The organism is Streptomyces sp. NBC_01006 (assembly GCF_045162725.1).
Classification (GTDB): domain Bacteria; phylum Actinomycetota; class Actinomycetes; order Streptomycetales; family Streptomycetaceae; genus Streptomyces.
Genome location: NZ_CP108700.1, coordinates 3,056,719 through 3,518,091 on the forward strand (window position 1 = coordinate 3,056,719; position 461,373 = coordinate 3,518,091).

Here is a 461,373-nt window from a genome sequence, read left to right on the forward strand (position 1 = left end):
CAGCACCGCATTCCTGGCGCATCCAGGTCAGAACCCCCGCGGCGGCGCAGACCGGCGGGCGCGGGCGGCGGGGCAGGCGGACGGGCGCCCGCGCCGGCTTCCGGAGGGCGGGGCGGGGCAGGACGGGCTGGGCAGGACGGGTTGGGCAGGACGGGGAGACGGCACCGCACGGCGGCAGCCCGCACCCGCCGCGGGGACCGCCCCGGGACCCGGGGTCCGGGGGCGGCTCCGTCCTCTACTACGACGCCGCTGCTACGACGCGGCCGCGCCGATGCGGTCCAGGGCCGCTTCCGCCCCGTACGGTTCCAGGTACGGCATCCAGCGGGGATCCCGGTGGCCCGTGCCGATGATGCGCCAGGCCAGACCCGACGGCGGCTCCGGCTGGTGGCGCAGGCGCCAGCCCAGCTCCAGCAGGTGCCGGTCCGCCTTGACGTGGTTGCACCGCCGGCATGCGGCGACCACGTTGTCCCACACGTGCTGCCCGCCCCGGCTGCGCGGGATCACGTGGTCGACGCTGGTCGCGACCCCGCCGCAGTACATGCAGCGCCCGCCGTCGCGGGCGAACAGCGCGCGGCGGGTGAGTGGAACGGGCCCCCGGTAGGGGACCCGCACGAAGCGCTTGAGCCGGACCACGCTGGGCGCGGGGACGACTCTCGTCGCGCTGTGCAGAAAGGCGCCGGATTCCTCCAGAGAGACAGCTTTGTTCTCCAGGACGAGGACGAGCGCGCGGCGGAGCGGTACGACGCCGAGCGGCTCGTACGACGCATTGAGGACCAGGACGTGCGGCACGGACTGCCTCCTTGTACGCCGGCGGCGCGTGGCTCGCGCCGGGACGATCTGCTCTCCAGTCTCCCCTTACGGCTGGTCGAAGCGCCACCACGCGCCCGTAACGGGTCCGAGGTGTTTTCAACCACACCCGCTTCATCCCCAGGTGAACCCGGTCTCTCCCTCGAACACGGCAACGGGGTCACCCGAATGCCCCGTTAGTGTGGATGGCCTGCCCCGCACACCCCTTTCCGCGGGCAGACCGCTATACCTGGAGGTTCCCGTCGTGCCCTGGCCTGCCGCCCTGCTGCCCCTGGCAGCCGACGCCCCGGACCCGGCCGCTTCCGTCAAGGAGGCCCACGAGAGCGTCACGAACGCCGCCAGTTTCATCGAGGAGAACTGGGCCGGATGGCTGTACCTCGGCCTGAAGATCCTGCTGATCCTGGTGATCGCGGCCGCGTTCCGCTCGCTGGTCCGCAAGTCGCTGACCAAGCTCATAACGCGCATGAACCGGGGTGCCGAGGCCGTCGAGGGCATGGCGCTCGGCGGGCTCCTCGTCAACGCGGAGCGCCGGCGGCAGCGCTCGGAGGCGATCGGCTCGGTCTTGCGTTCGGTGGCTTCGTTCCTGATCCTCGGCACGGCCGGGCTGATGGTGCTCGGCGCGCTCGGCATCAACCTGGGCCCGCTGCTCGCGAGTGCCGGCGTGGCCGGTGTGGCGATCGGTTTCGGCGCGCGGAACCTGGTGACGGACTTCCTGTCCGGCGTGTTCATGATCCTTGAGGACCAGTACGGCGTCGGCGACAAGATCGACGCGGGGGTGGCCTCCGGCGAGGTCGTCGAGGTCGGCCTGCGCGTCACCAAGCTGCGCGGTGACAACGGCGAGATCTGGTACGTCCGCAACGGCGAGATCAAGCGGATCGGCAACCTCAGCCAGGGCTGGGCGACGGCGGGCGTGGACGTCCAGGTCAAGCCGTCGGAGAGCCTCACCCGCATCCGCGAGGTGGTCAAGCACGTCGCGGATGGCCTGGCCAAGGAGTCCCCGTGGGACGAGCGCCTGTGGGGCCCGGTGGAGGTGCTGGGCCTGGACGAGGTGCTGCTGGCCTCCATGACGGTGAAGGTGTCGGCGAAGACGATGCCGGGCCAGCAGTTCGCCGTGGAGCGCGAGCTGCGCTGGCGGATCAAGGAGGCCTTCGACGAGGCCGGCATCCGGATCATCGGCGGTCTGCCGGCCGCGGAGGACGAGGAGGACGCGGCCGACCCGTCGGCCGCCGTGGCCGCGCCGTCGGCGCTCGCCAACCCGGCCTCCCCGCAGTCCCTGGCCACCGCCCCGATCCCGCCGCCGGCCGCCGGCGCCCCGCGGATCACCAAGTAGCCCCTCCCCTCTTTCCTTTCTCCTCCCTCTCTCTCGCACCACTCCGCTGCCCCCGCAGGTTCATTTCTGCGGGGGCAGCGGCATTGACACAGCTCAAACACCGATAGGAAACTTACCTAACAGTTCCTGAAGGCCACGGCCACGCCAGGGCCACGGCCAGGTGAGCGGAGAGCGCCCATGACCGGCACCACCCCCGGTACCCCCAGCCTGCTGCGCGTCATGAACGACCGCGCCGCGCTGGACCTGCTGCTGGAGCACGGACCCCTGTCCCGCACCCGGATCGGCCGGCTCACCGGGCTCTCCAAACCCACCGCCTCCCAGCTGCTGGCCCGCCTCGAAGCCGCCGGGCTGGTCGTGGCCTCCGGCACCGCCGGCGGCCGCCCCGGCCCCAGCGCCCAGCTGTACGGGGTCAACCCGCGCGCCGCCCACGTCGCCGGACTGGACGTCACCCCGGGCGGCATCGTCGCGGCCGTCGCCGACCTCACCGGCGAGGTGATCGGCAGCCACGAGCTCCCGTACGCCGAGGGCACCGGGGCCGTCGACCGGGTCACCCTGGCCCTCGGCGGGGCCGTCAAGGACGCCGGGCTCCAGCGCTCCGACATCCACCGGGTCGTCATCGCCACCCCGGGGTCCTTCGACCCGAGGACCGGGGCGCTGCGCTACGCCGACCACCTGCCCGGCTGGCACTCCCCCACCCTGCTGGAGGAGCTCGCGGCGGCCCTGCCGATGCCGGTCGAGTACGAGAACGACGTGAACCTGGCCGCGGTCGCCGAGCAGCGGCTCGGCGCGGCCCGCGGCCACGGGGACTTCGTCCTGCTGTGGAACGAGGAGGGCCTCGGCGCCGCCCTGGTGCTCGGCGGCCGGCTGCACCGCGGGTGGACCGGCGGCGCCGGGGAGGTCGGTTTCCTGCCCGTGCCGGGCCATCCCCTGGTCCGGCAGGTCACCCAGGTCAACTCCGGTGGCTACCAGGAACTGGCCGGCGTACAGGCGGTGCCCGGGATGGCGGCCGCGCTGGGCATCGGAGTACCGCCCGGGGCCGCCGCCGCGCAGCCCGCAGGACCCGGCGCCGGAGCGGCGGTCACGCCGCTCGCCACGCCGGTCGCCACCGCGGTCGCCCTGCTGGCGCAGGCCGCCGGGCACCCGGAGGGGGCGAACCTGCTGCTGCTGCGCCAGTACGCCACCGCCCTGGCCACCGGCATCGCCTCGCTGGTCGCCGTACTGGACCCGGAGATCGTGGTCCTGTCCGGCGCGGTGACCACCGCCGGCGGGGACCCGCTGCGCGAGCTCGTCGAGGCGGAGCTCGCCGATCTCGCCCCCTCCCGGCCACGCCTGGTGTCCGGCACCGTACGCGACCGGCCCGTACTGCGCGGCGCGCTGGAGAGCGCCCTCGCCGCCACCCGCGACGAGGTCTTCGACACCTCGCGCCGCTGACCGCCCCACCCCGCAGGACCAGTACCCCCGGCACCACCCCCTGCACCACCCCCGGCACCCCACTCCTCGTCGCATCCCCTGGCCCCGTACCGGAAGTTCCTCCCGCAGAGAGCGAGCCCCGCCATGCCCAGAACCCGCCGTCTGACCGCCGCGGCCACCGCCGTCGCCGCGCTGTCCGTCCTCGCCACCGCGTGTACGGGCCAGAGCGGCACCGCGGCCTCCGACGATCCGGACAAGGAGGTCACGCTCAACTTCTGGCACGGCTGGTCCGCGCCGAGCGAGGCCAAGGCGATCGAGGAGAACATCGCCCGGTTCGAAAAGGCGCACCCGAACATCAAGGTCAAGGTCACGGGCAACATGACCGACGACAAGATCAACCAGGCGCTGCGCGCGGGCGGGGACAAGGCCCCCGACGTGGTCTCCTCCTTCACCACCGACAGCGTCGGCAAGTTCTGCAACTCCGGTGCCTTCGCCGATCTGAACCCCTTCCTCCAGAAGTCCGGCATGGACAAGGCGAAGGTCTTCCCCAAGACCCTGCTGGAGTACACCCAGTTCAACGGCAACCAGTGCACGCTGCCGCTGCTGAACGACGCGTACGGCCTCGTCTACAACAAGGACGCCTTCAAGGCCGCGGGCATCACCGAGCCGCCGAAGACGTGGAGCCAGTTCGCCGAGGTCGCGCAGAAGCTGACCAAGCCCGACGGGGACTCGTACGACCAGCTCGGCGTCATGCCGACCTACCACGGCTACGAGACCACCCCCGTGCGCCTGGCCGCGCAGTGGAGCCCGAAGTACTTCGACGCCGACGGCAAGTCCAACCTGGCCAAGGACCCGGCGTTCGCGAGCATGCTGACGGCGCAGAAGGACCTGGTGGCCAAGCTCGGCGGCTACGAGAAGCTGGAGAAGTTCCGCAGCACCTTCGGCGACGAGTGGAGCGCCGAGCACCCCTTCCACAAGGGCCAGGTCGCGATGCAGATCGACGGCGAGTGGCGGGCGGCGATGGCCAAGGAGGCCGGAGTCACCTTCGAGATCGGCACCGCGCCGCTGCCGGTGCCGGACGACCAGGTCGCCGACTACGGCAAGGGCTACCTCTCCGGCACGATCATGGGCATCGCCTCGGGCAGCAAGAAGCGGAACGCCTCCTGGGAGCTGGTGAAGTACATGACCACCGACACCGAGGCGGTCGTGGCGTTCGCCAACGCCATCCACAACGTGCCCTCCACCCTGGCGGCCCTGGAGTCCCCGAACCTCCAGGTCACCCCGGAGTTCAAGACCTTCATCGACATCGCCCGGCACCCGAAGTCGAACACCACCCCGGCCCAGGCCGACGGCGGCACCTACCAGCTGACCTTCCAGGACCTCGCGTACGCGGTCGAGAAGGGCGATGTCGCCGACATCCCGGCCGGTCTCGCCAAGACCGGGCAGCAGATCGACACGGACATCGCGAAGGCGAAGTAGCCTCCGATGACCAGCACCGGCACCAGCGCCGTCGCACCCCCGCTGCGGGCGAAGCGCCGGCGGTCCGCCCTGCGGACCGCGGCCTTCATGTCGCCCTGGCTGATCGGGTTCGCCGTCTTCTTCGCGTACCCGCTCCTCTCCACCGTGTACTTCTCCTTCACGAAGTACGACGGCTTCCGCCCGCCCGTCTTCAACGGCCTCGACAACTGGACGTACGTCTTCACGGACTATCCGCTGTTCTGGCCGGCCATGCGCAACACCCTGTGGCTGGTCGTGGTGATGGTCGCCTGCCGGGTCGTCTTCGGCCTCGGCGTCGGCCTGCTCATCACCAAGATCAAAACGGGGGCGGGGGTCTTCCGGACCCTGTTCTACCTGCCCTACCTGGCCCCGCCGGTGGCCGCGACCCTGGCCTTCGTCTTCCTGCTCAACCCCGGCACCGGCCCGGTCAACACCCTGCTGGAGGCGGTCGGCCTGCCCGCCCCCGGCTGGTTCACCGACGCCGACTGGTCCAAGCCCGCGCTCACCGCCCTGGCGGTGTGGGGGGTCGGCGACCTGATGGTCATCTTCATGGCCGCGCTGCTCGACGTACCGAAGGAGCAGTACGAGGCCGCGGAGCTGGACGGGGCCGGCGCCTGGGCACGGTTCCGGCACATCACCTTGCCGAACATCTCGCCGATCATCCTGTTCGCGGTGGTCACCGGGGTCATCCAGGCCATGCAGTACTACACGCAGCCCCTGGTGGCGGGGAAGGTCGCCGCGGGGGTCATCGGCGGCTCGGGCCAGCAGTTCGAACCGGGCTACCCCGACAAGTCCACGCTGACCCTCCCCCAGGTCGTCTACAACGTCGGCTTCCAGCGCTTCGACTACGGCACCGCGTGTGTCGTCGCGCTGGTCCTCTTCGCCCTCTCCATGGCCTTCACCGCACTCCTGATGCGCCGCCGTGGCGGGCTGATCGGAGCAGGTGACTGAGATGGCCCAGCTGACCGACACGAAGGTGCCCGCAGCCGCGAGGACGTCCGGGGCCGCCTCACGGACGACCGGACCGCGCCGCAGCGGCGGCAGCGCCGGCCGCAAGGCCCTCCTGCACTGGATCGGCGTGCACGCACTCGGCGTCGCCGCCGCCCTGTTCTTCGTCCTCCCGTTCGTCTTCCTCTTCCTGACCTCCCTGATGAGCGACCAGCAGGCGCTGACCCGCGACCTGGTGCCCGACACCTGGGAATGGGGCAACTACGCGAAGGTGTGGAACACCCCGGGCTTCCTGACCTGGTGGCGCAACACCCTGCTGTACGCGGGGCTGGGCACACTGCTGACCGTGGTCTCCTCGGTGCCCGTGGCGTACGCGCTCGCCAAGTTCCGCTTCCGCGGGCGGCGGCTGTCGCTGCTGCTGGTGATCGCCATGATGATGCTGCCGCCGCAGGTAGTGGTCATCCCGATGTACCTGTTCTGGGCCAAGCAGCTGGACCTGTCCGGCACGCTGTGGCCGCTGATCATCCCGATGGCGTTCGGCGACGCGTTCTCGATCTTCCTGCTCCGCCAGTTCCTGCTGACCATCCCCGACGAGTACCTGGACGCGGCCAAGGTCGACGGCTGCGGCGAGGTCCGCACCCTGCTGCGCGTCGTCCTGCCGATGGCGAAGCCGGGGATCGCCGCCGTCGCGCTGTTCCAGTTCTTCTCCGCCTGGAACGACTACTTCGGCCCGCAGATCTACGCCTCGGACAACCCCGCCGCCTGGACCCTCAGTTACGGACTGGAGTCCTTCAAGGGGGCGCACCACACCAACTGGAACCTCACCATGGCCGCGACCGTGCTGGTCATGGCGCCGGTGATCGTCCTCTTCTTCTTCGCCCAGAAGGCGTTCGTCGAGGGCGTCACCCTGACGGGAGTGAAAGGCTAGTGACCATGAAACTCGCAGTGGTGGGCGGCGGTTCCACCTACACGCCCGAGTTGATCGACGGCTTCGCGCGGCTGCGCGACACCCTGCCGATCAGCGAGCTGGTGCTGATCGACCCCGCCACCGAGCGGCTGGAGCTGATCGGCGCGCTGGCCCGGCGGATCTTCGCCAAGCAGGGGCACCCGGGGCGGGTCACCACCACCGCCGATCTCGACGCGGGCGTCGAGGGCGCCGACGCGGTCCTGCTCCAGCTGCGCATCGGCGGGCAGGCGGCCCGGCTCCAGGACGAGACCTGGCCGCTGGAGTGCGGCTGCGTGGGGCAGGAGACCACCGGCGCCGGCGGGCTCGCCAAGGCGCTGCGGACGGTGCCGGTGGTGCTGGACATCGCCGAACGGGTCCGGCGGGCCAACCCGGACGCCTGGATCATCGACTTCACCAACCCGGTCGGGATCGTCACCCGCGCCCTGCTGCGGGCCGGGCACAAGGCCGTCGGACTGTGCAACGTGGCCATCGGCTTCCAGCGGAAGTTCGCGGCGCTGCTGGACCTGGCCCCGGCCGACATCCACCTGGACCACGTGGGCCTCAACCACCTCACCTGGGAGCTGGGGGTGCGCAAGGGCGGCCCCGACGGTGAGGACCTGCTGCCCGGGCTGCTCGCCGAGCACGGCGCGGCCGTCGCCGAGGACCTGCGGCTCCCGCGCGCGGTGCTGGACCGCCTGGGCGTCGTGCCCTCGTACTACCTGCGGTACTTCTACGCGCACGACGCCGTGGTGCGCGAGCTGGGCGGCAAGCCCGCGCGGGCCGCCGAGGTCGCCGCGATGGAGCAGGAGCTGCTCGCCCTGTACGCCGATCCGGCGCTGGACGAGAAGCCCGAGCTGCTGGCCAAGCGGGGCGGGGCCTTCTACTCGGAGGCGGCCGTGGACCTGGCGGCGGCGCTGCTGGGCGACGGCGGGCCGGGCCCGGCCGCCGTGCAGGTGGTCAACACGCTCAACAACGGCACCCTGCCGTTCCTCCCGGACGACGCGGTGATCGAGGTGCAGGCCCGGGTGGACCGGTCCGGCCCGGTGCCGCTGGCCGTGCCCCGGCTGGACCCGCTGTACGCCGGTCTGGTCGCGCACGTCACGGCGTACGAGGACCTGGCGCTGGACGCGGCCGTACGGGGTGGTCGCGAGCGGGTCTTCAAGGCGCTGCTGGCGCACCCGCTGGTCGGCCAGTTCGACCTCGCGCAGGGGCTGACCGACCGTCTCCTCGCGCACAACAAGGAGCACCTGGCATGGGCGTAACCCCTACCGCCCCCACCCCCAGGTCGGCCCCCACCCCCAGGTCCGCCCCTCCCGCCCGGCCCGCCGTCCTGGCCATCGACGCGGGCAACAGCAAGACGGACGCGGCCCTGATCGCCGCGGACGGCACGGTCCTCGGCACCGGGCGCTCCGGCGGCTTCCAGCCGCCGCGCACCGGTGTCGAGGAGGCGGTGGACGTACTGGCGCAGGCGGTCGCGGAGGCAGCCGAGGCGGCCGCGCTGCCCCTGCCCGCGCCCGGTGAGCCGTACGCCGAGCAGGTCGCGGCGTGTCTGGCCAATGCCGACCTACCGGTGGAGGAGCGCCGGCTCGCGGACGCGATCGGCGCGCGCGGCTGGGGCTCGGCCACCCGGGTGTTCAACGACACCTTCGCGATCCTGCGGGCCGGGCTCTCCGGGGGCGAGCCGCCGCGGGGTGTGGCGGTGGTGTGCGGGGCCGGCATCAACTGCGTGGGGATGCGGCCCGACGGGCGCACGGCCCGCTTCCCGGCCCTCGGACAGATCTCCGGGGACTGGGGCGGCGGGGGCGGCCTGGCCGCGGAGGCCCTGTGGTGGGCGGCGCGGGCGCAGGACGGGCGGGGCGGCCCGACGGAGCTGGCGGCGGCGCTGCCGGGGCACTTCGGGCTCGGTTCGATGGCCGAGCTGATCGAGGCGCTGCACCTGGGGACGCTGGCGCACGGGCGGACCCACGAGCTGGTGCCGGTGCTGTTCTCGGTGGCCGCGGCGGGCGACGCGGTGGCCTCGGCGATCGTGGAGCGGCAGGCGGACGAGGTGGTGGTGCTGGCTGCGGTGGCGCTGGCCCGGCTGGACCTGCTGGAGGAGGAGGCTCCGGTGCTGCTCGGCGGCGGTGTCCTCACGGCCGGCCACGAGCAGCTGGACCGGCGGATCGCGGCCGGGCTGGCCCGGCGGGCACCGCGTGCCCGGGTGTCGGTGGTCTCGGCCCCGCCCGTACTGGGTGCGGGACTGCTGGGGCTGGACGCGCTCGGCGCCCTGCCCGAGGCCCATGGAAAACTCCGTGCCCATTTCGGGTGAACCCGCCCCGGAAGGCCCCGCGTCTGGAACCGTGGCGGCCGTGGAGACGTATTCACGGTGAAGGGGTGGGGTCGGCGCGCACCGGGGGGATCGCCAAGATCCAGCACCGGGTGCTGTGGTTGACCGCCACTACGGCCATACTGCTGCGGAGCAGTCAGGACCGAGGGGGAGGTCAGGTGGCCATCACATCACGCGCGCCCGCGCCCGGGGGCGCTGTCGCCGTGCCGCCCCCGGGTCCCCCCGGAGGCCCGCCGGAGGCGCCTCCCCGGCCGGGTACGGCCTGGGCCGAGGGCGTGGAGCGGCTGCGCGCGGCCGCCACGACCGAGCCCGGCCGGCTGCGGATCATCGGGGCGGTCCTGGCCGCCCTGGTGCTGCTGTTCGGCATGGTGACCGTCTGGCAGATCTCCTCCCGGGTCGGCGCCGCGGACGACGTGGTGGGCCGCAGCCAGCCGCTGAGCGCGGACGCGGCGAGCCTCTACCGCTCCCTCGCGGATGCCGACACGGCCTCCTCCAGCGGTTTCCTGGCCGGCGGCGACGAGCCGCGCGAGGTCCGCGAGCGGTACGAGAAGGACATCGCCAACGCCTCGAAGCTGCTGGTGAACGCGGCCGCCAACACCGGGGCGGACGAGGACTCGCGCAAGCAGATCTCGCTGCTGAGCGAGCAGCTGCCCCGTTACACGGGCCTGATAGAGCAGGCCCGCGCCACGAACAAACAGGGCCTGCCGCTGGGCGGCGCCTATTTGCGGTACGCCAACGAGCAGATGAGCACCCAGCTGCTGCCCGCCGCGCAGCGGCTGTACGAGGCGGAGACGGGCCGCCTCTACACGGACTACGACGATGCCCGCTCGCTGCCGCTGGCCTCGCTCGGCGCGGGCCTGCTCGCGCTCGCCGCGCTGGCGTGGGCGCAGCGCCGCAACTACCGCCGCACGAACCGGGTCTTCAACCACGGCCTCGTGGCGGCCACGGCCGCCTCGCTGGTGGTGCTGCTGTGGCTGGCCGTGGGGCACACGGTCGCCCGGTCGGGGCTGGCCGAGGCTCGAGTGGACGGGCAGGAGTCGCTGAAGGTGCTCAACGACGCGCGGATCGCCTCCCTCCAGGCGCGCGCCAGTGAGAACCTGACCCTGATCGCGCGGGGCGCCGTACTGGCCGCGGACAACAAGTCCGACAAGTACGACGTGGACTTCACGGCCGAGATGAAGGAGCTGGACGCGGGTCTGGCGACGGCGCGGAAGCTGGCCGACGACAGCAGCGGGCGGGATCCGGTGGCCCGCGCCGAGGACGGCGTCAAGCAGTGGAAGCAGCGGCACGCGGCGGCCCGGGAGACCGACCTGCGCGGTGACTACCAGGCCGCTCTGCCCCAGGTCATCGGGGACAAGGACCACAAGGACAGCAGCGGGGCATCGTTCGACACGGTGGACGCGTCCCTGGAGCAGGCAGTGGCCCATGAGCAGAAGGAGTTCACCCGGGCGGCCCGGGGCGGGCTCGGCGCGCTGGGCGGTTTGGTGACGGGTTCGGCCGCCCTGGCGGTCATCGGCGCGGCGGCGGCACTGCTCGGCATCGGGCGCCGGCTTTCGGAGTACAGGTGACAGCGATGCGGATACGCGTGAAGTCCCACGACGAGGGCCACGGCGAGGGCCACGACGGCGGAGCACCCGGTGCGGCCGGGATGCCCGGCCCGGTGCCCCGTGCCTCCGGGCCGCGGCGCGTGGCGGCGCGGCTGCGCGGCTGGGGCGGGGTGAGCGCGATGGCCGCCGCCTGCGCGGTCACGGCCGCGGCCGTCCTGCTGCCGCTGGCCCAGGCGGCCCCGGAGAGCGGCCACCCCGCCGTGGTCCGCGAACCCGCCTCGATGGCGGCCGCCCCGGCCCCCTGGGCGCTCACCGACACCTGCCAGGACCCGGAGGCCAGCCTGCGCCCGAACGGCGTGGACGGGCCGACCATCGAGCGGATCCGCAAGGCGGGCAAACTCGTCGCGGGCGTGGACCAGAACAGCTTCAAGTGGGGCTACCGCAACCCGGTCGACGGCCGGCTCGACGGGTTCGACATCGCCTTGGTCAAGGCCATCGCGAAGGACATCCTGGGCGACGAGAGCGCGGTCATCTACCGGGCCATCCCCACCAGCCAGCGCGTCCCCGCGCTCCAGGACGGCCGCGTCGACGTCGTCGTACGGACCATGACGATCAACTGCAAGCGGCTGGAGGACGTCGCCTTCTCGACGGCGTACTTCGAGGCCGGGCAGCAGGTCCTGGCCCCCAAGGGCTCGCCGATCACCGGGTACGACGCCTCGCTGAAGGACCGCAGGATCTGCACCGCGGCCGGCTCCACGGCCGAGGCGGCGCTCAAGGCCCAGCCGTACGGCTCGGTGCCGGTCAGCGTGCCCAACCAGCTCGACTGCCTGGTCCGGCTCCAGCTGGGCGAGGTGGACGGCATCATCACGGACAACGCGCTCGCGGCCGGCCAGGCCGCGCAGGACCCGTCGGTGCGCCTCGTCGGCTCCCCGTTCACCAGGGAGTTCTACGGGGTGGCCATGAACAAGGACGCCTCCGACCTGGTGCGCCGGGTCAACAAGGTGCTGGAGAACTACCGCGCCGGCGGTGACGGCAGCCCCTGGATGCAGGCGTACGTGACGCACCTCAAGCCCGTTCTGCCCGGCGTGGCCGGACCGCCCGCGCCGAAGTACCGGGATGGCTGAGACAGGTGGCAGAGTCGGAGCCCGATGTCGGGGAAGCGGAGGCGGGGCTGGTGGAGGCGCAGTCGGCAGTGATGGACCGGGACGACGTCGACCGCGCCCTGGCCCGGCTCGGCGCGGAGCACGAGGCCGTCGAAACCTCGCTGCTCGCCCTCCAGGACCACGCCGGGCGCCGGCTGCTGGAAGGGGCCGGACTGACCGGCGTCACCAAGGAGCGGTGGGCGGCGGCCGACGCCTCCATCACCCGGCTGTGGACGTACTTCGACGCCTACAGCGGGGCGCTGGGCGCCGCCCGGGCGATCCGCGAGCGGCGCCGCTGGCCCGGCCGCGAGGAACTGATCGAGCTGACCGAGCGGCTGCGCGGGCCCGGGGTGCTGATCGCCGGGGCCGGGGCGGAGGGCGTGGCGCTGGCGGAGCGGCTCTCGCTCGCCGAGCTGGTGTCGCGGATGAACGAGCTGTACGCGAGCTCGCTGGACGTGGTGGTGGCCGCCGACTCGGTGTGGTCGGCGCTGCCCGCCCGCATCGACCTGCTCGCGGCGGAGCTGCACCGTACGCGCTCGCTGGCCCACTCGGTGGGGGTCCGCCCGGGCGAGCACCCCTCGGGCGACGACCTGGAGGCGATCACCGCCGAGCTGACCGGGCTGCGGGAGCAGGTGATCGCGGACCCGCTGGCGTTCTGGCAGCCGGTGGCGGGGAGTTCCGCGCCCGGCGGCGGCCGTCCGGACACCACCCGGTACGACCGGGCCGCGGTCGCGCTGGAGGACGTACGGCGGGAGATCGAGGCGGTCCTGGCCGTACGGCAGGACGCCGAGCGGCGGCTGATCAGCCTGCGGGACGTGCTCTCGCGGGCCGACCGGACCCTGGCGGAGGCGCGGACGGCGCGCGGCGAGGTGCTGGCGAAGATCGCGGCGTCGGAGGTGCCCGTGGTGAGCGGGCCGCCGACGGCGCTCCAGGAGCAGCTGGCGGCGGCGGCCGAGTACCGCCGCCAGGCCCGGTGGCACCGGCTCTCGCCACTGCTGGAATCGCTGGAGGAGCGGGCCGAGGAGGAACTGCGCCGGGCCCGCGAATCGTTGACAGCGGTGACGGCACCCTTGGCGGTACGGGCGGAACTGCGCGGGCGGCTGGACGCGTACAAGGCGAAGGTGGCCCGGCACGGCATGGCGGAGGACCCGCTCCTGATCGAGCGGTACGACACGGCCCGGCGGATGTTGTGGAGCGCGCCCTGCGATCTGCGGGCCGCCGAGCAGGCCGTGCTGCGTTACCAGCAGGCGGCGGCCGAGTCACTGGCACCACCGCAGCCGCAGTACCGGCCCGAGGGGCCGGGGAAGGAGGAGGACGCATGAGTCTGGTCGGAACCGCGTGCGTTCGCCCCGGCTGCCCGGGGTCGTACGAGGACATGGGCGACGGCGAGCTGTACTGCGACACCTGCGGTCTGGCGCCGATCGGCGCCGTCGCGGCGGGCGCGGAGGAGCTGGTCTCGCCGCCGACGGGGATGACGAGCGCGGCCCGCTACCCCGACGCGAACGGGTCGCAGGGGTCGCAGGGTTCGCAGGGTTCGGCCCGGTCCGGCCGCTCGGGGTCGACGTCGGCCTCGGCGCGCTCCTCACGGTCCTCGCGCTCCTCGTCTTCGCGCCGCTCGGTGTCGGGCCGGCTCTCCCGCTCCCTGCCGGGCGCCGCGTCCAGCCGCTCGGTGTCGGTGCGCAGTTCGGGCTCGGCCTCCGGGTCCTCGGGGCGCGGCCGGCTGGGCGCCGGGCTGGTCAACATCCCGGAGGTGCCGCGTCCGGATCCCTCGGCGGCGGTGCTGGAGAACCCGGAGGTGCCCGAGCGAAAGCGGTTCTGCTCGCGCTCGGACTGCGGTGCTCCGGTGGGCCGCTCGCGCGGCGACCGGCCGGGCCGGACCGAGGGTTTCTGCACCAAGTGCGGGCACCCGTACTCCTTCGTGCCGAAGTTGCGTGCGGGGGAGGTCGTCCACGGTCAGTACGAGGTGGCGGGCTGTCTGGCGCACGGCGGCCTCGGCTGGGTGTACCTGGCGGTGGACCGGGCCGTCTCGGACCGGTGGGTGGTGCTCAAGGGCCTGCTGGACACCGGGGACCAGGACGCGATGGCCGCGGCGATCTCGGAGCGGCGCTTCCTCGCGGAGATCGAGCACTCCAACATCGTGCGGATCTACAACTTCGTGGAGCACCTGGACCAGCGGACGGGTTCGCTGGACGGGTACATCGTCATGGAGTACGTCGGCGGCAAATCGCTGAAGGAGATAGCGAACGAGCGGCGGCGGCCCGACGGCCGGCGCGATCCGCTGCCGGTGGAGCAGGCCTGTGCGTACGGGATCGAGGCACTGGAGGCGCTCGGGCACCTGCACAGCAGGAACCTTCTGTACTGCGACTTCAAGGTCGACAACGCGATCCAGCAGCAGGACCAGCTGAAGCTGATCGACATGGGCGCGGTGCGCCGGATGGACGACGAGGAGTCGGCCATCTACGGCACGGTGGGATACCAGGCTCCGGAGGTGGCCGAGCTCGGCCCCTCGGTCGCTTCCGACCTGTACACGGTGGCGCGGACGCTGGCCGTCCTGACCTTCGACTTCCAGGGCTACACGAACGTGTTCGTGGATTCGCTGCCGGACCCGGAGCACATCGAGGTGTTCGGGCGGTACGAGTCCTTCTACCGGCTGCTGGTCCGGGCGACGGATCCGGATCCGGGCCGGCGGTTCTCGTCCGCGCAGGAGATGGCGGACCAGCTGACGGGCGTGCTGCGGGAGGTCGTCGCGCTGCAGACGGGCCGGCCGCGCCCGCAGCTCTCCACGCTCTTCGGGCCGGAGCTGCGGGTTCCGGACACCCGGCTGTTCGCCGACGTGGCCGGGGCCGAGGTGTCCCGGCTGGGGGCGCGGGCGGTGCCGGGGCCCGCGGCGGGCGGCCGTCGGCCCGGGCGTCGGCCCGGGCTGTCGGCGATCCTGCCGGGTCCGGTTCCGGGTTCGGTTCCGGCCTCGGGCTCGGGTGCGGCGGTGGCCCCGGGGGCGGCGGCCCTCTCGGCTCCGCTCGGGACGACCTCGACGCACCGGGTCGGCGGACAGGCCGCAGCCGTCCCGGCGGCGCGCCGGGCTCCGGAGCAGCCCGGCCGGCATGCGGCCCCGGTGGCGGCGCCCGTGCCCGTGCCGGGCGTGCGCGCCACCGAACTGGCCGCGCTGGAGGCCCGGGGCATGGCGCTGGCCCTGCCGGTGCCGCTGGTGGACTCGGGAGACCCCAACGCAGGCTTCCTGGCCGGACTCCTGGCCTCCGCACCGGGCGACCTGCTGGGCGCCCTGCGTTCGGCGCCCGCCGACTCGGCCGAGCTGCGGCTGCGTGAGCTGCGGGCCCGACTGGAGCTCGGCGAGCTCGCCGCGGCCGGAGCCGCCCTGGCCGATCTGGAAGGCCGGCATCCGGACGACTGGCGGGTGGTGTGGGCGCGCGGGATCGCCTCGCTGGCCACCGGCGAGGACGAGATGGCGGCCCTGTCCTTCGACGCCATCTACGACGCCTTCCCGGGCGAGCCCGCGCCGAAGCTGGCGCTGGGCCTGTGCGCGGAGATCCTGGGGCAGTTGGACAACGCCGCCGAGTACTACCGGCTGGTGTGGAGCACCGACCCGGGGTTCGTGAGCGCCTCCTTCGGGCTGGCCCGCGTCCAACTCGCCGCGGGCGACCGGTCGGGGGCGGTGCACACGCTGGAGTCCGTGCCCGAGGCCTCGATCCACTACACCGCCGCACGGGTGGCGGCGGTACGGGCACGCCTGCGCGACCGGTCTCCCGAGGAGGCTCTGCTTCCGGATCTGACGGCGGCTGCCGCGCAGGTGGAGGCCCTGGAGCGGTTCGGCCTGGACGCGGTGCGGCACGAACGGCTGTCGACCGAGGTTCTGGGCTCGGCCCTGGACTGGGTACTGTCGGGTAGCCGGGGTTCCGACCCCGGTCGGACCTCGCTGCTCGGCAGTCAACTGGACGAGCGGGGCCTGCGCTTCGGCCTGGAGCGCTCGTACCGCGTGCTCGCGCGGCTGGCGCAGCGGGGCGAGGACAGGATCGAACTGGTGGAGCGGGCAAACCGTTTCCGTCCCCGGACGTGGGTGTGAGTGATGTCGATGCATCGGCCGTCTGGCTGCCCCAGCTGCGCGGAGCCCCTCGAGGAGGGTGACCGTTTCTGCGGCGTCTGCGGCTCTCCCGTGTCCGCCGCGCCCCCTCCCGTGTCCCGGGACGAGCCGACGCTCCCGATCCCGACGCTCCCGGCCCCGCCGACCGGCCCGACGGGGGGCTACGTCCTCGCGGAGCCCGCGCCCGGGTGGGGCAGTGTCGCCGCCGGCGCGGCGCCGACGCTGGTCGGGGACACCGCCGGGTGGTCCGCCCCGGCGGAGCCGGCCGCCGCCCCCGCCTCCGCCCCCGCCCCCGTCGCCGCGGCGGCTCCCGTACCGCCGCAGGGCTCCTCGTACGGCGCGCCCGACCCGGCGTACGGCAGCGCGCCCGATCCGGCGCCCGGCGGCGGCGAGATCCGCCACGACCGGCCCGGCAGCACCCCCACCCCGCCCGAGGGGACCCCCTGGGGCGCGCCCGAAGCCCCGTACGGCGGCGCCGGCCCCGGGCACGAGGACCCGTACGCCTCCGACACCCCGCAGGGGAGCGCTCCCGCGGGCGGCGAAGGCGGGAAGACCTGCGTGGCCTGCCGGGCCGGGCGCGTCGACACCGACGGGTACTGCGAGCACTGCGGGCACGCCCAGCCCCGCGAACGGGACCACCTGGAGGAGGAGCTCGGCAGCGTCGCCGCCGTCAGTGACCGGGGGCTGCGCCACCACCGCAACGAGGACTCGTTCGCGGTCGCGGCCACGGCCCTGCCCGACGGATCGGCCGCCACCGTGGCCATCGTCTGCGACGGCGTCTCCTCCGCCAGCCGCCCCGACGAGGCATCGGCCGCCGCGGCCGGCGCCGCCAACGAGGCCCTGCTCGACGCCCTCCCGCGCGGCGCCCACCCCCAGGAGGCCATGCACGACGCCATCCTGGCCGCGGCCGCCGCCGTGAACGCCCTGGCCCCGGAGGTCCCGGGCGCCCAGAACGCCCCCGCCTGTACCCTGGTCGGCGCCGTCGTCAGCGGCGAGCTGCTGACCGTCGGCTGGGTCGGCGACAGCCGCGCGTACTGGGTCCCGGACGACCGGGACGCGCTGCCGCGCCGTCTCACCGAGGACGACTCCTGGGCGGCCCAGATGGTCGCGGCCGGGCTGATGGGCGAGGCCGAGGCCTACGCCGATGTCCGCGCCCACGCCATCACGGGCTGGCTCGGGGCCGACGCGTACGACCTGGAGCCGCACACCGCCACGTTCAAGCCGGACCACGCGGGCGTGGTGGTCGTCTGCACCGACGGCCTGTGGAACTACGCCGAGTCCGCGCAGGACATGGCCCAGGTGCTGCCCGCGGACGCCGCCGCCCGCCCCCTGCACAGCGCGCAGGTCCTGGTGGGGCACGCCCTCGACGGGGGCGGCCACGACAACGTCACGGTGGCCATCGTCCCGTTCGCCGCACCGGCCGTCCCGGGAGCGGCAACGACCACCGCGGCGGCAGCAGTTGCGCGAGCGGGATCGGAAACGGAAACGGAAGGGCAAGTGGAACCGGAAGCACGCCCTCAGGCCTGATCCACCCGCCCACACCCCGTCCTCTCCTAGGAGTCCAGCCGATGGCGAACTTCGCCAAGCCGAGCGCCCCGCGCTTCAGCGTGGAGGTGTACCAGAACGAGTTCCTCCCCGAGGGCGGGCGGGACGTCCACGCCATCGTCACGGTCACGTCCACCGGAGGCGCCACCGCCACCCGCGCGGCGGCCGCCCACGGCTCGGCCGCCGTCGTGATCATGGTGGACTGCTCGGGGTCCATGGAGTACCCGCCGGACAAGATGCGCGGCGCCCGCGAGGCCACCGCCGCCGCGATCGACACCCTGCGCGACGGCACCGCGTTCGCCGTCATCGCCGGCACGCACGTGGCCAAGGAGGTCTACCCCGGCCAGGGCCGCCTCGCCTTCGCCGACCCGGCCACCCGCGCCCAGGCCAAGGAGGCCCTGCGCGGCCTGAGCGCCGGCGGCGGCACCGCCATCGGCACCTGGCTGCGCCTCGCCGACGGCCTGCTGCGCCAGTCCCCCGCCGCCATCCGGCACGGCATCCTGCTCACCGACGGCCGCAACGAGCACGAGGAACCGGCCGTGCTCCGCGCCACCCTGGAGGCCTGCGCGGGCCGCTTCACCTGCGACGCCCGCGGGGTGGGGACCGACTGGGAGGTCAAAGAGGTCACCGGCATCGCCAGCGCGCTGCTCGGCTCGGCCGACATCGTGGCCGATCCGGCGCACCTCACCGAGGACTTCACGCTCATGATGGCGAACGTCATGGGCAAGGAGGTCGCGGACGTCGCGCTGCGCCTGTGGACCCCGGTCGGCGTGGAGATCCAGTACGTCAAACAGGTCGCGCCCACCGTCCAGGACCTCAGCGACCGCCGCTCCGAGGCGGGCCCGCGGGCCGGCGACTACCCGACCGGGTCCTGGGGCGACGAGTCCCGCGAGTACCACGTGTGCGTCCGGGTCCCGGCCGCGTCCGTCGGGCAGGAGATGCTGGCCGCCAGGGCCACGCTCCTGCTCCCCGGTGCGCCGGGCGAGCCGCCCGCCACGCTCGCGCAGGGACTCGTACGGGCGGTGTGGACGGACGATCTGGCCGCTTCCACCGCCATCAATCCGCAGGTCGCGCACTACACGGGGCAGGCGGAGCTCGCGCAGGCTATCCAACAGGGCCTGGAAGCGCGCAAACTGGGCGATGTCGGCGGCGCCACGGCCAAGCTCGGCCGTGCCGTGCAACTGGCCAGTGCCTCCGGAAACGCGGACACGGCCAAACTGCTCGCGAAGGTGGTGGATGTCGTCGATGCGGCGGCGGGTACTGTGCGGCTGAAGGCGAAGGTCGCGGATGCCGACGAGATGACCCTCGAAACGCGTTCGATCCAGACCGTCCGTGTGAAGAAGTCCTGAGACCACCTGAGAGACCTGAGAAGACCTGACGCGATGACGCAGGCTGAAGGGGGAAGAGCCGCCATGCCGACCTGCCCGAACGGGCACCAGTCCGCCTCCGACGACTGGTGCGAGGTCTGCGGCCACCGCATGGCTGCCGCCGCGGGCGCGCCCGCGGCGCCCTCCTACGGCTACGGCTACCCTCCCAGCGCCGGTGAGCCGACCGCCCAGGCCGAGCTCTGCCCGCAGTGCCGGACCCCGCGCGAGGCCATGGCCCCGTTCTGCGAGGAGTGCCGGTACAACTTCCTGACGCGCTCGGCGACCTCGTACACGCCGCTCACCCCGCCGGGCACGGACGCGGGAGCCGCGGGCGGGAACGGCACCGGGGCCACCCCGCCGCCTCCGCCGCCGCCTCCCGCGCCGCAGATGCCCGCCTCGGCGCCATTCTCCCAGGACCACTTCGAGTACCAGGGCTCCCGGCCGTCCCGGGTCAACCGGCCGGCCGAGCCGCTGCAGCGCGAGGACGACTGGCTGCTGCCGCCGCCGTCGCAGGGCCATCAGCAGCCGCAGCAGCCGCAGTACCCGCAGCAGCCCCCGCCGCCGCTCCGGGAGTACCAGCAGCCGGAGTACCAGCAGCAGCCGCACGAGTACCAGCAGGCGCCGCAGGCCCAGCAGCAGCACCAGCCCCAGCAGCCGTTCCGGCCCCAGAGCACCGGCGCGTGGAGCGCGACGATCGGCCCCGACCGCTCGTACTTCATGGCGATGATGCAGCGCAGCGGCCCCGAGGCGGCCGGGCTCAACCTGCCCGCGTACTCCCCGGAGCAGCATCTTCCGCTTTCTGGCGGCCAGATCACCATCGGCCGCCGCCGCGCCTCCACGGGCGAGTCCCCGGACATCGACCTGTCGGTGCCCCCGGAGGACCCGGGCGTCTCCCACCAGCACGCGGTGCTCGTCCAGCAGCCCGACCTCAGCTGGGCGGTCGTGGACCAGAACTCCACCAACGGCACCACCATCAACGGCGGCGAGGAGCCGATCCAGCCCTACGTCCCGGTGCCCCTCACCGACGGCGACCGGGTCCACGTGGGCGCCTGGACCACGATCACCATCCGCCGGGGTTAGCCGGCGGAGGTCATACCTGCCTCACTCCCCCAGAGGCCATACGTACGGGCCCTGGGGGTCGTCGAGCCAGGCCCACTGCCCCTCCGCGCTGACCGTCACCCCGAACCGCTCGCGGCCCGGCCGGCCCTCGCCGCGCCACAGGTCCAGGGCCTCGCGCGCGTGCAGCGCGCCCGCCGTCAGTACGAGCATGAACTGGAACCGCTCGTTCTCCACCAGCTCGTACGGGAGCCCGTACGGCATCCCGGGCGCGGTCGGCGAGGCCGTGGCCCCGCGCAGCCGGACGAAGTACGCCGAGGTGTGCTGGAAGCGGCCCTCCGCGAATTCGGCGTCCCGGACCGTCAGCGCGATCAGCCCGGTCGACAGCGGGGCCAGGATCCGCGCCCCGGGCCGGCACTGGCCGAGCCAGGCGTGCGGGATCAGCGGGAGCGTGCAGGTCACCAGGATCCGGTCGAAGGGGGCCCTGGAGGGGCAGCCGCGCGCCCCGTCCCCGGTGACCACGGTCGGCCGGAGGCCGAGCAGGGCCAGGTGCGCCCGGGCGGACTCGGTGATCTCCTCGTCCAGGTCGATCGTGGTGACGTGCTCCTCGCCGAGCCGATGGCTGAGCAGTGCGGCGGTGTAGCCGGTGCCTGTACCGATCTCCAGCACGTCGTCCCCGTCGCGGACGTCCAGCGACTCCAGCATCTTCGCCATCAGGGACGGCTGGCTGCTGGAGGAGACAAGCTCGCCGTCGCGCAGCCGGGTGGCGAGCGGGGCGTCCGTGTAGACCCCGCGCAGCCAGCGGGCCCGGTGGGCCGGGTCCGGGTCCTCGCCCCAGAGCCGCTCGTGGCCGGCCCCGCGGCCGGTGAAGAAGTACGGGACGAAGAGGTGCCGGGGCACCGCCGCGAAGGCGGCCCGCCAGGCGGGATCCTCCAGTACCCCGGCGGCGGTCAGCTCCCGCACCTGCGCGGCGTGGGCAGTGTCCCGCAGGTCCCGCGCCTCGGCGTGCGGGGCGTGCGGGGAGCGTCCGGGACGTGCGGAGTGAGCGGCGTGTGCACCCATGGCTCCACTGTCCTGCGACCGGGCCCGGGAGGCGAACGGTGGTCCTAAGACCTCCGTCCTCCGTCCGGGCGTCTGAGACGATGGTCGGGTGAATGAGATTCCGCGGGGCACGGTTCAGGAGCAGACGTTCTACGAGCAGGTGGGCGGCGAGGAGACGTTCCGCCGTCTGGTGCGGCGCTTCTACCAGGGGGTCGCGCAGGACCCGCTGCTGCGCCCCATGTACCCGGAGGAGGACCTCGGCCCGGCCGAGGAGCGGTTCGCCCTGTTCCTGATGCAGTACTGGGGAGGCCCGAACACGTACAGCGAGAACCGCGGCCACCCGCGCCTGCGGATGCGGCACGCCCCGTTCCAGGTGGACGCGGCGGCGCACGACGCCTGGCTGGGCCACATGCGCGTGGCGGTGGACGAGCTGGGCCTGGCGCCGGAGCTGGAGGCGCAGCTGTGGCGGTACCTGACGTACGCCGCCGCCTCGATGATCAACACTGCGGGATAGCCCGTACGAGGTCCGGTACGAGGTCCCGTACGCGGAACCCCTACCGGAGGGGCGGGCCCGCGCCGGGCCGGACTAGACCGGCCGGACCTGGAGGGCGCCCAGGCCCCCGACGCCGCCGGGGCGGCGCATAGCGATCGAGCCGTACGGGGTGCGCAGCCGCAGCCAGCCGCCGGAGGCGAGCAGGGCCACCGGGTCGGGGGCGGCGCCGGGGGCGCCTACACCGCTCGCCACGGCCGACCGGACCGGCCGCAGGAAGCCCAGGGACTGCGCGGCGTGCACGGCGCGCAGCGGGAGCTCGGTGTCGCCCAGCGTCCTGGACCAGATCTCGCGGCCGATGCGGTCCCGCTCGGACCGGGTCCGGTGCTGCGGGGGCAGGGCCTCGTCACGGGCCCGGAACTCGGCGACGGAGGCGCTCACGGCGGCCCGTATCGCCTCGGGGCCGGGCAGCCCGGGCAGCTGCCGCCAGCCGCCGCGGGGCGGGAGCACCCCGGTCCACGGGGGGCCGGTGACCGGCGCGGGGACGGCTGTGCTCGCGGCGGCCTCGTCCACGGATTCCAGCAGCTCGCCGGCGGACACCGTCACGTCCAGCGGGCGGGAGACGGGTACGGCGAGGCGCACCGTGCGGACGGCCAGCACCTCGAAGGAGGCCGGCCGTCCGAAAACGGCGAGCGCGCCGCCGCCCGCCTGCGCCTGCAGGCGGACCGCGGCGGCGCGGTCGTAGTGCACCAGCCGGCCCAGGAAGGCGGCGAGGTCCGCCGCCTCCCCGGAGTCGGCGAAGCGCAACTGCTCGGTCATGCCGCCAGGCGCCCTTCGGCGGCCTTGGCCTTGCCGGCCGGCCGGGCCGGCTCGTCGAGGTACTCCTGGAGGAAGCCCCTCTCCTCGGCCGTGATGCGGCGGGGCCGCCCCTCGGCGAGGTTGTACGGCACGACCACCGTCTCGGCGCGCACGTACACCGTCTCGGGCGCGTCCTCGGTCGCCTCGTCCTTGACCTCGTAGCGGATGGTCAGGGACGCGGCGCCGATCCGGGTCACCCAGGACTCGATGAGGACGGGCTCGTGACGGTGGACGAGGGGCAGCTTGTAGTCGATCTCGTGGCGGGCCACGACGGAGCCGCCCGTGAAGGACTCGCTGCCCTCCCCCGGCGCGAGGCGGAACATGAAGTCGATCCGCGCCTCCTCCAGATAGCGGAGGAAGACGACGTTGTTGACGTGCCCGAAGGCATCCATGTCCGCCCAGCGCAGGGGGCACCGGTAGTGGTGTCTGGCCATGGTTCCGGCCTCAGCCTCGCGTGAGCTTCTTGTAGGTGGCACGGTGCGGACGGGCCGCGTCCGGGCCGAGACGCTCGATCTTGTTCTTCTCGTAGGACTCGAAGTTGCCTTCGAACCAGTACCACTTGGACTCGCCCTCGTACGCCAGGATGTGCGTGGCGACTCGGTCGAGGAACCAGCGGTCGTGGGAGATGACCACGGCCGCGCCCGGGAATTCGAGGAGCGCGTTCTCGAGCGAGGACAGGGTCTCGACGTCGAGGTCGTTGGTGGGCTCGTCGAGGAGCAGCAGGTTGCCGCCCTCCTTGAGCGTCAGCGCCAGGTTGAGGCGGTTGCGCTCACCACCGGACAGGACGCCGGCCGGCTTCTGCTGGTCGGGGCCCTTGAAGCCGAAGGCGCTGACGTAGGCGCGCGACGGCATCTCGACCTGGCCGACGTTGATGTAGTCCAGCTCGTCCGACACGACCGCCCAGAGGGTCTTCTTGGGGTCGATGTTGGCGCGGGACTGGTCGACGTAGCTGATCTTGACGGTCTCGCCGACCTTGACGGAGCCGGCGTCCGGCGCCTCCAGGCCCTGGAGCATCTTGAAGAGCGTGGTCTTGCCGGCGCCGTTGGGGCCGATGATGCCGACGATGCCGTTGCGCGGCAGCGTGAAGGACAGGTCGTCGATGAGGACCTTGTCGCCGAACGCCTTGGAGAGGTTGTTGACCTCGACCACGATCGAGCCCAGACGCGGGCCCGGCGGGATCTGGATCTCCTCGAAGTCCAGCTTGCGCATCTTGTCCGCCTCGGCCGCCATCTCCTCGTAGCGGGCGAGACGGGCCTTGGACTTGGTCTGGCGGCCCTTGGCGTTGGAGCGGACCCACTCCAGCTCTTCCTTGAGGCGCTTCTGGCGCTTCTCGTCCTTGCGGCCCTCGACCTTCAGGCGCGCCTGCTTCTTCTCCAGGTAGGTGGAGTAGTTGCCCTCGTAGGCGATCGCCCGGCCGCGGTCGAGTTCGAGGATCCACTCGGCGACGTTGTTCAGGAAGTAGCGGTCGTGGGTGACGGCGATGACGCAGCCCGCGTACTTGGAGAGGTGCTGCTCCAGCCAGTTCACCGACTCGGCGTCGAGGTGGTTGGTGGGCTCGTCGAGGAGGAGCAGGTCCGGGGCCTCGATCAGCAGCTTGCACAGCGCCACGCGGCGCTTCTCGCCACCGGAGAGGTTGGTGACCGGCCAGTCGCCGGGCGGGCAGCCCAGCGCGTCCATGGCCTGCTCCAGCTGGGCGTCCAGGTCCCAGGCGTTGGAGTGGTCGAGGTCCTCCTGGAGCTTGCCCATCTCGTCCATGAGGGCGTCGGTGTACTCGACGCCCATCAGCTCGGCGACCTCGTTGAAGCGCTTGAGCTTCTTCATGGTGTCGGCGGCGCCGTCCTGGACGTTCTCCAGGACGGTCTTGGACTCGTCGAGCTTGGGCTCCTGCATGAGGATGCCGACGGTGTAGCCGGGCGACAGGAAGGCGTCACCGTTGGACGGCTGCTCCAGGCCCGCCATGATCTTCAGAACGGTGGACTTACCGGCGCCGTTGGGGCCGACCACACCGATCTTCGCGCCGGGCAGGAAGTTCAAGGAGACGTCATCAAGAATCACCTTGTCGCCGTGCGCCTTGCGCGTCTTGCGCATGGTGTAGATGAACTCAGCCAAGAGAAACCGTCCGGCAGATCGATGGTGGGCAGATACACCCCATCTTGCCAGTCGTCTACACCTACGGGCGAATGGGTAGCTCGGCCCCCGCACGCCCGGACGGTTCCCGAGGGGCTCCCGGGGGGCTTCCGCCAGGACTCCGTGACGACCGGGTCACCGTCGGCCACGCGGCCGGCCGAGCGGCGGGATCCATCAGCGCAGGCGGAGGGTGCCCGGGCCCTGGTTCTCGATGATCTCCGTGAGGATGCCGAACAGGGTCGGACCCCGGCCGCTGCGCGCCTGCGCGAGCTCCTCGGCTACTCGGGCCCGGTTCGTGGGGTGGCAGCGCGCCAGCACGCCCTCCAGGTGGCGGGCCGTCTCCGGGTGGCCGAGAGCCCGGCAGGACAGCTCGTGGCCCCGCCACTCGATCACGAAGCCGCCGCCGTCAGGGGTCCCGAAGCCGCCCCGGAGGCAGTCGACGAAGCTGTCGAGATTCCGGCCGAAGTAGCCCCCGGGGCCGTTGACGGCTTCACCCATCAGCGTCCAGAAGTCGTCCAGCGTCCCGATCCGGCCGCCGTCCAGCACGTAGGTCGTCATGCTGCCCGAGCCTAGGTCGTACCGTCGGGGGCGGTGGGTCAACGGGGGCGGTAGACCGTCAGGGCGTCCGGGAGGGTGTCGAGGACGAGGGCGGGCGGGGCGGGGGTGTATTCGCCGTCGTACGCGAGCGGGGTACCCGGCGGGATGTCGCCGATGCGGAGACTGCGCAGGCGGGTGGCCGTGTGGACGGGGGAACGGCTCAGCGGACCCGTGAACGCGGCGGCGAGCAGGCGCGGGCCGGGGCGGCCGCCGCCGTGGACGAGACGGACGTCGAGCAGGCCCTCGCCGAGGCTGTCACGGCGACGGGGGGTCGCTCCGGTGCCGTGGTACGTGCCGTTGCCGGCGAAGAGGAGCCAGACGCTCCGGGGCCGCCCGGCCAGCCGGAGCCGTACGGGGCGCTCCGCGCGCAGGACCCTCCACGCGGCCAGCAGCGCGGCGGGGCCGCCGCCGATCCGCGGCGCCCAGTGCAGGCGGTGGCGCAGCAGCTCGGGGTAGGCGCCGATGCTGAAGGTGTTCAGGAAGTACCCGGAGCTGCCGTCCTCGGGGTCCGGGCCGGGGGTGAAGCGGCCCGCGCTGACCCGGACCGCGCTGCCGGCGGCGACGGCGCGGCAGGTGTCCTCGGCTCCGCCCAGGCCGAGGTCCAGCGCGAAGTGGTTGAGCGTGCCGCCGGGGAACACGGCGAGCGGCACCCCGGCCCGCAGCGCGGCGGTGGCGGCCGCGTTGACCGTGCCGTCGCCGCCGCACACCCCGAGCACGGTGGACCGGGCGGCCGCCGCCGCCAGCTGCGCGGGCAGCTCCGGGCCCTCGCACTCGACCACCTCGGCCTTGGGCAGCCGGGCGTGCAGTACGTCGAGCCCCGCGGCGGCGGCAGTGCCGGACCCGGTGTTGACCACGACGGTGAGCCCGGCCCCGTCCGGCAGCGCGGGCGCCTCAGTGGCCGTCCGCTCGTCGCCGGGAACGACCCGCGCTTCCTCCGCGCCGCGGGCGAGGCGGCGTACGACGAGACCGGCGGCCACGCCCAGCGCCGCCCCGGCGGCCACGTCGGACGGGTAGTGGACCCCCGTGTACACGCGGGAGAACGCCACCGACGCCGCCACCGGGGCCAGTGCCGCGCCCCAGCCCGGTGCTCCCAGCGCCAGGCCGGTGGTGAACGCGAACGCAGACGCCGAGTGACCGGACGGGAACGAGGTGGTCGACGGCTGCGTCACGAGCCGCCGCACCTCGGGCACCCCCTCCAGCAGCGGCCGGGGCCGGCGTACGGACCATTTGCCGACGGTGTTCACGGTCGCCGAGGCCAGCGCCAGCGACGCGGCTCCGCACATCGCCGCCCTACGGGCCCGGGTCGAGCCGAGGACCGCGATCGCCGCGGCGGCCCCGCCCCACAGCACCCCGTGGTTTGCGGCCCGCCCCAGCCTCGGCAGCACCCGGTCGCCCGCCGGCCAGTGCCGCCGGGCCACCCCGTCGAACAGTGCCCGGTCCCACCGTGCGGCGGCGCCCCGCCAGGTCAACTCCTGATCAGCCATCTCCGTCGTCTACCCACGCCTCCGCGTCGAAACCAGCACGAACCACCGAGCGAGCTCATGGCCGACATGCCGCCACCCATGGGCCCCGCCCCCCAGGGGATGCGGACGCCCCTACGCTTCGTCCTCCTCGTCGAGCGGGCGCTTGCGCAGGAGCAGGACCACCAGCCCGCCCAGGACCACCAGGCCCACCGCCAGCGAGGCGATGATCGGGGTCGCGGCCGAGCTGCCGCTGGTGGCCAGGCGCTCCTCGTCCGGGCTGGACTCCGACGAAGCCGCGGCTGCGGCCGCGGCCGCCGAGGCCGAGGCCTGCGTCACCGCCGGCCCGTCGCCCGTGGTGCCGGTCTGCGCGACGACCACCGGCTGCGGCCAGACCGCGCTCGCCGTGGCCGCCAGGGCGGACTCGCTGGAGCCGGCCACGATCTGGGTCTGGCTCGGCACCTCACTGGTGAAGACCCGCCCGACCGGCACCTTCGTGGAGCCCTGGACGGTGACCGACGCCGAGCCGTCCGGGGTGCCGGCGGGCACCTCGAAGTACAGCCGGCTCCCGTTCGCCGCGGTGGTGACCGGTCGCCCCTCGGCGTCCACCACCCGCACCCCCATCGCCGCGGCCGCCGCGTCCGGGGTGACCGTCACTCTGTGCGCCCCCGTCCGTACGGTGACCGGCCCGAGGCGGGTGCCCACCGGCCCCGACACGCTCCCGGGATCCAGTCCCAGCGAGGCCGGCGGCTCCGGCAGCTTGCCCGCCGAGCGCTGGAGGTAGTCGGCCAGCTTCTCCGCCGCCGGGTCGGCGGCCTCCACCTGCGCCCCGTCCGCCAGCCGCCAGATCGCGACCTGCGTCCCGGCCGCCGCGCTCTCCGCGGTCAGAGCCCCGGCCCCGGCCGCCTTCGCCAGTCCGGCGAGATCGTTCAGCTGCGGATACGAGTGCTCCAGGACCCAGCGGATCCGGCCCGCCTCCCCGTTCTCGGCGAGCGGGCTGCCGCTCCAGCCGCTCTCCGCGTACCGGGCCTGCGGCTGGGCGTTGCCCGCCACTCCGACCCCGTAGGTCTGGAGCATCCCGCCGCCGTCGACCCGCATCTCGTACAGCCCGGCCGGAATCTGCCGGACCGACCCGTCTTTGGCATGTAGGACCGCCTGCCCGTACGTCTTCAGCCCGTCCAGCACGGCGCTCGCGCCCTCCGGCGTCCGGGGCGCGGGCGTCCCGGAGTCGGCGGCCGCCCGCGCGCCCGGGGCTGCGGCCAATGCCGCGGCCAGCAGCGCCGCCGCCAGCGGCCGCCGCGCAGAGGCCCGTACGCCTGCCACCCCAGCCACTGGCGCGGCTGGCGTGGCAGGCGTGGCAGGCGTAACGGCACCGGCAGGTGGTTCGGAAGCGACGGAAGGCCTAACGCACGGCGTATCGGAAGGAGTAGCGGAAGGACCAAGCGAAGAAGGAGCGGAATCAGGAGCGGAGGATGCGGGAACGGCAATCGACACAGTCTTCCCCTTCGGGCCAATGACCCAGGTGCCCGTGAGTACCGGGGAATCCTAACCGCCTCGAACACTCAGACCACCGCCGCCTTCTGAGTGGCCATCAGTGGCGGGTCCGCCTTGACGACCCGGCGGAACGCCGCCGTCCCCCGGTTCAGGTCGTGCCCGATGGCCGTCGCGTCGATATCCGCGGAGAACCACCGGTTGCCCTCCCCGTCGGGCGGATCGTCCCGCACCCGCAGCCGCCCGTGCACCACCAGCGGCTCTCCCACCGCGACGGAACCGGCCAGGTTCACCGCGAGCGCGCGCCGCGCCCACACCGTGTAGAAGCTGGTGGGCCCGTCCGTCCACACGTCCTTGCGCCGGTCGAAATACCGTGGCGTCACGGCGAACCGGAACCGCGCCGACGGCCCGGTCACCGTCTCCTTGTAGTCGATCTGCGTGGCCACATAGCCGACCAGTGTCACCAGGGTGTCGTTCATCCCGGCGGCCCTCCCCCACATCCGTACCCGCACGGACCGTCCGCACGAGGTACGACCCATGCTGGCGCGAGCCCCCGAATCCCGCTCCGGCCTGTGGATTACTCGCGGGTTGTGGACAACTTCGTCCCCCCTGCGGCCACGGTCGCGTACTGCTCGCGCACCTCCCGGTAGCGCAGCAGCTCCGCCGCCACCGGCTCCAGCACCCGGGCCCGCCCGCAGCCGGCCGCCGCCTGCCGCAGCCGCCGCTCCGCGTCCTGCCCGTACCGTCTCGCCGGGCCCCGGGCCGCGATCGAGCAGGCCCACTCCACCAGCGGCCCGCCGACGATGCCCGCCACCATCAACAGCACCGGCGGCATCAGACGCGGCTCCAGGACCCCGACGATCTGCCCGACCAGCCACAGGCCGCCGTAGATCTGCAGCAGCGTCATCGCCGCCTGCGCCAGCACCGCCGCCGGCCACCACGTCGGCCGCGGCGGCCTGGCGCTGGGCACCGTGACCGCCGACCCCAGCGTCACCGCGATCTCGTCCAGCGCCTCCGGGAGCTGCTCGGCTCCGCGCACCGCGGTCTCCCGTACCGCCTGTTCCCAGGCGTCGGGCAGCCCGTCGGCCGCCGCGTCGGCCACCGCCCGTACGGCCTGCTCCACCCGCTGGCGCGCGGTCACCTCCTCCTCGGCCGGCGCCTCCGCGCCCACCTGGCCCCGGCTGCCGCCGATCACCGCGAGGGCGGCCAGCCCGGCCAGTGTGTGCGGGGCGCGCCGGCCCTCGTACCACCGCCACAGCCGAAGCCACGGCGTGCCGCAGGCCTTCCCTGCATTGCGCCGCCAGGCCCGTTCGGCGGCGAGCCCGGCCGCGTACGCCCCGACGGCCTCCGCGAGCCGGTCCTCGAACTCGGCGCGCGCCTCCTCCCCGATCTCCGGCGACGGATGGCCGTCGGCCACGTACAGCGGGCGCAGGCGCCCGGCGGCCCGGTCGACATCGGCGGAGATCCTGCGGGTCGCGGCGCCCTTCTCCTGGGTGAATTGTGCGAGGAGGTCGCGGAGTTCCCCGACGCCCTCGCCGGTCAGCGCGGACAGCCCGAGGACGGTGGCGCCGGGCTCGTCGTGCTCGCCGAGCGCGATGCCGTCGTCGTCGAGCAGCCGCCGCAGGTCGTCCAGTACGAGGTCGGCCGACTCTCCGGGCAGCCGGTCCACCTGGTTCAGCACCACGAACGTCACCTCGGCGTGCCCGGCCAGCGGCCGCAGGTACCGCTCGTGCAGCACGGCATCGGCGTACTTCTCCGGGTCGACCACCCACACCACCGCGTCGACCAGGGCGAGCACCCGGTCCACGTGGTCGCGGTGGGCGCCGACCGCGGAGTCCAGGTCCGGCAGGTCCACCAGGACCATCCCGCGCAGCGCCCCGGCCTCGGAGGTCTCGCGCGGCCGGCGGCGCAGCCGGCCCGGGATCTCCAGGCGGTCGAGCAGCCCGGCCGCGCCGTCGGACCAGCTGCACGCGATGGGCGCGGCGGTCGTCGGCCTGCGCAGCCCCGTCTCGGAAATCTGTACTCCGGCGAGGGAATTGAAGAGCGTGGACTTGCCGCTTCCGGTGGCTCCGGCGATCGCGACGACCGTGTGCTGCGGCGACAGCCCGCGCCGCGCCGCCGCTTCGTCGAGCACCCGGCCGGCCTCGGCGAGGGTCTTGCCGTCGAGCCGGGTCCGTGAGAGCCCGACCAGCTGGCGCAGCGCTTCGAGGCGGGTGCGCAGGGCCTGTCCTTCGGGGCTGAGCGGCGGCGAGGGCGCCTTGCCCCCGTCGTTTCCGGCGCCGGAGACGGCACGGATGAGCGCGTCGTCGCTCCCGTCGCCTCCGTCGTCCCCGTCGCCGCGGTCCTCGACGTCGACACCGACGCCGGCGCCCGCGCCCGGGCCCGGGCGGCGCGAACGTGCGATGAATCCGTCGTCCCAGCGGTCTTCGGTGCGGTCGCGGTCGGTCAGAGCGGTCACCGCGTCACCTCTCCTTCTGCAGTAGGGACAGCGCGGCGATCAGCTCGGCCTGCGGTTCCGGCGTCACTTCGAGCGCCTCCAGCGGGGCCAGCCGGCGGTCCCGTTCGGCGCGCAGCACCTGCTCCAGGTGCTCGGCGACCAGTTCGCCGCCCCGGTCGCGCAGTCGTACGGCGGCCTGTACGCCGATCCGCTCGGCGAGCTTCTCCCCGGCGGGCCGGGCCCGTTTGCCGCCGAGGAGGGCCGCGACGAGGAGGGCGGCGACCCCGTCCGGGTCGGGTGCGGGCTGCTTGTCGAGCCGGGCGACCTCTTCCTCTGCGAGTTCCTCCAGTACGCGCCGCCAGTGCCGTACGGCCATGCCGATACGTTCCGCCGCCTCCCGGTCGGGCGCGGGCAACTGCACCGCCCCGGCGGCCGGCTCGCGCCGCCAGGCCTGGGCGATCCGCTCGTCGGCGGCGGCCACGGCGCACTGGAGCAGCGCGGCGAGCGACTCGGCGAGCGAGTCGAGCAGTTCGTCGGCGCTCGTGTCGAGGGGGTAGCCGCGCCACCGCGTCAGCGCGTCCCCGGCCAGCACGGCGCCCTGGTCGAGGCGGCCCCGGACCCGCTTGCCCTCCCGCTTGTAGGCGTCCTCGACGGCCGATGTCAGCCGTACGGCGGCGGCGTGCTGGGCGGCGACGGCGGATGCCAGCTCCGGCATGCGGCGCCCGAGGGAGTCGAGCGCGCCGAGCGCGGTCCGCCCGACGGCGTACTGGCGGGCGGCGGGGTCCTGCGCGTGGTGGGCGAGCCACGCGAAGAGCGGGGCGACGGCGCTGGCGGGCAGCAGCCCGCCCCCGCCGGCCGACTCGGGCAGCTCGGGCACCGTGAAGCGCGGTACGTCGCCCAGCCCGGCCCGGGTGAGCAGGGCCCCGTACTGGCGCGAGACCTCGGCGAGCACCTGGTGCGGGACCCGGTCGAGGACGATGCTGAGGGTGGCCTTGTACTGCTTGGCGGTGCGCAGCAGGTGCCAGGGGACGGCGTCGGCGTACCGCGAGGCGGTGGTGACCATGACCCAGATGTCGGCGGCGCAGATGAGCTGCGCGGCGAGCGTCCGGTTCTCGACCACGAGGGAGTCGATGTCGGGGGCGTCGAGGATGGCGAGTCCGCGCGGGAGGCCGGCGACGGTCTCGATGCGCAGTTCACGGGTGGCGGCGGAGTTCCCGGATCCGCGGGGGGAGCCGCGGTGGGGTCCGGGGAGGGGGTCGTCCTCGCCTGGCGGGGCCCAGACCCGCATCAGGTCGGGGAGCACCCGCATGCCGGCGAACCAGTGATGGTCATCCGGATGGCAGACGAGTACGGGGATGCGGGTGGTGGGCCGCAGGACGCCGGCCTCACTCACTTGGCGTCCCACGAGGGAGTTGACGAGAGTGGACTTACCGGCCCCGGTGGACCCGCCGACGACGGCGAGCATCGGCGCCTCGGGCGCCTTCAGCCGGGGTACGAGGTAGTCGTCGAGCTGCGCGAGCAGCTCGGCTCTGGTCTGGCGGGCGCGCGGGGCGCCGGGCAGGGGCAGCGGCAGACGCACGGACGCGACCCGGTCGCGCAGGGCGGACAGGGCATCGAGCAGCTGAGGCCGAACATCCAAGGTCACCACATGCGAAGAATGCCCAATTTGGGACCATTTTTGAAGCTTATACGCCCTCTGCGCGCCGATCGCGAGTCCGGTGAGACCTTTCGGGCACACCGGACGAGTGGGACTCAGGCATAACGAGTGCACAACACCAGGGGCGCCGCGGCGCAAAAGCGGTGCGAGAATCGCACCCGCCTGCGATTATCGGGACCGCTTCACCGAACCTCCACATCGTGGCACGCGGGTGAAGCAACCAGGACAAGGCGGCCGGAGCCCTATCCTTGACCCGGTCCGGACGAGAGTCCCACCCCCACCCCGGGGCTCCAGGCCACCACGGCCACCTTCCGGCCCCCGTAGCTCAGTGGATAGAGCAGGTGCCTTCTAAGCACTTGGCCGCAGGTTCGAGTCCTGCCGGGGGCACTCTCCACGTCCCACCCGAGCCCTCCCCTCAGGAGAGGGCTTTCGTGCAGGTCAGGGGTCCTTGGGGCAGACCCCCTAGCCGAAGCGGCCCTGGACGTAGTCCGATGTGCGGGGGTCCGTCGGGGTGGAGAACATCGCCTCCGTCGGGCCGTGTTCGACGATGTGGCCCGGGGTGCCCTGTTCCGCGAGGAAGAAGGCGCACTGGTCCGAGACGCGGGCCGCCTGCTGCATGTTGTGCGTGACGATCACGATGGTGACCTCCTCGGCCAGCTCCCGGATCGTCTCCTCGATGCGGCGCGTGGAGGTGGGGTCGAGCGCCGAGCAGGGCTCGTCCATCAGCAGGATCTGCGGACGTACCGCCAGGGAGCGGGCGATGCACAGGCGCTGCTGCTGGCCGCCCGAGAGGGCTCCGCCCGGCTGGCGGAGGCGGTCGCGGACCTCCTTCCACAGCCCGGCCTTGGTCAGGCATTCCTCCACCAGGTCGTCCTTCGTCCGGCTGCTCGCACGGATTCCCGTCAGCTTCAGGCCCGCCGTGACGTTGTCGTACACCGACATCGCCGGGAACGGGTTCGGCTTCTGGAAGACCATGCCGATCCGGCGGCGGGCGTCGGTGAGGCGGCGGCCGCGGGCGTAGATGTCCTCGCCGTCCAGCAGCACCTCCCCGGCCAGTTCGGCGCCCGGGATCAGCTCGTGCATCCGGTTCAGGATGCGCAGGAACGTGGACTTGCCGCAGCCCGAGGGGCCGATCAGCGCCGTCACCCGGCCGCCGGGCATCGTCAGCGAGACCCGATTGAGGACCTTGCGGCCGCCGAACCAGGCCGAGATGTCCCGGGCGTCGAGGGAGGAGGATCCCGCGGTCGCGGACACGGCGGGGAGTTCGATGGTCTGGGACATCAGGGCCTCGTTCACAGGAGGTTGGGCAGGAGGAGAGCGGCCTGGTCGGCGGCGTCGAGACCGAGGGCGGCCAGTACGGGGACCCCGACCAGCCAGGTGTGCCCGCGGCCCCAGCGGACCCGGGCCCAGGCCAGTGCGGCGGCGGCGAGCAGCAGCGCCTGCCCCCACAGGACCAGCGGCAGCCAGGCGGAGGCCTGACCCGCCATCGGCGCCTCGGCGGCGGGGAGCCGCCCCGGCATGCGCCCGCCGGACTGCTGCGGGGGCGAGACGAGTTCGGCGTCGACCTGGAGGACACCGCCGGGCATGTACGGGGTCCCGCTCGCGGTCATCAAGGTCAGCCGGCCCGCACCCGCGGGCAGCTTGACGGGCTTCGGGTCGCCGGCGCGGCGGACGCCCAGCACCCGGTACTCGTGCTCCCCCTGGCCGGTCGTGACGGTGAGGGTCTCGCCCCGCTCCAGGTCGCCGATGTGCCCGAACGGGCCGCCGTACCCGGCCTGGCGGCCCATCAGGATGCTGGTGCCGGGCTGGCCGGGCAGCACCGTGTCGCGGCGGTGGCCGGGCCCCGAGGCCAGGGTTTCGGCGGAGGTCCCTTCCAGGACGACCTCCTTGACCCCGATCTGCGGGATCGTGATCAGCGCGACCGGGGTGCCCGGGTCGGTGGGCCCCACCGGGGCCGTGGCGTTGGCGAGCCGGTCGCGCAGCTGCGCGTACGCGACCCGGCGGTCCCGTTCGTGGCGGAGGTGGCCGAGGGGGCCCACCTCGGCGACGAAGCCGAGCAGCAGGGCCCCGAGGATGGCCAGGGCGGCGCCGGTGGCCCACAGGCCCGGCCCCGCCGGCGCGGTCTTGGCGGCTGCGGCGGCGGGGACGGGCGCGGGGTCGGGCTGCACGTCCACCGGCGGGGCGGAGGTGACGGTCATGTTCTGTGCTCCGCCGGTCAGTTGCCCGGGAAGGTCAGCAGGCCGCGACGGCGGGCCCACCACACCGCGAGGCCGCCGGCGGCGACCAGGCCGGCGCCGAGCATGCCGACGGTGGCGGCGTCGGCGCCGGTGTTGGCGAGGCCGCCCTTGCCGCCGGAGCCGGAGGAGGCGGCGCCGGCCGAGACGTTGGTGGAGACGCCGACGCTGTCACCGCCCGTGCCCGAAGTGCCGCCCGTCGGGCTGCCGCTGGGCGAGGGGGACGCGGAGGTGGAGCCCGACGGGCTCGGGGAGGTCGAGTCCGAGGCGGTCGGGCTGGGCGTCGTGCCCGGCGTGGCGGTGGGGGTCGGGGTGGGCGTGGGTGTGGGCGTCGGGGTGGGAGTCGGCGTGGGAGTCGGCGTCGGCGTGGGGTTCGGCTTCGTCGGGTCCGTCGCTTGGTACGCGGTGTTCGAGGTGAACCAGAGCGAGCCGGTGAAGTCCCCGTACGTCTCGGTGCCGAAGGCCTTGCGGCACACCACCGTCAGGTCGTAGCGCCCCTCCAGCGTGCTGAAGCCCGCCTCGTTCGCGTAGTCGCGCATGGTCATCGTCAGCGGGACCACGATCCCGCCCGACGGGGCCTGCCCGTACGTGGAGATGGGCGAGTTGCCGACCACGTTCTTGCCATCGGCCGGGAATCCCTTGCCGGTCACCTTCACCAGGATGTTGGTGGAGGGCGCCTGGCAGGCCGCCGAGGTGGTCAGGTCGATGCTGGTGGTGTCCGTGCCGGTGGCCGGGTTGACCTGCGCCGTCCCCGTCGGGGCGGCGTGGGCCGCCGTGGGCAGGGCCGCCACCGCGAGGGCGGCGACGGCCGCGGACGCGGCGGCGAGGCCTGCCGCGGTCCGCCGGGTGGGGCGTATGAACTGCACGATGGACTCCTTCTTGGCGTTCTTGGCGTTCTTGGCGTTCTTCGAGTTCTCGGAGGTGACGGACGTGGCGGAGGTCGTGGAGCCGGTACGCCGGCGCGCGGACACCGCGGCCGCGGCCCGGGCCAGGCGCCCCCGGCGCCAGGCCCACAGCCCGCCGCCCGCGACCAGGACGATCAGCGCGAGCAGCGTCCACGGGACCGTCCACAGCGACACCGAGCGGGTCAGGGACGGGAGTTTGGGGTCCACGCCCTCGCGGGCGGCGACGGGCTGGACGGAGACGACGGCCGAGGAGCGCACCACCGGCGCCACCCCCTTCGCCGTCGCCGTGACGGTCAACCGGCTGCCGGGCAGCAGGTCGCCGAGGTCCTTGAGGCCGCCTGCGGTGACGGAGGTGCCGAGCACGCTGTTGATCCGTACGGCCTGCTTGGCGCCGAGCCGGACGTTGCCGGTGTTGCGCAGGGTGTACGTGACGGTCGCCGAGCCGGTGCCGAAGGGGTTGGCGGTGCCCGCGTACGAGGCGGTGACGTCCTGCACGTCCAGGCGCGGGGTCAGGGTGCCGGCGGCGCGGATGTAGACGCGAGCGCCGACCCGCTGGTCGAGCTTGACCTTGTTCCCCTGGGCGTCCTCGCCGCCTGCGGCCAGCGAGGCGACGATGCCGCCGGTGTGGTCGCCGGGGGTGACGTCGCGGGGCACGCTCACGCTGAACGGCACGATGACGTTGCTCTTCGGAGCCACCGTGACCTTGTCCTTCTCCAGCTTGATCCAGCTGCCGGCGTCCTTCGGGGCCTGCCCGGCCGGCAGCAGGTCGAAGCCGCCGTCGACGGTGTTGACGGCGTCGCTCGCGTAGACGGCGACGGTCAGCGGCTGGTCGCCGTAGTTCCAGACGGCGATCTGGTCGCGCAGGCCGGCTCCGCCGGTGGCCCCGTACGAGAAGTGCGGCCGGGCGTCCGGCTCCTTGGGCCCGGCCGGCTGCACCCCGAACGTGGACTTCCGGTCCTCCGTGACCGAAGCGGGCGAGGCAACGGCGGCCTCGGCCGCCCGCGCCGCCCCGCCCGGTACGAGGAGCAGCGCGGACACCAGGGCGAGCAGCAGGGCAGCAGCAGCGGCGGCGGTCGGGGATCCCGGGCGGCGCCGGGCGGCAGGGGCGGTGGGAGTCATGGCGCAGGCGTCCGATCCGGGGTGAAGGAAGATCCAGGCGTCAGGGGCGGGGCGGAACGTTCCGCGGGGAAGGGCAGCGGCCCGTTCCGCCCCGGGGCTCACAGCTGGATCAGATGGCGGTGAGCGTGAGGGTCGCGGAGTACGTGCCGGCCACCGTGGAGGTCGGGACGTTCAGCGCGAGGTCGGCGCCGAAGTGCGCGGTGCCGAGGCCGGTGCCGTTCGCGAGGGTGCGGGCGGACTTGAGGCCCGCCGTGCCCGCGTCGCCGGCGGCCGCGCCGTGCGCCGCCGCGACGGCCGAGCCGGCCGTGACGGTCTGCGCGGGCGCCTTGTCGACGAGCTTCGGGGCCCAGCCGAGGTTCTGGCCGTTGATGGCGTGGGTGGCGCCGTCGGAGAAGTCGGAGACCTGGCCGCTGACGGTCCAGCCCGGGTTTCCGGCGCGGGTGTCGGTGAGGGTGACCGGGTTGATGGACCCGGCGGTGGTCAGCAGGTCGCCATCACCGTTGAGTACCGGCGAGGGCAGCGTGACCTGCGGGTTGGCGACGCTGATGACCAGCGCACCGGCGTTGACGGTGGTGGTGATGGTCTCGGAGGCCGAGACGCCGGCGAACGCGCCGACCACGTACGGGATCGCACCCGAGTCGGAGCCGGTGAAGGCGCCCGCGTCGGTCGGCACGAACACGGCCGCGAAGGAGTGGTTGCCCACCGCCAGGCTGCTGGTGGTGAGGGTGGCGGAGCCGTTCGCGACCGGGACGGTGCCCAGGGTGACGGTGTTGCCGCCGACCGTGTCGGTGAACTTCACGGCGCCGGCCGCGCCCGCGGGCGTGACGGTGCCGGTCAGCGTGACCGGGCTGAACTGCGGGGCCGTGGCGGCCGGGGAGACGGCCAGGGCCGTGGTGGTGGTCTGCGCCGGGACGGCCGCGACCGCGTACGAGACCTTCGCCGAGGTCGAGCCGTTGAAGGAGGCGCTCGCCGGGGTGAAGACGGCGGTCAGGTCGTGCGTGCCGGCACCGAGGTTGCTCGTGGTCAGCGCGGCGGTGCCGGCGTTGACGGTGACCGGGGTGCCGAGGTTGTTCGCGCCGTCCTTGAACTGGACCGTGCCGCCCGCGCCGCCCGGGGTGACGGTGGCGGTGAGGGTGACCGGGGTGCCCGCCTGGGCGGGGCCGGCCGGGGTGACCGCGAGCGCGGTGGCGGTGTCGGTCTTCACCGCCGGGTCGGTGTTCTGGTACGTGGTGTTCGAGGTGAACCAGACCGCGCCGGTGTAGTCGCCGAGGCTGGTGCCGTTGAACGCCGTACGGCAGATGACCGTGAAGTCGTACTTGCCCTGGAGGGTGGTGAACCCGGCCTGGCTGGCGTAGTCCCGCATCGTCGAGGTCAGCGGGATGACCATGCCGCCGTTCGGGGCGGTCGGGTAGGTGCTGATCGGCGAGTTGCCGACCACGTTCAGGCCGCTGGCCGGGAAGCCGGAGCCCTCCACCTTCACCAGCACGTTGGTGGCGTTCGCCGGGCAGGCCGCCGAGGTGGTGAACGCGATGCCGGAGGTGTCCGCACCCGTCGCCGGGTTGATGTCGATGGTGCCGATCGGGGCCGCGTACGCGGCGCCCGCGCCGGCCAGACCGGCCGCGAAGGCGGCGGTCACGGCGGCGACACCCAGGGCCATGGCCCGGGCCACTCTGTTGTTCAGCACAGCAGTCTCCGAAGTCAGAAGAACGAAGCGAAGATCGGGGCGAAGAGCGAGGCGAAGATCAATGCGTGGGAATCAGGTGCAGCGGCCGAAGCGGCAGGAGCGGCAGAGATGGCGCTCAGGGGGTCTGCTTGGTGGTGTCGCCGCAGTTCGGGTTGGTGGCGAACCCGTACGTGTTGATCACCGAGGCCTGCTTGCAGATCTCGGAGTTCCCGCCGACGAACACGGTGCTCCACGGCGCCACGGCGACCTTGCTGGTCGGGATCACGTTGTAGACGTCGCGCTTCACACCGAAACCGCTGTTGAGAACGGTGGGCGCCAGGCCGTCGACCGTGCCGAGGATGGCGCGGCCGCGCAGGTCGGCGATCGTCTGCGAGGACTGCGCCTGGTACTGGGCGATGGAGAACGGCACGATCGACTTGTCGTCGAGTACGCGGCCGTCGTGCTCCTGGACGGGCGAGGAGCCCTTCTTGTCCTTGATGCAGGGGTAGACACCCGCGACGACGTCGGCGTCGGTGATGCCCATCGTGGACTCCCAGAAGCTGCGGGTGCCCGAACCGGCCTGCGGCAGGTAGACGGTCATGTCGTAGTTCGGACCGGAGCCCACGTAGCCCGGGTCGCAGTGGTAGATCGCCTTCAGGTCGGCCAGCGCGAGCTTGCGCGGGATCGCCGACCCCGGGGTGATCGCGTAGCTGACGCCGTCGACCGCGAACGGGACGTACGTCAGACCCGGGGCCGCCGCCGCCAGGTTCAGGGAGGAGGAGCGGGCGAAGTCCAGACAGCCGTTGCCCGCCTGGAGGGAGGTCAGCAGCGCGGCACGGCCGGCGCCGCTGCCGTTGGGGCGGGCCATCGTGCAGTTGGCGTTGACCGCCGGGTCCTTGGTGGTGACGTTCGCGGAACCGGTGGCGTCGTACGAGCCGATCACCTTCTGGCCGTTGACGGTGATGGCGGCCGCCAGGCCGTTCATGACGTCCTGGGTGGTGTCGGAACCGACACCGGAGAGCGGCCGGTACTGCGGCGGGCCGGCCGGGTCGGCGAAAGCGATGCTGCCGCCGGCGGCGGTGACCGCGAGGGCGGCTGCGGCGAAGGCGAAGGCGATCTTCTTCTTGTTCACTCGGGATAACCCCTCAGCTAGGCTGCGCCCCGGGTGGTGCCCGGCACGCGTTGGGTGCAGTTCCGTTGGCGCGGACGAATCAGACGGTCGTGTTCGGGCATCACCTCCCTTCGCCGGGCGGGGATGCGGCGGCGCGTCGGCCGCGCAGCGCGAGCAGCCGCGGCAGCCAGCGGGGCAGCAGCGGGCCGGCGAAGGCCGCGAGCGCGCCCAGGATCAGGCAGATCAGCAGCACGTGCCGGATGGCGCCGACCACCCAGCGCGGAGTGACCCCGGCCGCCTCGGCGGCGGCTCCGGTGCCACCGCCCGCGGCGGCTGCCGCCGGGGGCGTGCCGGGTGGGGCCGAGGCGGCGGCGGGCGAAGCGGCGCCGGCCGCGGCGGGTGCCGGGGTGGCTTCGGAGCCGCCGGACGCGGACGTGCCCGCACCGGCCGGGGCGGACCCCGAGTCGCCCCGGGATCCCGCGGTCGTGGCCGACGTACCACCGGAAGTGGCGGATCCGGCGGAGGTTCCGGATGCCGGTTCGGTCGGAGCCGGCTTCTTTCCCGCCTCGTTCTGCACGCGGACCGCGATCCGCCGGGTCTGCGCGCGCAGTTCGTCGGGCAGCGGGGCGTAGCCGTTCGGCAGGGTTCCGGCGGACACGCCCGGGGTCTGGCCCTGGCCGGCCGCGTAGGAGAGGAGGCCCGCGTAGTCCTTGCCCTCCGCCACCGTCAGGTCGGCGGGCACGGTCGCCGCGTATGTGAGCACCGTCAGCGGGTAGGCCGCCGAATCCTTGGCACCCGGATCGGGGGCGCTGACCCCGTCCGCCGCGTCCGTGCCGTCCGCCCCGGGCTTGCGGGCCTTCGCGGCGGCGAGCAGGGCGGCGGGCTCCGGGGCGACGAACCGGCCGCCCGCGTTCAGGAGTTCGGCGCGCACCAGGCCGTACCGGTCGGCGGTCGCCGTGTCGGTGACGGCGAGCACGGCGCGCATGCCGGCCGGCTGCGGCGGGTCCTTCTTGTACGCGGGGGGCGTTGCGGTCGCGTCCCAGGAGGTACGGGCGAGGGTGTCGCCCCGGCTCGCGGCGCGCGCGGCGGCGTGCATGTCCGTGGCGTACGGGTGCTTGTCCTGGATGCAGAGCGGGAAGTTCGGCCGGTCATCGAAGGGCTGGCAGTACGGGTCGCTCTTGGGGAACGTGGACGTCGGCAGGGCGAGGTCCTTGTAGTTCGGGTTGACGGCCGTCCCGGCGTACGAGGGGTCCCCGTGCGCCCCCGTGTTGTCGGGCACGCCGCTCAGGAACTCCCGGGCCGCCGGATCCTGCGCGACCCAGTCCCACAGCTGGCGGGTGGTGTCGGCGAGCGGCTGCGGTACGAGGGCGTCGCCGAGCTTGCCGCCGAAGTCGAGGTCGGCGTAGTCGGGGTTGTAGTGGCGGAACTCCGGGTCGCGGCCCAGGTTCTCCGGGTTCTTCGCGGTGCTGTCGGCGAAGCGGGAGTTGCCGTCGCGGTAGGACTCGGTCAGCAGCTTCGCGACGAGCCTCGGGGTCAGCCGCAGCGAGCCGAGCCGGGCCCCGTTGCGGGCCTTGACCTCGTCGGGCGCGCGGAAGCCGGCCTGGCTCTCGATGAAGAAGCCGATGGTGATCCCGGAGAGCGACACCGGCGCGTACACGGGCTTGCGGGCGGGATCGGGTGCTGCGGCGCGGCCGAGGAAGACCAGGCCTGGTGCGCCGGAGAGCAGTTTGACGCGGGCCGTGTCGTCGGGGACCTGGGCGTAGCCGTAGATGGCCTTGGCGCCGGTCTGGCACAGGGCCGGCTGCCAGCGGGTCACGGCCTCGGCTGCCATCTCGCTGCCGAGGGTGCCGCGTTCCTCGGCGCCGATGGGACAGTAGCTGCCGAGCGGCTCGAAGCCGAGCGGCACCAGGAGGCGGTGCTTCCAGTTGGCCGGGCTGAGCGGGGAGGACTGGAGCTGGCCGCCGGACTGGCCGGTGTACGGGCTCCCGTCGATCTCGGCGGTGCCGCGGGGTACGACGACCAGCCAGCAGCCGCGGCCGGTGGTGCGGCCCTGCGCGTCGCGGACGGCGGATCCGCAGCCGAGCCCGGGGGCCTCGACGGCGGTCTGGGTCTCGAAGTAGACCTCGCCGGTGCCGCGGGCGTTGGTGCGGGCGTACGGGACCTCGTTGGTGCTGTTGACGTCGAAGAACTCGTTCCAGTTGCCCGGGCTGACCGGGTCCGCGTTGACCGTGCGGAACGGCGCGTACGAGATGCCGCTCGGGGTGGCGGGCGGCAGCGGCTGGTGCTCGGAGTCCTGGAGGCCCGCGCCGTAGTTGAGCTGGCGGCTGTTGGTGTAGGCGCCGGCGGCCTGGTTGCCGGCGCCCGCGCCGAGGGCGGAGGAGCCGCCGAACTGGCACTGGTCGGTGGTGGGTCCGGTGGCCGCGTCGCCCCAGCACTGCATGATCTGGAGGTAGTTGGCGGCGTACGCGGTGTCGGAGACGGTCGGGGCGCCGCCGGTCCAGGAGATGCGGACGACCTGGTCGACGAGGTTGCGGGTCTGGCTGACGGTGACCTTGAGGTCGGCGAAGTCGCCGGTGCCGGAGACGGTCGCCGGAGAGCCGCCGTCGGCCGCGTAGGCGGGCTGGGCGCCCGGGCCGATGCTGCCGAGGGTGGCGGCCACGGGGAGCAGGGCCAGGCAGAGGGAGCCGAGGAGGAGGCGGAGGGAGCGAGCGGAGCGGAGGGGGCGGAGGGGGCGTCGCATCACCTTCCGCCTCCCGTACGCCCGCGCCGCGTCAGGTGCTTGGTGAGCAGCGGCGGGCCGATCGTCACGGCCAGCAGGAGCAGCGCGCCGAGCACCATGAGCGCGGTCTGGAGGGTGCCGCCGATGCCGCTCGCGGTGGTGACGGGGACGCCGAACAGGTCGCCGGCTCCGGCCGCGATGGGCTGGCCGGTCTCCGGGTCGATGCCGCCGCCCCCGTCGCCGGCTCCGCCGTCGCCCGCGCCGCCCGCTCCGGAGGCCCCGGCCGCCGCGCCGCCGGCGGCCGCTCCCCCGGATCCGCCGCCGCCGGATCCGGATCCGCCCGCACCGCCCGCGCCCGCCGTGGCGCCCGTACCGCCGTTCGCACCGGAGGCCGAGGCGCCGCCGCTGCCGGATGCGGAACCGGAGCCGCCAGCGCCGTTGCCCGTCTGGGTGGGGGTCTTGTTGCCGCCGGTGCCGGTGTCGCACTGGGTCGCCCCCTTCTTGTCGCACTCGGGGGGCTGCGGGGCGGTCTTGGCGAGGGTGTTGGTGCCGTCGGCGGAGAAGGTGGGGTTCTTGCAGTTCTTGAGGTCGATGTTCTCGGCGCTCACGCCGGGGATGCGGCGGACCTGCTCCAGACCGGCCTGGACGAGGTTGACCGGCAGCGGCGAGTAGCCGAGGCGGTCGACCGAGCGCTGGCCCTCGCAGAGGAAGTAGTAGGCGAAGGCGCCCAGCGCCTTGCCTTTCTGGGGGTTGAAGTTCGCTTCCTGCGCGGTCGGGATGATCATGTAGCTGTAGCTGGAGAGCGGGTAGTTGCGGCGGTCGGTGCGGTCTCCGTAGACCCCTTCGAGCTGCTGGGTGAGGTCGGAGCCGATCTTGGCGTTGGTGAGGGAGACCGCCACGTTCTGGGCGGTGGGCTCGGTGTAGTAGCCCGACTCGTTGAGGATCTTGGCGACGGGGAAGCCGGTCGTGGCCACCGCGTAGGAGTACTCGACGTACGTGATGGTGCCGACGTTGCCCTCCTGGGCGACGTAGCCGGAGACGCCGTTCGAGCCGGACTGGCCGACGAACCCGCGGCCGCCCACGACGGGGTAGTTGGAGGTCTGCCCGCAGGGGGTGGAGCGGCCGGCCTTGGCGCAGTACGCGTCCCAGAGCCCGCCGTGCTGCTTGGCCAGCCAGTTGGTCAGCTGGGCGGTCGTGCCGGAGCCGTCGGAGCGGACCACCGGGACGATCTTGCGGGCGGGGAGGACGGAGGCGAGGGCCGGGTTGTCGGCCTTGATGGCCGGGTCGTTCCAGGCGGTGATGGTGCCTGTGAAGATCTTGGCGACGACGTCCCCGGAGAGCCGCAGGTTGGTGACCCGCCGGTTGCCGATCTTGAGGTTGTACATGAAGGCCGTGCCGCCCGCGACGATCGGCATGTAGCTGAACTTCCGCGAGGGCGCCGGGTCCACGACCCCGGAGTCCTTGATGCCGTACGGGATCTCGGAGACGGCGAAGTCCACGGTGCCGTTGCGGAACTGGTTGCGGCCGTCGGACGATCCCGTGCCGCTGTAGTTGACGGTCATGCCGTACTGCTTGACGTTGGCGCGCCACTGGTCGAGGGCGTTCTGGCTCCAGGTGGAGCCGGCGCCGGAGACCGGTACGTAGCTTTCGGCGACGGCGGGCGCGGCGCCCGGCAGCACGGCCGCGACGGCGGCGAGGAGCAGGGCGAGCGCGCGGACGAGCACGCGCGCCGGGGCGCGTACGGGGCGGGCCGGGGGGCGTCCGGGCATCGGAACTCTCCTGATCAGGGACATGTCGTACGAATGGACGGGCGGGCGGTACGCGCGGAGCGGGGCGGGCTACGCCCAGGGCGGAGGCGGCGGTCGTCGGTCCCCGGGCTGCGCGGGCTCCCCCGCACCCGCCCCGGCCGCCCGCACCACCCCCGGACCGTCCGGCCCCTCGGACCGGTCGCGCTCCCGCTCCTCGGCGTCGGCGCGCTCGTCGGCGCGCTCGTCGGCGCGCTCGTCGGCCCGCTCCTCGGCACGTTCCTCGGTCCGCTCCTCGGCGCACGCCGCCATGCGCTCCACGTCGCGCGCGGAGGCGATCACCCGGCGGTGCACCTGGCCCTTGCTGAGCCGGCCGGGGGCCCGGCCGCCGATCACCCGGGCGAGGACGAACAGCACCAGCACCAGGGCCATCAGCAGCGCGGCGCAGCCGAACCCGCGGGCGATCATGGCCTTCTCGGGGGAGACGACCAGGGTGAAGGTGGCGAGCGGCAGCGAGAGCTGCGGCCCGTCGACCGGATTGGCGTTCAGCCCGGCGGCGATGCCGGAGGTGAGCAGCACCGGGGAGGTCTCGCCGATGCCGCGGGCGGTGCCCAGGATCACGGCGGTGGTCAGACCGGAGCGCGCGGTGGGCAGCACCACCGTCCAGACGGTGCGCCACTGCCCGGCGCCGAGGGCGTACGAGGCCTCCTTGAGCGAGCCCGGGACCAGCCGGATCACCACGTCGGAGGCCCGGATGACGATCGGAAGCATCATCACGGAGAGGGCGAGGGCGGCGGCGAAGCCGGACTTGTCCTGACCGAGGAGCAGGATCCACGTGGCGTAGATGAACAGACCGGCCACGATCGAGGGCAGCGCGGTCATGGCCTCGACGATGGTGCGCACGAACCGGGCGTAGCGGCCGGGGACTTCGTTCAGGAACACCGCGCAGGCCAGCCCCAGCGGCACGGTGACCAGCAGGGCGATGGCGATCTGCTCCAGCGTGCCGACGATGGCGTGCAGGGCGCCGCCCTGGGTGAGCGGGTCCAGCGGGCCGGTGCCGGACATGTCCTCGGTGAAGAAGTTGAGGTGGGTCAGCGCCCCCCAGCCGCGCACGATCGTGTAGCCGACGACGAACAGCAGGGCGACCAGGAGCAGGCCGGCGACGCTGTGGACGAGGGCCTGGGCGAGGCGGGCGCGGACGGCGGAGCCGTTGTCGTCGAGGGAGACGAGGACCGCGTACAGGGCCATGAAGGCGAGGTAGAGGACCACGGCGAAGCCGAGCGGCGCGTCGAAGGGCAGCACCCGCCCGAAGAGCACGGCGGTCAGCCCGAGCGCGGCGGCGGCCGCGCCCACCATGGCGAGGACGTCGCGGGCGTGCAGGGTCGAGGTGTTGCGGCGGTACTCGTGGGGCGCGCCGGGGCCGTCGGCGACCACGGCGGGACGGACCGTGCGCGGGGCTTCGGCCGGGGCGACGCCTCCGGGGCTCCCGGCACCTCCGGGGCTCCCGGGGCCTGCGTTGCCGGTGTGCATCGTGGCGGTCATGCGTCGGCCCCCGCTCCGGAGCGGCTTCGGGCGACCACGGAGGACGCGATGAAGTTGACGATGAGGGTCATGGTGAAGAGGGCGAGGCCGGCGGCCATCAGGGCGGACATTCCGAACCCGCTGGCGGAGCCGTAGCGCAGGGCGATCAGGGCGGACACGGAGTTGGCGCCGTTCTGGAGGATGTGCGGCTGCACCGCGAAGACCGGGGAGATGATCAGGTAGACGGCGATGGTCTCGCCGAGGGCGCGGCCGAGGCCCAGCATCGTGCCGCCGATGATCCCGCCGCGCCCGAAGGGCAGGACGACGGAGCGGATGACTCCCCACGGGGTCGCGCCGAGCGCGAAGGCGCCCTCGCGTTCGCCGGGCGGGGCCTGGGCGAAGGCCTCCCGCATCACCGAGCAGGCGATCGGCGTGACCATCAGGGCGACGACCATGCCGGCGATGAACGTGGAGGAGGTGTAGTAGGTGTTCGGGCTGAGCGGGTCGTGCGGGTTGTCCCCGTCGACCGCGAAGAGCGGGAACCAGCCGAGGTAGGTGGTGAGCCAGCGGGACAGGCCCGTCACGCTCGGCTGGAACAGGAACAGGCCCCAGAGGCCGTAGACCACGCTGGGCACGGCGGCCATCAGGTCGACGAGGCTGATCAGGGTCTGCTTGAGGCGGCGCGGCGCGTACTCGGTGATGTAGAGCGCGGTGCCGAGGGCGAGCGGTACGGCGAAGACGATCGCGACGGCGCCGATGAGCACGGTGCCGGTGAGCACGGCCTTGATGCCGAAGTGGTGGGAGTCGGGCTCCCAGGCGGAGGTGGTGAGGAAGCCGGGGCCGGCGTCGCGCAGGGCCTCCAGGGCGCGGCCGCCGAGGAAGACGCCGACCAGGGTCATGATCAGCAGCACTCCGGCTCCGGCGGTGCGCGCGGAGCCGCGGAAGAGCCGGTCGGCCGGGTCGCCGGCCTGGGCGAGGACCCGGGGGACGCCGGCCGGGGCGGCGGGGTCCGGGGCGGCGGTCACGACGGTGGTGCTCTGGGTGCTCTGGGTGCTCCGGGTGCTCCGGGTGCTCCGGGTGCTCCGGGTGCTGTGGGTGTTCACAGGAGGCCGCCTCCGCGGACGGCGAGCCCCGGTGCGTCCCCGGCGCCGGGCAGGCGCAGGCCGCGCAGCCGCCGGGTGTAGGTGACGCGCGAGGCGACCTGTGCCTCGGCGGTGGCCGACAGGAAGAGCTGGAGGCTGTGCCGGCACTCGCGCTGGCGGCGGAAGGTGCGGACGGCGACGGCGACGCAGTGCTCGTCGAGAGCGAGCTGCCAGGTCCAGGCGCCGGTTCCGGAGGACATCACGACGAGCGGGGCAGCCTGCTCGATGTGCCCCCGGAGCTGTTCGACGGCGGCGCAGCAGGCCGTGAGGCTGCCGTGCACGTGCGGACTGCGGCCGAGTTCGTGGTTGTTGGCGCCGACGAGCCGCCAGGTCACGGCATCGGGAGAGCCATCGGAAGCGGCGCTGCCGCGGGAGCCGCCGCCGGTGCTGTCGCCGGAGCCTCTCCCCTGCACCGGTACAGGTGCCTGACGTCGCGCGACATCCACCCATGACACGAACAGAAAACGTGGTCGAGACACCGGACCGCCCCCCCTTCCCCACAGGCCGTACGTGGCCGGAAAACGGCCACCCACCCATGGCCGCGGCCATGACAATCCACGGGACGTAGAGCTCTGGGGCACACGGATCGGTGAAGCAGAAACGGAGAATGTGTGAACGCGAGAAGGGGGCGCGCGAGGGAGCGCGAAACCCGGCCGGTCCCGCCCGAGGGGGGTTCGGGCGGGACCGGAGATCAAGGGGCGCCTGGGTTGATCATGAGTGGGCTCAGGCGGCGGGCGCGTCCTGCGGGGAGACGCCGAAGGCCTTGACGGCCTGGTAGTAGGTCCACGCGGTGCTGTCGCAGGAGCCCTTCTTCACACCCGAGTACGCCGAGCAGACGCGCTTGAGGTCGGCGTAAAGGGCGTCGTCCAACCTCGCCTTGTTGGCCGGAAAGGCACCTGCGGCCTTGTAGTTGCGGTAGCCGAAGTCGTGGCGGGCGCAGGACGTCTGGAAGGGGAAACCGAAGGGGTTGTCGGGCGAGGAGGAGCAGTAGTCGGTCGACCAGTCGAACCCGTACGTGCCCCAGTTGCCCTGGTTGCCGCGCGCGGCGACCCAGGCGTTGTAGCTGGCGGCACTGGTCTGCGTCCAACTGCTCAGGACCTGCGGCTTGTCGGCCGGGACCGCCGACGCGGGGGTGGCGGCGACGAGCACACCGGCCGCGGCGGCCGATGCGAGGAGAGGAGCGAGACGACGGCGCATGGCAATCCTCCAGGACGGGGTGGGGGGCCGCCCGGAGGTACCCCCGGTACGGCGTCGGGTCCCACCCTCGGGGCACGTCCTATCGGCGCCGCTTAACGCCGCTATAACGGCGCTCGCCGGGTGCGGGTGTCGGGTTCGGAGGCGGGCAAGGAGGGCGCCTTAGCGGCCAGTTGCCGGAGTGTGCAGCTCTCAGGTAGCACGCGGTATCAGACTTCCGGCAGAGAACGGGTTCGTCCTACGGAGGGACGCGCGAGGGGGTGGGACGGCCGAGACTGGATCACATGAACCGCCGTCCCCTCGTCATCGCCGCCGCCACCCTGGGAGTCGTCGCCACCGCCGCCCTGGCGCTGCCCAACCTCCCGCCCAACCCGCTGACCGACTCCATCAACGACCGGGTCTTCGAGGAGAAGAGCAAGCACTTCGCGACCGTCGCCGACGCGCCCACCCGCGGCAACGCGGCCTTCACGCTGCCGTCCTGGGTGCCCAAGGACGCCACCGACATACGCATACGGGTGCGCACCACCGGCGAGGCGAGGCTGATCCGCTTCACGCTCGGAGCGACCCCGCTGGACGGCCCGCAGTGCACGGCGGGCACGCCGAAGGACCTGGGCGGGCGGCGGCTGAACGCCAAGTGGTGGCCGAACGGCACCCGGGCCGAGGAGCGGCCCGAATGCCGGGACGTCCACCAGTACCAGGTGGCGGTGCGCGGCAAGCGCGTCTACGCCTGGACCGACGGCACCCCCTCGCCGGGTTCTCAGCCGCAGGACAACCCCCCGGCCAAGGCCCACGCCCGCGGCTAGCAGGTGTGCGGCGGATCATGGCCGGACACCTGACGGCCCCGGATCGGCGCTCGTCTACGCTCGTCCGGTGAGTACGTACGTGAACCGACTCGGCGAGGACGTCCCGCGGATCGGCGTGTCCCCGGCGGGGACGGCCGTGGTGGTGTGGTCCCTGGACACCACGCTCGACGTGGTCGGCGGCCACCGGATCGAAGACGCGCTGCCGATCCTGGACGCGGGCGAGCGGGAGCGGGCCGGGCGGCTGCTGCGGGCCGGGGACCGGCACCGGTACCTCGCTTCCCACGTGGGGCTGCGGGTGCTGCTCGGCGGCTACCTCGGGCAGGCCCCGCAGGACGTCGTCCTGGTCCGGGAGGACTGCCCGTGCTGCGACGGCCCGCACGGACGGCCGGCGGTGGCGGGGGGCGCGGTGCAGTTCTCGCTCTCGCACAGCGACGACCTGGCGTACCTCGCGTTCGCGGCGGTGCCGGTCGGCGTGGACGTCGAGGCGGTCCCGAGCGCGGCGGCGGTGCAGGACGTACTGACCGCCCTGCATCCGGCGGAGACGGCGGAGCTCTCCGCGCTGCCCGCGGAGGAACGGCCGGGGGCGCTGGCCCGCCTGTGGTCGCGCAAGGAGGCCTACTTCAAGGGCACGGGCACCGGCCTGGCCCTGGGCCTGGCCGAGCCCTACGTCGGCTCGGGCCCCACCCCGTCGCAGGTCCCCGGCTGGCACCTCACGGATCTCCCGACCCCGCCGGCGTACGCGGCGGCCCTGGCTCTGCGCACCTGACGCACCGCCCCCGGCGGCGCCCGCCACGCCGGGGCGAAAACAAGGTCACCGCTCGCCGCGCGGCCCTATGGTGACCGCCATGGACATCCGCCCCGCCCGTACCGTCGCCGAACTCCAGGCCGCGGAGGGGCTCTTCGACGGCCCCGCCCGACTCGACTGGTCCGAGCGCTTCCTCTCCGCGCCGGGACACCTGATGCTCATCGCCTACGTGGACGACATCCCCGCCGGCATGGTCTCCGGGGTCGAGATGAGCCACCCCGACAAGGGAACGGAGATGTGCCTGTACGAGCTCTCCGTCGACGAGGGCTACCGGCGGCGCGGCATCGGCCGCGCCCTGACCGAGGCCCTCGCCGACGAGGCCAAGGCGCGCGACTGCTACGGCATGTGGGTGGGGGTCGACACCGACAACGAGGCCGCCCTGGCCACCTACGCCTCCGCCGGCTCCCGCGACGAGGGCGTCTTCGCCATGCGCGGCTGGCCCCTCTCCGGCTGACGCCTGTCTTCCGGATCACCCGGGGGACCCGTTCGGCGGCGTGTCGTGGGGCCAGTCGGCGCACCCTCCGCGCGGGCGGGGCACGGCTCGCCGAGCATCGGGCGCATGACCGCATTCACCGCGCTGCTCCCGGCCGCCGCCGCCCTGCTGGCGGCGGCCACCGCCCTGCCGCCGCACGCCGCACCCGCACCCGCCGCCGACACCGCGACCACGACCGCCCCGTACGTCGTCGTCCTCAAGGACACCACCTCCCGCGCCCCGACCCGGGCCCTGGCCGCCGAGGCCACGGGCTCCGGCGACCAGGTCGGGGAGGTCTACGAAACCGTCCTCAGCGGCTTCGCCGTCCGGACCACCGCCGCCCGCGCCAAGGCCCTGGCCGCCGACCCCCGGGTGGCCTCGGTGGAGCCGGACGCCGAGTTCCGTATCAGCGACGCGCAGAGCCCCGCGCCCTGGTCCCTGGACCGGATCGACCAGCCCGCGCTCCCGCTCGACGGCTCGTACACGTACGCCACCACCGCGCGGGGCGTCACCGCGTACGTCGTGGACACCGGGATCTACACGGGCCACCAGGAGTTCGGGGGCCGGGCCCGGACCGGCTACAACGGGGTGTTCATGGAGACCTCCAGCGACTGCAACGGCCACGGCACGCACGTCGCCGGGACCCTGGGCGGGGCGACGTACGGGGTGGCGAAGGGGGTCTCCCTCGTCGGCGTCAAGGTCGCCAACTGCAAGGGGTCCGCGTCCCTGACCTCGATCCTGGGCGGCCTGGAGTGGATGGTGAAGGACGCCGCCAAGGCCCCCGGCACCCCCGCCGTCGCCAACATGAGCATGGGCGGCACCCGCAGCTACGCCCTCGACGCGGCGGTGGCACGGGCGGTCGCCGCCGGGATCACCTTCACCGTCGCCGCCGGCAACTCCGCCGACGACGCCTGCACCGGCTCCCCCGCCGCCGCCCCCTCGGCGCTCACGATCGGCGCGGCCGACGCCGCCGACCAGTGGGCCCCGTTCTCCAGTTACGGCCGCTGCATGGACCTCGTCGCGCCGGGCGTGTCCGTCACCTCGGCCTGGAAGGGCTCGGCGACCACCCTCGCCCGCGCCTCCGGCACCTCCATGGCGGCCCCCCACGTGGCGGGCGTCGCCGCGCTGATCCTGGCGGAGGGCATCGCGGCCGGCGGTACGGCGAAGACCCCCGCCGAGGTCTCCGCCGTGCTGCTGCGGGACGCCGTACGGGACCGGCTCACCGGGGTCCCGGCCGGCACGGCCAACCTGTTCCTGAACCACCCGCCGGCCGCGGGCTAGACCGCCCCTTTCGGATCACGCCGGTCAAGCCCGCGGACCCGACCCGCGGACCTGACCGGCGGGCTTGACCGGCGTGATCCGAAACATCCCCCACGCCCGGGTCGGCACCCGGCTCAACGCCCGGGTCGGCCGCCCGTCCGCACCCCACCCATCCCACCCGCCCCGCACCCTGACGACCCGGCCTGATGGGACATCAATTTCTGTGTGCTTCGGGCGAAAGCAAGTCATTGACTTCTCATCACCGCGACGCGTCAATGTCGGCCACCGCACCGGCTCGGCCTCCCCCACACAGCGGGTGGGGGGAGGGTTCGTCTGACGAAGGAGTCGCGACCCAGTGAGTACAACGTTCCGACGAAGAATTCTGGCCGGGGCGGGCGCCCTGTCCCTCGCGCTGACGGGCGGCGTGGTGGGCCTGACCGGCACCGCCCAGGCGGCGACCGTGACCACCCCCGTCTTCGAGAACTGCGACGCCCCGGCACCGCAGCCGGACGGTTCGGGCAACCAGAACTACACGATCACCGTGCCCGACACGGCCAAGGCCGGAGACGTCGTACCGATCACGATCGACCCGGGTGCGAGCCCGCTGATCCCCGGCTTCTCCGTCACCACGGTGAACACCACCAAGATCACCCTCAAGGTGGGCACGACCACCCAGGTCGTCACCAGCCCGCCCGAGACCGTCAGCGTCGTCGCCGGCACTCCGCTCGACCCGAAGTCCTTCTCCGGAACCATCAAGATCCCGGACGGCACCGAGGGCACCGCGGTCGAGGTCAAGCTCGACCTGGCGGTCACCGACGCGGACCTCAGCGGTTCCGTCTTCACCACGACCTGCACCCCGGCGCCCCGCCCGAGCGCCACCCTCGGCTCGGTCGCCGTCGAGGCCCTGCCCAAGGACCCCGTCACCACCAAGCTGACGCCCAACAGCGGCAAGGCCGGCACGGCCGTCGTCGTGGGCGGCGCCAACTTCCCGGCCGGCCCGGTCACCTGCTCCGCCCTCCTCGCGGGCGCGGCGACCGGTGACACCGGCACCGGTACGGCGGACGCGAGCGGCGCCGCCACCTGCAACATCACGGTCACCAAGAAGGCCGACGCCATCAAGATCGACGGCTCGGTCACCCCGTACAAGTCGTTCGTGTACCTGGAGGACCAGGCGGGCGTGAAGAACCCGGTCGACATCGAGGTCCTCCCCGGCCCGCTGGCGCTCGGGCCGAAGGACGGCCAGCCGGCCGTCGCCTTCCCCTCGGTCACCATCAACGGCAAGGCCCAGTCGGTGGTCGGCGTGTTCAACGCCGCGACCGTCCAGGACTTCCGCGGCGGCACCCTCGGCTGGGACGTGACGGCGACCCGTACGCCCTTCCTGAACCAGGCGACCGGCCACTCGATGGCGAAGGCGCAGATCGGCATCCAGCCGTCCTGCACCGTGACCAACCCGGACAGCCCGAGCACCTGCACCGCGGGCACGCCCGGCGCGATCTCCGAGACTCCGATGAAGGTGGCCTCGCAGGCGGCCGGCGGGGACGAGCTGACCGGCGGTGAGTTCGCCGTCGGCGGCGCCGGGATGATCCAGCTCCCGCCGTTCATGTTCGCCGACACCTACCAGACGGTCGTCACCTTCTCGATCGCCTGACCCGGCAGGAACAGCGCACCCAGGGTGGTGCGGCGCCCCGGCGCCGCACCACCCCTTCGCCTTCCCGCCCCCACCCCCGCCTCCCCGCGCCGACTGGAGAACCGCCCATGCGCCCCCGCCCCCGCATCGCTCCGCACGGCCTGCTCCTCACCCTGTTGCTGCTGGTCGCGGGCCTGCTCCTGCCGCCGGCCACGGCGGCGGCCGCGGACAACGGCACCTGGGGGGTGTTCCCGACGCCCCCGGCCGGCGCCGCGATGACCGACCGCGCGTACTTCTTCCACCAGGGCGCCGCCGGGACCACGGTCAGCGACAGCGTGACCGTACTGAACTCCTCCGACCGGGAGCTGACCTTCCAGATCTTCGCCACCGACGCCGTGAACACCCCGGCCGGCGGCGCCTTCGCGCTCCTGCCGGTGGATCAGAAGCCCAAGGACGTGGGCGCGTGGACGGCGCTGGCGCCCGAGGCGGCGACCACGGTGACCGTCCCGCCCAAGGGCCGCAAGGACATCCCGTTCACGGTGAAGGTCCCGCAGGACGCGACGCCCGGCGACCACGTCGGCGGGATCGTCGCCCTCAACACCGCCGTGGAGGGCATCCGGCAGGAGGGCAAGGTCCAGGTCGGGGTGAAGCGGCAGGTCGGCTCGCGGCTGTACTTCCGGGTGCCGGGGCCGGTGACACCGGGACTGAGCGTGGAGGACGTGAAGGTCAGCCGGTCCGCGCCGCTGCTGCCCTGGGTCAAGAACGCCCGCGCCACGGTCTCGTACACGCTGGTCAACCGGGGCAACGTGGTCGCCGAGCCCAAGGTGGCGGTGTCCGCCGAGGGGCTGTTCGGCCGTACGGTGCTGGACCGGCCGGCCCGCGAGCTGAAGCTGGTGCTGCTGCCCGGCCAGCGGATCGAGCTGACCGAACCCTGGCCCGACGCACCGCAGTCGGACTGGGTGACCGTACGGATCTCGGCCGGGGCGACGGCCTATCCGGACCTGACCTCGGCATCCGAGGCGGAGTTCATCGCCGTGCCGTGGCCCGCCCTCGGCGCGCTGCTGGTGCTGGCGGGCGCCGCCCTCACCTTCCTGGTCCTGCGGCGCCGGCGCCGGTCCCCCGCGGAGCGGGCCGAACCCGCACCGGACTTGGCCGGGGCGCACTGACGGGCGAGAACGGAGCTCGCCCCCCGCGTGAGGGGTGCGGGGGGCGAGCCGGTCCTGCTGTCCTACCGTCCTACGCGGTCAGTGGTTGCGCGGGAAGCCCAGGTCCACGCCCGCCGGGGCCTCGGACGGGTCCGGCCAGCGGGTCGTGACGACCTTGCCGCGGGTGTAGAAGTGGATGCCGTCGTTCCCGTAGATGTGGTGGTCGCCGAAGAGCGAGTCCTTCCAGCCTCCGAAGGAGTGGTAGCCCACCGGCACCGGGATCGGCACGTTGACGCCGACCATGCCGGCCTCGATCTCCAGCTGGAAGCGGCGGGCCGCGCCACCGTCCCGGGTGAAGATCGCGGTGCCGTTGCCGAACGGCGAGGCGTTGATGAGCGCCACGCCCTCCTCGTAGGTCTCGGCGCGCAGCACGCACAGCACCGGCCCGAAGATCTCGTCGCGGTACGCGTCGGAGTCGGTCTTGACGTTGTCCAGCAGCGACAGGCCGATCCAGTGGCCCTTCTCGAACCCGCCGACCGTGTACCCCGTACCGTCCAGGACCACGTCCGCGCCTTGGTCGGCCGCGCCCTTCACGTACGAAGCGACCTTGTCGCGGTGGGCGGCCGTGATCAGCGGGCCCATCTCGGAGGCCGGGTCGTTGCCGGGGCCGATCTTGATCTTCTCGGCGCGCTCGCGGATCTTCTCCACCAGCTCGTCGCCGATCGATCCGACGGCCACGACCGCCGAGATCGCCATGCAGCGCTCGCCGGCCGAGCCGTACGCGGCCGAGACAGCCGCGTCGGCGGCCGCGTCCAGGTCGGCGTCCGGCAGCACCAGCATGTGGTTCTTGGCGCCGCCCAGCGCCTGGACGCGCTTGCCGTTCGCCGAAGCCGTGGTGTGGATGTGGCGGGCGATGGGCGTCGAGCCGACGAAGGAGACGGCCGCGATGCCCGGGTGGGCGAGCAGCGCGTCGACGGCGGCCTTGTCACCGTGGACGACGTTGAGCACACCGGCCGGCAGACCGGCCTCGGAGGCCAGCTCGGCCAGCTTGTTGGCGGCCGACGGGTCCTTCTCGCTCGGCTTGAGGATGAAGGTGTTTCCGCAGGCCACGGCCAGCGGGAACATCCACATCGGCACCATGGCCGGGAAGTTGAACGGGGTGATGCCCGCGACCACGCCCAGCGGCTGGCGGATGGCGGCCACGTCGACCCGGTTCGAGACGGAGGTCGACAGCTCGCCCTTGAGCTGCGTGGTGATCCCGCAGGCCAGCTCGACGATCTCCAGGCCGCGCGCCACCTCGCCCAGCGCGTCCGAGTGGACCTTGCCGTGCTCGGCGGTGATCAGCTCGGCGATGGCGTCGCGGTTGGCGTCCAGCAGGGCGCGGTAGGCGAAGAGCACCTTGGTGCGGGCGGCCAGCGAGGACTGGCCCCAGCTCTGGTAGGCCTCCTGGGCGACCCGTACGGCCGCGTCGACCTCGTCGGCGGACGCGAGCGCGACCTGCGTGGTGACCTCGCCGGTCGCCGGGTCGGTGACCGGGCCGTAGTTGCCCGACGCGCCCTCGACGGTCTTGCCACCGATCCAGTGGTTGACGGTCTTCATTGCCTTGCTCCTTCACAGATGGCGACGTCGCTGCGCGGCTTGCCGGTCGTACTCTTCGCGGGCCGCGGCCGCGGACTTGCGTGTCGCGGTCTCGGCCACAGGAACATCCCACCACGCCTGTGCCGGGGGCGGGCCCGACACAGTGTCGGGTGTTCGGGTCTGTGCGTAGACACATGTGGGACGGTCCGCCGCACGCGCCTCTGCGAGGGCTTTCCGCAGGTCACCGATGGTGCGGGTGCGGATCACTACCATCCCGAGGGAGGCCGCGTTGGCCGCGAGGTCCAGCGGCAACGGCGCGCCGGTGTACGAACCGTCGTCCGCCCGGAAGCGGTACGCGGTCCCGAAGCCCTCCGCGCCCACGGCCCCGGAGAGGCCGCCGATGGAGGCGTAGCCGTGGTTGTCGAGGATCACCACCTTGATCGGGACGCCCTCCTGTACGGCCGTGACCAGCTCGGTCGGATTCATCAGGTACGTCCCGTCGCCGACCAGCGCCCACACCGGGCGCCCGGGGGCGGCGAGCGCGACCCCGATCGCGGCCGGGATCTCGTAGCCCATGCAGGAGTACCCGTACTCCACGTGGTACTGGTCGGCCGAGCGGGCCCGCCACAGCTTGTGCAGGTCCCCGGGGAGGGAGCCGGCGGCGTTGATCAGGATGTCCTCGGCGCCGACGACAGCGTCGAGCAGCCCGATCACCTGTGCCTGCGTCGGGGCGGCGTCCTCGTCGGGGGCCGCGTAGGCCCGGTCGACCAGCCCCTCCCAGCCGCGTTTCTTTTCTTTGTACGCCGTCTCGTACCCGGGGTCCACGCGGTACCCGGAAACCGCGGCCCGGAGTTCTTCCAGGCCCGCTCGCGCATCGCAGACCACCGGCTGACCGGCGAGTTTGTGGGCGTCGTACGGGTCGAGGTTGAGCCCGAGGAAGCGGACGGCGGGGTTCTGGAACAGGGTCCCCGAGGCGGTGGTGAAGTCCGTCAGCCGGGTCCCGGCGGCGATGACCAGGTCGGCGCCGCGGGCCAGCCCGTCGGCGGTGGCCGTGCCGGTGTGCCCGATGCCGCCGACTTCGGCGGGGTGGTCGTACGGGAGCGCCCCCTTGCCCGCCTGCGTGCAGGCGACCGGGATCCCGGTCGCTCCGGCGAACTCCGCCAGCGCGGCCTGGGCCTCGCCGTGCCGGATCCCGCCGCCGGCGACGATCAGCGGGCGCGCGGAGCCCCGTACGGCTTCGGCGGCCCGTGCGAGCTCGTCCCGGTCGGGCCGGGGCCGGCGTACGGCCCACACGCGCTCGGCGAAGAACTCGGGCGGCCACTCGTACGCCTCGGCCTGGACGTCCTGGGGCAGTGCCAGGGTCACCGCGCCGGTCTGCACGGGGTCGGTGAGGACCCGCATCGCCTGGAGGGCAGCCGGGATCAGGGCCTCGGGCCGGGTGATCCGGTCGAAGTGGCGGGAGACGGGCCGGAGCGTGTCGTTGACGGAGACGTCGCCCGCGTAGGGCACCTCCAGCTGCTGGAGGACGGGGTCGGCGGGCCGGGTGGCGAAGGTGTCGCCGGGCAGGAGGAGTACGGGAATCCGGTTGATGGTGGCGAGGGCGGCCCCGGTGACGAGGTTGGTGGCGCCGGGCCCGATCGAGGTGGTGACGGCGTGGGCCGAGAGCCGCCCGCACTGGCGGGCGTACCCGACGGCGGCGTGCACCATGGCCTGCTCGTTGCGCCCCTGGAGGAACGGCATCACACCCGGCGTCCCACCCGGCCTCTCGCCCGGCCCGCTCTCCAGCAGGGCCTGCCCGATTCCGGCGACGTTCCCGTGCCCGAAGATCCCCCAGGTGGCGGCGATCAGCCGCTGCCTGCGCCCGTCGCGCTCGGTGTACTGGGCGGCCAGGAACCGCACGAGGGCCTGGGCCACGGTGAGCCTCATGGGGTCTCGTCCTCCGCTCGGTAGAAGGGCAGCCGGGGGTCGGCGTCCTGGACGGACCAGGTGTCCCGGATCCAGGCGTGGTCGGGGTGGTCCCGGATCAGCCATTCACGGGGCGGGCCCGGGGGCCCGGCCATGACGTTGAGGTAGTACATGTCGTGCCCGGGGGCGGCGATGGACGGCCCGTGCCAGCCGTCCGGGATGAGCACCGCGTCCCCGGTCCTCACCTCGGTGAGGATGTCGGTCTTCCCGGCGGGGGAGGGGGTGACACGCTGGTAGCCGATGCCGGGGGTGTCACCGCCGCCCGGGACGGTGTGCGGGGCGATCTCGAAGTAGTAGACCTCTTCGAGGCGGGACTCGTGGCCGGGGTGGAACTCGTCGTGCTTGTGGGGCGGGTACGAGGACCAGTTCCCGCCGGGGGTGAGCACCTCGACGGCGATGAGGCGGTCACAGTCGAAGACGCCGGCGGCGGCGAAGTTGTTGACCTGGCGCGTGCAGTGGCCGGCTCCGCGGATCTCCACGGGGACGCCCCGGGCGGGCCCGTACCGGGCGGGCAGGATCCGTTCGCACCGCGCCCCGACCAGCGCGAACCGCCCTCCGGCGGCGGACCCGATCACGGCCCGCCCGTCCCGGGGCAGGTACGCGAAGTCGCTCACCCCGCTGAACACGCTCTCGCGTCCACGCAGTTCGAACACCTCCGGCCCCGTCGGCGCTTGGGGGTGGGCAACCGGCTCCGCGCAGCGGACCACGCACGCCCCGGCCAGCGGGAGGACGATCCACTCCCGGTCCCCGCACGCGTGCGTGTACTCCTCCCCCGGCTCAAGCTCCAGCACCCGCAGCGCCGTGAACTCCATCTCGTGCGACCCGGTCACCGTCATGACTCCAGCACCTCCTCCACCTCCTTGGCGTACGGCATCGCCGCCGAGCACGCCAGCCTCGAAGCCACGATCGCCCCCGCCGCGTTGGCGAAGCGCAGCACCCGCTCCAGGTCCCATCCCGCCAGCAGCCCGTGACACAGGGCGCCCCCGAACGCGTCCCCGGCCCCCAGCCCGTTCACCACGTCCACCGGGACGGCCGCGGCCTCCACCACCGTTCCGTCCCGCCTCATCGCCAGTACCCCTTCGGGCCCCCGCTTGACCACCGCCAGCTCCACGCCGGCCGCCAGCAGCGCCCGTGCCGCGGCCCGCGGTTCGGACTCGCCGGTCGCGATCGCGCACTCCTGCACGTTGCCGACCGCCACCGTGGCGAGACCCAGCGCCTGTGCGTACGCCCCGCCCGGCTCCCCGTCCCACAGCATCGGCCTCCAGTCGAGGTCGAAGACCGTGATCCCGGACTTCGAGCGGGCCTCCAGCGCGGCGAGGGTCGCGGACCGGCTCGGCTGCGCGCTCAGGCCTGTCCCCGTCATCCAGAACACCCGCGCGGCCCGTACCGCCGCCAGGTCCAGCTCCTCCGGCTCGATCTCCAGGTCGGGGGCCTTCGGCAGCCGGTAGAAGTACAGCGGGAAATCGTCCGGCGGGAAGATCTCGCAGAACGTCAGCGGGGTCGGATACCCCGCCACCTCCCCCGCCCACCGGTCGTCCACCCCGAATCCCCGCAGCTCAGCCCGTAGATAGGCGCCGAACGGGTCGGCTCCGGTCCGGGTGATCACCGCCACCCGGCGGCCCAGCCTGGCCGCCGCGACGGCGACGTTGGTGGGCGAGCCGCCCAGGAACTTCCCGAAGGTGTCCGCTTCCGCCAGCGGTACACCCGTTTTCAGCGGGTAGAGATCCACCCCGATCCGCCCCATGGTGATCACATCGAACGCGACATCGTCCGCGGTCGTCACAGGCAGTCCTCCCACTCGTCTCGCACCCTAAGGTGGCCGTCATGACGTCCTCCCCGCCCGCGTTGACCCGTATCCGCATCGGTTCGGCTCCGGACTCCTGGGGTGTCTGGTTCCCCGACGATCCGCTCCAGACCCCGTGGGAGCGGTTCCTCGACGAGGTCGCCGACTCCGGATACGAGTGGATCGAGCTCGGCCCGTACGGTTACCTCCCCACCGACCCCGCCCGCCTCACGGAGGAGACCGCCGGACGGGGCCTGCGCGTCAGCGCGGGCACCGTCTTCACCGGACTCCATCACGGGCCCGCCGTCTGGGCGCAGACCTGGGAGCACGTGTCGCGGATCGCGGCGCTCACCCAGGCCATGGGCGCGGGCCACCTCGTCGTCATCCCGTCCTTCTGGCGCGACGACAAGACCGGCAAGGTGCTGGAGGACCGCACCCTCACCCCCGAGCAATGGCGTGAACTGACCACACAGACCGAGCGCCTGGGCCGCGAGGTGCGGGACCGGTACGGGCTGCGGATCGTCGTCCACCCGCACGCCGACACGCACATCGACACCCCCGAGAACGTGGCCCGCTTCCTGGACGCCACCGATCCGAACCTGGTCTCCCTGTGCCTGGACACCGGGCACTACGCCTACTGCGGCGGCGACAGCGTCCAGGCCATCGAGACGTTCGCCGAGCGGATCGGCTACCTCCACCTCAAGCAGGTCGACCCGCGGATCCTCGCCGAAGTCCTCGCGGAGGAGCTGCCCTTCGGGCCGGCCGTCGGCCGCGGGGTGATGTGCGAACCTCCGTCGGGGGTGCCCGCGCTGGAGCCCGTCCTCGCGGCCGCCCAGCGGCTCGGTGTGGACCTGTTCGCCATCGTGGAGCAGGACATGTACCCGTGCCCGCCCGACCGGCCGCTGCCGATCGCCCGCCGTACCCGCGCCTACCTGCGCTCCTGCGGCGCCCGCTGACTCCCCGGAGGGAACACGACATGAGCACGCTGGGCATCGCCGTCATCGGGACGGGGAAGATGGGCGCCGACCATGTCCGCCGGATCGGGCGGACGGTGGGCGGGGCCCGGGTGGTGGCCGTGGCCGATCCGGACGGGGACCGGGTGAAGGCGGTCGCGGCGGGTCTGGACGGCGCGAGCGCGCACACGGATCCGGCGGCGGCGATGGCAGCTCCCGGAGTCCAGGCCGTACTGATCGCCTCCCCGGGGCCCGCTCACGAGGAGGCGATCCTGCACGCCCTGGGGCGGGAGTTGCCGGTGCTGTGCGAGAAGCCGCTGACGCCGGATCCGGCCGGGGCGGTGCGGGTGATGGAGGCGGAGCAGCGGCTGGGCCGGCGCCTGGTGCAGGTGGGGTTCATGCGGCGGTTCGACGCCGAGTACGAACGGCTGAAGGAGCTGCTGGACGCGGGAGGGATCGGCCGGCCGCTGTTCCTGCACTGCCGGCACCGCAATGCCTCCTCGCCCTCCTTCTTCACCAGCGACATGCTGATCACCGACTCCGTCGTGCACGAGGTCGACGCGGCGCGCTGGCTGCTCGGGCAGGAGATCACGGCGGTGTCCGTGCTCTCCCCGACGCCGAGCTCGGCGGCCCCCGAGGGGCTGCGCGATCCCCGGCTGGTCCTGCTGGAGACCGCGGGCGGGGCCATCGTCGACGTGGAGATCTTCGTCAACTGCGGCTTCGGCTACGAGGTCAGGTGCGAGGCGGTCGGCGAGTCCGGCAGCGCCCAGATCGGTGAGGGCCAGGCGATGGTCGTCCGGTCCGCGGGCCGCAGCTCCGGCGAGATCGTGCAGGACTTCACCGTGCGCTTCGCCGACGCGTACGACCGCCAGCTGCGGCGCTGGGTGGCCGCGGCCGCGCAGGGCCGGGTGGCCGGACCCGACGCCTGGGACGGCTACGCGGCGGCCGCCGTCTCCGCGGCGGGGCTCGCCGCCGCGCACAGCGGCGTACGGACCCCGGTGGAGCTGGTGGAGCGCCCCGCCCTCTACCGCTGACCCTCTCCCCCTCCTCCCCGTTGTGCCGCATGTGTCACAGGCGTCGCCCTTGTGTCACGCATATCGCCATTACGCGGGTATTTCGTCACAGCCGGTCGACAAGGCCTCCCGCACCTTCACCCCCTGTCGTTTCTCCGGGCACAACCCGATTGATCGTCACTGTCCACGCGTCGGCTCCCCCGACGGCCTCCCGGCCGGCCCCGCCCCGTGGACAAGGAGGTGTCGTGGATGAGCGACCGACAGCTGTGGTCGTACAAGGAGATCGCCGCCCATATCCAGGTCCAGCCGGACACGGTGCGCTCGTACCGCAAGCACGGACTGCTCCCCGCTCCCGACCACGTGGAAGGCGGCAAGCCCTACTGGTACGCCGACACGATCCGCACCTGGGTGGCCCGCCGCCCCGGCAACCGGGGCCGCCGCGAGGACTGACCCCGGCCGGGCCCCGGCCGCCGCCGCCGGGGCCCGGTCCTGATCCCGCCCCGCCAACCCCCTAGCGGCTGCCCGCCGGTATGCGGTCCGGCTCCGGGGCCTCCCCCGGCGCCTCCCCTGCCGCCCGCGGCGCCGCCGCCGGCGCGGACTCCCCCTCGCTCAGCCCGAACCTCTCGTGCAGCCGCCGCAGCGGGCCCGGCGCCCACCAGGTGGCCCTGCCCGTCAGCTTCATGACCGCCGGTACCAGCAGGCTCCGTACGACCAGCGCGTCCATCAGCACGGCCAGCGCGATCCCTAGCCCCAGCATCTTGGTGTTGGTCACCCGGGAGCTGCCGATGGCCACCATCACCACCGCCAGGATCACGGCCGCCGCGGTGATCAGCCCGCCCGTGCGGACCAGTCCGGTGCGCACCGCCCCCTCGTGGTCCCCGGTCCGCTCGTACTCCTCCTTGATGCGGGATATGAGGAACACCCCGTAGTCCATGGAGAGTCCGAAGGCGATGCAGAACATCAGCACGGGCAGGGTGGTCTCGATGTCCCCGGTGGAGGTGAAGGAGAGCGGTCCGGAGAGGTGGCCGTCCTGGAAGACCCACACCACCGCCCCGAACATCGCCGTCAGGCTCAGTGCGTTGAGCAGGACCGCCTGGACGGGTATCAGCACGCTTCCGGTGAGCAGGAAGACCAGCAGGAGCGTGGCCAGGACCACCAGGGCCAGTGCGGCCGGCAGTTTCTCCGCTATCGCCTTCTGGGCGTCGACGAGGACGGCCGCCTGTCCGGTCACCGCGGTGTCGAACGGGGCCTCCACCTTCCGCACCTCGCCGACGAGGTCCTGGGCCCGGCGCCCCACCGGCTCGCCGTCGGTGACCACCGAGATGTACGCGTATCCCGGCCGGGATGCGGAGCTCACCGGCCCGTCCACCCGCACGCCGGGCAGGGCGGCCAGCCGGTCCCGGTAGGCGGCGAGGTCGGCGGGACCGGCCGCGCCCTCGGCCAGCACGGTCAGCCCGGCCCCGGGGCTGCCCGGGAAGCCGTCGCGGATCTGCTGCTGGACCAGGTGGGAGGCGGCCGTCTCCGGCAGCTGCCGGTCATCCACGGTGCCGAACTTCACCCCGAGGAAGGGCAGTCCGAGGAGCAGCAGCCCGGCCGTGGTGGCGATGGCGAACACCGGGGCCCGGCGCATCACCAGCGCGGTCGTCCGCGCCCAGCCCCGCCCCTCCTCGGCCCCGGCGTCCGCGGCCGGCGTCCCGGCGCCCGCCCCGGGCCGGTTGCGCCGCCACAGCCGCCGCAGGTCGAGGGAGTTGACCCGCTCCCCGAGGAGCACCAGCGCCGCCGGCAGCAGGACGAGGGCGGCGGCCGCCGCGAGCAGGACCACCGCGACCCCGGCATAGGCGAAGGAGCGCAGGAAGTACATCGGGAAGAACAGCATCGCCGAGAGCGAGACGGCCACGGTCAGCGCCGAGAACAGCACCGTGCGCCCGGCGGTGCGCAAAGTGGCACCCACGGCCGCCACCGGATCCCGCCCGGCGGCGAGCTCCTCACGGAACCTCCGCACTATGAACAGGGCGTAGTCGATGGCGAGTCCGAGGCCGAGCGCGGTGGTCAGGTTCTGGGCGAAGACGGAGACGTCGGTGAACTCGGTGAGGCCGCGCAGCACGGCATTGGTACCGAGGATGGCGACGATTCCCACGCCCAGGGGCAGCAGCGCGGCCACGGCGCTGCCGAAGACGATGACGAGCAGGACGAGGGTCACCGGCAGGGCGATCGCCTCGGCGCGCAGCAGGTCCTCCTGGATGGTGGTGGTCACCTCGCGCTGGACGGCGACCGGCCCCCCGAGGGAGACCTTCACCGGCCCGTGCCCGCCCCGGTAGCGCGGGGCGATCCGCTCCAGCACGGCGGCGCGCGTCTTCTCGTCGCCGAGCACCCGGGCCGCGATCAGGGCCTGCCGGCCGTCCTCGGAGCGCAGCGCGGGCAGATGCGTGCGCCAGTACGAGCCGACCCCGGCCACCCCCTGTTCGGAGGCGAGTTGCGCGGTCAGCCGCTCGGCCTCGGCGGCGACGGCGGGATCGTCCACCCCGGACGCCCCCGATCCGGCGGCGTCCACCAGCAGGAGCAGGTTGGGCTGGGAGCCCGGGAACTCGCGCTCCAGCACCTTGGCGGCGTAGGTGGACCGGGCATCCGGGTCCTCCCAGCCGCCGCTGCCCATCCGGTCGGCGACGCCACCGCCCGCGAGGACGGCCAGGGCCGTGACCACGAGGGCGAGCAGCAGTGAGAGCCGCGGCCGGGCCGTGACGAACCGGGTCCACCGTCCGCTCTCCCCTGACGACGGCGGTTTTTTGACTTCGGACATGACTCGGTGTCCCCTTCACCGTGATTGCCAGACAACTTAAGCTGGCAAACACGAGCAGTCGCTCGCGTTTTCCAAGAATGCGAGCGATCTCTCGTGTTTGTCAATCACCCACGGGAAGCAAGGGACGGGACATGCCCGAGAGGCCCCAGGCCGAAAATGCCGCGAAGGCCCCAAAGGCCGCCAAGAAGGCCGCCCAGAAGACGGCTGGGAAGACCGCGAAGAAGACCGCCGAAAAGACGGCCGCCCCGCGCCGCCAGGCCCGCGGCGAGCGCCGGATCGCCCAGCTCCTGGATGCCGCCGCCAGCGTGTTCTGCCGTACCGGCTACGCCGCGGCCAGCACCAACGCCATCGCCCGCGAGGCGGAGGTCTCACCGGGCACGCTCTACCAGTTCTTCCCGAACAAGGAGGCCATCGCCATCCACCTGGGCGACGAGCTGCTCCGGCGCGCCCGCGACATGCACGGCCAGGCCTTCCTCCCCGAGAACCTGGACAAGCCCCTGCCCGAACTGCTCGACGCCGTCCTCGACCCGGTCATCGCCTTCAACTGCGAGAACCCGGCCTTCTGGGCCCTCATGCACGGCTCCGGCATCCCCGGCATCACCCAGGAGCGCGAGGAGCTGCACTCCGGCCTGCTGGCCCGGGTCCAGGACATCCTGCGCACCTTCTGCCCGGACGGCTCACCCGAGGAGCTCACCCGCGTCTCCGGCATGATCCTGGGCATCTTCAAGGCGGCGCTCGACCTGATCCTGGCGAGCGAGGGTGCCGAGCGCGCCGCGTACATCGCCGAGCTGAAGATCGTGCTGCTGCGCTACGTCGAGCCGATGGTCACCACCCCCCACCTTCACTGACCCGGCCGCTCCGCATACCGGCACGTCACCCCGGCTGCCGCTTCGCACACTCGCATTGATACCCCCTAGGGGTATAGTCTTGGGGCGTTGGGAGGACGGTGGGGTGACACCACCTGGCACCGCCGCCCCCGGCGACCGGATACGCCCTTGAAGAGGAGAACGACATGACCGCCGAGACGGACACCCAGACCACCACCGTCTACCGGGTGACCGGCATGACCTGCGGCCACTGCGAGGGCGCGGTGACCAAGGAGATCTCCGCCCTGCCCGGCGTCAGCTCGGTCAAGGCCGTCGCCGCGACCGGCGAGGTCACCGTGGTCTCCGCCGCCCCGCTCGCCGAGGAGGACGTGCGCGCCGCCGTGGACGAGGCCGGGTACGAGTTCGCCGGCCAGGCCGGCTGAGCTCCCTCCTCTCCCTCCTCCGCAGTACCCCGCCGGGCCGTGCCGGCCAGCTCATACTGGTTCCGTACGACCCGGCCCTCCCCCTGGAGCCGGACATGAGCAGCAGCACAGTGCACGACGAACCCATAGCGGCGGCCGAGGCCGCCGAGGTAGAGCTGACCATCGGCGGGATGACCTGCGCCTCCTGCGCCGCCCGCATCGAGAAGAAGCTGAACCGGATGGACGGGGTCACCGCCACGGTGAACTACGCCACCGAGAAGGCCCGCGTCTCCTACGGGGGCGGCGTCCAGGTCGACGACCTGATCGCGACCGTCGTCAAGACCGGCTACACCGCCGAGGAGCCCCCGCCGCCGGAACCGGAACCGGAGGCCGCGCACCCCGAGACCGGGGCCGGCGCCTCAGCCGCAGCCGAGACCGCCCGCGACCCCGAACTGGCCGCGCTGCGCCAGCGGCTGCTGGTCTCCGCCACCCTGGCCCTCCCCGTCGTCCTGCTGTCGATGATCCCGGCCCTCCAGTTCGACAACTGGCAGTGGCTCTCGCTGACCCTGGCCGCCCCCGTGGTCGTCTGGGGCGCCCTCCCCTTCCACAGGGCCGCCTGGACCAACGCCCGGCACGGCGCCGCCACCATGGACACCCTGGTCTCGGTCGGCACGCTCGCCGCCTTCGCCTGGTCGCTGTGGGCCCTGTTCTTCGGCCACGCCGGGATGCCGGGCATGCGGCACGAGTTCGACTTCTCGATCTCCCGTACGGACGGCTCCTCCGCCATCTACCTGGAGGTCGCCGCCGGCGTCGTCAGCTTCATCCTGCTCGGCCGCTACCTGGAGGCCCGCTCCAAGCGGAAGGCCGGCGCCGCCCTCAAGGCCCTGCTGGAGCTCGGCGCGAAGGACGTCGCCGTCCTGCGCGGCGGCACCGAGGTACGGATCCCGGTGGCGCAGCTCGCGATCGGCGACCGGTTCGTCGTCCGCCCCGGCGAGAAGATCGCCACCGACGGCACGGTCGTCGAGGGCGCCTCCGCCGTGGACGCCTCGATGCTGACCGGCGAGTCCGTCCCGGTCGAGACCGGCGTGGGCGACTCCGTCACCGGCGCCACCGTCAACACCTCGGGCCGCCTCGTCGTCGAGGCCACCCGGATCGGAGCCGACACCCAGCTCGCCCGGATGGCCCGGCTCGTCGAGGATGCACAGAACGGCAAGGCCGAGGTGCAGCGCCTCGCCGACCGGATCTCCGGGGTCTTCGTACCGGTCGTACTGGTACTGGCGCTCGGCACCTGGGTCACCTGGCTGCTGATCACCGACAACCCCACGGCCGCCTTCACCGCCGCCGTGGCCGTCCTGATCATCGCCTGCCCCTGCGCCCTGGGCCTGGCCACGCCGACCGCGCTGATGGTCGGTACGGGGCGGGGCGCGCAGCTCGGCATCCTGATCAAGGGCCCCGAGGTGCTGGAGTCCACCCGCCGCGTGGACACGGTCGTGCTCGACAAGACCGGTACGGTCACCACCGGCCGGATGACCCTGACCGGCGTGCACACCGCCGAAGGCGTGGACGAGCACGAACTGCTCCGGCTCGCGGGCGCGCTGGAGCACGCTTCCGAGCACCCGATCGCCCGGGCCGTCGCGACCGGGGCGGCCGAGGCGGCGGGCGCCCTGCCGGTGCCGGAGTCCTTCGACAACCTCGCCGGACTCGGCGTCCAGGGCGTCGTCGACGGACGTGCCGTCCTGGTCGGCCGCGAGCAGCTGCTGGCCGACTGGTCGATCCCCCTGCCCGCCGGCCTCGCAGGCGCCAAGGCGGCCGCCGAGGCCGAGGGCGCCACCGCGGTCCTGGTGGCCTGGGACGGGGCGACCCGCGGGGTCCTGACCGTGGCCGACGCGGTCAAGGAGACCAGCGCCGAGGCGGTGTCGCAGCTGCGGGCGCTGGGCCTGACCCCGGTGCTGCTGACCGGTGACAACAAGGCGGTCGCCGAGACAGTGGCCCGTGCGGTCGGCATCGAAGAGGTGATCGCCGAGGTCCTCCCGCAGGACAAGGTGGACGTCGTACGCCGGCTGCAGGCGCAGGGCCGTACGGTCGCCATGGTGGGCGACGGGGTCAACGACGCGGCCGCGCTGGCCCAGGCGGACCTGGGCCTGGCCATGGGCACCGGCACCGACGCGGCGATCGAGGCGAGCGACCTGACCCTCGTACGGGGGGACCTGCGGGTGGCGGCGGACGCGATCCGGCTCTCCCGCCGGACCCTGGCCACCATCAAGGGCAACCTGTTCTGGGCCTTCGGCTACAACGTGGCGGCCTTGCCGCTGGCGGCCGCAGGCCTGCTCAACCCGATGATTGCAGGGGCCGCGATGGCGTTCTCCTCCGTTTTCGTGGTGAGCAACAGCCTCCGCTTGCGAAGCTTCCGCTAGTGGATCTTCTCCCCAGTCTGCGCACACTTCCTTCACGGGAGACGCAGATCACAGTGATTGCAACGTAACCATCCGGCACTGCAGTGGGTCTAATGGGGCGATGCCAGGAACGTCTTGGGGGACGTTCACGGGGGTCTTGGGGGACGTCCGAGGCATCAGCCGGCCGGGACACGTGCCCAACGGGGTGCTTTGAGCGGCCCTCCCGACCCGTACGGGTCCCGGCAGACACCCACTGGAGCGCACCGCGCGTGCGCTCCTCGCCGACGCCCCGGCTCGGATCCCGTGGGGGGAATCCGTTTCGGGGAAAGGAAAGCGCCCCGACCGTCGACCCGTGGGGGGATCGACGGCGGGGCGCTTTTCGCTTGCTTCGAGGTACCTCGGGTCAGCGGGCCTCGACCGGAACGAAGTCGCGCAGGACCTCGCCGGTGTAGATCTGGCGCGGGCGGCCGATGCGGGAACCCGGCTCCTTGATCATCTCGTGCCACTGGGCGATCCAGCCGGGGAGGCGGCCGAGCGCGAAGAGCACGGTGAACATCTCGGTCGGGAAGCCCATGGCCCGGTAGATCAGGCCGGTGTAGAAGTCCACGTTCGGGTAGAGGTTGCGCGAGACGAAGTACTCGTCGGCCAGCGCGTGCTCTTCCAGCTTGAGCGCGATGTCGAGCAGCTCGTCGCTCTTGCCGAGCGCCGAGAGGACGTCGTGCGCCGCCGCCTTGATGATCTTCGCCCGGGGGTCGAAGCTCTTGTAGACGCGGTGCCCGAAGCCCATGAGGCGGACGCCGTCTTCCTTGTTCTTCACCTTGCGGATGAAGGCGTCGACGTCGCCGCCGTCGTTCTTGATGCCCTCGAGCATCTCCAGGACGGACTGGTTGGCGCCACCGTGCAGCGGACCCCACAGGGCCGAGATGCCGGCGGAGATCGAGGCGAACATGTTCGCCTGCGAGGAGCCGACCAGGCGCACGGTGGAGGTCGAGCAGTTCTGCTCGTGGTCCGCGTGCAGGATCAGCAGCTTGTCGAGCGCCGAGACCACGACCGGGTCCAGGTCGTACTCCTGGGCCGGCACGGAGAAGGTCATGCGCAGGAAGTTCTCGACGTAGCCGAGGTCGTTGCGCGGGTAGACGACCGGGTGGCCGACCGACTTCTTGTACGCGTAGGCCGCGATCGTCGGGAGCTTGGCCAGCAGGCGGATCGTCGAGAGGTGGCGCTGCTTCTCGTCGAACGGGTTGTGGCTGTCCTGGTAGAACGTCGACAGCGCGCTGACCACGGAGGACAGCATCGCCATCGGGTGCGCGTCGCGCGGGAAGCCGTCGTAGAACCGCTTCACGTCCTCGTGCAGCAGCGTGTGCTGGGTGATCTCGTTGCGGAACGACGCGAGCTGGTCGACGGTCGGCAGCTCACCGTTGATCAGCAGGTACGCGACCTCGATGAAGGTCGAACGCTCGGCCAGCTGCTCGATCGGGTAACCGCGGTAGCGCAGGATGCCCTGCTCACCGTCGAGGTAGGTGATCGCGGACTTGTAGGCGGCGGTGTTGCCGTAGCCGCTGTCCAAAGTGACGAGCCCGGTCTGGGCCCTCAGCTTCGAGATGTCGAAGCCCTGGTCACCGACAGTGCTTTCGACCACCGGGTAGGTGTATTCACCGTCCGCGTACCGGAGTACTACAGAGTTGTCGCTCACGTCATCCCTCACCGACGTAGTGCCTCTTCTTCGAGGTGCCCTGACTGCCTCTACCTTCCCCCATTTGGCGCAGGAGAGTGCACTCGGGGTCGGCCTTTGGTCCTTTTGACGGCACTGAGTGCCTTCAACCTGCTCATCCTGCCCCCTCCGCACCGGCGCGGGAACCCAAAATGATCGATCATCTAGGTGATGTTTCCCACCGGTATCCGGCCGGACAGCCTGGCCGCGACCGCCGTGTACCTCCTGCCTGCGGAAACGGTACGCACAGCCTGGCCGAGTGCTTTGCGGGACCCGACCAGCACGACCAGTTTCTTCGCCCTGGTCACCGCCGTGTAGAGCAAGTTGCGCTGGAGCATCATCCAAGCCCCGGTGGTGACGGGGATCACCACGGCCGGATATTCACTCCCCTGGGAACGGTGGATGGTGACGGCGTACGCGTGCGCCAGCTCGTCCAGCTCGGCGAACTCGTAGCCGACCTCCTCGTCCTCCTCCGTCCGCACCGTCAGCCGCTGTTCGTCCACGTCGAGGTCGGTGACCACGCCGACCGTGCCGTTGAAGACGCCGTTGGCGCCCTTCTCGTAGTTGTTCCGGATCTGGGTGACCTTGTCGCCGACGCGGAAGACCCGGCCGCCGAACCGCTTCTCGGGCAGGTTCGGCCGGGCCGGCGTGATGGCCTGCTGGAGCAGCCCGTTGAGGTTTCCGGCGCCGGCCGGGCCGCGGTGCATGGGCGCGAGCACCTGGATGTCGCGACGCGGGTCCAGCCCGAACCTGGCCGGAATCCGCCGGGCGGCCACGTCCACGGCGAGCCGCCCGGCCTCCTCGGTGTCCTCCTCCGGGAACAGGAAGAAGTCCGGCAGCCCGTCGGTGAGCGGCGGCAGGCCGGTGTTGATCCGGTGGGCGTTGGTGACCACGCCCGACTGCTGGGCCTGCCGGAAGATCCGGGTCAGCCGGACCGCCGGTACGGGACCGCCCTCGGCCAGCAGGTCCCGCAGCACCTCGCCGGCGCCGACCGAGGGCAGCTGGTCCACATCCCCGACCAGCAGCAGGTGCGCACCCGGCGCCACCGCCTTGACCAGCTTGTTCGCCAGCAGCAGGTCCAGCATCGAGGCCTCGTCGACGACGACCAGGTCCGCGTCCAGCGGGCGCTCCCGGTCGTACGCCGCGTCCCCGCCCGGCTTGAGCTCCAGCAGCCGGTGCACGGTGGAGGCCTCGGCCCCGGTGAGCTCCGAGAGCCGTTTCGCGGCCCGGCCGGTGGGCGCGGCGAGCACGACCTTGGCCTTCTTGGCCCGGGCCAGCTCCACGATCGAGCGGACGGTGAAGGACTTCCCGCAGCCCGGCCCGCCGGTCAGGACGGCCACCCGGCGGGTCAGCGCCAGGGTGACGGCGTCCCGCTGCTCGGGGGCCAGCTTGGCCCCGGTGCGCCCGGCCAGCCAGCCGAAGGCCTTGTCCCACTCCACGTCCTGGAAGCCCGGCATCCGGTCGTCCTCGGCGTTCAGGAGCCGCCGTACCTGCCCGACCAGCGACAACTCGGCCCGGTGGAAGGGCACCAGGTACACAGCGGTCAGCGGGTCCGGCCCGCCCTGCGGATCGGGCACGGCCTCCCGCACGACCCCCTCCGGATCGGCGGCGAGCTCGGCCAGGCATTCGATGACCAGCCCGGTGTCCACCTGGAGCAGCTTGACCCCGTCGGCGATGAGCCGCTCCTCGGGCAGGAAGCAGTGCCCCTGGTCGGTGGACTGGGACAGGGCGTACTGGAGCCCGGCCTTGACCCGCTCGGGGCTGTCGTGCGGTATGCCGACGGCCTGGGCGATCCGGTCGGCGGTCAGGAAGCCGATGCCCCACACGTCGGCGGCGAGCCGGTACGGCTGGTTCTTGACCACCGAGATGGAGGCGTCGGCGTACTTCTTGTAGATCCGGACCGCGATGGAGGTGGAGACGCCGACGCCCTGGAGGAAGACCATGACCTCCTTGATCGCCTTCTGCTCCTCCCAGGCGGCACCGATCAGCTTCGTCCGCTTGGGCCCGAGTCCCGGCACCTCGATCAGCCGCTTCGGCTCCTCCTCGATCACGTCGAGGGTGTCGGTGCCGAAGTGCTCCACGATCCGGTCGGCGATCTTCGGGCCGATGCCCTTGATCAGGCCGGAGCCGAGGTAGCGGCGTATGCCCTGGATGGTCGCGGGGAGGACGGTGCGGTAGTTCTCCACCGTGAACTGCTTGCCGTACTGGGGGTGGGATCCCCAGCGGCCCTCCATGCGCAGCGATTCGCCGGGCTGGGCGCCGAGCAGGGAGCCGACGACCGTGAGCAGGTCCCCGCTGCCGCGGCCGGTGTCGACGCGGGCGACCGTGTACCCGCTCTCCTCGTTGGCGTAGGTGATGCGCTCGAGCACCCCCTCGACCACTGCCAGTTGCACCGCCCCGTTGGTTGCCATGGCACGAAGCTACCGCCCGGCGCCGACAGCCCGTCAGCCCTGTGGACAAACCCCGGCATCCGGCAACGACCCGCGACAACCCAGAAGGGGGTCCGGCCTCGCGGCCGGACCCCCTCACGGTTACCCCTCCCGTGTCGGACTTCCCGATCCCCCCAGATCCCTCCCCGGAAGTGCCGACGCACCATACGACCCGCTCCCCCGCTCCGGGGTTGCACGTGGAATCGGAACTTTACGTTTCCATTACCTCGGCGGGCCCGGGAGCCGATCCGAAGTGCCGGTGAATCACCACAGAAGTAGCGTTTCAGGCATGAGTGAATCTTCAATCCAGGACGACGTCCTCGGCGAGCTGGGCCCGGACCGGCTGAGCGAGATCGCCGGCCTGCTCGGTACCGACGCGGCGGGTGCCCGCGAGACCGTCGCGACCACGATCGGCGCCATGACCGGCGACCTCCAGGAGAAGGCCGACGCCGATGACGACGACGGCAACGAGGTCCGCCAGGCCTTCGCCGAGGTCTCCGAACCCCCGTTGCAGGGCGTGGCCACGCTCGGCGGCGGGCTGCTCGGCGGTGGCCTGATGGCCGGGGTACTCGCGAAGGTGAGCAAGCCGGTCGCCGCGGCGGTGTCGAAGAAGACCGGTATCCCCGCGGCCACCGTCGCCCGCGTCATCGAGATGCTGATCCCGGTGCTGCTGACGGTCTTCGCCAAGCGCGCGGCGGCCGGCAAGGGCAGCGTCAAGAAGTAGCCCGCCCCGCTACCCTGGGGCGCCATGGAGCCCCCTGCTGACAACTCCGCCGCATCGGTACGGCTGCGGGAACCCGAGCCCGGGGAGCTGGGCTGGATCGTCCAGCGGCACGGCGCGCTCTACGCCGCCGAGTACGGCTGGAACACCGACTTCGAGGGTCTGGTGGCCCGGATCGTCGCGGACTTCGCCGAGGACCACGACCCGTATCTGGAGCGGGTCTGGATCGCCGAGCTGGACGGCCGCCCGGTCGGCTCGGTGATGTGCGTGCGCGAGGACGGCTCGCCCGGCACGGCGCGGCTGAGACTGCTGCTCGTGGAGCCGGAGGGGCGGGGCCACGGCATCGGGTCGCTCCTCGTCGACGCGGTCGTCGCGTTCGCCCGCTCCGTCGGCTACCGCGAGCTGGTGCTGTGGACCAACGACGTACTGACCTCGGCGCGTTCCCTCTACGAGCGCGCCGGGTTCACCCTGGTCGCCGAGCGCCCGCACCGCTCGTACGGCGTCACCCTCACGGGGCAGGACTGGCGGCTGCCGCTGCAGGAGGACTCCCCGCACTGACCTCCGCCGGGCCGCTGCCCGCCGCCGTCGCGACGCCGCCCGCCTCCGCCGTCGTACGGCTGCCCGTGCGGGCGGGGGCCAGCGAGGTCATGCCCACCCCGCCGACCAGCAGCAGCGCCGCCACCCACCGCAGCCCCGAGATCCCCTCGCCCAGGACCAGCGCGGCCGAGGACATCCCGAACACCGGCACCAGCAGCGAGAACGGCGCGACCGACGAGGCCGGGTACCGCTTCAGCAGGTGGTTCCAGGCCCCGAACCCGAACACGGTGGACACCCAGGCGACGTACCCGATGACCGCGACCCCGGACCAGTCCAGGGCGCGCAGAGCGGCCAGGTCCCGCTCGGGCCCCTCCAGCAGCAGCGAGAGCGCGAACAGCGGCAGCACCGGGACGGTGCACACCCAGACCATGAAGTTCAGCGCGTCGGGCGGGGACGCCTTGCGGGTCAGCACGTTGGACACGCCCCAGCAGGCGGCGGCCGCGACGACCAGGGTGAAGCCGAGCACCGGCCCGGAGGTGCCCCCGTCCACGGCGGCGACGGCGATCCCGGCGAGCGCCACGGCCATGCCGGCCATCCGGACCCGCCCCGGCCGCTCGCGCAGGACGAGGGAGGCGAGGACGGCGGTGAAGACGGACTGCACCTGGAGCACGAGCGAGGACAGTCCGGCCGGCATGCCTGCGGCCATGCCGGTGAAGAGGAGGCCGAACTTGGCGATGCCGAGGGCCACTCCGACCGCGATGATCCACTTCCAGGCGGTCTTGGGCCGGCCGACGAAGAACACGGCGGGCAGCGCGGCGACGAGGAAGCGCAGGGCGGACAGGAGCAGCGGCGGGAAGTGGCCGAGTCCGATCTCGATGACGACGAAGTTGAAGCCCCAGACGGCGGCGACGAGTACGGCGAGTGCGGTGTGAACGGGACGCATGCTTCGAGCATCGACGCGGCGACCATGTAGCACCAGCGCGGATCTCTTCCGGGATGGATGAAGCATCACTTACGGGTGCCCTGCGCGCCGGGGGTGCCTACGATGGGCCGCATGCTCGACCTCTCCCGGCTGCGCGCCCTGCACGCCGTCTCCGTCCACGGCTCGGTCGCGGGCGCGGCGGCCGCCCTCGGATACACCCCCTCCGCCGTGTCCCAGCAGATCGCCAAGCTGGAGCGGGAGACCCGGACCACGCTGCTGGAGCGGCGCGGGCGCGGGGTCGCGCTCACCGAGGAGGCCCGGCACCTCGCCGAGACCGCCCAGGAGTTGCTGGCGATCGTGGAGCGCGCCGAGACCACCCTGGAGGAGCGGCGCGGGCAGCCGAGCGGGCTGCTGACCGTGGCCGCCTTCGCGTCGGCGGCGCGCGGGCTCATGCCGGGGGCGCTCGCCGATCTCGCGCGCCGGCACCCCGCGCTGGACGTACGCCTCGCCGAGGTAGACCCCCACCTGTCGGTGGACCTGGTGGCCCGGGGGGTCACCGATCTGGCGGTGGCCCACGACTGGGACATCGCCCCGCTGCCGGCCCCCGAGGGCGTCGAGCAGGCGGTCATCGGGGACGACCGCTGCGACCTGGTGGTACCGCGGGACCACCCGTTCACCGAGCGGGCGGTCATCCGCCGGACGGACCTCGGCGGCCAGCGCTGGGTCTGCCAGCCGCCCGGCCGGGTCTGCCACGACTGGCTGATGCGGACGCTGCGCACCGCCGGGTTCGAGCCCGACATCGCGCATGTGGCCGAGGAGAACCACACCATCGTCGCGCTGGTCGCGGCCGGGCTCGGCGTGGCCGTCGTACCCCGGCTGGGCACCGGGGCGCTGCCGCCGGGCGCGGTGGCCGTACCGCTGGAACCGGGCCCCGTACGCAGGTTGTACGCCGTGTGGCGGACGGGGGCGGCCCGCCGGCCGGCGATCACCGAGGCCGTACGGACCCTGCAGGAGCACTGGGCGTACGCGGCACCCCTTCCGGGGGACCTCCCGAGTGTCCGCGGCGGCCTTCGCCCGGCCCGGCAGTAGGGTCCGGCCCGTGTCGTACCACGCGTCCCGCAGGTCCCTGCTCACCGCAGCCGCCATCGCCGCCGTCACGGCCGCCGGGGTGGCCTCGTACGCCGCGGTCGGCGACCCGGACGGCGGGGGCGGCGGGCCGCGCCCCGACGACGGGCACTCCGGCGACGGGCGCCCCGGCGACCAGCCGCCGGGCCGGGCGCCCGACCGGGCCGCGCTGCGCCGCCTGGTGGCCGGGATGAGCCTGGCGGAGAAGGTCGGGCAGCTCTTCGTGTCCCGCGCGTACGGGCATTCGGCGACCGATCCGGATCCGGCGGACGCCGAGCAGAACGTGAAGCTGTTCGGGGTGCGCACGGCCGCCGAGCTGGTCTCCCGCTACCACCTCGGCGGGATCATCTACTTCTCCTGGGCCCACAACACGCGGGGTCCGCAGCAGATCGCCGAGCTGTCGGCCGCCCTCCAGCGGGCGGCGGCCGGGACCGGCTCCGGCATCCCGCTGCTGCTCTCCACGGACCAGGAGCACGGCGCCGTGGCGCGCATCGGCAAGCCCGCGACGCTGCTGCCGGGGGCCATGGCCCTGGGGGCGCGGCACGGCGCCGACGCTACGGGTAGTAGTACTGGTAGTACCGGTAACGGCTCCGATTCCGCGGCCACCGCCGATGCCCGCCGGGCGGCGCGCATCGCGGGCGCCGAGCTGGCCGCGATGGGCATCCGGCAGGACTACGCGCCGGTGGCCGACGTGAACGTCAACCCGGCCAATCCGGTGATCGGCGTACGGTCCTTCGGCTCCGACCCGCAGGCCGTGGCGGCCCTGGTCGCCGCCCAGGTCCGCGGCTACCAGGGTGCCGGAGTGGCCGCGACCGCCAAGCACTTCCCCGGCCACGGGGACACCGAGACCGACAGCCACGTCGGGCTGCCGGTGATGCGCCACAGCCGGGCCCAGTGGGAGGAGCTGGACGAGCCCCCGTTCCGGGCGGCGGTGGAGGCGGGCGTGGACGCCGTGATGACGGCGCACATCGTCTTCCCCGCGCTCGACCCTTCGGGGGACCCTGCGACCCTCTCCAGGCCGATCGTGACCGGCATCCTGCGCGAACGCCTGGGCTTTCGGGGGGTGGTGATCACCGACGCCCTCGACATGGCCGGGGTACGCCAGAAGTACGGGGACGACCGGGTCCCGGTACTGGCTCTGAAGGCGGGCTGCGACCAGCTGCTGAACCCGCCGGACCTGGGCCTGGCCCACCGCAGCGTGGTCGCGGCCGTCGAGGCGGGCGAGCTGACGCAGGCCCGGATCGAGGAGTCGGTGCTGCGGATCCTGGAACTGAAGGCCCGCCGCGGCCTGTTCGACGCGGCGCACACCGCCGCCGGGCGGACGGACGCGCTGGTGGGGATCCCGGTGCATCTGACGGCCGCGGACGAGATCGCGGCGGGTACGACGACCCTGCTGGCCAATCCCGTCAAGCTGCTGCCGCTGGACCCGACGGCCGCGCCCCGGGTTCTGGTCACCGGGACCGACCCCGCCTCCCCCAGCGGTACGACAGGGCCCCCTACCGCGGTACTGGCCCGGGAGCTGACCGCCCTGGGCTGCCGGGCGACGGCCGTACCGCCCGCCCGGGCGGTGGCCGCGGCTCCCGGCAACGCGGCGGTGCTGGTGTGCACGTACAACGTCCCCGAGGGGGAGGATCCGCAGCGCACGCTGGTCACGGAGCTGCTGGCCACCGGGGTACCGGTGGTCGTGGTGGCGATCCGCAATCCGTACGACCCCGCCCGGCTGCCCGCCTGCGCGGCGGAGCTGGCGACGTACACCTGGACGGACGTGGAGATGCGGGCGGCGGCCCGGGTGGTCACCGGGGCGGTACGGCCCTCGGGCCGCCTCCCGGTCCCGGTGCCGGGCCGCTACCCGCTGGGCCACGGGCTGTCGTACGACTGAGTACGACCCAGTACGGCCAGTACTCCTGGTACTGGCCGTACTACGTCTCCCGTGGCCCCTCGGGCCCTACCGGGGAGCTACGGCCGCAGCTGCGGCTCGCGCTCCACGTCCTTCTGGTCGAGCACCGCGTCGGGCTTCGCCAGCGGCGTCGCCCGGCCCGCGTCGGCGAGCGCGGCGGCCGGGGCGACCCCGGCCCACTGCAGGATCTTCTGCGTGGCCAGCGCCTTCTCGCCGTCCAGGAGCTTGGCGACGTTGGCCCCGTGGTTGGCGCCCGGCGCGATCATCACGTAGCTGTCGCGCACCCCGTAGCCGAGGTGGAACGGTTCAGCACCCCACGGGTCGTTCTGCCCGTACACGAACAGCATCTGGTTCGCGTTGTTCTTCACCCAGTTGTCGACGTCCGCCATGACCCCCGGCTGGAAGGTCATCGGGATGTCACGGGGCACGAAGTTGCGCGGCGGCTGGTAGCCGTAGCGGCTCAGCCCCTTGAGGTGAGGCTGCTTGATGTCGGGCGAACCGAGCTGCGTACCCGCCTGGTAGTAGTACGGCGTGTACGTCTCCAGGCCCTGGTCGGCGTAGGCCGAGAAGCCGGAGATCGTGTCGATCGAGTCCCAGATCTCCTGGTCGCTCGCGGTCGCGGCGGCCGGGACGGAGGCGCAGTCGGCCAGCAGGCTGTACTGCCAGAAGGCCCACACGTAGTCGAGCACGACGGCCTCGTAGGCCTTGTCGAGGTTGCCGACGGTGGTGAAGGTCCAGCCGTTCTCGGCGGCGGCGGCCGCGTACTTGGCCTCCAGCGGCTCACGGCGTACGAGCGCCTCGCGCTGCACCGCGTTCAGCTTGTCGCGGCACTCCTTGGTGCCGACCTTGTTGAAGAACCGGTCGTACGCCGAGTCCTCCTTGTTGACGACGTCGTTGGGCGCGACGTACGCGACGACACCGTCCATGTCGCGCGGGTAGTAGCGCTCGAAGTACGTCGCCGTCATACCGCCCTTGCTGCCGCCCGTGGCCAGCCAATTCTTCTTGTAGACCTTCTTCAGGGCGGTGTAGATGCGGTGCTGGTCGCTGGCGGCCTGCCAGATGTCCAGGTTCGCCCAGTTGGCCGGATCGGGCCGGGAGGGCGTGAAGAACCGGTACTCCAGCGACACCTGGTTGCCGTCGACGATGGTCGTCGGCTCGCTGCGGCGCGGGCTGGTGTTGACGTTGTAGCCGGAGGTGTAGAAGACCGTGGGCCGGGAGACGTCCTTGTGCAGCAGGGTGAGGCGCTGCTTGAAGGTGCCCTTCGACGGGTTCCGGTGGTCGACCGGCTGCTCGTAGTTCAGTACGAAGAAGCGGTACCCGGGGTACTCCTTCTCCTCGATCAGACTCATCCCCGCGATGGCGAGGATCTCGTCCTTGATGTCCGTCGCGGCGGACGGCCCCGCGGCGGTGGCCGCCTGGGCCGTGAAGCCGGCTGCGCCCATGGTGCCGATCAGCACCACGAGCGACAGCAGCCAGCCGAGCGTCTTGCGCATTCACCCTCCCCTGAGTTCACTTCGGTCGCCCGTGAACCTAGCGGGGTCAATGCGCCGCTGACCAGACCTAGTTGGGACGCTTGATCAGCACAGGATCCAGCCGGAATCGACGGATCCGGCTTCGATGCTCCCCTTTACATACACGCAGCGGCTGATCGCACCGACGGTGACGGGTCCGGCATATCGGGTGAATTGCCCGGCGTCGCGGACCGGGACCCCGCCGCGCGGCTGGATGCTGACCGCCATCGCCCGGCGCCGACCCGGGTCGTGGGCGACGGTCACCGCGCAGGCCTGCGTACGGCTCTTGTAGACGCGCACCTCGCCCGTCGGCAGCGGCAGCGTCCTGACCAGGTCACCCCCGCAGCCACCGGTCGCCGCGTGCGCCGGAGGCGCCGCGAGCAGCCCGCCGGCGCACAGCATGAGCCCCGCCGCGAACGCCCTCGCCGACGCGGCCCCCCGGCCGCGCCCCTTCCGCCCGTGCTCCACCCTGTCCCCCGATCGTTCGTACGTGACACGTACGCACGTACGACGCGCAGACCCCCCGGAAGGTTGCTTGCAGCAAGATCCGGGGGGTCTGCGGGCCGCGTCGGGCCGGCGGCGCGGCGTCAGGCGGCGGCGCGTTCGTCCTCGCCCACGAAGGTGCGCCACAGTTCGGCGTAGCGGCCGCCGCGGGCGACGAGTTCGGCGTGGGTGCCGTCCTCCACGACCTGGCCGCGGTCCATGACCACGACGCGGTCGGCGCGCGCGGCCGTGGTCAGCCGGTGCGCCACCACGAGGGTGGTGCGCTTGCCGGCGAGCCGGTCGGTGGCCTGGTTGACCTGGGCCTCGGTGGCCAGGTCGAGTGCGGCGGTGGCCTCGTCGAGCAGCAGCACGTCCGGGTCGACGAGTTCGGCGCGGGCCAGCGCGATCAGCTGGCGCTGGCCGGCCGAGAGGTTGCGGCCGCGCTCGGCGACGGTGTGCAGGTAGCCGCCGTCGAGGGTGGCGATCATGTCGTGGGCGCCGACCGCGCGGGCGGCGGCCTCCACCTCGGCGTCGCTCGCCCCGGGCCGCCCGTAGGCGATGGCGTCGCGGACCGTCCCCGGGAAGAGGTACGGCTCCTGGGGGACGACCCCGAGCCGGTGGCGGTACGCCGTCAGGTCGAGCTCCCGCAGGTCGGCGCCGTCGGCGGTGACCCGGCCCGAGGTCGGGTCGTAGAACCGGGCCACGAGCTTGACCAGCGTGGACTTGCCGGCGCCGGTCTCGCCCACGAAGGCGACGGTCTGGCCGGCGGGTATCCGCAGGCTGATTCCGGCCAGCGCTTCGCCCTTCTCGCCGCGCTCCTCGGCGGTGCCGTACGCGAACCGCACGTCCTCGAAGGCGATCTCGCCGCGCAGCTCCTCGACCGCGCGCGGGTCGGCCGGGCGGGGGGTGCTGGTGGGCTCGCGCAGCAGACCCTGGATCCGGCCGAGCGAGACGGTGGCCTGCTGGTAGCCGTCGAAGACCTGGGAGAGCTGCTGGACGGGGGCGAAGAACAGGTCGATGTAGAGCAGGTACGCCACCAGCGCGCCGGTGGTGAGGGTGCCGGCCTCGACCCGGCCCGCGCCGACGATCAGAACGGCGGCCGCGGCCCCGGAGGACAGCAGCTGCACGAAGGGGAAGTAGACGGATATCAGCCACTGGCCGCGCACCCGGGCCTGGCGGTACGAGTCGCTCCGCTCGGCGAACCGGGCGGCGCCGGCGCGCTGGCGGCGGAAGGCCTGGACGATGCGCAGCCCGGAGACGGACTCCTGGAGGTCGGCGTTGACCAGGCTGACCCGGTCGCGGGCGAGCTCGTACGCGGCGACCGACTTGCGGCGGAACACGATCGTGCCGATGACCAGCACGGGGAGGGTGGCGAAGACGATCAGCGCGAGCTCGACGTCGAGGACGAGCAGGGCGATCAGGATGCCGAAGAAGGTGAAGACGGAGACGACGGCGGTGACGAGCCCGGTCTGCAGGAAGGTGGACAGGGCGTCCACGTCGGTGGTCATCCGGGTCATGATCTTGCCGGTCAGCTCGCGCTCGTAGTAGTCGAGGCCGAGGCGCTGGAGCTGGGCGAAGATCTTGACGCGCAGGGCGTACAGGACGCGCTCGCCGGTGCGCCCGGTCATCCGGGTCTCGGCGAACTGGGCGGCCCACTGTGCGATGACGACGACGAGCGCGAGGGCGGCGGCCACCCAGACGGCGCCGAGGGCGGCCTGCTCGACGCCCTTGTCGATGCCGTGCCGGATCAGGATCGGGAGCAGCAGCCCGGAGCCGGCGTCGACGGCGACGAGGCCGAGGCTGATGGCGAGGGGCGCCCAGAAGCCTTGGAGCAGGCGGCGCAGGTTGTAGCTCTTCTCGGCGGCCGCCGCGCGGTCCTCGTCCACGGCGGGCTCGTCGTCGGCGGGCGGCAGGGCGGCCACCTGCGCGAGCAGTTCGGGGGTGGCTGGGGGTCCCCCCGGCGAAGCCAGGGGGAGCATGCCGGCGACGGCGCCGGCCACGGTGGCGCCGGGTACGCCCGTTCCGGGCGCGCCGGTCGCGGCCGCGGTCCCTGCGGCGGCCTCCGCGTCCTCTTCCTCTTGTTCCTCCTGGCGGCGCCAGAGCTCGGGGGTCACCCCGTCCGCGACCCGCCGCTTGGCGTTGACCGGCTCGGAGTCGATCTCGGCTTCGAGCTCGATGTCCCGCTCCAGCCTGCCCTCGATGTCCCGTTCGAACTCGGCCATCGCGGGCGCGTCGGGGGTGCGCGGCGATCCGGCGCCGAGCGCGTCCGGGTCGGTGAGCAGGCGCCGGTAGAGGGGCGAGCGGCGCTCCAGTTCCTCGTGCGTACCGATGTCGGAGAGCCGCCCGCGGTCGAGTACGGCGATCCGGTCGGCCAGCGCGAGCGTGGAGCGGCGGTGGGCGATGAGCAGGGTGGTGCGGCCGGCCATGACGGCGCGCAGCGCCTCGTGGATCTCGTGCTCGACGCGGGCGTCCACGGCCGAGGTGGCGTCGTCCAGGAGCAGCAGCCGGGGGTCGGTGAGGATGGCGCGGGCGAGCGCGATGCGCTGGCGCTGGCCGCCGGAGAGGGTGAGCCCCTGCTCGCCGACCTTGGTGTCGTACCCGGCGGGCATGGCCTGGATGAACGATTCGGCCTGGGCGGCGCGGGCGGCGGCCTCGACCTGCGCGTCGGTGGCGTCCGGCTGCCCGTACGCGATGTTGGCGCGGATGGTGTCGGAGAAGAGGAACGAGTCCTCCGGTACGAGTCCGATGGCGGCGCGCAGCGAGTCGTACGTCAGCTCGCGTACGTCGTGCCCCCCGACGCGGACGGTGCCCCGGTCGGCGTCGTAGAAGCGGGGCAGGAGGAGGGAGACGGTGGACTTGCCGGAGCCGGAGGCCCCGACGACGGCGACGGTCTCGCCTTCGGCTATGGAGAGCGAGAACCCGTCCAGAACGGGGCGCTGGGGGTCGTACCCGAAGCCGACCTCGTCGAACTCGACGGTGGCGGGGGCGTCGGCGGGCAGCTCCTGCGTGCCCTCTTCGATGACGGGCTCGGTGTCGATGAGCTCGAAGACACGCTCGACGCCGGCGCGGGCCTGCTGGCCGACGGTGAGGACCATGGCGAGCATGCGGACGGGGCCGACGAGCTGGGAGAGGTAGGTGGAGAAGGCGACGAAGGTGCCGAGGGTGATGTGCCCCTGGGTGGCCATCCAGCCGCCGAGGGCCAGCATGGCGACCTGTCCGAGGGCGGGCACGGCCTGCAGGGCGGGGGTGTAGCGCGAGTTGAGCCGGATGGTCCGCATCCGGCCGGCGAACAGCCGGCGCCCGGCGGTGCGCAGCTTGCCGGTCTCCTGCTCCTCCTGGCCGAAGCCCTTGACGACGCGGACGCCGGTGACGGCCCCGTCGACGACGGTGGCGACGGCGGCGGCCTGGCCCTGGGCCCACCAGGTGGCGGGGAAGAGCTTCCTGCGGCTGCGCTTGGCGATGAACCACAGGGCGGGGGCCATGAGCAGCGCGACGAGGGTCAGCAGCGGGGACAGCGCCAGCATGATCCCGAGGGATATCCCGAAGAGGAGGAAGTTCCCGATGGTCATGGGCAGCATGAAGAGCAGCCCTTGGATCAGCTGGAGGTCGCTGGTGGCGCGCCCGATGACCTGGCCGGTGGACAGCTCGTCCTGGCGGCGCCCGTCGAGGCGGGCGATGGTGTCGTACATGTCGGTGCGCAGGTCGTGCTGGACGTCGAGCGCGAGGCGGCCGCCGTAGTACCTGCGTATGTAGGTCAGTACGTACACGAGGACGGCGGCGGCTATGAGGAGCCCGGCCCAGACGCCCATGGGCTTGGAGTGGTCGCCGATGACGTCATCGATGATGACCTTGGTGACCAGGGGTACGAGTGCCATGACGGCCATGCCGGCCAGTGAGGACCCGAGGGCGAGCAGCACGTTGGTCCGGTACCGCCAGGTATAGGCGGTGAGCCGCCTGGCCCAGCCCTGTTTCTCGCCCGCTGCCGTCGTTGCCGCCACCACGTGGTCCTCCCCGTTCGCCAGTCCTGCCGCCTCCCCCAACGCCCCGACCGGCGGATTTCATCCCGCGGCAACAATCGCACTGCCGCCCGAACGCCGCACGCGGGCTTCCCCCGTCCGGGGTAGACCTCAGGTATTCCGGCTACTGGGCGTCGGCGGCAACGGGGCTAGAGGTGCGTCGGGGCGAACATTTTCAGGGTGGCCGGAAGTACCACCACAGAGGGGCCCGGGGTCTTCAGGGATTTGGCGAGGTCCTCGCGGAGGGTTTGGGGGGTCGTGGTCGATGCCGGGACGCCGAAGGATTCGGCCAGGGTCACGAAGTCCGGGCGGGTGAGGTCGGTGCCCGTCGTGCGGCCCTCGAAGGCGTCCGTCATGTACTCGCGCAGGATGCCGTAGCCGCCGTCGTCCACGATCAGCCAGGTCACGTCCAGACCGTGCTGCTTCGCCGTCGCCAGGTCCGCGATCGAGTACATCGCGCCGCCGTCGCCCGAGACCGCCAGGACCGGGGTGCCCGGTTCCGCGATGCAGGCGCCGAGGGCCGCCGGGAAGGCGTAGCCGAGGCCGCCGGCGCCCTGCGCCGAGTGCATCGTGTTGGGGTGCTTCGCGTCGAACGCCGACCAGGCCCAGTACGACAGGATCGTCATGTCCCAGAAGGACGGGGAGCGGGCCGGGAGCGCCGCGCGGATCGAGGCGAGGAGCCCGCGCTCCAGCGATACGTCCTGGGTCGACAGGCGGGTCTCGATCTCCGAGAGGAGCAGCCGGACGCGTTCCGGTGCCTGTACGTCCTCGCGTTCCGCGACCGTCTCCAGGAGGGCCTGGAGGGCCAGGCGGGCGTCCGCGTGGATGCCGAGGGCCGCGTGGTTGGACTCCAGCTTGCCGAGGTCCGCGTCGATCTGGACGACCCGGCCCGTCGGGAAGAACGTGTGATAGTTCGACGACAATTCGCCCAAGCCCGAGCCGACCACCAGCAGGACGTCCGCGTCCTCCAGGAAGTCCGTCATGTGGCGGTCCTCCAGCCAGGACTGGAGGGACAGCGGGTGGGTCCACGGGAAGGCGCCCTTGCCTCCGAACGTGGTGACCACCGGGGCGTTCAGCCGTTCCGCCAGCTGCCGCAGCTTGCCCGCCGCGTCCGAACGGATCACCCCGCCGCCCGCGATGATCACGGGACGGGCGGCCCGCTCCAGCCAGTGCGCCGCGAGCGCGGTGAGCTCGGGGCGCGGGACCAGCTCGTGCGGGGTCGCGTCCACGGCCGTGACCTGCGGGATCACCGTCTCGGCGCGCAGCACGTCCTCCGGGATCTCCACCCAGACGGGGCCGTGCGGAGCCGTCAGCGCCGATTCCCAGGCCTCCGCGATCACGGAGGGGATCTGTGACGGGGTGCGGGCCGTGTGGACCGACTTCACCACGTCCCGGAACGACGCCGACTGGTCCCGCAGTTCGTGCAGGTGCCCGCGCCGGCCGCCGCCCAGGCCCGCCACCGGGACCTGAGAGGCGATGGCGAGGACGGGCGCCGAGGCGGCGGCCGCCTCCGCCAGGGCCGGCAGGGCCATGAGCGCGCCCGGGCCGGTAGAGAGCAGGAGGGGCACCGCCTCGCCCGTGATCCGGCCGTACGCGTCCGCCGCGAAGCCGGCGTTGTTCTCCGTACGCAGCCCGATCAGCCGCAGGTCGGATCGGCCGACCGCGTCGAAGAGGGCGAGCGCGTGCTGCCCCGGCAGACCGAAGACGGTGGTCGCGCCGAGGCCGCGGAGCGTCTCCACGACCAGGTCCCCGCCCGTCCGCCCCGGCGGCGGCGCGAGGGCGGCCGCCCGCTGGGCGTCGGTGGGACGGAGTACCAGGTCGTGGTCGTGCGTCACGTGCGCTTACTCGCCCTTCTCGGGTCCTGCTACGCCTTCTTCGCGGCAGCGATCTGACGGCTCATGATCGTCGTCAGCTCGTACGCGGTGTGCGAGGCCGCGACCGAGGTGATCTCGGCGTGATCGTACGCCGGGGCGACCTCGACGACGTCCGCAGAGACCAGGTTGCAGGAGGACAGGCCGCGGATGATCTCCAGCAGCTCGCGGGAGGTCATGCCGCCCGCCTCCGGCGTACCGGTGCCGGGCGCGTGCGCCGGGTCCAGCACGTCGATGTCGATCGAGATGTACAGCGGGCGGTCGCCGATGCGCTGGCGCAGCTGGTCCGCGACCTCGTCGGCGCCGCGCCGGTAGACGTCGGCCGAGGTCACGATGCCGAAGCCCATCTTGGCGTCGTCGTCCAGGTCCTGCTTGCCGTACAGCGGGCCGCGCGTGCCGACGTGGGACAGCGCCTCGGTGTCGAGGATGCCCTCCTCCACGGCGCGGCGGAACGGCGTGCCGTGCGTGTACTCGGCGCCGAAGTACGTGTCCCAGGTGTCCAGGTGCGCGTCGAAGTGCAGCAGCGCGACCGGGCCGTGCTTCTTCGCGACGGAGCGGAGCAGCGGGAGGGCGATGGTGTGGTCGCCGCCGAGGGTCATCAGGCGGGAGCCGGCGCCGAGGAGCTCGTCCGCGGCCGCCTCGACCGTCTCAACGGCCTCGTTGATGTTGAAGGGGTTCACGGCGATGTCGCCGGCGTCCGCCACCTGGGCGAGCGCGAACGGGGAGGCGTCCTGCGCCGGGTTGTACGGGCGCAGCAGGCGGGAGGCCTCGCGGATGGCGTTGCCGCCGAAGCGGGCGCCGGGGCGGTACGAGACACCCGAGTCGAACGGGACACCGACGACGGCCACGTCCGCCGAGCCGACCTCGTCCAGGCGGGGCAGCCGGGCGAAGGTCGCGGGGCCCGCGTAGCGCGGGATGCGGGAGGAGTCGACCGGTCCGCGCGGCGTCTGCTCGGTGCGCTCGTTGCTCATCGGGGTGTGCCCTTCTGGATGTCCTACGGTGCGGTCCTTCGAGCGTAAGCGGCGGCTGCCGGGGCGCGAAGTGTACGTTTTATCCACCGGGCGAACTCGAACTGTACGGAGCATCCATGCCGAAGCCTGCCGGGGCCGACAGCCCGCCCACGCCCGCGGTCGGGCTCGGCGCGCTGCTCGCCGACCAGGCACTGGAACTGCGGCTGGTCGCCGGGCCGGATCGGGCGGAGGTGCACGGGGTGCACGCCTCGGAGATGACGGACCCGTCCCCCTACCTCCTGGGCGGCGAGCTGCTCCTCACGGCGGGGGCGGGCGACGCCGCCGATGCGGCCGATGCCGCCGACGCGTACGTGCGGCGGCTGGTCGGCTCGGGGGTGGCCGCGCTCGGGTTCGGGGTGGCGCCGCTGCACGCGCAGGTGCCGCCCGCCCTGGCCGAGGCCTGCGTCCGGCACGGGCTGCCGCTGCTGGAGGTCCCGCCGCAGACCCGGTTCACGGCCGTGGCCCGCGCCGTCTGGCGGCTCATGGCCGAGGCGCGGATCCGCGAGCTGCGCCGGGTCACCGAAGCCCAGCAGGCCCTGGCCGCCGCGGCCGCCCGCCCCGACCCGGTCCCGGCGGTGCTGGCCCGCCTGGCGGCCAGCCTGAGCGGGTGGGCGGCCCTGCTGACCCCGGCCGGCGCCGCAGCGGAGGGATCAGGCCCTGCGGGCGGCCCGCCCGGACCCGGAACCGCCGCAGTCGCGCCGGGCGGGCCGGCCGTGTCCGACGCCGCGGCGGCAACCGCCGGAGCCCCCGTCCGGGTGGTGCGGGCCGCCGGGGCGGGGCCCGCGCAGGAGGTGCTCGGCGCCGTCCGGGTGCTGGCGCGGCGGGTGGCGGACGGGGCGGCGGCCACCGCCACCGACGCCGTCGGCGGGACGCACCTCGCCGTCTACACCGTCGGCGGGGGCCGGGTGCTGGCCCTCGCCGCCCCGGTCCGGGCCCCGGGCGACCACGCCATCGCCTCCATCGCCGCCGTCCTGCTGGCCCTGCTCACCGCCGACCGGCCGGCCGGCGCCGAGGCCGCCGCGCTGGCCCGGCTGCTGCTCGGCGGCTCCCCCGCCGGGGCGCTGGGCGGGCCCGGGCCCTGGTACGCGGTCCACGCCCGCGGCGGCGCCGATCCGCAGGCCCTCGCCGCCGCGCTGGGCACCGTACTGCTGGACCCGGACGGTCCGGCCGTACGGCTCCTCACCGACCGGGAGCCGTCCCCGCAGCCCGGGTGGCGGCTCGGGGTCAGCGCCCCGGCCGGGCCCGACGCGCTGGCCGGCGCCGACGCGCAGGCCCGCCGGGCCCTGGACCGCGCCGAGGCGGCCCGGACCCCGCTGGCCCGGCACACCGACTCCGGCTTCGCGGGGCTCGTCGGCGAAGCCGAGGCCCGCGCCCACGCCGAGGCCCTGCTCGGCCCGCTCTCCCCCGCCCTGCGGGACACCCTGCGCGCCTGGCTGGCGCACCACGGCAGCTGGGACCGCAGCGCCGCGACCCTCGGCCTGCACCGCAACACCGTCCGCCAGCGCATCGCCCGTGCCGCGAGCCTCCTCGACCGCAACCTCGACGACCCGGACACCCGGATGGAGCTGTGGTTCGCCCTGCGCCGGGCGCCGGAGGCCTGACCGGCCCGGTCCAGGGCCAGCTCCGCCGTACGGATGGACTCGGGCCGTACGGCAGCGGGTGCGCCGCCCCGCGGCGCGTGGCGGCCTACGTTCGCACTGCATCCCCCCACCCCACCTGGAAAGGCAGTACTCGTGCGATCGATCCGCCCCGCCCTGACCGCTCTCGCCGTCGGCGGCATCATCCTGGCCGGCGCGTCCGCCGCCTCCGCCGACGACACCTTCACCGTGTACGCGCCGATCGACAACACGTACTCCATCGTCTTCGGCGACCTGACCCAGCTGGCCGGCGACGACGTGTTCAACGCCGGCCGCGACAACACCGTCGGCTCCCACAACGGCGCGGCGCCGGCCGGCGACATCGGCATGGCGGCGCTGCCCGGGACCCAGGTCATGAGCAACGAGTCCGGGATGCAGGGCGCCGCCGGCCAGTGGACCGGCAAGATCTTCGGCAGGTAGTCCCGCCGCCCCGCCACGATGTCCGGCGCCGGCCCGCCCTCTCGGGAGGCGCCGGACATCACACCCGGTCCCCCTCCCCGACTCTGGACAGCCCACCCGACCCACCGGTAACTTAGTAGTCTGAGCAAGCGCTTAGACACGGCGCGACAGCGCGACGGGCGACAGGATCGAGGAGGCGGCTGTGCGCCGTACCGTTTTCAACGAGGACCACGAAGCGTTCCGCGAGACCATCCGCGCCTTCATAGAGGCCGAGGTCGTCCCCGTCTACGACGAGTGGTTCGCGGCCGGCCAGGCGCCGCGCGACTTCTACTACAAGCTCGGCGAGCTGGGCATCTTCGGCATCAACGTCCCCGAGGAGTTCGGCGGCGCGGGCCTGGACACCCACAAGTTCGAGGCCGTCCTGTACGAGGAGACCGCCCGCGCGGGCGTGAACTTCGGCGGCTCCGGCGTGCACGTTCTCCTCGCCCTCCCCTACATCAAGATGCTGGCCGACGACGAGCAGAAGAAGCGCTACCTGCCGAAGTTCGTCTCCGGTGAGGAGATGTGGGCCCTCGCCATGACCGAGCCGGGCACCGGCTCCGACGTCGCGGGCATGAAGACCACCGCCAAGCTCTCCGAGGACGGCACGCACTACGTCCTCAACGGCTCCAAGACCTTCATCACCGGCGGCGTGCACGCCGACCGCGTGATCGTCTGCGCCCGCACCTCCGCCCCGCGCGAGGACGACCGCCGCTTCGGCATCTCGCTGTTCGCCGTGGACACCAAGTCCGAGGGCTACTCCATCGGCCGCAAGCTCGACAAGCTCGGCCTGCGCACCTCCGACACCGCCGAGCTGGCGTTCGTCGACGTCAAGGTCCCGGTCGAGGACCTGCTCGGCGAGGAGGGCAAGGGCTTCTACTACCTCGGGCACAACCTGGCCTCCGAGCGCTGGGGCATCGCGTTCGGCGCGTACGCCCAGGCCGCCGCGGCCGTCCGGTTCGCCCAGCAGTACGTCACCGACCGCACGGTCTTCGGCAAGCCGGTCGCGCACTTCCAGAACACCAAGTTCGAGCTGGCCGCCTGCCAGGCCGAGGTCGACGCCGCCCAGGCCGTCGCGGACCGCGCCCTGGAGGCCCTGGACGCCGGCGAGCTGACCCCCGCCGAGGCCGCCTCCGCGAAGCTGTTCTGCACCGAGGTCGCGCACCGCGTGATCGACCGCTGCCTCCAGCTGCACGGCGGCTACGGCTACATGAACGAGTACCCGATCGCACGCCTGTACGCCGACAACCGCGTCAACCGCATCTACGGCGGCACCAGCGAGATCATGAAGTCCATCATCGCCAAGTCGATGGGCCTGTAAGGGATTTACCCTTCCCCCCATGAACGAGGCACTGACGACGCTCCTCGAACTGCTCGACCTGGAGCAGATCGAGGAGAACATCTTCCGCGGTACCAGCCGTTCGGCGCTGGTACCGCGCGTCTTCGGCGGCCAGGTCGCGGCCCAGGCCATGGTCGCGGCCGGGCGCACCGTGCCCGAGGACCGCACCGCGCACTCGCTGCACTCGTACTTCCTGCGCGCCGGGGATCCCGGCGCGCCGATCGTCTACGCGGTCGACCGGATCCGCGACGGGCGCTCCTTCACCACCCGCCGGGTCGTCGCCGTCCAGCACGGCCAGCCGATCTTCCACCTCTCGGCGTCCTTCCAGACGTACGAGGAGGGCCTCGACCACCAGGCCGCGATGCCGGACGCGCCCGATCCGGAGACCCTGCCGACGGCCGCCGAGGCGCTTCCGGCGTACCGGGAGATCTTCCGCGACCCGGGCACGGTGGAGCGGCTGATCGAGGCGCGCGGCGCCGTGGACCTGCGGTACGCGACGGTCCCGCCCTGGGGCAGCGTCGGCAAGCCGGTCGAGCCGCGCTCGCAGGTGTGGTTCCGTACGGCCGGGAAGCTGGAGAGCGACGACGCGCTCCTGCACACCTGCCTGGCCACGTACGTCTCGGATATGACCCTGCTCGACTCGGTGCTGCTCGCGCACGGCCGGGGCGGCTGGGCGGTCGGCGACGTGGTGGGCGCCTCGCTGGACCACGCGATGTGGTTCCACCGGCCGTTCCGCGCCGACGAGTGGCTGCTGTACGACCAGGAGTCCCCGACCGCGGCCGCCGGTCGCGGCCTCGGCCAGGCCCGGATCTGGACCCAGGACGGGCGCCTCGCCGTGACCGTCATCCAGGAGGGCGTCGTACGCGTCCCGCGTGCGTAACACCCCCTGCGGTCAGTCCCACCAGAACCCCCAGTGCCCGGAGCCGGTCACGGCCTCGTCGGCGTACGCGCGGAGGCTGCCCGAGCCCTGCCAGACGTTGTCGGGGCAGAACGCGAAGTGCTCGGCGGCGACCGGCAGCGCCGCGGCCGTCGACGGAAGCGGGGCGGCCACGGACAGGTGGAGCTCGTCGAAGCCGAGGGCTATGACGCGGGCGCCGAAGCGGTCCTCCCACGAGCGCAGGACGGTGCTGATGAGGGCCATGTCGTTCTCGTGGTTCACCGGTCCCCGCCAGCCCATCGCGGTGGGTACGTCGGCCCCCCGGCCGGCGGGGACCAGCGCGAGGCGCGGACCGGGCAGGACCCCGTCCCGGATCAGCTCGTCGGCGAGAGTGAGGGCCACCGCCTCCGGGTCCTCCTGCGGGGTCCGGTGCTCCGCCAGGCCCGGCCAGTCGCGGCCGAAGGGGGCTATGAGCCCGGCGCCGTCGGGGCCGTCGCCCTCCTCGGGGTCGGGGACGACCCCGGCCCAGAACTCGCGCAGGACCGGCTCGACGTGGTGGTCGTCGGGGTCGGACATCGAGGCGGGGCTCAGCTCGTCGCGCAGCCACCAGCTCTCCAGGCCGCGCCGCTCCTGGAACAGCACCGCCTGAAGCCCCGCGGCGGCCAGGGCGGGACCGCGGCAGGCGGCGAGCGCACCGACGCCGACGGGCTCGTCGGAGACCCACAGCAGCGGCTCGGGCCGCGCCTTGGGCCGCAGCCGCGACCGCCCGCCGGGCCGGTCGATCAGCGCGCCCGGCGGCAACTCCAGCCCCAGGGCGCGGCCTTGCGGGTCGTCGGCCAGCACGGACAGCGGGTTCGGCGAACTCGGTGGATTCGTCACGCCTTCGACGGTAGCCGTCGGCACTGACAACGCCCTTTCACCGAAAGGGCGGTGGGGCCGACGGTCGGCTACGCCTCGGGCTGGGCCTTGAGTTTGGCCCAGATCGCTTCCAGTGCGGCTATGTCCGCGTCGTCGAGGCGGTCGTCGAAGACCTCGGCGAGAGCCTCGCGGCGGGTGGCGTCGGCCTCCGCGAAGGCGCGGCGGCCCGCCTCGGTGAGGGTGATGCCCACGGACCGGGCGTCCGTCGGGGACGGGACCCGTTCGATCAGGCCGCGGGCCCGGAGCGAATCGGCGACGCGGGAGACCTGGCTGCGGCTGAGCAGGGTCCTGGTGCCCAGCTCGGAGGGGGCGACCGGCTCCTGCTGCACGCTCAGCCACAGCATGACCTCGAACCACGACAACGGCAGGTCGTGCCGGCGCGTGAGCGCCTGGTCGACCTGGGCGGTGAGGGTGGTTCCGGCCCAGACCAGGCCGTAGAAGGCGTGGTCGCGGGCGGTGAGACCGTTCAAGTTGAGATTCGCGTGCGCCATGGGGGAAGGATACCGGGTTGCGTGCACGCACACACATCGTTAATGTGTGTGTGCACGCACAAATCTAGGGAGTCCTCCATGAGCACCAAGACCACCGCCAAGACCGTCCTCATCACCGGCACCTCCTCCGGCATCGGCCTGGCCGCCGCGGTCGCCTCCGCCCGGGCGGGCTGGCACACCGTCGCCACCATGCGGGACACCACCCGCGCCGACGCCCTGAACAAGGCCGCCGCCGAGGCCGGTGTCGACGACCTCGTCCAGGTCAAGCGGCTCGACGTGACCGACGCGGAGTCCGTGGCCGCGTGCGTGGCCGAGGTCGTCGCCGAGCACGGGCACCTCGACGCCGTCGTGAACAACGCGGGCGCCGGCTTCGTGGGCACGATCGAGCAGCACAGCATGGAGCAGCTGCGGAACGTCATGGAGGTCAACTTCTTCGGCGTGGCCGAGCTGACCCGGGCGGCGCTCCCGCACCTGCGCGCCTCGGGCGGCCGGGTCATCACCGTGACGAGCGTCGGCGGCATGATCGGCCAGCCGTTCAACGAGTCCTACTGCGCGGCCAAGTTCGCCGTCGAGGGCTTCATGGAGTCCCTGGCTCCGGTCGCCGCGTCCGCGGGCGTCCAGGTGGCCGTCGTCGAACCGGGCGCCGTAGCCAGCGAGTTCGTGAACAACGTCGGGCTCGACATCCCGGCGCTGACCGCCCAGGTGGGTCCGTACGCCCCGGCGCTGCAGGGCTACATCAACCACGTCCTGGAGGTCTTCGGCAGCGACACCGCCCAGACCTCGGAGCAGGCGGCGGCGCCGATCATCGAGGCGCTGACCGCCGAGAAGATGCCGTTCCGGATCCAGACCTCCGACTGGGCGCGCAACTTCGTCGGGATGAAGCTCGCGGACCTCGACGGCTCCGCCGTCCAGACCGAGATGACGAACTGGCTCGGCTAGTCCGCCAGTCCGCCAGTCCGGCAGTCCGGCAGTCCGGCAGTCCGCCAGTCCGCGCCGCACACGCCGGCGGGGCCCGGGAACGAGGCCCCGCCGCGCCCCGCTACAGCAGGCCGGCCGCCGACAGCAGGTAGGCCACCATCGGGTCGTAGAAGCGCGGGTCGCGGACGTGGTCGTCGAGGGGGACCGCCACCTGGAGGGTGCCCTCCGCCTCGCCGAGGAACAGCGCCGGGTCGTTGCAGTCGGCGTACCCCACCGCGTCCAGCCCGCGCTGCGCCGCGCACCCCGCCCAGCCGTGGTCGGCGACGACCAGGTCCGGCTGGGGGCGGTCCGCCGCCGCCAGGCCGTCCAGGATCGCGGCCATCGGCTCCGGGGAGTGGGTGTGCCACAGCGTGGCACCCCGCTCCAGCACCGCGACGTCCGCGAACTGCCACACCGAGCCCTCGTCCGCCACCAGCCCGGACGGGATCACCACGATCTCGCAGCCCGCCGCGCGCAGCGCCGCCGCCGTCGCCCGGTGGACGTCCAGCAGCCCGCCCGGGTGCCCCGTGGCGAGCAGCACGCTCTGCCGGTCCAGGGCCGCCTTCCGCAGCCGCGCCGCCATCCGGTCCAGGCCGGAGACGGTCAGCTCCGGGTCGATCGTGTCCTGGCCGAAGCGGTACGCGGCGTCGTCGACCACCCCGACCCGCTCCGCCATCACGGCGAGCACGTCCTGCTCGTCCGTCCAGCGGTCGCCCAGCTCCAGGCCCAGCCAGTAGTGCCGGTCGCCGTTGGCGAGCTTGCGGTAGTGCGACAGGTTGTTCTCACGGGGCGTCGCGACCTGACCCGAGATCCGGGTGCGGACCAGGTGGTCGACGAGTTCGGCGCGGCTCGGTACGTGCGTCTCTATCGGCTTCGGCATGCGGCCCATTCTGCCGCCGCCGGGCCCCGGGCGCCGGTGCCATTTCGACCAGCGGACGCGTCGCCTCACCCTCGCCTCACCTTCGCCCGACCCTTCGCCTCACCCCGACAGCGCCCCGAACGCCCCGTGCACCAGGCGCCGCAGCAGTGATTCCGTCGCCTCCCGGCCGAGCGCCGCCAGGTGCGGGGTGGAGTTGAGCAGGCCGAAGACGGCGTGCACGGACACCCGTACCTCCGCCTCGCCGACCTCCGGGTGCAGTTCCCCTACGACCTCCACCCACAGCTCGACGTACTGCCGCTGCAGCTGCCGTACGAGCTTGCGGTCGGCCTCCCGCAGCCGGTCCAGCTCCCGGTCGTGGAGCGTGATCAGCGCCCGGTCGTCGAGGGCGAAGTCGATGTGCCCGTCGATCAAGGAGGCCAGAACGCCCTCCGGATCGCCCGCGGCCTCGGCCACCCGGTGGCGGCCGCCCGTCAGCAGCCGCTCGCTGATCCCGACGAGCAGCTCGGCGAGCATGGCGTCCTTGCCGGCGAAATGGCGGTAGAGCCCGGGGCCGCTGATGCCCACGGCGGCCCCTATCTCGTCCACGCCGACGCCGTGGAATCCGCGCGCGGCGAAGAGGCGGGCGGCCTCGCTGAGGATCTGCTCGCGACGGGTCGGGGCGGCGGCTCTGGTGCTCATGGGAATCCATTCTAGACAGGGCCGTTAGCGCTCGTTAACCTAGGCGGTACATGCGTTAACGCTCATTAACAGCGTGCACCGAGCAAGGGAGCTCGACCGATGCAGCAGGCACCAGTGCTGACGAGCGCCGCGGACCCGGCGTCCGAGGCCTGGCGGACCAACGAGGCCGCCCACCGCGAGCTGACCGAGGGGCTGCGCGCCCGGCTCGACGCGGCCCGGCTCGGCGGCGGCGAGAAGGCCCGCGCCCGCCACACCGCCCGCGGGAAGCTGCTCCCCCGCGACCGCGTGGACACCCTCCTCGACCCCGGCTCGCCCTTCCTGGAGCTGGCCCCGCTGGCCGCCGAGGGCATGTACGGGGGCGCGGCCCCGGCCGCCGGGGTCATCGCCGGCATCGGCCGGGTCAGCGGCCGCGAGTGCGTGATCGTCGCGAACGACGCCACCGTCAAGGGCGGCACGTACTACCCGATGACCGTCAAGAAGCACCTCCGCGCGCAGGAAGTGGCCCTGGAGAATCGTCTCCCCTGCCTCTACCTGGTCGACTCGGGCGGCGCCTTCCTGCCCATGCAGGACGAGGTCTTCCCCGACCGGGAGCACTTCGGCCGCATCTTCTACAACCAGGCGCGCATGTCCGGCGCCGGCATCCCGCAGATCGCCGCCGTCCTCGGCTCCTGCACGGCGGGCGGCGCGTACGTCCCGGCGATGAGCGACGAGGCCGTCATCGTCCGCGGCCAGGGCACGATCTTCCTCGGCGGCCCGCCGCTGGTGAAGGCCGCCACCGGCGAGGTGGTCACGGCCGAGGAGCTCGGCGGCGGGGAGGTCCACTCCCGGATCTCCGGCGTCACCGACCACCTCGCGGAGGACGACGCGCACGCGCTGCGGATCGTACGGAACATCGTGGCGACCCTGCCCGAGCGCGGGGCCCTGCCCTGGTCGGTAGAGGCGCCGGAAGAGCCGAAGGTGGACCCGTACGGGCTGTACGGCGCGGTGCCGGTCGACTCGCGCACCCCGTACGACGCCCGCGAGATCATCGCCCGGATCGTGGACGGCTCCCGCTTCCAGGAGTTCAAGGCCGAGTTCGGCACGACGCTGGTCACCGGCTTCGCGCGGATCCACGGCCACCCGGTCGGGATCGTCGCCAACAACGGCATCCTGTTCTCCGAATCCGCCCAGAAGGGCGCGCACTTCATCGAGCTGTGCGACCAGCGCGGGATCCCGCTCCTCTTCCTCCAGAACATCTCGGGCTTCATGGTCGGCCGCGACTACGAGGCCGGCGGCATCGCCAAGCACGGCGCCAAGATGGTCACCGCCGTGGCGTGCACGCGGGTCCCGAAGCTGACGGTGGTCGTCGGCGGCTCGTACGGAGCCGGCAACTACTCGATGTGCGGGCGGGCGTACTCGCCCCGCTTCCTGTGGATGTGGCCCAACGCCAAGATCTCCGTGATGGGCGGGGAGCAGGCGGCCTCGGTGCTCGCGACGGTCAAGCGCGACCAGATCGAGGGCGCGGGCCAGGAATGGCCCGCCGAGGACGAGGAGGCCTTCAAGGCCCCGGTCCGTGCGCAGTACGAGGAGCAGGGCAACGCCTACTACGCCACCGCGCGGCTGTGGGACGACGGGGTCATCGACCCGATGGAGACCCGGCAGGTGCTGGGACTGGCCCTGACCGCGTGCGCGAACGCCCCGCTGGGCGACTCCGCTTTCGGCATCTTCCGCATGTGACGTGAGGACCTCTTCGATGTTCAGCACTGTTCTGGTCGCGAACCGGGGCGAGATCGCGGTACGCGTCATCCGCACGCTGCGGGAGCTCGGCATCCGCTCCGTGGCCGTCTTCAGCGACGCCGACGCGGACGCGCGGCACGTACGGGAGGCCGACACGGCCGTCCGGATCGGCCCGGCGGCGGCCGCCGAGAGCTACCTGTCGGTGGAGCGGCTGCTCGACGCCGCCCGGCGGACGGGCGCCGAGGCGGTCCACCCCGGCTACGGCTTCCTCGCGGAGAACGCCGCCTTCGCGCAGGCGTGCGCGGACGCCGGGCTGGCCTTCATCGGGCCGCCGGCCTCGGCGATCTCCCTGATGGGCGACAAGATCCGCGCCAAGGAGACGGTGAAGGCGGCGGGCGTGCCCGTGGTGCCGGGCTCGTCGGGCAGCGGGCTGTCGGACGCCGAACTCGTCGCGGCGGCCGAGGCGATCGGCATGCCGGTGCTTCTGAAGCCCTCGGCGGGCGGCGGCGGCAAGGGCATGCGGCTGGTCCGCGAAGCCGGTCTGCTGGGCGAGGAGATCGCGGCGGCGCGCCGCGAGGCGCGGTCCTCGTTCGGCGACGACACGCTGCTCGTGGAGCGGTGGGTGGACCGGCCGCGGCACATCGAGATCCAGGTGCTGGCGGACGCGCACGGGAACGTGGTGCACCTGGGGGAGCGCGAGTGCTCGCTCCAGCGGCGCCACCAGAAGGTGATCGAGGAGGCCCCGTCGGTCCTGCTCACGCCGGAGCTGCGGGCCTCGATGGGCGCGGCGGCGGTGGAGGCGGCGCGGTCGTGCGGGTACGTCGGCGCGGGGACGGTGGAGTTCATCGTCCCCGGCGGGGACCCGTCCTCGTACTACTTCATGGAGATGAACACCCGGCTCCAGGTGGAGCACCCGGTGACGGAGCTGATCACCGGGCTGGACCTGGTGGAACAGCAGCTGAGGGTCGCGTCGGGGGCCCCTCTCGGGTTGGCGCAGTCCGATGTCCGTCTGACCGGGCACGCGATCGAGGCCCGCGTCTGCGCGGAGGACCCGGCGCGGGGGTTCCTGCCGTCGGGCGGTACGGTCCTGGCGCTGTCGGAGCCGTCGGGCGGGTCCGTACGGACGGACTCCGGGCTGGTGGCGGGCGTCGACACGGGGTCGACGTACGACCCGATGCTGTCGAAGGTCATCGCGTACGGGCCGGACCGGGCGGCTGCCCTGCGCATCCTGCGGGGTGCGCTGGCGGACACGGTCATCCTGGGCGTCCAGACCAACACCGGATTCCTGCGGCGGCTGTTGGCGCATCCCGACGTGGTCTCCGGGGACCTGGACACCGGTCTGGTGGAGCGGGACCTGGCCGAACTCCTCCCGGAGGGCGTCCCGCCCGAGGTGTACGCGGCGGCGGGGTTGCTGCGGGGCTCTTTCCCCCGCCCCGCCCCTTCCCGAAACCGGGCTCTGCCCGGACCCGCGTCTCAAACGCCGGCGGGGCTGGGGGGTGACGCCACGGCGGGGCCGCAACGGTGGGTCGACCCGTTCGACGCCGCCGACGGCTGGCGCCTGGGCGGCACCCCCGCCTGGACGGTGCACCACCTCCGCCTCCCGGGTCAGGACCCGGTCAGCGTCCGTAGCCGGCCCACCCTGTCGGGGGGACAGCACACGGAGCTCCTCCTCGACGGCGGCGCCGGCCAGAATCCAGCCCCGTCGGCGTTTGAGGCGCGGGGTCTGGGGCGGAGCCCCGGCACACCGGCCCGGGGCCGGATCGTGGCCCGCACCGCCGACACCGTCACCATCGAACTCGACGGCGTCACCCACCGCTTCAGCCACGCCGCCTCCCCGGAGGGGACCTGGCTCGGCCGTGACGGCGACAGCTGGCACGTGCAGGACCACGACCCCGTCACCGCCGCCCTCACCGGCGCCGGCCACGCCGGCAAGGACACCCTCGCCGCCCCCATGCCCGGCACCGTCACCGTCGTCAAGGTGGCCGTCGGGGACAAGGTCGTCGCGGGCCAGAGCCTGCTCGTCGTCGAGGCGATGAAGATGGAGCACGTCATCTCCGCCCCCCACTCCGGCACGGTCACCGAGCTGGACGTCTCCCCCGGTACCACCGTCGCCATGGACCAGGTCCTGGCCGTCGTCACCCCGGACGAGGAAGAGAAGGAGGAGGGCGCGTGAACGGGCTGCCCATGACCGTCCCGGCCCCCGAGCTGCCGGCCCGCGTCCGCATCCACGAGGTCGGCGCCCGCGACGGACTGCAGAACGAGAAGACGGCCGTACCCACCGCCGTCAAGGCCGAGTTCATCCACCGGCTGGCCGCCGCCGGCCTCACCACCATCGAGGCCACCAGCTTCGTGCACCCCAAGTGGGTGCCCCAGCTGGCCGACGCCGAGCAGCTGTTCCCCCAGCTGCACGACCTCGCCGGGGTGCACCTGCCCGTCCTCGTCCCCAACGAGCGCGGCCTCGACCGCGCGCTCGCCCTCGGGGCCACCCGCATCGCCGTCTTCGGCTCGGCCACCGAGACCTTCGCCTCCCGCAACCTCAACCGGACCGTCGCCGAGTCCCTCGCCATGTTCGAGCCCGTCGTGGCCCGCGCCAAGGAGGGCAAGGCGCACGTCCGCGGCTACCTCTCCATGTGCTTCGGCGACCCGTGGGAGGGGCCGGTCCCGGTCCACCAGGTGGTCCGCGTGGCCAAGGCGCTGCTCGACCTCGGCTGCGACGAGCTCAGCCTCGGCGACACCATCGGCGTCGCCACCCCGGGCCATGTCCAGACCCTCCTCAGCGAGCTCAACGAGGAGGGCGTGCCGACCGACCGGATCGGCGTGCACTTCCACGACACCTACGGCCAGGCCCTGTCCAACACCCTCGCCGCGCTCCAGCACGGGGTGACCACCGTCGACGCCTCCGCAGGCGGCCTCGGCGGATGCCCGTACGCGAAGAGCGCCACCGGCAACCTCGCCACCGAGGACCTGGTGTGGATGCTCGACGGCCTCGGCATCGAGACCGGCGTCGACCTGGCCGCCCTCACCGCCACGAGCGTGTGGATGGCCGAACGGCTGGGACGCCCCAGCCCCTCCCGTACCGTCCGCGCGCTCTCCCACAAGGAGTAACGAAGACCATGTCCCTCGACCACCGGCTCACCCCCGAGCACGAGGAACTCCGCCGTACCGTCGAGGCGTTCGCGCACGACGTCGTCGCCCCCAAGATCGGCGACCTGTACGAGCGGCACGAGTTCCCGTACGAGATCGTCCGCGAGATGGGCCGCATGGGCCTGTTCGGCCTGCCCTTCCCGGAGGAGTACGGCGGCATGGGCGGCGACTACCTCGCCCTCGGCATCGCCCTGGAGGAGCTGGCCCGCGTCGACTCCTCGGTCGCGATCACGCTGGAGGCGGGCGTCTCGCTCGGCGCCATGCCCATCCACCTCTTCGGCACCGAGGAGCAGAAGCGGCAGTGGCTGCCGAAGATGTGCTCCGGCGAGGTGCTCGGCGCCTTCGGCCTGACCGAGCCGGACGGCGGCTCCGACGCCGGCGGCACCCGCACCACGGCCGTCAAGGACGGCGACGAGTGGGTGATCAACGGCTCGAAGTGCTTCATCACCAACTCCGGTACGGACATCACCGGCCTGGTCACCGTCACTGCCGTGACGGGCCGCAAGGCGGACGGCCGCCCGGAGATCTCCTCGATCATCGTCCCGTCCGGCACCCCGGGCTTCACGGTGGCCGCGCCGTACTCCAAGGTGGGCTGGAACTCCTCGGACACGCGGGAGCTGGCCTTCGACAACGTACGGGTGCCGCTGGCCAACCTGGTCGGCCAGGAGGGCCGCGGCTACGCCCAGTTCCTGCGCATCCTCGACGAGGGCCGCATCGCGATCTCGGCGCTCGCCACCGGCCTGGCCCAGGGCTGCGTGGACGAGTCGGTGAAGTACGCGAAGGAGCGCAAGGCCTTCGGCCGGCCCATCGGCGACAACCAGGCCATCCAGTTCAAGCTGGCGGACATGGAGATGCGCGCCCACATGGCCCGCATCGGCTGGCGTGACGCGGCCTCCCGCCTCGTGGCCGGGGAGCCGTTCAAGAAGGAGGCGGCGATCGCGAAGCTGTACTCCTCCACGGTCGCGGTGGACAACGCCCGGGACGCCACGCAGATCCACGGCGGCTACGGGTTCATGAACGAGTACCCCGTGGCGCGCATGTGGCGGGACTCCAAGATCCTGGAGATCGGCGAGGGCACCAGCGAGGTGCAGCGCATGCTGATCGCCCGCGAGCTGGGCTTCGCCGGATAGTACGGAGTACGTTGACCGCCGGGCCGGGACCGGTCCGGCGGTCAGAGCCCCGTCTCTACGTCTGCTCCCGCTCCGCCTCGGCGACGAAGGGCTGCAGAAAGTTCGCGATGTGCTGCTCCACATCGGTGATCCGCTGCTCGAAGGCGTAGAGCTGGTCCCGCATGCCCGCCTTGGCCTGCTCGTCCTGCCGGGACTCCTCTATGTTGCGCTGGACGATGCCGATGAGGTCCTGGAGTTGGAGGTGGAGCGTTCCGCTGATTCCGCCCCACATCTCGCGCAGATCGGCGGCGCGGCTGCCCGCGTACTGGCGGGCGGTCTGGGCTGCCGAGTCCTTCACGTGGGCCGCGAACTCCTCCGCCGCGCGCGTCTGCAGCTTGCCGTCGGCGAAGAAGATCGCCCCGGAGGCCAGGAGCGGTCCGATGGCCGCGCCGATGGCCACCGCCACGCCGACCGGTGGAACGGCCAGGCCCAGGCTGATCAGACCGGCCGCCGCGGCGGCGGTCGTCCCGCCGACGACCACCGCACCGCCGCCCGCGCCGAGCGCCATGAGCGAGCTGGGGCGGAACATCAGCGGTACGTCGTCCCGGTGGCGGCGCCCGTCGCGTCCGTTGCCCTTGCCCGCCGCGATGGCCAGCGTGTAGATCAGGTAGTTCTGGTCCCGTTCCGACTGTGAACCGGTGAGTTCCGCGCGGAGCTTGTCGAGGAGGGACGCGTGCGCCCGGATCAGCGGTTCGAGCTGGCGGACGAGGTCGGCCTGCCGCTGCTCGATGACCTGGTCGAGCTCCTGGGCGCAGAAGACCTGCATGCGTTCCTGCAGCTGGACCGTGTACGCGTCCATCAGCTCGTGCTGGGCGGCGACGCGGCCACCCTTGGTGAAGGACCGGACGGCTCGGCTCAGGCGTCCCGGGCCGGTCGTGACGTGCCACTCGCCGATCTCGCGGCTGATCTCGGTCAGGAACGCGGAGAACCTCAGCTGCAGTTCGTTCTCGATGCCCTGGATCTTGCCGCCGACGATGTCGCGGATCGCGTCGGCGCTGGCGCGCAGCTGGTCCTGGGTGGACTGGCTGCGGTCGAGGAGCTCGCGCAACTCCGCCGTCGACTTCATCAGGACCGCGCCCTCGTCATGCAGGCGCACGCGCAGGTTGACGGCGTTGTGGCGCAGGAACTCGGCGAGCCGCACGAACTTCACCCGGGCCGCGTCGCGCATGCAGAAGACCTCCAGGGCGGACTCCAGCTGCCCGATCCCCGAGGCCGTCAGCTTCTCCTCGTCCCCGTCGATCCGTGAGCGCAGGGCCTGCAGGGCGCTGACGAAGAAGACCTCGGGGGCGGCGGAACCGGATTCCCCGGTGAGCTCGGCGACCGCGTTGCGGCAGCGGCTCATCACCTCCGCCCGTTCCTCCTCCTCGATCCGGTCGAACTGGTTCACCACGAAGAAGATGTCGCGGTGCCCCAGCTTCCGGACCCGGGTGAGGTAGTTCTCGGTCTCGTGGAGGGTGAACGGCCGTCCCGCATCGGTGACGAACACGACGGCGTCCACCTCCTCCAGGTACCGCAGGGTCACCAGCTCGCGGTCGGAACTCTCGTTGATCCCGGCCGAGTCCACGATCTCGACGGATCTGCGCAGCAGTTCCAGTGGCTGCTCCACGACGGCCAGCGCGAAGGACGGGGTCCGGGGTGCGCCGTGCGCGTCGATCTGGAGGGCGACCTCCCGCTTGAACTCCTCCGTCGTGACGGCCGTCTCGGCGCCCCGCCGGTCCCCGTCCCGGTACAGCCAGGCCCGCTCGGTCTCGCCCCAGCGCAGGACGGTGGTGAAAGCGGTGGCCGGATTGGCCTTGGTGGGCAGCAGGCGCTTGCCCAGCAGGGCGTTGATCAGGGTGCTCTTGCCGCTGCTGAACTCGCCGAGCACCATGATGCGGAAGGTCTCGCGTTCGAAGACCGCCCCGTTGATGCCGAGATCCAGTGGCCCGCCCGGGGTGCCGGGCGGGGCGATGACGGCCGCGGCCTCGCCGGCCACCTGCTGGAGGCGCTGGTAGTACGAGCGCAGCGTTCCGATGTTCTCGCTCCAGCCGCGGAACTGCACGGCCGGTGATTCCTGGCCGGCCGTTGACCGCCGGTTGTCGTGCGCCATCAGGCCCCTTCCAGGGGAGAGAGGTGGGCGTGCACGGAGCGGCTCAGCGTCCGCGCCGTGTTCTGCAGTGAGCGCCAGTGGTCGAGGGACTCCGGCTGGGCGGCGACGGCCGTCGTGTGCAGCCGCCACCACTGCTCGTCGCGGTCCCGCGCCCGGCTCAGCAGGTGGTCGTAGGCCTGGCCGATGCGCGCCTCGGTCCGCGCCACCTGCTGCGTGAACGCCGCCTCGACGATCCGCTCCAGGTCGTCGATGGCGCGTTCACGGCGCTCCGCCTGGCCGTGTTCGAGCGCCTCCGTCACCAGCGCCGTACCGGCCGCTCCCGCGATCTGCCCCACGGCCTCGGCGGACAGGGGCGTCAGCACGCTCTCGATGGCGGTGCCGACGAACTCCGGCAGCCAGGAGGCGTCCCAGCCGGTGGCGTTCTGCGATTCCGCGGCGGCGGCCTCCTCGGCGACTCCGGGCAGGGCCGCGGCCGGTACGACCCGCCCGGCGCCGGGGGCGGCCAGTCCCTGGAACAGTTCCTCGCCGGGCCGGTTGCGCAGCAGGACGGCGCGCAGCCGGCGGGTGTCCTCTTCCAGCGCCCGGTCGACGGCCCCGGTGATCCACGCCTCGAAGTGCTGGAGGGCCTCGGCGGTGTACGGGATCGCGTGGAGGCGGATGAAGTGCTGCTCCTGCGGCGTGTCCAGCATCCGGGAGAAGCGCGCGGCGAGTTCGCGCGCCGCGGTGGTCCGCCGCTTGCGCGCCTCGGCGGCGATCGCCTGGACGAGGGTGGCGCGCCACTCCCCCGCGTCGGCGCTGAGCACGATCCAGTGGAAGCGGGCGCTCTCGTGGGCCGTGTGCCAGATCTGGGCGGCCCGCGTACGGACGGGGTCGGGCCGGTGCACGTCCGCGAGCGCCCGCTCCGCGGCTTCCTCCACGAGGGCGCAGGTGGCGGCGAGGAGGTGCAGTCTGCGGATGGTCCGCAACGCTCGGCGCAGCCAGATTCCGGCCAGGTGGCCCAGGACCGCGCGGAGCGGGTCGACGCCGTCGGGTTCCGCGGCCCCGGGTGCCGTGCCGGGTGCGGGGACCGGGCCGGAGAGCACCAGCGCCTCGGGGGCCAGGACCGAGACGAGGTGGTTGACGCGGAGCAGGATGTCGGCCGCCTCGTCCTCGACCTCGGCGAGCTTGGTGACGACGACGGCGAGCGGAGGGCTGTGCGGGGCGGCGGCGAGCGCCTTGATCCGGGCCTGTTCGGTGGCGAGCATCGCGCGGCGCGCCTCGGTGACGACGACCACCACGTCGCAGTCGCCGACGATCCGGGCGAGGGCGGCGGTGTCGGGCTGCCGTACTCCGGACCAGCCCTCCCAGCCCGGGGTGTCGACGAGCTCCACACCGGTACGGGCCGGCCAGGACCCGGTCGGCACCTCGACCCGTACGGTACGCAGACCGGTCGGCCCGGGGCCCGCGGGAGCCGGGGGCCCCGGCTCCCCCGACTGCCCCGGCTCGCCCGACTCCGCGGCGAACGGGCGTACCACCACGGGCGGCCCGTCCGTCGCGTGCACGGACACCGGCACGCACACCGCGCCGATCAGCTCGTTCACGAGGCGGGACTTCCCGACGTTGCTGCCGCCGATGACGCAGATCCGGGCCCGCGGGGATTCCGCGCGGCGGGCCGTGCGGCGGATCAGCGAGGCGGCGGAGTCCGCCCCGGCCCGGTCCGCGAGCAGGGCCACCTGTTCGGCGAGTTCAGCCTGCCGCAACTCACGTTCGCGCTCCTCCGTACCGGCCACCGCGCCGCCACCCCACCCCGTCAGGACCTCCCGGCAGGGCCATGATGCCAACGGATGGGGCCGGGCGCCGCCGGTTCGACGGGAAGGCCCCCGCGTACGCGCGGGGAAGAAGGCGCCCGGGAAAAACTTAGGTCCCCCTTACCAATTCCAGCCAAGGTTAGGCTAACCTTCCCTCCGAACGGCCCCGTGGCCGCCCGGCACGCACGAAAGCGGACATAGACATGCCCAAGTCCCGTACCCCCCACCTCTCCCGCCGCGGTCTCATCGCCGCCGGCGGCGCTCTCGGCCTCGTCGCGGCCCTCACCGCGTGCGGCGGATCCGACTCGGCGAAGGGCGAGGCGGGCGACAAGGACAAGGGCACCGCCGCCTCCGGCCCCTGGACGTTCAAGGACGACCTCGGCAAGGACATCAGCCTCAAGGCGAAGCCGAAGAACGTCGTCGCGTTCACCGGCACCGCCGCCGCGCTGTACGACTACGGCATCCAGGTCAAGGGCGTCTTCGGCCCGACCAAGACCGCCGACGGCAAGCCCGACGTGCAGGCCGGCTCGATGGACATCTCCAAGGTCGAGATCCTCGGCAACGTCTACGACGAGTTCAACGTCGAGAAGTACGCGGCCCTCCAGCCCGAGCTGCTCGTCACCAACACCTGGGACGGCACCTACTGGTACGTGCCCGAGGCCTCCAAGGACAAGATCCTGAAGCTGGCCCCGGCCGCCGCCATCGGCGTCGGCGGCGACGTCTCCATGGACAAGGCCCTGGAGCGCACCGCGGACCTCGCCAAGTCCCTCGGCGCCGACCTGAACTCCAAGACCGCCGCCGACGGCAAGGCCCGCTTCGACGCCGCGGCCGCCAAGGTCCGCGAGGCCACCAAGGCCAACCCGGGCATCAAGGTCCTCGTCGGCTCCGGCTCTGCCGACCTGTTCTACGCCTCCACCCCCGACACCTCGGCCGACCTGAAGTACTTCAAGTCGCTGGGCGTCGAGTTCATCACCCCGGACAAGCTGGACGCCGGCGGCTTCTTCGAGAGCCTCAGCTGGGAGAACGCCGGCAAGTACAAGGCCGACCTGGTCCTGCTCGACAATCGCACCGGCACCCTGCAGCCGGAGGAGCTGAAGGCCAAGCCGACCTGGGCCGAGATGCCCGCCGTCAAGGCCGGCCAGGTCGCCCCGCGCGTGACCGAGCCGATCTACTCGTACGAGAAGTGCGCCAAGATCCTGGAAGACCTCGCGAAGTCCATCCAGAGCGCCAAGAAGGTCAGCTGACCGTCGGCAGGCCCACCGGCCTCCGGCGCCCCGACCAGGCGCCGACTTCACTCCCAGGGGGGACTCTCCGCATGACCGCCACCGCGTCCGACACGACTGCCGCCGAAGCCGTCCCGGCTGCCGCCCACTTCCGGTTCTTCGAACTCGAAGTGCTGCGCACCCGCCGGCTCGGGCACTCGTTCCTGCGGGTCACGTTCGGCGGGGAGTCCCTCGCGGGCTTCCGCTCGGGCGGCTACGACCAGAGCCTCTCGCTCTTCCTGCCACCCGCCCACGAGGAGCACACCGTGCTCCCGTCCACCGACGAGGACACCTGGTTCGGCGCCTGGCGCACGATGCCCGACGCCGACCGCCCGGTGATGCGCTCGTACACCGTGCGCGAGCAGCGCCGCACGCCAGGGGGCGCGGACGAGGTCGACATCGACTTCGTCCTGCACGGTGACTCCTCGCCCGCCTCGTACTGGGCCGGACGGGCCGTCACCGGCCGCCGGATCATGGCGATCGGCCCGGCCGTCGCGGAGAACAAGTCCGTACGGTTCCAGCCACCGGCCGCCACCGACGCGCTGCTGATGTACGCGGACGAGACGGCGCTGCCGGCGGCCGCCGCGATCCTGGACCGGCTCCCCGCCGGCACCCGGGTCGCGGCCTGGTTCGAGGTCCCGCACACCGACGACCGGATCGACCTCCCCAGCCCCGCCGACGCGGACATCACCTGGATCGTGCGGGAGAGCGGCGCGGGCAAGCAGCGCACCGAGCACGTGCTGGAGGCGCTCCGGGCAGCGGAACTGCCGGGCGCGCAGGCGCCGTACGTCTGGCTCGCGGGCGAGGCCGGCACCGTACGGGCGGTCCGCAGGCACATCGTGCAGGAACGTTCCATCGACCGGCGCGCGGTGCGCTTCACCGGCTACTGGCGTCTCGGTGCGAGCGAGGAGGAACTCCTCGCCGAGGCGTACTCGGGACAGGCGGCCAGCGAGGACCCCTCCTCCGTGCTGTAGTGCCGACTCGCCAACTCCCGCTGTTCACACCCCTGTTGAGAGACGGGCCCTGGCTTTGGCCGGGGCCCGTCTCTATTTGGCGCGGTAGTTAGGTTAGGCTAACCTAAGAGACGTCTTCCCCACCCCCCTCTCCCCGTGCCCGGAGGAACGTTGATGCGCTCGCATCTGCTGAATGAGACGACCGCGGACCTGTACCGGCGTTCCGTCACGGAAGGCGTCGAGCGCGTCGCCGCCAAACTCGCGACCACGGAACGGCCCCACACCGGCATATCCGTCGACGAACTCGCCCCGGTCATCAACGGGATCGACCTGGACCGGCCGCTCGAAGACCCGGCCGCCGTCCTCGACGAGCTGGAAGAGGTCTACCTGCGCGACGCGGTGTACTTCCACCACCCGCGCTACCTGGGCCACCTCAACTGCCCGGTCGTCATCCCCGCCGTCCTCGGCGAGGCCGTCCTGTCGGCCGTCAACTCCTCCCTGGACACCTGGGACCAGTCCATCGGCGGCACGCTCATCGAGCGCCGCCTGATCGACTGGACCGCCGAGCGCATCGGCCTCGGCCCGGACGCGGACGGCATCTTCACCTCCGGCGGCAGCCAGTCCAACTTCCACTCCCTGCTGCTGGCCCGCGACGAGGCCTGCCGCACGGTCATGCAGCGCAGCGAGCGCCCCCCGGCGAAGTCCGAAGTCCTGCCGAAGCTGCGCATCTTCACCTCCGAGGCCAGCCACTTCAGCGTCAAGAAGTCGGCCGCCATGCTCGGGCTCGGCTACGAGGCCGTCATCGCCGTCCCGGTCGACCGCAACCGCCGCATGGACACCTCCGTGCTCGCCCTGGAGCTGGAGAGCTGTGTCCGCGAGGGCCTGTTCCCGATGGCCGTCGTCGCCACCGCCGGCACCACCGACTTCGGGTCCATCGACCCGCTCCCGGAGATCGCCCGCCTGACCGCCGAGCACTCCACCTGGATGCACGTGGACGCCGCGTACGGCTGCGGACTGCTGGTCTCCCCGACCCGCCGGCACCTGCTCGACGGCATCGAGCACGCGAACTCGGTCACCGTCGACTACCACAAGTCGTTCTTCCAGCCGGTCAGCTCCAGCGCGATGCTGGTGCGCGACCGCGACACCCTCAAGCACGCCACGTACCACGCCGACTACCTCAACCCCCGCCGCATGGCGGAGGAGCGGATCCCCAACCAGGTCGACAAGTCCATCCAGACCACGCGCCGCTTCGACGCGCTCAAGCTCTGGATGACCCTGCGCACCATGGGCGCCGACGGCCTGGGCTCGCTCTTCGACGAGGTCATCGACCTGGCCGCCGCGGGCTGGGACATCATCGACGCCGATCCCCGCTTCGAGGTCGTCGTCCGCCCGCAGATCTCCACCCTGGTCTTCCGCTACGTACCCCGTCCCGAAGGCGTCGAGGTGCGCAAGGACCTCGTCGACGAGGCCAACCTGCACGCCCGCAAGGCACTGTTCGCCTCCGGTGAGGCCGTCGTCGCCGGCACCAAGGTGGACGGGGACCAGTACCTGAAGTTCACCCTCCTCAACCCGCAGACCACGACGGCCGACATCGCTGCCGTCCTCGACCTCCTCGCCGCACACGCCGAGCAGTTCCTGGGAGAATCCCTTGCCGTCCACCACTGAGCCCCACGACTTCATCGGTATCGGCCTCGGTCCCTTCAACCTGGGACTCGCCTGCCTGACCGCGCCGATCGCCGAGCTCGACGGCCTCTTCATCGAGTCGAAGCCGCACTTCGAGTGGCACGCCGGGATGTTCCTGGACGGCGCCCACCTGCAGACGCCGTTCATGTCGGACCTGGTCACCCTGGCCGACCCGACCTCGCCCTTCTCCTTCCTGAACTACCTGAAGGACAAGGACCGGCTGTACTCCTTCTACATCCGGGAGAACTTCTACCCGCTGCGGACCGAGTACAACGACTACTGCCGCTGGGCCGCCGACCGCCTCGACAACGTGCAGTACTCCACCTCCGTCACGGAGGTCACGTACGACGAGCGGGCCGAGGTGTACGAGGTCCGCACCGACCGCGGCGAGACCCACCGCGCCCGCCGCCTGGTCCTGGGCACCGGCACCCCGCCGTTCGTCCCGCAGGCCTGCGCCGGCCTGGGCGGCGACTTCACGCACAACTCCGCGTACGTGCAGAACAAGGCGGAGCTCCAGCGGAAAAAGTCGATCACGCTCATCGGCTCCGGCCAGAGCGCGGCCGAGATCTACCTCGACCTGCTGTCCGAGATCGACGTGTACGGCTACCAGCTCAACTGGGTCACCCGCTCCCCGCGGTTCTTCCCGCTGGAGTACACGAAGCTGACGCTGGAGATGACCTCGCCGGAGTACGTGGACTACTTCCACGCCCTGCCCGAGGAGACCCGCTATCGGCTCGAAACCCAGCAGAAGAACCTCTTCAAGGGCATCGACGGCGAGCTCATCAACGCCATTTTCGACCTGCTCTACCAGAAGAAGGTCACCTCGCCGGGCCCGGTCCCGACCACCCTGCTGACCAACACCTCGCTGAACTCCGCGGCGTACGACACCACCACGGGCGCCTACACCCTGGGGCTGCGCCAGGAGGAGCAGGAGCGCGACTTCTCCCTCGCCACCGAGGGCCTGATCCTCGCGACGGGGTACAAGTACACGCTGCCGGAGTTCCTGAACCCGGTGCGCGAGCGCCTCGCCTTCGACGGCCGCGGTCGCCCCGACGCGGCCCGCAACTACAGCATCGACGTGACCGGCCGCGGGGTCTTCCTCCAGAACGGCACGGTGCACAACCACTCCATCACCTCGCCCGACCTGGGCATGGCCGCGTACCGCAACGCGTACATCGTCGGTGAGCTCCTCGGCCGCGAGTACTACAAGGTCGAGAAGTCCATCGCGTTCCAGCAGTTCGCGGCCCCGGAAGGCACCCACGCATGAGCACCACCACGGAAAACCTCTACACGCGCGACGACGCCGTCCTCGGCAGCTTCGCGATCCGCCCGCTGGACCCCTTCGCCGACGCGGAGCTGCTCCACGGCTGGGTCACGCACCCCAAGGCCTCGTTCTGGATGATGCAGGACGCCTCGCTGCCGGACGTCGAGCGCGAGTACATGCGCATCGCCGCCCACGAGCACCACGACGCCTTCATCGGCCTCCACAAGGGCCGTCCGGCCTTCCTGATGGAGAGGTACGACCCGAGCCGGCTGGAGCTGGTCGGCCTGTACGAGGCGCAGCCGGGCGACGTGGGCATGCACTTCCTCGTCGCGCCGAGCGACCGGCCGCTGCACGGGTTCACCCGCGCCGTGATCACCACGGTGATGGCCGCGCTGTTCGCCGATCCGAGGACCGAGCGCGTCGTGGTGGAGCCGGACGTGGAGAACACGGCGGTGCACGCCCTGAACGAGGCGGTCGGCTTCGTCCCCGACGGCCCGGTCCGGAAGCCCGAGAAGACGGCCCTGCTGAGCTTCTGCACCCGCGCGCAGTTCGAGGCGGCCACCGGCCTGACGGGAGCCTCCATATGAGCCTCGCCGACGCGATCTCGCACCTCTCCCCCGAGCTGTGGGCCCGCGCGAACCGCGCGCTGGTCCGCAAGGCCCTGGCGGAGTTCTCGCACGAGCGCCTGCTGACCCCGGAGCCGCGGGGCGGCGCCGCCTCCGACGCCGGCACCGGCAGCACCGGGTACTCGGTCCTGAGCGACGACGGCTCGGTCGAGTACCGCTTCACCTCGGCCCGCCACGCCCTGGATCACTGGGCGGTGGACGAGGCCTCGATCATCCGCCTCAAGGACGGCGCCGAGCTCCCGCTCGACGCCCTCGACTTCCACATCGAGATGCGCGAGGCCCTGGGCCTGAGCGCGGAGGTCCTGCCGGTCTACCTGGAGGAGATCTCCTCCACGCTGGCGGGCTCGGGGTTCAAGTACACCAAGCCGCAGGTCCCGTCCGCCGTGCTCGCGAAGTCCTCCTTCCAGGACATCGAGACGGGCATGACCGAGGGCCACCCCTGCTTCGTGGCCAACAACGGCCGCCTCGGCTTCGGCGTGCACGAGTACCTCTCGTACGCCCCGGAGACGGCGAGCCCCGTCCACCTGGTGTGGGTGGCGGCCCGCAAGGACGTCTCGACCTTCACGGCGGGCGCGGGCCTGGACCACGACGCGTTCATGCGCGCCGAGCTGGGCGAGGAGGCGATCGCGGGGTTCGCGGCGCAGCTCGACGCCCTGGGCCTGGACCTGGCGGACTACCACCTGCTGCCCGTCCACCCCTGGCAGTGGTGGAACAAGACCACGGTCACCTTCGCGGCCGAGATCGCGAACCGCCGCCTGGTACTGCTGGGCGAAGGCTCGGACGCGTACCTCGCACAGCAGTCGATCCGTACGTTCTTCAACACCAGCGCCCCGAAGAAGCACTACGTCAAAACGGCGATCTCGGTGCTCAACATGGGCTTCATGCGCGGGCTGTCCGCCGCGTACATGGAGGCAACCCCGGCGATCAACGACTGGCTGCACCAGCTGATCGAGGGCGACGAGGTGCTGCGGTCGGTGGACTTCTCGATCATCCGCGAGCGCGCGGCGATCGGCTACCACCACCGCCAGTACGAGCGCGCCACCGACCGGTACTCCCCGTACCGCAAGATGCTGGCCGCCCTGTGGCGCGAGTCCCCGGTGGAGTCGCTGAAGGAGGGCGAGCGCCTGGCCACGATGGCCTCGCTGCTCCACGTGGACGCGGACGGCAGGTCCTTCGTCGGCGCGCTCATCGAGGAATCGGGCCTGACCCCGGCCGAGTGGCTGCGCCACTACCTGCGGGCCTATCTGGTGCCGCTGCTGCACTGCTTCTACCAGTACGACCTGGCGTACATGCCGCACGGCGAGAACACGATCCTCGTCATCGAGAACGGCGTGGTGAAGCGGGCGATCTTCAAGGACATCGCCGAGGAGATCGTGGTCATGGACCCGGACGCGGTCCTGCCGCCGGCGGTCGAGCGGGTCCGGGCAGACATCCCGGAGGACATGAAGCTGCTGTCCGTCTTCACGGACGTGTTCGACTGCTTCTTCCGCTTCCTGGGCTCGATCCTCGTCTCGGAGGGCATCTGCGAGGAGGACACCTTCTGGCGGGCGGTCGCGGACTGCGGTCACGACTACCAGGAGTCGATGCCGCAGCTCGCGGAGCGCTTCGAGCGGTACGACCTGTTCGCCGAGGAGTTCCAGCTGTCCTGCCTGAACCGGCTCCAGCTGCGCAACAACAAGCAGATGGTGGACCTCGCCGACCCGGCGGCCGCCCTCCAGCTGATCGGCACCCTCAAGAACCCCGTCGCGCCTTACGCATCGCGACGGTGATCAATGGGGTGGGTGCGCTGCCGAATACGGTCCCTCGGCAGCGCACCCGCCCCTCCGGCTACGTCCAGGGGACGTCCGGCGCCCGGTAGTACGTGATGTCCTGGGCGTCCAGCCGCGGGCCCTGCGCCGCCACCCGCTGCCGGTACTCCGTCCAGTTCCGCGGGCCCGGGCTCCAGCCCAGTTCCGCGAGGCCCAGGACCCGCGGGAAGGCCATGAACTCCAGGTCCGCGCGGGTCGCGATCGTCTCCGTCCACAGCGGCGCCTCGACGCCGAGGACCGCGGACTGCGGGACCCCGGCCGCGGCCAGGTACGTCCCCGGGTCCCAGTCGTAGGCCCTGCGCACCGGGACGAAGCCCGCCCACGCCAGACCCGGCTTCGTCGTCAGGTCGTACTTCATGTCCAGGTACAGCCGGTCCGCGGGCGACAGGATCAGCGGGTGGCCCGCCTTCGCCGCCGCGGCCACCGCCGCCTTCTCCGTGGCCGCCGTCCTGTCGTGGCCCCAGTACTGGAGCACCGCCCCCGGTGCCGGGCGGGCCGTGGCCAGCTGGTGCCAGGCCACCACCGTCTTGCCGTGGCGCCCGACGATCTGCTGGGCCCGGTCCATGAACGCCGCGTAGTCCGCCGCCGGCGTCGAGTGCGCCTCGTCGCCGCCGATGTGCAGGTAGCGGCCCGGCGTCATTTCCGCCAGCTCGCCGAGCACGTCGTCGACGAACTCGTACGTCCGCTCCTCGCCGACGCACAGCGAGCTGAAGCCGACCTTGATCCCGGTGTAGCGCTCGCGCGCCTTGCCTTCGCAGTTCAGCTCCGCGTAGGAGGCCTGGGCCGCGTTCACGTGCCCCGGCATGTCGATCTCCGGGACCACGTCCACGTACCGCTCCCCCGCGTACGCCACCAGGTCCCGGTACTGGTCCTTCGTCCAGTACCCGCCCGGCCCGCCGCCGACCTCGCTGCCGCCTCCGTACTCCGCCAGCCGCGGCCAGGAGTCGATCGCGATCCGCCAGCCCTGGTCGTCGGTCAGGTGCAGGTGCAGCGTGTTGACCTTGTACTGGGCCAGCTGGTCCACGGACCGCTTGACCTGCTCCGCCGTGAAGTGGTGGCGGGCGATGTCCAGCATGGCCCCCCGGTACGCGAACCGGGGCGCGTCGGTGATCTCGCCGCCGGGCACCGTGCCCGGACCGGCCACCGGCAGCAGCTGCCGCAGCGTCTGCCCCGCGTGGAAGAGCCCCGCCGGGGTCCGGGCGGTCAGCGTGACCCCGTTCGAGCCGGACTCCAGCCGGTACCCCTCGGCGCCGGTCCCCTGCGCGTGCTCGTCGAGCCGCAGCCGGATCCCGTCGCCGTCGGCCCCGTCGACCACCGGCAGCGGGAGCCCGCTGGGGCCCCGCAGCTGCTCCGCGAGGAGCTCGCCGACCCGCCGGACCTCCTCGCCGCCGGCCGGGCCGGTACGGATGACGGTGCCCGCGCCGACGGCGTACCCGGGGCCTTCGGCGCGCGCGGAGGCGGGCGCCGGCAGGAGCTGTGCGTAGGGGGCGAGGGCGGCGGGGCGCCCGTCCCCGGGTCTGGCGTCGGCCTCGGGGGACGCGGCGCAGGAGACGGCCGCGCCGAGGACGAGGAGTGTGCCGAGCGTGCGTCGCAGGACTCTCATAGGGCAGGTATAGGCCAACTGGCGTGCCGGGGCCGGTGCGAGAATCGACGGATGGCGGAAATCATCCAGAAGGACGGCACATGGACCTTCGACGGGGACGCGGTGCGGATCGTGCCCGGCCGCGACAAGGGGGTGGGGCTGCTGCGCCAGACGCTGGGCGAGGTGGTCGTCCCGCTGCGCGCGCTCGCCGGGGTCAGCCACGAACCGGGGCGCAGGGCGGGCCGGTTGAGGCTGAGGCTGCGTGACGGCGCGGACCCGCTGCTCCAGGTGACGGGCGGGCGGCTGCCGGAGGCCTCCGACCCGTACCGGCTGACGGTGGACGCGGACCGGACCGGGGTGGCGGAGTACTTCGTGGACGAGGTCCGGGGCGCGCTGCTGCTGGACCAGGTGGACTCCGGTCCGGCGGACGCGTACCTGCTGCCGGGGCCTGCCGTGCCGATCACGGTGGCCGCGGGGGACGGGACGGTTGCCTTCGACGGCGACCGGGTGGCGCTGGACTGGAACTGGACGACGGAGGAGGCCAAGAGCTCCGGCGGGCCGCGCGAGTTCCGGGTCGCGGACCTGCGGGCGGTGGAGTGGTCCCCCTCGAAGGGCCTGGACAACGGATGGATCCGGTTCACCCTGGCGGGCGCCCCGGCGGCTCCCGCGCCCAAGTACGACCCGTACACGGTGGAGCTGTTCGGCTTCAAGAAGGACCCGCTGATGGCGCTGGTCGCGGCGGCCGTGGCGGTACGGATGCCCCATCCCCGGGGCGCCGCGGCGTCGGCCGAGCCCGCCCCGGCCCTGTCGAAGGCCCCGCCGGTGCCGGAGCTCGCGGCCTCGGCCCCCGAGCCGGCGGCCCCGGAGGACCACGACGCCCTGCTGCGCCGGCTGCGCGAGCTCGGCGATCTGCACCAGGGCGGCATCCTCACGGCCGAGGAGTTCGCCGCGGCCAAGCAGGCCGTTTTGCGGCGTTTCTGACCTTTATCTCCACCCTTCGGTGACCGGATTTGCGCCTTCCGCTGGTCTGGACCAGAGGGATCCTGCCCGATTCCGGGCAGGATCTTTGCGTTCCAGGCCGTGGCCAGTCAGTATCTACGGGTGCTCGACCGCCGCCCGTCTCATGACGATCTCGTCGACCACCTGGTGCGCAGCACCGCGCTGCAGCGCGGCGAGGCCGCCCGGGTGGTGCTCGACGTACTCGCGTACTTCGACGAGACGACCGAGGAATTCGTGCGCCGCCGCCACCGTGAGCTCCAGTCCGGCGGCGCGGTCAACGCGGAGATCTTCGAACGGATCGCGGCCGAGCTGCCGCACCGCGCCGTGGCGCCGCCGGAGCTCTCGCTCCGGCAGCTGCGCCGCATCGTCTACGGCTGAGCGACAGGGCCGTCCGACGGCCAGGCGCGGCGACAACAGCGGCAAGGGCAACCGAACTTCAGGAGGGGCAAGACTTTATGTGCGGAATCGTGGGTTACATCGGCAAGCGTGACGTGGCACCGCTGCTGCTGGAAGGCCTGCAGCGACTGGAGTACCGCGGGTACGACTCCGCGGGCATCGTCGTCAACAACCCGAAGTCCCCCGCGCTCAAGGTGGTCAAGGCCAAGGGCCGTGTCCGCGAGCTGGAGTCCCGGGTGCCCAAGCGCTTCGCGGGCACCACCGGCATCGCCCACACCCGCTGGGCCACCCACGGCGCGCCGAGCGACATCAACTCGCACCCGCACCTCGACGCCGAGAACAAGGTCGCGGTCGTCCACAACGGCATCGTCGACAACGCCGCCGAGCTCCGCGTCAAGCTGGAGTCCGAGGGGGTCGTCTTCGTCTCGGAGACCGACACCGAGGTCATCGTCCACCTGATCGCGCGCTCCCAGGCCGACACCCTGGAGGAGAAGGTCCGCGAGGCCGTCAAGGCGATCGAGGGCACGTACGGCATCGCCGTCATGCACGCCGACTTCGCCGACCGCATCGTCGTGGCCCGCAACGGCTCGCCGGTCGTCCTCGGCATCGGCGAGAAGGAGATGTTCGTCGCCTCGGACGTCGCCGCGCTCGTCGCCCACACCCGCCAGGTCGTCACCCTCGACGACGGCGAGATGGCCACCCTCAAGGCCGACGACTTCCGCACCTACACCACCAGCGGCGCCACCACCACGGCCACGCCGGAGACCGTGGAGTGGGAGGCCGCCTCGTACGACATGGGCGGCCACGACACGTACATGCACAAGGAGATCTCCGAGCAGCCCGACGCGGTCGACCGCGTGCTGCGCGGCCGGATCGACGACCGCTTCAACACCGTGCACCTGGGCGGCCTGAACCTGGACCCGCGCGAGGCGCGCGGCATCCGCCGGGTCAAGATCCTGGGCTGCGGCACCTCGTACCACGCGGGCCTGATCGGCGCCGGCCTCATCGAGAGCATGGCCCGCATCCCCGCGGACGCCGAGCCGGCCTCCGAGTTCCGCTACCGCAACCCGGTCGTGGACCCCGACACCCTCTACATCGCCGTCTCGCAGTCCGGTGAGACGTACGACGTGCTGGCCGCCGTGCAGGAACTCAAGCGCAAGGGCGCCCGCGTCCTCGGCGTCGTCAACGTGGTGGGCTCCGCGATCGCCCGCGAGGCCGACGGCGGCGTGTACGTGCACGCCGGCCCCGAGGTCTGCGTCGTCTCCACCAAGTGCTTCACCAACACGGTCGTGGCCTTCGCGCTGCTCGCCGTGCACCTGGGCCGGATCCGGGACCTGTCGGTCACCGACGGCAAGCGGATCATCGAGGGCCTGCGCAAGCTGCCCGCGCAGATCCAGGAGATCCTCGAAGGCGAAGAGGACATCAAGAAGCTGGCGGCCGAGTACGCCGAGGCCAAGTCGATGATGTTCATCGGCCGGGTCCGCGGCTACCCGGTGGCCCTGGAGGCCTCCCTCAAGCTCAAGGAGATCTCCTACATCCACGCCGAGGCCTACCCGGCCTCCGAGCTCAAGCACGGCCCGCTCGCGCTCATCGAGCCGGCGATGCCGACGGTCGCGATCGTCCCCGACGACGACCTGCTGGAGAAGAACCGCGCGGCGCTGGAGGAGATCAAGGCCCGCAGCGGCCGGATCCTCGCGGTCGCCCACCGCGAGCAGGAGAAGGCCGACCACACGATCCTCGTGCCCAAGAACGAGGACGAGCTGGACCCGATCCTGATGGGCATCCCGCTCCAGCTGCTGGCGTACCACACGGCCCTGGCCCTGGGCCGGGACATCGACAAGCCGCGCAACCTGGCGAAGTCCGTCACGGTCGAGTAGTCGCACCTGCTCACCAGGCAAGAGAACGGCCCCCGGGGATTCCCCGAGGGCCGTTCCCTTGCGTCCGCTTCCGTACGTCCGCTTCCGTACGCGCCTCAGCCCGCGGCCACCGCGCCGCGGCCGGAGGCCTTGCCCAGTGCGGTGGGCCAGTGGGCCAGCGCCGCGGTGGCGCCGTACCAGAACAGCAGCCCGGAGAGTGCGGCCGCCCAGCCGGCCGCCTTGGCGAGCCCGCCGCTGTCGGCGAAGGAACCGACCGCGAGGAGCAGCAGGGAGAGGGTGAGCAGGGCGTACGCGCCCTGCCCGAACAGTCCGCTCGTGGCGCTCAGGGTGAGGGTCAGCGCGAGCAGGGCGAAGAGGACCAGGAACAGTCCGGCGGCGTGTGCCGAAACCTTTCCGTCCGCCCCCGACGCCCAGGTGAACCAGAAGGCACCGAGGCCCGCGAACGCCGTTCCGTTGAAACCGTTGCCGCCGCGGAATTCGAGGACTCCGAGGACGAACAGGGCGAGACCGCCGACGTAGGTCGCGAGTGACACGGAGTTGGCGACGGACACGCCGCTGACGACGGCGGTGTGGCCGATACCGAATGCGAGAAGGGTGAGACCCAGGGCTATGTTCCCGAGGGTCGAAGTCGAGGCCGTGCTTCCCGCAGAGACACCATTGTCCACGGCGGGCTCCCTTCGATCTGCAGTTGTTTGCTGCGTCCCAGCAGCATTTATCTACCCTTTACATGGGGGTTCACAACCGCACGAGCGACGTACAGTGGGTTACGGAATGACAACAACCGGTCGCTGTGCGCGCTTGGCCAGCCGGCCCGCCACGGAGCCGAAGATCCGGCCCACGATCCCGTGCGTCGAGCCCACGACGATGGCGTCCGCCGAGTACTCACGGCCGACCTCCTCCAGCTCGTGGCAGATGTCCCCGCCCCGCTCCACCAGGATCCACGGCACCTCGGCGAGGTAGTCCGCGCAGGCGAGCTCCAGCCCCAGCACCTCGGTGCGGTGGTCCGGTACGTCCACGAAGACGGGCGGCTCGCAGCCGGCCCACACGGTGGTGGGCAGCCGGTTGGCCACGTGCACGATGATCAGGCCGGATCCGGAGCGGCGGGCCATCCCGATCGCGTACGCCAGGGCGCGCTCACTGGACGTGGAGCCGTCGAACCCCACCACGACCCCGTGCCGGAAGGCCGGGTCGCAGGGCTGACGTGTCTGTTCCGCCGCGCGCAGGTCGCTCGATGTGTGGTCGGCGAGCGGTTTGCGCTTGCGGTCCGCGGGTTCGGGGAGTTCGTGACCGGCCATGGATGTCTCGGCGAAGAGGTCCTCGGGGGAAGGGACAAGGCGGCGTGGCGGCTATGAGCGGATGCGACGATTGAAAAAACGACGACTCTGGGTGACGGAGCTCTGTCCGGGAAGCATCTTCCCAAGCCCTTACCCACCAGGGTACGGCGACACTCCTATCCTGCACAGGGCATGCCGCCCTTGGAGAGCGTCCCAGGGAGCATGCCGGAGCGAGGGCTCCTTGGCAATGGCCGCTGTCCCCTACAGCCAGTGACGAGTTGCCGCACCAGCCACTCGCGCGCCACCCGTGCGCGCAGTGACCGAGCCCGGCCGCGCGCCGTTGGACAGGCGTCCGACCGTCCAGGAAGAGCCCGCAGGGAGCACGCCGTGCCCGGCCATCCGGTTCACCCCGTCCAGCCCGCTCAGCCGACCGTTCACCCGTCCGTGCGCCCGACGAGACGCCCCCATGACGACCCCGCGGGTGACGTGGTCCGCTGGGCCGCCTTCAGTTGCCTGCTCGTGCCCGTGGTGCTCGTCGTGTACGGAACCTCCTTCGGCGGGGTCGCCGTCGCGACCCTCGGGCTGGTCGCGGTCACTGCGGTGTGCCGGGCGATGCTGCGTTACTCGGAGAAGGCGGAGCGGGCCGCCCTGATTCTGACGGAGGACCGGCTGCCGCCGGGCAGGCGCCGCCGGCATTCGCGCGCCGGGAGCGGGTCCGGGGGCCGCGGCTGCCACACGGTCGGTGGAATCTCCTCAGAGGACTGACTGATTCGCACACCCACACCCGCATGTTTTCAGCCAAGTTCCCGGCACAGTGCCGGTCTTGCCGGAATGCCCCCTCAACCCCCCTACCACCAGCGACGACAGAGCCAGGGGGGCTCCGAGACCCTACGGGTACTGGCCATGGCCGGAGGGCGAGCTTCCCACTCCGGTAGCGGAGTGGAAGGCTTCCTGATCGAATGCTTTTCGCCAAGTTGCCAAGTCGACATAGCGCTGCGTGCTGAACTTGTCACGCCGACACCACGGGACGCAGTAGATTCGATCATGTATTTACGGCGGGGGATCCACGTGCAAGGCCGAGGGGAAACGTGCAGGTGCGACCAGACCAAGGAGTCGCGACACCCAAGGGGGGCTTAGCCATGAGCCAGGATTCCACCGCCGTCGTCGCGGACGCCGGCAGGAAGCTCGCGGGGCGTCGCCGCAGGGAGATCGTCGCGGTGCTGCTGTTCAGCGGCGGCCCGATCTTCGAGAGCTCCATTCCACTTTCCGTGTTCGGCATCGACCGGCAGGACGCGGGAGTTCCACGCTATCGACTGCTCGTCTGCGCCGGGGAGGACGGTCCGCTGCGGACCACCGGCGGACTCGAGCTCACCGCGCCGTACGGGCTGGAGGCGATCGCCCGGGCAGGCACGGTCGTCGTTCCGGCCTGGCGCTCGATCACTTCACCACCGCCTCCGGAGGCGCTCGACGCACTGCGTCTGGCGCACGAGGAGGGCGCCCGGATCGTCGGACTGTGCACGGGGGCCTTCGTGCTCGCCGCCGCCGGTCTGCTGGACGGCAGGCCCGCCACGACGCACTGGATGTACGCGCCGACGCTGGCCAAGCGGTACCCGTCCGTCCATGTCGATCCGCGCGAGCTGTTCGTCGACGACGGTGACGTGCTCACGTCCGCGGGCACCGCGGCCGGAATCGACCTGTGCCTGCACATCGTGCGCACGGACCACGGCAGCGAGGCGGCCGGGGCACTGGCCCGCCGGCTCGTCGTCCCGCCGCGCCGCACGGGCGGCCAGGAGCGCTATCTCGATCGGTCGCTGCCGGAGGAGATCGGCGCCGACCCGCTGGCCGAAGTCGTCGCCTGGGCCCTGGAGCACCTCCACGAGCAGTTCGACGTGGAGACGCTCGCGGCCCGCGCGTACATGAGCCGGCGCACGTTCGACCGCCGGTTCCGCTCGCTGACCGGCAGCGCGCCGCTCCAGTGGCTGATCACCCAGCGGGTGCTCCAGGCCCAGCGGCTGCTGGAGACCTCCGACTACTCGGTCGACGAGGTCGCCGGACGCTGCGGGTTCCGCTCGCCGGTCGCCCTGCGCGGGCACTTCCGGCGGCAGCTGGGGTCCTCCCCGGCGGCCTACCGCTCGGCCTACCGGGCGCGCCGGCCGCAGGCCGACGTGTCCCAGGTCACCGAGATGCCGGGGAGCCCGGTGCCGCACCAGCGCACCCCGCAGCCCCAGCGGGCGGCGGCCGCGCTGGCCGCGGCCGGCCCGACGGTGACGGAGCTGTACGCCCCGAACCGGGTCCTGCGCGAGCACGCGTAGCTCCCGCCACGGGCACTGCCTGACGGAGGTCCCCCGCATCGGTCACCACCGAAGCGGGGGACCTTCCGCGTAATCCGCATAAGCTGGGCCGCATGAACGATCGCATGGTGTGGATCGACTGCGAGATGACCGGGCTCTCGTTGACGGACGACGCACTTATCGAGGTGGCCGCACTGGTCACCGACTCGGAGCTCAACGTGCTCGGCGAAGGCGTGGACCTCGTGATCCGCCCGCCGGACGCGGCCCTGGAGACCATGCCCGACGTGGTGCGCGAGATGCACACCGCCTCCGGACTGCTCGACGAGCTGGCCGGCGGGATCACCCTCGCGGACGCCGAGGCGCAGGTCCTGGCATACGTACGGGAACACGTGAAGGAGCCCCGCAAGGCGCCGCTCTGCGGAAACTCGGTCGGTACCGACCGCGGATTCCTGCTGCGCGACATGCCCGCGCTGGAGAGCCACCTGCACTACCGGATCGTGGACGTGTCCTCGGTCAAGGAGCTGGCGCGCCGCTGGTACCCGCGGGCGTATTTCAACAGTCCGCCGAAGAACGGCAACCATCGGGCGCTCGCGGACATCAAGGAGTCCATCGCCGAGCTGCGGTACTACCGGGAGGCGGTCTTCGTCCCGCAGCCCGGGCCCGACTCGGACACCGCCCGGGCGATCGCCGCCAAGCACACCCCGTCCGCCGAATAGGACCCGGCGGGAGCCTCCGGAGGCGGGGCGGGGGAAAGGGGGGCGCGAGCACCCTCCCGGACCCTGTACCCTTTTCTTCGGCCGGTCGGTTTTCCGACCGGACATGGTGGGTGTAGCTCAGTTGGTAGAGCACCTGGTTGTGGTCCAGGTGGCCGCGGGTTCAAGTCCCGTCACTCACCCTGACAAGAGGGCCCCGGTCTGCGGAAGCGGATCGGGGCCCTCTGCATTCCCCGACTAGCGGCGGCGTTGGCCCGCGTAGAGAAGGGTCGCGGCGGTCAGGGCGTAGAGGCCTGCTGTGATGCCCAGGCCGACGGGGTCGACGGCGCGGTTGTCCGTGGCCTCGATCCACGGGTCCAGGCCGCCCAGCCGGTCCTTGAAGAGGACGACGCGCCGCCCCGTCGCGAACTGGCCGTGGCAGTTCTGGATGTCACCCAGCTCCGCGCGGCTTCCCGCGTCGTCGAGGACCCGGCAGAAGTGCCGTACGTCGCCCTTGCCGTTGACCCGCTCCCCCGCCTCCACGACCACCGCGCCCGTGCTTTCACCGAGCTGCTTGAGGTACGTCTCGTTGAGGTTGGACCCGGCGAACAGCCCCAGCGCGAACACGGCGAAGCCCACCAGGGTCGCGGCGCCCGCCCGCTTCCAGGCCGAGCCCGCCACGATCGGACCCGCCGCCGCGGCGGCGAGGACGATCAGGACTCCGACCCACAACATGCCGTAGGGGTATTGGCTGAGGAAGCCGCCCACCGTGGCCGCCGTGGGAATCAGCGCGGCCCAGAACAGCGTGTTCGCCGTCCGCCGCGGCCGCACGGCCGCGGCCCCCTCCGGACTCCCCGCTATACCGATCTTGTGCATCCCGACACCCTAGGCATGTTGGGCGCTGAAGGCCTCCGCGTGGCCGTGGGCCCAGGTTTCGAAGGTGCGGGCCGGGTGGCCGGTGAGGTGCTCGACGGCGTCGGTGATCTCGACCGGGAGCCCGTCACTGGCCGCCCAGTAGTCGAGGAGCGCGTCGGCGTAGGGGCCGGATATGTACCCGTCGACCTCGGCCTTCCACTGCTCGGCGGTGACGGACTCGAACGGTATGGGGGCGCCCAGGACCCCGCCGAGTATCGCGAGCTGGGTCGCGAATGTCAGCGGCTGCGGTCCCGTCAGGTGGTACGCGCGGCCGGCGAGGGCCGGGTCGGTGAGGACGGCGAACGCGGCCTCGGCGAGGTCGGCCTCATGGACCGGGTCGCAGTACGCGCCCGGGTAGGGCAGGTGGACCGGGCGGCCGGACTTCAGCGACCAGGCCCAGCCGAGGGCGTTGCTCGCGAAGGAACCGGGGCGCAGCAGGGTGGTGCGCAGCGGGGAGGCCAGCAGGGCCTCCTCGACGGCGAGATGGGAGGCGGCCAGCGGGCTGCCGGCCGCGCCGGGGGCGAGCACCGACGACGAGGACAGGAGCACGACGTGCTCGACTCCGGCGGTGACGGCCTCCTTGACGAAGGCGTCGATGGCGGAGGCCTCGGCGTAGAGGAAGACGGACCGGACTCCGGCCAAGGCGCCCGGGAAGGTCGCGGGATCGCCGAGATCGCAGCGGACGGTGTCTGGTGTGTCCGGCTCGCGGGAGGCGAGGCGGTGGGGGACGCCGTGGGCGGCGAGGAGGGAGACGAGACCGCGGGCTACGGAGCCGCGGGCACCGGTGACGAGGATCGACATGACGGGTTCCTGCTTCCTGTTCGCGTTCGTGTTCACGCTAGAATGAGTACGTGGCACAGATTCTGCACTACAAATATTCTGCGTCACACAGATAAATTTCAGGCATGGAGAAGCCGATGTCAACCGATTCCCCTCGTTCGAGTGACCGCGCCCGCGATGAGTGGAGCCGCGCCGAGCTGCTCGCGCGCATCGTCACCGAGAGCCAGCGGCACTACGCCGACTACTCGCTCTTCGCCCAGGCGATGGCCGACCACGTCGGCCTGCACCCCACCGACATGCAGTGCGTCGGGCTCCTCGACATGGAACCCGGACCCGTCAGCACCGGGGACATCGCCCGCCTCACCGGCCTGACCTCAGGCTCCGCCACCCGCCTCGTCGACCGGCTGGTCAAGGCCGGCATCGTCGAGCGGCTCGCCGACCCCCACGACCGGCGCCGCTCCCTCGTCGCCCTCGCCCCCGAGGCCCGCCGGCGGATCGGCGAGGCCTGGGACACCCCCGGCCGGGCCTTCGGCGCCGTCCTGGAGAGCTACTCCGACTCCGAACTCGCCGTCATCGCCGACTACCTGCACCGCGCCGCCGAGGTCGGCCGGGCCCAGGCCCAGCGCCTGAACTCCGGCGGCTGAGCCCCCGTACACGCGCCGGCGGCCGCCTCCGCGCTGCTCGCGGGGCGGCCACCGACCGACTACGGGCACCGGATACCGGCACCGGTTTAGGGCGCCGGCCAAGGGCACCGGCTGACGAGCGCTCAGCGCTGCGCGCTCGTCAGCCGCGACAGCCCCTTCGCCAGTTCGTCCGCGTTCATCACCGGGCTGATCTCGATCTCGGCATTCAGCTCCGCGAACAGGCCTTCGAGCAGCGGCGGCATCTCCGCGCTGTCCTGCATGTCGAAGACCATCCAGCAGGTCCGGACGCCCTGGGAGGGGCCGAAGTACGCGGCTTCCGGCTTGACCTTGTCCATGAGCTTCTTCATGGCCTGGGGCATGGCGCCGGTCTTGATGGCCTCATTGCCGGCCTGTGTGTCGATATGAGCGCGGAGCATGACTCTCATGCCTGACTCCTTCCGTCAGGCCCACACTCGGCCGGGCCACCGGGACCGGCAACATCTCCTCGCCCATCCGGGCCCGGCTCCGGCCCGGCCCCGGGAAGCGCTCAGTCGCCCGCCACCGCGCCCTGGATCTGGAAGTTGAAGTCCGCGTGCCCGAGCGTCCCCATCAGACGGAGCCAGATGGGCAGGAGCATCTCCGTCCCGCGCGCCGACTCGATGCCGCCGAGGTCGAGGACGCTCGCCTCCGGCCAGCCGAAGGAGTACAGCAGTTCGCGTACGGACTTCTTGGCGTCGGCGTCCTCGCCCGACAGGAACACGGTGTGCTCGCCCGGCACCCGCGCCGGTTCGACCATGACACGGCAGTTCATCGTGTTCAGCGTCTTGACCACCCGCAGCCCCGGGAACGTCCGCTGGAGCAGCTCTCCCAGGCTGTCGTCGTTCACCGGGTCGAGGGTGGGCGGGAACCCCCGCGAGAAGTCCAGCGGGTTGGCGATGTCGATCAGCACCTTGCCGTCCAGGTGCGCGGCGTCCGCCTCCGTCAGGGCGGCGACGCTGACCTGCCCGCCGGTGGCGTTGACCAGGACGTCCCCCTGCCGGGCGGCATCGGGGAACGGGGCGAGGCCGACCCGCGGGTGGGCCTCCTGCCATTCGGCGTACTCGGCACGGGCGAGGGTGGCCTCGGGGTCCCGGGTGCCGATGACCACCTCGTGCCCGAGCGAGAGGAGGCGGGCGGCCACCGTACGGCCGACGATGCCGGTGCCGAGGACTGCGTAGCGCATGACCGGTTCCATTCCGTTGGGGGAAGGGACGAAGGACGACCAACAACCCCGTACGGTACGCGTCAGCCGCGCCGCTTGCGCCGGCTTACCCGGCGCGTCCGTACGCCGCCCGACCCGCCCCGCGCCCGGTCGTCCAGGGCGATCCACACCCTGACCTCGGTCCCGCCGAGCATCGAGCGCCCGATCCGCACGTCGCCGCCCGTCGATTCCGCGACCCGGCGCACGATGTCCAGCCCGAGCCCCGTCGAACCGTCCCGTCCGCCGTCGTTGCCGCGCCGCAGCGCCGCGTCCGGATCGGCGATCCCGGGGCCCGCGTCCGAGACGAGCACGATGACCGCGTCCCCCGCGTCGTGGACGTCCACCGCGAACGGGGTGCCCTCCGGGGTGTGCCGGAACACGTTGCCGAGCAGGGCGTCGAGCGCGGCCGCGAGCTCCGGCCTGGCGACCGGGAGCCGTACCGTACGGTCCACGCCCGCGAGCCGCACCTCGCGGCCCTCGTCCTCCGCCAGCGCCGACCAGAAGGCCATCCGGTCGCGGATCACCTCCGAGGCGTCGCAGCCCGCCCCGGCCCCGCCGCCCGCCGCGGACGCCGGCGCGCGCTGTTCACGGGCGGTACGGATGATCGTGTCGACCTCCCGTTCCAGCTGCTCCACCGCCGCCCGGGTCTGCTCCGCGGCCGGCCCGTCACCGAGCGAGGCCGCGTTGAGCCGCAGCACCGTCAGCGGCGTCCGCAGCCGGTGCGAGAGGTCGGCGGCCAGCTCCCGCTCGTTGGCGAGGAGTTCCACCACCTGGTCCGCCATCGAGTTGAACGCGACGGCCGCCGAACGGAGTTCCTTCGGCCCGTCCTCCGGCACCCGCGCCCCCAGCCGGCCCTCGCCCAGCTGGTGCGCGGCGTCCGCGAGCCGCTCGGCCGGCCGCACCAGCCGGGCGCCGAGCCGGTCGGCGACCGCCACCGAGCCCACGATCAGCGCCAGTCCCACGCCCGCGAGGACCACCCAGGCCGTCGCGACGCCGTTGCTGACCTCGCTCTCCGGTACGAAGATCTCCACGACGGCGATGTCCCCCGAGCCCAGGGCGGTCGGCTGGAGCAGCGCCGAACCGCCCCCGGACAGCGGGGCCGTCATGGCCCGCCCCATCCGCCGGGTCTCCTCCACGGCGTGCGCCCCGGCCCGCGTGGTGCCGATCTCCGCCGGCGCGCCGCCGCCGATCGCCGGCACGTGGACCGCCATCCGCCGGGCCGCGCCCATCTGCGTGGACTCGACGGCCTTGCGCAGCTGCCCCGGGTCGGTGGTGATGGACAGGGTCGGGCCGATCGTGGCGGCCTGCCGCTCGGCGTTGGAGAAGGCCCGGTCGCTGGCCATCTCCTGGACGACGAGCCCGAGCGGTACGGCGAAGGCCACGACCACCATGGCCGTGACCGCGAGGCACACCTTGACCAGCGCCCATCTCACTGGGGCGGCTCCAGTTTGACGCCGACCCCCCGCAGGGTGTGCAGGTACCGCGGCCGCGCGGCCGTTTCGCCCAGCTTGCGGCGCAACCAGGACAGGTGCACGTCGATCGTCTGGTCGTCCCCGTACGACTGCTGCCAGACCTCGGCGAGCAGCTCGCGCCGGGCCACGACCACCCCGGGCCGCCCGGCGAGGAAGGCCAGCAGGTCGAACTCCCGCCGCGTGAGGTCGAGTACGGCCCCGTCCAGCTCGGCCTGGCGCCGCAGCGGATCGATGGCCAGCCCGCCCACCCGCAGCACGCGCGAGGGCGGCTCTGCCCCGGCGGCCGCGCGGGCGCGGCGCAGGACGGCGGACATCCGGGCGGAGAGGTGCTCCACGGAGAAGGGCTTGGTCAGGTAGTCGTCGGCGCCGTCGTTGAGGAGCCGGACGATCTCGGCCTCGTCGTCGCGCGCGGTGGCGATGATCACAGGTACGTCGGTGATGCCGCGCAGCATCTTCAGCGCCTCCGACCCGTCGAGGTCGGGCAGCCCGAGGTCGAGGATGACCACGTCGAACCGGTGGTGGGCGACCTCGCGCAGCGCCTCCAGGGCCGTACCGACGCTCCGCACGGTGTGCGAGGCCTCGGTCAGGTGCCGGATCAGGGCGGAACGTACGAACTGGTCGTCCTCGACCACGAGCACACTTGCCATGGCCCGCACCGTAGTCCATTCGGGGGACCGCGCGGGGTGTCGGGCCGCCTCCTGGACCGGTGGTGCAGTATGTGCCCTGATGCACCGAGGACTTGTTCACGCACTTGCCTGGACGCTGGCCACCGGGGCGGCGGTGACGCTGTCCTGGTGGGGCGTGCACACGGTCATGTCCGGAACGGCCTACGATCCGCCGCTGGCGGTGCCGCTCACCACGCAGCCGCTGTCCTCCTCGACGCACCGCGCGGCGGCGCCCTCGCCTCCGCCGGCCTCGGACGCGCCGTCCCCGTCCGCCGCCTCCCCCTCGGCTTCGCCCTCCGCCGGCGCCTCCTCCTCGAAGCCCCCGCAGAAGGCGGCCCCGCCGAGCCCGCGCCAGGACGAGCAGCGGGGCGACGGCGGGGACCAGGGCGACGTGAAGGCCTATCCGGTCACGGGTGGCCGTGTGGTCTTCGACCTCGGTACGTCCTCGGCCGAGCTGGTCTCGGCGACGCCGGACGCCGGCTGGCAGATGCAGGTGTGGAAGCAGCCGTACTGGATCCGGGTCACCTTCACGAAGGCGGGCCGGGAGATGTCGGTCTTCTGCACCTGGAACGACCACCCGCCGATGGTGGAGACGTACGAGCGCTAGGCCTGTCGTGCGTCAGACCAGGACGGTGATGTTCGTCGCCTGCGGCCCCTTCGAGCCCATGCTGACGTCGAACTGGACCCTCTGGTTCTCCTGGAGCTCCTTGAATCCGGACCCCTGGATCTCGCTGTAGTGCGCGAACACGTCCGCGCTGCCGTCCTCGGGCGCGATGAACCCGAAACCCTTCTCGGCGTTGAACCACTTGACGGTGCCGTTGGCCATGTCCCTGTCTCCCTTGCCTTGCGGATGCCCGCTCGCCCCGGCGGGGCGTTCGACTCGCAGACATACCCGCCCGCGGGGTGTTCGGAGCGCAAGGTCATCCGTACGAGGGCGTGTCGCGACGGGTCGCTGCCGCTCAGCGGAAGACGGAGGGCGGGGGCTCCGGCGAGGCCACCGCCGAGGCGTCCGCGACCGGGGCCGCGCCGCCCGCGAAATCGGCGAGGGCCCGGCCGTGCTCGACCCGGCCGGGATGCGGGTCGCTCGCGACCCGGCGGGTGAACTCGCCGACCGGCAGCTCCCGGTCGGCAGCCACCAGCACCGCGTTGCCGAACCGTTTCCCCCGCCACACCACCGGGTCGGCGGCCAGCGCCAGGTGCTCGAAGCGCGACGCGGCCGTCGCGATCTGGCCCTTCAGGTGCGCGAGCGGGGGACCGTCCGCGAGGTTGGCCACGTACCACCCGCCCGGCGCGAGGGCCCGCCGTACGTCGTCCAGGAACTCGGCGCTCGTCAGGTGCGCCGGGGTGCGCGCGCCGCTGAACACGTCCGCGATCACCAGGTCGGCCCAGCCGTCCGGAACCTTGGCCAGGCCCGCCCGCGCGTCCACCGCCCGGACCCGGACCCGCGCCTGCGGGTCCAGCGGCAGGTGTTCCCGTACGAAGGCCACCAGAGCTGCGTCGATCTCCACGACCTGCTGGGTCGAGCGGGGCCGGGCGGCGGCCGTGTAGCGCGCGAGGGTGAAGGCGCCCCCACCCAGGTGCACCACGTTCAGGGGCTGCCGGGCGGGCGCGACGAGGTCGATGAGGTGGCCGATCCGGCGCTGGTACGCGAAATCGAGGTACCCCGGATCGCCCAGGTCCACATGCGACTGCGGGGCTCCGTCGATGAGCAGCGTCCAGGCCTGCGCGCGCTCCCGGTCCGGAGCCAGCTCCGCCGTGCCGCCGCCCACCTGCCCGACGACCGCCTCGGAGCCTGCGCTCCCGCTTCCGCCGGCGCGCCCGCGCTGCCTACCGCCGCCGCTGCTGCCTTTGCCCTTGCCTGCCACCACCCCATTGTCACCGGTCAGCGGCAGTTGTCCGCCGCCTCGATCAGCCGGGCGGCCTCGCCGAGCGCGGCGCGCAGCACCTCCGGGTCGGTGACCGGACCGACGGCTTCCGGGGGGAGCAGCCAGCCGGTGTCACCGGCGGTGGGCGAGACGTCGCCGAAGCGCATGCCGCGTCCGTTGGTCTGGGTGCAGGCGCTGCCCGGCATGTCCCAGGCGTCGGCGGTGCCGGGCGGGACGAGGAAGCCGAGGGTGTCGTCGGAGCCGTCGTGCAGCACCGGGCCGACCCCGCCGGGCAGGCCGGCGGCGCGGCGGATGATGTCCACGGCCTCCAGGCCCTGCCGGGTCGGCACGGTCACCAGGTCCGGCGCCTCGGCCGGTGCGACCGCCACGGCGGTCGCGGCCGGGACGGGGGTCGCGCCCGAAGACGCGGGCGCGGTGTTCATTCCAGTGTTCTCCATGCCGCCCTCCACCAAGGGAACCCCTCCTCGATCCGCGTACGAGCGGGTGCGGGAGTCAGCTCACACCCCGCACGGGCTCAACGCGCGAAAACGTCAACGGGTGCGGTGGCAAGACGCTGCAAAGGATGGCACTTCATGGCAGATCGCGGGTGAGATATCCCTTTTGTAGCCAAACACCGCATCAACCGTCCGCCTCTGGCGGTACGTTCATGCGCGCCGGACCCGGCTCCATCCCGCGGAACCGGCGGTGCGTCCCTTGCCAGAGAGGCCACGTCCATGGCGGCGTTCCCCCACTCACCCAATCAGACGTTCCGGCGGCTGCGCGGCCGGCACTCCCCGGCCGAGTTCGCGGCCATGGTGCGCCGGGCCGCGAAGGAGATCGGAGAAACGGTTTCCTGCGACGCCCGCTACATCGGGCGGGTCGAATCCGGCGAGATCCGCTGCCCCAACTACGCCTACGAGCGGGTCTTCCTGCACATGTTCCCCGGCCGGACTCTGGCCGATCTGGGCTTCTCCCCGCGCGAGGCGGTCCGCGGCCGGTCCGCGCAGCGCTCCGCCCCTTTCACCCACAAGGAGAGCGACGTGCTGCGTCGCGCGTTCATGGCGGGCGGTTCCGCGACCGTGGCGGCCGCCACGATCGGCTTCACGCTGCTCGGCGACACCCGCCGACCGCCGTCCCGGGCCGGCGAGTCCGAGGCGGCCGCGGTCGAGGAGGCCGTACGCCAGATCCGGCTGCTGGACGACCGGCACGGGGCCGACGCCCTGTACCGCAAGGCCGCCGAACCCCTGCGCACCGCCTACGCGCTGCTGGACGCGGGGGCCTCCCGGCAGTCCACCGAGGACCGGCTGCACGCGGGCGCCGGTGAACTGGCCATCTCCGTGGGCTGGCTGGCGCACGACTCCGGCCGCTTCGACGACGCCCGCTCGCACTACGCGGAGGCGCTGGCGACGGCCCGGGTCTCGGGGGACGCGGGCCTGGAGGCGCACGCCTTCAGCAACATGGCCTTCCTGGCCCGGGACTGCGGCCGGCCCCGGGAGTCCGTACGGGCGGCCCAGGCGGGCCGCCGCGCCGCCCGCTCCCTCGGTTCCCCGCGGCTGCTGTCGCTGCTCGTGCTGCGCGAGGCGGGCGGCTGGGCGGGACTGGCCGACCGCAAGGCCTGCGAGGAGGCGCTGACCCGGGCGCACACGGAGTTCTCCCGCGGCACGGCGGCAGCCGACCCGGAGTGGATGTCCTTCTTCGGCGAGGCCGAGCTGGAGTCGCTGGAGTCGCGGTGCTGGGCGGCCCTCGGGGAGTACGCCCGCGCGGCCCGGCACGCCCGCCGCGCGGCGGACCTCCAGGATCCGCACTTCGCCCGGAACGTGGCCCTCTACACGGCCGAGCTGGCCGACGACCTGGCCCGCGCGGGCGCCCCGGACGAGGCGGCCTGGGCGGGCGGACGGGTCCTGGACCTGCTCACCGAGGTGCAGTCCACCCGGATCCGGTCCATGCTCTCGGGCACGGCCCGCGTCCTGGTCCCGCACCAGCGCAGCCCCCGGGTGGCGGCCTTCCTGACCCGCCACGCGACGGTCTGACCACCCGGCCACCCGGGCAAGGGACTTCGGGGACGGAGGCTCGGACTACAGGTCCAGGTGGCCCGTGTCGTTCCAGCGCTCCAGGGCGGGGGCACCGTACGCCCAGCCCAGGACCGAGAGGGAGGTGGGCTCCAGGCGGATGCGGGCGCCGAAGGAGGCCTCCAGGCCGAGCCAGCGGGCGGCCAGGGTGCGCAGGATGTGCCCGTGGGCGAAGACCAGCACGTCGCGCTCCGCCGAGCGGGCCCAGGCGACCACCTCGTCGGCCCGGGCCGCGACGTCGGCCACGGACTCGCCGCCCGGGACCCCGTCGCGCCAGATCAGCCAGCCCGGGCGGACCGCCTGGATCTCGGCCGGGGTCATGCCCTCGTAGTCCCCGTAGTCCCACTCCATCAGCGCGTCCCACGGATCCGCCTGGGCGCCGAAGCCCGCCAGGTCGCAGCTCTCGCTCGCGCGGACCAGCGGGCTGGTGCGGACCTCCACACCGGGCAGGCCGTTCCACGGGGCGCGGGCCAGCCGCTCGCCGAGCAGCTTCGCGCCGCGCCTGCCCTCCTCCAGCATGGGCACGTCGGTGCGTCCGGTGTGCTTGCCGAGCTGGGACCACGCCGTCTGGCCGTGCCGGGCCAGGAGGATGCGGGGGGCCATAGGGAACTCTCCCGGTAAGTAGTGATTCGTCCGACTTTGGGCGATTGCGTCGTCCATCCATCATCCATCACATGAACACCAGGCAACCCACCCCGTCGCACAAGCGTCCTACGACGTATGACTAATCGGCAGAAGCCCACCCGCTGGTGGGCCGAACTGCTGCTCCTGGGGCTCGTCTACGGCGCGTACACCGGTGGCAGACTCCTCGCCCGGGGCGACGTCCACCTCGCCGTCGGCCACGGTCTCTCGATCCTCCGGGCCGAGGAACTGCTGGGGCTCGACTTCGAACGGCCGCTCAACCGGCTGTTCTCGCAGCAGGAGCTGCTCGGGATACCCGCCGACTTCGTCTACGCCTCCCTGCACTACCTCGTCACCCCGGCCGTGCTGGTCTGGCTGTACCTGCGCCGGCCGCAGCACTACCGCAGCGCCCGTACGTGGCTCGTCGTCTCCACCCTCCTCGGGCTCGTCGGCTTCACCCTGATGCCCACCTGCCCGCCCCGGCTGCTGGACGCCGCCCAGGGGTTCACCGACACGATGGCCCAGTACAGCGCGTACGGCTGGTGGGGCGCCGAGGCCAGCGCGCCGCGCGGGCTCGGGGGCCTGACCAACCAGTACGCGGCCATGCCGAGCCTGCACGTCGGCTGGGCCCTGTGGTGCGGGGTCCTGCTCTGGCGACACGGGCGCCACCCGCTGCTGCGGGGGCTCGGCATCGCCTATCCCGCCGTCACCGCGCTCGTGGTCATGGGCACCGCCAACCACTACTTCCTGGACGCGGCCGCCGGAGCCGCCGTGATGGCCGCCGGGTACGCGATCGCGCGCCGGCTGTCCGTGCGAGCGGCCCGGCCGGGAGCCCGTGCAGCCGGTTTCCGCGGTACCGCCCCGATTGTCAGTGGCGGATGGGACACTTCCGCCCGTGAGCTCCTACCCGCCCAGCGGCCCGCCCCCGACGACGACACTGCGGCAGCGGCTCGCTGACCTGCGCGGCCCCGCCGTGCCGCCCCGCCCGCTCGACGCCCGCGCGCTGGCGGCGCTCGCCGCCAACCCCGGATGCGGCAGACGAGCCCTGCTCGACGGCGCCGGCGTGGACAAGACCGCCCTGGCCGCCGCCCTCGGCTCACCCGCCCCCTTCGGCCAGTCGCAGTTCGCGATCGTCCGCGGGAACTCCTTCGAGGCCAGGGTCAAGGGCGACGGCGGAGCCGAGCTCCTGCGGCTCGTGCACGAGCACCTCGGCGCCGGCGCCGAGCCCCCCGGCCCGGACGCCCGCGTCCCCGACCTGACCGCCGCCGGGCCCGAGGGCCGCGCCGCCCGCACCGCGCTCGCGCTGCGCGAGGCGACCGCCGCCGGGGACGCCTCCGGGGCCGCCGCCGGTGCGTGGACCCTGCTGGACCACCCGATGCTGGCCCTGGAGGTGGCGGGCTCCCCCGTCTATCTGGAGCCGGACGCCGTCGTGGTGCATCCCGACGGCCGCTGGACCGTCGTGGAGATCAAGTCGTTCCCGATGATCGACGGGGCGGCCGACGCCGCGAAGGTGGGCGCCGCCGCCCGGCAGGCCGCCGTGTACGTCCTGGCCCTGGAGAAGACCGCCGAGAAGCTGGCCTCCGCCGTGGTCGGGCACACCGTGCTGCTCGTCTGCCCCAAGGACTTCTCCAACCTGCCCGCCGCCGCGCCCGTCGACATCCGCCGCGAGCGGGCCGTGACCCGCCGCCAGCTGGAGCGGCTGACCCGGGTCGAGGAGCTGGCCGCCGCCCTGCCCGAGGGGCTCAGCTTCGACCCGGAGCGGTCCGCCGAGGAGCTGACCGAGGCGGTCGCGGCCGTCACCGCCGCGTACGCCCCCGAATGCCTGGCCGCCTGCGAGCTGGCCTTCCACTGCCGGGAGCGGGCCCGCGCCGCCGACGCGGTGACCACGCTGGGCCGTTCCGTACGGGGGGAGCTCGGCGCGCTCACCACCGTCGAGGAGGCCCTCGCGGCCGCCGCCGGCTCCGGCAGTCCCGAGGACCCGACCGCGGCCTCCCTGCACCACGCGGCCCGGCTGCGCGCCGAGGCCCTGGAGGCCGCCGCATGTCCCTGCTGAACACCCTCGCGCGCCTGGAGGCCGTCCGGGCGGGCCGGGCCCGGCCGCTGGCGACCGTACGGCACCGGCATCTGAGCGGGCGCCCGCTGGTCCTCGTACCCCTGACGACCGCGGGCGAGGCCGGGGCCCCGCTCGGCGCGCTGGTCGGCACGGATCCCGGGGAGCCGCGGCTGCTCGTGGTGCCGCAGCCGCGCGACCGCGACCTGCGCTGGGCCTTCCTGGCGGACCTGGCCGACGTGGTCCTGCCGTACGTGGACGGGTACGCGGACGACGTCGAGTACGTGGAGCGGACCGAGACCGACCCGGACACCGGCGCGAAGAGCAAGGTCGCCGCCGAGCTCTGCCTGGACGCACCGCAGCTGATCGTGCCGAGCCGGGCCGGCGTCGAGTACGTACGGCTGCTCGGGCGGTCGATGCGGTTCCGGCGGACGGCCGAGGAGGATCCGGAGAATCCGTATCCGGCGCCCACCCGGGTGCCGCTGCTGGGGCGCTGGTTCACGCACCTCGGCGAGCGCTCCCGGGTCCCGGGGGCCTCCATGCTGCTGTCGGCGACGGAGCTGCTCGGGCGGCACTGGGCCACCGGCCAGAGCAATCTGGAGGACCAGCACCTGGGCGCCCTGCTGTCGTGGATAGCCCCGCCGGAGGGGGAATCGGGCGCCGAGGCCGCCGTCCGGGCCGAACTGGGCCGCGACCGGGACGGGCAGCTGTTCGTCCCGCCCGCGGGGCCCGCCACCGACCCTGCCTTCGACAACAAGCTGCTGGCCCCGGCGATGGCCCGCTACGACGCGGCGCGCGCCGGGGACGACCCGAAGGCGGTGGACCGGGCCGAGGCGGCCGTCCGGGAGCTCGTCGCCGAGCAGATGCGCCCCACCTGGCGGGCGGTGTGGCAGTCCCTGGAGCTGCTGCGCGCCCTGCCGGCCGGGGAGCGGGCCGAGGAGCGCTGGACCCGCGACCGCTGGTCGTACACCGGGCACCGGGACCGGATCCGGGCGGGCGAGCCCCCGCAGCCGCGCCGCGACGACGCGGTGACGGCGGCGCAGAAGCTGGCGACGCGGGAGACCGAGCAGGTGCGGCTCGACGCCCAGGAGGCGCTGGACGATCCGCTGGTGATGGCGGGCCGGCGGCTGTCGGGCGAGGCCTTCGCGGGCGAGGTCACCGAGGTCGTGATGGAGTGGACGGAGTCGAAGCGGCCGAGTCCGCGCCCGCTGGTGACGGTGGCCACGGAGGACCGTCCGCAGCTCGCGGAGGGCGGCGGCGGCAAGGTGTTCCGCTCGCTGGAGGGCCGCCCGCAGGCGGCGCAGTTCGTCCGCTTCGAGGAGGACGGGCGGCTCGTGCTGCGGCTGCTGGACAAGATGGGCCGCGGCCGGGAGCCGGAGCCGGGCTCGGTGCCGGAGAAGGGCGACCGGGTCTGCTGGACGCTGTTCGAACACGACGCGCGCGGCGGCCCGAAGCTGCCGGACCCGGAGCGGACCCCGTGGACGCACGGCGGCCCGCCGGGATCCGCGACCGCCGCTCCGCTGCCCGACGCCGTGACCGATGAGGACATCCTGTGAGCACCGCATCCGACCGGGGATTCGATCCGGGTACGGCCGCCGCCGAGGCGACCGCCGCCATCCTGCGCGACACCCTGCACGGGAGCGCGCGCGGCGTGGTCGTCGACTCCCCGCCCGGGGCCGGCAAGTCCACACTGGTGGTGCGGGCCGCCCGGGAGCTGGCCGCGGCCGGGCGCCGGCTGATGGTGGTAGCGCAGACCAACGCGCAGGTCGACGACCTGGTGCTGCGGCTCGCCGACAAGGACCCGGAGCTGAAGGTCGGCCGGCTGCACAGCAGCGACGGCGACGCGTACGATCCGGCGCTGCGCGAGCTGCCCTCGGTCACCCTCTCGGCGAAGCCGGGGGACCTGGCCGAGCTGCCGATCACCATCTCGACGGCGGCGAAGTGGGCGTACGTGAAGGACGCGGAGCCCTGGGAGCACGCCATCGTCGACGAGGCGTACCAGATGCGCTCGGACGCGCTGCTGGCCGTGGCCGGGCTGTTCGACCGGGCGCTGTTCGTGGGCGACCCGGGGCAGCTGGACCCGTTCAGCGTGGTCGGCGCCGAGCAGTGGGCCGGGCTGTCGTACGACCCTTCGGCGAGCGCCGTCAGCACCCTCCTCGCGCACAACCCGCACCTTCCGCAGCACCGGCTGCCGGTGTCCTGGCGGCTCCCGGCGTCGGCTGCGCCGCTGGTCTCGCGGGCGTTCTACCCGTACACGCAGTTCCGCAGCGGTACGGGCCCGGGCGAGCGGCGGCTGTCGTACGGGGTCGCGGGCGACGGCTCGGGCCCGGACCGGGTGCTGGACGAGGCCGCCGAGTCGGGCTGGGGCCTGCTGGAGCTGCCCGCGCGGCACACCCCGCGCACCGACCCGGAGGCCGTACGGGCGGTGGCCCTGGTGGTCCGCCGGGCGCTGGACCGGGGGGCGGTGACGGCGGACGAGCAGTCCGAGGTCCCGGCCCCGCTGACCGCCGACCGGATCGCGGTCGGCACGGCGCACCGGGACCAGGCGGCGGCCGTCCGCGCCGCCTTGGCGGACCTCGGCGTCACCGGGGTCACGGTGGACACCGCGAACCGGCTCCAGGGGCGGGAGTACGACCTCACGGTGGTGCTGCACCCGCTGTCGGGCCGCCCGGACGCGACGGCGTTCCACCTGGAGACGGGCCGCCTGTGCGTGCTGGCCTCGCGCCACCGGCACGCCTGCGTGGTCGTGGCCCGGGCGGGGATAGCGGAACTGCTGGACGACCACCCCTCCACGGAACCGGTCCAGTTGGGCGTGACGGTGAAATTCCCGGACGGCTGGGAGGCGAACCACTCGGTCCTGGCCCACCTGGCGGAACACCGGGTCGCCTGGAGGCCATGAGACGCCGGACGGAGTCCGGCACGCCGCCAGCGGCGGCCGAGGGCTACAGCCCCTGGAGGCCCTGACGGGCCCGAAGGCGGCGCTCTTGCGCGGCGTTGGACAATGGAGGGTGGCCCGGAAGGATCCCGAACGCGCAGCAGGAGGACACGCATGGCAGAGCCCGAGCGGACGACCGAGCGGAAGCCGCGGCCCGCGCCGCTGCTCTTCGAGCCCTCGGAGGCCGCCACGGACCCGGAGCACTTCTTCGACCTGGAGTCGATCGAGGACCCGCGGGAGCTGCTGGCCCGCGCCACCGAGCTGACGCTCGCCTTCCGGGCGGCGCAGGAGCGGGCGGTGGAGTTCCAGGCGCTGGCCGCCGCGCAGCTCGCCGATCCGCGGCGGTTCGACCGGCTGCCGCCCGCGGAGATCGCCGCGCAGGCGGAGTGGACCGAGGACTACGCGCTCAAGATGATCGAGTTCGGCGAATCCCTCCAGCGCGAAGCGGGCCCGGACTCCCGGTAGCCGGGACCGCCGGGTGCGGCGGACATGCCCTCCGGCGTCGCACCTGGCATATGCGGGGCGCAACATAGCCCACCATCCCCCGTCCTGTCCCGGTTTTCCGTAACTCCTGGAAACCGGTTCGCTACGCCCGGTAGACCGGTCCGCATGACGACGCTCACGGCCGCACCCGCCTGCCCCGCCCCGCACGCAAGTACCGCCACCCACGTCACCCCCCAGGGCGCCGCCTGGCTCGCCTCCGCGTCCGCGCACCCGCACAGCACCCTCGCGCGGTGGGAGGCCCGGGCCACCGCCCCCGCCGTGCTGCCCTGCGGGACCGCCTTCGACGTCGTCAACGTCCCGCTCGTCCTCGGCCGCCGCATGCTCGACCTGCTCTGGGCCGAGGGCCCCGGCTCCGGGCCCGTGGCCGTGCACCGCGGGCGGATGCTGCTGTTCACCTCCACCGGGACCGCGCACCGCCTCCCCGCGCTGCTCGCCTGGGAGGAGTGGGGCAGCTGCGTGCCCGCGCCGCTGTGCCACGGCCACGGCGACGCCGTCACCGTGCCGCCGCTCGACGCCACCCCCGGCCCGTCCCGCTGGGTCGTCGCCCCCGACACCCGCACCCCCTGGCTGCCCGGACCCGAGGCACTCCTGTGGGCGTACCTCCGCGCCGCCCGAGCTGCGGATATCGATTTTTCCTTCCGGCCATCTCCCTGCTAATGTCTTCCTCGTCAGCAAGCGCCGCTAGCTCAGTTGGTTAGAGCAGCTGACTCTTAATCAGCGGGTCCGGGGTTCGAGTCCCTGGCGGCGCACAGACGGAAGAAGGCCCCCACGCGAGTGGGGGCCTTCTTCGTCGTACCGAGTCGTACCGAGTCGTACCGAGTCGTACCGAGTCGTACCGAGTCGTACCGAGTCGTACCGAGTCGTACCGAGTCGTACCGAGTCGTACCGAAGCGCTAGGTCGTGATCTTGACCGTGTACGCGCCCGACGGGGTCCGGTCCGCCACCTCGATCCTGATCCGCTCCCCCGGCACCGTGAACGACTCCCCCACCTCCAGCGGGGCGTCCGCCAGCGGCGGGTACACCGAGCGGTCCCAGCAGGCCTCCGAGTCCGGATGCCCGTCGAGCACCTCGATCGGCCCGCCGCCCGACGCCGCCTCGTTGCGCACCCGGTAGACCAGGACCCCCTCCGTACAGGTGTCCCCGTCGTTGCCGGCGGAGCCCCGCGCCTCGACCGCGATCGCGCTGCCGGGGCCCGTACGGATCACCGCGAGCCGGGTCCCGCCCGTGGCGCCGGGGGCCGGGGCCTGGGCCAGCGGCAGCAGGGTGTGCAGCGAGGAGCCGGACTGCACGCAGTCCACCTGGGAGGAGGACAGCCAGCCGAGCTTCCACTTGTGCCAGGCGAACAGGTCCGGCGCCATCCCGAACTGGCTGCCCATGACGTCCCAGTCGCCGACGTACGTGTCCCAGTCGCCCTTGCCGTCGGTCGGCCGGTGGTAGAGGTCGGGCAGGTCGAAGACGTGCCCGGTCTCGTGCGCGAGGACGTTGCGGTCCGGCGGGTGCCGCTCGAAGACGGTCACGATCCGCCGCAGGTCCGTTCCGTCCGCCCGGATCGGCCGGTCGAAGTTGACGACCTTGGTGGCGTCCGAGTCCACTCCTGGCGCGTCCGGGTCGGCGACGAAGTACACGACGTCGTACTGCGAGAAGTCCACCTCCCGGTCGGCGGCCGCGACCGCGTCCCGCAGGTACGCCGCCCGGTCCTGGGCCGCCCAGTCACGCTGTATCCCGTACGCCGTCGACGGCTTGGGCATCTGGATCCACCGCTCCTGCGGGTGCGGTTCCAGACGGAACCTCCCGTACGAGGCCCGTTCGAAGAAGTCGCTGGTGGCGGGGAAGTAGTCGCCGGTCAGCTGCCCGGTCGTGAGGGTGGTCCGGTGGTCGGGGAAGGAGAGGAAGACCATGACCGCGTGGAGGGTGCGCTCCGGCTTGGGGTAGGAGCGGTTCCAGGTGTCCAGGCCCAGGGAGTGGTGCGCCGAGGTGCGGGCGAGGGCGCACGGCCCGGCCCCCGGATCGGCGACCGCGGGACCGGCGACGAGCGACATGGCGGCGAGTGCCGTCAGGGAGGTGAGCGCGGCCGCCGTGCTTCTGATGCGGGAGCGTTCCACTCCCCCGGGTGTCTGCTGTCGCGGCACATCGACCTCCGGTGGTGGATTCGTACCATCTCGTCCCACCCTGAGGCGATTGTCTTACTAATGCCCTGTTCCGCTGCCCCACACGAGTGAGCACTACGGCAACTCGGTGACCCGGCGGGTTCACCCACACGCCTACAGAACGTCACGAGCGATCACGGGAGATCATCTAGGAGCTTTCGCTGCTCAGAGCCGTGCAGAAACGATCGCCCGGGGTGCGGCCGGCGGGCCGTCAGCACGCCGAAGTCCCGCGCCCCGCACGGCGACACCGCTGGATAGGGCCGTACGGTGCCTCTATGATCGGCACACTTTCCTGCACGGACACTCACGAGCAATGCGGGAGCCAACGGTGAGCGGAACCTCAGAGGGAACCGGTTCGGCGGCCGATAGCATCCGATCGGCCATTACGGAGCGTCACCAAGCAGTGCCGGCCATGCCGCCGACGCCGACCTTCACCGCGTCCGAGCTGCGCGATTACCGGGCCGCCTTCAACGCGGCCCACCTCGCGATGGCCGTCGTCGACCGCGCCGGCCACGTCGTCGCCGCCAACGACGCGCTGGCCGGGCTCCTCGGGACCGAGCCGCACGCGCTCCTCGAACAGAACGCGGCCGACCTCGTCGACCTGGGCGCCGAGGCCCGCACCTGGCAGGCGTACCAGGAGGTCCTCCGCGGCCGGCAGGCCAGACTGCGCTGCACCCGCCGCCTCAAACATCCCGACGGGCACTCGCTGTGGACCGAGGTCACCCTCGGCCCCGTGCCCGGCACCCGGGACGTGCTGCTGTCCGTCGCCGACATCAGCGACCGCCGCGACCTCCAGGCCCGGCTGCGCCACCTCCAGATGCACGATCCGGTGACCCGGCTGCCCAACCGGGCGCTGTTCTTCGAGCGGCTCTCCGCCGCCCTGGAGGCCTCCTCGTACGAGCAGGGCGGCACGGGCCGGATCGGCCTGTGCTACCTCGACCTCGACGGGTTCAAGGCCGTCAACGACACCCTGGGCCACCGGGTCGGCGACCGGCTGCTGACCGCCGTCGCGGCCCGGCTGACGCAGTGCGCCGACCAGTCCGGGTACGGACGCACCGGCGGGCACCTGGTGGCGCGCCTGGGCGGCGACGAGTTCGCCCTGCTGGTCGAGGACTCCACCGGCACCGAGCAGCTCGCCGACCTGGCCCGGAGCGTACTGGCCGCCGTACAGGAGCCGTTCGACCTGGCCGGGCAGCGGCTGTCGGTCTCGGCGTCGATCGGCGTGGTGGAGCGGGCCGCGGACGGGACCTCGGCGACCGGGCTGATGCAGGCCGCCGACACGACCCTGTACTGGGCGAAGGCGGACGGCAAGGCCCGCTGGACGCTGTTCGACCCGGAGCGCAACGCACACCGCATGACCCGCCAGGCGCTGACCTCGACCCTGCGGCCGGCCGTGGAGCGGGGCGAGTTCGCTCTGGAGTACCAGCCGCTCGTCGACCTGGAGAGCGGGGCGGTGCGCGGGGTGGAGGCACTGGTCCGCTGGAACCACCCGCAGTTCGGACTGCTGACGCCGAATCGGTTCATCGGAATCGCCGAAGAGGACGGCTCCATCGTCCAGTTGGGCCGGTGGGTGCTGAGGACCGCCTGCCGGCAGGCGCGGCGCTGGCAGATCGAACGACCCAGCGACTCCCCGGTCTTCGTCTCCGTCAACGTGGCGGTCCGCCAGGTGTGGGACTCCGACCTCGTCGGCGACGTCGCGGGGATCCTGGCCGAGACCGGACTGGCCCCGCAGCTGCTCCAGCTGGAGCTGACCGAATCGGCGGTGATGGGCTCCGCGGGCCGCCCGCTCCAGGCCCTCCAGGCGCTGAGCGACATGGGGGTGCGGATCGCCATCGACGACTTCGGCACCGGGTACTCGAACCTGGCCTACCTGAGCCGGCTGCCGGTGTCCGTGCTGAAGCTGGACGGCTCCTTCGTACGGGGCTTCCGGTACGAGGAGGGCACCCACCCGAACCCGGCCGACGAGACCATCGTCGAGGCCCTGGTGCAGCTCGCGCACCGGCTCGGGCTGACCGTGACGGCCGAGTGCGTGGAGACCGCCGGCCAGGCGGCCCGGCTGCGCCGCGTCGGCTGCGACACGGGCCAGGGCTGGCTGTACTCGCGCGCGGTGGCCCCGGAGCTGATCGCCGAGATGATCGGCACCCGCCCCGGGGCGTAGCCGTGCCGTGCCGTGCCGGGGCGGGGTCCGGGGCCGCTGCGCGGAGCTTTCTCCCCGCCCCGCCCTTTCTCCGTCTCCCGGGCTCCGCCCGGACCCCTAGAGGCTGCGCACGAAGGTGGCGAACGCCTCCGTGGCGACGGTGAAGGCGGGGCCCTCGGGGTTCTTCGAGTCCCGAACGGCAACCAGGCAGGGCTGGGCAGCGACTTCGACGCAGTCGCCGCCGGTGTTACCGCTGTACGAGGCCTTGCGCCAGGCGGCGGGGCCGAGGGGAGCGCACTCGACGCAGTCGCCGCCACTGGAGCCGCTGTAGGACGACTTACGCCACAGCGCGCCCGTCAGATTCTGGATGCTTCCCATAGCGTTCCTCCATCACGCGAGCGATCAGCTCTGCCGACGCCCGGGGGGAGAGGGCCTCGGCTTGCAGTCGAGCGTAGCCGACCGAACGCTCTTTGATCACTTGCGGGTTGGCCGTCATATGGCCGGAGTCGTAACTCTCGCAGTAGTGGATATCCGGGTCGTCGTCGAACCGCAGAAGGTTGAACGAGCCCATCATTCCCGCGTGCTGGCCGACACCGAACGGCAGCACCTGGATCTCCAGCCACTGCTGGCCCTGGAGGCTCAACAGGTGGGCGAGTTGGTTTCGCATGACCTCTCGGCCTCCGATCTCCCGGTGGAGAGCGGCTTCGTCCAGGACCACCCACAGAATCGGCGGGTTCTCGCGGGCCAGTATGCGCTGCCGATCCATGCGGGCTGCCACGGCGGTGTCCAGCGTGTCCGGGTTCTCGACGCCCAGCACCGCTCGCGCGTAGGCCTCCGTCTGGAGAAGCCCGTAGACCAACTGGCACTGGAACGTGGAGATGTACGTTGCCCGGGCCTCCATCTCCGCGTACGGCTGGAACCAAGTCGGGAGCACGCTCCGCAGGACCAGCCCCACCAGGCGGGAGAACGTCCCGTCCGTACCCAGCGCCGCGTCCACCCGTTCCGAGAAGTCCCGGGTCGGGACCCGCGTCGTGCACTCCACCTGGCCGATCAGCGAGCCGGTGCAGTAGATGATGTCGCCCAACTGCGTCTGTTTCAGCCCGGCGTGCTCGCGCAGCCGGCGCAGTTCGTAGCCGTAGTAGTCCAGCGGCGAGGCGCTGGGGTCGAGCTCGCGGGCCAGGACCATGGAACGGTCACCCCCATGAAGACGCGGGTCGGATTCACCTGTGGCCGAGCGTAGCGATGCCGACACGCTGCGATGTTCGGAATCCGGTAACCATGTGACACACCTCCGCCCCGCACCCGGGACACGGGTGCGGGGCGGGGTGTCGCTCGGCGCGGGGTGGGGGGAGATCAGCAGGCGCCGAGGTCCTTCCAGACACCCCACTCACCCGTGGTGCCCGGGGTCTCGTTCTGCGTCCACCACTGGGCCTTGTACTTGCGGCCGTTGTAGGACACCTCGTTGCCGCCGGTGTAGACGGTCCCCGCGACGTACGCCGGGGTCGAGCCGCAGCCCGTGGTCGGCGGGGTGGTCGGCGGCGTCGTGGGCGGGGTGGTCGGCGGGGTCGTCGGAGGCGTGGTGGGCGGGGTCGTCGGGGGCTGCGTGGTGCCGCCGAGGGAGTCCGAGATCTGGTTCAGCAGCGTGGTGTTGGCGTCCAGGCCGAGCAGGGAGTACATCATCGCGCCGGCCAGGCCGCGCTGCTTGCCGTAGTCGACCCGGGCCTGGATCGCCTTCTGGTTCAGGCCGGTGAAGAACTCGCCGTCCTTGTAGAAGTACGAGGCCTTGGCCTCGTCGTCCCAGAAGGTGGTCGCCGGGTTGTCGACGATCCCGCCGAGCTCCTTGTAGTTGGCGATGCCGGCCTGCTGGCTGGTGGGCCGGGCGCCGGAGGGGCCGGTCGCGGACTGCGCGAGGCCGTTGTTCGCCCCGGCGGGGACGCCCTTCCAGCCGCGGTAGTAGAACTCGTAGCCCAGCGTCAGCTTGTTGGCCGGGAAGCCGCCGGCGATGCCGTAGGCCGGCTTGCCGTCGATCCAGGAGTCGATCGCGTTGTCGATGCTGTACTTCTCGGTGCCCGGGGCGATCGGGTCCGTCGGGTCGCCGGCCGGGGAGTACAGCGGGGACTGGTGGTACGTCGGGCCGTCGCCGTCCCAGGCGCCGTGCATGTCGTACGTCATGATGTTCGCGTAGTCGAGGTACGAACCGATCTTGTCCGTCTCGATGTACTTGATCTTGTCCTGGCCGGCCGGGAGGGCCGCGGTCAGCAGGTACTTCTTGCCGCCGTTGGCCGCGCCGTAGGCGTCGAGCTGCTCGCGGAACTCCTTGAGCAGGAGCGTGAAGTTCTGCTTGTCCTCGGGGGCGTAGTGGTTGCCCAGGTGGCCGCCCGCGGAGCCGGGGTACTCCCAGTCGATGTCGATGCCGTCGAAGATGCCGGCCGCCGTGCCCGGACCGCCGTAGCCGCCGTCGACCGGCAGGTTGCCCTTGATGTACTGGTCGATGCAGGAGGAGACCAGCTTCTTGCGGGAGGCGTCGGTCTTCGCCGCGTCGCTGAAGTACTTCGAGTACGTCCAGCCGCCGATCGAAATATTGATCTTCAGGTTCGGGTACTTGGCCTTGAGCTGCTTGAACTGGTTGAAGACGCCGACGATCGGCTGGTCCCACTTGTCGGCGACGCCGCTGACGCTGTCCGCCGCGCTGAAGGACTTCTGGTAGTCGGCGTACGAGTCGCCCGCGCCGTCACCGGCGCTCGCGTTGTTGTCGTCGCCCGCCGCCTTGTTCGCCTCGAAACAGGTCAGGTTCGTCGGGTGGATGTTGCCGAACGAGTAGTTGATGACGTCCAGCTTGCCCGCTATGCCGCGGGTGTCGAGGTGCTTGGGGTAGAAGGCGCTCCCGTACACGCTCCACTGGTCGTAGTAAGCGATCTTGACGTTGCCGCCGCCCGCGACGGTGGCGGAGTCTGCGGCCTGTGCGGTGCCGAGCCCCGCGAAGCCCGCCAGCGCTCCGGCTGCGAGCGCGGCCGTGGCGGCGGCCGCGATGAGGGGTTTACGGATGTGCATGAACTGCCTCCGGGGGGTGGGAGGGGGAAGCAAGAGGTTCGGGTGGGAGAAGTGATAGCGATCTCCCGAGGTCCGAGTCAATGGTTTGGACCAAAGAAGGACTAGACCACTCGCCGGGTAAATCCCCTCGTCAGAGCCCTGCGCGCACACGAAAAACCGCCCGCCACCCCGGGTGACGAGCGGTTTAAGACTGCCTTATGGCCATCTCCGCGCAAGGTTGCGGCAACAAACCAGCCGAACCGTGCTCCGTGCGGTCAGTCAGCTCGCGGAGCCTCCACCGGCATCCCGTATACATCTGCGACGAGCTCGTAGGAGCGCAACCGGGCCGCCCCGCTGTGGGCGTTGGCGGTCAGCATCAGCTCGTCGGCGCCCGTCCGCTTGGCCAGGTCGTCGAGCCCGGAGCGGACCTCGTCGGGCGTGCCGTGGACGACGTTCGCGAGCCAGCCGTCCACGAACTCCCGCTCCAGCGGGGAGAAACCGTACGCCGCCGCCTCCTCGGGCGTCGGGATCAGCCCGGGCCGCCCGCTGCGCAGCCGCAGCATCGACAGCGCGCCCGTGAGGACTTGGGCGCGGGCCTGCTCGTCGGTGTCGGCGGCGAGCGCCGAGACCCCGATCACGGCGTACGGGGCGTCCAGTACGGCCGAGGGGCGGAAGGTCTGGCGGTAGAGGTCCAGCGCGGGCAGGGTGCCGGCCGCCGAGAAGTGGTGGGCGTACGCGAAGGGCAGGCCGAGCTCGGCGGCGAGGCGGGCGCTGAACCCGGAGGAGCCGAGCAGCCACAGCGGCGGCCGCCCGGCGGGGCCCTGCACGGGACCCGGCACCGCGTGGACGCGGGCGTAGGGGTGCCCGTCGGGGAAGTCGTCGTCGAGGAAGCGGGTGAGCTCCACGAGCTGCCGGGGGAACTCCTCGGCGGCCTCGTCGAGGCGGCCGCTTCCGCGCAGGGCGGCGGCCGTGCGGCCGTCGGTGCCGGGCGCGCGGCCGAGCCCGAGGTCGATCCGGCCCGGGGCGAGCGCCTCCAGGGTGCCGAACTGCTCCGCGACGGCGAGCGGCGCGTGGTTGGGCAGCATGACCCCGCCCGAGCCGAGCCGGATGCGGGAGGTGTGGGCGGCGAGGTGGGCCAGGATCACCGCCGGGGAGGAGCTGGCCACCCCGGGCATGGAATGGTGCTCGGCGACCCAGTGGCGGTGGTAGCCGCGGGACTCGGCGAGGCGCGCGATGTCGACGCTCGTACGCAGGGAGTCGTAGGCGGTGCTGCCGCTGCCGACGGTGACGAGGTCGAGCACCGAGAGCGGGACCGGCGCGTGGCCGCGTATCGTGCCCCGGATCGGATCCTCGCGGCGACCGCGGCCTCCGCGGTCTGCGCGATCTTCGCGGCCGCCCCGGTCCGCACCCCGACCCGCGTCCCCGGTGTCACTCATAGTCGCTCCCGCCTCGCTTCGCCGTCCGTACGAAGAACTCGAACCATCGGCGGGGCGCGGGCATTCCCGGCGCACTCCGGCAACGGGCTTGACCTTGGCATATGCCAATGGGGTAGACGGAGGCAGAGGGACGTGTTCGAGCCATCAATCTCATCAACAGGCGCTCCACGCGGGCCTCTTGATGGCTATCGTGGTAGGGCAAGCGGTAACAACCTGCTAGGGGGAAAACCGTGGCGCTGAAGCCCGAGCCGACCGCGCCGTTCCACTCGGTGCAGTACGCCCTGCGCGTACTCGAAACGATCGCCCGCCACACCGGCGGTGTGACCGATGTACAGATCGCGCGTGAGACCGGCCTGCCCGCGGTCCATCTCGCCCCCATGCTCCTCATGCTGCGCCGCGAGGGGTACGTACTCCAGGTGGCGGACGGCGCCTACGCCATAGGCGACTCGCTGGTGCTGCTCGGCTCCGGCATAGACCGGCAGCAGGCGCTCCAGAACAAGCTCCAGGACACCCTGGACCGGCTCCGGGATTCGGTGGGCGCGGCCGTCTACATCAGCCGGTACGTGGACGGCGAAGTGAAGATCACGCAGTTCGCGGACAGCCCGCGCACCCCGAAGGTGCACGAGTGGGTGGACTTCCGCTCCGCGGCACACGCCAGCGCGGTCGGCAAGTGCCTGCTGACGCAGCTCGACCAGAACGGGCGGCGTGACCACCTCTCGCGGCACAAGATCGCCCGGCTCACGTCGAAGACGATCGTGAACGAGCGGATCCTCTTCTCCAAGCTGGACGCCCAGCCGGCCACGGTTCCGGTGCTGGATCTCCAGGAGTACGCGGTGGGCACCGTCTGCGCCGCGGTACCGATCACGGCCGGGGCCTCGGTGGGCTGTCTGGCCCTGTCGATGCCGGTCGAGCACGCGCACCGGCTGCGGGCCGCGGCGGACGCGCTGAACCGGAAGGCCGCTCCCCTGCTGCTGTCGCTCACGCTCTGAGGCGTGGTGGGTGGGGAAGCCCGGAAAACACTTCGGGCGGTTCCCGGTGAACCGGAAACCGCCCGAAGTACAGGTGCGCCGCCAGGGACTCGAACCCCGGACCCGCTGATTAAGAGTCAGCTGCTCTAACCAACTGAGCTAGCGGCGCCTGACAGAGAAAATACTACCTGGTCCTCAGGGGTGCTCAAAACCAATACCCGGGGGCGCCGCCGATCTCCGATCAGCGCTCCAGGAGCTCGCCCCGGCCGTGCGCCGCGTACGCCGCCAGCAGCCCTGCGAGGTCCTCCGGAGCCAGGAGGCGGTAGCCGGAGCCGCCCGGCGGGGACCACCAGACCGGGTCCGGGCAGCGGAAGCCGGAGCGGCGCAGGGCGGCCCGGTGGATCTTGTTGGTCGCCGTCGTCGGCATGGACTCCACGATCCGGACGTAGCGCGGGGACATCTTCGTGCCCAGGTCCGGCTGGGCGGCCAGGAACGCGGAGAAGGCCTCCGGCGAGAACCGCTCCCCCTCCTCCAGGGCGACCGCCGCCATCACCTGGTCGCCGGCCACCTCGTCCGGCACCGCGTACACGGCGACCGCGGCCGCCGGGGACCAGCGCGCCAGGATGTTCTCGATCACCGCCGCGGCGAGGTTCTCGCTGTCGACCCGCAGCCGGTCGTCCGTACGGCCCGCGAAGTAGAGGAAGCCGTCCGCGTCGCGGAAGAAGAGGTCTCCCGTCCAGTACCAGCCGTCGCGGGTCCGCGCGGCCTGCGCCTCGGGGTTGCGCCAGTAGCCCTCGAACAGGCTCCGGCCGCGGTTGACCAGCTCGCCGATCGCCTCGGAGCCGTTGAGGAGGCGGCCCCGCCCGTCCAGGACGGCCGGCGGGCACTCCGTACCCGTCTGCGGATCGATCACCGCCAGGTCGTCCCCGGCACCGGCCCGGCCCAGGGCGCCCGGCGGGGTGTCCGCGGTGCGCTGTACGGAGGCCCCGCCCTCGGTTGCCCCGTACCCCTCCACCAGCCGGACCCCGAACCGCTCGGCGAAGCGGGCCGCGTCCACGGCGCCGGCCTCGGTGCCGAAGCCGAGGCGCAGGTGGTGGTCGCGGTCGTCGGGGCGGGGCTCGGTGGCCAGCAGGTACTGGACGGCCCGGCCGACGTAGGTGAAGTACGTCGCCCCGTACGCGCGGACGTCGGCCAGGAACGCGGAGGCGGAGAAGCGGGGGCGCAGCGCCACGGCCGCGCCCCCGGCGAGGGCGGGCAGCCAGTCGGCGATGACCGCGTTGCCGTGGAAGAGCGGCATGCAGACGTAGTGGACGTCGTCGGCGGTGATCGAGAACTGGCGGACCAGCGAGTCCGCGGCGGCGGCCAGCCGGCCCTGGCTGCAGAGGGCGGCCTTGGGGGCGCCGGTGGAGCCGGAGGTGAAGTAGAGGAGGAAGCGGGAGCCGGGGGCGGGGTCGGCGAGCACCGCCTCGCCCGGCTTCGCGGCCGCGTACGGGGCGAGCAGGGCGGCGTACTCCTCGGAGTCGGTCACGAGGATCCGTACGCCGGGCAGGTCTAGCCCGCGAAGCAGCGGCAGGTGGGCGCGCTCGGTGACCAGGATCCGGCAGTCGGTGTGCAGGATGTCGCGCGCCAGCTCGGGACCGCGCCGGGTGGGGTTGATCCCGGCGACGGCGGCCCCGGCGAGGGCCGCCGCGCCGAGCCAGAACGGGAACTCGGGGGTGTTGTCGAGCAGGACCCCGATGTGCGGTTCGGCGCCCTGGTCCAGCGGCAGGAGGTCGACGAGCAGCGCGGCGCGCGCGGCGGCCTCCTGGGCGGTCCGGTGGCGGCTGAGGACGGCGGTGTGCGTGCTGCCGCCGTACATCAGCCCCGGCCGGTGGTCGCCCCATTGGCGCGCTATGAGCTCCGCGACTGTTCCGGGTGTCGTCCGCATGCCGCCGGAGGGTAGCTGACGTCTCGTCAGAACTGAACGTCGGAGCAGGAGTAGAAGGCCATGGCGGTGTCGTTGACCGTCCAGACGGCCAGGATCATGTGCCGGCCCGTCTTGCCGCTCGGCATGGCGCCCTGGTGGACCGTGGTCATGTCGGGCCGGGCGCCGTTGTAGGCGACGGTGAGGAAGGGCTGGGATTCGAGGGAGGCGCGGGTCAGCGGCTTGGTGGGGTCCCAGCCGTTCTTGGTGACGTAGTACTTGAAGTCGGTGGTGGAGTGGTTGGCGGTGAACTGCCACCGGAAGCCGTAGCTCTGCCCGCTGGTCACCTTGGTGGTGGGCCAGGTGCCGCCGCGCGGGTCGTCGAGCTGCGCGAACTCGCTGTGCCCGCCGGAACATATCTGGCCGTCGGCCGGACCGGCGGCGGGGAAGCCCTTGTAGCCCTCGACGCTCTGCGGCTCCCACTGGATCGGGCCGCAGTCGGACACGGTCTTGTTGGCGCAGAGCTTCTGGCGGCTGATGGGGGTGTCCGTGTAGCCGTGGCTGCTCGCGGTGGGGGCGGCGAGCAGCGCCAGGCCGGCGATGACGCCGAGGCCGACCGTGGCGGCGCCGGCTCGTCTGGGCAGGTGAACGGGCATGCGGATGGGACGCATGATGCTCCTTGAACGTGGGGGGAGTCCGATGAGAGCGTGCGCATACGCGGGATTTAAGGTCTAGACCAAGTACCAGGCTATTGACGGGAGTTGGCCATGTCCAGACCAATGGGAGAACGGGTGGTCCGGCAGATTCCGGCCACCCGTTCTTCGTCAGCTGCGACCGCTGGACCGTTACTCGGGACGCCCCGTGTAGAAGGCGACGGTGAGGTCCTTCACTAGGGCCTTGCGCTCGTAGTCGTCGAGCTCGACGAGCCCGCGCGAGGTCAGCCGGTGGACGGTGTCGTCGACCGCGTCCACGACCGAGCTCAGCACCGTGTCCCGGTGCTTGGCGTCGATCGCCGCGACCCGGCGCCGGCGCATGGCCTCGGCGACCTCGGGGGCGTACTCGATCCGGGTCGGCTGGGCCGAGTACACCTCGATCCCGACCGCCTCGGTCTCGGTCGCCAGCATCCGCGTCAGCGCGTCGCCGACGGCCTCGGAGTCGCGCAGCGTCGGGGCGTCCTCGTGGAAGGCGTCGGCGGGCAGCTGGGACAGGACCCGGGCCATGGCCGATTCGACCTGCTCGGCGAGGTACTCGGTGTGGTCCTCGACGGCGAGGGTGGCCCGGGCCGTGTCCTTGACCTGCCAGACGACCTGGACGACGACCCGCAGGGCCAGGCCGCCGGAGTCCACGGCGGGCATGGGCTCGCTGCGCCAGTGCCGCAGCCGGACGTCGACGCGGCGGCGCAGCAGGAGGGGGCTGACCCAGGTGAGGCCGGTACGGCGGACCGTTCCGCGGTAGCGGCCGAAGAGGGTGAGCACCCAGGCGTGGCCGGCCTTGGCGCGGCCCAGTCCGCCGATCGCGAGCAGCGCGACGATGCCGAGGAAGGCGAGCGGGGGCCAGTGCGTGGCGCGGAGCCCCTGGTAGGCGCGGGGGGTCGCGCCGAAGGCCGCCACGAAGGCGGCGGGGACGGCCCCGGCCCGCCAGAGCACCGCCAGGCATCCGGTGAGGGCGAGCCCACCGACGCCGACGCCGACCCAGCCGGGCAGTACGGGCCCGCGGTGCTCCCGCAGCCGCTCGTCCCCGCGCGGCACCCGCCGCCCGGGCGCGGGCCGCGCCGCTCGGGGGCGCGCGGCGGGGGCCGGTTCGCGGGCGGGCGCCGGGGCCGGGGCCCCGACCGGGCGGGACTCCGCGGGGAACGGCAGGTGCACGGGCACCTCGGTGGCGGCGGCCCCGCGCGCGGCTCCGACCCGCGGCAGATCCTCCGTGTCCCCCTCCGCCATCCCCCGCGCCACGGCCCGCGCGACGATGTCCCCCACGGCAGGCCCGGGCACCGCGGCGTGGGGCTGCGGAACGTCAGGGGCGTCCGACGCCGCGGACTCGGCCCCGGATCCGGCCTCCGGGGCAGCGGGCGGCCAGGGCTCGCCGTACCGCTGCGCGGGACGATCCGCCCCCGGCTCGGAACCGGCGGCCGGCCAGACCTGACCGAGCGTCCGGGGCCCGGTCCGGGCTTCGCCCTGCGGGACGGCGAGCGGCCACGGCGCGCCCTGCGTGGGCGCGGAACCGTCAGCCCCGGGCCCCGCCTCGGGCCCGCCGGGCGGCAGGACCCGGGCGTGCGCGGGGTGGCCCGGCAGCGGCTGCGCCTCGGGGCCGGCCGGGGGCCAGAGCTGGGCGTGCGGGGGCGGAGGTTCGGCCGGGCCGTCGAAGCTCCGCAGGCGCAGGGTGGACACCCCCGGGTGCGCAGCCGGGCCCGGTACGGAGACCGGCGGATCGGGCTCCTGGCCGTACTCGGCGCGGTCGCCGGCCCCGGCCAGCGCGTGCACCGGCTCGGGCTCGACCCGGATCCGGGCCGCCGGGACCTCGCTCACGGCGCTGTCCGCGGCCGGCCGCCCGTGCGGGAGGGCAACCCCGATCGGCCCGGCCACCATCCTGACGGGGACCCCGGCAACCCAGGCCGGGGCTGCCGTGTCGGCGGCGGCCACGCCCGGAACTGCGCCCTCCGGACCGGGAACCCGGTCCGCCTGAAGCTCGGACTCGGAACAGGCCCGAACCCCGCTCGCCGCCGGGGCGGCGGCCCCGACGGGAGCCTCGCACTCCGAACCGGACCGGGTCGTGTGCCGAACCTCGGCCGGAGGCTGCGGGACCGACCCGCTCCGGGTCCCGTACGGAAACCCGGCCTCGGACCCGGCCTCGGGCCGGAGGTCGGCCCCCTGCCCGGGCTGAGCCGCGTGCGGGGCCGGGATCACCGCCGCGGCAGCGACCGGCTCCGGCTCGGGCCGGGCCGTGTGCGGGCGGAGGGCCGGGGCGTCGCCCGTGACTCGTACCGCCGGGGCCTGCGGGGGCGCGGGCGGTACACGGAAGGTGCCCGTCGTCGAGGTGGTGCGCGTGGGGTACATCGTTGCCTCCGTCATGCGAACAGCCGGCGCCAGGTTTCCGGGCCCGGGTAGCCGTCGGCCGCGGCTCCGCGCCAGCCCTGGGCGCGCTGGAAGGCCTCGACACTGCGACGGTCGGCCTCGCTCCAGCGGGGCCCCGGGCCGGACGTGTAGTTCTTGCCGAAGCCCTTCTTCACCAGCTGGCGGCCAAGGGCGGTGATCAGCGGGTTCGAGGACCCGGGGCGGAACACCGACAGCCCCGGATAGCCGGGCACCCGGGCCGGGATGCCCGGCACCCCGGCCGGACTGCCGGGCGTCCCGGCAGCGCCCGGCTTGGGGACGGTGCCCGGTCTGGGGGGCGAGCCCGGGGCGCCTTCCACCGTGGGGCGGATGTCCTTGCCCTTGCGCTCGACCAGCAGTTGCCAGGTGTGCGCGCCCGGGATGCCGTCGGCGTCCGTGCCCGTCCAGCCCTGCGCGCTCTGGAAGGCCTGCGTGGCCAACCGGTCGGCGTCGCTCCACGCCGCGCTCGCGCCCTTCGGGTAGAAGCGCCGCCCGCCCCGCTCGATCAGCATCCGGGCCAGCTGGGCGACGTACTCGTTGTTCGCGCCCGGACCGAACTGCGTGGCGCCGGGGAAGACCGTCGGGACCGCCGGCTTCGGGTCGGTCGCCGCCGGGTCCTCGGCGAGGCCGCCCGTCACCCCGTTGAACCGGTACGGGACGTACTTCGTCGCGTTGTTCCAGTAGCCGTACGGCGTGGCCCCCGTGCGCGTGTTCGGGCGGGTCTGCTCGTACGCGACGTAGTGCGTGCGCGTCTCGTCGACCCACCCCCCGAAGAGCACCACGTGCGAGCCGTTGGTCGGGTCCGAGGGGTTGTGGAAGAGCAGCATGTCCCCCGGCAGCAGCTCCTCCTTCGTGATCTTGGTGGCGAATTTGTCGAGACTGCCGGTCCACTCGTTCGTACCAAGGTTCCAGGCCATCGAGACGTAGCCGGAGCAGTCCTGCCGGTAGCCGTCCGACCAGTACGTGGACATGCTGTACGGGACCTTCGCGTCCAGCCACAGCTTCGCCCGCGTGATGATCGACGTCCGGTCGGTCCGCTTGAGGGCCGACGGCGCACCCGGCGCGCCCGCCGGCTTCGCCGGGGCCGGGCGTCCGTGCAGCGGGGACCGGCCGCCCTGCGGGGAGCCCGGGGTGTCGATGGAGACCGGCCCCGGGCCGGGGACCGGGGTGGCCGCAGCCAGGGCCGCCGAGCCGCCACCGCCGAGGACCACGCCCGCCGCGGTGGCGAGCACCAGCGCCCGGCGGGCGCCGCGCGCGGCCGGGTGGCCGCCGTCCCGGAGCGGTATGGCCCGCGCGCGGGCGAGGGCACGGCGGCGCTGCGCGCAGCCCAGGCAGACGCAGTCGCCTGCGGGCTCGTACTCCTCGAAAGCGGGCACCGGCATCGGCATCGCTGCCGGCTCCATCGGCGCAGGCATCTGCACATGCATCGGCGGCTGGATCGTCATGCGGTTCCGTCCACTCCCCTGCTCGTCGCTGGTCAGGCGGGCCCCACATCTGTCGGGGCATCAGATTCGGCTCAGCCCAGACATATCGTGCACGATAAACCCCTCAAACATGGGTTAATCGGACAAGGTGGGCGCGGCTGGTCACGAGCACCACTGGAGGTGGGGTAGAGTTTTCTCTGTCAGCAGGCGCCGCTAGCTCAGTTGGTTAGAGCAGCTGACTCTTAATCAGCGGGTCCGGGGTTCGAGTCCCTGGCGGCGCACAGACGAGAAGAAGCCCCCCGCAGCGAAAGCTGCGGGGGGCTTCTTCGTCATGTGCTCTCACGCCGGCGCGCCGGGCCGGACCCCTCCCGTCAGGTAGGCCGACACGACCACGTTCGCCGTGTACTCCTTGGCCGCCTTGTCGTACGTGCCCCCGCAGGTCACCAGGCGCAGCTCCGCCCGGCCCTTGATCCGCGGGCCGTACGCCCGGTGCGCGTCGAAGCGCGCCCGCTCGTAGACCCGTACCTCCTCGATCGTGAACTCGGCGACCGAACCGTCCGCCCGGACCACCCGCACCGTGTCCCCCGGCCGCGCCGTGCTCAGGCCGTAGAACACCGCCGGCTTCGACGCCGTGTCCACGTGCCCGACCAGCAGCGCGGCCCCGGCCTCGCCGGGCTTGGCCCCGCCGCCCCACCAGCCGACCGTGCCGGGACGGTCGTACGGCGGCGGCTCGATCGCGCCCTGGGCGTCGAGGCCCCGGGAGACCACCGGTGCCTGGATGCCCATCGACGGTACGTCGACCCGCGCGGGGAGGGAAGCCGCCAGCGGGGTGTGCGCCGCGGGCAGCCCCGGGACCGGGAGCGCAGAGCCGCCGGCCGGTGCGGACGACGGGCTCGGCGGGACGCCGGTGATCTCCCGGCCCCACAGCCACAGGCCGAGCACCAGCACGGACCACGCGGCGAAGGTCAGCAGCCGCCCGCCGCCGGAGGACCTCGGCTCCCCCGAGCCCGTCACCGGCGTGCCCTCACTCGCCGCTGCGGCGCCGGCGCAGGGTCAGCGCCCGGAACGCGACGGCCAGCGTGGCCGCGGCGGCCAGCACGGCGCCGACCACGGTGTGCGGGAGGCCGGGGCCCTGGCCGCCGTGGTTCTTCCTCGCCGCCGCGGCCTGGTCCTGCGCCGCCTCGGCCGCCCGCACCGCCCGGTCCGTCGCCGCGAGCTCGGCGGACATCCCGCCGCCGCCCGCGTGGACGGGCCAGACGGGCGTCTGGTGGGGGTTCGGCCGGTCGCGCTCCCGCTCCTTCTCGCGGTCGTCGCGGCGGCGGAGCACCTCGACGGTGCCGCGCAGGCGGTCCTCGCCCCCGTCGCACTTCACCTTGATGTCGTGCAGGCCGGGCTGTGCCTGCGAGCTGATCATCGCGTCACCCGAGAGCGACTTGTCCCCCTCGCGGCCGGAGGACAGGTGGACCTCCGACACGAACGCGGCGGACTTGGCGGTCGCCCATTTGTCCTCACAGCCGTGGACGCGCAGCTTGACCTGCGCCCCCGGTTCGGCCTGGCGCGGATCGACCGAGACGCTGCCGCTTTTCTCCTCGCCGGCCGCCAGGGCGGTGGGCGAGGACACGGCGGTGAGCGCCGTCAGGGCGACGGCCACCCCGGTGACACGGAGAGCGAACAGAGCACTGCGCATGGTGAACCTCCTCAACAAGGAGGTTCACGCGCGGCGCACCGCTCCGCATCCGGAGCGCCGCGCGCTTGACCCGTTCGGATCAGACGAGATCGACCAGGTCGGCGATCGAGTCGACGGTCTTGGTCGGCCGGTACGGGAACTTCTCGGTGTCCGTGGCGGAGGTCAGTCCGGTCAGCACGAGGAAGGTCTGCATCCCGGCCTCCAGTCCGGCCAGGACGTCGGTGTCCATCCGGTCGCCGATCATCGCGCTGCTCTCGGAGTGCGCGCCGATGGCGTTCAGGCCGGTCCGCATCATCAGCGGGTTGGGCTTGCCGGCGAAGTACGGCTGCTTGCCGGTGGCCTTGGTGATCAGCGCGGCGACGGCGCCGGTGGCGGGCAGCGGGCCCTCGGTGGAGGGGCCGGTCTCGTCGGGGTTGGTGCAGATGAAGCGGGCGCCCGCGTTGATCAGGCGGACCGCCTTCGTCATCGCCTCGAAGCTGTACGTACGGGTCTCGCCGAGGACCACGTAGTCGGGCTCGTGGTCGGTCAGGATGTAGCCGATGTCGTGCAGGGCGGTGGTCAGTCCGGCCTCGCCGATGACGTACGCGGTGCCGCCCGGGCGCTGGTCGTCGAGGAACTTGGCGGTGGCGAGGGCCGAGGTCCAGATGTTCTCGACGGGGACGTGGAGGCCCATGCGGGAGAGGCGGGCCTGGAGGTCGCGCGGGGTGTAGATGGAGTTGTTCGTCAGGACCAGGAAGGGCTTGCCGGATTCGCGCAGCCGCTTGATGAAGGCATCGGCGCCGGGGATCGGGGTGCCTTCGTGGATCAGGACCCCGTCCATGTCGGTGAGCCAGGATTCGATCGGCTTGCGCTCTGCCACTGGATTGTTCTCCGCTCTCGGTGGCCGTACCTCTGACCTGTGACCGCCGACCTGTGGCCTGTGGTCTCTACCACCCTATCGGGGCCGGGCCGCGGACGCCGAGGGCGTCCACAGCCCGGACCCCTGCCCGGCTGCGTGGATCAGCCGAGCTTGACGTTGTCGACGGTCCAGTACCAGTTGTTGGTGCCGGCGTAGCGGAAGCGGACCTGGACGTCGGTGGCGCCGGCCGGGACCTGGAGGGTCAGGGACTCCGCCTTGGCGACCGCGTCGGCGGTGTAGCTCTTGACGACCGTGGGCGCACCGCCGTTGTAGGAGACCAGGACCTGGGCGGTCTGGCCGGCCTCGTGGTGGTAGTGGGTCTGGAAGGTCAGGTTCTTCGTGGTGCCGCCGGTCACGGCCCACTTGGGAGTGATGAGGGTGGAGTCGTAGGAGCCGGTGTGGGACTTGTCGTCCCACTCGTCGGAGTCGGCGACGGCGAACACGTCACGGGAGCGGACGTTCAGCTCGCGCCACTGGTCGCGCTGGGACTGGCTCCAGAACTCGTCGGTCGCGAAGGCCCAGCCGGCCCACTCGGTGACACCGCCGGTGCCCATCTTGGAGTTGTCGATCGACCAGCCGGCCGGCGGGGTGTGCGTGAAGCCCTTCACGCCCGCCGGGATGCCCGTCTCGTCCACGCGGGCCTGGAGGTTCGGCCGCAGGGTGTCGAACGGGTCGTTGTCGTCGGGGGCGTTCAGCGCAATGCCGTCGATCGCCGAGCCGGCGTCGACGCCGACCTGCGCCATCACGGTGGCCGCCACGTCGACGAGCTTGACGTCGCCCCGGACCGAACCGGCCGGGATGCCCGCGCCCTTGGCGATGACGAAGGTGCCGCGCTCCTGGATGGTGGAGCCGCCGTGGCCGCCCGCGTCGGTGTGCCCGTGGTCGGTGGTGACCAGGATCTTCCAGTTCTCCTGGGCGTACGTGGGGCGGTTCTGCACGGCGGTGAGCAGCTGGCCGACCATCACGTCGACGCGGCCGATCGCGTCGAGGTACTGCTGGCTGGCGGCGCCGTACGAGTGCCCGGCGCCGTCGACCTGGCCGAAGTAGACGAACGCGGCGTCCGGGTTCTGGCCCTGCAGTTCGGCGGAGGCCGCGGCGGCGATCTTCGGGTCCTCGGTGCCGTAGCCGTCGCGGTCGCCCTTGAGGCTGAGGCGCTTGTCGACCTTGGCGGAGAAGATCGGGCCGCCCGCGTCGGTGGAGGTGATGGGCTCCCAGTCGGCGGCCGCGTACGTGTTGAGCGACGGCTTGGCGTTCTCGATACGGGTCAGGAAGTCGGGGTAGGCCGTGTAGTTCTTGCCGGTGAAGGTGTTGTCCTTCACACCGTGCTTGTCGGGCCAGACGCCGGTGGCGATGGTGGACCAGCCGGGGCCCGAGGAGGTGGCGGCCATCGGGTTCGCGTAGAGGGTGCTCTTCGCGGTGAGGCCCTGGGCCATCAGGCCCTGCAGGTTGGGGGCGTTGGCGGCCTTGACGCGGTCCAGGACCGTGCCGTCGATGCCGATGACGAGGACCTTGTCGGTGGTGGCGGCGGTGGCGGCCGTCTCGGCGGTGGCGGTGTGCGCGCCGAGGGCGGTGGCGAGCAGGGCCGTGGCGGTGGCGGTCACGGCGAGGGCGCGTCCTGACAGGACAGTGGGCACGTACTCCTCCGGGAGTAATCGTGGGGAAGGCGCAGGTGGACTTGCGTGCGGACGTGCGGGCACGGATGCGTGCGGACATGCGCCGGGTCCGGACCGAAGGTGCGGCCTTCGGTCCAGACCCGTTATGCAAGCGTCACTTTCCTGGTCGTGGGTGACCAGGAGGCGACCAATCAGCTGCCGGTTGCCGACTTCCACGCGTCGACGTAGCTCGCCAGGTTCTTGTCGATGTCGGCCCAGTCCGGCTCGAAGACCTCGACGCCGGTCATCAGCTTGGTGAGCTCGACGGCGTTGGCGTCGGTCGGCTTGACGTCGGTGCGCGCCGGGAAGCCGCCGCCGACCTCGCTGACCAGCTTCTGGGCTTCCTCGCTGAGCAGGAAGTCGAGGAGCTTCTTGCCGTTCTCGGTGTGCGGGGCCTTGTCCACCAGGCCGGCCGCGTACGGCAGGGCGAAGGTGGTCGGCTTGCCGCCGTCCTTGGCCGGGAACCAGATGCCCAGGTTCGGCATGGACTTCGACTGCGCGAAGTTCATCTGGACGTCGCCGTTGGCGACGAGCAGCTCGCCCTTGTCGGTCTTCGGCGCGAGCTTGCTGGTGGAGGAGGACGGGCCGACGTTGTTGGACTGGAGCTTCTTCAGGTACTCCAGCGCCGGCTCCTTGCCGCCGAAGTCGTGCATCGCCTTGACGAGGACGGCGGTGCCGTCGCCCGCGACACCCGGGGTGGAGTACTGGAGCTTGCCCTTGTACTTGGCGTCCAGCAGCTCTTCCCAGGTCTTGGGCGCCTCCGTCAGCTCCTTCTTGTTGTAGATGAAGCCGAAGTAGTTGTTGACGACCGAGGTCCACTTGCCGTCGGCGGCCTTGTTGGCGCCGTTGACCTTGTCGGAGCCCTGCGGCTTGTAGGCCTGGAGCAGGCCCTTGCCGTCCGCCTGCTGGATGAACGGCGGGAGGGTGACGATCACGTCGGCCTGGGTGTTGGTCTTCTCGCGGACGGCGCGCTGCACCATCTCGCCCGAGCCGCCCTCGACGTACTTGACCTCGATGCCGGTCTTCTTCGTGAACTCGGCGAAGACCTTGTCGTACCAGCCGTCGCCTTTCTCGCTCTTGAGGCCGTCGGCGCTGTAGACGGTGACGACCTTCTCGCCGCCGTCCTTGGACTCGGCGGGGGTGGTCGAGCCGCCGCAGGCGGTGAGGCCGCCGGCGAGGGCGAGGCTGCCGGTGACGGCGGCGGTGACACGGAGGAGGCTGCGACGACCGTTGGGGTTTCTGGACATGGGGAAGAACTTCCTTACGGGGAAAGGGAGTCAGCGGTACGTGGCTCTGGTGCGGATGCGGGAGACGGCCAGGAGGACCAGCAGGGTGGTGGCCATCAGGACCACGGCGACGGCGGAACCGCCGAAGAGCGAACCGCGGTCGGTGGCGGTGAAGATCCGGACCGGGAGGGGCATCCAGTCCGGCGGGTAGAGCATCATCGTGGCGCTCAGTTCGCCCATGGACAGGGCGAAGCAGAGTCCGGCGGCCGCCGTCAGGGACGGCAGCAGGAGCGGGAGCTTGACCCGCCACAGCACGTACGCGGGACGGGCGCCCAGGGAGGCCGCCGCCTGTTCGTACGCGGGGTCGAGACGAACGATGGCGGCCGAAACCGACTGATGGGCAAACGCCGTGACAAGAATCGTGTGCGCCAGGATCACGATTGAGCTGGTGCCGTTGAGCAGCAGCGGGGGCTTGCTGAACGCGACCAGGACGGCGAGGCCGACGACCACGGACGGCACGGCGACCGGCAGCATGAACAGGGCGTCCAGGGACCGCTTCCCGCGCCGCTTCAGCCGGGCGGCGGCCAGCGCGGCCCAGGTCCCGACGGTGAGCGCCATCAGGCTCGCGACGAGGGCGGTCACCAGCGAGGTGGTCAGCGCCTGGAGGGATTCGCCCTGCACGGCGGAAGCGTAGTTCTCGGTCGTCGGGCCGGAGGGGAAGGCCCCGGACCAGTGGGTGGAGAACGACGCGGTCACCACGACGAGCAGGGGCAGGGCGAAGAGGGGCAGGAAGAGGAGGCCGAACAGGCCCCAGGCGGCCCAGCGGCCGGTCTTGCTATGCACCAGCACGCTTGCTCACCACCCGGTAGAGGCCGAACAGGCCGACGGAAATCGCGATGTTGACGACGGCGACCACACAGGCGGCCGAGTAGTCGGACTCCAGGATCGCCTTGCCGTAGACGAGCATCGGGAGCGTCGTGACGTCCTTGGCCCCGGTGAACAGCACGATCCCGAACTCGTTGAGGCACATGACCAGGACGAGGCTGCCGCCGGCGGCGAGCGCCGGGAGGGCCTCGGGCAGGATCACGCGCCGGATGATCCGGGCGGGCTTCGCGCCGAGCGAGGAAGCCACCTCCAGCTGGGCGGTGTCCAGCTGGGAGAAGGCGGCGAGCAGCGGGCGCATCACGAAGGGCGTGAAGTACGTGATCTCCGCGAGCAGCACGCCCCACGGGGTGGTGAGGAAGTGGAACGGCCCCTCGGCGCTTCCGCTCACGTCGGTCCAGAGCCCGTTGGCCATGCCGACCGTGCCGTAGATGAAGAGGAGGGCGAGGGTGATGAGGAAGGAGGGGAAGGAGAGGAAGACGTCGATGAACTTCGCGACGGCCTTGGCCCCGGGGAAGGGGACGAAGGCGATGATCAGCGCGAGTACGAAGCCCAGGACGAGGCAGCCGACGGTGGCTCCGGCGGCCAGCCAGACCGTGGTCCCGAGCGCCTCGCGGAAGGAGTGCGAGCGGAAGACGGAGGCGTACGCGTCGAAGGCGCCGCCGCCGTTCTCGGGGCTGAAGGACTGCTGGACGACCAGGGCGAGGGGGTAGAGGAAGACCAGCGCGAGCGCGGCCACGGGCGGCAGGGACCAGAGCCAGCCGGGTACGGAGCGGGGTCCGCGCGCGGCGTGGGCCGCGGAGCCTCCGGTGCTGCCGGGGGCTCCGGCCGGGCCGGCGGGCCCGCCCGGCGCGGAGCTCCGTACGGTCTGCTGCCGGGTCCGGGTCCGGGTCCGGGTCCGGTGCTGGGTCTGGTGCGCGGTCTGGTGCGGGACGGTCGTGGCGGACGGTGCGGGGACCTCAGCCATCGGAGACTCCCGCCGACAGCAGGACCGCGTCCCGCGGCTCGAAGTGCAGGGTGACGTGGTCGCCCAGCGCCGGGGTCTCGCGCAGCTCCGGCAGGTCCGCCTTGACCCGGTGGCCCTCGATGTCCACGTACAGCCGGTGCGTGGAACCGCGCCACTGGACCTCGGTGATCGTCCCGCTCAGCGCGTTGGGACCGGCGCCGAGACCGAGCAGGTGCGGCCGTACGCACAGGGTGGCGCTCGCGCCGGGGACGGCGCGCCCGCGGTCGAGTTCCAGGGCCCGCCCCGCGAAGAGCGCCCCGGACTCGGCGACGGTCACCGGGATCAGGTTCGCGTTGCCGACGAACGACGCGGTGAACTCGGTGCGCGGCGCCCGGTACAGCTCCTGCGGAGTGCCGCAGTCCTGGAGCCGGGCCTTGTCCATGACCGCGATCCGGTCGGCGAGCGTCAGCGCCTCCACCTGGTCGTGGGTGACGTACAGAATCGATACGTCGGGCAGTTCGCGGTGCAGCCGGGCCAGTTCGGCGAGCATTCCCGAGCGCAGCTGCGCGTCGAGCGCGGACAGCGGCTCGTCGAGCAGGAGCACGCCGGGCCGGATCGCCAGCGCACGGGCGATCGCCACGCGCTGCTGCTGCCCGCCGGAGAGCTCGCGCGGGTAGCGCTTGGCGTACGCCGCCATGCCGGTCATCTCCAGGGCCTCGGCGACGCGCCCGGATATCTCGGCCTTGGGTGCCTTCTGCGCCTTGAGGCCGAAGGCCACGTTGTCCTCGACCCGCATGTGCGGGAAGAGCGCGTACTGCTGGACGACCATGCCGATGCCGCGCTTGTGCGGCGGGAGCGCGGTGACGTCCCGGCCGCCGATCAGCACCCGGCCCGCGGCCGGCCGTACGAAGCCGGCGACCGCGCGCAGCGCCGTGGTCTTGCCCGAGCCGGAGGGGCCGAGCAGGGCCATGACCTCGCCCGGCTCGACGGTCAGGTCGAGGCGGTCCAGCACGGTGTTGCCGCCGTACTCGACGCTGACCCCCTCGAAGCGGATGCCGCTCACGCCGACTCCAGCAGGACAGCGGGCAGGTCGGCGATCGACTCGATGACGTGGGTCGCGCCGTGCTCGGTGAGCGCCGCGCGGTCGTGGGCGCCGGTGAGGACGCCCGCCACGATCCCGGCGCCGGAGCGGCGGCCGCAGAGCATGTCGTACGCGGTGTCGCCCGCGACCACGACGTCCCGTACGTCGTCGGCGGCGCCGGTGCGCAGGAACGCGGCGAGCACCATGTCCGGGTAGGGGCGGCCGCGGCCGCCAGCGTCGGCAGGGCAGAGGGTGAGGTCCGCCAGGCCCTGCCAGCCGAGGGCGTCGAGGATGGCGTCCTGGGTGACGCGGGCGAAGCCGGTGGTCAGTACGACGGTGCGGCCGTCCGCGCGGAGCTTCTCGATGGTCTGGCGGGCGCCGGGAATCGGGGCGATGAGCCCGCCGTCGACGAGCTCGCCGTAGGCCTCCTCGAAGGCGGAGTTGGCGCGCTGGGCCATCTCCTCCGTACCGAAGAGGTGGCGGAAGACGGAGATCTTCGACTCGCCCATGGTGTCGCGGACGTACTGGAGCTTGGCCTCGTGGTCGGCGGTGCCCGGCTCGACGCCGATGCGCTCGGCGGCGAGCTCGAAGGCCCGCTCGACGAGGCCGCCGTCGGCGACGGTGGTGCCGGCCATGTCGAGGACGACGAGGTTGCGGCGGTCGGCACTGCTGTTGCTGTTGCTCATGTTCTCTACCAGCCCAGTTCGTTCGCGGTGGTCTCGGCTATGGCGGGCGAGCAGGTCATCCCGCGGCCGCCGGGTCCGGTCACCAGCCAGACGCCGTCGGCCACCTGCTGGCGGTGGACGACGCGGGTGGTGTCGGTGCACTGCGCGTACACGCCCGCCCAGCGGTGCCGGATCTTCGGCAGCGGGCGGCCCAGGAAGGACTCGACGACCTCGGTGAGGTACTCGTACGGGTCTTCGAGGGTGTCGAACGCGAAGGGGTGCTCGTACTCGTGGGTGTCGCCGATGGTCAGTCCGCCGTCCTGGCGCTGGACCATCAGCAGCTGCATCTTGTGCGCGGCGGCGACCGGTGCCTGCGCCTGCTCGGCGTTGAGGGCGTCGAGGGCGTCGCTCTTGTACGCGGGGTAATAGCGGAAGCTGTCGGCGTCCGCGATGGAGGTGGTGAGCTTCTCGCCGAGCGGGGCGGTCTGCATCATCTGGAGCCGGACGCGGCGCACGGGCAGGTCGGGGACCAGCTCGCGGACCATGCCGGACAGCCAGGCGCCGGTGGCGAGGACGACGGCGTCGCCCTGGTGGACGTCACCGTGGTCGTCGCGGACGGCGCCGTTGCCGACGACCTCGCGCACCTCCCGTCCGGGCAGGAAGGTGTAGCGGCCGCTCGCCTTGAGGGCCTCGCGCAGGTGGAGCTGGGCGGTGCGCGGCTCGACGGCCGCGTCCCGCTCGCACCACAGGGCGGCCTCGAAGGTGCCGCGCAGGGCGGGGTTGATCTCCCGGGCCTCCACGGCGGTGACCAGTTTGTAGCCCCGGGCGGCGGCGTCGGGGCGGGCGGCGGCCGCCTCGGCGACCGCGTACTCACGGGCGTTGCGCACCGGGGTGAGGGAGCCGATGGCGCGGAAGCCCAGGCCGGGCACCTCCGCGCCGATCCGCTCCCAGAGCTCGCGGGCCCGCAGGGCGGTGTCGAGCTCCTCGCCCCCGGCCCGCCCGCTGACCCAGATCTGGCCGAAATTGCGCAGCGACGCGCCGCGGGCCTCGGCCTCTCGCTCGATCTGGACGACCTCGTGGCCGCGTTCGACTGCTTGCCAGGCGTGCATGGTGCCGACCACGCCGCCTCCGACGACTATGACTCTCACATGCCCCACGGTGGCCGTGCCCCGTGGACCGGGGGGATCGCGACGGCAACGGGACGGTGAACAGCCCTCGACGCTTGGACTAGACCCGTTACCTTCTCGTGACGTCCATACGCCCCTTTTCGCCGCCTTGCGCTGATCCGCTCGGGACTATTCGGGCCGCAGGTGGGTCGTGAAGCTGAACCGGTCACCACGGTAGAGCGAACGCACGCGCTCCAGCGGACGCCCGTCCTGGTCCCGCGAGAACCGGTGGATGAGCAGCATCGGAAGGGCCGGCGGGGTGCCGATCAGGAGGGCCTCGCGGGGGGTGGCGAGGACGGTCTCCAGCTTCTCGTCGGCGTCCCCGAAGGAGATCCCGAGCCGGTCGAGGAGGTATCCGTAGAAGGAGGAGTCGGGCTGGAACTCGCTGTCGAGGCGGGGCGCCCGCGCCACCCGGATGTACGTGCTCTCCAGGCCGACCCGCTCGTCGTCGGCGAGCAGCACGCGCTCCAGGTGCCAGACGGGCTCGCCGGGTTCGGCTCCGATGCCGGGGGCCAGCTCGGGCGGGCAGGGGAACTGCTCCAGCCCGATGAGGTTACGGCCGGGGCGGCGGCCCTGGCGCCGTACGCCCTCGGTGTAGCTCGCGAGGGAGAGGGGCTGTTCGAGCTTCGGGCCGGCGACGACGGTGCCGCGGCCGGAGCGGCGCAGGCGCCCCTCCAGGAGCAGCTCGCGCAGGGCCTGCCGTACGGTCTCGCGGGACACCTCGTACCGCTCGGCGAGATCCCGCTCGGTGGGCAGCAGACCGCCCTCGCCGAGGTCGTCGAGAAGGTCCGCGATGAGGGCCTTGACGGCGTAGTACTTGGGGATGCGGCCGTGCTCCGGGATGCCGGAACGGACGGGCGAGCCGGGGCGGTGGTGCAGGTTCTGTTCTTCCACCCTGGGACTGTACGCGGGCCGGGTGTACGGAGATCAGCGCGCCGGGGTACCGGGCGTACCGGAGTTGCGGGGGGTGTCGGCGGCGGGCGACTCGGTCCGGGCGCGCAGGCGGCGGGCGGCCAGCAGGAGGCCGGCGCCGGCCGCGAGGGAGGCGACCCCGCCGATGCCGAGGAGCCGGTTGCGGGGGCCGGTGTCGGCGAGGGACCCGGCGTCGCCCGACTCGCTCTCGGGGCCCTCGACGGAGAAGCGGTAGCCGCCCGCCTCGCCGACCCAGTCGCCGTCGTCGGCCTTGCGCTGCACGAGGGCGGCGTCGGCGAGGACCTCGCCGGCGGGCGTGCCGGGGGCGAACGCCAGGCTGACCTTGACGGTCAGGGAGCCGCCGGCCCGGACGGCGAAGCCGGAGAAGGCCTCGCCCCCGTCGAAGACGGCGATGATCTCGTCCCGGTCGCTCCGCTCCAGGCTGACGGGGAAGGCGCCGCCCGGGGCCTCGAACTCCATCCGGAAGTGGGCGGGGAGCAGGGCGCGGGCCTTGTCCGTGAACACCACGACGGGGTGGATGGCGGTGCACTCGGAGTTCGTGGTGTTGGTGAGGTCCAGGAACCATGTCTGCGGCCCGCCGCCCGTCCGGTACACGGCCGGCCCGCCGCGGATCCGCGCGCCGATGGGGAAGGCGCTGCTCTTCCCGTCGCCGCAGGTGGCCTCGATCCGGGACGGCAGCGCGGGCGCGGGGCGGGCGCCGCCGCCGTTGCCGACGTCCGCGGCCGCGAGCGGTGCGGAGAGGGCGACGGCGGCCAGGACGGGGACGGCGGAGAGGGCAAGGGCTTTGCGCAGTCGCATGGAAGACCTTCGCTTCGCTGCTCGCCGGACGGGGGGGACGGTGAACGGGCCGGACCGACTGAAGGCCGAACAGGCCGAACAGGCCGAACGGACCGATCGTCGGACGAGGCGACAATCACCCCGGCCTCCCGGCACCCTCCCACGCGCCCACGCCCCCCTCCCCCCGCCACGCCTGCCGCCTGCCGCCTTACGCCTGATCGGATCAGCCGAGGACGAAGGGCAGCCGCGCGGCCGACACACCGAGTTCCGCCCGCTCCGCGGGGGTCGGTGCCCGTCGGGGTCGGCGAGCTCCGCGGCGCGGCCGGCGGCGGAGCCGACGTCGTCGAGGTCGAACCTGAGCAGGCCCGGATCCTCCGATTCAGCCCCGCCGGCGTTTGAGGCGCGGGGGCGCGGGGGCCGCGCCCCCGCAACGGCGCCGCACCCGAACGGGGTCCGGGGCCGCACCCCGGGAAACGGAGAAAGGGCGGGGCGGGGAGAAAGCCCCGCGCAGCGGCCCCGGCCACCCCGGATACGGCATGGCCCGGCGGGGCGTTCAGCCCACGCGGGTTCAGCCCACGCGGGTTCAGCCCACGCGGGTTCAGCCCACGCGGGTTCAGCCCACGCGGGTTCAGCCCACGCGGGTTCAGCCCACGCGGGTTCAGCCCACGCGGCCGAAGAGCGGGGCCAGGGCCAGTTCCGCCGCACCCTCGGCGACACCGTCCTCGGACGCGGCGACCTCCGGAACCGGGCCGCCCAGGGTGCGGGCCTCCAGGACGCGGCGAACGCCCACCGTGAACACCTCCGGTGCGGAGTCCACCACCCGTCCCCCCAGCCACACCCGGTCCACGTCCAGGAGCGCGACCACGTTCGCGGCGCCCTCGCCCAGGATCCGCGCCGCCTCCGGGAGGTCCCCGCGGGCCACCGCGTCCAGGCACAGCACCTCCGCGCACCCGCGGCCCCCGCACCGGCAGGGCGGACCGTCCAGCATCAGAACCTGGTGCCCGAACTCCCCCGCCGCGGAACGCTCCCCGCGGAAGACCTCGCCGCGGAGCCGGAGCCCGGCCCCCAGGCCGGTGCTGAGGTGCAGGTAAAGGGAGGTTCCGACGGCCCGGCGGCCGGGGACCGCGACCCCCGCATTGGTGTCCTTGTCCAGCAGCACCGGCGGGGCGTCGGGCCCGAGCCGGTCCGCCACCGCCTGCCGCAGCGGGAACCCCTCCCACTCCGGGTACCCCGTCACCCGGCCCAGTACGCCGGCCCGCCAGTCGAGCGGTCCCGGCGCGGCGACGCCCACGCCCAGCAGGGACCTCGCGCCCGCGTCCCCGCACAGCCGGTCCACGACCCGTGCGACCTCGTCCGCGACGGCATCCGGTCCGGCCGCGAAGTCCAGGGGACCGCGGAACCGCTCGATGACGGTGCCCAGCATGTCCACCCGTACCGCCCGCAGCTCGTCGCGGTCGGCGTGCACCCCGACGGCGTGCCGGGCGCCGGCGGCCAGCTGGAGCAGCGTCCGCGGCTTGCCCCCGGTGGACGCGCCGCGGCCGGCCTCGGCGACGAGCCCCTCCTCACGCAGCCGCGCCGTGATCTTGCTGACGGCCTGCGGGGTGAGACGCGTGAGGGCGGCGAGGTCGGTGCGGGCGAGGCCCTCCAGACCCGCTTCGCGGAGCAGGGCGAGTACGAGCGCGTCGTTGTGGCCCCGCAGCGCCGGTAGGTTCGCGCCGCTTCCATTGCTCCCGTTAGGCCAGTCCACCTCTCCATTGTCCACCCTCCTTGCACTTAAGCAACACTGTTGCCAAAGTGGACGCATGAACGCCTCCCCTTCCGCTGCCCCCACGCGGTCGAACTCCACGCTCCGCGTCGGCCTCATCGGTTACGGACTCGCCGGCTCCGTCTTCCACGCGCCGCTCGTCTCGGCCACCGACGGGCTCGTCCTCGACACGGTCGTCACCTCCGACCCCGGCCGGCAGGCCCAGGCGCAGGAGGCGTACCCCGGCGTCCGGACCGTCGGCACGGCGCAGGAGCTCTGGGACCTCTCCCCCGCCCTCGACCTGGTCGTCATCGCCTCCCCCAACAAGACCCACGTCCCGCTCGCGACGGTCGCGCTCGGCGCCGGCATCCCGGTCGTCGTGGACAAGCCGCTCGCCGCCACCGCCGCCGAGGCCCGTGAGCTCGCCGCCCTCGCCGACAAGACCGGCACGTTCCTGTCCGTGTTCCAGAACCGCCGCTGGGACAACGACTTCCTCACCCTGCGCCGCCTCATCGCCGGCGGCGAACTCGGCGAGATCCAGCGCTTCGAGTCCCGTTTCGAGCGCTGGCGCCCGCAGCTCAAGGGCGGCTGGCGCGAGTCCGGAGCCCCGGAGGAGATCGGCGGCCTGCTGTACGACCTCGGCAGCCACGTCGTCGACCAGGCGCTGGTGCTGTTCGGCCCGGCCGTACGCGTGTACGCCGAGACCGACGTGCGCCGCCCCGGCGCCGAGGCGGACGACGACACCTTCATCGCCGTCACGCACGCGAACGGGGTCCGCTCCCACTTCTACGTCAGCGCGACCACCGCGCAGCTGGGTCCGCGCTTCCGCGTCCTGGGCTCCCGCGCGGGCTACGTGAAGTACGGGCTCGACCCGCAGGAGGCGGCCCTGCGCGAGGGGCATCGGCCGGGCGTCGGGGACACCCCGTGGGGCGAGGAGCCCGAGCACCTGTGGGGCCGGGTGGGCTCCGGCGAGTCCCCGCTGACCGGCGGCGGTGCTCCGGTGCCGACCGTACCGGGGGACTACCCGGCGTACTACGCGGCGGTGGAGGCGGCTCTGCGCGAGGGCGGTCCGGCGCCGGTCACCGCGCACGAGGCGGCGCAGTGCCTGGCGGTGCTGGAGGCTGCGCGGATCTCGTCCCGGGACGGGGTGACCGTCGACCTGAGTGCCGTCATGTCCTGAAAATGGACAGTTTGAGGGTCGAATGCGATCTATGCTGCACAGGTTGTAGATCATCACATGTGTGAAGAACGGAACCTGTCTGTGAAGCTGCCCCGGATCGCATCGGCCGTCGCCACCGCCGCGATAGCCCCGGCCGTCCTGCTCGCGTCTCCGGCCTTCGCCGCCGACACCTCGGCACCGGCCGCTCCGGGCGCTCCGACCGCGCCGGACCGGGCCGCGGACGAGCCGGCGGGCAAGGCGGCGGACAAGCCGGAGGACAAGGAAGCGGACAAGAAGGCCGAGAAGGCGGCCGATGACCCCCAGGCCGCGAAGGACCGGGCCGCCGTCCAGGCGATCCTGGCGGACCCGGCGAGCGGTCCGGGCGTACGCGAGGCGGCCGAGAAGGCGCTCAAGGGATCGGCCGCGGACCTGCGGAAGTTCCTTGAGGTGGAGTGGGCCCGGGAGCAGTTCACCGACGACCGGGTACGGGTCTCGCAGATCATCAACGCGGGCGGCCGGGCCGTACAGAAGGCCGGCAAGGCCGCGCTGAAGACGGACACCCAGGCCGCGCTGACCGAGTTCCTCCGGCACGGGCAGCACACGGCCCGCTTCGAGGACGACCGGGTCGAGATGCTGCGGATGCTCCCCGGAGCGGGCCGCGGCATCACCGAGGCGGTCAACCGGCTGATGGACAGCGGGACGCCGGAGGAGGTCCGCGAGTTCGTCGCGACGGGGCAGCACAAGATCCGGGCGGTGGACGACCGGGTGGCGCTGTTCGCGATGCTCGACGGGGCCGGCCCGGGCCTGAAGGAGGGCATCATCGACCTCCTGAAGGGGAACCCGACCCCGGCGGAGCTGCGCACCTTCGTGACGACCACGCAGCACGAGCTGCGCGACGACGACAACATGGTCCTGATCTGGGCGATGCTGAACAAGGCCGGCCCGGAGCTGAAGAAGGCCGCGATCACCGCGATCAACGGCACGCCGGCGGACCGCGCCGAGTTCCTGAAGACCGGACAGTTCACAGCCCGCGACAAGGACAAGGCCGCGGGCGACGCGCAGACCGGCAAGCCGGACGCGGGCAAGGACGGCACCGGCGCCCAGCAGACCGGGACGGGGACGGGGACCGCCACCGGAACCACCGGAACCACCGGCACGAAGTCCGCCGGCAACACCCAGGTGACCACGGCGGGTGGTTCCGGCGGCGCGCTCGCGAGCACGGGCACCGAGACCGCCCTGATCGCGGGCGGCGCCGCCGCCGTGCTCGGCGCGGGCGCCGGCCTGGTCTTCGCCAACCGCCGCCGCCGCGCGTCCACGAAGGGCTGACACGTAAGGGGCGGGACCGCGGATGACGGTCCCGCCCCTTACGCGTGAACGCGTCAACGCGTGACGGCTACGCGCCCTTGAACTCCTGGCGCTGACGCCCGAGGCCCTCGATCTCCAGCTCCACGACGTCACCGGCCCGCAGGTACGGCTTCGGCTCCGGCTGGCCCATGGCCACGCCCGCCGGGGTGCCGGAGACGATGACATCGCCCGGGTACAGCGTCATGAACCGGCTCAGGTACCGGACGACCTCGCCGACCGGGAAGATCTGGTCGGCGGTGTTGCCGTCCTGCTTGAGCGCGCCGTTGACCCACAGCTTCACGTCCAGGTCCTGCGGGTCCGCGACCTCGTCGGCGGTCACCAGCCAGGGGCCCAACGGGGTGAACGTCTCGCAGTTCTTGCCCTTGTCCCAGGTGCCGCCGCGCTCGATCTGGAACTCGCGCTCCGATACGTCGTTGACCAGCGTGTATCCGCCCACGTGGGCCAGGCCCTCCGCGGCGGAGGACAGGTAGCGGGCGGTGGCGCCTATGACGACGCCGAGCTCGGCCTCCCAGTCGGTCTTCACGCTGCCGCGCGGGATCAGCACGGTGTCGTCCGGGCCGACCACGGTGTCCGCGGCCTTGAGGAAGAGGATGGGCTCGGCCGGCGGCTCCGCGCCGATCTCGGCCGCGTGCCCGAAGTAGTTCAGCCCGATGCCCACGATCTTGCCGATCCGGCCGACCGGCGCACCGATCCGCAGGCCTTCCGCGTCCAGGACCGGAAGCTCGCCGGACGCCGCCGCGTCCCGTACCCGGGACAGCACGGAGTCGTCGGCGAGCAGCGCGCCGTCCACATCCGTGATCAGGCCGGACAGGTCACGCAGGGACCCGTCCTGGTCGAGCAGCGCGGGGCGCTCTGCCCCGACCGGTCCGACACGCAGCAGCTTCATGGGCATTCTCCCGTGGTCGTGGGTGGTCGGCCCATGGGCGAGCCCGGGCCTGCCGATGGGTTGCGGCCATCGGAGAATTGGTTGATCCTCCAAGATGCCCACCCAATCCGCAAGACCCTGTTCACAGACTGGAACGCTTGCGGTGCTGGAGCCAGGCCCGCTCGGCCACGGACCACGCGGTGGTGGTCACCAGGTACAGCCCCGCCGCCAGCGGCACCACGGCCGCCGTGATCAGCGTCCCGAAGGACAGCAGCGGCAGTACGCCGCCCAGCTTGCGCAACGCCTCCTGCTGCTCGGCGCTCACGTTGGCGGCCGCGACCGGGGCGGGCGCCTCGGCGGCGGCCCGCCGCCCCCGTACGGCACTCCACGCGGCGACCGCCGCGATGGCCGCGAACAGCCCCAGGAACACCAGCCCCTGCGCCCCGAGGAAGCCGCCCGCCCCGAGGGCGTCGGTCCAATGGGCCCCGAGCGGCGCGGCGAACAGCCGGTGGTCCAGCAGCGGGCCGGACGAGGAGAAGGCCTTGTACATGAGGAAGAACACCGGCAGCTGGAGCAGCACGGGCAGCAAGCCGGCCACCGGCGTCGCACCGCGGAACGCGGCCCGGTTCAGCGGGTGCAGGGCGAGCCGTACGAGCACGGTGAACAGCACGATCGCGGCAGCGGTCGCGGACTCGGCCAGTACGGGCTCCAAGAGCCGGCCCAGCTCTTCAACAAGGCGGGTGAAAACGGACACGCGGGCCCTCCGAGGGGTCTCGTCAACGTCGAAAGAGGTGCATTTCGGCGCGACGACCACGAGGGGCAAGCCGACAGAACGAAAGGGAGATGAGGAGGAAGGATGCCCCTACGCGGCCGTCAGGACGAGACGACCGGGCGCCCTGGGCCGCGACCGGCCCGAGGCATCGGGATCGCGCTGCGGCAGGAACGCCGTGCGCTGCTCGCGATCACGTATCGCGGTGCGTATGCGGTGGGGCGGCACGGGCCGTACGAGCCGGGCGGCCAGGGCGGCGGCGCCCACGGCGACGGTGGCGGCGAGGGCGACCACGACGGCGCCCAGCCCACCCTCCCCGGCGAACAGCCCGAGGAGCCCGACGACCCCGGCGAACAGGAGCAGGGACATCAGCAGCCGCCGACGATCAAGCCTTGCCATTGCCGAGCCCCCTCCCCAGATCCGCTCCGTACCCACCACACCCAAGAACGCGATCTATCTCCTCAAGGTTCCCCAGACCACGAGCCGATATTTGGAGGTGTACTCGGGCGTGCAGGTGGTGAGCGTGATGTACGCGCCGGGCTCGCCGTACCCGTAGTCCGGCCGGACCGTACTGCGCGGCACGGGCGCGATCACCCCGGTGTCCCGCTCGGCGGTCTCCCCCAGGGTCTTGCCGACCACGTACGTGTACCGCTGGCCCCGCACGTCGACGATCAGCTCGTCCCCGGCCCGCAACCGGTTGATGTACCGGAACGGCTCGCCGTGGGTGTTGCGGTGCCCGGCGAGCGCGAAGTTCCCCCGCGCCCCGGGCTGCGCGGTCCCGGGGTAGTGCCCGGCGTACCCCTTGTCCAGCACGGCCCGCTTGTCGACGCCCTCCGCGACGGGCACGACGACCCCGAGCCGCGGAATCCGCAGCACCCCGTACGCGGCCTCCCGCGCGGGCGCCCCGGACGGGGAAGCAGAACGCGACGAGGAAGGAACCGGAACCACAGAGGATCCGGAACCAGAACCAGAATCGGGGCCGGGACCGGGACCGGGACCGGAATCAAGAGGGGAAGGGGACGGAGGAAGGATCCACTGCCTCTCCAATTCCCGAACCTCCTCCCGGGCGGAGGCGAGGGCCTGCCGGTTGGTCCACCACACCTGGTGCACCACCAGCAACAACACCACCACGCCCACGGTGACGGCCAGTTCGGCGGCCCCCCACAGCACCCCGGCGAGACCGGCTCGCCGCCCGCGCCGGCCGCCCCCCTGCACCACCACACGCATCTGATCCCGCACGGGCCGCACCTTAAGACCTCCCCCGTCAACAGACCAGGGCAGTACGGTGTGAACCATGCGCCCTGACACGCCTGCCGAGCACATCGCCGAAGCCGAGCGCCTCATCCGCACGGCGACCCGCTACCCCGAGGACCAGGAGCCCCTGCTCCTCCAGGCCGCGGCCCACCTCGAACTGGGTGACGCCCGGGACCGCGCCAGCGCGCTGTACGACCAACTCCTCGCCTCCTCACCCGCCGATCCGCACCTGATCAAGGCGCTCCAGGCGGCGAACCTGTGGGAGTACGGCCACGAGCCCGAGGCCCGCGCCCTCATCCAGGGCATCCGCGCGGCGGCGCCGGCGGACCCGGCCCCTTGGGAGGTCATCGCGGAAACCCTGGAAACGCACGATGAGTTGACGGCCTCGGAGGAGTGCTTCACCGAGGCCGCCGGCCTCCTCATCACGGAGGACGCGCCCCTCACCCAGGCCACCACGGCCCTCCTGACGGGCCGCCACCGGGTCCGCCGCCTCCTCGGACTCCCGCACGACGAGTGGGACATGGTCGCCGACACCCGCCACATCGGCCCGATCCCGCTGGACGAGCTGCACGACCCCAAGCGCATCTGGGCCCTCGGCTCCGACGACCCGGCCGAGCTGCGCGCCGAGATCGCCCGCCTCCGCGCCGAGCTGGGCGACCGCCGCGCCGCCCTCTCCCGCCCGTTCCCGGTGGCGATCCTGCACTGGCCCGCCCGCGAACTGGCCGAACTCCTCACCTCGTACCCGACCCTGGCGGCGGAGTACCCCTCGCACGAGGCCCACCTGGCGCACATCGAGTCCTCGCTCCGCGCCCTGGCCGCCTCGGGCACCACGAACCTGGGCATCGTCACGGCCAGCGTCCCCTCCTACGAGGCCTTCGCGGCATCCGAGAAAACCTCCCCGGCCTCCCCGTCCCTCCTCCCGGAGTACGCGACGACCCTGGCCGCCCGAGGCAAAGCCACCCCCTGGCCCCCCACCCCCAACACCCCCTGCTGGTGCACCTCGGGCAAGCCCTACGCCGAATGCCACGGCACCACCGGTTAAGAAGACCGGCCACCACCGCAGTCGACAGAACGTTTCAATGACGAAGGAACCCATGACCAGCGCGTACGAATCTGACCCGATATTCCAGACCAACCCGCTCCAGGTGCTGAATATCGTGACACGCATTCAGAATCGTGAGATCGCACTCCCCGATTTCCAACGCGACTTCGTATGGGATTCCGCTCGTACCGCCGAACTCATCGGCTCCATCATGTCACGCTACCCTGTCGGAACTCTCCTGTTCTGGGAACAAGGAGATGGCCAGCCTTTCGCCAGTCGTAGCTTCGACGGCGCCCCCAATACATCGAATAATCCACCATCGGTTCTGGTTCTCGACGGGCAACAGCGTCTCACATCTCTCTATCAGGCCCTGACCGGATCAGGCGACGAGCGTTACTTCATCAAGGTAGACGAATTCGTCGACGTCTACTCACAAAGCGTCCGCGAAGTGCCTGACGTCGATTTCGAGGAAGCAATATTCTCGATGCCCGCAGTAGCAAAAACGGGCCGCCGTAGTCAACAATTGACACCCTCGCATCTACCGATCTCCGAAGTGCACAAATTCGACGATTGGCTGGACGACTATGCTGACGCCATAGGAAACGACCCGCAAGTACCGCTGACGGCAAGAGAGGCGAAAAGCCTCTACCGAGAGATGCGCGACAAGTACATCAGCCCTTTGAAGACGTACGGCCTACCAGTTCTAACGCTACCCAGCTCCACCTCGATGGACGCGGTGTGCACGATCTTCGAGACCTTGAACCGGACCGGAAAGCCGCTCGGCCCCTTCGAGCTCCTCACAGCACGATTCTTCCCTCAGGGCGTAAACCTTCGAGATCTTTGGGACGAAGCAGAATCGAACCATCGGGCGCTTAAAGAGTTTCGGATCGATCCATATAACGTACTCCAGGCCATTTGCCTGCGCGTGCGCGGCACTGCACAGCGATCAGATGTCCTCAAGAAGCTGACTGGCGACGACATAAAGGACCACTGGAAAAGCGTCACGTCGGGATTCGCCGGCGTGATCGACATGATCCAGTCGGATTGTGGAGTCACATCTCAGAAGTGGCTTCCTTACGGAATGCTCCTCACCCCCATGGCTGCCGTCTGGGACAAACAAAAAGACCTTAAGCCGCTGGAGAGATCCCAAGCCCTGCGTCGGCTGCAACAGTTCTTCTGGGCGAGCATCTTCACGACCAACTACGACCAAGGCGCCAACAGTCAAATGGGGGCCGATTACTCCCGTCTCGCAAACTGGATCACCACCGGCGATGGAGATGCACCAGAAGTCATAGATGAACTTCACATCAATGCGACGACGCTGCGAACAGCCACGGTTCGTCGCAAAGCGCTGTATTCAGGATTGATATGCCTGCTTATCAAAAACAAAGCAGCAGATTTCCATACGGGGCAGAGCATGACAATTACGCGTGCTCACGAAGCGGAATCGCATCACATCTTCCCAAAGGCCTTCCTGGCCAAGCAGCAAGAATCAGAGAGTGCCGAACTGATGCTGAATCGCTCCATTATCGACGGAGAGACGAACCGTATCATTTCGAGTAACGCTCCGAGCGTGTACATCGAAAAAATGAAGACGACATACGGAGAGCAGCGACTTCACGATGTCCTCGCTTCTCACGCCATAGCGAGCCAGGAGGCCAGCGGCCTTCTCCATGACGACTACACGAGATTTCTTGACGAACGTCTGGAGAACATAGTGCAACTAATCGAAGAAGCCACTGGTAAACAGATTCAGCGCGAGGCGATCCGTTAGCCTGCCAACCCCTCAACCACACGCACCGTCAGTTCCGCGCCTGAGCTGTCGAGTCGAGTCCGCCGCGTGCTTCGAACCTGCTCGTCACGGCGGCGCGCCATCACGATCTGATGAACGCGCGCCGCCGCATCCTCCACCGTCTCGTGTTCCCAGACGCGGACCGCCAGCCAGCCGGAGTCCGCGAGTCGGCGGTCCGTGTCGTGGTCGCGGGCACGGTTTCCCTCGATCTTCGCCCGCCAGAACTCCGCGTTGCGGCGAGGCCATGTCGCGTGCTCCGGGCATCCGTGCCAGAAACAGCCGTCCACGAAGACCGCCACGCGCGCCGGGCCGAAGACGATGTCGGCCTCTCGGCGCACACCCTTCACCGGACGGCGGTGCACCCGGTAGCGCAGTCCCGCCGCGTGCAGTGCGCTGCGCAAGGCCATCTCGATGCCGGTGTTCTTGCTCTTCTGCCGGCTCATGCGCGCGCGTACTTCGGGAGTGCTCTCCAGGGCTTCCACTCCCTCATTGTCACGCCGCGGGAAGCTCCAATTGGACGTGGCCGCGGGCTTGGGCTTTGGGTGGGGTGGTGAGGGTGAGGAGGGTGCGGAGGGCCTTGATGACCTCCTCCGGGGTGTCGCGGATCATCGACGGGGTTGCGCTGACCACCAGGATGCCGTGGGACTCCAGGCGCAGGCGGCGGTGGAGGGTGGCGTGCCAGGCGTCGCGGGTGTAGTGGTACTCCGCCGAGTCGATCTCCAGGGCCACGCCCTCGTCCGGCCAGTACGCGTCGGGGCTGGCCAGGAAGGCGCCGTCCGGGGTGTACAGGCGGGCGTTCCACAGCGGGGTCGGGAGGTCCGTCGCCGTCAGGGTGTCCCGGGCCAGGGCCTCGGCGATCGAGCGGACCCCCGCGAGGAGTTCCGACGCGGCGGCGCGGATCGCCGGGCGGGTGAGGAGGCGGGCCGCGCGGAGCTCCGCGTGCAGGTCCTGCGGGTGGCACCAGCCGGCCTGGACGACATGGGCCAGGGTCGAGCGGATGCGGTCGGGGTCCTCGGACCGGGCGGCGAAGTCGGCCGCCGCGCGCACCGGGCGGGTGCTCGGGATGCCGGAGACCGCGATGGTGCGCGGCCAGCGGGCGGTGGCCAGCGGGCGGACCTCCGGGGTGCCGGTGAGCCGGCGCGGGGCGCGGACCAGGACGTCGGCGGGGGTGTGCGGGACGTCGCGGATGCCGAGGAGGGCCAGGGCGGCGGCGCCGGTGAGGACGGCCGTTTCGCCGGAGAGCGGGTCCACAGCGGGCTCGGCGGCGTACAGGACGGCGGCGAGGGCGCGTTGGCGGTGGTCCGGGGGGCCGGTCTGGAGGAGGTAGAACCGGGGCAGTAAGCGCTGCCAGGGCCCGCCCGGGCGGGTGCGGGAGGTGATCGTGCCGTCCGGGATCCCGGATGCGGCGAGCTGGTGGCGCGTGGCTGTCCGACTGCCCGGATGTCCGGTCGGCCCGCCGGCTCGTCGCGTGCCCGGGCGGCCGGTGGTTCGGCGGCCGGCTCTGGTCGGTCGTCTGCTGCGTTGTGATCATGCCGGCGGTATGCCCGGTCCGGGGGCACCGACACCCCGCCCGGGGAGCACGTCAGCGGCCCGGGTGGTCCGGGGAGAGGAAGACGATCACGCCCGTCTGCGTGCCCGGGCGGGCGGCCACCTCGTGCCAGCCCAGGCGGCGGTACGTGGCCACCGTGTCGGTGGCCAGGCGGGAGGTCAGCAGCCAGGCCCGGTGGTCCGGGGCGTCGGCGGTGATCTCGGTGAGCAGGGCGCGGCCGGTGCCGTGGCCGCGCGCGTACGGGCGTACGGCGAGCTCGTCTATCTCCAGCGCACCCGTCAGGAGTTCCCGCACCCGCGCCGGGCCGAGCTGCGCGGAGACCTGGGCGTACCCGCGGTCCTTGGGGAAGGCCGCCGGGGTGAGCCAGCCCGTGGCGAAGCCGTCGATGCCGGTCGCGGACTGGGCGAGAGCCGTACGGAAACCCCTGCGCCGGGTGTCGGCCTGGAGGCGGACCGCGAATTGGCGAATGGTTTCTGCGTCCTCGTTCCACGGTGGGGCGGAGAAGACGTCGGCATAGGCGTCGACCAGTTCGTCCGCGAGGTCGAGGACGGCCTGTCCGTAGCAGATCACGATGTCCGAGCTCCTCTTTCTTCCCGTTTTACCGTTTGGGGTGGGAGAGCCAATTTATGCCGGTCGGGTTCCCGAAGGCACGTATCGCACGGATCCGGCGAGTGTGCGACAAATCCCCTCCCCGTCTTCCGTGTCGGGGACCGCACAGCCGCGTTGAGCAGCCCGTGGACAGACTGATTCGGGCGGCCGGCCGGTGCCTGCTCGCCTTCCTCCTCGTCCTGGGCGTGGTGGCGCTGCTGCCGCGCGCCGTCAAGGACGCCGTACCGGACGGTGTGATCGGCGGAGCGGTGCTCGTTCTGGGGGCGCTGGGCGCCCGCCGGGTGGTCAAGCCCCCGCGTTAGCCTCGTGACAGTACAAGTAATACACGTGAGATCAGACGACTTGAGGAGTTGGGCATGGCGCGCGTACCGAGTTCCGCAGTGGCGGCAGCCGGACTGGTCGGCGGGTACGCCGTCGCCCGGTGGACCAAGAAGCGCCCGCTGGGCGGCGTCGTGCTCGGCGCCGCCGGACTGGCCGCCGGGCGGGAATGGCACCGGCGCGGCGGTACCCCCGCGGCGGCCGGGCTCGGGGCGCTGTACCTCGCCGGCTTCGCGGGCGCGCACCCGCTGGCCAAGAAGGTCGGGGCCTGGCCTGCCGTCCTCGGAGCCGCGGCGGTCGTGGCGACCGCCTCCTGGGTCGTCGCCGACCGCGGCTGAGCCGTCGTCGCCGAGCGGACCTGAGCGCCGTCGCCGAGCAGCACCTGAGCCGTCGTCGCCGAGCCGCGCCTCAGCCGCCCCCAAGAGGTGTCCGGCGCTACGCCCCCAGGGCCTGGGACACCGTGTAGATCAGCAGCCCGGCCAGGGCGCCGACCACCGTGCCGTTGATGCGGATGAACTGGAGGTCCCGGCCGATGTGGGCCTCGATCTTCCGCGACGTGTGCTCGGCGTCCCACCCGGCCACGGTGTCCGTGATCAGCGAGGTGATCTCGGTGCGGTAGGTGGTCACCACGTACACCACCGCGCCCTCGATCCAGCCCTCCACCTTGTCCTGGAGCCGGCCGTCCGTGGCCAGCCGCGCCCCCAGCGACAGCAGCGAGGACCGGACCCGCAGCCGCAGCTCGCTGTGCTCGTCCTCCGCCGCCGAGATGATCATCGCCCGGATCGCGGTCCAGGCGGAGGCGATCACGTCCTGCACCTCCCCGCGCTGGAGGATCTCGGACTTCAGCCGCTCCACCCGGGCCCGGGTGTCCGTGTCCGACTGGAGGTCGGCCGCGAAGTCCGTCAGGAACCGGTCCACCGCCCCGCGCGCCGGATGCTCCGGCATGTCCCGCATCTCGGTCAGGAAGCGGAGCAGCTCCTTGTACACGCGCTCGCCGACCTTGCGGTCCACGAACCTCGGGGTCCAGCCGGGTGCGCCGCCCTGGACCGCGCCCATCACCGACTCCCCGTGCGTCACCAGCCAGTCGTGGGCCTTGGCGCAGACGAGGTCGACGACGCGGCGGTGCCCGCCGTCCGCGACGACCTTCTCCAGGGTCTTGCCGATCCCGGGCGCGATCTCGGCGGTCTCGGCCCGCCGCGTGATGGCCTCCCCCACGACCGCCTGCACATCGGAGTCGCGCAGTACGGTCAGGGCCCCGCGCAGCGCGGTGGCCAGCTCGGCCGTGACCCGGTCGGCGTGCGCGGGCTCGGCCAGCCAGGATCCGAGGCGGGCGCCGATGCCGAGGGCGTGCAGGCGGGCGCGGACCACGTCCGGGGAGAGGAAGTTCTCGCCGACGAACTCCCCGAGGGAGACGCCGAGCTGGTCCTTCTTGGTCGGAATGATCGCCGTGTGCGGGATGGGCAGGCCGAGCGGGCGCCGGAACAGCGCGGTGACGGCGAACCAGTCGGCGAGCGCGCCGACCATGCCGGCCTCGGCGGCGGCCCGGACGTAGCCCGCCCAGCCGCCGGCCCCGGCGTGCTCCGCCCAGGTGGTCAGTACGTAGACCAGGGCGACCAGGATCAGCAGGCCCGTCGCGGTGGTCTTCATGCGGCGGACGCCGCGGCGGCGCTCCTCGTCGGCCTCGTTGAACACGAACCCGCCGGTGCCGGTACTGGCGCCTCTGCCGGTGGCTACGGCCTTGGTGCGGTGGTCCACGTGTTCCTCCCTTCCCCCGGGCGCCGGTTTTGTCTGCATAGCATCCGACTCCCGGGACCCCTCAGGAGTTCCCGGCACGCCGATCCGCCCACCGAGAGCCGGAGCCGGCTCCGGCGCCGGAGCCCGCAGACGCCCCCTAGAGCTCCTTGCGGAGGTTCGGGCCGCCCTTGAGGGGCTTCGGGCGCTTGGGGGGTTTGACCTTGACCTCCACCCCGCCCCAGAAGGCCAGGCCCGTCACGACCACCCTCGGGGCGCCCGGGGCCACCGGGCCCGAGGTGTCGCCGCGCTGGTCGAAGGCGCCCATGAAGCCGAAGCCCCGTACGTCGACCTCCACGCCCGGCGGGACCGTGATCTGGATGCCGCCCATGATCGCGATGCAGTTGATCACCACCTCGCGCTCCGCGAAGTTCGCCTCGCGCAGGTCGAGGTCACCGCTGCCCCAGAACGCCACCGCGTCCAGCCGCGGCGGCACCGTCCAGGTGCCCTTGCGCTGGAACGAGGACATCACCGCGACCGCCGCCGAGGCCGACGCCGGTACGCCGCCGCCGCCGATCCGCGAGGCCCACGAGCCGTCGGCCGCCGCCGGGGCCGGGGCCGAAGCCGCGAGCGGTATCGGGTGCCCGCCCGGAGCCGGCAGATCGCGGGTCAGCGGTTCCAGTTCCGCGTACGTCTTCGACGTGTACGCCGCCTCCAGCCGCTCCTCGAACTCCTCCATGTCGATCCGGCCCTCGGCGACGGCGTCCCGCAGACGCTCCACCACCCGGTCGCGGTCGGCGTCCGACGCCCTCAGCTCCGGCAACGGCTTCTCCGGCCGCTCGTCAGTCATGGGGAACAGCCTATGTAGTCGTACGGAAGAGTTGTATGGCCCAACCCTGGTAACGGCCCCCGCTCATCCCTGATTTAACCCTGGCCCTGGCCATACATCCGCGCGATCACGTCCTCGATGTCCGGCTCCCGCACCGACAGGTCCAGCAGCGGATACCGCGCCGCCACCTCCGCCACCAGCGGCGCCGCCGAAGCCCCCGCCGGGAACGCCAGCCACTGCCGCGGCCCGTCCACCTTCACCACCCGCGCCCCCGCCACGCTGATCTCCGGAAGCTCCCGCTCCAGGTCCACCACCAGCGTCCGCTCGCCGCCGCCCTCCCCCATCGAGTGCAGACCGGCCAGTGCGCCGTCGTACATCAGCCGCCCGTGGTCGATCACCATCACCCGCTCGCACAGCTGCTCGATGTCCTGGAGGTCGTGCGTCGTGAGCAGCACCGTCGTGCCGAGCTCCGCGTTCAGCTGCCGCAGGAACGCCCGTACCTTCGCCTTGCTCACCACGTCGAGCCCGATCGTCGGCTCGTCCAGGTACAGCACGTCCGGATCGTGCAGCAGCGCCGCCGCGATGTCCCCGCGCATCCGCTGCCCCAGCGACAGCTGCCGTACCGGTACATCCAGCAGCTCGGCGAGGTCCAGGCGCTCCACGCACCGCTCCAGGTTCTCCTTGAACCGGGCCGGCGGGATCCGGTACATCCGCCGCATCAGCCCGTACGAGTCCTTCAGCGGCAGGTCCCACCAGAGCGTGGTCCGCTGCCCGAACACCACCCCGATCCGGTGCGCCAGCCGCATCCGCTCCCGCGCCGGGTCGATGCCCGCGACCCGCAGCCGGCCGCCGCTCGGGGTGAGGATGCCGGTCAGCATCTTGATCGTGGTCGACTTCCCGGCGCCGTTGGGCCCGATGTAGCCGACCACCTCGCCCCGCGCCACCTGGAAGCTGATCCCGTCCACGGCCCTGACCTGCCGTTTCTCCCGGCGCATCAGACTCACCCGGCGCCGTACGTCGAAGACCTTCTCGACCCCGTCCAGCTCGATCAGTACATTCCCGCCCACGCCGCTCAGCTCCCCGTACTCCGGTACGAACGAAGTCCCGCCCGCCACGCCAGCGACGCGGGTACGAACACCACCACCGCCACCAGCGGGCTCACGAACGCCACCCACCCCGGCAGCCCCAGCGGATACGGCTGCCCCAGTACGTACAGGGCCGGCAGCCAGTTCACGAAGGCCAGCGGAACGATGAACGTGACCCCGCGCAGCAGGTCCTTCGCGAACACCGTCGGCGGGTACTGGAGCATCGTGTTCCCGCCGTACGTGAAGGAGTTCTGCACCTCCGCCGCGTCCCCGGCGACGAACTGGAAGGCCGCACCGGCCACCATCACCGCCCCGAAGATCGCCGCACCGGCCAGCACCATCACGGGCACCAGCAGCACCTTCCCGGCAGTCCACTCCACGTCCAGCTCCGAGACCGCCCAGGCCAGCACCGCCAGCCCCTGCCCGATCCGCCCCACCCGGCGCAGCGCGAAGCGGTCGGCCGCGACCTGCGCGAGCACCGGGACCGGGCGCACCAGCATGGTGTCGAGGGAGCCGTCGCGGATCCGGACGCCGATCCGGTCCGTATTGCCGAGGAGCAGGTCCGCCAGGCCCAGGGAGGCCGAGGAGGACCCGTACAGCAGGGCGATCTCGGGCAGCGCGAAGCCGCCGAGCACGTCCACGTGCGAGAACATGATCCAGATCGCCACGAAGTCGAGGAGCGTGATCGCCGCGTTCCCGAAGGTGGAGAGGAGGAACGAGGTCCGGTACGCCATCGTCGACCGGACCCACATCGCCACGATCAGTCCGTAGCCGCGCAGCCCCTCCACGGCCCGGTTCCGCACCGGCACGTACAGCGGCACGTCCACCGGTACGTCCGCCGGTCCTCCGGGCCGCGCCGGAGCCACCGCCACAGCCTCCACGGCCGCCACAGCCTCCACGGCCCCGGCTTCGAGCTCAGCCACCCTGGACGACCACCTTCCGTGTCGCGGCCGACTGCAACAGCCGCCCCGCGCCCAGCAGTACGAGCGCCCACGCCGACTGGAAGCCCAGCGCCCGCACCGCGCCCCCGGCGCCGGCGTGCACGCCCATCAGCACGTCCAGCGGCACCTGGAGCATCGCCGCCCACGGCAGGACGCGGACGAACTCCCCGAAGCCGCCCGGGAACACCGTCAGCGGCAGCAGCATCCCGGAGAAGAAGACCGTGACCACGACGGCCATCAGGTTGATCCCGGTCCCGTCCATCAGCCAGAACGCGGCCAGCCCCAGCAGGTACCGCACCCCGAAGCTGACGAGCAGCGCGAGCACCACCGACACCAGGAACAGCAGCCAGCGCAGCGGGTCGGCGGGCAGGGCCAGTTGGAAGGCCAACGCCCCCGCGAGCAGCGGCACGACCCCGCGCCCGAGCAACTGGAAGCCCGCCCTCCCCAGATCGCCGGCGAGCCACCACATCTGGAGGTCGGCCGGCCGGTACAGGTCGACGGCGATGTCACCCGTCCGGATGCGCTCCTGCATCTCCTCCTGGAAGCCGCCGCCGATCAGCGCGCCCGCGGCGAGCAGCGACTGGCTCACCCAGACGAAGGTCAGCGCCTGCGCCTGGTCGTAGCCGCCCAGCCCGGGCCGCTCGTCCCACAACGCGACGTACGTGTACGCGAGGACGAAGCCGAAGACGGTGTTGGTGAACACCCCCGCCGCCGTCGCCGTCCCGTAGGTGGCGTAGCGCCGGAACCCGCCCGCCGCGACGGCCGGATAGAGCCACGCCCCACGCGCCGTTCCACGCGCCGTTCCACGCTCCACTTCGCGCGCCGTTCCACGAGCCGTTCCCTGGCGCACCGTATCCCTCCGTTTTCCCCGGTCGTTCCTACGTCGGCCAAAGCGCGCGAGCTTAGTGCGGAGGGGCGATCCACGCGACCGATTTATGCCCGTCCGACGCGGAACGAGCGGCCAATCGGGTAGACAGCATGAGGTACAGACGTGGATATTTCGTACGGCGTCGAGGAGTTCTGGCGATGAGCGACCAGTCACCACCACCGGGCTGGACCCCTCGTGACCCGGACACCCCCTCAGGGCGGCCCACGCAGCCGCCGCCGGCAGGGCAGCCGCAGAAACCGCAGAAGCCGGCCAGTGAGAGGCAGGCCCGCCGAGCCGCCAAGAAGGCGGAGCGGAAACGGAAGCGGACCGGCTGGCGCCGCCTCGTCCCCACCTGGCGCATGGTGCTCGGCGCCCTCCTGCTGCTCGCCCTGCTGATCGTCGGCGCCTTCGTCGCCGGCTACCTGCTGGTCCACATCCCGCCCGCCAACGCCGCCGCCACCGCCCAGTCCAACCTGTACCTCTACGCCGACGGCTCCCAGCTCGCCCGCGACGGCGAGGTCAACCGCGTCAACGTCCCGCTCTCGCAGATCCCCCGCACCGTCCAGGAAGCCGTACTGGCCGCGGAGGACCGGGACTTCCACTCCGAGCGGGCCGTCGACCCCAAGGCGATGGTCCGCGCCGCCTGGAACACGGCGACCGGCAAGGGCACCCAGTCCGGCTCCACCATCACCCAGCAGTACGTCAAGAACTACTACCTGGGTCAGGAACAGACCATCAAGCGCAAGGTGAAGGAGTTCTTCATCGCGATCAAACTCGGTCGCGAGAAGTCGAAGGACTACATCCTGGAGGGCTACCTCAACACCAGCTACTTCGGCCGCAACGCGTACGGCATCCAGGCCGCCGCCCAGGCCTACTACGGCAAGGACGTCGACGAACTCAACCCCGCCGAGGGCGCGTACCTCGCCACCCTCCTCAACTCCCCCAGCGCCTTCGACGTCGTCGCCCACCCCCAGAGCCGCGACCGCGCGCTCGCCCGCTGGAACTACGTACTCGACGGCATGGTCAAGAAGCAGTGGCTGCCGGCGGCCGAACGGGCCGCCATCCGCTTCCCCGAACCCGGCAAGGTCCGCCCGGCCGCCGGGCTCTCGGGCCAGCGCGGCTACCTCGTCGAGGCCGTCAAGGACTACATCGTCGAACACAAGATCCTCGACGAGAAGACCCTCGCCGAGGGCGGCTACCGCATCACCACGACGATCGACAAGCGCCGGCAGAACGCGTTCGTCGACGCCGTCGACGAGAAGATGGTCAGCCAACTCGACCCGGAGAAGCGCAAGGCCGACCGCGTCGTACGGGCCGGCGGGGTCTCCATCGACCCGGCCACCGGCAAGGTCGTCGCCATGTACGGGGGCATCGACTACACCAAGCAGTACGTCAACAACGCGACCCGGCACGACTACCAGGTGGCCTCCACCTTCAAGCCGTTCGTGTTCGCGGCCGCCGTCGAGAACGACTCCCGCACCCAGGACGGCCGCCTGATCACCCCCAACACCATCTACGACGGCGACAACAAGCGCCGCGTGGTCGGCACCCGGACCCCCTACGCCCCCGAGAACGAGGGGCAGATCTCGTACGGGAACATCACCGTCAACACCGCCACCGACCTCTCCGTCAACGCCGTCTTCGCGCAGATGGTCGTCGACGTCGGCACCGCCAAGGTCAAGCAGGCCGCGATCGGTCTCGGCATCCCCGCGGACACCCCGAACTTCGACGCCGGCCCGGCCATGGCGCTGGGCACCATGCAGGCCAGCGTCCTGGACATGACCCAGGCCTACGCGACCCTCGCCGACCACGGCCGCTACACCCCGTACACCCTCGTCGAGAAGATCGAGAAGGCCGACGACGACGTCCACCTGCCCGACCGCACCCCGAAGCAGGCCATCAGCCGCGAAGCCGCCGACACCACCACGTCCATGCTGGTCAGCGTCGTCGACAACGGCACCGGTACGGCCGCCCTCGCCGCCGGGCACCCGGCCGCCGGCAAGACGGGCACCGGCGAACTGGACCGCTCCGCCTGGTTCGCGGCGTACACCCCGGACCTGGTCACGGTCGTCTCGATGATGGGCCAGGACCCCGATACGGGCACCCTGGAATCCCTGTACGGGGCGCTCGGCGAGGCCAGGATCGGGGGCGGCGGGTACCCGGCCCGGATCTGGGCGCAGTACACGAAGACGGCCCTGGAGAACAGCGACCCCCTGGACTTCGACCTCGATCTCCAGCCGGGCGCGGCCCCGTCCCCGCCGCCGTTCGTCCCGAGCAGCCCGGAGCCGTCGGAGGACGAGAGCACCCCCGAATCCCCGGCGCCGCCGAGCCGGCCGAACCGCCCGGGCCGGCCGACGCCGCCCACCGGCGGCCAGGACCAGGGCGGCCAGACCCAGGGCCAGACCACCGGGGGCCGGACCACGGAGGGCGACACCACGGGAGGTCAGACGGACGAGGGCACCTCCGCCGGAACGAGTACCGGAACAAGTACGGGAACGAGTACGGGGACGACCGCCGGCTCCACGTCGGGCTCAACGTCGGGCTCCACGGCGGGCGCCCTGGGCGGCGTGACGGGCGGCCTGCGCAGGCGCCCGCCCTCGGAATACCTGGAGTAGCCCCGCCCGGGGGGCGGCGGATCAGTGACCGGAGGTCGCCTTCAGCCCCACCACGGCGACCAGCAGCAGGCAGATGAAGAAGATCCGGGCGGCGGTGACGGGCTCACCCAGCACCGCCATACCGAGCACGGCGGCGCCGGCCGCGCCGATGCCCACCCATACGCCGTACGCGGTACCGATGGGCAGCGTCTTGGCGGCGTACGAGAGCAGCACCATGCTGGCGACGATCCCGGCCCCGGTGAACACACTGGGCCACAGCCGGGTGAAGCCCTCCGTGAACTTCATACCGATCGACCAGCCGACTTCGAGCAGACCGGCGACGAGAAGCAGAACCCAGGCCATGACAGGCACCTCCGGAACGAGAGCGAACGGGGTGCGTCGTCTTGTCGTCCAGCCACGGCTACCCGGTACGGCGCGTCTCGTCGGGGTTCCCCACCACCGTAGCAAAGCCCATGCGAAAGGGCCGGTGACACCGGTCACCGGCCCTTCGACGTCGGTCCTTCGCGGGAAACCGTTCTCCTACAGATAGAGCCCGGTGGAGTCCTTGGACCCCTCCAGCCGCTCCGCGGCCACGGCGTGCAGGTCCCGCTCGCGCATCAGCACGTACGTCGCACCGCGCACCTCGACCTCGGCCCGGTCCTCGGGGTCGTACAGCACCCGGTCGCCCGGCTCCACACTGCGTACGTTCTGCCCGACCGCGACCACCTCGGCCCAGGCCAGCCGCTTGCCCACGGCAGCGGTCGCCGGGATCAGGATGCCGCCGCCCGAGCGCCGCTCGCCCTCCGGCGAGTCGGACTTCACGAGCACACGGTCGTGCAGCATGCGGATGGGCAGCTTGTCGTGGGTGGTGGTCTTGGTGTCGTCGCTCACGCCACGAACCTACCCGCCCGCGACCGGCCCGTACGCCGCAGGGTCATCAGCGCTTGCGCCGTGCCGATACGACGAGCAGGCCGATCACACCGGCCGCGACCAGCGCGACCGGCACGATCCGCTCGAAGCGCGGGGCACCGTCCTCGTGGCGCAGGCCCTCCCGTACGTCCGTCAGGAGACGGTTCACGGCGACGACGGCACGCCCGGCGGTGTGGTCCACGGTCGAGGCGACCCTGGCCTTCGCGTCCCCGATGATCGTCTTCGGATGCACGCGCACGCCGATCTCGTCGAGCGTCTCGGCGAGCTGCTCGCGACGGCGGACGATGTCCGCCTCGATCTGTGCGGGGGTCCTGGCTTCGGGCACGGGCACCGCGCTGCCTCCGTCGTCGTCGGGTCGAGTAGGGGGCGTAGCCCACCATGAACAGTCTGTCAGCTTAGTCTCGGACCGTACCGATCCCCTCCCGAGGAGACTGTTGACATGAGCGAGCGACTCCAGCCGGGCGACACCGCCCCCGCCTTCACCCTGCCCGACGCGGACGGCAACGAGGTCTCGCTCGCCGACCACAAGGGCCGCAAGGTGATCGTGTACTTCTACCCCGCGGCGCTGACGCCGGGCTGCACGAAGCAGGCCTGCGATTTCACGGACAACCTGTCGGTGCTGGCCGAGGCCGGCTACGACGTGATCGGCGTGTCCCCGGACAAGCCGGAGAAGCTGGCGAAGTTCCGCGAGAAGGAGCACCTGAAGGTCACCCTGGTCGGCGACCCGGAGAAGAAGGTCCTTGAGTCCTACGGCGCGTACGGCGAGAAGAAGCTGTACGGCAAGACGGTGACCGGCGTCATCCGCTCCACGGTGATCGTGGACGAGGAGGGCAAGGTCGAACGCGCCCTCTACAACGTCAAGGCCACGGGCCACGTAGCCAAGATCATCAAGGACCTGGGCATCTGACCCGACCCCCAGCCCCCGAGCGGCCCGCACCAACAACCCGGTGCGGGCCGCTCCGCTTATCGGACGAAACAAGCCGTAACCGTCCGACTATCGCCCCGTTACTCCATACGAGAGCCGCACACGCGGCCGGAAGCGGAGGGGGCGTCGGATGGCGACGAGCCAATACACGAGGGAACGCCTGACGGAGGCGGCGCGTACGTCGCGAACGCTGAGCGAGGTGGTGGAGAAAGTGGGGGCGGACCCGCGGGGTGGGTCCCGGGAATACGTCCGCGTCCGCATGCGGAAGCTGGGGATCGACACATCACACTTCGAGCGGGAGGGGATGAAGTGGACCAAGGAGGTCCTTGAGAAGGCTGTGGCCGATTCCAGCAACATGTACGAGGTGCTCCACCGACTCGGCCTGGAGGCCGTGGGCGGACACCACGCGCACATCAGCCGCAAGGTGAAGGCATTCGGCATCGACACCTCGCACTTCACCGGCCCGAGGCGGACGGAGCGAATGCGGGACAACAGACGCCGCCGCACAGCCGAGGAGATCCTCTGCGAGGACGCCTCGCCGCAGGCCACAAGAACGCCCAACTCCCGGCTGCGGCGCGCCCTCCTGGAGGCCGGGGCCAGCGAGTGCTGCGCCTTCTGCGGCATCGAGGCGGTCTGGCTGGGCGAGCCGCTCGCCCTGGAGGTCGACCACATCGACGGCAACTGGCGGAACAACCGGCGAGAGAACCTGCGGTTCCTCTGCCCCAACTGCCACTCCACGACTGATACATACCGCGGCCGAGGCAAGGTGCGACGATGACCACCGCCAACCGCTACACGAAGGAAGCCCTGGCCGAGGCGGCCCGGCTCTGCTCGAACATCGAGGAGGTCATCGCCCGCCTGGGCACGCGACCGTACTCCCGGCTCGCCTCCTACCTTCTGAAGCGGTTCGCCGACCACGGTATCGACGTGTCCCACTTCCCCGCCGTTGGCCGACCGCCCCGGCCGACGGCGGCGGAGCTTCGGCACGCCGTGGACGCTTCGCGCTCACTCTCCGAGTCCCTTCGCATCCTCGGCCGGCCGGACAACCATCATCAGCGCGCACGCCTGAAGGCATGGATCGCGGACGAGGGCCTCAGCACTGCCCACTTCCTGGGACAAGCCCACCAGCGCGGCAAGCCATCGCCCACCGCCAAAACGCCGGACGAAATACTCGTCCGGCATGACAGACAGCGGAGAACCGGCACCAAGACGCTGCGTCGCGCGCTGCACGAGATCGGCGTCCCTGAGTGCTGTGACCGGTGTGGAACCCCTCCCGAGTGGACCGGGCGCCCCATGACCTTGGAGATCGACCACGTCAACGGCGACTGGAGCGACGACCGCCGGGAGAACCTCAGGCTGCTGTGCCCCAACTGCCACGCGATCACCAGCACATGGTGCCGAGGAGGCCCCCGCCGGTCGAGTTCCTGATCTTGCGCATTTTCGTACAGCCGCCTGCCGCTATCATGGCAGGCGGCTAGCGGCGGTGGCGCAACGGCGACGCAGCAGACTTAGGATCTGTGGCCCGTGAAACGGCTTGAGGGTTCGAATCCCTTCCGCCGCACAGCAACGGCCTGCGAATCGAAAGATCGATTCGCAGGCCATTTTTTTGTACCAGCCTCAGGCGACCAGGGCGCGGATGAAGGGGACCAGGGCGCGGAAGGCCTGGCCGCGGTGGGAGATGGCGTTCTTTTCCGCCGCGGTGAGTTCCGCGCAGGTGCGGGTGTCGCCCTCGGGCTGGAGGATCGGGTCGTAGCCGAAGCCGCCCGTGCCCGCCGGGGCGTGGCGGAGGGTGCCGAGGAGGCGGCCCTCCACGACGCGTTCGGTGCCGTCCGGGAGGGCGAGGGCCGCCGCGCACGCGAAGTGGGCTCCGCGGTGCTCGTCGGCGATGTCCCCGAGCTGGGCCAGCAGGAGGTCCAGGTTCGCCCGGTCGTCTCCGTGCTTGCCCGCCCACCGCGCCGAGAAGATGCCGGGGGCGCCGTTCAGGACGTCCACGCAGAGGCCCGAGTCGTCGGCGATCGCCGGCAGTCCGGTGGCCCGGGCCAGGGCGTGCGCCTTGAGGAGGGCGTTCTCGGCGAAGGTGACGCCGGTCTCCTTGACGTCCGGGATCTGCGGGTACGCGTCCGCGCCGACCAGCTCGTACGGCAGGCCGGCGTCGGACAGGATGGCGTGGAGCTCGGCGACTTTGCCCGCGTTGCGGGTGGCGAGGATCAGGCGGCTGGTCATGGACCCCATTATTCCGGCCGGCCGGGAGCGGGCTCGGGTCAGCCCGGGGTGCAGACCTTCGAGAGTTCCTTCGCGGCGTCGGCGACCGGCTGGATGTCCGGGTTGGCGTTGCCGTTCTCGATGGCCGTGCGGACGTTCTTCACCGCCGTGGTCATGGAGGAGACGGCCTTGCTCAGGTCGGCGTTGTCCGTCTGGTCGCCGACCTTCTTGAGGTTCGTCTCGATCTGGTTCAGCGCGTTCTGGGCGTCCTGCGGGCTGTTGCCGGCCTGGGAGACCGCCTGCTGGAGGTCGCCCACCCCGTCGGTGATGGCCACCGCCGTGTTCGCGCAGTCCATCGCCGTCGAGATCGCGTCACAGGACGTCAGCGCCGGGACGGCCAGAGCCGCGGCGAGCACGACGGCCGCTATGCGGTGCTTCGGGTTCATGGTTCGGGTCTCCCAGGAATCGACACGGATGCGAGATACGAGATACGAGATGTGAGGACGGGCGCACGGCTTTGACACCGTGCGCCCGTATGCAGGGGGACGCACCAGCAGCCCCGGCGGTTCTCGCTAGAGCTGGAGCGCGCCCAGCTGGATGGCCTCCAGGTCGGCGCAGCCGCCCGCGGCCAGGTCCAGGAGGGCGTTGAGCTCCTTGCGGTCGAAGGGCTCGCCCTCGGCGGTGCCCTGGACCTCGACGAAGCGGCCGTCGCCGGTGCAGACCACGTTCATGTCGGTCTCGGCGCGCACGTCCTCCTCGTAGCAGAGGTCGAGCAGCGGGACGCCGTCCACGATGCCGACGCTGACGGCGGCGACGGTGCCGGTGAGGGGCTTGCGGCCGGCCTTGATCAGCTTCTTCTGCTGGCCCCAGGCGACGGCGTCGGCCAGGGCCACGTAGGCGCCGGTGATGGCGGCGGTGCGGGTGCCGCCGTCGGCCTGGAGGACGTCGCAGTCCAGGACGATGGTGTTCTCGCCCAGCGCCTTGTAGTCGATGACGGCGCGCAGGGAGCGGCCGATGAGGCGGGAGATCTCGTGGGTGCGGCCGCCGATCTTGCCGCGTACGGATTCGCGGTCGCCGCGGGTGTTGGTGGAGCGGGGCAGCATCGAGTACTCGGAGGTGACCCAGCCTTCGCCGCTGCCCTTGCGCCAGCGCGGGACGCCTTCGGTGAAGGAGGCGGTGCAGAAGACCTTGGTGTCACCGAAGGAGATGAGGACGGAGCCCTCGGCGTGCTTGCTCCATCCGCGTTCGATGGTGACCGGGCGGAGCTGTTCGGGCGTACGGCCGTCGATGCGAGACATGCGTCCGAGCCTAGTCGGTGGCCGGGTACGCGAGAGCCGGGTACGCGAAGACCCCGTCCGGGTGGGTCCGGTACGGGGTCTGGCGGAGGTTCGAGCGGGAGCTCAGCTCACATCATGTCTTCGATGTCGGCGGCGATCGGGTCGGCGTCGGTGCCGATGACGACCTGGACCGCGGTGCCCATCTTCACGACGCCGTGGGCGCCGGCGGCCTTCAGGGCAACCTCGTCGACCTTGCTGGGGTCGATGACCTCGGTGCGCAGGCGGGTGATGCAGCCCTCGACCTCTTCGATGTTCTCGATGCCGCCGAGCCCGGCGACGATCTTCTCAGCCTTGGTGGCCATGTGTTTCTCCCTGAGTTCTACGAAGAACGAGTCTCGGCGGTCCTGGTCCAGCCAGCGCGATCCGCTTTGTCACGGTAGCCCACTGTTGGCCCAGCTACGCGAGCGTGGGTCCAGCTTCTGCCGAATGATGACGATCAGCAGCAACCTGCCCTCCGGGCGGGTGAATGCGACCGCATCACAAGTGGTCTACACCAGTGTGCCGCACGGGACGCACCTGCCCAAACGGGCCCGCCAGGGAGGACGCCGATGAGCGCGAGCAGTGCCGCAGCAGCACCGCAGCCAAAGTGGTGGAGCGGCTTGTACCCGGGCCTGCAGAAGATGGGGCGCAGCCTTCAGCTGCCGATCGCGGTGCTGCCCGCGGCCGGACTCCTCAACGGGCTGGGGCAGCCCGGCGTATTGGGTGAGGAGGGCCTGAACTGGACGATCGTGTCGAAGGTGATGGTGGCCGCGGGCGGCGCGCTGCTGAACGCGGACATCGGCCTGCCGCTGCTCTTCTGCATCGGTGTAGCGATCGGCATGGCGAAGAAGGCGGACGGTTCGACGGCCCTCGCGGCGGTGGCGGGCTTCCTCGTCTACCGGGGCGTGCTGCACGCCTTCCCCAACGAGTGTCCGATCGGCACCAGGTCCATCGGCGGCGGCTGCATCGGGCCGAACGACACCTTCGTGGAGTTCACGTACCAGAACCCCGGTGTGTTCGGCGGCATCATCATGGGCCTGCTGGCCGCCTGGTTCTGGCAGCGCTTCCACCGGGTGAAGCTGGTCGACTGGCTGGGCTTCTTCAACGGGCGTCGGCTGGTGCCGATCCTCATGTCGTTCGTGGCGATCGGGTTCGCGGCGATCTGCCTGTGGATCTGGCCGCCGGTCGGCAGCGCGCTGGAGTCCTTCTCCGACTGGCTGGTGGGGCTGGGTTCCTGGGGCGCCGGCATCTTCGGCGTGGCCAACCGCGCGCTGCTGGTGATCGGCCTGCACCAGTTCCTGAACGTGCCGGTGTGGTTCCAGTTCGGCAGCTACACCAAGCCGGACGGGACGACGGTGCACGGTGACATCAACATGTTCCTGGCGGGCGACCCGAACGCGGGGCTGTTCCTGACCGGCTTCTTCCCGATCATGATGTTCGCGCTTCCGGCGGCGGCGCTGGCGATCACGCACTGCGCGAAGCCGCAGCGGCGCAAGGAGGTCGGCGGTCTGATGCTGTCGGTCGCCCTGACGTCCTTCGTCACGGGCATCACGGAGCCGCTGGAGTACTCGTTCCTCTTCGTCGCGCCGGTGCTGTACGCGATCCACGCCCTGCTGACGGGCGTGTCGATGGCGGTGACGTGGGCGCTGGGGGTGCACGACGGCTTCAGCTTCTCGGCGGGGCTGATCGACTACGTCATCAATTTCGGCCTGGCGACGAAGCCCTTGCTGATCATTCCGATCGGCCTGTGCTTCGCGGCGGTGTACTACGCGGTATTCCGCTTCGCGATCACGAAGTTCAACATCCCGACCCCGGGGCGGGAGTCCGACGAGGAGATCGCGGCGATGGAGGCGGACAACACGAAGGCATAACGGTCCCCTGCGTAGCGCGAGGCCCTCGGATCCACGGATCCGGGGGCCTTCCGCTTGTTCCGGGCCGTTCGGGGGCCGGTACCGCACGCCCGGCCGCCCCCGCGGGCGAGATGTGGCGTAGACCACAGGAAATCGAAGGTTCCTTATCTATCCCCGACCATGCTACAACTGGTCTACACCACCCATTGGTGTAGACCACGCAAGCCCGGTCCGGAGCTCGCGTACCCCCATTTTGAGACGCCGCCATCCCCCGTTGCACTCGCTGGGCGGCGCCTTGCCTTCTGGAGGAACCTCATGTCCACAGCCACCGCTGCGGAAAAGAAGAAGGGCGCGGGCGTGATGGCCGTCATGCAGCGCATCGGCCGGAGCCTCATGCTCCCCGTTGCGGTGCTCCCGGCCGCCGCGCTGCTCGTCCGCCTCGGCGACAAGGACATGCTCGGCGATCCCTCGCTGCCGACGTTCCTGACCAAGATAGCCGGATACATGTCCGCCGGCGGTGGCGCGATCCTCGACAACATGGCGCTGCTGTTCGCCGTGGGCATCGCGATCGGCTTCGCCAAGAAGTCCGACGGCTCGACCGCGCTCGCCGCGGTGACCGGTTACCTGGTCTTCAAGAACGTGCTCGCCACGTTCACCGACTCGAACCTGCCGAAGATAGCCAAGGCGGTCGACGGCAAGGTCGTCATGATCGACGCCCCGGTCGACGCCAAGGTGCTCGGCGGTGTCGTCATGGGCATCGTGGTCGCCCTGATCTACCAGAAGTTCTACCGGACCAAGCTGCCCGAGTGGGCGGGCTTCTTCGGTGGCCGTCGTCTGGTCCCGATCCTCTCGGCCTTCGCCGGTCTCGTCATCGGTATCGTCTTCGGCCTGATCTGGCCGGTCCTCGGCACGGGTCTGCACAGCTTCGGTGAGTGGCTCGTCGGCTCCGGCGCCGTCGGCGCGGGCATCTTCGGTGTCGCCAACCGTGCGCTGATCCCGGTCGGCATGCACCACCTGCTGAACTCCTTCCCGTGGTTCCAGGCCGGCGAGTTCCAGGGCAAGAGCGGCGACATCTCCCGCTTCCTCGCCGGTGACCCGAGCGCCGGACAGTTCATGACCGGCTTCTTCCCGATCATGATGTTCGCCCTTCCGGCGGCCTGCCTCGCGATCGTCCACTGCGCCCGCCCCGAGCGGCGCAAGGTCGTCGGCGGCATGATGTTCTCCCTCGCGCTGACCTCCTTCGTCACCGGTGTGACCGAGCCGATCGAGTTCACGTTCATGTTCATCGCCCCGGTCCTGTACGCGATCCACGCGGTACTGACCGGTGTCTCCATGGCGCTGACGTGGGGTCTGGGCATGAAGGACGGCTTCGGCTTCTCGGCCGGCGCCATCGACTACCTGCTGAACCTGGGCAAGGCCACCAACCCGCTGGGCCTGGCGGTCGTGGGCCTGTGCTTCGCGGCGGTCTACTACGTGGTCTTCCGCTTCGCGATCACGAAGTTCAACCTGCCGACGCCGGGCCGCGAGTCCGACGAGGAGCTCGCCGAGCTGCTCAAGGCCGAGGCCAAGTAAGAAGAACCGCGTACGGCGAAGCCCCCGCTCTCCCTTCCGGGAGGGCGGGGGCTTCCTCGTGCGTACGGCCGAGAGCCGTGCTCAGACCTCGTAGACGGCGCCCGCGTACGCCAGGTCCACCGGGCCGTCGTAGACCGCGCGGGCGTCGGCCAGGTTCTGGCGGGCGTCCGTCCACGGCGGGATGTGCGTCAGGACGAGCCGGCCGACCTTGCCGCCCTGCGCGAACTCCCCGGCCTCGCGGCCGTTGAGGTGGAGGTCCGGGACGTCCTCCTTGCCGTGCGTGAAGGAGGCCTCGCACAGGAACAGGTCCGTGCCCTCGGCCAGCATCCCCAGCTCGGGGCAGACACCCGTGTCGCCGGAGTACGTCAGGGAGCGGCCGCCGTGTTCGACGCGGATGCCGTAGGCCTCGACGGGGTGGCAGACCCGCTCGGTGCGGACCCTGAACGGGCCGATCTCGAAGCTGCCGGACTTCAGGGTCCGGAAGTCGAAGACCTCGCTCATGGAGCGCTCGTCGGGGACGTCCTCGTACGCGGTCGTCAGGCGCTTCTCGGTGCCGTCGGGGCCGTAGACCGGGATCGTGCCGCAGCGGCCGCCCTCGTGGCGGTAGAAGCGGGCGACGAAGTACGCGCACATGTCGATGCAGTGGTCCGCGTGCAGATGGCTCAGGAAGATCGCGTCGAGGTCGTAGAGACCGACGTGGCGCTGCAGCTCGCCCAGGGCGCCGTTGCCCATGTCGAGGAGCAGCCGGAAGCCGTCGGCCTCGACGAGGTAGCTCGAACAGGCCGATTCCGCGGACGGGAACGACCCCGAGCAGCCGACGACGGTGAGCTTCATGGAGCGAGAACCTCCGGGGACGGTCCGTGGACGGAATGCGGGCCGTGCGTGGGTCGAGCGTAAGGCGCGAAACGTCAGGTCGCTCCTCCGCGGCAGGCCGTTGTGGGGGGAATCACCTGTGCTGTCACCCGGGGGAGCGACGGTGGGCACGGGCGTGCCGGTGCACTGCCGTGCCGGGGTGCGGGGGCGCGGCTACCTTCGGAATATGGACACGTCCTGGTGGCCCGCGGCGGTCGCGGTGGTGGCCGTGGTGCTGGTGGTGCTGGTGGCGGGGCGGCGGCCGGGGCGCGCCCGGCGGGACCCGCCGCCGCACGGGCCGGGCGCGGCGCCGCAGCCGCGGGCCGGTGAGCTGTGGTCTCTCGCGGACGGGCGGCTGTGCCTGGTGCTGGCGGCGTCGTCCGTACGGGCCCACCGGGCGCGGGTCGCGTGGATCACCGGGAAGTACGACGACCGGCGGGCCGGGGTGATCCCGCTGCCGCCGGGGACGGTGGGGGCGCAGGGCCGGGCGGGCTTCCTGGAAGCGGACCGGCCGGAGGAGGTGTGGGTGTGGGAGTTCCGCAGTCGGCTGGGAGTCCTGGATCCCGCGGTGTGGGACGAGGTCAAGGGACTCGGAGGTGGCGGCTGATGGTGCGGGTGCGGCGGGTGTACGACCCCCCGGAGCCGGGGGCGGACGGCGTGCGGGTGCTCGTGGACCGGCTGTGGCCGCGGGGTCTGTCGAAGGCGGCGGCCGCGGTGGACCGGTGGCCGAAGGCGGTGACCCCGTCCGGGGAGCTGCGCACGTGGTTCCACGGGGGCGGGGGCTCGGCGCAGGAGTTCCGGGCCCGCTACGAGGCGGAGCTGGCGGAGCCGGAGGCGGCGGCGGAACTGGCCCGCCTGCGCACGCTGGCCGGGGCGGGCCCGCTCACCCTGCTGACCGCGGTCAAGGACCCCGCCGCGAGCCACGCCGCGATCCTGGCGGAGCTGCTGTCCGGGTGACGCTCGGCCGGGTGACGGCTCAGCGAGGTGACGGCTGAGCCCCGGGCCCGGGGCTCAGCCCCGGGCCACCGGAGGGGTCAGGCCCAGAGCTGGCCCTGCAGGGTTTCGATCGCTTCTTCGGTGGTCTTCGCCGTGTAGACGCCCGTCGACAGGTACTTCCAGCCGCCGTCGGCCACGACGAAGACGATGTCCGCCGTTTCGCCCGCCGCGACCGCCTTGCGGCCCACGCCGATCGCCGCGTGCAGGGCGGCGCCGGTGGAGACGCCCGCGAAGATGCCCTCCTGCTGGAGGAGTTCGCGGGTGCGCGTGACCGCGTCCGCCGAGCCCACCGAGAAGCGGGTGGTCAGGACCGAGGCGTCGTACAGCTCCGGGACGAAGCCCTCGTCGAGGTTGCGCAGGCCGTAGACCAGATCGTCGTACCGCGGCTCCGCCGCGACGATCCGCACGCCCGGCACGTGCTCGCGCAGGTAGCGGCCCACGCCCATCAGGGTGCCGGTCGTGCCCAGGCCCGCCACGAAGTGGGTGATCGAGGGGAGGTCCCGCAGGATCTCGGGGCCCGTCGTCGCGTAGTGCGCGCCCGCGTTGTCCGGGTTCCCGTACTGGTAGAGCATCACCCAGTCGGGGTGCTCCGCCGCCAGCTCCTTGGCCACCCGGACCGCGGTGTTCGACCCGCCCGCCGCCGGCGAAGAGATGATCTCGGCTCCCCACATGGCCAGCAGGTCACGCCGCTCCTGCGAGGTGTTCTCCGGCATGACGCACACGATCCGGTAGCCCTTGAGCTTGGCCGCCATCGCCAGCGAGATGCCGGTGTTGCCCGACGTCGGCTCCAGGATCGTGCAGCCGGGGGTCAGCCGGCCGTCCTTCTCCGCCTGCTCGACCATGTGGAGCGCGGGGCGGTCCTTGATCGAGCCGGTCGGGTTCCGGTCCTCCAGCTTGGCCCAGATGCGGACGTCGTCCGAGGGCGACAGCCGGGGCAGCCGGACGAGCGGCGTGTTGCCGACCGCGGCCAGCGGGGAGTCGTAGCGCATCAGACGGAGCCGCCGGCGACCGCCGGGAGGATGGTGACGCTGTCGCCGTCCTTGAGGGCGGTGGAGATGCCGTCCAGGAAGCGGACGTCCTCGTCGTTGAGGTAGACGTTCACGAAGCGGCGCAGCTTGCCGCCGTCCACGATGCGCTCCTCAATGCCCTTGTGACGCGTCTCCAGGTCCGCGAAGAGCTCGGACAGGGTGGTGCCCTCACCGCTGACGGCCTTCTCGCCGTCGGTGTAGGTGCGGAGGATGGTGGGGATGCGGACCTCGATGGCCATGGCAGGCTCCAGTGGTGAAGTAAGGCGGGAGGGGCGTAAGGGCGCGCGGCGCAAGGGCCCCCGCGCGAGGGGCTGTGGTGCTCAGGCGGCAGGACAGATGCTGCTGGCGAGACGGCACAGGTCGACGTGCAGCCGCGCCACGAGCAGCAGCCTGCCGGGCGTCTCGATGCTCACGTCGTGGGGAACCATGCGGTCATGTTAACGATTCCCGGTCCCCCGTTTGGAGTGTGATCCCGCATCGTGGACGCCAACCGCTCACATCGTGGTCAGTAGCCCGCTACGACCTGCACTTCTTCCTCCGTGATGACGCCTTCGGCGATCCGGTACGAGCGGAACTGGAACTCGCCGATGCCGTCGGTGTCCGCCGTCGAGACCAGGACGTAGTGCGCGCCGGGCTCGTTCGCGTACGTGACGTCCGTACGGGAGGGGTAGGCCTCGGTCGCGGTGTGCGAGTGGTAGACGATCACGGGCTCCTCGTCCCGGTCGTCGAGCTCGCGGTAGAGCTTCAGCAGGTCCTTCGAGTCGAACTCGTAGAACGTGGGCGAGCGGGCCGCGTTGAGCATCGGGACGAACCGCTCGGGGCGGTCGGTGCCGGCCGGTCCGGCCACGACGCCGCAGGCCTCGTCGGGGTGGTCCTTGCGGGCGTGCTCGACGATCCGGTCGTACAGCGCCTGGGTGAGGGTCAGCATGGTCGACAGGATAAGCAGACGGGCCCTCCCGTACCGAGGTGTGGTACGGGAGGGCCCGGATGCTGGACAGGATCGGTCAGGCGACCGGCTCTGCGGCTTTGTCGGCCCCGCCGGCCTTGTTGAAGGCGGCTCCGGCCGGGTTGCGCTTCTTGAGCACCAGGTACGAGACGCCCAGGATCAGGCCCCACAGCGGCGCGCAGTACAGCGAGACGCGGGAGTCCTTGTCGATGCCCATCATCACGATGACCATGCCGATGAACAGCAGGGCGAACCAGCTGCTCCACGGGGCGCCGGGGGCCCGGAAGGGGGACTGCGGCAGCTCGCCGCGGTCGGCCTTGGCGCGGTAGCGGATCTGGCAGACCAGGATCATGATCCAGGCCCACATGCCGGAGATGGTGGCGAAGGAGACGACGTAGTCGAAGGCCTTGCCCGGGGCGACGTAGTTGATCCAGACGCCCACCAGCATCAGCGCGGCGGAGAAGGTGGTGCCGACCAGCGGGGTGCCGCTCTTGGTGAGCTTGGTGAAGAACTTCGGGCCCTGGCCGTTGAGCGCGAGGTCGCGCAGCATGCGGCCGGTGGAGTACATGCCCGAGTTGCAGGAGGAGAGCGCGGCGGTCAGCACGACGAAGTTGACGATCGCGGCGCCGACGCCCAGGCCCATCTTCTCGAAGGCCAGCACGAACGGGCTCTCGCCCGCCTTGAAGTTGGACCACGGGATGACCGACATGATCATGATGAGCGCGCCGACGTAGAAGACGGCGATGCGCCACGGCACGGTGTTGATGGCCTTGGGCAGGGTCTTCTCGGGGTCCTTGGACTCGCCGGCGGTGACACCGACCAGCTCGACCGCGAGGAAGGCGAACATGACGATCTGCAGCGTCATCAGCGTCTCGCCGATGCCGTTGGGGAAGAAGCCGCGGTCGCTCCAGAGGTTGGAGACGGACGCGGTGGCGGCGGCGTCGGAGAAGCCGACGGTGAGGATGCCGGCGCAGATCAGGATCATGCCGACGATGGCTGTGACCTTGACCATGGAGAACCAGAACTCCAGCTCACCGAAGAGCTTCACGGAGATCAGGTTGGCGGCGTAGAGGATGACCGTGAAGATCAGCGCGTAGGCCCACTGCGGGAAGCTGTCGTGGGTCCAGTACGACATGTACTTGGCCGCCGCGGTCACCTCGGTGATGCCGGTGACCACCCAGAAGAGCCAGTACGTCCAGCCGGTCGCGTACCCCCAGAAGGGGCCCAGGAACTCCCGGGCGTAGTCCGAGAAGGAGCCCGAGACCGGGCGGTACATCAGCAGCTCGCCGAGGGCGCGCATGATGAAGAAGATGACCAGGCCCGCGATGGCGTAGGCCAGGATCAGGCTCGGTCCGGCCTTCGAGATCGCCTTGCCGGCGCCCAGGAAGAGGCCGGTGCCGATGGCTCCGCCGATCGCGATCATCTGGATCTGGCGGGCTCCGAGTGCGCGGTGGTATCCCTCGCCACCCTCGGCCGCGGCGCCCTCGCCGGGCGTCCTGTCGTGCTGCTCGACCTGCACAGAGGTCATGTGTTGGTGCGCCTTTCTCCACGCCGACCCGCGCCTGCGAAGGCAGCGGATCGGGTCCTCGATCCCCCCGGATACGGATGGAGTTGCACCCGGCGGTCAGCCGGTTCAAGCAGGCCGGGGGACATGGGTGGCGCCCCGTCGGCGGTCGTGAAGATTTATCACGGGCTTATGGGTGCCGGAGGCGTGGAAAAGTGACCTGGAGCATAATAAATTCAGGACATAGGTCCTGAAACGCGTCAGATCACCGCATCGCGGTGATCTGATCGTTATCCGGATTTGAGCGTCCGCTGAGCGAACGGCGTTCGCTTCGGCGGCTGCTCCGTTGGTTCACTGCGGGGGCTCAGAGCGTTTCGATGAGCGTCTCCTGGAGGCCACCCAGCCACAGGTACGCCATCACCATCGGCTTGCGCGGATCGTCGTCCGGCAGCCGGAAGAGCATCGCGCTCTCGTCGTCCTCGGTGATGTCGAGCCGGGCCGCGATGGTCAGGCGCAGGTCGTTGAGCGCGCCCAGCCAGCGCAGCGGCAGCTCTCCGGTGAGCTCCAGCAGCGCCGTCCCCTCGCCGCCGGGCGTCAGCCCGTCCAGGCTCCGTACGACGGCCAGCGCGTCCTCCCGCTTGCGGGTGCGCAGGTCGTTCTCGGTGAACCGGCGGAACTCCGCCGACCGGGCGGCCAGCTCGGCCGGGTCGACGCCCTGGTCCTCGGCGCCGGGGCCGCCGTAGGCGTCGGGGAAGAGCCGGATCAGCGCGGGGTCGGAGGGCCGCTCGGTGGGCCCCTGGTTGCCCTCGGCGAACAGCACGGCCAGCGGGTCGGCGTCCTCTTCGGGCTCGGGCGCGCCCGGTCCGATGAGCTCCAGCAGCTGCACGGCCAGCGAGCGCAGGATGGAGATCTCGATCTCGTCCAGCGCGATGGCGGCGCCGCCGCCCTTCAGGGCTTCGAACATCCCGGCGGAGCGCCCCATCAGAAGCGGTCCTGGGAGAGGGTCGCCCACAGGCCGTAGCCGTGCATGGCCTGCACGTCGCGCTCCATTTCCTCGCGGCTGCCGCTGGACACGACCGCCCGACCCTTGTGGTGGACGTCGAGCATCAGCTTGTGCGCCTTGTCCTTCGAATAGCCGAAGTACGCCTGGAACACGTACGTCACGTAGCTCATGAGGTTGACCGGGTCGTTGTGCACCAGGGTCACCCAGGGGACGTCGGGTTCGGGGACAGCGAAGGTCTCTTCGGCCGACTCGGTGCGTTCGATCTCAATGGGAGCAACACTCACTTGTCCCATGCTGCCACTGCTACCGGCCGGTCGCACAAACGGGTCCCGAGATCTCGTCACTTTGACGAAATGTGCGCTAGCATCCGAGGCATGAACCCTGCGGACCTGGGCCTGCCGGTGGACGTGCCGTCGACAGCGCTCTTCACGGATCATTACGAGCTCACGATGCTGCAGGCCGCCCTGGCGAACGGCACCGCCGACCGCCGGTCGGTCTTCGAGGTCTTCACCCGGCGGCTGCCCGAGGGGCGCCGCTACGGGGTCGTGGCGGGCACCGGCCGCGTCCTGGACGCGGTGGAGAACTTCCGCTTCGACGCGGCCGTGCTGGAGTTCCTGCGCGAGAGTGCAGTCGTCGACATGCGGACGCTGGACTGGCTGTCCTCGTACCGCTTCTCGGGCGACATCTGGGGCTACCCGGAGGGAGAGGTCTACTTCCCCGGCTCGCCGATCCTGCGCGTCGAGGGCAGCTTCGCCGAGTGCGTCCTGCTGGAGACCGTGATCCTGTCGATCCTGAACCACGACTCGGCGATCGCGGCCGCCGCCTCCCGGATGGCCTCGGCGGCCGGCGGGCGGCCGCTGATCGAGATGGGCGCGCGGCGCACGCACGAGCTGGCCGCGGTGGCCGCCTCGCGGGCCGCGTACGTCGGCGGCTTCGCCTCCACCTCGGACCTGGCGGCCGGCTTCCGGTACGGGATCCCGACGGTCGGGACCTCGGCGCACGCCTTCACGCTGGTGCACGACACCGAGCGGGACGCCTTCCAGGCCCAGGTGGCCTCGCTGGGCAGCGGGACCACGCTGCTGGTGGACACGTACGACGTGGCGGAGGCCGTACGGACGGCCGTCGAGGTGGCCGGTACGGGGCTGGGGGCGGTCCGGATCGACTCCGGCGACCTGCTGCTCGTCGCGCACCGGGTGCGCCACCAGCTCGATGAGCTCGGGGCGACGGGGACGCGGATCGTGGTGACCTCGGACCTGGACGAGTACGCGATCGCCTCGCTGGCGGCGGCTCCGGTGGACGCGTACGGGGTCGGCACGCAGCTGGTGACGGGCAGCGGGCACCCCACGTGCTCGATGGTCTACAAGCTGGTGGCGCGGGCCACGTCGGCGGACCCGAAGGCGCCGCTGGTGCCGGTGGCGAAGAAGTCCACGGGCGGGAAGACCTCGATCGGCGGCCGCAAGTGGGCGGCGCGGCGGGTGGACGCGGAGGGGGTCGCGGAGGCGGAGGTGGTCGGGACCGGCGCGGTGCCGGCGGCGCTCTCGGACACCCAGCTCCTCGTCCAGCTGGTGAAGGCGGGCGAGGTGGTCGCCCGCGAGCCCCTGGAGGCGGCCCGCGACCGCCACCGCGAGGCCTGCGCCGGCCTCCCGCTCTCGGCGACGCAGCTCTCGCGCGGCGAGCCGGTCATCCCGACGGAGTACGCCTAGACCCGAGCGGTGCCCCACGGACCGGGGCGGCGCACCCGGTTTCGGGGAGGGGCGGGGCGGGGGAAGAGCCCGCGCAGCGGCAGACACGACAACCGAAGGACACGCGACATGCACCGCGCACTGATCGTCGTCGACGTACAGAACGACTTCTGCGAAGGCGGCAGCCTCGCGGTCACCGGCGGGGCCGATGTCGCCGCCGCGATCACCGAGCTGATCGGCCAGTCCACGGCCGGCTACCGGCACGTCGTCGCCAGCCGCGACCGCCACATCGACCCCGGGTCGCACTTCGCCCGCCCCCCGGCCGAGCCGGACTACGAGACCTCCTGGCCGGTCCACTGCGTCGCCGGGACCGAGGGCGTCGGGTTCCACCCGAACTTCGCCCCCGCCGTCGCCTCCGGAGCCGTTACCGCCGTCTTCGACAAGGGGGCCTACGAGGCCGCGTACAGCGGGTTCGAGGGGTCCAACGAGAACGGCACCCCGCTCACCCAGTGGCTGCGGGACCAGCGCGTGAGCGAGGTGGACGTCGTCGGGATCGCCACCGACCACTGCGTGCGGGCCACGGCCCTCGACGCCATACGCGCCGGCTTCACCACCCGCGTGCTGCTGGACCTGTCGGTCGCCGTGGCCCCCCACACCGCCGCCAGGGCGCTGGAGGAGCTCCGCTCGGCCGGCGTCAAGCTGATCGGCGAGAGCCCCCGCTAGGAGCCCGCAAGGCCGTCACCAAGGGCCTGCCGGGCCGGCTAGTGCCCCAGCAGGGCCCGGATCGGGTGCCAGAGCTCCTGCGCCCGGTCCGGGGCGCCGCGCCACAGCAGGCCGTCCGGGTGGTGCAGGACGGCCGTGACCTCGTCCGGGGTCGGCGGCTGTGCGTTGCCGCGCAGGTACACCGCCCGCATCCCGAGGTTCCGCAGCCTGGTCAGGGCGCGGGCCCGGTTCGCGGCGTGCACCAGGACGCGGACGTTCCCGCCCTCGCCGCAGGGCCGCGGCAGCGTGAGTGCGACCACCACGCTGCCGCCTGGCAATCTGACGAAACCTCCACCGGGCATGATCTTCAGCTCCCCCGTCAATAAGAAAAACTCGCACCCGCATCTAAACGCGAACGGCCGCCGCCCGCTAGGGGGCGACGGCCGATCATGCTTTGACCTGCAGGTTTAGCGAATTACTTGGCGGCGGGGCCGACCTCGACCGTCATCTGGAGACCGTCGTACGGCTCCTTCACGATCTTGATCTTGGTGTTGGTGTCAGTGACCTTCACCGAACCGGTCGGGTTCTCGTCGTAGTAGTACTTGCCCTTGTGGTCGTCGAAGACCAGGTTCGCGGGCTTCGGCTTCAGGAACAGCGCCTCACCGTTCTTGTGCAGGGTGAAGGCGTCCGTCGAGTACGCGCTGAACGTCGCGTCGTACGGCTGGATCTTGTTCCGCAGCAGGGTGCCGTCCGACCACTTCATCGGCTTGGCGTTGGCGTCGATCGGGAGGATCAGACCCGAGCCCGGGTGCTGGCTGGTGTTGTTGTCCTTCTGGGACTTGTCCCACAGCCAGATCAGCAGGCCGTCCTGGTACGGGTAGTGCTCCACCCAGCCCGGCTTCGTGTTGGTGAAGCCGAAGTTGTACGGGCCCACCTTGAGGGTGGAGTCGTACGAGACGTAGCGGCGGTTCTCCGCGATGTAGTACTGCGGGTAGTCCTTGGTGAAGCCGGCGCCGATGCGCGAGAAGCCCTTGCCGGTCCAGCCGTTGTCGCCGTTCTCGGCGCCGTCGGTGAACAGGGTCTGGCCGTCCGCGGTGATCTTGAAGGCGTCACCGGTGAAGCCCTTGCCGCCCGCGCCGCCGTCCGTCTGGTAGCGGAAGCGCAGGTCGATCTTCTTGCCGGCGTAGGCGTCGAGCGGGTAGTTCAGGTCCTGCCAGCCGGCGGAGGCGTCGGTCAGACCGGCGTTGCCCGCGGCGTCGGCCGGGATGGCCTTGCCGTTGGCGGTGCCGTTCAGGACGGTCCAGGTGGCGCCGCCGTCGGTGGACGCCTCGGCGTAGAGGTAGTCGTAGTCCTTCTCGATGTCCCACCAGCCCTTGAGGGACACGGCGGCGGAGGACTTGCCGGTCAGGTCGACCGAGCGGGCGAGGGTGTTCTTGAGGTCGTCACCCATGTTGCTCCACCACTGCGAGGAGCCCTCGGCGGGAGCGACGATGTCGGTCTTGACCTGCTTGTTCGGCAGCTCGACGACCAGCGCCTGCTTGTCCTTGGTGTTGTACGCCGACACGCCCAGCTTGTGGGTGGACTTCGTCGCGGCCTTGGCCGTGTCGTAGTTCAGCCAGCCCAGCTGGAGCTTGTCCCAGGCGGTCATGTCGCCCGGGAGGTTGCCTATGGAGTCCTTGCCGTCACCGAGCCAGGAGCCGGCCGACATCAGGGACCAGAAGCCCACCGAGTTGTCGCCGCCACCGGAGGTGTCGTAGAGGTCCGGCAGACCGAGGTCGTGGCCGTACTCGTGCGCGAAGACGCCGAGGCCGCCGTTCTCCGGCTGCATCGTGTAGTCGCCGACCCAGATGCCGGTGTCGCCGATCTGGGTGCCGCCGGCCTTGTTGTTCGCCGGGCCGGTCTTGCCCGCGTCGGTGCCGTAGGCGTACCAGCGGTGCGCCCACAGCGCGTTGGTGCCCTGGACACCGCCACCGGCCGACTCGTCCTCGCCCGCGTGGACGATCTGGAAGTGGTCGATGTAGCCGTCGGGCTCGTTGAAGTTGCCGTCGCCGTCGAAGTCGTTGCGGTCCCACTGGTCGTACTGGGCCAGCGTGGCCTTGATCTCGGCGTCGGTCTTGCCGGCCTTCTTCTGGGCGTCGACCCACGCGTTGACACCGTCACGGACGGTGTCCCAGACGTTGGCGCAGTTGGTCTGACCGCAGTAGTTCGAGCCGTAACGGGCCTCGTTGTACGGGATCTTGACCCAGTCGGCGACCTGGCCCTCGACCGAGTAACGGCCCGAGGAGGTCTTCTCGTAGTAGGTCTTCAGCGAGTTCTTGCCCTGGCCGGTACCGAAGTACAGGTCCTGGAAGTAGTCGCGGCTGAAGTCCTTGCGCCAGGCGGTGCTGTTGTTCGTGGCGCGGTCCGGCTCGGCGATCTGGTTGCGCGCCGGACCGGGGTTGCCGCCGTACTTCGGCGCCGCGGGCTTCGGGCCGTCCGGACCGTCCGGGTCGAACATGGTCGTGTTGTCGACCTGGTCGCCGAACTCGACGAGGATCGTGAAGATCTTGTCGGTCTTCTCGCGGCCGAGCTCGACGTACTTCTTGTCGTCGAGCTTGACGACCTTGGAGGCGCCCCGCTGCTCCACGGTCTTCTTGCCGGACAGGACCTGGTCGAGGGCGGCTTCGCGCGCCTGCGCCTGCTGGTCGCTGAACGGGCCCTTCAGGTTGTGCTGGACCGACTCCTTAGCGGAGGCGGACGGGTCCTGCCGGTCCGAGGCGGGCGCGGTCGACGGCGCCTCGGAAGCCTGGGCGGTGACGAGGAAGGCGCCGGAAGCCGCGGTTGCGGCCAGGGCCACACCGACGGCTGCGGCGCGCAGCGCTCGTCTGCGAGCGGAATTGCTGGTCACTTGATGTCGTTCCCCTCCCGCGGCCGCGACACAGGTCGGAACATCTCCGTTGGAGTGGGGGGTTCCGCGCGGCGCGCGTCTCAAGTGACGACATTTGACCGGAGAGTCGAGGGAAAAGACAGACCTTGACTTGTTCCTTACAACTGCACTATGCGGTCAGGGAGTTCCGGTATACGGACGTTCCTCTGCCAGATGGGACGAAGGCCGCGTCCCGACCCCACCGTGTGACGGGCGAGTGATCCCGTACGCCCCCCGTGCGCCGGGCACCGTGGGTTAGGTCACGCTTACTGGCGGTTCCGCTCGGGAATCCCCCGACATAGAGTCGCCTGACGCGCGACCTAGTTGAGCAGACTCCCCCTCCCGGCCTTGAGGACGGATACCGCCATGCCGCGTCCGACTGCAGCCCAGTTGTTCTACGGGTCCGCCACCGTCGTCGTGTCGACCATCGCCATGCTTCTGCTCTCGCAGACGAGCACGGGGCGCGGGATCGCCGTCATCGCCACCGCCGCACTCGCCCTCGGACTGCTCGTCGCGCTCACCACGGCCAGCCCCCGCCGGCGCGGCCGGCACGCGGCTCCGGCCGGGACGGCCCGGGCCGCCGCCCGTACCCCCCGCGTTTCCCGCGGTGTTACCGAAATCACGCCCGGAGTCACCCCCGGAATCATCCCCTCCGCCCCCGGGAGCGCGCCCGAGCCGGTCCCCGCGGACGCGACGGCGGCCGCCCGGGTGCCTGAGCCCCGGACGGCCGCCGTCGAACAGCCGGTGCACCACTGAGTCGTACGCGCTCCTGCCGTACGCCGGTGCGCCCCGCCGCTATGCGCTGACCACCACGGTCTTGCCCGCCTTGTCGTGGAGGCCCTGCTTGTACGGCTTGTCCACGAGGATCGACACGATCAGCACGATCTCCCACAGGCAGGGACAGCAGATGAGCGCCGGCAGCCAGAGCACGGCGGCGCGGCCGAGCGAGGCGCCCGACTTCGGGACGCTGCCGTCGTTGAGCATCGCGACGCGCAGCCCGAGCGCCCTCTTGCCGATGGTCCTGCCGTCCTTCTGGGCGAACCACCAGTCGTAGCCGACGAACAGGACGATCGAGATCAGCGTCATCGCCAGGCCGCTGCCGCTGTACGACTTGGTGAAGACCTCGCTGACGTCCTCCCCCTTGTTCGTCTCGACGGTGTACCGGTTCGTGCCGAACGCCAGCTGGATGAGGAACAGCGGCACGAGCACGATGACGACGTCGATGATGCGGGCCCCGAGCCGCTTGCCGAAGTCGGCCAGCGGGGGCATGCCGGCGAGCGGGTCGGGCATGCCGTAGCCGCCGCTCCCGCCGTACGGGCCTCCGGGCGGCGTGGGTGGCGGCGGGGGCGGGTATCCGCCGCCACCGCCCGCACCGCCGTACGGGCCGCCAGGCGGCTGGGGCGGCGGGCCGCCCGGGGGCCGGTCGTACGGCGAACCGCCCGACGGAGGCGTCGGCTCCTGGGGCTTCTTGAGGAACGGGTCGTCCTCGGGCGGCTGGCCCGGCGGCGGCTGATCGGTACTCATGGCCCGAGTCGAACCCGGCTCCGCGAACCCCGCAACGGGACGGCGTCCGTTCGGGGGAAAGGACCTCCCGCCGGCCCACGGGCGGGCGTCAGCGGGCCACGTACGTCTTGGCCGCCCGGTCGTGCCAGCCCCGGCGGCGGGGCCGGTCCCCGAGGCACCAGAGGCTGCCGGGGAGCCCGAGGATCGCGTACACCAGCCAGCGGCGCAGCGCGGCGCCGAACGTGGGCGGGTGGAGGGTGGCGGCGGACAGCACCCGGATCCCGAGGAGCTTCTTGCCGGGCGTGCGGCCCCAGCGGGCGGTGGGGAGCACCTCGTAGAACACCCCGAAGAGCAGTACGGCGGCCAGGACGAGGCCGAGGTATCCGGCGATGGTGGTGTCGAACAGCCACACGGTGGTGGTCCGGCCGCTGCCCTTGGCCGCGTCGACCTTGGCCTCCAGGTGGTCGGTGGCCGCGGGGACGAGGGGCCGGGCGGCGCCCACCGCGACCGCGGCGAGTACGAGGGTGTCCAGCGCGCGGGCCACGGCCCGGCGTACGAGCCCGGCGGGCCGGGTGGCCCGCTCCGCCATCCGCTCGAACACGGCCCGCTCGGTGACCCGGGGTACCTCGCGGCCGGCCGCCGGCGCCGGACCGGCTTCGAGGCCGTGATCCGCTTCGGCGGGGGTGGCGGCCCGGCGGGGGGCGGGGGTGGACCCGGGGCGGCGGGCCGCCGGGGAGGACTGCGCGGCCGACTGCGCCTCCGGCGCCTCGGGCTGCGGCCGGGCGGCCCGGTCGCGCCGGGCCGGCGCCTCGGGCTCGGGGTCCGGCGCCGGGTCACGGCGTACCGGAGCCGGCGACCACGGGGCGCGGTCCGCCGGGGCCTGCGGCTCGGGCCGGGCGGCCGGCTCGCGGCGGGGCGGGGCCTGCGACCACGGGGCGGGGTCCACCGGGGCCTCCGGCTCGGGGCGGGACATCGGGTCCCAGCCGGCCGGGATCTCCGGCTCCGGGCGGGGTGCCGGGTCGCGGCGGAGGGGGGTCTGCGGCCATGACGAGGTGAGGCCGGACGGGCCGGCGCCGGTGCCGGGGGCGGCGGGCCACTCGGGCTCGACGGCAAAGGGGGCCGGGACCGGGGCGGCCGGGGAGCGGGCCGACAGGATGCCCACGCTCTCGGCGGAGCCCCGCACGGCGGCCTGCGCGGGGAACCGCTCCGCGGTACGGGCGAAGGACACCCCCGGCCCGCGCTCCGCCCGTTCGGCCGCCTCCAGCGGCTCCGGGCGCGGCCCGCGGCCCGTCGAGGCCCCCGCCGGCGCCGAACGGGCGGGCGCGTGGCCCCCGTCGGGCTCCGGCTGCCCCGGGCTGCCCCAGGACACCCGGTGGTCGCGCGGCCCGCCGAAGCCGGACTGGTGCAGGGGGTCGGCCTGCCAGGAAGCCGCGGGCCCCGCGGGGGCGGCCGGCTCCGGCTCGGGCTCGGGCTCGGGCTCCGACTCCGGCAGCGCCTCGGTCACGCCGGTCTCGTCCAGGAACACCGGCCCCGTCTCGTCGGACCGGGCAGGGGCGGCGGCGGGGGCGGCGGGGGCAGGGCGGCTCGTACCCGGAACCCAGTTGAGGCCGTTCCAGTACCGGACGAACCCGGGGATGGACGGATCGGGGTAGTAGCCCTCGCGGGCCGCGTGCTCGCCGTCACCAGGGGAGGCCGTCAATGTCCCCAACTCCGATCGTGGCTTGAGGCTTGTGCAAGGGGAGGACCATAGCCAAGAACCGTGCCCCGACAGGTCCGGTAACGGGAGAATCCAAGCCTTTGAGCGAACGTCGCACCCTACGGCCGTTTTCGGTCACCCAACAGGATCCGGCCAATCCCCGATCCGGTGCACGAAGTCGCGTCATACCCGGGCACATCGGCGCTCTCACCGGGTGTGGGGCGCGAACCCGGCCCCGCACCACGAACCGGAGAACCGAAGAACCGAAGTGAGGCCGCCATGCACCACCCCGTCGTCGAGCGCGAGCTGGAACTCAAGCTGGTCCTGTCCCCCGAGCGCAGCGTCGCCGTCCCGGCCCGGCTGGTCTACCTGACGGAGGACCCGTACGCGGTGCACATCACCTTCCACACCGGCTCCAGCACCCCGGTCAACTGGACCTTCGCCCGCGAGCTGCTGGTCGAGGGGGTGTTCCGCCCGTGCGGCCACGGAGACGTCCGGATCTGGCCCACCAAGGTCGACAACAGGGCCGTCCTCTGCATGGCGCTCACCTCCCCCGACGGCGACGCCCTGCTGGAGGCCCCGTCCTCCGCCGTGTCGGCGTGGCTGGAGCGCACGCTGCGCGTGGTCCCGCCCGGCACCGAGGCCGATCGGCTGGGCCTGGACGCCGCGCTGGCGGAACTGCTCGCGCCGACCCCGGCCGACGACCTGTGGATGCGGGACCCGTGGCCGTCGGACGAGTCGGCGGACGGGGACCTGTGATCATGCGGATCCGCCACCTCCGTCTCGTCCACCCCGCGCCCTCCATACCCGGCGTACGGTCAGAAGAGCTTGCCGGGGTTGAGCAGGCCGAGCGGGTCGAAGGCCTGCTTGACCGCGCGCTGCATCTCCATCCCCACCGGTCCCAGTTCGCGCGCGAGCCACTCCTTCTTGAGGACCCCGACCCCGTGCTCGCCGGTGATGGTCCCGCCCAGGGCCAGTCCCAGCGCCATGATCTCGTCGAAGGACTCGCGGGCCCGCCGCGTCTCGTCCTCGTCGGCCGGGTCGAAGCAGACCACCGGGTGCGTGTTGCCGTCGCCGGCGTGCGCGCAGACTCCGATGAGCAGGTCGTACGCGCGGGCGATGGCGGCCGTCCCGTCCAGCATCTCGGCGAGCCGCGAGCGCGGTACGCAGACGTCGTCGATCATCGTCGCGGGGCGCAGGGCGTCCAGGGCGGTCAGCGACATCCGGCGGGCCTGGAGCAGCAGTTCGGACTCGGCCTCGTCCTCGGCGGGGACGACGGCGGTGGCCCCGGCGGCCCGGCACAGCTCCCCCACGGCGGCGAGGCCGTCGGGCGCGTTCGGGGTGTCGAAGGCGGCCAGCAGCAGGGCCTCGGTGGTCTCGGGCAGCCCCATCTTGCCGAGCGCGTTGACGGCACGGACGGTCGTACGGTCCATCAGCTCCAGCAGCGAGGGCGTCAGTCCGGCCTCCATGACGGCGCAGACGGCCGCGCAGGCGGCCGCGGCCGAGGGGAACTCGGCGGCCAGCGCGAGCTGCCGGGGCGGCGCGGGGCGCAGGGCGAGCACGGCCTGGACGACGACGCCGAGGCTGCCCTCGGAGCCGACGAAGAGCCGGGTGAGGTCGTATCCGGCGACGCCCTTGGCGGTGCGCCGGCCCGTACGCAGCAGCCGTCCGTCGGCGAGGACCACGTCGAGGCCGAGCACGTACTCGGCGGTGACCCCGTACTTGACGCAGCACAGGCCGCCGGACGCGGTGCCGATGTTGCCGCCGATCGTGCACTGCTCCCAGCTGGAGGGGTCGGGCGGGTAGAACAGGCCCCGGTCGGCGACGGCCCGTGAGAGCACCGCGTTCACGACGCCGGGTTCGACGACGGCGATGCGGTCGACGGTGTTGATCTCCAGGATCCGGTCCATCTTGACGAGGGAGAGCAGGATGCAGCCGTCGGAGGCGTTGGCCGCGCCCGACAGGCCGGTGCGGGCGCCCTGCGGGACGACGGGGATCCGCAGGGCGGTGGCGGTGCGCAGCACGTGCTGCACCTGTTCGACGGTGCGGGGCAGGACCACGGCCGCCGGGGTGCCGGCGGCGCAGAAGGCGGCCATATCGGTGGCGTAGGAGGCCGTCACCTCGGGGTCGATGAGGAGGGCCTCGGCCGGGAGCCCCTCCAGGAGGCTCGCGCGCAGACGCGGGGAGAGATCGTCTTCCCCGGCGCCGTCCATGACATCCATGACATCCATGAGCCCAGCGTGGCACCGGGGGCCATCGGTGTGAACACGGCCGCGACGGGCTTCGGACACCTCGGCGAACTCTTCATATTGACGCACAGTGACCCCATGGACCGTGCCACCCGTACCGCGCGTATCTCCCGTATCGCCCGTACTGCTCGTGCTGCTCGCGCCGCCCGCATCGAGGAGGAAGCACAGCAGCCCGCGCCACCCGTGACCTTCACCGGCCGCAAGACGCTCGTGGCGGCCGGGGTCGCGGTGGTGCTGATCGCCGGGGCACTGGTGATCCGGCCGGCCCGCCAGGGCGACGACGCCCGCCCGCCGGGGCCCACCGAGCGGGCCGCGTCGGCGGTCGGCATGGGTGCGCCGGCGGCGGCTGTGGACCTGACGGCGCTGGTCGCGGACCGGGAGAAGTGGGTCGCGGGACACGAGAAGGACGACGCGTCCTGGGCGGTGCTCGGGGCGGCGTACCTGGAGCAGGCGCGCCGGACGGCGGAGCCGGCCTGGTATCCGAAGGCCGAGAAGGCGCTGAAGCGGTCGCTGGAGCTGCGCCCGGCCGAGAAGGGCAACTTCGACGCGATGACGGCCATGGGGACGCTGGCCAATGCCCGGGGCGACTTCGGGACCGGCAGGAAGTGGGGCGAGCTCGTACGGGCGCAGGCGCCGAGCCGGTGGACGGCGTACCCGGTGCTGGTGGACGCGTACACGGGCCTGGGCGACTACAAGGCCGCCGAGCGGTCGATGGAACGGCTGCTGGACCTGAGGCCGGGACTCGCCGCGTTCATCCGGGCCTCACAGGTCTACCGGGACCGCGGCTGGCGCGAGGACGCGACGATGGCGATGGAGCACGCGGGGGGCGCGGCGAAGGCGCCGGCGGAGAAGGCGTACGTCCTGTTCCGGCTCGGGGAGCTGTCGTGGGAGCGGGGCGACGCGGCGGAGGCGCTGCGCCAGTACGAGGGCGCGCTGCGCGCGGACCCGGCGCAGGCGCAGGCGCTGGGCGGCAGGGCCAGGGCGCTGGCCGGGCTGGGCCGGGGCGGGGAGGCGGTCCGCGACTACCGGATGGCGCTGGGCCGGGCGCAGGTGCCGAGGCTGGCGCTGGAGCTGGGTGAGCTGCTGGACGCGCTGGGGCGAGGGGACGAGGCGAAGGCGCCGTACGGGATGCTGCGTACGGCCGCTGCGCGGGGCGCGGCGGACGGGGTGAACGAGGCGGTGGTGCTGGGCCTGTTCGAGGCGGACCACGGGGATCCGGCGGCGGCCGTGCGGCGGCTGACGCAGGAGTGGTCGCGGCACAAGGGCATGGAGGTGGCGGACGCGCTGGCGTGGGCGCTGCACAAGACGGGTGACGACACGGCGGCGCTGGAGTACGCGAAGAAGTCGACGGACCGGGGGATGCGCAGTGCGGAGTTCGCGTTCCACCGGGCGATGATCGAGCGGGGCCTGGGCGATGAGGCCGGGGCCCGGCGGCACCTGCAGGAGGCGCTGCGGACGAACCCGCGGTTCTCGCCGGTCCGGGTCCAGCAGGCGAAGGCGGCCCTCGCCACGATCGGCCAGCCGCCGGCGGGCGGTCCGGAGAACATGCAGCCGACGAAGCCGTGGGTGGCCCCGGACCTCCCGAAGGCGGCCAAGCCGTCGCCGTCGCCGTCGCCGTCGCCCAAACCCGGCCCCGCCGGTGGGTGAGGCGCTGGCGGTCCCCCCAGCGCAGCGAGGGGGAGGTCCGGGGGCAGAACCCCCGGACCCCGGACCGCGACCTACAGGTTGCCCCGCTTCTCCTGCTCCCGCTCGATCGCCTCGAACAGCGCCTTGAAGTTGCCCTTGCCGAAGCCCATCGACCCGTGCCGCTCGATGATCTCGAAGAACACCGTCGGACGGTCCTGCACCGGCTTGGTGAAGATCTGCAGCAGGTAGCCGTCCTCGTCGCGGTCGACGAGGATCTTCAGCTCGCGCAGGGTCTCGACCGGCACGCGGGTCTCGCCCGCCCACTCGCCGAGCGTGTCGTAGTACGAGTCCGGGGTGTCCAGGAAGGCCACGCCCGCCGCGCGCATCGAGCGTACGGTCGCCACGATGTCGTTCGAGGCGAGCGCGATGTGCTGGACGCCGGCGCCGCCGTAGAACTCCAGGTACTCGTCGATCTGCGACTTCTTCTTCGCGATCGCCGGCTCGTTGATCGGGAACTTCACCTTCAGGGTGCCGTCCGCGACCACCTTCGACATGAGCGCCGAGTACTCGGTCGCGATGTCGTCGCCCACGAACTCCTTCATGTTCGTGAAGCCCATGACCTTGTTGTAGAACCCGACCCACTCGTTCATCCGGCCGAGCTCGACGTTGCCCACGCAGTGGTCGATGGCCTGGAAGGTGCGCTTGGCCGGGCCCTCGACCAGCGGGGCGACGGAGACGTAGCCCGGCAGGTAGGGGCCGGTGTAGTCCTTGCGCTCGACCAGCGTGTGGCGGGTTTGGCCGTACGTGGCGATGGCGGCGAGCACGACGGTGCCGTGCTCGTCCTTCACCTCGTACGGCTCGTCCAGGCCGCGCGCGCCGTGCTCGACGGCGAACGCGTACGCGGCCCGTGCGTCCGGGACCTCGATCGCGAGGTCGACCACGCCGTCGCCGTGGTCGGCGACGTGCTCGGCGAGGAAGCGGCCGTGGTCCGTCGTCGCCTTGATGACCGAGGTCAGGACGAAGCGCGCGGCGCCGTTGGTCAGGACGTAGCTGGCCGTCTCGCGGACGCCGTTCTCCGGTCCGGAGTAGGCGACGAGCTTCATGCCGAACGCGGTGGAGTAGTAGTGCGCGGCCTGCTTGGCGTTGCCCACGGCGAAGACCACCGCGTCCATGCCCTTCACGGGGAAGGGGTCTGCCTCACGCGCGGTGTGGGGGATGGTTTCGAGGTTCGCCAGAGACTCAGTCATGAGCGCAGAGTCCCGCCGATCCACAAGCTGCGCAATAGTTTCCTGTTTGGCTGTACAGGCTGCCCAGTCGAGGCGGAGGATGGCTGAGAGATCTGTGCAGTATGACCACCCCCGCGCCCGGGAGGCACCCATGGGGATCGACGAACTCGACGGCCGGCTGATCGTCCTGCTCGCGCGCGAGCCCCGGATCGGGGTCCTGGAGGCCTCGCGCCGGCTCGGCGTGGCCCGCGGCACCGTGCAGGCCCGGCTCGACCGGCTCCAGTCGAACGGTGTCATCCGCGGTTTCGGCCCCCAGGTGGACCCGGCGGCCCTCGGGTACCCGGTGACCGCGTTCGCGACGCTGGAGATCAAGCAGGGCCAAGGGGCCGACGTACGGGCACACCTGAACGGCGTGCCGGAGGTACTGGAGCTGCACACCACCACCGGGCACGGGGACATGCTGTGCCGGCTCGTGGCCCGGTCCAACGCCGATCTGCAACGGGTCATCGACCGGGTGGTCGGGTTCGAGGGGATCGTGCGCGCCTCGACGGCGATCGTCATGGAGAACCCGGTGCCGCTGCGGGTGATCCCCCTGGTGGAGCAGGCGGCGCAGGAGGGGTGATCCCTTCGAGTGGCTCCCACGCTCGATTCCAAAGAACACGTTGCAAATAAGTCCTTGCATAGAAGTCTTTGCAACTCTACGGTCGACCCATGCCCGAAGAGCGGAACCCCGAAGAGCCCAAAGTCCGTACGCTCGACGCCCGCTCCCTGCGCGGCCTCGCCCACCCGCTGCGCATCCGCATGCTGGCCATGCTGCGCCACGAGGGTCCGGCCACGGCGTCCCAACTGGCGGAGCGGCTCGGGGAGTCCAGCGGCGCCACCAGCTACCACCTGCGCCAGCTCGCCGCGCACGGGTTCGTCGAGGACGCGCCGGAGCACGGCAAGGGCCGTGAACGCTGGTGGCGGGCCGCCCACGACGGCACCCGCTTCGACGAGCAGCTGCTGTACGCCGAGGACCCGGCCACGCGCGGCGCGGCCGACCTCTTCCTGCACGAGATCGCGACGATCCACACGCAGGAGATGAGCACCTGGCTCGGCACGGCCCAGGCCTGGTCCCAGGAGTGGCGGCGCGCCTCGGACATCAGCGATTTCACGCTGCGCCTGACTGCCGCGCAGAGCCTCGAACTCATCCACAAGCTCCACGAGTTGATCGACAGCTACCGCGACCTGCCGCCGGCGGAGGGCACGGAGACGGTCCGCTTCCACACGCACGCGTTCCCGCGCGCCGAGAGCGCCGCCGCCGCATGAGCCGGCGGCCCTTCGCGGCGGTCCTGGCCGCCAACACCATCTCCATAGCCGGGAGTTCGCTCACCCTGATCGGCGTTCCGTGGTTCGTGCTCCAGACCACGGGCAGCGCCGGCCGGGCCGGGGTCGTCGCCTTCTGCGCCACCCTGCCCGTCGTCGTCGCCGCCCTCGTCGGCGGCCCCGTCATCGACCGGCTGGGCCGCCGCCGGGTCTCGGCCGCCTCCGACCTCGTCTGCGCCGTATCGGTCGGCGCGATCCCGCTGCTGCACTACGCGGGCGTGCTGGAGTTCTGGATGCTGTGCGCGCTGATGGCCGTCGGGGGCCTCGTCCACACGCCGGGCCTGACCGCCCGCGGCGTCCTGTTGCCGAACCTCGCCGAGCACGCCGGCACCCCCTTGACCCGGGCGGCGAGCCTGTACGACGCGGTCTCGCGCGGAGCCCGGATGATCGGGGCCGCGCTGGCCGGCGTACTGATCGCGGTCTTCGGGGCCGAGTCCGCCCTGCTGCTGGACGCGGCCACCTTCGCGGTCTCGGCGCTGCTGGTCGGCGCCTTCCTGCGCGGGGTCCCGGCCGCCGAGCCGCAGCCGGCCGCCGGGAAGATCTCCTTCGCCGGCTACCGGGCCGAACTGGCCGAGGGCTGGGCCTTCCTGACCCGCGCCCGGCTGCTGATGGGCATCACCGTGATGGTGATGATGACCAACGGCCTGGACCAGGGCTGGTCCGCCGTCCTGCTGCCCGTACACGGCCGTGAGTCCCTCGGCGGCGCCACGGCGGTCGGCCTGCTCGTCTCCGTCTTCGGCGGCTTCGCGCTGCTGGGCGCCCTGCTCTACGGGGTGTGGGGGGAGCGGTTCCCGCGCAGGGCGGTGTTCACGGTGGCCTTCCTGCTGTGCGGGGCTCCCCGGTACGCGGTCGCCGCCTTCACCGACACCCCGCTGCCGCTCGCGGTGACGATGGCGCTGTCCGGGCTGGGCGCGGGCATGCTCAACCCGATCCTGACCACCGTGGTCTACGAGCGGATCCCGGAGGAGCTGCGCAGCCGCGTCTCGGGCGTGACCACGGCGGGCTGCGAGCTGACGATGCCGCTGGGCGGGCTCGCGGCGGGCCTGCTGGTCGACGGGTTCGGGGCGACGCGGACGCTGCTGCTGTTCGGCGGCACCTACCTGGTGGTCACGCTCTCGCCTCTGGTCTTCCCGGCCTGGCGGACGATGGAGCGCCTGCCGGAGCAGGCCATCGGCGGTGGCGCGCCGACGGACGTCAGCAGGACGGAACCGGCTCTCCCCGGGTCAGCGCACGCAGCGCCTGCACCGCACCCGTCAGGGAACTGACGGGGACCAGCCGGAGCCCCTCGGGGAGTTCGGACTGCGCGTCGGAGCACTCCGCCTCCGGTACGAGGAACACGCTCGCCCCGTCGCGCCGCGCGGCCTGGGTCTTCAGGGCCACGCCGCCGACGGCGCCGACCTTGCCGTCCGCGCTGATGGTGCCCGTACCGGCGATGGTGCGGCCTCCGGTGAGGTCGCCGCCGCTGCCGTCGCCGTCGAGCTTGTCGACGATGCCGAGGGAGAAGAGCAGGCCGGCGCTCGGGCCGCCCACGTCGGCGAGGTTCAGCTGGACCTTCACGTCCTTCGGGTCCTTGTGGAGGTAGCCGAGGGCGGCCTGGGTGGCCGTGGACTGCGACGCGGCCATTTGCTCCAGGTTGTGCGCCTCGATCTCCTTGTCGCTTCCGCCGGTGGGGTAGACCGCCTCCTTGGGCATGACCGCACGGCTGCTGTCGAACCAGTCGTCGACGAGCTCGGGCAGGGTCACGGTGGTGGAGGGACCGGTGGCCTGGATGGTGGTCATCCGGAGCTGGCCGGTGGTCTGCCGGGTCGGGGCGCCCGTCACGGAGATCACGGGCTTGCCGTCGCGGTCGCCGAGCACGTCGGCCGTGAGGCCCGGCTGGGCGATCACGAAGGGCAGCGGCGCGAAGGCCGCCGCGGCGAACAGCCCGAGCACGGGCACGGCGCAGATGGCCAGGGCGGCGGGACGCGGCAGACGTGTGAGACGAGAGAGCACCCGGCCAATGTATCGGGCGCCCCCGCCGCCCCCGCGCCCCACCGTGCGGGACGCGGCGGGACGGCCTCCCGTACGCCGCCGGGGCGCTCTCCGGGGCATGGGCAAGCGCACCCGGTCCGGCCCGGAGGCCAGGAGCCGGGTGTCGGCGTACGTCCCGTGCGTACGGCTCAGCGCAGGGCGTCGGCCACCTCGCGGGCCGCGTCCACGACGCGCGGGCCGACCCGCTCCGGCACGGCGTCGGCCAGCATCACGACTCCCACGCTGCCCTCCAGCCCCGTGATGCCCACGAGCGGGGCTGCCGCGCCGCTGGCGCCCGCTTCGAGCTCTCCGTGGGTCAGCGTGTATCCGGGCTCGGTGAGCGTGCCCTGACGGGCGGCCAGAATGGCCCGCCCGGCTGCCCCCCGGTCCAGCGGGTGGCGGAAGCCGGCCCGGTAGGCCACGTGGTAGTCCGTCCAGGTGGGCTCCACGACGGCCACGGCGAGGGCCTCGGTGCCGTCGACGAGGGTCAGGTGCGCGGTGGCGCCTATGTCCTCGGCGAGGGACCGCAGCGCGGGCAGGGCCGCCTCGCGTACGAGCGGATGCACCTGCCGTCCGAGCCGCAGCACGCCGAGCCCGACGCGGGCCCGGCCGCCGAGGTCGCGGCGGACCAGGGCGTGCTGCTCCAGGGTGGCCAACAGGCGGTAGACCACGGTGCGGTTCACACCGAGGCGGTTGGAGAGCTCGGTGACGGTCAGACCGTGGTCGGTGTCGGCGAGCAGTTTGAGGACCCTGAGTCCTCGGTCCAGAGTCTGGGAGGTTTCCGCGGTCACGACGCCTCTCCCTCTCTCGGTGAGCGGCGGTGACTCTCGGGGTGGATACGGCGCCGGTCCCACGGCGACGCACGAGAGGCCGCCGGTAGCGGCCATGGCACCGGCTGCGCTCCCGCGGCGGCTCTGCCACGGGGCGTTCGATGCGGGGACATTAGCGAGCGGGTCCGCTCAGCGGAAGGGCTCGTCCAGAATCCGGGCGCCAACTACCCCTTTGTGCCGGTTAACGATCGCCGCCGGGGTCGTTTCGTTACCTCGGCCGACCGGCGGGGCCTGTGCGATCGGCCGACCCGGATCACGGGTTCCGCGCCCCGTACGCGGCCGCCCCCGCGCCCGGTCCCGGACACGGAGCGTGACGGCGTCCCCGTACGAAACTCCAACGGGTTCACCGCATCCGGGTGGCCCACTCCTGGACCTTTTTGATCCGCTCCCGCAGCTGACCCGCCGTCGCCTCCGCGCTCGGCGGCCCGCCGCACACGCGCCGCAGCTCGGTGTGGATCACCCCGTGCGGTTTGCCGCTCTGGTGGACGTACGCGCCCACCATCGTGTTCAGCGACTTCCGCAGCTCCAGCAGCTCTTTGTGCGAGACCACCGGCCGCCGGTCGGCCGGCAGCTCCAGCAGGTCCGCCTCCGCGTCCGGCTTGCGGCGGCTGTGCGCGATCTGCCGCGACTGCCGCTTCTGGAGCAGCATCTGCACCTGGTCCGGCTCCAGCAGCCCCGGGATGCCGAGGTAGTCCTGCTCCTCCTCGCTGCCCGGGTGCGCCTGCATGCCGAACTCGGCGCCGTCGTAGAGCACCCGGTCGAAGACGGCGTCGGACTCCAGCGCCTCGAAGGACATCTGCTCGTCCTCGCCGGTGTCCTCGTCCTCCTGCCGGTTCGCCTCGTCCATCTCCTTCTCGGACTCGGCGTACGGGTCCTCCTCGCCCTTCTTCTTGGGCTTGTCGAGGACGTGGTCGCGTTCGACCTCCATCTCGTTGGCGAAGCCCAGGAGATAAGGAATGGTCGGGAGGAACACGGAGGCGGTCTCGCCGCGCCTGCGCGAGCGCACGAAGCGGCCGACGGCCTGCGCGAAGAACAGCGGCGTCGAGATCGTCGTGGCGTACACGCCCACCGCGAGGCGCGGTACGTCGACGCCCTCGGACACCATGCGGACGGCGACCATCCAGCGGTCGTCGTTGGCGCTGAAGGTGTCGATGTTCTTCGAGGCGCCGGTGTCGTCGGAGAGCACCAGGGTGGCCTTGGTGCCGGTGATCTCGCGGATCAGCTTGGCGTACGCGCGCGCCGAGTCCTGATCGGAGGCGATGACGAGCCCGCCCGCGTCCGGGATGCCCTTGCGGACCTCGGTCAGCCGCTGGTCGGCGGCGCGCAGCACGTTCGGCATCCAGTCGCCGCGCGCGTCCAGCGCCGTGCGCCAGGCCTGGGAGATGGCGTCCTTGGTCATCGGCTCGCCGAGGCGGGCGGCGATCTCGTCGCCGGCCTTGGTGCGCCAGCGCATGTTGCCGCTGTAGGACAGGAAGATCACGGGCCGCACGACGCCGTCGCCGAGGGCGTTCCCGTAGCCGTAGGTGTAGTCGGCGGATGAGCGCCGGATCCCGTCGTTCCCTTCCTCGTACGTGACGAAGGGGATGGGGTTGGTGTCGGACCGGAAGGGCGTACCGGTCAGGGCGAGCCGCCGGGTCGCCGGGTCGAAGGCCTCCAGGCAGGCCTCGCCCCAGGACTTCGAGTCACCGGCGTGGTGGATCTCGTCGAGGATGACGAGGGTCTTGCGCTGCTCGCAGCGGTTGCGGTGCAGCATCGGGCGTACGCCGACGCCCGCGTACGTCACGGCGACCCCGTGGTAGTCCTTGCTCAGCGGCCCGGCGGAGTACTCCGGGTCCAGCCGGATGCCTATCCGGGCGGCGGCCTCGGCCCACTGCTTCTTCAGGTGCTCGGTCGGCGCGACGACGGTCACCTGCTGCACGACGTGGTGGTGCAGCAGCCAGGAAGCGAGCGTCAGCGCGAAGGTCGTCTTGCCCGCGCCGGGCGTCGCGACCGCGAGGAAGTCGCGGGGCTGGGTCTGGATGTACCGGTCCAGCGCACCCTGCTGCCAGGCGCGCAGCTTGCTGGCGGTACCCCAGGGGGCACGGCCGGGGAAGGCGGGTGAGAGGTGGTGGGAGGCGGTAGTAGTCACGGTCTCCGGTTCGGGCTCTCGGCGGCGGTCGTACGTAGGACAACCGGGCCACCCTACCGGGGCCGGCCGACCCCTCGGGGAGGGACAGGCCCGTGACCTCGGCGGGTGCGGCGAGCGTCACATCCGGCGCAACCGCTCGGCGATGCGGGCGACATCGGCCTCGTCGCCGGCGGCGACATCGATGACCAGGTCGTACGCGGCGTCCTGGTCGACGTCGGCGAGGTCGATGCCGTTCACGGCCAGGAAGGTCGCGGCGGCGAGCCAGGCCGTCCGCTTGTTCCCGTCGACGAGGGGGTGGTTGATCGCGATCCCGTGCAGCAGCGCGGCGGCCTGCTCGTACGGGTCCTCGTACGCGGGCGTACCGAACTCCCCCAGCTACCGCTGGGAGGTGCCCCCAGCGCCCGCGGCCGGTGCACGGCGGACTCCAGCAGCCCAGGGGCGCGCAGCTCGACGCTCTGCTCCAGGCAGGCGAGCCCGGCCAGGCCGACCACCTCGGCGAGGGTCAGGTACCGCACCCCCATGCCTGCGCTTCCGCTGTTGCTGTTGCTGTTGCTGTTGCTTCCGCTGGTGCCGCTCACTGGCCGAGCCGCTTCAACAGCGCGTCGTGCCGCTGCGCCAACCGCGCGGCCTCGCTCCCGACCCGCGCCCGCTCCGCCCGCAGGTACTGCCGCACGGCATCGCGCGCCACTTCCTCAGGTGCACGCCCACAGGGCATCTGCAAGATCGGCGAGTTCGGCCAAGTCGCCACGATCAAGCCGAATGATCAAGTTCTCTACCCGCGCAGCGTACGCACCCGCTCCCCCGCCCCTCACCACCTTTTCGAGCCCGGCCGGGGACGCGGCCCGGGCGGCGGCCCGCTCACGCGCGCGCGGCCACCGGCTCCGGCCCTCGCACATACAGCCGGGTCGCGACCCACGCCCCCACCAGCGCCACGCAGGCCATCGGCAGGAAGACCACGGCGAACGCGGCGGGGTGCGCGGTGGCCGCCCCCTCGGCGGCAACGGCATGCGAAGCCGAACCCACCGCCCCCACCGCTCCCCCGCCCAGCGCGGCGAACGCCGCGCCCCCCGCCGCCAGCAGCACCACATTGGCCAGCGCGTCCGAGATCTGCAGCGCGGCGGAATTGGACCCCGCCTCCTCCGGCGCCGACAGCTCCAGCAGCAGCACGCTCGTCGAAGCGGTCACCAGCCCCATCCCCAGGCACCCCACTGCCCAGGCGACCGCCAGCGTCCACACCGGCACGGACTCGATCAGCACCGCCGGCGCGGCCGCGATGGCGAAGGCCACCAGCACCATCCCCGCCACCATCAGCCGCTCCCGGTACGGCGCCATCCGCCCCTTCGACTGCAGCCACGAGCCGCCGGCCCAGGTCAGCCCACCCGCCGCCAGCGAGAACCCGGCCAGCGTCGGGCTCAGCCCCCGCTGGGTGACCAGCATCAGCGGCACGAAGCTCTCCGCCGAGATGAACGCCCCCGCCGCCACCCCGCGCAGCAGCACCACCGAAGGCAGCCCGCGCCGGGCCAGGTACGTACCGCGCGGCAGCAGCCCCCGTACGGCGGGCACCAGCAGCCCCGCGCCCGCGGCGGCCGGCAGCAGCGACAGCCACCGGAGGTCCTGGGCGGCGTACTGCAACAGCGCCGCCCCGGCGGAGATCCCGAGCGCCAGCCGGATCCGCCGCCCGTCGAAGGCGGCGGGCGGCGCGTCCGGATCCACCGGCCCGGACGCGGTGCGCCGTATCGCCGGCAGGGCCACGACCAGCGGTACGACGACCAGCACGGGTATCCCGATGAACACCCAGCGCCAGCCGAGGTGCTCGGTCACGGCCCCCGAGGCCAGCGGCCCGACGATGGACGGCACCACCCAGCTCGCCGCGAAGGCGGCCATGATCGCGGGCCGCAGCCGCTCCTCGTAGGCCCGGCTCACCACCACGTACAGCGCGACGATGACCAGCCCGCCCCCGAACCCCTGCACGGCCCGCCCGAGGACGAACACCCACATGTCCACGGCGGTCCCTGCGAGGAGGAGCCCCGCGGCGAAGGCGGCGATCCCGACGGCGAGGGGCCAGAGCGGCCCCTTCCTGTCGGCCCACTGCCCGGACAGGACCATCCCGAAGAGGCTGGTGGTGAAGTACGCGGAGAAGGCGAAGGCGTAGAGCCCGATCCCGTCCAGCTCCCGCGCGGCGACGGGCATGGCCGTCCCGACGGCGGTCGCCTCGAAGGCGATGAGGAAGACGACGGAAATGATCCCGAAGCTGAGCGCCCGGTACGCCGACCCCAGAATCCCGCCCTCGGACTCCGGCGGGACCGGCACACTGCGCTGCGACACACGGGCTCCAAGGGCACTCATCGCCCCAGAGTAAGCCCCTCTCCTCGGCTGCGCCCCTGTCAATTGGACGTATCCCGCGCTCATCCCCGAGACCTAGGACCCGCGGCCCGTAAACGCAGCATGGCAATCACATTGCACCCGCCGCGCACACCTTCCCCGCCCCGCATCCCACCCGTACGGTCACACCCATAACCACCCCACAGCCGTGTGCCCGAGTGGTTGAGGGACTCGCCTGCAAAGCGAGGCACGCGGGTTCAATTCCCGCCACGGCTTCTCCGAAGGCCGCTCAGGAACCCCTGAGCGGCCTTCGCGCTGCCATCCGGCAGTGGTACGTCACGGCTTCGGGAGGGCAGAGGACCCTTCGGGTAGTCCGCCGTTGTTCTCGCATCCCAGCTCCTTGGCGATCGCGACCGCGGCGGAGTGGGCGAGGACCAGGTAGTCCTCACCCAGCACAGCATCTCCCCTGCTGCTTTGATACCGGTCTTTGTAGACGGCCTTGATCCGCAGCGGCATGTCGCGTGTGGAGCCGACACGGGTACTCGCACAGTCGAAGGCCACGCCTCGCTCTCTGTCGGCGCGCGTCACCCGGACACCGGTCTGGTCACTACCCTGCGCGCCGGCGTTCCCGCTGTTGGCGGCGAGGCTAATCTCCCCGACCCGCTTCCCCCTGCCCACGGTTCCGGTGACGGTGCACGCGGGAGCGGCGACCTCCCCGGCCTTCGGCCCCGCGCGATAGAAGTCCTCCAGAGCCTTGCCCATGACTGTGACACCGACGGTCTGGGCGTCGTCATTGACCAGATGCGAGGACTGCAGGACGTCCGTCAGCGCCTTACCAGCGGCATCCGTGATCAGCCCAGGGCATGCCTCTGTCAGATCCACTTCCGGAGGCTTCGCCGAAAGCGACGCCTTGGGCTCGGGTTCTGACGTCGTACATCCTGCGACCAGGGTCACGAACACCGCGAGTGCCGCGAGGCGGACGGTGGAAACCATCAGGGGGCGCACTTCAGCTCCTTGTGGGGGAAGTCCTGGCCGTCTTCCTTCGTCAGCTGAACGTACATCGGCCCGCCCACCTCACGGCCCAGTGCGGCGTGCCGTCAGCTCTCCCCGGCGTCGCCACGGGCATCAGGACGTTCCCTTCGAACTGTCCACCAAGTCGCGGCCGACCGAATGAGCGACCGCCGATTCCTTGGACGCCACACCCGAGAGCGTGTTGATCTCCTTCTCGGACAGACCCGAGCCGGCAGCCGCGTGCAGCACGGCCTTGCTTGCCGCATCGCTCGTCCGGCGTTCGGCCTCCGCGTACATCTTCGCCACGGCCTGTTCGGTGTTGGCGGTCTTCTCCTTTCCCTTCTCCTTGGCATCCTCGACGAAGAGTTCGGTGACGTCCTCCTGGACCCATTCCACGACATCACCGGCGACCGGCACCATTTCGAGGTACTTACCGCCGGCCGCCGAAATGCCGCGGTTGATCCACTTGGCTCCGTCCTCGACGCCCTTCACGTATTCCTCGTTCGTGTGGGCGGTCTCGGCGTGCATGTTCTGGGCGCGAGCCTCCGTCAGCATGCCCGCGATCTGGCCACCGGGCTGCACGGCGTTCTCCACGGCCGCGTCCAGGAGGCCGTTGTCGCCGGGATGCTGGACCACGTCGGCGATGAGGACCGCCGTGAACGCTTGGTTGGCATTCGTGATGGCGCCATACGCCTCCGGATCCTGGCCGACCGCGCCGAGGAAACGGGACATCGTCGCCTTGTTGAACTCGGCCATGTCCCCGGTGACCTTGATCTGGTTCCCGCCGTTCTCGGCGGACGCCTGGAGGTCCGGGACGTATTCCGCCGCCATGTTGCCGAAGTGCCCCGCCAGGGCGCCCAGCCTCGGCTTCTTGTCCTTGTCGTCCGGGTCCTGCGCCACCAGGGACGGGTCGTCGCCGATCTTCTCGACGACGCGTTCCATGACCGCCGCCATTTCCTTGGTGTGGGGGATGGATTTCGCGTCCTCGTCGCCCGGCACGCGGCCCGAGACCGCCGCTTCGAGGGCGTTGCCGAGGGCGTCCTGGGCCGGGCCCGCTTCGCCGTAGGGGTGGGTGGGCGTCCGGTCGAAGGCGTCGGCCCACGGCTCCTTGTCCAGCATGTAGTCGACCATGCCCCGCGCCTTGCCGTGCTGGCCGGACACGACCTTGTCGGCCGTGGTGACGATGCCGTCGCCGTTGCTGTCCTGGCGGACCGGCTCGTTGAAGAACGCCGTCGCCGCGTCCGGGTTGTGGGACATCGCGTCCATCAGGCCCGTCAGCGGGTAGAAGCCCCGGCTGCCGTCCTTGCCCTGGCTGAGCACCGTCTTCGGATCGTACGGAGAACCGTGCTCCCAGGCCTTCGGGTTCTCACGGTCGAACGCGACCATGTCCCGGCCGACCGAGGTCAGGAAGTCCTTGTCGTACCTGCCCTCGTGGAGCAGCGCCCCCAGCGCCTGGTAACCGTAGATCTTGCTGGTCAGATCGCCGGTGACCTGCATCTCCTTGCGGCCGGCCTTCATCAGGCCGGTCGTCCACGCCGCATCCAGGTGGTTCGGCGAGCTCTTCTGCGTGGCGAGCCCCAGCATCGCGCCCATGTCGTTCTGGATGTTGCCGACCATCGCCAGGCGGTCCTTGCCCGCCTCGCCCAGGGTCGACGCGTCGATGGACAGCTTCGCGTACGCCTCGAGCGTGCCTTCGGGGCCGAGCCTGCGATAGAAGTCCGTCGAGAATTCGGCGTCGTTGCGGTTGTCGTCGAGCAGGTCCTCCAGCTCGCGCAGCGCCTCGGGGTTGCGGACGACGCCGCCCTGTTCCTTGCTGAGTTTCTTCATCAGCTCGGCCGCCCGGTCGGCCTGTTCGCCGTCCAGGGTGGTGTACTTCGGCGCGGTGAAGTCGTGGTCGTCCGAGACGTTCGCGCGCAGCGCGCGAGCCAGGGAGTCGTCGGCGTCCGCGCAGTCCTCGACGAGCCGGTCCACCCTCGCCTGCCAGGCTTTGCGGTTCTCCTCCTGCCTGCGCTTGAACTCGGGGTAGTCCGGGTCGTGCCGGGCCGCGTACTCGGTCTTCGGGTCCATCGGGACGGCCGAGACCTTGCCGGCCGCGTCCACGCGGAACCCGGCGGCCGGGGCCTCCTCGTCGGCGGCCTTCTTGAGCGCGTCCCGGGCCGTCTTGATGGTGCTGTGGCCGTCGCTGAGGAGCTGGTGGACGCCCTTGGCCTCCTTGGCCGCGTCCTCGAACTCCTTGGCCGTCTTGTCGACGAACGCCCGCCCGACCCCCGCGGTGACCCCGCTCCACTCGGCCTTGTCGGCCTTGGCCTTCATTCCGTTGCGGGCCGCCTCGGCCATCTCGTCCAGCTTGTCGGCCATGGCCTTCCAGTCCGTGGCCGCCGTCTGGAGCTTGTCCAGGGGCGCGTTCATCACGTTCTCGTACGTCAGCATGGAGGCGCCGCCTACTTCAGGTACTTGTCGATCGCGGACGTGGTGAAGTCGGCGTGCAACTGCTCCTCGTCCTTGGCGTGGGAGGAGAGCGAGTAGTTGAGCCCGTTGGAGACGTTCGCGCAGGCGGCCACCAGCGTCTTCACCTGGCTCTCCCACACGGCGTTGACCTTCAGCAGCGCCGCCCCGCTGACGAAGCCCTCCTTCGTGAGGGCCCCGGCGGCCTCGCCGGTGGCGGTGGCGGCGTGCTTGCCGTCCGTCTGGAGCCGCGAGTGCAGTTTGTACGCCTCGGTGCCGATGGCGCCGATGTGATCCTGGTTGAGCTCCAGGTCACTGCCACTGCCGCCGCTGCCGCTGCCGCCGGGCTCGACGGGTACGTGGTTGAGCCGCATGGAGACGTTGGCGGCGGCGGCCGTGGCGCGCGCGGCGGACCATTCCTCGTCGAACGACATGGCGTGCTTTTCTCCTTGTGTCACATCAGCGTCTAACACGCTGATGTGCGCGTGTGGTTACGGCTCCGGCAACGAGCAGGCAGGCTCCCATCCCGAGGACGGCCCAGGGAAGGAGCCTGTTGCCAGTTGTCTTGTTCTGTACGTGGGATGCGGACACCGGGGCCGGTACAGGTTTGGGCTGGCCCGGGGCTGGGGATGCTATCCCGTCAGCCGCCGCGGCGAGACCGGGGAGCGGGTAGACGTCCGCGGGACCGGGGTCACCGGGGGCGGTCAGCGCGATGACGGGGCGGACGACTCCGTAGCCGAGGTGGTCGTTGCGCTCGATGCCGTGGACGGGGTCCGGCTTCGCAGCGGTGTTCAGCAGGACGCGGAGTATCTGGTTGTTGGTCCAGTCGGGGTGGACGGACCAGAGTAGGGCTGCGGAGGCGGAGGCGAGGGCGCTGGCTTCGCTGGTGCCGTGGTTGACGCAGAGACCGGAGTCGGCGGAGTCAGGGGAGTCACCGGCGCATCCGGTGGCGATGTCGACGCCGGGGGCGGCCAGGTCCACCTGAGGGCCGTGCTGGGACTCCTCGGTCGCCACACCGTCCGGGCCGACGGCGGAGACGCCGACCACTCCGGGTGAGCCGGAGGGGTACATGACCTCGTTGGGTCCCTCTCCGTCGTTGCCGACGGAGGAGAAGATGAGCTTGCCGTGGTCCATGGCGTACCGGACGGCGGCGTCGAGTTCCTCGCTCCTGCCCGGGCCGCCGAAGGAAATGTTCAGGACCTTGGCTTCCGAGTCCGCCGCGAAGCGGATCGCCTCGGCGATCGACTGATGGAGGCGGAGGTTCCCGCCGCCCTCGGAGACGCGGAGGGGAAGGATTCTGGCCCCGGGGGCCAGCCCGAACGCCCCGCCGCCGGACGGGCGCCTGCCCGTGCCGGCGATCAGGGCGGCGATCCCGGTGCCGTGATCGCCGTAGTCGGTGCGTTCGTCGCCCTCGTAGCCGTGGGAGAAGTCCTTGCCCTGGACCACCTGGCCGTCGAGCTCGGGGATCCGGCCGACGCCGGTGTCGATGACGGCTACGGTGACGCCTTGGCCGGTGCCGAGTTTCCAGACGTCCTGGGCTTTCATGGCATCGAGATGCCACTGCTCCGGCCGAGCGGTGTGGGCATCGGCGGCCGGGGCCACGGCGACCCCGGCCAGCAGAAGGCCGACCAGGGCCGAGGCCGTCCGACGCAGCTGCACAGACCGCCGTCAGGCGTTCCTGCGCCGCACGACGACGGCCGTCACGGCTCCGCCGATCAGGACGCAGGCCCCGAGCCCGAGCCCGATCCAGAGGAGGCCGCTGCCCGCGTCCTTCTCGGCTTCGGCCTGGGGAGCGGCGGATTCCGGCTTCTTGCCGTCAGCCGACGGGGCGGGGGAATTCTTCCCATCCGCCGCAGCCAGGTCGGGGAGCGGGTAGACATCCGCCGGCCCGGGGTCACCGGGCGTGGGAACGGCGATCCGCGGCCGGACGATGCCGTAGCCGATGTAGTCGTTGCGCTGAGAACCGTCCTTCGGCTTGCCTGCGGTGTTCAGAAGGACCCGGAGGACCTGGTTGTTGGTCCAGTCCGGGTGCGCGGACCAGAGGAGGGCGGCGGAGGCGGAGGCGAGGGCGGTCGCGTCGCTGGTGCCGTGGGTCTTGCACAGCCCTGACTTGCCCTTGCATGCGGTGACAATGTCCATGCCCGGGGCAGCCATATCGATCTGCGGGCCGTGCTGGGATTCCTTCGTCGGCTCGCCCTTGGCGTCCACCGCGCCGACCGCCACTACTCCGGGGGTTGCGGCGGGGTACATGACCTCGTTGACCGTATCCCCGTCATTGCCGGCACCGGCAAAGATCAGCTTCCCCTTGGAAAGCGCATACTTCACTGCTTCACGACGGGCTTCATCGTCTTTCGGCGTACCGGCAATGGCCAGGGAGATATTGATGACCTTGGCGTCGGAATCAGCCGCATACCGAATGGCATCGACCCAGGAGGGGGTACTCACCCCGTCCAGCACGCTGCCCACCCGGATCGGGAGGATCTTAGCCCCAGGCGCAAGACCGTATGCTCCATCGCCAGTCGGGTGCTTTCCAGTTGCGGCGATCATGGAAGAGACACCGGTGCCGTGCCCGTTGTAATCGTTGTCTCGGCCAGTCTCTACATCACCGACAGGGAAATTCTTGCCCGGTAGGACCTGGCCCTCGAGCTCCGGGATCTGGTCGACACCGCTATCGATCACCGCAACGGTGACACCTTTACCGGTGCTGATCTTCCAGATGTCTTCGGCTTTCATCGTGTCGAGATGCCATTGCTGCGAGCGAATGGTCTCCGCATGGGCCGGGGTTGCGGCGACCCCGGCCAGCAGCAGGCCTGCCAGGGCCGCGGTCGCCTTGCGCATGTGCATCTCGTACAACGTCCGTTCTACTCAGTCGATCACCGGCGGAGCAACACGACGGTTGCCCTGCCAGGTCTCTTCGTCCTCGACCAGGTAGTCGGGGCGTTCGCCGCCCTGGTCCTCACGTCGCCTGCCCGGAGTATGCGTACCCGCACCCGCGTGGCCCATGGCGCCGCCGCTGCTGCGTACGAGACCCGAGCCGCCCTGGGTGAACGGCTGACCGCCGGTGGCCATGCGGCCGCCTGCCACAGCCTGGCGGCCGCCCACGATGCCGCCCGGCTCCGAGGCCAGCCGACGAGCCGCAGGGGAACCGCTCACGCCGCCGGCGTGGGCACCGCCACCACCGTGCGGACCACCCATCATGCCGCGGCCAGTCTGCGTGCCTTCGGTACCGATGACCGTGCCGCGCGGGATACCCGCGTTGGGGCCGCTGGTCGGCACTTGGCGGCCGCCCATGATGCCGGAATCCCGCGGAGGCAGCCCGGAGATCGGGTTGACCTTGCTGAGGCCGCTACCGCCCGGACCGAGGTTCGGCAATGGACCGGGGCCAGGACCGAGTCCGGGAATCGTCTTGCCGGTGATCGGCGGGAGACCCACGGGCGGGATGGGCGTGACGGGGCCGGGTCCGGGGCCTACGGGGAGGTTGGGGATCGGCGTGCCCGTCGTCGGGGGCAAGGTCGTCGTGGGCGGCGGCAGGGTCCCCACGTGGTCGAGGTCCACGTCCACGTTACGGTCCGGGATCCCGGGCAGGTGCGGCCCTGTCGTCTGGGGCGGGGTGCCGTCCGCCTTCGGCTGGTGCCCCGGCACGGAGCTCGGCTCGTTCGATGGGGCCTCAGAGGACGCGGTCGTGTACGAGTGCGAGGAGCTGGCAGATCCAACGCCTCCGCCGGATCCCGGCCGCGCCATGTCCTGGCTTTCATAGACATTTGGCGGCACGAAGTCCCCCGGCGGCGGCGGAAACGTAGGGATCTCCGCCTTGTTCATCTCGCCGTACGACAGCTCGTACGACTGCGCCAGGTTGTTCATCAACCTGATCGACTCGCGGTGATCCGCGTCGAGCTTGCTCCGCTCCTGGCTGGCAATTTGCTGCGAGTCCGGGTCGTTGTGGGCCTTGCGGGCCGCTTCCAGGTTCTCGGCGGCCTTCGTGTCGTACGCGGGCATGTCCCGCGCCTCGATCATCTTCTGGACGGTGTCACCCATCCACTTGGCGCCCGTCGCGCTGTACTCGCTCAGCCGCAGCGTCGCGTTGCCCGCCCGGCCCACCCATTCCTGGAACTTCGTTGCCGCTTCGCCCTCCCAGCCGGTGACCCGGTGGTTCTTGAGCTTCTCCGCGATCTTCGCGATGTCCTCGGACGCCTTCTGCAGGCGGTCGGCGCGGTCCTTGACCGCCGTCGGGTCCAGCGAGGCCCTCATCTCGCGCAGCTTCTGGTGCGAGTAGCCCTCGAAATTCGTCGCCATCAGTAGTTACCCCCCGTCGCGTTGCCACCCGTAGCAGGAGTCTCGGAGCCAGGGTGCTTCGAGGCTGCCAGCTTGCGCTGCTCCTCCAAATACGGGTCGCGCTCCGGCACGTACGCTTCCTTCGCCTGCTTGGCGATGGCCGCCATGCGTCGCTGTGTGTCCTCGTCCACACCGCTGTAGCCCTTGCCCGCCATCAGGATCGCAATCCCCAGGCCCTCGATCTGCCCCGCCAAGCCCTGCGAGAGCTTCTCCAGCTCCGAGACGACCGTCGTGTACGACTTGAAGAGGGCGTCGGCCTCCGGGAAGCCCGAGCCGAGCTTGGCCGCCGGCAGGGTGTTGGTCGCCAGCTTCTTGTGGTCCGCGGCCGAGCCTGTGAGGTCGTCCAGGAGGTCGTCGACCATCTTCTGGTACTCCGACAGCGTGTCGTGCTCGATCTTCAGGTCGGCCGCGGCCTTCTGTGACGCCGCCTGCTTCCTGATCGCGTCCGCCAGGCCCGAACCGAGGCCGGTCAGCCCCGCCAGACCGTCCGGTGTCTTCTCTGCCACGATGGCCTCCCCGACTCCCCGAAATCCCTGGGGTCGCGGCGCTTCCGCCGCGGCCCCTCCCCGTTCGCACCCGTTCAATCGCGCACGTACTACGTCTTACCGATCACTCTAGCGACCGGTACCGACAGTCCCAACCTCGGGGTTGCACGTGCAATGCGGGTCACACGGTCACGAGTTGGGCGTCGCGACCGCCGCCGAGGGGCGGATCGGGAGCCTGTTCACCGGGCGGCCCGTGGCCGCACGTACGGCTGAGGCTACCGCCGCAGGGGCCGTCACCACAGGGATCGCGCTCGCCGCCTTCGCGCCGAACGGGGCCACCACGTCCCGCTCTTCGACCAGTTTGACGATCCGGACCACCGGCGCGTCCAGCGAAGTCGGCAGCGCATAGCCCGTCAGGTCGGGGTGGCGGACCAGACCCGACACCGACCGGAGGTTTTCCGAAAGTGCCGCGCCCACGCCCTGCGTGACGCCCGCTTCGATACGGGCCTCCAGCTGGCGGGGGTTGAGGATGCGGCCCACGTCCTGGGCCACCGCGAGTTCGACCACCCGCACCGAGCCCAGTTCGATGTCCACGTCCACCACCGCGCGGATCGCGCAGAACGCCAGGCCCACGAAGGCGTCGCCCTGGCCGTCGCCGTCCAGGGGCTCCGTCGGGTGGGGGCGGCACTGGGCCGTCGCCCAGAGTTCCTTGCCCGCCATCGCCTCCGCGACCGTCGTCGAGAACGCGCCGTCGTACGAGGTGATTCGGCCGTCCTGGATCTGAAGGAGCTCCGTCGACATGCCCAGTTTGTGGGCCATCGGCTGGAGGAGTTGCGTGCGGACCATTTTTGCCGCGCGCTCCACCGCGCCACCCGAGACCCACGTGTGGCGGCCGTGCGCCGCCGGGCCCGCCGACGGCTGGTCCGTGTCGACCGGGGCCGTCACGACCTCGTCCACGCCCAGCGTCTCCTGCACGATCTGGCGGGCCAGCGTGGCGAAACCCTGCCCCGTGTCCACCGCCGCGCAGATCACCGTCGCCGCCCCGTCGACGACCTTGACCGTCGCCGTCGAGACCTCGTCCGTGCCCTCCGCGCCGAGCATGTGGACCATGCCCACGCCGTACCCGACCCCGCGCCGCACCGCGCCCGGCTCGCCCGCGCCCTCCGGGCCGCCCGGCAGCAGCCACTCCTCCTCCGGGGTGTCCTTGGGGAGCGAGGGGAGCGGGTAGTCGCGTACCGCGCGCAGGAGTTCCGCCACGGGGGCCGGGCAGGTGACCGTCTGGCCCGTCGGGAGCAGGTCGCCCGTCGCCAGTACGTTGCGCAGGCGCAGCTCCGCGCCGTCGATGCCGAGGGCGGCCGCGAGCTTGTCCATCTGGCCCTCGTACGCGGCGCAGACCTGCATCGCGCCCTCGCCCCGTACGTGGCCCGACGGCGGGTTGTTCGTACGGACCGCCCAGCCCTCGACGAAGGCGTGCGGCACGACGTACGGGCCGCAGGCGAACGCCACCGCCGCGGCCAGCGACTCGGAGGACGAGTCGGCGTACGCGCCCGCGTCCATCAGGATCTGGGCCTCGACCTTGACCAGCCGGCCCTCCGCGTCCGCGTGGTGGCGGTAGCGCAGCAGCGTCGGGTGGCGGTGGGTGTGGCCGAGGAAGGACTCCTCGCGGGTGGCGGCCAGCTTGACCGGGTAGCCGGTGCGCAGGGCGAGCAGGCCCAGGGGAAGTTGGAAGGCCGCGTCCTCGCGGTCGGCCGTGGCGCCCGGGACGCCGGTGACGACGACGCGCACCCGGTCGGGTTCGAGGCCGAAGCAGGCCGCCGCCAGGTCGCGGTCCAGGTGCGGGTCGGTGGAGGCGGTGTAGATCTCCACGCCGCCGTCGGGCCGCGGCACGGCCAGCCCGGCCTCGGCGCCGATGGGCGCGGGGTCCTGGCGGCCGATCCGGTACAGGCCCTCGACGACGACCTCGCCGGTGGCCTCCGGGTCGCCGTAGCGGAGCGGGATGTGCCGGATCAGGTTGCCGTCGGGGTGCAGGGCGGGGGCGCCGAAGGCCTGTTCGGGGTCCGTCACCGCGTCGAGCAGCTCGTACTCGACGGCGATCGCGGCGGCGGCGAGGCGGGCCGTGTCCGGGTGGTCGGCGGCGACGGCGGCGATGGGCTCGCCGTGGTGGCGGACGACGTCGTGGGCGAAGACGGGCCGGTCGGCGATGCGGCGGCCGTGCGTGGTGGCGCCGGGGACGTCTGCGTGGGTGACGACGGCGCGCACGCCGGGCATGGCGGCGGCTGCGGAGGTGTCGACGGAGAGGATGCGGGCGTGGGCGTGCGGGGAGCGCAGGACTGCGGCCCAGAGCAGGCCCTCGGCCCACAGGTCGGCCGCGTACGGGAAGGTGCCCTCGCTCTTGGCGCGCGTGTCGGCGGCGGGCACGGAGGCCCCGATTCCGCGCGGCACCTCCTGCTCGCCCGCCTCGGGCGGCGCGGCGGCCGAGGCGCCCGTGGAGACCGATACCGTCGTCGTGGCCGTGGCCGCGTCGTGCCCGCTCACGCCATGCCTCCGTTGTGGTGGATCCCGCCCTCGCCGGGCGGCGCCTGGTGCGGAATACGCGCCTCCGCGCCAGAGCCGCTCCCGGCCCCGCTCCCGTGCCCGTTCCCGACACCGCTCCCGGGCGCGTCGGCCGCGGCCGAGGCCTCACGCTCGGCAACGACCTCGCGGACGGCCTCGATGACGCCCTTGTAGCCGGAGCAGCGGCACAGGTTCCCGCACAGGGCCTGCCGGGTCTCCAGCTCGCTGGGGGCGTGGTTGCCCTCCAGCAGGTCGTGGATGGTCATGGCCATGCCGGGCACGCAGAACCCGCACTGCACCGCACCCGACCTGCACAACGCCTGCTGCACGTCCGAGAGTTCCCCGCCCCCGGCGAGCCCCTCCACGGTCCGGACCTCACTGCTCGCCGCCGTCGCGGCCGGTACCAGGCAGGAGGCGACGAGCCGGCCGTCGACCTGCACGGCGCACGCCCCGCATTCGCCCTGCGAGCAGCCGTCCTTGGCGCCGGCGAGGCCGAGGCGCTCGCGCAGCACGTACAGCAGGGACTCGCCGATCCACGCACCGGTGACGGGCCGGTCGGCGCCGTTGACGCGCAGGACGTAGGAAGCCAGCGGGTGCTCGTGATGGGCGACGGCCTCGGCAGTCGCGTTTTCTTCGTACGTCGGCCCCTCGGCCGGGAAACCTTCGGCGCTTCCCGCATCCGGCATCGCCACAGCGATGTCCGCGGTGTCCGCACTCGGCGTTCCCGGAGCCCCGGCTTCGCCGAAGCCGCCCCCGAGACCCCGCCCGTCCGTGTCGGCGGGCCCCGCGGCGGGCTCCGCCGTGAACCCGTGCTCGCTGCCCGGCCCGGACTCCGCCCCGGCGGGGCCGTGCCCGTGGCCGGATGCCGTGAACCCGTGCCCGTCGGTGTCCCCGGGCTCCCCGAAGCCACCGGCGACGCCGCCGACCCCGGGACCGCCCGACAGCGCGTACTCGGCAGCCGCGACGGGCGTCGCCGCGCGCTCCCGATCCGCGTCGGCGCGCGAAGCCACCTCGGCGGCCTCCGCCCCCGGATGCTGCCGTTCCGCCGTGACCGGCGCCGACGCCGGGCCGTGGGCGGCCTCGATGTCGTGCGGAGCCGGATGCACCGGCTCCGGCTCCGGCTCCGGCGCCTCCGGGAGCGTGCCCACACCGGGTCCGCCCAGTACGCGGGGGCCGCGCCCGGGGCCGCCGACACCGGGGCCGCCGAGCCGCCGCAGGCCCGCGCCCGAGGTGCCGGTGTCGCCCGCGTCGGGCCGCGCCTCGGGCAGCACGCCCGAGCTCATCGCGGCATCCGGACCCGGACGCGCGGCCGCCGCCGCCTCGAAGTCGGGATGGGTCGCCCAGGGGGCCGCCGCGCCGCCCGGCAGCGTCGCCGGGGCCTGGCTCCAGTCGGCCGCCGCGGCACCGAGGCGGAATTCCCCGGTCTGCTCGGGCAGTTCCGGCAGGGTCCACTGGCCGGTGGTCACGGGCTCGGAGTCCTGGACCGCCTCCGGGAACCGCCACTCGGCGGTCGCACCGGAATCGTGCGCCCCCTCGGCCGAAGCCAGAGCCTGACCCGACACCTGCCCCGGCGCCTGACCCGGCTCGCCGCCCGAGACCCGTACGGGATCCTGACCCGCGCCCTCGAACGCCGCCGCCACGGAGGCCGGAATCGGGATCGAAGCCGGGATCGGCCCGCCGACCGGCGCGGGCGTCGGCGCACCACCGGAAGCACCCGCACCACCGGAAGCACCCGCACCGCCACCGGTGTGCGGCGCCGTGCCCGCCTCCGGCCACTGCGCCGGAATCGTCCACGTCCCCGTCGCCGCCGGATCCGCACTCGCCGAACCCAGCGGCACGATCATCGGCGGCGGCACGTAGCCGTGCCCGGGCGCCGCGAGCGGCTCCCCGGTGCCGAGCGCGTCCAGCATGTCCTGCGGCAGCTTCACGAAAGCCGTCGCGTCGGAGTCGTACTCGCCGCCCTGCGCGACCGGCTCCCAGCCCCAGCTCGTGCCGGTGTGGCCCGCGGGACCCGCGTCCCCCGTCGTTCCGCTCACGTTCTCGTTCCCACTCATGAGCTCAGCGCCCTCCCCAGGGCCCTCCGTGCCAGCACGGCGACCGTCCGCCGCAGATGCAGTACCCCGGGTGCCACGGGCTCCCCCTGGTCGGGGACGCAGGCGGCGGCGACGTACTCGCCGAAGGCCTCCAGGGCCTCGGGGGCCAGGGTCCGCCCCCCGTCCCAGTCGATCAGCGAGGCCACCCACTGCTCGGCCTCCAGCGGCCGCAGCGGCATGGGCGCGACCGCGCCGATCGCACAGCGCACACCACGGCGCGCCGGATCCAGTACGAGCCCCACGGATGCCACCGCACGCCCCGGGCCCGTACGCCCCGTGGCCTTCAGGAAGACCTGCGGCGCGTGCAGCAGCGGCACCCGTACGAAGCCGATCAGCTCGCCGGGCCGCAGCATCTCGCGGCCGGCCAGCAGGTGCGAGACCGGGATCTCCCGGCGCGAGCCGCCCGGGCCGTGGATGACGAGGATCGCCTCCAGCGCAGCCAGTACGGGCAGTGCGTCGCCCGTCGGCGCGGCGGTGGCGATGTTGCCGCCGAGGGTGCCGGCGTTGCGGATCTGCGGGGGCCCGGCGGCCCGCGCGGCCGCCGCCAGCGCGGGGATCAGAGCGGCGAAATCCGGCCGTCCCATCCGCGCGTGGGTGAGCCCGGCGCCGAGCAGCGCGTGCCCGTCCTGGTACTGCCAGCCGCGGATCTCGTTGATCCGGCCCAGGCCCACGAGCGCGGCGGGCCGCAGCAGCCCGGCGTTGACGGAGGCCATGAGGTCGGTGCCGCCGGCGACGGGCACGGCGGCGGGCATGGCGGCGAGTGCCGCCACGGCCTCGTCGAGCGAGGCCGGCAGCGTCACGGACTGCGCCGCTTGCGGCCCCTGAGATGAATGCAGTGCATGCGGTGCGTGCGTGGTCAACCCAGCTGCCCCTTCCCGATGTCCCGGTCCCGGCGCTCACGCCTGTCCGCCGTACGGTACGTGCTCACCGCCGGGACGTGGCAACTCTGGCACATCTTCCCCACCGCCCGGCGCGAGGGTCCGGCGGGCGCCCCCTGGAGCTTCCGGACGTCCGGTTTCCCCCGTATCCACCGAATCAACCGAATCGATTCGGATCCACCGAATCCCCCGAAATAGAGCAAGAGTTCCCGACCGCCCCCAAGAACGAAGGACGTCCCGGAACCCTCAAGAGTTCCGCAGAAGTCCGAAGGATTCCGATCGGTGCCGAAACAGTGCGGAAAGGTTCCGGCCACCGCCGGCCAACCCCCTGCTGCCCCCCCCCTGCCGCCCTCCGCCGCCCCCGCCACCCGCTGCCGCCCCCGTCGCCCCCCCCATTCACCCCCCGACCGCCCCGCCCACATCACACGTTCGGGGGCTCCCCCTCGATCGGCCGCCCGAGCACCCCCGGCCGCCGCTGCCACGGCAACGGCCCGCCCGGCGGCCGGTAGTCCACGCCGAGCGCGTCGAGCCGCAGGTAGTGCCCGCCCATCCGGGCCTCGAAGCCCGCGTAGTCCCGCTCACCCGGCTCCGGCAGCCGCGACCACACCACCTCGGCGAAGGCCGCCAGCCGCGGGAACACCTGGTAGTCCACCCGGCCCTGGTTCTCCATCACCTCGGTCCACACGTTGGCCTGTGCGCCCAGCACGTGGGACGCGGCCTGCGGCGACAGCTTCGGCGGCACCGGCTCGAAGCGGTACACGTCCTCCAGCGAGCGCACGTACCCGATCGGCATCGGCTCGTCCGCGCCGCCCGCCTGACGGTGGTCCAGGTACACCTGCTGCTCGGGGCACATCACCACGTCGTGCCCGGCCTCGGCGGCGGCGATCCCGCCCGCGTACCCGCGCCACGAGGAGACCGCCGCCCCCGGCGCGAGCCCGCCCTCCAGGATCTCGTCCCACCCGATCAGCCGCCGGCCGCGCTCCGCGAGCCAGCCGTCGAAGTGCCGGATGAACCAGGACTGGAGCCCGTCCTCCCCGTCCACCCCCAACTCCCGGATCCGTTCCTGCGCGAGCGCCGACGCGCGCCACTGCTCCTTGGGGCACTCGTCGCCGCCCACGTGCACGAACGGCGAGACCTCCGCCGGGAACAGCTCCAGCAGCTCCTCGAAGACCCCCTCGTAGAAGCGCAGTACGGCCTCGGTCGGCGCGAGCACGTTCTCGTTGATCCCCCAGTCGTCCCACACCTCCAGCGCGCCGGTGTCCACGACGTCGGTGTTGCCGAGCTCCGGGTACGCGGCGATCGCGGCCTGCGAATGCCCCGGTACGTCGATCTCCGGGACCACCCGCACGTGCCGTTCGGCGGCGTACGCGACGATCTCGCGGATGTCGTCCTGCGTGTAGAAGCCGCCGTGCGGGGTCTCGTTCCACAGCGGCGAGGCCCGGTGCCCCCAGCGGCTGCGCGGCCGCCACGCGCCGACCTCGGTGAGCCGCGGGTGGCGCTTGATCTCGACCCGCCAGCCCTGGTCGTCCGTCAGGTGCAGGTGCAGCACGTTGAGCTTGTGCGCGGCGAGCAGGTCGACGTACCGCAGCACCCCGTCCTTCGGCATGAAGTGCCGGGCCACGTCCAGCATCATGCCGCGCCAGCCGAAGCGGGGCGCGTCCTGGATCCCTCCCACCGGCAGCCGCCAGGCGCGGCCCGGCGCCGTGGGCGCGCGCCGGTGGGCCTCGGGCCCGAGCAGCTGGCGCAGCGTCTGCGCGGCGTAGAAGAGACCCGCCGGGTCGGCGCCTTCGAGCAGCACCTCCCGCTGGGCGACGTGCAGCTCGTACGACTCCGCGCCGACGCTGCGGGCCAGGTCGGGGCGGAGCACCAGCCGGATCACCGTACGCCCGCCGTACGCGTCCCCCGCCTCCCCCGCCTCCCCCGCGGCCGGCGCGGGCAGCTCCCAGCCGGTGGCAGCGCCGAGCTCGCGGCGCAGCCAGCGGGCGGTGCCCTCGGCTCCGGGGCCGACGTGGAGCAGCGGATCGTCCAGTACGCACTCGCCGGCGTCGCGGGCGAATCGCGCGTACCGCGGCTCCGGAATCAACTCGGGCATGGCCTCCGCCCCTCCACCGTCCAGCCGTTGCGCGATGCGCAACGCGCGTTTCACAGGGCGCCCGGCGCCCGTGTGCGGCCGACCCTAGTCCGCCCCCCGCGCACGGCAAAGGCCCCCGGACGCGCATCAGCGCATCAGGGGGCCTTCGAGGGCCTCGGTCCCGCCGAGGAGGGGCCGAACGGACCGGACAGCTCGGACCGAACGGACCGAACCGGACCGGACCTACTTGTCCTTGCCGCCCTTGTCCTTGTCCCCGCCGGGGCCCATGGACTCGTAGATCTCCTTGCACATGGGGCAGACCGGGTACTTCTTCGGGTCCCTGCCCGGTACCCACACCTTGCCGCACAGCGCGACGACGGGGGTCCCGCCGAGCGCGCTCTCCATGATCTTGTCCTTCTGGACGTAGTGGGCGAAGCGCTCGTGGTCGCCGTCGCCGTGGGACACCTGCGGCGTCGGCTCTACGAGGGTCCCCGTACCAGTCCCGCGCTCGGGCTCAAGAGTGCTCATAAAAGCCAGGGTACCGACCCGTGCGCGGGTCAGTTGAGCGACGGGTCGTCGGGATACGTGGCGACCATCGCGAGCTCGCTGCGCTGGCGGCGCAGCACCGCCCGCCACAGCCTTTCGGGATCGGGGTACGACACGTCCCCGGGCTCCGATTCCACGACGTACCAGGCGCCGTCGCCGACCTCGACCTCCAGCTGGCCCGGGCCCCAGCCCGAGTAGCCGGCGAAGATCCGCAGCGAGCCGAGGGCCGCGGCCAGCAGCTCCGGCGGGGCCTCCAGGTCGACCAGGCCGATCGCCCCGTACACGCGGCGCCACCCGAGCGGCCCCTCCTCGCCGGGGATGACCGCCACGCCGAGGGCCGAGTCCAGGCCCACCGGCCCGCCCTGGAAGACGACCCCGGGATCGCCGGCCAGGGTCGCCCAGGGCAGCAGGATGTCACCGACCCCCACGGGGGTGGGCCGGTTGAGGACCACGCCGAGCGAGCCCTGCTCGTCGTGGTCGAGCAGGAGCACCACCGCGCGGTCGAAGTTCGGGTCCGCGAGGGCGGGGGTGGCCACGAGCAGCCGCCCTGTGAGGGAGGACACCTCGGTCATGCCGACATGATCTCGCACAATCGCCCTTCAGGGGGAGCGGGCGGGCGCACCGGATCTCACGCAGCTCAGGGCGCACGGCAGCAGGGAGGAGCGCGCGCCCCTCGGCCTTGGCGGAATGCAACACTCCGCCATGAGGTGGGCACTGTGGGTGTTGTGGCTAATTCATGACAGTCCTACGGCCGCGTCAGCCTTACGAACAAGGGGGTGCTGCCCCTTACCCTTTTCCCTGGCCCCCTGCCCACCCTCCTCTGGCCTCGCCGGGGGAGCCCCTCTCCGGAACGCGAGATTCATGACCGGCACAGACAGAGACGACGTACTACTTGTCCATGGCGGTACCCCGCTCGAGGGCGAGATCCGTGTCCGCGGTGCGAAGAACCTCGTGCCCAAGGCCATGGTCGCCGCTCTGCTCGGCAGCGGACCCAGCCGGCTCCGCAACGTTCCCGACATCCGCGACGTCCGTGTCGTGCGCGGGCTGCTCCAGCTGCACGGGGTGACCGTTCGCCCCGGCGAGGAGCCGGGTGAGCTCGTACTCGACCCGACGCACGTCGAGAGCGCGAACGTCGCGGACATCGACGCGCACGCGGGTTCGTCGCGCATCCCGATCCTGTTCTGCGGTCCGCTGCTGCACCGCCTCGGCCACGCCTTCATCCCGGGCCTCGGCGGCTGCGACATCGGCGGCCGGCCGATCGACTTCCACTTCGACGTGCTCCGCCAGTTCGGCGCGACCATCGAGAAGCGCGAGGGCGGCCAGTACCTGGAGGCCCCGCAGCGCCTTCGCGGCTGCAAGATCCGCCTGCCCTACCCCTCGGTCGGCTCGACCGAACAGGTGCTCCTGACGGCCGTCCTGGCCGAGGGCGTCACCGAGCTGAGCAACGCCGCGGTGGAGCCGGAGATCGAGGACCTCATCTGCGTCCTGCAGAAGATGGGCGCCATCATCTCCATGGACACCGACCGGACCATCCGGATCACCGGTGTCGACCGCCTCGGCGGCTACAACCACAAGGCGCTCCCGGACCGCCTGGAGGCCGCCTCCTGGGCTTCCGCGGCGCTGGCGACCGGCGGCAACATCTACGTCCGCGGGGCGCAGCAGCGCTCGATGATGACGTTCCTGAACACGTACCGCCGCGTCGGCGGCGCGTTCGAGATCGACGACGAGGGCATCCGCTTCTGGCACCCGGGCGGCCCGCTCAACGCGATCGCGCTCGAGACGGACGTGCACCCCGGTTTCCAGACCGACTGGCAGCAGCCGCTGGTGGTCGCCCTGACCCAGGCCGCGGGCCTGTCGATCGTCCACGAGACGGTCTACGAGTCCCGTCTGGGATTCACCTCCGCGCTCAACCAGATGGGTGCACACATCCAGCTGTACCGGGAGTGCCTGGGCGGCAGCGCCTGCCGGTTCGGGCAGCGCAACTTCCTGCACTCGGCGGTCGTCTCCGGCCCGACGAAGCTGCAGGGCGCCGACCTGGTCATCCCCGACCTGCGCGGCGGGTTCTCGTACCTGATCGCGGCGCTGGCGGCCGAGGGCACCTCGCGGGTCCACGGCATCGACCTCATCAACCGCGGCTACGAGAACTTCATGGAGAAGCTCGTGGAGCTGGGGGCCAAGGTCGAGCTCCCGGGCGGCGACCTCGTCTGAGCCGTACGGCCGACCGAAAGCCCCCCGGGCCCACCAGGGTCCGGGGGGCTTTCGCATGCGCCCACCGGCCCGTACGCGGCCGTTCACCGGCCCGTACGAGGCCCTCGCCGGCCCGTACGGCGCCGCGGCCCGGGAGGACCCGGCGGGAAGCCCGGCAGGACCCCGGCGCGACCCCGGACAGGCCGAAGGGCGGCCTCCCCGCCCGGGGATGGCCGCCCTTCGCCAGTACTGCGTACTGCTCTGCCGCTCCGAGGGCCCCTACGGGCCCCGGTACGGGCAGGACTTACTTGCCCTTGGCGGCTTCCTTGAGCTTGGAGCCCGCGGAGACCTTCACGCTGTAGCCGGCCGGGATCTGGATGGGGTCGCCGGTCTGCGGGTTGCGCGCGGTGCGAGCGGCACGGTGGGTGCGCTCGAAGGTCAGGAAGCCGGGGATGGTGACCTTCTCGTCGCCCTTGGCGACAATCTCGCCGACGGTCTCGGCGAGCGCGGCCAGAACGGCGTCGGCGTCCTTGCGGGTCACCTCGGCGCGCTCGGACAGAGCGGCCACCAGCTCACTGCGGTTCATGTTGTACTCCCGTGTTCAACTTGCCTTAGAGGCGTGAGATCGAAGCCGATGCTGCCAGGGCCCTCGGACAGTCCCCGGACCCGGGTCTGAACGTCAGACCCTCTCGCCCGGTTACGCATCCTGCCCCCACCAGCGGCGGGAAAGCCAATCCGGCACCCGCCAGGGTCACACGAAAAGCGCCACAGTCACGCCGCGGTGACGCTCCGTCCGCACTTGGTGGATGCGGACCGCGGACCTCGCGGGCATCCCCGCAACCCTAGAGGCGGCCCGCCGGGCCCGCATCTCGCGACGCGCCGGGATCGGCAAGCCGTGAGGGCCGTCACAGCGGCGGCCGGACCCGGCGCGGCTTCGCCCGACTCCGCGTCAGATCGCCGAGGCGGCCTTGCGGACGGCTCCGGCGACCGCGCCGGCCACCTTGTCGTTGAACACCGACGGGATGATGTAGTTGGCGTTGAGCTCGTCCTCGCCGACGACGTCCGCGAGCGCGGTCGCGGCGGCCAGCATCATGTCCGTGTTCACGGTGCGGGACTGGGCGTCCAGCAGGCCGCGGAAGACACCCGGGAAGACCAGCACGTTGTTGATCTGGTTGGGGAAGTCGGAGCGGCCGGTGGCCACGACGGCGGCGGTCTGGCGGGCGACGGCCGGGTCCACCTCGGGGTCCGGGTTCGCGAGCGCGAACACGATCGCACCTTCGACCATGGCCGCGACGTCCTCGCCGGACAGCACGTTGGGGGCGGAGACTCCGATGAACACGTCGGCGCCGACCACGGCCTCCTTCAGAGTGCCCGTGTAGCCCTCGGGGTTGGTGTTGTCGGCGATCCAGCGCAGCGGGGAGTCGGCGGCCGCGTCGACCAGGTCGGTGCGGCCCGCGTGCACGACACCGTGGATGTCGGCGCTGACGACGTTCTTCACGCCGGCCGCGAGGAGCAGCTTGAGGATGGCCGTACCGGCCGCGCCGGCGCCCGACATGACGACCTTGACGTCCCCAACTGCCTTGCCCACCACGCGAAGTGCGTTGGTGAGGGCGGCGAGGACGACGATGGCGGTGCCGTGCTGGTCGTCGTGGAAGACGGGGATGTCGAGGGCCTCGCGCAGGCGGGCCTCGATCTCGAAGCAGCGCGGCGCGGAGATGTCCTCCAGGTTGATGCCGGCGAAGCCCGGGGCGATGGCCTTGACGATCGCGACGATTTCGTCGGAGTCCTGGGTGTCGAGGCAGATCGGCCAGGCGTCGATGCCGGCGAAGCGCTTGAAGAGGGCCGCCTTGCCCTCCATGACGGGCAGCGCGGCCATCGGGCCGATGTTGCCGAGGCCCAGTACGGCGGAGCCGTCCGTCACGACTGCGACGGAGTTGCGCTTGATGGTGAGGCGGCGCGCGTCCTCGGGGTTCTCGGCGATGGCCATGCACACGCGGGCGACGCCCGGGGTGTAGATCATCGAGAGGTCGTCGCGGTTGCGGATGGGGTGCTTGGACGCCATCTCGATCTTGCCGCCGAGGTGCATCAGGAAGGTTCGGTCGGAGACCTTGCCGAGGCTGACGCCCTCGATGCCGCGCAGCTTGCCGACGATCTCGTCGGCGTGCGCGGTGGAGGTCGCGGCGATGGTGACGTCGATACGGAGCTTCTCGTGACCGGAGGCGGTCACGTCGAGGCCGGTGACCGACCCACCGGAAGACTCCACGGCGGTGGTCAGCTGGGAGACCGCGGTTCCGCTCGCGGGCACTTCCAGGCGGACCGTCATCGAGTACGAGACGCTGGGCGCCGTTGCCATGGCCGTGTTCCTCTTCTGTCCCTGGTTTTTTGTACACACACAGGGCCCCACGCACGGCAGGTGCGGCAGGACCTGTTGTCCGATCGTCCCACCTACCAGCCAGTACAAGGTAACCAGCTACAAATTTCGGAAAGACACTTCCACCATACGAGATAGATCAGGTGTGCGGAAGCGTAGGCCCGTACGAAAAAGGTCCGCGCCCCTCGGAATCCGAGGGGCGCGGACCTGTATGAACGTCTATGACACCGACCCGCCATGCTCGCCTCGCGGCAAGTGGTCGCTCTAAGCGACGAAGGTTGGGCCCGGGGGCTTGGATCGAGCCGGTGCCGTACCCAGGCTAACAAAGGATCGCCGGAAGCGATCCCCCTCCCGGGAGTTGACCTCGTCTCACCACGCATGTGGCCGCAGGCCATCCGGGTCTGACCGGCACAGCGCCGCGGGCCATCCGGGTCTGACCGGGTCCTACGGCTTCAGCAGCGCCGGCACCCCGTCCTCGCCGGGCTCGTCGCGGCCCGCCGAGACCACCGTCAGCTGCTGCGTCGCGCGGGTCAGGGCCACATACAGCACCCGCAGGCCCGCCGGGGACTCTTCCGCGATCTCCGCCGGGGAGACGACCACGGTGGCGTCGTACTCCAGGCCCTTGGCCTCCAGGCTGCCGAGCGCGACCGCCCGCTCCCCCAGGTCCGCCAGCCAGCCCGCGGCCTCCGCGCGCCGGTCCATGGCCACGACCACGCCGACCGTGCCGTCCACCTGCTCCAGCAGCCTGCGCGTCTCCTCGCGGACCGCCGCGCCCAGATCGCCGCCGGCGGCCGTGAAGCGGGGCTCCAGGCCCGTGGAGCGGACCGCCGTCGGCGGCTCCATGCCCGGCATCGCCAGCCGCAGCACCCGGGACGCGACCTCCGCGACCTCCGCCGGGTTGCGGTAGTTCACCGTCAGGGTGAACCGCCTGCGCGGCCGGGAACCCAGGGCCTCGTCACGCGCCGCGGCCGCCTCCTCCGGGTCCGTCCACGAGGACTGCGCCGGGTCGCCGACCACCGTCCACGTGCCGTGCCGGCCGCGGCGGCCCACCATCCGCCACTGCATCGGCGTCAGGTCCTGCGCCTCGTCCACGATCACGTGCGCGTACTCGGTGCGCTCCGCCGCGATCCGCTCCGCCCGCTCCCACTGGGTCTCCTCGCGGGTCGGCATCAGCTCCTCCAGCCCGCTGAGCTGGTCGAGCGGGTCGAGCTGCCGCTTGCGCTTGGGCCGGGCGGGCGCGCCGAGCAGCAGCTGGAGCTCGTCCAGCAGCGCCACGTCGTGCACCGACAGCGGACCCTTGCCGTCCGGGCCCACCCGGCGCAGCGAGCGCGCCAGCTGGCGGGTCTCGCGCGGGTTGAGGACCCGCCGCGACCAGCGGCCCAGCCGGCGCTCGTCGGCCATCGCGGCGAGCACCCCGCGCGGGGTCAGCTCGGGCCACCAGGCGTTCAGGAAGTCGATGAACGCGTCCTCGGTGGAGATGTCCTCGTCGAACGCGGAGCGCAGCTCGGCCGCCAGCTCCGGATCGCTGTGCCGGCCGGCCCCGCCCGATCTCGCGTACAGGGCGTCGAGGAGCAGCTTGCGGGCGCGCGGGCGCAGCAGGTTCACCGGAGCGGTGCCGCTGAGCACGTTCTGCCGGATCCGGTTCAGCTCGTCGGCCTCCAGCTCCTGGCGCCGCCCGAAGGCCACGACGCGCAGCCGTTCCGGGGCGTCACCGAGTTCGAGCGCGCCCCGTACGGCCTTGTGGAGCACCTTGCGCATGCGCGAGGAGCCCTTGACGCGGGCCACGGCCGGTTCGTCGTACGTGGTCGCCTCGGCGCCGTCGACCAGCGAGCCGAGCGCCCGGATGGCGACCTGGCCCTCCTCGCCGAGCGAGGGCAGCACGCCCTCGGTGTACGCGACGAGCAGCGGGGTCGGCGAGACGATCAGGATGCCGCCGGAGTAGCGGCGCCGGTCCTGGTAGAGCAGGTAGGCGGCGCGGTGCAGGGCGACGGCGGTCTTGCCGGTGCCGGGCCCGCCCGCGACCTCGGCGACCGAGGCCGCGGGGGCCCGGATCACCATGTCCTGCTCGGCCTGGATGGAGGAGACGATGTCCCGCATCGAGTGCGTACGGGCCCGCCCGAGCGCGGCCATCAGGGCGCCGTCGCCGATGGCGGGCAACTCCCGGCCGTCCTGGAAGGCGGTGATCTCGGGGCGCATCAGGTCGTCCTCGACGCCGAGCACCTTGCGGCCCTTGGAGCGGATGACGCGGCGCCGCACGACCCGGCCGGGGTCCTTGGGCGTGGAGCGGTAGAACGGCGCGGCGGCCGGCGCGCGCCAGTCGATGACCAGCGGCGCGTAGTCGGCGTCGAGCACTCCGATGCGCCCGATGTGGAGCGTCTCGGCGATGTCGGCGGTGAGGTCCCCGCGGATCGCGTCTTCGGCGGGCTCGACGGAGGTGTACGCGCCGTCGGGCCCGCGCTCCCCGTCCTTGCCGAGGACCAGGTCGATCCGGCCGAAGAGGAAGTCCTCGAACTCGTTGTTCAGCCGGTTCAGGTGGATACCCGCCCGGAAGACCTGCGCGTCGCGTTCGGCGAGCGCGCCGGGCGTGCCGACCTGACCGCGCTTGGCCGCGTCGTTCATCAGGAACTCGGCCTCGTCGATCTTCTCTTCGAGGCGGCGGTACACCTGGTCCAGATGCGTCTGCTCGACCGCGATCTCCCGATCGCGGACGGAATCCGCCGTGCTGTCGACAGCGGCATTCTGCGCGGCCACCAAGGCCCCCTTCTGACGTGCATGGGCGACCGTCAACCGTACGCGAAGCGGGACCCTGTCCGCACGCCCGTTCCGGTGACCGGGCGAAGATCACTGCCCGGCCGCCGCTCCGTCGCCACCCGATCGCTACCCGGGACGGGCCGCGAGGACCCTGCGGCGGTGCCGGGCGACCCGCTCCCGGTTGCCGCACAGCTCACTGGAGCACCAGCGCCGCCGGTGCCCGCGCGAAGTGTCCAGGTAGACCCGGGTGCAGCCGTCCCCCTCGCAGGAGCGCAGCAGGTCCCGCTCGCCGGGGTCGGTGAGCAATTCCACGGCGTCCCGGGCGACGGCGGCGAGCAGCGCACCGCATTCCACGCCGCCGCACAACTCCCGCACGAGGTGCCCTTCTTGGTCCTGTACGGCACACAGTCCCGGGGGTGGACCGGCGGCCAGCGCGTTGACCCGGGCCAGCGCGCCCTCGTCGGGACCGGCCCCGGCGAGCTCCGCCCGTACGAGGCTCCCCACGTCGCGGCGCAGCGCCCGGAAGGCCTCCACCCAGTCGGGGCCCACCCGGGCGATCGGCGTCCGGTCGGGCACGAGCCCGGCTCCGGCGAGCCACAGCCGCAGCTCGTCGCCGTCTCGGATCTCCTCGGCGCCCGCGGGGGCGGCGAAGGTGGCCACCAGGTCCAGGCACACCCGCCCGGATTCGAACCACATGCCCGTCACCGCCTCTTGGCTAGGGGTGCGCGTGCTTCTCAGAGTGCCGGGCGCTGCTGCGATGCGGAACCCCCCGTACGGGGGCCAGGGATCTGCTCAGAGGGGCGGGTCGTCGTGGAGGAGGCGCTGGAAGAGGCGGTGGTCGCGCCAGGCGCCGTTGATGTGCAGGTAGCGGGGTGCGAGCCCGTACTGCTCGAACCCGGCCTTGGCCAGCACCCGCTGCGAGGCCACGTTGTCGACCAGGGTCCCGGCCTCGACGCGGTGCAGCCCGATCTCGGCGCGGGCGATCCGGCAGACCTCCTCTACGGCGGCGGTGGCCAGTCCCTTGCCGTGCCGGGCCCGGTCGATCCAGTAGCCGATGCCTCCGCTGCGGAAGGGTCCGAGGGTGATGCTGCCGAGGTTGATCATGCCGACGGGCGTGCCGGAGCCGGTCTCGACGAGCACGTAGGACGCGGTGCGCCCGGCGTCGCGCTCGGCGAGCAGCGCCTCGATCCGGACGGCCTGCCCCGCCTCGGTGAAGAACACCTCGGACCGCCACGGCTCGAAGGGCGCCATGTACGCCCGGTTGCGCGTCAGCGTGTCGGCCAGCCCTGCGGCGTCCCCGACCTCGACGCCCCGCATCTCCACCCCGTCAATGATCACCAGGGCACGCTAACGAACGAACCTCGGCACGCGCATCCGGCCCCGCCAATTCCAGCCCCGCCGGCGTTCGAGGCGCGGGGCCCGGGGCGGAGCCCCGGCAACGGCGCCGCACCCGGACCGGTCAGCCGGCGGAGCCGCCTGCGCATTCACCCGCGTCCAGCGCCAGCCGGTACCCCCGCTTGACCACCGTCTGGATCAGGTTCGGCGCCCCCAGCGCCCCCCGCAGCCGCGCCATCGCCGTCTCCACGGCATGCTCGTCCCGCCCCGCCCCCGGCAGCGCCCGCAGCAGCTCCGGCCGCCCCACGACCCACCCCGGCCGCCGCGCCAGCGCCCGCAGCAGCGCCATCCCGGCCGGCGGCACCGGCCGCAGCTCCGCGTCCACCAGCACCGCGTGCCCCCGGATCTCCACCCGGTGCCCCGCCACCGGCAGCACCCGGGCCCGCCCCGGCAGCTCCTGGCACAGCAGCTGCACCAGCGGCCCCAGCCGGAACCGCTCCGGCTGCACCGTGTCCACCCCGCGCGCCTGCAACGGCAGCGCCGTCACCGGCCCCACGCACGCCGACAGCACGTCCCCCCGCAGCCCCGCGAGCACCGCCTCCGTCATCCCCCGCTCCTGCGCCCGCGACAGCAGCGAAGCCGCCGCCGGAGCCGAGGTGAAGCTCACCGCGTCGATCCCGCCCCCGGCCACCGCGTCCAGCAGCCGGTCCATCGGCGCGAGGTCCTCCGGGGCCATCCACCGGTACACCGGGACCACGACCACGTCCGCCCCGGCGGCCCGCAGCGCCTCGACGAACCCGGGCAGCGGCTCCCCGTGCAGCTGGAGGGCGATGCGCCGCCCGGCGACCCCGCCGGACAGCATCCGGTCGAGCACCTCGGCGAGGGACTCCGACTGCGGGGACCACGTCTCCACCAGCCCGGCGGCCCGGACGGCCCCCTTCACCTTCGGCCCGCGCGCCAGCAGTTCGGTGGCCCGCAGCCGCGCCAGCAGCTCCTCGCCGATGCCCCACCCGTCGGCGGCCTCGATCCACCCGCGGAAGCCGATCGCGGTGGTGGCGACCACGGTGTCCGGCGCGCAGCCGATCAATTCCTTCGTGGCGGCGAGCAGTTCGCTGTCGTCGGCCAGCGGCACGATCCGCAGCGCCGGGGCGTGCACGACGGTGGCCCCCCGCCGGCGCAGCAGGGCGATCAGCTCGTCCGCCCTCCGGGCCGCGGTGACCCCCACGGTGAACCCCGCGAGCGGACCCGCCGCGGGAGCGGCCGTCGGGGCGGCGGCTGTGCGGGTGTCGTCCATGGTGACCTGCCTTGCCCAGTGGGGTCGTCGTCACTTCGCGCGATCACGTGTCGCGAGAACGGAACCGAGCCTGTCAAGTCGGCGTGTCGGGCTCGGTTCCGCCGTATTTCGTGCCCGTAAACCGCCGTTACACCGACGTGAGCTGCGGCTTCGCCCCGGCACCGGCCGCCGGGAGCACCGCGGGGGCGGGCCGGCGAAGGTATACCGCCCACGTCACCGCGCAGCAGGCCGCGTAGAAGCCGAGGAAGGTGACGAAGGCGGCCGTCCCGGACCCGGAGGTCGAGAACGCCTCCCGGAAGGCCAGGTTGATGCCGAGTCCGCCGAGTGCGCCGACCGCTCCGATGAGCCCCATCGCGGCTCCGGACAGCCGGCGCCCGTACGCGGCCGCCGCCTCGCCGTCCATGCCCCGCGCCAGCGCCTTGGCCTGGAAGATGCCGGGGATCATCTTGTACGTGGAGCCGTTCCCGAGCCCGCTCAGCACGAACAGCGCGACGAATCCGACGAGGAAGACGGGCAGCGACTCCTCGCCCGAGGCGTATACGACGACCCCGGTCGCGGCCGCCATCGCCACGAACGTGGCGAGGGTGATCCGGGCGCCGCCGAACCGGTCCGCGAGGGCGCCGCCGACGGGCCGGATCAGCGAGCCGAGCAGCGGCCCGACGAAGGTGAGCGAGGCGGCCTGGAGCGGGGTGCGGCCGAACTGCGTCTGGAGGACGAGCCCGAAGGCGAAGCTGTAGCCGATGAAGGACCCGAAGGTGCCGATGTAGAGGAACGCCATGATCCAGGTGTGGGCGTCCCGGACCGCCTCGCGGACGGCGCCGCCGTCGTTGCGTACGGGCGCCAGGTTGTCCATCCGCAGCAGGGCCAGCACGGCCGCGGCCACGATCAGCGGCAGGTAGACCGCGAGCAGCAGCCGCGGGTGCCCGGCCCCGGCGGTCCCGATGACCAGCAGGGCGACGAGCTGCACCACGGGCACGCCGATGTTGCCGCCGCCTGCGTTCAGGCCGAGCGCCCAGCCCTTCTTCCGCAGCGGGAAGAAGGCGTTGATGTTGGTCATGGAGGAGGCGAAGTTCCCGCCGCCCACGCCCGTCAGCGCGGCGACGGCCAGGAAGGTGCCGTACGAGGTCCCCGGCTCCATGACGACCAGCGCGGCCGCGGTGGGCGCGAGCAGCAGCAGGGCGCTGACGACGGTCCAGTTCCGGCCGCCGAAGCGTGCGACGGCGAAGGTGTACGGCACCCGGACGAACGCGCCCACGAACGTGGCCGTCGCGATGAGGAAGAACTTCCCGGCCGGGTCGATCCCGTACGCGGGGCCCATGAACAGCACCATCACCGACCACAGGGTCCAGACGGAGAACCCGATGTGCTCGCTGAGCACGGAGTAGAGCAGGTTTCGGCGGGCGATGCGCTCCCCGGACTCCTTCCAGAAGCCCTCGTCCTCGGGTTCCCACCGCTCGATCCAGCGGCCCCCCTTGCGCGGTGCGGTCGTTCCGGTCATCACACGCCTCCACAGCTGTCGCGTCCGTGGTGACGACCGTAGGAACGGCGCGTTTCGGCCCCGGTCCCCGCCGGATGACCGGTGGGAAACCTTGCACTCACCCGCCGCCGGGGCCGCCTGTGAGCGCGGCCGGGCGCCAGCTCGCCGGGGGCACGTCGAGCCAGCCGTGCCCGGCGGCGAGGGCGGCCGCGGCCTGGTGCAGCGCGTCGAGCCCGGGGTGGCTGAAACCCTTGCGCCACACCATCGACAGCGGGGACAGCGGGACCGGGTCGATCAGCGGCCGCTTCGCGCACCCGGGCAGGTCGAGGAAGTCCACGGTCACCAGGACCGGATGGCGGGTCTTGGCCATGACCCGGCGGAACTCGTCCTTCCCCATGGCCACGGGCGCGGGCGGCGCGAGTGCGATCCCGCGGCCGTCGAACAGCTCGCGGGCGAGCCCGGTCCACTCCAGGGTCCGCGGATTGCCGGCCCCGGCGTACACCGTCTCCCCGGCCAGCGCGTCCAGCGGTACGTCGGCCCGCGCGGCCAGCGGGTGCCCGTCGGGCAGCAGTACCGCGAGCGGTTCGTACCGTACGGGCCGGTGCGCGAGGCGGGCCCGCAGCGCCGGGTCGAGCCCGTCGGCGTAGCCGAAGGACACGTCGAGGCGGCCGGCGGCGACCTCCGCGGCGGCGTACGTCAGCCCGCTCTCGAAGCGGGCCATCAGCTCGCAGTCCGGGGCGAGTTCGCGGGCCCGCTCCAGCACGGTGCGGGCGGTGCTCGGCCCGTCGGTGTTGAGGTCGACGAGCAGCGGCCGGGGGCCTACGGAGGCGAAGGCGGCGGCGAGCGCCTCGTGCGCGGCCAGCACCCGCCGGGCCAGGGGCAGCAGCCGCTCCCCCTCGGTGGTCAGCTCGACGGCGCGGGTCGTCCGTACGAACAGCCCGGCGCCGAGGGTGGTTTCGAGCCGCCGGACGTCGCGGCTCAGCGCCTGCTGGGCGACGTACAGGCGGGCGGCGGCGCGGGTGAAGTGCAGTTCCTCGGCCACGGCGACGAACCCGCGCAGCAGCCGGGGTTCCACATCACGGGGTATCACCCGGGGAGACTAACAACGGAAGCCGGTGAATGGCTCCGGAACAGGTGTTGGACGCCGCCGTACCCCGCGGCGGAGCCTTGGATCATGCCGCCGCTGATGACCGTGACGGGCTCTACGCTCGTGATCGCCCCCGCACCGCACCGCCGCCGACCCCGCCCGCAGGGCCCGTACGCCCGCCTCTTCTCCCGTCCCGGGACCCGGGCCTTCACGGCCGGGAACCTGCTGGCCCGCCTGCCCATGGGCATGTTCGGCATCAGCGCGGTCATGATGATCGCCGGCCAGCGCGGCTCGTACGCCCTCGCCGGTGCGGTCACCGCCACCGGGATGGCCGCCACCGCGCTGGTCGCGCCGTGGACCGCCCGCCTGGTCGACCGGTACGGCCAGGCCCGGATCGCCGTCCCCGCGACGCTGATCGCGGTGCTCGGCTCGGTGTCGCTGGTCCTGTGCGTCCGCGGCCACGCCCCCGCCTGGACCCTGTTCGCCTCGTACGCCGCCACCGCGACCACCCCCAACATCGGCGGCATGTCCCGGGCCCGCTGGACGCACCTGCTGCGCGACTCCCCCGCCGCGCACCACACGGCGATGTCGTTCGAGCAGGCCGCCGACGAGCTGTGCTTCATGCTGGGCCCGGTGGTGGCGGCGTTCCTCTGTTCGGCCGCCTTCCCGGAGGCGGGCACCCTCACGGCGGCCGCCCTGCTGCTGACGGGCATGCTGGTCTTCACCTCCCAGCGGGCCACGCAGCCGCCGCCGGCCCGGCCCGGCGACGCCCCCGCCCCGCTGCGCCGGCTGATGCCGCTGCTGGCGCTGTTCGTTCCCCTGGGCGTGCTGTTCGGCTCGATGGAGGTCACCTCGATCGCCCACCTCGGCGCCCGCGGCCTGGGCGCCGCCACCGGCCTGGTCCTGGCCCTCCAGGCGGCGGGCTCCTGCGCGGCCGGCCTGCTCTACGGCACCCTGCGCCCGCGCACGCTGCGGACCTGCCTGATCGCCCTGACCGCGGCCCTGACCCTCCCCTGGGCGGCGGCGGCCACGGGCTCCCTCCCCCTCCTGGCCGCCGCCCTCCTCCTGGCGGGCATGGCCACGGCCCCGACGATGGTCACGGCGATGTCCCGCGTCCACGCCCTCGCCCCCGAGGGCCGCCTCAACGAGTCGATGACCCTGGCGGTGACGGCCATCCTGGCGGGCATAGCCCTGGGCTCGGCCACGGCAGGCACCCTGGTGGACCAGCTCGGCCCCACCACCCCTTACGCCCTCCCGGCCGCAGCGGCCTTTTTGACCCTCTTGGTCCTCCCGACCCTCTCGACGGTACGACTTTCCGGTACGACTCAGGTACCGTGAACTCGTACCACAACCGGAGGAGCGGACCATGTCCATAAGCGCCAGCGAAGCCAGGGCGACCCTGTTCCCCTTGATCGAACGCGTCAACACCGACCACGCCCCGGTGCGGATCACCTCCAAGAACGGTGATGCCGTCCTCATGTCCGCCGACGACTACGACTCGTGGCAGGAGACCGTCTACTTGCTGCGCTCCCCCGCCAACGCCCAGCGGCTGATGGAAGCCGTCGCGCGCGACCGCGAGGGCGCGTCATCGGTCGCCAAGAGCATGGACGAGCTGAGGCAGTTGGCCGGAGGCGAGGAGTGAGGAGCGTTCACTTCGACCCGGCCGCCTGGGAGGACTTCCTGTTCTGGCTCTCGTCCGACCGGAAGATGGCTCGCCGGATCACCCGTCTGATCGGCGAGATCCAGCGCGACCCGCTCACCGGCATCGGCAAGCCCGAACCGCTGAAGGGCGAACTGTCCGGCTACTGGTCTCGCCGCATCGACGACGAACACCGCCTCGTGTACCGGGCGGACGAAAAAGAAGTGAAAGTGCTCAAGGCGCGCTATCGCTACTGACGCCGCGGACGGTCCGGGCATGACGAAGGCCCCGCAGCCTGGCGGCTGCGGGGCCTTCGCCCACATGGGATGAGTGGAGATGGCGGGAATCGAACCCGCGTCCAACGGTGCAGAAGCAGGGCTTCTCCGAGCGCAGTCCGCTGCGCTTTTCTCGGCCCCGGAGATCACACGGACAAGTCTCCGACGGGCTCAGTCACTGTTTGGTTTCCCTCCAACCCCCGTGACCGGGGCTAGAGGTTTAGATCCCTAATTGACGCCAGGATCCGGACCGGGACCACTTCCGGGCTGACGCTCCTCACAGAGGCTTCAGCTCACTGTTATTAGGCAGCGAGGGTGAAGCGGGAGTTATCGCTCTTGGAGTTGGCGATTATTTTTTGCGACATGTGGTTAGCGAGATCATTGCCGCTTCCTCGGCTCGCTTCCCCTGCATCGACATCCGCTGTCGAAACCGATCATCCCCATGTTTTGTTTACAAGCTGCTCCGACCCCGGAGGGGCGGTGCTGACGCCATGGTACGCGAAGTGGACCACGGGATGCCAGGAGATTACAGCTGACCGCGCTCCTTGCGCTTCACGGCCGAGATCACCCGGTTCGTCTCGCGCGTGTCCTGCTTCTCCCGCAGGGCCTGGCGCTTGTCGTACTCCTTCTTGCCCTTCGCCAGCGCGATCTCGACCTTCGCCCGGCCGTCCTTGAAGTACAGCGAGAGCGGCACGATCGTGTTGCCCGTCTCGCCGGTCTTCGAGTCCAGCTTGTCGATCTCCTCGCGGTGCAGGAGGAGCTTGCGCTTGCGGCGGGCGCTGTGGTTGGTCCAGGTGCCCTGGCTGTACTCCGGCACGTGCACGTTGTAGAGCCAGGCCTCGCCGCTCTCCACCGACACGAATCCGTCCACCAGCGAGGCACGGCCCTGGCGCAGGGACTTGACCTCGGTGCCCGTGAGCACGAGACCGCACTCGTAGGTGTCGATGATCGTGTAGTCGTGCCGCGCCTTCTTGTTCTGGGCGATCAGCTTGCGCCCTTTTTCCTTAGCCATAGTGCGGTCATTTTCGCACTACGGACCCACCCCGAGGCCACCCAATACCGTGCGGGCCCGTTCCTCGACCCCGTCGCCCGCCGCCAGGTCCGGGGTGATGCCGCTGCCGTCGAGGCTGCGACCGGCCGGGGTGCGGTACGTACCCACCGTCAGCTCCGCCACCGAGCCGTCCGGGAGCGGCGTCGGCATCTGCACCGAGCCCTTGCCGAAGGTCCTCGTGCCCACCGCCACCGCGCGGCCGCGGTCCTGGAGGGCGCCCGTCACCAGCTCGGCCGCGCTCATCGTGCCGCCGTCGACCAGTGCCACCAGGGGTCTCGTCGTGTCCCCGCCCGGGCTCGCGTACAGGGCGCGCTGGGTCCCCCGTACGTCGTACGTGGCCACCAGCCCGCCGTCCAGGAACGCCGAGGCGGCCGTCACGGCCTCGGTGACCAGGCCGCCCGGGTTGCCCCGCAGGTCGAGCATGAAGCCGGCGCCGGGCGGGGCCGCGCGCACGGCGGCCCGGACCTGTTCGCCCGATCCGCGGCTGAAGGAGGCGACCTTGATGACGGTGATCCCGCCCGGGAGTTCCCGTACGGTCACGGGCTCGGTGTGCAGCTGCTCGCGGCGCAGGGTCTCGGTGAGGTCGGCGCCGTCCCGGGTGAGGTGCAGGACGACCGGAGTGCCGGCGCCGCCGCGTAGCAGGGCGACCACGTCGCAGACGCGCAGGCCGGTGACGGGGTGGCCGTCGACGCTCAGGAGCCGGTCGCCGGCGCGCAGGCCGGACCGGGCGGCGGGGCTGTCGGGCTGGACCTTCTCGACGGCGATGCGGTCGTCCCGGCGGTTCTCGATCCAGAGCCCGACGCCGGTCCAGCGGCCGTCGAGGTCGTCCGTGAAGGCGGCGTACTCGCCCTGGTCGTAGACCATGCCCCAGCGGTCGCCGCTGCGGCTGACCACCTCCTGGGCGGCCTTCTTGCCGGACTTGCCCTCGGCGGCGGCTTCGGCCGCGGCGCGGGCGACGGCCTCGCGGTCGGCGGTCGCGGTGTCCCGGGGAGCCTCGGGGGCGGCCGCGGGGTTCTGCGTACCGGCGGCCGTTAACCCGGCGCCCGCGGGGCCGACGGCGTCCGCGCGGTCCCAGCAGCCGGTGCCCGCCGCGGCGCCCACGGCTGCGATGAAGGCCAACGTCAAAGCGGCCCCGCGACGCAGGTCGCGGGGCCGAAGACAGAAAGCGGGCAGTCCCGGCATGGCGCCGAGTCTAGGACAAGCCCCGTGGAGGCACGGCGGGTTGGGCGGACCTCACACGGGGCGCTTGTCACACCTTCAGGTACTTGCGCAATGCGATGAAGGCGGCCAGCGAGGGCATCAGCACCCCGATGACCAGCACCAACGGCAGCTTCGTCAACACGGAGTCCCAGCCGATGAAGTTGATCAGCTCCATCTTCGTCCGCAGCGAGGCGCCGTGGTCGATGACGAAGTACTGGCCCGCGCCGAGCATGATGCAGGCCAGCACGGCGCCGACGAGGCCTGCGAAAGCGGCCTCCATGATGAACGGCACCTGGATGTAGAAGCTGGAGGCGCCCACGAGCCGCATGATCCCCGTCTCCCGCCGCCGGCTGAAGGCGGAGACGCGCACGGTGTTGACGATCAGCAGCAGGGCCACGATCAGCATGATCAGCATGATGACGAGGGCAGCCACGTTGAGGTAGCCGAGCATCGTGAAGAGGTTGTCGAGCTCGGTGTGCTGGTCGGCGACCGACTGGACGCCGTCGCGGCCCGCGAAGGCGGTGGTGATGACCTTGTACTTCTCGGGCTGCTTGAGCTTCACCCGGAAGGAGTCCGGCATCTGGTCCGGGGTGATCACCGAGGCGAGCGCGGTGTGCCCGAAGCGCTCCTTGTAGTGCTTGAAGGCCTCGTCGGAGGACTCGTAGTGGACCGTCTCGACGAGGTCCATCTTCTTCAGGTCGGTCTCGATCTGCTGCTTCTGCTCGGGAGTGACCGCGCCCTTGGCGCAGGCCTTGCTCCCGCTCTCGCTGTTGTCCTCCGCGTCGCTCTTGTTGCAGAGGTAGATCGAGACGTTGACCTTGTCGTACCAGTAGCCCTTCATCTTGCTCACCTGGTCGCGCATGAGCAGGGAGCCGCCGAACAGGGCCAGCGACAGGGCCACGGAGATGATGACCGCGAAGGTCATGGTGAGATTGCGTCGGAGACCGACGCCGATCTCCGACATGACGAACTGGGCGCGCATGACGTCTCAAGGGCCTTTCAGTGCTGGTAGCCGTAGACGCCGCGCGACTGGTCGCGCACGAGTCGGCCCTGTTCGAGTTCGATGACGCGCTTGCGCATCTGGTCCACGATCTGCTGGTCGTGCGTGGCCATGATCACGGTGGTGCCGGTCCGGTTGATCCGGTCCAGCAGCTTCATGATGCCGACCGAGGTCTGCGGGTCGAGGTTGCCCGTGGGCTCGTCCGCGATGAGGAGGGCCGGCCGGTTGACGAAGGCGCGGGCGATGGCCACGCGCTGCTGCTCACCGCCGGAGAGCTCGCCGGGCATGCGGTCCTCCTTGCCGCCGAGGCCCACGAGCTCCAGGACCTGCGGGACGGCCTTGCGGATCTCGCCCCTGGGCTTGCCGATGACCTCTTGGGCGAAGGCGACGTTCTCGGCCACCGTCTTGTTGGGGAGCAGGCGGAAGTCCTGGAACACGGTCCCCAGCTGGCGCCGCATCTGCGGGACCTTCCAGTTGGAGAGCTTGGCGAGGTCCTTGCCGAGGACGTGGACCTGGCCGTGGCTCGCCCGCTCCTCGCGCAGCACCAGCCGCAGGAAGGTGGACTTGCCGGAGCCGGAGGAGCCGACCAGGAAGACGAACTCGCCCTTCGCGATGTCCAGGGAGACATCTCTGAGTGCGGGGCGGTTCTGCTTCGGGTAGGACTTGGAGACGTTGTCGAATCGGATCACGGGTGCACCACGGTCGCCGGGAGTAGGTGTGCGGAGTCGGTGTGCGTGACCATACGCGAACGGGCGGGGGGTGGGGGCCCGGCGTCCGGAGTTGCCCGATATATCCCCTGGTCCGGGAGGGGATCGTTCCGCGATCGTCCGTGATTGCCCGGACGGGCCGCGCCGAATGTCGCCAGAGCTGGCACAGTGGTAGGGGAACGCAGTCGTTCCTTCAGGCGTTGTTCAAGACGTTCGTTGTTCAAGGGGACGAGAGGAGGAGAGCGCATGACGTATGACCGGCTCGTGTGCGCGAACTGCGCCGCGCCCGTCAGCCAGGGCCGCTGCCCGGTGTGCCGGGCCAACCGGGAGCGCCTCCAGCAGCAGGAGGGCCCCTTCGGCGGCCTGAACCCCCTGGCGCTCATCGTGCTCCTGGTGGTCCTTGTCGCGGCTGTGGCCCTGCTGGCACAGCAGACGGCGTAGCTCCCTCGCCGCGTCCCGATCGTTGACGCACGAAGGGCCCGGACACCTGAGGTGTCCGGGCCCTTCGTGCGTCAACGCGTGTCAATGCGTGCTTACGCGGTCTGCTCCTGCTGCTTGCGCCAGCGGATGCCGGCCTCCAGGAAGCCGTCGATCTCGCCGTCGAGCACCGCCTGCGGGTTGCCGACCTCGAACTCCGTCCGCAGGTCCTTGACCATCTGGTACGGGTGCAGGACGTAGGACCGCATCTGGTTGCCCCAGGAGCTTCCGCCGTCCTTGAGGGCGTCCATCTTGTCCTTCTCCTCCTGGCGGCGCCGCTCCAGCAGCTTGGCCTGGAGCACGTTCATCGCGCTGGCCTTGTTCTGGATCTGCGAGCGCTCGTTCTGGCAGGAGACCACGATGCCGGTCGGGAGGTGCGTGATGCGCACGGCCGAGTCGGTCGTGTTGACGCCCTGACCGCCGGGGCCGGAGGCGCGGTACACGTCGACGCGCAGCTCGGCCTCGTCGATCTCGACGTGGTCGCTGGTCTCGACGACCGGCAGCACCTCGACGCCCGCGAAGGAGGTCTGGCGGCGGCCCTGGTTGTCGAAGGGCGAGATGCGCACGAGGCGGTGGGTGCCCTGCTCGACCGAGAGCGTGCCGTAGGCGTACGGGGCCTTGACGACGAAGGTGGTCGACTTGATGCCGGCCTCTTCCGCGTACGAGGTCTCGTAGATCTCGGTGGGGTAGCCGTGGCGCTCGGCCCAGCGCAGGTACATGCGCTGGAGACGCTCGGCGAAGTCGGAGGCGTCGACGCCGCCGGCCTCGGCACGGATGTTGACCAGCGCCTCGCGCTCGGCGTACTCGCCGGAGAGCAGGGTGCGGACCTCCATCTCGTCCAGCGCCTTGCGCACGGAGACCAGCTCGGTCTCCGCCTCCGCGAGGGTCTCCGCGTCGTCCATCTCCTGGGCGAGGTCAAACAGCACCGCGAGGTCGTCGATGCGGCCGCGCAGGGTCTCGGTCTTGCGGACCTCGGCCTGGAGGTGCGAAAGCTTGCTCGTGATCTTCTGAGCGGCCTCCGGGTCGTCCCACAGGGACGGCGCGGCGGCCTGCTCCTCGAGCACGGCGATTTCTGCCCTCAGCTTGTCGAGGTCCAGGACGGCCTCGATCGACCCCATGGTCGAGGAGAGGGACTTCAGCTCTTCGGAAACATCGACGACTGCCACGGGTCCAGCGTAGCCGGTCCGCGGGCGGCACTGTCCGGGCAGGCCGGATCACCCGTTCTGACGAGTGGGGGAACGGGCGTACCCTCACGGTATGACTCTGCTCCTCGTCAAGCGCCGCCATGTGGACCACATGCGTGTCACGACGACCAGCTGTCTGCCGCCGGACCATCCCCAAGCCTGATCCACCCCGATCCGACTTGGTCCTGTACGCGGCCCAAGCGGCTCCGGCGCCATCCCTGCCGGCGGCCCTCCCCATCCGCTGCCCCGACACCTCTGGGGAACAGGACCCCGTGACATCCGAAACGGAGCCGTCATGCCGTCCGCGCACCACGATCTCTCTGCCGATTCCGCAGTTCCCGCCCTTCCCGTCATCGACCTGTCCCAGGCCGACGACCCGGCCCAGCGGGGCGACTTCCTGAAGAAGCTGCACGCCGTGGCCCGGGACACGGGCTTCCTGTACCTCACCGGGCACGGGATCACCGAGGCAGAGACCGCCCGCATCCTTGAGCTGACCAGGGCTTTCTTCGCTCTGCCCGAGGCCGACCGGCTCGCGGTGAGCAATCTGAACTCGCCGCACTTCCGCGGGTACACCCGCATCGGACACGAGCTGACCGGCGGGGCCTCCGACTGGCGCGACCAGCTGGACGTCGGCGCCGAGCGCCCGGCGCCGGCGCTGGGGCCGGACGACCCGGCGTACCTGTGGCTGGAGGGCCCGAACCAGTGGCCTGCGGCCCTGCCGGAGCTGCGGCCGGTGGTACTGGAGTGGCAGGCCCGGCTGGCGGCGGTGGCCCACCGGCTGCTGCAGGAGCTGCTGACCTCGATCGGCGCGCCGTCCGACTTCTTCGACGAGGCGTTCGCGGACCGGCCGCACCTGCACACGAAGCTGATCCGCTACCCGGGATCCGCCCCCTCCGGTACCGACCAGGGCGTCGGGGCGCACAAGGACTACGGATTCCTGACGCTGCTGCTGCAGGACTCGGTGGGCGGGCTCCAGGTACGGCAGGGGGACGGGTTCCTGGACATCCCGCCGCTGCCGGGGGCGTTCGTGGTCAACCTGGGCGAGCTGCTGGAGATCGCGACGGAGGGGTACCTGGTGGCCACGGACCACCGGGTGGTCAGCCCGCCGGGGGCGGTGGAGCGGTACTCGGTGCCGTTCTTCTACAACCCGCGGCTGGACGCGGTGATCGAGACGGTGCCGGGCGAGTACCTGCGGTCGGCGCCGGGGGTCGCGCACGACGCGTCGAACCCGCTGCACGCGGAGTACGGCCGCAACGAGCTCAAGGGCTGGACCCGGGCCCACCCGTCGGTGGCCCGCCGCTGGCACCCGGAACTGGTCGAGGCGTAACCCCGGCCGGCGCAGCGGCCCCGGCCGGCTCGCCGGTCCGGTCCGGCGAGCGGGCCGGGTACGGCTACGGCTTCGGCTTCGACGGGGTCGAGTGCTTCGTGTCCTGGGGCGGCGCCTCGTCCCCGGACGCGGCCAGCCAGGTCCCCACGCCGAGCGCGGCGGCCAACGCCACGGCCCCCGCCGTCAGGGCGAGCCGCCGCTTGCGGGCCGTCTCCGCACGGTGGCGGGCCGACCCCGGCCGGTGGCCGCCCGCGGGGCGCGGCACCCGGGCCGTGCCCAGCGCGCCCCCGGCCAGCTCGTCCGGCCCCGGAACCCGCATCGAGGTGTGCGTGTCCCGGTTCGAGTCCGTCGCGGAGCCCGGCACCAGCGGGACCACGCCCCGCCGCCGGACCGGATCCGCCTCCGAGACGGACTCCGCCGGCTCCGGATCCGGGTCCGGTTCGTACGGCTCGTCCACGTCCAGAGGCGGCATCCCGGCCAGGAGCGGGAGCAGGTCCCGCAGCCGGGCCGAGAGCTCCGAGGCCCGCAGCCTTGAGGCCGGCGCCTTCGCCAGGCACTGCACGATCAGCTGCCACAGCTCGTCCGGGATCCCGGGGAGCGGGACCACCGTCTCCGTCACGTGCCGCCGCAGCACCGCGCCCGGGTGCCCGCCGCCGAACGGCGTGAAACCGGCCAGCAGCTCGTACAGCACGGTGGCCAGGGCATATATGTCCACCGCCGCCCGCGGCGGCAGGCCTTCCACGATCTCCGGAGCCAGGTAGTCCGGCGTGCCGATGATCCGGGTCGTCGGGGCCGAGGCCCGCGCGCCCGGCGCCCCGGACGCCCGCCGCGGCGAGTCGATCAGCTTGGCCACGCCGAAGTCGGTCAGCAGCGCCGGATGCGAGCCTCCGGGCCCGAGCGGCCCCTGCATGTCCAGCAGGACGTTCTCCGGCTTCACGTCCCGGTGCACGACCCCCGCCGCATGCGCCGCCGCCAGCGCGTCCGCGACGTCCGCGACGATCGCCACGGCCGCCTCGGGGGCGAGCCGCCGCTCCCGGTCGAGGCGCGTGCGCAGGTCCGTACCGCGTACGAGGTCCATGACGAGGGCCAGGTCGTTGCCGTCGACGACGAGGTCGCGGACGGAGACGATGTGCGGGTGGTCCAGGCCGAGCAGCGCGCTGCGCTCCTGGACGAAGCGTCCGACCAGCTCCTGGTCGGACGCGAGGTCCTCGCGCAGCAGTTTGACGGCGACGGGCCCGTCCGGCCCCTCGCCCAGCCACACCGTGCCCGCGCTGCCGCGCCCCAGGATCTGGTGCGCGGTGTACCGGCTGCCGATCTTCCGTGCCACGACTGCTCCCTCAGCGGCTGGCGTACGCACCAAAGCTACGCGGCCGGATGGGGGTTGAACGCCCCGGAACGCGGCGACCTTCACTTCTGGGGGCGAAATCACGTCCCAGGAGTCGACAAATCCACAACCCAACCTGTGAATCGGTCCCCGAAGTCGGCGCTACGGGGCCCCGGTTCAGGGCGTGCCGCTGCCCGAGCCGCCGCTGCCCGTGGAGTCGCCGATCGCGCTGACCCAGTCGACGATGTCGGAGCCCCAGGTCCACAGCTGGTCCCACCAGCCCTTGCCGGTGCCGACCCACTCCTGGAGCGGGGTGAGCTCCCAGACCAGCCAGCCCGCCACCACGAACAGCAGGATCAGGACCAGGCAGCCCTTGAGGCAGCCCAGGCCCGGGATCTTGACCGGGTTGGCGCTGCGGGGGCGCGGTTCGCGCGGCTCCCGGGGGGCGCGCGGCGGCGGGGCTTGCGGGGGCTGCTGCTGCGGGGGCGCCTGCCGCTGGGGCTGGGGCTGCCGCTGGGGCTGCTGCTGGTACGGGGCCTGCTGCGGCTGCTGGTACTGCTGGGGCGGCGGCTGCTGCTGGTAGTACGGCTGCTGCGGCGGCTGCTGGTACTGCGGCTGCTGCTGGTACTGCGGGGGCGGAGGGCCCTGGCGGTACTGCGGGGGCTGCTGGGGTCGCTGCTGCGGGGGCGGGGGCGCCTGCCGCTGCGGACGGCGGCGCAGCGGGTCCTCGTTCGGGTCGAGGTACTGCATCTGCGTCTGCTCGTTGCGGTCGCGCGCGGCCTGCATCTGCGACTGCCACGGGTGCGGCTGGTCCGGCCGCTGCACCGGGGGCATGACCGAGGTCGGGTCCGCGCCGGGCCCGCCCGGGCCGCCGTGGCCGCCCGTGCTGGGCAGGACCGAGGTGGCGTCGGCCGCGCCGACCGGCGGGAGCACGCTGGTCATGCCGTTCGGGTCGTACGCGCCCATCGGCGAGGCGACGGCGTCGCCACCGGCCGGGGTCGCGGGGACCGGCGCCGGCGAGGGGTCGGGGGCGAGCAGCGCGCCGACGCCGAGGGCGGCCTCCACCTCGGAGGGGGCGCTGTGCACGCCGATGCCGGAGGCGACCACGCGCAGTCCGCGGGCCAGGTTCTCGGCGCTGGGGCGCTCGTTCGGCTCCTTGCGCAGGCAGCGCTCGATGACGATCCAGAGCGGCTCGGGCACGTTCGGCGGCCGCTGCGGGTCCTCGCTGAGGTGGCGGTGGAGGACTTCGAGGGCGGTGCCGCCGGCGAACGGCGGGCGGCCGGTGACCAGTTCGTAGAGCAGGATGCCGGCGCCGTAGATGTCGACGGCGGAGGTCTGCGGGCGGCCCTCGGCGGATTCGGGGGCCACGTAGGCGGGGGTGCCGACGAACTCGTGCGTGCGCGTCAGGCCCGGGGAGTCGGCGAGGCGGGCGATGCCGAAGTCGGTGAGCATCGGCTTCATCTGGCCGCCGCGCTCGTCGAGCAGGACGTTGGCGGGCTTCAGATCGCGGTGGACCACGCCGTCGGCGTGGCTGGCGGCGAGCGCGTCCGCGATCTGGGCGGTCAGCAGGCTCGCGGCGACCGGCGTGAAGGGGCCGTTCTGCCGGATGTACTTGTGCAGGTCCGGGCCGTCGATCAGGTCCATGACGAGGGCGAGCAGATCGCCCTCGACGACGAGGTCGCGGGTGCGCACGATGTTGGGGTGCGTCAGGCGCAGCAGGACCGAGCGCTCGCGCAGGAAGCGCATGACGATGTCCGCGTCCTGGGCCAGCTCCTCCTTGAGGACCTTGATGGCCACGGTCTCGCCGGGCTGCCCGGCGACGGCTGCCTCCGCGCCGGCGGTCTCCCGCTGGCGGGCACGCCAGACGGTGCCCGTGGCGCCGCGTCCGAGCGGCTCCTCGAGCAGGTACTTGCTGCCGACTGGCCGCACGTCTCGCGCTCCCTGCTGTCGTCCTGCTGTGGTTCGTCTTGCGGTTCGTTTTCCGGCCCACTCTAGGGGGTGTCTCCGGGGAAGACGCGGGGTGCCGGAGGTTGGTTGCCGCACATTTGTACGAAGGGTGAGGTTTGAGGGGTATGCCGGGGGCGATTTTCCGCGGCCGTTCGCGGATTTTCGGCCGGGCTCCGCGCCCGGGCGTGTACGCGACACGCGCAGGGGTGTGATCATTCAAGATCATTTGTTGCCGGGTGCCGGGCGTGTTGTCAGTGACAGGTGCGAGGATGCACCCGTACGGAACGGCCGGGACGGGAGCCCGCGTTCCGGGCAGACCTGACCGGACGACGCGCCGTGCCGGGTGGGGGGTTGATCGGGGCAGCCATGCCCCGTCGTACCCCTGCCGGGCGCACGCACCGCGCACCGCGCAGAAGGGACCGCTGACGGCGATGCAGATCCGGCTGACCGTCCTTGGGTCGCGCAGCGGCCACCAGACCGCGCCCGCCGGCTGTGACGTGCTCGTCACCGCGCCCGTGGGCACCGCGCTCGCCGCCGTGGCCTCCGGGCTGGCGGCGACCGTCGGCGGGCCCGACACCGGCGGCACGGTCGTGCTGTACGCCGGTACGGAGCGGCTCGACCTCCAGCGGCGGGTGCTCGGGGAGCCGCCGCTGGTGGACGGGGCGGTGCTGGGGCTGCATGCGCCGGTGCCGGGCGTCCTGCCGGACGGGGACGTCCTGCCGGACGGGACGGACGGCGCGCAGCTGCACGTGGTGGCGGGGCCGGACGCGGGCGGGGTGCACCTGCTGCACCCGGGAGCGATCCGGATCGGGCGCTCGGCCGACGCGGATGTCCCGCTGGACGATCCGGACGTCTCGCGGCTGCACTGCGCGGTGACGGTGATGCCGGACGGGCGGGTGGCCGTGGCCGACCTGGGCTCGACGAACGGCACGACGGTGGACGGCGCCGTGGTGGGCGCGCGGCCGGTGGCGCTGGCGCCGGGGGCGCTGCTGCGCATCGGCGAATCGACACTCCGACTGGCCCCGGACACCCCGGCCCCGCTCCGGGTGGTCCCGGACCTGGAAGGCCACCTGTCCCTCCCGGCGGCGGCCGGTGCCGACTCCGGTGCCGGGCACTACGGCGAGGCCGGCTCGGGCCGGGAGCCCGGCTCCAGCACGCGTCACCCCGGCGAGGGCGGTCCCGGTGCGGGGCGCCCTAGCGATGGCGACGGGCGTCGGGGAGCCGGCTCGGGCCGGGGGCCCGGTGCGGCCGCCGGCGCCTCCGGCGCGGGGTGGAGCGGTGGGCCCGGCGGCGCGCAGGGGTCTTCCCCCCACCCCGCCCCTTCCCGAAACGGGGGCTCCGCCCCCGACCCCGACGAGCACCGCCCGGGGCTGCGCCCCGACGCGGCTTCGCCGTCCCACCCCGGCGCCTCGGGCGCCGGGTGGACCGGCGGTCCCGACTCCGGCCGATCGCCCGGCACGCCGTCCGGCGACACGTGGGCCGGCGCGGGGCGCGGCCGTTCCGCACCCGGTTCCGCCTCCGGCGCCGACGCAGCCACACCCCGTACGGCACGGGAGCCCGGCGCAGCCGGGGCCGGCCGTACCGGTGGACCCGGGGCCGGGTGGGGCGGCGCAGCCGCACCGCACACGGCGCGGGAGGCCGGCACAGCCGGGGCCGGATGGAGCGGCGCGGCCGCAGCAGAGTCGGGCTCAGCACCCGGCGCAGCCGGGGCCGGATGGGGCGGCGCAGCCGCGCCCGGCACGGGTAGGGAGACCGGCGCAGCCGGGGCATGGGGTGGAGCAGGCGGACCCCAGGCGGCACGGGAGGCCGGGACCGGTGGGGTCGGGGGCCGGTGGGCCGGCGGCCCCGACTCCGGCGGGTCATGGGGCGTTCCGGGGGGCGGCATGCGCGTCGGGGCGCCCGGTACGGGGCAGGCCGAGGCCGGCAGCGGCGGGCAGCGGGCGCGGATGCGGGGGCTCGGAGCCTGGGCCCGGAAGTGGGTGCGGGGCGAAGAGGACCCCGGGTACGGGAGCGCCGCCGCCGAAGCCGTCGCGGCCGCCGCGCCCGATGCCGACGATCCCGCCGCACTGCTGCTCGCCGCACTGGGGCCCACCCGGCGGCTCTGGTCCCGGGGCCGGGGGCGGCTCGACGTCGGCCTCGGGGCCGGGAGCCGGGTCGCGTTCCAGGAGGTCGGCTCGCTCGGCATCGCCGGGCCCCGCGCCCGCCTGACCGGGGTCGCCCGCTCCGTCGTCGCCCAGCTCGCCGGCCTGCACGGGCCGGGCGAGCTGGAGATCGTGCTGCTCGCCGCCGACCGCGCGCGCGGCCTCGCCGAGCGGCGCGCCGACTGGGGCTGGCTCGGCTGGCTGCCGCACGTACGGCCCGCGCACGGCCAGGACTGCCGCCTGCTCCTCGCGTACGACCGCGACCAGGCCGCCGCCCGCACCGCCGAGCTGACCCGCCGCCTCGACGAGGGCCCGGTCGGCGAAAGCCCCGTCGGCGAGGCCCACCAGGGCCCGTACACGCTCCTCGTCGTCGACGGCGATCCCGGCGCCGGCGCGCTGCGCGACCTCACGGGCCGGCTCGCCGCCCACGGCCCGGCCGCCGGGATCCACCTCCTCGTGCTCGCCGAGACGCCGGCCGCCGCGCCCGGCTCCCCGCTCGCGGAGACGTACGAGGCCGCCTGCGCGAGCAGCCCCGCCTTCCGGGGCTGCGGCTCCGCCGCCCTGCTCAGCGGCGATGTGGCCACCACCGTACGGACGTTCACGGTGACCGGCGGCAAGCCGTCCCCGCCCGGGACCACCGCCACCGCCGACGCCGTCTCCGCCGCCTGGGCCGAGCGCTTCGCCCGGGCGCTGGCCCCGCTGCGCGCCGAGCCCTCCCCCGCCGGGCCCCGCCCGGCCCTCGCCGCCGCGCTCCCCAACACCGCCCGCCTGCTGGACGAGTTGGGCCTCGCCCGGGCCACCCCGGCCTCCCTGATGGCCCGTTGGGCCGCCACGACCGACCAGGGGCAGGGGGTCGGCGGCCGCGCCGAGCTCGTGCTCGGCAGCGGCCGACGCGGCCCGGTCGGCGCCGAGCTGGTCCAGGACGGCCCGCACCTGCTGATCGAGGGGCCCGCCGGCAGCGGTCGTACGGAGCTGCTGCGCTCGGTGGCCGCCTCGCTCGCCGCGGCCGCCCGGCCCGACCGGCTCGGGCTGGTCCTCCTCGACGGGGCCGGCGGCGAGCGCGGCGACGGGCTCCAGCCCTGCACCGAGCTCCCGCACGTCTCCGCGCACCTCGTCGCCTCCGACCCCGTCCGCATGCGGGAGTTCGCCCAGGCCCTCGGCGCCGAGCTGAAGCGCCGGGCCGAGCTGCTGGACGGGGTCCCGTTCGCCGAGTGGCACGCCCGGCGGGAGGTCTCCGACCGGATGGTCACGCCCCGCCGGCCCAGCCCCGGCGAACTGGTCGGCGACCTCGACCCGCAGCGCACCGGCACGCTCCGGCTGCGCGCCTCCGCCGTGCGCACCGACCCGGCGGGGCCGAGCCCGCTCCCCCGTCTGGTGGTGCTGGTGGACGACTTCGACGCGCTGGTCGCGCCGGGGCTCGGCAGTACGGGCCGGCCCGCCGCCGGATCCGTCGTACGGGCGCTGGAGGCGGTGGCGCGCGACGGCGCCCGGCTCGGGGTGCACCTGGTGGCCACCAGCGCCCGCCCCGACCGTACGGCCGACACCGAGCTGGCCCGTACGAACCCGCTGCGGATCGATCTGGAGGGCCCCGACCAGCCGGGCCCCGGCCGCGGCCGGCTGCGGTACGCCGACGGGCGGACGGTCCCGTTCCAGGGCGGCCGGGTGACCGGCCGGATCCCCCGTACGGCCACGCAGCGGCCGACCGTGGTGCCGGTGGAGTGGGAGCGGATGGGCGATCCCCCGGCCCGCCGGCCGGTGCGCGAGCTGGGCAACGGCCCCACCGACCTGGCGCTGCTGGCGAGCGCCCTGGACCGGGCCTCGCACCTGGTCTCGGCGATACCCGTGCTGTTCCCGCCCTCCCCCTGAGCCGGTCCGGAAGTCCGCGCCGCGGCCCGACGCGGTATTGCGGGGGTGCGCGGCTCGGCGTAGACCTTGTGGGACGAGTCACACCACGGGCACACCACGGGCATCGGGGGCAGAGCCATGCGAAGGCAGGGAACGAGCCGTACGAAGAACCGTAGCCGCACGGGCGACCGGAGAAGGAGCCGTGCCGCCGCCTGGACGGCCCTCGCGGCCGCGGGCGCGCTGGCCCTCGGCGCCTGCGGGGACGGCGGGGACGGGAAGGCCGACCCGCCGCAGGGCGGGGAGTCGTCCCCCCAGGCCCGGCCTCCGGTCGCATTACCGAAGCTGCCCGGCGAGAAGCTGGAGGTCGCGGCGGTCTGGACGGGTCCGGAGCAGGCGAACTTCACGAAGGTCCTGAAGGAGTTCGAGAAGCGTACGGGTGCCACGGTCACCTTCGTCCCGGCCCAGGACCCGATCGTCACCTTCCTCGGTACGAAGATCGCGGGCGGACAGCCGCCGGACGTGGCGCTGCTCCCGCAGGTCGGGGCGCTGACCGCCGCCGTGCAGAACAAGTGGGTGCAGCCGGTCGGCCCGGAGGCCAAGGCGCAGCTCGACGCGAACTACTCGGACGGCTGGAAGAAGCTGGGCGCGGTCGACGGCACCCAGTACGGCGTGTACTACAAAGCCGCCGACAAGTCGCTGATCTGGTACAACGCGAAGGCCTTCAAGGCGGCGGGCGTGCAGCCCCCGAAGACGTGGAAGGAACTGCTGGAGGCGGCCGACACCCTCTCCGCCTCCGGCACCCCGGCGGTGTCGGTGGCCGGCGCGGACGGCTGGACCCTCACCGACTGGTTCGAGAACGTCTACCTCTCCCAGGCGGGTCCGCAGAAGTACGACCAGCTGGCCAAGCACGAGATCAAGTGGACGGACGACAGTGTCAAGCAGGCGCTGACCACGCTCGGCGAGCTGTTCGGGCGCAAGGACTTCCTGGCCGGCGGGGCGAGCGGGGCGCTGTCCACCGAGTTCCCGAAGTCGGTGACGCAGACCTTCACCGGCGGCGACCGCCCGGCGGCCGCGATGGTCTTCGAGGGCGATTTCGTGGCGGTGAACATCGCGCAGACGGAGGCGAAGGTGGGCGAGGACGCCCTCGTGTTCGACTTCCCGGCGGTCGGCGCCAAGCCTCCCGTCATCTCGGGCGGTGACGTGGCGGTCGCGCTGAAGCCGTCGAAGGGCGCGCAGGCGCTGCTGACCTTCCTGGCGTCCCCGGACGCGGCGGAGATCCAGGCCCGCGAGGGCGGGTTCATCTCCCCGAACAAGGCGGTGAATCCGGGCGCCTATCCGAACTCCATCCAGCGGGGCATCGCCACGGCCCTGATCGCGGCGGGCGACGACTTCCGCTTCGACATGTCGGACCAGGCCCCGGCCGCGTTCGGCGGGACCCCCGGCGCCGGCGAGTGGAAGGCGCTCCAGGACTTCCTGGCGAACCCGTCGGACGTGGCGGGCACCCAGGCCAGACTGGAGGCGGACGCGGCCAAGGCCTACGGGAACTGATCCCGTGGCAGCCAAGGCCACCACGCCCACCAGGGCCAAGGCCACCGCGACGACACGGTCCGCGGAGACCCGGCGCCGCCGCCTCGTCGCGGCGGCGTTCCTCCTGCCCACCCTGGTGCTGCTGGGCGCGCTCGTCGTCCACCCGATCGGCTACTCCCTCTACCGCAGCTTCTTCGACCGCACCGGCGACACGTTCGTGGGCGGCGGCAACTACACGGAGATCCTGCACGACGACACGATCCGCACGGCCCTGAGGAACACGGCGCTGTGGGTGGTGCTGGCCCCGACCACCGCCACCGCGCTCGGCCTGATCTTCGCGGTGCTCACCGAACGGGTGCGCTGGGGCACGGCGTTCAAGCTGCTCGTCTTCATGCCGATGGCCATCTCGATGCTGGCGGCCGGGATCATCTTCCGGCTCGTGTACGACCACGATCCCGACCGGGGCATCGCCAACGCGGTCTGGGTCGGGGTGCACGACACCTTCGCGGAGTCCTCGGCCTTCCCGAAGGCCCGCCCCGGCCGCGACTCCCCGCTGGTCCCGGCCACGGGGTCCGACGCGGGCGGCTTCACGACCCGTGATCCCGTACGGGCGGGCGTGCCGGTGCTGCTCCCGCTGGTCGGCGTGGCCCCGGAGGACCTGCCCGGGGGGACCCGTACGGCCAGGGCCGCGCCCGCCGAGCCCGGCAAGGTCACCGGGACGGCCTGGCAGGACTTCACCCGGGGCGGGGGCGGCCGTACGAACGCGGTCGACCCGAGCGAGTCGGGGCTGGCCGGGATCCGGGTCGAGGCGGTCAAGGACGGCCGGGTGGTCGACTCGGCGACGGCCCGTCCGGACGGCACGTTCACCCTGTCCGCGAAGGCCGACGGGGCGCTGCTGCGGCTGCCCGCGTCGAACTTCCGCGAGGCGTACGCGGGGGTGGAGTGGCTCGGCCCGACGCTGGTGACCCCGGCGGTGATCGGGGCGTACGTATGGATGTGGGCCGGTTTCGCGATGGTGCTGATCGGGGCCGGGCTGGCCGCCGTACCGCGGGAGCTGCTGGAGGCGGCGCGGGTGGACGGGGCGAACGAGTGGCAGGTGTTCCGCCGGGTCACCGTGCCGCTGCTGGCGCCCCTGCTGGCGGTGGTCCTCGTCACCCTCGTCATCAACGTGATGAAGATCTTCGACCTGGTCTTCGTGATCGCGCCCGGCTCGGTGCAGGACGACGCGAACGTCCTGGCCCTCCAGCTGTACCGCACCTCCTTCGGCACCGACGCCGATCCGGGGCTGGGCAGCGCCATCGCGGTGCTGCTGCTGGTGCTGGTGGTCCCGGTCATGCTCTACAACATCCGCAGGCTGCGGAAGGAGAGGACCCGATGAGCGCCGCCGCGCAGGCCCGCCCGGAGGCACGCACCGGGGCCCGTACCGCTGCTCGGGCCGGTGCCCGGGCCGGCCGGCTCGCCGCCGGGGCCGCGGCCGGGGCCGTCCGCGTGTTCCTGGTCCTGGCCGCGCTGTTCTGGCTGATCCCCACGCTCGGACTGCTGATCTCCTCCTTCCTCTCCCCCACCGACCTGAACAAGGGCGGCTGGTGGCAGGCGCTGACCGCCCCGACCCGGCTGACGGCCGACAACTACGAGCGGCTGCTGGCCAACGACACCATCACCAGCGCCCTGCTCAGCACCGTGGCCATCGCGGTCCCGGCGACCCTGCTCGTGGTCGCCCTGGGCTCGCTCGCCGGATACGCCTTCGCCTGTCTGGAGTTCCCGGGACGGGACTGGCTGTTCCTGGTCGTGGTCGGGCTGCTCGTCGTCCCCGTACAGGTGGCGCTGATCCCGGTCTCGAAACTCTTCGGCGCCATCGGGCTGTTCGAGACCACGGCCGGAGTGGTCCTGTTCCACACCGCGTTCGGGCTGCCGTTCGCGATCTTCCTGCTGCGCAACTTCTTCGCGCAGATCCCGCGCGAGCTGCTGGAGGCGGCCCGCCTCGACGGAGCGGGCGAACTGCGGCTGTTCGCCCGGGTGGTGCTGCCGCTGGGCGCTCCGGCGATCGCCTCGCTCGGCATCTTCCAGTTCCTGTGGGTGTGGAACGACATGCTGGTGGCGCTTGTGTTCGCGGACTCGGCGCACCCGCCCATCACGGTCGCCCTCCAGCAGCAGGTACGGCAGTTCGGCAACAACATCGACGTACTGGCCCCCGGCGCGTTCCTGTCGATGCTCGTCCCACTGGTCGTCTTCTTCGCCTTCCAGCGGCAGTTCGTCTCGGGGGTGATGGCGGGAGCGATCAAGTAGGGTGCACGGACACGCCTGTTGACGTGCGGCATTGACGCTGGGTAACCCGAATGCCACACGCTGCGTAACCCGATCGCCACGCCGGGGGTTCCTTGGCAAAATGCCCGCGCCGACCCCTGGATGTGCCGTGCCCCGGTTCAGCGTCATCGTGCCCGCGTACAAGGTTCAGGCGTACCTCCAGGAGAGTCTGGACTCGGTCCTGTCCCAGTCGTTCCCGGATCTGGAACTGATCGCGGTCGACGACGCCTCCCCGGACGCCTGCGGTTCGATCATCGACGAGTACGCGGCCCGGGACCCCCGGGTGACCGCCGTGCACCTGGCGCACAACCTCGGCCTGGGCCCGGCCCGCAACGCGGGTCTGGCCCGGGCCACCGGCGACTACCTGCTCTTCCTCGACGGCGACGACACCCTCACCCCCGGCGCCCTCCAGGCCATCACCGACCGGCTCAAGGACACCGGCTCCCCGGACGTCCTCGTCTACGACTACGCGCGCACCTTCTGGACCGGGGAGCTCGTACGCAACCGCCTCGCGCACCGGCTGTCCGAGGAGGGCCCGGCCAGCTTCCGGCTCGCCGACCGCCCGGCCCTGCTCGGCATGCTGATGGTCGTGTGGAACAAGGCGTACCGCCGCGAGTACGCGGAGCGCGAGGGCCTGGAGTTCCCGCCCGGCTTCTACGAGGACACCCCCTGGACCTACCCGGCGCTGCTGGCCGCCGAGTCCATCGCCGTCCTGGACCGGGTGTGCGTGCACTACCGCCAGCGGCGCACCGGCTCGATCCTGACCACCACCAGCCGCAGCCACCTGGAGATCTTCGACCAGTACGACCGGGTCTTCGGCTACCTCGGCACCCGCCCCGAGCTGGAACGCTGGCGCCCCACCGTGCACCGGCGGATGGCCGAGCACTTCTGCGCCCTGTACGCCGACCCGCGCCGCCTCCCGCGCGCCTGCCGGGCCGAGTTCTTCCACCGGGCCTGCGCGCTGCTGCGCCGCTACCGGGCCGTCGGCTCGCCCCCGCTGTCGCTGTCGCGCACCGACCGGATCCGGCACCTGTTGATGCGGCTGGGCGTGCGCCGTACGTACCGCACGCTGTCGGTGCTCCGCTCGGCCGCGCTGGCGGCGGAGGGCGCCGGGGTGTCGCTGTGGCGGGGCCTGCGCGAGAGCGCGCTGCGGCTGCACTACCGCGGCCAGCGGCTCCTGCCGCTGCGCCCGGAGCTGGCGGTGTTCTCCGCGTACTGGCACGGCGGCTACGCCTGCAACCCGGCGGCCATCGAGGCCAAGCTGCGCGAGCTCGCGCCCCGGATGCGGACGGCGTGGATCTGCGATCCGCAGCACGCGGCGACGCTCCCGGCGGAGACGGCCGCGCTCCGGCCGGGCTCGGCGGCGTACTGGACGGCGCTGGCCAGGGCCACGTACCTCACCACGAACGTCAACTTCGAGCGCGCCCTGGTCAAGCGGCCGGGCCAGGTCCTGCTCCAGACCCAGCACGGCACCCCGCTCAAGCGGGTCGGCCTGGACCTCCAGGACCGGCCGGCGGCCACCCCGACGACGGATTTCGCGGGCTTGCTGCGCGGGGCGGACCAGTGGGACTACCTGCTGTCCGCGAACCGCCACTCCACCCTGGTGTGGGAGAAGGCGATCCCGTCCTCGTACACCACGCTGGAGTACGGCTACCCGCGCAACGACGCCTTCCACCGGGCCACCCTGGACGACGTGGTGACGCTGCGCGAGCGCCTCGGCATCCCGCTCGGCTCGACGGCGATCCTGTACGCGCCGACCCACCGCGACTACCGGCGCAGCCGGCCCGAACACCTGGACTTCGAGCGGGTGCTGCGGGATCTGGGCCCGCGCTTCACGATCCTGACGCGTACGCACCTGACGTACGCGGACGTGCCCGGCCGGCCGGTGCGCCACCCGCGCCTGGTCGACGTCTCCGCGTACCCGTCGGTGGAGGAACTCTGCCTGGCCTCGGACGCGTTGGTGACGGACTACTCGTCGCTGATGTTCGACTACGCGGCGCTGGACCGGCCGATCGTGATCCACGCGGACGACTGGGAGGCGTACGAGGCCGCCCGCGGCACGTACTTCGACCTGCGGTCCTGTCCGCCGGGGGCGATCGCCCGCACGCAGGACGAGCTGGTCGACATCTTCACGACGGGCCACTGGCAGGGCTCGCGCTCGGCGCAGCTGCGCTCGGCGTTCCGCTCCCGCTTCTGCTCGTACGACGACGGCCACGCGGCGGAGCGCGTGGTCCGCCGGGTCTTCCTGAACCAGCCGACGGCGATCCCCCCGATCACGCCCCTGGAGGACCGCCACCCGGCCCCCGCGGCCCCGCCCCTCGCCCAGGAGCCCACGCTGACCGTGAGCCTCTGGCCGTAGCGAAGCCGTCAGCCGGCGGAGGCGGTCAACCCCGCCACCACGGACCTGGCCAGGTCGTCGAGGTATGCCGCCGGGACGGCATCGCGCACGACCACCTGCCGCCAGTACAGCGGCCCGATCGCCAGGTCCAAGGCCCGTCCCGGATCCGTGCCCTCGGTCAGTTCGCCGCGCGCAACGGCCTCCGACACGATCCCCTCCGCCATCCGCCGCTCCCCCTCCAGCAGCGCGCCGCGCACGGCATCCGCGATCTCCGGATTCCGCGCCGCCTCCACCAGCAGGTCCGGGATCACCGCCGACGCCACCGGGTGCCGCAGCACATGTGACATGACCTCCAGCAGGGCCCGTACGTCCCCGTACAGCGAGCCCGTCGCCGGCACCGGCAGGCCGTCCACCGCGAAGGCCCCCACCAGGTCCAGCACCAGGTGCAGCTTCGACTTCCAGCGCCGGTACACGGCCGTCTTGCCGACCCCCGCCCGCCGCGCGATCCCCTCGATGGACATCCGGGAGAACCCGACCGCGGCCAGCTCCTCCAGCACCGCGGCCCGGATCGCCTCCGTCACGTCCTCGCGCAGGACGGCGGCCCCGGCGGGGGCCCGGCGGGCGGTGGCGGCAGGAGCGGAGGCAGGTGCGGCGACGGGGTCCGTGGAGGTCATGCACCGAGCATAGCCGCGCACGCCGTCACCCACCCGTCACGACGATACGGTTGCGTTCCGTCGCACTGCCCCCTAATCTCGCCGTAGCGACGATACGGACCCGTCCCATCGCCACCCGACGCCCTACCCCCGTCGAAAGCGACCCCCGTGACAGTGACCACCCACCCCGCCGAGCCGGCGACGACATCGGCCGCGCTCGCCGATCTGGCGGCGACCCACGGCCTGACCGTCAGCGGCGCCCGCCCCTCGCTCCCGAGCTACGTGCGCCAGCTCTGGGGCCGGCGCCACTTCGTGACCGCGTACGCCACCGCCCGGATGCACGCCACGTACAGCACGGCCAAGCTGGGCCAGGTCTGGCACCTGGTGACCCCGCTGCTCAACGCTGCCGTCTACTACTTCATCTTCGGCATCGTCCTGAACGCCAGCCACGACGTCCCGGACTACATCCCGTTCCTGATCACCGGCGTCTTCGTCTGGGACTTCATCGGCAGCTCCATCAACGCCTCCACCCGCGCCGTCCACGGCAACCTCGGCCTGGTCCGCGCCCTGCACTTCCCGCGCGCCAGCCTGCCCCTGTCCACGGTCGTCCAGCTGTTCCAGCAGCTGCTGGTCACCATGGGCGCGCTGGTCCTCCTGCTGCTCGCCTGTGGTCAGACCCCGTCCCTGAAGTGGCTGATGGCCGCGCCGACCCTGGCCCTGATGGCCGTCTTCTGCGCCGGCGTCGCCATGGTCATGGCCCGCATCGGCAGCAAGAGCCCGGACGTCAGCCAGCTGATGCCGTTCATCCTGCGTACCTGGATGTACTCGTCCGGGGTCATGTGGTCCATCGACTCGATGCTCAAGAAGGACCACCTCGCGCACTGGGTCACCGTCGTGCTCAAGACCAACCCGGCGGCCGTCTACATCGACCTGATGCGCTACTCGCTGATCGACAGCTTCAACGCGCACGCGCTCCCGCACCACGTGTGGGCGATCGCCGTCGGCTGGGCCCTGCTCGCCGGCGTCGGCGGATTCATCTACTTCTGGAAGGCCGAGGAGGAGTACGGACGTGGCTGACACCAAGACCGCACCCGCGACCACACCCGCGACGCCGGCGACACCGGTCCCCGACACCCGCGTCCCCACCGTCATCGCCGACGAGGTCCACGTCGTCTACAAGGTGCACGGCGCCGGCAACCGCAAGGGCGGCGCCACCGCCGCCCTCAGCCGGATCTTCTCCCGCAAGCCCGCCCCCGGCATCCGCGAGGTGCACGCCGTCAAGGGCGTCACCTTCGTCGCGTACAAGGGCGAGGCCATCGGCCTGATCGGCACCAACGGCTCCGGCAAGTCCACCCTGCTCGCCGCGATCGCCGGCCTCCAGCCCGTGGCCCGCGGCCGGATCTACTCCCACGGCCAGCCCTCGCTCCTCGGCGTGAACGCGGCCCTGATGAACGATCTGACCGGCGAGCGCAACGTGGTCCTCGGCGGCCTCGCGATGGGCATGTCCAAGCAGCAGATCCGCGACCGCTACCAGGGCATCGTCGACTTCTCCGGCATCAACGAGAAGGGCGACTTCATCTCCCTGCCCATGCGGACGTACTCCTCCGGCATGGGGGCCCGGCTGCGCTTCTCCATCGCCGCGGCCAAGGACCACGACGTACTCATGATCGACGAGGCCCTCGCCACCGGCGACGCAGCCTTCCAGCGCCGCAGCCAGGCCCGCATCGAGGAGCTCCGCGAGCAGGCCGGCACCGTCTTCCTCGTCAGCCACAGCATCGGCACGGTCCGCGAGACCTGCGACCGGGCGATCTGGCTGGAGTCCGGCGTGCTGCGCATGGACGGCCCCGCCGCCGAGGTCTGCGACGCGTACGAGAGGTTCACCTCCGGCCGCTGAGGCGGCGCAGCGACCGACGGGGGACGCGGAAGGGCGGCCCGGGCCGAAGCCCGGGCCGCCCTTCTTCCGTCACTGCCCCGCAGGGACTAGGCGTGCGCCCTCAGCAGCGAACGCATCGTCCGCATCGCGACCGACAGGTTCGCCAGGTCGAAGTCGTCCGAGCCCCGGATCTCGTCCAGGGTCGTCCGCGCCCGGCTGATGATCGCCGCGTTCTTGTCCTCCCACGCCTTGAAGCGGTCCTCGGGAGTCGAGTTGCCGTTGCCCACCGCCAGCACGTCGGCGGTCAGCGCCGCGTGCGCCGCGAACAGGTCCTCGCGGATGGAGGCGCGGGCCATGGACTGCCAGCGGTCGGCCCGCGGCAGCTCGATGATCCGGTCCATCAGCTGAGTGATGTTCAGGCGGTCGGCGAGGTCGTAGTACACCTCGGCGACGTCCAGCGGGTTGACGCCGGTGCGGTCCGAGATCGCGACGATGTCCAGCGTCGGGAAGGCCGAGGAGAATCCCGCGACCTTGGCCGCCAGCTCCTCCGGAACTCCCTCGCCGATCAGCTCGTCCATGATCGACTGGTACCACTCCAGGTCCGCACCGCGCACCAGCTTGGGCAGCTCGGCCCAGACCTCGCTCACCCGGTCGGAGAACAGCTCGATGGTCTCGGTGATCTGGAGCGGCTGCGGCCGGTTGTTCAGCAGCCAGCGGGTACCGCGCTCGACCAGGCGCCGCGAGTGCAGCCGCACCCGGGTCTGGACGTCGGCCGCGACCTTGTTGTCCAGCGACTCGACCGCGTCCCACACCTCGGCCAGGCCGAAGATCTCGCGGGCCGCGAGCTGCGCCCGGACGATCTCCTCCGTGGAGGCTCCGCTCTCCTCGCGCAGGCGGTGCAGGAAGGTCGAACCACCGGTGTTGACGGTGTCGTTGACCAGCAGCGTCGTGATGATCTCGCGACGCAGCGCGTGCGCGTCGATCTGCTCCGGGAACTTCGCGCGCAGGGCGCCCGGGAAGTACGCGTGCAGCAGGCGGCGCAGGTACGGGTCGTCCGGCAGCTCGGTGGCGATGAGCTCGTCCGCCACCGTGATCTTGGTGTAGGCGAACAGGACGGCCAGCTCCGGCTGGGTCAGACCCTTGCCGGCGCCCAGCAGCTCGCGGATCTGCCGGTCGGTGGGCAGGAACTCGATGTTCCGGTCCAGCCGTCCGGCCGACTCCAGGCGGCGCATGAAGCGCTGCTGGGCGTGGAGCAGGCTGGGGGCCTGGGCGATGCCGTTGGCGAGGGCCACGTTCTGCGCGTAGTTGTTGCGCAGCACCAGGTGGCCGACCTCGTCGGTCATCTCCGCCAGCAGCTTGTTGCGCTGCTTGACGGTCATGTCCCCGTCCGCGACGACCGCGTTCAGCAGGATCTTGATGTTCACCTCGTGGTCGGAGGTGTCCACGCCCGCGCTGTTGTCGATGGCGTCGGTGTTGACCTTGCCGCCCTCGCCGCCGGCGCCGATCCGGGCGAACTCGATCCGGCCGAGCTGGGTCAGGCCGAGGTTGCCGCCCTCGCCGATGACCTTGGCCCGGACGTCCGCGCCGTTGACGCGGATGGCGTCGTTGGCCTTGTCGCCGACGTCGGTGTGCGTCTCGGACGTCGCCTTGACGTACGTGCCGATGCCGCCGTTCCACACCAGGTCAACGGGGGCCTGGAGGATGGTCTGCATCAGCTCGGCGGGGGTCATCTTGGTGACGCCCGGCTCGATGCCGAGGGCCGCGCGCATCTGCGCGTTGACCGGGATGGCCTTCGCCGAGCGCGGGTGGACGCCGCCGCCCGCGGAGAGCAGTTCCGCGTTGTAGTCGGCCCACGAGGAGCGCGGCAGCTCGAACAGGCGCCGGCGCTCGGCGTACGAGGTCGCCGCGTCCGGGGTCGGGTCGATGAAGATGTGCCGGTGGTCGAAGGCGGCGACCAGGCGGATGTGCTCGGAGAGCAGCATGCCGTTGCCGAACACGTCGCCGGACATGTCGCCGACGCCGACGACCGTGAAGTCCTCGGTCTGGGTGTCGTGGCCCAGCTCGCGGAAGTGCCGCTTGACGGACTCCCAGGCGCCGCGGGCGGTGATGCCCATGCCCTTGTGGTCGTAGCCGGCCGAGCCGCCCGAGGCGAACGCGTCGCCCAGCCAGAAGCCGTACGACTCGGCGACGCCGTTGGCGATGTCGGAGAAGGTCGCGGTGCCCTTGTCGGCGGCGACGACGAGGTAGGTGTCGTCCTCGTCGTGGCGGACCACGCCGTTCGGCGGCACGACCTCGCCGCCGACCATGTTGTCGGTGATGTCGAGCAGCGCCGAGATGAAGATCTTGTACGAGGCGATGCCCTCGGCGAGCCAGGCGTCGCGGTCCACCGACGGGTCCGGCAGGTTCTTGGCGACGAAGCCGCCCTTGGCGCCGACCGGCACGATGACGGTGTTCTTGACCATCTGCGCCTTGACCAGGCCGAGGATCTCCGTACGGAAGTCCTCGCGGCGGTCGGACCAGCGCAGGCCGCCTCGGGCGACCTTGCCGAAGCGCAGGTGGACGCCCTCGACGCGCGGGGAGTACACCCAGATCTCGTACGCCGGGCGCGGCGCCGGGAGCTCCGGGATGGCCTGCGGGTCGAACTTCATCGACACGTAGGAGTGCTGCTCGCCCGCTTCGTTGAGCTGGAAGAAGTTGGTGCGCAGCGTCGCGTTGATGAGGGTGAGGAAGGACCGCAGGATCCGGTCCTCGTCGAGCGAGGCGACCTGGTCCAGGGCCCCGGCCAGCTCCTCCAGCATGGCGTCGATGAGCTCGGTGCCGGCGGACTGGCGGCCGGGCGACATCCGGGCCTCGAAGAGCGAGACCAGCAGCCGGGTGGTGTGGACGTTGTTGCGGAGGGTGTCCTCCATGTAGTCCTGGCTGAAGTTCACGCCGGCCTGGCGCAGGTACTTCGCGTACGCGCGCAGCACCACGGCCTGGCGCCAGGTGAGCCCGGCGGACAGCACCAGGGTGTTGAAGTTGTCGTTCTCGGCGTCGCCCTGCCAGACCGCGGAGAAGGCGTCCTGGAAGCGCTCGCGGGCGTCGTCACCGAGGTAGGCGTCGCCGTTGCCGGCGGGCAGCGGCATCCGCAGGCCGAAGTCGTAGATCCACGCGTTGGTGCGGTCGCTGCAGCGCAGCTCGTACGGGCGCTCGTCGGTGACCTCGACGCCCAGGCGCTGGAGCACGGGCAGGACCGCGGACAGCGAGACCTGCTCACCCGTGCGGTAGATCTTGAACCGGCGCTCGCCGGGGCCGGCGCCGACCGGCTCGTACAGCGAGAGCGCGAACTCCCGGTCGCTGGCGGAGAGCCGCTCCAGGTGGCAGAGGTCGGCCACGGCCGCGCGCGGCTTGTGGTCGGCCTTGTAGCCCTCGGGGAAGGAGGTGCCGTACTTGCGCAGCAGCTCGGCGGCGCGCTCCTCGCCCACCTCGGCGACCAGGGCGTCAGCGAAGCCGTCGGCCCAGGAGCGGGCGGCCTCGACGAGGCGGGCCTCGATGCGCTCGACGTCGCCGTCCGTCAGGACGGGCAGCTCCTTGCCCTGCGGGACGCGGATGACGAAGTGGATGCGGGCCAGGATCGACTCGGTGTTCCAGGCGGTGAAGTCGACGCTGCTGCCGTCGAGCTCCTCCTGGAGGATCGCGATCAGGCGCAGCCGCACGCCGGTGGTGTAGCGGTCGCGCGGCAGGTAGACGAGCGCCGAGTAGTAGCGCCCGTACTCGTCCTGGCGCAGGTACAGCCGCAGCCGGCGGCGCTCCTGGAGGTACAGGACGGAGGTGGCGATCTCGCGGAGCTTGTCGACCGGGGTCTGGAACAGCTCGTCGCGCGGGTAGGTCTCCAGGATCTGGAGCAGGTCGCGGCCGTCGTGGCTGTTCGGCGAGAAGCCGGCGCCGTCGAGGACCTCGGCGACCTTGCGGCGGATGACCGGGACGCGGCGGACCGACTCGGTGTACGCGGCGGAGGAGAACAGGCCGAGGAAGCGGCGCTCGCCGACGACGTTGCCCTCGGCGTCGAACTTCTTGACGCCGACGTAGTCGAGGTACGAGGGGCGGTGCACGGTGGCGCGGCTGTTGGCCTTGGTCAGCACCAGCAGGCGGTGCTCGCGGGCCTTGGCGCGGGCGTCGGCGGGCAGCCGGTTGAAGGACGGCGAGACGGGGTGGTCGTCCTCCTGGCCGCTGTGGTGCGGGTCGGAGCGCAGGATGCCGAGGCCGGTGCCGGGCACGGCGGCCAGGGCGTCGCCGTCGACGAGGTTGTACTCGCGGTAGCCGAGGAAGGTGAAGTGGTCGTCGGCGAGCCAGCGCAGCAGCTCGCGGGCCTCTTCGAGCTCGTACTCGCGCAGGTCGCCGGCGGTCGGCTCGTCGGAGAGGTCGTCGGCGATGCGCAGCGCGGCGTCGCGCATCTTCTCCCAGTCCTCGACGGACTCGCGGACGTCGGACAGGACGCGGCGCAGGTCGTCGGTGATCTGCTTGAGGTCGGCGCGGTCGGTCTCGCGGTCGGTCTCGACGTGGATCCAGGACTCGACGAGGGAGTCGTGGGGGCGCGCGGTCTTGGGGCCGTGTGCGTCGCAGTCGGGGCCGAGGATCTCGATCAGCTTGCCGGTGACGTCACGGCGGACGACGACCTGCGGGTGGATCACGACGTGGATGCCGCGGTTCTGCCGGGACAGCTCGTTCGTCACGGAGTCCACGAGGAACGGCATGTCGTCGGTGACGACCTCGACGACCGAGTGGCTGGAGGTCCACCCGTTCTCCTCGACCGTCGGGGTGTGCACGCGCACGTTCGCGGTGCCCTGCGGCCGGTTCTCGGCGAGCCGGTAGTGCGAGAGTGCCGCTCCGAACACGTCGACCGGATCCCGGTCCAGGAGGTCCTCTGGGGCGGTGTGCAGGTAGTAGCGCTGGAGGTAGGCGAGAGTGGTGTCCCGGTCGGGACGCTCCCCCTGCTCGGACCCAGTCGGAAGTAGCCCCCCGGCCGGGCTGTGCTCAGCTACCCGGGCCGCCCGCGCGAGCAGCTCGGCCTTTGCTTCGTCCAGCTTGGTCTGCATGTCCTCTGGCTCCTGTCGCGCGCCATTGCGTGACGTAGGTGAAGGAAGGAATGGCATGGCGCCGCGACGCGGGGTGACCGCAGGGGATCGGCGCTGTGCCGTGGTGAGAGCCGACCGGGAGGGAACTGGCCATGATCGGCTGAGGCTCCCGGCAGCAGGGATCAGCGAAGGCCCGGGCACGGTCGTGCGCCGGGCGCAGGCCGGAGGCTACGACGCCTCCGATGACTATCGCGCTGATCACGGGTACCAGGCTATCTCGCCGGACCCCCTGTCCGTCACGCGCTGGATCTGTACAAAAGCAGGTCTCGAACTTTGACGATATGCGCAGTGACGGGGGCATATTCTGGGCGTACTTATTCGGCCAGACGGCGAGCAGCGGATACGGCCTCTGCCAGCGTGTCGACGACCTCGACCCCTGCCGATTCCAGACTGCGCCGGCTGTGCGAACCACCCGTGTAGAGGACGGCCCGCGCGCCGATGTGCCGGGCCGCCAGGGCATCGTCCACGGCGTCCCCCACGAGGACCGTACGGGAGGCGGTCACACCCGCCTGCTCCAGGGCGGCCATATGGCGTACGAGATGTCCTGCCTTGCTGGTGTGGGAGGGCCCGATCCGGCCGTCGACGCGCAGGAAGTGGCGGTCGATGCCGTGTGCCTGCACGAGGGGTACGAGCTTCTCGTGGGGCGCGAGGGACAGCAGGGACTGCGTGCGCCCGTCCGCCTGCCAGTCGCGCAGCAGCTCGCGAGCCCCGTCGGTGAGCCCGGCGGCGTCGGCCGCGGCCCAGTAGTGGCGGTGGAAGGTCTCGTCCATGACCTCCCACTCGGCGTCGGTGGGCAGCCGGCCCATCAGCCGCTCGTAGAACTTCGGCACCGGTACGACGTACAGCTCGCGGTAGCGCTCCAGCGTGATCGGCGCGAAGCCGAACTCGGCGAAGGAGGCGTTGGTGGCGGCGATGACGGCGTCGATGTCGTGCAGGAGCGTGCCGTTCCAGTCCCAGACTATGTGGAGCGGGACGACGGGGGTGGCCGCGGTGCTCAATTCGGCAGCGCTCACTTCAGCAGCCCCGGGATCTCCTGGACGCCGAACCACAGCAGCTCGTGGTCCTCGGCGCCGTCCACGGTGAACTGCGCGTCGTCGTCCCCGGCGTCGGCGGCCTCCAGGGCGTCGGCGGCGGCCGTCACGTCGCCCAGGGCGTCATCGGCGTCCACGTGCACGGCGGCGGCCACGGAGAGCCGTACGGCCGCGGCGAGGGTCACCTGGCCCAGGGTGGCCTCGTCGACCCCGGGGGTCGCGGCGGCGGCCTTGTCGTCCACGTCGACGGCGACGACGACGCGCTTGCGCGGGGCGCCCCCGTCCGCGGCGAGCATCCGCAGGGAGGCGGCCGCGGCCCGGCCGAGGGCCGCGTACTCCAGCTCCTCCAGGTCGTCCGACACGTACCACTCGCGCAGCCCGGGCGTGACGGCGTACGCCCGCAGCGGGGCGGGGCCCAGCTCACCCGCCTTGTGCGCCTCGGCGAGCCCGGGGAGGGTCAGGGGGACGTACACGCGCATGGCCGGCTGCTTTCGGTAGTCGGAAACGCCCTCAGGATACGACTTGACGGGACTGCGCCGGGTGACGGCGGCGGTCCCCCTTCGGACTCCCGCCCGCCGACCGGAATCCGTCCACGGCGCGCCCCCGCGCGCCGCGGGAGCGGCCGGGGGCCACGCGGCCGCCCACCCGGATAGGTGAAGACGCGCCCGCCCCTCCCGCCCCCGGGAGCTGCTTGCGGAGGGTATCCGCGGACCGTAGAAGTCCCCTACCAAGTTACCGCCCGGTACCACCGGGCCCGGACTTCTCGGGGACGACCGCCATGACCAGGAACACCACCCGGCCCCCCGGCCGCCACGACCAGCGCCGCCCCCACCCCGCCCGCACCCCGCGCGGCCCGCACGACTGGTTCGCGGAGCGGCTGCTGGCGGTGGTCAGCGGCCAGCGCCCCGTCCACTCGCTGCTGGGCCACACGGTCGGCCCGGCGTACGAACAGCTGGTCACCCTGGCCCCCGCCGCCCCTCTGCGCGACCGGCTCCGCCCGGTCCTGCGCCAGTGCGGCCGCTGCCACCCCGGCCCGGGCGTGATCGAGGCCTTCGCCCGCATCGCGACGGGCGACCGCGTCACGGCGATGGCCTTCCGCCTGGAACAGGGCCCGGACCTCCGCTGGCGCTGCGCGGCCATCGAAATGAGCCCCCTCGCGTGACCACGAAACGCCGCCGGGCCGGACACCATGCGTGGTGTCCGGCCCGGCTGGGGTGCCCTTACGGGCGGGGGTTACTTCTTGCGGCGGCGGCCGCCCGCGGCCTTCTGCGCCTTGCGGCGCTCGGCACGCGTCATGCCGTCGCCCGCCTCGTCGGCGTCGAAGTCACCCTCGACGACCCCGCCCTCCCCGTCCACCGTCGGGGCCGAGAAGTGCAGCCGGTCCGGCCGCTGCGGGGCGTCCAGACCCTTGGCCCGGATCTCCGGACGCACACCGGCCGGCTCCTTGGTCAGCGAAGGCGCCGCGTCCTGTACCGGAACCTCCTCGACCTGCTGCTCGACCTGGACCTCCAGGTTGAACAGGTAGCCGACGGACTCCTCCTTGATGCCCTCCATCATGGCGTTGAACATGTCGAAGCCCTCGCGCTGGTACTCGACCAGCGGGTCCTTCTGGGCCATCGCCCGCAGGCCGATGCCCTCCTGCAGGTAGTCCATCTCGTACAGGTGCTCGCGCCACTTGCGGTCCAGGACCGACAGGACCACGCGCCGCTCCAGCTCGCGCATGATGTCGGAGCCCAGCGCCTTCTCGCGCTCCTCGTACTGCTCGTGGATGTCGTCCTTGACGGACTCCGCGATGAACTCGGCGGTGATGCCCGCGCGGTCGCCCGCCGCGTCCTCCAGCTCGGCGACGGTGACCTTGATCGGGTAGAGCTGCTTGAAGGCGCCCCACAGCCGGTCCAGGTCCCACTCCTCCGCGAAGCCCTCGACCGTCTCGGCCGCGATGTACGCGTCGATCGTGTCGTCCATGAAGAAGCGCACCTGCTCGTGCAGGTCCTCGCCCTCCAGGACACGGCGGCGCTCGCCGTAGATGACCTCGCGCTGGCTGTTGAGGACCTCGTCGTACTTCAGGACGTTCTTGCGCGTCTCGAAGTTCTGGGTCTCGACCTGCGACTGGGCCGACGCGATCGCGCGCGTCACCATCTTGTTCTCGATCGGCACGTCGTCCGGCACGTTCGCCATCGACATGACGCGCTCCACCATCTGCGCCTTGAACAGGCGCATCAGGTCGTCGCCCAGCGACAGGTAGAACCGGGACTCGCCCGGGTCGCCCTGACGGCCGGAGCGGCCGCGCAGCTGGTTGTCGATACGGCGCGACTCGTGCCGCTCGGTGCCCAGCACGTACAGCCCGCCGAGCGACTTGACCTCTTCGAACTCGGCCTTCACGGCCGCCTCGGCGCGCTCCAGCGCGGCGGGCAGCGCGTGCGCCCACTCCTCGATGTGCTCTTCCGGGTCCAGGCCCTGCTGGCGCAGCTCGGCCTCTGCGAGGTCGTCCGGGTTGCCGCCGAGCTTGATGTCGGTACCGCGGCCGGCCATGTTCGTGGCGACCGTGACGGCGCCGCGGCGGCCGGCCTGGGCGACGATCGAGGCCTCGCGCTCGTGCTGCTTCGCGTTCAGCACCTCGTGCGGGACGCCCCGCTTGGAGAGCTGCTGCGAGAGGTACTCGGACTTCTCGACCGAGGTGGTGCCGACGAGGATCGGCTGGCCCTTCTCGTGCTTCTCCGCGATGTCGTCGACGACGGCGGCGAACTTCGCGACCTCGGTCCGGTAGATCAGGTCCGGCTGGTCCTTGCGGACCATGTCGCGGTTGGTCGGGATCGGGACGACGCCCAGCTTGTAGATCTGGTGGAACTCGGCGGCCTCGGTCATGGCCGTACCGGTCATGCCCGACAGCTTGGAGTACAGGCGGAAGAAGTTCTGGAGGGTGATCGTGGCGAGGGTCTGGTTCTCGTCCTTGATGTCCACCCCTTCCTTCGCCTCGATCGCCTGGTGCATGCCCTCGTTGTAGCGGCGGCCGGCGAGGATACGGCCGGTGTGCTCGTCGACGATCATGACTTCGCCGTCGATGACGACGTAGTCCTTGTCCTTCTTGAACAGTTCCTTCGCCTTGATGGCGTTGTTCAGGTAGCCGACGAGCGGGGTGTTCACCGACTCGTAGAGGTTCTCGATGCCGAGCCAGTCCTCGACCTTGGCGACACCGGCCTCGTGGATGGCGACGGTGCGCTTCTTCTCGTCGACCTCGTAGTCGCCGGTCTCCTCGATGCCCTTGAGGGGCTCGCCGGGCTCGCCCTTCTTCAGGCGGGTGACCAGCTTCGCGAAGTCGGCGTACCACTTCGTGGCCTGGTCGGCCGGGCCGGAGATGATCAGCGGGGTACGGGCCTCGTCGACCAGGATCGAGTCGACCTCGTCGACCACGGCGAAGTTGTGGCCGCGCTGGACGAGCTCGTCCTGCGACCACGCCATGTTGTCGCGCAGGTAGTCGAAGCCGAATTCGTTGTTCGTGCCGTACGTGATGTCGCTGCTGTACTGCTCCCGGCGCTGGGCCGGGGACATGTTCGCCAGGATGCAGCCGACCTCGAGACCGAGGAACTTGTGCACCCGGCCCATCATCTCGGAGTCGCGCTCGGCGAGGTAGTCGTTCACCGTGATCAGGTGGACGCCCTTGCCGGACAGCGCGTTCAGGTACGCGGGGAGCGTGCCGACGAGGGTCTTGCCCTCACCGGTCTTCATCTCGGCGACGTAGCCGAGGTGCAGCGCGGCACCGCCCATGATCTGGACGTCGTAGTGCCGCTGGCCGAGGACGCGCTTGGCGGCCTCGCGGACGGTCGCGAACGCCTCGGGCAGCAGGTCGTCCAGGCTCTCGCCGTCCTGGTAGCGCTGCTTGTACTCGTCCGTGAGCGCCCGCAACTCGGCGTCGGAGAGGTTGACGAAGTCCTCTTCGATGGAGTTGACCTGGTCCGCGATGCGGTGCAGTTTGCGCAGGATCTTGCCTTCGCCTGCACGCATGAGCTTGTTGAAGACGGACACCGAGGTTTGTCTCCTTGCCGGTCGGGCCTGGCACTGGTTCGTACACGGGCACGGAGGGTGGGCCCCACCGCAACGGCCATCGTAAGCGAGGACGCGGCCGCGCCGGGAGGCCCGCCGTATCCCGCAGGGCACGGGCGCCCTAATGAGAACGTACGAGGTACCTGGAAGGTGCCGGGGTCCTCGACACGTCTTGCCCGAAAACTGCTCGCCCGACCCGCCCCGGCCGCGCAGAATCCGTACATGGAGCCCACGACACTGAACACGGCCCGACTGCATTTGCGCCCCTTCGTCCCGGCGGACGAGGAGGAGGTGTACACCGCGGTGCAGGACCCGGAGATCCAGCGCTGGACGATGGTCCCCTCCCCCTACTCGCGCGAGCACGCGCGCGGCTTCGTCCTGGAGACCGTCCCGGCCGGCTGGCGCGAGGACACGGCGTACAGCTTCGCCGTCCGTCTCGGGGCGGACGGTCCGCTGGTGGCGGCCGTCGGCGTGCACGTGCGCGGGCAGGGCTCGTACGAGATCGGCTACTGGGCGGCGAAGGAGCACCGGGGCCGCGGCTACATGGCCGAGGCCGTCGCCGCCGTCTCCCGCTGGGCCTTCACCGAGGTGGGCGCCGTACGGCTGGAATGGCGCGCGGAGGTCGGCAACACGGGCTCCCGGGCCGTCGCGGAGAAGACCGGCTTCCGCTTCGAGGGCGTACTGCGGGCCGCGGTGCTCCGGGGCGGCACCGCGCGGGACTCCTGGGTCGGCGCCCTGCTGCCCGCGGACCTCGGCCTGACCCCCTCACTGCCGTACCTGCCCGCTGTCAGTGGCAGGTCCTAGGCTCGGCCCATGACGCTCGCAGCCTCCCTTCCCCTGTCCGCCGACGACGCGCGCCGGATCGCCCTGCGCGCGCAGGGCTTCCTCGGGGCGCCCGACCGCCGGGGTGGGGTGCGGGGCGTCCTGCGCCACCTGGGCGCCGTCCAGCTGGACACGATCTCCGTGCTGGCCCGCTCGCACGAGCTGATCCCGTACGCGCGCCTGGGCGCGGTGGGCCGGCCGGCGGTGGAGAAGGCGTACTGGTCCGACCGGCACGCCTTCGAGTACTGGTCGCACGCGGCCTGCATCCTGCCGATCGAGGAGTGGCCGCACTTCGCGTTCCGGCGCCGGATCAAGCGCGCGCACGGCTACCGCTGGCACAAGATGAAGGACAAGGAGGCCTCCTGCCGGCTGGTCCTGGACCGGCTGCGGGCCGAGGGCCCGCTGACCTCGACGGAGCTGGGCGGCGCGAAGAACGGCGGCCCGTGGTGGGACTGGTCCGAGACCAAGATCGCGGTGGAGTGGCTGCTGGACGCCGGTGACGTGGTCGTCACCGAGCGCCGCGGCTGGAAGCGGATCTACGACCTGCCCGAGCGGGCGGTCCCGGACGCACTGCTCCACGACGACCTGGACGACCGCGAGTGCCTGCGCCGCCTGGTGGCGCTGGCCGGACAGAGCCTGGGCGTCGGCACCCGCGCCGACATCGCGGACTACCACCGGCTCAAGGGCGAGCAGGTCGACTCGGTGATCGCGGACTCGGGGCTGGTCCCCGTCGCGGTCGAAGGCTGGTCCAAGCCGGCCTGGGCCGATCCGGCCGCGCTGGCGACGACCCCCCGCGGCCGCCACCGCACCACCCTGCTCTCCCCGTTCGACTCGCTCGTCTGGGACCGGCCGCGCACGGAGCGGATCTTCGACTTCACGCACCGGCTGGAGGCGTACGTCCCCAAGCCCAAGCGGATCCACGGGTACTTCGCGATGCCGCTGCTGGCGGGCGGGCGGCTCCAGGGCCGGGTCGACCCGGCCCGCGAGGGCGGCACGCTGGTGGCCCGGCAGCTCTCCCTGACCACCCTCAAGGCGGCCCGACCGATGGCCGAGGCGCTGCGCGAGGCAGCGGAGTGGGTGGGCTGCGACGCCGTCCGCGTCGAGCGCGCGGCCACTGCCGAACAGGCGTCCGCGGTGACGGCGGAACTGGCCGCGCTCTGAGCACCGGAGCCGGGGGCGGAACCGGAGCCGGAGCCGGTTCCGCCCCCGGTCGGCCTCAGCGGATTTCGAGGATCTTCTCCCGCATCGCGTAGACCACGGCCTCCATCCTGGAATGCAGCTGGAGCTTCTCCAGGATGTTGCGGACGTGGTTCTTCACGGTGTTCTCGGAGATGAACAACTGCTTCGCGATGTCGCGGTTGTTCATGCCGGTCGCCACGAGCTTGAGCACTTCCAGCTCGCGGTCCGTCAGCCTCGGCGCCGGCACCAGCCGCCGCTCGTCCGTCCGCTGGATCATCGACTTGAACTCGGTCAGGAGTTTCGACGCCATCGACGGGCTGATCTGCGACTGCCCGTCGGCCACCGCGCGGATCGCCGTCGCCACCTCGTCGGTCGAGATCTCCTTCAGGAGGTATCCGGTGGCGCCCGCCTTGATCGCGTCGTAGAGGTCCGCCTCCTCGTCGCTGATCGTCAGCATGATGATCTTCGCGGAGGGGGCCACCTCCTTGATCGAGGTGCACGCCTCGATCCCGCCGCGCCGGGGCATCCGCACGTCCATGAGCACGATGTCCGGCAGCAGGTCCGCCGCCTTGTCCACCGCCTCCGCGCCGTCCCCCGCCTCGCCGACGACCTGGATGTCCTCCTCCTGTGCGAGGACGATCTCCAGCCCGCGCCGGAACAGGGCGTGGTCGTCGACGACGAGCACCCGGATCGGCTCGCCGCCGTCATCACCGCGCACCGGCCCGAAGCTGTCCGCCATCGTTCCTCCCCCTGCATGTACCGAGCTGCCGGGTCAACCGGACGGGAACTCCCGCCGGTTGACTGCCCGCCATGATTCCATGCCCGCGCCACCCGGCGGGGAGCCTGCGACGGCCACCTGGCGTATACGAGTCATACAGAGGCCCCCGGAGACGCCTCGGCGTCCCCGGGGGCACTTCACCGAAAATCAGGACGCGGCATCAGCCGCCGAGCGCCCCGCCCGCACCGGCACCGGGCTCGGCCGAGCTGGAGGCCTCGTCGGCGTTGAGGTGGATCACGCCGTAGTCATAGCCGTGGCGCCGGTAGACGACGCTCGGCATCTTGGTGTCGGAGTCGACGAACAGGTAGAAGTCGTGACCGACCAGTTCCATCTCGTACAGCGCCTGGTCGAGCGGCATGGGTGCCGCGGAGTGCGTCTTCTCGCGGACGATGAGCGGGCCTTCGCCCTGTACTTCCAGCGATCCGATCCGGGTGGTGGGGATCTCGTCCCCCGGCTCCTCCGTGACCGGCTGGCCGCTGCCGTTGAGCCGGGCCGCGCCGGGAACCACGTCGGCGACCTCGGCCGCCGAGAGCCGGCCGTTGCCACGGCGCGTGTAGCGCTTGTCGTGCTGCTTGCGCAGCTGCGCCTCCAGCTTCTCCTGTGCCAGGTCGAGCGCCGCGTACGCATCGGTGGCGGAGGCTTCGGCGCGGACCACGGGACCCCGCGAACGCAGGGTGATCTCCACGCGGTCGGAACGGTCGGCCTGGCGCGGGTTGTGCTCCTTGGACACCTCGACGTCCAAGCTGATCACCTTGGCGTCGAGCTTCTGGATCCGCTCGGGATTCAGCTTCTCTGCCACGTGCTTGCGGAACCGCTCGGGCACCTCGGTCTTGCGGCCCTTGACGACGATGTCCACGCAGAACTCCGTTCCCGGATAGCTCCGCCTCATGGGGCGAAGCGTCTCCCTTTCGCACCAGGCCCCGGTGAACACCGGAGCCACGGACTTGGCGACATTCACCTCCTGATCCGGTGCGTGTGGCCAGGACTCGCCAGTTCCTTACAACCGAACATATCCCTCCATGCCGGTTGTCGGCACCCGCTACCGGACCGTACCTCCGTTCAGGTGGCTGTTCTCTCTTACTACCTGCAACGATGCGCCTTCCCCGAGAGTTCCAAATCTATTCACAAGAGCGTTGCTCTGTACGGGTTGTCGACCGATTTCTTACGAAGGATCCTGCCGGTGCGGCGACGACGGCCGCCCCCGCCACCGGTCCGATCGACGCCGCCCGCAGCGCCCGGGCCGCCTCAGCGAGCGTGGCCCCCGTGGTGATCAAGTCGTCCACCAGCACGATCCGTGCCGCGGCCGGAAACCGCGCACCGACCCCGCGGCACACCCCCAGCGCCCCCGTGAGGTTCTCCCGCCGCTCCCGGGCCCCCAGGCCCGCCTGATCGGCCACAGGCCGGACATGGCGCAGTACGGACGCCACCCGCGCGCGTACACCGGCCCGCCGCAGCCGCGCCGCGGCCGCCAGGGCGGTCCTGCGCACCGGGTCGTGCCCGCGCGCCCGCACCTGCCGCCGCGCCGAGGGCACGGGTACGAGGACCAGCTCCTCCCCCGCCGCCGCGCCGGCGGCCCCCTCGACGGCCCTGGCGACGACCCCCTCGACGGCCGCCGCCAGGGCGGCGCCGAGCGGCCCGGCCAGCGGCAGCGCCCCGCGCTCCTTGTGCGCCAGTACGACCTCCCGTACGGCGCCCTCGTACACCGCGGCCGCGTACACCACGGGCAGCCCCGCGGGCCGCGGAGACGGCCGCACACGGCCCTCAGCGGCACCGCTCAGCGCCTGCGCGCAGCCGGCGCACAACAGCACCCGGGCAGCCCCGCAGCCGCCGCAGTCGGCCGGCAGGACCAGCCCGGCGAGCTCCTGCCACCACCCCCGCATCCGCCCACTGTGCCGGGCCGGCCGCCCACCCCGCCACCCCTGTGGACAACGTGCGGCGGACCCCGAAAACGGGAGCGAAAGGGCAGGTCAGCCGGGGTAGACCGGGGCCCGGCCGCCCGGCGCCACCGTGCGCCACTGCGCCCCCGGCGGCAGCCACACGATGCCGTCCTCGTCCGAGTGCGCGACCACCGGCTTCTTCTCGTCCTCCGTCGCCGCGACCGCGTCCAGCCCCGTCGCCCCGGGCAGGCTCGCCGCGACCATCGACCCGTCGGCCAGCATGTACCGGGCCTGCACGACCCCGCCGTTCTCCCGGCCCACCACCAGCAGCCGGCCGCGCGGCGCCCAGCTCAGCGCCGTCACGCTCGCCATCTGCGGGGCCGCCGGACGCAGCTCGCGCACCGACACCGCCACCGCGTCGGCCTTGCCCTCGGGCCGCTCGATCCGCCCGATGTACAGGTTCTTGCTGTTCCCGGACTGCACCAGCAGCGCGATCCGCACCCCGTCCGGCGACGCCTTCAGCGCGGTGATCCGCCCGCCGTCGAGCCCGGACACATCGATCTTCTGCGGGACCCCGGTCCCGCCCGGCACCCGGTACAGCTCCGGATTCTGCGGATCCTGGTCCGCGATCCACAGATCGCCCGCCGCGTCCCAGCTCGGCGTGCCCAGCCCGTTCGGCTTGGCGCCCTTGCCGGTCAGCACCGGCTGCGGCATGGGCCCGGCCGTCGTCAGGTTCACCAGGTACAGCCCGTGCCCGTCCTCGGAGACCACCGCCGCGCGCTTCTCGTCGTACGAGACGGCCGCGGAGCCGACCTTGAACCCGGGGTTCCCGGCGCTGGGGGACAGCGGCCCCGGCACCTGCTCGGGCCGGTACTGCTGGTCCTCACTGGTGACGTCGAGCTTCATCCGGACGAACCGGCTCTCGGCGTCGACGTAGTACTGGTACTCCGGGCTCGACGGCCGGTGGGCGATCGTCGCCGCGGCCGCCTCGGTCACCGAGCACAGCGAGGACCGGTCCGAGCGCAGCAGCTCGACCCGCGCCATCCGAGAGGACGTCAGATCCTGCACGGTGTACATGAGTTGCGCGGCCATCTTCTCGCACTGCGGCTGCGCGACGTTGTCGACCTTGTCGTTGAGCGGCACCTTCAGCACGTTCTGCCCGTCGTACGCCAGGGACTTGGTGCCCTCCCGCAGTTCGGTGCCGGTCGGGAAGCTCGAAGTGACCACGGGCCCCAGCCACTTGGACGGACCGGCCAGCAGCGACTGCACGGTCTGCGTGGTGGGGTCCATCCGCGAGTCGGGATCGCTGCGCTGGCGCACGTACACCGGGTCGGCGACGAGGCTGCCGCCCGCGAAGTAGTACTTGTTGACCGGCATGTAGATGCGCTGGAAGTCGGACTCGCTGAGCACGAGGCCGCTCGGCGGCGTCGCGATCCGCCACTGCTTGTTCTCCTGGACCAGCTGGAGGTACTCCTCGTAGCGGCGGCCCGAGGGCTCCGGCTGGTACGCGCTGCGCTCGTCCACCGTCGCGAGCTTCTTGCCGGTCATCTTCCAGCGGGGGCCCGGGGCGTCCTTCTCGTTGCCCACGGAGAACCGGTCGATGCCCGCGGAGAGCACGGTGACGGCGGAACCGGGCTTCCAGTTCTTCGCCGCCTCCTCGGTGAGGTACTTGCGGGCGGTCTGCAGCTGCGGGTCGTCGCTGGTCATGGCTTCAAGGAAGCCGTCGACGATGTCGGCAGGACCGGCCTTGTCGGCCGGCGGCACGCCGAACACCCGTACCTGCGAGTCGACGCCCTGCGAGGCCTTCACCTCGCGGATCTCGCCGTGGTCGGGCATGGAGGCGCAGCCCGCCAGCAGCAGCCCGGCCGCGCCGAAGGCGTACGCCCGCACCGCCCGCCACCGGCGGCGGCCGTCCCTGCGCACCCGTGCGGGCTCAGCGTCCACCTGCGCCATCCTCCTGTGCTGCTGCTGCCTGCTGGGCGTCGGCATCGGTGTCCGCACCGGTGTCGGCAGCGGCGTCGACTTCGGTGTCGGCAGCGCGCTCCGCCGCCGCCCGGTCCGCCGCCGCCTGATCGGGATCGGCCGGGCGGGCCACGACGCGGGCCCCGCTGCCCGGCAGGGCCGTCGGGTCCGCCGGCACCGGCAGCGCACCGGCGACCGCCGACCGCGGCGGTATCGGCGACCGGTCGCCCCGGCCCGGGCCCTGCTGCGCCTTCGGGGACGCCTTCGCGCCCGCCGCGTCGGCCGCGGCCCTGGCCCGGTTGGACCGGGAGTCCTCCGGCTCCAGCGGGATCGGGGAGCCGCGCAGCGGCTCGTCGGCGGTCCGCGGCAGGGTCAGCCGGAACTGCGAACCGCCGCCCGGCTCGCCCCACGCCTGGAGCCAGCCGCCGTGCAGCCGCGCGTCCTCGACGGCGATGGACAGGCCCAGGCCCGTACCGCCCGTCGTACGCGCCCGCGCCGGATCGGCCCGCCAGAAGCGGTTGAAGACGCGGGTGGCCTCGCCGGGCTTGAGCCCGACCCCATAGTCCCGTACGGCCACCGCGACGGCCCCGCCCGCCGAAGCGAGCCGGACCACCACATCGCGGCCCTCGCCGTGCTCCACGGCGTTGACGACGAGGTTGCGCAGCACCCGCTCCACGCGCCGGGAGTCGGCCTCGGCTATGACGGGCTGGGTGTCGCCCAGCACCCGGATCCGGGTGCCCTTGTGCTCGGCGAGCGGCTCGGCGCCGTCGATGACCCGGCGTACGACGTCCCGCAGGTCGATCGGCTCCGCCTCCAGGGCCGCGGCCCCCGCGTCGAACCGGCTGATCTCCAGCAGGTCCGCGAGCAGCGACTCGAAGCGGTCGAGCTGCCCGGCGAGCAGCTCGGCGGAGCGGGCGGTGATCGGGTCGAAGTCGACCCGGGCGTCGTGGATGACATCGGCTGCCATCCGTACGGTCGTCAGCGGCGTGCGCAGCTCGTGCGAGACGTCCGAGACGAACCGGCGCTGCATCCGCGACAGGTCCTCCAGCTGCTGGATCTTGAGCTGGAGGTTCTGCGCCATCTTGTTGAAGGCCTCGCCCAGACGGGCGATGTCGTCCTCGCCGGTGACCTTCATCCGCTCCTGGAGCCGCCCGGCCGAGAGCCGCTCGGCGATCCCGGCGGCCATCCGCACGGGCGTCACGACCTGCCGTACGACGAGCCAGGCGATCGCGCCGAGCAGCACGACCACGAACACGCCCGCGGTGGCGATGGTGACCTTGATGAGGTTGAGGGACTCCTCCTCCTGCGTGAGCGGGAAGAGGTAGTACAGGTCGTACGGGTCCCCGTTGATGTCGGTGAGCCGCTTGCCCACGACCAGCGCGGGCTCGGGCGCCTTGTCCCCGGATCCGGCGGTGTACCGGATCTGCGAGAAGGTCTTGAAGGTCCCGGTCGCGTGGTTGACGTCCCGGCGCAGTGCCACGGGAACGCTCGCCGTCGGGTCCACGTTCCCGGAGGCCCGGGCGCCCTTGACGCCCGAGACGAACGGCCCGCTCGGCTGCCCGCCGGGCTGCCCGCCCGCATCGGGGCCGGCGCCGAGCGCGACCACCTCGAAGGCGGTCTGGCCGCCACTGGCGAGCTGCTTGACCAGCGAGTTCATCCAGGTACTGGCGTCCCGCCCGACCTTGTTGTCGGTGGCATCGGGCCCGTCCACCGCCGAAGGCGTATTGGCCTTCTCCTGCGCGACGGCGAACCCGCCCGCGGCCTGGCTCTGCGCGGCCTCCTCCTTGGCGTCGAGGAGCCCCTTGCTGACCTGCGCGATCACCACGAACCCGAGCGCGAGGACCACGGCCAGCGACATCAGCAGCGTCGCGGCGACCACGCGCAGCTGGATGTTGCGACGCCACAGCCGGACAGCCGGAAGCAGCGGGCGTCGTACGAGACGTACGAACAACCGCAGCACAGGGCCGCCCGGCGCTCCGTCGGCCATCTGACGGAGCTGCCGGCCTCCCCGCAGGACTCCTCGGCGGGAGCCGCTGTGGGGCTTGCCGGGCGGCACGTCAGCTCGGTCCGGCCTTGTAGCCGACACCGCGCACCGTCACGACGATCTCGGGGCGCTCCGGGTCCTTCTCGACCTTGGAGCGCAGCCGCTGCACATGCACGTTGACCAGGCGGGTGTCCGCCGCGTGCCGGTAGCCCCAGACCTGCTCCAGCAGCACCTCACGGGTGAACACCTGCCAGGGCTTGCGCGCAAGGGCGACCAGCAGGTCGAACTCGAGCGGGGTCAGGGCGATCGAGGCGCCGTCGCGCTTGACCGAGTGCCCGGCCACGTCGATGACCAGGTCACCGATGGCCAGCTGCTCGGGCGCGGGCTCCTCCGACCGGCGCAGGCGGGCCCGGATGCGGGCCACCAGCTCCTTCGGCTTGAACGGCTTGACGATGTAGTCGTCGGCCCCGGACTCCAGGCCCACGACCACGTCCACCGTGTCGCTCTTCGCGGTGAGCATCACGATCGGCACGCCCGATTCGGCCCGGATCAGCCTGCAGACCTCTATGCCGTCCCGTCCGGGAAGCATGAGGTCGAGCAGCACGAGATCCGGCTTCGCCTCGCGGAAGGCAGCCAGTGCCTTGTCGCCGTCCGCTACGAACGACGGCTCAAAACCTTCTCCACGCAGCACAATGCCGAGCATCTCGGCCAGCGCGGTGTCGTCGTCGACGACAAGGACTCGTCCCTTCATGCTTGACATCATCCCATTAGCTAATCGTTACCTGGCGGTGAGCTGTCCCACAGCCAAAAGGGCTGGAATTCGCCCTTCGGACCTGCGTGGAGATCAGGGCGACCAGTCTGCCCCGGATCCGGGCGACAATTAACGGCGCGGGCCGCCGAAGATCCGGGGGGACGGCCGGTCCGCTCAACGTTCCCACGTGGCACGATGGCAGCCGAACAGGGGGTGTCTTGTGGGTCGGGCCGGATCAGGGAGCGGCGTCCGGTGTCGTGGATCGCAAGGCGGAGGAGGGAGTCGACGCGGAGCGTCGGCGACCGACGAGAACGCGGCGAGGCGCGGCACCGGACGCCGCGAGCCCGGCCCGGCCCACAAGACACCCCCTGGCGCCCCCCGCCCCGCAGTGTGCACGTGAAGGAGCGACGATGAACGACTCTCCGGGCTGGGCCGTGCCCGGACCATCCCCGTCCGACGGCGAGCGGCCGGGCGCACCCGACGGCCAAGGCGGCACCGAGGGCGCCCAGCCGCCCGCGCAGCAGCCGCCCGCCGGCGGGCCGAAGTGGTCCGCCGAGCAGCCGCCGCCCGGCGAGTGGTCCAGCCCCGGCACCCCCCAGGCACCGCAGGCACCGCAGGCACCGCAGCAGCCGAGCCGGCAGCCGCAGCCGGGCGCGGGCTGGGGATCGTACGCGGGCCCCCAGAGCGGCCAGGCGGGCGGCCAGTACGCCTACCCCGGCGGCCCCGGCCAGTGGGGCAAGCCCCCGGCCGCCAAGCCCGGAGTGATCCCGCTGCGCCCTCTGGACCTGGGCGAGATCCTCGACGGCGCCGTCGCCACCATGCGCAGCCACTGGCGCTCGGTCCTGCCGATCACCCTCGTCGTGGCCACCGTCGTCCAGGTCATCAGCGTGCTCGTGCAGAAGTACACGCTCTCCGACCTGCCCGCCCCCTCCAACGACGAACCGAACCTGAGCGAGCTCGTCGACACCCTCGGCAGCAGCATGCTCGCCCTGGTCGCGAACGGTTTCATCCAGCTCATCGGCACCATCGTGGCCACCGCCATGCTCACGATGATCTTCAGCCGCGCCGTGCTCGGCCACAGCTCCACGATCGCCGCCGCCTGGCGCGAGGCCCGCCCCCAGCTGCTCCGCCTGCTCGGGCTGACCCTCCTGCTGGGCCTCGGCGGCGCCCTCCTCGTCGGCGTGCTGATCCTGCCCGGCATCGCCCTGCGCAGCATCGGCCTCGGCCTCCTCGGCGGCTTCGCCGCCCTTCCGCTCATCCTCTGGCTCGGGATCAAGTTCAGCCTGGCCTCGCCCGCGCTGATGCTGGAGAAGAGCAGCGTGGCCACCTCGCTGCGCCGCTCCTCGCGGCTCGTCCAGGGCTCGTGGTGGCGCATCTTCGGCATCACCGCCCTGACCGGCCTCATCACCACCTTCGTCGCCGCCGTCATCGTCTGGCCGCTGACCGCCGTCGGGCTCGCGATCGGCCTCGCCGACGGCGGAGTGACGGGCCTGGAGAACGGCACCGCCGCCACCGGCTGGGCCCCGCTGATCCTCTCGGCGATCGGCGCCGTCATCGCGCAGACCATCACCATGCCGATCCAGTCGGGCGTCACCGTCCTCCTGTACGTCGACCAGCGCATCCGCCGCGAGGCCCTCGACCTGGAGCTCGCCCGGGCGGCGGGCCTGGAGAACTACGGCTCGGACCCGGCCGCACCGCCGACCGGAGGCTGACGCACCGATGATGAGTACGGGGGGCCTCATCACACGCTCCGCGGCGCTCCTGCCGGCCGCGGAGAAACCACCGGTGACGACACCGCGCGACCCCGCCCGGGAGGCGGCCGAACGCGAACTGTCGAAGCCGCTGTACCACCAGGACGACCCGGGCCTGCTCCAGCGCGCCCTGGACCGGTTCTGGGAGTGGGTCGGCAACCTCTTCGACCACGCCTCGGGCGCCACCCCCGGCGGCACCCTGGGCCTGGTCGCGATCGCCGCCCTGGTCGTCCTCGCCGTCGCCGCCCTGTGGTGGCGGCTCGGCTCCCCCCGCCGGACCGCCACCACCGCGGCCGGGGTCTTCGACGGCGCCCTGCGCAGCGCCGCCGACCACCGCACCGCCGCCGACGCGCACGCCGCCGCCGGCCGCTGGACCGAAGCCGTCCAGGAGCGCATGCGCGCCGTCGTGCGCTCCCTGGAGGAGCGCACCGTGCTCGACCCCCGCCCCGGCCGCACCGCCGACGAGGCGGCCGCCGAAGCCGCCGCCTCCCTCCCGGACCACGCCGAAGCCCTCCGCACCGCGGCCCGCACCTTCGACGACGTCACGTACGGCGCCCGCCCCGCCACCGCCGAGATGTACGCCCACCTGCGCACCCTGGACCTCACCCTGACCCAAGCGAAGCCCCTCCTGACGGGCCCCCGGTCATGAGCGCCCCCACCCCGGCCCCGCCGGGCCCCCCGGCCACCAGCACGCCCCGTACGACCCCCCGCGCCGCATGGCGGCGTGGGCGGGGCTTCCTGATCTGCCTCGGGATCCTGCTCGTCGCCGCAGTCACGCTCGCCGCCCTCGCCTCCGGCAGCCGGCACGGCCGGCTCGACCCCCGCTCCGCCGACCCCGACGGCAGCCGGGCCATATCCGAGCTGCTCCAGGCCCGCGGAGTCACCACCCGCGTCGTCACCACCGCCCGCGAGGCCGCCGCCGCGGCCGACCCCGGCACCACCCTGCTGGTCACCGACCCCGACCGGCTCGGCGAGACCCAACGCCGCGCCATCCGCTCCGCCATCGACCTCTCCGGCGGCCGCACCGTCCTGCTCGCCCCCGGCAGCCTCAGCCTCCCCGACCTGGCCCCCGCCGCCCGCACCAAGGGCACCGCCTTCGACCAGGACCTCGACCCCGGCTGCCCCCTGCCCGCCGCCGTCTCCGCCGGCCGCGCCACCACCGGCGGCGACCACCGCTACACCACCGACGGAGCCACCGCCACGGCCTGCTACCCCAGCGGCGGCCACCCCACCCTCCTCGTCCTGCCCACCGGCACCAAGGGCGGCGACACCGTCCTCCTCGGCTCCGAGACGATCCTCCTCAACAAGAAGCTCGCCTCCGAGGGCAACGCCTCCCTCGCCCTCCAACTCCTCGGCTCCCGCCCCGACCTCGTCTGGTACCTGCCCTCCCTCGCCGAGGTCCAGGACGAGGACCCCGCCCAGGAGCAGAGCTTCCTCGACCTCCTCCCCCGCGGCTGGAGCTGGGCCCTGCTCCAGCTCTTCGCCGCCGCCGTCCTCGCCGCCCTCTGGCGCGCCCGCCGGCTCGGCCCCCTCGTCACCGAGCAACTGCCCGTCGCCATCCGCGCCTCCGAGACCACCGAGGGCCGCGCCCGCCTCTACCGCAAGGCCGGCGCCCGCGACCGCGCCGCCACCGTGCTGCGCGCCGCCGCCCGCGAACGCCTGGCCGCCCTGGTCGGCGTACCGCCCGCCCAGGCCCACGACCCCGCGGCCCTGCTCCCCGCCGTGTCCGCCCGCCTGACGGAGAGCCACCAGGACCTGACCGGCCTCCTCTTCGGCACCACACCCACCACCGACGCGGCGCTCGTCGCGCTCGCCGACCACCTCGACGCCCTCGAAAGAGAGGTCCGCACCTCATGACGGCCACCACGGACAGCGCCCGCTCCTCCCTGGAAGCGATCCGCGCCGAGATCGGAAAGGCCGTCGTCGGCCAGGACTCGGCCGTCACCGGTCTCGTCGTCGCCCTCCTGTGCCGCGGCCACGTCCTCCTCGAAGGCGTACCCGGCGTCGCCAAGACCCTCCTCGTACGGGCCCTCGCCGCCTCCCTCGAACTCGACACCAAGCGCGTCCAGTTCACCCCGGACCTGATGCCCAGCGACGTCACCGGCTCGCTCGTCTACGACGCCCGCACCGCCGAGTTCTCCTTCCAGAACGGCCCGGTCTTCACCAACCTCCTCCTCGCGGACGAGATCAACCGGACCCCGCCCAAGACCCAGTCCTCCCTCCTCGAAGCCATGGAGGAGCGCCAGGTCACCGTCGACGGCACCCCGCGCAAGCTGCCCGAACCGTTCCTCGTGGCCGCCACCATGAACCCCGTCGAGTACGAGGGCACTTACCCCCTCCCCGAGGCGCAGCTCGACCGCTTCCTCCTCAAGCTCACCGTGCCCCTCCCCTCCCGCGAGGACGAGATCGGCGTCCTGACCCGGCACGCCGCCGGCTTCAACCCCCGCGACCTGCACGCCGCCGGCCTGCGCCCCGTCGCCGGCCCGGCCGAGCTCGAAGCCGCCCGCGAGGCCGTCGCCAAGGTGTCCGTCTCCCCGGAGATCGCCGGGTACGTCGTCGACGTCTGCCGCGCCACCCGCGAATCCCCCTCCCTCACCCTCGGCGTCTCCCCGCGCGGCGCGACGGCCCTGCTGGCCACCGCCCGAGCCTGGGCCTGGCTCACCGGCCGCGACTACGTCACCCCCGACGACGTCAAGGCCCTCGCCCTGCCGACCCTTCGGCACCGCGTCCAGCTCCGCCCGGAGGCCGAGATGGAAGGGGTCACGGCCGACGCCGTCATCACCGCGATCCTGTCCCACGTCCCCGTCCCGCGCTGATGGCCCTCACCGGACGCGCCGCCCTGCTGGCGGCCCTCGGCAGCCTCCCCGTCGGCCTCCTCGAACCGAGCTGGACGGGGATGCTCGCCGTCAACGGCACCCTCGCCCTGGCCTGCGCCGTCGACTACGCCCTCGCGGCCCCGGTCCGCGGGCTCAACCTCACCCGCTCGGGCGACACTTCAGTCCGCCTCGGCGAGCCCGCCGAGGTCCACCTCACCGTCACCAACCCGGGCACCCGCCCGCTGCGCGCCCGTGTCCGCGACGCCTGGCCCCCCAGCAGCTGGCTCCCGGGCACCGAGACCGACGCCTCCCGCCACACCCTGGCCATCCCGGCCGGCGAACGCCGCAGGATCACCACCCGGCTGCTCCCCACCCGCCGCGGGGACCGGCGGGCAGACCGCGTGACGATCCGCTCGTACGGGCCGCTCGGCCTGCTCACCCGCCAGGGCACCCACACCGTCCCCTGGACGGTCCGGGTCCTGCCGCCCTTCACCAGCCGCAAGCACCTCCCCTCGCGCCTGGCCCGCCTGCGCGAACTGGACGGCCGTACAAGCGTCCTGACCCGCGGCGAGGGCACCGAGTTCGACAGCCTCCGCGACTACGTCCCCGGCGACGACACCCGCTCCATCGACTGGCGGGCCACCGCCCGCCAGAACAAGGTCGCCGTCCGCACCTGGCGCCCGGAACGCGACCGGCACATCCTGATCTGCCTGGACACCGGCCGCACCTCGGCGGGCCGCGTCGGCGACGCCCCCCGCCTGGACTCGGCCATGGACGCGGCCCTTCTGCTGGCCGCGCTCGCCTCCCGCGCCGGCGACCGCGTCGACCTCCTGGCCCACGACCGCCGCACCCGCGCCCAGGTCCAGGGCCGCTCGGCCGGCGACGTGCTCCCCGCCTTCGTCAACGCCATGGCCACGCTGGAACCGGAGCTCGTCGAAACCGACACCCGAACGCTGGTCTCCACCATCCTCCGCAACGCCCCGCGCCGCTCCCTGGTGGTCCTTCTGACGAGCCTGGACGCCGCCCCGACAGAAGAGGGCCTGCTCCCGCTCCTCCCCCGCCTCACACAGCGGCACACAGTCCTGCTGGCCTCGGTGGCGGACCCGCGCGTCGAGGAGATGACCAAGTCCCGCGGCACGCTCGACGCGGTCTACGAGGCCGCGGCCGGCACCCAGTCCCAGGCCACCCGCCGCCGCACGGCGGACCAGCTGTCCCGCCACGGAGTCCACGTGGTCGACGCCACCCCGACCACCCTGGCCCCCGCCCTCGCCGACGCCTACCTGTCCCTGAAGGCCGCGGGCCGCCTGTAGCGCACGGCCCTCGGGGCTCAGCCGGTCTTGGCGTACCCGAGGGCCTCGATGATCAGACCGTCGCGTACCCGCATCACGTTGACGCAGCGGACGTAGTCCTTCTCCCCCGGTCCGAACACCAGCTTCCAGCGGATCACCGACAGCTCCTGCGCACAGACGACGTCCTCGACCTCGAAGTCGTTGGCCGGGTCGGTGGCGAAGTCGCTCCAGAAGCGGATGCACTCCTCGGCCCCTTCCACCCAGGTTCCGCCGGGGGCCGGCGAGAGCCCCTCCATGACACAGTCCGCGCCGACCAGGGCGGCGAGCCCGGAGGGGTCCCGCTGCTGGAAGACCTGGTTGAAGCGCTCGATGACCTCGGCAGTGGACGCCGTGGAACCGGACATGACGTGCCTCCTCATAAGTGGTGAGGCCCTGATCGTCCGCCGCCCCCTCCCACCGGACAATTCCCGCCAGGGTATGAGCGGGCCATTAAGGGCTGCCCGACTGGATACGCTGGTCGGGGCACCCACCAGGAGGATCACCATGGCCGACCTCACCCCCGAGCAGATGCGCCGCATGCACGACTTCGCGGAGCAACTCGCGGAGCTGGCCGAGCACCAGGAAGACCAGTGGAAGGTGCAGACCACCGACGGTCAGATCTTCCTCACGATGATGAGCCCCACGGCTCCCCACGGGCTGAACGTGGTGCGGCTGCGCCGCCAGATCGAGGCCCAGACACCCGAGGTCATGGCCCTCAACGACACGAACATGGGCGATCCGCTCACCGGGCTGACCAAGGTCCCCGACCTCATGGTCATCGCGGAAGAGGACACCGACGACACGGCGAAGGTCGTCAACTCCCGCGATGTCCTGATGGTGGTGGAGGTCGTGTCCCGCACGAATTCCCTGACCGACATCCGCGACAAGCTGCACGACTACCCGCGCATGGGAGTCCCTCTGTACGTCGTCGTGGACCCCCGCAAGGACAAGAAGACCGTCACGGTGCACAGCGACCCCTCAGAGGGACCCGACGGCACCCGCTACCGCAAGAAGGTCCCCTACGCGTTCGGGGACACCGTCACAGCCGGCCGCTGGACGCTCGACACCAGTAGCCTCAAGAGCTACCCGGCCGACTGGTAAGGAATGCGGGGCGGGACCGCATCCACGATCCACGCCGAACGGGCCGTGAACGCAGAAAAGCCCCGTACCGGATACCCGGTACGGGGCTTTCTACAATGATTGTTCGGCGGCGTCCTACTCTCCCACAGGGTCCCCCCTGCAGTACCATCGGCGCTGAAAGGCTTAGCTTCCGGGTTCGGAATGTAACCGGGCGTTTCCCTAACGCTATGACCACCGAAACACTATGAAATTTGAACGCTGGCATGAACACAGCTGTTCGTTATTTCAGAACTAACACAGTGGACGCGAGCAACTGAGGACAAGCCCTCGGCCTATTAGTACCAGTCAGCTCCACCCGTTACCGGGCTTCCACATCTGGCCTATCAACCCAGTCGTCTACTGGGAGCCTTACCCTCTCAAGGAGGTGGGAATACTCATCTTGAAGCAGGCTTCCCGCTTAGATGCTTTCAGCGGTTATCCCTCCCGAACGTAGCCAACCAGCCATGCCCTTGGCAGGACAACTGGCACACCAGAGGTTCGTCCGTCCCGGTCCTCTCGTACTAGGGACAGCCCTTCTCAATATTCCTACGCGCACAGCGGATAGGGACCGAACTGTCTCACGACGTTCTAAACCCAGCTCGCGTACCGCTTTAATGGGCGAACAGCCCAACCCTTGGGACCGACTCCAGCCCCAGGATGCGACGAGCCGACATCGAGGTGCCAAACCATCCCGTCGATATGGACTCTTGGGGAAGATCAGCCTGTTATCCCCGGGGTACCTTTTATCCGTTGAGCGACGGCGCTTCCACAAGCCACCGCCGGATCACTAGTCCCGACTTTCGTCCCTGCTCGACCCGTCGGTCTCACAGTCAAGCTCCCTTGTGCACTTACACTCAACACCTGATTGCCAACCAGGCTGAGGGAACCTTTGGGCGCCTCCGTTACCCTTTGGGAGGCAACCGCCCCAGTTAAACTACCCATCAGACACTGTCCCTGATCCGGATCACGGACCGAGGTTAGACATCCAGCACGACCAGAGTGGTATTTCAACGGCGACTCCACCCCAACTGGCGTTGGGGTTTCAAAGTCTCCCACCTATCCTACACAAGCCGAACCGAACACCAATATCAAACTGTAGTAAAGGTCCCGGGGTCTTTCCGTCCTGCTGCGCGAAACGAGCATCTTTACTCGTAGTGCAATTTCACCGGGCCTATGGTTGAGACAGTCGAGAAGTCGTTACGCCATTCGTGCAGGTCGGAACTTACCCGACAAGGAATTTCGCTACCTTAGGATGGTTATAGTTACCACCGCCGTTTACTGGCGCTTAAGTTCTCAGCTTCGCACACCCGAAAGTGCACTAACCGGTCCCCTTAACGTTCCAGCACCGGGCAGGCGTCAGTCCGTATACATCGCCTTACGGCTTCGCACGGACCTGTGTTTTTAGTAAACAGTCGCTTCTCGCTGGTCTCTGCGGCCACCCCCAGCTCACGGAGTAAATCCGATCACCAGTGATGGCCCCCCTTCTCCCGAAGTTACGGGGGCATTTTGCCGAGTTCCTTAACCATAGTTCACCCGAACGCCTCGGTATTCTCTACCTGACCACCTGAGTCGGTTTAGGGTACGGGCCGCCATGAAACTCGCTAGAGGCTTTTCTCGACAGCATAGGATCATCCACTTCACCACAATCGGCTCGGCATCAGGTCTCAGCCTTAATGAGGGACGGATTTGCCTACCCCTCGGCCTACACCCTTACCCCGGGACAACCACCGCCCGGGCTGGACTACCTTCCTGCGTCACCCCATCGCTTACCTACTACAAGTCTGGTTCGTCGGCTCCACCACTTTCCTTTCCCCGAAGGGTCCGGAACGGCTTCACGGACTTAGCATCGCCTGATTCGATATTGGGCGTTTCAAAGCGGGTACCGGAATATCAACCGGTTGTCCATCGACTACGCCTGTCGGCCTCGCCTTAGGTCCCGACTTACCCTGGGCAGATCAGCTTGACCCAGGAACCCTTAGTCAATCGGCGCACACGTTTCTCACGTGTGTATCGCTACTCATGCCTGCATTCTCACTCGTGAACCGTCCACAACTAGCTTCCGCTGCTGCTTCACCCGGCACACGACGCTCCCCTACCCATCACAGCGGGCGTTGGCCCTATTGCTGCAATGACACGACTTCGGCGGTACGCTTGAGCCCCGCTACATTGTCGGCGCGGAATCACTTGACCAGTGAGCTATTACGCACTCTTTCAAGGGTGGCTGCTTCTAAGCCAACCTCCTGGTTGTCTCTGCGACTCCACATCCTTTCCCACTTAGCGTACGCTTAGGGGCCTTAGTCGATGCTCTGGGCTGTTTCCCTCTCGACCATGGAGCTTATCCCCCACAGTCTCACTGCCGTGCTCTCACTTACCGGCATTCGGAGTTTGGCTAAGGTCAGTAACCCGGTAGGGCCCATCGCCTATCCAGTGCTCTACCTCCGGCAAGAAACACACGACGCTGCACCTAAATGCATTTCGGGGAGAACCAGCTATCACGGAGTTTGATTGGCCTTTCACCCCTAACCACAGGTCATCCCCCAGGTTTTCAACCCTGGTGGGTTCGGTCCTCCACGAAGTCTTACCTCCGCTTCAACCTGCCCATGGCTAGATCACTCCGCTTCGGGTCTAGAGCGTGCAACTCAATCGCCCTATTCGGACTCGCTTTCGCTACGGCTTCCCCACACGGGTTAACCTCGCTACACACCGCTAACTCGCAGGCTCATTCTTCAAAAGGCACGCAGTCACGACTGCATGTGCAAGCACATACAGCGACGCTCCCACGGCTTGTAGGCACACGGTTTCAGGTACTATTTCACTCCGCTCCCGCGGTACTTTTCACCATTCCCTCACGGTACTATCCGCTATCGGTCACCAGGGAATATTTAGGCTTAGCGGGTGGTCCCGCCAGATTCACACGGGATTTCTCGGGCCCCGTGCTACTTGGGAGATGAGCAAGCAAGCCGCTGATGTTTCGTCTACGGGGGTCTTACCCTCTACGCCGGACCTTTCGCATGTCCTTCGACTACATCAACGGTTTCTGACTCGCCGACCGGCCGGCAGACCGATCAAGCTCATTCCCACAACCCCGCATGCGCAACCCCTGCCGGGTATCACACGCATACGGTTTGGCCTCATCCGGTTTCGCTCGCCACTACTCCCGGAATCACGGTTGTTTTCTCTTCCTGAGGGTACTGAGATGTTTCACTTCCCCTCGTTCCCTCCACACTGCCTATGTGTTCAGCAGTGGGTGACAGCCCATGACGACTGCCGGGTTTCCCCATTCGGACACCCCCGGATCAAAGCTCAGTTGGCAGCTCCCCGGGGCCTATCGCGGCCTCTCACGTCCTTCATCGGTTCCTGGTGCCAAGGCATCCACCGTGCGCCCTTAAAAACTTGGCCACAGATGCTCGCGTCCACTGTGTAGTTCTCAAACAACGACCAGCCACCCATCACCCCACCAGACAAGCTGGCGAGTTCACTGGGGCCGGCACTGAAGACATGACCTTACGGCCGTACCTTCAGGACCCAACAACGTGCCAAGCACGATCCTCCGTCAGTGACTCACTTTCCACGCCGAAGCAGTACTCGTGATCCATCCGGAAAACCGTGCCAACTAATCAACGTTCCACCCATGAGCTGACCGTGCAGAACGTTTGTCTGCAATCGGTACTGTGCTCCTTAGAAAGGAGGTGATCCAGCCGCACCTTCCGGTACGGCTACCTTGTTACGACTTCGTCCCAATCGCCAGTCCCACCTTCGACAGCTCCCTCCCTTACGGGTTGGGCCACCGGCTTCGGGTGTTACCGACTTTCGTGACGTGACGGGCGGTGTGTACAAGGCCCGGGAACGTATTCACCGCAGCAATGCTGATCTGCGATTACTAGCGACTCCGACTTCATGGGGTCGAGTTGCAGACCCCAATCCGAACTGAGACCGGCTTTTTGAGATTCGCTCCACCTCACGGTATCGCAGCTCATTGTACCGGCCATTGTAGCACGTGTGCAGCCCAAGACATAAGGGGCATGATGACTTGACGTCGTCCCCACCTTCCTCCGAGTTGACCCCGGCGGTCTCCTGTGAGTCCCCATCACCCCGAAGGGCATGCTGGCAACACAGGACAAGGGTTGCGCTCGTTGCGGGACTTAACCCAACATCTCACGACACGAGCTGACGACAGCCATGCACCACCTGTATACCGACCACAAGGGGGCACTATCTCTAATGCTTTCCGGTATATGTCAAGCCTTGGTAAGGTTCTTCGCGTTGCGTCGAATTAAGCCACATGCTCCGCCGCTTGTGCGGGCCCCCGTCAATTCCTTTGAGTTTTAGCCTTGCGGCCGTACTCCCCAGGCGGGGAACTTAATGCGTTAGCTGCGGCACCGACGACGTGGAATGTCGCCAACACCTAGTTCCCAACGTTTACGGCGTGGACTACCAGGGTATCTAATCCTGTTCGCTCCCCACGCTTTCGCTCCTCAGCGTCAGTAATGGCCCAGAGATCCGCCTTCGCCACCGGTGTTCCTCCTGATATCTGCGCATTTCACCGCTACACCAGGAATTCCGATCTCCCCTACCACACTCTAGCTAGCCCGTATCGAATGCAGACCCGAGGTTAAGCCTCGGGCTTTCACATCCGACGTGACAAGCCGCCTACGAGCTCTTTACGCCCAATAATTCCGGACAACGCTTGCGCCCTACGTATTACCGCGGCTGCTGGCACGTAGTTAGCCGGCGCTTCTTCTGCAGGTACCGTCACTTTCGCTTCTTCCCTGCTGAAAGAGGTTTACAACCCGAAGGCCGTCATCCCTCACGCGGCGTCGCTGCATCAGGCTTTCGCCCATTGTGCAATATTCCCCACTGCTGCCTCCCGTAGGAGTCTGGGCCGTGTCTCAGTCCCAGTGTGGCCGGTCGCCCTCTCAGGCCGGCTACCCGTCGTCGCCTTGGTGGGCCATTACCCCACCAACAAGCTGATAGGCCGCGGGCTCATCCTTCACCGCCGGAGCTTTCAACCCCCGCCCATGCAGGCAGGAGTATTATCCGGTATTAGACCCCGTTTCCAGGGCTTGTCCCAGAGTGAAGGGCAGATTGCCCACGTGTTACTCACCCGTTCGCCACTAATCCACCCCGAAGGGCTTCATCGTTCGACTTGCATGTGTTAAGCACGCCGCCAGCGTTCGTCCTGAGCCAGGATCAAACTCTCCATGAATGTTTACCGGTAATCCGGTACACACACTTAGAGCGGGTCAGTCATGTCGGAATATGACCGACTGACCACTGCGTCCTCGCTGTGTTGTTGCCTGCAAGCATCACCCGAAGGCGACCTCACAGGTCTTTTTCAAAGGAACCTCATCCACCGAAGTGGACGGGGTATCAACTTCTGGCGTTGATTTTTGGCACGCTGTTGAGTTCTCAAGGAACGGACGCTTCCTTTGTACTCACCCTCTCGGGCTTTCCTCCGGGCTTTCGTTCTTGCGTTTCCGACTCTATCAGAGTCAGTTCCGCTTGCTTTCCGGGGTCTTCGCTTTCGCGCTTTCCCTTTCCGGCGATTCCGACTCTATCAGAAGTTTTCCACCGGATTTCCCGGTTTCGGATTCCTGAATGAGGAGTCGACCATGCCCCGCGGGAATTCAATTCCTTTGAGGGCGAGAGAGACTTTAAACCATCGCTGCCGAACTTGTCCAGTTCGAGGCAACCGTTCGAATCTACCTCCCCACGGCGACGGTGTCAACAGTCGCTGCGGGACGACCAGGAGACTAGCAGCTGAACGGGGTCCGACGCACATCGGCCGCCGTCAGGCCGCGGTCGGCAGCGTGGCCGTCTGGTCGGCCGCTTCTACGTCGCCCACCTCGCCGGCTCGCGCGGCCCGGCCGCCCAGGACGTAGACGTACGCCAGGAACAGGGCTTCGGCGGCGACACCGATGGTGATGCGGGCCCAGGTCGGGAGGCCGGACGGGGTCACGAAGCCCTCGATCAGGCCCGATACGAACAGGACCACCGCCAGGCCGATCGCCATGCCCAGCGCGGCCCGGCCCTGCTCGGCGAGGGCGGCGCGGCGGGTGCGCGGGCCCGGGTCGATGACCGTCCAGCCGAGGCGCAGGCCGGTGCCCGCCGCCACGAAGACGGCGGTCAGTTCGAGCAGGCCGTGCGGCAGGATCAGGCCGAGGAAGACGTCTAGGCGGCCCGCCGAGGCCATCAGGCCGATGCCCGTCCCGAGGTTGAGCATGTTCACGAAGAGGATCCAGAGCACCGGTATCCCCAGGAACGCGCCCAGGACCAGGCAGATCGCGGCCGCCTGGGCGTTGTTCGTCCAGACCTGGGCGGCGAAGGAGCCCGCCGGGTTGCTGGAGTAGTACGTCTCGTACCCGCCGCCCGGCTTCGTGAGCGCCTTCAGGTCCTCCGGGGCCGCGATGGCGCCCTGGACCTCCGGGTGCGTGGCTATCCACCAGCCGAGGAGGATGCCGACCGCCGTGGAGATCAGCGCCGTCGGTATCCACCAGCGGCGGCTGCGGTACACGGCGGCCGGGAAGCCCGCGGTGAAGAAGCGGGCCGCGTCGCGCCAGCCGGCGCGGCGGGCGCCCGTCACGGTGGCGCGGGCGCGGGCGACGAGCTGGGTCAGGCGGCCCGTGAGCATCGGGTCCGGGGTGCTGGACTGGATCAGCGAGAGGTGCGTGGAGGCCCGCTGGTAGAGGGCGACCAGTTCGTCCGCCTCGGCGCCGGTCAGCCTGCGGCCGCGGCCGAGCAGCTGTTCCAGGCGGTCCCATTCCGCCCGGTGGGCCGTGACGAAGACGTCGAGATCCATCCGGTTACCGCTCCCCTGCCCCAGGACCCTGATCTGCTTCTGCTTCTGCTTCTGCTTCTGCTTCTGCTTCTGCTTCTGCTTCTGCTTCTGCTTCTGCTTCTGCTTCTGCTTCTGCTTACTTCTACCGTGGTCAGCTTGGCAGACTGGATGACCAAGGGGCGGGTCCGGTCACGGGAAAGGTGCGCAGGGTGAGCGATCTGGTGACGGGGGACGCGGTCGTCCTGGGGTTGCGGCCGGCGAGGCTGCCGAGCCGGGCGCTGGCGATCTTCCTCGACCTGCTCGTGTACCTCACCGGGTACCTGCTCATCTCGATCGGGCTGACCCTCGCGACCGCCTCGCTGGATCCGGCCGCGCAGGCCGCGGTGGCGGTGGCGAGCTTCGTCCTCGTGCTGGTCGGCGTGCCGATCGCGGTGGAGACGCTGTCCCACGGGCGTTCGCTCGGCAAGCTCGCCTGCGGGCTGCGCGTCGTGCGCGACGACGGCGGGCCGATCCGGTTCCGGCACGCGCTGGTGCGCGGGGCGATGGGGGTCGTGGAGCTGCTGGGGACCTTCGGGGCCATCGCCTGCATCGCTTCGCTCGTCTCGGCGCGCGGTCGGCGGCTGGGGGACGTGTTCGCGGGGGCGCTGGTCGTACGGGAGCGGGTGCCGGGGGCGCGGGTGATGCCGGTGCCCGCGCCGCCGCCGTGGCTGGCCGGGCGGTTCTCCGGGCTGGACCTGTCGGCCGTACCGGACGGGCTGTGGCTGGCGATACGGCAGTACCTGACGCGGATGAACCAGCTGGACCCGCAGGTGGGCGCCGCCATGGCGGTGCGGCTCGCCGACGATCTGGTGGCGCGTACGGGAGCGCCGGCGCCGGTGGGGGTGCCGGCCGCCGCGTTCCTGATGGCGGTGGTGCACGAGCGGCAGGCCCGGGATGCGGCCCGCGCCTTCGGTCCGGGCGCGCCTTCGTACGTTCCGCCCATAACGCCCTTCGCGCCTGTCCCGCCCGTCATGCCGGTGATGCCCGTCGTGCCGGCGGCCGCGCCTGCCGTCGTCCCGCCGACCGCTCCGGCCGCGCCCGTGGAGCCCGTACGGCGGACCGGGTTCGTGCCGCCCGCCTAGGCCTGCTGGTCCTCGAAGGTCGAGGGCGGGGTCTCCAGGTGCTCCAGCTCGATGCCCGGGGCGGCGAGGACGACGTCCCCGGCGATGTGGACCGTGTGGACCTCGCCCGTGTCCAGGGCGGTGACCTGGTACTCGTCCACCACGAGCGGTCCGCTGTCCGTCGCGTGCTCGGCCCGCCCCCGCAGCGCCCAGGCCTGGTCGACCGTACGGGGCGCCAGCACCGGGTCGGTGAGCGCGACGAGCCGGACCCGGGTCGCCGGGGCGCCGGGGGTCAGCCGCAGCAGGCGGGCCGTCGCGACGAGGAAGGCGGGCGAGGTGCCGGTGAAGCCCGCGGCGGGGACGTTGCCCTCGGTGGCCTCGGTTCCGGCGGGGTCGGAGCGCACCCAGGTGACCCCGTCGATGGCGGCGCCGCGGACCTGCCAGCTCGAAGCGTTGGCTTCGAGGCGGATCGGGCGGCCGAGTTCGTCGATGGCGAGGTCGACCGAGCCGCGGTGGTCGCCGTCGGGGCCGGTGAGCTGGGAGACGTAGCGCCAGCCGGAGGGGCCGGGCGCGCAGTGGAAGTGCTCCTCGCCGAGGGGCGTGTGGTCGTGCGGGTCGTGGAGCGAGTAGCGGCCGCGGGGCATGGGGTGCCGTCCTTGCGTGCGTCGTACGGGGTCGTACGGGTCGTACGGGTCGTGCTCATGGGGCAGGCCCCCGGCGTACGTGCCGGGGGCCTGCTCGGTGCTGCGGATCCGCGGGGATCGACCGGGGATCAGTAGCGGTAGTGGTCCGGCTTGTACGGGCCCTCGACCCTGACGCCGATGTAGTCGGCCTGCTCCGGGCGGAGCGTCGTGAGCCTGACGCCGAGGGCGTCGAGGTGGAGGCGGGCGACCTTCTCGTCGAGGTGCTTGGGCAGCACGTAGACGTCGGTCGGGTACTCCGAGGGCTTGGTGAAGAGCTCGATCTGGGCCAGGGTCTGGTCCGCGAAGGAGTTCGACATCACGAACGACGGGTGGCCGGTCGCGTTGCCCAGGTTCAGCAGGCGGCCCTCGGAGAGGACGATCAGGACCTTGCCGTCGGGGAACGTCCAGGTGTGGACCTGCGGCTTGACCTCGTCCTTGACGATGCCCTCGACCTTGGCCAGGCCGGCCATGTCGATCTCGTTGTCGAAGTGGCCGATGTTGCCCACGATCGCCTGGTGCTTCATCTTGGCCATGTCCCCGGCCATGATGATGTCCTTGTTGCCCGTGGTCGTGATGAAGATGTCGGCCGTCTCGACGACGTCGTCCAGCGTCGCGACCTGGAAGCCGTCCATGGCCGCCTGGAGCGCGCAGATCGGGTCGATCTCGGTGACGATGACGCGGGCGCCCTGGCCGCGCAGCGACTCGGCGCAGCCCTTGCCGACGTCGCCGTAGCCGAAGACGACCGCGACCTTGCCGCCGATGAGGACGTCGGTGGCGCGGTTGATGCCGTCGATGAGGGAGTGGCGGCAGCCGTACTTGTTGTCGAACTTCGACTTCGTGACGGCGTCGTTGACGTTGATCGCCGGGAAGAGCAGGGTGCCCTCGGCCATCATCTCGTACAGGCGGTGGACACCGGTGGTGGTCTCCTCGGTGACTCCGCGGATCTCGGACGCGAGCTGCGTCCACTTCTGCGGGGTCTCGCCGAGGGTGCGGTTCAGCAGCGTGAGGATGTGGCCGTACTCCTCGGAGTCCGCCGTGGACGGGTCCGGGGCGGAGCCGACCTTCTCGAACTCGACGCCCTTGTGGACGAGGAGGGTGGCGTCACCACCGTCGTCGAGGATCATGTTCGGGCCGCCGGTGGGGGTGTTCGGCCAGGTCAGCGCCTGCTCCGTGCACCACCAGTACTCCTCCAGCGTCTCGCCCTTCCAGGCGAAGACGGGGACGCCCTGCGGGTTCTCCGGGGTGCCGTTCGGGCCGACGGCGATGGCGGCGGCCGCGTGGTCCTGGGTGGAGAAGATGTTGCAGGAGGCCCAGCGGACGTCGGCGCCGAGGGCGACCAGCGTCTCGATCAGGACGGCCGTCTGCACGGTCATGTGCAGCGAGCCGGTGATGCGGGCGCCGGCCAGCGGCTGGGCCGCGGCGTACTCGCGGCGGATCGACATCAGGCCGGGCATCTCGTGCTCGGCGAGGGTGATCTCCTTGCGGCCGAAGGCGGCGAGGGAAAGGTCGGCGACCTTGAAGTCCATGGGTGCTGCTCCTCATGGGTCGAGAGGGTGGGTACGGCTGAGCCGCGCATCGCCTGTGGGGGCGGTGCACCGGGCGCTCAGTCCGTCGGGGGTCCTCTCTCCCCTCGGCCGGTCGCGAGGACCGCCCGACCGCCATCAGCAGCGACGCCTGACACTGATGACGAATCTACACCGATCGGCCGAGCTCGCCCCAGTGGGCCGGGGAAGATCCCACCGCGAAACCGGGGCCGTCCGGCCGACCGGATTCAGGCCTTTCGGTCTTTTGATCGGACCCTCGTGCTCCGCGAGATCCGGTAGCCGGCCCACCCCGTACGGAGAAAGGCCCCCGCCGGGCCCGGTTTGCGCGCGGCGGGGACCTTCGTACGTGTGCGGGTGCGTCAGCCCTTCGCGGCGGCTTCCGCCTTGTAGATGTCCGGCTCCAGGTAGATCACGCGGGCGATCGGGACCGCCTCGCGGATCCGGGCCTCGGCGGCGTTGATCGCGTCCGCCACCTGCGTCGCGGTGTCGTCGCCCTCGACGGCGATCTTCGCGGCGACCAGGAGCTCCTCCGGGCCGAGGTGCAGGGTGCGCATGTGGATGACGCGGGTGACGACGTCGCCGTCGACGAGCGCGGCCTTGATCTTCTCGATGTCCTCCGTGCCCGCGGCCTCGCCGAGCAGCAGGGACTTGGTCTCCGCGGCCAGCACGACCGCGATGACGAGCAGCAGGGTGCCGATGCAGAGGGTGCCGATGCCGTCCCAGACGCCGTCGCCGGTCGCGAGGGCGATGCCGACGCCGCCGAGGGCGAGGACCAGGCCGACGAGTGCGCCGAAGTCCTCCAGCAGGACCACGGGAAGCTCGGGGGCCTTGGCGCGCCTGATGAACTGGGTCCACGTGAGGGTGCCGCGGAGCTCGTTCGACTCCTTGATCGCCGTCTTGAAGGAGAAGCTCTCGGCGATGATCGCGAAGATGAGCACCCCGATCGGCCAGTACCAGTCCTTGATGGGGTGCGGGTGCTGGACCTTCTCGACGCCCTCGTAGATGGCGAACATGCCGCCGACGGTGAAGAGCACGATGGAGACGAGGAAGGCGTAGATGTAGCGTTCGCGCCCGTATCCGAAGGGGTGTTCCGGCGTCGCCTCGCGCTGGGCCTTCTTCCCGCCGAGGAGCAGCAGCCCCTGGTTCCCGGAGTCGGCCAGCGAGTGGACGCCTTCTGCGAGCATCGACGACGAGCCGCTGAAGAACCAGGCCACGAACTTGGCTACAGCGATGGCGAGGTTGGCGGCGAGTGCCGCCACGATCGCCCTGGTACCGCCTGACGCGCTCATGGGTTTCCGGAGTCCCTTCCTCGGTACGGCGCCCCTGCCCGGGGAGCCGCGCTACGGCGGCACATTGTTGCAGCCGTAGCGGCGGACGCCACGTCAGACCGACACGGTGGCACGGAAAACAGTGCCGATACCGGACAGTTCGACCTTTTCGCCGGCCGGGACGAAGACCGATTCCCCGGGGGACAGCGTCACTTCGCCGGCCTTCGGGCGGCCCGCCGTGCAGAGCAGGATCTGCGGGGCGGCGTCCGGCAGGAGGTGGGGGGCGGCGCCGGGGGCCAGGGCGAAGCGGGAGAGCCGGAATTCGTCGATGGGGGCCTCGTAGACCTCCTCGCCGTTGCCCTCGGGGCGCTGTACTGCCGGGTCGCCCGGCTCGAACCGCACGATCTTCAGGAGTTCGGGCACGTCCACGTGTTTGGGGGTGAGCCCGGCGCGCAGCACGTTGTCGGAGTTGGCCAGCAGCTCCACGCCGAGGCCGTCGAGGTAGGCGTGCGGGACGCCGGCGCCGAGGAACATCGCCTCGCCGGGCTGGAGTCGTACGTGGTTGAGCAGCATGGCCGCGATCACGCCCGGGTCGCCCGGGTAGTGGTGGACGAGCGGGGCGTACGGCGCGTACGGGCCCCCGAGCCGCTCGATAGCGGCGCCCGCCTCGGCGACCGTACGGGCCATCTCGGCGCGGTCCGCGGTCAGTACGGCCGTGAGCATCTCGCGCAGGGCCGCCTCCTCGGGGTGGGCCCGCAGCAGGTCGGCGTACGGCTTGAGCGAGTCCACCCCGAGGCCTTCGAGCAGTTCGGCGGCCTCCAGCGGCGGGCGGAACCCGCACAGGCCGTCGAAGGGGGTGAGCGCACAGATCATCTCGGGTTTGTGGTTGGGGTCCTTGTAGTTGCGGTGGGCCGCGTCGGCCGGGATCCCGCGGTGCTCCTCGTCGGCGTAGCCCGCCTCCGCCTGCTCCAGGTCGGGGTGGACCTGGAGGGACAGCGGGGCGCCGGCCGCGAGGAGTTTGAGGAGGAAGGGCAGCCGGGGGCCGAACTTGGTGACGGCGGCCGCGCCGAGCTCGCGCTCGGGGTCGGCGGCGATGACGTCCGCGAGGGTGGTCTCGCCGGCGCCGCGGTCGAGGCGGGAGGGGGCGCCGGGGTGGGCTCCCATCCACATCTCGGCCTGGGGCTCCCCGGTGGGTTCGACGCCGAGGAGCCCTGGGATCGCGGTGGTCGATCCCCAGGCGTAGGGGCGGATCGTGTTCGTCAGGCGGTCCATCTTCGTCCGTCTTCCTGGATGAAGGGCCGGCACGGTGGTGTGCTCAGCCGTGTCCCCTGGTCGCCAGCGCCAGGTAGGCGGTGGCGAAGTCCGTGACGGCGAGGAGTTCGGCGAGCTGTTCCAGTTCGCTGCCTTCCTCTGGTTCGAGCTCGCTGATGGCCGTGTCGTGGCTGAGGGCGAGCTCGCGCGCGGCCGGGGCGGCGGTGAGGCCTCCCGTGGGCCGGTCGCGCAGCAGGACGATGCGGGCACGGAGGGCCTGGGGCTCCTCCACCCGGTCACGGAAGAAGTCTTCGGGGTCGGCGCCGGCGGCGAAGGAGCCCGCGAGCAGGACCCCGTGGGCGGGCAGTGCCTCGGGCAGGTCGGCGGCCAGTGCGGGGCGGCCGGCGAGTTCGGCGAGGGTGGCGGCGAAGCGGCGGCCGGCCGGTCCGGCGCCGGCGCCCTCGCTCCAGATGAGCGGGAGGGTGTCGGCGAGCTCGGCGGCGAGGGTCTTGGCCGGGTTGGAGTACGTGGCGATGGCCGGTCCGCAGCGCTCGGCGGTGCGGTCGAGCCGGTCGGCGACGCGCTGCAGGGTCTCGGGGGCGGCGGTGATCAGCCCGACCTTGTCGAGGAGCACGAGCAGCGGGGTCAGCAGGGCCCACAGGGCGCCGGGGCCGGCCGCGGCGGACTCGTCGTACTCCTGGTACGGGGCCTTGGCCATCGGTACGAGGAGCCCGTGCGCGCCGTCCACGGCCTCGCCCAGCGGGGACCGCTCGGGCGCGACGGCGACAACGGTGCAGCCGCGCCGGTAGGCCTGCTCGGCGAGGAGGGCGAGCCCGGGCTCGGATCCGTCGGTGGTGGCGAGGAGCAGCAGGTCGACGGAGCCGGCCCAGCCGGGCAGCGCCCAGCGCAGGGCGCCCGCGGCGTGGGCGACGCCGGTGGGGTGCAGGCGGGTGACGGGTGCGGAGGCTCCGGCGAGGGCGCCGAGCAGGTCGGCGACTCCGGTGGCGGCGGTGCCTGATCCGGCGATGAGGACGGCGCGGGGCCGGCCGTCGGGGCGCAGGTCGCCGAGGCCCGCCTCGGTCGCGTGCCGGGCCGCGGTGCGGACTCTGGCCCCGGCCTCGGCGGCGCCTCGGAGCAGGCCGCGGCGGTCGGCGCGGGCGAGCTCGTCCGGTGCGTCGAGGAGCGACTCGTCGAGCATTGCGGCCTCCGGCTGATATCAGAAGGGCGGGCGACTCGGTTGCTCGGGCGCCCGGCGCTGCGACGGGCGCCCCTTGATGCCTGTGCGGCCCGGGACCCACGGCCCGGGTGGCGGCCTCAGGCGGGGCGGCGGGCCTCGTCGACGAGGAGGACCGGGATGCCGTCGCGGACGGGGTAGGCGAGGCCGCAGTCCTGGCCGGTGCAGATCAGCTCGGGGGCCGCTTCGTCGGCCGACTTGTCCTCAAGGGGCGAGTGGCAGGCGGGGCAGGCGAGGATCTCCAGAAGGCCGGCTTCGAGCGGCATGGGGCGGTTCCCTTCGAACATGCGGATTGGGCGAGGTCAGCGTACCGCCGGGCCGCACGTCGCGCGGCCCGGCCGTGACAGGGCGGTTATGCCCGGACGAGGGCGAGGACCTCGTCGCGGACCTTGGCGAGGGTCTCGGGGTCGCGGGCCTCGACGTTGAGGCGCAGCAACGGCTCGGTGTTGGAGGCGCGCAGGTTGAACCACCAGTCGGCGGAGCTCGCGGTCAGGCCGTCGAGCTCGTCGAGGGTGATCCCCTCGGCGGAGCCGTACGCGGCCTTGACGGCGGCGAGCCGGCCGGCCTGGTCGGCGACGGTGGAGTTGATCTCGCCGGAGCCCGCGTAGCGGTCGTACGAGGAGACCAGCTCGGAGAGCGGGCCGTCCTGGCCGCCGAGGGCCGCGAGGACGTGGAGCGCGGCGAGCATGCCGGTGTCCGCGTTCCAGAAGTCCTTGAAGTAGTAGTGCGCCGAGTGCTCGCCGCCGAAGATGGCGCCGGATCTGGCCATCTGCTCCTTGATGAAGGAGTGGCCGACGCGGGTGCGGACGGGGGTGCCGCCGTGCTCGCGGACGACCTCGGGGACGGACCAGGAGGTGATCAGGTTGTGGATCACCGTGCCGGTGCCGCCGTTGCGGGCCAGCTCGCGGGCCGCGACGAGGGCGGTGACGGCGGACGGGGAGACGCCCTCGCCGCGCTCGTCGACGACGAAGCAGCGGTCGGCGTCGCCGTCGAAGGCGAGGCCGAGGTCGGCGCCCTCGGCCTTCACGCGGGCCTGGAGGTCGACGATGTTCTTCGGGTCGAGGGGGTTGGCCTCGTGGTTGGGGAAGGTGCCGTCGAGCTCGAAGTACATCGGGACGACGTCCAGCGGCAGGCCCTCGAACACGGTCGGGACGGTGTGGCCGCCCATGCCGTTGCCCGCGTCGACGACGACCTTGAGCGGGCGGATGGCGCTGAGGTCGACCAGGCCCTTGAGGTGGTCGGCGTAGCCGGCGAGGGTGTCCTGTTCGGTGATCGTGCCGGGGGCGGTGCCTTCGGCGACGGCCGGGGCGCCCTGCTCGGACCACTGCTCGACGAGCTCGCGGACGGTGGCGAGGCCGGAGTCCTGGCCGACGGGGGCGGCGCCGGCCCGGCAGAGCTTGATGCCGTTGTAGCGGGCCGGGTTGTGCGAGGCCGTGAACATCGCGCCGGGCAGGTCCAGCGTGCCGGAGGCGTAGTACAGCTGGTCGGTGGAGCACAGCCCGATCAGGGTGACGTCCACTCCGCGGGCTGCGGCGCCGCGCGCGAACGCGCCGGACAGGGCGGGCGAGGAGGGCCGCATGTCGTGACCGACGACGATCGCCGTCGCGCCGGTGACCTCGACGAAGGCAGCCCCGAACAGTTCGGCCAGCGACTCGTCCCACTCGTCGGGCACGACACCACGTACGTCGTACGCCTTGACGATGTTCGAAAGATCTGCGGCCACTGCCTGCCCTCCTGAGGTGCTGTGCGGTGGAGCAAACCTACCTGCACGCGGAGCGGCTTTTCAGACCATGTGATGTCAGGAGTCGGGCGAACGAAGGACGCGCAGGTGTCCGCGGCGCGTCTCCCCGGTGCCGCTGCCGCTGCCACCGCTGCCCGGGCCGGATCCGCCGGCCTGGGCGGCGCGGTCCTGCGGACGGGCCGCTTCGCGGACGGCGTTGGCCAGCGCTTCGAGGTCGTCGCCGCTCGGACGGGAGGGCGCGGACCCGTCGGTCAGGCGCACGACGTCCCAGCCGCGCGGGGCGGTCAGGCGCTCGGAGTGCTCGGCGCACAGGTCGTAGCAGTGGGGTTCCGCGTAGGTGGCGAGCGGGCCGAGGACTGCGGTCGAATCGGCGTAGACGTACGTCAGTGTCGCGACGGCAGGGCGGCCGCACGCGGTGCGCGAACAGCGACGTACAAGGCTCACGACGTTGGACGGTACCGCACTCTTGACCGGGCCGCGACGACTCTCCCCCGGCCCACTCCCCCGTGTCGTGCCTGCGGAGGGGCGCGGCGGGTCCGGAAACGCCCGGGTGACAGGGGTCGCGAGGGCTACGCTGCGGGGGTGACCGACAGCCCCCTGCCCCCCAGTCCGCCCCGTTCCGCCGAGCCTCCCGCCGAGCCGCGGCCGCGCCGCCGCGACCGGCACGGGCGGGGGATGCGGGGGCCGCTGGCTCCGCCGCAGGTGCCGTTGTCGGCGAGCCGGGCGGAGCTGTTCGGGGACCTGGTACGGGACTCGGTCGAACGGCTGGAGCGGCGCTTGCCGCAGCTGGCGGAGGTGGAGTTCGTGGTCGCGGACGTGCCGGGGCCGCCGGGCGGTCCGGACGCCGGCTGGAACGACGAGGCGGTGCCGCTCGGGGCGGTGTCGGAGGCGGACGGGACGGGGCGGCCGCCGCGGGTCGTGGTGTTCCGGCGGCCGGTGGAGATCCGGACGAAGAGCCGGGACGAGCGGGCGCTGCTGGTGCACGAGATCGTGGTGGAGCAGGTGGCGGAGCTGCTGGGGCTGTCGCCGGAGACGGTGGACCCGCGGTACGGCCAGGACTGACGGGCGGTCCGGCCGTACCTCTCGCAGGAGTCGCTAGTCGGTCAGGACCGTGAGGTCCTGGGCGGCCTTGGGGACCGAGACCATCGCGTGGTCGTCCGACAGCGGCTGGATCGTGAACATCGGGATCCCCTCGTGCGGCAGGGTCAGCGTCCGGGCCGCGTACACGGGCCCGCCGGAGACCGTCTCGACCGTCAGCGCGTAGGCGCCCTTGGCCCCCGCCGGGGCCAGCGACACGGCCTGCGTCGTGCCCGCCTTGACCGTGAACTCCTTCGAGGCCGGCTCCCCGGCCTCGGTGCCCGCAGAGGCCGTCACCTTGACCTTCGCGTCCGTGCCTCCGGCCACCGTCAGCGAGAGCACCGTCGCGTTCTCGTCGGCCCGGTTGTCGGCGACCGTGGCCCGCGTCCCGACCGGCACGGTCGCCGGGACGAAGCCCAGCTCCTGCTTGGCGCCGCTGCCGCGGACCACGCGTACGGCGGCCACCACCGGCACGGCCTTCTTGCCGTTGGCCGGGACCAGCACCAGCGAGCCCGCCTCGCCGCGGGTCACGTCCTTGAGGTCGACGCTCGCGGTCATACCGCCCTTGAGGTGCAGCTGCTCGTTGTCCGCCGGGCTGATCGAGCCGTTCGGCCCGGCCAGCTTGAGGGTGAGGTCCGCGTCCTCCTCGCCCGGCGCGAAGGCCACCAGCCGTACGGAGGTGGCGTCCGCCGGGATCCCGGGCAGCACCAGCGAGCCCGCCGGGTCGGCGGAGGCCGGCAGCCAGTCGGCGCCCACCCCCTCCTCGCCGACCTGCACGGAGGCGCCGACCCGGCCCGCACGGGTCGTCACATGGGCGGTGACGTCCGGGAGCTGCATGCCGGGGGCCAGGGAGGCCAGCGAGACGGCCTTGGTGGACTTGGGGTCGATCCGGATGTTCTCGCCGGTGCCGCCGTCGGACTTGACCGCCCCGTCCGGGCCGAACATCTTGATGTCGATCACGGCCGCGGTGTCGTCCGGGTTGGTGAGGTGCACGTAGTCCTCGCGCCCCTTGGCCGTGCTCGCGCCGGGGAACCAGAAGTCGGTGCCGGGCGTGGTGCAGCCGAGGCCCAGGACGCCGCGCGCCCGGCCGACCGCGACCATCGTGGTCTGCTGCGCGGTCCAGCCGGGGGCCAGGATCCCGTCGGCGACGCCCGTCAGCGCGGGCGCCCCGGCGCCGGAGGCGCTCGCCCCGGCCGGCTTGCCGCGCTCCTTGAGCTCCAGCACCTGCTTGGCCTCCTTGGTCGCGCCGAGGAGGCGGGCCGCGCCCTTGCCCGCTGCGCCGGCCGCGCCGGGGGTGACCGCCGTGTACGTGGTCTCCGCGATGTCCGAGGAGCTGGGCGCCGGGCAGACCAGCGCGGAGCGCTCCACCGGCATCCGGGCGGCGGCCGCCGGCTTGGCGTCGGCGGCCGGGGCGGCGGGGGCGGTGAGGTGGCCGACGCCGGTGACGGCAGCCAGGGCCGCGGCCACCGCCGCCAGCGTCAGGGGTGCGCGCTGCTTCACTGCTGGGGGCTCCCGTCCGGACGCGGCTCGTGCTGTCCGTAGGTGTCGTACGGCTGCTCGTACGGCGGGTAGGGGTACGGCTGCCGGGGCTGCTGCTGCGGGTACGCCTGCGGGTCCTCGTAGCCCTGCTGCGGGTACGGGTACTGCTCGTAGCCGGGGGCCTGGGCGGGCGCCGGCACGTACGGCTGCTGGGGCTGCTGGGGCTGCTGCTCGTACGCGTAGCCCTGGTCTCCGTACGCCTGGTACGCGTACGCGTCCTCCCCGTACACCGGCTGCGCCGGGATCTGCGCGTACGGGTCGGCGACCGCGCCCGAGGGCTCCTCGGCGGCGGCCGCGGCCGGCTGCGGCTGCGCCTCCGCGCGCAGCCGGCGGGCCCGGCGGCCCTCGCCGGCCTCGCCCGCGGCGGACCGCTCGGCCTCGGTCTCCTCCTCCGGCAGGTCGTCGTCCAGGCGCGCCCGGCGGCCCGGCAGGGCCATCACGAGCAGGACGAGCGCGAGCAGGCCCTGGGCCCAGTGCCAGGCGGTCCTGGTGAACGCGTCCGCGTGGACGAGGTCGAGGTGGCCGCCGGCGGCGGGCAGTTCGAAGCCCTGGGCCCAGCCGTCGAGGGTCTTGGACTTGAGGGGCTTGCCGTCGAGGGTGGCCTGCCAGCCGGGGGCCGCCCGGTCGGCGATGCGCAGCACGCGACCGGCACCGCCCGCCTCGGCCGCCGGGATCTTGGTGTGGACCTCCACGGGGCCGGAGGCGACCGGGATCGGCGCCTCGCCCGGCTTGCCGGAGACGATGGTGGCGCGGGCGACCTGGCGGTCCACCCGCCACAGGGCGCTGCCGTCGAGCTGGCTGAGGCGGCTGAGGCCCGGGGTGGCGTCGAGGACCTTGCGCATCTGCTGCGGGGCGCCGTCGCGGACCAGGATGTAGCGGATAGCGAACCCGCTGAGCTGGTCGCTCTGGTCGGCGCCGGAGCCGGCGACGAGGCTGGAGACGACCTTGTCGAGCTGGGGGCTGCTGCCGGCCGCGGCGGCGAGTTCGGCGTCGCCGAGGCGGCCGCCGGAGCCGCGGACCAGGGTGTAGGACACGGTGGCGGGCGAGGTGCCGCCGAGGACGAGGGTGCGGGCCTGGTCGCGGGTGCCGCTCTCCTCGGCGACGAACGCGGGGACCTGGACGGGGTCGCGCCGCTCCAGCGGGCCGTCGGCGCCGCTGATCATCCAGCCGGCCGCGCCGAGCAGCGGGCCGGCGGCCGCGGCGAGCGCGATCAGCGCGGCGAGCGGCTGGCGCCAGCCGAAGCTGCTGGCGGCGACCCGCTCCTTGGCGCCGTCGGCGCCGACGACGGCGGCGGCGAGCAGGGCCAGTCCGTAGACGAGGGTGGCGGGCCCGGCCCAGCCGGTGCGGTTGACGACGACGGCCAGCAGCAGCGCGGCGAGGGCGGTGGCCCAGGCCGTGCGGACGGCGAACTGCCGCTCGCTGCGCAGCAGGGCCGCCAGGGCGGCGAGCACGATGCCGATGAGCAGCAGGCCGCCGGCGGTCCGGGGGCCGCCGGGGCTGATGCCGAGCAGGTCCAGGGCGGTGGCCGAGCCGGATCCGTACGGCAGGCCGGCCTCGCGCAGGAGCCCGGCGGGGTGCGTGAGCAGGCTCAGCGACCAGGGGGCGAGCACGAGGAGCGGGACGGCGAGGGTGGCGAGCAGCCGCAGGCCGCACGCCTTCCACTCGGCGCGGCGCAGCACCAGGGCGGCGGTCCCGAGGACGGCCGCGAGCGGCCAGACGACGGGGGTGAAGGCGGTGGCCAGGGTCAGCAGGAGGGTGTACGTCCACACCGGGCGCCAGCCGGCCCGCTCGCCTTCGGCTGCGCCGAAGGCGAAGGCGGCGACGGCCGAGCGGGCGATGAGCGGAAGCAGGATCGCGAGGACGGCGGTGCCGAGGCGGCCGCCGGCCAGGGCGCCGGTGACGGCGGGCAGGAAGGCGTAGGCGACGGCGGCCCAGGCGCGCAGCAGCCGGGATTCGACGAGCGGCCGGGAGGCGAAGTACGCGGTGAGCCCGGCGAGCGGGACCGAGCAGACGAGCAGCAGGGTCAGCGCGGCGCTGGTGGAGCCGAACAGCAGGGTGGCGAAGGCGCCGAGGACGGCGAGGTAGGGGGGCGCTCCGGCGGTGGAGCCGGCGGCCACGGGCTGCCAGTCGTCGGTGTAGCTCCGCCAGAGGGCGAGTCCGCTGTCGGGGGCGGGCAGGAGGGCGCCGCCCATGAGGGAGCCGCCGCCGAGCAGGGCGCGGCAGGCGATGACGGAGACGAGCAGGAGGAGGGCGAAGAGGACGGGCGCGGGGTTGCGGGCGATCCGCTTGAGGCGCGCGAACTGTTCGATCTCCAGGTAGTCGGCGTCGTCGCCGCCGGGGCCGGATTCGACGGCTCCGCCGTGCCGGCCGACGGCGGCCGTGTCGGTGTCGCGGTCGGCGCCGAAGTAGCCGGCGAGCTGTTCGGCGTTGGCCCGCACACTCGCGCCCGGGGGCGGGAACAGGGGGCGCAGTTCCTTGGCGGGGACGGCGGGGCGGCCGCGTCTGCGGCGGGCGCCGAGGATCCGGCCGGGGCGCAGCAGGGTGGCGAGGAGGCCGGTGATCTCGTCGACGGCCTGGCCGGGGGCCTTGCCGACGAGGTAGGCGAGGGTGCGGAGCACGGTGCCGACGAGCAGGCGCAGCAGGACGTACGGCAGGGCGCCGCCGGAGCTGTTGGCGAGGACCGTGTAGACGGCTCCGGCCTTGTCGACGCGGTGCGGGCTGGAGCTCGTACGTCCGGCGCAGTCGACGGTGCGGCGCTCGCGGGCGGCGGCCTCGGCGTGGCGCAGGACGGCGTCGGGGGCGACGAGGACGGTGTGGCCGGCGCTCTGGGCTCGCCAGCAGAGGTCGACGTCGTCGCGCATGAGCGGCAGGCGGCGGTCGAAGCCGCCGAGGGCTTCGTACACGTCGCGGCGTACGAGCATGCCGGCGGTGGAGACGGACAGGACGGGGCGGACCTGGTCGTGCTGGCCCTGGTCCTGCTCGCGGCGGTCGAGGCCGGTCCAGCGGCGACCGCTGCGGGCGATGGTGACGCCGGCTTCGAGGAGCTGCTTCTTGTCGTACCAGCCGCGCAGCTTGGGGCCGATGACGGCGGCGTCGGGGTTCTCGTCGGCGACGCGGAGCAGTTCGGTGAGGGCGTCGGGCTCGGGGGCGCTGTCGTCGTGGAGCAGCCAGAGCCACTGGACGGGGTCGCCGTGGGGGAGCTCGGGGAGGTCGTAGGCGTCGTCGCGCCAGGTGCGGCTGACGGGGTCCCAGCCGCTGGGGCGCTTGAGGTACGGGAGGTCCTCGGGGGTCAGGGTGCCGGCGCTGCGGGTGGCTTCGTCGACGGCGGCGCCGAAGCCGGTGCGGCGGGCGAGGTGGAGGACGCGGTCCTCGCCGAGGGCCTCGCCGAGCAGGCGCGCGGAGTCGTCGGCGCTGCCGGTGTCGGCGGCGACGTGGTTCTGGGCGGGGCGTTCCTGGCCGAGGAGGCCGGCGAGCGTTTTGGGCAGCCAGCGGGCGCCGTCGTGGGCGACGAGGACCGCGGTGACGACGTGCCGGGGGAACTCGGGTGTGGCGGCAGCCTGGTGGGAGGCCGTCGACTGGCTGTGCAGGGACATCGCTCTACTGGCCCTCCGGCCTGGGGGTCCCCCCGGACGCGGTCCGGGGAGTGGATCCGGGGGTGGTGTGCTCCCGGAGGCTGCTGGACAGCGCCCCACACTAACGGCTGGAAACACAGCGGTCCGCCTCCTGCGGGGAAGGTGCAGGAGGCGGACCGTTTGCTCTGCTCGTTGCTCTGTTCTGCGCGATGTTCGGCGCGGTGTTCCGTACTGCGTGCCGTGCGTTGTTCCGCGTACCGCCGTGCGTTGCCGTGCGTTGCGCCGTGTTGCGCTGCGTGCTCAGACGGCGGCTTTTTTCAGCCGTCGGCGTTCGCGCTCGGAGAGGCCGCCCCAGATGCCGAATCGCTCGTCGTTGGCGAGTGCGTACTCAAGGCATTCGGAGCGGACTTCGCAGGCGAGGCAGACCTTCTTGGCCTCGCGGGTGGAGCCGCCCTTCTCGGGAAAGAAGGACTCGGGGTCGGTCTGGGCGCACAGAGCGCGCTCCTGCCATCCGAGCTCTTCGTCCGCCTCCTCGACCAGCAGTTCCTGAAACAGCTCGGTCATGTGCGCCCCTCGCTCTGTCTGTGCGTCCCCGTGGTGTTGCCGTTACTCATCGCTACGTAACGACACGAGTGAAATTACAAGTGGGCCGCTCCCGGGCAGTCAAGCCGAGGTCTGCTATTGGGCCCCTTATTCACTCTGCGGAACCAAGCGTATGCAGAAAGTGTTCATATCGCCAAAAATCGTGACACATGCAACCGGTGCCCCACAGGCCTCGTGTTCACCCGCAATCGACGTACCACTCCACAGTGCGGTTGCGATCAAGCCAAAGAAGCGGCGCAGATCACATTTCGATCACGGGGCGGCGCGTCGGGTTTGGGCCGGGCCGGAGTGGCTACGGCGGGATGTGGAGCGCCACCTCCCCTCCATCGGTTTGCACAAACCTTTCTCCCAGCGCGGCAACCGGATCAGATGAAACTTTTGCGGCCATACGTGGCATTGGGTTGACAGTCGGGCCCTCGACCCGGTCTCCTTGTCCCCATGTCAGTGACCTCGGCCGCCACCCGGACCCCCATTCGTGGGTTCCTGAGTGCTGCCCAGGTTCGCTGTTGCTGTTGCAGCTGTTGATGCCTTCGGAGCTTCGGCTCCCTTGAGCTCCGGCCACCCCCACAGCGACCGCCAGCACGACTGACATCCGTCGAGGACTCCCCCACGATGAACAGCACGCCGCTCAGCACCCCCCTCACCGCTCCCGTCACCGTCGAGAGCGACCTCCAGATCGCCGGCGACATCCTCTCCGTCCAGCACCTCCTCCAGCCCGCCCGCGAACACCCGGCCACCGTCGCCGAGTTCGTCGGCCTCGCCCGCTCCATCGCCGCGAACCGCGCCGAGTGGGAGCACCTGGTCGAGTACGACGCCACCACCCGCTGGTACCACCGGCTGCGCACCGGCCCGGGTTACGAGGTCTGGCTGCTCAGCTGGGTCCCCGGCCAGGGCAGCGGCCGCCACGACCACGGCGCCTCCTCCGGTGTCATGACCGTGCTCGACGGCGAGCTCACCGAGCACGGCCCGCGCGGACCGCTCACCCTCGGCTCCGGCGCCCAGCGCGTCTTCGCCCCCGGCTACGCCCACGAGGTCGTCAACGACACCCTCGACGGAGCCGTCAGCCTGCACGTCTACTTCCCGGGCCTGACCGAGATGCCGATGCACAGCTGCTCCCCGGCCCGGTCCGAGGCCCTCTCCGTCTGATCCCGCGCGGCCGGCTGACAGTCCCGCCCGTCGCCCGACCGCCACCCCTCAACGACAGCCTGCGGCTGACTGACACACTGTCCGCATGCGCATTGTTGTTCTGGCCGGCGGCATCGGCGGCGCCCGTTTCCTGCGCGGCCTGGGGGCCGCCGTCCCCGACGCGGACATCACGGTCATCGGCAACACCGGTGACGACATTCACCTGTTCGGGCTGAAGGTGTGCCCCGATCTGGACACGGTGATGTACACCCTCGGCGGTGGCATCAACGAGGACCAGGGCTGGGGCCGCACCGACGAATCCTTCACCGTCAAGGAGGAGCTCGCGGCGTACGGGGTCGGACCGGAATGGTTCGGCCTCGGCGACCGCGACTTCGCCACCCACATCGTCCGTACACAGATGCTCGGCGCGGGCTACCCGCTGAGCGCCGTCACCGAAGCGCTCTGCGACCGCTGGCAGCCCGGGGTGCGGCTGCTGCCCATGTCCGACGACCGCGTCGAGACGCACGTCGCGGTCACCGACCCCGAGACCGGCGAGCGCCGCGTCATCCACTTCCAGGAGTACTGGGTCCGGCTGCGCGCCTCGCTCGACGCCGAGGCCGTCGTACCCGTCGGCGCCGAGCAGGCCAAGCCCGCGCCCGGCGTACTGGAGGCCATCGCGGCCGCCGACCTGATCGTCTTCCCCCCGTCCAACCCGGTCGTCTCGATCGGCACCATCCTCGCCGTGCCCGGCATCCGCGAGGCCGTGGCCGCCGCCGAGGCTCCCGTCGTCGGCCTCTCCCCCATCGTCGGGGGCGCGCCCGTGCGCGGGATGGCCGACAAGGTGCTCGCCGCCGTCGGCGTCGAGTCCACCGCCGCGGCCGTCGCCCGGCACTACGGCGCCGAACTGCTCGACGGCTGGCTCGTGGACAGCTCCGACGCCGACGCGGTCGCCGAGGTGGAGGCCGCCGGGATCGCCTGCCGCGCGGTGCCGCTGATGATGACCGACCTGGCCGCCACCACCGAGATGGCCCGGGCCGCGCTGGCGCTGGCGGAGACCTCCCGGTGAGCGACACCGCCGTCCCCGCTGTTCCCTCGTACGAGGTGCGCGCCCTCGCCGGGATCCCGGAGGTCCGCCCCGGCGACGACCTCGCGCGGCTGATCGCGGCGGCCGGTCCCGCCCTGCGGGACGGGGACGTCCTGCTGGTCACCTCGAAGATCGTCTCCAAGGCGGAGGGCCGGATCGTCCGCGCCGAGTCCCGCGAGGACGCCATAGACGCCGAGACCGTACGGGTCGTCGCGCGCCGGGGCGCCCTGCGGATCGTCGAGAACCGGCAGGGGCTCGTCATGGCGGCGGCCGGCGTCGACGCCTCGAACACCGAGCCGGGCACCGTCCTGCTGCTGCCCGAGGACCCCGACGCCTCGGCCGCCGCGATCCGCGCCGGGCTGCGGGAGCTGCTGTCCGTGGACGTAGGCGTCATCGTGACCGACACCTTCGGACGGCCCTGGCGCTCCGGGCTCACGGACGTGGCGATCGGCTCGGCCGGGGTGCGGGTCCTAGACGACCTGCGCGGCGGTACGGACGCCCACGGCAATCCGCTGAGCGCGACGATAGTGGCGACGGCGGACGAGCTGGCCGCGGCGGGGGACCTGGTCAAGGGCAAGGCGACCGGGCTGCCGGTGGCCGTCGTACGCGGGCTGGGGCACGTACTCGGCGAGGGTTCGACGGCGGCCGACCTGGTGCGCGCGCCGGCCGACGACATGTTCCGGCTGGGCACCTCGGAGGCGGTACGGGAAGCCGTGACCCAGCGGCGTACCGTACGGGCCTTCACGGACGAGCCGGTGGACCCGGGCGCGGTCCGCCGCGCGGTGGCCGCGGCGGTGACGGCCCCGGCCCCGCACCACACGACGCCGTGGCGGTTCGTCCTGCTGGAGTCGGCCGGGGCGCGGCTGGAGCTGCTGGACGCGATGCGCGACGCCTGGGTCGAGGACCTGCGGCGGGACGGCAAGTCCGAGGAGTCCATCGCGAAGCGGGTCCGGCGGGGCGATGTGCTGCGAGCTGCCCCGTACCTGGTCGTCCCGTGCATGGTGACGGACGGGGCGCACGACTACGGGCACGCCCGGCGCGATGCGGCGGAGCGGGAGATGTTCGTGGTCGCGATGGGCGCGGGCGTGCAGAACTTCCTGGTCGCGCTGGCCGGGGAGCGGCTGGGCTCGGCGTGGGTGTCCTCGACGATGTTCTGCCGGGACGTGGTGCGCAAGGTGCTCGGGCTGCCGGAGGGCTGGGATCCGATGGGGGCGGTGGCGGTGGGCCATGCCGCGGCGGCTCCGGCGCAGCGCCCGGCCCGGTCGGCGGAGGAGTTCATCGAGCTCCGCTGACCCGTCCGTCCGCCGGCCGGTTCAGAGCTTTCCGATGTCCGTCTTGCGCATCTTCGGGGCGCGGCGGGGCGGTACGTGGCCCGCGAGGAGGACGAGGCGGGCCGCGCGGTGGCGCTGGCCGGCGTACGGGGCGAGCAGCTCCAGCATCTCGGCGTCGTCGGCGTCCCGGTTCCCGGCGAGGGCGTAGCCGATGATGCCGGGCAGGTGCAGGTCGCCGGTGGTGACGGCATCGGCGGCGCCGTTGCTGCGCTGGAGCGTCTCGGCGGAGGTCCACGGGCCGATGCCGGGGACGGCCTCCAGCCGGGCGGCGGCCTCGGGGAGCTCCATCGCGGCGGCCTCCTCCAGGCGGTTCGCCACGCGGGCGCACCGGACGATCGCGGCGGAGCGCTTGGCATCGACGCCGGCCTTGTGCCAGTCCCAGGAGGGGATCAGCGCCCAGGTCCGGGCGGCGGGCATCACGTACAGGCCCTGCGGGAGGCCGTTGCCCGGGCCGGGGGCGGGCTCCCCGTACTGGCACACCAGGCGGCGCCAGGCGCGGTACGCCTCGTCGGTGGTGACCTTCTGCTCCAGGACGGTCGGAATCAGGGACTCCAGGACCAGGCCGGTACGGGTGAGGCGCAGCCCGGGGCGGCGGCGGTGGCTGGCGTGCACGAGGCGGTGGCGGGGGACGAAGGCGGCGGGGTCGTCGCCGTCGCCGAGGAGGGCGGGCAGGCCGTCGAGCATCCACTCGGCGCCGGGGCCCCAGGCCTCGGCGTGAGCGGTGCCGGTACGGGGGCTCAGGGCCACGCGGAGGGTGGCCGGGCCCTGCGGGGTCCGGCTGGTCTTCCAGACGGAGCCGTCGGGGGTGGTGCGGAACGTCGGGTCGCCGGGGCCGCGCCGCAGGGGCCCGAGCGTGAGCCCGAGATCGACCCCCCTGCCGGGAGCCCACTCCCGGGCCCGGGCGCCCGCGGCGGGTGCACCGGCTTCGGTGGGTGCGGGCACGCCGGTGCGGCCACCGCGGACGGCGGTGCGGGTGAGGGGGTCGAAGCGGCCGGCCATGCCTTGAGCGTAGCCCCGCGGGACACGGTCTAAGGGCGGCCCTGGAGCTTGGCCGACGAAGTGCGGGTGGGCGGGAGCTGCGCGTAGAGGAGCTTGCCCGGGCATTCCGTGGCGAAGCCGTCGCGGTGGCCCGAGATCACGTTCAGCTTGACGCTCGTGCCCTTCTTGAAGCGGTTGCCGCCGCCCGACTTCAGGGTGGTCTTCGCCCGCGGGTCCCTGTTGAACAGCCCCAGCTTCCACGCCGTGAGCTGCGCCACCGACTTCACCGCGGCCGCCGGCGGGTTGGTGCTCGTGTACGTGCCGAGCACCGCGACGCCCATGCTGTCCGTGTTGAACCCCATGGTGTGCGCGCCGAGCACCGCCTTGGCGACTCCGCCCGCCCGGCCCTCGTACACCGTGCCGCACTTGTCGACGGCGAAGTTGTAGCCGAGGTCGCGCCAGCCGCTGCTGACCACGTGGTAGCGGTACAGGCTGCGCAGCACCGCCGGGGCGTCCTTGCAGGCGTAGTTGTTCCCGGAGGCGGTGTGGTGGACGAAGGCCGCCTTGACCGTGCTCGTGTAGACGAAGCCCGGCTCGCGCAGGGACTCGTCCGCACCCCAGCCCAGCCGCGTCACGATCCGCGGTCGCGGGCCGATGTACGGGCGGGCCGCCGCGCTGAGGGTGCCCTCGCTGGCGAGGACGGCGTCGGCGGTGGAGTCGGCCTTGTCCAGGGCGGTGATCTCCTTCGCGCCGAGCGCGGCCAGCGGGACGTTGACGGACGAGGACTCCGCCGTCTCCATGGTCATGCCCGGCAGGGCCACCACGTCGCCCTTGTCGTCGCCCTCGGGCTCGTCGGCGGTGCCCGACGCGCCGTTCTTGGCGTCGACCACCGTCACCGGGTCCGTCGCGCCCGGGTCGACGAGTTCGATCCGCATGCCCGACGGGAGCCGGGCGCCCGCGCGGGTGGCCGGGGCCGGGGCTCCGGTTCCGGGTTCCGCCTGGACGCGGACCTCGATGCCGTCGGAGTCGCCGACCCACAGCGGGGCGGTGCTGCCGCGGACCCGGCCGGAGCCGCTCTCCCGGGTGTCGAGGTCGGGGGCGTGTTCGCTGTTGTGGGTCTCGATGTCCTGCCAGTCGGACCAGGTCCCGGTCGCCACCGCGCGGGTGCGGACCTGGACCCGGCCGGACAACTGGGTGTTCACGTCGTCCCAGACGACGCCGACCAGCGAGAACCTCTTGACCTCGCGCGGCGGCAGCCCCTGGGTCTCGGGCAGCCGGGGCGAGGTGCTCATGCCGGGGACGCCGGGCGACCGGTCGGCCGCCGGGCCCAGGGGGGCGAGCGGCAGCGACTGGGTGGACCCGGCGGGGGCGACTGGGGCGGTGGCCGCGCCCTGCGAAGGCGCGGCCAGGGCCGGAGTGGAGAGCGCGAGCGGCAGGGCCGCCAGGGCGGCAGCCGTCGCGACACCGATCGAGGAAGCAAGGAATCCACGCATGAAAGCGATGCTGAGCACAGTCACCACGAAGCGCCATCGGAGAACTGACGGCCCGTCCGATGCGGCCCGCGCGTCCCTCGCCCGTACGGAGGAGCCGATGCCCTCCGTACGGGCGAGGGGCCCGCGTAGGCTGGGGCGGGTGAACGCCACTGACCGCACCCCTGCCGACCTGCTGCGATCCGCGCTCGCCGCCGATCCGGGCCGCCCGCTCGTCACGTTCTACGACGACGCCACGGGCGAACGCGTCGAATTGTCCGTCGCCACCTTCGCCAATTGGGTGGCCAAGACCGCCAATCTGCTCCAGGGCGATCTGGGCGCCGAGCCCGGCGACCGGCTCGCGCTGCTGCTCCCCGCGCACTGGCAGAGCGCCGTGTGGCTGCTCGCCTGTGACTCGGTCGGGGTCGTGGCCTCGGTGGGCGGACGCCCGGACGACGCCGATCTCGTCGTCAGCGGACCGGACACGCTGGAGGAGGCCCTGGCGTGCGACGGCGAGCGCGTGGCGCTCGCGCTGCGGCCGCTGGGCGGGCGCTTCCCGCAGCCGCCCGCCGGGTTCGCGGACTACGCGGTGGAAGTACCGGGCCAAGGTGACCGCTTCGCCCCCTTCGTCCCGGTGGAAGCCGACGGTCCGGCGCTGATCGTCGGCGGTGAGGAGTTCACGCACGCGCAGCTCGTCGACCGCGCCCGCGAGGACGCGGCGAAGCGTGGCCTCACCGCGGGCTCCCGGCTGCTCTCCGGCCTGGGCTACGACACGTGGGACGGCCTCTCGGCCGGCCTGTTCGCCTCCCTGGCCACGGGCGGCTCCGTGGTCCTGTGCCGCAACCTGGACCGCCTCTCCCCGGAAGCCCTGACCCAGCGCGTCGAATCCGAACGCGTCACCCACACCGCCGAGTAGGACGGCGCCCGGGAGGAGCCGAGTGGTGTGGGTCTCGTCTCGTTCGGGCCTCGGGCGGGCGCTGACGCGGATGGGCTAACTTGGGACCCTCATAGGGCCCGAACCGGGTGGGGAGAAACAATTTTGGAAGCCATCCTGCTGGTCGGGGGGCAGGGGACGCGGCTGCGCCCCGTCACGGTCAACACCCCCAAGCCGATGGTGCGCGCGGCCGGTGTTCCGTTCCTCGCCCACCAGATAGCCAGGGCAGCCGCCGCCGGTGTCACGCACATCGTGATGGCCACCTGCTACCTCGCCGAGGTCTTCGAGCCGTACTTCGGCGACGGCTCCGCCTTCGGCGTCTCGCTCGAGTACGTCGTCGAGGACGAGCCGCTGGGCACCGGCGGAGCCATCCGCAACGCCGCGCAGCGGCTGACCGGCGGGCCGGACTCGCCCGTCCTCGTCTTCAACGGCGACATCCTCACGGGCCTCGACATCGCCGGGCTCGTCGACTCCCACCGCGCGGCCGCCGCAGACGTCTCCCTGCACTTGGTGCGCGTCGAGGACCCGCGCGCGTTCGGCCTGGTCCCCACCGACTCCGAGGGGCGGGTGCTGGCCTTCACCGAGAAGCCGCAGACCCCCGAGGAGATCATCACCGACCAGATCAACGCCGGCTGCTACGTCTTCCGCCGCAGCGTGATCGACTCCATCCCGGCCGGGCGCCCCGTCTCCGTCGAACGCGAGACCTTCCCCGGCCTGCTCGCCTCCGGGGCCCGGCTGCACGGCGTCACCGAGAACACGTACTGGCTGGACCTCGGCAAGCCCGAGTCCTTCGTCCAGGCCTCCGCCGACCTGGTACGCGGAGTCGTCCCCTCCCCGGCCGTCCCGGGCCCGCGCGGCGAGTCCCTGGTGCTCCCGGGCGCCGAGGTGGCGGCCGGAGCCAAGCTGTCCGGGGGCACCGTCGTGGGCGCCGGAGCCCGGATCGGGGCGGGCGCGGTCGTCGACGGCTCCATCGTGCTCGACGGCGCGGTCATCGCCGCGGACACCCAGGTACGCGCCAGCCTGATCGGCGTCGGCGCCTCGGTGGGGATGCGGACCGTACTGGACGGCGCGGTCCTCGGCGACGGGGCCGTCGTCGGCTCGGACAACGAACTGCGCGCGGGTGCGCGGGTGTGGTGCGGGGCCGAACTGCCCTCCGCCGCCGTCCGCTTCTCCTCCGATCGGTAACGGCGTACGACACGACGATGCCGCCGGCCCCACGGGGTCGGCGGCATCGTCGTGTCCGGCTAGTTGGCCGTGACGGTGACCTTCTCGTCGTTCTGGATCTGCTTGACGAGCTGCTGCACCTTCGCCTTGTCCCAGAGCAGGTTGCCGCCGCGCTCGCCCGCGATCGGCATGTTCATCGACACGCCCTCGCCGCCGCTGATGCCCTTCATCGCGAAGAACATGTCGGCCAGGTCCCACAGGGACATGTCCTTGTCCACGACCAGCGTGTCCAGGCCCGCGCCCAACACCGGGTACAGCTTGAACGGGTTGAGGATCGTGCCCGGCGTCGCCGCCTGGTTGGCCAGCGTCGACAGGAACTTCTGCTGGTTCTTCGTACGCGCCAGGTCCGACTCGGCGAACGCGTACCGGGTCCGTACGAAGGCCAGCGCCTGGCTGCCGTTGAGGGTCTGCTCGCCGGCCTTGAAGTCGGCGCCCGACTTCTCGTCCTTGAAGCCCTTCTCGATGTTCATGTCGACACCGCCGAGGGCGTCCACGATGTTCGCGAACCCGGCGAACCCGATCTCCGCGTAATGGTCGATGCGCAGGCCCGTGTTGTACTCCACGGTCCGCACCAGCAGTTCCGGGCCGTCGTCCGCGTACGTCGCGTTCAGCTTGGTGTGCTTGCCCGTGCCCGCGAACTTCTTCCCGGACTCGGAGCCGACGAAGGACGGGACCTCCACGTCCGAGTCGCGCGGCAGCGAGATCATCGTGTTCCCGCTGGAGCAGGCCGCAAGGATCATCATCGAGTCGGTGCGCTTGCCCTCGGCCGAACCCGTGTGGAGCTTCTTCTTCTGCTCGTCGGACAGGCCCTCGCGGCTGTCCGAGCCGACGACCAGGTACGTCGTGCAGTCGCCCTCCTTCGGGCGCTCGATGACCTTGGATAGGTCGACCTCGCGGCGCACCTTGGAGTCGGCCCAGAAGTACGTGCCGATGGTCGTCGCGAGCAGCGCCGTGACGAGCACGATGGAGCCGATCTTGATCCGCTTGCGCCAGTCCGGGGCCGGTCCGGCCGGTCGACCCGGCCGCCCGCCGGGACCCCCCGGGCCTCCGGGGCCGGTGGGCGCACCCGGGCCGCCCGGACCCGCCGGGTTGCTCTGCGGCCGCCCGTAGACCTGGCCGGTGTTGTAGCCGCTGTCGAAGCCGCCGTACGTGTCGTGGCTCGGGGCCTGCTGCGGGGGTACCCCGTACGCGGGCGGCTGCCCGGGCCGGGCCGGCGGCTGCGCCGGTCGCTGCGGTTGCTGCTGCGGCGGCACCGGCCGCTGCTGCCGGCGCTGGACGTGCGGCATCCGCCGGGCACCTTCGGGCTGCGCCTGCGCGCTGCCGTGTCCGTACCGGTCGTCGCCGCTGTCGTTGCGCCCCTCGGGCCACTCACTCATGCCGCCTAGGATGCCTGGCCGGATACGGTGCCCGACAGTCCGGGCGGAGCTTCGTTCCGGTGCTGTTGCAGAGCTGATGCCTGCGCGTCGGCTTTAAGGTAGGCGCATGACAGAGATACCGGGCCGGGCGGCCGGCGAACCCCAGGGCAAGCCGATCTCGGCCTCGCGGACCACGCTCAGCCACATCATGACGGCCAACGACACCAACCTCCTCGGCACCGTGCACGGCGGCGTGATCATGAAGCTGGTGGACGACGCGGCGGGTGCCGTCGCCGGGCGCCACTCCGGCGGCCCCGCCGTCACCGCGTCCATGGACGAGATGGCCTTCCTCGCCCCGGTCCGCGTGGGCGACCTCGTCCACGTGAAGGCCCAGTGCAACTGGACCGGCCGCTCCTCCATGGAGATCGGCGTACGGGTCCTGGCGGAGCGGTGGAACGAGTCCACCCCCGCCACCCAGGTCGGCAGCGCGTACCTCGTCTTCACCGCCGTGGACGCCGAGGGCAAGCCGCGCACGGTCCCGCCGGTGCTCCCCGAGACCGACCAGGACCGGCGCCGCAACCAGGAGGCCCAGATCCGCCGCACGCACCGGCTGGCCCGGCGCCGGGCGATCATGGCTCTGCGCGAGGAGCGCGCGGCCCAGGGCTTCGACGACGACTGAGGTCCGGCAGTTCCCGTGACACCCGTCAGTTCCCGCAGATCACCTGGTCGCCCGTGACCACCCCGTACTGGCCCTGGTTCGGGTCCTCGGGCCGGACCGGCACCACCTTCCGGTAGTCCGCCCCGGCGATCACCAGCACCGTCCGCCCCTGGCCCGCCACCGCCCGCAGCTCGCTGCCGGGCAGCGCGGTGGACACCGTACGGGCCGAGCGGTCCCAGCGCGGGTCGTACGCGACCACCGTGCGCTTGACGTCGCGGCTCGCGCCGTTGCCCGGGGCCCGGGTGGTGTCGAAGCCGGTGGCGCGCAGCGCCGCGTCCACCCGCCCGCCGAGCCCGTCGATCCGGGTGCCGTTCTCCACCTGCACCCGGATCTGCTGCGGCGGTACGTCCACCGGCACCGCGGGCTGCTGCTGCGGCCTGCCCACGGGCTGCCGCCCCGGCACGGCGGGGGCCAGCGGCCGGTCCAGGCGCAGCGCCTCGAAGAGCTTCGCGGCCTTCGGCTCGTCCCACTTCACCGTCGAGCCGATGCCCTTGACGGGGTACGAGGGGTTCCCGATCGGGACCGAGGCGAACTCCGACGACGCCGGGGTGAAATCGCGCAGGGCCTGTCCCAGGGCCAGCATCTGCTCCGAGCCGAAGCCCCGGTCGGCCCGGACCGAGCCCAGCAGCGTGGCGCTGACCTCCTTGAACTTCACCGGGTTCAGCAGCACCCCGCCGCCGGTGGCCTGCTTGATCAGGGCCGCGACGAACCGCTGCTGGCGCTGCATCCGGCCGAGGTCGGCGGCTCCGTCCACGTGGCGCGAGCGCACGTACTGCAGGGCCTGTCCGCCGCTGAGCCGGTGGCTGCCGGGCAGCAGGTCCAGGCCTGTGTTCTGGTCGCGCAGGGCCTTGGCCGTGCAGATCTCCACGCCGCCCATCGCGTCGACCGTCTTCATGAAGCTGGTGAAGTCGACCTCCAGGTAGTGGTCGATCTTCACGCGGGTCATGCTCTCGACGGTCCGCACGGTCAGCTGCGGCCCGCCCTCCGCGTACGCCGCGTTCAGCTTCACGGGGTGCGGCCCGTGCTGTTTCCCGCTGGACTCGTCGCGGTGCTCGGGCAGCTCGGCGTAGCTGTCGCGGGGCAGGCTGACCACGCTGGCCCGCTCCCGGTCGGCGGAGAGGTGCACCAGCATGACGGTGTCGGTGCAGTGGCAGGGGGCGCCGCCGAGGCGGTACTCGCGCTTGTCCGCGGGGGTGATCTTGTCCCGTCCGTCGGTGCCGACCAGCAGGAAGTTCAGTCCGTGTCCGGCCTGCGGCCGGTTCTTCATGTCCTTGAACGGGTCCACCCGCTCGATCCCGGTGTCCAGACCGGTCATCACCGCGTGCCCGATCGCCCCGGAGCCCAGTACCGCCACCGCCAGCCCGGCCGCCAGCCGTACCCCCCACCGGGGCCGGTCGTCCCCCCGGCGCCGGTCCGGAGCACCGCCGCGCCGCGCGCGCTGCGGCCCCGGGGGCCGGGCGGGTCGGGTGGGACGGTGCGGCTGGGGCACGGGGGACACCTCCGCGGGGGCAGCAGGGCCGACGGGAACGAACCAGACACATCAGGGTCCGGCGCATCAGGGCCGGACACATCGGGCAGATCGTCAGAACAGTAGGCCCATACGATCAGCTGCTGTCCCTACCGATCATGCGGCGCGCACCCGTTTCCCCCGTACGCGGTAACGTGACACCGATACCCGACCTTGAAGGACCACATGCCCGCCCAGCAGCCCGCAGTCTCGGTGATCATGCCGGTGCTCAACGAGGAGCGCCATCTGCGTGACTCCGTCCGCCACATCCTCGGACAGGAGTACGCCGGTGAGATGGAGGTGGTGATCGCGCTGGGGCCGTCCACGGACCGCACCGACGAGATCGCCGCCGAGCTCGTACGCGAGACCGCATCCGGTAAACGTGCCCGCGTCGTCACCGTTCCGAACCCCTCCGGCCGCACCCCGGCCGCCCTCAATGCCGCCATCAAGGCCTCGCGTCACCCGATCGTGGTACGCGTCGACGGCCACGGCATGCTCTCGCCGAACTACATCGCCACCGCGGTCCGCCTCCTGGAGGAGACCGGTGCGCAGAACGTCGGCGGCATCATGCACGCCGAGGGCGAGAACGCCTGGGAGGACGCCGTCGCAGCGGCGATGACCTCCAAGATCGGCGTCGGCAACGCGGCCTTCCACACCGGAGGCAAGGCCGGCCCGGCCGACACCGTCTACCTGGGTGTCTTCCGCCGCGAGGCGCTGGAGCGGGCGGGCGGCTACAACGAGGAGTTCATCCGCGCCCAGGACTGGGAGCTGAACTTCCGCATCCGCGAGGCCGGCGGGCTCATCTGGTTCTCGCCCGAGCTGAAGGTGCAGTACCGGCCGCGGCCCTCCGTACGGGCGCTCGCCAAGCAGTACAAGGACTACGGCCGCTGGCGTCACGTGGTGGCCCGCTACCACTCGGGCTCGATCAACCTGCGCTACCTCGCCTCGCCGACCGCCCTGTGCGCGATCGCCGCGGGTGTCGTGGTCGGCGCGGCCGTCAGCCCGTGGGGGTTCGTGGTCCCGGCCGGCTACCTCGCGGCGGTCGCCGTGGGCTCGATCCCGGCCGGCAAGGGGCTCTCCCTCAAGGCCCGGGCGCAGATCCCGGTGGCCATGGCCACCATGCACATGTCCTGGGGCTTCGGCTTCCTGACCAGCCCGCGCTCGCTCGCGGCCAAGGTCATCGCGAGCCGCCGCCCGGCGGTGCACCGGGACCTGGCCAGCGGGGTCTGAGCAGGCCGCGTACGTACGTGTGAAGGGGCCCGGTGGCGCTGTCGCCACCGGGCCCCTTCGTCGTGTACGGGTCTTACCGGGGTGCAGGGGTCCTACCAGGGTGTACGGGTCCTACCAGGTGAAGCCCGGCTGGATCGCCATGCACTCCTTGTCGTCGTCGCCGTTGAGCGGACGGGCCGAGTCCGGGGCCTTGGTCGGGGCGGGCGGCGGCGGGGTCGGCGCGTTGCCGGTCCGCCAGTCCTTGCCGACGAACAGCACGATCCCGGTGACGTCCTCGGTCTTCTCCACGGCGCTCGCCGGCAGCCCGAGCGCGGTGGCCACGGCCGCCGCGTCACCCGCCAGTTCGGGGCTGGAGAAACGGACCACGGTGGTGTCCTCGGCCCCGGTCTGCGTGGTGGAGAGGGCCTTGGTGAAGCCCTTGCCGACCAGGATGGCGGCGACTTCGTCGGCCCGGCCCTTGACCCGGGTCTGGGCGCCGTCCTTGCCGCCGGTCGCGTTGCGCACGCTCACCGCGATCTTCGCCGGGGGCGCGGCCGGATCGGCGGCCGGCTGGGACGGGGGCGCGGTCGAGGGGGAGGCGGCCGGCGAGGACGGGGTGCCGTCCGGGTTCGGGTTCCCGGAGCCCTTGCCGTCGAGCGCGATGTCCTCGCGGACCATCCGGAACAGGGCCTCGGCCTCGACCGGCTTGGGCTCGACCCGGCCCTCCTCGCGGGCGCTGTACACCCACGGCATGGTGGTCATGGTGATCCGCCCGGTGGGGACCTTCTTGAGCTCCACGCTGAGGTCGTACAGCTTGTCGATCTTGTCCAGGCCGGGGTCCACGACCATGGCCTTGATGGCCGCCTGCGCCAGGCTGTTGAGCTTCACCGGGTTGCTGAGCTTGGCGTTCTTGCGGAACTCGCGGGCCATCGAGTTCATGTACATGTGCTGGGCGTGGGTGCGGCCGAGGTCGGTGCCGTCCTCGAAGCCGTAGCGGGTGCGCAGCCACTGCAGGGCCTGCTCGCCCTGGATGGTGTTCGTACCGGCGGGCAGCTTCAGGCCGGAGCCCTTGCCGTCGCGGGTGCGCGACTCCACGTTCTGCTGGACGCAGACGGGGACGCCGCCGATGGCGTCCGCCATCGTCACCACGCCCTTGAAGTCGATCATCATGAAGTGGTCGATCGGGATGTGCGTGAGCTCCGTCCAGGCGGCGACGGTGCAGCCCGGCCCACCCCGGCTGAGGGACTCGTTGGTCTGCACGAGGCCCCTGCTGGCCTGGTGGACCTTGCCGCCCGGCTCGGTGCACTTCGGCATCATCAGCATCGTGTCGCGCGGCATGGAGACGACCGACATGTTGCTGCGGTCGGCCGACAGGTGCAGCAGCATCTGCACGTCCGCGAGGGGCGGGCCGTCGAAGGTGTCCTTGGCCCCGCCGAGGGCCTGGTTGGCCGCGTCGTCACGGGCGTCGGAGCCGATGAGGAGGATGTTCAGCGGGGTCTGGCCGAAGGCGTTGGGCTTGGAGCCGCCCAGCTTGTTCTCGCCGAGGTTCAGGACGTCCGTCTTGATGCTGCCGTTGAGGTGGCGGTAGTAGAGGTAGCCGCCCGCCGCCGTCACGAGTATGAGGAGCGACAGTACGGAGGACACCCAGCGCAGCACCCGCCGCCGGCCGCGGCGCTGGGGGGCGCCGTCGCCGGCCCCGCCTCTCGGTCCGGGGACGGCGGCGGACGCACCGGACCCGCCGGACCCGCCGCCGGATATCTCACCGGACCGGGCGGGCGCCCCCTCCCCTCGCACGCTGCTGTGCCTCACACGTCCCCCTCAAGATTCACTTCGTGTCGTGGTGTGCCGGTGTCGGTGCCTGTGTCGGTGCCTGTGTCGGTGCCTGTGTCGGTTCCACCGGCCCTGCTGGCCCGGCTGCTGGCCTTGCTCGGTCGTGCTCGGCTCGCCTGCCCTGCCGTGGTGCGGCGCCGCGGCCGGCGGGCCGGCTCCCGGCCGGCCCGTCCGCGCGCCCGCGGCCTTGCGTCCCTGCCTGCCTCGGCCGCCTTACTTGGCGCAGATCGCCTTGTCGGCCTCGACCCGCTGGATGTCATCCGGAGCCTTCTGCGGCGCGTTCAGCGAGACCCCCGCCCCCTTGAAGTCTGCGCCGAGCGTCAGCTTCATCGGGGTCTTGGGCGCGGCGTCGGCCGAACCCATCTTCAGCGCCGTGGCCGGCAGCCCCATCATGTCGGCCAGCGCCCGGGCCTGGTCGGCCTGGTTGGGCGCGTACTCCAGCTGGGTCGTGTCGACCTTGGCGGGCGCGTTGCCCCGGTTGCTGGCCTTGTTCACGCCCTTGCTGTTCTGCAGCCAGGCCAGCGTGGTGGACGCGGAGCCGCTGGGGCCTCCGCCGTTGTAGACGTCCACCCGTACGTCGCCGGCCGGGGCGCGGTTGCCCTGGAGCAGGGCGTCCGCCTTGCCCTTGGCCTCCGCGTCGGCCGCGTCCTTCGCCGCCTGCTCCTTCTTCTCGACCTCCGTCAGGGAGACGTCCCCCTGGATCATCTTCAGCAGCGGATCGGCCGACCCGTGCTCGATGACGACGGTCGCCTTCTTGCCCTCGGGCTCGGCCGGGTTGTCGAGCACAGGGAGCGTGGTGAAGGTGATGTTCTTCAGGTCCATGTCCTTCAACTCACCGGCGAGGTTGGTGAGTTTGTCGATGGACCCTATGCCCGAGTCGACGGTCAGCGACTTGGTGGCCGCCTCCGCGAGGGAGAAGAACTTCTTCGGACTGGTCAGCGTCTCCTTCGACTTCATCTCGCGCATCATCGAGCCCAGGAACTGCTGCTGGGTCTTGATCCGGTCGAGGTCTCCGTGGTTGCCGAACGAGTGCCGGGTCCGTACGAAGGCCAGGGCCTGCTCGCCCTGCAGCCGGTGCTCGCCGGCGTCCAGCTTGAGCTTGGAGTCCTTGTCGTCCACGGGCTTCGCGAGGCAGACCGGAACGCCGCCGACCGCCGTGCTCAGCACCTTCACCGCGTTGAAGTCGACCATCATGAAGTTGTCGACGGTGATCCCGGTGATCTCCTTCACCGTACGCATGGTGCAGCCCGGGTCGCGGCCCTCCTGGCCGAGGCTGATGTTGAACCGGGTCCCCTTCTCGCCGGGGATGGTCTTCGTCGAACCGTCCGGCTGCTTCGTCGGGCAGGCCGGGATGTTCGTGATCAGGTCGCGCGGGATGGACAGCGCGGTGGCGTTGCTGCGGTCCTTGGAGACGTGGAAGAGGATCGTGGTGTCGGCGTGGCCGACGCTGTCCGCGTCCCCGTAGCCCTCGTTGCCGGCGCCGCTGCGCTTGTCGGTGCCGATGACCAGGATGTTGATGGGCTGATCCTTCTTGAACCCGCCCGTGCCCGCGTCGCCGACGTCGGTGACGTTGAGGTTGTTGTTCAGGTGGTCGTAGTAGAGGTACGCGCCGACCGAACCGCCGACCAGCAGGAACGCCAGGGTGCCGCCGATGACGACCAGGATCTTCTTGCGCCGGCCGCCGCCACCTCCGCCGCCCTTGCGCGGCCGGCCGCCGCGCCGCCCGGGCGGACCCTCGCCGCGCCGCGGCGAGGGCACCGCCGGGGACGGGGCCTTGGGGGTCTTGGGGGCCTTGGGTGCCGCCGGCGCGCCCGGCGCACCGGCGCGGGCCGACGACGGTCTGCGAGGTGCGGCGACGGAGGGCTGCTGCTGCGCAGCGGAACGGTCCAGTCGCAGTTCGTAGTTGCCAGTGCGGGGGTTGAGCACCCACTGGTCTGCGGGGTCGATCTCGTCTGCCCGCCCACGGCTTTGCGCATCCACGGTTGCTCGAATCCTCCGTCGGTGCCTCGCGACGCGTCTCCCCCAAGACGCCCGGTCAACGATCCGGCTGCTGGTGCACGGCCTCTTTTCTGGCCGGGGCACCGGATCGCTCACCCTATCCGCCCTGGTCAACTGCAAACCATGGTGGTGACAAATTCCACTCCCCTTATAACGGGGCAAACCCCTCAAGGCCTTCGGTTCGGACACCGGCTTTGGGGATTGCTTTACCGGCAATCGGCCGTACCCGCCGTGGTTCCCGTGAAGGTGGGGACGGGCGCGGGGGCGGATCCGGTTCCCTTCGGGGGCGCCGAGGCCTCGCCTTCGGCGGCGCGGCCGGTCTCCGGGGCCTGTTCGGTTTCGGCCGTCGGCGGGGTCACCGTGAGCGGCCTGTCCATCCGCAGCTGCTCGAAGAGTTGGGCCGCCTCCGGCTGCACCAGCTCGTCCCGGTTCGGGTCGGCGGCGTACGGGCGGCGGGGCACCGTCAGGAACTTGACCTGCTCGGCCGGTATGTCCCGGACGCCCCGTACCAGTTCGTACAGGCCGCGCAGCGAGGCAAGTCCCGGGTCCGTGGTCACCGAGGAGGTCGCCGCGTCCAGCAGCGGGTACAGCCGGCCCGGGTTCAGCAGCACCCCGGTGCTCTGCACCTTCTTGACCAGCGAGCCTAGGAACTGCTGCTGGCGCTCCATCCGTTCGGTGTCGCTGCCGTTGCCCAGGCTGTAGCGGGCGCGGACGAAGCCGAGGGCCTGCTCGCCGTGCAGGGTCTGCCGGCCGGCCGGGAGCTTCAGCTTCGCCTCGGAGTCGTCCATCGGCTGCTTGAGGCAGATCTCCACCCCGCCGACCGCGTCGACCATCTTCTTGAACCCGCCGAAATCCACCACCATGTGGTGGTCGATCCGGATTCCGGTGAGTTTCTCGACCGTACGGATCGTGCAGGCGGCCCCGCCCCACTGGTACGCCCAGTTGAACTGCGCGAGCCGCTCGGCGCTGCGGTTCCCGTCCGCCGTCAGGCAGGCCGGGATCCAGGTCATCAGGTCCCGGGGTATCGAGACCGCGGTGGCGCTCCTGCGGTCCGCGGGCAGGTGCAGCAGGATCGCGGTGTCCGAGCGCTCGGTGCCGCGGTCCTGCCCGTAGCGGGCGTTCTCCTTGCCGGAGCGCGAGTCCGAGCCGATCAGCAGGATGTTCTGCGAACCGCCGACAGCGTGCGTGGGGCGCTCGCGCTCGTAGCGCTCCAGCTCGGCCGCCGCGGAGGTGTCCTCGGTGATGTTCCCGTCGAGCTTGCGGTAGAGCCACCAGCCGGCCGCGGCCCCGCACAGGACCAGCAGGGCCAGCCCGAGCGCGATCCAGCGCAGCAGGCGGCGCCGGCGGCCGCGCGGAGACTTCGAGGAGCCTCCGGCCGCTTCGGTGCCGCCCGGTATGCCTGCGCTGTCCGTCACTGGCGTTCCGTCCCCTCACCACACGTGCGGGCCGTACGACTGAAACCACGACCCCAGCCGATCGTGCCCCCACCCCACCACCCCGGCCCGGGGACAGCCCCCTGTCTAGACCCATGTGGGTGACAAATAGCAGCAACACGAACGGCCCCCGACACAACGCCGGGGGCCGTTCACGGGCTGTGGGCTATCTGCTGTCCGGCCCTTACTCGGGGGCGCGGCTGTATCGCTCCAACGTCGCCTTCGATGTGGACTTGTCCACAAGCCGCAGTTCCCACGGCCCCGTGTTCACGTCAAAGTCCTTCCCGAAGCCGACCCACTTCCCGGCCATCCGTCGCCCGGTCGGCTCGACCAGGAGCTGAACGGCCCCGTGGTAGCGGGCCCCGTTGTAATAGCCGTCCGAAGCGGTCTGCTCCACCCATGACCCGGTCACCACGTTGCGGTCAACGGTCAGATCCAGCGTGAGCGGGCTGTCCGGGTTCGACGACGCCCCCGGCAAGCTATGAGCGGTCAGCCGGTTGCCGTGCTGGACGATCACGACGTAGTGCTTGCCCTCGTACGTGTCTCCCCGGCTGGACGAGTAGAACTCGTATCGGCTGAGCCATACCCCCGCGAACGTCTCCGCGACGCTCGGTGCAGCCGACTGAGCCCCTACGGCGTAGGTGACACCCTCTGCCCCTGTATCCATGTCGTGCCCTCCTGTCCCGTCTGCGTGGACCCTCGCCATCGGCACGGGCAGGGAGAACCCCAGGGCCTCGACGGGTCGGCCGGTGACCCGCTCCAACGCCCTCGCGTACACGCCTCGGGGTGTCTTGCTCGTGCCTGACTCCCAGCGCTGCACCAGACGCTTCGACGCTTCGTTGGGTTCTCCCAGCTGTTCCCCTGCCCGGCGCAAGGCCTTGGCAAAGTCGTCTTGGCTCAAGCGCAAGCCGATACGCACGGCCCGCAGCACGTCATTGGGCACCACGGCGGTCGTCGTCACGACGTCAAAGCTAGACCCAACCCCCGTGTAATGGCACCGGTTTGACGCCCCTGGGGGCGTCAATGACGCCGCCCTGCCGAGAGACGCCGAGCTGACGCCCGAAGTGTCGTCGCTCTGCCCTTCCGGCGGCAGGAACATCTAGCTCACGGACGCGGTGACCTCTCAGCCTCATGGCGTCCGGCACCCCCCTGCAAGTGCCCCCGAGGTTCCGTATCGACAAGGAAGGCACAACAGTGACGATCACCCGGCATAACACCAGCAGCACCCTGAACCTGATCGGCTCCAGCCTCCGGGCCGACCTCATCACCATGGTCCGCGAGGACTACTGGCCGGAGGTCACCGACGACCAGGGCAACCGGGGCGTGGAGCAGCTCGCCGCGTTCCTCGCCGTCGCCGCGACCACCACGGAGAAGGTGACCCCCAGCCTCCGCGTGGATCTGTTCTGGCACGCGTTCGTGCTGCACACCAAGCCGTACGCCGATTTCTGCGACGCGCTCGGCGGCGGGTTCATCCACCACTTCCCGGACCGCAACAGCGGCCACAACCCCGCAGAGGGCCGGGCCGCGATGCGCCGGACGGCCGGCGTGATCCGCGAGGCCGGATACCGGACCGACCCCGAGTTCTGGCCCCTCGACGGCGCGGCCGACTGCACCCAGTCCTACGCCGGGTGCTCTGACAGCCCCGTCAGCAACTAGCCGGTCCCCCGCGTCAGCCGCCCGGTATCGTGCCGGGCGGCTGTCGCCATGACCGAGAACGGACACCGATGACTGACGCTCGCAGCGCCGCATGGGACACCTATTCGCAGAGCAAGCCCCAGCGAAGGCAGACCAACGCCAAGGGTGAAACCACCTGGTTCAACTGGACCCAGTACGCCGACCACGGCCCCGGCGCCGAGGTACTGGCACTCAACCCGGGTGACACCGCACTCGACCTCGGTTGCGGGTCCGGTGGAAACCTCGCCCACCTTGCCACCCTCGGTATCAAGGCCATCGGCGTGGACATCTCCGCGAAGCAGCTCGACAAGGCCCGGGAGCGGTGGCCGGACGTGGGCGGCATGGAACTGCACCAGGGCGAGGCCCTGGCCTACCTCGGCGAGACCTTCACCATTTTCGACGCCGTGTTCAGCGTCTTCGGCGTCGCCTGGTTCACCGACCCCGGCCTACTGCTCCCCATCGTTCACGCCACCCTCAAGCCGGGCGGGGTGTTCGCCTTCTCTCAGCGGCCGCCCGTCGAAGGCTGCTACGGGTGCCAAGCGTCGTACATCCCTCGCGGCCCCGAGGAAGACCCCGCCATCGTGAAGCGGTGGGACTACCAGCCCGATATCTGGTGCTCGCTCCTCAAGGAGTACGGGTTTCCCGAGGTGACTGCTGCTGTGCTCCCGGCCCCTGAGGAGGACAAGCGCACCACGGGCACGCTCCTGGTCCGCGCCGTGAGGGAAGGCCCCCAGCATCACGCCGGGGGCCTTCGGGCCCGAACGGAGCGGAAGCCGACCGCCGCTCCGGGATCACCGGAGAAGGCGGCTGACCTGCGAAAACCCTGCTACGGCAGGTTCCTCGCCATGACGATCCGCTGAACCTGATTCGTTCCCTCATAAATCTGGGTGATCTTCGCGTCGCGCATCATGCGCTCGACCGGGTAGTCGCGGGTGTAGCCATAGCCGCCGAGGAGCTGGACGGCGTCCGTGGTGACCTCCATGGCGATGTCGGAGGCGAAGCACTTGGCCGCCGCGCCCAGGTACGTCAGGTCGGCGTCACCGCGCTCGGAGGCGGCGGCGGCCTGGTAGGTCAGGGCACGGGCGGCCGAGACCTTCATGGCCATGTCGGCGAGCATGAACTGCACGCCCTGGAAGTCGCCGATCGGCTTGCCGAACTGCTTGCGCTCCTGGACGTAGCCCTTGGCGTAGTCCAGGGCGCCCTGGGCGATGCCGAGCGCCTGGGCGGCGATGGTGATGCGGGTGTGGTCGAGGGTCTTCATCGCCGTGGCGAAGCCGGTGCCCTCGGCGCCGATCATGCGGTCGGCCGGGATCCGCACGTTGTCGAGGTAGACCTCGCGGGTCGGGGAGCCCTTGATGCCGAGCTTCTTCTCCGGGGCGCCGAAGGAGACGCCCTCGTCGGACTTCTCGACGACGAAGGCGCTGATGCCCTTCGAGCGCTTCTCCGGGTCCGTCACGGCCATGACCGTGTAGTACTCGGAGACGCCCGCGTTGGTGATCCAGCGCTTGACGCCGTTGAGGACCCAGAAGTCCCCGTCGCGCACGGCGCGGGTCTTCATGCCGGCGGCGTCCGAGCCCGCGTCGGGCTCGGAGAGGCAGTACGAGAACATGCCGTCGCCCTTGGCCAGCGGGCCGAGGTACTTCTTCTTCAGGTCCTCGGAGCCGGAGAGGATCACCGGGAGCGAGCCGAGCTTGTTCACGGCCGGGATCAGGGAGGAGGACGCGCAGACGCGGGCCACCTCCTCGATCACGATCACGGTGGCCAGCGCGTCCGCGCCGGCGCCGCCGTAGATCTCGGGGACGTGGACGGCGTGCAGGTCGTTGGCGACGAGCGCGTCGTGGGCCTCCTGCGGGAAGCGGGCCTCCTCGTCGACCGCGGCGGCGAACGGCAGGATCTTCGCCTCGGCGAGCGAGCGGACGGACTCGCGGAGCATGTCGTGCTCCTCGGCCGGGCGGTACAGGTCGAAGTCGGCAGAACCCGCCAAGACTCTCACTCCCCAAGTGTGATGCGTGATGCTAACTACCGTTAAGTAACCCAAATCTTAGTGTCCGGCGTCCCGGCAGCGATATGTACGGGGTACGTGAGCTGCGTGACAGCCGGGTCTCCTGGGGAACGTCCCCCCGGACCGGCCCGACTATGCTCAGTGGCCGCAAACGGCCCCGCACCTCTGGAGCACCCATGGCCCCCCTCAGGATCACTGTGATCGGCACCGGCTACCTCGGCGCCACCCACGCTGCGGCGATGGCGGAGCTGGGCTTCGAGGTGCTCGGGCTGGACGTGGTGCCGGAGAAGATCGAGATGCTGTCCGCGGGCCGGGTGCCGATGTACGAGCCCGGGCTGGAGGAACTCCTCGCCGCGCACGTCGAGGGCCTGCCGGGCTCCACCGGGCGGCTGCGCTTCACGCAGTCCTGGGAGGAGGTCGGCGCCTTCGGCGACGTCCACTTCGTCTGCGTGAACACCCCGCAGAAGCACGGCGAGTACGCGTGCGACATGAGTTACGTCGACTCCGCGATCGAGTCCCTCGCCCCGCACCTGACCCGGCCGGTCCTGGTCGTCGGCAAGTCCACCGTGCCCGTGGGCTCGGCGGAGCGGCTCGCCGCGAAGCTGGCCGGGCTGGCCCCGGCCGGCGACGAGGTCGAGCTGGCGTGGAACCCGGAGTTCCTGCGGGAGGGCTTCGCCGTACAGGACACCCTGCACCCCGACCGGATCGTGATCGGCGTCCAGGGCGACCGCGGCGAGAAGGTGCTGCGCGAGGTGTACGGGACGCCCATGGCGGAGGGCACCCCGCTGGTGGTGACCGACTTCCCGACCGCCGAGCTCGTCAAGACCGCCGCCAATTCCTTCCTCGCCACCAAGATCTCCTTCATCAACGCGATGGCGGAGGTCTGCGAGGCCGCCGGCGGCGACGTGGTCAAGCTGGCCGAGGCCATCGGGCACGACGACCGCATCGGCAAGAAGTTCCTGCGCGCCGGCATCGGCTTCGGCGGCGGCTGCCTGCCCAAGGACATCCGGGCCTTCATGGCGCGCGCGGGCGAGCTCGGCGCGGACCAGGCGCTGACCTTCCTGCGCGAGGTCGACTCCATCAACATGCGCCGCCGCGGCCACATGGTCGAGCTGGCCCGCGAGGCCGTGGGCGGATCCTTCCTCGGCAAGCGGGTCGCGGTGCTCGGCGCCACCTTCAAGCCGGACTCCGACGACGTACGCGACTCCCCCGCGCTGAACGTGGCCGGGCAGATCCACCTCCAGGGCGGCCAGGTCACCGTCTACGACCCGAAGGGCATGGACAACGCCCGCCGCGTCTTCCCGACGCTCGGGTACGCGGACTCGGCGCTGGAGGCGGCCCGCGGCGCGGAGGTCGTCCTGCACCTCACCGAGTGGCGCGAGTTCCGCGACCTCGACCCGGTGGAGCTGGGCGCCGTCGTCACCGACCGTCTGATCCTCGACGGCCGCAACGCCCTGGACACCGACCGCTGGCGCGCGGCCGGCTGGACGTACCGCGCGATGGGCCGCCCGCGGGCCTGAACCCCGGACCAGGGACCGGAACCGGGGACCTGAACCGGGACCCGGACCGGGGACCTGGACCGGGGGCCTGGATCACGCCGGTCTGCGGTGCTGGGCGGCGCGGGCCGTGAACTCCGCGCCGCGCAGCACCCTCTGGGCGTTGCCCCAGGTCAGCAGGGCCAGGTCGGTTTCCGACCAGCCCCGCTCCAGCAGTTCCGCGACCAGCCGCGGATAGCCGGAGGGATCGGTCAGACCCGTCGGCCGGGGGACGCCCGGCTCGGTGCCGAAGGTGGCGCCGAGGCCGACGCAGTCCGGGCCGGCGACGGCCCGTACGTGTTCCACGTGGTCGGCCACCGCGTGCAGGGAGTCCCCGGTCTGCGCGGCGTCGAAGGTGACCATCGCCAGACCCTGCGCGGCCCGCAGGGCCAGCAGCACCTCGTCGGTCACGTTCCCCGGATGCGGGTTCAGCGCCGCGGCCGCCGTGTGCGAGACGACCACCGGGGCCTTGGAGGCACCCGCGAGCTGGCAGGCCACCTCCGGCGTGCAGCCGGTCAGGTCCACCAGCATCGCCAGCCGGTTCATCTCCTTGACCACCTCGTGGCCGAAGGGCGACAGCTCCTCCCGGGCCCAGGGCGCTCCCGCGGGCGCGAGGATCCGTACGCCCAGTGCGTGGAAGGCGCGCAGCGCGCCCAGCGAATCGGTCAGCGTACGTCCGGGTACGGGGCCCAGGAACGAGGCGATCCGGCCCCGGTTGCGGGCATCGGCCATGTCGTCCGCGGTCAGCGCGAGGCACAGGCCGTCCGGGTAACGGCGCATCAGGGCCAGCGCCACGTCGATCTGGTCGAGGGTGTCGGACACCACCTGGTCGGCGCCCGCGGCCTCGCGCGGCGGCAGCAGCGACCAGAACTGGGCGCCGACCCCGCCGGCGCGCAGCCTCGGGATGTCGGTGTCGACACCGCTGTCGGGCGTTTCGATGTCGTGGTACGGGCTCTGGCGCAGGGTCCATACGAGGGTGTTGTACCCGTCGGCGACGGGATGTACGGACAGCAGCGCGACGGCCCGTTCCAGGGCGCTGCCCGCCACCGGGGCGGGCGTGTCCTCGGCTCGGGCGGAGCCGGGGCCCACGGGGACCGTTTCGGCGGCGTACGCGGTGTGCGCCGCATAGGCGGCGTTCGGTTCATCCTGCAGGTCGGCCATGGCGTTCGGCTCCGGTCTCGGCGGCAGCAGGGAGAGAGATGCTGCCACCGTGACACGCCAGGCGGCCGGGCCGCCCGGCAGATGTGGCGTTCGGGTGTCACCCGCAGGTCACACCCCTCGCCGCAGCCGCCGGGCAGGCCCGCCGCCGTGTCGCCGGCGGGGCTACAGCACCGCGTTCGAGGGGCCGCGGGACGCCGAGAGCTCGCGCGCCACCGCCTCCGCGTCGCGCAGCGCCCGTACGGCGTTGGACCAGGTCAGCTTGGCCAGGTCGGCCCGGGACCAGCCGCGCGTGAGCAGCTCCGCGATCAGGTTCGGGTAGCCGGCCACGTCGTCCAGCCCGGCCGGGGTGAAGGCCGTGCCGTCGTAGTCCCCGCCGATGCCGATGTGGTCGACGCCGGCCACCTCGCGCATGTGGTCCAGGTGGTCGGCGACCGTGGCGGCCGTGGCCACCGGGCGCGGGCGCTCGGCCTCGAAGGCCCGGTGCAGGGCCATCGCCTCGGGCGTGGTGTCGAGGTGGTGGAAGCCGTGCGCGCGCAGGTTCTCGTCGGCGGCCAGGGTCCACTCGACGGCCGCCGGGAGGATGAACTTCGGTACGAACGTGGCCATCGCGACGCCGCCGTTGGCCGGCAGCCGCTCCAGCACGTCGTCCGGGATGTTGCGCGGGTGGTTGCAGACCGCCAGCGAGGACGAGTGCGAGAAGATCACCGGCGCGGCCGAGACGGCGAGCGCGTCGCGCATCGTCGTCGCGGCGACGTGCGAGAGGTCGACGAGCATGCCGACGCGGTTCATCTCGCGGACGACCTCGCGGCCGAAGTCGCTGAGACCGCCGTGGCGCGGCTCGTCGGTCGCCGAGTCCGCCCAGTCGATCGTGTCGTTGTGCGTGAGCGTCATGTACCGCACGCCCAGCTGGTGCAGGGCGCGCAGCGTGGCGAGCGAGTTGTTGATGGAGTGGCCGCCCTCGGCGCCCATCAGCGAGGCGATCCGGCCGTCGGCGCGGGCCGCCTCCATGTCGTCGGCCGTCAGCGCCCGTACGAGGTCCGCCGGGTAACGCTCGATCAGCTGGGCGACGGCGTCGATCTGCTCCAGGGTGGCGCTGACCGCCGTGTCGCCCGCGTAGTCGGAGCGCACGTACACCGACCAGAACTGCGCGCCGACCCCGCCGGCGCGCAGCCGGGGGAGGTCGGTGTGCAGCCGGCCGCGCTGGTCGCCGGCGATGTCGCGCCGGGCCAGGTCGTAGCGGACCTGCTCGCGCAGCGCCCACGGCAGGTCGTTGTGCCCGTCGACCACCGGGTGCTCGGCGAGCAGCTCCCGCGCCTCGCTCAGGCGCTGCGCGGCGCTCACTTGCCGAATCCGAAGGAGTCCGCGCCCGTGACCTTCGCCCGCAGCCGCTTGCCCTTCTCGGTGGCCTGGTCGTTCAGCTCCTGCTGGAAGTCCTTCATGCGGGCGAGCAGCTCCGGGTCGTGGGCGGCCAGCATCCGTACGGCCAGCAGCCCGGCGTTGCGCGCCCCGGCGACGGAGACGGTGGCGACGGGAACCCCTGCGGGCATCTGGACGATCGACAGCAGGGAGTCCATGCCGTCGAGGTACTTCAGCGGGACCGGGACGCCGATGACCGGCAGCGGGGTGACGGACGCGAGCATGCCGGGCAGGTGGGCGGCGCCGCCGGCCCCGGCGATGATCGCCTTGAGGCCGCGCCCGGCGGCCTGCTCCCCGTACGCGACCATCTCGCGCGGCATCCGGTGCGCCGAGACCACGTCGACCTCGTAGGGGATCTCGAACTCGTCCAGGGCCTGCGCGGCGCCCTCCATGACGGGCCAGTCGGAGTCCGAGCCCATGACGATGCCGATGACGGGACCTGCGGTGGAGGTGCTCATGCGGTGATCGTTCCCCTGAGGTAGCCGGCTGCGTGGCGTGCGCGTTCCAGCACATCGTCCAGGTCGTCGCCGTAGGTGTTGACGTGGCCGACCTTGCGGCCGTGTTTCACGTCCTTGCCGTACATGTGGATCTTGAGCTGCGGGTCGTGGGCCATGCAGTGCAGGTACGCCGCGTACATGTCGGGGTAGTCCCCGCCGAGCACGTTCGCCATGACCGTCCAGCGGGCCCGGGGGCGCGGGTCGCCCAGGGGGAGGTCCAGGACCGCCCGTACGTGGTTGGCGAACTGGGAGGTGATCGCGCCGTCCTGGGTCCAGTGGCCGCTGTTGTGCGGGCGCATCGCCAGCTCGTTGACGAGGATCCGGCCGTCGGTGGTCTCGAACAGCTCCACGGCCAGGTGGCCGGTCACGCCGAGCTCCTTGGCGATCCTCAGGGCGAGGGCCTGGGCCTCGCCCGCGAGGGCCTCGGAGAGGTTCGGGGCGGGGGCGATCACCGTGTCGCACACGCCGTCGACCTGGATGGACTCGACCACGGGGTAGGCCACGGCCTGGCCGTGCGGGGAGCGGACGATGTTGGCCGCGAGCTCGCGGACGTAGTCGACCTTCTCCTCCGCCAGGACCGGCACGCCCGCCCTGAAGGGCGCCTCCGCGTCCTCCTGGCTGCGGACGAACCACACGCCCTTGCCGTCGTAGCCGCCGCGCACGGTCTTGAGGATGACCGGGAAGCCGCCCACCTCGGCCGCGAAGGCCGCCGCGTCCGCCGGATCGCTCACGATCCGGTGGCGGGGGCTCGGGGCGCCGATCTCGTCGAGCTTCGCGCGCATCACCCCCTTGTCGGCGGCGTGCATCAACGCGTCGGGCCCCGGGCGGACGGGGACGCCGTCCGCTTCCAGGGCCCGAAGGTGCTCGATGGGCACGTGCTCGTGGTCGAAAGTGATCACATCGCAGCCGCGCGCGAAGGCGCGCAACGTCTCCAGATCGCGATAGTCGCCGATGACGACATCGCTCACGACCTGGGCCGCCGAGTCCTGTGGGGTGTCACTGAGAAGCTTGAATCTGATGCCGAGGGGGATACCCGCCTCGTGGGTCATGCGGGCGAGCTGACCGCCGCCGACCATGCCGACTACCGGGAACGTCACCTCTCCAGGGTATCCGCCGGTATTCCGCCATCCGGACGTGACCCTGGCCCGTTCTGGTCGACGCGCGTAGCATTCACGCCCCGTGTGCCGTGCTGTGTGCAGTGCGTCGCACGGTGTGCGAAGGCACAGACGGGCCCCTGGGGCGACACTTAGCATGGGCGGGTTGACCGAAGGCGGCAGACGCCTCCACGGACGCCCCCGACCGGGGCGGTGACGACAGGACTGATCGATCACATGAGCACGCCGCAGCAGGGTTCCGCGCTCGAACGCGTACGGGGCCTCGCCCGCGAGGTCGCGAAGTTCGGGGCCGTCGGTGGCGTCGGTGTGCTCGTCAACCTGGGCGTCTTCAACCTGATCCGCCACACGACCGACCTCCAGGTCGTCCGGGCGAGCGTCATAGCCACCGTCGTGGCCATCATCACCAACTACCTGGGCTTCCGGTACTTCACCTACCGCGACCGCGCCCGCACCGGCGGCTCCCGCGAGCTGCCGCTGTTCGTGGCCTTCAGCGTGATCGGCCTGGTGATCGAGAACGGCGTGCTGTACACCGCCACGTACGGGTTCGGCTGGGACGGACCGCTCGCCACGAACGTGTTCAAGTTCATCGGCATCGGCACGGCCACCGTGTTCCGCTTCTGGTCGTACCGGACCTGGGTGTTCACGGCCCTGCCGGAGGCGGAGCCCGTCCCCGCCCCCGCCTCCGTGGTCGCCTCGCCGCGCGGCGGGGCGGCCGGGACCCGCGCCCCCGAGCCCGCCCGCAAGTAACGGGGGGAACACCCGCTCAGCGGACCGTCTGCTCCAGGGCCGGCCGCTCCGGCGCCGTCCGGCTCAGGAACAGCGCGAACACCGGCGGCTGCGTCTGCAGCAGCTCCAGGCGCCCGCCGTCGGCCTCGGCGAGGTCCCGGGCCACCGCCAGACCGATCCCGGTGGAATTGCGCCCGCTGATCGCCCGCTCGAAGATCCGGTTGCCGAGGTCCGGCGGAACCCCCGGTCCCTCGTCCGTGACCTCCAGCACCGCCTGGTTCCCGATCACCCGGGTACGCAGCGCGACCGTACCGCCACCGTGCATCAGTGCGTTCTCCACGAGGGTCGCCAGCACCTGCGAGACCGCGCCGGGGGTGCCGACGGCCCGCATGCCCGTCTTGCCGGAGCGCACGATGGCCCGCCCCGCACTGCGGTAGGCCGGCCGCCACTCCTCCACCTGCTGCTTGACGACCTCGTCCAGGTCGAAGGGGACCGCCGAGCCCGTCCGCGGGTCCCGCGAGTTCGTCAGCAGCCGCTCGACCACGTCCGTGAGCCGCTCCACCTGGGTCAGGGCGATGGTCGCCTCTTCCCGTACGGTCTCCAGGTCGTCGGTGACCGTGATCTCCTCCAGCCGCATCGACAGCGCCGTGAGCGGCGTGCGCAGCTGGTGCGAGGCGTCCGCGGCCAGGCGCCGCTCGGCGGTCAGCATCCGGCCGATCCGCTCCGCGCTGGAGTCCAGTACGTCCGCGACCCGGTCCAGCTCGGGGACCCCGTACCGCTTGTGCCGGGGCCGCGGGTCGCCCGATCCCAGCCGCTCGGCGGTCTCGGCCAGGTCTGTGAGCGGGGAGGCCAGCCGGTTGGCCTGCCGTACGGCGAGCAGTACGGCCGCCACGACGGCGAGCAGCGCCACCGCGCCCACCACGGCCAGGGTCCGCCCGACCTCCCGGGTCACCGTGGAGCGGGACTCCTCGACGACCACGGTCTCGCCCTGCTCACCCTTGGCGGTGCCGCGGATGACGCTGTCGGGGATCCGGTCGCCGACCTCCACGGGCGGCTGCCCGGGGACGGTGATCCGGGCGTGGCTGCCGATGTCCAGCTGCTCGGCGAGGGCCTGGCCGTCGATGGGCTTGTGCTCCAGGACGCTCGACTCGACGATGCCCACCAGGCGCAGCGCCTCGGACTCGATGCGGTCCTGGGCGCTGCTGGTGATCGTCCGGGTCTCGACGATCACCAGGGAGACCCCGAAGACGGCGATGACGACGAGCACCACGGCGAGCGTGGAGTTGATCAGGCGGCGGCGCATGGTCCGGGAGGCCGCTCAGCTCTTCTCGAAGCGGAAGCCGACCCCGCGGACGGTGGCGATGTAGCGGGGGTTCGCGGCGTCGTCGCCGAGCTTCTTGCGCAGCCAGGAGATGTGCATGTCGAGGGTCTTGGTGGAGGACCACCAGGTGGTGTCCCAGACCTCGCGCATCAGCTGGTCCCGGGTGACGACCCGGCCGGCGTCGCGGACCAGGACCCGCAGCAGGTCGAACTCCTTGGCCGTGAGCTGGAGCTCCTCCTCCCCCATCCACGCGCGGTGCGATTCGACGTCGATCCGCACGCCGTGGGTGGCGGGGGCCTGGGTCGCCTCGTTGGCGCCGCGCCGCAGCAGGGCCCGGACCCGGGCCAGCAGTTCGGCGAGGCGGAAGGGCTTGGTCACGTAGTCGTCGGCGCCGGCGTCCAGGCCGACGACCGTGTCGACCTCGTCCGCGCGGGCGGTGAGCACAAGAATGGGGAAGCCGTGGCCCTCGGCGCGCAGCCGGCGGGCGACTTCGAGGCCGTCCATGCCCGGCAGGCCCAGATCCAGGACGACGAGGTCGACGCCGCCCTGAAGTCCCGCGTCCAGGGCGGTGGGGCCGTCCTCCCGGACCTCGACCTCGTACCCCTCCCGGCGCAGGGCGCGGGCCAGGGGCTCCGAGATGGATGCGTCGTCCTCGGCGAGCAGTACACGCGTCATGTGGGTGATGGTAGTCCGCGGCGGGTGCGTGCAGGGGCGTGCCTGCACACCCCTGCCGATCTGGTCTTATGAAGGAGGGGGGCCTTCGAATGTGGCGAAACGGTTCCCGGCTCGCCTTGTGATCCATCTCTCAAGTCCTTTCATACGCCACAGTGTCGTGTCGTATGGTGGCGAGACGCCTTATGCACTACCTCTGAGACCTTTGTGCCGAAAAGCGCGCCGAAGGTCTCGATTCTGTCCGGATCGATCAGGGGGTCTTGACGACCTGCCTCATCGCGTTCGGTGACAGTGAATGACCTGTGGGCCGGGCCCCGCGCGCGAAGGATGCGTGACGGGGCGTGGATCCCGGTTACGGATGTCCCCTGCCCCCTTCCTCAAGGACGGGGGCAGACCCCTGGGCGTGGGGTGGGACAACCCGTCGCCGGTGCCGGCCACCCCCCACCCGGGCGCTGTTCCGCTCACGAAGCGAAGCGTCCCGAGCAAGCAAGGATCGACCATGGCTTCCAGCCTGACGAGGGGCTCGGCGGACCCGTCCACCGAGAAGACCTTCTTCGGCCACCCCCGTGGCCTGGCCACTCTGTTCATGACCGAGATGTGGGAGCGTTTCTCCTACTACGGCATGCGTGCACTCCTGGTGTACTACCTGGTCTCGGGCGGCGCCGACGCCGCCACGGGCAGCCAGGGTGGCGGTCTGGCCATGACCGCGGCCACCACCACGGCCATCTACTCCGTGTACGTCTCCATGGTCTACCTGATGGCCATGCCGGGCGGCTGGTTCGGTGACCGTGTCTGGGGCGCCCGCAAGACGGTCGCCATCGCCGGCTTCGTGATCATGGCGGGCCACCTCTCGCTGGCCCTCCCCGGCCAGGCGATGTTCTTCGTCGGTCTGATCCTCGTCGCGGCGGGCTCCGGTCTGCTGAAGGCCAACATCTCCACGATGGTCGGCCACCTGTACAACGGCCCGGAGGACCCGCGCCGTGACGGTGGCTTCACGCTCTTCTACATCGGCATCAACCTCGGTGCCTTCGTGGCCCCGCTCGTCGTCGGCACCGTCGGCAAGGAGCACAACTGGCACCTGGGCTTCGCCCTCGCCGCCGTCGGCATGGGCCTGGGTCTGACCCAGTTCCTGCTCGGCACCAAGCACCTGAGCCCGAAGAGCAGCGTGGTCCCGAACCCGCTGTCCGCGCAGGAGCGCAAGGCCGTCCTCACCAAGGTCGCGTTCGCGGTCCTGGGGATCGCCGTCTTCTACGGTGCCGTGGTCGCCCTCGGCGCGTACACCCTGAACTGGGCCCTGGTCCCGCTGACCCTGGCCGGCCTGTTCATCCCGATCGCCGTCCTGACGCGCATCAAGCGCGACAAGGACCTGTCGGGCGCCGAGCAGTCGAAGATGACCGCGTACATCTGGTTCTTCATCGCCGCCGCCGTCTTCTGGATGATCTACGACCAGGGTGGCTCCACGCTGTCCCTGTTCGCGGACGACAAGACCGCCGGCACCGTCTTCGGCTTCGACTTCTCGGCCACCTGGTACCAGTCGCTGAACCCGCTGTTCGTGATGGCCCTGGCCCCGGTCTTCGCCTGGCTGTGGGTGTGGCTGGCGCGCAAGAACCAGGAGCCGAACACCATCGTGAAGTTCGCGATGGGCCTGGTCCTGATCGGTGCCTCGTTCTTCGTCTTCATCGTCCCGATGGGCATGGCCGGCGACGGCACCAAGGTCTCCCCGATGTGGCTGGTCTCGATCTACATGATCCAGACCATCGGTGAGCTGTGCGTCTCCCCGGTCGGCCTCTCGGTCACCACGAAGATGGCCCCGCAGAAGTACGCCTCGCAGATGATGGGTGTCTGGTTCCTCGCGGTCACCGCCGGTGACTGCATCACCAGCCTCCTGTCCATCGGCGGTGTCGACCTCAACGGCACCTGGGTGATCGCCTTCCAGGCGCTCGCCGCGGCCCTGGCCGGCTTCGCGGTGTACGCGTACCGCAAGAAGGTCCAGGTGCTGATGGGCGGCGTGCACTGACGCACCCCCTCTGAAGCGCGCAGCGGCCCGGCACACCTCCTGGTGTGCCGGGCCGCCGTGTTGTCGCCTCCGTCGGGCCCTGCGTCATTCCCTCGTACGGGTTACCGCGTGCCGCGCAGGCGGCGCCAGGGGGTGAACGTGAAGACCGCGCCGCCGAGCAGGATCACCGTGCCGGCGACCAGGGCCAGGGCCTTGATCCCGCCCTCGTCCCCGGCGCCCGTCTCGGCGAGGCCGCCCGAGGCGCCGGCGGAGCCGGTGGAGCCGGTGGAGCCGGTGGAGCCGGTGGAGCCGGTGGAGCCGGTGGTGGCCGGCGAGCCGGAGCCGCCCTCCTGGGCGGTGGTGTCGAGCTCCAGCGAGACGCCGCTGCTGGCCGCCTTGCAGGGCACGTTGATCGGCGTGGACCCCGGGGCCATCGTGACGTCGATCGTCAGCTGGTCCGGGCTCAGCGTGACCTTGCCGGTCTTGCCGGGCTTGTAGGTGCCGGTCATGTCGCTGAGGCTGACCGGGGCCTTGTCCGGGATCGGCTCGGCGTTGGCCGGGCCGGAGACCTTGACCATGCCGCTGTCGGCGCCGCCGAGCTTGATGTTCATCGAGGGCTTGAGGGCGCCTGCCGGCAGGGCCATCGGGCTGGCCATCGCGCCCTTGGCGGTCTTGACGGTCAGGTCGTAGCTGCCGCCGTTCTTCTTGGCGTTGATCGTGACCGGGGTCTTGATGCCGCCGGGGACGACCGGGCCGCAGTCGAAGGCGACCTCGACGGGCTTGCCGGGGAAGTCGGTCTGGCCGCCGCCACCGGCGGTGGTGCCGCCGGTGGTCGCTCCGCCGTTGGTCGCTCCCCCGTTCGTGGCACCACCGTTCGTGGCACCGCCGTTGGTCGCCCCGCCGTTCGTGGCACCGCCGTTCGTCGTGCCGCCGCTGGTGCCGGCCGCCACGTCGATGGTGGCCCCGACGCCCACGGCGCCCGTGGGTGCGCACTTGGTGACGAAGGTGCCGAAGGAGAAGGTGACCGCGACGTCGTACTTGCCGGGGGTCAGCGTGATCTTGCCCGCTTTGGTGAGCTTCAGCTTCCCCTTCATCGTGGACATCTGCATGGGGGCCTTCTTGGGGATCGGCGGGTTCTTCTTCTCCCCGACGACCTTCAGCTCGCCGCCCCCGCCGCCCACCGTGATCCAGCCGGTGGGCTGGACCGAGTCCTGCGGGATGTCCATCAGGTCCGTGTTGTTCGAGGCCGGCTTCACGGTCTCCCAGGACACGTCGACCTCGTCGCCGACCTTCGCCGAGGCCGGAGCGCTGACCTTGGCGGTGGTCTCGCCCTCCACCGGGTCGCCGCCGCCCGCCGGCGGCACGCACTTGACGTTGAACTTGGTCTCCGCCGCCTGGGCGGGAGTGGCCCCGATGGCTATGCCGGCGCCGCCGAGCAGCAGCGCGATCACGGCCGCGCTCACCCTCCGTTGGGTCTTCACAAAGGTCCTTTCGTCGTCGGGCTGTTCTCAGACGGTGCGGACGCCTGTGGTGCGTGTGGGGATCTCGGCCCCGGCGCGCTGTCCGGGGTGAACCACGGCAGGACCGTGGTGGTCTGGGGGGAGTCCGGCGCGGCCGCCGGACCGGCCTCGAAAGCGCCCTGCTCCGGGGCGCTCGCGCCCCGGTGGCGACCGCCGCCCGCCGCCGGGCCGCGCGGGCGGACCTTGTCGACGACGGCCATGCCGATACGGAAGACCGCGGCCGGGATCACCAGCAGGAGCAGGCCCCAGAACAGCAGCACCCCGTACGGGCGGTCCACGCCCCAGGGCTGCGTGGCCACGACGTTGTCGCCGTACTTGAGGGAGACGGTGTAGTCCCCGTGCGCCCCCGCCGCGAGGCTGACGTCCAGCCGGACCTCCGCCTTGCCGCCCGGCGGGATCGTGCCCTTCCACCGGACCTCCTCCCACAGCGGCGCGAACACCCCGTGGGCGGTGCCGAGCTGGAAGACCGGGTCCTTGACCGGGGCCGAGCCGAGGTTGCCGACGGTGACCGTGAACTTCCGGACGGGCGGGGCGCCGAACCAGGTCAGCACCCCGTCCTCGCCCTCCAGCCGGACCCCGGTGAGCATCGCGAGGCGCGCCGTGCCGGACTCCGCCGGCAGCTCGGCCACCGGGTGGCCGGTGATCTTCAGCGGGGCGGCGACGGTGGACTGGTCCCCGTTGACGGAGGTCACGTTGACCACGCAGGGGCAGGGCTTGGGGGGTGCCGCCACGGCGAGTTCGGCGGTGAAGCGCCCGTCGTCGCCGACCGAGACCGCGGCCCCGTCGGCGTTGGCGCAGCTGTTGGTGCCGCCGATCATGTTCTGCCCGCAGACCAGCAGCATCACCAGGGTCTTGGCGCGCCAGCCGGTGCCGGTGACGGTGATCTCGGTGCCCTTCGCGGCCTCCTGGAGCGAGAGCGCCACGGCGGGCCTGCCCTCGTCGGCGGGGGCCGCCGGGGCGGGGGCCGGGAACAGGATCAGGGCGCACAGCGCCAGCCCCGTCGCGATGAGGGCCATGGCCTTGCCGCCGACCGTCGCGCTCACCTGGATGCTCCCGTCAGCTCGTGTTCCGGTGCCCGGTTCCCGGCGGGTACGGGCTCCTCGTCCGCCGGTGGTCCGCCGCGGGCCCGCCTGCCGCGTACGAGGAGCAGCGCGGCCAGAACGACCCCGCCGAGGCCGAGCAGCCCGGCGCCGACCCCGCCCGCGATCCCCCAGGGCACGAACCACGCCGAGGCGGTGGCGGTGGCCGGGGCCGCGCCGGGGGCGGTGACCGTGAGCGTGAGGGCGACCTCGTCGAGGACCGGGGCTCCGGGCCAGGGCTCGGTCAGCGACACCCGCTGGCCGGGGAGCAGTTCCACGGGCAGGGCGCGGGAGGTGCGGCCCGGGACCTCGCCGAAGAGCCCCTCGGCGCGCAGGGCCAGTTCGGGGGCGAGGGCCACGTTGCCGCGGTTGACCAGGGTGTACGCGACGACCGCGCGGGCGCCCTTGCCGCGTACGGAGACGTCCTCGACCGTGAGGGCGGCCAGCGTCGGGCCGCCGACGCGCAGGTGGACCCGTACGCCCGCCTCGTGGCCGTCCGCGGCGGCGATCACGGCGGCCGGGTGGTCGCCGGGGAGGGCGGCGGGCGGCAGGGTGACCGTGAAGGGGACCACCGCGCGGGTGCGGGGCGGGATCTTCACGGTGGCGGCGGCCCCGAAGCTGATCCAGGAGCCGGCGCCGGGAGCTGCGCCGCTCTGGCGGCCTGCGGCCGCGGGGGTGGGCGGGCTCACGGCGAGGGCCCCGTCGGCCGCGTTGTAGGCGTCGGCCCCGCGCAGGGTGACGGTGTGCTCCTGGTCGGAGGTGTTGGTCAGCGCCAGCCGGTCCTCCAGGACGGTGCCGGCGGGGCCCGCGAGGTAGAAGTACGGGCGCGTCGGCGCGGCGCCTCCCGCGGCGGGCTCGGCGGTCCAGCCGGGCTCGTCGGCGGCGGCTGCGGTGGGCGTGGCGGTGACGGACGCGGCGGCGGTGACGGGCGCGGCAGTGGCGGCGCCCGCGACCCCGAGCAGCAGGGCCGCGGCGAGCAACGCGGTGCACAGGCGCTGGACCGGGGTGGGGGTGGAGGTGGGGGTGTGGAGCACGGGCATGGCCGGGTGTGCTCCGTTCAGGACCGGGCCCGCCGGCCGCGCCGGGTCAGCCAGAGCACGCCGGCGGCGCCGGTGAGCAGCACCGTTCCGCCGAGGGTGCCGAGGGCGAGGGCGGAGTCGGTGGGTCCGGTCTGCGGGAGGGTGTCTTCCGTACCGCCGGAGCCCCCGGACGGCGCGCCGCCGGTCACGTCCAGCTCCAGGGAGGGCTTGGGGCTGTTGCCGGGGGTACAGGTGGTGGTGGTCCCCAGCGCCTTGATGGTGAGCACGCCCGCGGTGAAGGTGACCTTGCCGCTCTTCTTGGGGGTGTAGGTGCCCGAGAGGTCGGTGATCTTGATGGGGGTGTTGGCCGGCACGGCCTCGGGGTTGGGCGATCCCGAGACCGGCACGGACGCCTTCTCGGCGCCGCCGACGAGGATGACGGCGCTGGGGCTCATGGCGCCCTTGCCGAGTTCGACGGGGCTGGACGAGACGCCCTTCTGGAAGGACATCGTCAGCTTGTACCCGTCGCCCTCCTTGACGGCCTTGATGTCGATGGGCGAGACCGCCGACTTGTCCCCGATGGGGGTCTTGCAGTCGTACGCGACGTCGACGACGTCGGCATGGGCCGCGGGGGCGGCCAGCAGGACCGCCGCTGCGGCCAGCGCGGAGGCCAGCGCGAGCGCGGTGGAGCGTTTCCGGTCGGACACCTTCGTCTTCCCCTCGGGCCACGGATTTCTGACGGCACATCAGATCGGTGGCTCAAGGTACGCCCGGGGCCTTACGGAGGGAAGACAAAGGACAGGCCCGGATTGACCGTTCGTCAGTGCGTGCGCAGGCCCTTCTGCCAGACCGCCGAAACCAGCGGAACGCCCGGCCGGTAGGCCAGGTGGACGTGGCTCGGGGCCTCCAGGAGGGCCAGGTCGGCGCGGGCCCCGGGGGCGATCCGGCCGATGTCGGTGCGGCGCAGGGCGCGGGCCCCGCCGGCGGTGGCGGACCAGAGCGCCTCGTCGGGGGTCATCCGCATGTCGCGTACGGCGAGGGCGATGCAGAAGGGCATGGAGCTGGTGTACGAGGAGCCCGGGTTGCAGTCCGTGGACAGCGCGACGGTGGCGCCCGCGTCGATCAGGCGGCGGGCGTCGGGCCACTGGGCGCGGGTGGAGAACTCGGCTCCGGGCAGCAGGGTGGCGACGGTGGTGTCCGCGGCCTGGACGAGGGCGTCGACGTCGGCGTCGGTGAGGTGGGTGCAGTGGTCGGCGGAGGCGGCCTCCAGCTCCACGGCGAGCTGCACGCCGGGGCCGTAGGACAGCTGGTTGGCGTGGACGCGCGGGATCAGCCCGGCGGCGGCGCCGGCGGTGAGGATCGCGCGGGCCTGGTCGCCGTCGAAGGCGCCCTTCTCGCAGAACACGTCCACCCAGCGGGCGTACGGGGCGCAGGCCGCCAGCATCTCGCCGGTGACGAGGTCGACGTAGCCGGCCGGGTCCTCGGCGTAGTCGGGGGAGACGATGTGGGCGCCGAGGTAGGTGACCTCCTCGGTGTGCGCGGCGGCGATGCGCAGGGCGCGGGCCTCGTCCTCGACGGTGAGGCCGTAGCCCGACTTGGTCTCGAAGGTGGTGGTGCCCTGGCGGCGGGCCTCGTCGAGGTGCCGGACGAGGCCCGCTTCGAGCTCGGCGTCGGTGGCGGCGCGGGTGGCGGCGACGGTGGTCCGGATGCCGCCTGCGGAGTAGCTCCGCCCGGACATGCGGGCGTTGAACTCGGCGGTGCGGTCGCCGGCGAAGACGAGGTGGGAGTGAGAGTCGACGAAGCCGGGGATCAGGGCGCGGCCGTTCGCGTCGAACGCGGAGTCGGCGGCCGGGGCCTGATCGGCCGGACCGACCCAGGCGATCTTGTCGTCCTCGATGACGACGGCCGCGTCCCGGATGATCCCGAGGGGGGAACCGTCGCCGAGGGCGGGGTCGTTGGTGACGAGACTGCCGATGTTGGTGACGAGGGTGGTGCTCATGGTTCCCTTCGGGTTCGTTCCGACGACAGCGTCAGCCGCGGAGGGCTGCGATCGATTCGGCCAGGGCCGACGGGACGTCGGGGACCAGGGTGTGGGCGCCGTCGCGGACGATGTGACGGCCGCCGACCACCGTGTGGCGGACGTCCGAAGCGGTGGCGGCGAAGACCGCGGTCTCGGCACCGAGCCTCGGCAGCGGCCCCGCCGTACGGACGGAGTCCAGCGCGATCGTGGTGAAGTCCGCGAGCGCACCCGCCTCCAGGCGCCCCGCATCGGCCAGGCCGAGGGCGGCATGGCCGTCGGCCGTCGCCGCCGTCAGCAGCGCGTTCGCCGTCCAGTGCCCCCGGGTCCGGCTCCGCAGCCGCTCGTCGAGCTCCATCGCGCGGGCCTCCTCCAAGAGGTCGATCACCGCGTGGCTGTCGCTGCCCAGCGAGAGCGGGCTGCCCGCGTGCTGGAGCCGCCCGGCCGGGCCGATGCCGTCGGCGAGGTCCCGTTCCGTCGTGGGGCACATGCACGTACCGGTCGTCGTACCGCCCAGCAGCGCGATGTCCCCGTCCGTCAGGTGGGTGTTGTGGACCCCGGTGGTCCGCGGGCCGAGCACCCCGTGGTCGGCCAGCAGCTGGGTCGGGGTGCGCCCGTGCGCGGCCTGGCAGGCCTCGTTCTCGGCGGTCTGCTCGGAGAGGTGGACGTGCAGCGGGGCCTGCCGCTCCTGCGCCCAGCGGGCGACGGTGGCCAGCTGGTCCGCCGGCACGGCGCGTACGGAGTGGATCGCCGCCCCGATCAGCGCGTGCCCGCGCGGCTTGAGGGCCGAGACCCGCTCGGCCCAGGCGTCGGCCGTCCCGTCCGAGAACCGCAGCTGGTGCGGGTTCGGAGCCTCGCCGAAGCCCGACGACAGGTACGCCGTGTCCAGCAGCGTGATCCGGATGCCGGCCGCCGCGGCCGCCTCGATCAGCGCCTCGCCCATGGCGTTGGGGTCGGCGTACGGAGCGCCGCCACGCGCGTGGTGCACGTAGTGGAACTCGCCGACGTTGGTGATGCCGGCCAGCGCCATCTCCGCGTACACCGCGCGAGCGAGGTCGAAGTACGTCTCGGGGGTGAGGTTCTGGGCGACCTGGTACATGAACTCGCGCCAGGTCCAGAAGGTCCCGGAGCCCACCTGGACCAGCGAGCGCAGCGCCCGGTGGAAGGCGTGGGAGTGCGCGTTGGCCAGTCCCGGGACGGTGAGGCCGCGCAGTACCTCGGCCCCCGGCGGCGGGGTCTCGACCCCGGTCCGCAGGGCGCCGATCCGGCCGTCCGCGCCCGTCTCAAGGGCCACGCCCGGCTCGACGTGCGTGCCGAGCCAGGCGTGTTCCAACCAGTACGTCTTCACCGGCAGGCCAGTCCTTCCAGTACGTCGGCCAGCGCGAGGACACCGGCCACGCAGTCGTCCTCGGGGGCGAACTCCCGCGGGGAGTGGGAGACCCCGGTGGGGTTCCGTACGAACAGCATCGCGGTCGGGACGGCGGCGGAGAGGATTCCGGCGTCGTGTCCCGCCCCGGTGCCCAGGACGGGGACCGAGCCTCCGAGGATGCGGTTCATCTCGTCGCGCAGGGCGTGCTCGAACTCGACGACCGGGGTGAAGGACTCCCGTACGACGGCCAGGTCGATGCCGTCCTGGTCGGCGCGCTCGCGGGCGGCCTTCTCGATGGCGGTGACCACGGTGTCCAGCGTCGCCTGGTCGGCGGCGCGGGAGTCGAGCCAGCCGCGCACCAGCGAGGGGATGGCGTTGACGCCGTTCGGCTCGACCGAGATCTTGCCGAAGGTCGCGACGGCGCCGGCGAGGGCCGCCTCGGTACGGGCGGCCAGGACGGTCGACGCGTACGTGAGCATCGGGTCGCGGCGGTCCACGAGACGGGTCGTGCCTGCGTGGTTGGCCTCGCCGCGGAAGTCGAACCGCCAGCGGCCGTGCGGCCAGATCGCGGACGCGATGCCGACGGCGTCGCCGGACAGGTCCAGGGCCCGGCCCTGCTCGACGTGGAGCTCGACGAAGGCGCCGATGCGGGCGAGGCGCTCGGGGTCGGCCCCGATGGCCTGGGGGTCGTACCCGGCGGCCTCCATGGCCTGGGGCAGGCTGATCCCGTCGGCGTCGCGGAGCTCGTACGCCTTCTCCTTGGTCAGCTGCCCGGCGGCGAGCCGGGAGCCGACGCAGGCGAGGCCGAAGCGGGCCCCTTCCTCGTCGCCGAAGTTGGTGATGGCGATCGGCCGGGTGAACTCCGCGCCCCTCCTGCGGAGTTCGTCCAGGGCCGCGAAGGAGGACACCACGCCGAGGGGGCCGTCGAAGGCGCCGCCGTCGGGCACGGAGTCCAGGTGGGAGCCGGTGACGACGGCGTCACCGGCCAGAGGGTCACCGAGCCAGGCCCACTGGTTGCCGTTGCGGTCGGTCTCGTACGCGAGGCCGCGGGCCTCGGCCTGGGCCTGGAACCAGGTCCGGCAGTCGGCGTCGGCCCCGGTCCACGCGTAGCGGCGGTAGCCGCCGGATTCGGCGTTGCGACCGATGGGGGCGAGCTCGTTCCACATGCTGTGGAACGAGGCCGCCCCGGCGGGGTTGTCGCTCACGCGTCTTCGCCCTCGCGCATGGGGACGCGGACGCCGCGCTCGTCCGCCACGGTCTCGGCGATGTCGTAGCCCGCGTCGACGTGGCGGATGACGCCCATGCCGGGGTCGTTGGTGAGCACGCGGCGGATCTTCTCGCCCGCGAGCTTGGTGCCGTCGGCGACGGTGACCTGGCCCGCGTGGATCGAGCGGCCCATGCCGACGCCGCCACCGTGGTGGATCGAGACCCAGGAGGCGCCGGAGGCGACGTTGACCATGGCGTTGAGCAGCGGCCAGTCGGCGATCGCGTCGGAGCCGTCGAGCATGGCCTCGGTCTCGCGGTACGGGGAGGCGACGGAGCCGCAGTCGAGGTGGTCGCGGCCGATGGCCAGCGGGGCGGCGAGGGTGCCGTCGGCCACCATCTCGTTGAAGCGCTCGCCGGCCTTGTCGCGCTCGCCGTAGCCGAGCCAGCAGATGCGCGCCGGCAGGCCCTGGAAGTGGACGCGCTCGCCGGCCATCTTGATCCAGCGGTGGAGGGACTCGTTCTCGGGGAAGAGCTCCAGCATCGCCTTGTCGGTCTTGTGGATGTCCGAGGCCTCGCCGGACAGGGCCGCCCAGCGGAAGGGGCCCTTGCCCTCGCAGAAGAGGGGGCGGATGTAGGCCGGGACGAAGCCGGGGAAGGCGAACGCGCGGTCGTAGCCGGCGATCTGGGCCTCGCCGCGGATGGAGTTGCCGTAGTCGAAGACCTCGGCGCCCGCGTCCATGAAGCCGACCATGGCCTCGACGTGCTTCGCCATGGACTCGCGGGCGCGGGTGGTGAACCCTGCCGGGTCCTTGGCCGCGTACGCCGCCATGTCGTCGAAGTCGACGCCTACGGGGAGGTACGCGAGCGGGTCGTGGGCGCTCGTCTGGTCCGTCACGATGTCGATCGGGGCGCCCTCGGCGAGCATCTGCGGGAGCAGCTCGGCGGCGTTGCCGAGGAGGCCGATGGAGAGCGGCTTGCGGGCGTCGCGGGCCTCGACGGCCAGCTGGAGGGCGTGGCGGAGGTTGTCGGCCTTGACGTCGAGGTAGCGGTGCTCGATGCGGCGCTCGATGGCGCGCGGGTCGACGTCGATGCAGATCGCGACGCCGTCGTTCATCGTCACGGCCAGCGGCTGGGCGCCGCCCATGCCGCCGAGGCCGGCGGTGAGGGTGATGGTGCCGGCGAGGGTCCCGTCGAACTTCTTGGCCGCGACGGCCGCGAAGGTCTCGTACGTGCCCTGGAGGATGCCCTGGGTGCCGATGTAGATCCAGGATCCGGCGGTCATCTGGCCGTACATGGTCAGGCCGAGGGACTCCAGGCGGCGGAACTCCTCCCAGTTGGCCCAGTCGCCGACCAGGTTGGAGTTGGCGAGCAGGACGCGCGGCGCCCACTCGTGGGTCTGCATCACGCCGACCGGGCGGCCGGACTGGACGAGCATCGTCTCGTCCTGCTTGAGGGTGCGCAGGGTGCGGACCATCGCGTCGAAGGAGCGCCAGTCGCGGGCCGCCTTGCCGGTGCCGCCGTAGACGACGAGCTTGTCGGGGTGCTCGGCGACCTCGGGGTCGAGGTTGTTCTGGAGCATCCGGAGGGCGGCTTCCTGCTGCCATCCCAGGGTGCTGAGCTCGGTGCCTCGCGCAGCACGTACGGGGCGGGGTCCTGACATGGCGGTGCCTCCTCCGGTGTTGGTCAATCTATTCACATCCTGACTTCCTGAATAGATTCAGTCAACAGCTGCGGGCCGACCCGCCGGATGATTGGCTGGCGGACATGGCCGCCGAGATGCACGAGCAGGGCGCCGCCGGGCGCCGGGACCTGGCCGTACGGGCCGCCGTGGAGCAGGGACTCGTCGGCGGGGCCGACGACGTGCCGCCGCTGGTCTGTCTGCTGGACACGGCCGGGATCCGGGCCTCCGCCGCCGCCCTGACCGACGCCTTCGCGGCCGCCCTGCCGCCCGGCACCCCCGTCCTGCACGCCTTCGCGGTGAAGGCCTGCCCGCTCGTGCCGGTGCTGCGGCTGCTGGCGGACGCCGGGATCGGCTGCGAGGTGGCCGGGCCCGGCGAGCTGGCGCTGGCCCGCGCGGCCGGGGTGCCGGCCGGGCGGACCGTGCTGGACTCCCCCGCCAAGACGGTGGCCGAGCTGCGCGAGGCCCTGGCGCTGGGGGTCGCCGTCAACGCCGACAACCTCCAGGAACTGGAACGGCTCGACGCGCTGGTCGGCGCGGGCCCGACCCGCTCCGGCCCGACCCGCTCCCCGATCGGCGTACGGATCAACCCCCAGACCGGGGCGGGCGCCATCGACGCCCTGTCCACGGCCACGGCGACCTCGAAGTTCGGCATCGCCCTGCGCGACCCGGGAGCCCGTGCCCGGCTGGTGCGGGCCTACGCGGACCGCCCGTGGCTGACCCGGCTGCACATCCACTCGGGCTCCCAGGGCGTCCCCCTCCCCCTGATCGCGGAGGGGGTCCGCGACCTCCACGCGCTGGCCGAGGAGATCAACGCGGCGGTGGGGCGCCGCCAGGTCGACACCCTCGACATCGGGGGCGGCCTGCCGGTGAACTTCGCCTCGGACGAGGAGGGTCCGACGTACGCGCAGTACGTCGGCGCGCTGCGCGAGGCGGTGCCCGCGCTCTTCGACGGCGGGTACGGGCTGGTGACGGAGTTCGGCCGGTCGCTGCTGGCCAAGCACGGGCTGGTGCTGGCGCGGGTCGAGTACACCAAGACCACGGGGGCCCGGCCGATCGCGCTCACCCACGCCGGGGTGCAGCTGGCGACCCGCACGGTGTACGCCCCGGCCCAGTGGCCGCTGCGGATCCTGCCGTACGACGCGAAGGGGGCCCCGAAGGACGGCGACCCGGTCCCCCAGGACGTGGCCGGGCCGGCCTGCTTCGCGGGGGACCTCCTGGCGACGGCCAGGGAGCTGCCGCCGCTGGCCCCGGGCGACCTGATCGGCGTCCCGGACACCGGCGCGTACTTCTTCACCGCCCACTACGGCTACAACAGCCTCCCGCGCCCGGCGGTGCACGGCTTCACGGTCACCCCGCAGGCCCGGGTCCGCTTCGCGGAGGTCCGCCCCGCCCAGTCCCTCACGGAGATCGTCGCCGAATCGGGCGGCCCCCTCCGCGACGCCCTGCTCTAGGTCGTGTCGTCAAAGTCCCGGGGTCACGCGGGGGGGGGTCACTCCACGAACAGGCCGCGGGACGCCGCGCGGGCGTCGAAGGCTTCCAGGCGGGCCTGGGCGTCGGGGAGGGCGTCCGCCATCGCCTCCAGGAGGACCCGGCCCAGCAGCATCGGCGCGCACGCCGTGTCGAAGGCCAGGCCCGTGCCGACCGGGGCCGGGATCAGCAGGTCCGAGGAGCGGGCCACGGGCGCGAAGGCCGAGTCGGCGACCGTCACCACCTTCAGCCCCGCCTCCCGCGCGTGGTCCAGCGCCTCCGCCACCTCCCGCGGATACCGCGGCAGCGCGAAGCACAGCAGCGCCGAAGCCCCCGCCCCCGCGGCCGCGTCGATCCGGTCGGCGAGCATCGAGCCGCCCTCGTCGAGGAGCCGTACGTCCGGATGCACCTTGGCGGCGAAGTACGCGAACCCGCGCGCCTGCGAGGACGCCGCCCGCAGCCCCAGTACGGGCAGCGGGCTGGAGGCGGCCAGCACCCGCCCCGCCTCCTCGACCGGCGACGGATCGGCGAGCATGGCCGACAGCTGCCGCAGGTTCTCGATCTCGCCCTGGACGGCCTGCTGGTACTCGTTGTACGCGTCCTCCTGCGCGGCCGCGGCGGCGCGCTCGGCGGGCGCCACCTCGCGCAGGTGCCGGCGCAGCGCCGGATAGCCGTCGAAGCCGAGCGCCACCGCGAACCGGGTCACCGAGGGCTGGCTCACCCCGGCCAGCTCGGCGAGCTCCACGCTCGACAGGAACGGCACGTCCGCCGCCCCGCGCACCATGCAGTGGGCGATCCGGCGCTGGGTGGGCGTCAGCCGGTGCCCCTCGAACAGCTTCTGCAGCCGCGCTGCCGGGCTGTCACTCATCCCGACCCCTCCGTCCCCGTGATTATTCAGTCATCGAGCACTCTGCATGCGGTTATGCAGCACGGCAAGCCGCGGACCGCTCCGCGAGACGCCCCGGGGCGCCCCAGGGCGGGACGGCAGTGCGGATACGGCGGATACGGGGACTGATGCGGGGACTGATACGGGGGCTAACCCCAGTGCCGCGGCCGCCGGCCGTTCCTACGCTGGGCGCATGGAGTCCCAGGAGCTGAAGAAGGAACTCGACGCGACATTGGACGCCCGGCGCGAGCTGGGGCCGGACTACGAGACCGCGCTCGTGGACTCCTTCGTGGAGAAGGTCGACACGCAGATCCGGCGCCGGCTGGCCGAGGAACGCCTGGCCGCCGCCCGCGCGGGCCACGCCACCGGGCCGTCCCCGATGGAGGGCGGCTTCGGCGAACGCTTCGGCTTCGCCGTCATCACGCTGGTCCTGGCGATCCCGCTGTCGGCCATCGGCGCCGCGCAGGCCGGGTTCAGCGGCCTGCTGGTCGCCTGGGCGGGCGTGCTCGGCGTGAACTTCGTCCACGCGACGAAGCGCCTGCGCCCCCGCGACCGGGCCGAGTAACGCCGGAAGAAGTGTGCGCGGGGACCGCCGCACCCTCGCGAGTGCGAGGGGCGGGACGACGGCGGTCCCCGCGAAGGACACGGGCCGGGTCAGGGCCGTCCGCGTCCGTGGCGTTCGCGCGGTCCGGGAGCCGCTCCGGAAGTACGCCAACGCCGTTCGGTGGTGCCGGCCGGGACGTTTCCGTTCCCTGCCGACAACCACCACTGTGCCGGAGGCGTGTTAAGCCGGTGCTGCCGTCACATGACGGGCCCGTACCTTTTGTGCGACGGGCACTTCGGCCATTCCTTGCGGTACTTCGGCTACTTCGCGCCCTTGGCGAGGAACGCCAGCAGGTCCTGACGGCTCACCACACCGGTCGGCTTGCCCTCGACCAGCACGATCGCCGCGTCCGCCTCGCCCAGTACGGACATCAGCTCCGACACCGGCTCGCCCGAACCGACCTGCGGCAGCGGCCGGCTCATGTGCTTCTCCAGCGGGTCCGACAGCGAGGCCTGCTTCGCGAACAGCGCCGCCAGCAGTTCCTTCTCCACGACCGAGCCGATGACCTCGGCGGCCATCACGTCCGGGTGGCCGGCGCCGGGCTTGACGATCGGCATCTGGGAGACGCCGTACTCGCGCAGCACCTCGATGGCCTCGCCCACGGTCTCCTCGGGGTGCATGTGGACCAGGGAGGGGATGCCGCCCTCCTTGTCGTTCAGCACGTCGCCGATGCGCGCCGCCGGGCCCGCCTCCTCCAGGAAGCCGTGTCCCGCCATCCACTCGTCGCTGAAGATCTTGCTGAGGTAGCCGCGGCCGCTGTCCGGCAGCAGGACGACGACCACGTCGTCCGGGCCGAGCCCCTCGGCGGCCTTCAGCGCCGCGACGACCGCCATGCCGCAGGAGCCGCCGACGAGCAGGCCCTCCTCCTTGGCGAGGCGGCGGGTCATCTGGAAGGAGTCCTTGTCGGACACCGCGATGATCTCGTCCGTCACGTTCGGGTCGTAGGCGGTCGGCCAGAAGTCCTCGCCGACGCCCTCGACCAGGTACGGGCGGCCGGAGCCGCCGGAGTAGACCGAGCCCTCGGGGTCGGCGCCGATGACCTTGACCTTGCCGCCGGACACCTCCTTGAGGTAGTTGCCCGTACCCGAGATCGTGCCGCCCGTGCCGACGCCCGCGACGAAGTGGGTGATCTTCCCGTCCGTCTGCTCCCACAGCTCGGGACCGGTGGTCTCGTAGTGCGAACGGGGGTTGTTCGGGTTGCTGTACTGGTCGGGCTTCCAGGCGCCGGGCTCGCGCGCGAGGCGGTCGGACACGTTGTAGTACGAGTCCGGGTGCTCGGGGTCGACGGCGGTCGGGCAGACCACGACCTCGGCGCCGTACGCGCGCATCACGTTGATCTTGTCCATGGACACCTTGTCAGGGCAGACGAAGATGCACTTGTAGCCCTTCTGCTGGGCCACGATGGCGAGTCCTACACCGGTGTTGCCGCTGGTGGGCTCCACGATGGTGCCGCCGGGCTTGAGGGCACCGCTCTGCTCGGCGGCCTCGATCATCCGGACGGCGATCCGGTCCTTCACGGATCCGCCGGGATTGAAGTACTCGACCTTGGCAAGGACGGTGGCCTGCAGGCCTTCGGTCACACGGTTGAGCTTCACCAGCGGGGTGTTGCCGACGAGGCTGATCATCGAGTCGTGGAATTGCACCATGTTCTCCAGGGAGGGGACTCCACGGGTTCTCCGGGAGGTCCCGCCAGACTAAGCGGAAAGGGATTGGCCGACCGGCACTACGGGGCAGGAAGGTCATCGAGACCGGACGGGAAAGGGAGGTGGCTCAAGGGGTGTCCAGAGCGAGGACGGCCCGCCGGATCGCGGCGGGCGCGGCGTACGGCGGAGGCGGGCTCGGGCTGGTCGGAGCCGCCGCCGTGGGGCTGGTGCTGGCGGAGGTCCAGTTCGCGAAGCGGACGGTGGGCACCGGGCTCGGCGATCCGCCGCGGGCGGACGGGCTGTACGGGAGCGAGTTCGCGGGGTCGGCCGCCGCCGGTGCGGAGCCGGGCCAGGCGCCGCTGCGGCTCGGCATGATGGGCGACTCCACGGCCGCCGGGCTCGGCGTGCGCCGGGCCAGACAGACCCCGGCCGCGCTGCTGGCCTCGGGGCTGGCGGCGGTGGCCGAGCGGCCGGTGGAGCTGCGCAACGTGGCCGTCTCCGGGGCCATGTCCGACGACCTCGACCGCCAGGCGGGGCTGCTCCTGGACGGGGAGCCGCCGCCGCCGGACGTGTGCGTGATCATGATCGGCGCGAACGACGTCACGCGGCGCATGCCGCCGACGCAGTCGGTGCGCCACCTGACCTCGGCCGTACGCCGGCTGCGGCTCGCGGGCACCGAGGTGGTGGTCGGCACCTGCCCCGACCTGGGCACCATCGAGCCGGTGTACCAGCCGCTGCGCTGGCTGGCCCGGCGCGTCTCGCGCCAGCTGGCCGCCGCCCAGACGATAGGGGTCGTCGCCCTGGGAGCCCGTACGGTCTCCATGGGGGACCTGCTGGGCCCGGAATTCGCGGCGAACCCGCGCGAGATGTTCGGCCCGGACTCGTACCACCCGTCGGCGGAGGGCTACGCGACGGCGGCCATGGCCGTGCTGCCCACGCTGTGCGCGACGCTGTCGCTGTGGCCGGAGTCGGACCGCCTGGAGGTGGCGCGGAACGAGGACATGCTGCCGGTGGCGAAGGCGGCGTCGGCCGCCGCCGGGCAGGCGGGCACCGAGGTCACCCAGGCCCGCGGCCCGTGGGCCCTGCTGAAGCACCGCCGCCGCAGGCGGGTCCCGGCCGAGGACCTGGCGGCCCCCCCGACCCCCCACCCCTCGGACACGGCCCTACCCCCCCGCGCCGACTCCCCGTCCGCAAGCTGACCCCCGGCCCGGCGGACCCGCCGGTCCGGCGGACCTGCCGGTCCGGCCCCGCCGGGCACATCCAGCCCCGCAGGCGTTCGAGGCGCGGGGCCAGGGCCCGGAACAGAAGCACGGCCCCACGCGTTCCACCTGCGGAGCGACCGGCATCACATGCCCAAGTCGGTGACCTCGACCGTACGGGCCGGTAACTTCGCTTGCGGTCCCGCAACGAGCCGCAACTCACCCCCCTTGGAGCCCCGATGCCCGAAGCAGTCATCGTTTCCACCGCCCGCTCCCCCATCGGGCGCGCCTTCAAGGGGTCCCTCAAGGACGTGCGACCGGACGACCTGACCGCCACGATCATCCAGGCCGCCCTCGCCAAGGTCCCCGAGCTGGACCCGCGCCAGATCGACGACCTGATGCTGGGCTGCGGCCTCCCGGGCGGCGAGCAGGGCAACAACCTCGGCCGGATCGTCGCCGTGCAGATGGGCATGGACTTCCTGCCCGGCACCACGATCACCCGCTACTGCTCCTCCTCCCTCCAGACCTCCCGCATGGCGCTCCACGCCATCAAGGCGGGCGAGGGCGACGTCTTCATCTCGGCCGGTGTCGAGATGGTCTCGCGCTTCGCCAAGGGCAACTCCGACTCCTGGCCCGACACCCACAACCCGTTCTTCGCCGACGCGGAGGCCCGTACGGCCGCCGTCGCGCAGAGCGAGGGCTCCTCCTGGCACGACCCGCGCGAGGACGGCCTCGTCCCCGACGCCTACATCGCGATGGGGCAGACCGCCGAGAACCTGGCCCGGATCAAGGGCGTGACCCGCCAGGACATGGACGAGTTCGGCGTCCGCTCGCAGAACCTCGCCGAGGCCGCCATCAAGAACGGCTTCTGGGAGCGGGAGATCACCCCGGTCACCACCCCGGACGGCACGGTCGTCTCCGCGGACGACGGCCCGCGCGCCGGCGTCACCCTGGAGGGCGTCCAGGGCCTCAAGCCCGTCTTCCGCCCCGACGGCCTGATCACGGCCGCCAACTGCTGCCCGCTCAACGACGGCGCCGCCGCGCTGGTCATCATGAGCGACACCAAGGCGCGGGAGCTGGGCCTGACCCCGCTGGCCCGGATCGTCTCCACCGGAGTCACCGGCCTCTCCCCCGAGATCATGGGCCTCGGCCCGGTCGAGGCGTCGAAGCAGGCCCTGAAGCGCGCCGGCCTGACCGTCGGCGACATCGACCTGTTCGAGATCAACGAGGCCTTCGCGGCCCAGGTCATCCCCTCGTACCGGGACCTGGAGATCCCGCTGGAGAAGCTGAACGTCAACGGTGGCGCCATCGCCGTCGGTCACCCGTTCGGGATGACCGGCGCCCGCATCACCGGCACGCTGATCAACAGCCTCCAGTTCCACGACAAGCAGTTCGGCCTCGAAACGATGTGCGTGGGTGGCGGCCAGGGCATGGCGATGGTCATCGAGCGCCTGAGCTAGGTTCACCGTCCAGACGCCGCAAGGGATCCGCTTGATCCCTTGCGGCGTACTGACGCCGAATCTAATCCCGTCGCGGCCGACCTGTGACCGAATCTCCCCCAGGATGTGACCTTTGTCCTGAGGGTTTGGTGTTTCCGCAGGTCAGGGCAGTTTTGCAGGGCCTGGATGTGACCAAAGCCCTGTCCAATTCGTGACGTAATGCACTGCACGCCATTCCCAGGTCAGGACACTCTGATGTAGGAAGTCGGGGGATCGAATCAATCAGGAGTTAGTCAGTGAGCGCCATGTCTCTTGCCCTGCTGCTGACCACGGCCGCCGCCGCGACCGTGGGCGCTGCTGCGCTGCACGCCGTACACGGCCTGCGCAAGCAGGTGACGGCCCTCCGCGGTGAGCTGGCGACGCCCGCCCACACCCGCGGCACGACCGTCCCGCACGCCCGCAGTGCCGTGCATTCCCCCGCCTCCGAGATACGAGCCGCCGTGGCCGAGGCCCTGGCCGAGGAGCGCGAGCGCGAGCTCGCCGAGGCTCGGGCCTTCTGGGCCGCGCAGGAGGCCCGTGACGCCGCCGACGCGCCTTCGCTGCTCGGCGGCCTGCCCGGCCTCGGCGAGGACGGCCCTGCCGTCTTCCTGCCGCGCCAGGCCGACCTGGTGGGTCTGGAGCCGGTGCTCGGCGACGAAGCCGCCGACGACTACCCCGAGGATTCGGCCGAGTTGGCCGCCGCGCGCCGGCGCCACCCCTCGCACCCCGACTTCGTACCGGTCCAGGCCCCGGCCCCCGGCGCCGACCACGAGCGCACCGTCTCGCGCCTGGAGGAGCTCGCGGAGGCCCGTACGGCCCTCGCGGACGTCCGCCCGGGCCCGCTCGGCACGCTCGACGTGTACGTCTTCACCGACGGCACCACGCTGTGCATGACCCCGGGCCACCGGGAGACGGCGGAGCGCCTCGCCGAGGCACTGCGCTCGGGCACCGCGCCGGTCCTGCTGGGCGGCTCCGGCATCTCGGGCGCCTACGCGCTGACCTTCTCCTGCGGTGACACCCAGGACCCGGACAACAACGTCTACATCCTCGCGGACCGCGTCATCGCGTCTCTCTGATCACCGCGTCTCTCTGATCACCGCGTCGCTCTGATCACCGCGTCGCTCTGGCTTCCGCCTGCTCCACCAGCCGTACGGCCTCGTCCACCATCCCGGACGGGGCCTTCGCGGTTTCCGGTAGCCCCAGCGGCCCTTCGGCGGCCGGTCCTTCGGCGGCGGCGCGCAGCGCCTCCGCGAGGTCCAGCCCGGCCACCGCCACCTGGTCCCCGACCACGAACACCCCCGCGTCGGGCATCTCCCGCGCCGGAGCCGCCCCCGCACCCCGCGGCGCCGCCTCCAGCGCCTGGGCCCGTACGGAGAGCTCCCGGGCCAGCTCCAGCGCCTCGGCGGCCGCCCCCTGCTGGAGACGGCTCTGCGGCATGGCCCGCAGCCGGTCGGCGAAACGTTCCACGGCGGCGGTCAGAGGCGAAGTATCAAGCACCCGGCCGACCTTACGCGCCGCCGCGGCGCCATTGCCAACGGGCGAACTCTCCGGCACGGTGGCGTGAAGAGAACAGCACAGCACGGCGATACCTCCGGAGGCGCCCATGTCCGTAGAGTTCTCCGAGCAGACCCACCGCAACATGATCGACAGAATCCCCCTGACCACCGGTCGTGAAGTGTCCGACTGGCTCCGCACCGTGGACGACGGCCCCTCCCTCGTCCGGTTCGAGGAGAAGGTCAGCTGGCTGCGCGGCGCGCACGAACTCTCGTACGGCCAGGCCAAGGCGATCATCCACGAGTACGACCTCCGCAGGGCGGCCCGCAAATTCGGCTGACCCGGCTGACCCCACCCCCGACCCCTCCGTCCCCGATCCCGTACCCCCTCCGAGACGCGGGAAGGCCCCGCGAGCGGTGAGCTCGCGGGGCCTTCCCCCTGTCTTCTGCGCCGGTACGACGGCCGGTACGACTAGTCGTCGCCGGAGAGGATCTGGAACAGGCGCAGCAGCTCCAGGTAGATCCACACCAGGGTCAGCGTGAGGCCGAAGGCCGCCAGCCAGGCCTCGTCGCGCGGGGCGCCGTAGGTGATGCCGTCCTCGACCTGCTTGAAGTCCAGGGCGAGGAAGCAGGCACCGAGGATGACGCCGACGACGCCGAACAGGATGCCGAGGCCGCCGCTGCGGAAGCCGAGGCCGTCACCGCCCGCGAAGACCGAGAACAGCAGGTTCGCGACCATGAGCAGCATGAAGCCCATGGCGGCCGCCATCACGAAGCCGTAGAAGCGGCGGGTGACGCGGATCCAGCGCATCTTGTACGCGAACAGCACGGAGGCGAAGACGCACAGCGTGCCGAGCACGGCCTGGATGACCACACCGGCGCCGAAGTAGGTGCTGGTGGCCGCGCTGATGACACCGAGGAAGAAGCCCTCGAAGGCCGCGTAGCCGAGGATGATCGGCGGGGAGGCCTTGCGCTTGAAGGACTGGACGAGCCCGAGGACGAGCGCGATGAGCGCGGCGCCGACAGCGATGCCATACGACTTGTTGACGTTCGCCGGGTCGACGGGCATGGCGATCCACGCGATCGTCGCCGTGAGGATGACCGTGCCGAGCGTCATGGCCGTACGGCTCACGACGTCGTCCATGGTCATCACGTCGGCGCGCGCGGGCGCCTGCGGCATGCCGGTGGTCGTGTCCGTGGCGTAAGGATTCGTCGCGTACGGGTTGGCCCCGGCCTGCTGGTGCTGCGCGTCAAAGCCCGCGTAGCCCCCGCTGTCGCGGCTGAACCCCCGTCGCGAGAAGACCGGGTTGCTGCTCCTCATCTCACTCCTCCATGGCCACCGTGCGCGGCCTTGCGACAAGAGTAATGCGTTAGCAAAAATCTGACCCTACTGCTCAGGGAGGATCTTTGCCCAGCACCCGTCGGTGCCGGGCGAGCCCTCCAGGTCTGCCGATGGGTGGCGACGCCGAGACCGCGGGCGGACAGGTCGGCGCCTTCGCGCGACCCTCCAAAGAAATCTTTGCGCAGAACCGCCGATAATCCGTCGGATCCATCGCAGGCAAACCCTTTTCACACATTCGATAATCCGCGGCTTATGCGGCATTTACGCAGGTCGCGTAATAGATTTCCGATGATTTCGACACTTGCCCCGGCGACACATCCCCACCTGCTCAGATCCAGCTCAATTACCCTCGTTCGAGCAGGTGTTCGTTGCTAGCCTGCGACGTCTTTCCCATATGGAGAGATCGTGAAGAGAAGGGGCAGGTGTGTCGATTTCCTACGCGCGCGCACTCGCGGCGGCCATTGCCGCCACAGTCGCGATAGGCGTACTACCGGGCACTGCGGTGGCCGTAAATACGGATGGAAGAATTCCACTTCCTGGACTGAAGCAGCCATCGGCCGTTCCGGTGGCCAAGGCGAAGTCCGGGGGCACGAGGAAGGCTGACGCCGCCGCGGCGAACTCCTGGAAGGGGGCGCCCAAGGTCGTATGGCCGAAAGCCGGAACCGCAGAGGTCGAGCTGCGCGGCCTGAAGAAGGCCGGCGATCTGCCCGTCTCGGTCGCCCCACTGCCGCCGGCCGGGGGGGTCGGCGGATGGGCCAAGGGGCTCCAGGCCCCGGGTGCGGACCCGACGGCCGGGGCGCCGTCCAAGCTGCGCGTGTCGGTCGCGGACCGCGAGGCCACCCGCAAGGCCGGCGTCGACGGCGTCCTGCTGTCCGTGAAGCGTGCGGACGGCGTGGGCAAGGCCGGTCCCGCTCAGGTCAAGGTCGACTACTCGGGCTTCCGCCGCGCGTACGGCGGCGACTGGTCGGGGCGCCTGCAGCTGGTGGAACTGCCGGCTTGCGCGCTGACCACGCCGGACGACGCCAAGTGCCGGACCCGCACACCGCTGCGGACGACGAACGACGCCAAGGCCGGCACCCTGTCGGCCCCGGTCGGCGTCGGAACGGCGACCGTCATGGCCGCCGTCGCGGCGGACTCCGGCGGCAGCGGTGACTACAAGGCGACGTCGCTGCAGGCCTCGGGCTCCTGGTCCGCCGGTGCCTCGACGGGCAGCTTCAGCTGGTCCTACCCGGTCAACGTGCCCGCCGTGCCGGGCGGTATCCAGCCCACCATCTCCCTGGACTACAACTCGCAGTCCGTGGACGGTCGCACGGCGGCCTCCAACAACCAGCCGAGCTGGATCGGCGACGGCTGGACGTACGAACCGGGCTTCATCGAGCGCCGGTACAAGTCCTGCAACGACGACAAGACCGGCGGCACCAACACGACGCGTGTCGGTGACGTGTGCTGGTACAACGACAACGCGACGCTGTCCCTGGGTGGCAAGTCCACCGAGCTCGTCTACGAGGCCGGCAAGGGCTGGCACGAGGCCCGGAACACCGGCTCGAAGATCGAGAAGCTCACCGGCGCCACCAACGGCGACAACGACGGCGAGCACTGGAAGATCACCACGGCCGACGGCACCCAGTACTTCTTCGGCCTGAACCGCCTTCCCGGCTGGAAGGACAACGGGGCCGCCGCCGACGACCCGACGACGAACTCCGCCTGGACCGTCCCGGTCTTCGGCAACCAGTCGGGCGAGCCCTGTTACAACGCCTCGTTCGCGTCCGCCTGGTGCCAGCAGGCGTGGCGCTGGCAGCTCGACTACGTCGTCGACCCGCACGACAACGCCATGGCGTACTACTGGAACACCGAGAAGAACAACTACGGCCGCAACGTCTCCGAGACCACGGGCAAGTCCACGGTCACCCCGTACGTCCGCGGCGGCTGGCTCGACCACATCGACTACGGCCTGCGCAAGGACGCCGTCTACACCGGCAAGGCCATGGGCCAGGTGAAGTTCGACGTCTCCGAGCGCTGCCTGACCAATTGCGGCACCTTCGACGACACCAACGCCAAGAACTGGCCGGACGTCCCGTTCGACCAGTACTGCAAGGACGGCGCCACCGAGTGCAAGGACCAGTTCGCGGCGACCTTCTGGACGCGCAAGCGGCTGGCCTCGATCACCACGAAGCTGCTGACCGGCGGCGCCTACAAGGACGTCGACAGCTGGGCCCTGGCCCAGGACTTCCCCGCCTCCGGTGACGGCGTCTCCACGCCGATGTGGCTCAAGTCCGTCCAGCGCACCGGCAAGGCGGGCGGGACCCTTTCCACTCCCCCGGTGACCTTCGCAGGCGAGCAGAAGGCGAACCGCGTCGACAAGACCGGCGACGGCCTCGCGCCCTTCATCCGCCTGCGCCTGTACCAGCTCACCACGGAGACCGGCGCCACCATCGGCGTCACCTACTCCCAGCCCGAGTGCACGAGCAGCACCCTCCCGCCGGCCGACGGCTCGAACACCACCCGCTGCTACCAGGTGAAGTGGGCGTACGAGGGCAACGACGCGAAGCCGGACTGGTTCAACACGTACGTGGTCACGCAGGTCGTCGAGGGCGACAACCTGGCTTCCACCCCCGACAAGGTCACCTCCTACTCCTACCTCGACGGCGCCGCCTGGACGAAGGGCACCGACGAGTTCGCCAAGGCCGGGGACCTCACCTATTCGGTCGCCCGCGGCTACGGACGGGTCCAGACCCGTACCGGCGCGGCCGACGATCCGCGCACGCTGACGGAGGAGCGCTTCTTCCGGGGCCTGGACGGCAAGGCCGTCCTGGACTCGGCCGGTGCGTCCGTCACGGACCGCGAGGAGTTCGCGGGCATGGCCCGCGAGAAGGTCACGTACAACGGCGACGACACGTCGAAGCCGGTCTCCGCGACCTCGTACACACCGTGGCGCTCCGCGCAGATCGCCAAGCGCGCCCGCACGGGCCTGCCGGACCTGGTCTCGTACCAGACCGGTGTGGAGAAGGAGTCGGCCCGCACCACCGTCACCGGCGGCACCCGCACCGTCGACCTCACCCGCACGTTCGACGCGTACGGCATGGTTGCGAGCGAGTCCTCGACCGGCGACACGGCCAAGACCGGCGACGAGAAGTGCACCACCACCAGCTACGCCCGCACCGGCGCCGGCGCGATCCTCGACAAGGTCAGCCGCGTCGAGACGGTCGCCGCCACCTGCGGCGCCGCCGTCTCCCGCCCCGATGACGTCATCGACGACGTGCGCACCTACTACGACGGCGGCGTGCTCGACGCGGCGCCGACCAAGGGCGACATCACCAAGACCGACCGGATCAACGGCGCGGGCAACGGCTACGACACCACCAGCTCGACCCCGGCGGCCGACTTCGACGTCTACGGCCGCGGCCTCACCGCCGCGGACGCCTACGACAAGGTCACCCGGACCGCATACACCCCGGCCACGGGCGAGGCGCCGACCAGCGTGGTCGTCACCAACCCCCTCAACCACACCGCCACCACCGTCATGGACCCGCTGCGGGGCCAGCCCACTCAGGTGACCGACGCCAACGGCAAGATCACGACCACCGCGTACGACCCTCTGGGCCGGACCTCCAAGGTGTGGATGGCGAGCCGGTCCGCGGTCACCTACCCGGATTCCCCGAACAAGAGCTTCGACTACCTGGTGCGCAACGACGGTCCGATCGTCGTCACGACCAAGACCCTCGGCCACGACTCCACCTACCAGAGCCAGTACAGCTTCTACGACGGCATGCTCCGCCCGGTCCAGACCCAGATGGCTTCCCCCGACCGCGCCGGGCGCCTGGTGACGGAGACCTTCTTCGACACCCGCGGCCTGGCGTGGCGCAACTCCGGCAGCTACTTCGCCACCGGAGCGGCCGAGCCCGTACTCGTCACCGGACAGCAGTTGAACTACCCCGCGTCCACGGACACGGAGTTCGACGGTGCGGGCCGTACGACGGCCGTGGTCTCGAAGCGGTTCGGCGACGAGACCAAGCGGGTCACGACCACCTACACCGGTGACACCACCACGGTGATCCCGCCCCAGGGCGGCACCGCGGCCACCTCGGTCGTCGACGCGCTGGGCCGCACCGTCGAGCTGAAGCAGTACACGAACGCGGCGCGCACGACCTCGCAGTCGACGCTGTACGGGTTCGACAAGCGTGGCCGGGCCTCCTCGATCACCGACCCGTCGAACGCGAAGTGGACGTACACCTACGACGTCCGCGGCCGCCAGATCCAGACGGACGACCCCGACAAGGGCACGGCCAAGACGGCCTACGACCAGGGCGACCGCGTCACGGACGTCACCAGCGTGGCGCGCGGCATCACGCTGCACACCGACTACGACGCGCTGGGCCGCAAGACCGCTGTGAAGAACGGCGCAACCACGCTCACCTCGTGGGAGTACGACACGGTGGCCAAGGGCCAGCTGTCGAAGTCCACGCGCTGGGTCGGGGGCAAGGCCTACGAGTCGGCGGTCACTTCGTACAACAGCCTCTACAAGCCGGTCCTCACCCAGTTGACCGTCCCGGACAGCGAGGGCGCGCTGGCAGGCGTCTACAAGTGGACGACCTCGTACAACGCCAACACCGGCCAGGTGATGTGGACCAAGCAGCCCGCCATCGGCGACTTGCCGGCGGAAACCGTCACCAACACCTACGCGGCGCAGTCCGGCCTGCTCACCTCCATGGGCGCCGGCGCCGACGCCCTGATCTCCGACATGACGTACGACCACTACGGCCGCAACACGCGGACCGAGCTGGGCGACTTCGGCCGGCACCTGTGGACGAGCAATGAGTACGACGAGCACACCGGCGCCCTGACCCGCAGCACCACCGACCGCGAGGTCGCGCCGCAGCGGATCGAGGACACCAAGTACGGCTACGACCTGTCGGGCAACATCACCTCCGTGGGCACCGCCTACGGCCAGGACACGGGACGCACCACCGACACCCAGTGCCTGGCACTCGACGCCCTGGGCCGGATCTCCGAGGCCTGGACCAACACCGGCGAGCTGTGCGCGACCGCACCTTCCGCCACGGTCGTCGGCGGCCAGGACGCGTACTGGACCTCGTACACGTACGACGTGATGGGCAACCGCAAGACGGAGACCCAGCACAAGACGGCCTCGGGTCCGACGGCCGACACGCTGCGCACCTACTCCGCCCCGACCGCGGGCAAGCACGACCTGCCCAAGGTCACTCAGACCGGTACCAACGCCCACGACGAGGTGTTCACCTACGACGGTTCCGGCAACACCAAGACCCGCAAGATCGGCACGGCCCCCCAGCAGACGCTGAACTGGAGCGACGAGGGCCACTTGGCGTCGGTCGTGACGGGGAGCACCGAGCTCGCCGGCTACATCTACGACACGGAGGGGCAGCGGCTGGTCGCCAAGGACACCACCGGCACCACGCTCTACCTTCCGGGCGGCAACGAGCTGCGGCTGTCGAAGTCGGGCACGGTCACGGGTACCCGCTACTACACGGCCGGATCCCAGACAGTCGCGGTGCGGACGGGCGCGAAGCTGACCTTCACGGTCACCGACCACCACGGCACGGGCACGACACAGGTCACGGCAGACGCGGCGCAGATCGTCACGCGCCGCAAGACCGCTATCTTCGGCGGCGCCCGCGGCACCCAGCCGTCCGGCTGGACCGGTGACAAGGGCTTCGTCGGCGGTACGAACGACGTCGCGACCGGCCTGGTGCACCTCGGTGCCCGCGAGTACGACACGGCCCTGGGCCGCTTCGTCTCGGTCGACCCGCTCTTCGTGGCGGACGACCCGCGCCAGCACAACGCCTACCAGTACGGCAACAACAACCCGGTCAGCCTCACGGACCCGGCGGGCACCGAACTCGGCTCCATGCCGAACTCCTGCCAGTACGACATCAAGTACTGCTCCCTGGACGAACTCGTAGACCCCTCCCCGCGCCCGCCGGACTACCCCCGTGGCGGAGGCGGAGGCGGAGGCGGAGGCGGAGGCGGAGGCAAGACCGGTGGTAGCAGCAGCACTCGCGGTTCCTCTGCTGGAGGCCACTACTGCGACGGCTGTCACCCGCTGCCGCCCAAGCTTCCCAAGGGTGTCGTGGTGCCCGACGGCGGCAAGGACGTCGAGAACTCGGCGACCGTCATCCTGTCGGATGACCCGTACACCGACTACACGACCGGAGCGAACGTCCGCGAGGTGGCCAAGGACCAGGAGCTGACCTTCACCTACACCTACGCCGCCATGTACACCACCATGGAGCAGTACGCGAGCAAGTTCGGCTGGACGGCCGCGATCAAGGCTGGCGGAAAGGCGAGCATCCCCCTGGTCGCCGAAGGGAGCGTCGAGGTCTCGCTGGGCATCAACGGCGACTACACGTGGACCGACGCCCAGACCAAGACGAGCACGGCCACCGCGGCCGAGGGAAGCAAGATCGGACTGAAGAAGGGCGAGCTGTTCGGGTACATCCCGTCGGGCAAGCTCACGAAGTACAACACGACCTACGTACACAAGGACGGCAGTGTGACCTCCAAGTCGTGGGGGACGTTCGACGTCACCACCTGGCAGCCCTACACGTTCCCCTCCAAGCCGGCCACGATGGTCTCCCTCGATGTGAAGGCGTGCAATCAGGTCGGCTCATGCTGAGCCCGGCCGCGGGTGGACGGGCTCGCCTGTTCCTCACGGCGGCGGCCCTGCTGCTCGCGACCGGCTGCGGCGGCGCGCAGGGCGACGCCGCCGCTCCGCAGACATCGGCCGCCTCGGCACCCGTCGCGTCGCCCTCCCCGACGCTCGACCTGCCCCGGCTCTCCTCGCTCCTCGCGCAGCAGGCCAGGGCGTCCGGCTCGACACCCACCAGCGGGGGACTGAGTCTCGCCCGGCAGGCCGGTGCGGCCGCGTCCTACGTCTGGGAGACGGACGGGGGCAAGGTCTGCTTCGCGCAGATCAGCGCCTCCGGCGCGATGAACGAGATCGCCTGCGCGGCGGTCACGGAGCCCGCTCCTGAGCCGGGCTCCCGGCTGGAAGCGCTCTTCGGCCCCGGCATGGGGTTCTCGGAGGCGTACATCGTGTTCGCCGCCGAAGCAGGCACCAAGGTGACGTCCGTGACCTATGAGGGGAAGGAATTGCCCTGGCAGTCCGTCAGGACCCTCGCCCCTCAGGCGACGGGCCGGGACGTCTACTACTCCGCACTCCCCGAAGGCCACAAGGGCTGGATCAACGTGACGCTGCTGCAGGCCGACGGGCAGTCGACACCGGACCGTCTGCGGGTCACCCTGGGGAACGGATCGTGATCCGGTAGCCGCGGGAAAACAGGGCGGCGGGGGTGCCCTCTGGGCGCCCCCGCCGTTCGTGTGTTCTGGTACGTGCGGAACGTACTCGTGCCCGGAGCCGGACTTGAACCGGCACGGCCTAAGCCAGCGAGGTTTAAGCTCGCCGTGTCTGCATTCCACCATCCGGGCAGGGCGTAGCGGCTCCCGTACAAAAGCACTGAACGCTGCGCCGAGCCTATCCGGATCACCCTGGTCAGCAGTGGGCCGTCTATCCGATGTTGTCTGATTTTATTGGCGCTTGAGGGGGCGTCAGAGCCCAGAACACACGGTGGGCCCGTTACGGGCGGCGATCACCCGGGATGCGGGATTGACGGGATTTCGATGGCCTCCGCCACCCGCCCGCCACCCCGTGCGCCACCCTCCCCGCCACCCCGGGCTCCTGAAGCCGCCCCGGACACCTCCCAGGGGCGGCCGTCATACCAGAGGAGGAGGCGGCCCGCCCCGTGGTCAGACTCCAGTGGGCCAGGGAACGGGCACCTCGGCTGATCCCCCGCGGGGGTGCGCACGGCGACGATGGGAGCGTCCCGCCGATCCGCAGACCGCACCCCGGTCCGCAGCCCGAGGAGTCGCTTCCGTGACCACCATGAACTACGCCCCGCACACCACCCAGGCCGTGGCCGCCCGGGCCACCGGCCTCTCCAAGGTGTACGGCCAGGGCGAGACCCAGGTGGTCGCCCTGGACAACGTCTCCGTGGACTTCGGCCAGGGCCAGTTCACCGCGATCATGGGCCCCTCGGGCTCCGGCAAGTCCACCCTGATGCACTGCGTCGCCGGTCTGGACACCTTCTCCGCCGGCTCCGTCCGCATCGGCGAGACCGAGCTCGGCACCCTCAAGGACAAGCAGCTGACCCAGCTGCGCCGGGACAAGATCGGCTTCATCTTCCAGGCGTTCAACCTGCTGCCGACGCTGACGGCGCTGGAGAACATCACCCTGCCGATGGACATCGCGGGCCGCAAGCCCGACAAGCAGTGGCTGGACACCGTCATCGAGATGGTCGGCCTCTCCGGCCGCCTCGGCCACCGCCCCACCCAGCTCTCCGGCGGCCAGCAGCAGCGCGTGGCCGTGGCCCGCGCCCTGGCCTCCCGCCCCGAGATCATCTTCGGTGACGAGCCCACCGGAAACCTGGACTCCCGCTCCGGCGCCGAGGTCCTCGGCTTCCTGCGCAACTCCGTCCGCGAGCTCGGCCAGACCGTCGTCATGGTCACCCACGACCCGGTCGCCGCCTCCTACGCGGACCGCGTCATCTTCCTCGCCGACGGCCGCATAGTCGACGAGGTGCTGAGCCCCACCGCGGACGGGGTGCTCGACCGTATGAAGGCCTTCGACGCCAAGGGCCGTACCAGCTGAGGGACGTTCCCTCCCCGTCCCCGCTGACCCCTTACCACCTGGACTCCTCCACCATGTTCCGTACCGCGCTGCGCAACGTGCTCGCGCACAAGGCCAGGCTGCTGATGACGGTGCTCGCCGTCGTCCTCGGCGTCGCCTTCGTCTCCGGCACCCTCGTCTTCACCGACACCCTCAGCAAGGCCCTCTCCAGCCAGTCCGCCAAGAGCTACGACGGCGTCGCCGTCTCCGTGACCTCGTACGGCCAGGGCCGGGGCGAGGACGGCCAGCGCGAGGGCGAGGTCGGCCTCAGCCAGCAGACCCTCGACAAGGTCAAGGCCCTCAAGGGCGTCGACTCCGTCTCCGGCCGCGTCTCCGGCTTCGCCGGCGTCGGTGACGAGAAGGGCGAGCTGATCGGCTCCGGCTGGTCCAACAAGGGCTCCAACTACGCCCCCGTCAAGGACGGCAAGGACCCGCGCTACGCCTTCACCGAGGGCACCGGCCCGGCCAAGGCCGACCAGATCGCCCTCGACAAGGCGACCGCCGACACCGGCAAGTACAAGGTCGGCGACAAGGTCCGCGTCGCCACCAACGGCCCGGTGAAGGAGTACGCCCTCTCCGGGGTCTTCACCACCGAGGACGGCGCGGTCAGCGCGGGCGGCAGCCTGGTCCTGTTCGACACCGCGGTCGCCCAGGAGCTGTACCTCAAGCCCGGCTTCTACGAGGAGCTGTCGGTCGCCGCCAAGGCCGGGACCTCCGCCGACCAGCTGCTCACCGACATCAAGCCGCTGCTCGACTCCAAGCGCACCAAGGCCCAGACCGGCGCCGCCCTCGCCGCCGAGCAGGCGAAGGACGTCGAGCGGGGCATGTCCAACATGAACCAGATGCTGCTCGCGTTCGCCGGCATCGCGCTCTTCGTCGGCATCTTCCTGATCTACAACACCTTCACCATGCTGGTCACCCAGCGCACCAAGGAGCTGGCCCTGCTGCGCGCCGTCGGCGCCAACCGCGGCCAGGTCATGCGCTCGGTCCTCACCGAGGCGCTGGTCGTCGGCGTCGTCTCCGCCGTCGTCGGCCTGGTCGCCGGCACCGGCCTGGCGGTCGCCATGCGCTCCGCGATCGAGGCCTTCGGCGCCAAGCTCCCGGCCGGCGACCTCGTGATCGCCCCCGGCACCGTCATCGCGGCCGTGGTCATCGGCGTCCTCGTCACCACCCTCGCCGCCCTGCTGCCCGCCTGGCGCACCGGCCGGATCGCCCCGGTCGCCGCCATGGGCAGCGCCCACCTGCCGGCCACCGCGAAGTCCCTGGTCGTACGGAACGTCCTCGGCTCGGTCATCAGCCTCGCCGGCATCGGCCTGGTCCTGCTCGGCGTGAACCAGGGCGGCTCGAACGGCCGCCTGATCCTCGGCGCCGGCGCGTTCTTCATGCTCATCGGCCTGATCGTGGTGCTCCCGCTGCTCTCCAAGCCGGTGATCGGGGCGCTCCGGCCCGCACTGCAGAAGGTCTTCGGCATCCCCGGCAAGCTGGCCGCGCAGAACGCCGTGCGCAACCCGCGCCGCACCGCGGTCACCGCCGCCTCCCTGGCGATCGGCCTGACCCTGGTGACCACCCTGTCGGTGCTCGGCATCACCATGGGCCAGGCCATCGACCGGATGAGCACGGACAAGCTGAAGGCCGACTACAAGGTCTCCATGGCCGCCGAGGGCATGAGCCTGGACAAGTCGGTCGCCGAGACCCTGGCCAAGGCCCCCGGCATCAAGGCGGTCTCCCCCCAGGCGGACGGCTACCTGAGGATCGGCGGCGAGTTCCGCTCCGCCTCCGGCGTCACCCCCTCCGCCATCGGCCAGATGCTGAACATCGACACCCTCAGCGGCTCGATGGACAGCCTCGCCAAGGGCGAGGTGGCCGTCGCCGAGACCACGGCGAAGAAGCAGAACCTCTCCGTCGGCTCCGCGCTGGAAGTCCAGTACGACGACGGTCAGAAGGGCACGCTCAAGGTCGGCGCGGTCTACAAGGACCTGGAGGGCCTGCTCTCCCCGTACGTGCTCGACAACAAGATCCTCGCCTCGCACAGCGAGGAGCAGTACATCCGCGAGGTGTACGTCAACACCACCGACGGCGGCTCGAAGGCCGCGCAGCAGACCGTCATCGACGCCCTCGGCAAGAACCCGGCGATCAAGGTCGCCACCCAGGAGGACATGCGCAACGAGATGGGCGGCATGATCAACACGATGCTGAACATCATGTACGGACTGCTCGGCATGGCACTGATCATCTCGGTGCTCGGCGTGGTCAACACCCTCGCGATGTCCGTCTTCGAGCGGACCCAGGAGATCGGCATGCTGCGGGCGATCGGCCTCGACCGCAGCCGGGTCAAGAACATGATCCGCCTGGAGGCCGTGGTCATCTCGCTCTTCGGCGCGGTCCTCGGTGTCGCCATCGGCATCTTCCTCGCCTGGGCGGTGGGCACCACCATCGCCAAGGGGGTCCCGAACTACGCCCTGGTCCTCCCCTGGGACCGGATCGGCATCTTCCTCCTGCTGGCCGCCGTGGTCGGCGTCCTGGCGGCCATGTGGCCCGCCCGCAGCGCCGCCCGGCTGAACATGCTGACCGCCATCAAGACCGAGTAGCGGGTGGCCAGCAGCGAGTAGCGCACAAGCGGTACGCAGGGACACGGAAGGGCCCCGGGGCACACGCCCCGGGGCCCTTCCCGCTGTCGTACGGGGTCACGCGCCCCAGGTGCGCAGTCGCAGCGGCAGCCCCGAGCGCCCGCCCGCCGTTGGCTTCACGGCGAGGACCTGGTTGACGCCGAGCCGGCCGTGCTCGAAGCCCAGCGCCGAGGCCGCCATGTACAGCCGCCAGACCCGGGCCCGCCCCGGCGAGGTCAGCCGTACGGCCTCCTCCCAGCGCTCCTCCAGCCGGGCCACCCAGGCCCGCAGGGTCAGCGCGTAGTGCTCGCGCAGCGCCTCCACGTCGCGGACCTCGAACCCGGCCCGCTCCAGCTCGCCCACCGTCGTGCCCAGCGGGGAGAGTTCGCCGTCGGGGAAGACGTACGCGTCGATGAACTCGTCGATCCGGTACGCCTCTTCGTCCGGCTCCGGCGGGCGCGCGATCTGGTGGTTCAGCAGCCGGCCGCCGGGCGCCAGCAGGGCGTGCAGGGTGCGGGCGTACTCGCGGTAGCGCTCCGCGCCGACGTGCTCGGCCATGCCGATGGACGAAATGGCGTCGTACGGGCCGTCCTTGACGTCCCGGTAGTCCTGGATCCGGATGTCGAGCCGGTCGGCCAGGCCCTCCTCCGCGGCCCGCTTGCGGGCGTACACGGCCTGCTCGCGCGAGAGGGTGATGCCGGTGACCCGGACCCCGTACTCCCGGGCGGCGTGCAGGGCCATGGAGCCCCAGCCGCATCCGACGTCGAGGAGCCGCTGTCCGGGCTGGAGGCCCAGCTTCCGGCAGACCAGGTCGAGTTTGTCCCGCTGGGCCTCCTCCAGGGTGGAGCCGGGGCTCCAGTAGGCGCAGGAGTACACCATCGAAGGACCCAGGACGAGCTCGTAGAACTCGTTGCCGACGTCGTAGTGGTGGCTGATCGCCTGCCGGTCCCGGCTCCTGGTGTGCGTCGGGCCGCCGCGGCGGGGGGCTTCCTCCGGCGGCGGCGCGGGCGCCGGCCACGGCCGGGCCAGGGTGACGAGGTCGCGCAGGGCGGCCCGGGCCTCCGGATCGCGCAGCAGCGCGGCGGGCCCGGCGGCGCCCGCGGCCCGCTCCGGCAGCTGCGGCAGGTGGGGGCGCAGGGCGGAGAGCTTGCCGAGACCGGAGCGGCGGACCGCCGGCGGGGCCTCGGGGACGGCGGCGGGCCCGCGCTCCCAGAGCAGCCCGGCCACCCGGTCCAGCAGTTCGAAGAGGTCGCCCTCAACGGTCAGGTCCCCGGCCACCCAGGCCCGGGCCAGGCCCAGTTCACCCGGCCGCCACAGCACGCGGCGCAGGGCGCGCCGGTTGGCCAGCACCAGGGTGGGTCCGGCGGGCGGCCCGGCCTCGCTGCCGTCCCAGGCGCGAATCCGGACGGGCAGGGGGGCGCCCAGCAGGGTTTCGGCAAGAGCGGCCAGCCGCGGCGCGGCTTCGGTCATCGTAGGCACCTCCAGTAATGATCCGACCGATCGGCCTACCCATTTCGTGCTGCCCTCAATCGGACGACACTCCGAACAGGGCTACGGGGGGCATGCCGAAGGGGCCGCCCGCACCACGGATGGCGGACGGCCCCTTCGGGGACGTGCTGGAGGAGTTGCCGGTCAGGCCCGGGTCAGGAGGCCTTGGCCTTCGCGGCCGGGGCAGCGGTGGCGGCCGGAGCCGGCGCCGGCTTGGCGGCCTCGTAGAACTCCTCGCGCGGGGTCTCCAGCGCACCGAGGGAGACGACCTCGCGCTTGAGGAACATGGCGAGGGTCCAGTCGGCGAAGACGCGGATCTTGCGGTTCCAGGTCGGCATGGCCATGCCGTGGTAGCCACGGTGCATGTACCAGGCGAGCCGGCCCTTGAGCTTGATCTTCGTCTTGCCCATGACGATCATCGCGACGCCCTTGTGGAGGCCGAGACCCGCCACCGCACCCTTGTTGGAGTGCGAGTACTCGGCCTGCGGGAAGCCCCGCATGCCCGAGATGACGTTGTCGCCGAGGACCTTGGCCTGGCGCAGCGCGTGCTGGGCGTTCGGCGGGCACCAGGCGTTCTCGACGCCGGCCTTGCGGGCGGCGATGTCCGGGACCTGGGCGTTGTCGCCCGCGGCCCAGATGTAGTCGGTGCCCTGGACCTGGAGGGTCGGGGCGGTGTCGACGTGGCCGCGCGGGCCCAGCGGCAGGCCGTAGCGGGCCAGCACCGGGTTGGGCTTGACGCCGGCGGTCCACACGAGGGTGTCGGAGTCGACCTCAAGGCCGTTCTTCAGCACCACGTGGCCGTCCACGCAGGAGTCCATGGAGGTGTTGAGGTAGATCTCGATGCCGCGGGACTCGAGGTGCTCCTTGCCCCAGGTGCCGAGCTTGGGCCCGACCTCGGGGAGGATCTTGTCGGCCGCGTCCACCAGGATGAAGCGCATGTCCTCGCGCTTGATGGTGGTGTAGTACTTCGCGGCGTCGCGGGCCATGTCCTCGACCTCGCCGATCGTCTCGGCACCGGCGAAGCCGCCGCCGACGAAGACGAAGGTGAGGGCCTTGCGGCGGACGTTCTCGTCCGTCGTGGACTCGGCCTTGTCGAGCTGCTCAAGGACGTGGTTGCGCAGGCCGATGCCCTCTTCGACGCCCTTCATACCGATGCCCTGTTCGGCGAGGCCGGGGATCGGGAAGGTGCGGGAGACGGCGCCGAGCGCGATCACCAGGTAGTCGAAAGGCAGCTCGTACGCCTCGCCGACGAGCGGCGTGACGACGGCGACCTTGCGGTCCTGGTCGATGCTGGTGACCCGGCCGGTGAGAACCTCTGCCTTGGGCAGCACGCGTCGCAGCGGGACGACGACGTGCCGAGGCGAGATGCTGCCTGCGGCCACTTCGGGGAGGAAGGGCTGGTAGGTCATGTACGACCGCGGGTCGACGACCGTGACGGTCGCCTCGCCATAGCGCATCTTCTTCATGATCCGCTTGGCCGCGTACAGGCCTACGTACCCACCTCCTACAACGAGGATCCTGGGACGCTCCGTGGTGCTCATGGAACGAGTATCCAGCACCCCAAGGGGTGACGCTCGTGAGCCCCTTCACAAGGTGATGGAGGGCCTCTGCTACACTGCGCGGCCCACGTGACGGAGGTCATGGCGCGAAACGGGAACCAGGGTGTAACAGGATTCGTTGTTCACCCGTCCTGAACTGGCCTCCAGGCCCGTAAGCGGAGTAGACCACCGGGTTGGTGGATACCTACCGACGAGGCCGGACCACGCCCTCATTTCGCACGAACGCTCGGACGAAAGAGGCCCGATGGCCCGCAGAGCGCCCCGAAGGACCCTTCCCGCGACCCATCAGGCCTCTTTTCCTTGTGAAGAACTTCACGAACTTTCTGCGGGCGAGGGGACCTAAGGCCCCCGTAAGCCCCTCCGAAAGCCCCTCGAAGGACCTCCAGGCCTTCGAAACAGCCCTCCGTCAGGCGATGGACCAGGCGATGCCGTCGAGCATCTGGTGAACCCGCACCGATTTGGCGCCGGATAGGCGCGTGTACACGCCCGCGCGTACAATTCTGTCATGAGTGAGAACGCTGTGACCGTGCGCGAAGCCCGTGCCCATCTCGCGGACCACATCAACCGGGCAGAGCAGGGTGCTCCGACCGTAATCACCCGTAACGGCGCCCCGGTGGCCGCCCTCGTTCCCATCGCGGACTTCAACGCGCTCGAAGAGGCGGCCGACGAATTGCTCGCACGCGAGGCGGAGGCCGTGCTGGCCGAAGGCGGGCCGACCGTGACCATGGCCGAGCTGCTCGCCGACCTGTTCAGCGAGCGGGGTGACGGAGCGGCGTGAAGTACGCGTTCCGGTTCACCACCGCGGCGCAACGGCAGCTTCGGGCGATCGACAAGCCGGCTGCGATGCGCATCCTCGCCGCACTGACCGTGCTGGGAGACGATCCGTACCGCGAGGACGCCGACGTCAAGAAGCTCACCGGACCGTCCGGCCTCTACCGGCTCCGGGTGGGCAGTTACCGGATCGCCTATCAGGTCCTGGACGGCGAGCTTGTCATCCTCGTCGTCAAGGTCGGCGACCGGCGCGACGTCTACCGCAACATCTGAGTCCGGCACGACGACGGTGCTCCGGTCAGCCGACCAGAGCACCGTCGTTCAGCGATCAAGCAGGTCAGACCCGCCTCTTGTCGGCCTCGGCTTCTTCTGCGGTCTTGATCGCGATGCCGTCGAGGATGTCGTGCTCCGAGACGACGACCTCGGTGGCTCCGGTGCGCTCCATGATGGCGAGGAGGACCAGGGTGCCCGCGCCGATCACGTCCACGCGGCCCGGGTGGAGGACCGGGATCGCCGCGCGCTCGGCGTGCACCGAGGTCAGCATGCGATCGGTGATCTCGCGGACCTGCTCGTACGGGATCCGGGCGTGGTGGATCGCGGAGGAGATGTACTCCGGCAGCCCGAGGGCGATCCCGGCGACCGTGGTCACCGAGCCGGCCAGGCCCACCAGCGTGCGCGCCTCGGTCAGCGGGACCGTCTGCTCTACCAGGTCCAGCGCCGCCTCGATGTCGGCCCGTATGGCCGCGATCTGCTCCGCGGTCGGCGGGTCGGTGACCGCCCCGTCCACCACCAGGTGGCGCTCGGTCATCCGGACGCAGCCCACGTCGACCGAGCGGGCCGCCCGTACGTGCTCCTCGCCGACCACGAACTCGGTCGAGCCACCGCCGATGTCCACCACCAGGAACGGCCGTTCCAGGTGCTCGTGGCCGACCAGTTCCTTCGTGGCGCCGATGAAGGAGAACTCCGCCTCCTGCTCGCCGGAGATCACCTCGGGCTCGACGCCCAGGATGCCGAGGACGCCCTGGACGAACTCCTCGCGGTTCTCGGCGTCGCGGGAGGCCGAGGTCGCCACGAAGCGCAGGCGCTCCGCGCCCAGCTCCTTGATCACCGCCGCGTACTCGCGGCAGGCCGCGAAGGTGCGCTCCAGCGCCTCCGGGGCCAGCCGGCCCGTCTTGTCCACGCCCTGGCCCAGGCGGACGATCGTCATCCGCCGGTCCAGCTCGACCAGCTCGCCGGTCTGCGGGTCGCAGTCCGCGACGAGCAGGCGGATGGAGTTCGTACCGCAGTCGATGCCGGCGACGCGGGTCACCCGTCCGACTCCTTCTTCTCCGCGTTCTTCTCCGCGCACGGCGTGACGCACGCGCCCTTGGCCCACCACTCGGGCAGCATCGCCAGCGCCTCGTCGCCGAACGGGTTCACCCCGGGCCCGGCGGCCAGCGAGTGGCCGACCAGCACGTGCAGGCACTTCACCCGGTCCGGCATCCCGCCGGCGCTCGGGAAGCCCTGGAGCACCTCGATGGCGTCGCGGCGCCGGATGTAGTCCTCGTGCGCGGCCTGGTAGGCGGCGGCGAGCTCGGGGTCCTCGGCGAGCCGGGCCTGCATCTCCTTCATGACGCCGTTGGCCTCCAGCGTGCCGATCGCGGAGGCCGCGCGCGGGCAGGTGAGGTAGTACAGCGTCGGGAAGGGGGTGCCGTCGGGGAGGCGCGGGGCGGTCTCCACCACGTCCGGCTGGCCGCAGGGGCAGCGGTGGGCGATGGCGCGCAGCCCGCGCGGCGGGCGGCCGAGCTGCTGCTGGAACGCGTCGATGTCCGCGTCGGTCGGCTCGGTCCGGTCGGTCTGGGGCGGGGGCGTCTGCATGCCTGGAGGAAGTCTCTTCGTTCTCGTGGATGGGTGGTGCCGCGCTGCGGCGGGCGGTGCGGGCGGTACGGTCACTCGCCGGGACGGTCGGCCTTGTCGACCCCGTCCCAGACGTTCGAGTACCAGGGCCGGCCGGATCCGGCCGTTCCGGTGCGGTGCCGCTCGGCGGCCCCGGCCCCGGGGTCGGTCATGATGTAGCTGACCTCGCCCGGGCGGACGAAGTGCAGGTGCTTGCGCGCCTGCTGCTCCGCGTACGCGTTGTCCTGCCAGCGGGCCTTCTCGTCGCGGAGGCGTTCGAGGCGCCGGCCCGCGGCCGCGGCGGCCCGCCGCTGCTCCGCGATCTCCGAGCGCTGGGAGACGTACTGGCGCATCGGATACGCGAGGGCGACGACCAGCGTACAGAGGACGAGCACCAGGAGCGCGGCGCGGCCGGTGAGCCGGCTGCGGCGGACCTGACGGCGCGTCTGCGAGCGGTAGACGTGGGCGGCGGTCCGCTCGCCGAGCTGCTTGAGCCTGGTCGCGGTGGAGAAGGTGGAGAACCGATCCCGGTTCCCGGCCATTGATCCCGCCTCCCCTATGTACGCGCTACGCAATACGTCCCCGCACACGGTACGGGACCGAGTGCGGGGACGTACGGAAGCAGGAGCGTGATTAGCCCTTGAAGCGCGGGAACGCGCTGCGGCCCGCGTACACGGCGGCGTCGTCGAGGATCTCCTCGATGCGCAGCAGCTGGTTGTACTTGGCGACGCGGTCCGAGCGGGCCGGGGCGCCGGTCTTGATCTGGCCGCAGTTCACGGCGACGGCGAGGTCGGCGATGGTGACGTCCTCGGTCTCACCGGAGCGGTGCGACATCATGCACTTGAAGCCGTTGCGCTGGGCCATCTCGACGGCGTCGAGGGTCTCGGTCAGCGAACCGATCTGGTTCACCTTCACGAGCAGGGCGTTCGCGGAGCCCTCCTCGATACCGCGGGCCAGGCGCTCCGGGTTGGTGACGAAGAGGTCGTCGCCGACGATCTGGACCTTGGCGCCGAGGCGGTCGGTGATGACCTTCCAGCCGGCCCAGTCGTCCTCGTACAGCGGGTCCTCGATGGAGACGAGCGGGTACGCGGAGACGAGCTCCTCGTAGTACTCGGTCATCTCGGCGGCCGAGCGGGACTGGCCCTCGAACTCGTACTTGCCGTCCTTGTAGAACTCGGACGCGGCGACGTCGAGCGCGAGCGCGATGTCCTTGCCCGGGGTGTAGCCGGCCTGCTTGATGGCCTCGACGATGAGGTCGAGCGCGGCGCGGTTGGACTCCAGGTTCGGGGCGAAGCCGCCCTCGTCGCCCAAGCCGGTGGAGAGGCCCTTGGTGTGCAGGACCTTCTTGAGGGTGTGGTAGACCTCGGCACCCCAGCGCAGCGCCTCGGAGAAGGACTCCGCGCCGATCGGGGCGATCATGAACTCCTGGATGTCCACGTTGGAGTCGGCGTGCGACCCGCCGTTCAGGATGTTCATCATCGGAACGGGCAGCAGGTGCGCGTTCGGGCCGCCGAGGTAGCGGAAGAGCGGAAGGTCCGAGGCCTCCGCCGCGGCGTGCGCGACGGCGAGGGACACGCCGAGGATGGCGTTGGCGCCGAGCGAGCCCTTGTTGTCGGTGGCGTCCAGGTCGAACATGGCCTGGTCGATCAGGCGCTGCTCGGTGGCGTCGTAGCCGACGAGCTCCGGGCCGATCTGCTCGATGACCGCGAGGACGGCCTTCTCGACACCCTTGCCCATGTAGCGGTTGGGGTCACCGTCGCGGAGCTCAATGGCCTCGAAGGCACCGGTGGAGGCGCCGGACGGAACTGCAGCACGGCCGGTGCTGCCATCGTCGAGGCCCACCTCGACCTCGACCGTGGGGTTGCCTCGGGAGTCCAGGATTTCCCGGGCTACGACGACGTCGATGGACGGCACGAGCATCTCCTTCTGGGATGTGACGCTGGGTGTGCGGTGGCGTGTCGGGCCGTGGGACGGCCCCGCCGACTAGAGCCTAACCGCCTCCGGGCACTCGGTCGGCCGACCGCCCGCCTCCTGGGACGAAAAAGGGCCCGAATACCCGCCTTCCGGGACATAGGGCTCTCGCCTGACGGCACATCGGAGCGGACCGGGGCCGGTCACGGGCCGGTCCGGAGCCGGTCCGGGCCCGGGAAACGCCGCCGCCCGGCGCGTGAGGGGAAGACGCGCCGGGCGGTCGGGCTGCCGCGGCGCCGCACGGGCGGCCGCGGTTGTTACTGCAGGATTCAGCTGAGCTTCAGCTTCTGACCCGGGAAGATCAGGTCGGCGTCCGAGACGATGTCCTTGTTGAGCTCGAAGAGCTTCTCCCAGCCACCCTTGACGCCGTTGGCCTCGGCGATGGTGCCCAGGGTGTCGCCGGACTTGACCTCGTACGAGCCGTTGCCGGTCTTCGGGGCCGGGGCCTCGGAGCGCTCGGAGCGGGTGACCGGGGCGGGGGTCTCGCGCTTCGTCTCCTTCTTCGGCTCGGTCTTCTTCGGCTGGGTCTTCTTGGTCTCGGTCTTCGTCTCCGTCTTCTTCGGGGTGTCGGTCGTACCACCACCGGTGTAAGAGGAGTTGGAGAGGCCGACGCCGCAGGACGGCCACGCGCCCTTGCCCTGGCCCTTGAGGACCTTCTCGGCGATGGCTATCTGCTGCGACTTGGAGGCCTGGTTGGCCTGCGCGGCGTACGCCTTGCCGCCGTACGCGGCCCACGTGGAGGACGAGAACTGCAGGCCGCCGTAGTAGCCGTTGCCCGTGTTGATGGACCAGTTGCCACCGGACTCGCACTGCGCGACGCGGTCCCACTCGGAACCGGTGGCGGCGGAGGCCGAGCCGGCCGCCATCAGGGGGGCGGCGACGGCGACACCGGCGACGCCGGCGAGCGTGACGATGCGAGCGGTCCGCTCGATGGCGGTGGCGCGACGGTGCTTGCCCTTGCCGGAATTCAGCATGGAGTTCTCCTCACCGACGCCTGCGAGGTGAGCTGTCGGGTTCGGGCTGATGAGTGCCCGGCCGTGCGACTGGCGCACGACTTAACCCCTAGCCGGTTCCCCGGCCGTCTCTCAACGGCCGCTCCCGGCGCCTACCTTGGTTCCCCCGCTCCTGCCTTCGGCGCTTGACGCGACGAGTGTTTCCTCCGTCCGCCGGCAGGATTCGGCGATGCGGTCGAAGGAGCCCGCGGTGGCGGGCGACTCAGAAGGTAGACAGGTCTCTCCCCGATGTTCAACGAGGAACACCGGGGAGAAACGGCCCCTACTTGCGCCCCCCTCATGGGCGTTTGCGCAGGTGAGGACGGGGTTTGCGGAAGGCTCCAGGCGGGACACGCCAGTTGACCTGAAGAGACACATGTCTCACTTGCAGATAACGGACATTCAGCCTTTTACGGGTGTCCGAAGTGCCGCTATTTCTAACTTAGATCCAGATTCTGACCGGGCTTGATCAGGTTGGCGTCATTGCCGATGACCTGCTCGTTGGCCTGGTAGAGCGCGTTCCAGCCGCCCTTGACCCCCTTGGCAGACGCGATGGTCGCCAGGCTGTCGCCCGCCTGGACCGTGTACGAGGGCTCCGACGCCGCGTCAGACCTGACGGGCACCTCAAGAGCGGGCGTACCACGGTGCTTGCCGGTGCCGGAGGGGTCCGGGATGCCGGCCGGGTCGGTGGTGGCGCCCGGAAGGCCCGGGGCCGACGGGGCGGTAGGGGCGGTCGGGTCGGCCGGGTTGACCGGAGCCTTCGGGTCCGTCGGGCTGCCGGGCGTGGTCGGGCTCCCCGGGGCCGTCGGGTCGGCGGGCGCCGTCGGGGTGCCCGGGGTCGTCGGGTCGCCCGGGAGCACCGGGGCGCTCGGCGAGGTGGACGGCGCGTCCGGATCGGGCATGACGGGCAGTCCGCTGTTCGGCGCGAGCGGCGCCGGCGGAATCGTGAAGACCGGGTCCGGAGCCGGGGTCGGGGCACCGAAGTCCCGCGCCTTCGCGCCGGAGCCGCCGGCCGGGACCGAGTCGTCGGGGCGCGAGGCGCTCGGGGCGATCGGGCCGAGCGTGCCGGGCAGGCCCGGGTCCACGGCGGCCGCGGGGCCGTGCTGGGTCAGTCCGGCCGACTCCGAGCAGTGCCCGAAGGCCTGGGCGCCCTGGGTGCCCAGCACGCGCTCGGCGACGGCGATCTGCTGCGAGCGGCTCGCGAGGTCGGGGCGCGCGGCGAATTCGAGGCCGCCCGATGCGTTCCACTGTTCCTGCGTGAACGAAAGTCCGCCGTAGGACCCGCTGCCGGAGTTGGCGCTCCAGGAGCCGCCGCTCTCGCACTCGGCGACCTTGTCCCACGTGGAGGTGTCTGCTGCGCTCGCGCCGGTGGCGGCGAGCAGCGGCAGGGCCAACGCGGAACCGGTGACCCCGGCGGTGACGACTATCGCGGGTACCTGGCGGGGGCGTCTGTGGCGGCCGTTCCCGGAACGCATGAGCTGCACCTTTCGCATAACGGCTGGGTAACGGCAGAACCTAGCCTTCTTAGCACGTCAGTAACAACTCTTGACGGGGGCTGACTTACGGTCAGGGAGCGTTCAGGGGTTTCGGGGTGTGAACTTGACGGGAAGAGTTCGCAGGCCACGCATGATCAGACCCCCGCGCCAGCGAAGCTCGTTGGGCGGAACTGCGAGTTCCAGATCAGGTAGACGCGTCAGCAAAGTCGCAAGCGCCGTCTGTCCCTCAAGTCGTGCGAGCGGAGCACCCAGGCAGTAGTGGATGCCGTGCCCGTATCCGAGGTGCTGGTTGTCGGTGCGGGAGAGGTCGAGGGTGTCCGGATCGGCGAACCGCTCGGGGTCCCGGTCGGCCGCGGCGAGGACGACGAGCACCGGATCGCCGGCCGCGACGTCCTGGCCGCCGAGGGTCAGCGGCTCGGTGGCGAACCGCCAGGTGGCCAGCTCCACGGGCCCGTCGTAGCGCAGCAGTTCCTCGATGCCGGTCTCCAGCAGGCCGCTCTCGCCGGCGGCGAGGGAGTCCTGGAGGCGGGTGCGCTGACCGGGGTTCATGAAGAGGGAGTGGACGCCGTTGCCGATGAGGTTGACGGTCGTCTCAAATCCGGCAAACAGCAAGATGAAGGCCATTGCCGTGGCCTCGGCCTCGGTCAGGTGGTCACCATGGTCGCTCGCGCGGATCAGGTCCGAAATCAGGTCATTGCCCAGATCATCCCGTTTACGGTGGATGAGTTCACCGAGATAGGTCCGCATCTGCTTCACGGAACGGGCGACCCCGCCGCGCGGGCCGCCGCCGTGCCGGATCATCATCCCGGCCCAGTCGCGGAAGTCGTCCTGGTCCTCGCGCGGTACGCCGAGCATCTCGCAGATGGCGTAGATGGGGAGCGGGAAGGCGAACTCGTGGATGAGGTCCGCTTCCCCCCTGCTCGCGAACTGCTCGATGAGGTGGTCGGTCAGCTCCTGCACCCGCGGGGTGAACTCGGCCACCCTGCGCGGGGTGAACGCCTTCGACACCAGCCGCCGCAGCCGCGTGTGGTCCGGCGGGTCGATGTTGAGCAAATGCGTCATCAGCTCCGCCTTGCGCTCCCCCGGGATCCCGGTCTTGCCCTTGGCGTGCGCCGGCTCCGCGTGGTGCGCCGGGTTCTTGCTGAGCCGCTGGTCGGCGAGGGCCTGGCGGGCGTCGGCGTACCGGGTGACCAGCCAGGCCTCGACCCCGCTCGGGAGCTTGGTGCGGTGCACCGGGGAGTGCTCGCGCAGCCAGGCGTACGCCGGGTACGGATCGGTCGCGAACTCCCAGTCGAACAGGGTCGGGCCCTGGGGAGGAGTGCTGTCTTCGGGGGCTGCGGAGGCTGCGGAGGTCGGCTCATGCACCCGCTGACCGTATCCCGCGGGCCCACCGCCATCCCATATGGGTGGTTCGCCGCGGCTGTCCGTAGATCCGCCATCGCTTGACCTCGCGTTCCCCGGCGTTCCTACTTTCGGTTTTGTGGATGTGAGGATCTTGAAGAGCAGCTTCGCGGTGGTGGAGAGAAGGGCCGAGCACGCGGTCAAGTACTTCTACTCCCACCTCTTCTGGCACAACCCCGGGATCCGTGAGCTCTTCCCGGCCTCCGCCGAGGACATGGAACGCCAGCGCGACCGGCTCTTCGCCGCGCTGACCCACGTGGTCGCCCACCTCGACGACGACAGCCTGCTCCCCTATCTCCACGACCTCGGCCGCGACCACCGCAAGTTCCTCGCCGGCCCCGAGCACTACGCGGCCCTCGGCGCCAGCCTGCTCGCCGCGCTCGCCCGGACCTGTGGCGAGTCCTGGACCCCGACCGTGGAGAAGGCCTGGTCCGAGGCGTACCAGGTGATCGCCGACGCCATGATGGCCGGGGCCGCCGCGAGCGAGGACCCGCCGTGGTGGGAGGCCGAGATCGTGCGCCACCTCCGGTACGGGGAGGACATAGGGGTGCTGACCCTGCGCCCGCACGCCCCCTTCGCCCACCTCCCCGGCCAGTACGCGAGCGTGAGCAGCGAACGGGTCCCGAGGACCTGGCGCACGTACTCCATCGGAAACGCCCCGCGCCCCGACGGCACCCTCGACCTGCACGTCAGCCGTATCGAGGACGGCCGGCTCAGCACCGTCCTGGTCCGCGAGGCCCGACCCGGCGAGATGCTGCGGCTCGGCGCGGCCGGCGGGCAGCTGACGCTGCGCCGCGCCGACCGCCCGGTCAGCCTGATCGCCGCGGGCACCGGCTGGGCGCCGATCCGGGCCATGGTGGAGGAGCTCGCCGGGCAGCCTCCCGACCAGGACGTACGGCTCTTCGTCGTCGCCCGGGACGCCGCGTACCTGTACGACCGCCCGCTGATCGACGAGTACGCCGCCGCCCTCGGCTGGCTCGGCGTCACCTACATCACGCCCGCCCCCGGGCAGCACCGCAACCAGGCCACCGGGCGGCTGGCGACCGCGCTCGGCCACCGGGCCATGTGGCCCGAGCAGGACGTCTACCTCAGCGGGCCGGCGCCCTTCGTCGAGCAGACCGTGCACGTACTGAAGGAGCTGGGCGCCCTGCCGGGCCGGATCTTCCACGACACCGTGCCCGCCGCCGGCACCGGCCACGGCCCGGGCGGCCGGCCCCTGGGCTTCGGCGAGTGGTTCCTCGGCCGCCCCGAGCCGCACTGGCACAACCCGTCGGGCCGCGCCCCCCGCTAGGCCGTGGATTACTCGCCGACGCCCTCGGCCGCCCTGATCGCGTCCCGGTAGGTGCGGGCCGCCGCGCGCAGCGCGGTCTCGGGGTCGATGCCCGCCGCCTCGGCGCGCGCGGCCAGTTCCAGCAGCTCGTACCCGATGCCCTCGCCGCGGGGCAGTTCCACGGCCAGGCCGCCCGCGCGGACCCGGCCGGCGAGCTTGGCCGCGAGCGCGAGTCCGGGCTGGCCCAGCGGGATCCCGTCGGTGACCGACTCCCGCTGCTTCTCGACCGCCTTGGTGCGCTGCCAGTGCGCGCTGACGTCCTCCGGGGTCTGCGCGTCCGCGTCCCCGAAGACGTGCGGGTGCCGGTGGATCAGCTTCTCGACGAGGCCGCCGGCCACGTCGTCGATGGAGAACGGCTCGTCGGGATGTTCCTCGGCGATCCGCGCGTGGAAGACCACCTGGAGCAGTACGTCGCCGAGCTCCTCGCGCAGCGCGTCCCGGTCCCCGTCCTCGATGGCCTCGACGAGTTCGTACGCCTCCTCCGTGGCGTACTTGACCAGTGCCTCGTGGGTCTGGCGCGAGGTCCAGGGACATTCGCGGCGGACCCGGTCCATCACCTGCACGAGGTCGAGCAGGCGGGCGCCGGGCAGGTCGTACGAGCCGGGCAGCAGTTCGAGGTCGGGCATGTCGACGCGGCCGGAGCCGGCGAGCCGGGCCAGTCCGTCGGTGAGCCGCCGGTCGCCCTCGCCGGACGGGATCACCACGACCGTGCGGCCGCCGGCGCAGGCCTCGACCAGCGCGTGCGCGTCCGGGGCCTCGTGCGCGACCTCGACGCCCGCCTCGCGCAGGTACGGCAGCTGCGGGTGGCCCGGGTCGGCGCACAGCACCCGGTCCGCGGCGTGCAGGGTCTGCCAGGCCGGCCAGGACAGCAGGCCGGGGGCGACCCGGTGGCTCGCGGTCAGCAGGACGATCCGGCCGGCGGCCGTGGCGTCGGCGGGTCCGGCGTGGGCGGGTCCGGCCGGGGCGGGCACGGCGGGGGCGGGTTCGGCGGCGTGGTCGGTCACCCTCCGAACCTACCTCCGCACCGGCGGCTCAGGCTCCGGCGGGGGCCTGCTCGGGCCGGGTCCGCTGGACGATCCAGGGGGTGTCCTGGTCGCCGAGCACGATCTGCTGCGCGTCCCAGACTCCGTAGCGCGGGTTCACCTCGATGTGCAGGGTCTTCGCGGCGGACGCGAGCTTTCCGACGGCCTTGTCCTGGCTGCCGTAGTGGTCGAAGAGCTTGTCGCGCAGCAGCTTGAAGCGGGCGTCGGCGTCGAGCTGCCCGGGCGCCAGCTGGGCCTGCTCCAGGGCCGCCGCGGCCAGCTTCTCCGTTCCGCCCGCCTTCTCCAGCTGGGCCTTGCGGAAGTCCTGGACCTCCTTCTCGCTGACGCTCACGCCCGCGTCCTCGGCGGCGCGCTCCAGCACGACGGTCTGGATCATCTTGTTGAGCTTGACCCGCTCCAGGCCGGGAGAGGACTGGATCAGCTGGGCGGCGGTGGACCCGGCTTCGTTCTGCGCCGCGCGGACATCGTTCACCTGGGCCTGGAGCGCGGAGGTGGTGATGCGTTCGCCGCCGACGACGGCCGCGGTGCCGGGCCGGGCCTGGCCCGAACAGGCGGTCAGCAGGGGGGCCGCCACGAGCAGGGCGGCGGAGACGGAGAGCGCAGTGCGACGGTGCAAAGGAGCCTCCAGGGCCGGGAGATTGTGCGTCGGTGCACAAGGGCCGTGCGGTGATCGATGGTATGCAGTCAAGGGGATCCGAGCCACTGCTTCGACCAACGATTCCCGGGGTGTTGGGGTACGCGTCTGTTGATGTCGCAGCCACCCGGTGGCAACCCTGTGGTCCACCGGCGGTGCCAAAGTCGGCCCACCATGTCGACACCGCACCGCTCGCCGCGCCGCCTGAGCCTGCGCGGCTCGGCCCTCGCCGCCCTGATCACGGTCGTGGCCGTCTGTGCCGGGGACGCGGTCGCCCGCGTGTTCCCGTACGGACACCGCCACCGCAGCATCAACGACCTCGGCAACCAGTTCGTCCCCTTCCACGCGCACCTGTGGGACCTCCTGCACGGGCGGGCGGAGGGCGGGCTGCTGTTCAACTGGCAGTCCGGCTTCGGCACGAGCTTCCTGCCCGACTTCGGCACGTACCTCTCCAGCCCGTTCGCGGTGCTCGTCGGCCTCTTCCCGCGCGAGGACATCGACCTCGCGGTGTACGTGGTCACCGTGCTGAAGATGGCCGCGGCCGCGGCGGCGATGGCCTGGCTGCTGCGCACGCAGCGCCGCGGGCCGTGGTGGGCGGCGGGCCTGCTGGCGGCCTCGTACGCGCTGTGCGGCTGGTCGGTGATCGAGGCCTCGTACAACCCGATGTGGCTGGACGGGCTGATCGCGTTCCCGCTCCTGTGTCTGACGGGTGAATGGGCGCTGCGGGGGCGCCGGCCCGCCGCCGCCGTCCTCGTGGTGGCGCTCTGCTGGACGGCGAACTTCTACACGGCGTACATGGCGACGCTGGGCGCGGCGCTGGTGCTCCTGGTACGGGTGGTGCTGACGCGCGAGGGCGTACGGGGGCGGCTGGCGGTCCTCGTACGCGGCGGCGGAACGACCCTGCTGGGCATCGCGGTGTCCGCGCCGGTGCTGGTGCCGCTCTTCCTGAGCTCGAAGCAGGCGTACCCGGGGTGGACGCGGCAGTTCGACCCGGTGTCCTGGCCGGACCTGTTCGCGCGGATCCTGCCCGCGACGTACTCCTTCTCCTCGCCGGCGCTGTTCGTGGGCACGGGGACACTGCTGCTGGTGGCGGCCCTGCCGTTCCACGGGGCGGCGGCGCTGCGCACCCGCATGTGGTGGGCGGGGCTGACGTCGGCCGTGCTGGTCTCCTTCCAGTGGACGCCCACGCATCTGGCCTGGCACGTCTTCGCGACCCCGAACGGGAGCCCGTACCGGCAGACGTTCGTGCTGGCCGGGGTGGCCGTGATCGCCGCGTGGACCGGGCTGGCGGCCGGGCTGCCGAAGCCGCGGGCGCTGGCGGCGGGGGCGGCGGTGCTGGCCGCGGCGGCCGTGGCGGCCGGCGGCAGCACGCTGGCGACGACGTGGGGCCTCGGGCTGTTCTGTGGCGGCCTGGCGCTGGCGGCGGGGGCCTGGTGGTCCCTGCGCCACCGCCGGCTGGTCCTCCCGGCGGCCGGGGTGCTGGCGCTCGTACTGATCGGGCAGGCGGCCGCGACGACGGCGTTCGGGCACAAGGGCAAGCTGGGCGGACTGGACGACTACCCCTCGTGGGGCACGGCGCACACGGCCCGCTCCGCGGCGCTGGCCGGCGCCGAGGGCTGGCCCGCGTACCGCACGGACCCGAGCCGGCCGGCGCTGACGGGCAACGATCCGCTGCTGCTGGGCGGGGAGGGCGGCGCGTACTACAGCAGCCACACCCCGGACGTGTTCACGCGGACGATGGTGGCCCTCGGTGCGGGCTGGACCTCGCGCGGGCGCAACGTGCAGAGCATCGACAACCCGGTGACGGACGCGGTCTTCGCGGTCGGCGCCCGCCTGCGGCCCGACGGCACGATCAGCAGCGCGCAGGACGTCCCGCCGCTGGTCACGATCCGCCCGCCGGGGCCCGTGCCCTCGTACGGGGCGGCCGACGGGCCCCCGTTCGCCAACCAGGAGCTGCTGCTGGGCGCCAAGGTGTACGAGGACCCCGTCGCGCCCGGGGTGTGCCGCGCGGGCACGGAGGCCTACCTGTGGGCCCCGGAGTACAACGCGACGGCCCGCCTCGCGGACGGCCGCGCCTTCCGGCTGAACGGCAACGCCCCGCGCAACCGGGCGGCCCTCCAGCCGCTGGGCGCCTCCCGGGGAGCCTCCTCGGCGCTGGTCTTCGACGCTCCCGCGCCGCCGCGCTGGGCCCTGTCCTGCCTGGACCGCGCCCGCCTGGACCCGGCGGTGGCCGCCCTGCGGGCGACGGCTCCGACGCAGCTGCGGGTGGGCTCCTCGACCGTCGGCGCCACCGTCCCGGCGGGCACCACGGGCACGGCGGTCCTCTCCTCCCCGGCGATCGCGGGCTGGACCTGCAACGGCCGGCCCGCCACGCCCTACCTGGGCCTGGTCTCCGTCCCGCTGACCCCCGCCACGACCACCGTCTCCTGCTCCTTCCGCCCTCCCGGCCTCGTCCCGGGCGCGGCGGTCACGGCCGTGTCCCTGCTGGTCCTGGCCGGGCTGCTGGTGGCGGAGCGCCGCCGCAGGCCCCGGACCGGCCGCATCGCCGGTCCGGACGGCCCGGAGGCCGGCGCACCCGCGGAGCTCGCCGCGGCCAGGGCCTGAGCCGCGGGCCTCAGCGGACCTGGCTGAGCCAGTGGAGGGTGCGGCGGACCTCCGTGGAGAAGGGGTGGTTCGGGCCGTGGACGCGGTCCGCGTCGAACAGCAGCCGGACCAGGGTGTCGTGGGCCGCCGGCCGGTCGCCCAGGGAGAGCAGCAGCTGGGCTATCCGGCGGCGGACCTCCAGCGGGAGGCCGGGGTCCGGGTTGGCGTAGTGGTTCTCGAACAGCGGGAGCAGCGAGCGGTATTCGGCCAGGGCCGCCCCCGGAGAGTCGAGCTGTTCCAGGCACTGCGCCGCGTCGTAGCGGAAGCGCAGGGACTGCGGGTCGCCCGCCGGGAACTCGTCGGCGAGGCGGCGCAGTTCGGGCAGGGCGCGGCGGTACTGGCCGTCGTCCATCAGCGTGGCCGCGTACTGCTTGCGCAGCGAGCGGACCACCGTGGAGTGCTCGCCGTGCTCGGCCGCCGCGGCCGGCAGGATCCCGCCGAGGATGTCCCCGGCCTGGGTGAGGCGGCCCTGCTCCAGGAGGCTGCGGGCCTCGTCCACCGCGGCCGGGATGTCCGGCTTGGGCGGCGTCTGCGGTGTCTGCGGCGTGGGCGGTGACGTCGGCTGCGGCGGGATGGTGGAGGCGCGGTCCGGCCAGGGGGCCTGGGGGCGCAGGAAGGGGCGGGTCGGGTCGAGCGCGCCCGCCGGGGTGCCCTGCTTGGGCAGCAGCGACGTGAGGGACTCGTACACGGCCTGCGCGGAGGCGGGCCGGTCCTGCGGGTCCTTCGCCAGGAGGTGCAGCAGGACCGCCTCCAGCTGGTGCGGGACCTCCGGGCGCAGCCGGCGCACCGGGACCGGCGGCTCGTACAGGTGGCGGTGCAGGACGCCGAGCGCGGTGGACCCGGCGAACGGGACGTTGCCGCTGAGGAGTTCGTACAGCAGCACGCCGAGGGCGTAGAGGTCGGTGTACGGGCCGACGGCGCCGCCCATCGCCTGCTCGGGCGCCATGTACGCCGGGCTGCCGATCGGGGTGCCGGTGCTGGTGAGGCGGGTGGTGTCGGTGTCCATCACCGAGGCGACGCCGAGGTCCAGGACCAGCACGGTGCCGTCCGGGCGGACCATCACGTTGCGCGGCTTCAGGTCGCGGTGCACGATCGGCACCGCGTGCACGGCCGACAGCACCCCGCACAGCTGCGCGATCACGGCGACCGCCCACGGCCAGGGGTACGGGTCGTGCTGCGCGAGGTGGTCGGCGAGGTCGGTGCCCTCGACGTAGCCCATGACGAGGAACAGCTCGTCGCCGTCGCTGCCCGCGTCGTGGACCGTGACCAGGCCCGGGTGGTCCACCTGCGCCGTGACCCGGCATTCGCGCACGAAGCGGCGGCGCAGCTCGTCGGCGACGGAGCCGGGGCCGGCCACCTTGTCGGGGCGCAGCAGCTTGACGGCGACGCGGCGGTCCAGCCGCTGGTCGTACGCCGTCCAGACCTGGCCCATGCCGCCCTGTCCCAGGACGGAGGCGAGCCGGTAGCGCTCGCCGATGATCCGGTCTCCCTCGGTCACCGGGCCGGGTCCTCACCGTCGTTGCCGGGGGCGTGCGGGTTCGGGTTCTGCGCGGTGGGGTTCTGCGGGTTCGGGTGCGGGTGCGGCGTCTGCTTGCGCAGCAGTTCGCTCAGCTCGTCGAGCTCGGCGCGGACCTGCCCGATCCGCGGCGGGGTGGCCGGGGCGGGGGCCGGGGTCGGCGTGGGCGTCTGCTGCTGCACCGGCGGGTACCCGTACGCAGGGCGCTGCGGCTGCTGCTGCGGTACGTACGGAGCGGGCTGCGCCGGGTACCAGGGGGCGGTCATGGCCGCCGCCCGTGCCGCCGAGTGGTGCTGGATATCGGCGACGAGGAAGTACACGCAGGTCAGGAACCCGGTGATGATGACGCCGAAGGCGCCCGTATTGCCCTGCCAGCCGTTGGTCTCGGGCGTCGGGTCGGCGCCGATCAGCGCGACCCAGCCGACGGTGAGCACGCAGTTGACGGCCAGCAGCCACCAGTCCCGGGGCCTGCGGGTGACGACCGCGAGCCGCAGCATCGTGCCCCAGCCCAGGAAGCCGCAGCTCAGGACGGGCAGCAGGGCGAACAGCACGCGCAGTGCCACGACTCCCCCGGTACTGGGCTGGGGGCCTTGCTGCGGCGGGAGGCCGGGGCCGTGCATCGCTGCTCCTGACGGACCGTGTCGACGAAGTTTCGGGTCTGAGCGTATACAGCGTTTCCGGCCGCCAGTGAGGGGATGCGCGCAACCGTTGCAGGGTCGCCGCACAGCTCCCGGCGGGCGCGGGCCGCGGGGGGCGCGCGGAAATCGTGGACGCCCCCTGACCGGCGGCGACTACCCTCGGCAGTCGAGTTGTTGTTCCAGGGGGGAATCCACATGCGAAGCCGGACCATCGGCGTGTCGGTGCTGACCACGACGGCCTTGTTCGGACTGACGACGGCCTGCGCGCCGGTCGGCGGGAGCAAGGCCGCCGACATCGGCCGGGCCGCCCGGGCCGCCGCGCCGGCCTCGGCCGGGGCCACGCCGGCGCCGGCCGCGAAGGGCAAGGGGGCGGGCAAGGGCACCGGCATGCTCGCGGACCTGTCGGGTGCCGAGATCCTGAGCCAGGCGCACGAGGCCATGCGCAAGGTCGAATCGGCCCGTGTCGTCGCGAAGATGCACGAGGAGGGCAGCCCGGTCGAGTTCGACCTCACCCTCGACAAGAAGGGCAGCTGCAAGGGGACGGTCCGGTACGACGGGATGGGCAAGGTGGACCTGATCAAGTCCACGGACCTCATCCACTTCAAGGGCGACGCCGACTACTGGCGGGGGACGGCCGCGAAGGAGCACGCCCCCAAGAGGCAGACGGACGCGATGGTCACGATGCTCGCCGACCGCTGGCTGAAGATGCCGGTCTCCGACGCCAAGGCTTCCGCGATGAAGCACCTCTGCGACCTGGAGAAGCTGACGGACGGCGGCGGCCGGCCCAACCCGCTGGCCCGCAAGGGCGAGACGGTCACCATCGACGGAAAGCAGGCGCTGGCGGTCATCACGGCGGCCAAGGAGGGCACGGAGACCGACTACATCGCCACCCAGGGCACTCCGTACGTCCTCAAGTCCACCGTCTCGGGGGACGAGACCGGGGAGGTCCTCTTCTCCGGCTTCGGCACGCCGGTCGACACGGCCCTGCCGGAGGGCGCGGACGTCCTGGACCTGTCGAAGCTGGGCGACGGCGGACCGGCCGAGACGGTCTGAGCCTTCACGGCCCGCGCCGCGGCCGGGGACCCCGAGGTCCCCGGCCGCGTACGTCTCAAGAACCGAGGATCGTGGTGAGGAACTCCCCGGTCCAGGACAGCAGTTCCCGCCCGACCAGCGGCTTGCCGCCCACCCGGGCCGTCTTCGGCCGCGGGATCAGCACCTGCGAGGTGGCCGGCTTGAGCACCGAGCCCGGGTAGAGCCGCTTGAGCCGCAGCTCCTGCGATTCCCGCAACTCCACGGGCCCGAAGCGGATGTTGACGCCCTGGAGGGTGATGTCGCCGACCCCGCAGGCCCGCGCCAGCATCCGCAGCCCCGCCACCAGCAGCAGGTTCTCCACCGGCTCGGGCAGCTTGCCGTAGCGGTCGTGGAGCTCTTCCCGTACGGCCTTGATGTCCGCCTCGGAGTTCGCCGACGCGATGGACCGGTACGCCTGCAGGCGCAGCCGCTCGCCCGGCGCGTAGTCGTGCGGGACGTGCGCGTCGACCGGCAGCTCGATCTTGACCTCCAGCGGCGGCTCCTCCTCCACCCCGCCCTCGATCGCCGCCCGGTAGTCCGCGACGGCCTCGCCGACCATGCGGATGTACAGGTCGAAGCCGACGCCCGCGATGTGGCCGGACTGCTCGCCGCCGAGCAGGTTGCCCGCGCCGCGGATCTCCAGGTCCTTCATCGCCACGTACATGCCGGCGCCCATCTCGGTGTGCTGGGCGATCGTCGCGAGCCGCTCGTGCGCGGTCTCGGTCAGCGGCTTCTCCGGCGGGTAGAGGAAGTACGCGTACCCGCGCTCGCGCCCTCGGCCCACGCGGCCGCGCAGCTGGTGGAGCTGGGAGAGGCCGAAGTTGTCCCCGCGCTCCACGATGAGGGTGTTGGCGTTGGAGATGTCGATGCCGGACTCGACGATCGTCGTCGAGACGAGCACGTCGAACTTCTTCTCCCAGAAGTCCACGACGACCTGTTCCAGGGCCTGTTCGGACATCTGGCCGTGCGCGGTCGCGATCCGCGCCTCGGGCACGATCTCGCGCAGCTTGGCGGCCGCCCGGTCGATGGACTCGACCCGGTTGTGGATGTAGAAGCACTGGCCCTCGCGCAGGAGTTCGCGCCGGATGGCCGCGCCGATCTGCTTCTCCTCGTACGGGCCGACGAAGGTGAGCACCGGGTGGCGCTCCTCCGGCGGGGTGGTGATCGTCGACATCTCGCGGATGCCGGTCACCGCCATCTCCAGGGTGCGCGGGATCGGGGTCGCGGACATCGTCAGCACGTCCACGTTGGCGCGCAGCTTCTTCAGCTGCTCCTTGTGCTCGACGCCGAAGCGCTGCTCCTCGTCGACGATGACCAGGCCCAGGTCCTTGAACTTGGTCTCCTGCGAGAACAGCCGGTGCGTACCGATGACGATGTCGACCGAGCCCTCCTTGAGCCCCTCCAGGGTGGCCTTGGACTCGGTGTCGCTCTGGAAGCGGGACAGCGCCTTCACGTTGACGGGGAACTGGCTGTAGCGCTCGGAGAAGGTCCCGAAGTGCTGCTGCACGAGGAGGGTGGTGGGGACGAGGACGGCAACCTGCTTGCCGTCCTGGACCGCCTTGAAGGCCGCGCGGACCGCGATCTCGGTCTTGCCGTATCCGACGTCGCCGCAGATGAGGCGGTCCATGGGGACGGACTTCTCCATGTCCTCCTTGACCTCGGCGATGGTGGTGAGCTGGTCGGGCGTCTCCGCGTACGGGAAGGCGTCCTCCAGCTCGCGCTGCCAGGGGGTGTCGGGGCCGAAGGTGTGGCCGGGGGCGGCCATGCGGGCGCTGTAGAGCTTGATGAGGTCGGCGGCGATCTCCTTGACCGCCTTCTTCGCGCGCGCCTTGGTCTTGGTCCAGTCGGCGCCGCCGAGCCGGTGCAGGGTCGGGGCCTCGCCGCCGACGTACTTGGTGACCTGCTCCAGCTGGTCGGTGGGGATGTAGAGCCGGTCGCCGGGCTGGCCGCGCTTGGCGGGGGCGTACTCGACGAGGAGGTACTCGCGGGTGGCGCCCTGGACGGTGCGCTGCACCATCTCGATGTAGCGGCCGACACCGTGCTGCTCGTGGACGATGTAGTCGCCGACCTCCAGGGTGAGGGGGTCGATGGCCTTGCGGCGCCGGGTCGGCATCCGGCCGAGGTCCTTGGTGGCGGTGCGCTGGCCGGTCAGGTCGGTCTCGGTGAGGACGGCGAGCTTGAGGGCGGGGTCGATGAACCCGTTGTCGAGGGAGCCGCACGCCACGTGGACGATCGACGGCTCCAGGGTGCGCAGGTCCGCCTCCAGGCGGGCCGCGATGCCCTCGCCGCCGAGCACCTCGACGGTGCGGGCGGCCGGGCCGTGGCCCTCGGTGAGGTAGACGGTGTGCCAGCCGTCGGCGATCCAGCCCTTGGTGTCGGCGAGCGCCCGGGCGGTGTCGCCGCGGTAGGCCTCGGGGGCGTGCATGCCGAGCCCCAGGGTGTCGGCCGCCGAGGCGGCGTCGTCCGCCGCGAAGGGGGACACCGACCACCACATCATGCCGAGCTCGCGCGCGTGCTCCCGTACGTCCGCGATCCCGCGCAGCGAGGCCGCGCCGACGTCGATGGGGGCCTCGCCGCCGCCGGCGGTCGCGGCCCAGGAGGCCATGAGGAACTCCTGCGAGGTCGCGACGAGGTCGGCGGCCCGGGTGCGGACCCGCTCCGGGTCGCACACGACGGCCATGGACCCGGCCGGCAGGACGTCGATCAGCAGTTCCATGTCGTCGACGAGGACCGGCGCGAGGGACTCCATGCCCTCCACCGCGATCCCCTCGGCGATCTTGTTCAGCAGTTCGCCGAGCTCGGGGTGGGCCTCGGCGAGGGCCGCGGCCCGCTCCCGTACCTCGTCGGTCAGCAGCAGCTCCCGGCAGGGCGGGGCCCACAGCCCGTGCTCGGCCACCTCCAGGGAGCGCTGGTCGGCGACCTTGAAGTAGCGGATCTCTTCGACCTCGTCGCCCCAGAACTCCACGCGCAGCGGGTGCTCCTCGGTGGGCGGGAACACGTCGAGGATGCCGCCGCGCACGGCGAACTCGCCGCGCTTCTCGACGAGCTCGACGCGGGCGTACGCGGCTGCGGCGAGCGCCTCGGTGACCTCGCCCAGATCGGCGCTGTCGCCGTGCCGAAGGCTCACCGGGACCAGGTTTCCGAGCCCCTTGACCTGCGGCTGGAGCACGGACCGGATCGGCGCGACGACCACGGAGACGGGCCCCGCGGCCGGGTCGTCCTTGCTCGGGTGCACCAGCCGGCGCAGTACGGCGAGCCGCCGGCCCACGGTGTCGCTGCGCGGGGAGAGCCGCTCGTGCGGAAGGGTCTCCCAGGACGGGTACTCGGCGACCTCGTCGGGCGGCAGGAAGGACCGCAGCGCGGCGGCCAGGTCCTCGGCCTCCCGCCCGGTGGCGGTGACCGCGAGCACGGTCCGCTCGGTCCTGGCCGCCAGCGCGGCGATGGCGAAGGGCCGTGCTGCCGGGGGTCCGACGAGATCCACGTGCATGCGGTTGCCGTCCCCGGCCGCGGTGACCGCCTCGGCGAGGGCCGGGTCCCGGGTGACGGCGTCGAGCAGTCCGTGCAGGCTCATGAAAGGAGGCTTCCGTCCGGTGAAGGGGCAACGCGAAGGACCCGACACGTCTCACGGGCCGGGGCTTCCCACCCTACGACGCCCCCCGGTCCCCCGCGCGAGGGATTGCGGCCACCGCGAGGAGCGCCGGCCCGGGAACGCCGTCGGTCCCGGTCGGCCCCCGAAGGGCTGACCGGGACCGGCGGTCCCCCGAACGAACGCTGAGCCGGCTACTCGCTCGCGATCGCGTTCAGTACGTTCATCCGCCCTGCCCGGAAGGCCGGGACCAGTGCGGCGAACAGGCCCACGAAGGCCGACCCGGCGAACACGCCGATGATCGTCGGCCAGGGGATCTCCAGCACCTTCAGGCCCTCCAGGGCGAGCAGCTGCTGCGCCGTGGCTCCCCAGCCCATGCCCAGGCCGAGGCCGAGCAGGGCGCCGAAGAGGGCGATGACCACGGACTCCAGGCGGATCATGCGGCGCAGCTGGCGGCGGGAGAGGCCGATGGCGCGCATCAGGCCGATCTCGCGGGTCCGCTCGACCACCGAGAGGGCCAGGGTGTTCACGACACCCAGGACCGCCACGATGATCGCGAGGCCGAGGAGCCCGTAGACCATGTTCAGCAGCTGGCCGACCTGGTCCTTGAGGGACTTCTTGTAGTCGGTCTGGTTCTGCACCTGGTACTGGGGGTACTCCGCGAGCGCGCCCTTGACGGCGGTGTACGCGGCGTCCGCCTTCCCGTCGGCGGCCTTGGCCAGCAGCATGAACGGCCGCGGCATCCGGTCGGCCGGCAGGAACTGCTCGGCGGTCGCGGTGCTGATGTACATCACGCCCTTGTCGAGGTTGCCCTCGTCGGAGGTGATCGCGGCGACCTTCAGCTTGGTGCTCCGGCCCCCGGTGAAGGCGACCGTCAGCTCGTCGCCGACCTTGACGTGGTGCTCGTCCGCGAAGAGCGAACCGACCGACATCGCGCCCTTGCCGTACGCCGCCGCGTGCTCGCCGGCGATCATCTTGCGCCGGACGTCCTGGGCGTACGTGGGGTCGTTGACGCTGATGCCGCCGTCCTTGACGAAGCCGTCGGGGGCGGTGACCTTCGCCTCCACCTCCCGGTACGCGGTGACGTGGTCGAGGTCCTTGGTGGCGCGCAGCGCCTGCTCGGCCTGCGGCATGATCGGCTGGCCGGTCTGGGACTGGACGATGTAGTCCGCGCCGACCGACTTGTCGAGCTCGTCGGTGGCGGAGGCCACCATCGAGGAGCCGACCACCGACAGGCAGGCGACCAGCGCCAGTCCGATCATCAGCGCGGCGGCGGTGGCGCCGGTACGCCGCGGGTTGCGCAGCGCGTTGCGCTCGGCGAGGCGGCCGACGGACCCGAAGGGCCGCAGGACGATGCCGGAGAGCAGCCGGACCACGAGGCCGGCGAGCAGCGGGCCGATCACGATGAAGCCGATGAGGGTGAACAGCACGCCCAGGGACAGCCAGAGCGAGCCGGCGGCGGCCTTGTCGGCTGCCGCGGCGAGGAACAGGCCCGCGCCGCCGATGCCGGTGAGGACCAGGCCCACGGCGGCCCGGATGCGGCCGGCCTTCTTGTCGCCGGGGGTGCCGGCGTCGCGCAGGGCGGCCATCGGGGAGACCTTGCCGGCCCGGCGGGCCGGGATGAACGCCGAGACGACGGTGACGATGATGCCGAGCACCAGGCCGACGACCGGGGTGGTCCAGGCGATGGTCAGGTCGTCGGTGGACAGGTGCATGCCCATCTGACCCATGAGCTGCATCAGGCCGACGGCCAGGCCCACACCGGCGCCGACCCCGAGGATCGAGCCGACCAGGCCGAGCAGGAAGGCCTCGACGATCACGGACTTGAGCACCTGGCCGCTGTCGGCGCCGATGGCGCGCATCAGGCCGATCTCGCGGGTGCGCTGGGCGACCAGCATCGAGAAGGTGTTGAAGATGAGGAAGATGCCGACGAGGAAGGCGATTCCGGCGAAGCCGAGCATCACGTACTTCATGACGTCGAGGAAGGAGCCGACGTCCTTGCGGTTGGCGTCCGCGGCCTCCTTGGCGGTCTGGAGCTTGTACGTGTCCGCGCCGACGGCCTTGGCGACGTTCGCCTTCAGCTGGGTGTCGCTGACCCCGTCCTTCGCGGTGACGTTGACGTGGGTGAAGAGGCCGGGGCCGCCGAGCAGCTTCTCCTGCGCGGTGGCGGTGTCGAAGTAGACGATCGCCGCACCCGGGTTGGTCACGGTGAAGGTGGCGATACCGCTGATCTTGGCGCGGATGTCGCCGGTGATGGCGATGGTGCGCAGTTCGTCGCCGAGCTTCAGGTGGTGCTTCTTCGCGGTGTCCGCGTCGACCATCATCTCGGTCGGGCCGCGCGGGGCCTGGCCGGAGGTGATCTTCATGGACTTGAGCTCGTTGTCGTTCCAGTTGCCCGCGATGGTCGGGGCGCCGGTGGTCGAGCCCATGTTCTCGTTCTTGGCGTTGACGACCGTGACGGACATCGAGACGACGGCGCCCTCGGCGCTCTTGACGCCCTCGGCCTTCCCGACCTGCTCGACGGCGGAGGCGGACAGCACCTCCGGCTTGCCGCGGTTCGGGTTGTCCTCGCCGCCCTCGGCAGCCTTCGGGGTGACCGTGACGTTGGCGCTGGTGACGCCGAACAGCTTGTCGAAGGTGGTGTTCATGGTGTCGGTGAACACCAGGGTGCCGCAGACGAAGGCGACGGAGAGCAGGACGGCTACGGCGGAGAGCGCCATCCGCCCCTTGTGCGCGACGAAGTTGCGCCGCGAGGTCTTCAGTACGGTGCCCGCGCTCACGAGGTCCGCCCGCGCGCGTCGAAGTCCTTCATCCGGTCGAGCACCTGGTCGGCGGTGGGCGCGTACATCTCGTCCACGATCCGGCCGTCGGCCAGGAAGATCACCCGGTCCGCGTACGAGGCGGCCACCGGGTCGTGCGTGACCATCACGATGGTCTGGCCGAGCTCGTCCACCGAGCGGCGCAGGAAGCCGAGGACCTCGGCGCCGGCCCGGGAGTCCAGGTTTCCGGTGGGCTCGTCGCCGAAGATGATCTGCGGACGGGCCGCGAGGGCGCGGGCGACGGCCACGCGCTGCTGCTGGCCGCCGGAGAGTTCGGTCGGGCGGTGCTTGAGGCGACCGGCGAGGCCGACGGTCTCGACGACGCGGTTCAGCCACTCCGCGTCGGGCTTGCGGCCCGCTATGTCCATGGGGAGCGTGATGTTCTCCAGGGCGTTGAGCGTGGGCAGCAGGTTGAACGCCTGGAAGATGAAGCCGATCCGGTCACGGCGCAGCTGGGTGAGCTTCTTGTCCTTCAGCCCGGTGATCTCGGTGTCGTCCAGGTGGATCTGCCCGCTGGTCACGGTGTCGAGACCGGCGAGGCAGTGCATGAGCGTGGACTTGCCGGAGCCGGAGGGGCCCATGATCGCCGTGAACTGGCCGCGCTTGATGTCCACGTCCACCTCGTCGAGGGCGACCACGCGCGTCTCCCCGGCGCCGTAGGCCTTGACGACCTTGCGCGCCCGGGCGGCGACGGCTTCATGCCCTCCAGTACCCCCGTGCCTGGTTTCGGTCATAGCCGTTGTCACGGTGCTTCCCCTCGTTGATGCGTTGCTCGCGCTGCCGCGCATGTGGCCGGATTCGGCTGTCTTGCCGTCGTGAAGTCTGCGGGGCGGAGGCGGCCGGCGCGCTGGTGCCCATCGCCGTATCCACCGGGGGGTTAACCCCACCCCTGCCCGTAGGAACCAGTTAAGGACCTCGCCGGGCCGTCCTCCTCCTCCGCCGGGACGAATGACCCCTGGGCCCTTGTGAGGAGCAACCCCTAGGGGTTCTGCATCTTTTGGCGGATCAGCTCTGGGGGCTACCGGGGGGATACCGCCGGATACCCCGTGATGAGAAGGTGTTCCCCGCGGATACGTGCACGGTGAAAGGATCTTGGTGGGCGCAGAGGAGGGCACGGGCGAGCGCACCGGGGCCGTACCGGCGGCCGACGCGTCGGCTCCCGGCGGGCGGAAGCCTCGTACCGCCCTGGTCAGCGCCCTCATGCTGGCGATGGCCCTCGTCGCCCTCGACAGCTCGATCGTCTCCACCGCCGTCCCCCAGATCGTCGGCGACCTCGGCGGCTTCTCCGTCTTCTCCTGGCTCTTCGCGGGCTACCTGCTCGCCGTCACCGTCACGCTCCCCGTCTACGGGAAGCTCTCCGACACCCTCGGGCGCAAGCCCGTACTGCTCTTCGGCATAGCCCTGTTCATCGTCGGCTCGCTGCTGTGCGCGCTCGCCTGGAACATGGCCGCCCTCATCGCCTTCCGCCTCGTCCAGGGGCTGGGCGGCGGCGCCCTCCAGGGCACCGTGCAGACCCTGGCCGCCGACCTCTACCCGCTCAAGGACCGCCCGCGGATACAGGCGCGGATGTCCTCCGTCTGGGCCGCCTCCGCCGTGGCCGGCCCGGCGCTCGGCGGGCTCATCGCCTCGTACACCGACTGGCGCTGGATCTTCCTGATCAACCTGCCGCTCGGCGGACTGGCCCTGTGGATGCTCGCCCGCCACCTCGTCGAGCCCGTACGGTCCCCCGGGCGCCGCGGCCCGATCGACTGGGCGGGCGCCCTCGGCGTCTTCGCCTGCGGCGGACTGCTGCTCTTCGCCCTCGTGCAGGGCGGGGTCGCCTGGCCCTGGCTGTCGGCGCCCTCCCTCGGACTGCTGGGCGCGAGCGCGCTGCTGGCGGCCGTCGTCGTCCGGATCGAACGCCGGGCGGCGGAGCCGATCATCCCGGGTTGGGTCTGGCGCCGGCGCACCATCGCCGCCGTGAACCTGGCCCTCGGCTCACTCGGCGTGCTCATGATCGCCCCGATGGTCTTCGTCCCCACGTACGCCCAGTCCGTGCTCGGCCTCGGGGCCGTCAGCGCCGGACTCGTCATGTCCGCGACGACCCTCACCTGGCCGGTCTCCGCCGCCTTCAGCCAGCACGTCTACCGGCGCATAGGCTTCCGCAACTCTGCGGCCGTCGGGAGCTCGCTCGCCGCCGTGATCCTGTTCTCGTTCACACTGCTCCCGTATCCCGCCCGGCCCTGGCAGCCCACGCTGATCATGCTGCTGCTGGGCGCGGCCCTCGGCCTCTTCCAACTGCCGCTGATCGTCGGGGTCCAGTCCACCGTGGGCTGGTCCGAGCGCGGTACGACGACGGCCTCGGTGCTGTTCTGCCGCCAGGTCGGCCAGAGCCTGGGGGCCGCGCTGCTCGGGGCCGTCGCCAACGCGACCATCGCCTCCCGGCTGGCGCACGCCCCGATGTCCGGGCTGCCGGACCACCTCGACGACGTGTCCAAGGCCCTCGACCGGCCGGACCTGCTCCCGCGGGCCGCCGCCGACTACCTGCGCCAGGCGGTGGCCGCCGCCGTGGACCACGTCTTCGTCGGCGCGACCGCCGCGGCCGTGGCGGCGCTGCTCGTCCTGCTGCTGGTGGCGCCGCGGCGGTTCCCGATCCTGGAGGAGCACCAGGAGAAGGAGCGGGGCGGGAAGTAGCTGGGCGGGAAGTAGCCGGGCGGGAAGTAGCGGGCCGCGCCCGGGTCCCGCTTGTCATGACCCCGGTCAACGGAGTAGACCTCGGAGTCCTGCATCCGAGATCCGTTCCGGGGGGACGACATGGCTTCCGCACTCTTCGCACTGGTCTTACTGGCCGCCATCGCCGGGCCCATCGGCCTGCGGCTGCGCCGCCGTCCGGGCTTCGTCACCGGCCGCGACGGCCGCCTCTCCACCTCCACCACCCTGGCCCTGGCCTGGACGGTGATCCTGGTCTGGCTCCTGCTCACGATCCTCGCGTACGGGCTCACGGCGGGCGGCGGCGTCGGCTGGTTCACCTCGGAGCACGGCCCGCTGTCCTCCCTGACCACGGTGTACCTGCCGCTGCTCGGGGGCCCGTACGTGGCCCTGATCGCGGCGAAGACGGTCGTCGGGATCCGCGTCGAGAACGGCAGCATGGCCAAGCCCGCCCCGAAACCGACCGGCTCCGGGCAACGGCCGCTGCGCGAGCTGATCGCGAACGACAGCGGACGCACCGACCTCGTCGACCTCCAGTACGTGGCGCTCAGCGCGGTCACCATGCTGTACGTGGTGCTGTTCTTCCTCTCCGACGTGGGCGGCGGACTCCCCCGCCTCCCCGCCGAGATCTGGGCGCTGACGGGCGCCCCGGCCGGGGCGTACCTGGTGAACAAGATGGCCACGCGCGCGAACCCGGTGATCACGGGCGTGACGGTGACGGGCGCCGCGCTGCTCGTCGAGGGCGGCGGCTTCGGCCCGGAGGCCCGGGTGGAGCTCGACTCCACCGCCCTGGCGACCGAGTACGACCCGGCGACGGGCACCCTGACCGCTCCGCTGTCGGCCACCGCGCCCGCCGCCTTCACGGTGGTGGTCACCTCCCGCGGCCTGCGCAGCGACCCTTACCGCCACGCGCCGACGGCCGCTCCGGCACCTGAGTCGGCGCCGGCGCCGGCTCAGCCTGCGGGCCAGTAGGTCACGGCAGCTTCGCGAGGAACTCCTCGATCAGCGGGACGATCTCCCCGAGGTGCGTCTCCAGCGCGAAGTGCCCCGCCCCCTCCAGGAGGTGCACCTCGGCCTCCGGCGCGTCCCGCAGGTACGCCTTCGCCCCCGCCGGGATGAAGAACGGGTCCCCGGCGCCCCAGACGACCAGCACGGGGACCCCGGAGGTCCGCAGCCAGGCCTGCCAGGCCGGGTACTCGGCGAAGTTCGACGAGTAGTCGAAGGCGAGGTCGGCCTGGGCCTCGGCGCGCCCCGGCAGCCCGACGTAGTGCAGGTCGAGCGTCCGCCCGTCCGGGGAGACCAGGCCGGGATCGGCGACGCCGGCCTCGTACTGAAAGCGGATGCCCTCCGGGCTGAACAGCCCGCGCACCTTCTCCTCGTCGCCCGGCACCTCCCGCCGGAGTCCGGCGAACTCGCGTGCCGCGTCGGAGAGCCCCTCCTCGTACGCGTTGCCGTTCTGCACGATCAGGCCGGTCACCCGGTCGGGCCGGCGCACGGCGAGCCGCAGCCCGACGGGGGCGCCGTAGTCGAAGACGTAGAGCGCGTAGCGGTCCAGCCCGAGGGCGTCGGTGAAGCCCTCCACGACGTCCGCGAGCCGGTCGAAGGCGTACGTGAACCCGGCCGGGGCCTCGGTGCGGCCGAAGCCGGGGTGGTCGGGGGCGATCAGCCGGTACGGGGTGTCGCCGAGGGCGTCCATCAGCCGGGCGAACTGGTGGGAGGAGGTGGGGAATCCGTGCAGGAGCAGCAGGACCGGTCCGTCGGCCGGGCCGCTCTCGCGGTAGGCGACGCGGACCCCGTGCACGTCGGCGGTGCGGTGGTGAACGAGCAGCATCACATGCCTCCAATGGCCTAGTTCCCATTAGTCTTACCCCGGACTTCTAATGGGTCAAGTGCTTCACCTACCATTAGCGGCATGACCGCGAACCCGCCGAACCCGCCGAACCCGCCGTTTCCGCTCACGGGCGAGCCCCTCGCGCTGGACCTGCTGAACACCCGGCCCGCCGACGCGGGCGATCTGATCGCCGGTCCGGAGGGGCTCGCGGCCTGGCTGGCCGTCCAGGAGGGCCGGCTCGGGCCGGTCGGGAAGGTGGGCCCGGCGGAGGTGGCGGCCGTGCACGCCGTACGGGAGGCGGCCGGCGCGGCGCTCGCGGCCGCGCGGCGCGGCGAGCGGCCCCCGGCCGGCGCCCTGCGCGCGCTGAACGAGGCCTCGGCGGGCGCCCCGGCCCACCGCGAGCTCGCCTGGACCGCGGAGACCGGCCTGGCGGCGGCCCCGCACCGTACGGGCACCCCGGCGCGGCGGCTCGCGGCGGAGCTGGCCGACGCCGCGGCCGAGCTCCTGACGGACCCCCGGGTGCGGGGCGTACGGGAGTGCGAGGGGGCGGACTGCGTCCTGCTGTTCCTCCCGGCGCACCCCAGGCGCCGCTGGTGCGTGGCCGCGGCCTGCGGCAACCGCGCCCGCGTGGCCCGCTACTACGCCCGCCACAAACCCTGACCGGCCCGGCCGCCGGTCCGAAACGACCGGCCGTCAGCCCTCGGCGGGGGCCCGGCCCGTCAGCGCGGCCAGGCTGGAGCGGACGTGGTTCATGTGCGCCCGCATCTCGTCCTGTGCCTCCGCGTGCTCCCGCAGGATCCGCTCCGTCTCCCGGCCGGTCCGCTCCTCCTGCACCCGCGCCTGCGCCAGCTGCTCCGCGGCCCGCGCCTCCGCGTCCTCCTGGCCGTGCCGCGCCACCTCCTCCGCCTCCGCGTACCCGCGCCGCGCCTCCGCCAGCCGGACCTCCGCGTACCGCTCCAGCTCCGCGTGCCGGGCCTCCAGATCGGTCTCCCGGGCCGCCAGCTCCCGCTCCGCCGCGTCCCACCGCTCCACGTGCTCCTGCTCGCGGTCCGCGAGCAGCGCGTCCGACCGGCGCCGCATCTCCGTCAGCGCCGCCTGCGCCTGCGCCCGCCACTCCGCCGCTTCGTCCCTGGCCTCCGCCCGGACCGCGTCGGCCTCCCGGCCCGCCCGCAGCAGCCCCTGCCGCGCCCGGACCTCCGTCTGCTCGCGCACCGCCTCCGCGTCCTGCCGCGCCAGCTCCGCCACCCGGTCCGCGTACGCCTCGGCCGCGCCCGTCGCGTCCACCGCGTCCGCCCGCGCGTCCCGCCGTACGGTGTCCGCCTCCTCCTCCACCAGCAGCAGGATCCGCCGCGCCCGTTCGCTCAGCTCGTCGTACGTCTGCGGAGCCAGCGCGGCCACCGTCTCGCGCAGCCGCTCCGCCTCCGCCTCCATCCGCTTCGCGAGGACCGTCAGCCGCGCCACCCGCTCCCACGCCTCGTCCCTGCTGCCGGAGAGCCGGGCCAGATACCGGTCGACCTCTTCCACGCGGTAGCCGCGACCTCGTACGGTCGCGAAGCCCGGGCCGTGAGGTGACATGGGAGCAGTCATCCTGGAAGCGCCTCTCTCGGGGGGATTCCTGTCAAGGATGCGCCATTTGCGGCCAGAAGCCGGAATGGCCGGGCCGGGACCCCTTACGAGGGTCCCGGCCCGGCCATCCGCCCGATCGTCCGATCAGAGCAGCCCGTCCCACATCTGCTCCAGCAGCACCGACCACCAGCTCTCCGGCGACGCCAGCGCCGCACTGTCGAGCCCGGCCAGATTCGTCTGGAAATCGACGGTCCAGCGCCCTGCCTGCTCCGGCGTCAGATGCTGGCGCAGCCGCCACATGTGACCCAGCATCGCCAGCGACCGCGCGAACTGCGGCAGGCTCGAATTGACGAACTGCGGCGGCACCGGCGCACCGCCCGGACCGGCCTCCACCGGGACCGCCACTATGTGCGCCGTCCCGTACTGCACGCACAGCGCCTTGCCGAAGTCGCTGCCCACCACCAGGTACGAGCCCGCGTCGGAGGCCGGCTGCACCTGCCGCTGCGCCGCCAGTTCCGCCAGCGTCGGCACCGGCTGGCCCGGTACCGCCTGCGCCCAGAAGAACGGCCCGAAGTCCGTCGGCAGACCCGCCCACATCAGAGTCTGCGCCACGATCTCCGGCACACCCTGGCGCGACACCGCGCGCTGATCGAAGCGGAACACGCCCTGCGGGCCGAACGCCCCGGCCAGCTCCGCACCGATGGCATCCAGCGGAATGGCCGGCTGGAGCGGCACCTGCTGCACCGGAACCCGTACCGGCGCGGGGCGCGCGGGACCGTCGGCCACCTGGTGCAGCTCACCCTGATGGGTCAGCAGATGCCGCATGCCCTGCTGACGGCCCGCGTGGTCCTTGCCGTACGGGGCCACGCTCGTGATCCGCACCTGCGGCCAGGTCTCCCGGATCATCCGCGCGCAGTAACCGCCCGGCAGCTCACAGGACTCCAGCTCGGTGTGCAGCTCCAGCACCTGCTGCGGCGGCACGTTCATCGCGCGCAGCTCGTACAGGATCTGCCACTCGGGGTGCGGGGTACCGGGCGCGGAACGGCGGATGAGCTGCTGCTCGGAGCCGTCGGGCGCGCGGTAGCGCAGTACGGCCTGGTAGCCCGGGCCGACGGTGGGCGCGCCGGTGGGCACCGGAGGCTGCGCCGCGGGACCGGGACCGGCCTGCGGCTGCCCGGGCGGGCCGGGAGGCGCGGGCGGCTGACCCGTGACGGCCGGACCGGCCAGCATCGTCGCGGCATGGTCGAGCCCGCCCCCGGGAGCACCGGGAGCCCCCGGCGGACCGGGGGGCGCGGTCGGCCGACCGGCGCCGGGAGCACCGGGCGGACCGGGAGGCGCGGGCGGCTGACCGGTCACGGCCGGACCGGCCAGCATCGTCGCGGCATGATCCAGCCCACGCCCCAGCGAACCGGGAGCACCGGGCGGACCGGGAGGCGCAGGCGGCTGACCCGCACCCGGAGCACCCGGCGGACCCGGAGGCGCCGGCGGCTGACCCGTCACGGCCGGACCGGCCAGCATCGTCGCGGCATGATCCAGCCCACGCCCCAGCGAACCGGGAGCACCGGGCGGACCGGGAGGCGCAGGCGGCTGACCCGCACCCGGAGCACCCGGCGGACCCGGAGGCGCCGGCGGCTGACCCGTCACGGCCGGACCCGCCAGCATCGTCGCGGCATGATCCAGCCCACGCCCCAGCGAACCGGGAGCACCGGGGGCACCAGGCGGACCCGGCGGCGTCGCCGGCGCCGTACCCGGACGGGAGACCTGGGCCTTGCTCGTCGGCGCATCGGCGATCGACCCGGAATCCGAGCCGCCGCCCGCGTCCCGCCCGAGGTCCAGCGCGGGGGCGATCGCGGTCTTCGGGAGCCGGCTGCCCCCGGGGATCAGCGCGGTCTTGGCCTCCGAGGAGGCACCGGACGGCGGCGCCATGTCCTCCAGGTCCGAGCCCGACAGCGGCGGCGCGAACACCGTCGCGGGCAGCGGTACGGACACGTCGTCCGCACCGGGGTTCACATCGGTCCCGGCCCACGGCGTGGCCCCGGCCGGCACCCCGTCGTTCGCGGTCGGCTCGTACGGCACCTCGCGGCGCAGCGGAACCGCCTCCACCGGAACGGGGGCGGGAGCCGGAGCCGGAGCCGGAGCCGGAGCCGGAGCCGGAAGCGGAGCAGCAGGCTCCGGAGCAGGCGCGGGCTCGGCCGCGGCAGGAGCCGGCGTCGGCAGGGGCGTCGCCGCCGGCGGAATCCCCGCCCGGTCCGCCGCCTCCTGGAGCCACTCCGGCGGACTCAGCATGAACGAGGTCTGCTCCGAGTCGATCCGCGGCGTAGGCACAGAGGCCTCCGCCACCGGCGCGGCCGCGGCCCCGTACTCCTCCTCGTACCGGCGGATCACCTCACCCACCGGCAGCCCGGGCCACAGCGTCACCTCACCGCTGTCCCGCGCGATGACCAGCCGCTGCCGGCCGCCACCGGACACCGGACCGGCCGCGCGGTCCTCCGCCCACACCACGAACCCGAGTCCGAACTCCCGTACGCGCACCTCCCGGTGCTGGTACGCGGGCACGTCCCCGTTGATCCACTCCTCGGCGCGCTCCTGCGCCTGCGCAAACGTCACCATCGCGCCGTCACCCCTCCACCGGTGCCGCACCGGACACGGGAACCGAGCGTGCGAATCCGCCGTCCACCATCAGACCGGCCACCGTTTCCAACTCCGGCGGATTGCCCGCCAACCGCTCCAGAAAGGCATCGAAATCGGCACCGCACGGCAGCAACAGACGCTCCACGCGCTCCTGCACCGACCAGCCGTCCTGGTCGCGGGCGTCGTCGTACGGGGAGAACCAGACCGAGCCGATCCCCTCGCCCCTCACCTTCACCGCGAGCAGGCCGCCCTGGACGAAGGCCACGCACAGGTAGTCCTTCGTCAGGTGGTCCCGCAGACACTTGTTGACGTACACGAGGTCGTTGACCGCCGCCTCCTCACGCACCGTGAAGAAGGGCTGGTCCACCAGCAGTCCGAGGTCCACGTCGAGCCCGGCGCCCACCGGCGCGCAGCCGCCCGCCGCCTTCAGGAACGCGCGGTACGCCTCCGGCAGCCGGTAGCCGAGGTCCTCCTCGACGCCCTGCACCGCCTCCTCGGAGACCGACACCACCGTCTTCGGCAGCCCCAGGTGCACCGGGCGCAGCTCCTGCAACGGCCGTGTCCCGCGCTTGCCGTGGTCGACCGGCGCCGTCGCCAGCCCCGCGTGATGCCGCAGCAGGGCCTTCACCTCGACCGGGACCAGCTCCATCCGCCGGGTCCTGGCCACGTGGTGCCAGGTCCAGCCGTGCGGGGTCGCCACCGGTCCGACGGTGTCCCACAGCGCATGGCCGGCCGCGTGCATCGCCGCGTTCGCGGACACGCAGTCCGTCAGCCGCAACTCGTCCACGCCGAAGCCCTCCGGCGGCTCGGCGATCTCCACCGCCGCGCGCGCGTACGGGGAGAAGTCGGGATGTCCGTCCCCGTCCATCCGTACCCCGTGGGGATGCCGAGCGGCCCGGACCGGGTCCGGGAAATGCACGACCTGCCCGGAGTACGCGGCGTTGGGTGGCGCGGCCTGCTGCCCGAGCCGACCTGTCGTCATGGCGGTAGCCCCCTGCTGGATCTGGCTGGTTCACCACAGCCTATGTGGTCGGGCAAGAGCGTCACCCGCCCGCGACCCCCGCACCCGCGCGAGGGCCAGGAACATCCGAATTGATACGAATATTCGACCCCGCTTCCACACGACAGGGGACATTTGACAGGCTGTCCCCTCAGCACGGGGGCGTGCGCGACAGCGGCCACCACCGCCGCCACGGGAGGGAAGACGCGACCATGCAGAACACGGCGACACGCACGGACACGGCCGACGGCGCCTCGGGACGGGGCGACCAGGGCGACCCGGCAGCCGACCGGCCGGCCGGCGGAACCTCCGCGGCCGGAGACCCCCGCCTGCGCTGGAGCAGCACCGACGGCCGGCCCAACGCGCCCGTCCTGCGCTTCCGCCGCGACGGCATCCTCCCCACCGTCGCCGCCGCCCTCTCCGTACGCGGCGAAACCCTCACCGGCACCGCGGGCAAGGCCGACCAGGCGCCCGCCCTGCACCCCCTCGTCCAGGACTTCCTCGACACCCTCACCAGCGGCCAGCGGGAACGCTTCACCGGCCGCTGTCCCGAGGCGATCCTGCTCTCCCGCCACCTCACCGCCGTCGAGGGCGCGCGCAGCAAGCGCGCCTCCCGCAAACCCCTCGCGGCGAGCGAAGCCCGCCGCTCCCTGAAACACGCCAAGATCACCGCACGCCGCATCCGCGAGGACGGCGATCCGCTGCACGGCAGCTACGCACCCCCCTGCCGTTCCTGCGAAGCCCTCCTCGCCCACTTCGGCGTCCGCGCCGTCGACCTCACCCCCGCGTCAGAAAAGGCCTGACCTCCGCCACCATGACCACCTCCTCCGCCTCCTACGACCGCTCCTCGGCCACCCGCTTCCCGGCCGCCGTGGACACCGCCCTGCGCACCGCCGGCTGGGAGCCCGGCCGCTGGGACATCAAGCAGGCCGAGTTCTGGGCCGATGCCCTGCGCGACCACACCACCCCGGCCGGCCACCGGCACACCGTCTTCCCGGCCGCCGTCGAAGCCTGGGCCGAATTCGGCGGGCTCACCGTCACCGCCCCCGGGCCAGGCCGCCAGACCGCACCCGTCCCGGTCCGCCTGGACCCCCTGACCGGCCTCCACCTGGCCCGTACCTTCGCCGACCTGGGCCGGGCCCTGTCCACCCAGCTCTGCCCGCTCGGCACCGACTCCGACGGCGGCTCGCACCTCGCCATCGACCGCGAGGGGCGCGTCTACGGGATCGACCACACCGGCGACTGGTACCTGGGCGCGGACGTGGACGAAGCCCTCACCCTCCTCCTCACGGGCCTCCAGCCCACCCGCCTCACCACGGCCCCGTAGACGGTGTCAGGACCCGGCCGCCGCATGCACCGCGCCGGTCGGTCCTAGGGGGTGTACGGCAGCACCGCCGAGACCTTGAAGCCGCCCTCGTCCGTCGGGCCGGACACGAAGACACCGCCCAGGCCGAGCACCCGTTCGCGCATGCCGACCAGCCCGTTCCCGCCGCTCGGCAGGCCGGGCCGGTCCACGTCCGCCCCGCAGGGCCCGTTCTCCACCTGCATGGCCACCTCACCCTCGCGATGAGCCAGCCGCACCACCACCCGCGCTCCCGGCGCATGCTTGTGGCAGTTCGTCAGCGCCTCCTGCACCACCCGGTACGCCGTCTGCTCCACCTCCGCCGGATACCCCGCCCCCGCGCCCCGGACGTCCAGCTCCACGACCATCCCGGCCGCCCGCGACTGCCCGACCAGCGCCTCCAACTCGCCCAGCGAAGGCCCGGGCCCGTCCTCGAAACTCCCCACCAGCGCGGCCACCGGCACCACCGCGGCAGCAGTGGGCGCCCGCTTGGGCGACTCCGCCGCCCGTAGTACGCCCAACATCTCCCGCAGCTCCGTCAACGCCTGGCGCCCCATGTCCCCCACGAGCGCGGCGTTCTTCGCCGCCCGCTCCGGATCCTTGGCCGCCACCGCCTCCAGCGCCGCCGCGTGCACCACCATCAGCGACACCCGGTGCGCCACGACGTCGTGCATCTCCCGCGCGATCCGCGTCCGCTCCTCCGTACGGGCCCACTCGGCCCGCTCCTCCGCCCGGTCCGCGAGCAGCGACAGCTCCCGCTCCAGGGAATCCGCCCGCTCCTGCAAGCTCTCCATCAGCCGTCGCCGCGCCCCTATGTACAGGCCGAGCAGCACCGGCGGCACGGTCAGCGCCACCGCCACGAACACGGACAGCACGATGACCAGCGAGCGCGAGGCCCCCTGGTCCCCGATGGTCCGCACGTACATCACCACGAAGGTCGCCACCAGCGACATCGAGGCCAGCGTCGCGGTGATCCGCCGGGGCACCTCACAGGCGGCGAGCGTGTAGAGCCCGACCACCCCGAGCAGGAAGCCCATCGCGGCCGGCGACACGGCGATCCCGATCAGCACGACGGCGATCGGCCAGCGCCGCCGCAGTACGAGCGTGGACCCCACGAGCAGCCCGAACAGCACCCCGACCGGCACCGGAAGCCCGGCCTCGTGCGCGAAGGGCACCCCCTCGACGGCGCACTCGACGGCCGACACCGCCGCCAGCCCCACGTCGAGCACGGCCCCCCGCGGCCGCTCCCACCACCACGGCCCGTCGCGCCCGGCCCCGCCCCGCTCTTCCCCCGTACTGGTCATGCCGTCCAGCGTACGCAGGGCCCCCGGCCCGCCGGCGAACCGAATTCCGGCGGACCGAACGCGAGGCAAGGCACTGATCTTTACCGTCGCGTCGAGGGGTGGTGGTACGGCATAGTAGTGCCGTCGACTCGACCGGAAAGCCGTAATGTCCGGTTTAGTCGGGAGTAATCCCCTGTGGTGTAATTGGCAGCACTGAGGCTTTTGGTGCCTTATGTCCGGGTTCGAGTCCTGGCGGGGGAGCTTCTGTCACTTCGGGTCCTGACCGGTCGGTCGGGACCCGGCTTCGTTTCCGGGGTGCGGCCCCCCGGTATCCTTCACGGGTCCACCACCCGAAGCCGAAGGGCACACCCGTGAGCGCCAACCGCCCGGCAGCCGTCGTCGTACTCGCAGCGGGTGAAGGCACCCGCATGAAGTCGGCCACTCCCAAGGTTCTGCACGAGATCTGCGGGCGCTCGCTCGTGGGCCACGTCGTCGCCGCCTCGCGCGAGCTGGACCCCGAACACCTCGTGGTCGTCGTCGGCCACGCCCGCGAGCAGGTCACCGCGCACCTGGCCGGGATCGACGCCGGCGTCCGCACCGCCGTCCAGTACGAGCAGAACGGCACCGGCCACGCCGTCCGCATGGCCCTCGAAGAGCTCGGCGGCCAGCAGAACGGCACCGTGGTCGTCGTCTGCGGCGACACCCCCCTGCTGACCGGCGAGACCCTGAAGCAGCTCGCGCGGACGCACGAGGCCGACGGCAACGCCGTCACCGTGCTGACCGCCGAGGTGCCGGACTCCACCGGCTACGGCCGCATCGTCCGGGACGGCAGCGGCGCCGTCACCGCCATCGTCGAACACAAGGACGCCACCGACTCCCAGCGCGCCATCCGGGAGATCAACTCCGGGGTCTTCGCCTTCGACGGCGCCCTCCTCGCGGACGCGCTCGGCAAGGTGCGTACGGACAACAGCCAGGGCGAGGAGTACCTCACCGACGTGCTCGGCATCCTGCGCGAGGCCGGTCACCGCGTCGGCGCGGCCGTCGGCGCCGACCACCGCCAGATCCTCGGGATCAACAACCGCGTCCAGCTCGCCGAGGCCCGCGCGCTGCTCAACGCCCGCCTCCTGGAGCAGGCGATGCTCGCGGGCGTGACGGTCGTCGACCCGGCGAGCACCTTCGTGGACGTGACGGTGACCTTCGGGCAGGACGCGCTGATCCACCCGGGCACGCAGCTGCTCGGCGCGACGCACGTCGCCGAGGGCGCCGAGGTCGGTCCGAACACGCGGCTCAAGGACACGCAGGTGGGCCCGCGGGCGCGGGTGGACAACACGGTGGCGGACACGGCGGTCATCGGCGAGTCGGCGTCCGTCGGCCCGTACGCGTACCTGCGTCCCGGTACGAACCTGGGCCTGAAGGCGAAGGCCGGCACGTACGTGGAGATGAAGAACGCGACGATCGGCGAGGGCACGAAGGTGCCGCACCTGTCGTACGTGGGCGACGCGACGATCGGCGAGTACACGAACATCGGCGCGGCGAGCGTGTTCGTGAACTACGACGGCGAGCACAAGCACCACACCACGGTCGGCTCACACTGCAAGACGGGCTCGGACAACATGTTTGTGGCTCCCGTCACCATCGGGGACGGCGCGTACACGGCGGCCGGTTCGGTGATCACGAAGGATGTGCCGCCGGGTGCACTGGCCGTGGCCCGCGGCCAGCAGCGCAATATCGAGGGCTGGGTGGCTCGCAAGCGTCCGGGAAGCGCCGCGGCTTCGGCGGCCCAGTCGGTGGTCCAGGAGGATTCCGACCCCCGCTGAGGCCTCGTTGAGGTGAACTGACCGGAAACAGGTAGGCCCGGCAGGGCGTACCGTGATAGGTGCACGCAATTCGGCTGGCTCACCGTGTGCGGGACGGACGCACACGGGGGCGAGCAGCTTTCAACACGTCTGAGGAGACTGTGCTGTGACCGGGATCAAGACGACCGGCGAGAAGAAGCTGATGCTCTTCTCCGGCCGCGCCCACCCCGAGCTGGCCGAGGAGGTTGCGCATCAGCTGGGCGTTGCCCTCGTGCCGACCAAGGCTTTCGACTTCGCGAACGGTGAGATCTACGTCCGCTTCCAGGAGTCGGCTCGTGGCGCGGACTGCTTCCTGATCCAGAGCCACACGGCTCCGATCAACAAGTGGATCATGGAGCAGCTGATCATGATCGACGCGCTCAAGCGCGCGTCGGCTCGCTCCATCACCGTGATCATCCCCTCCTACGGGTACGCCCGCCAGGACAAGAAGCACAAGGGCCGCGAGCCGATCTCGGCCCGCCTGGTCGCCGATCTGCTGAAGACGGCGGGTGCGGACCGCATCCTGACGGTCGACCTGCACACGGACCAGATCCAGGGCTTCTTCGACGGCCCGGTGGACCACCTGTCGGCGCTGCCGGTCCTCGCGGACTACGTGGGCGCGAAGGTGGACCGCACCAAGCTGACCATCGTCTCCCCGGACGCCGGCCGCGTGCGCGTCGCCGACCGCTGGTGCGACCGCCTGGACGCGCCGCTGGCGATCGTGCACAAGCGCCGTGACAAGGACGTCGCCAACCAGGTGACGGTCCACGAGGTCGTCGGTGAAGTCCGCGGCCGCGTCTGCGTCCTGGTCGACGACATGATCGACACGGGTGGCACGATCTGCGCCGCCGCCGACGCGCTCTTCGCGCACGGTGCGGAAGACGTCATCGTGACGGCCACGCACGGCATCCTGTCGGGGCCGGCCGCGGACCGTCTGAAGAACTCGAAGGTCAGCGAGTTCATCTTCACGAACACCCTCCCGGACCCGTCCGACCTGGAGCTCGACAAGATCACGGTCCTGTCGATCGCCCCGATGGTCGCGCGCGCGGTGCGCGAGGTCTTCGAGGACGGCTCGGTCACCAGCCTGTTCGAAGAGCAGCAGTAACCGGTAGTACAGAGATCCTTTTGGGTGCGGCCTCCGCGCCGGGTAGACTCTACGAGTTGCTCGGCGAGGGAGGCCGCACCTTTTCGGTGTCGGTGCTCCGTTATCGACGCGCTCTTCGTAGCAGGCCGTTCAGGCCGGGTGACCGTCGTCCATTTCCGTCACCCCACGAGGAGTGAGCATGTCCGAGGTCAAGCTTTCCGCCCAGCTCCGCAACACCTTCGGCAAGGGCTCTGCCCGCCAGGCCCGTCGCGACGCCATGGTTCCCGGTGTCATCTACGGCCACGGCAACGACCCGAAGCACGTCAACGTCGAGGGCCACGGCCTGGCGCTGGCGCTGCGTACCCCGAACGTCCTGATCTCCCTGGACATCGAGGGCGACGGCACCGAGCTGGTCATCCCGAAGGCCGTGCAGAAGCACCCCCTGAAGCGCTCCATCTCCCACGTCGACTTCCTGATCGTCAAGAAGGGCGAGAAGGTCACCGTCGAGGTCGCCGTCGTCACCGAGGGCGAGCTGGCCGCCGGCAACAACATGCTGGAGACCCTCCTCAACACCATCACGGTCGAGGCCGAGGCCACCCACATCCCGACCGAGGTCACCGTCTCCATCGCGGGCCTGGAGGCCGGTGCCTCCATCCACGCCAAGGACCTGGTCCTGCCGGCCGGCACCACGCTGGCCGTCGACGGTGACACCGCCGTCCTGCAGGTCGTCGCCCCGCAGGCCGAGGAGCCGGCCGCCGAGGCCGCCACCGAGGGCGCCGAGGCCTGAGCCTCGCCCTTCCCCCTCAGCACTTGCTGATCGACCGCCGTCCGGCTCCACTGGGAGCGGGACGGCGGTCGTCCTCGTTAAGGAGCATGGATGTCGGACGACGCGGCGCCGTGGCTGATCGTCGGCCTCGGTAACCCCGGGGCGGAGTACGCGGGCAACCGCCACAACATCGGGTTCATGGTGGTGGACCTGCTGGCCGAGCGGATGCGCGGGAAGTTCAAGGCGCACAAGTCGCGGGCGCAGGTGGTCGAGGGCCGCATGGGCCCGCCGGGGCCGGCGAACCGCCGGGTGGTGCTGGCGAAGCCCATGTCGTTCATGAACCTGTCGGGCGGGCCGGTGACGGCGCTGCGCGACTTCTACAAGGTGCCGGTGGACCGGATCGTGGCGGTCCACGACGAGCTGGACATCGACTACCCGACGCTGCGGCTGAAGCTGGGCGGCGGGGACAACGGGCACAACGGCCTGAAGTCGATGACGAAGTCGATGGGGCCGGAGTACCACCGCGTCCGCTGCGGCATCGGGCGCCCGCCCGGCCGTATGCAGGTCGCGGACTTCGTGCTGAAGGACTTCTCGTCCACGGAGCGCAAGGAGCTGGACTGGTTCGTGGACCGGGCCGCGGACTCCGTGGAGTGCCTGATCGCGGAGGGCCTGGAGCGCGCCCAGTCCGCCTACAACTCCTGACGGACACGACACGAGGAAGCCCCCGCACCGGCCGGTGCGGGGGCTTCCTCGTGTTCCGGGCCGGTACGGGCCCCGAGAGCGCTCAGCCGGTGTTGCGCAGGCCTGCCGCCACGCCGTTGACCGTGAGGAGCAGGGCTCGGGCCAGGAGCGGGTCGGCGTCTTCGCCGCGGGCGGCCGCCGCTCGCTGGCGGGCCAGCAGGGAGACCTGGAGGTAGGAGATCGGGTCCAGGTAGGCGTCGCGGACGGCGAAGGTCTGCTGGAGGACCGGGTTGGAGTCCAGGAGCTTGTGGCCGCCGGTGATGCGCAGGACCTCGCGGACGGTGAGCTCGTGTTCGGCCTCGATGCGGGCGAAGACGTGCTTGAGGTCGTCCGGGACGAGGGTGTCGACGTAGTGGCGGGCGATCCGCAGGTCGGTCTTGGCCAGCGTCATCTCGACGTTGGACAGGAAGTTGCGGAAGAAGTGCCAGCGCGCGCCCATCTCGGCGAGGGCGGATTCGCCGCCCGCCTCGCGCAGGGCCTTGAGGCCCGAGCCGACTCCGTACCAGCCGGGGACGATCTGGCGGGACTGGGTCCAGCCGAAGACCCACGGGATGGCGCGCAGGCCGTCGAGGCCGGCGCCGGAGTCGGGGCGGCGCGAGGGCCGGGAGCCCAGGTGCAGGTCGGCGAGCTGGTCGACGGGGGTGGCGGCGAAGAAGTACGCCGGCAGGTCCGGGTCCTCGACGAGCTCCCGGTACGCGGCGTGGGCGGCGTCGGAGACGGTGTCCATGGCCGCGTCCCAGCGGGCGAGGTCGTCGTGGGACTGGCGGGGGGCGGTGTGCAGGGCGGAGGCCTGGAGGGTGGCCGCGACGGTCAGCTCCAGGTTCTCGCGGGCCAGCGACGGTACGAGGTACTTGTCGGAGATGACCTCGCCCTGCTCGGTGACCTTGATCTCGCCTTCGAGCGTGCCCCAGGGCTGGGCGAGGATCGCGTCGTGGGAGGGGCCGCCACCGCGGCCGACGGTGCCGCCGCGGCCGTGGAAGAGGCGCAGGCGCACCCCGTAGCGGTGGGCGACGTCGCGCAGCCGGCGCTGGGCGCGGTGGATCTCCCACTGGCTGGTGGTGATGCCGCCGAACTTGGAGGAGTCGGAGTAGCCGAGCATGACCTCCTGGACGTCGCCGCGCAGTGAGACGAGGCGCCGGTAGGAGGGGTCGGCGAGCATGGCGTCGAGGATGACGTCGGCGGCGCGCAGCTCGTCGGTGGTCTCCAGGAGCGGGACGATGCCGATCTTGGCCCAGCCTGCGTGGAGGTCGACGAGGCCGGCCTCGCGGGCGAGGACCGCGGCGGCGAAGACGTCGTCGGCGCCCTGGCACATCGAGATGATGTACGACTCGATGACCTCGGGGCCGAACTTCTCGAAGGCGTCCTTGATGGCGGAGAAGACGCCGAGGGTCTTCTGCCCGGCGGCGTCGAGCGGTGCCGGGGTGGGCGCCAGCGGGCGGCGCGAGCGCAGCTCCTTGGCCAGCAGCTTCTGCCGGTAGTCGCGCGGCATGTCGGCGTAGCGCCAGGACTCCTCGCCGAGGCGGTCGAAGAGCTGGCCCAGCGCGTGGTGGTGGGCGTCGGCGTGTTCGCGGACGTCCATGGTGGCGAGCTGGAGGCCGAAGGCGGCCAGCGTACGGATGGTGCGGTCCATGCGGCCGTCGGCGAAGAGGGCGCCGCGGTGCTCGCGCAGGGAGGTCTGGATGAGGGTGAGGTCGGCGAGGAGCTCGGCGGTGCCGAGGTAGTCGCGGCCTTCCTCGTGGGGGGTGCCCTTGGCGAGGCGCTCGCGGGTGTTGACGAGCTTCTGCCGGATGCAGGTGGCCTTGAGGCGGTACGGCTCCTCCGCGTTGAGCCGCTTGTAGCGCGGGCTGATCTCGGGGAGGCGTTCGAGGTCGGCCTGGAGGGAGGAGAGGAGTTCCTCGGTGGCGCCGGTGTAGCGGATGGAGTTCGACAGCAGTCCGCGCAGGAAGTCGATCAGTTCGAGGGCGTCGGTGATGCCGTGCTCGTGCTGGAGGATCAGCACGTCGCGGGTGACGTCGGGGGTGACGTTGGGGTTGCCGTCGCGGTCGCCGCCGATCCAGGTGCCGAAGGTGAGCGGGCGGGTGCCGGCCGGGATCTCGACGCCGACGCGCTGGAGCTCGGCGGCGAGGTCCTCCAGTACGTCGCCCACCGCGCCCGCGTGCAGCTCGTCGAGGTAGTAGATGGCGTTGCGGGCCTCGTCGGCGGGTTCGGGGCGTACGACGCGCAGCTCGTCGGTCTGCCAGACGAGGTCGATGTTCTCGGCGAGGCGCAGGTCGTGGCGGCGGCGTTCGCCGGCGCCGGCGACGGGCTCCTCCAGCAGGGCCGCGATGCGGCGCAGCTTGTTGAGGACGCTGCGGCGGGCCGCCTCGGTGGGGTGCGCGGTGAAGACGGGGCGGACGTTGAGGTTCTTGACCGTCTCGCGCAGGTGCTCGGGGTCGGCGTCCTTGAGCATGTCGGCGGTGCGGGCGAGGAGCCCGCCCTCCGCGGCGCGGTGGGCGCGCAGTTCCTTGCCGCGGTGCACCTGTTCGGTGACGTTGGCGAGGTGGAAGTAGGTGGAGAAGGCCCGTACGAGCTTGGCGGCGGTCTCCAGATCGGTGTCGCCGAGCAGTGCGGCGGCAGCGATGCCGTCGGTGCGGGTCAGGGCGCGCACTCGTTCGACGAGGTCGAGGAGGTCTTGCCCTTCCTGGCGGACGAGGGTCTCGCCGAGGAGGTCGCCGAGGCGGCGGATGTCCGCCCGCAGCTCCGCGTTGGCGGCGGCGACGGCGGTGGCCGGGGCCTTGGCCGGGGTGGAGGAGGCCTGGTCAGCACTGCTCACAGGTGCGGCTCCTTGCAGTGTTCGAGCGCTACTGGGAGGTGGGCTCCGAGGTGCGCGGGGGCGTACCCGGACTCCTCCCCCGGCTGTCGCTGGGAGGGGCCCGGTGGGCGTCCCCCACCTGGTGCGCAGCTCGGCTGCCCGTGCGGACCGCGCTGTCCGACGACACCAGGATAGGTGTCCGGGCCTCGTGCCTCGCTAAACGTCTCACCAGGCGGCGCGCGGGCTGCTGCGAGCGCCCTTGAGAGCGCCTCGGGCCCGGCCGTGCTCCCCTTGCCCCGGGCTCCGGCTTTGCCATACTTACGTTGCCGTAGGTTACGGATCCGTAGCCAGGGTGGGCGCCAGGGGCGCCCGCCGATTCCTCACCCCCCAGGGGACCCTCATGACCACCAGTCCCGAGCTGATCAAGGACGCCTCGGCGGCCTCCGATTCCGATTCCCCCGTGCCCTCCGCGACCCTCGGAGGCGAGAGCAAGCGCTCCGTCGAACAGATCGCCCTGCTGCTGTTCATCGTCGTCCCCTTCCTGGCGCTGCTGGCGGCGGTCCCGCTGGTCTGGGGCTGGGGGGTGAGCTGGCTGGATCTCGGCCTGATGGTGTTCATGTACTTCCTGGCCTGCCACGGGATCACCATCGGCTTCCACCGGTACTTCACCCACGGTTCCTTCAAGGCGAAACGGCCGCTGCGGATCGTGCTGGCCGTGATGGGTTCGATGGCGGTGGAGGGCCCGCTGGTGCGCTGGGTGGCGGACCACCGCAAGCACCACAAGTTCTCCGACCACGACGGCGACCCGCATTCGCCGTGGCGGTTCGGCGAGACCGTCCCGGCGCTGATGAAGGGGCTGTGGTGGGCGCACATCGGGTGGCTCTTCGACGAGGAGCAGACCAACCAGCAGAAGTACGCCCCGGACCTGGTCAAGGATCCGGCGATCCGGCGGATCTCGCGTGACTTCGTCCTGTGGACGATCGTGTCGCTGGCGATCCCGCCGCTGGTCGGCGGTCTGGTGACGATGTCGTGGTGGGGTGCGTTCACGGCGTTCTTCTGGGGCTCGCTGGTACGGGTCGCGCTGCTGCACCACGTGACGTGGTCGATCAACTCGATCTGCCACGCGGTGGGCAAGCGCCCGTTCAAATCGCGTGACCGTTCGGGCAACGTGTGGTGGCTGGCGGTGCTCTCGTGCGGGGAGTCCTGGCACAACCTGCACCACGCGGACCCGACGTCGGCCCGGCACGGCGTGCTGCGCGGCCAGGTCGACTCCAGCGCCCGGCTGATCCGCTGGTTCGAGCTGGCGGGCTGGGCGACGGACGTGCGCTGGCCGTCCAAGGACCGCCTCGACGCCCGGCGCAGGGAAAACGCGTCGAACGCGGCATGATGGGGGACGTGGCGATCGACGGCAGCAGTTCCAGCAGCGACAAGCCCCGGCGTGGCCGCCGGGTCCGGATGACGGGCGCCGAACGGCGTCAGCAACTGCTGGACATCGGCCGCGCCCTGTTCGCGGAGAAGGGCTTCGAGGGCACGTCGGTGGAGGAGATCGCGGCGAAGGCCGGAGTCTCCAAGCCGGTGGTGTACGAGCACTTCGGGGGCAAGGAGGGCCTGTACGCGGTCGTCGTGGACCGGGAGATGCGCCAGCTGCTGGACGGGGTGACCGGCGCGCTGACGGCCGGGCATCCGCGCGAGCTGCTGGAGCAGGCGGCGTTCGCGCTGCTCGACTACATCGAGTCGTACACGGACGGCTTCCGCATCCTCGTCCGGGACTCGCCGGTCGCCCAGTCGACGGGTACGTTCGCCTCGCTGATCAGTGACATCGCCACGCAGGTCGAGGACATCCTGGGGCTGGAGTTCAAGGCGCGCGGGTTCGATCCGAAGCTGGCCCCGCTGTACGCGCAGGCGCTGGTCGGGATGGTCGCGCTGACCGGGCAGTGGTGGCTGGACGTGCGCCGGCCGAAGAAGGCCGAGGTCGCGGCGCATCTGGTGAACCTGGCCTGGCACGGACTGGACGGGCTGGAGTCGAAGCCGCGGCTGGTCGGCCACCGCAAGAGCTGAGCGGCGGCGCGAAGCGCGACGCGACGGCGCCCCGTCACCGGAGATCCGGTGGCGGGGCGCCGTCGCGTCGCTGCCCCTCAGCCGAGGGGTTCGAGGAACTCCAGCCGGTTGCCCACCGGGTCCTCGGAGTAGAAGCGGCGGTGCCCCGGCAGGCTGTCGTCCCAGACGACCGTGGCCCCGCGCTCCGCCAGTCTCCGCCCGTACGCCTCCATCCCCGTCACCCGCAGCCCCGGGTGCGCCTTGCGGGCGGGCCGGAAGTCCTCCTCGACGCCCAGGTGCAGCCGGACCGGCCCGGCCGCGAACCAGCAGCCGCCGCGGGCGGCCAGGACGGGCGGCTTGGGCACCTCGGTCATGCCGAGGACGTGCGTGTAGTACGCGCGGAGCCGGTCCTCCGAGCCCGGAGGCGCCGCGAGTTGGACGTGGTCGACTGCGCTCAGCACGGTCAGAGCTCCTTACGGGCGACGGCGAAGATGCGGCGGAACGGGAAGACGGTGCCGCGCGGCCCGGGCGGGTAGGCCTCGCGCAGCAGGTCGCGGTATTCGGCGAGGAAGTCCTCCACGGCTCCCCGGTCGTCCCCGAGGGCGGTCAGGACGGGCCGCAGGGCGGTTCCCTTGACCCAGTCGAGCACCGGGTCGGGGCCGGTGAGCAGCTGGTGGTAGGTGGTGTCCCAGGTGTCGACGGTGCAGCCCAGCTCGATGAACCGGGCCAGGTACTCGGCGGGTTCGAGGAGGTGGATGTAGCGGGCGCCGTGGCCGGCCAGGCGGTCCCGCCAGCGCGGGGTGTCGCAGAGCCGGGCGAGCAGGGCGTGGCTGGGGGCGGTGAAGTTGGCGGGGATCTGGAAGGCGAAGGTGCCGCCGGGGCGCAGTCCGTTGATCCAGGCGGCGAAGGAGCCGGGGTGGCTCGGGACCCACTGGAGGGCCGCGTTGGAGACGATCAGGTCGTAGGGCTCCTCGGGCAGCCAGCTCGCGAGGTCGCCGTGGCGGAAGTCGAGGCGGCCACCGCCGGAGGTCTCGCCCGCGTACTCGTCGGTGGCGCGGCGGAGCATCTCGGGGGAGAGGTCGAAGCCGGTGATGTCGGCATCGGGCCAGCGCTCGGCGATGAGCGCGGTGACGTTGCCGGGGCCGCAGCCGAGGTCGGCGATCCGGGCGGGGCGGGTGGGGAGCTCGGGTATCCGGTTCAGCAGGTCGAGGAACGGACGGGTTCGGTGTCCGGCGTGACGGAGATATTGCTGGGGATCCCAGGTGGGCGCGGCCTGGGCGGTGGGTGCGGGGATCCTTGCCGACGCGATATCGGAATGCATGTTCGAGCCTCCCTACTGGCGGGGCGGGCGGAAGCGGAAGCGGTTCCGGCACCCTCCATGCCCATCGTCGCTCAGAATATATCTCGATGTCAAGATTCATGAGGTCGAGATATCTATCCCCGAGATCCTCGATTTGAAGAGACTTCACGTCGACAGACCCCTTACACTGATCCGCATGGAGGACGAGGTCGACCGATTGGTAGCGGCATGGCGGCGGGAGCGCCCTGACCTCGACGTGGAACCGCTCGAAGTACTGAGCCGCGTCAGCAGACTCGCCCGTCACCTCGACCGCGCCCGCAGGCTGGCCTTCTCCGAGCACGGCCTGGAGCCTTGGGAGTTCGACGTCCTGACGTCGCTGCGCCGCGCCGGCGCGCCCTACCAGCTCTCCCCCGGCCAGCTGCTGACGCAGACGCTGGTCACCTCGGGGACCATGACCAACCGCATCGACCGGCTCGCCAAGAAGGGCCTCGTCGAGCGGCTGCCCGACCCCAACGACCGGCGCGGAGTGCTGGTCCGGCTCACCCCGGAGGGGCGGGACCGCGCCGACCAGGCCCTGGCCGGCCTGCTGGCCCAGGAGAGGGCGATCCTCGCTCAGCTCTCCCAGGCCCAGCGCGGCGATCTCGCGGCGCTGCTACGCCAGTTGACCGCTCCGTTCGACAACATCCCCGGCTAGGTCGGCCGGTCGCACCCCGGCCCGCCGGGCCAGTGCCACCGCCGCGAGCGTGGAGTGCACCCCGAGCTTGCCCAGCACGTTCTGCATGTGCGTACGGACGGTGTGCGGGGACAGGAACAGCCGCGCCGCCACGTCCTTGCGGCCCAGCCCCGCCACCATGCAGCGCAGCACCTCGTGCTCCCGCGGCGTGAGGGACTCGACGAGCCGCTCGCTGTCCGTACGGTGCTTGCGCGCGGCGGTCAGTTCGCGGAGCACTCCGGTCAGCAGCGCCGGCGGGAGGTGGGTCTCCTCGCGCAGGACCCCGCGGATGACGGCCAGCAGCCGCGAGAGCGAGCAGTCCTTCGCCACCCAGCCGGAGGCCCCTGCCTGAAGGGCGTGCGCGGCCCGGCGCGGATCGTCGCGCTCGGCGAGCACGACGGTACGGACCCCGGGATGGGACACCCGTACCCCCGCGACCAGCGCGATCCCGTCCGCGCCGGGCGGTGGACCGGAGCCCGATTCGCGCTGGGCGGGCACGGCCCCGGCGGCGGCGCCCAGATCGGCGTCGACGAGCAGGACGTCGAAGCGGCGGCCCTCGGCCACCGCCCGTTCGAGGCAGCGCAGCGCGGCGGGGCCGCTGCCGGCCGCGGACACGTCCACGTCGGGCTCGGCCGCGAGCGCGGCTGCGAGCGATTCGGCGAAGATGCGGTGATCGTCGACCACGAGAACCCGGATGCGAACCACAAAACCCCCAAGGGTCGGGGAACGGACGACTGCGGGTACGGCGCCCGGACCGGGTGATCCGCAGCTGCCGCGGCCGCCGCCGAGACATCTCTGCACTACCCCGGACCGGACGCCGTACCCGGCGTGTCTCGACCCCTGAATCAACACCGGCCCCCACCGGTGTCACGCATCAGCGTAGAACGGGGGGCGGCTCGCGGTTGGCCGAATAGCAGAAGTTTTCCGAGCCATTTTCCGGCTGGGCAGGCTCGAACCAGGTTTTTCATGGCCTGAATTCGACCATGCAGACGGTCTGGAAGACGGATTCCGGCAGGCCCGTGCCACGGGCAGTTGCACGGGGGCCTTTTCGCCCGGCGTGTGCACGCCGGGCGCCCGCGCACCGCGCCCGCCCACGGCGCTCCCCACTCCTCCGCGCTCCCCGCGCACGCCGCGGCACGCACGGCGCCGTACGCACCGCGCCCCCCGCACGGTCGGGTGCGGGGGGCGCGGGTGAAGGCGGGGAGGCGGGGAGGCGCGTCAGGAACGGTGCTTGCGCGTGAAGTTCCAGGCGTCCGTGATGATGCCGGTGAGGTCCGAGCGGGCCGGGGTCCAGCCGAGCCGCTCGTGGGCGGTGCGCGCGGAGGCGACGAGCACCGCCGGGTCGCCGGCCCGGCGCGGGGCGACGACCTCGGGGATCTCGGCGCCGGTGACCTTGCGGACCGTCTCGACGACCTCGCGGACCGAGAAGCCGTTGCCGTTGCCGAGGTTGCAGATCAGGTGCTCGCCCGCGGTGGCGGCCTCCAGGGCGGCCAGGTGGGCCTCCGCCAGGTCGGCGACGTGGATGTAGTCGCGTACGCAGGTGCCGTCCGGGGTCGGGTAGTCCTCGCCGAACACCGAGATCGACGCCCGCTCGCCCAGGGCGACCTGGAGCACCAGCGGGATCAGGTGGGTCTCGGGGTCGTGCCGCTCGCCGAACTCCCCGTACGCGCCGGCCACGTTGAAGTAGCGCAGCGAGACCGCCGCGACGCCGTGCGCCGCGCACTCGCCGGCGATCATGTGGTCGACGGCCAGCTTCGAGGCGCCGTACGGGTTGGTGGGCTTGGTGACCGAGTCCTCGGTGAGCAGGCCCTCGGTGGGCTCTCCGTAGGTGGCGGCGGTGGAGGAGAAGACCAGCTTGCGCACCCCGTGCCCGCGCATCGCGGCCAGCAGGGCGAGCGTGCCGCCGACGTTGTTCTCCCAGTACTTGCCCGGGTTGGCGACGGATTCGCCGACCTGCGAGGAGGCCGCGAAGTGCAGCACCGCGTCGTAGGAGGGGTCCAGGTACCGCTCGGCGTCCTGGATCCGGCCCTCGATGAAGGCGGCGCCCGCCGGGACTCCCTCGCGGAAGCCGGTGGAGAGGTCGTCGAGGACGGTGACCTCGTGCCCGGCCTCCAGGAGGTGCGCCGCGACGACGCTGCCGACGTATCCGGCGCCGCCGGTGACCATGTATTTGAAAGTCGCCGTTTCCGAAGCCGCCGTCTTGGAAGTCGCCGTCTCGCTCACTCGTCTACTGCCTCTCGCGGGGGGATGCACGCGGGCGCGTGCACATGCCGGTCACTGGCTTACCGGATTACGGCCCCACGGGGAAATCGGCGGCCGCCGACGGCAGCCCCGCCCGGTCGAGCAGGCCGGTCCGGGCGGCCAGCGCGGCCGCCTCCAGCCGGGAGCCGACGCCCAGCTTCATCAGCACCCGCTGCACGTGCGTACGGGCGGTGCTCGGCGCGATCTCCATGCCCGCCGCGATGAGCCGGGTGTCCTCGCCCTCGGCGACCCGGACCAGCACCTCCACCTCGCGCGGGGTGAGCAGCCGCAGCAGCCGGCTGCCCTCGTCGTCGGGCTGGGCGGCGGGGTTGAGCAGCTCCGCGAAGGCCCCCTGGAGCAGCTGCGGGGAGATCGCGACCTCCCCCGCCCGGGCCTTGGCCAGCGCCCGTTCCACCCCTTCGATCCGCTCGTCGTGGCGTACGTACCCCGAGGCACCGGCGGCGAAGGCGGCCGCGATCCCGCGGGGGCTCGGCACCGGGCCGAGGACGACCACGGCGATCTGCGGCCGTTCCCGCTTGATGCGGACGACCGGCTCGAAGACCCCCGGCTCGGCGGGCGTCGCGGTGCCCAGCAGGCAGACCTCCGGCGCCCGGCTGATGACCAGCTCGGCGGCGCCCGCGGCCGGGGCGGCCGCGGCCAGCACCCGGTGCCCGCGCAGCTTGAGGGCCGAGGCCAGCGCCTCGGCCAGCAGCCGGTGCTCGTCGAGCACCATGACCCGTACGCCCATCGCGCACCCACCCCCGACCCTTCTGACCCGGCAAGCTACACGCTTGTTCGACGGTGCGCGGCGGATACCGCGCAGAAGCCCCCGGAAGGCGGACCTTCCGGGGGCTTCGGCCCGCTGCGGTGAACGGCCGGGATCGGCCGGGGATCAGCTGGCGCTGAAGGAGACGAACAGGTACTCGGGATCGCCCTTGTCGGAGTACGGCTTCCTGGCCGTCGTCCGGGAGATGAAGAGCTTGCCGTTGTGGTAGCGGTATTCGGAGTAGTCCGGCGAGAAACCGGTCTCGGCGGTGCGGCTGGCCTTCTCCGCCGGGTTCTCCATGAGGACGGTCTCCTTCATCGTCGTACCGTCGATGCTGACGACCTGGCCGCCCTTGTCGTACGGGGGCTCCTTGTACGCGATGATGTTCGACCCGTCCATGCGGAGCGGGAACATGGTGTACCGCTCGCCCGCGTCGGCACGGTCGGTGGTCTGCTTGCCGGTCTCCAGGTCGAAGGAGAGCAGCTCGTTGGTGCGGCCGACCTCCTCCTTGCCCTGGTGCTCGATCGAGGGCAGGTAGACCTTGCCGTTGCCGACGACGAAGCCGGCGCACTTCTCGACCTCGGTGCCGCCGCACTTGCCGCCGAAGGTGCCGGAGGCGAGCGAGATGCGCGCCTTCAGCTCGCCCTTGGGGTCGACGACGAAGAGGTCGCTGACGCCGGTGGCGTTCTTGGCGGTCTTGCCGACGTCGGCGGCGACGATCAGGGGCTTGGTGGAGACGATGGACGCCCACTCGATGCCCGGGGAGAGCTTGTACGAGGACGTCTGCGCGCCGGTGGCCGGATCCAGGGTCTGCGCGTACAGCGTCTGGTTGTCGCCGCGGCCGCACTTGCGGATCACGGCGAGGGCCTCGCCGCCGGCGTAGCCGCTGTCGTAGCAGCCCTCGCCGTCGACCTTGGGCGTCCACAGGGACTTGCCGTCGGCGAGGTTCCAGGCGGCGCCGCCGCTGGTGCCGCCCGCGGCGACGGTCTGGCCGCTGATCGTGACCTCGTAGTAGGAGGCGGGCTTGTCGCCGGTGGTGGCGCCCTTGGCGTTGCCGGACCAGACGAGCTTGCCGGCGTTCAGGTCGATGACGCCGACCTCGGTGCACGCCGGGTACTTGTTCTCGGGCGTGGGCTTGGCGGGCCGGAAGAGGACCGCCGTCTTGTTGTCGCTGACGTGCTTGGTGGCGCCGCAGAGCTCGCCCGGCAGCGGGATCTCCCACTTCTTGGCGCCGTCGACGGTGTTGTAGCCGACGACCTTCGCCACGTCCGACTTGATGTACGTCGAGTCGGTGAGCCAGGAGCCCGCGACGGTGACGACCTCTTCCGGAGTCGGGTTCGGCTGGTTGAACAGCGGCTTCGACTTGGTGTTGGCGGGCGCCTTCTCCGAACCGGGCGTGCCGGGGCCGGGCTTGTCGCCGCCGGTGGTGCCGTCCGCGGCGGGCTTCTGGTCGCTGCCGCCGTCCTCGCCGGAGACGTACCAGAAGCCGCCCGCGATGATCAGGACGATGGCCAGCAGGGCCGCGCCCACGATCATCAGCTGGGTGCGCTTGTCGTTGCCGCCGGCGGCCGCGCCGCCCGCGCCGGCCGGGGCCGGGGGCTGGGCCGCGTACATGGGGGCCGTGGGCGCGCCGTAGGCCGGCGGGGCGCCGGCGCCGGCGGGGGGCTGCTGCTGCGGGTAGCCGTACCCCTGCTGGGGATAGCCGTACGCCGGCTGCCCCTGATCGGGTACGCCGGGCGCTGCCGGCACGGTCGGCTGCGCGGTCGGCGGTACGGGCGGCTGCTGCGGGGCGGCCGGCGGCATCGGCGGCGGCTGCGGGGCGGCCTGCGGCGCGGGCGGCACCGGCGGCGGCGCTCCGAAGCCCCCTGGTGCGGGCTCCTGCGGCGCGCCGAAGCCGCCGGCGGGCGGCTGGTGGGGGGGCGGCGGGGTACTCATCGCTTGCTACTGCCTCTCGGTGGGCGGCTCGGTGGGCTCGTTCACTTGCCGAAGACCATCAGGAGCTTCTCGTCCGTGCCCTTGGCGGAAAGCATGGTGACGCCGATGAAGAACCGGCCGTCCACGTAGTCGATCAGCGGGTGGTAGAAGGAGCTCTCGATCGGAGCGGCGGCTCCCGACGGGTTGCGCAGGAGCGCGGTGGGCGTACCGCCGGCGGCCGGGATCGAGACGACCTCGCCGCCCTGGTCGGACTCGGCCTTGCGGTAGGCGAGCAGCTGCCCGTTCGCGGTCCCGAGCGGGGTGAGGATGCGGCCGTCCCCGGCGGGGGTGCGCCACTTGACCTTGCCGGTGCCCAGGTCGAAGGCGACGATCTCGTTGGCCTTGCCGGACTCGGCGACGGTCGGCATGTAGAGGGTGTTGCCGTCCACGGCCGTGGAGGAGCAGACCTCGACGGAGCGGAAGATGCCGTTGGTGCACTCGGTGGCGAAGTGGCCCTCGCCGCTGACGGTGGCGCGCTGCTTGCCGTCGGGTCCGAGGACCACGATGGCGCGTTCCTTCTTCTCCTCGTTGCCGATGTCGAGGACGAGGGGGTCCAGCGAGTAGACGGCGCCGACCTTGTACTTGGTCGGCAGTTTGAAGGTCCAGGTCTTCTTGCCGGTGACCGGGTCGGCGTCGGAGACCTCGCTGGAGAGGTCGTCGTCGTAGCAGGTCGAGATGGCGATCATCTTGCCCTTGTCCGCCACGTACGAGTCGGGCTTGCAGCCCTCGGCGGTGGCGCTGCCGAAGAGCTTGTCTCCGGTGCTGACCTTGAAGGCGCTGGCGGTGCCGCTGCGGCTGACGGCGACGGTGTCGCCGGTGATGCCCAGGGTGGGGCTGGTCATGATGTCGAAGAGTCCCTCCTTGGGGACCTCCTTCGTCCAGCCTTCCTTGCCCGCCTTGAGGTCGACCTGCTTCATCTGGTTGCAGGTCGCGGAGTCGCCGTCGCCGTCCTTGAACATGACGACGGTCTTGGACTCGGCGGTGGTCTGCTTGGTCACGGAGCAGATGGGAGTGGGGAACGCGAGCGTCCACTTCTCCTTGCCGTCGGTGACCCCGTACGCGGTGAGGTTCTTCCAGGCGCTCTTGACGACGGTGTCGCCGACGATCCACTGGCCGGTGGAGTCCACGCCCATGCCGGGGCCGTCGATCTTGGCGGTCTTGAGCCAGAGGACCTTGTCCTCGCCCTGCTTGCGGCCGGCGTTGAGGTCCTCGGCCCCCTGGGAGCCGTTGCCGCTGCCGTCGCCCTTGTCCGCTTCGGCGGAGGGCTTGCCGTCGGCGGGGGTGGAGCTCTGCGCGACGGGCTTCTTCGGGTCCTCGCCCCCGCCGTTGAAGAAGGCGAAGTAGCCGCCGGTGCCGAGGACGAGTACGCCGGCGACGGCCGCGGCGATGACGACGGCCGTCTTCTTCTTCGGCGGCTGCGGCGCGCCACCGGCCTGGTGCATGCCGACGGTGGGCATGCCGGGGGGTGGCGGGAAATGGCCCTGCTGCGGCCCGGGCTGGTGCGGCATCGGCTGCATGGGCTGCGTCGGGGGCTGCTGCGCGTACGGGTTCTCACCCTGCTGCGGGTACCCTCCCCCAGCTACCGCTGGGTGGTGCCCCCATCCGGACTGCGGCGGGCCGGGCAGGTGACCGTAACCGGAAGGTGTGGGCGGCTGGTTCGGCGGCTGGGGCGGCTCGGTCATCAGCGCATACCTTCGGCGTCGGGTGGCGTAGGGGGATGACCTTTCTATCACTGACAACGCTCTTACATCGGGCCGGTCCAGCCCCTGTTCCCAAGGGAGGACCGGCCCGTGACAACGCCGTTATCCGGCCAGTTGACGTCTTCGGCCGACGGAATCTAGGCCTCCTCGGCCAGCTCCAGCCAGCGCATCTCCAATTCGTCCCGGTCCGCGATGAGTTCGCGCAGCTCTGCGTCGAGCTTGGCGACCTTGTCGAAATCGGTGGCGTTCTCGGCGATCTGCGCGTGCAGGTTCGTCTCGCGGTCCGACATCTTGTTGAGCTGCCGCTCGATCTTCTGGAGCTCCTTCTTCGCCGCGCGGGAGTCGCCGGAGGCCGAGGACTTGGCGGCGGCCGGGGCGGGGGCCGGAGCGGCCGCCTCGATCATCCGCTGCCGGCGCTCCAGGTACTCGTCCAGGCCGCGCGGCAGCATCCGCAGGCTCGCGTCGCCCAGCAGGGCCATCACCGTGTCGGTGGTGCGCTCGATGAAGAACCGGTCGTGGGAGATGACGATCATCGAGCCCGGCCAGCCGTCGAGGAGGTCCTCCAGCTGGGTCAGGGTCTCGATGTCGAGGTCGTTGGTGGGCTCGTCGAGGAAGAGCACGTTGGGCTCGTCCATCAGCAGCCGCAGGATCTGCAGCCGGCGCCGCTCACCACCCGAGAGGTCGCCGACGGGCGTCCACTGCTTCTCCTTGGTGAAGCCGAACTGCTCGCACAGCTGACCGGCCGTCATCTCGCGGCCCTTGCCGAGGTCCACGCGGTCGCGCACGCGCTGTACGGCCTCCAGGACCCGCAGGGACGGGTCGAGTTCGCCGACCTCCTGGGAGAGGTACGCCAGCTTGACCGTCTTGCCGACGGTGACGGACCCGGCGGCCGGCTGCACGTCGCCCTGCGTACGGGCCGCCTCCGCGAGCGCGCGCAGCAGCGAGGTCTTGCCCGCGCCGTTGACACCGACGAGGCCGATGCGGTCGCCGGGGCCCAGGTGCCAGGTGAGGTGCTTGAGCAGGACCTTCGGACCGGCCTGGACGCTGACGTTCTCCAGGTCGAACACGGTCTTGCCGAGGCGGGCGTTGGCGAAGCGCATCAGCTCGGACTTGTCGCGCGGCGGCGGCACGTCGGCGATGAGCTCGTTGGCGGCCTCGATGCGGTAGCGCGGCTTGGAGGTCCGGGCGGGGGCGCCGCGGCGCAGCCAGGCGAGCTCCTTGCGCATCAGGTTCTGCCGCTTGGACTCCTCGGTGGCGGCGATGCGCTCGCGCTCGGCGCGGGCGAAGACGTAGTCGCTGTAGCCGCCCTCGTACTCGAAGACGGAGCCGCGCTGGACGTCCCACATGCGGGTGCAGACCTGGTCGAGGAACCAGCGGTCGTGGGTGACGCAGACGAGGGCGGAGCGGCGCTCCTGGAGGTGCTTGGCCAGCCAGGAGATGCCCTCGACGTCGAGGTGGTTGGTGGGCTCGTCGAGGACGAGGAGGTCCTGGTCGGCGATGAGCAGCTGGGCGAGCGCGATGCGGCGGCGCTCGCCGCCGGAGAGCGGGCCGATGACGGTGTCGAGGCCCTGGCCGAAGCCGGGGAGGTCGAGGCCTCCGAAGAGCCCGGTGAGAACGTCGCGGATCTTGGCGTTGCCGGCCCACTCGTGGTCGGCCATGTCCCGGATGATCTCGTGGCGGATGGTCGCCGCGGGGTCGAGGGAGTCGTGCTGGGTGAGGACGCCCATGCGCAGGCCGCCGCTCTGGGTGACCCGGCCGGTGTCGGGCTCCTCCAGCTTGGCGAGCATGCGGATGAGGGTGGTCTTGCCGTCGCCGTTGCGGCCCACGACACCGATCCGGTCTCCCTCGGACACGCCGAGGGAGATGCCGTCGAGCAGGGCACGGGTTCCGTACACCTTGCCGACTGCCTCGACATTGACCAGATTGACGGCCATCAGACGCGCTCCAGGGAAGGGTGTGGATCAGCCCCTCAGCCTAACCCTCCGAGCCGACGCCGGGCGCTCCACCAGGAGCCAGCCCCCCAGAGCCATGCCGATGGCGGCGGGCGCGGTGACCGGGAGGGCGATCAGGGTGGCACTGTGACCCTCCAGCAGCCCGCCGAGCCCGGTCATGGACAGCCCGAGGACGCCGAGCAGGCACAGGGTGATGCCGAGGGCGGCGCTGGGCCCGGACCCGGGCCGGCCGCCGCCGCGACCGGGCGCCTCGAACCGGCGGAAGACGGCGACCAGTACGCCGGTCAGCCCGGCGGCGGCCAGCAGCCGGACGGGGACCTGGGCCCACCAGGCGGCGGTGGCGGGCTCGGGCAGGCGCAGGCCGAGGCCGAGCTGGGCGGCGTACACGGCGAGCATGGCGGTGAGGTGCCAGAGGAAGGCGGTCATCGCGATCCCGTTGGCGGCGACGACGCAGCGCCAGACGCGGGGCCGGGCAAGCAGGGCGGCGGCGGGCCTCTTGAGCAGCTCCACGGCTCCGACGAGCCACATCCCGTGCGCCAGCAGGGCGAGGGTGGGCGGGGCCATGTTGGACACCTTCTCGCCCGGCATCCCGACCATGGAAAGCGGGTACGGCCCGTACGCGACGAGCAGCACCGCGCCGGTCAGCCCGGCGGCGGCCAGCAGCCCGGGCCGGGTGATCCGGCCGTCGGCGCGCAGGAAGCCGAGCTGGTGGACGGCGAGCCAGACAAAGGCGAAGTTCAGGAACTCGACGTACGGGACGGTGAGCGCGAAGCGCAGTACGTCGACGGCGGCCGCGGACCCGACCGCCAGGGCGAAGGCCCCCCAGCCCCACCGCTGGTGGAGCTTCAGCATGGCCGGGGTGAACGCGACCATGGCGAGGTAGATCCCGATGAACCACAGGGGCTGGGTGACCAGCCGCAGGGCGGCCCCGGTCAGCTTCCCCTCCCCGCCGCCGGCGAGCTGTACGGCGAGCGCCCCGGCGGTCCAGATGAGGACGAAGACGAGGGTGGGCCGCAGCAGCCGCTGGAGCCGGGCCCGCAGGAACGCGGCGTAGACCGGCCGCCCGTCGGCGCGGCTGGCCAGGGACCGGTACGACAGCGCGTGCGAGAACCCGCCGACGAAGAAGAACACCGGCATGATCTGCAGGCCCCAGGTGAGCACTTGGAGCGCGGGGACCAGGGCGAGCAGGTTCCCTATGCCGTCGCTGCTGACGGCGGCCATCAGCCAGTGCCCGAGGAGCACGGTCCCGAGCGAGGCGACCCGCAGCAGGTCGACGTACCGGTCCCGGCTCCCGGGGGTGGCCTCGGCGAGGTCCTTGGCGGTGTGTGCGGCGTATCCCATGGGTGCACGTTCCCGCCCGGGACCCGGGCGGGAACAGAGCGCGGATACTCACTTCGCCCTGGGTACTCGGGAGCGTCAGGAGGGCAGGACCGTGGCCCCCGGGGCCGGGCTCGTGGCCGTACGGGTCGTGCGGCAGGTGCCGGAGGCTTCGAGGGCCGCGGCCACCTTGAGCGCGGATTCCGGGTCGCGGACCAGGAACGCCGTCGTCGGGCCGGAGCCGGAGACCAGCGCGGCCAGGGCTCCGGCGGAGGTGCCCGCCTCCAGCGTCGCGGCCAGCTGCGGGCGCAGCGACAGCGCGGCCGGCTGGAGGTCGTTGGCCAGGGTCGCTGCGAGGGCGTCCGGGTCCCCCGAGGCGAGGGCGGCGAGCAGCGCCGGCGAGGCCTCCGGGACCGGGACGGTCCGGCCCTCGGCCAGGCGGTCGAACTCGCGGAACACCGCCGGCGTCGACAGCCCGCCGTCGGCCACCGCGAACACCCAGTGGAAGGTGCCCGCCTCGACCGGGGTGAGGAGTTCCCCGCGCCCGGTGCCGAGCGCCGCTCCGCCGACCAGGCTGAACGGCACGTCGCTGCCGAGTTCCGCGCACATCTTCAGGAGCTCCGCGCGCGGCGTGTCCAGGCCCCACAGGGCGTCGCAGGCCAGCAGGGCGCCGGCGCCGTCGGCGCTGCCGCCCGCCATGCCGCCGGCCACCGGGATGTTCTTCGCGATGTGGAGGTGGACGGCGTCGGACAGGCCGTGGCGGGCCGCGAGGATCTCCGCCGCCCGCGCCGCCAGGTTCGTACGGTCCAGCGGGACCTGGTCCGCGTCCGGACCCGCGCAGGTGACGGTGAGGGTGTCGGCCGCGGTGACCGTCACCTCGTCGTACAGCGACACCGCGAGGAAGACGTTGGCCAGGTCGTGGAACCCGTCCGCCCGGGCCGCGCCCACCGCGAGCTGCACGTTGACCTTGGCGGGGACCCGTACGGTCACGCTCTTCGGCATGCTCACAGCGCGGGCCTCTCGGCCGCGGGCTTGTGCTCGGCGATCGCCGCGAACTCCTCCACCGTCAGGGACTCCCCGCGCGCCTGCGGGGACACCCCGGCGGCGACCAGCGCCTGCTCGGCGCCCGCCGCCGAGCCGGCCCAGCCGGCCAGCGCGGCGCGCAGCGTCTTGCGGCGCTGCGCGAAGGCCGCGTCCACGACGGCGAAGACCTCGGCCTTCGTGGCGGTGGTCTTGATCGGCTCGGCCCGCCGCACCAGCGAGACCAGGCCCGAGTCCACGTTCGGCGCCGGCCAGAACACGTTGCGGCCGATGGACCCGGCCCGCTTCACGTCCGCGTACCAGTTCGCCTTGACCGACGGCACCCCGTACACCTTGTTGCCCGGCTTGGCGGCCAGCCGGTCGGCGACCTCGGCCTGCACCATCACCAGCGTGCGCTCGATGGTCGGGAACCGGTCCAGCATGGTCAGCAGCACCGGCACGGCCACGTTGTACGGCAGGTTCGCGACGAGCGCGGTCGGCGCCGGCCCGGGCAGCTCCTCCACCAGCATCGCGTCGGAGTGCACCAGCGCGAAGCGGTCCTTGCGCCCCGGCATCCGCGCCTCGATGGTGGCGGGCAGCGCCGCGGCCAGGACGTCGTCGATCTCGACGGCGGTGACCCGGTCGGCGGCCTCCAGCAGCGCGAGCGTCAGCGACCCCAGCCCCGGCCCGACCTCGACGACGACGTCGTCGGGCCGTACCTCGGCGGTGCGCACGATGCGGCGCACCGTGTTGGCGTCGATGACGAAGTTCTGGCCCTTCTGCTTCGTCGGCCGTACGCCGAGTACGGCGGCCAGCTCACGGATGTCTGCCGGTCCGAGAAGGGCGTCGGAGGTCGTGCTGCTCGTACTCTCGGGCTGCTGCTCTGCGGTGCTCACCGGTAAAGCGTCTCAGATCCGCTGGGTGATCCCGAGCCGGACCGGGGTGTCCGGTGGGAGGACCTGTTCCCACCGCGGAGGGGTGGCGTGGGCGTGGAGGTGGAATCCCGCGCCCAGCGCTGCTCCTCGCGGCCGATGTCGGCCGGCTGCGCGGTCCCCCGGGCGAAGTCCGGGGGGAGGTGGGCTGATCGTCGTCACGCCCTGGTGCCGACGGGCTGCGCGGGGCAGCCGGAGCCGGTCCGTGTGAGCGTGTCCCTCCGGACGCTGGCCTGCCCGGTCCGAAGGCCCGGCAGGGGAGGGTGTCCGGCGTCGCCTGGGCGCCGGACGTGTCGGCTTGGGCCGGGTGGGGCCTTTCTTGGACCGGTCCCGCCGGGAGGTCCGGCCGGTGGCGGCGGGTGTGATGACAGCGCCCGCTTCGAGCCTGTCCACGATGGTGCGGATGACCATGGTGCCCGTGGTGCGATCGGTCGCCGTCTTGGCCTGGTGGGCCAGGCCCCTGGCGGCAATGCGCTGCCAGGCGCCCTGATCCCGATCCCCCTGCCAGCCGCAGCCGGGGCAGAGTGCCCACTTCCAGCCGGGGACGGTGGGCACGTCGGGGGCCTTGCGGTGCCGCAGCGGAGCAAGGCACAGCGGGCAGTGCCTGGAGGTGTTCCTCGGAGGCACGGTGACCACGGCGATGCCCGCCTCTGTGGCAAGGTGCCGCATGCGATCGGTGATCTGGCCACGCACCGTCTGGGCCATGCGCGTGTTGTGGGTTCGGCCCATGCCGCGCGCTTCCATGGACCGCAGGTCTTCGACGTAGATGACGCTCGCCCCGGCAGTGACGGCCTGATCGACCGCCCATCTGGCGGCGGCCCAGGCCAGTGCCTCGTTGAGGTTCGATCGACGTGCGGCGACCCGGTGGATCTCGTCGTTCAGGATGGCGTGTCGTGCGGTCAGGGCGTGCTGCTCATCTCCGCCCGTGAGTTGCCGGTAGCGATCAGCTTTGGCTTGGAGTCGTTCGCCCTGCCGTCGCAGACGGTGTTGCTTGGCAAGGACACCGGCTGCCCGGAACATGGCCCCGGCGCCCGGTGTGGTGATCCGCCCGTCGTCGTGCAGCCGCGCGGCTCCGCAGGACAGCAGGGTGTTCAGACCCCAGTCCACACCCAGCGCGACCGTGTGTCCTGTGCGGGCTGCTTTGGGCACGGCGTGGGTGTAGGCGAGATCAACGCGGACGCGTCCCTGGTCCAGACGCAGGGTCGGCAGGTGCAGCACCGCACGCGCGGGCACGGTGGGCGGCAGGATGACGGGGCAGGCCACCCATGTCCAGTCCCGGTACGACCGCGGGTCGGGCCGGGTGGGGAGCTGCAAACGCAGCAGCGCACGGTCCCGGCACATCAGCCCGTTCGATGCCGGCCTGCTGCCCGTCACACGCTGACAGCAGCAGCATCCGCGCCGTCCGCGGCGCGCTCTCCAACTCGAACACATCCGCAGGAAGACGTCCGTTGGCCTTGAGGAAGGTGGCGATCTGCCGAGTGTGCCTCTTGATGACACCCGAGGAGACGTGCTGCCCGCCAGGCACAGCGGCTCGCACCTGGACCCACTCGTCTGCCGTCCGCCTGGACGGATCCGCGGGCCATGACCCGAGGACACCGGCAACGAGTTCGGCCCGCCACTGAGCGGATCGCAGAGTGCGCCCGGCCTGCTCCTGAGCCATGCGGACGATCCGGTCATTGGCGCACGTGCCCTCGGGTGGCGCAGCGGTCCAGCCCAGACGCCGCAGCGCCATCCACGCGTTCGACGGCAGCTTCCGGCCTCCGCCGTCCTTCCCGGAGGTGAGCACTGCCACATCAACGGCGTTCCAGTGGACAGCCAACAGCCCGGTCACCATGTCGGTCGTCAGAGCGACGGCCCAGCCGACGCGCTCCGTCAGCACGGAGACCGCCTGCGGCTCACCGCTCTCCTCGTCCACACCCGCCCGCAGCAGGCCACGGGCGCACGCGGTACGGGCAGTCTCGTGCTCGGCGAGCGGCACCCTCCGCCTCAACGCCCACCCCCGTGTCGCCGGTGCTGTCGTCCGGTCAACGACACCGCGCACGAAGGGTCACCCCCGCTCGATCGGGCAACCCGAGTGTGCTGCTGGAGCTAGCGATAGAGCCTACGGCCGCAGTGGGGCCACGGGGTCGCGCCCCGTTGTACGTAGAGCTTCTTCGCCCGGTACGTCTGTTCCTGGCCCGGGGCGTCCTGGGGGCGGCCGGAGCCGCCGAGGCTCTGCCAGGTGCGGACGTCGAACTGGTACAGGCCGCCGTACGTGCCCGAGGCGTCGGTGGCGGAGGGGCGGCCGCCGGACTCGCACTGGGCCAGTGCCGCCCAGTCGAGGCCGTCGGCTCCGGCCACGGAGGCCGGCAGCGGCCTCGTGCCGACCTTGACGAGCTGGGTGACGGGCTCGCGGACGGTCTCCTCGGCGACCTTGCGGGGCTTCTGCCGGACCCCGTTGACCGTGCGCAGGACGTACGTGACCCGGCGCGCTCCGGGCCGTCCCGCCCGCTCGACGAGCTCGGTGCCGGCGAACAGGCCGTCGTCCTCGGTCCTTTCGATCTCGTAGGGGATGCGCTCCTCGCGGACCTCGCGGGTGCCGGTGATGCGCAGCACGGTGATGGTCTGGCCGTCGCGCGGGAAGGAGGCGGGCGGGACCGAGGTGGTGTCCTGGCCCTGGAGGGTGATCCCGGCCTGGCCGAGGGCCTCCTGGACGGTGGCGGCGTTGGTGCGGATGGTGCTCTCGCGGCCGTCCGCCATGAAGGTGACGCTGCGCTCGGTGCGGACGGAGAGGGTGAGCCCGGCCCGGGGCACGGGGGCGGTGCGGGGGGCGGAGAGGTAGGCGCCCTCGACGCGGACGCCGAACTGGCGCAGCGCCCCCTCGACGGTGCCGGCGGTGGTCCACACCTGGCGGCTCTGTCCGTCGAGGGTCAGGCGCAGGGGGCGGCCGTAGCGGACGACGATCTCGTCGCCGTCGTCGAGGGCCTCGGTGCGGGCGGGGGCGACGAGGTCGTGGGGGCCGACGCCGAGGCCCTCGGCGGCGAGGAGTTCTTCGACGACGCCGGCGAAGGTGTGCAGGGTCCGGGGCTCTCCGTCCACGGTGAGGCGTACGGACTTGTCGGCGGCGACGAAGGCCGTGGTGCCGCCGGCCAGGAAGGCGACGACCAGGGCCTGCGGGACGATCCGCCGCCAGCTGTCGCGGCCTGCGGCGGTCCCGGCGGGGACACCGCGGCGCCGCCGCCCGGTGGGGGCGCCGGTGAGCGGCAGGCCCGGGCCGGGGTCCGGGCTGCGGCGGCGGCCCGTGCCGGGTCCGAAGCCGACGGGCGCGACGAGGTCGATGCCGCCGGCGGGGACTGCCCGGCGCCGTCCGGTCGGGGCGGCGGGCGCGGCTGCGGCTTCGGCGCTCTTGCGGCGCCGGGCGGCCCGCCGGTCCCCGGTGCGCGGGGCGGGCAGTACGGCGGGCTCGGGGTCCGGGGCGACGGCCTTGTACCCGTACACCCCGGTGAAAGGACTCTCGCTCACGACGCTCGCTCCACTGGTCCGGCCCCATCGGTTCGGGCACGGCACCCTAGCGGACGTCCGTCACTCACCAAAGTCGGGCGGCTACCCAGCGTGTCGAGCGGCCGGACGTCCCTGGCGGCGCTCAGTAGTCGAAGGCGCGGGCCGTGTTCGCCGCCAGGGCGGTCGCCATCGCGTCCTCGCCGATCCCCCGCACCGCCGCCATCGCCCGTACGGTCAGCGGAATGAGGTACGGCGCGTTGGGCCGTCCGCGGTACGGCGCCGGGGTGAGGTACGGGGCGTCGGTCTCGACGAGCACCAGCTCCAGCGGGGCCACGGCGAGGGCCTCGCGCAGCGGCGTGGCGTTCTTGAAGGTGACGGTCCCGGCGAACGACATGTAGTACCCGGCGGCGGCGCATTCGCGCGCCATCTCCGCGTCTCCGGAGTAGCAGTGGAAGACGGTCCGCTCGGGCGCGCCCTCCTCGCGCAGGATGCGCAGGACGTCGGCGTGGGCCTCGCGGTCGTGGATGACCAGGGCCTTGCCCTGCCGCTTCGCGATCTCGATGTGGGCGCGGAAGGAACGCTCCTGTGCGGCCATGCCGTCGGGTCCGGTGCGGAAGAAGTCGAGGCCGGTCTCGCCAACGGCCTTGACGTGCGCGAGCTTCGCGAGCTCCTCGATCTCGGCCAGCGCCTCGTCGAGCGCGGCCTCGCCGCCGCCGGCCCGCGCCCCTTGCCGGGACCAACCGTCGGGGTCCCCGAGCACGATGCGGGGCGCTTCGTTCGGGTGAAGGGCGACGGCCGCGTGGACGTTCTCGTACGCGGCCGCCGTCTCGGCCGCCCAGCGGGACCCCTTCACGTCGCAGCCGACCTGGACGACGGTGGTCACCCCGACCGAGGCGGCCTTGGCGAGGCCCTCCTCGACGGTGCCGCGCTGCATGTCCAGGTGGGTGTGGGAGTCCGCCACCGCCACCCGGAGTGGTTCGGGCAGCGGCGGCGGGGTGTCCTTGGAGGCGTCCTTGGCGGCAGTGCTCATGGGGCCGATCTTATGACCGGGTCCTCATGACCGGGTCCTCATGACCGGCGCAGGCGCCTCATCAGCCGGGAGAGCCAGCCCCCGCGCTCCCCGGCCTCGTCCGCCGGGACGGATCCGGGGACGTGGGGCTGCGGGGTCCTGCGCTGCTTCGGGGCCCGCGGGACGTTCGCGCCGGCCGGCACCGGGCCGGCGATCCCGGGCGAGATGCGGTGGTGGTAGAGCTTGTCGATCGTGCCGAGCACCGAGGACACCTGGCCTTCGCGCATGATCCGCACCACGTGCCCGTCACAGTTGTGGCAGGTCGGGTTCGACAGCGGGGAAGGGACCCGCTCGCCCTGGACGGTGTAGATGATGAAGGGCTGGCCCTTGCCGTCGACGTGGTGCTCGATCTCGTAGCCCTGCTCCCAGCCGTAGCCGCACTTCATGCACGCGAAGGAGTAAGCCTCGTGCACGGTGTGCACACCAGGCTTCGGCACGGAGACGGGTACGGCCACTGCGGGGACGGGGACGGGGACGGGTACCGAGGTGTCTGCGATCTCACTCATGCCAGCTCCTCTTGTTCCACTGGTGCCATTGCCAGTGGACGCCTCAATGGGCGGGAGCGCATCAGGCCCTGTCTACTGTTGGACGGTCTTTGGGCGACTCATGCCCCAAGACGCCCGGTGCGCGGTCTGAGCTTTGCTTTTCAGGTTAGCTCTTTACCGTCTTACAGCATCTTTTGAGCCGCATTCTTTGCCGCCACGACCGCGTCGAAGACCTCCCGCTTGGGTACTCCGGCCTCGGCCGCGACCGCCGCGATGGCTTCTTTTCGCCGCTCCCCGGCCTCCTCGCGCACGCGCACCCTGCGCACCAGCTCCTCGGCGTCCACATCGCCGGGCCGGGCCGCCGGTGCGCCCTCCACGACGACGGTGATCTCGCCGCGTACGCCCTCGGCGGCCCAGGCCGCCAGCTCGCCGAGCCCGCCGCGCTTGACCTCCTCGTACGTCTTGGTCAGCTCGCGGCACACCGCGGCCCGCCGGTCGGCGCCGAAGACCTCGGCCATCGCGGCGAGGGCGTCGTCGAGCCGGTGCGGGGCCTCGAAGTAGACGAGCGTGCGGCGCTCGCCCTCGACCTCGCGGAGCCGGCCGAGGCGTTCGCCCGCCTTGCGCGGCAGGAAGCCCTCGAAGCAGAAGCGGTCCACCGGCAGCCCCGACAGGGCGAGCGCGGTGAGCACCGCGGACGGCCCGGGCACGGCGGTGACCTTGATGTCCTTCTCCACGGCGGCGGCGACCAGGCGGTAGCCGGGGTCGGAGACGGACGGCATGCCGGCGTCGGTCACCAGCAGCACCCGCTTGCCCTGCTCCAGCGCCTCGACCAGCTCCGGGGTGCGCGCCGATTCGTTGCCCTCGAAGTAGGAGACGACGCGCCCGGTGGTGTGCACGCCGAGCCCCTGGGTCAGCCGGCGCAGCCGCCGGGTGTCCTCGGCGGCGACCACGTCGGCCCGCTCCAGCTCGGCCGCGAGCCGCGGCGGGGCGTCGGCGAGATCGCCGATCGGGGTGCCGGCGAGCACGAGCACGCCCGCGGAACCCGCCGCGCCTGCGGAACCTGCCGGAGAAGAGGCCGGAGAAGAGGCCGCAGCGGAGGCCGAAGCGGAGGCGGAAGCGGGGGTTTCGGAGCCGGTGGGCTGGTCAGTCGTCACCCGCCCATCCTCTCAGCCGTCCCACCCGGCACACGTCATCCGTCCCACGGGCACACGCCGTCCGTCCCGCCCCGCACACGCACCGACGGTCCCCGGCGCTGGGGTTCGCACAGGTGCGTTCCCTACGATGACCCGGTGACCAGTACCGCGACGCCGCCGCCCAGCCCCGCGGGGGCCCCGCCCGCCCCTCCGGCGGGGCGCGTAGACCAGCCGTCCACCTGGCTGCGCCGCCTGCGCAGCTTCGGCTACGCGCCGCCCGCCGACGCCCGGCGCCCGGGCCTCGGGCGCGCGGACGCCCCGAGTCCGGACGTGCGCGCCCGCCTGGTGCCCCCGTACGCCCGGCCCTCCGTGCAGCTGTGGACGGCGCTCGGCGTCCCGCTCTCCGCGGCGGGCACCTGGCAGCGCGTGCTGGCGTGGGCGGGGCCGGTGCTGGTGGCGCTGGTGGCCGGGGTGCTGCGCTTCGTACACCTGGGCAGCCCGAAGGCGGTGATATTCGACGAGACGTATTACGCCAAGGACGCCTGGGCCACGATCCAGCAGGGCTACGAGGCGAGCTGGCCCAAGGACATCGACAAGTCGATCCTCGCCAACCCCGACGGGATCTCCGTCCCGCTGGACCCCGGGTACGTCGTGCACCCGCCGGTCGGCAAGTGGGTCATCGGGCTCGGCGAGTGGATGTTCGGCTTCACCCCGTTCGGCTGGCGGTTCATGACGGCGGTGCTCGGCACGCTTTCGGTGCTGATGCTGTGCCGGATCGGGCGGCGCCTGTTCCGCTCCACCTTCCTGGGCTGCCTGGCGGGCGCGCTGCTCGCGGTGGACGGCCTGCACCTGGTGATGAGCCGGACCGCGCTGCTCGACCTGGTGCTGATGTTCTTCGTCCTGGCCGCCTTCGGGGCGCTGCTCGTCGACCGGGACCGGGCGCGGGCCAGACTCGCGGACGCGCTCCCGGTGGACGAGGAGGGGCGCACCCGCCCGGACGTCACCGTCGCCGAGACGCTGCGCCTGGGCTGGCGCCCGTACCGGATCCTGGCGGGCGTCTGTCTGGGCCTGGCGTTCGGCACGAAGTGGAACGGCCTGATCGTGCTGGCGTTCTTCGGCGTGCTGACCGTCCTGTGGGACGCGGCCGCCCGCCGCACCGCCGGGGCGGGCGCCCCGTACGCGGCGATGCTGCGCCGCGACGCGCTGCCGGGCTTCCTGTCGACGGTGCCGGTGGCGATCGCGGTGTACCTGGCCTCGTGGACCGGCTGGATCCTGTCCCCCGACAACGGCAAGGGCGGTTATTTCCGCGACTGGGCGGCCAAGAACGACCAGGGCAGTGCGCTGTCGTTCCTGCCGGAGTGGCTGCGCAGTCTGTGGCACTACGAGACCGAGGTCTACAAGTTCCACGTAGGCCTGACCTCGGGGCACACGTACGAGTCGAACCCGTGGAGCTGGCTGGTGCTGGGCCGGCCCGTCTCCTATTTCTACGAGTCCCCCGACCCGGGGACGGACGGCTGCCCGGCGACGGAGGCGGGCAAGTGCGCCCGCGAGGTGCTGGCCCTGGGCACCCCGCTGCTGTGGTGGGCGGGCTGCTTCGCGCTGCTGTACGTGCTGTGGCGGTGGTTCTTCCGCCGCGACTGGCGGGCGGGCGCGATCGCGTGCGCGCTGGGTGCGGGCCTGCTGCCCTGGTTCAACTACCAGGAGCGGACCATCTTCTTCTTCTACGCGGTGGTCTTCGTCCCGTACCTGTGCCTGGCGGTGGCGATGATGATCGGCGCCCTGCTGGGCCCGTCGGGATCGACGGAACGCAGGCGCGCGCTGGGCGCGATCGCGGCGGGCGTGCTGGTCCTCCTGATCATCTGGAACTTCATCTATTTCTGGCCGATCTACACGGGCCAGTCCCTCCCGATGGACTCCTGGCGCGGCCGCATGTGGCTGGACAGCTGGGTCTAGGCGCCGCAGGTCCGCATGGGCGCGGCCCGTCACCGCTCGCAGGGGTGGCGGGCCGCGCCCATGCTGGAAGGAGGAGGTGAAGAGCCATGCGCATACGACGACTGCTCGGCCTCGCTCTCGCCACGGCGACCCTGGCCGGTGCGAGCGCCCTCGGTGCCACTGCGGCCCAGGCGGCGGCTCCGACCATCACGTCCGCGGAGTGCACCGACCAGGGCGGAACGGTGACGAGCCAGCCCTACGGCGGAACCTGGTGCACGCTCCCTGACGGAACCAAGGTGGCGGTCAGCTGACCCGCCGGTTGTTCCGGTCTGGTAACAAGCCGTACGCGTCTCGTTGGCACAGCGTAAGGTCCGCACCAGAGGTTCTTTGAACACGTTCAGAGAACGACGGGGATCTGGGGAGGATGTACGTGAACGGGGCGGCGAAGGGGGCCATCGTCGGCGGGGTGTTCCTCGCGATGCTCGGCGGGGCCGGGTACGGGGTGTACGCGCTGGTCGGGGACGGCGATAGCAAGGATGGCGGCAAGGGCGGCGACACCGCCGTGAAGGCCGAGAAGGGCAGCGGGCCCGTCACCGACAAGGAGGCGGCGCAGACCGCGAAGGCCTTCTTCGCCGCCTGGGCGGCCGGGGACGCGCCGGCGGCAGCAGAGTTGACGAACAACGTGCAGGCCGCGCAGAGCGCCGTGGCCGACTACCGGGCCAAGGCGTACGTGTCCAAGGCGGTGATCACTCCGGGGGCGCAGACGGGCACGACCATCCCGTTCGCCGTCGCCGCGGAGATCACCTACGAGGGCGTCACCAAGCCGCTCGCGTACGAGTCCAAGCTGACCGTCGTACGCGGGCTGACCAGCGGGAAGCCCCTCGTCGACTGGCAGCCCTCGGTGATCCACCCGCAGCTGCAGAAGGACGAGAAGCTGCGCGCGGGCACGCCCGCGGCCCCGCCGGTCAAGGCCGTGGACCGTAACGGCGAGGAGCTCAGCGCCGAGAAGTACCCCTCTCTGCGGCCGGTCCTCGACCAGCTGCGCCAGACGTACGGCAGCAAGGTGGGCGGCAAGGCCGGGGCCGAGCTGTGGATCGAGCCGGCCGCGCAGGACGCGCCGAAGCGGACCCTGCTGACGCTGGTGGAGGGGGAGCCGAGCACGCTGAAGACGTACCTGGACGCCAAGGTGCAGGCGGCGGCCGAGAAGGCCGTCGCCAAGTACCCGGAGTCCTCGGTGGTCGCCGTCCAGACGGGCAACGGGCACATCCTTGCCGTCGCCAACAACCGCAAGGACGGCTTCAACGCGGCGATGGAGGGGCGGCGGGCACCCGGCTCGACGATGAAGGTCGTGACGGCGGCGATGCTGATCGACCGGGGCAAGGCGGCGGCCGACCGACCGGCGGAGTGCACCAAGGAGGCCTCCTGGGGCGGCCGCTCCTTCCACAACCTGAACAACTTCGAACTGCCCGGCGCGAACTTCGCGACCAGCTTCGCCAAGTCCTGCAACACCGCCTTCATCAAGCAGATCGACGACGTCGACGACGACGGGGCGCTCGCGAAGGAGGCCCGGGAGGTCTTCGGACTCGGGCTGGACAACTGGAAGACGGGCATCCGCTCGACGGACGGCCAGGTGCCGGAGGCGAAGGGCGCGGAGGCGGCCGCCGAGTACATCGGGCAGGGCCGGATCACCATGAACCCGCTGAACGTGGCCTCCTTCACCGCCACCGCGCGCAGCGGGAGCTTCCACCAGCCGCTGCTCGTCGCGCCGGAGCTCGACGGACGGCCGATCGCCCAGGCGGCGCGGCAGATGAAGCCGTCGGTCCAGCAGCAGCTGGTGCGGATGATGAAGCAGACGGCGACCAGCGGCACGGCGGCGCAGGCGATGAGCTCGGTGGGCGGCTCCGACAAGGGAGCCAAGACCGGCTCGGCGGAGGTCGACGGCGCGGGCAGCCCGGACAGCTGGTTCACGGGCTACAGCGGGGACGTGGCCGCGGCGGCGATGGTCGAGGCCGGCGGCCACGGCGGCGACGCGGCGGGCCCCTTGGTCGCAGCGGTCCTGAACGCCTCCTGACGCTCCAGGGTCCCGGCCGCGGCCGGGACCCCGGGGACGGCCTGACCCCGGGGACGGCCCGCGGCCGGGACCCCGGGGACGGTCAGAGCGAGGCGCGGACGGCGCGGAGCAGGGACTGGGCCCGGGGGTCGGCGGTGACCGACTTGGCGTGGGCGTTCGTCACGTAGCCGAAGGCGACGCCGGCCTCCGGGTCCGCGAAGCCCAGCGACCCGCCGCGCCCCGGATGCCCGAACGACCCCGCCGACAGCAGCGGCGAGGCCGGGCTGTGCAGCATGTACCCCGGGCCGAAGCGTGTGTTGACCACCAGCACCCGGTCCGGCCCGGACGACAGCTCCGTACCTGCCAGACGGCGCGTCTGCGGGGTGAACAGGCCCGGGCCGTCCTGCGTGTCGCCCAGCAGCGCCGCGTACACGCCCGCCAGGCCGCGCGCCGTGCCGATGCCCGCCGAAGCCGGAAGTTCGGCCGCCCGGAACTCCGGGGCGTTCTCGTCCGGCA

General features: G+C 72.0%; 380 protein-coding genes, 9 tRNA genes, 3 rRNA genes, 1 other RNA gene, 3 pseudogenes and 2 riboswitches (1 of these 398 only partly in view). Of the genes and pseudogenes, 158 read left to right on the forward strand and 238 right to left on the reverse strand.

All coding sequences use genetic code 11. The features are described 5' to 3' along the window. Window positions 1-252 precede the first annotated feature (252 nt). Window positions 253-789, reverse strand: coding sequence for an HNH endonuclease (locus OG509_RS13875; protein WP_387287326.1), 537 nt, complete (start codon window positions 787-789; stop codon window positions 253-255). Between the two features lie 262 nt (window positions 790-1,051). Between OG509_RS13875 and OG509_RS13880 the strand changes: the two genes are divergently transcribed. The 14 genes from OG509_RS13880 (at window position 1,052) to OG509_RS13945 (ending at window position 20,041) form a co-directional block, all read left to right on the forward strand. Then, complete coding sequence (locus OG509_RS13880) at window positions 1,052-2,137, forward strand: mechanosensitive ion channel family protein (protein ID WP_406182875.1); 1,086 nt, start codon at window positions 1,052-1,054, stop codon at window positions 2,135-2,137. A gap of 177 nt (window positions 2,138-2,314) precedes the next feature. After that, entirely contained in the window at window positions 2,315-3,568 is a 1,254-nt protein-coding gene (locus tag OG509_RS13885; protein WP_406182877.1) for an ROK family protein, read from the forward strand. 123 nt (window positions 3,569-3,691) lie between these two features. Further along, a complete protein-coding gene (locus tag OG509_RS13890) occupies window positions 3,692-5,026 on the forward strand; it encodes an ABC transporter substrate-binding protein (RefSeq protein WP_406182879.1) in 1,335 nt (444 codons plus the stop codon). Window positions 5,027-5,032: 6 nt separating this feature from the next. Next, window positions 5,033-5,995: a carbohydrate ABC transporter permease gene (locus OG509_RS13895; RefSeq protein ID WP_406182881.1), complete on the forward strand. Its 963-nt coding sequence runs from the start codon at window positions 5,033-5,035 to the stop codon at window positions 5,993-5,995. Window position 5,996: 1 nt separating this feature from the next. Continuing rightward, window positions 5,997-6,920, forward strand: a complete 924-nt coding sequence (locus OG509_RS13900) for a carbohydrate ABC transporter permease (protein WP_406182883.1) — start codon at window positions 5,997-5,999, stop codon at window positions 6,918-6,920. A gap of 5 nt (window positions 6,921-6,925) precedes the next feature. Beyond that, on the forward strand, window positions 6,926-8,200 hold the full coding sequence (locus OG509_RS13905; protein ID WP_406182885.1) for a 6-phospho-beta-glucosidase: 1,275 nt from the start codon (window positions 6,926-6,928) through the stop codon (window positions 8,198-8,200). Then, window positions 8,191-9,246: a BadF/BadG/BcrA/BcrD ATPase family protein gene (locus tag OG509_RS13910; protein ID WP_406182887.1), complete on the forward strand. Its 1,056-nt coding sequence runs from the start codon at window positions 8,191-8,193 to the stop codon at window positions 9,244-9,246. The genes OG509_RS13905 and OG509_RS13910 overlap by 10 nt, the downstream gene beginning before the upstream one ends. A gap of 176 nt (window positions 9,247-9,422) precedes the next feature. Next, the gene (locus OG509_RS13915; protein ID WP_406182889.1) at window positions 9,423-10,832 is read left to right on the forward strand and encodes a hypothetical protein; all 1,410 of its coding nucleotides are present in this window, start codon (window positions 9,423-9,425) and stop codon (window positions 10,830-10,832) included. A gap of 5 nt (window positions 10,833-10,837) precedes the next feature. After that, window positions 10,838-11,935, forward strand: coding sequence for a glutamate ABC transporter substrate-binding protein (locus OG509_RS13920; RefSeq protein WP_406182891.1), 1,098 nt, complete (start codon window positions 10,838-10,840; stop codon window positions 11,933-11,935). 71 nt (window positions 11,936-12,006) lie between these two features. Next, window positions 12,007-13,275 (forward strand): hypothetical protein, encoded by a 1,269-nt coding sequence (locus OG509_RS13925; protein WP_406187571.1) that lies wholly within the window; start codon window positions 12,007-12,009, stop codon window positions 13,273-13,275. Further along, a complete protein-coding gene (locus OG509_RS13930; protein ID WP_406182893.1) occupies window positions 13,272-16,031 on the forward strand; it encodes a tetratricopeptide repeat protein in 2,760 nt (919 codons plus the stop codon). The genes OG509_RS13925 and OG509_RS13930 overlap by 4 nt, the downstream gene beginning before the upstream one ends. A 90-nt stretch (window positions 16,032-16,121) precedes the next feature. Continuing rightward, window positions 16,122-17,576 (forward strand): PP2C family protein-serine/threonine phosphatase, encoded by a 1,455-nt coding sequence (locus tag OG509_RS13935; protein WP_406182894.1) that lies wholly within the window; start codon window positions 16,122-16,124, stop codon window positions 17,574-17,576. A gap of 41 nt (window positions 17,577-17,617) precedes the next feature. Then, window positions 17,618-18,943: a vWA domain-containing protein gene (locus OG509_RS13940; RefSeq protein WP_406182896.1), complete on the forward strand. Its 1,326-nt coding sequence runs from the start codon at window positions 17,618-17,620 to the stop codon at window positions 18,941-18,943. Between the two features lie 63 nt (window positions 18,944-19,006). Beyond that, window positions 19,007-20,041, forward strand: a complete 1,035-nt coding sequence (locus OG509_RS13945; protein WP_406182897.1) for an FHA domain-containing protein — start codon at window positions 19,007-19,009, stop codon at window positions 20,039-20,041. 21 nt (window positions 20,042-20,062) lie between these two features. Here the strand turns inward: OG509_RS13945 and OG509_RS13950 are convergent, their stop codons facing one another. After that, on the reverse strand, window positions 20,063-21,079 hold the full coding sequence (locus OG509_RS13950) for a methyltransferase domain-containing protein (RefSeq protein WP_406182899.1): 1,017 nt from the start codon (window positions 21,077-21,079) through the stop codon (window positions 20,063-20,065). Between the two features lie 88 nt (window positions 21,080-21,167). On the opposite strand from OG509_RS13950, the gene OG509_RS13955 reads away from it, so the two are divergent. Continuing rightward, window positions 21,168-21,572 carry a globin gene (locus tag OG509_RS13955; protein WP_385577597.1) on the forward strand — a complete coding sequence of 135 codons (405 nt, stop codon included), beginning with the start codon at window positions 21,168-21,170 and terminating at the stop codon, window positions 21,570-21,572. A gap of 72 nt (window positions 21,573-21,644) precedes the next feature. Here OG509_RS13955 and OG509_RS13960 read toward each other — a convergent pair whose 3' ends face one another. The 9 genes from OG509_RS13960 to OG509_RS14000 all read right to left on the reverse strand — a co-directional run bounded on the left by OG509_RS13960 (window position 21,645) and on the right by OG509_RS14000 (window position 32,157). Further along, entirely contained in the window at window positions 21,645-22,367 is a 723-nt protein-coding gene (locus OG509_RS13960; protein WP_385577600.1) for a hypothetical protein, read from the reverse strand. Continuing rightward, window positions 22,364-22,840 carry an acyl-CoA thioesterase gene (locus OG509_RS13965; RefSeq protein ID WP_406182900.1) on the reverse strand — a complete coding sequence of 159 codons (477 nt, stop codon included), beginning with the start codon at window positions 22,838-22,840 and terminating at the stop codon, window positions 22,364-22,366. The genes OG509_RS13960 and OG509_RS13965 overlap by 4 nt, the downstream gene beginning before the upstream one ends. 10 nt (window positions 22,841-22,850) lie before the next feature. Further along, window positions 22,851-24,515 (reverse strand): energy-dependent translational throttle protein EttA, encoded by a 1,665-nt coding sequence (ettA, locus tag OG509_RS13970; RefSeq protein WP_406182901.1) that lies wholly within the window; start codon window positions 24,513-24,515, stop codon window positions 22,851-22,853. 192 nt (window positions 24,516-24,707) lie between these two features. Continuing rightward, on the reverse strand, window positions 24,708-25,091 hold the full coding sequence (locus OG509_RS13975; RefSeq protein WP_406182902.1) for a barstar family protein: 384 nt from the start codon (window positions 25,089-25,091) through the stop codon (window positions 24,708-24,710). Between the two features lie 38 nt (window positions 25,092-25,129). Beyond that, window positions 25,130-26,614: a bifunctional phosphatase PAP2/diacylglycerol kinase family protein gene (locus OG509_RS13980; protein ID WP_406182903.1), complete on the reverse strand. Its 1,485-nt coding sequence runs from the start codon at window positions 26,612-26,614 to the stop codon at window positions 25,130-25,132. 111 nt (window positions 26,615-26,725) lie between these two features. Continuing rightward, window positions 26,726-27,922: a thioester domain-containing protein gene (locus tag OG509_RS13985; RefSeq protein ID WP_406182904.1), complete on the reverse strand. Its 1,197-nt coding sequence runs from the start codon at window positions 27,920-27,922 to the stop codon at window positions 26,726-26,728. A gap of 230 nt (window positions 27,923-28,152) precedes the next feature. After that, entirely contained in the window at window positions 28,153-28,560 is a 408-nt protein-coding gene (locus tag OG509_RS13990) for a single-stranded DNA-binding protein (RefSeq protein WP_385577617.1), read from the reverse strand. A 98-nt stretch (window positions 28,561-28,658) separates the two neighbouring features. Further along, the gene (locus tag OG509_RS13995) at window positions 28,659-30,539 is read right to left on the reverse strand and encodes a GTPase (RefSeq protein WP_406182905.1); all 1,881 of its coding nucleotides are present in this window, start codon (window positions 30,537-30,539) and stop codon (window positions 28,659-28,661) included. Between the two features lie 4 nt (window positions 30,540-30,543). Then, window positions 30,544-32,157, reverse strand: a complete 1,614-nt coding sequence (locus OG509_RS14000; protein ID WP_406182906.1) for an ATP-binding protein — start codon at window positions 32,155-32,157, stop codon at window positions 30,544-30,546. A 332-nt stretch (window positions 32,158-32,489) separates the two neighbouring features. Between OG509_RS14000 and OG509_RS14005 the strand changes: the two genes are divergently transcribed. Continuing rightward, window positions 32,490-32,562 (forward strand) — tRNA-Arg (locus OG509_RS14005). Between the two features lie 75 nt (window positions 32,563-32,637). Here OG509_RS14005 and OG509_RS14010 read toward each other — a convergent pair. The 11 genes from OG509_RS14010 to OG509_RS14060 form a co-directional block, all read right to left on the reverse strand. Further along, on the reverse strand, window positions 32,638-33,456 hold the full coding sequence (locus tag OG509_RS14010) for a phosphate ABC transporter ATP-binding protein (RefSeq protein ID WP_406182907.1): 819 nt from the start codon (window positions 33,454-33,456) through the stop codon (window positions 32,638-32,640). A gap of 11 nt (window positions 33,457-33,467) precedes the next feature. Beyond that, complete coding sequence (locus tag OG509_RS14015) at window positions 33,468-34,373, reverse strand: sortase (RefSeq protein WP_406182908.1); 906 nt, start codon at window positions 34,371-34,373, stop codon at window positions 33,468-33,470. 17 nt (window positions 34,374-34,390) lie between these two features. Then, window positions 34,391-36,433: a WxL protein peptidoglycan domain-containing protein gene (locus OG509_RS14020; RefSeq protein WP_406182909.1), complete on the reverse strand. Its 2,043-nt coding sequence runs from the start codon at window positions 36,431-36,433 to the stop codon at window positions 34,391-34,393. 109 nt (window positions 36,434-36,542) lie between these two features. Then, on the reverse strand, window positions 36,543-38,117 hold the full coding sequence (locus OG509_RS14025) for an Ig-like domain repeat protein (RefSeq protein WP_406182910.1): 1,575 nt from the start codon (window positions 38,115-38,117) through the stop codon (window positions 36,543-36,545). A gap of 115 nt (window positions 38,118-38,232) precedes the next feature. After that, entirely contained in the window at window positions 38,233-39,228 is a 996-nt protein-coding gene (locus tag OG509_RS14030) for a hypothetical protein (protein WP_406182911.1), read from the reverse strand. 100 nt (window positions 39,229-39,328) lie between these two features. Then, window positions 39,329-41,947: a hypothetical protein gene (locus tag OG509_RS14035; protein ID WP_406182912.1), complete on the reverse strand. Its 2,619-nt coding sequence runs from the start codon at window positions 41,945-41,947 to the stop codon at window positions 39,329-39,331. Further along, a complete protein-coding gene (gene pstS / locus OG509_RS14040) occupies window positions 41,947-43,695 on the reverse strand; it encodes a phosphate ABC transporter substrate-binding protein PstS (RefSeq protein ID WP_406182913.1) in 1,749 nt (582 codons plus the stop codon). Before pstS ends, OG509_RS14035 begins: the two co-directional genes overlap by 1 nt. Before the next feature lie 69 nt (window positions 43,696-43,764). Beyond that, window positions 43,765-45,213: a phosphate ABC transporter permease PstA gene (gene pstA / locus OG509_RS14045; RefSeq protein WP_406182914.1), complete on the reverse strand. Its 1,449-nt coding sequence runs from the start codon at window positions 45,211-45,213 to the stop codon at window positions 43,765-43,767. Next, window positions 45,210-46,295 carry a phosphate ABC transporter permease subunit PstC gene (gene pstC / locus OG509_RS14050; protein WP_406182915.1) on the reverse strand — a complete coding sequence of 362 codons (1,086 nt, stop codon included), beginning with the start codon at window positions 46,293-46,295 and terminating at the stop codon, window positions 45,210-45,212. Before pstC ends, pstA begins: the two co-directional genes overlap by 4 nt. Then, the gene (locus OG509_RS14055) at window positions 46,292-46,669 is read right to left on the reverse strand and encodes a hypothetical protein (protein WP_406182916.1); all 378 of its coding nucleotides are present in this window, start codon (window positions 46,667-46,669) and stop codon (window positions 46,292-46,294) included. Before OG509_RS14055 ends, pstC begins: the two co-directional genes overlap by 4 nt. A 388-nt stretch (window positions 46,670-47,057) precedes the next feature. Then, on the reverse strand, window positions 47,058-47,531 hold the full coding sequence (locus tag OG509_RS14060; protein WP_406182917.1) for a phospholipase: 474 nt from the start codon (window positions 47,529-47,531) through the stop codon (window positions 47,058-47,060). 281 nt (window positions 47,532-47,812) lie between these two features. Here OG509_RS14060 and OG509_RS14065 point away from each other — a divergent pair, with 281 nt between their 5' ends. From OG509_RS14065 to OG509_RS14090, 6 genes are all read left to right on the forward strand, one after another. Beyond that, a complete protein-coding gene (locus OG509_RS14065; RefSeq protein ID WP_406182918.1) occupies window positions 47,813-48,331 on the forward strand; it encodes a hypothetical protein in 519 nt (172 codons plus the stop codon). A 67-nt stretch (window positions 48,332-48,398) separates the two neighbouring features. Further along, window positions 48,399-49,097: a 4'-phosphopantetheinyl transferase family protein gene (locus OG509_RS14070; protein WP_406182919.1), complete on the forward strand. Its 699-nt coding sequence runs from the start codon at window positions 48,399-48,401 to the stop codon at window positions 49,095-49,097. 79 nt (window positions 49,098-49,176) lie between these two features. Continuing rightward, window positions 49,177-49,590: a GNAT family N-acetyltransferase gene (locus OG509_RS14075; protein ID WP_406182920.1), complete on the forward strand. Its 414-nt coding sequence runs from the start codon at window positions 49,177-49,179 to the stop codon at window positions 49,588-49,590. Between the two features lie 105 nt (window positions 49,591-49,695). Continuing rightward, window positions 49,696-50,889, forward strand: a complete 1,194-nt coding sequence (locus OG509_RS14080) for a S8 family peptidase (protein WP_406182921.1) — start codon at window positions 49,696-49,698, stop codon at window positions 50,887-50,889. 334 nt (window positions 50,890-51,223) lie between these two features. Beyond that, complete coding sequence (locus OG509_RS14085; RefSeq protein ID WP_406182922.1) at window positions 51,224-52,516, forward strand: hypothetical protein; 1,293 nt, start codon at window positions 51,224-51,226, stop codon at window positions 52,514-52,516. Window positions 52,517-52,623: 107 nt separating this feature from the next. Beyond that, window positions 52,624-53,661, forward strand: coding sequence for a WxL protein peptidoglycan domain-containing protein (locus OG509_RS14090; protein WP_406182923.1), 1,038 nt, complete (start codon window positions 52,624-52,626; stop codon window positions 53,659-53,661). Between the two features lie 78 nt (window positions 53,662-53,739). Here OG509_RS14090 and OG509_RS14095 read toward each other — a convergent pair whose 3' ends face one another. The 4 genes from OG509_RS14095 to iolC are packed head-to-tail and all read right to left on the reverse strand — an operon-like array spanning window position 53,740 to window position 58,927. Then, a complete protein-coding gene (locus tag OG509_RS14095; protein ID WP_406182924.1) occupies window positions 53,740-55,239 on the reverse strand; it encodes a CoA-acylating methylmalonate-semialdehyde dehydrogenase in 1,500 nt (499 codons plus the stop codon). Between the two features lie 12 nt (window positions 55,240-55,251). Next, the gene (iolD, locus tag OG509_RS14100) at window positions 55,252-57,144 is read right to left on the reverse strand and encodes a 3D-(3,5/4)-trihydroxycyclohexane-1,2-dione acylhydrolase (decyclizing) (protein ID WP_406182925.1); all 1,893 of its coding nucleotides are present in this window, start codon (window positions 57,142-57,144) and stop codon (window positions 55,252-55,254) included. Beyond that, on the reverse strand, window positions 57,141-58,019 hold the full coding sequence (iolB, locus tag OG509_RS14105; protein WP_406182926.1) for a 5-deoxy-glucuronate isomerase: 879 nt from the start codon (window positions 58,017-58,019) through the stop codon (window positions 57,141-57,143). The genes iolD and iolB overlap by 4 nt, the downstream gene beginning before the upstream one ends. Further along, window positions 58,016-58,927, reverse strand: coding sequence for a 5-dehydro-2-deoxygluconokinase (gene iolC / locus OG509_RS14110; RefSeq protein WP_406187573.1), 912 nt, complete (start codon window positions 58,925-58,927; stop codon window positions 58,016-58,018). The genes iolB and iolC overlap by 4 nt, the downstream gene beginning before the upstream one ends. Window positions 58,928-59,007: 80 nt before the next feature. Here iolC and OG509_RS14115 point away from each other — a divergent pair, with 80 nt between their 5' ends. From OG509_RS14115 to OG509_RS14125, 3 genes are all read left to right on the forward strand, one after another. Then, window positions 59,008-59,922, forward strand: coding sequence for a sugar phosphate isomerase/epimerase family protein (locus OG509_RS14115; protein WP_406182927.1), 915 nt, complete (start codon window positions 59,008-59,010; stop codon window positions 59,920-59,922). A gap of 20 nt (window positions 59,923-59,942) precedes the next feature. Beyond that, complete coding sequence (locus OG509_RS14120; RefSeq protein ID WP_406182928.1) at window positions 59,943-60,953, forward strand: Gfo/Idh/MocA family protein; 1,011 nt, start codon at window positions 59,943-59,945, stop codon at window positions 60,951-60,953. A gap of 228 nt (window positions 60,954-61,181) precedes the next feature. Continuing rightward, window positions 61,182-61,382 carry a helix-turn-helix transcriptional regulator gene (locus OG509_RS14125; RefSeq protein WP_406182929.1) on the forward strand — a complete coding sequence of 67 codons (201 nt, stop codon included), beginning with the start codon at window positions 61,182-61,184 and terminating at the stop codon, window positions 61,380-61,382. A 61-nt stretch (window positions 61,383-61,443) separates the two neighbouring features. Here OG509_RS14125 and OG509_RS14130 read toward each other — a convergent pair whose 3' ends face one another. Beyond that, a complete protein-coding gene (locus OG509_RS14130) occupies window positions 61,444-63,729 on the reverse strand; it encodes an MMPL family transporter (protein ID WP_406182930.1) in 2,286 nt (761 codons plus the stop codon). A gap of 131 nt (window positions 63,730-63,860) precedes the next feature. On the opposite strand from OG509_RS14130, the gene OG509_RS14135 reads away from it, so the two are divergent. The 3 genes from OG509_RS14135 (at window position 63,861) to OG509_RS14145 (ending at window position 67,371) form a co-directional block, all read left to right on the forward strand. After that, window positions 63,861-64,577: a TetR family transcriptional regulator gene (locus OG509_RS14135; protein WP_406182931.1), complete on the forward strand. Its 717-nt coding sequence runs from the start codon at window positions 63,861-63,863 to the stop codon at window positions 64,575-64,577. A gap of 164 nt (window positions 64,578-64,741) precedes the next feature. Further along, window positions 64,742-64,978, forward strand: a complete 237-nt coding sequence (locus OG509_RS14140; protein WP_406182932.1) for a heavy-metal-associated domain-containing protein — start codon at window positions 64,742-64,744, stop codon at window positions 64,976-64,978. Between the two features lie 95 nt (window positions 64,979-65,073). After that, entirely contained in the window at window positions 65,074-67,371 is a 2,298-nt protein-coding gene (locus OG509_RS14145) for a heavy metal translocating P-type ATPase (protein WP_406182933.1), read from the forward strand. A 382-nt stretch (window positions 67,372-67,753) separates the two neighbouring features. On the opposite strand, the gene OG509_RS14150 is transcribed toward OG509_RS14145, so the two are convergent. Further along, window positions 67,754-69,043: a citrate synthase gene (locus OG509_RS14150; protein WP_030229520.1), complete on the reverse strand. Its 1,290-nt coding sequence runs from the start codon at window positions 69,041-69,043 to the stop codon at window positions 67,754-67,756. A gap of 182 nt (window positions 69,044-69,225) precedes the next feature. Further along, window positions 69,226-71,472, reverse strand: a complete 2,247-nt coding sequence (locus OG509_RS14155) for an ATP-dependent RecD-like DNA helicase (RefSeq protein WP_406182934.1) — start codon at window positions 71,470-71,472, stop codon at window positions 69,226-69,228. A 307-nt stretch (window positions 71,473-71,779) separates the two neighbouring features. Between OG509_RS14155 and OG509_RS14160 the strand changes: the two genes are divergently transcribed. Then, complete coding sequence (locus OG509_RS14160) at window positions 71,780-72,214, forward strand: DUF937 domain-containing protein (protein WP_406182935.1); 435 nt, start codon at window positions 71,780-71,782, stop codon at window positions 72,212-72,214. Window positions 72,215-72,271: 57 nt separating this feature from the next. Continuing rightward, window positions 72,272-72,769, forward strand: a pseudogene (locus OG509_RS14165) (GNAT family N-acetyltransferase); the annotation flags it as partial. On the opposite strand, the gene OG509_RS14170 reads toward OG509_RS14165, so the two are convergent. Continuing rightward, complete coding sequence (locus OG509_RS14170) at window positions 72,720-73,691, reverse strand: EamA family transporter (RefSeq protein WP_406182936.1); 972 nt, start codon at window positions 73,689-73,691, stop codon at window positions 72,720-72,722. The pseudogene OG509_RS14165 and the gene OG509_RS14170 sit on opposite strands and share 50 nt — an antisense overlap. 111 nt (window positions 73,692-73,802) lie before the next feature. Here OG509_RS14170 and OG509_RS14175 point away from each other — a divergent pair, with 111 nt between their 5' ends. Then, window positions 73,803-74,759, forward strand: coding sequence for a LysR family transcriptional regulator (locus OG509_RS14175; protein WP_406182937.1), 957 nt, complete (start codon window positions 73,803-73,805; stop codon window positions 74,757-74,759). A gap of 10 nt (window positions 74,760-74,769) precedes the next feature. Then, window positions 74,770-76,674 carry a glycoside hydrolase family 3 protein gene (locus OG509_RS14180; protein ID WP_406182938.1) on the forward strand — a complete coding sequence of 635 codons (1,905 nt, stop codon included), beginning with the start codon at window positions 74,770-74,772 and terminating at the stop codon, window positions 76,672-76,674. A gap of 77 nt (window positions 76,675-76,751) precedes the next feature. Here OG509_RS14180 and OG509_RS14185 read toward each other — a convergent pair whose 3' ends face one another. The 5 genes from OG509_RS14185 to speB form a co-directional block, all read right to left on the reverse strand. Beyond that, complete coding sequence (locus OG509_RS14185; RefSeq protein WP_406182939.1) at window positions 76,752-78,185, reverse strand: S28 family serine protease; 1,434 nt, start codon at window positions 78,183-78,185, stop codon at window positions 76,752-76,754. Window positions 78,186-78,269: 84 nt separating this feature from the next. After that, entirely contained in the window at window positions 78,270-78,671 is a 402-nt protein-coding gene (locus OG509_RS14190) for a hypothetical protein (protein ID WP_406182940.1), read from the reverse strand. Between the two features lie 119 nt (window positions 78,672-78,790). Further along, complete coding sequence (locus tag OG509_RS14195) at window positions 78,791-82,687, reverse strand: ABC transporter ATP-binding protein (protein WP_406182941.1); 3,897 nt, start codon at window positions 82,685-82,687, stop codon at window positions 78,791-78,793. Between the two features lie 164 nt (window positions 82,688-82,851). Further along, the gene (locus OG509_RS14200; RefSeq protein WP_406182942.1) at window positions 82,852-84,537 is read right to left on the reverse strand and encodes a thiamine pyrophosphate-binding protein; all 1,686 of its coding nucleotides are present in this window, start codon (window positions 84,535-84,537) and stop codon (window positions 82,852-82,854) included. A gap of 29 nt (window positions 84,538-84,566) precedes the next feature. Next, complete coding sequence (gene speB, locus OG509_RS14205) at window positions 84,567-85,544, reverse strand: agmatinase (RefSeq protein WP_406182943.1); 978 nt, start codon at window positions 85,542-85,544, stop codon at window positions 84,567-84,569. Between the two features lie 116 nt (window positions 85,545-85,660). Between speB and OG509_RS14210 the strand changes: the two genes are divergently transcribed. The 4 genes from OG509_RS14210 (at window position 85,661) to OG509_RS14225 (ending at window position 89,877) form a co-directional block, all read left to right on the forward strand. Further along, window positions 85,661-87,184, forward strand: coding sequence for a PucR family transcriptional regulator (locus OG509_RS14210; RefSeq protein WP_406182944.1), 1,524 nt, complete (start codon window positions 85,661-85,663; stop codon window positions 87,182-87,184). A 132-nt stretch (window positions 87,185-87,316) separates the two neighbouring features. Next, window positions 87,317-87,640, forward strand: coding sequence for a hypothetical protein (locus tag OG509_RS14215; RefSeq protein ID WP_406182945.1), 324 nt, complete (start codon window positions 87,317-87,319; stop codon window positions 87,638-87,640). A 181-nt stretch (window positions 87,641-87,821) separates the two neighbouring features. Further along, on the forward strand, window positions 87,822-88,979 hold the full coding sequence (locus OG509_RS14220; RefSeq protein WP_406182946.1) for an acyl-CoA dehydrogenase family protein: 1,158 nt from the start codon (window positions 87,822-87,824) through the stop codon (window positions 88,977-88,979). A 19-nt stretch (window positions 88,980-88,998) separates the two neighbouring features. Next, window positions 88,999-89,877, forward strand: coding sequence for an acyl-CoA thioesterase (locus OG509_RS14225; RefSeq protein ID WP_385577790.1), 879 nt, complete (start codon window positions 88,999-89,001; stop codon window positions 89,875-89,877). Between the two features lie 12 nt (window positions 89,878-89,889). Here the strand turns inward: OG509_RS14225 and OG509_RS14230 are convergent, their stop codons facing one another. Both OG509_RS14230 and OG509_RS14235 read right to left on the reverse strand, forming a co-directional pair. Beyond that, window positions 89,890-90,753: a DUF4253 domain-containing protein gene (locus tag OG509_RS14230; RefSeq protein ID WP_406182947.1), complete on the reverse strand. Its 864-nt coding sequence runs from the start codon at window positions 90,751-90,753 to the stop codon at window positions 89,890-89,892. 68 nt (window positions 90,754-90,821) lie between these two features. After that, on the reverse strand, window positions 90,822-91,283 hold the full coding sequence (locus tag OG509_RS14235) for a MarR family winged helix-turn-helix transcriptional regulator (RefSeq protein ID WP_406182948.1): 462 nt from the start codon (window positions 91,281-91,283) through the stop codon (window positions 90,822-90,824). A 78-nt stretch (window positions 91,284-91,361) separates the two neighbouring features. Here OG509_RS14235 and OG509_RS14240 point away from each other — a divergent pair, with 78 nt between their 5' ends. After that, a complete protein-coding gene (locus OG509_RS14240) occupies window positions 91,362-92,222 on the forward strand; it encodes an SDR family NAD(P)-dependent oxidoreductase (protein ID WP_406182949.1) in 861 nt (286 codons plus the stop codon). A gap of 100 nt (window positions 92,223-92,322) precedes the next feature. Here the strand turns inward: OG509_RS14240 and OG509_RS14245 are convergent, their stop codons facing one another. Next, window positions 92,323-93,129, reverse strand: coding sequence for a phosphatase (locus OG509_RS14245; protein ID WP_385577802.1), 807 nt, complete (start codon window positions 93,127-93,129; stop codon window positions 92,323-92,325). A gap of 90 nt (window positions 93,130-93,219) precedes the next feature. After that, entirely contained in the window at window positions 93,220-93,798 is a 579-nt protein-coding gene (locus OG509_RS14250) for a TetR/AcrR family transcriptional regulator (RefSeq protein ID WP_406182950.1), read from the reverse strand. 99 nt (window positions 93,799-93,897) lie between these two features. Between OG509_RS14250 and OG509_RS14255 the strand changes: the two genes are divergently transcribed. Genes OG509_RS14255 through OG509_RS14270 form a run of 4 tightly spaced genes read left to right on the forward strand, consistent with a single transcriptional unit; the run spans window position 93,898 to window position 99,788 of the window. Then, window positions 93,898-95,514 carry a carboxyl transferase domain-containing protein gene (locus OG509_RS14255; protein WP_406182952.1) on the forward strand — a complete coding sequence of 539 codons (1,617 nt, stop codon included), beginning with the start codon at window positions 93,898-93,900 and terminating at the stop codon, window positions 95,512-95,514. 16 nt (window positions 95,515-95,530) lie between these two features. Beyond that, window positions 95,531-97,687, forward strand: a complete 2,157-nt coding sequence (locus tag OG509_RS14260; RefSeq protein WP_406182953.1) for a biotin carboxylase N-terminal domain-containing protein — start codon at window positions 95,531-95,533, stop codon at window positions 97,685-97,687. Window positions 97,688-97,698: 11 nt separating this feature from the next. Continuing rightward, entirely contained in the window at window positions 97,699-98,619 is a 921-nt protein-coding gene (locus tag OG509_RS14265; protein WP_406187574.1) for a hydroxymethylglutaryl-CoA lyase, read from the forward strand. Between the two features lie 8 nt (window positions 98,620-98,627). Beyond that, window positions 98,628-99,788: an acyl-CoA dehydrogenase family protein gene (locus OG509_RS14270; RefSeq protein WP_134075573.1), complete on the forward strand. Its 1,161-nt coding sequence runs from the start codon at window positions 98,628-98,630 to the stop codon at window positions 99,786-99,788. Window positions 99,789-99,843: 55 nt separating this feature from the next. Here the strand turns inward: OG509_RS14270 and OG509_RS14275 are convergent, their stop codons facing one another. Then, entirely contained in the window at window positions 99,844-101,916 is a 2,073-nt protein-coding gene (locus tag OG509_RS14275) for a dynamin family protein (protein WP_406182955.1), read from the reverse strand. Continuing rightward, a complete protein-coding gene (locus OG509_RS14280; protein ID WP_406182956.1) occupies window positions 101,916-103,685 on the reverse strand; it encodes a GTPase in 1,770 nt (589 codons plus the stop codon). The genes OG509_RS14275 and OG509_RS14280 overlap by 1 nt, the downstream gene beginning before the upstream one ends. Before the next feature lie 221 nt (window positions 103,686-103,906). On the opposite strand from OG509_RS14280, the gene OG509_RS14285 reads away from it, so the two are divergent. The 6 genes from OG509_RS14285 to OG509_RS14310 all read left to right on the forward strand — a co-directional run bounded on the left by OG509_RS14285 (window position 103,907) and on the right by OG509_RS14310 (window position 111,260). Next, window positions 103,907-104,947: an ABC transporter substrate-binding protein gene (locus OG509_RS14285; protein ID WP_406182957.1), complete on the forward strand. Its 1,041-nt coding sequence runs from the start codon at window positions 103,907-103,909 to the stop codon at window positions 104,945-104,947. Window positions 104,948-105,018: 71 nt separating this feature from the next. Further along, window positions 105,019-105,939 (forward strand): siderophore-interacting protein, encoded by a 921-nt coding sequence (locus tag OG509_RS14290; protein WP_406182959.1) that lies wholly within the window; start codon window positions 105,019-105,021, stop codon window positions 105,937-105,939. 153 nt (window positions 105,940-106,092) lie between these two features. After that, window positions 106,093-107,583, forward strand: a complete 1,491-nt coding sequence (locus tag OG509_RS14295) for a pyridoxal phosphate-dependent decarboxylase family protein (RefSeq protein WP_406182960.1) — start codon at window positions 106,093-106,095, stop codon at window positions 107,581-107,583. Next, on the forward strand, window positions 107,567-108,868 hold the full coding sequence (locus OG509_RS14300) for a lysine N(6)-hydroxylase/L-ornithine N(5)-oxygenase family protein (protein WP_406182961.1): 1,302 nt from the start codon (window positions 107,567-107,569) through the stop codon (window positions 108,866-108,868). Before OG509_RS14295 ends, OG509_RS14300 begins: the two co-directional genes overlap by 17 nt. Then, window positions 108,865-109,452, forward strand: a complete 588-nt coding sequence (locus OG509_RS14305) for a GNAT family N-acetyltransferase (RefSeq protein ID WP_406182963.1) — start codon at window positions 108,865-108,867, stop codon at window positions 109,450-109,452. Before OG509_RS14300 ends, OG509_RS14305 begins: the two co-directional genes overlap by 4 nt. Next, the gene (locus OG509_RS14310; RefSeq protein WP_406182964.1) at window positions 109,449-111,260 is read left to right on the forward strand and encodes an IucA/IucC family protein; all 1,812 of its coding nucleotides are present in this window, start codon (window positions 109,449-109,451) and stop codon (window positions 111,258-111,260) included. The genes OG509_RS14305 and OG509_RS14310 overlap by 4 nt, the downstream gene beginning before the upstream one ends. 58 nt (window positions 111,261-111,318) lie before the next feature. Here the strand turns inward: OG509_RS14310 and OG509_RS14315 are convergent, their stop codons facing one another. Continuing rightward, window positions 111,319-112,902: a beta-N-acetylhexosaminidase gene (locus tag OG509_RS14315; RefSeq protein WP_406182965.1), complete on the reverse strand. Its 1,584-nt coding sequence runs from the start codon at window positions 112,900-112,902 to the stop codon at window positions 111,319-111,321. A gap of 51 nt (window positions 112,903-112,953) precedes the next feature. Here OG509_RS14315 and OG509_RS14320 point away from each other — a divergent pair, with 51 nt between their 5' ends. From OG509_RS14320 to glmS, 3 genes are all read left to right on the forward strand, one after another. Next, window positions 112,954-113,862 (forward strand): DUF4429 domain-containing protein, encoded by a 909-nt coding sequence (locus tag OG509_RS14320; RefSeq protein ID WP_406182966.1) that lies wholly within the window; start codon window positions 112,954-112,956, stop codon window positions 113,860-113,862. Window positions 113,863-113,982: 120 nt separating this feature from the next. Next, on the forward strand, window positions 113,983-114,258 hold the full coding sequence (locus OG509_RS14325; RefSeq protein WP_030008735.1) for a hypothetical protein: 276 nt from the start codon (window positions 113,983-113,985) through the stop codon (window positions 114,256-114,258). Window positions 114,259-114,335: 77 nt separating this feature from the next. Further along, a complete protein-coding gene (gene glmS / locus OG509_RS14330; protein ID WP_403736693.1) occupies window positions 114,336-116,153 on the forward strand; it encodes a glutamine--fructose-6-phosphate transaminase (isomerizing) in 1,818 nt (605 codons plus the stop codon). A 95-nt stretch (window positions 116,154-116,248) separates the two neighbouring features. Here glmS and OG509_RS14335 read toward each other — a convergent pair whose 3' ends face one another. Then, window positions 116,249-116,818 (reverse strand): GPR1/FUN34/YaaH family transporter, encoded by a 570-nt coding sequence (locus OG509_RS14335; RefSeq protein WP_385579475.1) that lies wholly within the window; start codon window positions 116,816-116,818, stop codon window positions 116,249-116,251. A 99-nt stretch (window positions 116,819-116,917) separates the two neighbouring features. Continuing rightward, window positions 116,918-117,448, reverse strand: coding sequence for a universal stress protein (locus OG509_RS14340; RefSeq protein ID WP_406182969.1), 531 nt, complete (start codon window positions 117,446-117,448; stop codon window positions 116,918-116,920). Window positions 117,449-117,871: 423 nt separating this feature from the next. Here OG509_RS14340 and OG509_RS14345 point away from each other — a divergent pair, with 423 nt between their 5' ends. The 4 genes from OG509_RS14345 (at window position 117,872) to OG509_RS14360 (ending at window position 120,613) form a co-directional block, all read left to right on the forward strand. Further along, window positions 117,872-118,192 carry a hypothetical protein gene (locus tag OG509_RS14345; protein ID WP_406182970.1) on the forward strand — a complete coding sequence of 107 codons (321 nt, stop codon included), beginning with the start codon at window positions 117,872-117,874 and terminating at the stop codon, window positions 118,190-118,192. Between the two features lie 374 nt (window positions 118,193-118,566). After that, window positions 118,567-119,739, forward strand: coding sequence for a helix-turn-helix domain-containing protein (locus OG509_RS14350; protein ID WP_385579483.1), 1,173 nt, complete (start codon window positions 118,567-118,569; stop codon window positions 119,737-119,739). A 92-nt stretch (window positions 119,740-119,831) separates the two neighbouring features. Further along, window positions 119,832-120,434: an oligoribonuclease gene (gene orn, locus OG509_RS14355; protein WP_406182972.1), complete on the forward strand. Its 603-nt coding sequence runs from the start codon at window positions 119,832-119,834 to the stop codon at window positions 120,432-120,434. A gap of 106 nt (window positions 120,435-120,540) precedes the next feature. Then, window positions 120,541-120,613 (forward strand) — tRNA-His (locus tag OG509_RS14360). Window positions 120,614-120,668: 55 nt separating this feature from the next. Here the strand turns inward: OG509_RS14360 and OG509_RS14365 are convergent. Continuing rightward, complete coding sequence (locus OG509_RS14365) at window positions 120,669-121,286, reverse strand: hypothetical protein (RefSeq protein ID WP_406182973.1); 618 nt, start codon at window positions 121,284-121,286, stop codon at window positions 120,669-120,671. A gap of 9 nt (window positions 121,287-121,295) precedes the next feature. Continuing rightward, a complete protein-coding gene (locus OG509_RS14370; RefSeq protein WP_406182974.1) occupies window positions 121,296-122,162 on the reverse strand; it encodes an NAD(P)H-binding protein in 867 nt (288 codons plus the stop codon). Between the two features lie 80 nt (window positions 122,163-122,242). Here OG509_RS14370 and OG509_RS14375 point away from each other — a divergent pair, with 80 nt between their 5' ends. Next, window positions 122,243-122,749: a MarR family winged helix-turn-helix transcriptional regulator gene (locus OG509_RS14375; RefSeq protein ID WP_406182975.1), complete on the forward strand. Its 507-nt coding sequence runs from the start codon at window positions 122,243-122,245 to the stop codon at window positions 122,747-122,749. A gap of 122 nt (window positions 122,750-122,871) precedes the next feature. Here OG509_RS14375 and OG509_RS14380 read toward each other — a convergent pair whose 3' ends face one another. The 4 genes from OG509_RS14380 to OG509_RS14395 form a co-directional block, all read right to left on the reverse strand. Further along, complete coding sequence (locus OG509_RS14380) at window positions 122,872-123,174, reverse strand: DUF3303 family protein (RefSeq protein WP_406182976.1); 303 nt, start codon at window positions 123,172-123,174, stop codon at window positions 122,872-122,874. 101 nt (window positions 123,175-123,275) lie between these two features. Further along, a complete protein-coding gene (locus OG509_RS14385) occupies window positions 123,276-123,950 on the reverse strand; it encodes an NADPH-dependent F420 reductase (RefSeq protein ID WP_406182977.1) in 675 nt (224 codons plus the stop codon). A gap of 62 nt (window positions 123,951-124,012) precedes the next feature. Continuing rightward, window positions 124,013-125,401: a sensor histidine kinase gene (locus OG509_RS14390; protein ID WP_406182978.1), complete on the reverse strand. Its 1,389-nt coding sequence runs from the start codon at window positions 125,399-125,401 to the stop codon at window positions 124,013-124,015. Continuing rightward, on the reverse strand, window positions 125,398-126,087 hold the full coding sequence (locus OG509_RS14395; RefSeq protein ID WP_030161684.1) for a response regulator transcription factor: 690 nt from the start codon (window positions 126,085-126,087) through the stop codon (window positions 125,398-125,400). Before OG509_RS14395 ends, OG509_RS14390 begins: the two co-directional genes overlap by 4 nt. 79 nt (window positions 126,088-126,166) lie before the next feature. Here OG509_RS14395 and OG509_RS14400 point away from each other — a divergent pair, with 79 nt between their 5' ends. Further along, entirely contained in the window at window positions 126,167-126,712 is a 546-nt protein-coding gene (locus tag OG509_RS14400; RefSeq protein ID WP_406182979.1) for a hypothetical protein, read from the forward strand. A gap of 12 nt (window positions 126,713-126,724) precedes the next feature. On the opposite strand, the gene OG509_RS14405 is transcribed toward OG509_RS14400, so the two are convergent. From OG509_RS14405 to OG509_RS14415, 3 genes are all read right to left on the reverse strand, one after another. Continuing rightward, on the reverse strand, window positions 126,725-126,931 hold the full coding sequence (locus OG509_RS14405) for a cold-shock protein (protein ID WP_406182980.1): 207 nt from the start codon (window positions 126,929-126,931) through the stop codon (window positions 126,725-126,727). A 133-nt stretch (window positions 126,932-127,064) separates the two neighbouring features. Next, on the reverse strand, window positions 127,065-127,970 hold the full coding sequence (locus OG509_RS14410; protein WP_406182981.1) for a spermidine synthase: 906 nt from the start codon (window positions 127,968-127,970) through the stop codon (window positions 127,065-127,067). Between the two features lie 17 nt (window positions 127,971-127,987). After that, complete coding sequence (locus OG509_RS14415; RefSeq protein ID WP_406182982.1) at window positions 127,988-128,428, reverse strand: hypothetical protein; 441 nt, start codon at window positions 128,426-128,428, stop codon at window positions 127,988-127,990. A gap of 276 nt (window positions 128,429-128,704) precedes the next feature. On the opposite strand from OG509_RS14415, the gene OG509_RS14420 reads away from it, so the two are divergent. Then, complete coding sequence (locus OG509_RS14420) at window positions 128,705-130,000, forward strand: tetratricopeptide repeat protein (RefSeq protein ID WP_406182983.1); 1,296 nt, start codon at window positions 128,705-128,707, stop codon at window positions 129,998-130,000. Between the two features lie 45 nt (window positions 130,001-130,045). On the opposite strand, the gene OG509_RS14425 is transcribed toward OG509_RS14420, so the two are convergent. Beyond that, entirely contained in the window at window positions 130,046-130,642 is a 597-nt protein-coding gene (locus OG509_RS14425; RefSeq protein ID WP_030866362.1) for a histidine phosphatase family protein, read from the reverse strand. A 117-nt stretch (window positions 130,643-130,759) separates the two neighbouring features. Here OG509_RS14425 and OG509_RS14430 point away from each other — a divergent pair, with 117 nt between their 5' ends. The 7 genes and pseudogenes from OG509_RS14430 (at window position 130,760) to OG509_RS14460 (ending at window position 136,898) form a co-directional block, all read left to right on the forward strand. Continuing rightward, on the forward strand, window positions 130,760-131,617 hold the full coding sequence (locus OG509_RS14430; protein ID WP_406182985.1) for a phosphatase PAP2 family protein: 858 nt from the start codon (window positions 130,760-130,762) through the stop codon (window positions 131,615-131,617). Further along, window positions 131,556-132,713 carry a hypothetical protein gene (locus OG509_RS14435; RefSeq protein ID WP_406182987.1) on the forward strand — a complete coding sequence of 386 codons (1,158 nt, stop codon included), beginning with the start codon at window positions 131,556-131,558 and terminating at the stop codon, window positions 132,711-132,713. The genes OG509_RS14430 and OG509_RS14435 overlap by 62 nt, the downstream gene beginning before the upstream one ends. Then, entirely contained in the window at window positions 132,701-134,266 is a 1,566-nt protein-coding gene (locus OG509_RS14440; protein ID WP_406182989.1) for a hypothetical protein, read from the forward strand. The genes OG509_RS14435 and OG509_RS14440 overlap by 13 nt, the downstream gene beginning before the upstream one ends. Next, a complete protein-coding gene (locus OG509_RS14445; RefSeq protein WP_406182990.1) occupies window positions 134,263-135,609 on the forward strand; it encodes an AAA domain-containing protein in 1,347 nt (448 codons plus the stop codon). The genes OG509_RS14440 and OG509_RS14445 overlap by 4 nt, the downstream gene beginning before the upstream one ends. A 150-nt stretch (window positions 135,610-135,759) precedes the next feature. Then, on the forward strand, window positions 135,760-136,110 hold the full coding sequence (locus OG509_RS14450) for a hypothetical protein (protein ID WP_406182991.1): 351 nt from the start codon (window positions 135,760-135,762) through the stop codon (window positions 136,108-136,110). Window positions 136,111-136,254: 144 nt separating this feature from the next. Continuing rightward, window positions 136,255-136,834, forward strand: a pseudogene (locus OG509_RS14455) (hypothetical protein). Beyond that, window positions 136,825-136,898 (forward strand) — tRNA-Lys (locus OG509_RS14460). Before OG509_RS14455 ends, OG509_RS14460 begins: the two are co-directional and overlap by 10 nt. A gap of 144 nt (window positions 136,899-137,042) precedes the next feature. Here the strand turns inward: OG509_RS14460 and OG509_RS14465 are convergent. Beyond that, complete coding sequence (locus tag OG509_RS14465) at window positions 137,043-138,278, reverse strand: M6 family metalloprotease domain-containing protein (RefSeq protein ID WP_406182992.1); 1,236 nt, start codon at window positions 138,276-138,278, stop codon at window positions 137,043-137,045. A 430-nt stretch (window positions 138,279-138,708) separates the two neighbouring features. On the opposite strand from OG509_RS14465, the gene OG509_RS14470 reads away from it, so the two are divergent. Further along, complete coding sequence (locus OG509_RS14470) at window positions 138,709-140,454, forward strand: putative bifunctional diguanylate cyclase/phosphodiesterase (RefSeq protein WP_406182994.1); 1,746 nt, start codon at window positions 138,709-138,711, stop codon at window positions 140,452-140,454. Window positions 140,455-140,550: 96 nt separating this feature from the next. On the opposite strand, the gene OG509_RS14475 is transcribed toward OG509_RS14470, so the two are convergent. The 4 genes from OG509_RS14475 to OG509_RS14490 form a co-directional block, all read right to left on the reverse strand. Next, entirely contained in the window at window positions 140,551-140,811 is a 261-nt protein-coding gene (locus OG509_RS14475; protein ID WP_406182995.1) for a DUF397 domain-containing protein, read from the reverse strand. Next, window positions 140,771-141,619 (reverse strand): helix-turn-helix domain-containing protein, encoded by an 849-nt coding sequence (locus tag OG509_RS14480; RefSeq protein WP_406182996.1) that lies wholly within the window; start codon window positions 141,617-141,619, stop codon window positions 140,771-140,773. Before OG509_RS14480 ends, OG509_RS14475 begins: the two co-directional genes overlap by 41 nt. 167 nt (window positions 141,620-141,786) lie before the next feature. Further along, a complete protein-coding gene (locus tag OG509_RS14485; RefSeq protein WP_406182997.1) occupies window positions 141,787-143,484 on the reverse strand; it encodes a glycosyl hydrolase family 18 protein in 1,698 nt (565 codons plus the stop codon). Between the two features lie 254 nt (window positions 143,485-143,738). Next, window positions 143,739-144,899 (reverse strand): LLM class flavin-dependent oxidoreductase, encoded by a 1,161-nt coding sequence (locus tag OG509_RS14490; protein ID WP_406182998.1) that lies wholly within the window; start codon window positions 144,897-144,899, stop codon window positions 143,739-143,741. 230 nt (window positions 144,900-145,129) lie between these two features. Here OG509_RS14490 and OG509_RS14495 point away from each other — a divergent pair, with 230 nt between their 5' ends. Next, on the forward strand, window positions 145,130-145,888 hold the full coding sequence (locus OG509_RS14495; protein ID WP_030297926.1) for an IclR family transcriptional regulator: 759 nt from the start codon (window positions 145,130-145,132) through the stop codon (window positions 145,886-145,888). 74 nt (window positions 145,889-145,962) lie between these two features. Here the strand turns inward: OG509_RS14495 and OG509_RS14500 are convergent. The 5 genes from OG509_RS14500 to OG509_RS14520 form a co-directional block, all read right to left on the reverse strand. Beyond that, window positions 145,963-146,036: transfer RNA gene (locus OG509_RS14500), tRNA-Lys, on the reverse strand. Between the two features lie 72 nt (window positions 146,037-146,108). Further along, entirely contained in the window at window positions 146,109-147,794 is a 1,686-nt protein-coding gene (locus tag OG509_RS14505; protein ID WP_406183000.1) for an AMP-binding protein, read from the reverse strand. A gap of 26 nt (window positions 147,795-147,820) precedes the next feature. Next, entirely contained in the window at window positions 147,821-148,441 is a 621-nt protein-coding gene (locus OG509_RS14510; protein WP_406183001.1) for a lytic polysaccharide monooxygenase, read from the reverse strand. 174 nt (window positions 148,442-148,615) lie between these two features. Then, a complete protein-coding gene (locus tag OG509_RS14515) occupies window positions 148,616-150,820 on the reverse strand; it encodes an SPFH domain-containing protein (RefSeq protein ID WP_406183003.1) in 2,205 nt (734 codons plus the stop codon). A gap of 11 nt (window positions 150,821-150,831) precedes the next feature. Next, complete coding sequence (locus OG509_RS14520) at window positions 150,832-152,238, reverse strand: peptidoglycan-binding protein (RefSeq protein ID WP_406187575.1); 1,407 nt, start codon at window positions 152,236-152,238, stop codon at window positions 150,832-150,834. A gap of 249 nt (window positions 152,239-152,487) precedes the next feature. Here OG509_RS14520 and OG509_RS14525 point away from each other — a divergent pair. Then, window positions 152,488-152,561, forward strand: a tRNA-Lys gene (locus tag OG509_RS14525). 58 nt (window positions 152,562-152,619) lie between these two features. On the opposite strand, the gene OG509_RS14530 is transcribed toward OG509_RS14525, so the two are convergent. The 13 genes from OG509_RS14530 to OG509_RS14590 all read right to left on the reverse strand — a co-directional run bounded on the left by OG509_RS14530 (window position 152,620) and on the right by OG509_RS14590 (window position 165,940). After that, complete coding sequence (locus OG509_RS14530) at window positions 152,620-153,294, reverse strand: class F sortase (protein WP_406183005.1); 675 nt, start codon at window positions 153,292-153,294, stop codon at window positions 152,620-152,622. Between the two features lie 10 nt (window positions 153,295-153,304). Next, on the reverse strand, window positions 153,305-153,967 hold the full coding sequence (locus OG509_RS14535; protein ID WP_406183006.1) for a hypothetical protein: 663 nt from the start codon (window positions 153,965-153,967) through the stop codon (window positions 153,305-153,307). Between the two features lie 79 nt (window positions 153,968-154,046). Further along, complete coding sequence (locus OG509_RS14540) at window positions 154,047-154,826, reverse strand: HAD-IIA family hydrolase (RefSeq protein WP_406183007.1); 780 nt, start codon at window positions 154,824-154,826, stop codon at window positions 154,047-154,049. Between the two features lie 140 nt (window positions 154,827-154,966). Then, the gene (locus OG509_RS14545) at window positions 154,967-156,499 is read right to left on the reverse strand and encodes an alkaline phosphatase family protein (RefSeq protein ID WP_406183009.1); all 1,533 of its coding nucleotides are present in this window, start codon (window positions 156,497-156,499) and stop codon (window positions 154,967-154,969) included. Between the two features lie 170 nt (window positions 156,500-156,669). Then, on the reverse strand, window positions 156,670-157,764 hold the full coding sequence (locus OG509_RS14550) for a 2-aminoethylphosphonate ABC transporter substrate-binding protein (protein ID WP_406183011.1): 1,095 nt from the start codon (window positions 157,762-157,764) through the stop codon (window positions 156,670-156,672). A 30-nt stretch (window positions 157,765-157,794) separates the two neighbouring features. Continuing rightward, a complete protein-coding gene (locus OG509_RS14555; protein WP_406183013.1) occupies window positions 157,795-158,592 on the reverse strand; it encodes an ABC transporter permease in 798 nt (265 codons plus the stop codon). After that, window positions 158,579-159,592, reverse strand: coding sequence for a 2-aminoethylphosphonate ABC transporter permease subunit (locus OG509_RS14560; RefSeq protein WP_406183014.1), 1,014 nt, complete (start codon window positions 159,590-159,592; stop codon window positions 158,579-158,581). Before OG509_RS14560 ends, OG509_RS14555 begins: the two co-directional genes overlap by 14 nt. Beyond that, complete coding sequence (locus tag OG509_RS14565; RefSeq protein ID WP_406183015.1) at window positions 159,585-160,634, reverse strand: ABC transporter ATP-binding protein; 1,050 nt, start codon at window positions 160,632-160,634, stop codon at window positions 159,585-159,587. The genes OG509_RS14560 and OG509_RS14565 overlap by 8 nt, the downstream gene beginning before the upstream one ends. Beyond that, entirely contained in the window at window positions 160,631-161,338 is a 708-nt protein-coding gene (locus OG509_RS14570; protein ID WP_406183016.1) for a phosphonatase-like hydrolase, read from the reverse strand. The genes OG509_RS14565 and OG509_RS14570 overlap by 4 nt, the downstream gene beginning before the upstream one ends. Window positions 161,339-161,343: 5 nt before the next feature. Further along, on the reverse strand, window positions 161,344-162,465 hold the full coding sequence (locus OG509_RS14575) for a TIGR03364 family FAD-dependent oxidoreductase (RefSeq protein ID WP_406183018.1): 1,122 nt from the start codon (window positions 162,463-162,465) through the stop codon (window positions 161,344-161,346). 147 nt (window positions 162,466-162,612) lie between these two features. Then, window positions 162,613-163,377, reverse strand: coding sequence for a GntR family transcriptional regulator (locus OG509_RS14580; RefSeq protein ID WP_385579579.1), 765 nt, complete (start codon window positions 163,375-163,377; stop codon window positions 162,613-162,615). A 33-nt stretch (window positions 163,378-163,410) separates the two neighbouring features. After that, window positions 163,411-164,214, reverse strand: a complete 804-nt coding sequence (locus tag OG509_RS14585) for a hypothetical protein (RefSeq protein WP_406183020.1) — start codon at window positions 164,212-164,214, stop codon at window positions 163,411-163,413. 637 nt (window positions 164,215-164,851) lie between these two features. After that, window positions 164,852-165,940: an ROK family transcriptional regulator gene (locus OG509_RS14590; RefSeq protein ID WP_406183021.1), complete on the reverse strand. Its 1,089-nt coding sequence runs from the start codon at window positions 165,938-165,940 to the stop codon at window positions 164,852-164,854. Between the two features lie 55 nt (window positions 165,941-165,995). Here OG509_RS14590 and OG509_RS14595 point away from each other — a divergent pair, with 55 nt between their 5' ends. Both OG509_RS14595 and OG509_RS14600 read left to right on the forward strand, forming a co-directional pair. Then, window positions 165,996-167,117, forward strand: coding sequence for a Gfo/Idh/MocA family oxidoreductase (locus OG509_RS14595; RefSeq protein ID WP_406183022.1), 1,122 nt, complete (start codon window positions 165,996-165,998; stop codon window positions 167,115-167,117). A gap of 81 nt (window positions 167,118-167,198) precedes the next feature. Next, entirely contained in the window at window positions 167,199-168,422 is a 1,224-nt protein-coding gene (locus tag OG509_RS14600) for an ALF repeat-containing protein (RefSeq protein ID WP_406183023.1), read from the forward strand. Window positions 168,423-168,489: 67 nt separating this feature from the next. On the opposite strand, the gene OG509_RS14605 is transcribed toward OG509_RS14600, so the two are convergent. The 4 genes from OG509_RS14605 to OG509_RS14620 form a co-directional block, all read right to left on the reverse strand. Further along, on the reverse strand, window positions 168,490-169,347 hold the full coding sequence (locus tag OG509_RS14605) for a fumarylacetoacetate hydrolase family protein (RefSeq protein ID WP_406183024.1): 858 nt from the start codon (window positions 169,345-169,347) through the stop codon (window positions 168,490-168,492). 121 nt (window positions 169,348-169,468) lie between these two features. Further along, complete coding sequence (locus tag OG509_RS14610; RefSeq protein WP_406183025.1) at window positions 169,469-170,080, reverse strand: YidC/Oxa1 family membrane protein insertase; 612 nt, start codon at window positions 170,078-170,080, stop codon at window positions 169,469-169,471. A 108-nt stretch (window positions 170,081-170,188) separates the two neighbouring features. Beyond that, window positions 170,189-170,494, reverse strand: coding sequence for a DUF6412 domain-containing protein (locus OG509_RS14615; RefSeq protein WP_385579600.1), 306 nt, complete (start codon window positions 170,492-170,494; stop codon window positions 170,189-170,191). A gap of 54 nt (window positions 170,495-170,548) precedes the next feature. After that, window positions 170,549-171,322, reverse strand: coding sequence for a class E sortase (locus tag OG509_RS14620; RefSeq protein WP_406187577.1), 774 nt, complete (start codon window positions 171,320-171,322; stop codon window positions 170,549-170,551). Between the two features lie 67 nt (window positions 171,323-171,389). On the opposite strand from OG509_RS14620, the gene OG509_RS14625 reads away from it, so the two are divergent. Then, window positions 171,390-172,391, forward strand: coding sequence for an SEC-C domain-containing protein (locus OG509_RS14625; RefSeq protein ID WP_406183028.1), 1,002 nt, complete (start codon window positions 171,390-171,392; stop codon window positions 172,389-172,391). Window positions 172,392-172,443: 52 nt separating this feature from the next. Further along, window positions 172,444-174,165 carry a DUF262 domain-containing protein gene (locus OG509_RS14630; protein ID WP_406183029.1) on the forward strand — a complete coding sequence of 574 codons (1,722 nt, stop codon included), beginning with the start codon at window positions 172,444-172,446 and terminating at the stop codon, window positions 174,163-174,165. Here the strand turns inward: OG509_RS14630 and OG509_RS14635 are convergent. The 3 genes from OG509_RS14635 to OG509_RS14645 all read right to left on the reverse strand — a co-directional run bounded on the left by OG509_RS14635 (window position 174,162) and on the right by OG509_RS14645 (window position 176,302). Then, the gene (locus OG509_RS14635) at window positions 174,162-174,665 is read right to left on the reverse strand and encodes a very short patch repair endonuclease (protein WP_406183031.1); all 504 of its coding nucleotides are present in this window, start codon (window positions 174,663-174,665) and stop codon (window positions 174,162-174,164) included. The genes OG509_RS14630 and OG509_RS14635 overlap by 4 nt on opposite strands. A 10-nt stretch (window positions 174,666-174,675) precedes the next feature. Then, window positions 174,676-175,434, reverse strand: a complete 759-nt coding sequence (locus tag OG509_RS14640) for a hypothetical protein (RefSeq protein ID WP_406183033.1) — start codon at window positions 175,432-175,434, stop codon at window positions 174,676-174,678. 331 nt (window positions 175,435-175,765) lie between these two features. Continuing rightward, window positions 175,766-176,302 carry a GNAT family N-acetyltransferase gene (locus tag OG509_RS14645; RefSeq protein ID WP_406183034.1) on the reverse strand — a complete coding sequence of 179 codons (537 nt, stop codon included), beginning with the start codon at window positions 176,300-176,302 and terminating at the stop codon, window positions 175,766-175,768. A gap of 164 nt (window positions 176,303-176,466) precedes the next feature. Between OG509_RS14645 and OG509_RS14650 the strand changes: the two genes are divergently transcribed. Both OG509_RS14650 and OG509_RS14655 read left to right on the forward strand, forming a co-directional pair. Then, entirely contained in the window at window positions 176,467-176,643 is a 177-nt protein-coding gene (locus tag OG509_RS14650) for a hypothetical protein (protein WP_159046087.1), read from the forward strand. 54 nt (window positions 176,644-176,697) lie between these two features. After that, window positions 176,698-176,997: a hypothetical protein gene (locus OG509_RS14655; RefSeq protein WP_030297991.1), complete on the forward strand. Its 300-nt coding sequence runs from the start codon at window positions 176,698-176,700 to the stop codon at window positions 176,995-176,997. A 97-nt stretch (window positions 176,998-177,094) separates the two neighbouring features. Here OG509_RS14655 and OG509_RS14660 read toward each other — a convergent pair whose 3' ends face one another. The 5 genes from OG509_RS14660 to OG509_RS14680 all read right to left on the reverse strand — a co-directional run bounded on the left by OG509_RS14660 (window position 177,095) and on the right by OG509_RS14680 (window position 182,059). Further along, the gene (locus OG509_RS14660; RefSeq protein ID WP_406183036.1) at window positions 177,095-178,453 is read right to left on the reverse strand and encodes a DUF445 domain-containing protein; all 1,359 of its coding nucleotides are present in this window, start codon (window positions 178,451-178,453) and stop codon (window positions 177,095-177,097) included. Between the two features lie 97 nt (window positions 178,454-178,550). After that, window positions 178,551-179,240 carry a DUF1707 domain-containing protein gene (locus tag OG509_RS14665; protein WP_406183037.1) on the reverse strand — a complete coding sequence of 230 codons (690 nt, stop codon included), beginning with the start codon at window positions 179,238-179,240 and terminating at the stop codon, window positions 178,551-178,553. Window positions 179,241-179,314: 74 nt separating this feature from the next. Beyond that, window positions 179,315-180,286, reverse strand: coding sequence for an ATP-binding cassette domain-containing protein (locus OG509_RS14670; RefSeq protein ID WP_406183038.1), 972 nt, complete (start codon window positions 180,284-180,286; stop codon window positions 179,315-179,317). A gap of 5 nt (window positions 180,287-180,291) precedes the next feature. Continuing rightward, the gene (locus tag OG509_RS14675; protein ID WP_406183039.1) at window positions 180,292-181,227 is read right to left on the reverse strand and encodes an ABC transporter permease; all 936 of its coding nucleotides are present in this window, start codon (window positions 181,225-181,227) and stop codon (window positions 180,292-180,294) included. Beyond that, window positions 181,220-182,059, reverse strand: a complete 840-nt coding sequence (locus OG509_RS14680; protein WP_406183040.1) for an ABC transporter permease — start codon at window positions 182,057-182,059, stop codon at window positions 181,220-181,222. The genes OG509_RS14675 and OG509_RS14680 overlap by 8 nt, the downstream gene beginning before the upstream one ends. Before the next feature lie 212 nt (window positions 182,060-182,271). Here OG509_RS14680 and OG509_RS14685 point away from each other — a divergent pair, with 212 nt between their 5' ends. Then, window positions 182,272-184,728, forward strand: coding sequence for a transglycosylase domain-containing protein (locus tag OG509_RS14685; protein ID WP_406183041.1), 2,457 nt, complete (start codon window positions 182,272-182,274; stop codon window positions 184,726-184,728). A 21-nt stretch (window positions 184,729-184,749) separates the two neighbouring features. On the opposite strand, the gene OG509_RS14690 is transcribed toward OG509_RS14685, so the two are convergent. The 3 genes from OG509_RS14690 to OG509_RS14700 all read right to left on the reverse strand — a co-directional run bounded on the left by OG509_RS14690 (window position 184,750) and on the right by OG509_RS14700 (window position 185,962). After that, a complete protein-coding gene (locus OG509_RS14690) occupies window positions 184,750-185,070 on the reverse strand; it encodes a multidrug efflux SMR transporter (RefSeq protein ID WP_030158619.1) in 321 nt (106 codons plus the stop codon). 30 nt (window positions 185,071-185,100) lie between these two features. Continuing rightward, a riboswitch (guanidine-III (ykkC-III) riboswitch) is annotated at window positions 185,101-185,178 on the reverse strand. A 69-nt stretch (window positions 185,179-185,247) separates the two neighbouring features. Continuing rightward, a complete protein-coding gene (locus OG509_RS14695; protein ID WP_048475576.1) occupies window positions 185,248-185,550 on the reverse strand; it encodes a co-chaperone GroES in 303 nt (100 codons plus the stop codon). 94 nt (window positions 185,551-185,644) lie between these two features. Beyond that, window positions 185,645-185,962 carry a DUF3618 domain-containing protein gene (locus OG509_RS14700; protein WP_385579753.1) on the reverse strand — a complete coding sequence of 106 codons (318 nt, stop codon included), beginning with the start codon at window positions 185,960-185,962 and terminating at the stop codon, window positions 185,645-185,647. 114 nt (window positions 185,963-186,076) lie between these two features. Between OG509_RS14700 and bcp the strand changes: the two genes are divergently transcribed. The 4 genes from bcp (at window position 186,077) to OG509_RS14720 (ending at window position 188,123) form a co-directional block, all read left to right on the forward strand. Beyond that, a complete protein-coding gene (bcp, locus tag OG509_RS14705; protein WP_030158622.1) occupies window positions 186,077-186,544 on the forward strand; it encodes a thioredoxin-dependent thiol peroxidase in 468 nt (155 codons plus the stop codon). 148 nt (window positions 186,545-186,692) lie between these two features. Further along, window positions 186,693-187,340, forward strand: coding sequence for an HNH endonuclease signature motif containing protein (locus tag OG509_RS14710; protein ID WP_406183042.1), 648 nt, complete (start codon window positions 186,693-186,695; stop codon window positions 187,338-187,340). Beyond that, a complete protein-coding gene (locus OG509_RS14715; protein WP_406183043.1) occupies window positions 187,337-187,990 on the forward strand; it encodes an HNH endonuclease in 654 nt (217 codons plus the stop codon). The genes OG509_RS14710 and OG509_RS14715 overlap by 4 nt, the downstream gene beginning before the upstream one ends. A gap of 49 nt (window positions 187,991-188,039) precedes the next feature. Next, window positions 188,040-188,123, forward strand: a tRNA-Leu gene (locus OG509_RS14720). A gap of 56 nt (window positions 188,124-188,179) precedes the next feature. Here the strand turns inward: OG509_RS14720 and rdgB are convergent. The 4 genes from rdgB to OG509_RS14740 form a co-directional block, all read right to left on the reverse strand. Next, the gene (gene rdgB, locus OG509_RS14725; RefSeq protein ID WP_406183044.1) at window positions 188,180-188,785 is read right to left on the reverse strand and encodes an RdgB/HAM1 family non-canonical purine NTP pyrophosphatase; all 606 of its coding nucleotides are present in this window, start codon (window positions 188,783-188,785) and stop codon (window positions 188,180-188,182) included. Window positions 188,786-188,823: 38 nt separating this feature from the next. Then, on the reverse strand, window positions 188,824-189,210 hold the full coding sequence (locus OG509_RS14730) for a hypothetical protein (protein ID WP_406183045.1): 387 nt from the start codon (window positions 189,208-189,210) through the stop codon (window positions 188,824-188,826). A 126-nt stretch (window positions 189,211-189,336) separates the two neighbouring features. Next, the gene (gene rph, locus OG509_RS14735; protein ID WP_030299875.1) at window positions 189,337-190,062 is read right to left on the reverse strand and encodes a ribonuclease PH; all 726 of its coding nucleotides are present in this window, start codon (window positions 190,060-190,062) and stop codon (window positions 189,337-189,339) included. A 107-nt stretch (window positions 190,063-190,169) separates the two neighbouring features. Beyond that, window positions 190,170-190,454, reverse strand: coding sequence for a glucose PTS transporter subunit EIIB (locus tag OG509_RS14740; RefSeq protein WP_403737125.1), 285 nt, complete (start codon window positions 190,452-190,454; stop codon window positions 190,170-190,172). A 195-nt stretch (window positions 190,455-190,649) separates the two neighbouring features. On the opposite strand from OG509_RS14740, the gene OG509_RS14745 reads away from it, so the two are divergent. Further along, a complete protein-coding gene (locus OG509_RS14745) occupies window positions 190,650-191,951 on the forward strand; it encodes a PTS transporter subunit EIIC (RefSeq protein ID WP_406183046.1) in 1,302 nt (433 codons plus the stop codon). Between the two features lie 294 nt (window positions 191,952-192,245). Next, the gene (locus OG509_RS14750; RefSeq protein ID WP_406183047.1) at window positions 192,246-193,502 is read left to right on the forward strand and encodes a PTS transporter subunit EIIC; all 1,257 of its coding nucleotides are present in this window, start codon (window positions 192,246-192,248) and stop codon (window positions 193,500-193,502) included. Between the two features lie 81 nt (window positions 193,503-193,583). Here the strand turns inward: OG509_RS14750 and OG509_RS14755 are convergent, their stop codons facing one another. Continuing rightward, window positions 193,584-194,336: an MBL fold metallo-hydrolase gene (locus tag OG509_RS14755; protein ID WP_406183048.1), complete on the reverse strand. Its 753-nt coding sequence runs from the start codon at window positions 194,334-194,336 to the stop codon at window positions 193,584-193,586. Window positions 194,337-194,541: 205 nt separating this feature from the next. On the opposite strand from OG509_RS14755, the gene OG509_RS14760 reads away from it, so the two are divergent. Further along, the gene (locus OG509_RS14760; protein ID WP_406183049.1) at window positions 194,542-194,961 is read left to right on the forward strand and encodes a hypothetical protein; all 420 of its coding nucleotides are present in this window, start codon (window positions 194,542-194,544) and stop codon (window positions 194,959-194,961) included. Then, window positions 194,958-195,311, forward strand: a complete 354-nt coding sequence (locus OG509_RS14765; RefSeq protein ID WP_406187578.1) for a DUF488 domain-containing protein — start codon at window positions 194,958-194,960, stop codon at window positions 195,309-195,311. Before OG509_RS14760 ends, OG509_RS14765 begins: the two co-directional genes overlap by 4 nt. A gap of 77 nt (window positions 195,312-195,388) precedes the next feature. Here OG509_RS14765 and OG509_RS14770 read toward each other — a convergent pair whose 3' ends face one another. The 7 genes from OG509_RS14770 to clpS all read right to left on the reverse strand — a co-directional run bounded on the left by OG509_RS14770 (window position 195,389) and on the right by clpS (window position 200,124). Beyond that, window positions 195,389-196,339: a PLP-dependent cysteine synthase family protein gene (locus OG509_RS14770; protein WP_384707805.1), complete on the reverse strand. Its 951-nt coding sequence runs from the start codon at window positions 196,337-196,339 to the stop codon at window positions 195,389-195,391. Next, window positions 196,339-196,617, reverse strand: coding sequence for a MoaD/ThiS family protein (locus OG509_RS14775; protein ID WP_030866524.1), 279 nt, complete (start codon window positions 196,615-196,617; stop codon window positions 196,339-196,341). The genes OG509_RS14770 and OG509_RS14775 overlap by 1 nt, the downstream gene beginning before the upstream one ends. An 81-nt stretch (window positions 196,618-196,698) precedes the next feature. Continuing rightward, the gene (locus tag OG509_RS14780) at window positions 196,699-196,806 is read right to left on the reverse strand and encodes a putative leader peptide (RefSeq protein WP_324603773.1); all 108 of its coding nucleotides are present in this window, start codon (window positions 196,804-196,806) and stop codon (window positions 196,699-196,701) included. A gap of 77 nt (window positions 196,807-196,883) precedes the next feature. After that, complete coding sequence (locus OG509_RS14785) at window positions 196,884-197,306, reverse strand: Mov34/MPN/PAD-1 family protein (RefSeq protein ID WP_406183050.1); 423 nt, start codon at window positions 197,304-197,306, stop codon at window positions 196,884-196,886. A gap of 76 nt (window positions 197,307-197,382) precedes the next feature. After that, on the reverse strand, window positions 197,383-198,852 hold the full coding sequence (locus tag OG509_RS14790; protein ID WP_406183051.1) for an amino acid permease: 1,470 nt from the start codon (window positions 198,850-198,852) through the stop codon (window positions 197,383-197,385). A 340-nt stretch (window positions 198,853-199,192) separates the two neighbouring features. After that, on the reverse strand, window positions 199,193-199,810 hold the full coding sequence (locus OG509_RS14795) for a DUF2017 domain-containing protein (protein WP_406183052.1): 618 nt from the start codon (window positions 199,808-199,810) through the stop codon (window positions 199,193-199,195). Further along, a complete protein-coding gene (gene clpS / locus OG509_RS14800; RefSeq protein WP_078622182.1) occupies window positions 199,810-200,124 on the reverse strand; it encodes an ATP-dependent Clp protease adapter ClpS in 315 nt (104 codons plus the stop codon). The genes OG509_RS14795 and clpS overlap by 1 nt, the downstream gene beginning before the upstream one ends. Window positions 200,125-200,205: 81 nt before the next feature. On the opposite strand from clpS, the gene OG509_RS14805 reads away from it, so the two are divergent. Further along, on the forward strand, window positions 200,206-201,534 hold the full coding sequence (locus OG509_RS14805; RefSeq protein WP_406183053.1) for a nicotinate phosphoribosyltransferase: 1,329 nt from the start codon (window positions 200,206-200,208) through the stop codon (window positions 201,532-201,534). A gap of 108 nt (window positions 201,535-201,642) precedes the next feature. Then, window positions 201,643-202,236 (forward strand): nicotinamidase, encoded by a 594-nt coding sequence (locus OG509_RS14810; protein ID WP_406183054.1) that lies wholly within the window; start codon window positions 201,643-201,645, stop codon window positions 202,234-202,236. 38 nt (window positions 202,237-202,274) lie between these two features. Here the strand turns inward: OG509_RS14810 and OG509_RS14815 are convergent, their stop codons facing one another. Together OG509_RS14815 and OG509_RS14820 are read right to left on the reverse strand one after the other, a co-directional pair. Next, window positions 202,275-202,577: a hypothetical protein gene (locus OG509_RS14815; protein WP_030158646.1), complete on the reverse strand. Its 303-nt coding sequence runs from the start codon at window positions 202,575-202,577 to the stop codon at window positions 202,275-202,277. Window positions 202,578-202,690: 113 nt separating this feature from the next. Then, window positions 202,691-205,102, reverse strand: coding sequence for an immune inhibitor A domain-containing protein (locus OG509_RS14820; RefSeq protein WP_406183055.1), 2,412 nt, complete (start codon window positions 205,100-205,102; stop codon window positions 202,691-202,693). A gap of 384 nt (window positions 205,103-205,486) precedes the next feature. On the opposite strand from OG509_RS14820, the gene OG509_RS14825 reads away from it, so the two are divergent. After that, window positions 205,487-205,876, forward strand: coding sequence for a hypothetical protein (locus tag OG509_RS14825; RefSeq protein WP_406183056.1), 390 nt, complete (start codon window positions 205,487-205,489; stop codon window positions 205,874-205,876). Between the two features lie 39 nt (window positions 205,877-205,915). Here the strand turns inward: OG509_RS14825 and OG509_RS14830 are convergent, their stop codons facing one another. Continuing rightward, the gene (locus tag OG509_RS14830) at window positions 205,916-206,644 is read right to left on the reverse strand and encodes an RDD family protein (RefSeq protein WP_406183057.1); all 729 of its coding nucleotides are present in this window, start codon (window positions 206,642-206,644) and stop codon (window positions 205,916-205,918) included. Between the two features lie 88 nt (window positions 206,645-206,732). Continuing rightward, the gene (locus tag OG509_RS14835) at window positions 206,733-208,322 is read right to left on the reverse strand and encodes an RDD family protein (RefSeq protein WP_406183058.1); all 1,590 of its coding nucleotides are present in this window, start codon (window positions 208,320-208,322) and stop codon (window positions 206,733-206,735) included. Between the two features lie 276 nt (window positions 208,323-208,598). Between OG509_RS14835 and OG509_RS14840 the strand changes: the two genes are divergently transcribed. Further along, window positions 208,599-209,078, forward strand: coding sequence for an SsgA family sporulation/cell division regulator (locus tag OG509_RS14840; RefSeq protein WP_406183059.1), 480 nt, complete (start codon window positions 208,599-208,601; stop codon window positions 209,076-209,078). Window positions 209,079-209,137: 59 nt separating this feature from the next. Here the strand turns inward: OG509_RS14840 and OG509_RS14845 are convergent, their stop codons facing one another. Beyond that, entirely contained in the window at window positions 209,138-210,541 is a 1,404-nt protein-coding gene (locus OG509_RS14845; protein WP_406187579.1) for an FAD-binding oxidoreductase, read from the reverse strand. A 105-nt stretch (window positions 210,542-210,646) separates the two neighbouring features. Here OG509_RS14845 and OG509_RS14850 point away from each other — a divergent pair, with 105 nt between their 5' ends. Then, window positions 210,647-212,215: a tetratricopeptide repeat protein gene (locus OG509_RS14850; RefSeq protein WP_406183060.1), complete on the forward strand. Its 1,569-nt coding sequence runs from the start codon at window positions 210,647-210,649 to the stop codon at window positions 212,213-212,215. Between the two features lie 71 nt (window positions 212,216-212,286). Here the strand turns inward: OG509_RS14850 and hppD are convergent, their stop codons facing one another. Then, on the reverse strand, window positions 212,287-213,441 hold the full coding sequence (gene hppD / locus OG509_RS14855) for a 4-hydroxyphenylpyruvate dioxygenase (RefSeq protein ID WP_406183061.1): 1,155 nt from the start codon (window positions 213,439-213,441) through the stop codon (window positions 212,287-212,289). Between the two features lie 130 nt (window positions 213,442-213,571). On the opposite strand from hppD, the gene OG509_RS14860 reads away from it, so the two are divergent. The 3 genes from OG509_RS14860 (at window position 213,572) to OG509_RS14870 (ending at window position 216,050) form a co-directional block, all read left to right on the forward strand. Beyond that, complete coding sequence (locus OG509_RS14860; RefSeq protein ID WP_048476218.1) at window positions 213,572-214,042, forward strand: Lrp/AsnC family transcriptional regulator; 471 nt, start codon at window positions 213,572-213,574, stop codon at window positions 214,040-214,042. A gap of 89 nt (window positions 214,043-214,131) precedes the next feature. After that, window positions 214,132-214,728 (forward strand): ArsR/SmtB family transcription factor, encoded by a 597-nt coding sequence (locus OG509_RS14865; protein ID WP_406183062.1) that lies wholly within the window; start codon window positions 214,132-214,134, stop codon window positions 214,726-214,728. Beyond that, a complete protein-coding gene (locus tag OG509_RS14870) occupies window positions 214,725-216,050 on the forward strand; it encodes an MFS transporter (RefSeq protein WP_406183063.1) in 1,326 nt (441 codons plus the stop codon). Before OG509_RS14865 ends, OG509_RS14870 begins: the two co-directional genes overlap by 4 nt. Here the strand turns inward: OG509_RS14870 and OG509_RS14875 are convergent. From OG509_RS14875 to OG509_RS14895, 5 genes and pseudogenes are all read right to left on the reverse strand, one after another. After that, on the reverse strand, window positions 215,980-216,777 hold the full coding sequence (locus OG509_RS14875; protein ID WP_406183064.1) for a S16 family serine protease: 798 nt from the start codon (window positions 216,775-216,777) through the stop codon (window positions 215,980-215,982). The genes OG509_RS14870 and OG509_RS14875 overlap by 71 nt on opposite strands. Before the next feature lie 167 nt (window positions 216,778-216,944). Beyond that, window positions 216,945-217,586, reverse strand: coding sequence for an IclR family transcriptional regulator (locus OG509_RS14880; RefSeq protein WP_030158675.1), 642 nt, complete (start codon window positions 217,584-217,586; stop codon window positions 216,945-216,947). Window positions 217,587-217,968: 382 nt separating this feature from the next. Beyond that, the gene (locus OG509_RS14885) at window positions 217,969-219,753 is read right to left on the reverse strand and encodes a DEAD/DEAH box helicase (RefSeq protein ID WP_385579703.1); all 1,785 of its coding nucleotides are present in this window, start codon (window positions 219,751-219,753) and stop codon (window positions 217,969-217,971) included. A gap of 117 nt (window positions 219,754-219,870) precedes the next feature. Continuing rightward, window positions 219,871-220,274 (reverse strand): annotated as a pseudogene (locus OG509_RS14890) (type II toxin-antitoxin system death-on-curing family toxin). Between the two features lie 337 nt (window positions 220,275-220,611). Further along, the gene (locus OG509_RS14895; RefSeq protein ID WP_406183065.1) at window positions 220,612-222,099 is read right to left on the reverse strand and encodes an MFS transporter; all 1,488 of its coding nucleotides are present in this window, start codon (window positions 222,097-222,099) and stop codon (window positions 220,612-220,614) included. 180 nt (window positions 222,100-222,279) lie between these two features. Here OG509_RS14895 and OG509_RS14900 point away from each other — a divergent pair. Continuing rightward, a tRNA-Cys gene (locus OG509_RS14900) sits at window positions 222,280-222,351 on the forward strand. Between the two features lie 60 nt (window positions 222,352-222,411). Here OG509_RS14900 and OG509_RS14905 read toward each other — a convergent pair. The 13 genes from OG509_RS14905 to OG509_RS14965 form a co-directional block, all read right to left on the reverse strand. Then, entirely contained in the window at window positions 222,412-223,080 is a 669-nt protein-coding gene (locus tag OG509_RS14905) for a hypothetical protein (protein ID WP_406183066.1), read from the reverse strand. Window positions 223,081-223,200: 120 nt separating this feature from the next. Continuing rightward, window positions 223,201-225,516: a hypothetical protein gene (locus OG509_RS14910; RefSeq protein WP_406183067.1), complete on the reverse strand. Its 2,316-nt coding sequence runs from the start codon at window positions 225,514-225,516 to the stop codon at window positions 223,201-223,203. An 11-nt stretch (window positions 225,517-225,527) separates the two neighbouring features. Then, entirely contained in the window at window positions 225,528-225,965 is a 438-nt protein-coding gene (locus OG509_RS14915) for a hypothetical protein (RefSeq protein WP_406183068.1), read from the reverse strand. Between the two features lie 25 nt (window positions 225,966-225,990). Then, window positions 225,991-227,190, reverse strand: a complete 1,200-nt coding sequence (gene mycP / locus OG509_RS14920) for a type VII secretion-associated serine protease mycosin (RefSeq protein ID WP_406183069.1) — start codon at window positions 227,188-227,190, stop codon at window positions 225,991-225,993. Between the two features lie 9 nt (window positions 227,191-227,199). Continuing rightward, window positions 227,200-228,369 carry a type VII secretion-associated serine protease mycosin gene (mycP, locus tag OG509_RS14925; RefSeq protein WP_406183070.1) on the reverse strand — a complete coding sequence of 390 codons (1,170 nt, stop codon included), beginning with the start codon at window positions 228,367-228,369 and terminating at the stop codon, window positions 227,200-227,202. 27 nt (window positions 228,370-228,396) lie between these two features. Continuing rightward, window positions 228,397-229,824: a WXG100 family type VII secretion target gene (locus OG509_RS14930; protein ID WP_406183071.1), complete on the reverse strand. Its 1,428-nt coding sequence runs from the start codon at window positions 229,822-229,824 to the stop codon at window positions 228,397-228,399. Further along, the gene (locus tag OG509_RS14935; RefSeq protein ID WP_406183072.1) at window positions 229,824-230,369 is read right to left on the reverse strand and encodes a hypothetical protein; all 546 of its coding nucleotides are present in this window, start codon (window positions 230,367-230,369) and stop codon (window positions 229,824-229,826) included. Before OG509_RS14935 ends, OG509_RS14930 begins: the two co-directional genes overlap by 1 nt. 168 nt (window positions 230,370-230,537) lie before the next feature. After that, the gene (locus tag OG509_RS14940; protein WP_406183073.1) at window positions 230,538-232,883 is read right to left on the reverse strand and encodes a xanthine dehydrogenase family protein molybdopterin-binding subunit; all 2,346 of its coding nucleotides are present in this window, start codon (window positions 232,881-232,883) and stop codon (window positions 230,538-230,540) included. Next, complete coding sequence (locus tag OG509_RS14945; RefSeq protein ID WP_406183074.1) at window positions 232,880-234,955, reverse strand: 2Fe-2S iron-sulfur cluster-binding protein; 2,076 nt, start codon at window positions 234,953-234,955, stop codon at window positions 232,880-232,882. Before OG509_RS14945 ends, OG509_RS14940 begins: the two co-directional genes overlap by 4 nt. Then, window positions 234,952-235,854 (reverse strand): FAD binding domain-containing protein, encoded by a 903-nt coding sequence (locus OG509_RS14950; protein WP_406183075.1) that lies wholly within the window; start codon window positions 235,852-235,854, stop codon window positions 234,952-234,954. Before OG509_RS14950 ends, OG509_RS14945 begins: the two co-directional genes overlap by 4 nt. Window positions 235,855-236,293: 439 nt before the next feature. Beyond that, window positions 236,294-237,964 carry a beta-N-acetylhexosaminidase gene (locus tag OG509_RS14955; RefSeq protein WP_406183076.1) on the reverse strand — a complete coding sequence of 557 codons (1,671 nt, stop codon included), beginning with the start codon at window positions 237,962-237,964 and terminating at the stop codon, window positions 236,294-236,296. A 222-nt stretch (window positions 237,965-238,186) separates the two neighbouring features. After that, on the reverse strand, window positions 238,187-238,471 hold the full coding sequence (locus OG509_RS14960) for a DUF3039 domain-containing protein (RefSeq protein ID WP_030161320.1): 285 nt from the start codon (window positions 238,469-238,471) through the stop codon (window positions 238,187-238,189). A 29-nt stretch (window positions 238,472-238,500) separates the two neighbouring features. Continuing rightward, window positions 238,501-239,061 (reverse strand): YqgE/AlgH family protein, encoded by a 561-nt coding sequence (locus OG509_RS14965; protein ID WP_387285849.1) that lies wholly within the window; start codon window positions 239,059-239,061, stop codon window positions 238,501-238,503. 289 nt (window positions 239,062-239,350) lie between these two features. Between OG509_RS14965 and murA the strand changes: the two genes are divergently transcribed. After that, window positions 239,351-240,697 (forward strand): UDP-N-acetylglucosamine 1-carboxyvinyltransferase, encoded by a 1,347-nt coding sequence (gene murA, locus OG509_RS14970; protein ID WP_053691036.1) that lies wholly within the window; start codon window positions 239,351-239,353, stop codon window positions 240,695-240,697. A gap of 283 nt (window positions 240,698-240,980) precedes the next feature. Here the strand turns inward: murA and OG509_RS14975 are convergent, their stop codons facing one another. From OG509_RS14975 to OG509_RS15010, 8 genes are all read right to left on the reverse strand, one after another. Further along, the gene (locus OG509_RS14975; protein ID WP_007264399.1) at window positions 240,981-241,262 is read right to left on the reverse strand and encodes an HU family DNA-binding protein; all 282 of its coding nucleotides are present in this window, start codon (window positions 241,260-241,262) and stop codon (window positions 240,981-240,983) included. A 363-nt stretch (window positions 241,263-241,625) separates the two neighbouring features. Beyond that, entirely contained in the window at window positions 241,626-243,029 is a 1,404-nt protein-coding gene (locus tag OG509_RS14980; protein WP_406183077.1) for an NAD-dependent malic enzyme, read from the reverse strand. A gap of 462 nt (window positions 243,030-243,491) precedes the next feature. After that, entirely contained in the window at window positions 243,492-245,798 is a 2,307-nt protein-coding gene (locus tag OG509_RS14985) for a HelD family protein (protein ID WP_406183078.1), read from the reverse strand. 126 nt (window positions 245,799-245,924) lie between these two features. Beyond that, window positions 245,925-246,494: a CGNR zinc finger domain-containing protein gene (locus OG509_RS14990; RefSeq protein WP_385588997.1), complete on the reverse strand. Its 570-nt coding sequence runs from the start codon at window positions 246,492-246,494 to the stop codon at window positions 245,925-245,927. Window positions 246,495-246,590: 96 nt separating this feature from the next. Next, window positions 246,591-247,115: a GNAT family N-acetyltransferase gene (locus OG509_RS14995; protein WP_406187580.1), complete on the reverse strand. Its 525-nt coding sequence runs from the start codon at window positions 247,113-247,115 to the stop codon at window positions 246,591-246,593. 142 nt (window positions 247,116-247,257) lie between these two features. Then, window positions 247,258-248,427 carry a uroporphyrinogen-III synthase gene (locus tag OG509_RS15000; protein WP_406183079.1) on the reverse strand — a complete coding sequence of 390 codons (1,170 nt, stop codon included), beginning with the start codon at window positions 248,425-248,427 and terminating at the stop codon, window positions 247,258-247,260. A gap of 127 nt (window positions 248,428-248,554) precedes the next feature. Continuing rightward, on the reverse strand, window positions 248,555-249,925 hold the full coding sequence (locus OG509_RS15005) for a nitrate/nitrite transporter (protein ID WP_406183080.1): 1,371 nt from the start codon (window positions 249,923-249,925) through the stop codon (window positions 248,555-248,557). 97 nt (window positions 249,926-250,022) lie between these two features. Continuing rightward, window positions 250,023-250,994 (reverse strand): LysR family transcriptional regulator, encoded by a 972-nt coding sequence (locus tag OG509_RS15010; RefSeq protein ID WP_406183081.1) that lies wholly within the window; start codon window positions 250,992-250,994, stop codon window positions 250,023-250,025. Window positions 250,995-251,078: 84 nt separating this feature from the next. On the opposite strand from OG509_RS15010, the gene OG509_RS15015 reads away from it, so the two are divergent. From OG509_RS15015 to OG509_RS15025, 3 genes are read left to right on the forward strand one after another with little or no spacing between them, the layout of a single operon-like run. After that, window positions 251,079-252,329 (forward strand): MFS transporter, encoded by a 1,251-nt coding sequence (locus OG509_RS15015; RefSeq protein WP_406183082.1) that lies wholly within the window; start codon window positions 251,079-251,081, stop codon window positions 252,327-252,329. Between the two features lie 28 nt (window positions 252,330-252,357). After that, window positions 252,358-252,633: a type II toxin-antitoxin system Phd/YefM family antitoxin gene (locus OG509_RS15020; RefSeq protein WP_134075676.1), complete on the forward strand. Its 276-nt coding sequence runs from the start codon at window positions 252,358-252,360 to the stop codon at window positions 252,631-252,633. Next, window positions 252,630-252,887 carry a Txe/YoeB family addiction module toxin gene (locus OG509_RS15025; protein WP_406183083.1) on the forward strand — a complete coding sequence of 86 codons (258 nt, stop codon included), beginning with the start codon at window positions 252,630-252,632 and terminating at the stop codon, window positions 252,885-252,887. The genes OG509_RS15020 and OG509_RS15025 overlap by 4 nt, the downstream gene beginning before the upstream one ends. A gap of 71 nt (window positions 252,888-252,958) precedes the next feature. Here OG509_RS15025 and ssrA read toward each other — a convergent pair. The 5 genes from ssrA to ftsE form a co-directional block, all read right to left on the reverse strand. Further along, window positions 252,959-253,347: a transfer-messenger RNA gene (gene ssrA, locus OG509_RS15030) on the reverse strand. 84 nt (window positions 253,348-253,431) lie between these two features. Further along, window positions 253,432-253,917 carry an SsrA-binding protein SmpB gene (gene smpB, locus OG509_RS15035; RefSeq protein ID WP_030161337.1) on the reverse strand — a complete coding sequence of 162 codons (486 nt, stop codon included), beginning with the start codon at window positions 253,915-253,917 and terminating at the stop codon, window positions 253,432-253,434. Window positions 253,918-253,935: 18 nt separating this feature from the next. Further along, window positions 253,936-255,138 (reverse strand): S41 family peptidase, encoded by a 1,203-nt coding sequence (locus OG509_RS15040; RefSeq protein WP_406183084.1) that lies wholly within the window; start codon window positions 255,136-255,138, stop codon window positions 253,936-253,938. 67 nt (window positions 255,139-255,205) lie between these two features. After that, entirely contained in the window at window positions 255,206-256,138 is a 933-nt protein-coding gene (ftsX, locus tag OG509_RS15045; protein WP_406183085.1) for a permease-like cell division protein FtsX, read from the reverse strand. Window positions 256,139-256,155: 17 nt separating this feature from the next. Then, complete coding sequence (gene ftsE / locus OG509_RS15050; RefSeq protein ID WP_030161344.1) at window positions 256,156-256,845, reverse strand: cell division ATP-binding protein FtsE; 690 nt, start codon at window positions 256,843-256,845, stop codon at window positions 256,156-256,158. A gap of 264 nt (window positions 256,846-257,109) precedes the next feature. Between ftsE and OG509_RS15055 the strand changes: the two genes are divergently transcribed. Further along, on the forward strand, window positions 257,110-257,304 hold the full coding sequence (locus OG509_RS15055) for a hypothetical protein (RefSeq protein ID WP_366105547.1): 195 nt from the start codon (window positions 257,110-257,112) through the stop codon (window positions 257,302-257,304). A 92-nt stretch (window positions 257,305-257,396) separates the two neighbouring features. Here the strand turns inward: OG509_RS15055 and prfB are convergent, their stop codons facing one another. Next, entirely contained in the window at window positions 257,397-258,506 is a 1,110-nt protein-coding gene (gene prfB / locus OG509_RS15060; protein WP_406183086.1) for a peptide chain release factor 2, read from the reverse strand. A 313-nt stretch (window positions 258,507-258,819) separates the two neighbouring features. Here prfB and OG509_RS15065 point away from each other — a divergent pair, with 313 nt between their 5' ends. After that, on the forward strand, window positions 258,820-259,851 hold the full coding sequence (locus tag OG509_RS15065) for an isopenicillin N synthase family dioxygenase (RefSeq protein WP_406183087.1): 1,032 nt from the start codon (window positions 258,820-258,822) through the stop codon (window positions 259,849-259,851). Window positions 259,852-259,915: 64 nt separating this feature from the next. Here OG509_RS15065 and OG509_RS15070 read toward each other — a convergent pair whose 3' ends face one another. Together OG509_RS15070 and OG509_RS15075 are read right to left on the reverse strand one after the other, a co-directional pair. Beyond that, window positions 259,916-261,178, reverse strand: a complete 1,263-nt coding sequence (locus tag OG509_RS15070; RefSeq protein WP_406183088.1) for a serine/threonine-protein kinase — start codon at window positions 261,176-261,178, stop codon at window positions 259,916-259,918. Between the two features lie 174 nt (window positions 261,179-261,352). Next, window positions 261,353-263,104, reverse strand: a complete 1,752-nt coding sequence (locus OG509_RS15075) for a protein kinase domain-containing protein (protein ID WP_406183089.1) — start codon at window positions 263,102-263,104, stop codon at window positions 261,353-261,355. Between the two features lie 449 nt (window positions 263,105-263,553). On the opposite strand from OG509_RS15075, the gene OG509_RS15080 reads away from it, so the two are divergent. The 5 genes from OG509_RS15080 to OG509_RS15100 all read left to right on the forward strand — a co-directional run bounded on the left by OG509_RS15080 (window position 263,554) and on the right by OG509_RS15100 (window position 273,298). After that, window positions 263,554-267,129, forward strand: coding sequence for an FtsK/SpoIIIE domain-containing protein (locus tag OG509_RS15080; RefSeq protein ID WP_406183090.1), 3,576 nt, complete (start codon window positions 263,554-263,556; stop codon window positions 267,127-267,129). A 117-nt stretch (window positions 267,130-267,246) separates the two neighbouring features. Continuing rightward, complete coding sequence (locus OG509_RS15085; RefSeq protein WP_406183091.1) at window positions 267,247-268,656, forward strand: ABC transporter substrate-binding protein; 1,410 nt, start codon at window positions 267,247-267,249, stop codon at window positions 268,654-268,656. A 103-nt stretch (window positions 268,657-268,759) separates the two neighbouring features. Then, entirely contained in the window at window positions 268,760-270,013 is a 1,254-nt protein-coding gene (locus OG509_RS15090; RefSeq protein WP_406187581.1) for a carbohydrate ABC transporter permease, read from the forward strand. Further along, a complete protein-coding gene (locus tag OG509_RS15095; protein WP_406183092.1) occupies window positions 270,010-270,921 on the forward strand; it encodes a carbohydrate ABC transporter permease in 912 nt (303 codons plus the stop codon). Before OG509_RS15090 ends, OG509_RS15095 begins: the two co-directional genes overlap by 4 nt. 127 nt (window positions 270,922-271,048) lie before the next feature. Next, complete coding sequence (locus tag OG509_RS15100) at window positions 271,049-273,298, forward strand: CDP-glycerol glycerophosphotransferase family protein (protein ID WP_406183093.1); 2,250 nt, start codon at window positions 271,049-271,051, stop codon at window positions 273,296-273,298. Window positions 273,299-273,306: 8 nt separating this feature from the next. On the opposite strand, the gene OG509_RS15105 is transcribed toward OG509_RS15100, so the two are convergent. Continuing rightward, window positions 273,307-273,951 (reverse strand): TetR/AcrR family transcriptional regulator, encoded by a 645-nt coding sequence (locus tag OG509_RS15105; RefSeq protein WP_406183094.1) that lies wholly within the window; start codon window positions 273,949-273,951, stop codon window positions 273,307-273,309. A gap of 147 nt (window positions 273,952-274,098) precedes the next feature. Between OG509_RS15105 and OG509_RS15110 the strand changes: the two genes are divergently transcribed. After that, window positions 274,099-275,007 carry an ABC transporter permease gene (locus OG509_RS15110; RefSeq protein ID WP_406183095.1) on the forward strand — a complete coding sequence of 303 codons (909 nt, stop codon included), beginning with the start codon at window positions 274,099-274,101 and terminating at the stop codon, window positions 275,005-275,007. Next, window positions 275,000-275,824, forward strand: coding sequence for an ABC transporter ATP-binding protein (locus OG509_RS15115; protein WP_406183096.1), 825 nt, complete (start codon window positions 275,000-275,002; stop codon window positions 275,822-275,824). Before OG509_RS15110 ends, OG509_RS15115 begins: the two co-directional genes overlap by 8 nt. Before the next feature lie 86 nt (window positions 275,825-275,910). Here the strand turns inward: OG509_RS15115 and OG509_RS15120 are convergent, their stop codons facing one another. From OG509_RS15120 to OG509_RS15130, 3 genes are all read right to left on the reverse strand, one after another. Beyond that, entirely contained in the window at window positions 275,911-280,878 is a 4,968-nt protein-coding gene (locus tag OG509_RS15120; RefSeq protein ID WP_406183097.1) for an NAD-glutamate dehydrogenase, read from the reverse strand. A 353-nt stretch (window positions 280,879-281,231) separates the two neighbouring features. Continuing rightward, a complete protein-coding gene (locus OG509_RS15125; RefSeq protein WP_406183098.1) occupies window positions 281,232-281,930 on the reverse strand; it encodes an HAD family hydrolase in 699 nt (232 codons plus the stop codon). Next, window positions 281,927-282,427, reverse strand: a complete 501-nt coding sequence (locus OG509_RS15130) for a DUF6912 family protein (protein ID WP_406183099.1) — start codon at window positions 282,425-282,427, stop codon at window positions 281,927-281,929. Before OG509_RS15130 ends, OG509_RS15125 begins: the two co-directional genes overlap by 4 nt. Window positions 282,428-282,726: 299 nt before the next feature. Between OG509_RS15130 and OG509_RS15135 the strand changes: the two genes are divergently transcribed. Further along, window positions 282,727-283,110, forward strand: coding sequence for an Rv3235 family protein (locus tag OG509_RS15135; RefSeq protein WP_385588951.1), 384 nt, complete (start codon window positions 282,727-282,729; stop codon window positions 283,108-283,110). Between the two features lie 71 nt (window positions 283,111-283,181). On the opposite strand, the gene secA is transcribed toward OG509_RS15135, so the two are convergent. Next, window positions 283,182-285,971: a preprotein translocase subunit SecA gene (gene secA, locus OG509_RS15140; protein ID WP_406183100.1), complete on the reverse strand. Its 2,790-nt coding sequence runs from the start codon at window positions 285,969-285,971 to the stop codon at window positions 283,182-283,184. 240 nt (window positions 285,972-286,211) lie between these two features. Between secA and OG509_RS15145 the strand changes: the two genes are divergently transcribed. Further along, window positions 286,212-286,793, forward strand: a complete 582-nt coding sequence (locus OG509_RS15145) for a GNAT family N-acetyltransferase (RefSeq protein WP_406183101.1) — start codon at window positions 286,212-286,214, stop codon at window positions 286,791-286,793. A 9-nt stretch (window positions 286,794-286,802) separates the two neighbouring features. Next, window positions 286,803-287,972 carry a winged helix-turn-helix domain-containing protein gene (locus OG509_RS15150; protein ID WP_406183102.1) on the forward strand — a complete coding sequence of 390 codons (1,170 nt, stop codon included), beginning with the start codon at window positions 286,803-286,805 and terminating at the stop codon, window positions 287,970-287,972. 55 nt (window positions 287,973-288,027) lie between these two features. On the opposite strand, the gene OG509_RS15155 is transcribed toward OG509_RS15150, so the two are convergent. From OG509_RS15155 to mtrA, 6 genes are all read right to left on the reverse strand, one after another. Beyond that, on the reverse strand, window positions 288,028-288,729 hold the full coding sequence (locus OG509_RS15155) for a response regulator transcription factor (RefSeq protein WP_030866691.1): 702 nt from the start codon (window positions 288,727-288,729) through the stop codon (window positions 288,028-288,030). A gap of 199 nt (window positions 288,730-288,928) precedes the next feature. Continuing rightward, entirely contained in the window at window positions 288,929-289,624 is a 696-nt protein-coding gene (gene hpf / locus OG509_RS15160) for a ribosome hibernation-promoting factor, HPF/YfiA family (protein ID WP_406187582.1), read from the reverse strand. A 262-nt stretch (window positions 289,625-289,886) separates the two neighbouring features. Then, window positions 289,887-290,648 (reverse strand): ComF family protein, encoded by a 762-nt coding sequence (locus OG509_RS15165; protein WP_406183103.1) that lies wholly within the window; start codon window positions 290,646-290,648, stop codon window positions 289,887-289,889. Window positions 290,649-290,735: 87 nt separating this feature from the next. After that, complete coding sequence (locus OG509_RS15170; RefSeq protein ID WP_406183104.1) at window positions 290,736-292,589, reverse strand: LpqB family beta-propeller domain-containing protein; 1,854 nt, start codon at window positions 292,587-292,589, stop codon at window positions 290,736-290,738. Then, window positions 292,579-294,594 (reverse strand): MtrAB system histidine kinase MtrB, encoded by a 2,016-nt coding sequence (gene mtrB / locus OG509_RS15175; RefSeq protein WP_406183105.1) that lies wholly within the window; start codon window positions 294,592-294,594, stop codon window positions 292,579-292,581. The genes OG509_RS15170 and mtrB overlap by 11 nt, the downstream gene beginning before the upstream one ends. 70 nt (window positions 294,595-294,664) lie before the next feature. Further along, window positions 294,665-295,354: a two-component system response regulator MtrA gene (mtrA, locus tag OG509_RS15180; RefSeq protein ID WP_189973359.1), complete on the reverse strand. Its 690-nt coding sequence runs from the start codon at window positions 295,352-295,354 to the stop codon at window positions 294,665-294,667. Window positions 295,355-295,752: 398 nt separating this feature from the next. Between mtrA and OG509_RS15185 the strand changes: the two genes are divergently transcribed. Genes OG509_RS15185 through OG509_RS15205 form a run of 5 tightly spaced genes read left to right on the forward strand, consistent with a single transcriptional unit; the run spans window position 295,753 to window position 301,219 of the window. Further along, window positions 295,753-297,054, forward strand: a complete 1,302-nt coding sequence (locus OG509_RS15185; RefSeq protein ID WP_406183106.1) for a hypothetical protein — start codon at window positions 295,753-295,755, stop codon at window positions 297,052-297,054. A 7-nt stretch (window positions 297,055-297,061) separates the two neighbouring features. After that, window positions 297,062-297,742: a DUF4129 domain-containing protein gene (locus tag OG509_RS15190; RefSeq protein ID WP_406183107.1), complete on the forward strand. Its 681-nt coding sequence runs from the start codon at window positions 297,062-297,064 to the stop codon at window positions 297,740-297,742. Continuing rightward, window positions 297,739-298,950: a DUF4350 domain-containing protein gene (locus tag OG509_RS15195; RefSeq protein WP_406183108.1), complete on the forward strand. Its 1,212-nt coding sequence runs from the start codon at window positions 297,739-297,741 to the stop codon at window positions 298,948-298,950. The genes OG509_RS15190 and OG509_RS15195 overlap by 4 nt, the downstream gene beginning before the upstream one ends. Further along, complete coding sequence (locus OG509_RS15200; RefSeq protein WP_406183109.1) at window positions 298,947-299,909, forward strand: AAA family ATPase; 963 nt, start codon at window positions 298,947-298,949, stop codon at window positions 299,907-299,909. The genes OG509_RS15195 and OG509_RS15200 overlap by 4 nt, the downstream gene beginning before the upstream one ends. Next, the gene (locus OG509_RS15205) at window positions 299,909-301,219 is read left to right on the forward strand and encodes a DUF58 domain-containing protein (RefSeq protein ID WP_406183110.1); all 1,311 of its coding nucleotides are present in this window, start codon (window positions 299,909-299,911) and stop codon (window positions 301,217-301,219) included. The genes OG509_RS15200 and OG509_RS15205 overlap by 1 nt, the downstream gene beginning before the upstream one ends. 17 nt (window positions 301,220-301,236) lie before the next feature. Here the strand turns inward: OG509_RS15205 and OG509_RS15210 are convergent, their stop codons facing one another. Beyond that, on the reverse strand, window positions 301,237-301,602 hold the full coding sequence (locus tag OG509_RS15210) for a nuclear transport factor 2 family protein (RefSeq protein ID WP_406183111.1): 366 nt from the start codon (window positions 301,600-301,602) through the stop codon (window positions 301,237-301,239). A gap of 139 nt (window positions 301,603-301,741) precedes the next feature. Between OG509_RS15210 and OG509_RS15215 the strand changes: the two genes are divergently transcribed. Continuing rightward, window positions 301,742-302,338 carry a Uma2 family endonuclease gene (locus OG509_RS15215; protein WP_406183112.1) on the forward strand — a complete coding sequence of 199 codons (597 nt, stop codon included), beginning with the start codon at window positions 301,742-301,744 and terminating at the stop codon, window positions 302,336-302,338. Between the two features lie 101 nt (window positions 302,339-302,439). Here the strand turns inward: OG509_RS15215 and rrf are convergent. The 4 genes from rrf to OG509_RS15235 all read right to left on the reverse strand — a co-directional run bounded on the left by rrf (window position 302,440) and on the right by OG509_RS15235 (window position 309,155). Next, a 5S ribosomal RNA gene (rrf, locus tag OG509_RS15220) occupies window positions 302,440-302,556 on the reverse strand. 76 nt (window positions 302,557-302,632) lie between these two features. Further along, window positions 302,633-305,755 (reverse strand): 23S ribosomal RNA (locus tag OG509_RS15225). Between the two features lie 283 nt (window positions 305,756-306,038). Further along, a 16S ribosomal RNA gene (locus OG509_RS15230) occupies window positions 306,039-307,562 on the reverse strand. Together the 16S, 23S and 5S rRNA genes form the textbook arrangement of a ribosomal RNA operon. A gap of 585 nt (window positions 307,563-308,147) precedes the next feature. Then, window positions 308,148-309,155 (reverse strand): stage II sporulation protein M, encoded by a 1,008-nt coding sequence (locus OG509_RS15235; RefSeq protein ID WP_406183113.1) that lies wholly within the window; start codon window positions 309,153-309,155, stop codon window positions 308,148-308,150. Window positions 309,156-309,343: 188 nt separating this feature from the next. Here OG509_RS15235 and OG509_RS15240 point away from each other — a divergent pair, with 188 nt between their 5' ends. Then, complete coding sequence (locus tag OG509_RS15240; RefSeq protein ID WP_406183114.1) at window positions 309,344-310,255, forward strand: RDD family protein; 912 nt, start codon at window positions 309,344-309,346, stop codon at window positions 310,253-310,255. Here OG509_RS15240 and OG509_RS15245 read toward each other — a convergent pair. The 8 genes from OG509_RS15245 to OG509_RS15280 form a co-directional block, all read right to left on the reverse strand. After that, window positions 310,252-310,878: a hypothetical protein gene (locus OG509_RS15245; RefSeq protein WP_406183115.1), complete on the reverse strand. Its 627-nt coding sequence runs from the start codon at window positions 310,876-310,878 to the stop codon at window positions 310,252-310,254. The genes OG509_RS15240 and OG509_RS15245 overlap by 4 nt on opposite strands. Window positions 310,879-311,006: 128 nt before the next feature. After that, complete coding sequence (gene ahcY, locus OG509_RS15250; RefSeq protein WP_406183116.1) at window positions 311,007-312,443, reverse strand: adenosylhomocysteinase; 1,437 nt, start codon at window positions 312,441-312,443, stop codon at window positions 311,007-311,009. Window positions 312,444-312,820: 377 nt separating this feature from the next. Next, window positions 312,821-313,750 carry a cation diffusion facilitator family transporter gene (locus tag OG509_RS15255; RefSeq protein WP_406183117.1) on the reverse strand — a complete coding sequence of 310 codons (930 nt, stop codon included), beginning with the start codon at window positions 313,748-313,750 and terminating at the stop codon, window positions 312,821-312,823. A 93-nt stretch (window positions 313,751-313,843) separates the two neighbouring features. After that, entirely contained in the window at window positions 313,844-315,001 is a 1,158-nt protein-coding gene (gene manA, locus OG509_RS15260; protein WP_406183118.1) for a mannose-6-phosphate isomerase, class I, read from the reverse strand. Between the two features lie 43 nt (window positions 315,002-315,044). Beyond that, a complete protein-coding gene (locus tag OG509_RS15265) occupies window positions 315,045-316,178 on the reverse strand; it encodes an SIS domain-containing protein (protein ID WP_406183119.1) in 1,134 nt (377 codons plus the stop codon). 116 nt (window positions 316,179-316,294) lie between these two features. Continuing rightward, the gene (locus OG509_RS15270) at window positions 316,295-316,480 is read right to left on the reverse strand and encodes a Trm112 family protein (RefSeq protein ID WP_030156407.1); all 186 of its coding nucleotides are present in this window, start codon (window positions 316,478-316,480) and stop codon (window positions 316,295-316,297) included. An 86-nt stretch (window positions 316,481-316,566) separates the two neighbouring features. After that, on the reverse strand, window positions 316,567-317,937 hold the full coding sequence (locus OG509_RS15275) for a phosphomannomutase/phosphoglucomutase (protein WP_406183120.1): 1,371 nt from the start codon (window positions 317,935-317,937) through the stop codon (window positions 316,567-316,569). Window positions 317,938-318,012: 75 nt separating this feature from the next. After that, window positions 318,013-318,399 (reverse strand): DUF3499 domain-containing protein, encoded by a 387-nt coding sequence (locus OG509_RS15280; protein ID WP_406183121.1) that lies wholly within the window; start codon window positions 318,397-318,399, stop codon window positions 318,013-318,015. A gap of 138 nt (window positions 318,400-318,537) precedes the next feature. Here OG509_RS15280 and OG509_RS15285 point away from each other — a divergent pair, with 138 nt between their 5' ends. Continuing rightward, a complete protein-coding gene (locus OG509_RS15285; protein WP_406183122.1) occupies window positions 318,538-319,017 on the forward strand; it encodes a metallopeptidase family protein in 480 nt (159 codons plus the stop codon). Window positions 319,018-319,050: 33 nt separating this feature from the next. Here the strand turns inward: OG509_RS15285 and OG509_RS15290 are convergent, their stop codons facing one another. The 3 genes from OG509_RS15290 to OG509_RS15300 all read right to left on the reverse strand — a co-directional run bounded on the left by OG509_RS15290 (window position 319,051) and on the right by OG509_RS15300 (window position 324,707). Further along, a complete protein-coding gene (locus OG509_RS15290) occupies window positions 319,051-320,532 on the reverse strand; it encodes a DUF5719 family protein (RefSeq protein ID WP_406183123.1) in 1,482 nt (493 codons plus the stop codon). Beyond that, window positions 320,529-324,164: a glycosyltransferase family 2 protein gene (locus tag OG509_RS15295; protein ID WP_406183124.1), complete on the reverse strand. Its 3,636-nt coding sequence runs from the start codon at window positions 324,162-324,164 to the stop codon at window positions 320,529-320,531. Before OG509_RS15295 ends, OG509_RS15290 begins: the two co-directional genes overlap by 4 nt. A gap of 279 nt (window positions 324,165-324,443) precedes the next feature. After that, window positions 324,444-324,707, reverse strand: a complete 264-nt coding sequence (locus tag OG509_RS15300; protein WP_003983763.1) for a WhiB family transcriptional regulator — start codon at window positions 324,705-324,707, stop codon at window positions 324,444-324,446. 651 nt (window positions 324,708-325,358) lie between these two features. Between OG509_RS15300 and OG509_RS15305 the strand changes: the two genes are divergently transcribed. The 3 genes from OG509_RS15305 (at window position 325,359) to OG509_RS15315 (ending at window position 328,247) form a co-directional block, all read left to right on the forward strand. Beyond that, window positions 325,359-325,892 (forward strand): cysteine dioxygenase, encoded by a 534-nt coding sequence (locus OG509_RS15305; protein WP_406183125.1) that lies wholly within the window; start codon window positions 325,359-325,361, stop codon window positions 325,890-325,892. Window positions 325,893-325,977: 85 nt separating this feature from the next. Next, window positions 325,978-326,937, forward strand: coding sequence for a 2-phospho-L-lactate transferase (gene cofD / locus OG509_RS15310; protein ID WP_406183126.1), 960 nt, complete (start codon window positions 325,978-325,980; stop codon window positions 326,935-326,937). After that, window positions 326,934-328,247, forward strand: a complete 1,314-nt coding sequence (locus OG509_RS15315; RefSeq protein WP_406183127.1) for a coenzyme F420-0:L-glutamate ligase — start codon at window positions 326,934-326,936, stop codon at window positions 328,245-328,247. Before cofD ends, OG509_RS15315 begins: the two co-directional genes overlap by 4 nt. A gap of 21 nt (window positions 328,248-328,268) precedes the next feature. On the opposite strand, the gene OG509_RS15320 is transcribed toward OG509_RS15315, so the two are convergent. Together OG509_RS15320 and OG509_RS15325 are read right to left on the reverse strand one after the other, a co-directional pair. After that, a complete protein-coding gene (locus tag OG509_RS15320) occupies window positions 328,269-329,285 on the reverse strand; it encodes a DNA-3-methyladenine glycosylase family protein (protein ID WP_406183128.1) in 1,017 nt (338 codons plus the stop codon). 29 nt (window positions 329,286-329,314) lie between these two features. Continuing rightward, entirely contained in the window at window positions 329,315-330,757 is a 1,443-nt protein-coding gene (locus OG509_RS15325) for a peptidoglycan recognition protein (RefSeq protein ID WP_406183129.1), read from the reverse strand. 139 nt (window positions 330,758-330,896) lie between these two features. Here OG509_RS15325 and OG509_RS15330 point away from each other — a divergent pair, with 139 nt between their 5' ends. Continuing rightward, a complete protein-coding gene (locus OG509_RS15330; protein WP_406183130.1) occupies window positions 330,897-331,649 on the forward strand; it encodes a TIGR03089 family protein in 753 nt (250 codons plus the stop codon). A gap of 120 nt (window positions 331,650-331,769) precedes the next feature. After that, on the forward strand, window positions 331,770-332,852 hold the full coding sequence (locus tag OG509_RS15335; RefSeq protein WP_403729562.1) for a sugar phosphate nucleotidyltransferase: 1,083 nt from the start codon (window positions 331,770-331,772) through the stop codon (window positions 332,850-332,852). Window positions 332,853-332,911: 59 nt separating this feature from the next. On the opposite strand, the gene OG509_RS15340 is transcribed toward OG509_RS15335, so the two are convergent. After that, entirely contained in the window at window positions 332,912-334,267 is a 1,356-nt protein-coding gene (locus OG509_RS15340; RefSeq protein ID WP_406183131.1) for an LCP family protein, read from the reverse strand. Between the two features lie 106 nt (window positions 334,268-334,373). On the opposite strand from OG509_RS15340, the gene OG509_RS15345 reads away from it, so the two are divergent. Continuing rightward, entirely contained in the window at window positions 334,374-334,925 is a 552-nt protein-coding gene (locus tag OG509_RS15345) for an acyl-CoA thioesterase (RefSeq protein WP_030156426.1), read from the forward strand. A 25-nt stretch (window positions 334,926-334,950) separates the two neighbouring features. Here OG509_RS15345 and OG509_RS15350 read toward each other — a convergent pair whose 3' ends face one another. After that, entirely contained in the window at window positions 334,951-336,453 is a 1,503-nt protein-coding gene (locus tag OG509_RS15350) for an LCP family protein (RefSeq protein WP_406183132.1), read from the reverse strand. A gap of 204 nt (window positions 336,454-336,657) precedes the next feature. Here OG509_RS15350 and OG509_RS15355 point away from each other — a divergent pair, with 204 nt between their 5' ends. Continuing rightward, window positions 336,658-337,701, forward strand: coding sequence for a glycosyltransferase family 2 protein (locus tag OG509_RS15355; RefSeq protein WP_406183133.1), 1,044 nt, complete (start codon window positions 336,658-336,660; stop codon window positions 337,699-337,701). A 111-nt stretch (window positions 337,702-337,812) separates the two neighbouring features. On the opposite strand, the gene OG509_RS15360 is transcribed toward OG509_RS15355, so the two are convergent. From OG509_RS15360 to OG509_RS15375, 4 genes are all read right to left on the reverse strand, one after another. Beyond that, window positions 337,813-339,489, reverse strand: coding sequence for an LCP family protein (locus OG509_RS15360; protein ID WP_406183134.1), 1,677 nt, complete (start codon window positions 339,487-339,489; stop codon window positions 337,813-337,815). 234 nt (window positions 339,490-339,723) lie between these two features. Next, entirely contained in the window at window positions 339,724-341,490 is a 1,767-nt protein-coding gene (locus OG509_RS15365) for an LCP family protein (protein ID WP_406183135.1), read from the reverse strand. Between the two features lie 224 nt (window positions 341,491-341,714). Next, window positions 341,715-342,923, reverse strand: coding sequence for an LCP family protein (locus OG509_RS15370; RefSeq protein ID WP_406183136.1), 1,209 nt, complete (start codon window positions 342,921-342,923; stop codon window positions 341,715-341,717). Between the two features lie 202 nt (window positions 342,924-343,125). Continuing rightward, window positions 343,126-343,902 (reverse strand): helix-turn-helix domain-containing protein, encoded by a 777-nt coding sequence (locus OG509_RS15375; protein WP_406183137.1) that lies wholly within the window; start codon window positions 343,900-343,902, stop codon window positions 343,126-343,128. Between the two features lie 233 nt (window positions 343,903-344,135). Between OG509_RS15375 and OG509_RS15380 the strand changes: the two genes are divergently transcribed. Together OG509_RS15380 and OG509_RS15385 are read left to right on the forward strand one after the other, a co-directional pair. After that, window positions 344,136-344,597 carry a glycine-rich domain-containing protein gene (locus OG509_RS15380; RefSeq protein WP_406183138.1) on the forward strand — a complete coding sequence of 154 codons (462 nt, stop codon included), beginning with the start codon at window positions 344,136-344,138 and terminating at the stop codon, window positions 344,595-344,597. 68 nt (window positions 344,598-344,665) lie between these two features. Further along, a complete protein-coding gene (locus OG509_RS15385; protein WP_406183139.1) occupies window positions 344,666-345,475 on the forward strand; it encodes a class I SAM-dependent methyltransferase in 810 nt (269 codons plus the stop codon). Here the strand turns inward: OG509_RS15385 and OG509_RS15390 are convergent. After that, window positions 345,442-346,599, reverse strand: a complete 1,158-nt coding sequence (locus OG509_RS15390) for an acyl-CoA dehydrogenase family protein (protein ID WP_030156437.1) — start codon at window positions 346,597-346,599, stop codon at window positions 345,442-345,444. The two genes, OG509_RS15385 and OG509_RS15390, sit on opposite strands and share 34 nt — an antisense overlap. Before the next feature lie 194 nt (window positions 346,600-346,793). Here OG509_RS15390 and OG509_RS15395 point away from each other — a divergent pair, with 194 nt between their 5' ends. Continuing rightward, on the forward strand, window positions 346,794-348,137 hold the full coding sequence (locus OG509_RS15395) for a UDP-glucose dehydrogenase family protein (RefSeq protein ID WP_385589487.1): 1,344 nt from the start codon (window positions 346,794-346,796) through the stop codon (window positions 348,135-348,137). Between the two features lie 72 nt (window positions 348,138-348,209). Here OG509_RS15395 and OG509_RS15400 read toward each other — a convergent pair whose 3' ends face one another. From OG509_RS15400 to OG509_RS15415, 4 genes are all read right to left on the reverse strand, one after another. After that, window positions 348,210-349,361, reverse strand: coding sequence for a dipeptidase (locus OG509_RS15400; protein WP_406183140.1), 1,152 nt, complete (start codon window positions 349,359-349,361; stop codon window positions 348,210-348,212). A gap of 114 nt (window positions 349,362-349,475) precedes the next feature. Next, the gene (locus OG509_RS15405) at window positions 349,476-350,654 is read right to left on the reverse strand and encodes a dipeptidase (RefSeq protein ID WP_406183141.1); all 1,179 of its coding nucleotides are present in this window, start codon (window positions 350,652-350,654) and stop codon (window positions 349,476-349,478) included. Next, entirely contained in the window at window positions 350,651-351,187 is a 537-nt protein-coding gene (purE, locus tag OG509_RS15410) for a 5-(carboxyamino)imidazole ribonucleotide mutase (RefSeq protein WP_406183142.1), read from the reverse strand. The genes OG509_RS15405 and purE overlap by 4 nt, the downstream gene beginning before the upstream one ends. Further along, window positions 351,184-352,323 (reverse strand): 5-(carboxyamino)imidazole ribonucleotide synthase, encoded by a 1,140-nt coding sequence (locus OG509_RS15415; RefSeq protein WP_406183143.1) that lies wholly within the window; start codon window positions 352,321-352,323, stop codon window positions 351,184-351,186. Before OG509_RS15415 ends, purE begins: the two co-directional genes overlap by 4 nt. Window positions 352,324-352,557: 234 nt before the next feature. Here OG509_RS15415 and OG509_RS15420 point away from each other — a divergent pair, with 234 nt between their 5' ends. Further along, the gene (locus tag OG509_RS15420; protein WP_406183144.1) at window positions 352,558-353,088 is read left to right on the forward strand and encodes a GtrA family protein; all 531 of its coding nucleotides are present in this window, start codon (window positions 352,558-352,560) and stop codon (window positions 353,086-353,088) included. 16 nt (window positions 353,089-353,104) lie between these two features. Here OG509_RS15420 and OG509_RS15425 read toward each other — a convergent pair whose 3' ends face one another. Further along, the gene (locus tag OG509_RS15425; protein WP_406183145.1) at window positions 353,105-354,370 is read right to left on the reverse strand and encodes an ATP-binding protein; all 1,266 of its coding nucleotides are present in this window, start codon (window positions 354,368-354,370) and stop codon (window positions 353,105-353,107) included. Between the two features lie 15 nt (window positions 354,371-354,385). Then, a complete protein-coding gene (locus OG509_RS15430; protein WP_099891841.1) occupies window positions 354,386-355,063 on the reverse strand; it encodes a response regulator transcription factor in 678 nt (225 codons plus the stop codon). A 496-nt stretch (window positions 355,064-355,559) separates the two neighbouring features. Here OG509_RS15430 and OG509_RS15435 point away from each other — a divergent pair, with 496 nt between their 5' ends. After that, window positions 355,560-357,077 (forward strand): peptide MFS transporter, encoded by a 1,518-nt coding sequence (locus tag OG509_RS15435; protein ID WP_406183146.1) that lies wholly within the window; start codon window positions 355,560-355,562, stop codon window positions 357,075-357,077. Between the two features lie 101 nt (window positions 357,078-357,178). Here OG509_RS15435 and OG509_RS15440 read toward each other — a convergent pair whose 3' ends face one another. From OG509_RS15440 to hutU, 8 genes are all read right to left on the reverse strand, one after another. After that, window positions 357,179-358,519, reverse strand: coding sequence for a hypothetical protein (locus OG509_RS15440; protein ID WP_406183147.1), 1,341 nt, complete (start codon window positions 358,517-358,519; stop codon window positions 357,179-357,181). A gap of 14 nt (window positions 358,520-358,533) precedes the next feature. Then, entirely contained in the window at window positions 358,534-359,592 is a 1,059-nt protein-coding gene (locus OG509_RS15445; RefSeq protein ID WP_406187583.1) for a neocarzinostatin apoprotein domain-containing protein, read from the reverse strand. A 23-nt stretch (window positions 359,593-359,615) separates the two neighbouring features. Continuing rightward, window positions 359,616-360,695 (reverse strand): hypothetical protein, encoded by a 1,080-nt coding sequence (locus OG509_RS15450; protein WP_406183148.1) that lies wholly within the window; start codon window positions 360,693-360,695, stop codon window positions 359,616-359,618. A 17-nt stretch (window positions 360,696-360,712) separates the two neighbouring features. Then, window positions 360,713-361,381, reverse strand: coding sequence for an LPXTG cell wall anchor domain-containing protein (locus OG509_RS15455; RefSeq protein WP_406183149.1), 669 nt, complete (start codon window positions 361,379-361,381; stop codon window positions 360,713-360,715). A 113-nt stretch (window positions 361,382-361,494) separates the two neighbouring features. Then, window positions 361,495-362,673, reverse strand: a complete 1,179-nt coding sequence (gene hutI / locus OG509_RS15460; protein ID WP_406183150.1) for an imidazolonepropionase — start codon at window positions 362,671-362,673, stop codon at window positions 361,495-361,497. A 31-nt stretch (window positions 362,674-362,704) separates the two neighbouring features. Further along, window positions 362,705-364,045, reverse strand: a complete 1,341-nt coding sequence (locus OG509_RS15465) for a formimidoylglutamate deiminase (protein ID WP_406187584.1) — start codon at window positions 364,043-364,045, stop codon at window positions 362,705-362,707. Next, the gene (locus OG509_RS15470; RefSeq protein ID WP_406187585.1) at window positions 364,036-365,226 is read right to left on the reverse strand and encodes an allantoate amidohydrolase; all 1,191 of its coding nucleotides are present in this window, start codon (window positions 365,224-365,226) and stop codon (window positions 364,036-364,038) included. Before OG509_RS15470 ends, OG509_RS15465 begins: the two co-directional genes overlap by 10 nt. A gap of 35 nt (window positions 365,227-365,261) precedes the next feature. Then, window positions 365,262-366,926 carry a urocanate hydratase gene (gene hutU / locus OG509_RS15475; protein ID WP_406183151.1) on the reverse strand — a complete coding sequence of 555 codons (1,665 nt, stop codon included), beginning with the start codon at window positions 366,924-366,926 and terminating at the stop codon, window positions 365,262-365,264. Between the two features lie 104 nt (window positions 366,927-367,030). Here hutU and OG509_RS15480 point away from each other — a divergent pair, with 104 nt between their 5' ends. Beyond that, window positions 367,031-368,398, forward strand: coding sequence for a diaminopimelate decarboxylase (locus tag OG509_RS15480; protein ID WP_406183152.1), 1,368 nt, complete (start codon window positions 367,031-367,033; stop codon window positions 368,396-368,398). Between the two features lie 38 nt (window positions 368,399-368,436). Here OG509_RS15480 and OG509_RS15485 read toward each other — a convergent pair whose 3' ends face one another. Beyond that, window positions 368,437-369,282: a MurR/RpiR family transcriptional regulator gene (locus OG509_RS15485; RefSeq protein WP_385591718.1), complete on the reverse strand. Its 846-nt coding sequence runs from the start codon at window positions 369,280-369,282 to the stop codon at window positions 368,437-368,439. Window positions 369,283-369,493: 211 nt separating this feature from the next. On the opposite strand from OG509_RS15485, the gene OG509_RS15490 reads away from it, so the two are divergent. Next, complete coding sequence (locus tag OG509_RS15490; protein ID WP_406183153.1) at window positions 369,494-369,865, forward strand: hypothetical protein; 372 nt, start codon at window positions 369,494-369,496, stop codon at window positions 369,863-369,865. 299 nt (window positions 369,866-370,164) lie between these two features. Here the strand turns inward: OG509_RS15490 and OG509_RS15495 are convergent, their stop codons facing one another. Beyond that, window positions 370,165-371,547, reverse strand: coding sequence for a cystathionine beta-synthase (locus tag OG509_RS15495; RefSeq protein ID WP_229345361.1), 1,383 nt, complete (start codon window positions 371,545-371,547; stop codon window positions 370,165-370,167). A 122-nt stretch (window positions 371,548-371,669) separates the two neighbouring features. Between OG509_RS15495 and OG509_RS15500 the strand changes: the two genes are divergently transcribed. The 3 genes from OG509_RS15500 (at window position 371,670) to OG509_RS15510 (ending at window position 375,300) form a co-directional block, all read left to right on the forward strand. Then, the gene (locus OG509_RS15500; RefSeq protein ID WP_406183154.1) at window positions 371,670-372,746 is read left to right on the forward strand and encodes an SGNH/GDSL hydrolase family protein; all 1,077 of its coding nucleotides are present in this window, start codon (window positions 371,670-371,672) and stop codon (window positions 372,744-372,746) included. 239 nt (window positions 372,747-372,985) lie between these two features. After that, on the forward strand, window positions 372,986-374,206 hold the full coding sequence (locus OG509_RS15505) for an acetyl-CoA C-acetyltransferase (protein WP_387287859.1): 1,221 nt from the start codon (window positions 372,986-372,988) through the stop codon (window positions 374,204-374,206). A 284-nt stretch (window positions 374,207-374,490) separates the two neighbouring features. After that, window positions 374,491-375,300, forward strand: coding sequence for a hypothetical protein (locus OG509_RS15510; RefSeq protein ID WP_406187587.1), 810 nt, complete (start codon window positions 374,491-374,493; stop codon window positions 375,298-375,300). Window positions 375,301-375,334: 34 nt separating this feature from the next. On the opposite strand, the gene OG509_RS15515 is transcribed toward OG509_RS15510, so the two are convergent. After that, on the reverse strand, window positions 375,335-375,721 hold the full coding sequence (locus OG509_RS15515) for a hypothetical protein (protein ID WP_406183155.1): 387 nt from the start codon (window positions 375,719-375,721) through the stop codon (window positions 375,335-375,337). A gap of 106 nt (window positions 375,722-375,827) precedes the next feature. Between OG509_RS15515 and OG509_RS15520 the strand changes: the two genes are divergently transcribed. Further along, complete coding sequence (locus tag OG509_RS15520) at window positions 375,828-376,058, forward strand: DUF4287 domain-containing protein (RefSeq protein WP_048479109.1); 231 nt, start codon at window positions 375,828-375,830, stop codon at window positions 376,056-376,058. Between the two features lie 131 nt (window positions 376,059-376,189). Here the strand turns inward: OG509_RS15520 and OG509_RS15525 are convergent, their stop codons facing one another. After that, window positions 376,190-377,038: a Bax inhibitor-1/YccA family protein gene (locus OG509_RS15525; RefSeq protein ID WP_406183156.1), complete on the reverse strand. Its 849-nt coding sequence runs from the start codon at window positions 377,036-377,038 to the stop codon at window positions 376,190-376,192. Between the two features lie 586 nt (window positions 377,039-377,624). On the opposite strand from OG509_RS15525, the gene OG509_RS15530 reads away from it, so the two are divergent. Next, a complete protein-coding gene (locus OG509_RS15530; RefSeq protein WP_406183157.1) occupies window positions 377,625-383,711 on the forward strand; it encodes an RHS repeat-associated core domain-containing protein in 6,087 nt (2,028 codons plus the stop codon). Continuing rightward, on the forward strand, window positions 383,705-384,355 hold the full coding sequence (locus OG509_RS15535; RefSeq protein WP_406183158.1) for a hypothetical protein: 651 nt from the start codon (window positions 383,705-383,707) through the stop codon (window positions 384,353-384,355). The genes OG509_RS15530 and OG509_RS15535 overlap by 7 nt, the downstream gene beginning before the upstream one ends. A gap of 88 nt (window positions 384,356-384,443) precedes the next feature. On the opposite strand, the gene OG509_RS15540 is transcribed toward OG509_RS15535, so the two are convergent. After that, window positions 384,444-384,523 (reverse strand) — tRNA-Leu (locus tag OG509_RS15540). A gap of 454 nt (window positions 384,524-384,977) precedes the next feature. Here OG509_RS15540 and OG509_RS15545 point away from each other — a divergent pair. After that, window positions 384,978-385,742: an ABC transporter ATP-binding protein gene (locus OG509_RS15545; RefSeq protein ID WP_106977278.1), complete on the forward strand. Its 765-nt coding sequence runs from the start codon at window positions 384,978-384,980 to the stop codon at window positions 385,740-385,742. A 53-nt stretch (window positions 385,743-385,795) separates the two neighbouring features. Further along, window positions 385,796-388,348 carry an ABC transporter permease gene (locus OG509_RS15550; protein ID WP_406183159.1) on the forward strand — a complete coding sequence of 851 codons (2,553 nt, stop codon included), beginning with the start codon at window positions 385,796-385,798 and terminating at the stop codon, window positions 388,346-388,348. A 96-nt stretch (window positions 388,349-388,444) separates the two neighbouring features. Here the strand turns inward: OG509_RS15550 and OG509_RS15555 are convergent, their stop codons facing one another. Together OG509_RS15555 and OG509_RS15560 are read right to left on the reverse strand one after the other, a co-directional pair. Further along, the gene (locus OG509_RS15555) at window positions 388,445-389,836 is read right to left on the reverse strand and encodes a class I SAM-dependent methyltransferase (protein WP_406183160.1); all 1,392 of its coding nucleotides are present in this window, start codon (window positions 389,834-389,836) and stop codon (window positions 388,445-388,447) included. 173 nt (window positions 389,837-390,009) lie between these two features. Next, window positions 390,010-391,395: an NAD(P)/FAD-dependent oxidoreductase gene (locus OG509_RS15560; protein WP_054222307.1), complete on the reverse strand. Its 1,386-nt coding sequence runs from the start codon at window positions 391,393-391,395 to the stop codon at window positions 390,010-390,012. A 523-nt stretch (window positions 391,396-391,918) separates the two neighbouring features. Between OG509_RS15560 and OG509_RS15565 the strand changes: the two genes are divergently transcribed. Further along, complete coding sequence (locus OG509_RS15565; RefSeq protein ID WP_179175601.1) at window positions 391,919-392,191, forward strand: type II toxin-antitoxin system Phd/YefM family antitoxin; 273 nt, start codon at window positions 391,919-391,921, stop codon at window positions 392,189-392,191. Then, a complete protein-coding gene (locus tag OG509_RS15570; protein ID WP_406183161.1) occupies window positions 392,188-392,457 on the forward strand; it encodes a type II toxin-antitoxin system RelE/ParE family toxin in 270 nt (89 codons plus the stop codon). The genes OG509_RS15565 and OG509_RS15570 overlap by 4 nt, the downstream gene beginning before the upstream one ends. A 64-nt stretch (window positions 392,458-392,521) precedes the next feature. On the opposite strand, the gene OG509_RS15575 is transcribed toward OG509_RS15570, so the two are convergent. From OG509_RS15575 to OG509_RS15605, 7 genes are all read right to left on the reverse strand, one after another. Then, a complete protein-coding gene (locus OG509_RS15575; RefSeq protein WP_406183162.1) occupies window positions 392,522-393,493 on the reverse strand; it encodes an exopolyphosphatase in 972 nt (323 codons plus the stop codon). Beyond that, the gene (locus OG509_RS15580; protein ID WP_406183163.1) at window positions 393,490-394,041 is read right to left on the reverse strand and encodes a DUF501 domain-containing protein; all 552 of its coding nucleotides are present in this window, start codon (window positions 394,039-394,041) and stop codon (window positions 393,490-393,492) included. The genes OG509_RS15575 and OG509_RS15580 overlap by 4 nt, the downstream gene beginning before the upstream one ends. A 71-nt stretch (window positions 394,042-394,112) precedes the next feature. Beyond that, window positions 394,113-394,601, reverse strand: a complete 489-nt coding sequence (locus OG509_RS15585) for a septum formation initiator family protein (RefSeq protein WP_406183164.1) — start codon at window positions 394,599-394,601, stop codon at window positions 394,113-394,115. A gap of 91 nt (window positions 394,602-394,692) precedes the next feature. Beyond that, window positions 394,693-395,979, reverse strand: a complete 1,287-nt coding sequence (eno, locus tag OG509_RS15590; protein ID WP_403728659.1) for a phosphopyruvate hydratase — start codon at window positions 395,977-395,979, stop codon at window positions 394,693-394,695. 320 nt (window positions 395,980-396,299) lie between these two features. Further along, the gene (locus OG509_RS15595) at window positions 396,300-397,004 is read right to left on the reverse strand and encodes a transglycosylase family protein (RefSeq protein WP_387287882.1); all 705 of its coding nucleotides are present in this window, start codon (window positions 397,002-397,004) and stop codon (window positions 396,300-396,302) included. 2 nt (window positions 397,005-397,006) lie between these two features. After that, a riboswitch (cyclic di-AMP (ydaO/yuaA leader) is annotated at window positions 397,007-397,177 on the reverse strand. Window positions 397,178-397,459: 282 nt separating this feature from the next. Then, window positions 397,460-398,497: a transglycosylase family protein gene (locus OG509_RS15600; protein ID WP_406183165.1), complete on the reverse strand. Its 1,038-nt coding sequence runs from the start codon at window positions 398,495-398,497 to the stop codon at window positions 397,460-397,462. Window positions 398,498-398,599: 102 nt separating this feature from the next. Beyond that, a complete protein-coding gene (locus OG509_RS15605; protein ID WP_406183166.1) occupies window positions 398,600-399,883 on the reverse strand; it encodes a cytochrome P450 in 1,284 nt (427 codons plus the stop codon). A gap of 121 nt (window positions 399,884-400,004) precedes the next feature. On the opposite strand from OG509_RS15605, the gene OG509_RS15610 reads away from it, so the two are divergent. Next, window positions 400,005-401,210: a globin domain-containing protein gene (locus tag OG509_RS15610; RefSeq protein WP_406187588.1), complete on the forward strand. Its 1,206-nt coding sequence runs from the start codon at window positions 400,005-400,007 to the stop codon at window positions 401,208-401,210. Between the two features lie 8 nt (window positions 401,211-401,218). Here OG509_RS15610 and OG509_RS15615 read toward each other — a convergent pair whose 3' ends face one another. After that, entirely contained in the window at window positions 401,219-402,220 is a 1,002-nt protein-coding gene (locus OG509_RS15615) for a nucleoside triphosphate pyrophosphohydrolase (RefSeq protein WP_406187590.1), read from the reverse strand. Window positions 402,221-402,281: 61 nt separating this feature from the next. After that, window positions 402,282-402,908: a SurA N-terminal domain-containing protein gene (locus OG509_RS15620; protein WP_406183167.1), complete on the reverse strand. Its 627-nt coding sequence runs from the start codon at window positions 402,906-402,908 to the stop codon at window positions 402,282-402,284. A gap of 192 nt (window positions 402,909-403,100) precedes the next feature. Here OG509_RS15620 and OG509_RS15625 point away from each other — a divergent pair, with 192 nt between their 5' ends. Further along, window positions 403,101-405,530, forward strand: coding sequence for a YfhO family protein (locus tag OG509_RS15625; protein WP_406183168.1), 2,430 nt, complete (start codon window positions 403,101-403,103; stop codon window positions 405,528-405,530). 10 nt (window positions 405,531-405,540) lie between these two features. Here the strand turns inward: OG509_RS15625 and OG509_RS15630 are convergent, their stop codons facing one another. Together OG509_RS15630 and OG509_RS15635 are read right to left on the reverse strand one after the other, a co-directional pair. Continuing rightward, window positions 405,541-407,067, reverse strand: coding sequence for a protein kinase domain-containing protein (locus OG509_RS15630; protein ID WP_406183169.1), 1,527 nt, complete (start codon window positions 407,065-407,067; stop codon window positions 405,541-405,543). After that, on the reverse strand, window positions 407,064-407,648 hold the full coding sequence (locus OG509_RS15635) for a hypothetical protein (RefSeq protein WP_406183170.1): 585 nt from the start codon (window positions 407,646-407,648) through the stop codon (window positions 407,064-407,066). Before OG509_RS15635 ends, OG509_RS15630 begins: the two co-directional genes overlap by 4 nt. Window positions 407,649-407,918: 270 nt before the next feature. On the opposite strand from OG509_RS15635, the gene OG509_RS15640 reads away from it, so the two are divergent. Further along, a complete protein-coding gene (locus OG509_RS15640) occupies window positions 407,919-408,776 on the forward strand; it encodes a hypothetical protein (RefSeq protein ID WP_406183171.1) in 858 nt (285 codons plus the stop codon). A gap of 55 nt (window positions 408,777-408,831) precedes the next feature. On the opposite strand, the gene mfd is transcribed toward OG509_RS15640, so the two are convergent. The 3 genes from mfd to OG509_RS15655 form a co-directional block, all read right to left on the reverse strand. Beyond that, window positions 408,832-412,365 (reverse strand): transcription-repair coupling factor, encoded by a 3,534-nt coding sequence (gene mfd / locus OG509_RS15645; RefSeq protein WP_406183172.1) that lies wholly within the window; start codon window positions 412,363-412,365, stop codon window positions 408,832-408,834. A gap of 209 nt (window positions 412,366-412,574) precedes the next feature. Next, window positions 412,575-415,100 (reverse strand): FtsX-like permease family protein, encoded by a 2,526-nt coding sequence (locus tag OG509_RS15650; RefSeq protein WP_406187591.1) that lies wholly within the window; start codon window positions 415,098-415,100, stop codon window positions 412,575-412,577. Between the two features lie 56 nt (window positions 415,101-415,156). Continuing rightward, a complete protein-coding gene (locus tag OG509_RS15655; protein ID WP_384712878.1) occupies window positions 415,157-415,933 on the reverse strand; it encodes an ABC transporter ATP-binding protein in 777 nt (258 codons plus the stop codon). Window positions 415,934-416,294: 361 nt separating this feature from the next. On the opposite strand from OG509_RS15655, the gene OG509_RS15660 reads away from it, so the two are divergent. Continuing rightward, entirely contained in the window at window positions 416,295-417,872 is a 1,578-nt protein-coding gene (locus OG509_RS15660) for an MFS transporter (protein WP_406183173.1), read from the forward strand. A 120-nt stretch (window positions 417,873-417,992) separates the two neighbouring features. Then, the gene (locus OG509_RS15665) at window positions 417,993-418,859 is read left to right on the forward strand and encodes a hypothetical protein (protein ID WP_406183174.1); all 867 of its coding nucleotides are present in this window, start codon (window positions 417,993-417,995) and stop codon (window positions 418,857-418,859) included. Between the two features lies 1 nt (window position 418,860). Here OG509_RS15665 and OG509_RS15670 read toward each other — a convergent pair whose 3' ends face one another. Then, window positions 418,861-419,718 (reverse strand): alpha/beta fold hydrolase, encoded by an 858-nt coding sequence (locus tag OG509_RS15670; RefSeq protein ID WP_406183175.1) that lies wholly within the window; start codon window positions 419,716-419,718, stop codon window positions 418,861-418,863. A gap of 81 nt (window positions 419,719-419,799) precedes the next feature. Here OG509_RS15670 and OG509_RS15675 point away from each other — a divergent pair, with 81 nt between their 5' ends. Beyond that, the gene (locus OG509_RS15675; protein ID WP_406183176.1) at window positions 419,800-420,378 is read left to right on the forward strand and encodes a CGNR zinc finger domain-containing protein; all 579 of its coding nucleotides are present in this window, start codon (window positions 419,800-419,802) and stop codon (window positions 420,376-420,378) included. A gap of 33 nt (window positions 420,379-420,411) precedes the next feature. Here the strand turns inward: OG509_RS15675 and OG509_RS15680 are convergent, their stop codons facing one another. The 3 genes from OG509_RS15680 to OG509_RS15690 form a co-directional block, all read right to left on the reverse strand. Further along, window positions 420,412-421,293 carry a cellulose-binding protein gene (locus OG509_RS15680; RefSeq protein WP_406183177.1) on the reverse strand — a complete coding sequence of 294 codons (882 nt, stop codon included), beginning with the start codon at window positions 421,291-421,293 and terminating at the stop codon, window positions 420,412-420,414. Window positions 421,294-421,428: 135 nt separating this feature from the next. Continuing rightward, window positions 421,429-423,894 carry an SUKH-4 family immunity protein gene (locus OG509_RS15685; RefSeq protein ID WP_406183178.1) on the reverse strand — a complete coding sequence of 822 codons (2,466 nt, stop codon included), beginning with the start codon at window positions 423,892-423,894 and terminating at the stop codon, window positions 421,429-421,431. A gap of 7 nt (window positions 423,895-423,901) precedes the next feature. Beyond that, window positions 423,902-424,897 carry an SMI1/KNR4 family protein gene (locus tag OG509_RS15690; protein ID WP_406183179.1) on the reverse strand — a complete coding sequence of 332 codons (996 nt, stop codon included), beginning with the start codon at window positions 424,895-424,897 and terminating at the stop codon, window positions 423,902-423,904. A 230-nt stretch (window positions 424,898-425,127) separates the two neighbouring features. On the opposite strand from OG509_RS15690, the gene OG509_RS15695 reads away from it, so the two are divergent. Beyond that, complete coding sequence (locus OG509_RS15695) at window positions 425,128-425,718, forward strand: YwqJ-related putative deaminase (protein WP_406183180.1); 591 nt, start codon at window positions 425,128-425,130, stop codon at window positions 425,716-425,718. An 11-nt stretch (window positions 425,719-425,729) separates the two neighbouring features. Next, window positions 425,730-426,242 (forward strand): SUKH-3 domain-containing protein, encoded by a 513-nt coding sequence (locus OG509_RS15700; RefSeq protein ID WP_385588060.1) that lies wholly within the window; start codon window positions 425,730-425,732, stop codon window positions 426,240-426,242. A 44-nt stretch (window positions 426,243-426,286) separates the two neighbouring features. Here OG509_RS15700 and OG509_RS15705 read toward each other — a convergent pair whose 3' ends face one another. Next, window positions 426,287-427,561, reverse strand: a complete 1,275-nt coding sequence (locus OG509_RS15705; RefSeq protein ID WP_406183181.1) for a sensor histidine kinase — start codon at window positions 427,559-427,561, stop codon at window positions 426,287-426,289. A 168-nt stretch (window positions 427,562-427,729) separates the two neighbouring features. Between OG509_RS15705 and OG509_RS15710 the strand changes: the two genes are divergently transcribed. From OG509_RS15710 to pth, 5 genes are all read left to right on the forward strand, one after another. Then, a tRNA-Gln gene (locus tag OG509_RS15710) sits at window positions 427,730-427,801 on the forward strand. Between the two features lie 110 nt (window positions 427,802-427,911). After that, window positions 427,912-429,357 carry a bifunctional UDP-N-acetylglucosamine diphosphorylase/glucosamine-1-phosphate N-acetyltransferase GlmU gene (gene glmU, locus OG509_RS15715; RefSeq protein ID WP_406183182.1) on the forward strand — a complete coding sequence of 482 codons (1,446 nt, stop codon included), beginning with the start codon at window positions 427,912-427,914 and terminating at the stop codon, window positions 429,355-429,357. 145 nt (window positions 429,358-429,502) lie between these two features. Continuing rightward, the gene (locus OG509_RS15720; RefSeq protein WP_030297029.1) at window positions 429,503-430,480 is read left to right on the forward strand and encodes a ribose-phosphate diphosphokinase; all 978 of its coding nucleotides are present in this window, start codon (window positions 429,503-429,505) and stop codon (window positions 430,478-430,480) included. A gap of 178 nt (window positions 430,481-430,658) precedes the next feature. Next, the gene (locus OG509_RS15725; RefSeq protein WP_406183183.1) at window positions 430,659-431,246 is read left to right on the forward strand and encodes a 50S ribosomal protein L25/general stress protein Ctc; all 588 of its coding nucleotides are present in this window, start codon (window positions 430,659-430,661) and stop codon (window positions 431,244-431,246) included. Between the two features lie 90 nt (window positions 431,247-431,336). Further along, a complete protein-coding gene (gene pth / locus OG509_RS15730; protein WP_406183184.1) occupies window positions 431,337-431,927 on the forward strand; it encodes an aminoacyl-tRNA hydrolase in 591 nt (196 codons plus the stop codon). An 82-nt stretch (window positions 431,928-432,009) separates the two neighbouring features. On the opposite strand, the gene ppc is transcribed toward pth, so the two are convergent. Then, window positions 432,010-434,778 (reverse strand): phosphoenolpyruvate carboxylase, encoded by a 2,769-nt coding sequence (gene ppc / locus OG509_RS15735; RefSeq protein WP_406183185.1) that lies wholly within the window; start codon window positions 434,776-434,778, stop codon window positions 432,010-432,012. A 379-nt stretch (window positions 434,779-435,157) separates the two neighbouring features. On the opposite strand from ppc, the gene OG509_RS15740 reads away from it, so the two are divergent. Then, a complete protein-coding gene (locus OG509_RS15740; RefSeq protein ID WP_406183186.1) occupies window positions 435,158-436,144 on the forward strand; it encodes an acyl-CoA desaturase in 987 nt (328 codons plus the stop codon). Beyond that, the gene (locus OG509_RS15745) at window positions 436,141-436,815 is read left to right on the forward strand and encodes a TetR/AcrR family transcriptional regulator (RefSeq protein WP_030297040.1); all 675 of its coding nucleotides are present in this window, start codon (window positions 436,141-436,143) and stop codon (window positions 436,813-436,815) included. Before OG509_RS15740 ends, OG509_RS15745 begins: the two co-directional genes overlap by 4 nt. 77 nt (window positions 436,816-436,892) lie before the next feature. Here the strand turns inward: OG509_RS15745 and OG509_RS15750 are convergent, their stop codons facing one another. Both OG509_RS15750 and OG509_RS15755 read right to left on the reverse strand, forming a co-directional pair. Continuing rightward, window positions 436,893-437,255, reverse strand: a complete 363-nt coding sequence (locus OG509_RS15750) for a VOC family protein (protein ID WP_406183187.1) — start codon at window positions 437,253-437,255, stop codon at window positions 436,893-436,895. Between the two features lie 2 nt (window positions 437,256-437,257). After that, complete coding sequence (locus OG509_RS15755; RefSeq protein ID WP_406183188.1) at window positions 437,258-438,115, reverse strand: trans-aconitate 2-methyltransferase; 858 nt, start codon at window positions 438,113-438,115, stop codon at window positions 437,258-437,260. A 175-nt stretch (window positions 438,116-438,290) separates the two neighbouring features. Here OG509_RS15755 and OG509_RS15760 point away from each other — a divergent pair, with 175 nt between their 5' ends. Further along, window positions 438,291-438,788 (forward strand): MarR family winged helix-turn-helix transcriptional regulator, encoded by a 498-nt coding sequence (locus OG509_RS15760; protein WP_030297045.1) that lies wholly within the window; start codon window positions 438,291-438,293, stop codon window positions 438,786-438,788. Here OG509_RS15760 and OG509_RS15765 read toward each other — a convergent pair. The 14 genes from OG509_RS15765 to rsmI all read right to left on the reverse strand — a co-directional run bounded on the left by OG509_RS15765 (window position 438,747) and on the right by rsmI (window position 456,773). Further along, complete coding sequence (locus OG509_RS15765) at window positions 438,747-439,511, reverse strand: response regulator transcription factor (protein ID WP_030156558.1); 765 nt, start codon at window positions 439,509-439,511, stop codon at window positions 438,747-438,749. The two genes, OG509_RS15760 and OG509_RS15765, sit on opposite strands and share 42 nt — an antisense overlap. Window positions 439,512-440,024: 513 nt before the next feature. Next, window positions 440,025-440,972, reverse strand: a complete 948-nt coding sequence (galE, locus tag OG509_RS15770; RefSeq protein ID WP_385590739.1) for a UDP-glucose 4-epimerase GalE — start codon at window positions 440,970-440,972, stop codon at window positions 440,025-440,027. Between the two features lie 124 nt (window positions 440,973-441,096). Further along, window positions 441,097-441,795, reverse strand: a complete 699-nt coding sequence (locus OG509_RS15775) for a response regulator transcription factor (RefSeq protein ID WP_385590737.1) — start codon at window positions 441,793-441,795, stop codon at window positions 441,097-441,099. A 144-nt stretch (window positions 441,796-441,939) separates the two neighbouring features. Next, entirely contained in the window at window positions 441,940-443,748 is a 1,809-nt protein-coding gene (locus OG509_RS15780; RefSeq protein ID WP_406183189.1) for a PQQ-binding-like beta-propeller repeat protein, read from the reverse strand. Between the two features lie 41 nt (window positions 443,749-443,789). Then, a complete protein-coding gene (locus OG509_RS15785) occupies window positions 443,790-445,469 on the reverse strand; it encodes a PQQ-binding-like beta-propeller repeat protein (protein WP_406183190.1) in 1,680 nt (559 codons plus the stop codon). Between the two features lie 155 nt (window positions 445,470-445,624). Further along, window positions 445,625-447,421, reverse strand: coding sequence for an ABC-F family ATP-binding cassette domain-containing protein (locus OG509_RS15790; protein ID WP_406183191.1), 1,797 nt, complete (start codon window positions 447,419-447,421; stop codon window positions 445,625-445,627). A 27-nt stretch (window positions 447,422-447,448) separates the two neighbouring features. After that, a complete protein-coding gene (locus OG509_RS15795; RefSeq protein ID WP_406183192.1) occupies window positions 447,449-448,780 on the reverse strand; it encodes an acyltransferase in 1,332 nt (443 codons plus the stop codon). Between the two features lie 75 nt (window positions 448,781-448,855). After that, window positions 448,856-449,758, reverse strand: coding sequence for a 4-(cytidine 5'-diphospho)-2-C-methyl-D-erythritol kinase (locus OG509_RS15800; RefSeq protein WP_406183193.1), 903 nt, complete (start codon window positions 449,756-449,758; stop codon window positions 448,856-448,858). 2 nt (window positions 449,759-449,760) lie between these two features. After that, complete coding sequence (gene rsmA / locus OG509_RS15805; protein ID WP_406183194.1) at window positions 449,761-450,672, reverse strand: 16S rRNA (adenine(1518)-N(6)/adenine(1519)-N(6))-dimethyltransferase RsmA; 912 nt, start codon at window positions 450,670-450,672, stop codon at window positions 449,761-449,763. 12 nt (window positions 450,673-450,684) lie between these two features. After that, window positions 450,685-452,022: a zinc ribbon domain-containing protein gene (locus tag OG509_RS15810; protein ID WP_406183195.1), complete on the reverse strand. Its 1,338-nt coding sequence runs from the start codon at window positions 452,020-452,022 to the stop codon at window positions 450,685-450,687. Between the two features lie 774 nt (window positions 452,023-452,796). Beyond that, window positions 452,797-454,209 (reverse strand): ubiquitin-like domain-containing protein, encoded by a 1,413-nt coding sequence (locus tag OG509_RS15815; RefSeq protein WP_406183196.1) that lies wholly within the window; start codon window positions 454,207-454,209, stop codon window positions 452,797-452,799. Window positions 454,210-454,330: 121 nt separating this feature from the next. Then, window positions 454,331-455,218, reverse strand: coding sequence for a TatD family hydrolase (locus OG509_RS15820; RefSeq protein ID WP_406183197.1), 888 nt, complete (start codon window positions 455,216-455,218; stop codon window positions 454,331-454,333). Between the two features lie 38 nt (window positions 455,219-455,256). Then, on the reverse strand, window positions 455,257-455,763 hold the full coding sequence (locus OG509_RS15825) for a hypothetical protein (RefSeq protein ID WP_406183198.1): 507 nt from the start codon (window positions 455,761-455,763) through the stop codon (window positions 455,257-455,259). 161 nt (window positions 455,764-455,924) lie between these two features. Beyond that, complete coding sequence (gene rsmI, locus OG509_RS15830) at window positions 455,925-456,773, reverse strand: 16S rRNA (cytidine(1402)-2'-O)-methyltransferase (protein WP_406187592.1); 849 nt, start codon at window positions 456,771-456,773, stop codon at window positions 455,925-455,927. A 258-nt stretch (window positions 456,774-457,031) separates the two neighbouring features. Here rsmI and OG509_RS15835 point away from each other — a divergent pair, with 258 nt between their 5' ends. The 3 genes from OG509_RS15835 to OG509_RS15845 all read left to right on the forward strand — a co-directional run bounded on the left by OG509_RS15835 (window position 457,032) and on the right by OG509_RS15845 (window position 460,878). Continuing rightward, complete coding sequence (locus OG509_RS15835) at window positions 457,032-458,828, forward strand: dolichyl-phosphate-mannose--protein mannosyltransferase (RefSeq protein ID WP_406183199.1); 1,797 nt, start codon at window positions 457,032-457,034, stop codon at window positions 458,826-458,828. An 86-nt stretch (window positions 458,829-458,914) separates the two neighbouring features. After that, window positions 458,915-459,118 carry a hypothetical protein gene (locus tag OG509_RS15840; protein ID WP_406183200.1) on the forward strand — a complete coding sequence of 68 codons (204 nt, stop codon included), beginning with the start codon at window positions 458,915-458,917 and terminating at the stop codon, window positions 459,116-459,118. 119 nt (window positions 459,119-459,237) lie between these two features. Then, a complete protein-coding gene (locus OG509_RS15845; protein ID WP_406187593.1) occupies window positions 459,238-460,878 on the forward strand; it encodes a penicillin-binding transpeptidase domain-containing protein in 1,641 nt (546 codons plus the stop codon). 82 nt (window positions 460,879-460,960) lie between these two features. Here the strand turns inward: OG509_RS15845 and OG509_RS15850 are convergent, their stop codons facing one another. Next, a protein-coding gene (locus OG509_RS15850) for a serine hydrolase domain-containing protein (protein WP_406183201.1) crosses the window boundary here: on the reverse strand, window positions 460,961-461,373 show its end. It continues 757 nt past the right edge of the window; 413 of the gene's 1,170 nt are visible here — the last part of the coding sequence; its start codon lies beyond the right edge, outside the window; the stop codon is at window positions 460,961-460,963.

What these genes read in the sequence shown, in the direction of transcription:
- OG509_RS15485 (WP_385591718.1), bottom strand. Translation starts at nt 369,282, where the DNA reads ATGAGTGACAGCCCGGCAGCGCGGCTGCAGAAGCTGTTCGAGGGGCAC.
- OG509_RS14245 (WP_385577802.1), bottom strand. Translation starts at nt 93,129, where the DNA reads ATGGGCCGCATGCCGAAGCCGATAGAGACGCACGTACCGAGCCGCGCC.
- OG509_RS14155 (WP_406182934.1), bottom strand. Translation starts at nt 71,472, where the DNA reads ATGGCAACCAACGGGGCGGTGCAACTGGCAGTGGTCGAGGGGGTGCTC.
- OG509_RS14340 (WP_406182969.1), bottom strand. Translation starts at nt 117,448, where the DNA reads ATGGCCGGTCACGAACTCCCCGAACCCGCGGACCGCAAGCGCAAACCG.
- OG509_RS14095 (WP_406182924.1), bottom strand. Translation starts at nt 55,239, where the DNA reads ATGAAGACCGTCAACCACTGGATCGGTGGCAAGACCGTCGAGGGCGCG.
- OG509_RS14690 (WP_030158619.1), bottom strand. Translation starts at nt 185,070, where the DNA reads ATGGCCTGGGTTCTGCTTCTCGTCGCCGGTCTGCTCGAAGTCGGCTGG.
- OG509_RS14115 (WP_406182927.1), top strand. Translation starts at nt 59,008, where the DNA reads ATGACGTCCTCCCCGCCCGCGTTGACCCGTATCCGCATCGGTTCGGCT.
- speB (WP_406182943.1), bottom strand. Translation starts at nt 85,544, where the DNA reads ATGAGCAACGAGCGCACCGAGCAGACGCCGCGCGGACCGGTCGACTCC.
- OG509_RS15700 (WP_385588060.1), top strand. Translation starts at nt 425,730, where the DNA reads ATGACCACCTCCTCCGCCTCCTACGACCGCTCCTCGGCCACCCGCTTC.
- OG509_RS14250 (WP_406182950.1), bottom strand. Translation starts at nt 93,798, where the DNA reads ATGAGCACCAGAGCCGCCGCCCCGACCCGTCGCGAGCAGATCCTCAGC.
- OG509_RS14535 (WP_406183006.1), bottom strand. Translation starts at nt 153,967, where the DNA reads ATGCGCAGTGCTCTGTTCGCTCTCCGTGTCACCGGGGTGGCCGTCGCC.
- OG509_RS15345 (WP_030156426.1), top strand. Translation starts at nt 334,374, where the DNA reads ATGACAGAGATACCGGGCCGGGCGGCCGGCGAACCCCAGGGCAAGCCG.
- OG509_RS14710 (WP_406183042.1), top strand. Translation starts at nt 186,693, where the DNA reads ATGGCGACGAGCCAATACACGAGGGAACGCCTGACGGAGGCGGCGCGT.
- OG509_RS15775 (WP_385590737.1), bottom strand. Translation starts at nt 441,795, where the DNA reads ATGGGCGTACGGGTCATGGTGCTCGACGAGCACCGGCTGCTGGCCGAG.
- OG509_RS14625 (WP_406183028.1), top strand. Translation starts at nt 171,390, where the DNA reads ATGCGCCCTGACACGCCTGCCGAGCACATCGCCGAAGCCGAGCGCCTC.
- OG509_RS15235 (WP_406183113.1), bottom strand. Translation starts at nt 309,155, where the DNA reads ATGGATCTCGACGTCTTCGTCACGGCCCACCGGGCGGAATGGGACCGC.
- OG509_RS14130 (WP_406182930.1), bottom strand. Translation starts at nt 63,729, where the DNA reads ATGTCCGAAGTCAAAAAACCGCCGTCGTCAGGGGAGAGCGGACGGTGG.
- OG509_RS14065 (WP_406182918.1), top strand. Translation starts at nt 47,813, where the DNA reads ATGAACCGCCGTCCCCTCGTCATCGCCGCCGCCACCCTGGGAGTCGTC.
- OG509_RS13890 (WP_406182879.1), top strand. Translation starts at nt 3,692, where the DNA reads ATGCCCAGAACCCGCCGTCTGACCGCCGCGGCCACCGCCGTCGCCGCG.
- OG509_RS15825 (WP_406183198.1), bottom strand. Translation starts at nt 455,763, where the DNA reads ATGAGTGAGATCGCAGACACCTCGGTACCCGTCCCCGTCCCCGTCCCC.
- OG509_RS14315 (WP_406182965.1), bottom strand. Translation starts at nt 112,902, where the DNA reads ATGAGAGTCCTGCGACGCACGCTCGGCACACTCCTCGTCCTCGGCGCG.
- rdgB (WP_406183044.1), bottom strand. Translation starts at nt 188,785, where the DNA reads ATGACCAGCCGCCTGATCCTCGCCACCCGCAACGCGGGCAAAGTCGCC.
- OG509_RS13950 (WP_406182899.1), bottom strand. Translation starts at nt 21,079, where the DNA reads ATGGGTGCACACGCCGCTCACTCCGCACGTCCCGGACGCTCCCCGCAC.
- OG509_RS15255 (WP_406183117.1), bottom strand. Translation starts at nt 313,750, where the DNA reads ATGAGCGCGTCAGGCGGTACCAGGGCGATCGTGGCGGCACTCGCCGCC.
- OG509_RS14470 (WP_406182994.1), top strand. Translation starts at nt 138,709, where the DNA reads ATGCCGCCGACGCCGACCTTCACCGCGTCCGAGCTGCGCGATTACCGG.
- OG509_RS15680 (WP_406183177.1), bottom strand. Translation starts at nt 421,293, where the DNA reads ATGTCACCTCACGGCCCGGGCTTCGCGACCGTACGAGGTCGCGGCTAC.
- galE (WP_385590739.1), bottom strand. Translation starts at nt 440,972, where the DNA reads ATGGTCACCGGCGGCGCCGGATACGTCGGCAGCGTCGTCGCGGCGCAC.
- OG509_RS14655 (WP_030297991.1), top strand. Translation starts at nt 176,698, where the DNA reads ATGGCGCGCGTACCGAGTTCCGCAGTGGCGGCAGCCGGACTGGTCGGC.
- OG509_RS14350 (WP_385579483.1), top strand. Translation starts at nt 118,567, where the DNA reads ATGAGCCAGGATTCCACCGCCGTCGTCGCGGACGCCGGCAGGAAGCTC.
- OG509_RS14910 (WP_406183067.1), bottom strand. Translation starts at nt 225,516, where the DNA reads ATGCTGACGTACGAGAACGTGATGAACGCGCCCCTGGACAAGCTCCAG.
- OG509_RS14225 (WP_385577790.1), top strand. Translation starts at nt 88,999, where the DNA reads ATGAACGAGGCACTGACGACGCTCCTCGAACTGCTCGACCTGGAGCAG.
- OG509_RS15430 (WP_099891841.1), bottom strand. Translation starts at nt 355,063, where the DNA reads ATGACGCGTGTACTGCTCGCCGAGGACGACGCATCCATCTCGGAGCCC.
- OG509_RS14020 (WP_406182909.1), bottom strand. Translation starts at nt 36,433, where the DNA reads ATGACTCCCACCGCCCCTGCCGCCCGGCGCCGCCCGGGATCCCCGACC.
- OG509_RS15625 (WP_406183168.1), top strand. Translation starts at nt 403,101, where the DNA reads ATGTCGACACCGCACCGCTCGCCGCGCCGCCTGAGCCTGCGCGGCTCG.
- OG509_RS15480 (WP_406183152.1), top strand. Translation starts at nt 367,031, where the DNA reads ATGGCCGCCGAGATGCACGAGCAGGGCGCCGCCGGGCGCCGGGACCTG.
- OG509_RS14120 (WP_406182928.1), top strand. Translation starts at nt 59,943, where the DNA reads ATGAGCACGCTGGGCATCGCCGTCATCGGGACGGGGAAGATGGGCGCC.
- OG509_RS14745 (WP_406183046.1), top strand. Translation starts at nt 190,650, where the DNA reads ATGAGCGCGAGCAGTGCCGCAGCAGCACCGCAGCCAAAGTGGTGGAGC.
- mtrA (WP_189973359.1), bottom strand. Translation starts at nt 295,354, where the DNA reads ATGATGTCAAGCATGAAGGGACGAGTCCTTGTCGTCGACGACGACACC.
- hutI (WP_406183150.1), bottom strand. Translation starts at nt 362,673, where the DNA reads ATGAGCACCACCCTCGTCACCAACATCGGCAGTCTCGTCACCAACGAC.
- OG509_RS14145 (WP_406182933.1), top strand. Translation starts at nt 65,074, where the DNA reads ATGAGCAGCAGCACAGTGCACGACGAACCCATAGCGGCGGCCGAGGCC.
- OG509_RS14285 (WP_406182957.1), top strand. Translation starts at nt 103,907, where the DNA reads ATGCCCAAGTCCCGTACCCCCCACCTCTCCCGCCGCGGTCTCATCGCC.
- OG509_RS14060 (WP_406182917.1), bottom strand. Translation starts at nt 47,531, where the DNA reads ATGCGCCGTCGTCTCGCTCCTCTCCTCGCATCGGCCGCCGCGGCCGGT.
- OG509_RS14475 (WP_406182995.1), bottom strand. Translation starts at nt 140,811, where the DNA reads ATGGGAAGCATCCAGAATCTGACGGGCGCGCTGTGGCGTAAGTCGTCC.
- OG509_RS15505 (WP_387287859.1), top strand. Translation starts at nt 372,986, where the DNA reads ATGCCCGAAGCAGTCATCGTTTCCACCGCCCGCTCCCCCATCGGGCGC.
- OG509_RS14170 (WP_406182936.1), bottom strand. Translation starts at nt 73,691, where the DNA reads ATGCGTCCCGTTCACACCGCACTCGCCGTACTCGTCGCCGCCGTCTGG.
- murA (WP_053691036.1), top strand. Translation starts at nt 239,351, where the DNA reads ATGACCGGCACAGACAGAGACGACGTACTACTTGTCCATGGCGGTACC.
- OG509_RS15795 (WP_406183192.1), bottom strand. Translation starts at nt 448,780, where the DNA reads ATGGGATACGCCGCACACACCGCCAAGGACCTCGCCGAGGCCACCCCC.
- OG509_RS14400 (WP_406182979.1), top strand. Translation starts at nt 126,167, where the DNA reads ATGCACCGAGGACTTGTTCACGCACTTGCCTGGACGCTGGCCACCGGG.
- OG509_RS14915 (WP_406183068.1), bottom strand. Translation starts at nt 225,965, where the DNA reads ATGTCGTTCGACGAGGAATGGTCCGCCGCGCGCGCCACGGCCGCCGCC.
- OG509_RS15195 (WP_406183108.1), top strand. Translation starts at nt 297,739, where the DNA reads ATGAGCGCCCCCACCCCGGCCCCGCCGGGCCCCCCGGCCACCAGCACG.
- mfd (WP_406183172.1), bottom strand. Translation starts at nt 412,365, where the DNA reads ATGAGCCTGCACGGACTGCTCGACGCCGTCACCCGGGACCCGGCCCTC.
- OG509_RS15520 (WP_048479109.1), top strand. Translation starts at nt 375,828, where the DNA reads ATGTCCGTAGAGTTCTCCGAGCAGACCCACCGCAACATGATCGACAGA.
- OG509_RS14515 (WP_406183003.1), bottom strand. Translation starts at nt 150,820, where the DNA reads ATGTACCCCACGCGCACCACCTCGACGACGGGCACCTTCCGTGTACCG.
- mycP (WP_406183070.1), bottom strand. Translation starts at nt 228,369, where the DNA reads ATGCGCAAGGCGACCGCGGCCCTGGCAGGCCTGCTGCTGGCCGGGGTC.
- OG509_RS14010 (WP_406182907.1), bottom strand. Translation starts at nt 33,456, where the DNA reads ATGTCCCAGACCATCGAACTCCCCGCCGTGTCCGCGACCGCGGGATCC.
- OG509_RS15545 (WP_106977278.1), top strand. Translation starts at nt 384,978, where the DNA reads ATGAACTACGCCCCGCACACCACCCAGGCCGTGGCCGCCCGGGCCACC.
- OG509_RS14995 (WP_406187580.1), bottom strand. Translation starts at nt 247,115, where the DNA reads ATGCGGGGCGTCGAGGTCGGGGACGCCGCAGGGCTGGCCGACACGCTG.
- OG509_RS14015 (WP_406182908.1), bottom strand. Translation starts at nt 34,373, where the DNA reads ATGACCGTCACCTCCGCCCCGCCGGTGGACGTGCAGCCCGACCCCGCG.
- OG509_RS14975 (WP_007264399.1), bottom strand. Translation starts at nt 241,262, where the DNA reads ATGAACCGCAGTGAGCTGGTGGCCGCTCTGTCCGAGCGCGCCGAGGTG.
- hppD (WP_406183061.1), bottom strand. Translation starts at nt 213,441, where the DNA reads ATGACTGAGTCTCTGGCGAACCTCGAAACCATCCCCCACACCGCGCGT.
- OG509_RS13990 (WP_385577617.1), bottom strand. Translation starts at nt 28,560, where the DNA reads ATGAACGACACCCTGGTGACACTGGTCGGCTATGTGGCCACGCAGATC.
- OG509_RS14760 (WP_406183049.1), top strand. Translation starts at nt 194,542, where the DNA reads ATGGACACGTCCTGGTGGCCCGCGGCGGTCGCGGTGGTGGCCGTGGTG.
- OG509_RS14825 (WP_406183056.1), top strand. Translation starts at nt 205,487, where the DNA reads ATGCCGCGTCCGACTGCAGCCCAGTTGTTCTACGGGTCCGCCACCGTC.
- OG509_RS13965 (WP_406182900.1), bottom strand. Translation starts at nt 22,840, where the DNA reads ATGGCCAGACACCACTACCGGTGCCCCCTGCGCTGGGCGGACATGGAT.
- OG509_RS14605 (WP_406183024.1), bottom strand. Translation starts at nt 169,347, where the DNA reads ATGAAGCTGCTGCGTGTCGGACCGGTCGGGGCAGAGCGCCCCGCGCTG.
- OG509_RS14480 (WP_406182996.1), bottom strand. Translation starts at nt 141,619, where the DNA reads ATGGTCCTGGCCCGCGAGCTCGACCCCAGCGCCTCGCCGCTGGACTAC.
- OG509_RS14125 (WP_406182929.1), top strand. Translation starts at nt 61,182, where the DNA reads ATGAGCGACCGACAGCTGTGGTCGTACAAGGAGATCGCCGCCCATATC.
- OG509_RS15760 (WP_030297045.1), top strand. Translation starts at nt 438,291, where the DNA reads ATGGAGGACGAGGTCGACCGATTGGTAGCGGCATGGCGGCGGGAGCGC.
- OG509_RS15535 (WP_406183158.1), top strand. Translation starts at nt 383,705, where the DNA reads ATGCTGAGCCCGGCCGCGGGTGGACGGGCTCGCCTGTTCCTCACGGCG.
- OG509_RS14430 (WP_406182985.1), top strand. Translation starts at nt 130,760, where the DNA reads ATGACTAATCGGCAGAAGCCCACCCGCTGGTGGGCCGAACTGCTGCTC.
- OG509_RS15585 (WP_406183164.1), bottom strand. Translation starts at nt 394,601, where the DNA reads ATGGCCGGGAACCGGGATCGGTTCTCCACCTTCTCCACCGCGACCAGG.
- OG509_RS14570 (WP_406183016.1), bottom strand. Translation starts at nt 161,338, where the DNA reads ATGAGCAACAGCAACAGCAGTGCCGACCGCCGCAACCTCGTCGTCCTC.
- cofD (WP_406183126.1), top strand. Translation starts at nt 325,978, where the DNA reads ATGCGCATTGTTGTTCTGGCCGGCGGCATCGGCGGCGCCCGTTTCCTG.
- rph (WP_030299875.1), bottom strand. Translation starts at nt 190,062, where the DNA reads ATGTCTCGCATCGACGGCCGTACGCCCGAACAGCTCCGCCCGGTCACC.
- OG509_RS15130 (WP_406183099.1), bottom strand. Translation starts at nt 282,427, where the DNA reads ATGCGCGTGTACGTCCCCCTGACCCTCCCCGGGCTCGCCGAGGCGCAC.
- OG509_RS14185 (WP_406182939.1), bottom strand. Translation starts at nt 78,185, where the DNA reads ATGCGCAAGACGCTCGGCTGGCTGCTGTCGCTCGTGGTGCTGATCGGC.
- OG509_RS15190 (WP_406183107.1), top strand. Translation starts at nt 297,062, where the DNA reads ATGATGAGTACGGGGGGCCTCATCACACGCTCCGCGGCGCTCCTGCCG.
- OG509_RS15065 (WP_406183087.1), top strand. Translation starts at nt 258,820, where the DNA reads ATGCCGTCCGCGCACCACGATCTCTCTGCCGATTCCGCAGTTCCCGCC.
- OG509_RS14290 (WP_406182959.1), top strand. Translation starts at nt 105,019, where the DNA reads ATGACCGCCACCGCGTCCGACACGACTGCCGCCGAAGCCGTCCCGGCT.
- OG509_RS13945 (WP_406182897.1), top strand. Translation starts at nt 19,007, where the DNA reads ATGCCGACCTGCCCGAACGGGCACCAGTCCGCCTCCGACGACTGGTGC.
- OG509_RS15040 (WP_406183084.1), bottom strand. Translation starts at nt 255,138, where the DNA reads ATGCCGGGACTGCCCGCTTTCTGTCTTCGGCCCCGCGACCTGCGTCGC.
- OG509_RS14385 (WP_406182977.1), bottom strand. Translation starts at nt 123,950, where the DNA reads ATGCGCTACGCAGTCCTCGGCACCGGCATCGTCGGCCGTACGGTGGCC.
- OG509_RS15435 (WP_406183146.1), top strand. Translation starts at nt 355,560, where the DNA reads ATGGCTTCCAGCCTGACGAGGGGCTCGGCGGACCCGTCCACCGAGAAG.
- OG509_RS14485 (WP_406182997.1), bottom strand. Translation starts at nt 143,484, where the DNA reads ATGCACATCCGTAAACCCCTCATCGCGGCCGCCGCCACGGCCGCGCTC.
- OG509_RS15165 (WP_406183103.1), bottom strand. Translation starts at nt 290,648, where the DNA reads ATGCGGGGGTGGTGGCAGGAGCTCGCCGGGCTGGTCCTGCCGGCCGAC.
- OG509_RS15640 (WP_406183171.1), top strand. Translation starts at nt 407,919, where the DNA reads ATGCGAAGCCGGACCATCGGCGTGTCGGTGCTGACCACGACGGCCTTG.
- OG509_RS14420 (WP_406182983.1), top strand. Translation starts at nt 128,705, where the DNA reads ATGGCGGCGTTCCCCCACTCACCCAATCAGACGTTCCGGCGGCTGCGC.
- OG509_RS15790 (WP_406183191.1), bottom strand. Translation starts at nt 447,421, where the DNA reads ATGGCCGTCAATCTGGTCAATGTCGAGGCAGTCGGCAAGGTGTACGGA.
- OG509_RS14795 (WP_406183052.1), bottom strand. Translation starts at nt 199,810, where the DNA reads ATGGGGCGCTCCGCCGGGATGTTCGAAGCCCTGAAGGGCGGCGGCGCC.
- OG509_RS14630 (WP_406183029.1), top strand. Translation starts at nt 172,444, where the DNA reads ATGACCAGCGCGTACGAATCTGACCCGATATTCCAGACCAACCCGCTC.
- eno (WP_403728659.1), bottom strand. Translation starts at nt 395,979, where the DNA reads ATGCTCGTGCCGTCCATCGACGTCGTCGTAGCCCGGGAAATCCTGGAC.
- OG509_RS15000 (WP_406183079.1), bottom strand. Translation starts at nt 248,427, where the DNA reads ATGGACGACACCCGCACAGCCGCCGCCCCGACGGCCGCTCCCGCGGCG.
- OG509_RS14075 (WP_406182920.1), top strand. Translation starts at nt 49,177, where the DNA reads ATGGACATCCGCCCCGCCCGTACCGTCGCCGAACTCCAGGCCGCGGAG.
- OG509_RS15670 (WP_406183175.1), bottom strand. Translation starts at nt 419,718, where the DNA reads ATGCTGCTCGTTCACCACCGCACCGCCGACGTGCACGGGGTCCGCGTC.
- OG509_RS14310 (WP_406182964.1), top strand. Translation starts at nt 109,449, where the DNA reads ATGAGCCTCGCCGACGCGATCTCGCACCTCTCCCCCGAGCTGTGGGCC.
- OG509_RS15565 (WP_179175601.1), top strand. Translation starts at nt 391,919, where the DNA reads ATGAGTGAGAACGCTGTGACCGTGCGCGAAGCCCGTGCCCATCTCGCG.
- iolB (WP_406182926.1), bottom strand. Translation starts at nt 58,019, where the DNA reads ATGACGGTGACCGGGTCGCACGAGATGGAGTTCACGGCGCTGCGGGTG.
- OG509_RS14785 (WP_406183050.1), bottom strand. Translation starts at nt 197,306, where the DNA reads ATGCTGACCCTCACCCAGGCGCTGTACGACCGGATCGTCGAGCACGCC.
- OG509_RS15780 (WP_406183189.1), bottom strand. Translation starts at nt 443,748, where the DNA reads ATGAGTACCCCGCCGCCCCCCCACCAGCCGCCCGCCGGCGGCTTCGGC.
- OG509_RS15270 (WP_030156407.1), bottom strand. Translation starts at nt 316,480, where the DNA reads ATGCCGCTCGAAGCCGGCCTTCTGGAGATCCTCGCCTGCCCCGCCTGC.
- OG509_RS14790 (WP_406183051.1), bottom strand. Translation starts at nt 198,852, where the DNA reads ATGACCTCTGTGCAGGTCGAGCAGCACGACAGGACGCCCGGCGAGGGC.
- OG509_RS14450 (WP_406182991.1), top strand. Translation starts at nt 135,760, where the DNA reads ATGGCAGAGCCCGAGCGGACGACCGAGCGGAAGCCGCGGCCCGCGCCG.
- OG509_RS14750 (WP_406183047.1), top strand. Translation starts at nt 192,246, where the DNA reads ATGTCCACAGCCACCGCTGCGGAAAAGAAGAAGGGCGCGGGCGTGATG.
- OG509_RS14560 (WP_406183014.1), bottom strand. Translation starts at nt 159,592, where the DNA reads ATGGCTGAGGTCCCCGCACCGTCCGCCACGACCGTCCCGCACCAGACC.
- OG509_RS15445 (WP_406187583.1), bottom strand. Translation starts at nt 359,592, where the DNA reads ATGGCCCTCATCGCGACGGGGCTGGCGCTGTGCGCCCTGATCCTGTTC.
- OG509_RS14415 (WP_406182982.1), bottom strand. Translation starts at nt 128,428, where the DNA reads ATGGAGAACACTGGAATGAACACCGCGCCCGCGTCTTCGGGCGCGACC.
- OG509_RS15305 (WP_406183125.1), top strand. Translation starts at nt 325,359, where the DNA reads ATGAACAGCACGCCGCTCAGCACCCCCCTCACCGCTCCCGTCACCGTC.
- OG509_RS15150 (WP_406183102.1), top strand. Translation starts at nt 286,803, where the DNA reads ATGACGCTCGCAGCCTCCCTTCCCCTGTCCGCCGACGACGCGCGCCGG.
- OG509_RS15325 (WP_406183129.1), bottom strand. Translation starts at nt 330,757, where the DNA reads ATGCGTGGATTCCTTGCTTCCTCGATCGGTGTCGCGACGGCTGCCGCC.
- OG509_RS15840 (WP_406183200.1), top strand. Translation starts at nt 458,915, where the DNA reads ATGCGCATACGACGACTGCTCGGCCTCGCTCTCGCCACGGCGACCCTG.
- smpB (WP_030161337.1), bottom strand. Translation starts at nt 253,917, where the DNA reads ATGGCTAAGGAAAAAGGGCGCAAGCTGATCGCCCAGAACAAGAAGGCG.
- OG509_RS14320 (WP_406182966.1), top strand. Translation starts at nt 112,954, where the DNA reads ATGGCGGAAATCATCCAGAAGGACGGCACATGGACCTTCGACGGGGAC.
- OG509_RS15675 (WP_406183176.1), top strand. Translation starts at nt 419,800, where the DNA reads ATGACCGCGAACCCGCCGAACCCGCCGAACCCGCCGTTTCCGCTCACG.
- OG509_RS14295 (WP_406182960.1), top strand. Translation starts at nt 106,093, where the DNA reads ATGCGCTCGCATCTGCTGAATGAGACGACCGCGGACCTGTACCGGCGT.
- OG509_RS14550 (WP_406183011.1), bottom strand. Translation starts at nt 157,764, where the DNA reads ATGTCCAGAAACCCCAACGGTCGTCGCAGCCTCCTCCGTGTCACCGCC.
- OG509_RS14375 (WP_406182975.1), top strand. Translation starts at nt 122,243, where the DNA reads ATGTCAACCGATTCCCCTCGTTCGAGTGACCGCGCCCGCGATGAGTGG.
- OG509_RS15580 (WP_406183163.1), bottom strand. Translation starts at nt 394,041, where the DNA reads ATGCAGACGCCCCCGCCCCAGACCGACCGGACCGAGCCGACCGACGCG.
- OG509_RS14930 (WP_406183071.1), bottom strand. Translation starts at nt 229,824, where the DNA reads ATGGCGACGAATTTCGAGGGCTACTCGCACCAGAAGCTGCGCGAGATG.
- OG509_RS14520 (WP_406187575.1), bottom strand. Translation starts at nt 152,238, where the DNA reads ATGCCGGTGCCCGCTTTCGAGGAGTACGAGCCCGCAGGCGACTGCGTC.
- OG509_RS15695 (WP_406183180.1), top strand. Translation starts at nt 425,128, where the DNA reads ATGCAGAACACGGCGACACGCACGGACACGGCCGACGGCGCCTCGGGA.
- OG509_RS14490 (WP_406182998.1), bottom strand. Translation starts at nt 144,899, where the DNA reads ATGAGTGACACCGGGGACGCGGGTCGGGGTGCGGACCGGGGCGGCCGC.
- OG509_RS13895 (WP_406182881.1), top strand. Translation starts at nt 5,033, where the DNA reads ATGACCAGCACCGGCACCAGCGCCGTCGCACCCCCGCTGCGGGCGAAG.
- OG509_RS15155 (WP_030866691.1), bottom strand. Translation starts at nt 288,729, where the DNA reads ATGGCGGACAGCTTCGGGCCGGTGCGCGGTGATGACGGCGGCGAGCCG.
- OG509_RS14425 (WP_030866362.1), bottom strand. Translation starts at nt 130,642, where the DNA reads ATGGCCCCCCGCATCCTCCTGGCCCGGCACGGCCAGACGGCGTGGTCC.
- OG509_RS14140 (WP_406182932.1), top strand. Translation starts at nt 64,742, where the DNA reads ATGACCGCCGAGACGGACACCCAGACCACCACCGTCTACCGGGTGACC.
- OG509_RS15295 (WP_406183124.1), bottom strand. Translation starts at nt 324,164, where the DNA reads ATGTCCCTGCACAGCCAGTCGACGGCCTCCCACCAGGCTGCCGCCACA.
- OG509_RS15205 (WP_406183110.1), top strand. Translation starts at nt 299,909, where the DNA reads ATGGCCCTCACCGGACGCGCCGCCCTGCTGGCGGCCCTCGGCAGCCTC.
- OG509_RS15490 (WP_406183153.1), top strand. Translation starts at nt 369,494, where the DNA reads ATGGAGTCCCAGGAGCTGAAGAAGGAACTCGACGCGACATTGGACGCC.
- OG509_RS14265 (WP_406187574.1), top strand. Translation starts at nt 97,699, where the DNA reads ATGACCGTCCCGGCCCCCGAGCTGCCGGCCCGCGTCCGCATCCACGAG.
- OG509_RS15210 (WP_406183111.1), bottom strand. Translation starts at nt 301,602, where the DNA reads ATGTCCGGTTCCACGGCGTCCACTGCCGAGGTCATCGAGCGCTTCAAC.
- OG509_RS13940 (WP_406182896.1), top strand. Translation starts at nt 17,618, where the DNA reads ATGGCGAACTTCGCCAAGCCGAGCGCCCCGCGCTTCAGCGTGGAGGTG.
- purE (WP_406183142.1), bottom strand. Translation starts at nt 351,187, where the DNA reads ATGAGCACCTCCACCGCAGGTCCCGTCATCGGCATCGTCATGGGCTCG.
- OG509_RS14780 (WP_324603773.1), bottom strand. Translation starts at nt 196,806, where the DNA reads ATGGTTCCCCACGACGTGAGCATCGAGACGCCCGGCAGGCTGCTGCTC.
- OG509_RS14695 (WP_048475576.1), bottom strand. Translation starts at nt 185,550, where the DNA reads ATGCTGCACGACCGTGTGCTCGTGAAGTCCGACTCGCCGGAGGGCGAG.
- OG509_RS15745 (WP_030297040.1), top strand. Translation starts at nt 436,141, where the DNA reads ATGATGGGGGACGTGGCGATCGACGGCAGCAGTTCCAGCAGCGACAAG.
- OG509_RS15800 (WP_406183193.1), bottom strand. Translation starts at nt 449,758, where the DNA reads ATGCCGAAGAGCGTGACCGTACGGGTCCCCGCCAAGGTCAACGTGCAG.
- OG509_RS13910 (WP_406182887.1), top strand. Translation starts at nt 8,191, where the DNA reads ATGGGCGTAACCCCTACCGCCCCCACCCCCAGGTCGGCCCCCACCCCC.
- OG509_RS15510 (WP_406187587.1), top strand. Translation starts at nt 374,491, where the DNA reads ATGTCTCTTGCCCTGCTGCTGACCACGGCCGCCGCCGCGACCGTGGGC.
- ftsX (WP_406183085.1), bottom strand. Translation starts at nt 256,138, where the DNA reads ATGCGCGCCCAGTTCGTCATGTCGGAGATCGGCGTCGGTCTCCGACGC.
- OG509_RS15705 (WP_406183181.1), bottom strand. Translation starts at nt 427,561, where the DNA reads ATGACCAGTACGGGGGAAGAGCGGGGCGGGGCCGGGCGCGACGGGCCG.
- OG509_RS14160 (WP_406182935.1), top strand. Translation starts at nt 71,780, where the DNA reads ATGAGTGAATCTTCAATCCAGGACGACGTCCTCGGCGAGCTGGGCCCG.
- glmS (WP_403736693.1), top strand. Translation starts at nt 114,336, where the DNA reads ATGTGCGGAATCGTGGGTTACATCGGCAAGCGTGACGTGGCACCGCTG.
- OG509_RS14260 (WP_406182953.1), top strand. Translation starts at nt 95,531, where the DNA reads ATGTTCAGCACTGTTCTGGTCGCGAACCGGGGCGAGATCGCGGTACGC.
- OG509_RS15355 (WP_406183133.1), top strand. Translation starts at nt 336,658, where the DNA reads ATGCCCGCCCAGCAGCCCGCAGTCTCGGTGATCATGCCGGTGCTCAAC.
- OG509_RS15420 (WP_406183144.1), top strand. Translation starts at nt 352,558, where the DNA reads ATGAGCACGCCGCAGCAGGGTTCCGCGCTCGAACGCGTACGGGGCCTC.
- OG509_RS15725 (WP_406183183.1), top strand. Translation starts at nt 430,659, where the DNA reads ATGTCCGAGGTCAAGCTTTCCGCCCAGCTCCGCAACACCTTCGGCAAG.
- manA (WP_406183118.1), bottom strand. Translation starts at nt 315,001, where the DNA reads ATGGACCGCCTGACGAACACGATCCGCCCCTACGCCTGGGGATCGACC.
- OG509_RS15755 (WP_406183188.1), bottom strand. Translation starts at nt 438,115, where the DNA reads ATGCATTCCGATATCGCGTCGGCAAGGATCCCCGCACCCACCGCCCAG.
- OG509_RS15685 (WP_406183178.1), bottom strand. Translation starts at nt 423,894, where the DNA reads ATGGTGACGTTTGCGCAGGCGCAGGAGCGCGCCGAGGAGTGGATCAAC.
- OG509_RS14895 (WP_406183065.1), bottom strand. Translation starts at nt 222,099, where the DNA reads ATGAGTGCCCTTGGAGCCCGTGTGTCGCAGCGCAGTGTGCCGGTCCCG.
- OG509_RS14945 (WP_406183074.1), bottom strand. Translation starts at nt 234,955, where the DNA reads ATGAGTGGGAACGAGAACGTGAGCGGAACGACGGGGGACGCGGGTCCC.
- OG509_RS14965 (WP_387285849.1), bottom strand. Translation starts at nt 239,061, where the DNA reads ATGACCGAGGTGTCCTCCCTCACAGGGCGGCTGCTCGTGGCCACCCCC.
- pstS (WP_406182913.1), bottom strand. Translation starts at nt 43,695, where the DNA reads ATGCCCGGACGCCCCCCGGCCCGCCCCGTACGCGCCCCGGCGCGCGTG.
- OG509_RS15120 (WP_406183097.1), bottom strand. Translation starts at nt 280,878, where the DNA reads ATGCAGACCAAGCTGGACGAAGCAAAGGCCGAGCTGCTCGCGCGGGCG.
- OG509_RS15080 (WP_406183090.1), top strand. Translation starts at nt 263,554, where the DNA reads ATGCAGATCCGGCTGACCGTCCTTGGGTCGCGCAGCGGCCACCAGACC.
- OG509_RS14615 (WP_385579600.1), bottom strand. Translation starts at nt 170,494, where the DNA reads ATGGCAAGGCTTGATCGTCGGCGGCTGCTGATGTCCCTGCTCCTGTTC.
- OG509_RS15820 (WP_406183197.1), bottom strand. Translation starts at nt 455,218, where the DNA reads ATGAGCACTGCCGCCAAGGACGCCTCCAAGGACACCCCGCCGCCGCTG.
- orn (WP_406182972.1), top strand. Translation starts at nt 119,832, where the DNA reads ATGAACGATCGCATGGTGTGGATCGACTGCGAGATGACCGGGCTCTCG.
- OG509_RS15560 (WP_054222307.1), bottom strand. Translation starts at nt 391,395, where the DNA reads ATGAGCACCACGGAGCGTCCCAGGATCCTCGTTGTAGGAGGTGGGTAC.
- OG509_RS14270 (WP_134075573.1), top strand. Translation starts at nt 98,628, where the DNA reads ATGTCCCTCGACCACCGGCTCACCCCCGAGCACGAGGAACTCCGCCGT.
- OG509_RS14660 (WP_406183036.1), bottom strand. Translation starts at nt 178,453, where the DNA reads ATGCAGACAAAACCGGCGCCCGGGGGAAGGGAGGAACACGTGGACCAC.
- OG509_RS14845 (WP_406187579.1), bottom strand. Translation starts at nt 210,541, where the DNA reads ATGGATGTCATGGACGGCGCCGGGGAAGACGATCTCTCCCCGCGTCTG.
- OG509_RS13885 (WP_406182877.1), top strand. Translation starts at nt 2,315, where the DNA reads ATGACCGGCACCACCCCCGGTACCCCCAGCCTGCTGCGCGTCATGAAC.
- OG509_RS15320 (WP_406183128.1), bottom strand. Translation starts at nt 329,285, where the DNA reads ATGGCCGGCCGCTTCGACCCCCTCACCCGCACCGCCGTCCGCGGTGGC.
- OG509_RS14275 (WP_406182955.1), bottom strand. Translation starts at nt 101,916, where the DNA reads ATGGCGCACGACAACCGGCGGTCAACGGCCGGCCAGGAATCACCGGCC.
- OG509_RS15340 (WP_406183131.1), bottom strand. Translation starts at nt 334,267, where the DNA reads ATGAGTGAGTGGCCCGAGGGGCGCAACGACAGCGGCGACGACCGGTAC.
- OG509_RS13900 (WP_406182883.1), top strand. Translation starts at nt 5,997, where the DNA reads ATGGCCCAGCTGACCGACACGAAGGTGCCCGCAGCCGCGAGGACGTCC.
- mtrB (WP_406183105.1), bottom strand. Translation starts at nt 294,594, where the DNA reads ATGGCCGACGGAGCGCCGGGCGGCCCTGTGCTGCGGTTGTTCGTACGT.
- OG509_RS15600 (WP_406183165.1), bottom strand. Translation starts at nt 398,497, where the DNA reads ATGCGTTCCGGGAACGGCCGCCACAGACGCCCCCGCCAGGTACCCGCG.
- OG509_RS14175 (WP_406182937.1), top strand. Translation starts at nt 73,803, where the DNA reads ATGCTCGACCTCTCCCGGCTGCGCGCCCTGCACGCCGTCTCCGTCCAC.
- OG509_RS14665 (WP_406183037.1), bottom strand. Translation starts at nt 179,240, where the DNA reads ATGACTGACGAGCGGCCGGAGAAGCCGTTGCCGGAGCTGAGGGCGTCG.
- OG509_RS15655 (WP_384712878.1), bottom strand. Translation starts at nt 415,933, where the DNA reads ATGACCGAAACCAGGCACGGGGGTACTGGAGGGCATGAAGCCGTCGCC.
- OG509_RS15550 (WP_406183159.1), top strand. Translation starts at nt 385,796, where the DNA reads ATGTTCCGTACCGCGCTGCGCAACGTGCTCGCGCACAAGGCCAGGCTG.
- ahcY (WP_406183116.1), bottom strand. Translation starts at nt 312,443, where the DNA reads ATGGACTTCAAGGTCGCCGACCTTTCCCTCGCCGCCTTCGGCCGCAAG.
- OG509_RS15395 (WP_385589487.1), top strand. Translation starts at nt 346,794, where the DNA reads ATGGCCCCCCTCAGGATCACTGTGATCGGCACCGGCTACCTCGGCGCC.
- OG509_RS15135 (WP_385588951.1), top strand. Translation starts at nt 282,727, where the DNA reads ATGACCAGGAACACCACCCGGCCCCCCGGCCGCCACGACCAGCGCCGC.
- OG509_RS14305 (WP_406182963.1), top strand. Translation starts at nt 108,865, where the DNA reads ATGAGCACCACCACGGAAAACCTCTACACGCGCGACGACGCCGTCCTC.
- OG509_RS15555 (WP_406183160.1), bottom strand. Translation starts at nt 389,836, where the DNA reads ATGACCGAAGCCGCGCCGCGGCTGGCCGCTCTTGCCGAAACCCTGCTG.
- OG509_RS15185 (WP_406183106.1), top strand. Translation starts at nt 295,753, where the DNA reads ATGAACGACTCTCCGGGCTGGGCCGTGCCCGGACCATCCCCGTCCGAC.
- OG509_RS15265 (WP_406183119.1), bottom strand. Translation starts at nt 316,178, where the DNA reads ATGCTCGACGAGTCGCTCCTCGACGCACCGGACGAGCTCGCCCGCGCC.
- OG509_RS14035 (WP_406182912.1), bottom strand. Translation starts at nt 41,947, where the DNA reads ATGCGACGCCCCCTCCGCCCCCTCCGCTCCGCTCGCTCCCTCCGCCTC.
- hutU (WP_406183151.1), bottom strand. Translation starts at nt 366,926, where the DNA reads ATGTCAGGACCCCGCCCCGTACGTGCTGCGCGAGGCACCGAGCTCAGC.
- OG509_RS14815 (WP_030158646.1), bottom strand. Translation starts at nt 202,577, where the DNA reads ATGCCCGGTGGAGGTTTCGTCAGATTGCCAGGCGGCAGCGTGGTGGTC.
- OG509_RS14955 (WP_406183076.1), bottom strand. Translation starts at nt 237,964, where the DNA reads ATGCCCGAGTTGATTCCGGAGCCGCGGTACGCGCGATTCGCCCGCGAC.
- OG509_RS14585 (WP_406183020.1), bottom strand. Translation starts at nt 164,214, where the DNA reads ATGCGACTGCGCAAAGCCCTTGCCCTCTCCGCCGTCCCCGTCCTGGCC.
- OG509_RS14505 (WP_406183000.1), bottom strand. Translation starts at nt 147,794, where the DNA reads ATGCGGACGACACCCGGAACAGTCGCGGAGCTCATAGCGCGCCAATGG.
- OG509_RS13960 (WP_385577600.1), bottom strand. Translation starts at nt 22,367, where the DNA reads ATGACCGAGCAGTTGCGCTTCGCCGACTCCGGGGAGGCGGCGGACCTC.
- OG509_RS13920 (WP_406182891.1), top strand. Translation starts at nt 10,838, where the DNA reads ATGCGGATACGCGTGAAGTCCCACGACGAGGGCCACGGCGAGGGCCAC.
- OG509_RS15105 (WP_406183094.1), bottom strand. Translation starts at nt 273,951, where the DNA reads ATGACCTCCACGGACCCCGTCGCCGCACCTGCCTCCGCTCCTGCCGCC.
- bcp (WP_030158622.1), top strand. Translation starts at nt 186,077, where the DNA reads ATGAGCGAGCGACTCCAGCCGGGCGACACCGCCCCCGCCTTCACCCTG.
- OG509_RS15525 (WP_406183156.1), bottom strand. Translation starts at nt 377,038, where the DNA reads ATGAGGAGCAGCAACCCGGTCTTCTCGCGACGGGGGTTCAGCCGCGAC.
- OG509_RS15690 (WP_406183179.1), bottom strand. Translation starts at nt 424,897, where the DNA reads ATGACGACAGGTCGGCTCGGGCAGCAGGCCGCGCCACCCAACGCCGCG.
- OG509_RS14620 (WP_406187577.1), bottom strand. Translation starts at nt 171,322, where the DNA reads ATGCGTGTGGTGGTGCAGGGGGGCGGCCGGCGCGGGCGGCGAGCCGGT.
- OG509_RS14755 (WP_406183048.1), bottom strand. Translation starts at nt 194,336, where the DNA reads ATGAAGCTCACCGTCGTCGGCTGCTCGGGGTCGTTCCCGTCCGCGGAA.
- OG509_RS15085 (WP_406183091.1), top strand. Translation starts at nt 267,247, where the DNA reads ATGCGAAGGCAGGGAACGAGCCGTACGAAGAACCGTAGCCGCACGGGC.
- OG509_RS14255 (WP_406182952.1), top strand. Translation starts at nt 93,898, where the DNA reads ATGCAGCAGGCACCAGTGCTGACGAGCGCCGCGGACCCGGCGTCCGAG.
- OG509_RS15245 (WP_406183115.1), bottom strand. Translation starts at nt 310,878, where the DNA reads ATGCCCCGCGGCCGCTACTCGCTCCACGACCCGCACGACCACACGCCC.
- OG509_RS14210 (WP_406182944.1), top strand. Translation starts at nt 85,661, where the DNA reads ATGCCGAAGCCTGCCGGGGCCGACAGCCCGCCCACGCCCGCGGTCGGG.
- OG509_RS15650 (WP_406187591.1), bottom strand. Translation starts at nt 415,100, where the DNA reads ATGGCGCTCTCCGCCGTAGCCGTCCTGCTCTCCGTCGCCTTCGTCTGC.
- OG509_RS13905 (WP_406182885.1), top strand. Translation starts at nt 6,926, where the DNA reads ATGAAACTCGCAGTGGTGGGCGGCGGTTCCACCTACACGCCCGAGTTG.
- OG509_RS13925 (WP_406187571.1), top strand. Translation starts at nt 12,007, where the DNA reads ATGGACCGGGACGACGTCGACCGCGCCCTGGCCCGGCTCGGCGCGGAG.
- OG509_RS14715 (WP_406183043.1), top strand. Translation starts at nt 187,337, where the DNA reads ATGACCACCGCCAACCGCTACACGAAGGAAGCCCTGGCCGAGGCGGCC.
- iolD (WP_406182925.1), bottom strand. Translation starts at nt 57,144, where the DNA reads ATGAGGCTCACCGTGGCCCAGGCCCTCGTGCGGTTCCTGGCCGCCCAG.
- OG509_RS14870 (WP_406183063.1), top strand. Translation starts at nt 214,725, where the DNA reads ATGAGCCGGCGGCCCTTCGCGGCGGTCCTGGCCGCCAACACCATCTCC.
- OG509_RS14405 (WP_406182980.1), bottom strand. Translation starts at nt 126,931, where the DNA reads ATGGCCAACGGCACCGTCAAGTGGTTCAACGCCGAGAAGGGTTTCGGG.
- OG509_RS13980 (WP_406182903.1), bottom strand. Translation starts at nt 26,614, where the DNA reads ATGGCTGATCAGGAGTTGACCTGGCGGGGCGCCGCCGCACGGTGGGAC.
- OG509_RS14775 (WP_030866524.1), bottom strand. Translation starts at nt 196,617, where the DNA reads ATGGCCATCGAGGTCCGCATCCCCACCATCCTCCGCACCTACACCGAC.
- pth (WP_406183184.1), top strand. Translation starts at nt 431,337, where the DNA reads ATGTCGGACGACGCGGCGCCGTGGCTGATCGTCGGCCTCGGTAACCCC.
- pstA (WP_406182914.1), bottom strand. Translation starts at nt 45,213, where the DNA reads ATGACCGCCACGATGCACACCGGCAACGCAGGCCCCGGGAGCCCCGGA.
- OG509_RS15145 (WP_406183101.1), top strand. Translation starts at nt 286,212, where the DNA reads ATGGAGCCCACGACACTGAACACGGCCCGACTGCATTTGCGCCCCTTC.
- OG509_RS15215 (WP_406183112.1), top strand. Translation starts at nt 301,742, where the DNA reads ATGGCCGACCTCACCCCCGAGCAGATGCGCCGCATGCACGACTTCGCG.
- OG509_RS14380 (WP_406182976.1), bottom strand. Translation starts at nt 123,174, where the DNA reads ATGAGAGTCATGCTCCGCGCTCATATCGACACACAGGCCGGCAATGAG.
- OG509_RS14595 (WP_406183022.1), top strand. Translation starts at nt 165,996, where the DNA reads ATGAACGCCTCCCCTTCCGCTGCCCCCACGCGGTCGAACTCCACGCTC.
- OG509_RS14365 (WP_406182973.1), bottom strand. Translation starts at nt 121,286, where the DNA reads ATGCACAAGATCGGTATAGCGGGGAGTCCGGAGGGGGCCGCGGCCGTG.
- OG509_RS14840 (WP_406183059.1), top strand. Translation starts at nt 208,599, where the DNA reads ATGCACCACCCCGTCGTCGAGCGCGAGCTGGAACTCAAGCTGGTCCTG.
- OG509_RS15095 (WP_406183092.1), top strand. Translation starts at nt 270,010, where the DNA reads ATGAGCGCCGCCGCGCAGGCCCGCCCGGAGGCACGCACCGGGGCCCGT.
- OG509_RS14770 (WP_384707805.1), bottom strand. Translation starts at nt 196,339, where the DNA reads ATGCGCTACGACTCCCCGCTGGCCGCGGTCGGCAACACGCCGCTCGTC.
- OG509_RS14865 (WP_406183062.1), top strand. Translation starts at nt 214,132, where the DNA reads ATGCCCGAAGAGCGGAACCCCGAAGAGCCCAAAGTCCGTACGCTCGAC.
- OG509_RS15785 (WP_406183190.1), bottom strand. Translation starts at nt 445,469, where the DNA reads ATGACCGAGCCGCCCCAGCCGCCGAACCAGCCGCCCACACCTTCCGGT.
- OG509_RS14980 (WP_406183077.1), bottom strand. Translation starts at nt 243,029, where the DNA reads ATGGCAACGGCGCCCAGCGTCTCGTACTCGATGACGGTCCGCCTGGAA.
- OG509_RS15055 (WP_366105547.1), top strand. Translation starts at nt 257,110, where the DNA reads ATGACGTATGACCGGCTCGTGTGCGCGAACTGCGCCGCGCCCGTCAGC.
- OG509_RS14440 (WP_406182989.1), top strand. Translation starts at nt 132,701, where the DNA reads ATGTCCCTGCTGAACACCCTCGCGCGCCTGGAGGCCGTCCGGGCGGGC.
- OG509_RS14395 (WP_030161684.1), bottom strand. Translation starts at nt 126,087, where the DNA reads ATGGCAAGTGTGCTCGTGGTCGAGGACGACCAGTTCGTACGTTCCGCC.
- OG509_RS13930 (WP_406182893.1), top strand. Translation starts at nt 13,272, where the DNA reads ATGAGTCTGGTCGGAACCGCGTGCGTTCGCCCCGGCTGCCCGGGGTCG.
- OG509_RS14135 (WP_406182931.1), top strand. Translation starts at nt 63,861, where the DNA reads ATGCCCGAGAGGCCCCAGGCCGAAAATGCCGCGAAGGCCCCAAAGGCC.
- OG509_RS14990 (WP_385588997.1), bottom strand. Translation starts at nt 246,494, where the DNA reads ATGTGGTTCGAATCCGGGCGGGTGTGCCTGGACCTGGTGGCCACCTTC.
- iolC (WP_406187573.1), bottom strand. Translation starts at nt 58,927, where the DNA reads ATGGGGCGGATCGGGGTGGATCTCTACCCGCTGAAAACGGGTGTACCG.
- OG509_RS14810 (WP_406183054.1), top strand. Translation starts at nt 201,643, where the DNA reads ATGCACCGCGCACTGATCGTCGTCGACGTACAGAACGACTTCTGCGAA.
- OG509_RS15595 (WP_387287882.1), bottom strand. Translation starts at nt 397,004, where the DNA reads ATGCTGAATTCCGGCAAGGGCAAGCACCGTCGCGCCACCGCCATCGAG.
- OG509_RS14960 (WP_030161320.1), bottom strand. Translation starts at nt 238,471, where the DNA reads ATGAGCACTCTTGAGCCCGAGCGCGGGACTGGTACGGGGACCCTCGTA.
- OG509_RS15740 (WP_406183186.1), top strand. Translation starts at nt 435,158, where the DNA reads ATGACCACCAGTCCCGAGCTGATCAAGGACGCCTCGGCGGCCTCCGAT.
- OG509_RS15470 (WP_406187585.1), bottom strand. Translation starts at nt 365,226, where the DNA reads ATGTGGAACGAGCTCGCCCCCATCGGTCGCAACGCCGAATCCGGCGGC.
- OG509_RS14805 (WP_406183053.1), top strand. Translation starts at nt 200,206, where the DNA reads ATGAACCCTGCGGACCTGGGCCTGCCGGTGGACGTGCCGTCGACAGCG.
- clpS (WP_078622182.1), bottom strand. Translation starts at nt 200,124, where the DNA reads ATGGGACAAGTGAGTGTTGCTCCCATTGAGATCGAACGCACCGAGTCG.
- OG509_RS14090 (WP_406182923.1), top strand. Translation starts at nt 52,624, where the DNA reads ATGCGCCCCCGCCCCCGCATCGCTCCGCACGGCCTGCTCCTCACCCTG.
- OG509_RS14730 (WP_406183045.1), bottom strand. Translation starts at nt 189,210, where the DNA reads ATGAACCCGAAGCACCGCATAGCGGCCGTCGTGCTCGCCGCGGCTCTG.
- OG509_RS14860 (WP_048476218.1), top strand. Translation starts at nt 213,572, where the DNA reads ATGGGGATCGACGAACTCGACGGCCGGCTGATCGTCCTGCTCGCGCGC.
- OG509_RS15300 (WP_003983763.1), bottom strand. Translation starts at nt 324,707, where the DNA reads ATGACCGAGCTGTTTCAGGAACTGCTGGTCGAGGAGGCGGACGAAGAG.
- OG509_RS14510 (WP_406183001.1), bottom strand. Translation starts at nt 148,441, where the DNA reads ATGCGTCCCATCCGCATGCCCGTTCACCTGCCCAGACGAGCCGGCGCC.
- OG509_RS15425 (WP_406183145.1), bottom strand. Translation starts at nt 354,370, where the DNA reads ATGCGCCGCCGCCTGATCAACTCCACGCTCGCCGTGGTGCTCGTCGTC.
- OG509_RS15020 (WP_134075676.1), top strand. Translation starts at nt 252,358, where the DNA reads ATGTCCATAAGCGCCAGCGAAGCCAGGGCGACCCTGTTCCCCTTGATC.
- OG509_RS14830 (WP_406183057.1), bottom strand. Translation starts at nt 206,644, where the DNA reads ATGAGTACCGATCAGCCGCCGCCGGGCCAGCCGCCCGAGGACGACCCG.
- OG509_RS14080 (WP_406182921.1), top strand. Translation starts at nt 49,696, where the DNA reads ATGACCGCATTCACCGCGCTGCTCCCGGCCGCCGCCGCCCTGCTGGCG.
- OG509_RS14240 (WP_406182949.1), top strand. Translation starts at nt 91,362, where the DNA reads ATGAGCACCAAGACCACCGCCAAGACCGTCCTCATCACCGGCACCTCC.
- OG509_RS13975 (WP_406182902.1), bottom strand. Translation starts at nt 25,091, where the DNA reads ATGACGACCTACGTGCTGGACGGCGGCCGGATCGGGACGCTGGACGAC.
- OG509_RS15665 (WP_406183174.1), top strand. Translation starts at nt 417,993, where the DNA reads ATGGCTTCCGCACTCTTCGCACTGGTCTTACTGGCCGCCATCGCCGGG.
- OG509_RS15005 (WP_406183080.1), bottom strand. Translation starts at nt 249,925, where the DNA reads ATGACCGGAACGACCGCACCGCGCAAGGGGGGCCGCTGGATCGAGCGG.
- OG509_RS14850 (WP_406183060.1), top strand. Translation starts at nt 210,647, where the DNA reads ATGGACCGTGCCACCCGTACCGCGCGTATCTCCCGTATCGCCCGTACT.
- OG509_RS15015 (WP_406183082.1), top strand. Translation starts at nt 251,079, where the DNA reads ATGCCGCCGCTGATGACCGTGACGGGCTCTACGCTCGTGATCGCCCCC.
- OG509_RS15450 (WP_406183148.1), bottom strand. Translation starts at nt 360,695, where the DNA reads ATGCCCGTGCTCCACACCCCCACCTCCACCCCCACCCCGGTCCAGCGC.
- OG509_RS14685 (WP_406183041.1), top strand. Translation starts at nt 182,272, where the DNA reads ATGAGCGACCAGTCACCACCACCGGGCTGGACCCCTCGTGACCCGGAC.
- OG509_RS14235 (WP_406182948.1), bottom strand. Translation starts at nt 91,283, where the DNA reads ATGGCGCACGCGAATCTCAACTTGAACGGTCTCACCGCCCGCGACCAC.
- OG509_RS15385 (WP_406183139.1), top strand. Translation starts at nt 344,666, where the DNA reads ATGACTGACGCTCGCAGCGCCGCATGGGACACCTATTCGCAGAGCAAG.
- OG509_RS15200 (WP_406183109.1), top strand. Translation starts at nt 298,947, where the DNA reads ATGACGGCCACCACGGACAGCGCCCGCTCCTCCCTGGAAGCGATCCGC.